Origin of the sequence: Desulfosediminicola flagellatus (assembly GCF_005116655.2) — a bacterium.
GTDB lineage: Bacteria > Desulfobacterota > Desulfobulbia > Desulfobulbales > Desulfocapsaceae > Desulfopila > Desulfopila flagellata.
Window position 1 is genome coordinate 5470172 of record NZ_CP050698.1, and the last position, 461373, is coordinate 5931544.

The 461373-nt window shown below is 45.4% G+C and carries 392 protein-coding genes, 8 tRNA genes and 9 pseudogenes (2 of these 409 only partly in view); 208 read left to right on the forward strand and 201 right to left on the reverse strand.

All coding sequences use genetic code 11. The annotated features are described in order from the left end of the window. Nucleotides 1-322: the 5' portion of a hypothetical protein gene (locus FCL46_RS22620; protein ID WP_136809390.1), read on the reverse strand. The gene continues 236 nt to the left of window position 1, outside the view; only the first 322 of its 558 coding nucleotides appear in the window; the start codon lies at nucleotides 320-322; its stop codon lies off the left edge, out of view. An 814-nt stretch (nucleotides 323-1136) separates the two neighbouring features. Next, nucleotides 1137-2330 (reverse strand): methyltransferase domain-containing protein, encoded by a 1194-nt coding sequence (locus FCL46_RS22625; RefSeq protein WP_167506001.1) that lies wholly within the window; start codon nucleotides 2328-2330, stop codon nucleotides 1137-1139. Nucleotides 2331-2754: 424 nt separating this feature from the next. Between FCL46_RS22625 and cbiM the strand changes: the two genes are divergently transcribed. The 5 genes from cbiM to FCL46_RS22650 are packed head-to-tail and all read left to right on the forward strand — an operon-like array spanning nucleotide 2755 to nucleotide 6270. Further along, a complete protein-coding gene (gene cbiM / locus FCL46_RS22630) occupies nucleotides 2755-3357 on the forward strand; it encodes a cobalt transporter CbiM (protein WP_136809392.1) in 603 nt (200 codons plus the stop codon). Continuing rightward, nucleotides 3354-3992 (forward strand): hypothetical protein, encoded by a 639-nt coding sequence (locus FCL46_RS22635; RefSeq protein WP_136809393.1) that lies wholly within the window; start codon nucleotides 3354-3356, stop codon nucleotides 3990-3992. Before cbiM ends, FCL46_RS22635 begins: the two co-directional genes overlap by 4 nt. Next, nucleotides 3989-4768 (forward strand): DUF4198 domain-containing protein, encoded by a 780-nt coding sequence (locus tag FCL46_RS22640; RefSeq protein WP_176371621.1) that lies wholly within the window; start codon nucleotides 3989-3991, stop codon nucleotides 4766-4768. The genes FCL46_RS22635 and FCL46_RS22640 overlap by 4 nt, the downstream gene beginning before the upstream one ends. Then, on the forward strand, nucleotides 4765-5520 hold the full coding sequence (cbiQ, locus tag FCL46_RS22645) for a cobalt ECF transporter T component CbiQ (RefSeq protein WP_136809394.1): 756 nt from the start codon (nucleotides 4765-4767) through the stop codon (nucleotides 5518-5520). Before FCL46_RS22640 ends, cbiQ begins: the two co-directional genes overlap by 4 nt. Nucleotides 5521-5535: 15 nt before the next feature. Continuing rightward, nucleotides 5536-6270 carry an energy-coupling factor ABC transporter ATP-binding protein gene (locus FCL46_RS22650; protein WP_136809395.1) on the forward strand — a complete coding sequence of 245 codons (735 nt, stop codon included), beginning with the start codon at nucleotides 5536-5538 and terminating at the stop codon, nucleotides 6268-6270. 86 nt (nucleotides 6271-6356) lie between these two features. Here the strand turns inward: FCL46_RS22650 and FCL46_RS22655 are convergent, their stop codons facing one another. Then, nucleotides 6357-8249 (reverse strand): AAA family ATPase, encoded by a 1893-nt coding sequence (locus FCL46_RS22655; protein WP_136809396.1) that lies wholly within the window; start codon nucleotides 8247-8249, stop codon nucleotides 6357-6359. A 468-nt stretch (nucleotides 8250-8717) separates the two neighbouring features. Here FCL46_RS22655 and nifE point away from each other — a divergent pair, with 468 nt between their 5' ends. The 3 genes from nifE (at nucleotide 8718) to FCL46_RS22670 (ending at nucleotide 12772) form a co-directional block, all read left to right on the forward strand. Beyond that, nucleotides 8718-10070: a nitrogenase iron-molybdenum cofactor biosynthesis protein NifE gene (gene nifE, locus FCL46_RS22660; protein ID WP_136809397.1), complete on the forward strand. Its 1353-nt coding sequence runs from the start codon at nucleotides 8718-8720 to the stop codon at nucleotides 10068-10070. A 2-nt stretch (nucleotides 10071-10072) separates the two neighbouring features. Next, the gene (locus FCL46_RS22665; RefSeq protein ID WP_136809398.1) at nucleotides 10073-11428 is read left to right on the forward strand and encodes a nitrogenase component 1; all 1356 of its coding nucleotides are present in this window, start codon (nucleotides 10073-10075) and stop codon (nucleotides 11426-11428) included. Between the two features lie 66 nt (nucleotides 11429-11494). Beyond that, the gene (locus FCL46_RS22670; RefSeq protein ID WP_136809399.1) at nucleotides 11495-12772 is read left to right on the forward strand and encodes a radical SAM protein; all 1278 of its coding nucleotides are present in this window, start codon (nucleotides 11495-11497) and stop codon (nucleotides 12770-12772) included. Between the two features lie 393 nt (nucleotides 12773-13165). Here the strand turns inward: FCL46_RS22670 and FCL46_RS22675 are convergent, their stop codons facing one another. Continuing rightward, nucleotides 13166-14086, reverse strand: a complete 921-nt coding sequence (locus FCL46_RS22675; RefSeq protein WP_136809400.1) for an OmpA family protein — start codon at nucleotides 14084-14086, stop codon at nucleotides 13166-13168. A gap of 655 nt (nucleotides 14087-14741) precedes the next feature. Here FCL46_RS22675 and FCL46_RS22680 point away from each other — a divergent pair. From FCL46_RS22680 to pta, 3 genes are all read left to right on the forward strand, one after another. Beyond that, nucleotides 14742-16643, forward strand: a complete 1902-nt coding sequence (locus FCL46_RS22680; protein WP_167506002.1) for a PocR ligand-binding domain-containing protein — start codon at nucleotides 14742-14744, stop codon at nucleotides 16641-16643. 144 nt (nucleotides 16644-16787) lie between these two features. Next, entirely contained in the window at nucleotides 16788-18674 is a 1887-nt protein-coding gene (locus FCL46_RS22685; RefSeq protein WP_136809402.1) for a bifunctional acetyl-CoA hydrolase/transferase family protein/GNAT family N-acetyltransferase, read from the forward strand. An 84-nt stretch (nucleotides 18675-18758) separates the two neighbouring features. After that, nucleotides 18759-20873 (forward strand): phosphate acetyltransferase, encoded by a 2115-nt coding sequence (pta, locus tag FCL46_RS22690; protein ID WP_136809403.1) that lies wholly within the window; start codon nucleotides 18759-18761, stop codon nucleotides 20871-20873. 119 nt (nucleotides 20874-20992) lie between these two features. Here pta and FCL46_RS22695 read toward each other — a convergent pair whose 3' ends face one another. After that, complete coding sequence (locus FCL46_RS22695) at nucleotides 20993-21481, reverse strand: ferritin-like domain-containing protein (protein WP_136809404.1); 489 nt, start codon at nucleotides 21479-21481, stop codon at nucleotides 20993-20995. Between the two features lie 375 nt (nucleotides 21482-21856). Between FCL46_RS22695 and FCL46_RS22700 the strand changes: the two genes are divergently transcribed. Together FCL46_RS22700 and FCL46_RS22705 are read left to right on the forward strand one after the other, a co-directional pair. Continuing rightward, nucleotides 21857-22399, forward strand: coding sequence for an adenine phosphoribosyltransferase (locus FCL46_RS22700; protein ID WP_136809405.1), 543 nt, complete (start codon nucleotides 21857-21859; stop codon nucleotides 22397-22399). Between the two features lie 392 nt (nucleotides 22400-22791). Continuing rightward, the gene (locus FCL46_RS22705) at nucleotides 22792-24177 is read left to right on the forward strand and encodes a PAS domain S-box protein (protein WP_167506003.1); all 1386 of its coding nucleotides are present in this window, start codon (nucleotides 22792-22794) and stop codon (nucleotides 24175-24177) included. A 332-nt stretch (nucleotides 24178-24509) separates the two neighbouring features. Here FCL46_RS22705 and FCL46_RS22710 read toward each other — a convergent pair whose 3' ends face one another. The 6 genes from FCL46_RS22710 to FCL46_RS22735 all read right to left on the reverse strand — a co-directional run bounded on the left by FCL46_RS22710 (nucleotide 24510) and on the right by FCL46_RS22735 (nucleotide 32013). Beyond that, nucleotides 24510-24926: an OsmC family protein gene (locus tag FCL46_RS22710; protein WP_136809407.1), complete on the reverse strand. Its 417-nt coding sequence runs from the start codon at nucleotides 24924-24926 to the stop codon at nucleotides 24510-24512. A gap of 138 nt (nucleotides 24927-25064) precedes the next feature. Beyond that, nucleotides 25065-28085 (reverse strand): SUMF1/EgtB/PvdO family nonheme iron enzyme, encoded by a 3021-nt coding sequence (locus FCL46_RS22715; RefSeq protein WP_136809408.1) that lies wholly within the window; start codon nucleotides 28083-28085, stop codon nucleotides 25065-25067. Further along, nucleotides 28069-29169: a reverse transcriptase domain-containing protein gene (locus tag FCL46_RS22720; RefSeq protein WP_136809409.1), complete on the reverse strand. Its 1101-nt coding sequence runs from the start codon at nucleotides 29167-29169 to the stop codon at nucleotides 28069-28071. The genes FCL46_RS22715 and FCL46_RS22720 overlap by 17 nt, the downstream gene beginning before the upstream one ends. Nucleotides 29170-29279: 110 nt before the next feature. Then, entirely contained in the window at nucleotides 29280-29405 is a 126-nt protein-coding gene (locus FCL46_RS28945; RefSeq protein WP_420811294.1) for a hypothetical protein, read from the reverse strand. 85 nt (nucleotides 29406-29490) lie between these two features. Beyond that, a complete protein-coding gene (avd, locus tag FCL46_RS22730; RefSeq protein WP_136809410.1) occupies nucleotides 29491-29829 on the reverse strand; it encodes a diversity-generating retroelement protein Avd in 339 nt (112 codons plus the stop codon). A 57-nt stretch (nucleotides 29830-29886) separates the two neighbouring features. Continuing rightward, nucleotides 29887-32013 (reverse strand): SUMF1/EgtB/PvdO family nonheme iron enzyme, encoded by a 2127-nt coding sequence (locus tag FCL46_RS22735; RefSeq protein WP_167506004.1) that lies wholly within the window; start codon nucleotides 32011-32013, stop codon nucleotides 29887-29889. Between the two features lie 462 nt (nucleotides 32014-32475). Between FCL46_RS22735 and FCL46_RS28060 the strand changes: the two genes are divergently transcribed. The 8 genes from FCL46_RS28060 to FCL46_RS22770 all read left to right on the forward strand — a co-directional run bounded on the left by FCL46_RS28060 (nucleotide 32476) and on the right by FCL46_RS22770 (nucleotide 39484). After that, nucleotides 32476-32709, forward strand: coding sequence for a hypothetical protein (locus tag FCL46_RS28060; RefSeq protein ID WP_217909499.1), 234 nt, complete (start codon nucleotides 32476-32478; stop codon nucleotides 32707-32709). Then, nucleotides 32706-33146 (forward strand): hypothetical protein, encoded by a 441-nt coding sequence (locus FCL46_RS28065; protein ID WP_338032052.1) that lies wholly within the window; start codon nucleotides 32706-32708, stop codon nucleotides 33144-33146. The genes FCL46_RS28060 and FCL46_RS28065 overlap by 4 nt, the downstream gene beginning before the upstream one ends. Beyond that, nucleotides 33115-33582 carry a hypothetical protein gene (locus tag FCL46_RS22745; protein WP_167505996.1) on the forward strand — a complete coding sequence of 156 codons (468 nt, stop codon included), beginning with the start codon at nucleotides 33115-33117 and terminating at the stop codon, nucleotides 33580-33582. The genes FCL46_RS28065 and FCL46_RS22745 overlap by 32 nt, the downstream gene beginning before the upstream one ends. A 164-nt stretch (nucleotides 33583-33746) precedes the next feature. After that, the gene (locus FCL46_RS22750; RefSeq protein ID WP_136809413.1) at nucleotides 33747-36491 is read left to right on the forward strand and encodes a glycosyltransferase family 39 protein; all 2745 of its coding nucleotides are present in this window, start codon (nucleotides 33747-33749) and stop codon (nucleotides 36489-36491) included. After that, entirely contained in the window at nucleotides 36488-37159 is a 672-nt protein-coding gene (locus FCL46_RS22755) for a response regulator transcription factor (RefSeq protein WP_136809414.1), read from the forward strand. The genes FCL46_RS22750 and FCL46_RS22755 overlap by 4 nt, the downstream gene beginning before the upstream one ends. A 5-nt stretch (nucleotides 37160-37164) precedes the next feature. Continuing rightward, nucleotides 37165-38565: a sensor histidine kinase gene (locus FCL46_RS22760; RefSeq protein ID WP_136809415.1), complete on the forward strand. Its 1401-nt coding sequence runs from the start codon at nucleotides 37165-37167 to the stop codon at nucleotides 38563-38565. Nucleotides 38566-38579: 14 nt separating this feature from the next. Then, nucleotides 38580-39044: a GtrA family protein gene (locus FCL46_RS22765; RefSeq protein WP_136809416.1), complete on the forward strand. Its 465-nt coding sequence runs from the start codon at nucleotides 38580-38582 to the stop codon at nucleotides 39042-39044. A 218-nt stretch (nucleotides 39045-39262) separates the two neighbouring features. Further along, complete coding sequence (locus tag FCL46_RS22770; RefSeq protein ID WP_136809417.1) at nucleotides 39263-39484, forward strand: hypothetical protein; 222 nt, start codon at nucleotides 39263-39265, stop codon at nucleotides 39482-39484. A 78-nt stretch (nucleotides 39485-39562) separates the two neighbouring features. Here the strand turns inward: FCL46_RS22770 and FCL46_RS22775 are convergent, their stop codons facing one another. Next, on the reverse strand, nucleotides 39563-40120 hold the full coding sequence (locus FCL46_RS22775) for a DUF4136 domain-containing protein (protein ID WP_136809418.1): 558 nt from the start codon (nucleotides 40118-40120) through the stop codon (nucleotides 39563-39565). Nucleotides 40121-40317: 197 nt separating this feature from the next. Between FCL46_RS22775 and FCL46_RS22780 the strand changes: the two genes are divergently transcribed. Beyond that, nucleotides 40318-40797 carry a hypothetical protein gene (locus tag FCL46_RS22780; RefSeq protein WP_136809419.1) on the forward strand — a complete coding sequence of 160 codons (480 nt, stop codon included), beginning with the start codon at nucleotides 40318-40320 and terminating at the stop codon, nucleotides 40795-40797. Nucleotides 40798-40857: 60 nt separating this feature from the next. Here FCL46_RS22780 and FCL46_RS22785 read toward each other — a convergent pair whose 3' ends face one another. The 4 genes from FCL46_RS22785 to FCL46_RS22800 form a co-directional block, all read right to left on the reverse strand. Next, nucleotides 40858-42231 (reverse strand): TolC family protein, encoded by a 1374-nt coding sequence (locus FCL46_RS22785; RefSeq protein ID WP_136809420.1) that lies wholly within the window; start codon nucleotides 42229-42231, stop codon nucleotides 40858-40860. A gap of 30 nt (nucleotides 42232-42261) precedes the next feature. Then, entirely contained in the window at nucleotides 42262-43209 is a 948-nt protein-coding gene (locus FCL46_RS22790; RefSeq protein WP_136809421.1) for an HlyD family secretion protein, read from the reverse strand. Between the two features lie 3 nt (nucleotides 43210-43212). After that, entirely contained in the window at nucleotides 43213-43650 is a 438-nt protein-coding gene (locus tag FCL46_RS22795; RefSeq protein ID WP_136809422.1) for a DUF3302 domain-containing protein, read from the reverse strand. Nucleotides 43651-44300: 650 nt separating this feature from the next. Next, nucleotides 44301-45566 carry a hypothetical protein gene (locus FCL46_RS22800; RefSeq protein ID WP_136809423.1) on the reverse strand — a complete coding sequence of 422 codons (1266 nt, stop codon included), beginning with the start codon at nucleotides 45564-45566 and terminating at the stop codon, nucleotides 44301-44303. Between the two features lie 231 nt (nucleotides 45567-45797). On the opposite strand from FCL46_RS22800, the gene FCL46_RS22805 reads away from it, so the two are divergent. Next, on the forward strand, nucleotides 45798-46055 hold the full coding sequence (locus FCL46_RS22805; protein WP_136809424.1) for a hypothetical protein: 258 nt from the start codon (nucleotides 45798-45800) through the stop codon (nucleotides 46053-46055). A 31-nt stretch (nucleotides 46056-46086) separates the two neighbouring features. On the opposite strand, the gene FCL46_RS22810 is transcribed toward FCL46_RS22805, so the two are convergent. Then, nucleotides 46087-46503 (reverse strand): YqaA family protein, encoded by a 417-nt coding sequence (locus FCL46_RS22810; protein ID WP_136809425.1) that lies wholly within the window; start codon nucleotides 46501-46503, stop codon nucleotides 46087-46089. Continuing rightward, nucleotides 46504-47697, reverse strand: coding sequence for a hypothetical protein (locus tag FCL46_RS22815; protein ID WP_136809426.1), 1194 nt, complete (start codon nucleotides 47695-47697; stop codon nucleotides 46504-46506). A 250-nt stretch (nucleotides 47698-47947) separates the two neighbouring features. On the opposite strand from FCL46_RS22815, the gene FCL46_RS22820 reads away from it, so the two are divergent. From FCL46_RS22820 to FCL46_RS22885, 14 genes are all read left to right on the forward strand, one after another. Beyond that, nucleotides 47948-49054, forward strand: a complete 1107-nt coding sequence (locus FCL46_RS22820; RefSeq protein ID WP_136809427.1) for a glycosyltransferase family 4 protein — start codon at nucleotides 47948-47950, stop codon at nucleotides 49052-49054. A 184-nt stretch (nucleotides 49055-49238) separates the two neighbouring features. Then, nucleotides 49239-51866, forward strand: coding sequence for a hybrid sensor histidine kinase/response regulator (locus tag FCL46_RS22825; RefSeq protein ID WP_136809428.1), 2628 nt, complete (start codon nucleotides 49239-49241; stop codon nucleotides 51864-51866). Continuing rightward, the gene (locus tag FCL46_RS22830) at nucleotides 51863-53302 is read left to right on the forward strand and encodes a sigma-54-dependent transcriptional regulator (RefSeq protein ID WP_136809429.1); all 1440 of its coding nucleotides are present in this window, start codon (nucleotides 51863-51865) and stop codon (nucleotides 53300-53302) included. The genes FCL46_RS22825 and FCL46_RS22830 overlap by 4 nt, the downstream gene beginning before the upstream one ends. Before the next feature lie 664 nt (nucleotides 53303-53966). Continuing rightward, nucleotides 53967-54530, forward strand: coding sequence for a LutC/YkgG family protein (locus FCL46_RS22835; RefSeq protein ID WP_167506005.1), 564 nt, complete (start codon nucleotides 53967-53969; stop codon nucleotides 54528-54530). A 30-nt stretch (nucleotides 54531-54560) separates the two neighbouring features. Further along, entirely contained in the window at nucleotides 54561-56729 is a 2169-nt protein-coding gene (gene ldhH, locus FCL46_RS22840) for an L-lactate dehydrogenase (quinone) large subunit LdhH (RefSeq protein ID WP_136809431.1), read from the forward strand. A gap of 222 nt (nucleotides 56730-56951) precedes the next feature. Next, nucleotides 56952-57155: a hypothetical protein gene (locus FCL46_RS22845; protein ID WP_136809432.1), complete on the forward strand. Its 204-nt coding sequence runs from the start codon at nucleotides 56952-56954 to the stop codon at nucleotides 57153-57155. Nucleotides 57156-57417: 262 nt separating this feature from the next. Beyond that, the gene (locus FCL46_RS22850; protein ID WP_136809433.1) at nucleotides 57418-57753 is read left to right on the forward strand and encodes a hypothetical protein; all 336 of its coding nucleotides are present in this window, start codon (nucleotides 57418-57420) and stop codon (nucleotides 57751-57753) included. A gap of 256 nt (nucleotides 57754-58009) precedes the next feature. Beyond that, entirely contained in the window at nucleotides 58010-58765 is a 756-nt protein-coding gene (locus FCL46_RS22855) for a DUF533 domain-containing protein (protein ID WP_136809434.1), read from the forward strand. A gap of 384 nt (nucleotides 58766-59149) precedes the next feature. Then, a complete protein-coding gene (locus FCL46_RS22860) occupies nucleotides 59150-59680 on the forward strand; it encodes a P-loop NTPase family protein (protein WP_136809435.1) in 531 nt (176 codons plus the stop codon). A gap of 122 nt (nucleotides 59681-59802) precedes the next feature. After that, on the forward strand, nucleotides 59803-60504 hold the full coding sequence (gene aqpZ / locus FCL46_RS22865) for an aquaporin Z (RefSeq protein WP_136809436.1): 702 nt from the start codon (nucleotides 59803-59805) through the stop codon (nucleotides 60502-60504). A gap of 511 nt (nucleotides 60505-61015) precedes the next feature. Beyond that, nucleotides 61016-61414: a PaaI family thioesterase gene (locus FCL46_RS22870; RefSeq protein ID WP_136809437.1), complete on the forward strand. Its 399-nt coding sequence runs from the start codon at nucleotides 61016-61018 to the stop codon at nucleotides 61412-61414. Nucleotides 61415-61860: 446 nt separating this feature from the next. Then, nucleotides 61861-63237, forward strand: coding sequence for a glycosyltransferase family 1 protein (locus FCL46_RS22875; protein WP_136809438.1), 1377 nt, complete (start codon nucleotides 61861-61863; stop codon nucleotides 63235-63237). Continuing rightward, complete coding sequence (locus FCL46_RS22880; RefSeq protein WP_136809439.1) at nucleotides 63234-63899, forward strand: alpha/beta hydrolase; 666 nt, start codon at nucleotides 63234-63236, stop codon at nucleotides 63897-63899. The genes FCL46_RS22875 and FCL46_RS22880 overlap by 4 nt, the downstream gene beginning before the upstream one ends. A gap of 3 nt (nucleotides 63900-63902) precedes the next feature. Beyond that, complete coding sequence (locus tag FCL46_RS22885) at nucleotides 63903-65042, forward strand: radical SAM protein (protein WP_136809440.1); 1140 nt, start codon at nucleotides 63903-63905, stop codon at nucleotides 65040-65042. A 120-nt stretch (nucleotides 65043-65162) separates the two neighbouring features. Here the strand turns inward: FCL46_RS22885 and FCL46_RS22890 are convergent, their stop codons facing one another. Then, on the reverse strand, nucleotides 65163-67691 hold the full coding sequence (locus FCL46_RS22890; protein WP_136809441.1) for a sensor domain-containing diguanylate cyclase: 2529 nt from the start codon (nucleotides 67689-67691) through the stop codon (nucleotides 65163-65165). 120 nt (nucleotides 67692-67811) lie between these two features. On the opposite strand from FCL46_RS22890, the gene FCL46_RS28950 reads away from it, so the two are divergent. The 26 genes and pseudogenes from FCL46_RS28950 (at nucleotide 67812) to FCL46_RS23015 (ending at nucleotide 92962) form a co-directional block, all read left to right on the forward strand. Continuing rightward, a complete protein-coding gene (locus tag FCL46_RS28950; RefSeq protein ID WP_420811248.1) occupies nucleotides 67812-67913 on the forward strand; it encodes a DUF2767 family protein in 102 nt (33 codons plus the stop codon). Between the two features lie 682 nt (nucleotides 67914-68595). Beyond that, complete coding sequence (locus FCL46_RS22895) at nucleotides 68596-70092, forward strand: phytoene desaturase family protein (protein ID WP_136809442.1); 1497 nt, start codon at nucleotides 68596-68598, stop codon at nucleotides 70090-70092. Then, complete coding sequence (locus FCL46_RS22900) at nucleotides 70089-71321, forward strand: beta-ketoacyl-[acyl-carrier-protein] synthase family protein (RefSeq protein ID WP_136809443.1); 1233 nt, start codon at nucleotides 70089-70091, stop codon at nucleotides 71319-71321. Before FCL46_RS22895 ends, FCL46_RS22900 begins: the two co-directional genes overlap by 4 nt. Continuing rightward, complete coding sequence (locus FCL46_RS22905) at nucleotides 71318-71581, forward strand: acyl carrier protein (RefSeq protein ID WP_136809444.1); 264 nt, start codon at nucleotides 71318-71320, stop codon at nucleotides 71579-71581. The genes FCL46_RS22900 and FCL46_RS22905 overlap by 4 nt, the downstream gene beginning before the upstream one ends. 7 nt (nucleotides 71582-71588) lie before the next feature. Next, nucleotides 71589-72359, forward strand: coding sequence for a lysophospholipid acyltransferase family protein (locus tag FCL46_RS22910; RefSeq protein ID WP_167506006.1), 771 nt, complete (start codon nucleotides 71589-71591; stop codon nucleotides 72357-72359). Further along, nucleotides 72356-73675 (forward strand): phenylacetate--CoA ligase family protein, encoded by a 1320-nt coding sequence (locus FCL46_RS22915; protein ID WP_136809447.1) that lies wholly within the window; start codon nucleotides 72356-72358, stop codon nucleotides 73673-73675. The genes FCL46_RS22910 and FCL46_RS22915 overlap by 4 nt, the downstream gene beginning before the upstream one ends. A gap of 46 nt (nucleotides 73676-73721) precedes the next feature. Then, entirely contained in the window at nucleotides 73722-74771 is a 1050-nt protein-coding gene (locus FCL46_RS22920; RefSeq protein WP_136809449.1) for a radical SAM/SPASM domain-containing protein, read from the forward strand. 17 nt (nucleotides 74772-74788) lie between these two features. Continuing rightward, entirely contained in the window at nucleotides 74789-75325 is a 537-nt protein-coding gene (locus tag FCL46_RS22925) for a beta-ketoacyl synthase N-terminal-like domain-containing protein (protein ID WP_136809450.1), read from the forward strand. 5 nt (nucleotides 75326-75330) lie between these two features. Beyond that, on the forward strand, nucleotides 75331-76587 hold the full coding sequence (locus FCL46_RS22930) for a B12-binding domain-containing radical SAM protein (protein WP_136809452.1): 1257 nt from the start codon (nucleotides 75331-75333) through the stop codon (nucleotides 76585-76587). After that, nucleotides 76575-77939: a lipid biosynthesis B12-binding/radical SAM protein gene (locus tag FCL46_RS22935; protein WP_136809453.1), complete on the forward strand. Its 1365-nt coding sequence runs from the start codon at nucleotides 76575-76577 to the stop codon at nucleotides 77937-77939. Before FCL46_RS22930 ends, FCL46_RS22935 begins: the two co-directional genes overlap by 13 nt. Beyond that, entirely contained in the window at nucleotides 77906-79171 is a 1266-nt protein-coding gene (locus FCL46_RS22940; protein WP_228723268.1) for a DUF2062 domain-containing protein, read from the forward strand. Before FCL46_RS22935 ends, FCL46_RS22940 begins: the two co-directional genes overlap by 34 nt. 105 nt (nucleotides 79172-79276) lie before the next feature. Then, complete coding sequence (locus FCL46_RS22945) at nucleotides 79277-80173, forward strand: LpxL/LpxP family acyltransferase (protein WP_136809454.1); 897 nt, start codon at nucleotides 79277-79279, stop codon at nucleotides 80171-80173. Nucleotides 80174-80367: 194 nt separating this feature from the next. Next, entirely contained in the window at nucleotides 80368-80622 is a 255-nt protein-coding gene (locus FCL46_RS22950; protein WP_136809455.1) for a phosphopantetheine-binding protein, read from the forward strand. A 319-nt stretch (nucleotides 80623-80941) separates the two neighbouring features. After that, complete coding sequence (locus tag FCL46_RS22955) at nucleotides 80942-81379, forward strand: excinuclease ABC subunit A (protein ID WP_136809457.1); 438 nt, start codon at nucleotides 80942-80944, stop codon at nucleotides 81377-81379. Between the two features lie 111 nt (nucleotides 81380-81490). Next, nucleotides 81491-82525, forward strand: a pseudogene (locus FCL46_RS22960) (beta-ketoacyl-[acyl-carrier-protein] synthase family protein); the annotation flags it as partial. A gap of 203 nt (nucleotides 82526-82728) precedes the next feature. Beyond that, entirely contained in the window at nucleotides 82729-83517 is a 789-nt protein-coding gene (locus FCL46_RS22965; protein WP_136809461.1) for a beta-ketoacyl synthase N-terminal-like domain-containing protein, read from the forward strand. Nucleotides 83518-83566: 49 nt separating this feature from the next. Continuing rightward, entirely contained in the window at nucleotides 83567-84304 is a 738-nt protein-coding gene (gene fabG, locus FCL46_RS22970; RefSeq protein WP_136809462.1) for a 3-oxoacyl-ACP reductase FabG, read from the forward strand. A gap of 232 nt (nucleotides 84305-84536) precedes the next feature. Next, nucleotides 84537-85007, forward strand: coding sequence for a hotdog family protein (locus FCL46_RS22975; protein WP_136809464.1), 471 nt, complete (start codon nucleotides 84537-84539; stop codon nucleotides 85005-85007). Then, complete coding sequence (locus tag FCL46_RS22980; RefSeq protein WP_136809465.1) at nucleotides 85000-85668, forward strand: LolA family protein; 669 nt, start codon at nucleotides 85000-85002, stop codon at nucleotides 85666-85668. The genes FCL46_RS22975 and FCL46_RS22980 overlap by 8 nt, the downstream gene beginning before the upstream one ends. Continuing rightward, entirely contained in the window at nucleotides 85661-88051 is a 2391-nt protein-coding gene (locus tag FCL46_RS22985; protein ID WP_136809467.1) for an MMPL family transporter, read from the forward strand. Before FCL46_RS22980 ends, FCL46_RS22985 begins: the two co-directional genes overlap by 8 nt. A gap of 1 nt (nucleotide 88052) precedes the next feature. Further along, nucleotides 88053-88634 carry a hypothetical protein gene (locus tag FCL46_RS22990; RefSeq protein ID WP_136809468.1) on the forward strand — a complete coding sequence of 194 codons (582 nt, stop codon included), beginning with the start codon at nucleotides 88053-88055 and terminating at the stop codon, nucleotides 88632-88634. Between the two features lie 24 nt (nucleotides 88635-88658). Beyond that, complete coding sequence (locus tag FCL46_RS22995; protein ID WP_136809469.1) at nucleotides 88659-89084, forward strand: ApeI family dehydratase; 426 nt, start codon at nucleotides 88659-88661, stop codon at nucleotides 89082-89084. A gap of 2 nt (nucleotides 89085-89086) precedes the next feature. Then, nucleotides 89087-89560 (forward strand): acyl-CoA thioesterase, encoded by a 474-nt coding sequence (locus FCL46_RS23000; protein WP_136809471.1) that lies wholly within the window; start codon nucleotides 89087-89089, stop codon nucleotides 89558-89560. Next, the gene (locus FCL46_RS23005) at nucleotides 89557-90642 is read left to right on the forward strand and encodes a beta-ketoacyl synthase N-terminal-like domain-containing protein (RefSeq protein ID WP_136809472.1); all 1086 of its coding nucleotides are present in this window, start codon (nucleotides 89557-89559) and stop codon (nucleotides 90640-90642) included. The genes FCL46_RS23000 and FCL46_RS23005 overlap by 4 nt, the downstream gene beginning before the upstream one ends. A 34-nt stretch (nucleotides 90643-90676) precedes the next feature. Continuing rightward, nucleotides 90677-92152 carry a B12-binding domain-containing radical SAM protein gene (locus FCL46_RS23010; protein WP_136809474.1) on the forward strand — a complete coding sequence of 492 codons (1476 nt, stop codon included), beginning with the start codon at nucleotides 90677-90679 and terminating at the stop codon, nucleotides 92150-92152. A gap of 60 nt (nucleotides 92153-92212) precedes the next feature. After that, a complete protein-coding gene (locus FCL46_RS23015) occupies nucleotides 92213-92962 on the forward strand; it encodes a hypothetical protein (RefSeq protein WP_136809476.1) in 750 nt (249 codons plus the stop codon). 103 nt (nucleotides 92963-93065) lie between these two features. Here the strand turns inward: FCL46_RS23015 and FCL46_RS23020 are convergent, their stop codons facing one another. The 3 genes from FCL46_RS23020 to FCL46_RS23030 all read right to left on the reverse strand — a co-directional run bounded on the left by FCL46_RS23020 (nucleotide 93066) and on the right by FCL46_RS23030 (nucleotide 95088). Beyond that, nucleotides 93066-93617: an acyloxyacyl hydrolase gene (locus FCL46_RS23020; RefSeq protein ID WP_136809477.1), complete on the reverse strand. Its 552-nt coding sequence runs from the start codon at nucleotides 93615-93617 to the stop codon at nucleotides 93066-93068. Nucleotides 93618-93911: 294 nt separating this feature from the next. Next, on the reverse strand, nucleotides 93912-94412 hold the full coding sequence (locus tag FCL46_RS23025) for a hypothetical protein (RefSeq protein ID WP_136809479.1): 501 nt from the start codon (nucleotides 94410-94412) through the stop codon (nucleotides 93912-93914). A 94-nt stretch (nucleotides 94413-94506) separates the two neighbouring features. Then, nucleotides 94507-95088, reverse strand: coding sequence for a hypothetical protein (locus FCL46_RS23030; protein ID WP_136809481.1), 582 nt, complete (start codon nucleotides 95086-95088; stop codon nucleotides 94507-94509). 594 nt (nucleotides 95089-95682) lie between these two features. On the opposite strand from FCL46_RS23030, the gene FCL46_RS23035 reads away from it, so the two are divergent. From FCL46_RS23035 to FCL46_RS23090, 12 genes are all read left to right on the forward strand, one after another. Then, complete coding sequence (locus FCL46_RS23035) at nucleotides 95683-95979, forward strand: hypothetical protein (protein ID WP_136809482.1); 297 nt, start codon at nucleotides 95683-95685, stop codon at nucleotides 95977-95979. A 164-nt stretch (nucleotides 95980-96143) separates the two neighbouring features. Then, on the forward strand, nucleotides 96144-97628 hold the full coding sequence (locus FCL46_RS23040; RefSeq protein ID WP_136809484.1) for an extracellular solute-binding protein: 1485 nt from the start codon (nucleotides 96144-96146) through the stop codon (nucleotides 97626-97628). Between the two features lie 139 nt (nucleotides 97629-97767). After that, on the forward strand, nucleotides 97768-100086 hold the full coding sequence (locus FCL46_RS23045) for an ATP-binding protein (RefSeq protein WP_136809485.1): 2319 nt from the start codon (nucleotides 97768-97770) through the stop codon (nucleotides 100084-100086). Continuing rightward, on the forward strand, nucleotides 100083-101411 hold the full coding sequence (locus tag FCL46_RS23050; protein WP_136809487.1) for a diguanylate cyclase: 1329 nt from the start codon (nucleotides 100083-100085) through the stop codon (nucleotides 101409-101411). Before FCL46_RS23045 ends, FCL46_RS23050 begins: the two co-directional genes overlap by 4 nt. A gap of 444 nt (nucleotides 101412-101855) precedes the next feature. After that, nucleotides 101856-102653 (forward strand): FAD binding domain-containing protein, encoded by a 798-nt coding sequence (locus FCL46_RS23055; protein ID WP_136809489.1) that lies wholly within the window; start codon nucleotides 101856-101858, stop codon nucleotides 102651-102653. Continuing rightward, nucleotides 102643-103092 carry a (2Fe-2S)-binding protein gene (locus tag FCL46_RS23060; protein WP_136809490.1) on the forward strand — a complete coding sequence of 150 codons (450 nt, stop codon included), beginning with the start codon at nucleotides 102643-102645 and terminating at the stop codon, nucleotides 103090-103092. Before FCL46_RS23055 ends, FCL46_RS23060 begins: the two co-directional genes overlap by 11 nt. After that, nucleotides 103092-105401: a xanthine dehydrogenase family protein molybdopterin-binding subunit gene (locus tag FCL46_RS23065; protein WP_136809492.1), complete on the forward strand. Its 2310-nt coding sequence runs from the start codon at nucleotides 103092-103094 to the stop codon at nucleotides 105399-105401. The genes FCL46_RS23060 and FCL46_RS23065 overlap by 1 nt, the downstream gene beginning before the upstream one ends. Then, nucleotides 105385-106116 (forward strand): selenium cofactor biosynthesis protein YqeC, encoded by a 732-nt coding sequence (gene yqeC / locus FCL46_RS23070; protein ID WP_136809493.1) that lies wholly within the window; start codon nucleotides 105385-105387, stop codon nucleotides 106114-106116. The genes FCL46_RS23065 and yqeC overlap by 17 nt, the downstream gene beginning before the upstream one ends. After that, entirely contained in the window at nucleotides 106109-106705 is a 597-nt protein-coding gene (locus tag FCL46_RS23075; protein WP_136809495.1) for a nucleotidyltransferase family protein, read from the forward strand. The genes yqeC and FCL46_RS23075 overlap by 8 nt, the downstream gene beginning before the upstream one ends. After that, nucleotides 106684-107496, forward strand: coding sequence for a selenium-dependent molybdenum cofactor biosynthesis protein YqeB (gene yqeB, locus FCL46_RS23080; RefSeq protein ID WP_136809497.1), 813 nt, complete (start codon nucleotides 106684-106686; stop codon nucleotides 107494-107496). The genes FCL46_RS23075 and yqeB overlap by 22 nt, the downstream gene beginning before the upstream one ends. Nucleotides 107497-107499: 3 nt before the next feature. Further along, nucleotides 107500-108309 carry an XdhC family protein gene (locus FCL46_RS23085; RefSeq protein ID WP_136809498.1) on the forward strand — a complete coding sequence of 270 codons (810 nt, stop codon included), beginning with the start codon at nucleotides 107500-107502 and terminating at the stop codon, nucleotides 108307-108309. A gap of 214 nt (nucleotides 108310-108523) precedes the next feature. Further along, entirely contained in the window at nucleotides 108524-109357 is an 834-nt protein-coding gene (locus FCL46_RS23090) for a nitroreductase family protein (RefSeq protein ID WP_136809499.1), read from the forward strand. A 224-nt stretch (nucleotides 109358-109581) separates the two neighbouring features. On the opposite strand, the gene FCL46_RS23095 is transcribed toward FCL46_RS23090, so the two are convergent. The 3 genes from FCL46_RS23095 to FCL46_RS23105 form a co-directional block, all read right to left on the reverse strand. After that, a complete protein-coding gene (locus FCL46_RS23095; protein ID WP_136809501.1) occupies nucleotides 109582-110010 on the reverse strand; it encodes an FKBP-type peptidyl-prolyl cis-trans isomerase in 429 nt (142 codons plus the stop codon). Nucleotides 110011-110494: 484 nt separating this feature from the next. Further along, entirely contained in the window at nucleotides 110495-111814 is a 1320-nt protein-coding gene (locus FCL46_RS23100) for a uracil-xanthine permease family protein (RefSeq protein ID WP_136809503.1), read from the reverse strand. 452 nt (nucleotides 111815-112266) lie between these two features. Then, complete coding sequence (locus FCL46_RS23105) at nucleotides 112267-114012, reverse strand: DUF342 domain-containing protein (protein ID WP_167506007.1); 1746 nt, start codon at nucleotides 114010-114012, stop codon at nucleotides 112267-112269. Nucleotides 114013-114340: 328 nt separating this feature from the next. Between FCL46_RS23105 and ychF the strand changes: the two genes are divergently transcribed. Continuing rightward, entirely contained in the window at nucleotides 114341-115411 is a 1071-nt protein-coding gene (ychF, locus tag FCL46_RS23110; RefSeq protein WP_136809506.1) for a redox-regulated ATPase YchF, read from the forward strand. A 124-nt stretch (nucleotides 115412-115535) separates the two neighbouring features. Here the strand turns inward: ychF and FCL46_RS23115 are convergent, their stop codons facing one another. Both FCL46_RS23115 and FCL46_RS28515 read right to left on the reverse strand, forming a co-directional pair. After that, nucleotides 115536-115937: an AhpC/TSA family protein gene (locus FCL46_RS23115; RefSeq protein WP_136809508.1), complete on the reverse strand. Its 402-nt coding sequence runs from the start codon at nucleotides 115935-115937 to the stop codon at nucleotides 115536-115538. Further along, nucleotides 115938-116072, reverse strand: a complete 135-nt coding sequence (locus FCL46_RS28515; protein WP_267313650.1) for a hypothetical protein — start codon at nucleotides 116070-116072, stop codon at nucleotides 115938-115940. It abuts the gene before it with no gap. A 781-nt stretch (nucleotides 116073-116853) separates the two neighbouring features. Here FCL46_RS28515 and FCL46_RS23120 point away from each other — a divergent pair. Next, nucleotides 116854-117585 carry a CAP domain-containing protein gene (locus FCL46_RS23120; protein ID WP_136809510.1) on the forward strand — a complete coding sequence of 244 codons (732 nt, stop codon included), beginning with the start codon at nucleotides 116854-116856 and terminating at the stop codon, nucleotides 117583-117585. A gap of 432 nt (nucleotides 117586-118017) precedes the next feature. Continuing rightward, nucleotides 118018-118239 carry a Nif11-like leader peptide family natural product precursor gene (locus FCL46_RS23125; RefSeq protein ID WP_136809512.1) on the forward strand — a complete coding sequence of 74 codons (222 nt, stop codon included), beginning with the start codon at nucleotides 118018-118020 and terminating at the stop codon, nucleotides 118237-118239. A gap of 110 nt (nucleotides 118240-118349) precedes the next feature. Here FCL46_RS23125 and FCL46_RS23130 read toward each other — a convergent pair whose 3' ends face one another. Then, nucleotides 118350-118520, reverse strand: coding sequence for a hypothetical protein (locus FCL46_RS23130; protein WP_153307138.1), 171 nt, complete (start codon nucleotides 118518-118520; stop codon nucleotides 118350-118352). 252 nt (nucleotides 118521-118772) lie between these two features. Beyond that, nucleotides 118773-122576: a phosphoribosylformylglycinamidine synthase gene (gene purL / locus FCL46_RS23135; RefSeq protein ID WP_136809513.1), complete on the reverse strand. Its 3804-nt coding sequence runs from the start codon at nucleotides 122574-122576 to the stop codon at nucleotides 118773-118775. Between the two features lie 368 nt (nucleotides 122577-122944). Here purL and FCL46_RS23140 point away from each other — a divergent pair, with 368 nt between their 5' ends. The 10 genes from FCL46_RS23140 to arsB all read left to right on the forward strand — a co-directional run bounded on the left by FCL46_RS23140 (nucleotide 122945) and on the right by arsB (nucleotide 131500). Continuing rightward, nucleotides 122945-123475 (forward strand): helix-turn-helix domain-containing protein, encoded by a 531-nt coding sequence (locus FCL46_RS23140; RefSeq protein WP_136809515.1) that lies wholly within the window; start codon nucleotides 122945-122947, stop codon nucleotides 123473-123475. 394 nt (nucleotides 123476-123869) lie between these two features. Beyond that, nucleotides 123870-124331 (forward strand): DUF4920 domain-containing protein, encoded by a 462-nt coding sequence (locus FCL46_RS23145; RefSeq protein ID WP_136809517.1) that lies wholly within the window; start codon nucleotides 123870-123872, stop codon nucleotides 124329-124331. A gap of 81 nt (nucleotides 124332-124412) precedes the next feature. After that, the gene (locus tag FCL46_RS23150) at nucleotides 124413-124967 is read left to right on the forward strand and encodes a PepSY-associated TM helix domain-containing protein (protein WP_136809518.1); all 555 of its coding nucleotides are present in this window, start codon (nucleotides 124413-124415) and stop codon (nucleotides 124965-124967) included. 343 nt (nucleotides 124968-125310) lie between these two features. After that, complete coding sequence (locus tag FCL46_RS23155) at nucleotides 125311-126402, forward strand: iron ABC transporter substrate-binding protein (protein ID WP_136809520.1); 1092 nt, start codon at nucleotides 125311-125313, stop codon at nucleotides 126400-126402. Nucleotides 126403-126404: 2 nt separating this feature from the next. Beyond that, nucleotides 126405-127475, forward strand: a complete 1071-nt coding sequence (locus tag FCL46_RS23160; RefSeq protein ID WP_136809522.1) for a FecCD family ABC transporter permease — start codon at nucleotides 126405-126407, stop codon at nucleotides 127473-127475. Next, entirely contained in the window at nucleotides 127472-128236 is a 765-nt protein-coding gene (locus tag FCL46_RS23165; RefSeq protein WP_136809524.1) for an ABC transporter ATP-binding protein, read from the forward strand. The genes FCL46_RS23160 and FCL46_RS23165 overlap by 4 nt, the downstream gene beginning before the upstream one ends. A 12-nt stretch (nucleotides 128237-128248) precedes the next feature. Next, the gene (locus tag FCL46_RS23170) at nucleotides 128249-128860 is read left to right on the forward strand and encodes an FmdE family protein (protein ID WP_136809526.1); all 612 of its coding nucleotides are present in this window, start codon (nucleotides 128249-128251) and stop codon (nucleotides 128858-128860) included. 470 nt (nucleotides 128861-129330) lie between these two features. Then, nucleotides 129331-129693, forward strand: a complete 363-nt coding sequence (locus FCL46_RS23175; RefSeq protein ID WP_217909501.1) for an ArsR/SmtB family transcription factor — start codon at nucleotides 129331-129333, stop codon at nucleotides 129691-129693. A gap of 164 nt (nucleotides 129694-129857) precedes the next feature. Beyond that, on the forward strand, nucleotides 129858-130307 hold the full coding sequence (locus FCL46_RS23180) for an arsenate reductase ArsC (protein WP_136809530.1): 450 nt from the start codon (nucleotides 129858-129860) through the stop codon (nucleotides 130305-130307). Nucleotides 130308-130309: 2 nt separating this feature from the next. Beyond that, nucleotides 130310-131500, forward strand: a complete 1191-nt coding sequence (gene arsB, locus FCL46_RS23185; protein ID WP_136809531.1) for an ACR3 family arsenite efflux transporter — start codon at nucleotides 130310-130312, stop codon at nucleotides 131498-131500. A gap of 310 nt (nucleotides 131501-131810) precedes the next feature. On the opposite strand, the gene FCL46_RS23190 is transcribed toward arsB, so the two are convergent. Beyond that, nucleotides 131811-132203, reverse strand: coding sequence for an HAD family hydrolase (locus FCL46_RS23190; RefSeq protein WP_136809533.1), 393 nt, complete (start codon nucleotides 132201-132203; stop codon nucleotides 131811-131813). A 370-nt stretch (nucleotides 132204-132573) separates the two neighbouring features. Here FCL46_RS23190 and FCL46_RS23195 point away from each other — a divergent pair, with 370 nt between their 5' ends. Continuing rightward, complete coding sequence (locus FCL46_RS23195; RefSeq protein ID WP_136809535.1) at nucleotides 132574-133761, forward strand: putative sulfate/molybdate transporter; 1188 nt, start codon at nucleotides 132574-132576, stop codon at nucleotides 133759-133761. A gap of 4 nt (nucleotides 133762-133765) precedes the next feature. After that, entirely contained in the window at nucleotides 133766-134374 is a 609-nt protein-coding gene (locus tag FCL46_RS23200; protein ID WP_167506008.1) for a YigZ family protein, read from the forward strand. 38 nt (nucleotides 134375-134412) lie between these two features. On the opposite strand, the gene FCL46_RS23205 is transcribed toward FCL46_RS23200, so the two are convergent. Further along, nucleotides 134413-134637, reverse strand: a complete 225-nt coding sequence (locus FCL46_RS23205; protein ID WP_136809539.1) for a hypothetical protein — start codon at nucleotides 134635-134637, stop codon at nucleotides 134413-134415. A 55-nt stretch (nucleotides 134638-134692) separates the two neighbouring features. Between FCL46_RS23205 and FCL46_RS23210 the strand changes: the two genes are divergently transcribed. Then, nucleotides 134693-134845 carry a hypothetical protein gene (locus tag FCL46_RS23210; RefSeq protein ID WP_153307139.1) on the forward strand — a complete coding sequence of 51 codons (153 nt, stop codon included), beginning with the start codon at nucleotides 134693-134695 and terminating at the stop codon, nucleotides 134843-134845. A gap of 384 nt (nucleotides 134846-135229) precedes the next feature. On the opposite strand, the gene FCL46_RS23215 is transcribed toward FCL46_RS23210, so the two are convergent. Then, nucleotides 135230-135610, reverse strand: coding sequence for a hypothetical protein (locus FCL46_RS23215; RefSeq protein WP_136809541.1), 381 nt, complete (start codon nucleotides 135608-135610; stop codon nucleotides 135230-135232). 101 nt (nucleotides 135611-135711) lie between these two features. Next, the gene (locus tag FCL46_RS23220) at nucleotides 135712-137298 is read right to left on the reverse strand and encodes a ubiquitin-conjugating enzyme E2 (RefSeq protein WP_136809543.1); all 1587 of its coding nucleotides are present in this window, start codon (nucleotides 137296-137298) and stop codon (nucleotides 135712-135714) included. Between the two features lie 537 nt (nucleotides 137299-137835). Between FCL46_RS23220 and FCL46_RS23225 the strand changes: the two genes are divergently transcribed. After that, nucleotides 137836-138165 (forward strand): hypothetical protein, encoded by a 330-nt coding sequence (locus FCL46_RS23225; RefSeq protein ID WP_136809545.1) that lies wholly within the window; start codon nucleotides 137836-137838, stop codon nucleotides 138163-138165. Nucleotides 138166-138209: 44 nt separating this feature from the next. On the opposite strand, the gene recD2 is transcribed toward FCL46_RS23225, so the two are convergent. The 3 genes from recD2 to FCL46_RS23240 form a co-directional block, all read right to left on the reverse strand. After that, nucleotides 138210-140681 carry an SF1B family DNA helicase RecD2 gene (gene recD2 / locus FCL46_RS23230; RefSeq protein ID WP_136809547.1) on the reverse strand — a complete coding sequence of 824 codons (2472 nt, stop codon included), beginning with the start codon at nucleotides 140679-140681 and terminating at the stop codon, nucleotides 138210-138212. A 136-nt stretch (nucleotides 140682-140817) separates the two neighbouring features. Next, a complete protein-coding gene (locus FCL46_RS23235; RefSeq protein ID WP_136809549.1) occupies nucleotides 140818-141663 on the reverse strand; it encodes an EcsC family protein in 846 nt (281 codons plus the stop codon). Nucleotides 141664-141889: 226 nt separating this feature from the next. Then, a complete protein-coding gene (locus tag FCL46_RS23240) occupies nucleotides 141890-142411 on the reverse strand; it encodes a prepilin-type N-terminal cleavage/methylation domain-containing protein (protein ID WP_136809551.1) in 522 nt (173 codons plus the stop codon). A 326-nt stretch (nucleotides 142412-142737) separates the two neighbouring features. Here FCL46_RS23240 and FCL46_RS23245 point away from each other — a divergent pair, with 326 nt between their 5' ends. Next, the gene (locus FCL46_RS23245) at nucleotides 142738-143322 is read left to right on the forward strand and encodes a methyl-accepting chemotaxis protein (protein WP_136809553.1); all 585 of its coding nucleotides are present in this window, start codon (nucleotides 142738-142740) and stop codon (nucleotides 143320-143322) included. A gap of 12 nt (nucleotides 143323-143334) precedes the next feature. Here the strand turns inward: FCL46_RS23245 and FCL46_RS23250 are convergent, their stop codons facing one another. From FCL46_RS23250 to FCL46_RS23260, 3 genes are read right to left on the reverse strand one after another with little or no spacing between them, the layout of a single operon-like run. After that, on the reverse strand, nucleotides 143335-143889 hold the full coding sequence (locus tag FCL46_RS23250) for a hypothetical protein (protein ID WP_136809555.1): 555 nt from the start codon (nucleotides 143887-143889) through the stop codon (nucleotides 143335-143337). Between the two features lie 7 nt (nucleotides 143890-143896). Next, nucleotides 143897-144460 carry a hypothetical protein gene (locus tag FCL46_RS23255; protein WP_136809557.1) on the reverse strand — a complete coding sequence of 188 codons (564 nt, stop codon included), beginning with the start codon at nucleotides 144458-144460 and terminating at the stop codon, nucleotides 143897-143899. Nucleotides 144461-144490: 30 nt separating this feature from the next. Further along, the gene (locus FCL46_RS23260) at nucleotides 144491-149662 is read right to left on the reverse strand and encodes a RecQ family ATP-dependent DNA helicase (RefSeq protein WP_136809559.1); all 5172 of its coding nucleotides are present in this window, start codon (nucleotides 149660-149662) and stop codon (nucleotides 144491-144493) included. A 259-nt stretch (nucleotides 149663-149921) separates the two neighbouring features. Between FCL46_RS23260 and FCL46_RS23265 the strand changes: the two genes are divergently transcribed. Further along, the gene (locus FCL46_RS23265; protein ID WP_136809561.1) at nucleotides 149922-150101 is read left to right on the forward strand and encodes a hypothetical protein; all 180 of its coding nucleotides are present in this window, start codon (nucleotides 149922-149924) and stop codon (nucleotides 150099-150101) included. Between the two features lie 124 nt (nucleotides 150102-150225). Here FCL46_RS23265 and FCL46_RS23270 read toward each other — a convergent pair whose 3' ends face one another. Both FCL46_RS23270 and FCL46_RS23275 read right to left on the reverse strand, forming a co-directional pair. Continuing rightward, entirely contained in the window at nucleotides 150226-150993 is a 768-nt protein-coding gene (locus FCL46_RS23270) for a hypothetical protein (protein WP_136809563.1), read from the reverse strand. Nucleotides 150994-150996: 3 nt separating this feature from the next. Further along, entirely contained in the window at nucleotides 150997-151371 is a 375-nt protein-coding gene (locus FCL46_RS23275) for a hypothetical protein (protein ID WP_136809565.1), read from the reverse strand. A 341-nt stretch (nucleotides 151372-151712) separates the two neighbouring features. On the opposite strand from FCL46_RS23275, the gene FCL46_RS23280 reads away from it, so the two are divergent. Continuing rightward, on the forward strand, nucleotides 151713-152873 hold the full coding sequence (locus tag FCL46_RS23280; RefSeq protein WP_136809567.1) for a DUF2235 domain-containing protein: 1161 nt from the start codon (nucleotides 151713-151715) through the stop codon (nucleotides 152871-152873). Between the two features lie 122 nt (nucleotides 152874-152995). On the opposite strand, the gene FCL46_RS23285 is transcribed toward FCL46_RS23280, so the two are convergent. Then, entirely contained in the window at nucleotides 152996-153973 is a 978-nt protein-coding gene (locus tag FCL46_RS23285; protein ID WP_136809569.1) for a virulence RhuM family protein/type II toxin-antitoxin system death-on-curing family toxin, read from the reverse strand. Nucleotides 153974-154248: 275 nt separating this feature from the next. Between FCL46_RS23285 and FCL46_RS23290 the strand changes: the two genes are divergently transcribed. Continuing rightward, entirely contained in the window at nucleotides 154249-154623 is a 375-nt protein-coding gene (locus tag FCL46_RS23290) for a hypothetical protein (protein WP_136809571.1), read from the forward strand. Nucleotides 154624-154879: 256 nt separating this feature from the next. Here FCL46_RS23290 and FCL46_RS23295 read toward each other — a convergent pair whose 3' ends face one another. Continuing rightward, complete coding sequence (locus tag FCL46_RS23295) at nucleotides 154880-156328, reverse strand: YecA family protein (protein WP_176371622.1); 1449 nt, start codon at nucleotides 156326-156328, stop codon at nucleotides 154880-154882. A gap of 598 nt (nucleotides 156329-156926) precedes the next feature. Here FCL46_RS23295 and FCL46_RS23300 point away from each other — a divergent pair. Further along, entirely contained in the window at nucleotides 156927-158552 is a 1626-nt protein-coding gene (locus tag FCL46_RS23300) for a hypothetical protein (RefSeq protein WP_136809573.1), read from the forward strand. A 239-nt stretch (nucleotides 158553-158791) separates the two neighbouring features. Here the strand turns inward: FCL46_RS23300 and FCL46_RS28070 are convergent, their stop codons facing one another. Then, nucleotides 158792-159295, reverse strand: coding sequence for an EF-hand domain-containing protein (locus FCL46_RS28070; RefSeq protein ID WP_136809575.1), 504 nt, complete (start codon nucleotides 159293-159295; stop codon nucleotides 158792-158794). A gap of 229 nt (nucleotides 159296-159524) precedes the next feature. Continuing rightward, nucleotides 159525-159797, reverse strand: coding sequence for a hypothetical protein (locus tag FCL46_RS23315; protein ID WP_136809577.1), 273 nt, complete (start codon nucleotides 159795-159797; stop codon nucleotides 159525-159527). 33 nt (nucleotides 159798-159830) lie between these two features. Here FCL46_RS23315 and FCL46_RS23320 point away from each other — a divergent pair, with 33 nt between their 5' ends. Then, entirely contained in the window at nucleotides 159831-161447 is a 1617-nt protein-coding gene (locus FCL46_RS23320) for an ABC1 kinase family protein (RefSeq protein WP_136809579.1), read from the forward strand. 118 nt (nucleotides 161448-161565) lie between these two features. Here the strand turns inward: FCL46_RS23320 and FCL46_RS23325 are convergent, their stop codons facing one another. From FCL46_RS23325 to FCL46_RS29030, 3 genes and pseudogenes are all read right to left on the reverse strand, one after another. Beyond that, complete coding sequence (locus FCL46_RS23325) at nucleotides 161566-161871, reverse strand: hypothetical protein (protein WP_136809581.1); 306 nt, start codon at nucleotides 161869-161871, stop codon at nucleotides 161566-161568. A gap of 308 nt (nucleotides 161872-162179) precedes the next feature. Then, nucleotides 162180-162257, reverse strand: a pseudogene (locus FCL46_RS28955) (methionine adenosyltransferase domain-containing protein); the annotation flags it as partial. Nucleotides 162258-162308: 51 nt separating this feature from the next. Continuing rightward, entirely contained in the window at nucleotides 162309-162365 is a 57-nt protein-coding gene (locus tag FCL46_RS29030; RefSeq protein ID WP_476700523.1) for a hypothetical protein, read from the reverse strand. Nucleotides 162366-162456: 91 nt separating this feature from the next. Between FCL46_RS29030 and FCL46_RS23335 the strand changes: the two genes are divergently transcribed. Continuing rightward, the gene (locus FCL46_RS23335; RefSeq protein WP_136809583.1) at nucleotides 162457-166329 is read left to right on the forward strand and encodes a hypothetical protein; all 3873 of its coding nucleotides are present in this window, start codon (nucleotides 162457-162459) and stop codon (nucleotides 166327-166329) included. Between the two features lie 218 nt (nucleotides 166330-166547). Further along, complete coding sequence (locus tag FCL46_RS23340) at nucleotides 166548-167990, forward strand: ELWxxDGT repeat protein (protein ID WP_136809585.1); 1443 nt, start codon at nucleotides 166548-166550, stop codon at nucleotides 167988-167990. Nucleotides 167991-168633: 643 nt separating this feature from the next. Here FCL46_RS23340 and FCL46_RS29035 read toward each other — a convergent pair. Continuing rightward, nucleotides 168634-169279, reverse strand: a pseudogene (locus tag FCL46_RS29035) (transposase); the annotation flags it as partial. A 9-nt stretch (nucleotides 169280-169288) separates the two neighbouring features. Between FCL46_RS29035 and FCL46_RS23355 the strand changes: the two are divergent. Both FCL46_RS23355 and FCL46_RS28960 read left to right on the forward strand, forming a co-directional pair. Further along, on the forward strand, nucleotides 169289-169909 hold the full coding sequence (locus FCL46_RS23355) for a transposase (RefSeq protein ID WP_136809588.1): 621 nt from the start codon (nucleotides 169289-169291) through the stop codon (nucleotides 169907-169909). Nucleotides 169910-169960: 51 nt separating this feature from the next. Next, nucleotides 169961-170050, forward strand: a complete 90-nt coding sequence (locus FCL46_RS28960) for a hypothetical protein (RefSeq protein WP_420811295.1) — start codon at nucleotides 169961-169963, stop codon at nucleotides 170048-170050. 181 nt (nucleotides 170051-170231) lie between these two features. Here FCL46_RS28960 and FCL46_RS23365 read toward each other — a convergent pair whose 3' ends face one another. From FCL46_RS23365 to FCL46_RS28965, 5 genes and pseudogenes are all read right to left on the reverse strand, one after another. Next, complete coding sequence (locus FCL46_RS23365) at nucleotides 170232-171146, reverse strand: DUF1848 domain-containing protein (RefSeq protein ID WP_267313653.1); 915 nt, start codon at nucleotides 171144-171146, stop codon at nucleotides 170232-170234. Nucleotides 171147-171255: 109 nt separating this feature from the next. After that, nucleotides 171256-171495: pseudogene (locus FCL46_RS23370) on the reverse strand (Fic family protein); the annotation flags it as partial. Nucleotides 171496-171549: 54 nt separating this feature from the next. Then, nucleotides 171550-172044 carry a PIN domain-containing protein gene (locus tag FCL46_RS23375; protein WP_136809590.1) on the reverse strand — a complete coding sequence of 165 codons (495 nt, stop codon included), beginning with the start codon at nucleotides 172042-172044 and terminating at the stop codon, nucleotides 171550-171552. Next, nucleotides 172041-173093, reverse strand: coding sequence for a helix-turn-helix domain-containing protein (locus FCL46_RS23380; RefSeq protein ID WP_136809591.1), 1053 nt, complete (start codon nucleotides 173091-173093; stop codon nucleotides 172041-172043). The genes FCL46_RS23375 and FCL46_RS23380 overlap by 4 nt, the downstream gene beginning before the upstream one ends. Nucleotides 173094-173251: 158 nt before the next feature. Continuing rightward, nucleotides 173252-173416 (reverse strand): annotated as a pseudogene (locus FCL46_RS28965) (hypothetical protein); the annotation flags it as partial. A gap of 329 nt (nucleotides 173417-173745) precedes the next feature. Here FCL46_RS28965 and FCL46_RS23385 point away from each other — a divergent pair. Further along, complete coding sequence (locus FCL46_RS23385; RefSeq protein ID WP_136809592.1) at nucleotides 173746-173994, forward strand: helix-turn-helix domain-containing protein; 249 nt, start codon at nucleotides 173746-173748, stop codon at nucleotides 173992-173994. A 191-nt stretch (nucleotides 173995-174185) separates the two neighbouring features. Here FCL46_RS23385 and FCL46_RS23390 read toward each other — a convergent pair whose 3' ends face one another. After that, on the reverse strand, nucleotides 174186-174584 hold the full coding sequence (locus tag FCL46_RS23390; RefSeq protein WP_217909504.1) for a Fic family protein: 399 nt from the start codon (nucleotides 174582-174584) through the stop codon (nucleotides 174186-174188). A 37-nt stretch (nucleotides 174585-174621) separates the two neighbouring features. Between FCL46_RS23390 and FCL46_RS23395 the strand changes: the two genes are divergently transcribed. Then, nucleotides 174622-174697, forward strand: a tRNA-Cys gene (locus tag FCL46_RS23395). A 75-nt stretch (nucleotides 174698-174772) separates the two neighbouring features. On the opposite strand, the gene FCL46_RS23400 is transcribed toward FCL46_RS23395, so the two are convergent. From FCL46_RS23400 to FCL46_RS23410, 3 genes are all read right to left on the reverse strand, one after another. Continuing rightward, the gene (locus FCL46_RS23400; RefSeq protein WP_136809593.1) at nucleotides 174773-175072 is read right to left on the reverse strand and encodes a hypothetical protein; all 300 of its coding nucleotides are present in this window, start codon (nucleotides 175070-175072) and stop codon (nucleotides 174773-174775) included. A gap of 222 nt (nucleotides 175073-175294) precedes the next feature. Beyond that, nucleotides 175295-175699, reverse strand: coding sequence for a hypothetical protein (locus FCL46_RS23405; protein WP_136809594.1), 405 nt, complete (start codon nucleotides 175697-175699; stop codon nucleotides 175295-175297). Between the two features lie 8 nt (nucleotides 175700-175707). Then, nucleotides 175708-176658, reverse strand: coding sequence for a restriction endonuclease (locus tag FCL46_RS23410; protein ID WP_136809595.1), 951 nt, complete (start codon nucleotides 176656-176658; stop codon nucleotides 175708-175710). Nucleotides 176659-176896: 238 nt separating this feature from the next. On the opposite strand from FCL46_RS23410, the gene FCL46_RS23415 reads away from it, so the two are divergent. The 3 genes from FCL46_RS23415 to FCL46_RS23425 are packed head-to-tail and all read left to right on the forward strand — an operon-like array spanning nucleotide 176897 to nucleotide 179676. Further along, entirely contained in the window at nucleotides 176897-177868 is a 972-nt protein-coding gene (locus tag FCL46_RS23415) for an NUDIX domain-containing protein (protein WP_136809596.1), read from the forward strand. A 17-nt stretch (nucleotides 177869-177885) separates the two neighbouring features. Next, nucleotides 177886-178905: an HNH endonuclease gene (locus FCL46_RS23420; protein WP_136809597.1), complete on the forward strand. Its 1020-nt coding sequence runs from the start codon at nucleotides 177886-177888 to the stop codon at nucleotides 178903-178905. Nucleotides 178906-178929: 24 nt separating this feature from the next. After that, nucleotides 178930-179676 (forward strand): HNH endonuclease, encoded by a 747-nt coding sequence (locus FCL46_RS23425; protein WP_136809598.1) that lies wholly within the window; start codon nucleotides 178930-178932, stop codon nucleotides 179674-179676. A gap of 228 nt (nucleotides 179677-179904) precedes the next feature. On the opposite strand, the gene FCL46_RS23430 is transcribed toward FCL46_RS23425, so the two are convergent. The 10 genes from FCL46_RS23430 to FCL46_RS23475 all read right to left on the reverse strand — a co-directional run bounded on the left by FCL46_RS23430 (nucleotide 179905) and on the right by FCL46_RS23475 (nucleotide 200297). Then, nucleotides 179905-181026, reverse strand: a complete 1122-nt coding sequence (locus FCL46_RS23430) for a type I restriction enzyme HsdR N-terminal domain-containing protein (protein WP_136809599.1) — start codon at nucleotides 181024-181026, stop codon at nucleotides 179905-179907. Between the two features lie 105 nt (nucleotides 181027-181131). Beyond that, nucleotides 181132-182400 carry an McrC family protein gene (locus FCL46_RS23435; RefSeq protein WP_136809600.1) on the reverse strand — a complete coding sequence of 423 codons (1269 nt, stop codon included), beginning with the start codon at nucleotides 182398-182400 and terminating at the stop codon, nucleotides 181132-181134. 2 nt (nucleotides 182401-182402) lie between these two features. Further along, the gene (locus FCL46_RS23440) at nucleotides 182403-185045 is read right to left on the reverse strand and encodes an AAA family ATPase (RefSeq protein ID WP_136809601.1); all 2643 of its coding nucleotides are present in this window, start codon (nucleotides 185043-185045) and stop codon (nucleotides 182403-182405) included. Continuing rightward, nucleotides 185042-185188: a hypothetical protein gene (locus FCL46_RS23445; protein WP_153307141.1), complete on the reverse strand. Its 147-nt coding sequence runs from the start codon at nucleotides 185186-185188 to the stop codon at nucleotides 185042-185044. The genes FCL46_RS23440 and FCL46_RS23445 overlap by 4 nt, the downstream gene beginning before the upstream one ends. Further along, complete coding sequence (locus FCL46_RS28970) at nucleotides 185160-185876, reverse strand: endonuclease III domain-containing protein (protein ID WP_420811249.1); 717 nt, start codon at nucleotides 185874-185876, stop codon at nucleotides 185160-185162. The genes FCL46_RS23445 and FCL46_RS28970 overlap by 29 nt, the downstream gene beginning before the upstream one ends. After that, a complete protein-coding gene (locus FCL46_RS23455) occupies nucleotides 185876-186892 on the reverse strand; it encodes a hypothetical protein (RefSeq protein ID WP_136809602.1) in 1017 nt (338 codons plus the stop codon). Before FCL46_RS23455 ends, FCL46_RS28970 begins: the two co-directional genes overlap by 1 nt. Next, nucleotides 186892-188082 (reverse strand): DNA cytosine methyltransferase, encoded by a 1191-nt coding sequence (locus FCL46_RS23460; protein ID WP_136809603.1) that lies wholly within the window; start codon nucleotides 188080-188082, stop codon nucleotides 186892-186894. The genes FCL46_RS23455 and FCL46_RS23460 overlap by 1 nt, the downstream gene beginning before the upstream one ends. An 83-nt stretch (nucleotides 188083-188165) precedes the next feature. Then, a complete protein-coding gene (locus FCL46_RS23465; protein ID WP_167506010.1) occupies nucleotides 188166-192224 on the reverse strand; it encodes an Eco57I restriction-modification methylase domain-containing protein in 4059 nt (1352 codons plus the stop codon). A 10-nt stretch (nucleotides 192225-192234) separates the two neighbouring features. After that, nucleotides 192235-195075, reverse strand: a complete 2841-nt coding sequence (locus tag FCL46_RS23470) for a helicase-related protein (protein WP_136809605.1) — start codon at nucleotides 195073-195075, stop codon at nucleotides 192235-192237. Beyond that, nucleotides 195072-200297, reverse strand: coding sequence for a DEAD/DEAH box helicase (locus FCL46_RS23475; RefSeq protein WP_136809606.1), 5226 nt, complete (start codon nucleotides 200295-200297; stop codon nucleotides 195072-195074). Before FCL46_RS23475 ends, FCL46_RS23470 begins: the two co-directional genes overlap by 4 nt. 473 nt (nucleotides 200298-200770) lie before the next feature. On the opposite strand from FCL46_RS23475, the gene FCL46_RS23480 reads away from it, so the two are divergent. Continuing rightward, a complete protein-coding gene (locus tag FCL46_RS23480; RefSeq protein WP_136809607.1) occupies nucleotides 200771-201949 on the forward strand; it encodes an MFS transporter in 1179 nt (392 codons plus the stop codon). 102 nt (nucleotides 201950-202051) lie between these two features. Here FCL46_RS23480 and FCL46_RS23485 read toward each other — a convergent pair whose 3' ends face one another. After that, complete coding sequence (locus FCL46_RS23485; RefSeq protein WP_217909506.1) at nucleotides 202052-202882, reverse strand: DUF977 family protein; 831 nt, start codon at nucleotides 202880-202882, stop codon at nucleotides 202052-202054. A 5-nt stretch (nucleotides 202883-202887) separates the two neighbouring features. Then, nucleotides 202888-203289 carry an AlbA family DNA-binding domain-containing protein gene (locus tag FCL46_RS28075; RefSeq protein ID WP_217909507.1) on the reverse strand — a complete coding sequence of 134 codons (402 nt, stop codon included), beginning with the start codon at nucleotides 203287-203289 and terminating at the stop codon, nucleotides 202888-202890. Nucleotides 203290-203602: 313 nt separating this feature from the next. On the opposite strand from FCL46_RS28075, the gene FCL46_RS23490 reads away from it, so the two are divergent. Beyond that, nucleotides 203603-203812 carry a hypothetical protein gene (locus FCL46_RS23490; protein ID WP_136809608.1) on the forward strand — a complete coding sequence of 70 codons (210 nt, stop codon included), beginning with the start codon at nucleotides 203603-203605 and terminating at the stop codon, nucleotides 203810-203812. Nucleotides 203813-203945: 133 nt separating this feature from the next. Here the strand turns inward: FCL46_RS23490 and FCL46_RS23495 are convergent, their stop codons facing one another. Then, nucleotides 203946-205376 (reverse strand): pyridoxal phosphate-dependent decarboxylase family protein, encoded by a 1431-nt coding sequence (locus tag FCL46_RS23495; protein WP_136809609.1) that lies wholly within the window; start codon nucleotides 205374-205376, stop codon nucleotides 203946-203948. A 622-nt stretch (nucleotides 205377-205998) separates the two neighbouring features. Here FCL46_RS23495 and FCL46_RS23500 point away from each other — a divergent pair. The 4 genes from FCL46_RS23500 to FCL46_RS23515 all read left to right on the forward strand — a co-directional run bounded on the left by FCL46_RS23500 (nucleotide 205999) and on the right by FCL46_RS23515 (nucleotide 209735). Next, complete coding sequence (locus FCL46_RS23500; protein WP_136809610.1) at nucleotides 205999-206385, forward strand: RidA family protein; 387 nt, start codon at nucleotides 205999-206001, stop codon at nucleotides 206383-206385. Nucleotides 206386-206422: 37 nt separating this feature from the next. After that, a complete protein-coding gene (cuyA, locus tag FCL46_RS23505) occupies nucleotides 206423-207421 on the forward strand; it encodes a D-cysteate sulfo-lyase (protein WP_136809611.1) in 999 nt (332 codons plus the stop codon). A gap of 113 nt (nucleotides 207422-207534) precedes the next feature. Next, the gene (locus FCL46_RS23510; protein ID WP_136809612.1) at nucleotides 207535-208803 is read left to right on the forward strand and encodes a dicarboxylate/amino acid:cation symporter; all 1269 of its coding nucleotides are present in this window, start codon (nucleotides 207535-207537) and stop codon (nucleotides 208801-208803) included. 260 nt (nucleotides 208804-209063) lie between these two features. Then, entirely contained in the window at nucleotides 209064-209735 is a 672-nt protein-coding gene (locus FCL46_RS23515) for a GntR family transcriptional regulator (protein WP_228723270.1), read from the forward strand. A gap of 115 nt (nucleotides 209736-209850) precedes the next feature. Here FCL46_RS23515 and FCL46_RS23520 read toward each other — a convergent pair whose 3' ends face one another. Beyond that, nucleotides 209851-210906, reverse strand: a complete 1056-nt coding sequence (locus FCL46_RS23520) for a GTP pyrophosphokinase (RefSeq protein ID WP_136809613.1) — start codon at nucleotides 210904-210906, stop codon at nucleotides 209851-209853. A 280-nt stretch (nucleotides 210907-211186) separates the two neighbouring features. Continuing rightward, complete coding sequence (locus FCL46_RS23525) at nucleotides 211187-211441, reverse strand: hypothetical protein (RefSeq protein WP_136809614.1); 255 nt, start codon at nucleotides 211439-211441, stop codon at nucleotides 211187-211189. A gap of 298 nt (nucleotides 211442-211739) precedes the next feature. On the opposite strand from FCL46_RS23525, the gene FCL46_RS23530 reads away from it, so the two are divergent. Continuing rightward, nucleotides 211740-213059: a hypothetical protein gene (locus FCL46_RS23530; RefSeq protein ID WP_228723271.1), complete on the forward strand. Its 1320-nt coding sequence runs from the start codon at nucleotides 211740-211742 to the stop codon at nucleotides 213057-213059. A 233-nt stretch (nucleotides 213060-213292) separates the two neighbouring features. Here FCL46_RS23530 and FCL46_RS23535 read toward each other — a convergent pair whose 3' ends face one another. Further along, nucleotides 213293-213781 carry a DUF3124 domain-containing protein gene (locus tag FCL46_RS23535; protein ID WP_136809615.1) on the reverse strand — a complete coding sequence of 163 codons (489 nt, stop codon included), beginning with the start codon at nucleotides 213779-213781 and terminating at the stop codon, nucleotides 213293-213295. Between the two features lie 453 nt (nucleotides 213782-214234). Between FCL46_RS23535 and FCL46_RS23540 the strand changes: the two genes are divergently transcribed. The 3 genes from FCL46_RS23540 (at nucleotide 214235) to FCL46_RS23550 (ending at nucleotide 217519) form a co-directional block, all read left to right on the forward strand. Further along, nucleotides 214235-214477, forward strand: a complete 243-nt coding sequence (locus tag FCL46_RS23540; RefSeq protein ID WP_136809616.1) for a hypothetical protein — start codon at nucleotides 214235-214237, stop codon at nucleotides 214475-214477. Nucleotides 214478-214506: 29 nt separating this feature from the next. Beyond that, nucleotides 214507-215217 (forward strand): GAF and ANTAR domain-containing protein, encoded by a 711-nt coding sequence (locus FCL46_RS23545; RefSeq protein WP_136809617.1) that lies wholly within the window; start codon nucleotides 214507-214509, stop codon nucleotides 215215-215217. Between the two features lie 661 nt (nucleotides 215218-215878). Then, nucleotides 215879-217519 carry a glutamate synthase-related protein gene (locus FCL46_RS23550; protein ID WP_136809618.1) on the forward strand — a complete coding sequence of 547 codons (1641 nt, stop codon included), beginning with the start codon at nucleotides 215879-215881 and terminating at the stop codon, nucleotides 217517-217519. Between the two features lie 99 nt (nucleotides 217520-217618). Here FCL46_RS23550 and FCL46_RS23555 read toward each other — a convergent pair whose 3' ends face one another. From FCL46_RS23555 to FCL46_RS23615, 13 genes are all read right to left on the reverse strand, one after another. Further along, nucleotides 217619-218941: a helix-turn-helix domain-containing protein gene (locus FCL46_RS23555; protein ID WP_228723272.1), complete on the reverse strand. Its 1323-nt coding sequence runs from the start codon at nucleotides 218939-218941 to the stop codon at nucleotides 217619-217621. Between the two features lie 188 nt (nucleotides 218942-219129). Beyond that, nucleotides 219130-219681, reverse strand: a complete 552-nt coding sequence (locus FCL46_RS23560) for a tetratricopeptide repeat protein (protein ID WP_136809619.1) — start codon at nucleotides 219679-219681, stop codon at nucleotides 219130-219132. Between the two features lie 155 nt (nucleotides 219682-219836). Beyond that, nucleotides 219837-220862, reverse strand: coding sequence for an SWIM zinc finger family protein (locus FCL46_RS23565; protein WP_136809620.1), 1026 nt, complete (start codon nucleotides 220860-220862; stop codon nucleotides 219837-219839). An 18-nt stretch (nucleotides 220863-220880) separates the two neighbouring features. Next, on the reverse strand, nucleotides 220881-223559 hold the full coding sequence (locus tag FCL46_RS23570; protein ID WP_136809621.1) for a DEAD/DEAH box helicase: 2679 nt from the start codon (nucleotides 223557-223559) through the stop codon (nucleotides 220881-220883). 268 nt (nucleotides 223560-223827) lie between these two features. Then, nucleotides 223828-224697, reverse strand: a complete 870-nt coding sequence (locus tag FCL46_RS23575; RefSeq protein WP_136809622.1) for a DUF7281 domain-containing protein — start codon at nucleotides 224695-224697, stop codon at nucleotides 223828-223830. 11 nt (nucleotides 224698-224708) lie between these two features. Further along, the gene (locus FCL46_RS23580; RefSeq protein WP_136809623.1) at nucleotides 224709-227420 is read right to left on the reverse strand and encodes a hypothetical protein; all 2712 of its coding nucleotides are present in this window, start codon (nucleotides 227418-227420) and stop codon (nucleotides 224709-224711) included. Beyond that, nucleotides 227417-227980 carry a condensin complex protein MksE gene (locus tag FCL46_RS23585; RefSeq protein WP_136809624.1) on the reverse strand — a complete coding sequence of 188 codons (564 nt, stop codon included), beginning with the start codon at nucleotides 227978-227980 and terminating at the stop codon, nucleotides 227417-227419. Before FCL46_RS23585 ends, FCL46_RS23580 begins: the two co-directional genes overlap by 4 nt. Beyond that, nucleotides 227977-229203: a hypothetical protein gene (locus FCL46_RS23590; protein ID WP_136809625.1), complete on the reverse strand. Its 1227-nt coding sequence runs from the start codon at nucleotides 229201-229203 to the stop codon at nucleotides 227977-227979. The genes FCL46_RS23585 and FCL46_RS23590 overlap by 4 nt, the downstream gene beginning before the upstream one ends. Nucleotides 229204-229663: 460 nt before the next feature. Continuing rightward, the gene (locus FCL46_RS23595) at nucleotides 229664-231298 is read right to left on the reverse strand and encodes an FMN-binding glutamate synthase family protein (RefSeq protein WP_136809626.1); all 1635 of its coding nucleotides are present in this window, start codon (nucleotides 231296-231298) and stop codon (nucleotides 229664-229666) included. 169 nt (nucleotides 231299-231467) lie between these two features. Further along, on the reverse strand, nucleotides 231468-231851 hold the full coding sequence (locus FCL46_RS23600) for a DUF2780 domain-containing protein (protein ID WP_136809627.1): 384 nt from the start codon (nucleotides 231849-231851) through the stop codon (nucleotides 231468-231470). Between the two features lie 524 nt (nucleotides 231852-232375). Then, nucleotides 232376-233080, reverse strand: a complete 705-nt coding sequence (locus FCL46_RS23605) for a glycerophosphodiester phosphodiesterase (RefSeq protein ID WP_136809628.1) — start codon at nucleotides 233078-233080, stop codon at nucleotides 232376-232378. Between the two features lie 446 nt (nucleotides 233081-233526). Continuing rightward, entirely contained in the window at nucleotides 233527-235119 is a 1593-nt protein-coding gene (locus FCL46_RS23610; RefSeq protein WP_136809629.1) for an NAD(P)/FAD-dependent oxidoreductase, read from the reverse strand. A gap of 170 nt (nucleotides 235120-235289) precedes the next feature. Next, nucleotides 235290-235805: a hypothetical protein gene (locus FCL46_RS23615; RefSeq protein WP_136809630.1), complete on the reverse strand. Its 516-nt coding sequence runs from the start codon at nucleotides 235803-235805 to the stop codon at nucleotides 235290-235292. 477 nt (nucleotides 235806-236282) lie between these two features. Here FCL46_RS23615 and FCL46_RS23620 point away from each other — a divergent pair, with 477 nt between their 5' ends. Then, the gene (locus FCL46_RS23620) at nucleotides 236283-236648 is read left to right on the forward strand and encodes a molybdenum cofactor biosynthesis protein MoaE (protein ID WP_136809631.1); all 366 of its coding nucleotides are present in this window, start codon (nucleotides 236283-236285) and stop codon (nucleotides 236646-236648) included. Nucleotides 236649-237345: 697 nt separating this feature from the next. Continuing rightward, the gene (locus FCL46_RS23625) at nucleotides 237346-238950 is read left to right on the forward strand and encodes a long-chain-fatty-acid--CoA ligase (protein ID WP_136809632.1); all 1605 of its coding nucleotides are present in this window, start codon (nucleotides 237346-237348) and stop codon (nucleotides 238948-238950) included. A 94-nt stretch (nucleotides 238951-239044) separates the two neighbouring features. Here the strand turns inward: FCL46_RS23625 and FCL46_RS23630 are convergent, their stop codons facing one another. After that, nucleotides 239045-239218, reverse strand: coding sequence for a hypothetical protein (locus FCL46_RS23630; RefSeq protein ID WP_153307142.1), 174 nt, complete (start codon nucleotides 239216-239218; stop codon nucleotides 239045-239047). A 186-nt stretch (nucleotides 239219-239404) separates the two neighbouring features. Here FCL46_RS23630 and FCL46_RS23635 point away from each other — a divergent pair, with 186 nt between their 5' ends. The 3 genes from FCL46_RS23635 to FCL46_RS23645 all read left to right on the forward strand — a co-directional run bounded on the left by FCL46_RS23635 (nucleotide 239405) and on the right by FCL46_RS23645 (nucleotide 241869). After that, nucleotides 239405-239893 carry a thermonuclease family protein gene (locus FCL46_RS23635; protein ID WP_136809633.1) on the forward strand — a complete coding sequence of 163 codons (489 nt, stop codon included), beginning with the start codon at nucleotides 239405-239407 and terminating at the stop codon, nucleotides 239891-239893. 64 nt (nucleotides 239894-239957) lie between these two features. Beyond that, on the forward strand, nucleotides 239958-240821 hold the full coding sequence (locus tag FCL46_RS23640; RefSeq protein ID WP_136809634.1) for a carboxylate/amino acid/amine transporter: 864 nt from the start codon (nucleotides 239958-239960) through the stop codon (nucleotides 240819-240821). A 64-nt stretch (nucleotides 240822-240885) separates the two neighbouring features. After that, a complete protein-coding gene (locus tag FCL46_RS23645) occupies nucleotides 240886-241869 on the forward strand; it encodes a Gfo/Idh/MocA family protein (protein ID WP_136809635.1) in 984 nt (327 codons plus the stop codon). 58 nt (nucleotides 241870-241927) lie between these two features. On the opposite strand, the gene FCL46_RS23650 is transcribed toward FCL46_RS23645, so the two are convergent. Then, the gene (locus FCL46_RS23650; protein WP_136809636.1) at nucleotides 241928-242734 is read right to left on the reverse strand and encodes a DUF3786 domain-containing protein; all 807 of its coding nucleotides are present in this window, start codon (nucleotides 242732-242734) and stop codon (nucleotides 241928-241930) included. A gap of 224 nt (nucleotides 242735-242958) precedes the next feature. Between FCL46_RS23650 and FCL46_RS28605 the strand changes: the two genes are divergently transcribed. From FCL46_RS28605 to FCL46_RS23675, 5 genes are all read left to right on the forward strand, one after another. Next, the gene (locus FCL46_RS28605) at nucleotides 242959-243873 is read left to right on the forward strand and encodes a LuxR C-terminal-related transcriptional regulator (protein ID WP_136809637.1); all 915 of its coding nucleotides are present in this window, start codon (nucleotides 242959-242961) and stop codon (nucleotides 243871-243873) included. A gap of 672 nt (nucleotides 243874-244545) precedes the next feature. Then, on the forward strand, nucleotides 244546-245163 hold the full coding sequence (locus FCL46_RS23660) for a hypothetical protein (protein WP_217909508.1): 618 nt from the start codon (nucleotides 244546-244548) through the stop codon (nucleotides 245161-245163). Nucleotides 245164-245609: 446 nt separating this feature from the next. Then, a complete protein-coding gene (locus FCL46_RS23665; protein WP_136809639.1) occupies nucleotides 245610-246548 on the forward strand; it encodes a glycosyltransferase family 2 protein in 939 nt (312 codons plus the stop codon). A gap of 8 nt (nucleotides 246549-246556) precedes the next feature. Then, entirely contained in the window at nucleotides 246557-247234 is a 678-nt protein-coding gene (locus FCL46_RS23670; protein WP_136809640.1) for a sulfotransferase family 2 domain-containing protein, read from the forward strand. 109 nt (nucleotides 247235-247343) lie between these two features. Then, on the forward strand, nucleotides 247344-248057 hold the full coding sequence (locus FCL46_RS23675) for a sulfotransferase family 2 domain-containing protein (protein ID WP_136809641.1): 714 nt from the start codon (nucleotides 247344-247346) through the stop codon (nucleotides 248055-248057). A gap of 219 nt (nucleotides 248058-248276) precedes the next feature. Here FCL46_RS23675 and FCL46_RS23680 read toward each other — a convergent pair whose 3' ends face one another. Further along, nucleotides 248277-248489: a hypothetical protein gene (locus tag FCL46_RS23680; RefSeq protein WP_136809642.1), complete on the reverse strand. Its 213-nt coding sequence runs from the start codon at nucleotides 248487-248489 to the stop codon at nucleotides 248277-248279. Nucleotides 248490-248718: 229 nt separating this feature from the next. Here FCL46_RS23680 and FCL46_RS23685 point away from each other — a divergent pair, with 229 nt between their 5' ends. Further along, nucleotides 248719-249405: an NHL repeat-containing protein gene (locus FCL46_RS23685; RefSeq protein WP_136809643.1), complete on the forward strand. Its 687-nt coding sequence runs from the start codon at nucleotides 248719-248721 to the stop codon at nucleotides 249403-249405. 3 nt (nucleotides 249406-249408) lie between these two features. Further along, nucleotides 249409-251295, forward strand: a complete 1887-nt coding sequence (locus FCL46_RS23690; protein WP_136809644.1) for a C13 family peptidase — start codon at nucleotides 249409-249411, stop codon at nucleotides 251293-251295. A 267-nt stretch (nucleotides 251296-251562) separates the two neighbouring features. Here the strand turns inward: FCL46_RS23690 and FCL46_RS23695 are convergent, their stop codons facing one another. The 12 genes from FCL46_RS23695 to FCL46_RS23750 all read right to left on the reverse strand — a co-directional run bounded on the left by FCL46_RS23695 (nucleotide 251563) and on the right by FCL46_RS23750 (nucleotide 269233). Then, on the reverse strand, nucleotides 251563-253233 hold the full coding sequence (locus FCL46_RS23695; protein ID WP_136809645.1) for a sensor domain-containing diguanylate cyclase: 1671 nt from the start codon (nucleotides 253231-253233) through the stop codon (nucleotides 251563-251565). Between the two features lie 586 nt (nucleotides 253234-253819). Continuing rightward, on the reverse strand, nucleotides 253820-254245 hold the full coding sequence (locus FCL46_RS23700) for an ArsC/Spx/MgsR family protein (protein WP_136809646.1): 426 nt from the start codon (nucleotides 254243-254245) through the stop codon (nucleotides 253820-253822). A 32-nt stretch (nucleotides 254246-254277) separates the two neighbouring features. Then, a complete protein-coding gene (locus FCL46_RS23705) occupies nucleotides 254278-254481 on the reverse strand; it encodes a hypothetical protein (protein WP_136809647.1) in 204 nt (67 codons plus the stop codon). 141 nt (nucleotides 254482-254622) lie between these two features. Then, the gene (locus FCL46_RS23710) at nucleotides 254623-254868 is read right to left on the reverse strand and encodes a hypothetical protein (protein ID WP_136809648.1); all 246 of its coding nucleotides are present in this window, start codon (nucleotides 254866-254868) and stop codon (nucleotides 254623-254625) included. Between the two features lie 333 nt (nucleotides 254869-255201). Continuing rightward, nucleotides 255202-256077: a transglutaminase family protein gene (locus FCL46_RS23715; RefSeq protein WP_136809649.1), complete on the reverse strand. Its 876-nt coding sequence runs from the start codon at nucleotides 256075-256077 to the stop codon at nucleotides 255202-255204. Next, nucleotides 256074-258593 carry a circularly permuted type 2 ATP-grasp protein gene (locus tag FCL46_RS23720; protein ID WP_136809650.1) on the reverse strand — a complete coding sequence of 840 codons (2520 nt, stop codon included), beginning with the start codon at nucleotides 258591-258593 and terminating at the stop codon, nucleotides 256074-256076. Before FCL46_RS23720 ends, FCL46_RS23715 begins: the two co-directional genes overlap by 4 nt. Nucleotides 258594-258662: 69 nt before the next feature. Continuing rightward, nucleotides 258663-261980: a transglutaminase family protein gene (locus FCL46_RS23725; RefSeq protein WP_136809651.1), complete on the reverse strand. Its 3318-nt coding sequence runs from the start codon at nucleotides 261978-261980 to the stop codon at nucleotides 258663-258665. A 367-nt stretch (nucleotides 261981-262347) separates the two neighbouring features. Beyond that, complete coding sequence (locus FCL46_RS23730) at nucleotides 262348-263322, reverse strand: alpha-E domain-containing protein (RefSeq protein ID WP_136809652.1); 975 nt, start codon at nucleotides 263320-263322, stop codon at nucleotides 262348-262350. Further along, entirely contained in the window at nucleotides 263315-264778 is a 1464-nt protein-coding gene (locus tag FCL46_RS23735) for a circularly permuted type 2 ATP-grasp protein (RefSeq protein WP_136809653.1), read from the reverse strand. The genes FCL46_RS23730 and FCL46_RS23735 overlap by 8 nt, the downstream gene beginning before the upstream one ends. Before the next feature lie 119 nt (nucleotides 264779-264897). Continuing rightward, nucleotides 264898-265683 carry a transglutaminase-like domain-containing protein gene (locus FCL46_RS23740; RefSeq protein WP_136809654.1) on the reverse strand — a complete coding sequence of 262 codons (786 nt, stop codon included), beginning with the start codon at nucleotides 265681-265683 and terminating at the stop codon, nucleotides 264898-264900. Between the two features lie 943 nt (nucleotides 265684-266626). Next, on the reverse strand, nucleotides 266627-267151 hold the full coding sequence (locus FCL46_RS23745) for a hypothetical protein (protein ID WP_136809655.1): 525 nt from the start codon (nucleotides 267149-267151) through the stop codon (nucleotides 266627-266629). Nucleotides 267152-267214: 63 nt separating this feature from the next. After that, complete coding sequence (locus FCL46_RS23750) at nucleotides 267215-269233, reverse strand: tetratricopeptide repeat protein (protein WP_228723439.1); 2019 nt, start codon at nucleotides 269231-269233, stop codon at nucleotides 267215-267217. Nucleotides 269234-269290: 57 nt separating this feature from the next. Between FCL46_RS23750 and FCL46_RS23755 the strand changes: the two genes are divergently transcribed. The 15 genes from FCL46_RS23755 to FCL46_RS23825 all read left to right on the forward strand — a co-directional run bounded on the left by FCL46_RS23755 (nucleotide 269291) and on the right by FCL46_RS23825 (nucleotide 288865). After that, nucleotides 269291-270658: a radical SAM protein gene (locus FCL46_RS23755; RefSeq protein ID WP_136809657.1), complete on the forward strand. Its 1368-nt coding sequence runs from the start codon at nucleotides 269291-269293 to the stop codon at nucleotides 270656-270658. Nucleotides 270659-270778: 120 nt separating this feature from the next. Beyond that, nucleotides 270779-273358: a hypothetical protein gene (locus FCL46_RS23760; protein WP_176371623.1), complete on the forward strand. Its 2580-nt coding sequence runs from the start codon at nucleotides 270779-270781 to the stop codon at nucleotides 273356-273358. Nucleotides 273359-274187: 829 nt separating this feature from the next. Next, nucleotides 274188-276443: a PocR ligand-binding domain-containing protein gene (locus FCL46_RS23765; protein WP_136810798.1), complete on the forward strand. Its 2256-nt coding sequence runs from the start codon at nucleotides 274188-274190 to the stop codon at nucleotides 276441-276443. Nucleotides 276444-276724: 281 nt separating this feature from the next. Continuing rightward, complete coding sequence (locus FCL46_RS23770; RefSeq protein WP_136810799.1) at nucleotides 276725-277774, forward strand: UDP-glucose--hexose-1-phosphate uridylyltransferase; 1050 nt, start codon at nucleotides 276725-276727, stop codon at nucleotides 277772-277774. Nucleotides 277775-277781: 7 nt separating this feature from the next. Next, the gene (gene galK / locus FCL46_RS23775) at nucleotides 277782-278960 is read left to right on the forward strand and encodes a galactokinase (protein WP_167506109.1); all 1179 of its coding nucleotides are present in this window, start codon (nucleotides 277782-277784) and stop codon (nucleotides 278958-278960) included. Between the two features lie 271 nt (nucleotides 278961-279231). Beyond that, nucleotides 279232-280026, forward strand: coding sequence for an IclR family transcriptional regulator (locus FCL46_RS23780; RefSeq protein WP_136810801.1), 795 nt, complete (start codon nucleotides 279232-279234; stop codon nucleotides 280024-280026). Between the two features lie 108 nt (nucleotides 280027-280134). Then, entirely contained in the window at nucleotides 280135-281481 is a 1347-nt protein-coding gene (locus FCL46_RS23785) for an aminotransferase family protein (protein WP_136810802.1), read from the forward strand. A 64-nt stretch (nucleotides 281482-281545) separates the two neighbouring features. Continuing rightward, nucleotides 281546-282313 (forward strand): ABC transporter substrate-binding protein, encoded by a 768-nt coding sequence (locus FCL46_RS23790; protein ID WP_136810803.1) that lies wholly within the window; start codon nucleotides 281546-281548, stop codon nucleotides 282311-282313. Nucleotides 282314-282437: 124 nt separating this feature from the next. After that, nucleotides 282438-283097, forward strand: coding sequence for an amino acid ABC transporter permease (locus FCL46_RS23795; protein WP_136810804.1), 660 nt, complete (start codon nucleotides 282438-282440; stop codon nucleotides 283095-283097). A 32-nt stretch (nucleotides 283098-283129) separates the two neighbouring features. Further along, complete coding sequence (locus FCL46_RS23800; protein ID WP_136810832.1) at nucleotides 283130-283876, forward strand: amino acid ABC transporter ATP-binding protein; 747 nt, start codon at nucleotides 283130-283132, stop codon at nucleotides 283874-283876. Continuing rightward, nucleotides 283873-284568: a CoA transferase subunit A gene (locus FCL46_RS23805; protein ID WP_136810805.1), complete on the forward strand. Its 696-nt coding sequence runs from the start codon at nucleotides 283873-283875 to the stop codon at nucleotides 284566-284568. The genes FCL46_RS23800 and FCL46_RS23805 overlap by 4 nt, the downstream gene beginning before the upstream one ends. Beyond that, nucleotides 284558-285211, forward strand: a complete 654-nt coding sequence (locus tag FCL46_RS23810) for a 3-oxoacid CoA-transferase subunit B (RefSeq protein WP_136810806.1) — start codon at nucleotides 284558-284560, stop codon at nucleotides 285209-285211. The genes FCL46_RS23805 and FCL46_RS23810 overlap by 11 nt, the downstream gene beginning before the upstream one ends. 3 nt (nucleotides 285212-285214) lie before the next feature. Further along, complete coding sequence (locus FCL46_RS23815; RefSeq protein WP_136810807.1) at nucleotides 285215-286483, forward strand: ArgE/DapE family deacylase; 1269 nt, start codon at nucleotides 285215-285217, stop codon at nucleotides 286481-286483. 44 nt (nucleotides 286484-286527) lie between these two features. Then, on the forward strand, nucleotides 286528-287727 hold the full coding sequence (locus FCL46_RS23820) for an acetyl-CoA C-acetyltransferase (protein ID WP_136810808.1): 1200 nt from the start codon (nucleotides 286528-286530) through the stop codon (nucleotides 287725-287727). Between the two features lie 574 nt (nucleotides 287728-288301). Further along, nucleotides 288302-288865, forward strand: a complete 564-nt coding sequence (locus tag FCL46_RS23825) for a hypothetical protein (protein ID WP_217909509.1) — start codon at nucleotides 288302-288304, stop codon at nucleotides 288863-288865. Nucleotides 288866-289009: 144 nt separating this feature from the next. Here the strand turns inward: FCL46_RS23825 and FCL46_RS23830 are convergent, their stop codons facing one another. The 15 genes from FCL46_RS23830 to FCL46_RS23900 all read right to left on the reverse strand — a co-directional run bounded on the left by FCL46_RS23830 (nucleotide 289010) and on the right by FCL46_RS23900 (nucleotide 304330). Further along, entirely contained in the window at nucleotides 289010-289801 is a 792-nt protein-coding gene (locus tag FCL46_RS23830) for an energy-coupling factor ABC transporter ATP-binding protein (RefSeq protein ID WP_136810809.1), read from the reverse strand. Then, nucleotides 289791-290657 (reverse strand): energy-coupling factor ABC transporter ATP-binding protein, encoded by an 867-nt coding sequence (locus FCL46_RS23835; protein ID WP_136810810.1) that lies wholly within the window; start codon nucleotides 290655-290657, stop codon nucleotides 289791-289793. Before FCL46_RS23835 ends, FCL46_RS23830 begins: the two co-directional genes overlap by 11 nt. 3 nt (nucleotides 290658-290660) lie before the next feature. Beyond that, nucleotides 290661-291437 carry an energy-coupling factor transporter transmembrane component T family protein gene (locus FCL46_RS23840; RefSeq protein ID WP_136810811.1) on the reverse strand — a complete coding sequence of 259 codons (777 nt, stop codon included), beginning with the start codon at nucleotides 291435-291437 and terminating at the stop codon, nucleotides 290661-290663. A 16-nt stretch (nucleotides 291438-291453) separates the two neighbouring features. After that, nucleotides 291454-292056, reverse strand: a complete 603-nt coding sequence (locus FCL46_RS23845; protein WP_136810812.1) for an ECF transporter S component — start codon at nucleotides 292054-292056, stop codon at nucleotides 291454-291456. Beyond that, nucleotides 292043-292471 carry a PPC domain-containing DNA-binding protein gene (locus FCL46_RS23850; RefSeq protein ID WP_136810813.1) on the reverse strand — a complete coding sequence of 143 codons (429 nt, stop codon included), beginning with the start codon at nucleotides 292469-292471 and terminating at the stop codon, nucleotides 292043-292045. The genes FCL46_RS23845 and FCL46_RS23850 overlap by 14 nt, the downstream gene beginning before the upstream one ends. A 224-nt stretch (nucleotides 292472-292695) precedes the next feature. Continuing rightward, on the reverse strand, nucleotides 292696-293742 hold the full coding sequence (locus tag FCL46_RS23855; RefSeq protein WP_217909511.1) for an ABC transporter permease subunit: 1047 nt from the start codon (nucleotides 293740-293742) through the stop codon (nucleotides 292696-292698). Then, nucleotides 293717-294757, reverse strand: coding sequence for an ABC transporter permease subunit (locus FCL46_RS23860; RefSeq protein ID WP_136810815.1), 1041 nt, complete (start codon nucleotides 294755-294757; stop codon nucleotides 293717-293719). The genes FCL46_RS23855 and FCL46_RS23860 overlap by 26 nt, the downstream gene beginning before the upstream one ends. Then, entirely contained in the window at nucleotides 294754-296322 is a 1569-nt protein-coding gene (locus FCL46_RS23865) for a sugar ABC transporter ATP-binding protein (protein ID WP_136810816.1), read from the reverse strand. The genes FCL46_RS23860 and FCL46_RS23865 overlap by 4 nt, the downstream gene beginning before the upstream one ends. Nucleotides 296323-296469: 147 nt before the next feature. Next, a complete protein-coding gene (locus FCL46_RS23870; RefSeq protein WP_136810817.1) occupies nucleotides 296470-297573 on the reverse strand; it encodes a DUF3798 domain-containing protein in 1104 nt (367 codons plus the stop codon). Between the two features lie 18 nt (nucleotides 297574-297591). Beyond that, nucleotides 297592-298722, reverse strand: a complete 1131-nt coding sequence (locus tag FCL46_RS23875; RefSeq protein WP_136810818.1) for a double-cubane-cluster-containing anaerobic reductase — start codon at nucleotides 298720-298722, stop codon at nucleotides 297592-297594. Between the two features lie 573 nt (nucleotides 298723-299295). Beyond that, complete coding sequence (locus FCL46_RS23880; protein WP_136810819.1) at nucleotides 299296-299913, reverse strand: ABC transporter ATP-binding protein; 618 nt, start codon at nucleotides 299911-299913, stop codon at nucleotides 299296-299298. Continuing rightward, nucleotides 299900-300832, reverse strand: coding sequence for an oligopeptide/dipeptide ABC transporter ATP-binding protein (locus tag FCL46_RS23885; RefSeq protein ID WP_136810820.1), 933 nt, complete (start codon nucleotides 300830-300832; stop codon nucleotides 299900-299902). The genes FCL46_RS23880 and FCL46_RS23885 overlap by 14 nt, the downstream gene beginning before the upstream one ends. Nucleotides 300833-300840: 8 nt before the next feature. Further along, entirely contained in the window at nucleotides 300841-301716 is an 876-nt protein-coding gene (locus FCL46_RS23890; RefSeq protein ID WP_217909512.1) for an ABC transporter permease, read from the reverse strand. Next, nucleotides 301713-302708, reverse strand: coding sequence for an ABC transporter permease (locus tag FCL46_RS23895; RefSeq protein WP_136810821.1), 996 nt, complete (start codon nucleotides 302706-302708; stop codon nucleotides 301713-301715). The genes FCL46_RS23890 and FCL46_RS23895 overlap by 4 nt, the downstream gene beginning before the upstream one ends. A gap of 32 nt (nucleotides 302709-302740) precedes the next feature. Beyond that, the gene (locus FCL46_RS23900) at nucleotides 302741-304330 is read right to left on the reverse strand and encodes an ABC transporter substrate-binding protein (RefSeq protein WP_176371624.1); all 1590 of its coding nucleotides are present in this window, start codon (nucleotides 304328-304330) and stop codon (nucleotides 302741-302743) included. A gap of 469 nt (nucleotides 304331-304799) precedes the next feature. Between FCL46_RS23900 and FCL46_RS23905 the strand changes: the two genes are divergently transcribed. The 4 genes from FCL46_RS23905 (at nucleotide 304800) to glxR (ending at nucleotide 309075) form a co-directional block, all read left to right on the forward strand. Next, nucleotides 304800-305861 (forward strand): PAS domain-containing protein, encoded by a 1062-nt coding sequence (locus FCL46_RS23905; RefSeq protein ID WP_136810822.1) that lies wholly within the window; start codon nucleotides 304800-304802, stop codon nucleotides 305859-305861. 371 nt (nucleotides 305862-306232) lie between these two features. Next, nucleotides 306233-306877 carry a GntR family transcriptional regulator gene (locus FCL46_RS23910; RefSeq protein ID WP_136810823.1) on the forward strand — a complete coding sequence of 215 codons (645 nt, stop codon included), beginning with the start codon at nucleotides 306233-306235 and terminating at the stop codon, nucleotides 306875-306877. 459 nt (nucleotides 306878-307336) lie between these two features. Beyond that, the gene (gene hyi / locus FCL46_RS23915; RefSeq protein ID WP_136810824.1) at nucleotides 307337-308113 is read left to right on the forward strand and encodes a hydroxypyruvate isomerase; all 777 of its coding nucleotides are present in this window, start codon (nucleotides 307337-307339) and stop codon (nucleotides 308111-308113) included. A gap of 80 nt (nucleotides 308114-308193) precedes the next feature. Beyond that, complete coding sequence (gene glxR / locus FCL46_RS23920; protein WP_136810825.1) at nucleotides 308194-309075, forward strand: 2-hydroxy-3-oxopropionate reductase; 882 nt, start codon at nucleotides 308194-308196, stop codon at nucleotides 309073-309075. A gap of 283 nt (nucleotides 309076-309358) precedes the next feature. Here the strand turns inward: glxR and FCL46_RS23925 are convergent, their stop codons facing one another. Beyond that, nucleotides 309359-309562, reverse strand: a complete 204-nt coding sequence (locus FCL46_RS23925; protein ID WP_136810826.1) for a hypothetical protein — start codon at nucleotides 309560-309562, stop codon at nucleotides 309359-309361. Between the two features lie 35 nt (nucleotides 309563-309597). Here FCL46_RS23925 and FCL46_RS23930 point away from each other — a divergent pair, with 35 nt between their 5' ends. Continuing rightward, nucleotides 309598-309783, forward strand: coding sequence for a hypothetical protein (locus FCL46_RS23930; RefSeq protein ID WP_136810827.1), 186 nt, complete (start codon nucleotides 309598-309600; stop codon nucleotides 309781-309783). A 166-nt stretch (nucleotides 309784-309949) separates the two neighbouring features. Then, nucleotides 309950-310129, forward strand: a complete 180-nt coding sequence (locus FCL46_RS23935; RefSeq protein ID WP_136810828.1) for a hypothetical protein — start codon at nucleotides 309950-309952, stop codon at nucleotides 310127-310129. Nucleotides 310130-310366: 237 nt separating this feature from the next. On the opposite strand, the gene FCL46_RS23940 is transcribed toward FCL46_RS23935, so the two are convergent. Then, on the reverse strand, nucleotides 310367-311419 hold the full coding sequence (locus FCL46_RS23940) for a cytochrome-c peroxidase (RefSeq protein ID WP_136810829.1): 1053 nt from the start codon (nucleotides 311417-311419) through the stop codon (nucleotides 310367-310369). A gap of 1836 nt (nucleotides 311420-313255) precedes the next feature. Here FCL46_RS23940 and FCL46_RS28975 point away from each other — a divergent pair. Both FCL46_RS28975 and FCL46_RS23950 read left to right on the forward strand, forming a co-directional pair. Next, nucleotides 313256-313963, forward strand: a complete 708-nt coding sequence (locus FCL46_RS28975; RefSeq protein ID WP_136810830.1) for a sulfotransferase family 2 domain-containing protein — start codon at nucleotides 313256-313258, stop codon at nucleotides 313961-313963. A 1583-nt stretch (nucleotides 313964-315546) separates the two neighbouring features. Further along, nucleotides 315547-315978 carry a DsrE family protein gene (locus FCL46_RS23950; RefSeq protein ID WP_136810831.1) on the forward strand — a complete coding sequence of 144 codons (432 nt, stop codon included), beginning with the start codon at nucleotides 315547-315549 and terminating at the stop codon, nucleotides 315976-315978. Nucleotides 315979-316648: 670 nt separating this feature from the next. Here FCL46_RS23950 and FCL46_RS23955 read toward each other — a convergent pair. Then, a complete protein-coding gene (locus tag FCL46_RS23955; protein ID WP_136810870.1) occupies nucleotides 316649-318157 on the reverse strand; it encodes an IS1182 family transposase in 1509 nt (502 codons plus the stop codon). 333 nt (nucleotides 318158-318490) lie between these two features. Here FCL46_RS23955 and FCL46_RS28090 point away from each other — a divergent pair, with 333 nt between their 5' ends. Beyond that, nucleotides 318491-318772 carry a P-type ATPase actuator domain-containing protein gene (locus FCL46_RS28090; RefSeq protein WP_217909513.1) on the forward strand — a complete coding sequence of 94 codons (282 nt, stop codon included), beginning with the start codon at nucleotides 318491-318493 and terminating at the stop codon, nucleotides 318770-318772. A 392-nt stretch (nucleotides 318773-319164) separates the two neighbouring features. Here FCL46_RS28090 and FCL46_RS23965 read toward each other — a convergent pair whose 3' ends face one another. From FCL46_RS23965 to FCL46_RS28980, 4 genes and pseudogenes are all read right to left on the reverse strand, one after another. Next, nucleotides 319165-319569 carry a thiol-disulfide oxidoreductase DCC family protein gene (locus FCL46_RS23965; RefSeq protein ID WP_136810680.1) on the reverse strand — a complete coding sequence of 135 codons (405 nt, stop codon included), beginning with the start codon at nucleotides 319567-319569 and terminating at the stop codon, nucleotides 319165-319167. Nucleotides 319570-319819: 250 nt separating this feature from the next. Beyond that, a complete protein-coding gene (locus tag FCL46_RS23970; protein WP_136810679.1) occupies nucleotides 319820-320344 on the reverse strand; it encodes a DUF6691 family protein in 525 nt (174 codons plus the stop codon). A 3-nt stretch (nucleotides 320345-320347) separates the two neighbouring features. Next, nucleotides 320348-320886: pseudogene (locus tag FCL46_RS23975) on the reverse strand (YeeE/YedE thiosulfate transporter family protein). Nucleotides 320887-321086: 200 nt separating this feature from the next. Beyond that, the gene (locus tag FCL46_RS28980) at nucleotides 321087-321245 is read right to left on the reverse strand and encodes a hypothetical protein (protein WP_420811250.1); all 159 of its coding nucleotides are present in this window, start codon (nucleotides 321243-321245) and stop codon (nucleotides 321087-321089) included. Between the two features lie 195 nt (nucleotides 321246-321440). Here FCL46_RS28980 and FCL46_RS23980 point away from each other — a divergent pair, with 195 nt between their 5' ends. Beyond that, entirely contained in the window at nucleotides 321441-322538 is a 1098-nt protein-coding gene (locus FCL46_RS23980) for an efflux RND transporter periplasmic adaptor subunit (RefSeq protein WP_217909514.1), read from the forward strand. Continuing rightward, entirely contained in the window at nucleotides 322535-325648 is a 3114-nt protein-coding gene (locus FCL46_RS23985; RefSeq protein WP_136810678.1) for an efflux RND transporter permease subunit, read from the forward strand. Before FCL46_RS23980 ends, FCL46_RS23985 begins: the two co-directional genes overlap by 4 nt. A 301-nt stretch (nucleotides 325649-325949) precedes the next feature. Here the strand turns inward: FCL46_RS23985 and FCL46_RS28985 are convergent. From FCL46_RS28985 to FCL46_RS23995, 3 pseudogenes are all read right to left on the reverse strand, one after another. Continuing rightward, a pseudogene (locus FCL46_RS28985) lies at nucleotides 325950-326180 on the reverse strand (IS5 family transposase); the annotation flags it as partial. An 83-nt stretch (nucleotides 326181-326263) separates the two neighbouring features. Beyond that, a pseudogene (locus tag FCL46_RS28990) lies at nucleotides 326264-326555 on the reverse strand (transposase); the annotation flags it as partial. 37 nt (nucleotides 326556-326592) lie between these two features. Next, a pseudogene (locus FCL46_RS23995) lies at nucleotides 326593-326700 on the reverse strand (IS3 family transposase); the annotation flags it as partial. On the opposite strand from FCL46_RS23995, the gene FCL46_RS24000 reads away from it, so the two are divergent. The 3 genes from FCL46_RS24000 to FCL46_RS24010 all read left to right on the forward strand — a co-directional run bounded on the left by FCL46_RS24000 (nucleotide 326659) and on the right by FCL46_RS24010 (nucleotide 328569). Then, a complete protein-coding gene (locus FCL46_RS24000) occupies nucleotides 326659-327003 on the forward strand; it encodes a hypothetical protein (protein WP_167506091.1) in 345 nt (114 codons plus the stop codon). The pseudogene FCL46_RS23995 and the gene FCL46_RS24000 sit on opposite strands and share 42 nt — an antisense overlap. A 15-nt stretch (nucleotides 327004-327018) precedes the next feature. Beyond that, nucleotides 327019-327372: a recombinase gene (locus FCL46_RS24005; protein ID WP_136810674.1), complete on the forward strand. Its 354-nt coding sequence runs from the start codon at nucleotides 327019-327021 to the stop codon at nucleotides 327370-327372. 603 nt (nucleotides 327373-327975) lie between these two features. After that, nucleotides 327976-328569, forward strand: coding sequence for a hypothetical protein (locus FCL46_RS24010; protein WP_136810673.1), 594 nt, complete (start codon nucleotides 327976-327978; stop codon nucleotides 328567-328569). 119 nt (nucleotides 328570-328688) lie between these two features. On the opposite strand, the gene FCL46_RS24015 is transcribed toward FCL46_RS24010, so the two are convergent. The 22 genes from FCL46_RS24015 to aroQ all read right to left on the reverse strand — a co-directional run bounded on the left by FCL46_RS24015 (nucleotide 328689) and on the right by aroQ (nucleotide 350253). Beyond that, nucleotides 328689-328901 (reverse strand): helix-turn-helix transcriptional regulator, encoded by a 213-nt coding sequence (locus tag FCL46_RS24015; RefSeq protein ID WP_136810672.1) that lies wholly within the window; start codon nucleotides 328899-328901, stop codon nucleotides 328689-328691. A 34-nt stretch (nucleotides 328902-328935) separates the two neighbouring features. Further along, the gene (locus tag FCL46_RS24020; protein WP_167506095.1) at nucleotides 328936-330003 is read right to left on the reverse strand and encodes a tyrosine-type recombinase/integrase; all 1068 of its coding nucleotides are present in this window, start codon (nucleotides 330001-330003) and stop codon (nucleotides 328936-328938) included. A 152-nt stretch (nucleotides 330004-330155) separates the two neighbouring features. Further along, nucleotides 330156-330242, reverse strand: a tRNA-Leu gene (locus FCL46_RS24025). Nucleotides 330243-330364: 122 nt separating this feature from the next. Further along, the gene (gene aroB, locus FCL46_RS24030; RefSeq protein ID WP_167506094.1) at nucleotides 330365-331969 is read right to left on the reverse strand and encodes a 3-dehydroquinate synthase; all 1605 of its coding nucleotides are present in this window, start codon (nucleotides 331967-331969) and stop codon (nucleotides 330365-330367) included. Nucleotides 331970-332068: 99 nt separating this feature from the next. Then, the gene (locus FCL46_RS24035; RefSeq protein ID WP_136810669.1) at nucleotides 332069-333454 is read right to left on the reverse strand and encodes an NB-ARC domain-containing protein; all 1386 of its coding nucleotides are present in this window, start codon (nucleotides 333452-333454) and stop codon (nucleotides 332069-332071) included. A gap of 237 nt (nucleotides 333455-333691) precedes the next feature. After that, nucleotides 333692-334342 (reverse strand): GntR family transcriptional regulator, encoded by a 651-nt coding sequence (locus FCL46_RS24040; protein WP_136810668.1) that lies wholly within the window; start codon nucleotides 334340-334342, stop codon nucleotides 333692-333694. A gap of 78 nt (nucleotides 334343-334420) precedes the next feature. Beyond that, a complete protein-coding gene (locus FCL46_RS24045) occupies nucleotides 334421-335272 on the reverse strand; it encodes a shikimate dehydrogenase family protein (RefSeq protein ID WP_136810667.1) in 852 nt (283 codons plus the stop codon). Between the two features lie 9 nt (nucleotides 335273-335281). Next, nucleotides 335282-336556, reverse strand: coding sequence for a TRAP transporter large permease (locus tag FCL46_RS24050; RefSeq protein WP_136810666.1), 1275 nt, complete (start codon nucleotides 336554-336556; stop codon nucleotides 335282-335284). A gap of 1 nt (nucleotide 336557) precedes the next feature. Then, on the reverse strand, nucleotides 336558-337115 hold the full coding sequence (locus FCL46_RS24055; RefSeq protein ID WP_136810665.1) for a TRAP transporter small permease: 558 nt from the start codon (nucleotides 337113-337115) through the stop codon (nucleotides 336558-336560). A gap of 191 nt (nucleotides 337116-337306) precedes the next feature. Then, nucleotides 337307-338314 carry a DctP family TRAP transporter solute-binding subunit gene (locus tag FCL46_RS24060; RefSeq protein WP_136810664.1) on the reverse strand — a complete coding sequence of 336 codons (1008 nt, stop codon included), beginning with the start codon at nucleotides 338312-338314 and terminating at the stop codon, nucleotides 337307-337309. A 149-nt stretch (nucleotides 338315-338463) separates the two neighbouring features. Further along, on the reverse strand, nucleotides 338464-339354 hold the full coding sequence (gene sucD / locus FCL46_RS24065) for a succinate--CoA ligase subunit alpha (protein WP_136810663.1): 891 nt from the start codon (nucleotides 339352-339354) through the stop codon (nucleotides 338464-338466). A 39-nt stretch (nucleotides 339355-339393) separates the two neighbouring features. Beyond that, nucleotides 339394-340554, reverse strand: coding sequence for an ADP-forming succinate--CoA ligase subunit beta (gene sucC / locus FCL46_RS24070; RefSeq protein ID WP_136810662.1), 1161 nt, complete (start codon nucleotides 340552-340554; stop codon nucleotides 339394-339396). A gap of 67 nt (nucleotides 340555-340621) precedes the next feature. Further along, a complete protein-coding gene (locus FCL46_RS24075) occupies nucleotides 340622-341167 on the reverse strand; it encodes a 2-oxoacid:acceptor oxidoreductase family protein (protein ID WP_136810661.1) in 546 nt (181 codons plus the stop codon). After that, nucleotides 341164-341973 carry a 2-oxoacid:ferredoxin oxidoreductase subunit beta gene (locus FCL46_RS24080; protein WP_136810660.1) on the reverse strand — a complete coding sequence of 270 codons (810 nt, stop codon included), beginning with the start codon at nucleotides 341971-341973 and terminating at the stop codon, nucleotides 341164-341166. The genes FCL46_RS24075 and FCL46_RS24080 overlap by 4 nt, the downstream gene beginning before the upstream one ends. Nucleotides 341974-341975: 2 nt before the next feature. Further along, nucleotides 341976-343124: a 2-oxoacid:acceptor oxidoreductase subunit alpha gene (locus tag FCL46_RS24085; protein WP_176371640.1), complete on the reverse strand. Its 1149-nt coding sequence runs from the start codon at nucleotides 343122-343124 to the stop codon at nucleotides 341976-341978. Next, the gene (locus tag FCL46_RS24090) at nucleotides 343117-343341 is read right to left on the reverse strand and encodes a 4Fe-4S dicluster domain-containing protein (RefSeq protein ID WP_136810658.1); all 225 of its coding nucleotides are present in this window, start codon (nucleotides 343339-343341) and stop codon (nucleotides 343117-343119) included. The genes FCL46_RS24085 and FCL46_RS24090 overlap by 8 nt, the downstream gene beginning before the upstream one ends. Nucleotides 343342-343528: 187 nt before the next feature. Further along, nucleotides 343529-343879, reverse strand: a complete 351-nt coding sequence (locus FCL46_RS24095) for a hypothetical protein (RefSeq protein ID WP_136810657.1) — start codon at nucleotides 343877-343879, stop codon at nucleotides 343529-343531. 37 nt (nucleotides 343880-343916) lie between these two features. After that, complete coding sequence (locus tag FCL46_RS24100) at nucleotides 343917-344837, reverse strand: AEC family transporter (protein WP_136810656.1); 921 nt, start codon at nucleotides 344835-344837, stop codon at nucleotides 343917-343919. A 220-nt stretch (nucleotides 344838-345057) separates the two neighbouring features. Continuing rightward, a complete protein-coding gene (locus FCL46_RS24105; protein ID WP_136810655.1) occupies nucleotides 345058-346818 on the reverse strand; it encodes a thiamine pyrophosphate-binding protein in 1761 nt (586 codons plus the stop codon). 28 nt (nucleotides 346819-346846) lie between these two features. After that, complete coding sequence (locus FCL46_RS24110; protein WP_136810654.1) at nucleotides 346847-348250, reverse strand: aldehyde dehydrogenase family protein; 1404 nt, start codon at nucleotides 348248-348250, stop codon at nucleotides 346847-346849. 62 nt (nucleotides 348251-348312) lie between these two features. Next, nucleotides 348313-349116 (reverse strand): sugar phosphate isomerase/epimerase family protein, encoded by an 804-nt coding sequence (locus FCL46_RS24115; protein WP_136810653.1) that lies wholly within the window; start codon nucleotides 349114-349116, stop codon nucleotides 348313-348315. Between the two features lie 690 nt (nucleotides 349117-349806). Beyond that, a complete protein-coding gene (aroQ, locus tag FCL46_RS24120; RefSeq protein ID WP_136810652.1) occupies nucleotides 349807-350253 on the reverse strand; it encodes a type II 3-dehydroquinate dehydratase in 447 nt (148 codons plus the stop codon). A gap of 289 nt (nucleotides 350254-350542) precedes the next feature. Between aroQ and FCL46_RS24125 the strand changes: the two genes are divergently transcribed. From FCL46_RS24125 to FCL46_RS24135, 3 genes are all read left to right on the forward strand, one after another. Continuing rightward, complete coding sequence (locus FCL46_RS24125) at nucleotides 350543-351445, forward strand: DMT family transporter (RefSeq protein WP_136810651.1); 903 nt, start codon at nucleotides 350543-350545, stop codon at nucleotides 351443-351445. A gap of 249 nt (nucleotides 351446-351694) precedes the next feature. Beyond that, entirely contained in the window at nucleotides 351695-352636 is a 942-nt protein-coding gene (locus tag FCL46_RS24130) for a hydroxymethylglutaryl-CoA lyase (protein ID WP_136810650.1), read from the forward strand. Beyond that, complete coding sequence (locus FCL46_RS24135) at nucleotides 352608-353384, forward strand: IclR family transcriptional regulator (protein WP_167506093.1); 777 nt, start codon at nucleotides 352608-352610, stop codon at nucleotides 353382-353384. The genes FCL46_RS24130 and FCL46_RS24135 overlap by 29 nt, the downstream gene beginning before the upstream one ends. Nucleotides 353385-353457: 73 nt before the next feature. On the opposite strand, the gene FCL46_RS24140 is transcribed toward FCL46_RS24135, so the two are convergent. The 13 genes from FCL46_RS24140 to argB form a co-directional block, all read right to left on the reverse strand. Next, nucleotides 353458-354069 carry a transglycosylase SLT domain-containing protein gene (locus FCL46_RS24140; protein ID WP_136810648.1) on the reverse strand — a complete coding sequence of 204 codons (612 nt, stop codon included), beginning with the start codon at nucleotides 354067-354069 and terminating at the stop codon, nucleotides 353458-353460. Between the two features lie 117 nt (nucleotides 354070-354186). Then, the gene (fsa, locus tag FCL46_RS24145) at nucleotides 354187-354831 is read right to left on the reverse strand and encodes a fructose-6-phosphate aldolase (RefSeq protein WP_136810647.1); all 645 of its coding nucleotides are present in this window, start codon (nucleotides 354829-354831) and stop codon (nucleotides 354187-354189) included. Continuing rightward, nucleotides 354828-355103 carry a YHS domain-containing protein gene (locus FCL46_RS24150; RefSeq protein WP_136810646.1) on the reverse strand — a complete coding sequence of 92 codons (276 nt, stop codon included), beginning with the start codon at nucleotides 355101-355103 and terminating at the stop codon, nucleotides 354828-354830. The genes fsa and FCL46_RS24150 overlap by 4 nt, the downstream gene beginning before the upstream one ends. A gap of 258 nt (nucleotides 355104-355361) precedes the next feature. After that, nucleotides 355362-355949, reverse strand: a complete 588-nt coding sequence (gene folK, locus FCL46_RS24155; protein ID WP_136810645.1) for a 2-amino-4-hydroxy-6-hydroxymethyldihydropteridine diphosphokinase — start codon at nucleotides 355947-355949, stop codon at nucleotides 355362-355364. 23 nt (nucleotides 355950-355972) lie between these two features. Further along, the gene (gene dapB / locus FCL46_RS24160; protein ID WP_136810644.1) at nucleotides 355973-356782 is read right to left on the reverse strand and encodes a 4-hydroxy-tetrahydrodipicolinate reductase; all 810 of its coding nucleotides are present in this window, start codon (nucleotides 356780-356782) and stop codon (nucleotides 355973-355975) included. Between the two features lie 267 nt (nucleotides 356783-357049). After that, nucleotides 357050-357931, reverse strand: coding sequence for a 4-hydroxy-tetrahydrodipicolinate synthase (dapA, locus tag FCL46_RS24165; RefSeq protein WP_136810643.1), 882 nt, complete (start codon nucleotides 357929-357931; stop codon nucleotides 357050-357052). Nucleotides 357932-358027: 96 nt separating this feature from the next. Further along, the gene (gene dapF, locus FCL46_RS24170) at nucleotides 358028-358867 is read right to left on the reverse strand and encodes a diaminopimelate epimerase (RefSeq protein ID WP_136810642.1); all 840 of its coding nucleotides are present in this window, start codon (nucleotides 358865-358867) and stop codon (nucleotides 358028-358030) included. A 143-nt stretch (nucleotides 358868-359010) separates the two neighbouring features. Beyond that, nucleotides 359011-360072: a fibronectin type III domain-containing protein gene (locus FCL46_RS24175; RefSeq protein ID WP_136810641.1), complete on the reverse strand. Its 1062-nt coding sequence runs from the start codon at nucleotides 360070-360072 to the stop codon at nucleotides 359011-359013. Nucleotides 360073-360074: 2 nt separating this feature from the next. Continuing rightward, nucleotides 360075-361475, reverse strand: a complete 1401-nt coding sequence (gene argH / locus FCL46_RS24180; protein WP_136810640.1) for an argininosuccinate lyase — start codon at nucleotides 361473-361475, stop codon at nucleotides 360075-360077. A 5-nt stretch (nucleotides 361476-361480) separates the two neighbouring features. Beyond that, on the reverse strand, nucleotides 361481-362677 hold the full coding sequence (locus tag FCL46_RS24185) for an argininosuccinate synthase (protein ID WP_136810639.1): 1197 nt from the start codon (nucleotides 362675-362677) through the stop codon (nucleotides 361481-361483). Between the two features lie 107 nt (nucleotides 362678-362784). Next, nucleotides 362785-363702 (reverse strand): ornithine carbamoyltransferase, encoded by a 918-nt coding sequence (gene argF / locus FCL46_RS24190; RefSeq protein ID WP_136810638.1) that lies wholly within the window; start codon nucleotides 363700-363702, stop codon nucleotides 362785-362787. A gap of 321 nt (nucleotides 363703-364023) precedes the next feature. Then, a complete protein-coding gene (locus FCL46_RS24195) occupies nucleotides 364024-365226 on the reverse strand; it encodes an acetylornithine transaminase (protein WP_136810637.1) in 1203 nt (400 codons plus the stop codon). Continuing rightward, the gene (gene argB, locus FCL46_RS24200) at nucleotides 365226-366116 is read right to left on the reverse strand and encodes an acetylglutamate kinase (protein WP_136810636.1); all 891 of its coding nucleotides are present in this window, start codon (nucleotides 366114-366116) and stop codon (nucleotides 365226-365228) included. Before argB ends, FCL46_RS24195 begins: the two co-directional genes overlap by 1 nt. A gap of 370 nt (nucleotides 366117-366486) precedes the next feature. Between argB and lptA the strand changes: the two genes are divergently transcribed. The 9 genes from lptA to FCL46_RS24245 all read left to right on the forward strand — a co-directional run bounded on the left by lptA (nucleotide 366487) and on the right by FCL46_RS24245 (nucleotide 375399). After that, nucleotides 366487-367041, forward strand: a complete 555-nt coding sequence (lptA, locus tag FCL46_RS24205; protein WP_136810635.1) for a lipopolysaccharide transport periplasmic protein LptA — start codon at nucleotides 366487-366489, stop codon at nucleotides 367039-367041. A 50-nt stretch (nucleotides 367042-367091) separates the two neighbouring features. Further along, nucleotides 367092-367814: an LPS export ABC transporter ATP-binding protein gene (lptB, locus tag FCL46_RS24210; RefSeq protein WP_136810634.1), complete on the forward strand. Its 723-nt coding sequence runs from the start codon at nucleotides 367092-367094 to the stop codon at nucleotides 367812-367814. A 12-nt stretch (nucleotides 367815-367826) separates the two neighbouring features. After that, nucleotides 367827-369287, forward strand: a complete 1461-nt coding sequence (gene rpoN, locus FCL46_RS24215) for an RNA polymerase factor sigma-54 (RefSeq protein WP_136810633.1) — start codon at nucleotides 367827-367829, stop codon at nucleotides 369285-369287. Nucleotides 369288-369481: 194 nt separating this feature from the next. Next, the gene (locus FCL46_RS24220; protein WP_136810632.1) at nucleotides 369482-370420 is read left to right on the forward strand and encodes a helix-turn-helix transcriptional regulator; all 939 of its coding nucleotides are present in this window, start codon (nucleotides 369482-369484) and stop codon (nucleotides 370418-370420) included. Nucleotides 370421-370874: 454 nt separating this feature from the next. Beyond that, nucleotides 370875-371741 (forward strand): TRAP transporter TatT component family protein, encoded by an 867-nt coding sequence (locus tag FCL46_RS24225; protein ID WP_167506092.1) that lies wholly within the window; start codon nucleotides 370875-370877, stop codon nucleotides 371739-371741. 48 nt (nucleotides 371742-371789) lie between these two features. Further along, the gene (locus FCL46_RS24230) at nucleotides 371790-372818 is read left to right on the forward strand and encodes a TRAP transporter substrate-binding protein (protein ID WP_136810630.1); all 1029 of its coding nucleotides are present in this window, start codon (nucleotides 371790-371792) and stop codon (nucleotides 372816-372818) included. Next, on the forward strand, nucleotides 372815-373342 hold the full coding sequence (locus FCL46_RS24235) for a TRAP transporter small permease (protein ID WP_136810629.1): 528 nt from the start codon (nucleotides 372815-372817) through the stop codon (nucleotides 373340-373342). The genes FCL46_RS24230 and FCL46_RS24235 overlap by 4 nt, the downstream gene beginning before the upstream one ends. Further along, nucleotides 373342-374604: a TRAP transporter large permease gene (locus FCL46_RS24240; protein WP_136810628.1), complete on the forward strand. Its 1263-nt coding sequence runs from the start codon at nucleotides 373342-373344 to the stop codon at nucleotides 374602-374604. Before FCL46_RS24235 ends, FCL46_RS24240 begins: the two co-directional genes overlap by 1 nt. 417 nt (nucleotides 374605-375021) lie before the next feature. Beyond that, complete coding sequence (locus tag FCL46_RS24245; RefSeq protein ID WP_136810627.1) at nucleotides 375022-375399, forward strand: DUF423 domain-containing protein; 378 nt, start codon at nucleotides 375022-375024, stop codon at nucleotides 375397-375399. 74 nt (nucleotides 375400-375473) lie between these two features. On the opposite strand, the gene hpt is transcribed toward FCL46_RS24245, so the two are convergent. The 4 genes from hpt to FCL46_RS24265 form a co-directional block, all read right to left on the reverse strand. Beyond that, a complete protein-coding gene (gene hpt / locus FCL46_RS24250; RefSeq protein ID WP_136810626.1) occupies nucleotides 375474-376007 on the reverse strand; it encodes a hypoxanthine phosphoribosyltransferase in 534 nt (177 codons plus the stop codon). A gap of 195 nt (nucleotides 376008-376202) precedes the next feature. Further along, on the reverse strand, nucleotides 376203-377366 hold the full coding sequence (locus FCL46_RS24255) for a glycosyltransferase family 2 protein (protein WP_136810625.1): 1164 nt from the start codon (nucleotides 377364-377366) through the stop codon (nucleotides 376203-376205). A 105-nt stretch (nucleotides 377367-377471) separates the two neighbouring features. Further along, nucleotides 377472-378047: a class GN sortase gene (locus tag FCL46_RS24260; protein ID WP_136810624.1), complete on the reverse strand. Its 576-nt coding sequence runs from the start codon at nucleotides 378045-378047 to the stop codon at nucleotides 377472-377474. Then, on the reverse strand, nucleotides 378023-380188 hold the full coding sequence (locus tag FCL46_RS24265) for a marine proteobacterial sortase target protein (protein ID WP_136810623.1): 2166 nt from the start codon (nucleotides 380186-380188) through the stop codon (nucleotides 378023-378025). Before FCL46_RS24265 ends, FCL46_RS24260 begins: the two co-directional genes overlap by 25 nt. Before the next feature lie 300 nt (nucleotides 380189-380488). Between FCL46_RS24265 and FCL46_RS24270 the strand changes: the two genes are divergently transcribed. Both FCL46_RS24270 and FCL46_RS24275 read left to right on the forward strand, forming a co-directional pair. Beyond that, nucleotides 380489-381187, forward strand: a complete 699-nt coding sequence (locus tag FCL46_RS24270) for a response regulator (RefSeq protein ID WP_136810622.1) — start codon at nucleotides 380489-380491, stop codon at nucleotides 381185-381187. Nucleotides 381188-381275: 88 nt separating this feature from the next. Beyond that, complete coding sequence (locus FCL46_RS24275) at nucleotides 381276-383489, forward strand: ATP-binding protein (RefSeq protein ID WP_228723275.1); 2214 nt, start codon at nucleotides 381276-381278, stop codon at nucleotides 383487-383489. 136 nt (nucleotides 383490-383625) lie between these two features. Here the strand turns inward: FCL46_RS24275 and FCL46_RS24280 are convergent, their stop codons facing one another. Both FCL46_RS24280 and FCL46_RS24285 read right to left on the reverse strand, forming a co-directional pair. Then, nucleotides 383626-385911 carry a carboxypeptidase-like regulatory domain-containing protein gene (locus tag FCL46_RS24280; RefSeq protein ID WP_136810621.1) on the reverse strand — a complete coding sequence of 762 codons (2286 nt, stop codon included), beginning with the start codon at nucleotides 385909-385911 and terminating at the stop codon, nucleotides 383626-383628. Nucleotides 385912-386196: 285 nt separating this feature from the next. After that, the gene (locus tag FCL46_RS24285) at nucleotides 386197-387090 is read right to left on the reverse strand and encodes a LysR family transcriptional regulator (RefSeq protein ID WP_136810620.1); all 894 of its coding nucleotides are present in this window, start codon (nucleotides 387088-387090) and stop codon (nucleotides 386197-386199) included. A 167-nt stretch (nucleotides 387091-387257) separates the two neighbouring features. Between FCL46_RS24285 and FCL46_RS24290 the strand changes: the two genes are divergently transcribed. Together FCL46_RS24290 and FCL46_RS24295 are read left to right on the forward strand one after the other, a co-directional pair. Beyond that, on the forward strand, nucleotides 387258-387440 hold the full coding sequence (locus tag FCL46_RS24290; protein WP_136810619.1) for a hypothetical protein: 183 nt from the start codon (nucleotides 387258-387260) through the stop codon (nucleotides 387438-387440). A gap of 129 nt (nucleotides 387441-387569) precedes the next feature. Continuing rightward, nucleotides 387570-388211 carry an HAD family hydrolase gene (locus tag FCL46_RS24295; protein WP_136810618.1) on the forward strand — a complete coding sequence of 214 codons (642 nt, stop codon included), beginning with the start codon at nucleotides 387570-387572 and terminating at the stop codon, nucleotides 388209-388211. 690 nt (nucleotides 388212-388901) lie between these two features. Here the strand turns inward: FCL46_RS24295 and FCL46_RS24300 are convergent. Next, a complete protein-coding gene (locus FCL46_RS24300; RefSeq protein WP_136810617.1) occupies nucleotides 388902-390140 on the reverse strand; it encodes an MFS transporter in 1239 nt (412 codons plus the stop codon). A gap of 498 nt (nucleotides 390141-390638) precedes the next feature. On the opposite strand from FCL46_RS24300, the gene FCL46_RS24305 reads away from it, so the two are divergent. After that, a complete protein-coding gene (locus FCL46_RS24305; RefSeq protein ID WP_136810616.1) occupies nucleotides 390639-391565 on the forward strand; it encodes a homocysteine S-methyltransferase family protein in 927 nt (308 codons plus the stop codon). Between the two features lie 511 nt (nucleotides 391566-392076). On the opposite strand, the gene FCL46_RS24310 is transcribed toward FCL46_RS24305, so the two are convergent. The 12 genes from FCL46_RS24310 to FCL46_RS24365 form a co-directional block, all read right to left on the reverse strand. Further along, nucleotides 392077-393585: an IS1182 family transposase gene (locus tag FCL46_RS24310; RefSeq protein ID WP_136810870.1), complete on the reverse strand. Its 1509-nt coding sequence runs from the start codon at nucleotides 393583-393585 to the stop codon at nucleotides 392077-392079. A 315-nt stretch (nucleotides 393586-393900) separates the two neighbouring features. Then, nucleotides 393901-395415, reverse strand: a complete 1515-nt coding sequence (locus FCL46_RS24315; protein WP_136809083.1) for a TolC family protein — start codon at nucleotides 395413-395415, stop codon at nucleotides 393901-393903. Between the two features lie 272 nt (nucleotides 395416-395687). Next, nucleotides 395688-401339, reverse strand: coding sequence for a tandem-95 repeat protein (locus FCL46_RS24320; RefSeq protein ID WP_176371625.1), 5652 nt, complete (start codon nucleotides 401337-401339; stop codon nucleotides 395688-395690). A 533-nt stretch (nucleotides 401340-401872) separates the two neighbouring features. Beyond that, on the reverse strand, nucleotides 401873-402826 hold the full coding sequence (locus FCL46_RS24325) for a response regulator (protein ID WP_167505983.1): 954 nt from the start codon (nucleotides 402824-402826) through the stop codon (nucleotides 401873-401875). Nucleotides 402827-402861: 35 nt separating this feature from the next. Next, complete coding sequence (locus tag FCL46_RS24330) at nucleotides 402862-404190, reverse strand: HlyD family type I secretion periplasmic adaptor subunit (RefSeq protein WP_136809086.1); 1329 nt, start codon at nucleotides 404188-404190, stop codon at nucleotides 402862-402864. Nucleotides 404191-404237: 47 nt separating this feature from the next. Further along, a complete protein-coding gene (locus FCL46_RS24335) occupies nucleotides 404238-406430 on the reverse strand; it encodes a peptidase domain-containing ABC transporter (RefSeq protein ID WP_136809087.1) in 2193 nt (730 codons plus the stop codon). After that, the gene (locus tag FCL46_RS24340) at nucleotides 406427-408142 is read right to left on the reverse strand and encodes a peptidase domain-containing ABC transporter (protein ID WP_136809088.1); all 1716 of its coding nucleotides are present in this window, start codon (nucleotides 408140-408142) and stop codon (nucleotides 406427-406429) included. Before FCL46_RS24340 ends, FCL46_RS24335 begins: the two co-directional genes overlap by 4 nt. Before the next feature lie 682 nt (nucleotides 408143-408824). Then, nucleotides 408825-409382, reverse strand: coding sequence for an Hsp20/alpha crystallin family protein (locus tag FCL46_RS24345; protein ID WP_136809089.1), 558 nt, complete (start codon nucleotides 409380-409382; stop codon nucleotides 408825-408827). A 21-nt stretch (nucleotides 409383-409403) separates the two neighbouring features. Then, a complete protein-coding gene (locus tag FCL46_RS24350) occupies nucleotides 409404-409790 on the reverse strand; it encodes an Hsp20/alpha crystallin family protein (RefSeq protein WP_136809090.1) in 387 nt (128 codons plus the stop codon). Nucleotides 409791-409839: 49 nt separating this feature from the next. Continuing rightward, nucleotides 409840-410286: an Hsp20/alpha crystallin family protein gene (locus FCL46_RS24355; RefSeq protein ID WP_136809091.1), complete on the reverse strand. Its 447-nt coding sequence runs from the start codon at nucleotides 410284-410286 to the stop codon at nucleotides 409840-409842. A gap of 103 nt (nucleotides 410287-410389) precedes the next feature. After that, nucleotides 410390-411352, reverse strand: coding sequence for a patatin-like phospholipase family protein (locus FCL46_RS24360; protein WP_136809092.1), 963 nt, complete (start codon nucleotides 411350-411352; stop codon nucleotides 410390-410392). A 78-nt stretch (nucleotides 411353-411430) separates the two neighbouring features. Further along, nucleotides 411431-412867: a TGS domain-containing protein gene (locus FCL46_RS24365; protein WP_136809093.1), complete on the reverse strand. Its 1437-nt coding sequence runs from the start codon at nucleotides 412865-412867 to the stop codon at nucleotides 411431-411433. Between the two features lie 732 nt (nucleotides 412868-413599). Here FCL46_RS24365 and FCL46_RS24370 point away from each other — a divergent pair. The 5 genes from FCL46_RS24370 to FCL46_RS24390 all read left to right on the forward strand — a co-directional run bounded on the left by FCL46_RS24370 (nucleotide 413600) and on the right by FCL46_RS24390 (nucleotide 417467). Continuing rightward, nucleotides 413600-414058: a NifB/NifX family molybdenum-iron cluster-binding protein gene (locus FCL46_RS24370; RefSeq protein ID WP_136809094.1), complete on the forward strand. Its 459-nt coding sequence runs from the start codon at nucleotides 413600-413602 to the stop codon at nucleotides 414056-414058. Beyond that, nucleotides 414040-414984 (forward strand): nucleotide-binding protein, encoded by a 945-nt coding sequence (locus tag FCL46_RS24375; protein WP_136809095.1) that lies wholly within the window; start codon nucleotides 414040-414042, stop codon nucleotides 414982-414984. The genes FCL46_RS24370 and FCL46_RS24375 overlap by 19 nt, the downstream gene beginning before the upstream one ends. Next, nucleotides 414981-415868 (forward strand): ATP-binding protein, encoded by an 888-nt coding sequence (locus FCL46_RS24380; RefSeq protein WP_136809096.1) that lies wholly within the window; start codon nucleotides 414981-414983, stop codon nucleotides 415866-415868. The genes FCL46_RS24375 and FCL46_RS24380 overlap by 4 nt, the downstream gene beginning before the upstream one ends. 51 nt (nucleotides 415869-415919) lie before the next feature. After that, nucleotides 415920-416957 carry an Mrp/NBP35 family ATP-binding protein gene (locus FCL46_RS24385; protein ID WP_217909515.1) on the forward strand — a complete coding sequence of 346 codons (1038 nt, stop codon included), beginning with the start codon at nucleotides 415920-415922 and terminating at the stop codon, nucleotides 416955-416957. A gap of 159 nt (nucleotides 416958-417116) precedes the next feature. After that, nucleotides 417117-417467, forward strand: a complete 351-nt coding sequence (locus tag FCL46_RS24390; RefSeq protein ID WP_136809098.1) for a TusE/DsrC/DsvC family sulfur relay protein — start codon at nucleotides 417117-417119, stop codon at nucleotides 417465-417467. A gap of 115 nt (nucleotides 417468-417582) precedes the next feature. Here FCL46_RS24390 and FCL46_RS24395 read toward each other — a convergent pair whose 3' ends face one another. Further along, nucleotides 417583-418257 carry a class I SAM-dependent methyltransferase gene (locus FCL46_RS24395; RefSeq protein ID WP_136809099.1) on the reverse strand — a complete coding sequence of 225 codons (675 nt, stop codon included), beginning with the start codon at nucleotides 418255-418257 and terminating at the stop codon, nucleotides 417583-417585. Nucleotides 418258-418699: 442 nt separating this feature from the next. Between FCL46_RS24395 and FCL46_RS24400 the strand changes: the two genes are divergently transcribed. From FCL46_RS24400 to FCL46_RS24430, 7 genes are read left to right on the forward strand one after another with little or no spacing between them, the layout of a single operon-like run. Continuing rightward, a complete protein-coding gene (locus FCL46_RS24400) occupies nucleotides 418700-419770 on the forward strand; it encodes an AAA family ATPase (protein ID WP_136809100.1) in 1071 nt (356 codons plus the stop codon). Between the two features lie 38 nt (nucleotides 419771-419808). Then, nucleotides 419809-420723, forward strand: a complete 915-nt coding sequence (locus tag FCL46_RS24405; protein WP_136809101.1) for a DUF58 domain-containing protein — start codon at nucleotides 419809-419811, stop codon at nucleotides 420721-420723. After that, nucleotides 420720-421385, forward strand: coding sequence for a hypothetical protein (locus FCL46_RS24410; RefSeq protein WP_136809102.1), 666 nt, complete (start codon nucleotides 420720-420722; stop codon nucleotides 421383-421385). Before FCL46_RS24405 ends, FCL46_RS24410 begins: the two co-directional genes overlap by 4 nt. Further along, nucleotides 421385-422374, forward strand: a complete 990-nt coding sequence (locus FCL46_RS24415; RefSeq protein WP_136809103.1) for a vWA domain-containing protein — start codon at nucleotides 421385-421387, stop codon at nucleotides 422372-422374. Before FCL46_RS24410 ends, FCL46_RS24415 begins: the two co-directional genes overlap by 1 nt. Nucleotides 422375-422391: 17 nt before the next feature. Then, nucleotides 422392-424347 (forward strand): VWA domain-containing protein, encoded by a 1956-nt coding sequence (locus FCL46_RS24420; RefSeq protein ID WP_136809104.1) that lies wholly within the window; start codon nucleotides 422392-422394, stop codon nucleotides 424345-424347. Continuing rightward, a complete protein-coding gene (locus FCL46_RS24425) occupies nucleotides 424347-426215 on the forward strand; it encodes a BatD family protein (RefSeq protein ID WP_136809105.1) in 1869 nt (622 codons plus the stop codon). Before FCL46_RS24420 ends, FCL46_RS24425 begins: the two co-directional genes overlap by 1 nt. Beyond that, complete coding sequence (locus FCL46_RS24430) at nucleotides 426212-426961, forward strand: tetratricopeptide repeat protein (RefSeq protein ID WP_136809106.1); 750 nt, start codon at nucleotides 426212-426214, stop codon at nucleotides 426959-426961. Before FCL46_RS24425 ends, FCL46_RS24430 begins: the two co-directional genes overlap by 4 nt. Before the next feature lie 125 nt (nucleotides 426962-427086). Here FCL46_RS24430 and FCL46_RS24435 read toward each other — a convergent pair whose 3' ends face one another. The 3 genes from FCL46_RS24435 to FCL46_RS24445 form a co-directional block, all read right to left on the reverse strand. After that, complete coding sequence (locus FCL46_RS24435) at nucleotides 427087-427494, reverse strand: bacteriohemerythrin (protein WP_136809107.1); 408 nt, start codon at nucleotides 427492-427494, stop codon at nucleotides 427087-427089. A gap of 77 nt (nucleotides 427495-427571) precedes the next feature. Further along, a complete protein-coding gene (locus tag FCL46_RS24440) occupies nucleotides 427572-428675 on the reverse strand; it encodes a GGDEF domain-containing protein (protein WP_136809108.1) in 1104 nt (367 codons plus the stop codon). 526 nt (nucleotides 428676-429201) lie between these two features. Next, nucleotides 429202-429909, reverse strand: coding sequence for a 16S rRNA (uracil(1498)-N(3))-methyltransferase (locus tag FCL46_RS24445; RefSeq protein WP_167505984.1), 708 nt, complete (start codon nucleotides 429907-429909; stop codon nucleotides 429202-429204). Nucleotides 429910-430155: 246 nt separating this feature from the next. Here FCL46_RS24445 and FCL46_RS24450 point away from each other — a divergent pair, with 246 nt between their 5' ends. Beyond that, complete coding sequence (locus tag FCL46_RS24450) at nucleotides 430156-430542, forward strand: hypothetical protein (RefSeq protein ID WP_136809110.1); 387 nt, start codon at nucleotides 430156-430158, stop codon at nucleotides 430540-430542. A 75-nt stretch (nucleotides 430543-430617) separates the two neighbouring features. Here the strand turns inward: FCL46_RS24450 and prmA are convergent, their stop codons facing one another. The 3 genes from prmA to FCL46_RS24465 all read right to left on the reverse strand — a co-directional run bounded on the left by prmA (nucleotide 430618) and on the right by FCL46_RS24465 (nucleotide 432752). Next, nucleotides 430618-431517: a 50S ribosomal protein L11 methyltransferase gene (prmA, locus tag FCL46_RS24455; RefSeq protein WP_136809111.1), complete on the reverse strand. Its 900-nt coding sequence runs from the start codon at nucleotides 431515-431517 to the stop codon at nucleotides 430618-430620. 312 nt (nucleotides 431518-431829) lie between these two features. Beyond that, entirely contained in the window at nucleotides 431830-432606 is a 777-nt protein-coding gene (locus FCL46_RS24460) for a hypothetical protein (RefSeq protein WP_136809112.1), read from the reverse strand. Next, on the reverse strand, nucleotides 432606-432752 hold the full coding sequence (locus FCL46_RS24465; RefSeq protein WP_153307135.1) for a hypothetical protein: 147 nt from the start codon (nucleotides 432750-432752) through the stop codon (nucleotides 432606-432608). Before FCL46_RS24465 ends, FCL46_RS24460 begins: the two co-directional genes overlap by 1 nt. 32 nt (nucleotides 432753-432784) lie before the next feature. Between FCL46_RS24465 and FCL46_RS24470 the strand changes: the two genes are divergently transcribed. The 3 genes from FCL46_RS24470 to FCL46_RS24480 all read left to right on the forward strand — a co-directional run bounded on the left by FCL46_RS24470 (nucleotide 432785) and on the right by FCL46_RS24480 (nucleotide 436446). Then, the gene (locus FCL46_RS24470) at nucleotides 432785-433327 is read left to right on the forward strand and encodes a hypothetical protein (RefSeq protein ID WP_136809113.1); all 543 of its coding nucleotides are present in this window, start codon (nucleotides 432785-432787) and stop codon (nucleotides 433325-433327) included. A 65-nt stretch (nucleotides 433328-433392) separates the two neighbouring features. Then, complete coding sequence (locus tag FCL46_RS24475; RefSeq protein WP_136809114.1) at nucleotides 433393-434742, forward strand: class II 3-deoxy-7-phosphoheptulonate synthase; 1350 nt, start codon at nucleotides 433393-433395, stop codon at nucleotides 434740-434742. Nucleotides 434743-434991: 249 nt separating this feature from the next. Next, on the forward strand, nucleotides 434992-436446 hold the full coding sequence (locus tag FCL46_RS24480) for a DegQ family serine endoprotease (RefSeq protein ID WP_136809115.1): 1455 nt from the start codon (nucleotides 434992-434994) through the stop codon (nucleotides 436444-436446). Between the two features lie 36 nt (nucleotides 436447-436482). On the opposite strand, the gene FCL46_RS28525 is transcribed toward FCL46_RS24480, so the two are convergent. Continuing rightward, on the reverse strand, nucleotides 436483-436611 hold the full coding sequence (locus FCL46_RS28525) for a hypothetical protein (protein ID WP_267313657.1): 129 nt from the start codon (nucleotides 436609-436611) through the stop codon (nucleotides 436483-436485). Next, on the reverse strand, nucleotides 436608-437510 hold the full coding sequence (gene nhaR, locus FCL46_RS24485; RefSeq protein ID WP_136809116.1) for a transcriptional activator NhaR: 903 nt from the start codon (nucleotides 437508-437510) through the stop codon (nucleotides 436608-436610). The genes FCL46_RS28525 and nhaR overlap by 4 nt, the downstream gene beginning before the upstream one ends. Before the next feature lie 342 nt (nucleotides 437511-437852). Between nhaR and FCL46_RS24490 the strand changes: the two genes are divergently transcribed. The 7 genes from FCL46_RS24490 (at nucleotide 437853) to FCL46_RS24520 (ending at nucleotide 444126) form a co-directional block, all read left to right on the forward strand. After that, nucleotides 437853-439238: a M23 family metallopeptidase gene (locus FCL46_RS24490; protein WP_136809117.1), complete on the forward strand. Its 1386-nt coding sequence runs from the start codon at nucleotides 437853-437855 to the stop codon at nucleotides 439236-439238. Nucleotides 439239-439668: 430 nt separating this feature from the next. Beyond that, the gene (locus FCL46_RS24495) at nucleotides 439669-440112 is read left to right on the forward strand and encodes a hypothetical protein (protein ID WP_136809118.1); all 444 of its coding nucleotides are present in this window, start codon (nucleotides 439669-439671) and stop codon (nucleotides 440110-440112) included. 305 nt (nucleotides 440113-440417) lie between these two features. Continuing rightward, the gene (locus tag FCL46_RS24500; protein ID WP_136809119.1) at nucleotides 440418-440990 is read left to right on the forward strand and encodes a tetratricopeptide repeat protein; all 573 of its coding nucleotides are present in this window, start codon (nucleotides 440418-440420) and stop codon (nucleotides 440988-440990) included. Between the two features lie 35 nt (nucleotides 440991-441025). Next, complete coding sequence (gene resB / locus FCL46_RS24505) at nucleotides 441026-442390, forward strand: cytochrome c biogenesis protein ResB (RefSeq protein WP_136809120.1); 1365 nt, start codon at nucleotides 441026-441028, stop codon at nucleotides 442388-442390. Nucleotide 442391: 1 nt separating this feature from the next. Beyond that, the gene (gene ccsB / locus FCL46_RS24510) at nucleotides 442392-443240 is read left to right on the forward strand and encodes a c-type cytochrome biogenesis protein CcsB (protein ID WP_136809121.1); all 849 of its coding nucleotides are present in this window, start codon (nucleotides 442392-442394) and stop codon (nucleotides 443238-443240) included. 22 nt (nucleotides 443241-443262) lie between these two features. Further along, a complete protein-coding gene (locus FCL46_RS24515; RefSeq protein WP_136809122.1) occupies nucleotides 443263-443697 on the forward strand; it encodes a YncE family protein in 435 nt (144 codons plus the stop codon). Between the two features lie 36 nt (nucleotides 443698-443733). Continuing rightward, a complete protein-coding gene (locus FCL46_RS24520) occupies nucleotides 443734-444126 on the forward strand; it encodes a DsbA family protein (RefSeq protein WP_167505985.1) in 393 nt (130 codons plus the stop codon). 572 nt (nucleotides 444127-444698) lie between these two features. On the opposite strand, the gene FCL46_RS24525 is transcribed toward FCL46_RS24520, so the two are convergent. Together FCL46_RS24525 and radA are read right to left on the reverse strand one after the other, a co-directional pair. Beyond that, nucleotides 444699-445292, reverse strand: coding sequence for a YciC family protein (locus tag FCL46_RS24525; protein ID WP_136809124.1), 594 nt, complete (start codon nucleotides 445290-445292; stop codon nucleotides 444699-444701). Between the two features lie 45 nt (nucleotides 445293-445337). Then, nucleotides 445338-446702, reverse strand: a complete 1365-nt coding sequence (gene radA, locus FCL46_RS24530) for a DNA repair protein RadA (RefSeq protein WP_136809125.1) — start codon at nucleotides 446700-446702, stop codon at nucleotides 445338-445340. 157 nt (nucleotides 446703-446859) lie between these two features. Here radA and FCL46_RS24535 point away from each other — a divergent pair, with 157 nt between their 5' ends. Next, the gene (locus FCL46_RS24535; protein WP_136809126.1) at nucleotides 446860-447648 is read left to right on the forward strand and encodes an EI24 domain-containing protein; all 789 of its coding nucleotides are present in this window, start codon (nucleotides 446860-446862) and stop codon (nucleotides 447646-447648) included. A gap of 10 nt (nucleotides 447649-447658) precedes the next feature. Continuing rightward, complete coding sequence (locus FCL46_RS24540; protein ID WP_136809127.1) at nucleotides 447659-448129, forward strand: CYTH domain-containing protein; 471 nt, start codon at nucleotides 447659-447661, stop codon at nucleotides 448127-448129. 96 nt (nucleotides 448130-448225) lie between these two features. Here FCL46_RS24540 and hemW read toward each other — a convergent pair whose 3' ends face one another. Genes hemW through rdgC form a run of 5 tightly spaced genes read right to left on the reverse strand, consistent with a single transcriptional unit; the run spans nucleotide 448226 to nucleotide 452771 of the window. Further along, nucleotides 448226-449359 carry a radical SAM family heme chaperone HemW gene (hemW, locus tag FCL46_RS24545; protein WP_136809128.1) on the reverse strand — a complete coding sequence of 378 codons (1134 nt, stop codon included), beginning with the start codon at nucleotides 449357-449359 and terminating at the stop codon, nucleotides 448226-448228. Beyond that, entirely contained in the window at nucleotides 449359-450096 is a 738-nt protein-coding gene (gene radC / locus FCL46_RS24550) for a RadC family protein (protein WP_136809129.1), read from the reverse strand. The genes hemW and radC overlap by 1 nt, the downstream gene beginning before the upstream one ends. A gap of 12 nt (nucleotides 450097-450108) precedes the next feature. After that, entirely contained in the window at nucleotides 450109-451536 is a 1428-nt protein-coding gene (gatB, locus tag FCL46_RS24555) for an Asp-tRNA(Asn)/Glu-tRNA(Gln) amidotransferase subunit GatB (protein WP_136809130.1), read from the reverse strand. Nucleotides 451537-451572: 36 nt separating this feature from the next. Further along, complete coding sequence (locus FCL46_RS24560; RefSeq protein ID WP_136809131.1) at nucleotides 451573-452121, reverse strand: hypothetical protein; 549 nt, start codon at nucleotides 452119-452121, stop codon at nucleotides 451573-451575. A 44-nt stretch (nucleotides 452122-452165) separates the two neighbouring features. Continuing rightward, complete coding sequence (rdgC, locus tag FCL46_RS24565; protein WP_136809132.1) at nucleotides 452166-452771, reverse strand: recombination-associated protein RdgC; 606 nt, start codon at nucleotides 452769-452771, stop codon at nucleotides 452166-452168. Between the two features lie 310 nt (nucleotides 452772-453081). Between rdgC and FCL46_RS24570 the strand changes: the two genes are divergently transcribed. The 4 genes from FCL46_RS24570 (at nucleotide 453082) to FCL46_RS24585 (ending at nucleotide 454023) form a co-directional block, all read left to right on the forward strand. After that, nucleotides 453082-453157, forward strand: a tRNA-Lys gene (locus tag FCL46_RS24570). An 11-nt stretch (nucleotides 453158-453168) separates the two neighbouring features. Next, a tRNA-Glu gene (locus FCL46_RS24575) sits at nucleotides 453169-453246 on the forward strand. Nucleotides 453247-453858: 612 nt separating this feature from the next. Continuing rightward, a tRNA-Lys gene (locus FCL46_RS24580) sits at nucleotides 453859-453934 on the forward strand. Between the two features lie 11 nt (nucleotides 453935-453945). Further along, nucleotides 453946-454023: transfer RNA gene (locus tag FCL46_RS24585), tRNA-Glu, on the forward strand. A 421-nt stretch (nucleotides 454024-454444) separates the two neighbouring features. Here FCL46_RS24585 and FCL46_RS24590 read toward each other — a convergent pair. Both FCL46_RS24590 and nadB read right to left on the reverse strand, forming a co-directional pair. Beyond that, nucleotides 454445-454888, reverse strand: a complete 444-nt coding sequence (locus tag FCL46_RS24590) for a glycine zipper domain-containing protein (RefSeq protein ID WP_136809133.1) — start codon at nucleotides 454886-454888, stop codon at nucleotides 454445-454447. A gap of 960 nt (nucleotides 454889-455848) precedes the next feature. Next, nucleotides 455849-457492, reverse strand: coding sequence for an L-aspartate oxidase (gene nadB / locus FCL46_RS24595; RefSeq protein WP_136809134.1), 1644 nt, complete (start codon nucleotides 457490-457492; stop codon nucleotides 455849-455851). A 220-nt stretch (nucleotides 457493-457712) separates the two neighbouring features. Here nadB and FCL46_RS24600 point away from each other — a divergent pair, with 220 nt between their 5' ends. From FCL46_RS24600 to FCL46_RS24610, 3 genes are all read left to right on the forward strand, one after another. Further along, nucleotides 457713-458489, forward strand: a complete 777-nt coding sequence (locus tag FCL46_RS24600; protein WP_136809135.1) for a ParA family protein — start codon at nucleotides 457713-457715, stop codon at nucleotides 458487-458489. Between the two features lie 2 nt (nucleotides 458490-458491). Further along, the gene (locus FCL46_RS24605; protein ID WP_136809136.1) at nucleotides 458492-459367 is read left to right on the forward strand and encodes a ParB/RepB/Spo0J family partition protein; all 876 of its coding nucleotides are present in this window, start codon (nucleotides 458492-458494) and stop codon (nucleotides 459365-459367) included. Nucleotides 459368-459505: 138 nt separating this feature from the next. After that, nucleotides 459506-459964 (forward strand): SH3 domain-containing protein, encoded by a 459-nt coding sequence (locus FCL46_RS24610; RefSeq protein WP_136809137.1) that lies wholly within the window; start codon nucleotides 459506-459508, stop codon nucleotides 459962-459964. A 232-nt stretch (nucleotides 459965-460196) separates the two neighbouring features. Here the strand turns inward: FCL46_RS24610 and FCL46_RS24615 are convergent. Together FCL46_RS24615 and FCL46_RS24620 are read right to left on the reverse strand one after the other, a co-directional pair. Next, nucleotides 460197-460288: transfer RNA gene (locus FCL46_RS24615), tRNA-Ser, on the reverse strand. 12 nt (nucleotides 460289-460300) lie between these two features. Next, nucleotides 460301-460386: transfer RNA gene (locus tag FCL46_RS24620), tRNA-Ser, on the reverse strand. A 173-nt stretch (nucleotides 460387-460559) separates the two neighbouring features. Here FCL46_RS24620 and FCL46_RS24625 point away from each other — a divergent pair. Further along, nucleotides 460560-461373, forward strand: the 5' portion of a protein-coding gene (locus FCL46_RS24625) for a sigma-54 interaction domain-containing protein (protein WP_136809138.1). Its footprint extends 743 nt past the window's final position; 814 of the gene's 1557 nt are visible here — the first part of the coding sequence; the start codon lies at nucleotides 460560-460562; the stop codon falls past the right edge of the window.

Sequence of the window (461373 nt, forward strand, 5' to 3'; positions counted from 1 at the left end):
TTTCATGCTCCACAAACGTCGTGTCCTCCCAACACAACTCATCAATAACAACAACAGGCCCATAACTTCCGGCCGGAGTATCATAATCGCCATCACCATGTGGTTCAGGCAAGATTATGTTACCAGAATCTTTTATCTTCAATACAGGACAAAATGTATAGACAAAGGTATATGAGTAATCCAGACCATTACACTCGGCTATTCCGGTGTACACTCCCAATATCAAAAAAACACCTGCGACATATGCCGTTGCAATAACAGCAATTTTTCGCACCAGCCCCCTGACTATTCTCATCCCGCCCACGCCTCTGCTAATATCCATTAATTACAGCAAGTTAACGAACATATTACTGTTTTGTTATTCCATTACAGCTACTTGCCCGACATGCTCCAATTTAAACAATTCAGAGAAAAGCACAATACTTCTAATGATATCAAGGATATTTACGACAAAGGTCTACATTTTACAGCACTCTTCAGCACATCATAAAAATGGCGAATTTAATTCATCCACAACATATAACTAATTGATGTATCAGGAATTAATTAATGGGACAATTGAAGTGTTGTCATCAGATGGGGATTCAGACTTCCGATGTATATCTGTTAAAGAATAGCTGTTGAGCTATATATGGCATATATGGCTGATTATACTATTTTCTCCAACACTGCTGAAACGTATTGCAACACAACTACTCCCGAATAGACTTGAAAAACAGCTATAGAAAATTCGTGCGATTGTTATTTTTTATCCATATTACTGATACTTCAACAACAATCATTCACGACTGCAGCAAGCGGAAAGGTGGTATTTGCATGGAGTGGAAATTCAAATGAACTATTTCAAGAAAAGCTACACGAAGAGACTGGTGAATTGTTCAGGATAAAACAGACCATTACATCGAATCTGTCTCCTGATGCTATCCTGGTGATTTTTGGCAAGCACCTGAAAGGAAAGATAGACTACAGTTTTATGGTTGCATAACCACATCATGAATCCAAAGACGATACAAAGCTTTGCCGACTTTGGTTCGGCATCAATAATGGCAATTTTCAGTTATCGATACTGTACCGAAAAAGTAACGTCTATGTTACGCCATGTATTGGATTGCCGCATTCTCAGTCAAGCCAGTCAATTACCTCTTACCCGCTGTCACAATATACAGCGGATCACTCGAATCAATTTCAAAATAGTGTGGGTCATCTTCAGGGCGCGGCCAGTTTCGAAATGTGGTTGTGGTAAATCCGGTAAAATGATTTGCCAGTTTTGCCACCACATATCTCATCCGTTCAAACTCGTGTAACATTTGCCAGATCCTGACAACCTTCTGCGGAAACCATCTATTTGAAAAACTGATGAGTATTTTACCTTCAGGCCTCAACACTCGTGCAAGTTCTGCCATCACCTGAGCCGGGCAGAGCAGATATTCGATGGAAAGATGACAGCATATACAATCAAATGTTTCATCTGCAAAAGGTACTTTCGGGTTGCTGTTTAAGTCGTGAAGCACATACTCAGACAGAGCCGGATTTCCACGCATTTCCTCATCATTCATTCCCAGACCTGTTACATTCAAACCTATGGGAAGATGAGATTCCATACTACTCATCAAATCAAGCACCTTCATCCCCGGATCAACCATTGCTGTCGTGCTGTCTAACAGGTGCTTTCGCGCTTGCTTATCGATATGATTTACCATCCGACTGGTAGAGTAAAAAGTCGTATCAACAGTTTCATCGGCTCTTAAACAGGCGTTCTCATCTTCGTAATCAGGGTCCACACCTGCGCGTAGAATCTGCATACCCGGCCCATCGGCAACTGCATCTTCAAGCCAGCCTGCGCATCTTCCACCCCGCTCCGTATTTTTTGAGGAAAGCTCTTCAAGTTTCACACTGGCATCCACACTATGTCCGGCCAATGGATGATTACAATCAATGACGATCTCATCACTTTCGATTGCTGAAATCAGCATCGGTGCCAGCGTCTCCTTAAAGATCATTCCTACTCCGGTAACAAATCCTTGTGGATACCAGCGCCCCACCCGTGGTTGATACTCCGAGGCCGCTCTGGAGACACGCTCCGGCTGCCATTTATTACGACCGATTCTGAATACTTTCGAACTATCATAACAGGCAAGCTCGTTCTCAATTACTACACGACTCTCTCCTGTTTCCATCCCGAGTAAAGCCTCCTGCTGAACAGGAGTGAAAGCATCGCGCCAGAGATTAACTGATCCACAGTAATAGTGATCGATATGCGTTGCAGAATTGTTGCTGTATTTTACGGTGAGAATCATTTTTGCATTTGAATCTTTTGACAATACCGACATGAATAGCCTCCTGCTTTTTTGGTGTTGAATGTACACCAAGAGTGTAAGCATTTGAGCGTAGATCGACAAATATTAACTCAAACTAACGACACCTTAACCTCATCAAGATTCTACATTTCACATCATTATCCCCGCCTTTACCGCATCATTGGTTAGTGCGCTAAATATGCTTGACAGTGATTAGCAAAAGTGGTTCTGTAATACACATTTCAAAAAAGTGTTACCGAAACAAATCTAAAAGGGATAACCACCATGAAGATGACGTATGGTAGCTGTATGCTGAACATAATACGAGTCAGGAAGCGTCCTGTTGCCCTGCTCTGCCTACCTGTTTGCTGCTCATCTTTCCTCCCGTTTATATCACCTGTTTCGACATCCCTGAACCGTAACTCTCTCTCAAGTCAATTACCGGAAGATTCAGCCCATGCATATATCTGAAGGCGTATTATCGGCACCCGTGCTTATAGGTGGAGGTGTGCTCACAGCAGTGGGTACAGCCATTGGCCTTAAGTCACTTGATTACGACCGCGTTATGGTGGTCGCAATCCTGACAGCTTCATTTTTTGTAGCCTCTCTGATTCATGTGCCAATAGGCCCGAGCAGTGTACACCTGGTATTAAACGGCCTTCTCGGAGTGGTGCTCGGCTGGGCCTGCTTCCCAGCCATCCTCGTGGCCCTACTGCTACAGGCTGTTTTTTTTCAATTTGGTGGAATTACGGTTATTGGCGTGAATTGTTTTAATATGGCAGCCGCAGCCCTTATCTGCTTCTACCTTGTCCGTCCCTGGCTGGCTAAACCAAAAACCCGGGCGATAGCCGGTTTTGCCGGAGGTTTCCTGGCAATATTTCTCGCAGCGATATTCATGGCAATCTCCCTTGCGCTCTCGGATATTGGCTTTATGCGTGCAGCGCAGGTATCAGTAATTGCTCATCTGCCGGTAATGTTCATAGAAGGATTTGTGACCATGTTTACGGTCTCTTTCCTTGCCCGTGTTCTTCCTGAAATGCTGGAGGGAAAAAAACAATGATTCGTCAATCGATCCTCATATCCCTGCTTGTTATTCTGCTCACCAGCAGCATAGCCTTTGCCCATAAAGTTCGTATTTTCGCTTACGAAGAAAATGGCACAATCATTGGCGAGACTGCCTTCAGTGGAGGTAGATCTCCCAAAGACGTTGAAATACTTGTAGAGAATCCCGCCTCAGGCGAGCAACTGCTGACCACCAGAACTGATGCAACCGGGAAATTTTCATTTCCGGTTCCAGAACTCGCCAGAGAACAGCACATCGACCTGGAAATTATCGTCAATGTGGGGGAAGGACACCGAAACTCATGGCTTCTTGAAGCCGCAGACTACCTGCCTGATGTGCAGACATCAACGACTGCACAAACAACTGTGAATACAGTTACGAGCCCGGAGGTGGTTCCAACGGATACGACCCCACCACTATCCTCACCTGAATACAGTGTAATAAATAGTGAACAGCTTCGGCTGATAATTGATGAGTCTGTTGCAAAACAACTCTCCCCCATTAAGCGTATGCTTGCTGAAAGTAGAGAACAAAAAACCTCTCTCAAGGATATTCTTGGAGGCATCGGCTATATCATTGGCCTCCTCGGAATGGCAGCATACATGCAAGCAAGAAAAGGAGGCAGGAAATGATTCGAAAGGTATTCTTTTGTAATAGTTTGGCTTTACTCTTTTTTGCATTAGCCGGACAGGCCAGTGCCCATTTCGGCATGGTTATCCCTTCCAGTAATATCGTTGACCAGCAGCAGAAACAGGTTGAGCTAAACCTTTCTTTTTCACATCCGTTTGAGCTGATTGGTATGACTATGGAAAGTCCGGCAGCATTTTTTGTTGTTACAGACAACACGAAAACTGACCTGCTCCCGACCTTGCAAAAAGCTTCGATCATGGACCATACAGGCTGGAAAACCACCTTCCGGTTTAAGCGCCCCGGCGTCTATCACTTCGCCATGGAGCCCAAACCTTACTGGGAGCCGGCCGAAGATGTATCAATCATCCACTATACTAAAACCATCGTCGCAGCATTTGGTGACGATCAGGGCTGGGATACCCCCGCAGGATTACCCACTGAGATAATCCCTCAGCTCAGGCCATTCGGCAATTACGCTGGTAACTCGTTTACCGGAAAAGTGCTGCTAAACGGCAACCCCGTCCCCTTTGCAGAGGTTGAGGTCGAACTTTACAATCAGGCAGGCACATACACAGCTCCAAGCGACTATCATATAACCCAGGTAGTCAAGGCTGACGAAAGAGGTATATTCAGCTTCACCTGCCCGAAACCGGGCTGGTGGGGATTTTCAGCACTCAATGAAGCCGATTACACACTCAAAAACCCGCAGGGAGAAGAGAAAGGCGTTGAGCTTGGCGCTGTCCTGTGGATCTATCTTGATGAGTATACAGCCAAGTGATATTTGAACGGTTCAGCCAGGGAACATCTCTGCTTCATACAACAGACACCAGAATTAAACTGGTAAGCGCAATGACAGTCACCCTTGTCATTGCACTGTGCCAGAATTGGCGTACAGCGCTTATCGGGCTGGTATTTTCGATTATAACTGCACATTTTGCCAGGCTTAATTTTCGCGCCGTTTTTATGCGTCTGCTTGTAGTAAACAGTTTTACACTATTTCTCTGGCTCACCCTGCCACTGACATATCCCGGAGAATCATTAATTGCTCTCGGCCCCCTCACTGTAAGTCGTGAGGGGGTTGACCTCGCAACCCTGATTACCCTTAAAACCAATGCGATAATCATATTCTGCATTGCACTGCTTGCCACCTCCACAATTGCCGATATAGGCCATGGACTTGGGAAGTTGCGATTTCCTACAAAACTCTGCCTGCTGCTCTTATTCTCATACCGGTATATATTTGTTATCCATCAGGAGTTCCAGCGTTTAACACGTGCAGCTCAACTCCGTTGTTTTCAACCCGGTACCAACATGCACACCTACAGAACATACGGCTATCTCTTTGGCATGACACTTGTCAAGAGTTACCACCGTGCGGAGCGGGTTAACCAGGCAATGATGCTCCGCGGGTTCCATGGCCGATTCTATAGCCTTAACAATACACACATTTCTACCACCGATCTGTTTTTTGTTACAGCCATGCTCATCACAGCAGCGGGTCTTGGCATTTTAGAACTCTTTATTTTTTAATCAGCTGAGGTGATCATGAGCACTACCGCAATCCTTGAACTTCGGGACATTTCATTTACTTTTCCCAATAGATCTCAACCAATTCTTGACCAGTTTAGTATGCCATTCAGTTCCGGCCAGAAACTCGGGCTTATCGGGCCAAACGGCTGCGGAAAGACTACTCTTTTTCATATTATCATGGGGCTGCACAAGCCGGATTCGGGTGTCATTCTATTTAAAGGTAATGAAGTAAGAGGAAAAGACGATTTCAAGAATTTACGAAAAGATATAGGTCTGCTCTTTCAGGATGCGGATGATCAGCTCTTCTCCCCCACAGTTATTGAAGATATCGCCTTTGGACCGCTCAATATGGGAGCAAGCCCCAAAGAAGCCAGAGAGATTGCCCTTCAAACGCTGGAAAGACTGGGGCTGACTGATTTTGCCGAGCGCATCACCCATCAGCTGTCAGGTGGAGAAAAAAAGCTCGTTTCTCTTGCAACGATCATGGCAATGCAGCCCAAGGCGTTATTGCTTGATGAACCCACCAACAACCTGGACCCGCAAACCAGACACAAGCTCATACATATCCTGCGCGATCTAGACCTGGCCTATATTATAATTTCACACGATTGGGATTTTCTCGCCGATACCTGTGATGATATCTATGCAATGAATGCAGGCAAGGTCAAACAATGCGGTAAAGACCATCTGCATAATCACAGCCACGCACACCCGCATGGTGAACAACCACACAGACATGGACACAATTGAGTAAGGCTGGAAGCGTGAGGAGTAAGGGGTAATGAGGAAGGGATACACGAAAGCAGATACACTTCAAAAACAGGCTATTTGGATACTTACTGAACCTGCACAACATCAATCTCAACTCTTCTATTGAGGGTTCGTCCCTCAGGGGTTGTATTTGAGGCGATAGGTTGCCTGCTGCCAAAACCTCTCACCTTCAATTGCTCTGCATCAATACCTTTACCAAGAAAAAAGCTCTTCAGCATATTCGCCCTGAACAGGGAAAGTTTGTAATTATACACCTCGGAACCATATGAATCAGTATGCCCTGAGATGTAGACCACATGATCAGGATGCTGTTTTATTGCTTCGACAAACCCATCCACATGTTCAAGGTCTGCAAAATAAAAATCGCTGGACCCAGGATCAAATCGGACTGTCACCTTTTTATTGAGTAATGGAGGATTCTGTTCAAGTAATGCCAGCGGATCATCATCAACAGTGTTATCAACTGCTGTATCATCTTTTGTCTCAAAAGAGACTGTCTTTTCATCCACTGACTCACCTGCATCAAACTGAATGGCAGAGTTGCCATCCTTTCCCGCCAGAACCGGCACATTGCCAGCGTCTGGCACCAACTCCGATACCGGTTCCTGCTCTGCAACAGCACTTTGCAAAGCCACGCCAGTCTTCTCCATTGTAGAGACCGACACAGGCATGACTGACGTCGGAGGCTCACGATTCACTACTAATCCAGAATTTTCAATCGCATCAACCTTTTCAACCTCCACCGCAACAGGGTTGCTCGGAGCAGCCCGTTTCTCAATGGTATCAGAGGGCTCTACCTTCTCAATTGTTGCATTGTCGTTCTGTTCAACCTGTTCTTCAGTAACTGGCTGGCTGATCAGCGAAACAGGTGGCCTGCTACCGCCAGTCAACGTATCCCTTACCGATGACAGATACACACCAAGTTCATTATATTTCGCAACAAAGGTTGTAGGTGACAGAAAAAAGAAAATCACCAGCAACCCTGCACAAGTGATTACAGCCTTCGACCAGGAGAAGTCAGAGCGACTCTTTACAGGAATACCAGGAGCACGCTTTTTTCCAGAATTTGGTGCCACCCGGTGAGTGGTATCCAGCTTTATTTGCGGCGGTATCGGGCGTGGTGGCGGGAGAGGTTGCCGAGACATAGATTTGTAATGCTCAAGCTTCAGGTCTTTTGCACACATCTTCACCATTTCAATATTTATGACCTTCATCTCTTTGACAAAACCATTTAAAAGGCAATGGTCACAAATAACATTTATTCTACGGGGAAAACCTCCTGAATACGCCTGAATCTCACGGACAGCAGCTTCGTCAAAAAGCTGTTCTTTAGTCCCGGCCACAAGCAACCTGTGACGTATATAGTTTGCTGTCTCATTTTCTGACAGAGGATTCAGATGGTAGTTAAGGGTCAGGCGTTGGGCAACAGCTCTGTTCTCTGGACTATCGAGGATTTCGTTAAACTCGTCCTGGCCTACAAAAAAGATATTTAAAAGATTATTACCGTCCTTCTGAATGTTGGAAAGGAGGCGAATTTCTTCAAGCAGATCTTGTGTTAACAGTTGGGATTCATCAATCAGCAGCAGGACTTTCCTGCCCTGTTCAGCGGCTCTCTCTAAAAAATTCTGGAAATGAAAAAGAAACTTGCCTTTGGTGGTAAACTCACCCTGAATTTTAAAAGCCCTGGCGATATACTCCAGGAAATCCATGAGTTCAAGTCGGGGATCAGGCACTGAAGCATAGAGAATATCTTCACTAAGGCTCTGAATGAGGGTATTGATAAGTGTAGTTTTACCGGTTCCTACATCTCCGGTAAGCAGCATGAACCCCTTGTTATCAAGAACGCCGTATTTCAGCGTAGCCAGAGCCTCTTTGTGTTTCTCACCAAGCCAGATAAACGCAGGGTCCGACGATATCTGAAACGGTTTAGAGTTGAGATTATAAAATGTTGTGTACATACGGGACCTGTTTACCTAAAAGTCATGTCAAATCGGTGTAATATAAAAGAAAACAATAAAAACAAGCAGTTGCCATCTTCATACTATGCGTATTAATTCAACGACCGCAACCACCACAGGCTACAGCCAGGTTGATTAGTCTGAGAATGTTGCAATTTCAAACACAAGTCAACATATTCCGTTATATCTTACTAGAAAATCGACGAGTTATTAGTCAAGGTCTCACCGTAGCAGTAAGAACTCCCCCACCAGCCTGCAGTTTGTAAAATACACATTTTTGCTACATTCCTACACTTTTGTCACTCATCCTACATACATTCCTTTCATTGTCCGAACTTCAAAAATCAACCGACACCCATCGCAAATAATCGTTTTAACTACATTTACATTACACATACAACATTGGCACGATGGTTGCTCATATAGAGGCATAGCAATTAAACCCTGTCTCAACTTACAGAGCGAGTTATGCAACCATCATATGCCTTAAAAGAACGAGAAGCACAGATACATCGAAAAGGAAATACACCTTTTGAAATCGAGTGTGACAAAGACAGCCTCGCAGGCGCTGTAAGTCAGCGGGCCTGTGTTTTCTGCGGATCACGGGTTGTACTCTACCCCATCGCAGATGCTGTCCATCTGGTACATGGCCCGATCGGCTGTGCTGTCTATACCTGGGATATCCGCGGAGCCTTATCGTCAGGCCCGGAGCTTCATCGCCTCTCCTTTTCTACAGATCTTCAGGAAATGGATGTCATTTTTGGTGGAGAACCAAAACTCTATAAAGCCCTTATCGAACTTATCGACCGCCATAATCCGAAAGCTGCCTTTGTCTACTCCACCTGTATCGTCGGACTCATTGGCGATGATCTTGAAGCGGTATGTAAACGGGTGGAAAAAGAAAAAGGCATTCCCGTATTACCCGTAATGTCCGAAGGCTTTAAAGGCAATAAACGTGCAGGTTATCAAGCCGCATGTAATGCAATGTCGCGACTCGTGGGGACCGGTGACATAAGCGGGATATCCAAGCGCAGTATCAATATTCTTGGGGATTTTAACCTGGCTGGGGAAATCTGGCTAATCCGCGAATACTTCAACCGCATCGGTGTTGAGGTTGTTGCCAACATTACCGGAGACGGTCGTGTTGAAGACATCAAACGGTGTCATGGTGCGGCGCTCAACGTTGTCCAGTGTTCAGGGGCTACCCAGGATCTGGCCAATATGATGGAAGAACAATTCGGCATACCGTCAATTCGGGTCTCATACTTCGGTGTCGAGGATATGGCTGAATCGCTCTATGAAGTTGCACGCTACTTCGAAGATGACGAGATGCTTGAGAAAGCCCGGGAACTGGTAAAGGAAGAACTCCAAACCCTGCTGCCTAAACTGCAAAAGTACAAAAAAGCACTCAAAGGGAAAAAAGCCGCAATTTATGTGGGTGGTGCGTTCAAGGCCTTTTCACTCGTCAAGGCTTTCCGCCTGATAGGTATGGATGTGGTAATGGTCGGTTCCCAGACTGGTACCCGCGAAGATTATGAAGAACTTCAGGAAATAACAGATGACGGCACCATCATTATTGATGACGCCAACCCTCTGGAACTTTCCGCTATCATGAAAGAAAAAGATGTCGACATCTTTGTGGGAGGCGTCAAAGAACGCCCAATCGCGTACAAACTCGGCGTCGCATTCTGTGACCACAACCACGAAAGAAAAGAAATGCTTGCCGGTTTTGAGGGCATGCTCAACTTCGCCAGTGAAGTCTACGGATCAGTTATGAGCCCTGTATGGCAATTCGTACCACGGCGATCTGAGGAGGATTGAAAATGTCTAAAATGCCCAACTATGTATCAACCACAAACGCCTGTAAACTCTGCAAACCCTTAGGCGCATCTCTCGCCTTTCGCGGCATTGAAGGTGCAGTACCCTTCCTGCATGGATCTCAGGGTTGTGCGACCTATATGCGCAGATACATTATCAGCCACTTCAATGAACCGATCGATATAGCCTCATCTTCTCTCGGTGAAAAACATGCTGTTTACGGTGGCTCCGCTAACCTGAAGCTGGGATTAAATAACGTCATTTCCAAATATGCACCGCAACTGATCGGTGTGGCGACAACCTGTCTTACCGAGACAATAGGTGATGATGTCAAGATGATCCTTCATGAATATCAGGAAGAGTTTCAGAATGGAATTAACGACCCGTATATAATTTCAGTATCCACCCCAAGCTATTCCGGTACACATATGGAGGGGTTCAATGCAGCCCTGAAAGCTGTTGTGGAGCAGTTAAGTACGGGGGGAAATCGTGAGGATACAATTAATATCCTTCCCGGTTTCATCTCCGCAGCAGATCTTCGTTATCTCAAAGAAATGGTAAAAGATTTCGGTATCTCAGCAACAATACTTCCTGATATTTCAGAGACACTTGATGGTGAAGCATTAAACGAATACCCGCTTATTCCAAAGGGCGGCACACCGATCGCCGACATCCAGAAAATGGGTTCATCACGCCTTACCCTTGAGTGCGGCAGCACCCTGCCTGATGAAACGGCAGGAACAAGCTTGAAGAAAATGTTTGAGGTTCCCCTGCAGCGGTTCGGTCTACCCATAGGTATCCGGGAAACCGATGCATTCATGAGTGCTCTCGAAAAAGCCAGCGGCAGCCCCATGCCAGAGAAATACGCAAAAGCACGCGGCAGACTGATCGATGCCATGGTTGATGGCCATAAATATATCTTCGGTAAGCGGGCCATCGTGTATGGCGAAGAAGATCTGGTTGTCGGACTCACCTCAATGCTTGCGGAGATTGGTGTAAAACCAGTGCTATGCGCATCTGGCGGAAAAAGTGGCAAGTTCGAAAGGTCTATTAAACACGTTCTGGAAGGAATCGACTGCGATATGCCGGAAGTTCATGAAAACGTCGATTTTTTTGACATTCAGGAGCGGGCCGCAGAACTCGAAATCGATATACTTATCGGCCACTCGAAAGGATACACGTTCAGCCGCGCTGAAAACATCCCGCTTATTCGTGTCGGCTTCCCGATCCATGACCGCGTTGGCGGTCAGCGTTTGCTTCACATAGGATATCACGGTGCCCAGCAGCTCTTTGACACCATCACCAATACCATGATCGCAAAGAAACAGGACGACTCAGATGTAGGCTACAGCTACATGTAGAGACACACAATTGTCGTTTGCCCTCTAATACGGGCTACCTGATCGCATAATCAAAGAGGCGAAATAATGAAAAAAATCACAATAAAAGATTTCCATCGTCACCCATGCTTCAACCCTGAAGCGAAAGGTAAATTCGGTCGTGTTCATTTGCCGGTAGCACCAAAATGCAATATCAAGTGCAACTTCTGCGATCGCAAATATGACTGTGTCAATGAGTCTCGGCCAGGCGTCACATCATCCATTCTCAGCCCGCAGCAGGCAAAGCTCTATATGGACAAGGTCCTCGAAAAAGAACCTCGCATTACAGTTGCAGGCATTGCCGGCCCCGGCGATCCGTTTGCCAACGCCGAAGAGACGATGGGAACGCTCCGAATGATACGTGAAAACTATCCTGAAACACTCCTCTGTGTATCATCAAACGGCATGGGCATAGGCCCTTACATCGAAGAGCTGGCGCATCTTGAGGTTAGTCATGTAACCATTACTGTCTGTGCAGTTGATCCTGAAATCGGTAGTAAAATATATGGATGGGTCAGTGATAATAATGTTGTTTACCGTGGAGTTCAGGGAGCAAAACTGCTGCTCGGTCGACAGCTTAACGCTGTTAAGAAGCTTAAAGAACATGGCATCACAGTAAAAATCAATTGTATCGTTATCCCGGGCGTCAACGATCACCACATTGAAGAGGTCGCCGCCAAAATGCAGGAACTCGGTGCAGACCTGTTCAACTGCATGGCACTTTTTCCAAACGTCAACACACCCTTTGGTAAAATTGAACAACCGGATAAACAGACCATGCATGAGCTACGCAAAAAGGCGGAAGAATATCTTCCGCAAATGCGACACTGCACACGTTGTCGAGCTGATGCAGTTGGATTGCTTGGTGAAGACAGGACCGAGGAGTTCCGCAGTTGCCTCAGTGACTGTTCAACAACTCAAATACATGAAGGCGTAGAACGGCCCTACATTGCCGTGGCAAGCCAGGAAGGGATTCTGGTTAACCAACATCTCGGTGAGGCAAAATCATTTCAGATATGGTCCATGGAATCGGGGGAACTCAAAAAGGTCACAGAAAGAAATGCACCCCCCGCTGGAGGAGGCATCAAGCGCTGGCATAAACTCGCCAAAATTCTCGGCGATTGTCGTGCAGTCCTTATCAGCGGCATAGGTGACACCCCACTCGACATTCTGATGAAATCGGGCGTGGAACCCGTCGAAGCCGCAGGTTTTATCGAAGAAGCCCTGACCACAGTATACGAGGGTGGTCATACAGCTGGCCTTAAAGGAAGACGCAAATCGTGTGCTTCAGGAGAGTGCATGGGCTCAGGCGGCGGTTGCGGCTGATTGTCAACACCACGCAACCTGATTTTTAAATTTCTTAACGTTACAACTACAAAGTTTTCATCAGACACGTGTGGTCAACTATTGCAGGGCAGGGTCCTCATTTTCCATTAAACTCTTCCGGGGGACTCTGCCTTGTATTTAGTGCACTCTTGCCAATATGCTCAGATTATCAGAATATCCTGCTCATCATTCTGTTGTTTAATCCTGGTATAATATGCAATAATCGTTTCCCTGTTCAATTCATGCCGCTGAGGCATCGGTAGTACCGGCTTCACCTAATAGTGTATCCAAGCGGCAGGAGGGAACAAAAAAAAAGCTCCTGAAGTGTCAAAAAACACCTCAGAAGCTTTTGAGCTACACAATATTAAGAGATATACCCTTAAACCAGCAGTGTTACATTACAGGAGAAAACTCCACTCTTCTGTTTTTCGCACGACCAGCTTTGGTGTCATTAGTGTAAGCAGGTCGTTCTTCACCGTAGCCAACAGCAGTAAGTCGATCAGCAGACACTCCACCGTTTACAAGGTAATCAACAACAGCATTTGCACGTTTTTCAGAAAGCTTCTGGTTGTATGCTGCAGCACCTGTGCTGTCTGCATGGCCTTCAACCTGAACTTTAAGGCCTGGCTTGGTCTCAAAAACTTTCTTTGCTCTCTCAAGTGCAGGAATAAAATCGCTTTTGATTTCAGAACTGTCTAAATCAAAAAGTAATCCGGCAGTAAGTGCCCAGCATCCACGATCATCAACAACTACACCTTTAGGGGTACCAGGACATTCATCATTAGCATCAATAACGCCATCGGCATCGCTATCTTTAGGTGCCATCTTAGCTGGCGCAACAGCTGCTGCAGGTACAACCGCAGGCGCTGGAGGATTCGCAAGCTCATAAGCAGAAAGGATATTCTCCCACTCACCACCGTTGAATGCAAGTTTGGCTGCTCCGAATACTACCACACCGTCTTTGACTGTCGCATAATGGCTAATAGCAAGTTTCTCACTAACCATTTCCGGTGAAAGCTTAAGACCATATGCTTTGAAAATTGCATCATACTGTACAGGATTATAAGCTTTAAAAACGTTATTAAATACTGGTTTGTCACCTGCAACTTTAGCATAAGGCTTTGGAACCTCGGCAACATTTTCTGCTGGCAGGCTCAGCCCGTAACCTTCAAGAATTGTGTTGAAAGAGCTTGATGGATACGCGGTGGACAATGTATTGAACCCAGAAGCTTGACCTTCAGGCAGTTCAATAGCGAATGCAGGTGAACTGAGAGCAAGAACAGCAAGGGAAGCAAATACGGTCTTTTTGAGCATGTTTTTCTCCTTAAATCGAAATCGGTTTTAACAACGAGTCATGTCGGGGCTAGCGAGTCATGTCTGAGCTAGCTATAGTTACCGACAACAATTAAATAACGTTTTTCTATTGTATTACTTAACCATAACAAACAACTATGATTAAAATCAATTTTTAGTCATAGTCCGGCCTGTCAATCTATTTTTATCTATAAATTTATCAGATACAACCGGAGTTCGGATATTTAACAATGTATTTCCTAACTTATCTCCGACTAAGGTCAATACATGGTCACTCAACACATTCTCAGTTATGTTGCGCCTGCTCTCCGAATGTTACAGTAAGAATAATCAGACTGATTTTACAATCAAGTCATTGATGGTAAAATATTGGTAAATATAACAAAAGCTTCCATGTCGACGCACCACGATGGAGCATCACATAATCAAGGAAACCTATTTCATCTTAGGACCTACAGCCCTTTTATACCGTAATTATTTAGACACGGAAAAACATTTTGAGATTGCACTTTTTGTTTCAATAAATTGTTAGGCTCAGCACAACTTATCATAAACCATACTCTCTGTAGGGCTGCAAACAAAATTAACAGAGTTATGATATAATGTTCTGTGTTTCTCATATCACTCTATGTTCTCATGTATAGGAGTAAACATCATGAGTAGCAGCTTCTCCAAAAAACAACAGCGGATCACCGACGATAACTTCACAATAACAGACCTTATCCCTCTGGCAAAGCTACAGGCCCTGCAAGACGCTTTTGCCGAAGCAAACCAGGTTGCGTCAACAATCGTCACGCTTGATGGAGTCGCGATCACCGAGCCAAGTAACCACTCGAAAGTCTGCTTAATGGTTCGCTCCACAGCCAAAGGTCTGGCCAACTGTATACAATCAGGAAAAATCCTTGGCCAGGCAGCAACCAGATCAAAAAAACCGATTCATTATACATGCCAAAGCATTGGGTTCACAGATGCTGCTGCACCCATTATTGTTAATGGGCGCCACATAGGAAACTGGCTGATAGGTCAATACGATATAGGCGATGCTGATGAACAATCCGTGCGTGAATATGCACTGAAAATAGGCGCGGATCCTGAGCTCATGGTCGATGAGTTTCTCAAGATGCCGAAGCACAGTCTTGAAGATTTTGAAAAAAAGCTCACATTTCTAGGACTCATGGCCAATGAGCTGTCCCAGATTGCTTATCAGGAGTTACTACTCCAAATACAGACCGATGAACTCAATCTGATAAAGAAACAGCTGGAAGACTACCAAAATCAGCTGGAACAAAAAGTCACCGAACGGACAAGAGCACTCAGTCAGGCAAACAGTCGTCTTACAAAAGAAATTCAAGAAAGAGCAAAAGTCCTTCGAAAGCAAAGCCGACTCATAACCGCAATTGAAAGTGCTGTCGAATCTATCATCATCACTTCTGTGAACGGAAAAATCATGTATGTCAACCCGGCTTTTGAAAAGCTGACGGGGTATTCTCAACAGGAGGTTATCGGAAAAACACCGAAAATCCTCCAAAGCGGGTATCATGACAATCAGTTTTACACAAACCTCTGGGAGACCATTACCCGGGGGGATGTCTGGTTCGGACGACTCACTAATAAGAAGAAAGATGGCACATTATACCAGGAGGACTCAACAATATCTCCTGTAAAAGATGAAAAAGGCACCGTAATCAGTTTCGTAGCGGTAAAAAAAGACATAACTAAGGAACTGCAGCTTGAGCAACAGCTTGTCCAGGCTAAACGACTTGAGTCTATTGGCGTACTCGCCGCAGGAGTTGCACATGAGATCAATACTCCAATCCAGTATGTTTTGACAAACACCCACTTCTTCAAGGAAGCCCTGAAGGAACTTACTGAGATGCAGAACGCTTATCAGAATCTTGCTGATGAAGTTTCTTCTTCAGGTTCGTTTGAATCGAGGGTTGCATCAATAAAAAAACTTGCTGAGGATATCGACATTGAGAATTTATTAACAGAAACCCATGAGGCTATAGACCAGGCATTAACAGGCATTCAGCGAATTTCCTCAACCGTGGGAGCGTTAAAGGATTTCGCCCAGCCTACCAGCCATAGCATGCAGCCTCATAACCTCAATGATCTCATCAATTCAGCAGTAACTGTTTCCCACAGTGCCTGGTATCCCTTTGCCGAAATGAGACTTGATCTTGCAGACAACCTCATGCCTGTACCTATTCTTGCTGATAAATTTAAGCAGATACTGCTTGATATGATTCTCAACGCCACCCAGAGTATTGAAGAAAAATATGGTGATAATCTGCACCCAGAAGGCCGGATACGAATAGCAACGCTGGCAGAAGAAAATCATGTCAAAGTGATCATTGACGATAACGGGACCGGCATTCCAGATGATATCATAGACAAAATTTTCGATCCGTTCTTCACCACAAAACCGGTCGGAAAAGGAAGCGGCCAGGGACTCTCTGTCGCCCACGGCATAATAGTGGACAATCACCGCGGAACAATTGCGGTGGCTTCAGTTCCCGGAAAAAGTACCACGTTCACAATCACCCTGCCCGCCTGAGCAGAATACGCATGGCATGGCAGACATGAAACTTTGACAAACAATACGTGCACAATAAGAGTATAACGTAGCATAGGTTTACCAGAAATAGACATACGTCAGGCTGTATTACACCTACAGCATCATTCTTACGGAGATTGAATCATGGCAGAAAGTATCTATTGGGCTGACACATATGTGCAAAAGGTCTGTGACCCTCTTACAGCAATCGATAAGATCAGGCATGGGCAACGCATATTTATTGGTTCCGCCTGCGGTGAACCTCAGGAACTGGTAAAAGCACTCGCTGAACGCTCGCAAATGTTCTCTGGGCTGGAAATTGTCCGAATGATGAGTCATGAAACCTCATCACTCACGGAGATTGCCAACAGAACCCACGATGCCAGCCTTAATATCCGCTCTATCTACCTCGGCTCTACCAGATCGGAGATGCTTACCCGTAATAAACGGTTCATCACACCGATGAATATGTCTGATGTGCCTAAACTCTTTACAAGTCGAAGACTCCCTGTCAATGTGGCGCTAATCCAGGTATCTCCCCCCGATGATTTTGGCTGGATGAGCCTTGGGGTTTCTGTAGATGTTACCCTTGCAGCAGCCACGGCAGCTGACTTTGTCATAGCACAGGTTAACGAAAATATGCCGCGTGTTATGGGCCACAGCTTTATTCATTTGAACCAGGTTGATATTGTCGTAGAACATACCGAGAACCTTTTAACCATCTCCCCGCCTGAGCAATCTGAAACTGCCGCCCGAATAGGCAAACATATCTCACGACTTATTGAAGACGGTTCCACCCTGCAGGTAGGGCTTGATGCTGCTTCACAGGCCACAGCCCAGGCGCTTGAGGGCAAAAACGATCTCGGTTTTCACTCCCAATACCTTACCGAAGATGTAATGCATCTCTACTCGCAGGGAGTAATCACCAACAGGTGTAAAGGCTACAACGATGGGAAACTTGTTGCTTCAGCAGCACTCGGTAATCAGAACCTTTATGAATTTCTCCACGACAATCCGGGAATAGAATTCTACCCTTCAGATTATGTGAATGACCCTTTTACCATCGCCCGTCATAACCGGATGGTCGCCATGAACAGGGCACGCACTATCGATATCACAGGGCAGGTAATTGCAGAAGCAATGCCCCAGACACTGTATGCGGGAGTGAGCGGTATCCCCGATTTTGTCCGCGGTGCCCGCGGTTCTAAGGGTGGTAAATCTATTATATTTCTCCCTTCAACTTCATCTGATGGCAAAATCTCCAACATTGTCCCGTCTGTAGACGGGGAAACAGTGGTTGTTCCGCGTGGTGACATGCATTTTGTGGCTACTGAGTTCGGAGTTATCAATCTTTTTGGTAAAAGTCTGCAGGAAAGAGCTATGGCACTTATCAGTATCTCGCACCCTGATTTCAGAGAGGAGCTGCTTGAAAACTCAAAAGACATGGGCCTTGTAGCCAGACAACGCAAACTTGGCACAGGCGGAAAAGGAGTGTATCCCGTTCATTTAGAAGAATTTATTTATCGTGATAACTTGAAAATATTCATTCGTCCTGCCAAACCGGTTGATGAAAGGCGTCTTCAGGAGCACTACTACAACCTTGAAAAAGATGACGTCGTAAGCAGGTTTTTTCACGAAAAGATAAGTTTTATTCGCTCTGATGTGGAAACAAAATCGCAAATTGATTATATTAGAGAGCTTGCTCTTATCGCCCTGGTCGGTGAGACTGGTTTTGAGAAGGTGATAGCCATAGGTGAATACCTCCTTGAGGCGGATACAAATATGGCGGAGGTTGCCTTTTCCGTCAATACAGAATACCAGGGTTTGGGCCTAGGCAAAGCGCTATTGCGCAAAATTGCAATTGCGGCCCGCGATAATGGAGTAGCAGGCTTGTTGGCCTATACAGTTCCCACCAACAAAGCAATGGTCAACCTATTCAAATCACTGCCTTACAAAGTTAGAACATCATTTGAGGAAGACGGCCTCAAACTCACCTGTAAATTCGACGAACTCAAAGAAGGATTAGAGTAATATTCCCCACCACAATATATAATGGATGCAGGGTAACGTAGTGTTACACCTCATCAGAGTAGCGTAGTTGCACTAGAGGGTATCATGGCAAACAAATTGTATGTGGCCGCAACAGAGCCACGAAGCGGCAAATCCGCTATCAGTCTCGGACTGATGGAATTGCTCACTCGTAACATCAAAAAAGTATTATTCTTTAAACCGCTCGTGCAGACGAGTCACCGACTTGGAGAACGCGACAACACCATCAACCTAATTAAAAGTCAGTACAATCTCTGTACCGACTACGAGGAGATGTACGCCTACACGGTCACCGAAGCGAGCCACCTTATTTCGCTCGGCAGACAGGCGGAACTTATGGATGGAATCATGGCCAAGTATAATTCTCTGGCCGCGAAATCTGATTTCATTCTCTGCGAAGGTATAGAGCTTGAAGGTGCCACCGCATCGTTTGACTTTGATGTCAACGTTGAGATAGCAAACAACCTCGGTTGTCCTGTTATTCTCGTTGCCGGTGCCAAAATGAAGACACCGGATGAGCTTATCAGATCTATTAAGCTCTATCACGAGTCACTTGAAGACCGCTCCTGTGAACTGGTTGCTACCATCGCCAACCGTTTAGATCCAAGTTATGTCGAAGAAGTTGAAGAAGAGCTGAAAAAATCTGTAAAAGGTACCAGCTACGTTATCCCCAACGACGAAAACCTTGGCAACCCCTCTGTAGGAGAGGTTGCGCGGCTTTTGAACGCTGAGATCCTTTACGGTGAAGAGAATCTGACCCGTCACGTAAGAAGTTTTACAATTGCGGCGATGCAGCTCAGAAACCTCTTGGAACGTATCGACTACGGTACACTCATTATCACTCCTGGTGACCGTTCAGACGTTGTGCTTGCCTGCCTCGCAGCGGTTCACTCCATGTCTATGCCGAACATTTCAGGTATCATGCTGACTGGTGGACTTGTCCCTGAGCGTGCGATTCAAACAGTAATTGAAGGTTTTCAGGAAACTGTGCCGATCATTGCAGTAAGTGAAAACACCTTCGAGGCTGCAATCAGGGTAGATAATATTCACGCTGCGATCACTCCTGATAACACCCGTAAGATCACCCAGGCTCTTGCTGTGTTCGAGCGGAACATTGATATGGATGAACTGAGCGATAAGATCATTAAGAAGAAGACGACTATCGTCACTCCGAAAATGTTCGAATCCCAGTTGCTTCAACGCGCTAAAGCCGACAAGCAGCACATCGTGCTTCCTGAAGGTGAGACAGACAGAATTCTTCAGGCAGCTGAAGTTCTTCTTCGTCGTGAAGTCGTTGACCTCACCCTGCTCGGTAACGAAGACAGGATTAAGGAACGTATCAGCAGCCTTGGTCTCCATCTTGATAACGCACAGATTATCGAGCCAGGAATATCATCACGCTTTGATGACTATGCCGAGACCTACTACGATCTCCGTAAAGCAAAGGGAATCACCCGCGACAACGCTCGTGACCTCATGCGCGACCTGAATTACTACGGTACCATGATGCTCTACAAAGGACATTGTGACGGTATGGTTTCAGGTGCAATGCACACCACTGCAGATACCATCCGCCCTGCGTTTCAGTTCATCAAAACAAAACCTGAGTGCTCAATCGTCTCCAGTGTTTTCCTGATGTGCCTTAACGATCGCGTTCTGGCATACGGTGACTGTGCGGTTAACCCGAACCCAACTGCAGAGGAACTCGCAGAGATAGCTATCTCTTCAGCGCAAACAGCAGCAATTTTTGGCATCCAGCCTCTTGTTGCAATGCTCTCCTACTCTTCCGGTAAATCCGGCAAAGGTGAGCAGGTAGAAAAAGTTCGCAAAGCAACTGAGATAGCCCAGGAACGGGCAAGAGAACTCTTCCCGCACTTTGAGATTGAAGGCCCTATCCAATACGATGCGGCTGTTGATCCTTTGGTTGCCAAAACCAAGATGCCGGACAGCAAAGTTGCTGGTAAAGCGACTGTTTTTGTATTCCCGGACCTCAACACCGGTAACAACACCTACAAAGCGGTTCAGCGTTCTGCCAATGCTGTGGCTGTAGGACCGATCCTTCAGGGTTTGAGAAAACCTGTGAACGATCTGAGCCGTGGCTGCCTGGTTCCGGATATCGTCAACACTGTGGCGATCACCGCTGTACAGGCACAGGCCGAGAAGCAAATGAGCAAGAAATAAGCGCCACGCTTTGAAAGCTCAGGTTTCACAAAAAAAATCCCCCTGCACTTTACTTTAGTGCAGGGGGATTTCTCGTTTTAGCAATTTGTGGAATTACTGTTCAATACTATTTGAACTGTTCAATACTCTTCCATTCTTGCAAATTCTGCATTTTCCAGCCACTCATCAGGGCGGTTTACGAACTCAATCACATTTTCGAGCAGACGGTAGTGACGATGTTCTTCGCGGGCAAAAGTCATCAGCACTTTTTTCTCAGCTGGATCTTTAGCCTCTTCCGCCTTCTTCTCGTAAAAGGTATACGCCTCTTTCTCAGCTTCCATTGCCTTTTTGTAGGCATCTACCTGTGGTGTCTCTTCGGCTATATTAATTCCGCCCGCATCTTTAATTTCGGTAAATATATTTTTTGCTTTCTCAAGGATGTTACTCTCAACGGCCTCGGCAGATGTCTTCTCATACAATTTCTTGAATGTGTTGTAATGAATAACCTCCTCATCAGCCAGAGTTGAAAATATTTTCTTTAACCCAGCATTCTTGGTCTTCTCAGCAATTTCACGATAAAAGGCTTCACCATCTTTTTCCATCTGCATTGCAAACTCGAACACGTTCATGTACAGCCCTCCTAATATTTTCGTGGATAACAAAAAGCATCAGATACCTAACGTATGCATTATACCAGTATACATCATCACAACAATCAATACCTAACACATAACAGCTCTTCAGTTTTTTGCAATGACTTATACTGGTAGCAGAGGTGCAAAACGTATAACTAAGCCCCTGTATACTCAAAGGTATTGCTGGCCTAGCTTCTGAAACAAATCGCATAAAAGCAACGGAAAATATTGCACATCAATTTGCAGCTGGTTAAGATGCGTGTTGGCTCACTACGCTGGCAGTCCTGCTGTATATGACATCTGCCAGTCAGATATAACCATTCCAATAATTGAGGAGTTCATACTCTTCAGCAAAATATCAAAAAAATCATGACAGACACTCCATTTGATCTGACCCAACATATCCGTTCAATTACCGACTGGCCAAAAGAAGGCGTAGTTTTTCGTGATATCAGTTCACTTCTTGAAGACCGGCTGGTGTTCAGAAAGACCATAGACCTCTTTGTTCACCGCTATTTCACCACCAGAATAGATGCAGTAGTCGGCATTGACGCCCGTGGTTTTATCATCGGCGCACCACTTGCCTACGAATTAAACGCTGGCTTTATTCCTGTACGGAAAAAAGGCAAGCTTCCAGGTGATACTATTTGTGAGGCATATAGTCTTGAATATGGTGAAGCGGAAGTTGAAATCCAGACAGACTGGCTGAAAAAAGGCGACAAAGTTATTCTCATTGACGATCTTATTGCTACCGGCGGCACCATGCTGGCCGCAGCAAGCCTGCTGAATCGTCTAGGTGTTGAGATTATTGAAGCTGCCGCAATTATTGACCTGCCAGATCTTGGTGGTTCCGCCAAGCTTAAAGAGGCGGGAATTACGGTTCACGCATTCTGTGAGTTTGACGGGGAGTAAAGAGAGTGAGGTGTCAGGTGAGAGGGGTGAGGCGTGAACTGCACCGACAACTTTCAACACGTATGCTTAGTATACCAAGCTGGTAAGATGAAGACAAAAGAGGTTAGCAGGGATGTTCCTGCTAACCTCTTTTTATTTTCACCTGTCATTCAATGCACTTCCACTCTTCATGAACAATCTCCTGGGTTTCCATGATCTTCTTATACATCATGGAAACCAGCAATATTTCTCCTGCTAAAGCTCCACTGCCTTTTATTCTGACATTATCCCACCATTTGGAATATGACGGGGAATAATGATAATCTAAAAGTAGCACATTGCATTTAATCAGGGATCTAAGGCTAAATTGACACTCCAGGCGAGAATCTTATATGAGGCCAGAGGAAGGGAATATGTCCGAAATGGATCAAGCATTAGCAGATATGGCAAATTCTTCACATCATAATTCCGGACATCCACCTCAATTTACGGGAATACTTACCCCTGAAGGAATAGTTGTTGCAATCAGTTCGTCTTCCCTGAAATTTATTGCAGCAAAAGAAAATGAAGTAATTGGTAAAGCGTTCTGGCAAACACCCTGGTGGCGTCATTCAAAAACGTTGCAGCAAAAGCTCAGGGATGCCGTAGCAACCGTGAAAGAAACAGGTCTTGTCTGCTTTGAAGCAACCCATCGTGATGCAGATGGCAGGCTTTTTGTCCTCGATTTTTCACTGCAATCTGTAATAGATGATAACGGTGATATTCTTTACCTGATACCGAGCGCAAGAGATATCACTGAGTTAAAAAATTTAGAGTTGGAACATCAGGAAACTGAGGCCGGTTATAAGAAAATATTCAAGTCAATATCTGACATCATCTTCATCGCTGATCAAAATGGCTTCTTTAAGGACATGAATGAAAGCGCCTGTAGAACCTATGGTTATTCCAAAGAAGAGTTCACAGGAATGCACGCCTCTATTATTGTTCACCCAGACTCGCACCACGTTTTAGAGAAATTCTTTCAAGATCTGGTTGCATCGGATCATTTTGAAGGGCAGACAAAAGAACGGCGAAAAGACGGCACAACCTTCTACGCTGATGTGAAAGGGTCAAAGATTCAATTTAAAGGTGAGGAATGTTTTCTGGCCATTGTCCGTGACATTACCGAGCGTAAAAAGGCCGAAGAGACATTAAGAGAGCGAGAACAGCTCTATCAGTCCCTGTTTAAAAAAAATATATCAATGATGATGTTGATTGACCCGGAATCGTCCAGGATTTTTGATGCCAACCCTGCAGCATGTTCCTTTTATGGATATACCCAAAAGCAATTCAAACGTCTCAAACTTTATGATATCAGCATCTTGCCTAGAAATATAGTGCGCCGTCAATTGCACCAGGCTCGTTCCGAACAACAAAACTATTTCAATTCTCAACATCGCCTTGCCGATGGCTCTATTCGCGATGTCGAAGTATTTATAGGGCCTATAGAAGAAAAAGGTAGATCTTTTTTATGCTCTATCATCCATGATGTTTCTGTTCGAAGGAAAATGGAAAGAGAGCGTGAAGAATTGATTGCAGATCTACAGAACGCACTTGATGAAATCAAAACACTTCGCGGAATACTTCCTATATGCTCAAACTGTAAAAAGATACGAGATGACAAAGGGTATTGGAACCAGATTGAATCGTATATAGACCAGCACTCTGAAGCATCATTCACCCATGGTATCTGCCCGGACTGTGTGAAGGAATTGTATCCGGATTATGCGCATAAACTGTTCAAAAAAAATAATATATGATCTTTAAGAATCCTACGTGAAAGGTGGACATATTCATGAATTTCTTTTTCAAATATTTCGCTTACCTACGCAATTGACGTATTCTTTATCGAAGCAAGTTTGGCTGCGATTGCCTGTTGAAGTGATCAAGGCTTCCGCTCACGACTCGGCAGGTGACCCTCTGATAATATCGGCATGATTTGAGTATGTTTTCTCACACTCAAACACACTCAATATGCGGAGTTTTTTCAGAGTTTCAAAAGATAAAAAGCACCTCAAACTCTTGTCATTCGGGTTAGCAGGGATTTTCCTGCTAACCTCTTTTTCATTCTCAGGTGTTATTCAGTTTACTTCTACCCTTCGTAAACAATCTCCCAGGTTATATCCATGATCTTCTTATACATCATGGAAACTCCGCAATATTTCTCTTCCGAAAGCTCAACAGCCTTCTGCAACTTTTTCCTATCAAGGTCTTTACCTTTGAACTCATAGGTAATGTGCATAGCGGTATAGACTGAAGGCACATCTTCTGTCAGCTCACCGTCGACAGTGATACGTAAATCATCAATCTCCACCCGCATCTTTTTCAAGATCTCTACGACATCAACACCGGTGCAACCTGAAAGAGCAACCATCATGAGTTTCTTGGGGCTTGCTGCGGAATCATCGCCACCGACTTCGGTTGGGGCATCAGTTGGAACGTTGTGACCTCCGACATTTGAATCGAAGGCCATGTTCTTTTTCCAGCTGGTTTGTATTGAGGTTTTCATCTATGTCGATCCTTATATGTAAATTTGTAAAATATATTACTTGTCAGCATTTCAATGTTTGAAGCATATCGGATTTTTTAAATTGCCACCCTTTTTCTTTCATCGCTTGGCTCAGTGGCAAGGGTACTTCCCGTTTGCTCAGCGTTCAGACTGAGAGAATGGGGACAACACAACTCGAAAACCTATGTTGAGGTTCCGGCCACCCGGATGATACCAGTAGCGGAGCGCAGAGCGCAGGTAGTTAGTATCGTTGTAGAAGCACCCGCCGCGAACAACACGGGAGACACTATCAGATGCATGTATATCTTCCCGCCTTTTCTCTTCAGGCTTATATGGATAAGGGAAGTCGTTAGAATAGAGACTACGAGTCCACTCCCAAACATTACCTGCCATATCTTCTATTTCGTAAACGCTGTGACCAAAATAAAAACATCCAACAGCCGAGGTAGAACCCAAACCTGTTTCATGGAAGTTTGCTTTACCAGCATCAAAATTACTTCCCCATGGATATGTTCTGCCATCAGTCCATCGTGCCGCTTTTTCCCACTCTGCTTCGCTCGGTAATGTCACAGACCATCCATCACGGAGTCTCTCTTGTAGCTCGACAGGGGTTTTCGCAGAAACCTTTAGCTGTTCGGTCAACCACTGGCAATAGCCTATCGCATCAATAAAGCTCACTCTCGTAATTGGTAAGTTACCATCCTGTTCTTTCAACTCTGGGTCAATTGCTTTTTTCATATGCTTGAGATAAAGCCTGTACTGATCAACTGTTACAACGTGCTTGCCAATATAATAGTCACCCAACCCAACCTCGTGACATCGCTTTTCATCTGAGTCCCTGTTATCAGGTCCCATTAAGAATTTCCCAGCTCCAATTTTTACAAAACCGCAATGCTCATCACGAGGGAGAAAACAACACTCAGGGTCAAACCGTGGATCACCAAAGGCTGCCAGTAACTTTGCAAGATCATTTCGCTCAAAAGGAGTAAGCAGACCACACCTCAGGCCATTAACCGACAGTGGTATCAAGCGCATGAGATATGTATCACCACCCTCTTCATCTTCCATTATCTCATTTTTATCAAACAGCATTGCCATCCGCGCCGACGCTACAACTCCACGCCAATCTTGAATAGTCTCCTTTTCACCATCCTTACAGAGGCTATACATTAAATCAAGCAGGCTATTTCTTCTTTCCAGGTTATAGAGCATCTCTTCAGCACCGAGCTGTACAGCTAATGCCCAAGACTCTCCAAGTTCAACTAGTGGCCGAAATTTACTCACAGTTCTGTCGGTCCGGTCATTTTCCAGCAAATAGCAACCGGCAAGATACTCCCTGAAGGTTCGATGCGGAAACGTGTAAACTTTTGGTTTATCGCCATCTCCCCCACCAAGCCCCATAAGCAATCCGGCCCGTTTATCTACATAATCAAGAAATTGATCAGCAAGTCCTGAACACCCCAGATATTTTTTTTCACCGAGCCAGTCCACGAGGTCTTTACGCATCAAATCATCATCAGCGTCGACCTGTCTGCTCTGTGCTTCGTATGCCAGCCGCTTAACAAGCCGGAATATTTTGTCCTCATCCTGCAGAAGAATCTTCAGCCCTCTGCCAACGGGAATGTCATTACTCATCTGCCAACGGCTCAATAGCAACAGCACAACTTCTTTGTATAGCCGAACCCGCTCTTCAGGCAGCCTGGTTTTCTTTCGATGCAGCATGATCATGTTTGTCAGCATCATCGGGTTCTCTGACATCTCACCGAGATTGTCCCCAGCAACCTTCTGACAAAGATCAGCAATCTGATTTTCTGCCTTATCGCTACTCATACTTCCGCAATCTCTATACGCTTCATACCAGCTACGAATAAAGAGTTTCCGTTTCTCGACATTGAGAGATGCCAAAGTAAATTCTTTATAGCCACTAAAACGTACGTCATCGCCATAGGATCGAACCCGGCAGGTAACAAGAGTTTTACATTTACTGTCAATTGAATGGGTAACAGCAGAAACCGTATCACGGATCAGCCTACGCTGATTATCGGGCACTTCATCCAGACCATCGAAAATCAATACAACCTTTCCATCCTCAAGTAATCGCTTTACCAATGTGTAGTATTCATCTTCAGCAAGGATGAGTGCATTCTCTAAATACGTTTTGATGTACTCGAGAAAGAGTTGGTAAAAAATTGTATTCTTATTTTTTGCTGGGGTTTCAATCACTCCAGACTTCGCAATGAGCGTTGCAAATTCATGCAGTACAACAAATACCGGCACCACATCGCTGCTCCAGCCAGCAACAGATTCTGTCTCACCCAATGTTGCAGCTGCAAGTTGTGAAGCCAATTGCTTTACAAAGCTCGATTTTCCGCTACCCGGACCACCAAGCAGAACGAGACGGTCTGAGATGGCAGCAACATCACTGGCAGAAAGTGGTATGTCTTCGGGGTCTTCCTCTGTTCTTTCATCAAATAGTCTGGTTGGCAACTGCATGCCTTTTTTCTCTATATCTGCCCGATTTGTTGTTGTATCCAGTTCTGTATAGATACTCTCGAGTTTCAGGTCACCATCCTCATACAACACTGACAAAGGCAACACATTGCAATAGTTGCGAAGTTTCTCTAAATACCTTCGTAACTCCCTAGGCTGCTGCTGCGTTGTGTGCTCCTCCTGCGCTTCACCTGAGGCCAATATAGCGTCAGGAACAGTATGGTGTATATGGGTTATATTGGTCGTCTGGTTCCCGGTAACAATTGTATTAGCATGTACCTCCTCTGCCAAAATACCGGTAAGATTCTTTACAGAGAATAGAGTTTCCCAGTTCTTCACCTGCGATGGCACTTGCTTGTTCCAGTCGTCCGCCATTTGGGCGAGATCCTGATCCTGCGCCAAACATGCAATAAGTTGCATCTTCAGATTATTAACAGCTGCTTGCGTATCATCACCTTCAACAACCTGCTCTGCAGCCTGTTTAATCCCATCTTTTTTCCTCAATTTTGACAAGAGCTTTTTTGTCTTATCAAAACCATCAGCACCAATTTTTTGATATAAACCTTCAAGGGCTTTATTCCCTGCTCTTTTTCCTTCTTCAAGCAGGAATGGCAGCGCGGGCGCCAAATATTCGGCAGTTTTAGAGGCGATGTCAACGATGTCTATCATAGGGCTCACTCTCACGAATGTTAACTTTTTGATATGATGCGTTATTTCTTCTAAACACTGTACATCTCAGCAATTTCTTTCGCAAGCCGACAGTGTTGCCATACCGTACGTGGTTGATCCAGCCCCGGACTTTGGCGTCTACCTCTGAAAGTTGTAGCTTGCCATCAGCGTAATCTTCAGCCATCCGGCGTAGTTTTCGCTGATAGTGGATTCCCTTGCGTCGTTTCAAACGCCTGCTATTTGGAGAGAGGTGAAATCCGAGAAAGGGGAAACCCTCCGTCACTGGGCGTGGGTGAGTTCCTTTATGGATTTCTAATCGGAACTGTTGCAGACGCTTTATGATTTCCTGATGGTAAAACCAGAGTTCTCTTTTGCTGTTTGCAAATAATAGGAAATCATCGACATATCTCACGTAACCTTTACAGCCTAATTCACGTTTTACACAATGATCGAATGGATTGAGATAGACGTTTGCCCAGAATTGACTGGTAAGGTTTCCTATTGGCTGACCACGTGGGCGAAATGTTGCTAACAGATCATCGCCCGGAAAAAATGTCATAGAATACTCTTCATCGAGAACGCCCTTGCCTCCATCAAGGATTATTTTGACCAGCCATAACACATCAAGGTCACATATTTTTCGGCTAATTTCATACAACAACACCTGATGATCAATCGATGGGAAAAACTTTTTTACATCGCATTGAAGTACATAGCGGTAACGCCGCGCAAATGACTGCGCCCTGCTCAATGCTTTATGGGTTCCTTTTCCAACCCTGTTTGCGTACGTGTCAAAAATAAATGACGGTTCAAATAGTGGTTCCAGCAACTTGCATAACGCGTGATGAACTACTCTATCCCTGAATGGAGACGCTGAAATCAATCTCCTTTTAGGCTCATGTATGTAAAAACTGTGATAATGACCAGGAGCATATGTTTTGCGCAACAAACCCTGTTGAAGATCAAACAAATACTCTTCAAGCCGATATTCAAAACATGCAACCGTATCACGCCCACGCTTATTAGAGCGAGCATTACAAAAGGCCTCATAGAGGTTTTCTATTGAGCATAGTCGGTTAAACATCGACAAATAAAGAGTGCCCTGCACCAGAGATGTGTTCAGGGTGCAGGGCTGTTGCTATTTGCCCGGCCTGGATACTTTCAGGCGCGGCCGGGGAAGGGTTCCGCCATTCTTCACCTCGTCCCGTAAGCCGTAGCCGCCGAGAATTCCGGCCCGAAGAGTGTGGACAACACAACTCGAAAACCTATGTTGTTGTTCCGGTTATTCGGTTGATTCCTGTTGCGGTTCGCAGAGCGCAGGTTGTTAGTATTGTTGTTGAAGCACCCGCCGCGAACAACACGGGATAGTTTGAACCCTCCCCTTTACTGCGACAGGAACAGGCAATTACGCCTTTCTCCAGCCACCCAGTAGACGACCAATTTCCACCAGCATGCTACTAACATGAAAGTATTGACCATCTGTCATCCATTTCATTTTGTGGGCGAGTCGAACATACAACCTGACCCGTGCCAGCGCCTCATCGGCGCCCTGTAAACTTGAAAAGCGATTTCGCCCCCGGCGCAGATTTGCCTCCTCAAGCCTTTCACGAAGATCGAAAGCGGCATCGAGCAAACGTTTTGTCAGGGTCTGACGATGAGCACGTGGAAAATGATTGGTCATATTCATCAGCCATGCCAGACAATCAAACGTTCGATTAAATATAACCATATCGGACTGCGCCATAATTGCCACCCCTGTTTTTCATAGCTTGAAATCGTGGTAATGCAGCTTCCCGGTTGTTCAGTTTTCAGAGTATGAGAATGAGGACAACACAACTCGAAAACCTATGAGGTCGTCCCGGTCAATCGGTTGAAACCAGAAGCGGCTCGCAGAGCGCAGGTTGTTAGAATTGAGGTAGAAGCACCCGCCGCGAACAACACGGGGCTTAACACCCTTGATACCATTTCTACCATCGCCGTCCTGATAGGGATACTTCTTATACTCACTTAACGTCCACTCAAAGACATTACCAGCCATATCGAAAACACCTTTAGGTGTTGCACCTTCAGGATAACCATCCACTTCGGTTGTGTTACCCTCATTGTTCTCATAATTTGCCCTGTCCTTATCCGGCTCTTTATCACCCCAAGGATATTTGCGTGGTTTTTCACCTGCACCTGCGGCCACATACTCCCACTCTGCCTCTGTCGGCAATCTTACAGTATCATTACCGCCCAGTGAAGATGTCAACCATTCGCAGTATTGCATAGCATCCACCCAGGAGACAAATACAACAGGGTGTTTCTCTTTGCCGTCAGGGATTTCTCCATTCTCCCAGTGCTTCGGAAAATCCTCACTGCCAACAGCCTCAAGATAATTCTTATACTGGATATTCGTTACAGGATATTTGGCAATTTTAAATGATTTATCTATAGCTACCGGTTGAACCGGTTTTTCATCATCGTGCAGATCAGAACCCATCATGAAGGTGCCCGGTTCAATCTCCACCCACTCAGTTCCTTTTGGAGATGATCGTGAGCTTCTCTTTGCTACACGAATCGTCTCAACATCTGGTGAAGCTAAATGCAGGAGTGTCTTCTTCTGCTCATCACTGAGTTCATGAATAATCTGCAGATAACCTGCCAGAAAACCTTTTTCATGATGACGTAGCTGATCTTTTTCGATGTTAGTCCGCTTTTCAGAATCGGCATATATTTTACGATTGCTCTCCCACTTTCTCAGGAATGAATCAAGGTTACCTTGAAGCTTAGCCGCATTTTCGGCCTCCAGTGGCATCGCTTCATGAAAGATATGCCAGGCAAGCACTGCCTTCGATGGAATCTTCGGACTTTCTTCTCCCAGCTTTCCAGTATTCTCCAGGATGGAGAGTCTCATTGACAGATCGTTTAAGAATCGTTTGATATGGCGAGGGTTACGGTTTTCCAGTATTGCACCGATGGTTTTAACATCGTCATTAATCACTTCTTTTAATGAACTGTTTCGTTTAATCAGAGATTCAAGATAATCCCGTGCCCCTTCACTGCTAACATGCGGCAGAGGAAGTGATATCTGAATAATCTTCTCCATAAATGCTGCAGCGCGGTCTTCATTATTGTCTAGCTTTCGTTTAAGGATCTCGCTAAGCCTTTCAAAATCGATTCCGAGATAGAAGCAGACTCCAGGCATATCAAGAAAGAGGTTAATCGCTTCCAACACCTGCATCACACGATCTTCATTACAGCGATCGAGATCATCAAGGAATATGGCCAGAACAGCCTCCCTGCTGTTTTCTTCCCAGAGGGCTCTGCAGCTTTTATCGGTAGTGGGCTTTATGGCATCGGTTTCAAAAAGATATAAATGGGCAAGGTGACAAAAGAGCGGCTCAAACTCATCATGAAAGGCCCGTTTTCTGGTAATAGCATCTGAGAGGCCCTGAACGGGATCAGCTTTGAAAATCTCTTCAAATTTCGTTGGTAGCCACGGTGCTGCCATCCGCAACACGCTTATTGCTAGGGTACCCTTATGAGCATTGATAAGCCCAGTCAGTTGTGTCTTCCAGTCATCTGTTTTAAACTTCTCAAGTAAAGCACCAAGCAAACCCGCCAGTACAGTATCTTCGGATGGGTATTTCCAGACGTTTACCCAAAGTGTTTTTACATGCCTGCTTCCTGCAGCTCTGCCACCATTTTCTGTTAGCAGCCTGTCAGCCTCTTTTAAGAGGGTAGTTTTCCCTCTGCCCCAGCCACCGCGCACATCAACCGTAAACGGTGTAGCGTTATCCGGGTTCCAGGCAAGCTGGGCAAGTGTTTTGGCAAGACCAGCTGTCTCGAAAGCAAGCTTCTGCCCCTCTCCGGCATCGTCTTTTTCGGCGGCCTGCCAGTGGTCGGAAAAAATCTGGGCCGGATGACTATTCATCTGCTCTGTCATACTTTCCTTTGCTCCCTCTCTAGGCATCAATAGTTGAATAATACTTACCCAAGGAAAAGAAAAAAGAAAAGGAGAGCGTGACTATCCATCTGAATAAAATATATAAATATTAATTTGCGGCCCAGATTCCGAACATTGGCAATAATTCATGAACCACAAAGAAGAGAGGCAAGACTATAGTACCTGTAATTAAACATACTTCCCACAAGACCGTCATAGACCCTCAGTTCACAACTCATTTTTCTCCAAAGTCAATTTTGCAATACCTATGTTTTTCAACCCACGATTATCGCAAGACAATCCTACAAATCGACAGGCAACAGACGAAAACGTATAATGTTAGATGGACTATAACACTGTCAATCGACAGCACTCTACGCAACCCCTTGCAACTCATTCTGAGGAAGAATTTGCACATATTGAGCTGGGAATTTTCTCCACAACTCCTATTGGAAAAAGACAATGGCACAGCTTGATGCTGACAGTTCTCGTCTGACGATCAAACTTGTTTTTTATGGTCCTGCCTTAAGCGGCAAAACTACAAATCTCATCTATTTACACGATTATCTGCAGCCTGAACTTTCCGGTGAGTTGATGACTATGGAAATCAAGGATGACAGGACACTCTTTTTTGATCTTCTCCCCCTGGGATTTAGAACACCATCAGGTTTATTAATAAAATCAAACTGTTCATAGTTCCTGGCCAGGTACAGCATGACTCTGCCTGCAAAGCCGTACTCTCCAGAGCTGACGGGGTCAGCTTTGTGGCGGATTCGCAAAATGATCAATCTATCAATAATAGTGAATTGTTTCAGAATGTTGCCGTAAATGAAGCACGTGTAGGTCTCGATTTCCAAAAGCTTCCATTAGTCGTTCAGTTCAACAAGAGAGACCTTACTAACATCCTGTCTCGGGAGGAAATTATGTCTCGCTGGGGGCTGGCACCATGGCCGGTCGTTTTCTCTGTGGCAATTACAGGGCCCGGTGTTATGGAGACCTTCAGGCAGGTGTTGCTGCAAGTATTCACGGACATCGAAAAAGACTACAATTTAGCAGAAGAACACGGAGTAAGTAGCGATGATTTTCTAACAGGAATCATGGGTGATGTATCTTTTGCCGAGACTGATCGTTAAAGGTTCCCAGATAAAACCAGATCCCGACCTCCCATTCGACAAACAATTAGAGCTTTTTGAGATTTTCTCTACCAGGGAAATACAAAGAATTGTTACAGCCCTGTCACGGCTTCTTGATTGCTCTGTGAGTGTCGTCGAACCAAACGCCCTCCCGGATCCTGAATGCCAAAGAGAAGCAATACTTTGGGAATTGGAACCCGTAGGTTATCTCGAAGCAAAAAATGCTAATACAAACCAATTGCGCGGGGCTGCTGACATCTTTGTTATCTTACTGAAAGAGGCAGTACGTTTTCGAATGGCTTCGGATCTTCATCTGGAGACGGTTGTTGCCGATTTCGATGCGTTACAAAAAAGACATATTCGGGCAGGATCTGCACATGAACAATCTGAAGTTTTTCTTTATGAAGATCATCTTCAAATGATGCGCTGTGCATAGAGAGATTGTACTCATCATGACACACAAACACTTTGCATTGCAGGCTCCCCACTAATTCTTTACCAGAATTTCAGAGGGTTGCTTGTCTTTCATCCCCCGCTTCATCCTTTCTTCATCTACACCTGCTACCTATAACGGAATCGAATTTTTTTAAGAGGTACTCATTGAACATAAAAAAACTGTTAACACCATGCAGAGGTGAAGAACGGATGAACGATTTCTCAATACTTATCCCTACCCTGAATGAAGCAGATAATATAGATCCGCTGCTAGCCAGCATTGAAAAGATGGCGGCCGAAAATGAATTACATCCTGAAATTATTTTTATTGATGACGGATCATCCGATGCCACCTGCCAACGGATTAACCAATATATCGGTAAACTGGATGTTCAACTCATCAGAAGAACTAATAAACGTGGGCTTGCGGGCGCTGTTATTTGCGGTGCCCATGCTGCAAAAACTCAGTGGATTGTGGTAATGGATGGAGATTTGAGTCACCCCCCGGATTCAATCCCGGCAATCATTGATCCACTGATCGCTAACAGCCACGACATGGTAATCGGCAGCAGGTATACCGATGGCGGAAGCACCCCGGACTGGCCCCTGCAACGTCTGGTCGCTTCACGTATAGCATCCTTTCCTGCATGTGTAATAACTGGTGTCAGCGATCCGCTGGCCGGTTTTTTCGCTATCGCAAGAGAACGTCTCATTGTGATGGACGATAATTTACCCGGATTCAAGATTGGTCTTGAGCTGTTGGCTGCCGAAGAGACAGATCTGCGCGTTAAAGAAGTACCCATTACGTTTAAAGATCGATGTTCAGGTGTATCCAAAATGCGGCTGCCAGTGGTGCTGGATTATCTCAAACAACTTGTTTCACTCACCAGCAAGCGAACCGGCATCCAGCCATATTCAACCCTTCTCACTCTTACGCTTGTCCTCGGCTTTATTGACGCATCGATGTTCAACCTGCTTGCCGATCTAGGGTTCGGCTCTGATACCAGCCATATCGTGAGCTTTCTCTTTGCCACTCATCTCGGCTATTTCATCACGCCTGCTTTGAGCCAGACAAACAGTCCACCCCGAGATTTTAGACACTACCTTCACTACCTCACGCTGGTTCTCCTGCTTCTCCTTCTACGTGGTGGAGGTGTTTCGCTGTTTGAAATACCACAAACTCCTGAATATTCGCTGCCGCTTCTGTTGTTTATAGGCACGAGTTTCTCTATGAGCTGGCCGCTGGCAATGATCGTATCCGACAGTGCAAAAAATAATCGACAGCCAAACCTCATCAACTGGAAACTCTATGGTTCATTGCTTATCGGTTACACCATTCTGCTGAGATTAATTTATATAGGCAGCATTGAACTTATTCAGGAAGAAGCCTATTACTGGAACTATGCCCAGCATATGGCTTCAGGTTACCTTGACCATCCGCCAGCAGTTGCACTCATCATCAAGTTATCCACAATGCTCTTTGGCAACACTGAATTCGGAGTACGCTTTGGTGCCTTTATCTGCTGGTTCATAACAGCATTTTTTGCGTACAAGCTGAGCCACTCGCTTTTTGATAAAAACACGGCTTTCATCTCAGTTATTCTGGTCGCAGCCCTGCCGATTTTTTTTGGTGTCGCACTCGTTATCACTCCTGATGCACCACTTATTGCCTGTTGGGCCGGAGCGCTCTATTATCTCTACCGGGCCCTGGTGGAAGGCAGGGGCAATTCATGGTATGCGGCGGGTATAATGGTCGGCCTCGGACTTGCCTCCAAATACACTATCGGCTTTCTTCTACCAGCCATACTGCTGTTTATGGTCATAGATAGATCTGCACGAAAATGGCTGTTCAAACCACAGCCATACTTGGCTGCAATCATCGCATGTATACTCTTTTCACCTGTCATCCTGTGGAATTACCACAATGGCTGGGCATCATTTTTATTCCAGAGCAGTGGACGCATTGCAGCATCTTCCGAGTTCTCAACGCATGAACTTATTGCGAGTATTCTTGTGCTGCTGACCCCAACCGGGTTTCTCGCTGCCATCGCCGTTATGCGTCCGCATCGCCGATTATTTGCACGCCTTAAGCTAAACGATACCGAAAAGTTGCGCTCCAGCCATCTTTTCTGCCTTACCATGGCCCTGATTCCCCTGGCAATCTTCACCCTCTTCAGTCTGACCAAAGAAATAAAGCTCAATTGGACAGGTCCAATCTGGCTTTCTATTCTACCGTTCATTGCTTACGCGCTGGTCAGCGAATCAAGAACACAGCCCGGCTTAGTGACCCGTATGTGGCCGCAAACCCTTGTGATACTGACGCTCTGCTACGGAACCCTACTTCATTACTGTGCCTTAGGGTTACCGGGAGTTTCTTTTGCCAGCGGCGATTTTCTCTTCGGTTGGGATAATCTTGCAGCCCAGATTGAACATGAGGTAACTGACGCCGAACTCGAAGAAGGAGAACGACCCATTGTGGTTGGGCTCGATAAATACAAGATAGCAAGCGGCCTTGCATTCTATCGCAATAAACAGATTGATGAGGACTCTACAAGCTATTCAATTGATGAAACAACGGGACGCCACCTCTTTGGCAGTGGCGCATTGATGTACAACTACTGGCATCCCCTGGCTACCGTCGCAAACAGAGACATACTTGTTATTTCTCCTGAAAAAAAATGGCTGGTTCCCGAAGTATTCCATGAGCACTATCAGCCTCATGGGAAAGTTCATGAAATCTCAATAAATAAGCGAGGCAAAAAAGCTGGTAGCTATTATTGTCGTTTACTAACATGGTACACTCCTGAAAAGGACAAAGACCTTGCAGACACCACTCAGAACGTTCTAACCAGACCTGTCAATAGCACCGTGGTCAGGCTGGCAAGCAACGAGGAACATGACACCTTATGAATATTCTCGTTATCGATGACGAACCGGAGCTGCTCGAACGGCTCTCCAGTGTCCTCACCAAAGAGCATTATAGCGTGGTCACCGCAGAAGACGGCAAAGCGGCTCTGGAAAAGCTCTGGAACGACAGCTACGATCTGATCATGCTTGATATCATGCTGCCCCATATTGATGGTTTTGAGGTACTCAAAGAGATGCGGGCCGCAGGCATCTCCACCCCGGTCCTGATGCTAACAGCAAAAGGAGATATCGAAGATAAAGTAACAGGTTTAAACCTTGGGGCAGATGATTACCTGGCAAAACCATTTTCTCTGGCTGAACTGCTGGCACGTGTAAGGGCACTACTCAGACGCAGTTCATCTGCAAGCCCTGTAATCGAAGCAGGACATATCCAGTTGGATACAATAAGCCGTGAGGTAAGAAGTGAGGGAAAAACACTCACCCTGACCGCTAAGGAGTTTTCGATACTTGAATTTCTGCTGCACAACCAGAACCGGGCGGTATCACGATTCACTCTGGCTGAACATGTATGGGGCGATGATTTCGACCCGTTCAGTATGTCCAACTTCATTGATGTACATATTAAAAACCTGCGCAAAAAAATACGTGTAGATGGGAAGCCGCAGATTATAAAAACCGTACGTGGTTTTGGATATAGAATTGAGGGTTAGGGAGCATGAAGGTACGAACAAAATTTACAATCTTTATATCTCTGGCCTCTTTTATCTCAGTGGCATTTTTCTCAGCTTACGCCTACCACGAGGTGAAAGAAGAGTTCTATGAACAGATTGATTTTGAGCTTACTGAAGCTGCCTCACTCATCTATGACCAGTTGAGCGAGAAAATTCATAGAGATACTTCTTTTGCTAATCTGGAAAACCCCAGATATCTGCTCAAAAACTACTGGCTACGAGTATTTACAGATTCGGGCCGTACGCTACTTACGACTCCCCTTGGCGAACATACCGCAATACCGCAGCCAGAAGCTTCAGATAAACCGTACTTTACAAAAGCAAAAATAGCGCAGGAATTTCTTTTCATCCCACCTTCAGAAAAAGATGAGATGACACCGGGTGACGTCAAATTACTAGTCAGAATGTTTAAAAAATCGATAGGTTCTGAAACAATAACCGTCCACATCGCCAAACCTGTCCCCCTTATCCACTTTGAATTACAGGAGATTCTACTTGAGCTGATACGAGGTGTTCTATTTACAATAGTAGTTATAATCTCAACGGCTTACATAATTGCCGGACGATTTCTACAACCCCTTAACACTATAAACAAAAAAATTGCCGAGATCCGTGAGCAATCACTCAGCGAGCGAATCCCCATCGGTAAAAGCCGTGATGAGTTGCACACTCTCTCAACCTCCCTTAATTCGATGTTTGACCGCCTTGAGCATTCCTTTCAGCGTCAGAGAGACTTCATAGGCAATGCAGCGCATGAGATGAAAAGCCCGCTGACAATTCTTATGCTTGGCCATGAGGAAATGCTGACTAACGATCCCGACAGCAAAGTCCGCCATGCACTGGAAAAGCAATTGAGCACCATGCAGCGGTTAAACAAACTCATTCGCGACCTGCTTTCCATCGCCAGATTTGAGCAGCGTGACGCCCTCCAACGTAAAGAATTCGTAGTATCGGAACTTATACAGGAGGTCATGGAAGACTATGCAGAAATTATCACACATAGAAAGATCACGGTCACTACTGATTTACCTCCGCTGATGGTCAACGCTGATTATGAGAAACTTCAGCGCCTTTTTGTCAACTTGATCGACAATGCCATCAAGTACAACGATCCGCAGAACGGAATGATTAATATCGCGGTAAGAAAGGGTGAAAAAGCCGCTATTATCAGTATTGCCAACAGCGGTAAGACCATACCTGAAAAAGACCTTCCCCATATTTTCAAACAATTTTACAGGGTAGAAAAATCACGATCACAGACATACGGCGGAACCGGACTCGGCCTGACCATTGCCCGTAAAATAGTTGAGATGCACGCAGGAACCATTACAACAACCAGTGCAAACAATATGACTGTCGTGACGATCACCCTTTACGACAACTAGGAGACTATCCGGGAATGGCCTTTTTTCAGAGACTGAGAAACACCACGTGTGAACTCAGCGCAAGATGCTACTCTGCTATCGAAAACCCACTTTTGCGATTCTCAATAGTGGGGTTTCTTGGCACCTTGTTGAATCTGCTGGTGCTTGCCCTGCTGATTGAAGTGTTTCAAGCGCCCAAAATTTACGCCTCGTTCGTTGCCATTGAAATATCGATTCTGCATAATTTTCTACTCAATAACTACTGGGCATTCTCTTCACGAACCTATGAGAAATCGCTGCTGAACAGATTCATATTTTTCAACCTAACTTCAATCGTTAGTCTTGCTGTAAACCTCTCGATTTTTGCAGTGTTGACCAGACTTGAATTGGCATATCTCGCTGCACAGGCCATCGGCATCCTCTGCGCATACAGTATCAATTACATGGTCAACTCTAACTTCACCTTCTGCAACAAAGCTGAAACCCATCCACATCTCTAACGTGTAAACAGACAAAGAAGCAAATTTCATCCGCCTCAACCACATCTTACCGGACCAACTCAGCAACAAGCTGAACTTCCTTGCATATTTCTGCATACGCATCTTTGATAGTATAATTCCAACAACCCATATCGTTTCTTGAATTCAGCTGAAAGAACATGTACGGTTAAGCGTTGATCAAAGCCTTCTAATTATCAAACACCTACAGGAATCAGCTCATGATTAAAAAGCTTCTGCCAGTTGTACTCATTCTTCCGCTACTTGCTTCCTGTGCGTCTATGGCTGGCAAGTCCAGAGTAGTTATCATGCAACATCCAGAAACCATGGATTTCCAGAATTGTGATGTGGGAAAATACGGATTTGATAACGACTTCAAAAATCAGCAGACGTGTGTCGATGATTTTAAAAAGCAGGGATACATCATTTGGGGAGAGCGGTAATACGGATACCTATGCGTATCACCGCTCCCTGTCAAAGACAGTCTTTCTATGTTTATTTAAACTGCTCACCTAAAAAGACTATTGCCGGTCAGGAAAGTCAGCGACAATCATTCTGACGGATTTATTGATATATGCCGCTATCTGGCTGTCATTCATTCCATCAACGATAGTATCGGTCCCAACTCCACGCCAGACAACTTCTTTGTCTTTATTATCAAGAATATCCAAAACCAGCGTCCCTTCGTCATAGCTGGTTTTTATCGCGCCCTCGGCCACAGTATCCTTCATCTTGCCAGCAAGTGCTCCATAACCGTATGATCTGTAAAAATGGGAAATTGTCTGTTCTTTAACCTTCTCTTCCACACGGCCAAACCAGGATACAAGAAAATTTGCATGCTCCGGTTCTACTTTAGAGTAGCCCTTCATAATCAGCTCTTTCTCAACCGCAGTGCGCACATATTTATCGATCTTAGGATTTTTGGCCCGGACATCTCCACTCGCTTCACCACTTTCCACCCAGGCAAAATACTGAAAACCATACAATTTAGAAGGACTGGCAACATTATGCTTCACCTCGACAGTTGAACAGCCGGACATCATCACTACTACAACGATAAATAAAACAATATTTCTCATAAATTCACCTTAGATTATTACGATCCGATTATATGAACTTCTGACCTTATTTCTTCAACTAATAGAACACCATTGCAATTTGTCATCTTTTTACGATACTACACATTTAGGCAAGGCATCAGATAATAGTAGCTCATCTGCCTGCATCATACGATTAACAAAAGATTACAACCTCCCTATTATACAGAGGTAATCTCATGAAAACATACAGTTCAGCAGTACTGATAATGATCCTGCTTTTGGTGATAGGCAGTTGTAGTGTTTCAAGAAAAATTGCCACCACACGAAATATCAGCAACGCTGAAAATCTATTCCTAAGCGAACAGCCAAGCCCGGATTACACCTATTATTATTACGGGCGAATAGATCAACCAATAGCACTTCTGGCTCTGGACAAAACCTACACAATCAACAGTAAGTTCTGGACAATAATCGACATCAATGAAACTCATCGCCAGAAGTGGCAATATCATATCGAAAATTCTCATTTCAGATACGGGTCATACTATAAAGGCAAAGAAATTGTCTCTCCGCAGTCTGACACTATCGGAGTCGTTTTATCGCGCTATCATTGGGTTACCGCATGGTTTGAAGAAGGTGACGACACTAGAGTCATTATACCGCCACCCGAACTCACCACCACACAACCAGACCGAGATAGACGCTACAGAAACTGACCCTAATATTCAGTTACTGCTAATCAGCCGGAACAGTGTCCGACTTGTAGGAAAATTGCGTCATTCTACCACCTCGAAACTCCCCCCGAGTGCCAGGTGCAGCCCGACCCTGTTAACCAACCTTCTGGTTGAGACATCAATCAGGGCTATTTGTGCCTGCACCCATTTGTTCTGGATAGTAAGCACATCAAGAAAATCTATTTGCCCTACATCATATTGCTTCTTAGTCAGCTGGTATGCCTTATAGTTCTCGTCTACTACTATTTTCAAATATTGTTCCTGTTCAAAGAGATGTTCCTCTGCACTCAGGCCAGTCTCAACTTCTTTGAAGGCGGTCAGTGCTTTTTGAGCGTATTGCGCAATTGAAGCCTTTTGCTCGGCTGTCGCAACTTCGACCTGCGCTTCAATTGCCCCACCTGTATAAAGGGGGGCAAAGATACCGGCAGCAAGACTACTTGCAGCATCTGTCAGGTTAAAAAGACCAACCCCCAAAGAGAACGAAAACCTGGGTAAATGCATAAGCTCTGCCTCACGTTGCATATAAAAAGCTGCTGCTACCTGCTGCTCTGCAGCTATAAGATCAGGTCTGCGCTCAAGCAGCTCGGAAGGCATTCCCGTGGCAATCTGAGGAGGCACTGCGACAAGGGAATCTGTCGTCTCTATCTCAGCCGCCGGATACCTGCCAAGCAGGAGTTCAAGGCTGCGCTTTGTATTCTCCTGTGCAGCAAGCGCTTTTCTTGCCGCTTCCTTTGCACCAGCCAGATTAGCTCGAGCCAGATGAACATCTTTCATGGTAACCCGGCCAACCTTTTCCTTAACTTCGACAATACGCAATGTTTCCGTCATAAGGCTGACAACCTCGTCAGCGTAATCGGTGAGCAACCTATTGCCGATTGCCATAAACCAGCCGTTTGCAGTAGCGGCGGCGAGAGACTGTCGTGCGAACTCATAATCCGACCTGGATGCCGCAGCAGACTCTTCAGCACCGGTAACGCCTGAACGAATCCGACCCCAGACATCCGCCTCCCAGGAGATTTTCAGGCCACCACCATACAGCTCACTCATGTTGTCCGAATTTCTATCTGAGTACCCGCCGGATAGCCCGACAGTTGGTTTCAAAGCGGCACCGGCCTGCCTGGCCAGCCCATTTGCACGATCAACCTGCGCCTCTGCTATTTTCAGACCGAAATTATTTTTCTGGGCTTCTTCCACCAATACAACAAGTTGCGTATCGTTAAAACTTTTCAGCCAGCCATCATCGGCCATTCCGCCCGAATCAGCTGCCGACCAGCTCGTTGCAACCAGTTTTTCAGCCTTTTCACTCTCTTTAATACTCTTTACAGCCTCTTCATGGGTTGCCACTTTTCCGGAACAACCTGCCAGTAGAAGAGTAGTGGATAACAATATTAATCCGGATATCTTAGGTAGATTCATAGTTATACCTGTGACTTTGGCTTAAGAGCATCAATGAAAGCGTGCAAAATTCTGCCAGCTTTTCATCCGCATTAACATTTTTCGAATAATAGTCACATGATGCCAGCGTTCACTATACACCGCCACGGTTCCAATGGTTCCAATGGGCAGAAACAGCTCGGACATATCATCCTCAAACTCAATTAGTACAGGAATCAAACCTTCTGGATAATTGGTCTGCACTTTAACCATCGCCGCCGATGGTGCCAGTTGCCCCTCTGCAAGTGCACCCAGAATCAGCTTAACCTTTCCCTGAAAAATGCGACCTGGAATCCCTGGAAATATCACCTCAGCATGGTTACCGACTTTTATGTTCTGCATAGGCTGCTGACTGAACCCTGCCACAAAGATAGGTTCATCAGTGTGCACAAATGTCATGATCGGTGCCATGGGAAAGGGAACAGCCATCATGCCCGGTCGAAGGCGTAACTGAGCCACAAACCCGTCTGTTGCCGCATGAATCTCTGTTGATTCCAGGTCAAACTCGGCTGCCGACAGCTTTGCTTCCAGGCTTTTCACATCTGATTCATATTGCTCCACATCAAATTGCGAACCTGCTTCAGCTTCAGCAAGAACCTCTGATTCCTTCAAGCGTCTTTTTGCTAAAGCAAGTTGAGCAGCAATATCATCAACTCGTGCCTGATAGAGCGTGGGATCAAGCCTGCATAGCAGGTCACCCTTTTTAATGGGGACATTTGGCGTAATGTTCACCTCGATCACTTTAGCCCTTACATTCGAGACAACAGGTGTTGTGATAAAATATGATCTTGCAGAAACCGAAGCGGGATGAAAATACGCCATACCTGCCAGAATCGTTCCCATCATAATGACGCCGCCAAGCACCACTGTAGTCAATGACCACTTATTTACTGGAATTTTAAAGATTTTAAATATTACCCAGCAGACTGTTGAATAGGTCAGGATTAATAATGTTTCCATATATTACCCCTCCCGTTTTTCGGCTGACTGGGCTTCGAGTTTTACAAGTCGGCTGTTGAGTTGCTGCAGATGCCTGGCGTATAATGCCTGCTGTTTTTTACTCTCTAACTCCATATCGGCAATTCTGGCCTTCAATTCCTCCACCTGTTTCGCTCTCAACTCATCAGTTGCTGCTGCAGTCTCCTGCAGCTCCTTAACCCGCAATCCCCAGCCGGTTTCAGGTTTGTAGAGTGTCGCCCAGATCCAGAGAAACGGCCAGATAGTATGCATCAGAAACAGGCTCACCCAGCCCGCTGTATGAATGGCATCCTGATGAGGATGCTTCCGTTTTTTCGCTATCTCATATGGTATATCGTGAATATAAATCACTCCGTATATGATAGTTACAACCACAAAACACAGTACACCGAGTGCTACAAAATCAAGGGTGCGGTCCCCCATACCAACCTCCTTTCATACATATGTCAGTACATGTTACACATATCCGTTTTCACGGATTACCCTGAAACTTTTTTAAAAATCCGGGATGGAAATCATATACAGGAGTGTAAAAAATGAGCCGGATATTCAAACTGACAATGCGATCTGCCTGATGGTTATAAGACTCTGTATTCGTATTACTTCTGTAGTTATATTACGCCTAACACGTAGATGCAAGCAGTCGATTATTATAATGTATTATTATTACTCAGCATCATCAGAGGGTTAATCAATGAGTACATTTATATGATCCGCAGGAAACCAGGAAGCTGTCCGACGATAGAAATTTTCGTTCAAATTGAGGCAAACTCGAAAAATTACCGCAGGCATATACTTAATATTCCGAGGATAATTTTTCGAGTTTAACGAAGACATGGGCGAAAAGGCCATTGTCGGACAGCCTCCTGGAGGGTAGGTTTTAGGAATGTACTGCAGGGGATGAGGCAAAGATGAAAGGATAGTCGCGTATCTTCTCGACAGAAATACAGATAGCTCCTAAAGAGCTGAATTCAAACCTCCTAGAGATATAACTGAATAAATCTCGTTTATGCTTTGTTGAGGCTATTCACCTCCAATCTTAAAAAGGATATTTCCAATACCGGATCAAGACATTACTGGATTAATTTTTCACCTACCTTTGTCTTAATCGTCCAGCCATGTGATTCAAGTTCACGTTTCGCTATTTCGCTGAGATTACCTAAAGTCCAGATCTCACCAGACCTACTCTGCAAATCCTTTGTTACCTCATAAAGACGTTCACTCCATATCAGATAATCAGTTGGCAGTAAAAGAATTGTTTTTCCCTTTTTATCTATACCATACGCAAATCGCGCAACAGGTTTTAGCGATTTAAGAGGTGCAACTTCTTTATGATAGGATGCGACCATACCTGCAAAAACTGTCACTACATTTGCCATTCTGAAGGTAGAAGCCTGCAATCCGATCTCAAGCAGTATATTACTCCCTTCCACGTCACGTAATTTTTTCAGTGCTTCTGTTATAATTGTTTTTTGTGCAGGCGAATATGCAGGATTATTGAGAAAGTACTCAACCGTCCCCTCAGATATTTTCAATTCCAGCAACGCCTTTTTATTCCTCACCCAGAGCTCTGAAGCTGCCGTAGTGTTTATCACTTCGTTAAGTAACCGTGTACTGCCTGAGACGGTGAGCAGCATCCCTCCCACCCCCGGGATTACACTCTGGAGTACTCCTACCCCAATACCACCTGCAAAATCGGCACGGCCCAGACGATCCAGTTCTTCCTGCAAAACAGGATTGGTCGAATACACGCTTACCCCAAATTGAGTGGCTATTTCTCCTTTTGATTTTGAAATCCCAACCAACTGTTCAAACCTGCTGTCTTCTGCATCACTCAACTTGCGTTTTCCCACAGTTTCTTTTGCTCTGCCAAAAATGTTCTGGGCACCACTCACAGCACCGTCAAATGCCCCCTGCGGATCGCTAAAAATGTTGCCAATTCCCTTTGCAACATTTTTTCCTGACTCCTGTAGTGAAGCAACAACGGTATCATCAGTCTCAACCTTTCTCATCTCGGCAACTACCCTGAGTTCGTGCACGAGCTGCTTCAATCTGAGAGTTGTCTCAATGGTAAAATTACCAAAAGGAGACCTGACCTTATAGGTATTGAAGAGACCATCATTCTCTACCTCACCTTCAACCTGGTGATAGTCACTGCTCAGCAATTTTTCAGATAATATATCTTCAGCTTTGAGCGGTATTGGTTTCTCATAGTCAGCTGAAAAAGATGATGTTGGAACTATTAGTATAAAAACTACCAGAAACATCAGTGCCGCCGTCTTACTGAAATGACGAAATAATGATTTAAACGCAGGTTCAAAAAGCAGCATGTTTTTCATATGTGTTCTCTCCAATAATTCGACAGGCATATTCTCCTAAATATTGCAAAATATGCCGAACAAAAACGTTTTCGGATGGAAAATGACAACTCATCATAACGAAGCCGTCTACTTTTCAATCTCCTAAGCCAGTAACCTGTAGGCAACTTAATAGTTCAGGATATTTCAACGTGATTGATAACTGAAAAGCCGTGTTAAAATCAGGTTATCCCGTGAATGCAGGAAAATCAAATGCAACACCTGCTATTGCTGGATACTGATGTTGACAACAGGACGGTAAATATAGATGAATATACAAATTATGCAAAAGGCTGGGCGCCTGATAAACCACAAAGCAAAAAAGGAGTTTACGACCAAAAAAAGGAACTGGATTTCATCCCAAAAGTGTTACCCAGAATATCTCACATGCCTGCTGATGCGCTACTCAATGCGCCAAAGTGTAATCAAAAATTACTGTATGATATGCGCAGCTCCCGTGACTCATTTTAATGACACTAGGAGGCTGATGGAAACAAACCGTCTACATAGCAACATACATGATCACCAAGTACCGCCCACCTTTACCAATAGCCACCAACGGTAAAAATACTCGGAAAGGAACACGCATAATACCGGCTACGCAGGTGAGAACATCGCCACCAAGCGGTAGCCAGGCAAGTAATAAACTCCATACGCCATATTTTCTGAACCTATGCTGCATTCTTTGCAGTTGATCATCTTTAAAGTAGAACCATTTCCGATCCTGATAGTTGAGCAGATACTTGCCCAGATACCAGTTCACTGCTGAACCGAGGGTATTGCCGATTGTGGCAACAAGAACCAACATGAGGGGTGAGGCACCACCGTTCAGCATTGAATACAGAATTACTTCTGAAGAAAACGGCATTACGGTCGCAGCAAGAAACGATGCACCAAAAAGCAGAAGATAAGAAAACATCTAACGATGTGCCTCCTGCAATATCCTGTACAGCTGCTGAGCTGCCCGTTCAGCACCGTCCAAACTAATTTCAGATTGTTCAGTAGCAGTAGCGGTCACACCGCCTTTCATTTGCGCTTCCAGAGCCGCTGTAAGTTCGTTCTCCTGAACCTGAGACTCCTCTACAGAGAGTAAAAGATTTCCTGCGGCCAACCTCAACTTCTGCAGATGTATCTGCTGTTCGTTATCCTGCATTTTACGTAATACCACAACGGCGGGAATATGTAGCGAGAGTACATCCATGATGCTGTTATACCCGCCATAAATTAAGGCAGAACGGGAGGTGAGCAGTGAGTCAACATATCTCCGACCGGATGGACGCTCAAGCCGACAATAGTCCAGACCGCTGAACAGCGATTTCAACTCAGCAGAATCTGCACCCTCAACATATATATGCCATGCGCCATACACGGACCCTATACGGGCAATCGACCGGGCCAGTCTCTTTACGAACATAAGACTTTTCTCACCAAGCCAGGGGATTGCCACCGTTGCAGCAAGTTCTTTTGCTGATCCCGCAGTCGCAACCCTATGATCACCAAACTCTGAAAGGCGTGAGACATAACCGCATTCAACAGGATCTTTACCATATTGCTTCCGAAGTTCGTGCATGTGCTCATGGCCAAGTACAAAAGAGTCTCCATACCAGAGCAGCTCGGAATAATGACTTTCAAAGAGCTGACGAGCCAGACCCGATTTCGCCTGCGGTACACCGCCGACAACCCCGCGAACACCGAGAACCCATTGTGTATCAGACCCGCCACTTGCCTTAAGAGCGGGCACAAGCTCACGATGTTTACCCTGCGGCGTATGATCGCAAAGAACGACTTTCGGTCGATAAAGCTCAACAATTTTGTTAATTTGAGCGCCACGCAGCTCACCTAGATCGCTGTCGCTGAACATGCTGTTGCCGGTAATTCCTTTTGACTTTCCTTCCACCACCTCTGTCTCGTAGGATGGCAGCTTCAACCAGTCGAGGGGTTTATCGCCGATCAATTCCTGGCTGATTTTGCAGCCTGATACAAACAGAATCCGTAATGATGGATAAAGCCGCCTGAGCGCCATACCGATCCCGATAGACCTGCTCGCATGGCCCAGCCCCCGGCCATCATGGGCATAAATAAGTATATCAAGACGCGGCATATCTGTTATCATTAGTGAACATCCTTTGTGATCTCGTAAAAAGTCATTTGAAATTCGTAGATGGGGTCTGGAAAAAGTTCGATATACGAGGCGTAGTGTTACAAACGAAGTAGATCGTACTTTTTACGAGCCCATCATCCTTGATATAGCAGGATGTACTTTGGCGAACAAGCTCTATGCACCATTTCTCATGCAATAATCATAAAATTCTGTTTTCATAGACACCAGCATACTCCTTAAATTTCAAGCGATTAGTAAATCAATGAAGATTGCCTATTACATGCCGTTCAAACCACTTGGTCACTTAAACCCATCAGGTGATCTGATATTCGGCACAGAGCTGTATACCCATCTAAACGATGCGGGAAACAGCTGCAATCTGGTGAGTAGATTGCGATGCCGCTGGATCTACCTGCATCCGGTTAAGCTCGTAAAACTTTTAGGTGAACGGCATAGGGTGATTCAAAAACTACAAAACACCCGCCCCGATATCTGGCTAAGCTATCACTGTTATTATAAAGCTCCCGATCTACTCGGCCCATATTGCGCCAAAAAACTTGGAATCCCTTATGTGATATTTCAGGGCATCTATTCGACAAAGCGTCGGCGTACAATAAAAACAATGCCCGGCTTCTACCTGAACAGGTTGGCCCTCACCTCGGCCAAGCTCGTTATAACCAACAAACGGCAGGACGAACTGAACCTCCTTCGCCTCCTGCCCCCTGAGAAAGTGTGTTACATTGCACCGGGAATTCATACAAAAGCGTTTCAGTTTAACGCTCGCGCCAGAGATACATATAGAAAAACGTGGAAGATAACTGATCAGACAGTAATTATGGCTGCGGCAATGTTTCGCCCTGGTGTAAAGACAGAAGGCCTTAAAATTGTTATCAACTCATGTGCTGAACTGGTTAAGCAGGGAAAGAACATCCGGCTAGTCATTGCAGGTGACGGTACATGCAGAGCAGAACTTCACAAACTCGGCAATGAGCGCCTTGGTGAAAGCATCATCTTTGCCGGTAAAATTCCGCGAGATCAATTGCATGAATTGTATAGTGGCGCTGATATTTTCGCCTTCCCCGGCATAGATGAATCGTTTGGCATGGTCTACACCGAAGCACAGTCCTGCGGTTTGCCGGTTGTGGCCTATAGCGACTGGGGTGGAAGTGAGGCCGCTGTAGATACGAAGACCGGTCTGCTCTCCCCCGCCGCCTCTCCGGAACTGTTCACAAAAAACATCAAAACGCTTATCGATGATATCCCTTTACGAAAACAGCTTGGTCTGCAGGCCGCAAAGCATGTCCGCGACAATCACGAACTCGATTCAACATATGCGTTTCTAGACACTATTCTGCGTAGACTGAAGTAAAATAAGGCTCAAAGCATATCGTGGTACCATCTTCACCTGTTATCTGATAAGTTCTGGGCGTAATGTAATAACTAATGCCCAACAGAAAATCGCCAATTTTCCCTATTTCTTCGTTGGTCTCAAATTTTAATCCTCAGGTAACTACAGCACAATCCTGCGTTACATATATACACGGTGTTTCACGATGCGGATTCTCAAATATTTTCTGCCTTTACTTCTGCTCCTTGCTATTCTTCCCGGACTTGCAACTGCCCAAAAGGATAAGAAAAATATACTCTACCTCAACTCCTACCATGATGGTTACCAGTGGTCAGACAAAATGCTGGAGGGAGTGCGTAAAGTGCTCAACAACAGCAAATACAAGATAGACCTGCAGATAGAGTACATGGACGGCAAAAAGTATGAGTATGATTTCATTAAGCCGAGACTCTATACGCTGTATAAAGACAAATTTAAGAACGAAAACTTTGATATCATTATGATATCAGACAATGACGCACTTAATTTCCTTCAGGAGTATAGAGATGATCTATTTCCGAACGTGCCCATTGTTTTCTTCGGTATAAACGGTATCGACACGGTGGACCTGTCAATGCCCCAAATTACCGGCGTTATTGAGAACTTTGACCTGGCAAGTACCCTTGCGATAGCTAAAAAATTACACCCCGACAAAAAGCGCATGATTGTTTTCGGGGATGACTCGGTGACAGGGCACGCGATAGCAAGCCAGGTGAAGAAAAAAGTTACGATGTCTAACCCGGAACTTGAAGTGGAATTCTGGTTCAGCCTCTCACTTGAAGAGACCAAAAAGCGCATTTCCGACCTCCCGGACGATACCTTTCTATTTTTTATTCCATGGTACCAGACCGTTGATGGCAGGTTCTATACCACCGAAGAGGTAATGAAAGAGATTTATGACCTCTCTTCCGTTCCCCTATACACCACCTGGGAGTTCCTGCTTGGCCATGGTGTTGTGGGCGGGCGTTTGCTTTCCGGCATTCACCATGGTGAAACTGCTGCGTCTATTGCCCTGCGAATTCTTGATGGGGAGCCTGCAGACTCTATTCCCATTGAGCTGGAGCCAGCCGGCGTCTATATGTTTGATTATAAGGTTATGGAGCGACTCAATATCGACCAGTCGCTGCTGCCGGACAATGCCTCTATTATCAATAGCCCTAAGATATTTTACGAACTCTCCAAAGAACTCTTCTGGACCATAATGGTCAGTTTTCTGTTGCTGCTCACAGCACTGCTTTCACTCCTGATCGCCATGACTGAGCGCCGAAAGGTGGAACGACAGGCACTGGAGCAGCTCTCCTTTCTTGAAACGCTGATGGATACAATTCCCCAGCTTGTCTCCTGGAAGGATATTCATGGTAAATATCTGGGAGCCAACCGTTCATTCACCGAATTTTTCGGCGTCGAAAGCCCTGAAAAGATGAAGACGAGAACAGCTATAGATGTGGTCTCTGATGGTGAATACGGCCGTTGGTCAACCAATACAGACAATGCGGTCGTTAACCAGAGAAAGGCTTTCAGAAAAATTCGCAGAAAAATTATCGACCATACAGGTAAACCCGGTTGGCTTGAGGTAAATAAAGTTCCACTCCTTGATCAGGCCGGCAATATCGTCGGAATCTTGAGCACTGCTGAAAACATAACCAAAGAACAGAACCTCGAAAAGCAGTTGATCCAGTCCCAGAAAATGGAAGCTATAGGTACGCTTGCCGGAGGTATCGCTCATGATTTCAACAACATTCTCACTTCAATCATAAACTCTACGGAGCTTGCCATGTGGGATGTCGAACCTGACTCCCAGACAGCAAAAGACTTGCAGCGAGTGTTAAAAGCAGCTCGTCGTGGCGGCAGGGTCGTCAAGCAGATACTCTCATTCAGCCGGCCATCAAGTGAAGGTTTTCGCCCAACGGATATCTCCCAGATTATTTACGAGGTTGTCAGCCTGATAGATGCTTCCCTGCCTGCCAATATCAGTGTCGATGTGGAAATAAGCCATGATAACATGATTGTTGACAGTGACCCGACGCAGATTCATCAGGTTATCCTCAATCTTTGCACAAACGCTTTTCATGCCTTGCGCGGTGAAGGTGGGTTGCTCAAGGTACGCCTTACTGATGACATCGTTGACAACGAGCAGGCAACCGTAATGAACATTTCTCCGGGTGATTATATAAAAATGATAGTCTCGGACACAGGACACGGTATAGGGCCTGAAATAATCGATAATATTTTCGATCCGTTTTTCTCCACCAAGGATATCACTGAAGGAACCGGACTTGGTCTTGCTGTTGTTCATGGTATAATCAAGGGGCATAAAGGTGGTATACAGGTTAAGAGCCGTCCGGGAGAAGGAACAACATTTGAAATCTTCCTTCCTAAAAGTGGTGCCACCAATATTTATCCAGATCTCGATATGATCATGACACCGTCTGCCAACCTCTCCATACTCTTTGTAGAAGATGATGAAGACCAGCTGAACAGTGTTCCACGCATACTGAGAGAAATGGGGCATACAGTCGAAGCTATTCACGATCCGATAACAGCAATCGAAATTGCAAAACACGAACATGAGTCAATTGATATCATCATTTCCGACTACGACATGCCGTCAATGAACGGTACACAACTTGCTGCCAAACTACCGAATTTTCCATTTATTCTGGTTTCTGGGCGTGAAGATGCTATAATCGCAGCTCAGCATCATACTAATATCATAAAGATTCTCATCAAACCGTATGACAGGCATGACCTTAAGGTGGCCCTCAGTACCTGCAAGATAAGGAGTAACCCATGAACCAAATGCTCATCATCGATGATGATATTGAAGCATGTGAAACAATGGAGAGCCTGATTACCAGGCAATCCCATGCCTGCTTTATGGCAAACACCTTAAAAGTCGGATTGGAGTACCTCAATACTAACAACATAGATGTAGTCTTTCTTGATGTGCACCTCCCGGATGGAAACGGCCTGGATATTCTGCCGGCAATCATGGCTCTCGAAGACCCCCCTGAGGTTATTATCCTTACAGGAAAGGGCGACCCGGACGGAGCTGAGCTGGCAATTAAGGGAGGAGTTTGGGACTATATTTTAAAACCGTCAAGTGTCCGTGAAATCACCCTGACCCTGAATCGTGCCCTCAAGTACCGAAAGGAAAAAACTGCACGATCCGAACAGCAGCATCTTGACCTCAGCTCTGTTGTCGGAATAAGTCCTGGAATAAAGACCTGCCTGCAACTTACCTCCAAGGCAGCCAGAGCCGATGCCAACGTACTCATTACCGGTGAGACAGGAACAGGTAAAGAACTCTTTGCCCGTACCATCCATCAAAACAGCCAGCGTGCAGACCAGAAATTTGTAGTTATCGATTGCGCATCACTCACAGAGTCACTTGTGGAATCCACCCTTTTCGGCCATAGAAAAGGATCATTTACCGGAGCACAGAGCGATCAACTCGGTCTGGTCAAGCTTGCAGATGGAGGAACCTTGTTCCTCGATGAGCTCGGTGAAATGCCGCTCTCTCTGCAAAAGGTTTTCCTGCGCGTTCTTCAGGAGCGTCATTTCCGGCCAGTGGGTGCAGCCCAGGAAGAGACAAGTAACTTCAGGCTTATCGCCGCTACCAACCGCGACCTCGATTTGATGGTTGAAGAGGGCGATTTCAGAAGCGATCTGCTCTTTCGTATCAATACCATGCATATCCGCCTGCCGCCAGTACGCAAGCGAACTGAGGATATCAAGCCGCTCATTCTTGCCCGAATGAAGTACCTCAAAGAAAATTATGGGATGGCACCTAAAAAGCTTGGTGATGACTTTGTAAAAACCCTTGTCAGCTACGACTGGCCAGGCAACGTTCGTGAGCTTTTCAACATTCTCGAACGTGCCATGGTGAATGCAGAAGATGAGAACACCTTGTTCAGTGTCCATATCTCCCGCGAACTGCGGATTCAGGTCGCCAAAGCCCAGATAAAACAGATGACCGGATCGGAGGTTACAGGCAATGATGGTTTTTCAACGAACGATGGAGTCCGAAAAATCGGACACGAAATTTTTAATGACATTTTCGACCGTCCGTTGCCACCGTTGAAAGAATTTAAAGGCATGACCGAAAAGATCTATCTTAGCGAGATGATACGTCAGTGTAACGGTGACATAGCGCCGATTCTCAAAAAGTCTGAACTTTCCCGTTCACACTTCTATTCTCTATTGAAAAAGTACGGTTTGTCACTCTGATACACGAGCTTCACCGATAAGAAAATACCGGACAATACGGAACTGGTATGTTTTCCGACACACTGTCTTTTTTTTCGGACTAACGCCAGGAAACATACCAGTCGAACCATTACAGCATCATTGACAGCATCAATCAATATATCATTATTTTTCAAATACATAAGCCACCAAGGCTTGATCTATCTACCATAACCTCCAAACAGGTCTGTCCAGCATCCATCCGTTTTTCCAGAACTCTCAGCGTCACATATTTCTCCCCTCGTAAATAAATTCTATTTTACGACACATATTCAGCAATTTAAAATCATCCCTTTTAATATGGTACATATAATGCAATGATGTATTGAATGTGCGATGCAATCTGGTCACCTGGGCAGACCAGAGAAATCAATTTTCTGCTTCGGCCCCAGATTGGCACACATTAAAAATTGCAGGTGTTGTTGTGATTCACACTTACCACCAGGCCTGCACCCCGTCAGGCCTGAACCCTCCTGACATCATGCCGGAATGTAGATAAGCAGATCGGCGAACAGTGAATTATCAGTGAGTTATATGGTCGTTTCTTTGGCTGTATCGCACTGAAATGATTAATCCGTGTTTTCCCCAATGCCCTGCCCCAAGGGCCAGACCGGAAAATGGCAAAAACGAACAATGGAGTACGTTCATGACCGAAACCACTCACCTTTCCCGCTTCATGGAAACTGCCCGCCGTGTTGGAGCTAATGTAACCCAGCTGGATGGACTTCAGGATGTAGCTGCCTATGTTGCTGCAAATTCAACCGGTAAGACTCTTGTCCCGGAAACAGCACTTGCTCTGCAGCACAATCTCAAAGAGATTCTCGTAAGCGGCGGTATAGATGTCTATGAAGGCGAGTTCCGTAAGGCCGGCCACTTTCCCGGCGCCGGAGTAACATTCAGTAACTTCGCCATGGCAGATACCGGTACCGTTGTGCTCGAGTCCACGATGGAGAATGTACGATTAGCTACCACACTTCCTGAAAAGCATTTTGTAGTTGTCGATCCTGAAACAATCCTTGAAGACAACCTCGCAGCAGCAGCCCCGATGACCATGATGCACACCGGCAGTGAGCCGCGTTTTGTTGCATATGTCACCGGCCCAAGTCGTACCGCTGATATCGAGCGCGTTCTGACCATCGGCTGCCATGGCCCCAGAGAGCTGCATATTCTCGTAATTGAGGGAATTTCCAGCAACCTCATGGAAATCTAATTCACGGATCACACACTACGGAGAGTTGTCATGGGTACTACCCCAAATTATAAGAAGTCCATTGATACTGCTATAAACGACCCGAAATTAAGCAAAGCACTCCACCTCTTTGGTGATGCCTATCTTATCGCTCGCGAAAATGCCTATCGCGGCCTCGACTTTGACGCCATGCGTAATGAACTGGCAGAGATTAAAGATGAGGTACGAAAAAATCGTAAAGAGCTGCTTGCTGAATTTATCAAAAATGCTGAAGCAGCGGGTTCTAAGGTTTTCCTGGCTAAAGATGTAAAAGAGGCTAACGACTATGTCATCAAACTTGCCAAATCTAAAGATGCCAAGCTGATCGCAAAATCCAAGTCCATGGTAAGTGAGGAAGCTCACTTCAACAAAGCCATGGAAGCTGCTGGAATTCGCGCTTCTGAAACTGATCTTGGTGAATGGATTGTTCAGCTTGCAGGTCAGCGCCCAAGCCATATGGTTATGCCTGCAATCCATATGTTCAAAGAAGAAATTGCAGAGCTTTTCGGTAAAGAGGTTGGCAAAAAACTTTCCCCTGAAATTAAAGAGCTTGTTGATGTTGCCCGCGAACGACTGCGTCAGGAATACTTTAATGCGGATATCGGCCTTACCGGTGCCAACTTTCTGGTAGCAAACACCGGTGGAATCGGCCTTGTGACCAACGAAGGTAACGCCAGACTCTGTGCGACCCTTCCGGACACCCATATTGTATTTGCCAGTATCCACAAACTGGTTCGAAACACCGAAGATGCGATCAAGCTTACCCGTCTTCTGCCGAGAAACGCCACCGGCCAGCTGCTCACCTCCTATGTGACCTGGATTCGCGGAACCGTTCCTTGCGAAGAGAAGAAAAAAGAACAGCACATCATTCTTATAGATGGTGGTCGTGAAGAACTCTACGAGTCTAAAGCATGCCGCGATGCCCTGCGCTGTATTCAGTGTGGCGCATGTGCCAATGTATGCCCGGTTTACCAGTCTGTTGGCGGTCATGTTTTCGGCTCTATCTATATCTCTGCAATCGGTGTAATTCTCACCGCATTCTACGAAGGTCTTGATGCAGCAAAAGAGATCACCCGCGCCTGTATCGGCTGTCGTTCGTGTACAGCGGTATGTCCTTCCGGTATCGACCTTGAAGAAATCATCCTGCACCTGCGTAATGAAGTTACCAAAAAGCATGGCATGGGACTCATCAAGAACGTCGCCTTTAAAGCAGTTATGAAAAACCGTGGCCTGTTCCATACTATGGTCCGTGCAGCGTCTAAACTGCAACGCCCGGTTACGCATCCAGGCCGCGCTAATTCAGAGAAACGCATCATCCGTCACCTGCCGCTGCACTTCATGAACAAAGACTTCACCGAATGGCGTGATCTGCCTTCTGTTGCTGAGAAATCGTTTAGAGATATGTTCAAGGACATCCCGCAGAATGTCACTAAACCTAAATATAAAGTTGGCTTCTTTGTCGGCTGTGGCGCTGATTTCGTCTACCCTGAAGTTGGTACCAGCCTTATCAAGGTACTTAACTCTCTTGGAGTCGAAGTTGTTTTCCCTCAGAAACAGAACTGCTGCGGTATACCGGCACTCTACTCCGGCGACACCGACACCGGCATTGACCTCGCCAAACAGAATGTCGAGGCCTTCTCTGAAGCAAATGTTGATTACGTCCTCAGTATCTGCCCAACCTGTACCATGGCTGTCAAACGCGACTTTGTCGAGCGGCTTGGCGAGCTGCATGATTGGTCTGATAAAGCCCATGCCTTAAGCGATAAAACCATGGACGCTTCAGACTTCCTGGAGAATGTCCTCGGAGCTTCGACAAAAATTGAAGGCAAAGCTGAGATGGGAGCGATCACCTACCATGATTCCTGTCACTTAAAGCGCGGTAACAATGTCTACAAAGAGCCACGCGCTCTACTTGAAGCTTCAGGCTTCGAAATTACCGAGATGAAAAACAGTGACCGCTGCTGTGGTTTCGGTGGTACCTACTCATTCCTCAGTCATCCGCAGATCGCTAAACAGATCACCACTGACAAGGTTGATGCGATTAAAGGTACCAACGTCAAGACAGTTGCTATGGACTGTCCGGGCTGTATGATTATGCTTAAAGGTGCAATGGGTAAAGCCAATCCGAATATCCGTTGCGTACATACCGTCGAACTGATGGCTGAAGCACTGGATAAGTAATACATTTCCACTGGCACAGTGCGATGCAGCCCCACCCTGTATCGCATTGATTATTTGTATAAAAGCAAAACCTTAGCATTCAGCCTGAAACTCAGCATTTTATTCAATATCGAACCACGAGTCGTGTTTTTACCACTGCCATATTAATACTATGGCGAGGATTACAACCCGACACGTAACGCTGAGATTGAGTAAAAGGATAGTTTCAGGAGGAGGAACACAATGAGCGATAGATTACCTATAGTAGACAACCTCTGTACAAATCCTGAAAACCACAAGGCACATATGTGCGAACTTCGCCTTGCAGGACGTGATAAGGAAATTGAAAAGTATTCAAAAGATCCAAAATACGTCTGCGGCAACTGCGGCACCCAATCAAATGAGCAGGGTGCTCTGTGTGCGCCCGGCCCGCTTGACAGCGAATAAAGTTATTTCGCACTCTTCGTAGTACTTAACCAATTTAGACGGGCAGGAAACCCGATAAGATTTTTGCTCCTTCTTCATTTTGCCCGATTTGAGGATAACTCCGGCCCGTCTGGATTGGTTTTTTTGACCCAGGTCAATGCGAAAGACGTGTGTTAATTGTAATGTTTAGTAGTTTTTTCTTAAAAAACATTACACAGCTTTACGCCCATCTATTGTAAGGGGAGTAAAGTACACCAACACACACTATACACGTCGCCTTGCCATGAATATCCTTCGCATACTTCCTGTAATTCTCAGTTTTTTACTCATCGGTGCGCATTTTCAACGTGCCGGATACTCATCACTGGCCCTACTCTGCCTGCTCACTCCCTGCCTGCTATTTGTCAAACGTTCCTGGAGTATTCGCGTCGTGCAGGTACTCCTTCTCATCTCCTCTGTGGAATGGCTCCGAACCCTCTTTTTCATGATCGATCTGCGCCAGGATGCAGGAATGCCCTGGACACGTCTTGCCTTCATTATCGGCGGAGTCGCCCTGTTCACAGCAGCATCCGCATGTACCTTTTTGGGAAAGAACCTTCGTAAACGTTACGGAGTATAAGATTTTGCCTTCTACAATAGCCTACAGAGTTAAGTGAGAGTTTCGTTGTGTTTTTTTCCTGCTTGAGCATTATACTATCGGATATTTGATATCTAGCCTGAACATCTGCTGAAACAGCATAACAAATTGATACGTTGCCTGTAATTATTAATAAATAGGTGGTAACGTCCTTTCAGATTCGTGAAAATTTCAGGTTAAGGTTATGCGCGTTAGTTATATTTAGTCATTATCAATCTACACTCTCTCTGGTGCCGATATGTTTGATGCAGAAAAGCTGTTGGGCAAGATTGTCCGTGAAGTAACAGGCTCAAGCTATGGAAAAAAGAACAAGAAATATAATAAGAAACAGAAAGGACATAAGAGTCAAAAGAGCCACTCGAATCCCCTGTTGAGTGGTCTGAAATCCGGTGCCGGACTGATGACAGCCATCGGCCTGGGAATCGGGGCATATGAAATTCTGAAAAACACATCGAAACCTGCACCACAGACTCCAGCCGCTGGTCAAACGTATTCACCTCCTGGACCACCGCAACCTGGTCAGCAGATGTCACCACCCCCGCCGCCACTACCGAATAAGGCGCCTCAGGCACCTCCTGCAGCTTCTGTAACACAAACCGTTCCACCGCAGGCAGCACCCCCCTCACCAGAACCGCAAATAACGGGTATCTCAACTGAGGCTCTGGCAATACAACTTATTCGAACCATGGTAGCCGCAGCCCATGCCGATGGAACCATGGACGAACAGGAAGAGAAGGCAATTATTGAGAGAATGAAAGGTAACGAACTCAGCCAGGAAGAGCGCATGTTCTTACTGACCGAACTCCATAACCCACAAACGATAGATCAGCTGACAGCAGGAATCACAGATCCCTCTACAGCAAAAGCTATGTATATGCTGGCCGCCAGCACAATAGAAATCGACACAGATGCAGAACGCCAATGGATGGACCAGCTTGCAGGAAAGCTTGGAATAAGCAAGGCCATACAGGAGTTTATCGAAGAACAGGTGTAAATCGTATTGTGTGGCTTATCGGGTCATCAATTTTTTGGTAAGCCACGCCCCTACGTCATCATATCTTTTCTACCTGACCGTCTACTCTTGTATCGACAGGGTAGGTATATTCCTTTCAGCAAACTTTTGGCTACAACTCCGGCTTCCCTCGCTTGTCCCATAAGTGCTGTATTCCATACAGATGATCACACTACCCGCTAGGCGGGTAACCATTTCGCTGAATCCACAATAAGCTATACATCGAGTTTTATAATGTCTCATGCCTAACAATGGAGTATCTTATTGTAGGCCTATGTAGACGAATCTCAAGGTTAACCATCCAATATAACACTCATTATTTCCTGTGAGGCAGTTTCTACATAATCACTTGTTGGCCATAAGAATATGAGAACAGTAATCATTGGAAATTCAGGTAGCGGCAAAACATGGCTGTCACAGAAGTTGGCTACTCCGAATGCTCAAATAATACACCTTGATGCCCTGTTTTGGATGCCGGGTGGTTTTGACAATAAGCGAGACAGGGAAGAAGTCAATCAACTCATTTTCCAAAGCAAAGAGCATCTTAACTGGGTTGCTGAAGGGGTATTCGGAGAATTGGCGGAACATTACTTTGATGTTGCCCAAACTCTAATTTGGCTGGACATGTCCTGGGATTTATGTTGCTCCCGGCTTGAACAACGTGGCTCTGAGAGCAAAAAACATCTCGGAAGAGAACAAACTGAAGAAGGCTTGCGAAAGTTACTTGATTGGGCATCTCATTATTACGATCGAACAGACACAAGATCACGCAAAGGACATCAGTCTCTTTATAATCTGTTTCAAGAAGAGAAGATTCTGTTGAAATCTGAACTTGAAGTTGATGAATATCTGAAAAGTTCCCAAACAAGGCGCTGCACAAGAACCGGTGAGCTTTAACGTTAATTGTTCAAAAATACCATCGAGAAATTATGATGATGAAAAAAGCAGAAGTAACCGACTGATCTGTATAAATAACAGATAACTAATCAACGTTTATTACAATAAAGGAGGAGAGCACTATGACATTAACTAAAAAATTAGGCGCTGAATGTATTGGTACTTTCTGGCTTGTACTTGGAGGATGCGGCAGTGCTGTTCTTGCCGCGGCGTTTCCAGATGTTGGAATTGGTTTATTAGGGGTTTCCTTTGCTTTCGGACTTACTGTATTAACAATGGCATTCGCTATTGGTCATATTTCTGGTTGCCATCTTAATCCTGCCGTTTCATTTGGTCTTTGGTCGGGTGGAAGGTTCTCGACAACAGAACTTGGACCATATATTGCGGCACAAGTTACTGGTGGTATAGCAGGAGCAGCGGTTTTATATATTATCGCTTCTGGACAAGCAGGTTTTGATGTTGCCGCCGGATTTGCATCGAATGGTTATGCAGAGCACTCACCTGGTGGGTATAGCTTGACGGCAGCACTCGTAACTGAAATAGTAATGACGTTTATGTTTTTAATAATCATTTTAGGTGCAACAGATAAACGAGCACCTAAGGGGTTTGCTCCTATAGCTATTGGTCTTGGTCTCACTCTCATTCACCTCATCAGTATTCCTGTTACAAACACCTCTGTCAATCCAGCAAGGAGTACGGGTGTCGCAATCTTTCAGGGAAGTTGGGCATTATCCCAGTTATGGCTTTTTTGGCTTGCTCCTATTGCAGGGGCTATTTTGGCAGGTGTTGTTTATCGATGGTTTGAAAATGAGGAAAAAGCATAACAAATCAGATGCGCATGGGGGAACATCAGGAGTTGGACCTAGTTAACATTTCTGAATTAAAGAATATGTTATTTAAAATCAACCACTTCTGCTTAAGCTTAACACCTATTGAGAAGGCGTTAAGCTTAAGCAAAATATATGAGTCAACCGGGGCTGAGCGGCTCGCAGCTAAGCATTGCCTAATTCTACAGCTCATGACACCCAGTCTGTTTTCCGATTTCCCACAGATAAACGGATCAGAGTCTCATCGTGCACCCAACAAACCCAGTTGAATGGAATGGTTTGCACAAGCTTAACGCTTTCCCTTTTGAGTGGAAAAACCAGTGTGCTAACAAAAAAAAACACCTGATCAATCAGTACTTTCACGTTATCCTACCAATATCGTTCAAACTTATAAAAAATATATTTAAAAATAATTTCCGTTTTTTTTTGATTACCTGTTAATGATTTTACGAATAGATCATTATAACAAACAGAAAAGTGGTCGAAAAAGAACATATTGGTGAGGATCATGAACACTGAGGCAGCACAAAAATATTTTGCAGATGATAGATTTGCTGCTTTGACAGGGGTTGAAATAGTCGAAGTAAGAATAGGGTATTGCAAGGCCCGTCTGATTATTGAAGACAAACATATGAATGCAGCAAATGTGGTCCAGGGTGGGGCGATCTTCACTCTCGCAGATCTTGCTTTTGCTGTTGCTTCTAACAGTCGTGGCCAGCTTGCCCTTGCAATTAATGTCAACATTTCATTTCTGAAAGCTGCCTCTACAGGAATCCTCTATGCTGTCGCGACTGAAGTCAAAGAACCTGGAAGGCTAGGAGCGTATGATGTGATGGTAACTGATGAAGAGGGTGATATCATCGCACGATTCAACGGCATGGTTTACAGGAAAAATAGCCAACTATAACTTCAGGAGCGGGGCCAAGCTAATGCACTACAATCGGACAGTCAATTATTTCAAAACAGGCGTTTCAAAGGCTTAATCCAACCTTTTTATAATATCAAAAAGAGCATTGTAAAAAGATTAATTTAACCTTGTCACGCATCTCGTTTTTTTTCGAACTCAAAACCACAACATATTTCCTTTATTATCAAAGCAGCCTATGACGTTTTACTCTGTTGCCATAAGACAACAGGATAACGAAATGGATTGCAGAAAAATTCATCCACCATTATTTACATCAGAAGCCAACCTTACTCGTGTGCGAGTAGACTGATATTTCAAGCCAGGTTATCTCACTCAATCTACGTACCGAACAACGCATTTCACCCCTCCTGTTTTATAAGCATGAGAGTCTTTATGAACTGCTGAACTGTTTATCTTATTCCTTGTTTTTTTTATAAATACCAAACATGTCTCGCCTGCTCATATTTCCGTCTGGAAACACCTTCACACACATACTTGAGTGTCAAGCAATAGGTCAAAAACTCGACCTATTAGGCCATGATGTTTTCTACGGAATATCAAAACACTATGCTAGCTGGGCAGAAAACAAAAACCTCAGATACTCGTGTATTTCAGAGCTATGGGAAAAGGGGCCGACAGACCACCCGAATGTCTCATGGTTTATCGATCATGACCATGTGGCCACATGTGTTCAGGATGAAATAGATCTCATTGACGATGTACAACCGGATTATGTGCTGGCAAATTTTAAATACACATCAGGAATCAGTGCGCGTGCCGCCCAAACTCCTCTGATCTCCATGAACATCCTTTCCATGCTTCCGGAAACACAATCTAATTTTGGATATTTACCAGAAGCCAATTCAGCGGAAAGCATACAGCAACAAAAACAGCTGAATTTTTTTGATACTTTTGCATGCGCTGCACTACAGAAAGTAGCTAAAAGCGTCGGCCTAAAGCCGCTTGGCAAAATGTCTGATTATCTTGACGGTGACTGGGTTCTTGTCCCTGATTCACCTTTTTTCCAGGGAAGAGCAATTTCCTCCCTTCCAGAACACTATCAGCCGGTCAACTTCCTGCAACTCAAGAAAACACCTCCGTGGTTACAGACACTCCAGAAATGGTCCCCCAAAACATATCCAAGAGATTGTTCTCCCCCTTCCGTTGATGCCACTTTACGACAAACAGTTCAGCAGAAAATCCCAAATGAAAAATCTGTATTGCTGGCACTAGGGAGCATCTGCCGTTCTCAGGAGATTCTTGTCCACTTGATCTCAGCACTTGAAAGCGGACCATGGAAACTCTATGTCAGCATTTCCGGAACGAACAACCTGTTTCTTGAGCGGTTGAAGAGAGATTTTCCGGATGTGGTATTTGCAAGTTTTTTCAATATCGGCCAGCTGGTCGAAAACGGTCTGGACCTCTATGTCTGCCACGGAGGACTGGGCAGTATTTATGATGGACTGCAATACGCGATCCCTACTTTGATCATTCCTCAACAACCGGAGCAGGACCATAACGGTATGCTCGCTGAACACCTTGGAGTAGGGTTTCGCCTCTGGCCAAGCTATCCTTTCAGTGGCAATATTGACAGCTATAAGCAGAAACTTTTTGATACCCCGGCCTCAATCCTACGGGAAACGGTCAAACGCATATTAGATGACCAATCAACTGATAGTCGTCTTAGTATTGCCAAAAGCGCGTTTTTGAATGAAGTGCTTTCCTTCCCCGATCCGGTACAGGTATTACAACGAATCATTACTGGCGACACGATAACAATGCCTTCAAATTCGGGAATTTCAGCAATGGAAAAAGCTATATGAATATACTTTTCTTCCATGGTTTTGATTCGCATCCAGACTCTTTACAGAGATCAATCGATTGTCTGACAAAAGCAGGCCATCAGGTTACCGCACCTTTTATGACCAGCTTTTCGTTGAACAATGGAAAGCACAGCGCGCCACAGCAATGGTTCGAAGATGCACAATCACTATTGAATACCTTTGTCACCACAACACGCGGAGATATAGCTATCGCCGGCCATTCCCTTGGAGGAGCTATCTGCGCGCATCTATTAGGTCAAATCAATCCTGAAACTGACCGTAATGATCTAACTCGTCGTATCTCAAAGTGTGCCTTTCTTGCATCTCCTGCCGGTGTTGACGACCGCTTCCTCGCATACTGGCGGGAAACATCCTCTGAACAAATCGACTGGCCATTCAGCCTGCAGGTACAGATGTTTTCATTTTTGCAGCGTTGTGATGCCAAATACATGAATGTTTCAATTCCATCCCTTGTGCTCCAGGGTGACAGTGATGTGCATATCCCTCCGTCATCGGGTATAGCTCTAGCAGAAAAACTTGGAATACATTGTCATTCTATACACACTCACTCTGAAGCTGATCATTTTTTCCCCAACAACTCCTCATCAGGTGCCAGGTATCTGCAGGAAAAACTTGTAGCATTCTTTGCCAATAACGGATGATTTATGGTTATGACCGAAGCTGAAATAGTAGAAAAATACAGACAACTCTATCCCGCCATTCCTGCAACATTTCTGGACAAATTTACAAAGAGTGCAGCGGTCCGTGCAACCATTTCAAGAAAACTATGCCTTCCCGCTCCGATATTTACAGACGCTGAGATCATCCGCCCTGTCCCACCATTTTTTCTTGACCTTGAAATTACAACCTCATGTCAGTTGAGCTGCCGCTATTGTGCAAGAACCTTTATGAAGGTTTCCCCAAAGCACATGTCCTTTCAGCTATTCAGGGAGATTCTTGCTGCCAACCCGAATGTTGCTGCCATAAATCTGGTAGGCCTTGGCGAACCTCTGCTTCATCCGGAACTTGAAAGGATTCTCAACGAACTCAAAAAGCGGAAGATACGTACATCACTCGTCACAAACGCCATGGCGCTTAACGCGACAAAAGCCAGGATGCTTATTGAATGTGGGCTGAGTTCGATCACCTTCAGTCTCGATAGCACAGACCATGAACGTTTTGAATGGTATAGAGAAGGAGCAGATCTTACTATTATCCTGGATAATATCAGAGAATTTATGGCGCTGAGAAAATCCGAAGGCTCCACAATGACAGCGAGTATATTCTCGGTCCTGCAGGCAGACACGCTTCCCGGCCTGGGTGCACTCGCAAAATTCGCACGCTCAGTAAACATCCCGGCCATTGTAATTTCAGACCTGAATTTCATGGAAAACAGCAGCAAATCAATCCGTTCAGATATAAACAGAGAAACTGTGCTAACAAAAATACTCGAGCAGATGCGGGAAGTGGCAAAACAGGGAATAGTCCTGCTGGGGCCAAACATACTCGACAGTGTTAACATGGCTGAAGACTGGCCCACCTCGATACTAAAGAAACCCGAACAGATAATAAAAAAAATACACTCAAAACATCGGTATTGCCTCGCCCCTTTGCGCACGTTGGTTGTGCGCGTCGACGGTGATACCAATTACTGCAACTGTACTCCTGAAACCTCGGCAGGCAACATAACTTCAAGGCCTGTTGAGGAAATATGGTGGGACGAAGGTTTGCAGAATTTCAGGAACAATCTTTTCTTCGGCCCTGTTCCCGACTGCTGCCAAATTTGTCCGAGATTGTCCGATTGAACTTTTCTTCTTTCAATTAAGACATGGTTATACCCTTACACACAGCCATAAACCACATATCCGAGTCTTCGCTTACTGGCGAGCATTACTTCCTGGAAATTGTGACGAGTTTGAGAAAGACTATTCTCGTAGAGCCTCCCAAGCTGTGCCCTCACTTTTTTCCTTCATAGCACGTTGATAAAGTTTCACGTTGTTGCGTCCTGCTTCTTTAGCGTGGTACATCGCGACATCGGCATTCTTCATCAGCAATATCTCATCCTGGCCGTGTTTGGGAGAGATAGCAATCCCAATGCTTGACGAAATATTCACACTATGTTCACCCAGCAGAAAAGGCTGGTTGAGAACATGAAGGATTTTTTCCGCGACCAGCATAGCATCGTTATCAGCTGTGATAACTGGTAGCAAAACAACAAACTCGTCACCGCCTATACGCGCAACAGTGTCGGATTTACGCAGGCAATTCTGCATGCGTCCAGCGACCTCTTTCAGCAGCAAGTCACCTATATGATGTCCGTAATCATCATTGACGGGCTTAAATTTGTCCAGATCGATAAACATCAGAGACAGCTGTGTCTGTTCCCGTTCAGCTATCGCAAGCCCCTGTCGCAGACGGTCACTAAACAATATCCGGTTGGGCAGCCCGGTGAGTGCATCGTAATGCGCCAGACGCTGCACAAGTTGCTCGTTTTGCTTGCGTTCGGTAATGTCCGTATGTGTTCCTATCAAACGTACGGGTTTGCCGTCCGCATCACGACTGACCACCATGCCCCGGTCAAGTATCCACTTCCAGCTACCATCCTTGCATATAACCCGGTGCTCACTGACGTAGGCATCTGTTTCCCCGGTAAGATATGATTGTAATTCCATCAACGTTTCATCCTTGTCGTCAGGATGTATACGCTTATCCCATTCATCGAGGCTGTTACCTATTTCACCTTCTGTAAAACCAAGTATCTCTTTCCAGCGTTTAGAGAAGAACACTGTGTTGTTTGTAACATCCCAATCCCAGACCCCGCTCCCGGCTCCTTCCAGTGCAAATTTCCAGCGATATTCACTTTCCTTAAGCTCGCTGGTTCTGGCCTCTACCTTTCTTTCTACACGGGCGGTATAGCCCGTGGTTATCAACAGCAATGACCCCAAAAGACCCGTGCTCAAAATGCTAATAGCCAGAACCCACCACCTTTGCCACCCGCGGTGTTGCTTGAAGTAAGCAGGAGTCGGTGAGCATTCCAGCCGATAACGTCGAGAACCGAAATTGAAAGAATGTTTATAAAAGACCTCCGAAAATCCCGGTTCAAAATTGTCGTAAAGTGGCATCTGGGCATCCAGATCAATCAGCCTGGTAAAGAGCATGGGCTTAAGTTCCGGAAGCAACTTTTCCATAAAATCAACCATGTGCAGGACTGTACTGACAATCCCGGAATCCGGATCTTGTTGAGTTATCGCCATTAGCAATAAAATACCTACCTGATCCTGACGATCCTGGACGAGTTTCAGCGGTGATGATGCGACGAAATCTCCAGATTGTATAGCCTTGTCGATTGCCTCCCGCCGTTGCGAACTTGATGCGAGGTCAAACCCGACTGCAGGCTCGTTTCCAGCCATCGGCTCTATGTAGGTCACCGGACGATAGGAGTCTCGCGCAGAAGCGCGTTGCATTTGGCCTTTTTCACTTCGCTCGCGTATTTCAAAACCCGGCAAATCATCGTGTTGTGCCAACTCGAACATTACACGTTTTTCCGCACGGACTTTAGGCACCCAGCTCAAAGCTTGAATCATCGGAAATCGTGTCAGCATTTTTTGTACAAACTGCCGAAACTTAACCCGGGAAACCTCACCATCTTCATCAGACGGGATAAATAAAGCCGCCAATTGCTCAGACAAGGATTCTTGTTCTTTCAGCTTAGACTCTAACTGTATTGCTGTTTGCTGAGAGTATTGTCGAAAATCTGCAAGTGACTCAGAGTATTCCCATTGATTGACCTTGAGATACATGACCACAAAAAATAAAAATACCGCCAGCATAGGAACTGCTACAGTACTAATACGATCTCGCCACAAGGCACGTGGACTGCCGGCAACAGCCATAATTAATGGCAGCATCACGAGTACGCCAAGCGTGTCACCACCCCACCAGGCAACCCAATTGGTCACAAAACTCTCAGTCTCAAAGATGCCTAGACCCATCAATCCGCCACTAGAGATGCTCGCGCTTATCAGGCAGATGAGTGGTGACAGCAGCAGGAAGCGTAAGACCTCGACACCATTATCGAGAGGGGTTGGGTAGCCGATTGCCTTTCGCAGTAACCAGCCTCCAGCAGCGGCCTGCAAGAGCGAAGCAAACGCAATAATGCCAGCCACTGCAAAAGCTGTGGCGTTGATTTGCTGGTTAGACGAATAAGCTATCCATACGTTAAGGAAAATTGACCCAAGGAAAATCCAGGGTAAGGTTTTCCTACCGCCTATTAATACTGCCGCAACTGCAATTCCGGCAGGGGGGAACATCGGGGAGGCATATCCAGGTGGCAATGCCAGCATCATACCAAGCTTGCCGCTGATTACATACATTACGGCAAGCAGCACACCGGCCTTCAGGCCATGGTCATACGGTGACTGCGATTCTCGATTTAACGCTTTGGTAACAGACATTTAATTTGGCCTGTGGTTGTTTCTCGGATGGACACTAGTGCAACAAACACACATGTATGGAAAAAACATCAAACATATGTTTCCGCGTGTTATTGTCAACTTTTCTCGATTTGAGAAGAAATGTCTCTTCTCGGACAGCCTCCCAGAAGAGTCGTCATTGGACTGGTTCTACGGACAACTCTCAGCTCAAAGGAGCTACGAGGTCATCAACACAACAGATAACAACATAAAAACAATACCTTCCTTTCTATAATTAGCACAAAGTAGATCTTCATGTAAAATTTGACATGAAGATGGCATGAAACTTTTATGGAGTATCAGGATCAGGTGCCGTACCACGCCAACACAGGATTATCTACCATTTACTCGCTAAAAAGAATTGTAAGGCAAGGGTGCTGCCGGACATCATTATGACGAGGAGGTTTTGAATGTGGGCTTCATGTGAGCCTTCATTAAGATTATTTTAGATTTTCATCTCCATGAAATTCAGTATGGCAGCCTTTTGTTGCCTGACTTTGTCGGAATTTTGAAGAAGTGTGAAGCTGCCTGGGAGAGGGTGGGTAAGATTTTTCGTATCACAAAGGCTGCAAACAGGGCATAATCTGCTTACCTTTTGTGAGCATTGCGTAAATGCTCGGAACAGTATTCATTCTCTGAAAAGCCTATCATTAGAGATGACGTAGCGAAATGGAGACAATACGTATGAGATATTTGCCCCCCTTAGAATATACACAATAGTATTGTTGTTTTTGTCGCCATTTTCCCGTATTGTCATCCTTCAGGAAAATTTCTAGAAAATGAGACATCTAGCCATGGCAGAAACATCTGCCATCGACCTGTTTTTAATCATTTTATTCGCACAACACTGTTTAGAACATCTGTTTGAGGGGGAGGATTTTTTTGAATGAACGCTGATGTAGTCATCGTCGGGAGTGGTATAGCTGGACTGACAGCAGGAGCTATTCTTTCAAAAAACGGGAAAAAAGTCGTCATTGTTGAAAAACAGCCGGCCCCCGGAGGGGCGCTTCGACAATTCAGGCGCAACAGGATCTCATTTGATGTGGGTTTTCACTATACAGGTGGCCTTGGGTCAGGTGAAATACTCGATATTATCTGGAAATACTGTGACGTATTGCCCAAACTGTCTGTTCTCCCGTTAACACCGGGTGGGTACGATCACTTTGAGTTTTTCAAAACCAGCCAGCCTATACATGGCTACTTTTCTTATGAACGCTTTGCAGAAGAACTCAAAACACTGTTCCCGGCAGAAAAACAGGGAATAGATGTATACTTCAGCACAATCAGACAGATATGCAACGATGTGCCATTTTACAAAACGGATCTTCCATTAACACCGTTTTTACGTGGATATAAATCCAATCCACGCTCCCTTGCAGAATTTCTTGATTCACATCTGAAGGATCCCCGTCTTAAATCGGTGCTGGCTGCTCCTGCATTTTTATACGGCGTGCCGATTCAACAGGCATCACTTGAAATTCATGCACTGGTAGCTCATGGGTATTATTCAGGAGCTTATACGGTTGCTGGCGGAGGCCAGGCAATTGTTGATGCATTTATCTCAACTCTTGAGCGTAACGGCGTTCAGTTGATCACAGATGCACATGTTACCTCGCTGCAATCTGCAAACGGAGCAGTAACCGGGGTTAATATTGAAGGACATGAAGAAATTTTCTGCGATCAGGTTATCTATACAGGCCACCCTGCCACGATGGTGGAAATGGTCCCGCAATCAGTATTCAGACCTGCCTACAAAACCAGATTACGGGAGTTGGAAAACAGCCTCTCAATGTTTGCTGTGTTTTGCAAAGGAGAACACTCGCTCAATGGGAGTGAGGGGCCTGCAAATTATTATCTCCTTCCCGATGAGGGAGATGTACTGCCCAAAGATGCAAATACACCCCATAATTTACGACCAATGATGATGACCGGCAGCCAGGGCCATCCGTGTGACCCGTTGCAACAGGACCAAAATGGCATTATATTGCTGCGCCTTGGTTACTGGAAAGACACAGAACGTTTTGCAGCTGCGGGAACAGACAGAAGATCTCCAGAATATGCTGACTTCAAAATGTCTGTGGGCAGGGAAATGATAGCCAAAGCAGAACAACGCTGGGGTGATATCTGCGGGCATCTTGAACCGCTTGCGGTCGGAACGCCTCTCACCTTCAGAGACGAACTGGTAGCTCCCAACGGTTGTGCCTACGGTGCAATGCATTGTCTTGGCCAGTATAACCCGGATGTCCGCACCCGGATGCCGGGGTTGTATTTAAGCGGTCAATCAACCCTGATGACAGGAGTGGTTGGATCTTCAATATCCGGGCTGGTTGGTGCAGGGGAAATACTCGGACTGGAATCTTTGTGGAATGGAGTAACGAAGTGACGCTAAACCGTGTTGTTATCACTGGCAGAGGGGCAATATCCCCTTTCGGGATCGGTGTTCCTGCTCTTGTTGATAATATCTGGGCAGGAAAATCCGCCATCCGCTGCATGCCGGGCTGGGCAGAGATTGAAGGGCTGAGAAGTTATATCGCAGCCCCGGTCCCTGAGTTGGATTATAAGAAGTTACTCCCGCGATCTGTTCGTCGGACAATGGGTGCCGTGGCTATGTATGCAACTCTGGCTGCCAAAGAAGCGATAGCTGATGCAGCACTGGCTGACCAGATAATCACCTCAGGAGATACCGGTGTAGCCATAGGATCGACCACCGGCAGTGCAGCAGCGTATGAGGATTTTTACTCAAGATATCTGCCGCACCGAAAGCTTGGAGAAATCAAGTCTGGCGAATTCTTTCAGATGATGAGCCACAGCTGTTCAGCCAATGTCTGTCTCACCCTCGGCATTAAGGGCGAGCAGTGGGCACCTGTCAGTGCCTGCACATCTTCCTCTCAGTCCATCGGCCTTGGGTATATCCTTATCCAGAGCGGCAGGCAGAAAGTGATGTTATGCGGTGGCGCCGATGAAGCACATGCATCGGTTACAGGTGTTTTCGATCTCCTGCGGGCCGCCTCATGTAATAACGAGAATCCTGAGGAATCATGCCGCCCGTTTGAACAAAACAGGGATGGTGTCGTCTGCGGCGGTGGCAGCGGTATTCTTGTACTTGAAGATTACGAATCAGCAAAAGCACGTGGCGCAAAAATCTATGGCGAAATTGTTGGTTTTGGGAATGTAAATGATAGCGGACATATCGCGAATCCTGATAAGGACTCAATGTCTCTGGCCATGAAAAAAGCCATGCTGGAAGGCGGTTTAACCCCTGAAGATATAGATTATGTGAACGCTCACGCCACCGGCACCGAACTCGGTGACATTGCCGAGGCAACAGCAATCTGCCAGGCGGTTAACGGCGAAACACCGGTGAGTTCATTTAAGGGACATCTCGGTCACACGCTTGGTGCAGCAGGAACACTTGAGCTGATTGCTGTACTTGAAATGATGGAACGGCAGGAAATTATTCCTACCCGAAACCTGAAAGTGATTGATCCCCGCTGTTCATCGGCTAATCTGGTGAAGAGCAAAGAACGTTTACCGATCACGACAGTTTTGAAAAACAATTTTGCACTCGGGGGAGTCAACACTTCCCTTGCTATAAGGAGATACGGGTTATGATTTCTGACGATGAACTTCGGCAGAAAGTTGTTGAGGTACTGGCAGAAGAGTTTGAGCTTGATCCCGCTATTATGGGACCGGAAGCCACACTCTATGAAGATCTGGGACTAGACAGTCTTGACGCTGTAGATATGGTTGTGGTACTCGAAAAAACTTTTGGCATGAAACTCACTGATGAAGAAACATTACGATCCATCCGCACAATCGATGATCTGTTTCAGTTCCTTCTTCGCTTAAAAAACGAACAGAATAACGGGTAGCTATCTTTTGGCGAAGTTGCTTTTCAACATATATTTCGGAATTGCCTTCATACTGCTTACTGTTTTCGGACTCGCGATCTTACCTCTGATATTGTTGATAAACGGTCTCGTTCTACAAAGAGACCTTGCAACAGGCTTACGCAGATCTATTCGTTTTTACGGCTGGATCATCGTCTGCTGTATTCCGTTCAAAGAGCCGGTCAGAGTCGAATATAGCTCGGGAGAACCACCCGTCCCTGCTATTTTCGTAGCGAACCATAACTCTGCGATAGACCCATATCTTTTTGGAGCAGTAGCCCACGAAAACAGTTTTGTTACCTCATGGCCTTTTAAAATTCCGCTCTATAGTATTTTTATGAAGCTGGCGCAATACGCCAACTCTGCTGATGGCTGGGATGAGGTGAGTAAAAAATGTGCAGCCCTTCTTCAAGCAGGAAGTTCTGTGACCATTTGGCCTGAAGGTCATAGATCGCGTGATGGGAAGCTTGGGCGCTTTAAAAACGGTGCATTTGTTCTCGCGGCAGAAACAGGCCACCCGATCGTGCCGGTATGTATTCTTGGTTCGGGCGATGTTATGCCACCCGGCAGTAGAATGCTCACTCCGGGTAAAGTCAGGCTGGTCATTCTTGAACCTATTTTCCCCGAGCTGCATGAGGAAAAACAGACCAGAATACGTAATCTGCGAATTAAGTGTCACACAGCGATTTTACAATCATTAGAAGACCACGGTCATTTTCAGGTGAGCAATACCGAGCAGGAGCCACTCTTTAGTCCATGAATACAGAGCTTTATTCTCCATACCGCCTCGAGCAAGCGCTCAGGCTTCGGCAGGAATCTCCTGAGAACATCGCCCAGGAACAGTTGTTCCTTTTAAAGAAACATCTTGAGCATGCGCTCAACACACCTTTTTATCGCAAACTTTACGCCGGGAAAGATATCGCCATTGATTCGTTTGAAGACATTCGTGATATCTCGCAGCTCCCCTTTACAACCCGCCAGGATATTGACCTTTTCGGCGAGCAATTTGACAACAGTGATAAAACGCCTTTCAGGGATATAGCCCTTACCTCCGGAACCACAGGAGAACCGGTAATCGTCCCCTATACCGCTGCTGATCTCAAGAGGCTCGCGTTTAATGAAGCTGTTGCGTTTTATGGCGTCGGAGTCAGAGATAACGATGCGCTGCTACTTACCGTAACACTTGATCGCTGCTTTATTGCCGGGCTCGCCTACTATAGCGGGGCAACTACATTGGGTGCCTCAGCCATCAGGAGCGGTCCCGGACAACCAGCCCGACAGTGGCATATCATTGAAAAGCTGCAACCAGGCGTCATTGTCGGTGTACCCACCTTCCTGAAAGAACTTGCACTCTGGGGCTTGGATCATGGGATTGATGTACACAATTCGCCGATCCATTCTCTGGTTACTATTGGTGAATCGACTCGAAAAAACGATCTGACCCTTACATCACTTGGCAGTGAACTCGAAAAGTTATGGGGCGCGAAGACATTCTCATCCTATGGCGCAACTGAATTTGAAACCGCATTTTGTGAATGTCGTGCTTCAGCCGGAGGCCATATCCATCCGGAATTGATGATCGTTGAAATTGTCGATGATGCGGGCCACCTCATGCCCGATGGCGAAGCGGGAGAGATAGTGGTTACTCCAATGGGAGTAGAAGGATTCCCACTGATTCGTTTCAGGACAGGGGATATCGGCAGAATACATAGCACACCCTGTGATTGCGGCTGGAATACCAAGAGACTGGGCCCTGTTGAAGGGCGATTGGCCCAGCGCCTTAAATACAGAGGTACCACGCTATATCCTGAATCCATTTTTCATGCCCTGCAGGAATTGATGAGCGTGAAACATGCATACATTGAAGTTCGTTCAGCCGAGGGTGGCGGTGACGATATCACCGTTGTGGTGGGATCTGAAGACCCAGCTCTGGATGCTGAGCGCATAGAAGACAAATTACAGGCCCATTTACGGGTTCGCCCCAAAGTAACATATACCACGAACACAGAGGCTTGCGCAGTCATGACACAGGATGGAGGGCGCAAACCTGTTAAATTTTTTGATTACAGATCCTGATTAATCGTGGAATCTTTCTTTTTATTTTCAAGGGTAGTGAGCAGCAATGACGTGTTTAGGTGACCATCTGGGATCGGAATTTTCCCCGCAGGAAATTGCAGAGTGCAGAAACAGAAACGGACTATTATCGCTGGAACTCGAATTATCCAGAATATGTAATCTCCGATGCGTATACTGTTATGCGTCATCAGGAACCCCGCTTGAAAATGAAATTTCCCTAACCGAGATTGTAGATGTAATCGAACAGGCTGTCGGTCTCGGTGTGAAGAAGATCATCATTCTAGGTGGCGGTGAACCCCTTCTTTACCCGCATCTTTTTGAGGTTATCGACTTCATCAGAAGTAAAGGGCTTATTGCTGATCTTTTTACCAACGGCCTGACACTTACAGATGATGTTGCCAGAAGACTCTTTAAGCGTGATATTGGTGTTGTTCTGAAAATGAACAGCAGAAAAGAAGCAGTTCAGGACGCGCTAGCCGGAAAAGCCGGAACCCACGTAGCAATCAACAAGGCCCTGCAGGCCCTGCAGGATGCAGGATACCCAAGCGAAAAATGCTCTCTCGGTGTTGAAACCATTATCTGCGGCCCCAATTACCAAGAGCTACCGGATATATGGAGGTGGGCACGCGAACAGTCGATTGTGCCCTATGTTGAAGCAATGACCATGCAGGGACGAGCTAAGGATCACAGCAATCTTGAGGTCAATCCTGAACAAGTGAAATCCATGTTCGAGGAGCTGTCCCGCATTGACCGGGAAGAATTTCAGTGCGATTGGCAGCCTCATCCGCCGCTTGTAGCCTCGCAATGTGCACGTCATGAATACTCCTGCACCATCACCTCCATTGGTGATGTGCACCCCTGTCCGGGAGTGAGCGTCAGTACAGGTAACATTCGTGAAAGCAGTCTCGCCGATATCATCGCCAACAGCACAGTGATCCAGGACCTGCGGGATATACGGAATACAATCAAAGGGAAATGTGCCAGCTGCGAATTAAACAGTGAGTGCTATGGCTGTAGAGGCCATGCTTACCATGTATCCGGAGACTACCTCGCGGAAGACACATTGTGCTGGTTAAAGAAAAATTCTGAAACCTGATACCTTTTTGGAACATCATGCAAGACAATACAGAATCACACAACCTGATCCGTGATAATCACCCGATAGAGAATATCGTTGCGCTGCTTGGCTCTCTCCCCACACGTTGGGGGAGGATGACACCACTCAGTCGCCTGTTGATTATCGAGACAGCACGAGTCTTGCAGAAACGGAACATACTGACGCCAGGCCAGCGATTGAGTGATCAGAATAAAAACGTTGGTATGATTGGCGGTACAAGAAGAGGGTCCCTTCATACCGACCAGGCATTTGTTGAGACCATGAAAGAGGGTCCAGGCCTTGCAAGCCCGGCACTATTTGGCTACACGCTGGCAAATATCCCGTTAGCTGAAGCAGCTGTTGCCCATGGACTTACAGGACCTGTCTACGCAATTTTTGACACCCGCACACCTCTTGAAAGTGCAGAAAAGGAGGCTCAACGCCTTCTTGATCTACAGAACAACCTGGACCTGATGCTTGCCTGCGAATTTGACCATTACGAGCAAGATGGTCGGCACGAATTATCCGTAATCTTAACTGTTATAGAGCACTGAGTATAATGCAGAAAGTAACCCTGGTGTACCCGAAGTGGAATAAGATTCCCGAGCAGACTGAATTTCATCTTCCTCCTCACGGCCCGGTCTGTGTGGCGGCTTCTATCCCTGAACACTACGAAGTCACGTTTATAGACGAAAACGTTGATGAGATAGATTTCTCAGCCAATACCGATGTTGTGCTGCTCTCCATGATGCTCACCTGCCAGTTACCTCGCGGCAGAGAGATTGCAGGAAAATTCAGAGAACGTGGCATCCCTGTCGTTGCTGGAGGCATTTCAACCATGCTCCATGCTGAAGAGGTTGCTGGATTTGTCGACTCAGTCTTTCTGGGTGAGACCGAAAATGGCCGGATTGCAGGAGTTCTGGAAGATATTGAAAAAGGATCTCTTAAGCCAAAGTACGACTACTTTCATGATTTTCCTCCTATTGAGAGTGTTGGCCCGGCACGGCGTTCTATTTTAAACAGAGAGCGCTATGTGTATCGCGGTGTACCAATGGTAGACCTTGTTCATGCATCCCGCGGCTGCCGTTTCAACTGCTTTCCCTGTGCTACCGCATTTCTTGGTGGAAAACAGTTTCGTCCCCGTCCTGTTGAGCGGGTCGTTGAAGAAATAAACACTATTGATAACAACCGGCTCTTTCTGGTCGACAATTCCCTGGCTCAGGATAAAGACTGGGTTATGGAGCTTTTTGATGCGCTAATTCCGCTAAAAAAGAAATGGATCAGCCACCCTATTCTTGATGACGAAGAGGTTATTGCCAAGGCTGCCAAAGCTGGTTGCTGGTATGTTTACCAAGCGGTATTTGACACCTCCGATGTCATTCGGGATCGGGTAAAACGGCTTAAAGACCATGGTATTGGTGTAGAGGCAGCAGTTCTGCTGGGCACTGACAATCAGGATGCCGATTACATCAAGCGGCTTGTTGATTTCCTGTTGGAAATAGACATCGATATGGCGGAATTTTCTATTCTGACTCCATTTCCTCACACGCAGGTAACCGATACCTATGAAAAAGAAGGACGCATCCTGCATAAGGACTGGTCACGCTACACAACAGCAGAGGTTGTCTATCAACCAAAGAAAATGAGCCCAGCAACCCTGCAGGAAATGTATGCATACGCCTGGAAGGAATTTTATAGAGAGGTTCCGCAATCTCTGCGTATGTCCAGATTGTTCACCGACGTGGTACGAAGAGAAATGGCAGACGGCACCTATCGGTCCCTGAATCTTTCGGGACGAAGACGATGGAAGGAGTAAGTCCTTCTACAGACAGTGCTTCCTGCCTTGTTATCTCAGCAAACCAAGTAGTTACACCCTACCCCGTATATCCCCTCGGTAGCGCCTATGTTGCCGGGGCCTTACAACGTGGTGGTCACAGGGTGCACCACTTTGACATGCTGGCGGATGGTGGTTTACCGGCCCTTATTGAATTTCTGGAAGGCAGAACATTTGATCTGGTCGGCGTATCGATTCGTAATCTGGATTCAGTTGACAGTGCTGATCCTCAAGGTTACCTGAGCGATATTGTTACAACCATTGAATGTGTTCGAACACAGATATCAACAACTATCGTTCTGGGTGGACCTGCTTTTTCAATTATGCCGGATCAGCTGATGGATCTCCTTCAGGCCGATTTTGGTATAGTGGGTGAAGGCGAAGAGATCATGCCCTGGCTTGCCTCAGAAATAGCAGCAGGACGTAAACCTGAACAAAAAATATTTACAGCAAATTCTACAACCGGTGTCTGGTGTTCTTCCCCCCTTACTGCAAGCAGTGCTAAATATTACACTGACCATGGCGGAATGCTTAACGTCCAGACCAAAAGGGGTTGCCCGCACAGATGCAGTTATTGCTCATACCCGACCATTGAAGGCACCCGATTACGCTACCGCGATCCGCTCGAAATAGTTGATGAAGTGAAACGTTTACAATCTGATTCAGGGGCCAAATATCTGTTTTTTACAGACAGCGTATTTAATGACTCTGATGGACATTTTCGTGAGGTCGCTAACGCACTTATACAAAGCAGGAATAGCATGCCATGGTCTGCATATTTTAGACCGGACAATATAACCACCAGCGATCTTAAATTACTGAAAAAATCAGGTCTTGCTGCAATGGAGTTGGGTACAGATGCCGCCACAGACGAGACCCTTGAAGGCATAAACAAACGGTTTAGATTTGCTGACGTATTAGAATCCCATGAAAAAATTATAGAACAACAGATCCCCTGCGCACATTTTATTATGCTTGGTGGTCCAAACGAAAATGAGCATACTGTTGCCCGCGGCTTGAAAAACATCGAAAAACTGAGCAATAGTGTGGTGTTTGCATTTATCGGCATCCGGATTCTGCCTGGAACGGGGATTTTTAACAAGGCTGTAGACGATGGGATTATCGACCCGGATCAGTCACTTCTCGAACCAATATTTTATTATTCGCCACAGATATCCAGAGAAGAGATCGAAAACAGAGTAAGCGAATCGTTTTCAAACCGGATAGACCGGATATATCCATGCCATGAGTTTGAAGCACGTATTGCCATGTTGCATAAATTAGGGCAGGTCGGACCGCTATGGGATCTGATACTCCAGAAAAGACGACGATGAAGGGAAATCACACAAACGGCAGAGCGTTAAAAACGCTTGTGCTCATTCCGCTCTATAACCACGCTGACACAGTTGCAGAAGTGGTAAAGAAAGCTATTTCAGCTGGATATCCGGTTCTGGTTGTTGATGACGGCAGCACAGATAATGGCCTGATCAGTCTCAAAAACCTCGATTGCCAGACTATCATCCTACCAGAGAACCGCGGCAAGGGAGCAGCTATACTCGCAGGTGCCAGGTATGCTGCAGAAAATGGTTTTGAAGCTCTTGTTACACTTGATGCTGACGGCCAGCATAATCCACTTGAGGCAGAAGCACTTATCGCTGAAGCTGAACAGGGAACATGGCCGGCCATCATAATCGGCGCCAGAGAGATGACCCAGGAAACTGTTCCCGGATCAAGCCACTTTGGTAAGAATTTTTCAAACTTCTGGGTTCGTCTCGAATGCGGCCGCAGCTTGCCTGATACCCAGAGCGGTATGCGTTTATATCCAGTACAGGAACTTCTTTTACTGGATTTGCAACGTACCCGTTATGATTTTGAAATTGAGCTGCTGGTAAAAGCTGTCTGGGCAGGTGTAGACGCTAGAAGCGTATCAGTATCTGTGCATTATCCCCCAGCCGATGAGCGTATCAGCCATTTTAATAAACTGATCGACAACTGGCGCCTGACCCTCCTTCACACATCTCTGATATGTCGACGCCTTATGCCTCTGCCATACAAACAGGTGATTGCGAAGAAAAATACTACTGAACAGCCGCTGGTTGTAAAAAATCCCTGGCAGACACTGAAAAATATCTGCAAAGAAAGCTCTTCGCCTTTCTGGCTTGCAGTTGCTGTCTGGTTTGGTGTTTTTCTTGGAGCCCTGCCGCTCATCGCCTGCCATACCATCGCGATTATTTATGTGGCCTATCGTTTTCAGCTCAACAAAGTTGCCGCAGTTGCTGCCAGCCAGTTCTGCATGCCGCCGCTGGTTCCGGCCCTCTGTATAGAGGTAGGCTATTATCTCAGGAACGGAGAATTTCTCCTCGATCTTTCCTGGGACAGGTGGCTGCTGGAAATTCCCCAGAGACTTTGGGACTGGCTTCTCGGTTCACTTATAGTCGGGCCGGTTCTCGGTCTCGCCTTTGCGACACTAGTTTACTGGTTTAGTCGCAGATTCAGCATACGAACCGCTAGGAAGCTGTCCGACAATGGCCTTTTGCCCAAACTCTTCGCAATTTTCAAAAAATAATGCTTGCAATATCAAACATATGGCTGTGCTTATTTTTTGAAAATGTCTCGATTTTGACCAAAAATCCTATTCTCGGACAACCTCCTCGGCAGTTGGGATAATCACATGGCAGCCGGAAGCCCAATAAAACATAAGCTTGAGGCCCTTGGTCACTGGTTCTTTTATATCACCATGCGCTTTTTCGGGCACAGAGGTGGGTACATATTGCTGATACCTGTGATTTTCAGTTATGTGCTCTTCAGCCGGAAAATACACCAAACCGTAAGGCCGTATCTTAAAAGAAGGTTTCCTGAAGCCGGTCACTTGAAATACTGGGTGTACACGTTTAAAAATGTCTACTCCTTTGGCAAGGTACTGGTCGACAGGGGCTGGCTCGGTGTTAATAGAGATGCAGAATTTAATGGGGAACTTATCGGACGCGACTACCTTCTTGAATTGATAGCGAAAAAAAAGGGTGTTGTTTTACTGACCGCTCATCTAGGGAACTGGCAATCCGCTCTTGCCAACCTCAGATCTCTGCCCGTTAAAGTACACGCCCTGATGCAGTACGATCAACACGCTGCAGCGAAACACTTTTTCGACATCAATAAAGATGGCGAAAAACCGTTTGAAATTATTAATGTAAATGGCCCATTTGGTGGTCTTGTCGATGCCGCTGCCGCATTACAGCGGGGAGAAGTCGTTACTATAATGGGGGACAGATATGTTGCAGGCTCATTCTCCACTGTCGATTTTCTTGGTGATTCCGTACGACTGCCTGATTCGGCCTATGTGCTTGCGGCAACTGCCGAGGCTCCTGTTGTAGTTTTGCTCTCAGCCAAAACAGGAGCCGATTCGCATCAATTAAACGTCTGGGACAGCTTCTATCCCCGTTATGAAGATCGGGATAGACGCGCTGCGATGTTACAGGAGTGCTCACAACGTTTTTCAAAAGCTATTGAAAACTATCTCAAAAAGTATCCATTTCAATGGTATAACTTTTACGATTTTTGGAAACAGTAAGATTGATGAACTCGTAAAAAGCTCTTTCGAAGTTACAGATGGCTAAGTCAAAAAGTTCGATAAACGAGGCGTAGTGTTTTTCACAGGATCTCAACAATACATCTAGTATGTTGAGGGCCTTTGAAAAACCTACAACGAAGGAGATCGGTCTTTTTACAACGCCATCAAGATTTATTCTTTATATTAGGTGAAACATGGAAAAGACAAAGCTGCAGTTAAAAGAAATTCTCATCAATGATCTTAAGCTTCAAGGCATTACAGCCCAGGATATAAGCGATACCGAGCCTCTATTTGGAGACGGGCTTGGACTCGACTCTCTTGACGCTGTAGAACTGGTTGTACTTATCCAGAAGCATTTTGACGTACAGATCGCGGATATGGAAGAGGGGCAAAAAGCTTTTCAGTCCATTGAATGTCTGGCGAAATATATTCTGGATAAAAAAGCGTAATTCGTACGCTTAACAAAAGCCTGGATTGTTTCAATTTCAAGGCGGATGCTGATTTCAACAACCTGAATACACTACATATCTCGGAGTCTCGTGCCTCGCTTACCGGGAGTCTCGTGCCTCGCTTACCTGAGGATAAAAACGTGAGACCCACGATAAAATTTGGGAAATTGCCGGTTTTGGGTTGGGGACTATCTCGTATTTTTGACAATAGTCTGTAAAATGCCGATGTATTTCCATGTGATACCTGTTTGTTAATAACTATCAGTTCGAGTGGTTGATGTTTTTTTATCATTTTATTCAAACCAGTGTGAGGGAAAACATGACAAGAAGAATCGTATTGAGCAGTGTTTTAGCAGTATCGCTTTGTGCAACATCAGCTTTTGCGGCCGATGTTAAGAAACACCTTCCGATCGAGTCAACAAAAAAATACAGTTCTATCCAGAGCGTCTATGAGAGCGATATTGCTGTCTACTGGAAAGGACAGTCACATCCGAAGGTGAAAAAGAACCGGGGCACCTACAAGACCAGCAAAAGAACAAACGGCTTCATGAAAGAAAATGAGGCCTCTTGTGCGCATGCTCTGGCATCAGCGCTTATTGTCTTGCAGCAGCGAGCCCGGAAAGAAGGCGGCAACGCAGTTATTGATATCATTTCCAATGTACATAACATTGAAGAAGCCAGTGCAACTGAATATACCTGCCTGGTTGGTTCAATGATGGTCAATGTTGCCTTAAAAGGAACAGTTGCCACCTTATAATTTTTACTTCCCGCACAGATACCCTGCGAGGAAATTTTATGATCCGGTCATGGATGCGTTTATATCTCTATACCTATCCATGACCGATAACAGGCAAAAATATTAACACGCATGTCTACCCCGCCATTATCCCCAATCGCAGTTACCGGCTGCGGGTGTGTATCAGCTGCAGGTATAAATTGTGCCGCTGCAATGCAGACTATCCGTTCCGGTCTGGCTCAGAATACGCTCCTTTCCGATTCATTTTTCACAGCACCTTTTGCAGCCCCCTGCTTTCTGGTAAACGAACAGGCCACTGCTGACAACAGCATACTGGCCGGAATCGAGCCCGAAGTGGTACGCCGTCTAAACCGCACTATTCTGCTTGCACTCACAGCTATCGAGGAAGCGCTTTCACAGGCAGGAATACCACTCGATAAACTCAGGGAAAAGCGTGTCGGGATTGCACTGGGCACAACTGTCGGTTGCACGTTTCACAACGAAGAATACTATATCGACTGGAAAGCCGGCGGTGAACCGGATACTGCTCCGCTCCGCAACTACTTTGCATCTAATCTTGCTGAACGGATACAGTCGATTCTCGGAGTACAAGGGCCGCGTGTCGTAATTACCAACGCCTGCGCGTCCGGTACTGACGCTATCGGCTTAGCCAAAAGCTGGCTGGAATATGGTTTTTGTGATATTGCCATAGCCGGCGGAGCTGATGAAATTTCACGTATCGCCTGTCGTGGCTTCAAAAGCCTGATGCTGGTCTCAGAAAAGAGTTGTCAGCCATTTGATACAGACCGTCAGGGCTTAAACCTTGGTGAAGGGGCCGGCATTATGGTACTTGAGACAGTAAAACAGGCAAGTGCCGAACAGCGTAATATTCTCGGTGTAATACGAGGCTATGGTATCGGTGGTGATGCGCATCATCCTACCGCGCCCCATCCTCAAGGCAGAGGATTACAGCAGGCAGTCAGCCTTGCATTATCTGATGCTGCGGCCGGAATTGGTGACATTGCCATGATCAATGCCCACGGCACCGGGACACCGGCTAATGATAAAGCCGAGACTACCGCCATCAGTGAGATGGGTTTTGATGCCGGTATACTACCGGTCGTTTCCACCAAAGGCGCTACCGGACATACTTTGGGCGCTGCCGGAGGAATTGAAGCGGTTTTTACGCTTCTAGCCCTCAATGAAGGTAAACTCTCTGGTACAGTCGGCTGCGTACATCCAGACCCGACATTTGCATTTCCGGTTCTTAAGCAGGACCAGACAGCACAATTAAAAGGGCGCACAGGAATCAGTCAATCTCTTGCCTTCGGCGGCAGTAATAGCGCCCTGGTGATAGAGGGGAGTGGAAAATGAGGGTACAGATCACCAAACAGTATACGAATTTTCTCTCTCAACTGGCGACTCCACAGGAGCTCGCCCGAAATCTGCGTCGAGCTGATGATTTTATCAGGTTGGGAGTGGTTGCCGGCTATGAAACCATCCGACCGATACGGGAAACAAAGGAGATCACGGCTGAACGCTGCGGCTTGATTCTAGGTACATCATTTGGGCCGATGGAGACAAATTTCGATGTTCTTGATCAGGTGGTTAATGATCAACCGACGTCACCTATACTTTTTTCTCATTCAGTCTTTAATTCCACTGCCGGATATATGGCTACAAGCCTTGATATAAAGGGATGTGGTCTGACTGTAACGGATTTTGCATTCCCGTTCTTTCGAGCACTTGAACACGGGTATCTGACGATTGTAAGTGGCAGGCTCGACTGTTGTCTTGTCATACAGGTGGAGACATACAGCACGTTGCTCCAGGAGAGCAAAAATAGATTCTCTACAGAAAGTAAAAACAGCGAGTGGCCGGCTGGAGTTGTCTGCTGGCTGCTTGAAAATACTGATACCACCCAAGACAATAGATACTCTATTAAATCCTTGTCTATTGAATCCAGCACCAGTATGGATTGCGATTACCTCCCCTTTAAAGAGGAACTAACCGTGAATGCACATACGGCTGTGACTTCGGATCCCCTGGGCAGTTCAGTGCTTCTCACGGCAGCGATGAACGAACAACCTCAGCGTTCATCGCTTCAATGCAACATTACCGCTCCATACGGGGCAGTGAATATTCACCTGCATACATAACAATCACGATAAAACCCCATCACAATTACCGACTGACTTCAGGTCTTCCATGAGCAAAAACACCAGCAAAAAAACAGTATTCATCAGTGGCGGCAGCCGTGGAATCGGAGCAGGCATAGCCACACTGCTTGCATCCAGTGGTTACGATATCTGGCTTAATTATAAGTCTTCTGAAGACGCTGCTCAGGCAGTGAAAAAAGAGATCGAGGAACTAGGAAGCAACTGCACTCTGCTCCCCTTTGATGTTGCTGATGAACAGGCGGCACAGGATGCCCTCGAGCCGCTCTTGCACAATCACGTCCCGTTCGGCATGGTACACAATGCGGGAATAACACGAGATACCCTGCTGCCAATGATGCGGCGTGATGAATGGGATTCGGTTATCGATGTCCACCTGAACAGCTTTTTCATTCTTGGCCGGATATTCTCCAAGGCCATGCTGTCTCAGCGGCAAGGTCGGATCATCAGTATTGCTTCACTGTCCGGCGAGACCGGACAGGCAGGACAGGTCAACTATTCGGCTGCCAAAGCCGGGCTCATCGGAGCTTCCAAGGCTCTGGCCAGAGAGCTTGGCAAACGCAACATCTTAGTCAATGTCGTTTCTCCGGGGCTTATTGAAACAGAAATGATTGAGAAACTGCCACTGGATAAAATGCTACCGCTCATTCCGCTGGGCCGCGTCGGCACGGTAAAAGAAGTTGCAGGGATAGTGCGCTTTCTACTCAGTGAAGATGCTGGTTATATTACCGGGCAGGTTATCAGCGCCAACGGCGGCATGTACATGTAGTATGTACGTTGAGGGATAACTGAATAGTCATTAGAAAGTTATATGATTACCCTTCAATCTCAGCTTTGAAGTGTGAGGTGTATACGGAAATTTTAATGACTATCGTATCGTTGCGATACCAATACGTTGCATTGAGCTAACAACTTTCCAAAGACAGTAGTTTTAACGCCTCAGACCTCACACCTTACTTCATGTGGTTGAGCGTTAAGGGTAATCAGATAAGGTTATTTAAATGAATCACCATAACCGGAGTCCGGAAGCAACATTCCCAACACTCCCGATGGCAGCGATCAAATTGCTACCGCATCGGCCTCCCATGCTCTTTGTCGACAGTCTTACCGAGCGGTTCGACGACGAAGCCAGGGGGCTGGCGATTATACCGAAAAATGGCATATGCTTTGATAATGGTAAGATATTTCCTGAGTTTTTTATCGAGGTTATCGCCCAGACAATGGCTATGGCCAACGGGTATGATTCGTTAATTGAAGAACGACCTATGCGCGACGGACTCCTTGTGGCCATTGACAGGTTCTCCTTTTTACAAACAGCTTCTCCCGGCACACACGTTCAGGTTTATATTAAAAAAACTATGGAATTCGGAGCAGTCAAAATACTCCACGGTGAAATCTTTGCTGGTGATACTTTGCTGGTTGAAGGTGATCTGAAGGTATGGGAAAATCCCGGTGATACAAACAATGACTAACATGTTTCAAATTCCTAGATTTTTTCATTCCTGTAGTATTGTTCTGGTTTTCGCATTTGTCAGTCTATGCGTTACACCTGGTTATAGCAGTGAGCAGGAAGAACTTGAAACATTTCTGCTCAAACTTCAGCGTGCATCTGATCAGGTGGCCTCTTTTTCATCTGATTTTGTTCAGGAAAAACACCTATCCCTTTTTGCCCAACCTGTTAATTTTACTGGACGGATCGTCATTCTCCGTCCAGACAGGCTCCGTTGGCAGTTTTACTCTCCCATACCATCAGTGCTCCTGTTTAATGGTAATAATGGAACGCGGTGTAATGACCAGCAGCAACCGGAACATTTTCAGCTTTCAAGCGATCCTATAATGAAAACGGTAGCAGAACAGCTCTGGTTATGGTTGGGAGGCGACTATAATCGCCTGAACACTCTCTATACTCTTCAGAAAGAAGGTGATGCAACACTCGTCATACTTCCTAAAGACAGTGCAACTGCAGAATATATCAGCTCAGTTTCCATTTCCTTTGACTCTACCTCGCTGCAACCGCAACAGGTTGAAATCACAGAACCGGGAGGCGATCTGACACGCATTATATTCGGCACAACCACCTTGAACACAACCTTATCTGAGAACCTTTTTAGCCAATGCACGACTCATGAGTAAATCTAATGTATTACTCAGATGGTCCGTAGTATTGACGGCTCTCGTGCTTGGAGTCATTCTCTCACTAAATCTTTCCATTAATGACAACGCCCTTGATTTGCTTCCTGGTGAGGCAGTAAAAGGTGACCTTCAGCATCTTCAGGATCTTGGCCTGGTAAATCGGGTATTTATTACCCTTTCAGTTGATCCTGACCATTACCCCTCCGAAAAAAAAGCTCAAAAAAGCCTGCAGACAAGTGCTGAAAATCTTGGCGATATACTTATCGCCAGCGATCAATTCTCGCAGGTAATGGCCAGACTGCCCAAAGGCTATGAACTGAGTTTGTTTAAGAACCTGCAATCCTATTTTTCAGTGCTATTTGATGAAGAAGATCTTAATACAATTGCACAACTGACAACTGATGCCGAGCTTCAACAGGCTATGGATAACAATTTCACCCTGCTGAACAGTCCTGCCGGAATTGGTATGAAACGGCAGATTCAGCAGGACCCGCTAGGTCTTACCAGACTGATACTTGCCAAACTCAACCATTTACGTACCGAGTTTTCCATGCAGTTGGAAGACGGCTTTTTTATGAGCGGAGATGGTCGCAACTGCCTGGTACTAGCCGAGAGTAAACTCTCCCTCACCGATTCACAAGGCGCCGAAACTATAAACAACCTGCTCAATAATGCGTATGACAAAGCCTTGCTGCCCGGAGTAGAAGCGCGCGTTATCGGCAGTCTGCCACATACGCTGGCCAACAGTCGCTCCATTCAACATGATCTGCGTATATTGCTGCCGGCAGCAACTATCCTGCTAACTATTCTTCTTGGTGCAACACTTAAAAATATCAGAGCAGTGATTGTACTCGGCGTGCCCTTTATGGCAGCGCCACTGGCAATTGGCATAACCTCGCTTGTATTTGGTAAAGTCAGTGCTCTTTCACTTGGTTTCGGCATCGTACTACTTGGAATTGCTGTTGATTTTTCAATCCACCTCTATCTCGCCTTAAGCCGGGAACAGGGAACACAGAGTGAGATACTAAAGAAGGTAGGTCGCCCTGTATTCTTTGCTATGTTAACAACGGCCTCGGTGCTCTCTGTACTTTTTTTCTCAGAGGTGCCATCACACAGGCAAATGGCAACCCTCGCCTTTTCCGGCGTGCTGCTTGCTGTGCTTTTTGCCTGGTTGGTCATTCCTACGATTATCCCGAAAAAAACTCTATTGAGGAACAGCACTACTCATAGAATACTATCAGGTAACTGGCTATTCTCTTCCAAGCTGCAAAAAACCGGTCTTTTCCTCTGGCTCATCCTTCTTGCAGCAGGTGCCCTGACCTGGCCGCAGCTCAGATATAATGGTGATCTTCGGGTGCTTGATGCTCCCGATCCTGCAGTAATTGCAGATGAAGCACATTTCACAGCCACCTGGGGTGCAAAAGGTGACCAGGCATTTGTCATCAGTCATGGCGATACGCTAAAAGATGCGCTCAACACTAATTCCCGTGTCTATCGCTTTTTGCAGGCAGGAAATTTTGAGAATTTTCAGTCTCTGGCTCCTATATTACCCGGCCCTGAAGTACAGCAGCATAATCGTCATACCTGGAACCAGTTCTGGGACTCCATTCGCCCTGAATTTGATACGCACTTTCTAAAAGCGGCAACAAACCGTGGTTTTTCAGAGCGGGCTTTCACCCCGTTCTTTCAGGAAATTGAAAAAGATCCAGGTTTGTTATCTCCTGAAAAACTGCTTAATGGTCCCTTACAACCCATGCTGGCAACGATGCTGCGCACGCTTCCCAGCCTGGACGATACTGAACACGGTAAGCGATTTATGGCACTCACCACTGTGGCCATAAATACTGGCAACCTGCAGCAGCTGATCTCACTCGGCGACAACGATCCAGCAGTAACGGTAATTGCCAATAGCAAATGGCGCGGTGAAGTAGAGCGATTACTACGAAAGGATATTGCCCTGCTCTCATTGCTCGCAGGCTCAGCGATAGTCCTGTTAGTTTCGATTCAATTCAGAAAGATTGACGCCACACTTGCAGTCCTTGCTCCTGTACTCTCTGCACTTGCAGCCATGTCTGTCTTCTGCTGGCTGACAAATGGTGAGCTGAATATGATGCATGTGATCATGGGAATCATGGTGATTGGCCTGAGCGTCGACTACGGGATCTTTGTTGTCTGTTCACAACATGATAATCATGTAACATCTTCTGCAATCGCAGTGTCTATCTGTGCTGCCAGCTCACTCATCGGTTTTGGCGTGCTCGCTTTTGCTCAACACCCGGCTCTTCATTCATTGGGGATAACCGTTCTGGTGGGTATTGGTGTAGCCTGGCCCGTGGCGTTGATTGTCAGTCCTGCTTTTCTGCGAAAAAACGAGGGAGTGTGATATGAAAGATTATCCGTATTTCGCTTATCTCACGATTCTTCTATCTATCTGCTGCCTGCTGCTTTCAGCCTGCAGTATGCCTCAGTACACTGCAAGTATTCCTGAAAATCAGGAAGAACAGTCAGGCGGCCAACTCGTAAATATCCGTATTGAACGGTGGGGAACCCTGCTCTTTTCTGGTCTTCTCGCAATGAAAAAACAGCAATCGGGTTTACACTACGCCATGATGGACAGTTCCGGAATCAAACTGCTCGAAGCTGAGGTAAACACAACAGGTGAGCACACTCTTTTACATGCAAAGACAGGTATAAAAGAGAGCAAACTACCTGAATACCTTTCCACTTCGCTCAGAAGAATATATCTGCTGAAACCTTCAGAACTGCCATGTACCGCATCCCTTCTGATGAACTTCTGTATAGACCAACCTGGAAACCAGACAACAGCATTTCAAAAATCATTACATGCAGGCCCGATAGCCCTCTGGAAGGTTGAGACCGGCACCGTTGGTGAGAGAGGAGCCATAACCCTTTACTCTCAACCATGGGTCGGTGTACGTATATACCTTGAAGATTTTCAAAACTAACTCATTTACATACAGCAACTCACCATGGAACAGACGCTTAAGCCTCTATATCAATCCCTTGAAACACATTGCCAGGATATATCCGTTCAATGCCAGAGCACAGAAAACATTGAGGTAATGGCGAATTTTGTGTTTGAAGAGACGTTTTCCGGGTTTGACGGGCATTTCCCCGGCCAGCCGGTTTTGCCCGGGATAATTCAGTTGGCAACCGTCCGTTTTTTAGCTGAACATGGACTTAAGCAGCAGCTTACTCCTGTCAGTTACAACAGTACAAAGTTTCGTGGAGTTATCTTCCCTAACGAAAAACTCCACGTACGGATTACACTGAAACAACATGAAACAACCTGGAAAGGTGCTTTCACCATCGAAAAGCACGAGCAGGATAATACCACATCAGTTGTCACCAAAGGACAATGTGAGTTCTCACCGGAAACAGGAGATAGTGTCTGATTATGGGATTTGTGAAAGAATATTTTCCGCAGAAAGAATCGTATCCGGAACCTTTATCAGCAACCTCCGACAGAAGAGTACGATTTGAAGAAGTTGATGCACTTGGCATGGTCTGGCATGGCCGTTTCCCGAGTTATCTTGAAGACGGGCGCATAGCATTTGGTGATATCTACGATTTAACTTATCAGTCCTTCATGGAAAACAGGACGGTTGCACCGGTTGTGCAAATGCATCTCGATTACAAGATACCACTGAGATTTGATGAAAACGTACAGATTGAGACCAAACTACACTGGACCGATGCTGCCAAATTGAACTTCTCGTATACCATTTACAATAATACCGGTGCTGTTGCGGCTTCAGGCTATACCGTACAGTTACTGACAAATCCGGATGGGACAATGATACTGTTTGCCCCGCAATGGCTACAGGATTTCAAGAAAAAATGGCAGGAAGGGTATTGGAGCAAACGATGAGAAAGGTGGTAATCGTTGATGGTGATATTCTCTCACCACTAGGAGATCTGCAGACAACCTGGACACAATTGCTCGCCGGGAAAAGTGGAATAAGACGCCGGGGTTTAGGCTCAATGCAGGGCCAGTGGCCTTTAGGGATAATCGATGATATCGGTGAAGGTGGTGGAAGCTGGGAACGTTTGCAGCAGGTGCTTAATCGTCTCCTCACAACTCTGCCAGTGCTCCCTGAAAATACTCAGCTGATTTGTGCTACCACAAAAGCAGCAATCGACGAACTGCTGATACGTCCAGAAAACCTGAACGGGCAACCATGGCAGGTCGCCGACTGGCTGGCAGATCATCTTAACATTGCAGAACAAGCGACAACAGTAAGTGCTGCCTGCGCATCCGGGACGCTTGCGATCATTCAGGGCGCAATGAGAATTAGCGCTGGCGAGTGCGATCATGTACTGGTTGCTGGTTTTGACCTGCTGGCTGAATTTATCCTTACCGGCTTTGACAGTTTAAAAGCTCTTTCCCGCGATGGCGCTAAACCCTTTGATCAACATCGGGATGGTCTCTCATTAGGAGAAGGAGCCGGCTGGCTATTGCTCTCTGCCGAAAACGTTACAGAAAGCGGGAATCCACCACTTGCCCGTATCGAAAACTGGGCCATTTCCTGTGACGCCACCCATATTACCGCTCCATGTCGCAAAGCAAGCGGCCTGATTGAAGTATTTAAACACTTCACCACCGATGGTTCCATACCCATTGGCGGCATAAATGCGCATGGTACAGGTACAGTCTACAATGATGCAATGGAACTGCTGGCATTTTCAAGCACATGCGATGCAGGTATTCCGGTTTGCTCAGTTAAAGGTGCTTTAGGTCACACCCTTGGTGCAGCCGGGATACTGGAAGCACTACTTTCAGCAATGAGTCTCAAGCAGATGGTTCTGCCGCCAACTTTTGGTTTAAAGAGTCCCGCTGAAAGTTCATGTACACTTTCTGGTACAGAGCAGCTGAAGCTTCGTTATCCATCTATTGTCAGCTGCAATTCAGGTTTTGGCGGCATTAATGCGGGTATTTTATTCACTCGTTAAAACAATTAATTAATAGACTATCAGCTAGACAGATATGACTGTCCTCAATTCAGCAAACCCAACAGGCAAAACCATTCTTCTTGTTCACCCGTTGGGGTATAGCGCCAGAAATGCCAAAAATGATATTTCCCGTCTAGCGAATATCATGCCTCCGCTCGGCCTCGCCTCGATCTCCGCCTACCTCACTTCTCATACTATCGACAATGATATCATTGATTGTTACGCGCATCCGGAATCTGATAATCTGATTGCAGAGTATCTCACCACCAACCGCCCAGCATTTATTGGATTTTCCTGCACCACATCAAGTTTTTTCGACGGAGTACGGCTGGCGAAACTCGCCAAAAAAATCGATCCTGCGATTAAAGTCATTTTTGGTGGAGTACATGTCTCCGCGTTAAAAGAACAGGTCATTACAGACTATCCCTGCATTGACTTTTGTGTGATCGGCGAGGGCGAAGAAACACTACGCGAGTTGATCTGCACCATAGAAGAACAACGCCAGGATGTTCGTTCCATAGTCCTGCGTGACGACACCGGTTCAGCAATTTTCACAGGAACACGTGCAAAAATGCTTGATCTAGATTCTCTACCGTTTCCTGATTATACCAAGCTCGCCGGATACCCCACCGTATATAAGCTGCCCATATTCAATTACCCAACCGTGCCAAACGCCAGTTGCATATCGAGCAGAGGCTGTCCATATGCATGCAGCTACTGCGACAGATCAGTGTTTCGCAGGACGTTCCGCTACAACTCTGCGGACTACATGTTCAGACATGTGAGTTACCTCTATGAGACCTTTGGTATTCGGCATATTAATTTTTATGACGACCAGTTCACCTTTCAACGCCAGAGGGTCATTGATTTCTGCAACAAAATGATAAAAAGCACGTTACACATGACCTTCAACTGCGCGGCCAGGGCAGAGCATCTCGATGAAGAATTGCTGCGCCTGATGCGGCAGGCAGGATGCTGGATGATCAGTCTGGGCATTGAAACCGGTGACGAAGACTTACTGGCCCAACATCGTCAGAATCCTGATCTACACATGATGCGTGAAAAAATTGACCTGATTAAAAATGCCGGTATTCGGGTTAAGGGATTGCTGATGATGGGTCTGCCCGGAGAAACCGAACAGAGTATTCTTAAAAGCAGAGAATATGTCTATTCTCTGCCACTTGATGACTTTAATCTGGCGAAGTTCACTCCGTTCCCGGGCTCCCCGATCTATTCGACTATAAAAAAAGAGGGAGAATTACTCGGTACCTTTCATGAAAACTGGGAAGAGATGGATTGCATGAAGTTTCAATTTATCCCCGGTGGAATTGAACTTGAAACAATGGAGAGACTTTTTATAGAATTCTATAAAAAGCATTTCCAGAGACCGCGAATCATCTGGGGGTATGCTACAATGATTTGGAAATCGCCTGATAGCTGGCTTCGTTTTTTATCAAGCATATCCATGTTTTTACGATTTGCATTCACTAACAAACGAATGAAAGAGTAACGGATACGTAGTGCATGCGTTTAATCTCTACTTTTACCTATCACCGTTAATGGAGGAGTCATGCAACGTCCACAAGTTCTGATATCGTGCTGCCTGATAGTGATAATAGGACTAAGTATTGCGAGTAAGGTTTATGCCGAATCGGATGAACAGCTTTTAGCCGGAGTGAACTCTCAGAACTACAGAGTACGATTGGATAACCTGAAGATTATTGAACGGACAACGGTTGAGGATAGCCAGATTTTTCAAGTTCTCGAAGACCGTCTGTTGAAAAACCAACAATCACCTTCCACGCACTCTAAACATATTGATGAGATGGCCTGGACATGCAAAGCTCTCGCCTCCTCTGCTGATGATCGTTATCTGAAGACTCTGCAAACTGTTGCAAATTCAAGTCAAAGCCCAAAGTTGAAAAAGCATTGTACCAGCGCTCTGAACAGATATGGATATTATAAACACCGGCGAGGAATTCTTTCTCAACCTCAGATTGCCGGACTCTCTGCTGAAGCAAGTAAATACATTCATTTGATCTCATCAAAAAATCCAGAGATGATGCGCTCAGGAATACGGATGCTCATGACCTCAGGCATGTCAGATGAAGTGGTATTTGATAAAGTGCGTGACGTTCTCCTGGCTCAATACAACAGTTCTACAGATTCGAAATACATTGATTCACTCGCCTGGCTATGCAAAGGTTTGGCATCATCCGGAAACCAAAAGTATGCCAAAGACCTGAAGACAGTTGAAAACAATGCAACTAGCGTAAAACTCCAACGATACGCCCGTGAAAGTCGCTCTAAACTCGAATAAAAAAAGAAGTATTAATCTGGTATTTTGTTGAACAGCTTGAAAAAAACTATAGGTCATCGATTGTGGCACGTTCTATTTGGACGTGCCACAATCTGTTCTCTGTTTACCAATACCTTCCCAAAATAAATGTCACAGAGTTTATCCCTCTGTTATCATCATCAAGACCACCATTTGAAATATGATGGGCTCTCAACCCTGCAAACCAGGTAATGTCGTTGCTGGTGCTATACTCAACCCCCATCCCTGCCTGGGGATTGAAATTGATTCGTAATCCCTGCCCTTCAACCATAAAGTCTGTATAAATAATACCAATTCCGGCCTCCATATATATCCTCCAGGAACCGGTAACCAAACCATCGAGATAATAGAGTGCCAGTATGTTGGCTGAAGTGATTATTCGCGTTTCAGGTTGGACTGTGACACCCGCATGGGCTTCAACCTTAAAGCGTAAAGGATCAGGAGCTCGATGATGCCAGACAGTCTCATAATCGAACAAAGCAAAGGCAGTCCCTTGAACCCAGGTAATTTCCGATGAAGGATCGTACGAATTCCCCCCAGTCAGACCACCGCCATAACGGGTCGGGACCTGCCCGTAAATCGTGGTAGATCCGAACAGCAGAAAAAAAGCAACCAGGAAGAATATTCTGTGTCTCATAAATGCTTCCTCATTCCGACTGTGTAAATCAAAACGAGATAATAGACGAAAGACTATGCACTTAAGCTCAAACAAGTGAATTACTTGCTTGTGCTTCACCCGTTTAAGACGTATTAACAATTATCTTATTTTTTGAAAAAAACTATCTCGGTAATCCCTCACACTTGCGACATGCTAGCCGGACCACCGTAACAGCTAATAGACAGGCAAGAACCACAACCATTACCCACGTCCTTGATGACAACGTCGAAATAAATCCCATAATAGCCCCATACGATATATTTAACAGATCGTCTATTTGTAGAGATTATCATAAAAATCTCTGTAATCAACGTTCAGCTTTTTACCAGTTTTGGAAATATCCATATATTTGAAGCTCTGCATCATTGTATGGGCTGTTTCATGATCAATTTCCTCTATAAAAAGGCCTGTGGTGTAACCCACTTTACAGTACAGATATACTGTCTCACCAGGTCGATCCTGAACCCGATAATGCATTAATGGTCCAGATACATATGCCACTATCTCATTCTCTCCGCTTTTCACATTGAAATTACAGAAAGTTCCTGGAGTTACAACATCTACAACCGTGTCATTTGCAATAATTGCAAATTTACGTGCTGAACCTAAAGCACTATTTTCGCGAAATACAAAGATCGAAGTTTCATCCTCAGCAGGAGCTTCAGGTTCAACATATGAAAGGACCTGGGCATCATATGTATTTGCAGAGCAACCATTAAAAAGCACAGCAAAAAGGAGTAACATCAAAACACTGAACATACTTTCTTGTTTCATTTTCCCCTCAGATAAATCCAGAGCAAGAAAATTAGATGGTCTTCTTGCTTTGGATTTTGAAATATTGATTTTCAGTCAAAAAGACATACTTAAATTAGAATTTACCAGAAGTTAATATTTCATCTTGGAGCTTGTTGAAGGCCTTTTGAGTTGCTTTTCTGGCTGCAAGAGAAAAATCATGTTTAAATTGATCAAACTCAGCAGAGCCCTCACTTTCAACTGTTTTTTCCCATATGACTTCTCCACTTTTGTCGATTGCTTTACAAGCTATCTTCATACTAAATTTAGTCGGTGGCCAAGTAAACATACTCTCTGAGGAAGAATCAGTACTAAACACCGGTGTGAAAATATATGAAATATCGTTTGCAGCAATCTCCTGAACGTCATCAGCCGCCTGCAACTTCACCACCTTTATAAAAATATTAGACAAAATTTTGTTAAACGCTGGTTCAGTCTCTTTGTAGGGAAAATATTTCACCTTGTCCCCCCCACCACCGGGCGTAGTTACTTCTTTATTTAGATCCTCATTAGAAATGTAATAACCAACATTTTTATCTATTTTTTCCTCGACCTCTTTATCAAGAGTATTCATCGGGGGAGTAATATTTATAGAATGTCCACAACCAACCAAAGAGGACAGCAGCAGCATTGCCAGTAAGCGGTAAAAATATTTCAAACCTCACTCCTTTCAATTTTATGTTAATGTTTAAGATTCAGACGTTCATATCCAGCATTTGTTTCTATCTATAGGATATTTCAAGTACACTGGCAACATATACCCACAATAAGACGTGCTTAATCCTTAACGACTAAACAGCTGTTATACCCTGATTTAATGTAATAAGTTCAATTCTCGCTCTGGATAACCAGTTAGCTTGGCATGCAGAAATCCATAACCAAATCTACATCGCGATAACAGTTTGTAATTGTGAAACAATTGCTCATTTCATAGGTAAAGTCAGTGGCAGGTCAGTTTTTCATACAACTATATTGAATAGTGAGCATTATGCTATGGCTTCCAAGAATAGGGATTTTGGTCAAAATCGAGAGATTTTCAAAAAATAAGCACGGCCACACATTTGATATTGCGAGCATTTTTTTTGAATTTCCGAAGAGTTTGAGAAAAAGCTATTCTCGGACAGCCTCCTAGAATAGCATATTGGAGGTGGCTATCACCGGAATCCTGAAAATCCTTCACGTGTCGAATACATGATTATAATGAATATCTACTCCGGGGAATATTAAACATAACCAACTGCAGGTACATATAATGGGTGTCGTTCACTGCTGTAAACAGATCTTTAAACGTTATAGCGACCAGCACCGGGCAGTAATCTGCAAAAACTGGGTGATGCCGCTACGGGCGATTACAGTAACTTCTCTCTTCGCTCATATGGCATGGCGTGCTTACCATCCAGCACTCTTTTATACATTCGCTATTATCATCATCCACAGCCTGGTGGCTTTGCTTATCCTTGCCGAATGTAAAAGAAGCGATCGATATCATAAAACAATTGAGGATTTCGAGCGCCGTGAGGCCGCTTATAGAAACAGCTCTACACACTAATACTCAAAATAAATGCATAAGCCGCCAATAGGTTAAAATAATTGTCATTACAACACATCAAGGTTCATTAAAAACACCAGTGAACCCATGCTCATTTGACTTTACCAGGCTCCGCTCCATATACTATTAGATAACGATGCAATACTACTAGTGGGTTATCAACTATGCTTACACAATGTTTTCACCATATTTTCAGAACGTTGCTTCTTTTGTTCTATGTATTTTTTCTGACTATTCCCGCGGATATCCAGGCAGGAGAACAGGCGGAACGTGCAATCAAAGGCGTTTTAAAACTGATCTCAGATGGGAAACTCGCATCAGGTTCCACCCTCAAAATTCTTGTGAAACAGGGCAACATAAGAAATTACTGGGGAGTAAACTTCGATCTAAAAAATGAATGGGAAGAAAAAACCGGTATCCTTATTGATGCCAATGTCATGCCGCAAATGCCTGTTCTTGACTTGTTGAGCAGCAAGAGTGATTTTGATTTTACCATAGCCAGACAGCGAGAGTATCCAGACCTGTTCACTAAAGGCCTTATCCAGGACCTCACCCCATATGTGAAAAAATATGGAATGGTATTGGATGACAATCCAATTAATGGATATCTACACCCCAAAGCACAAACTGAGTTTGATGGGAAAGTTGTTGCCATCCCCGCAGACGGAGACATTGCTGTCCTATACCTGCGAAAAGATATGCTTGATGAGCCTGCCAATAAAGAAGCTTTTAAAAAGCAATTCGATCGCGAGTTAGAACCTCCAAAAACATGGGATGAGTATTTAGATCTCATTAGTTTTTTCCATGATCCAGATAACAATTTTTATGGATCATGCGAAGAACGGGATCTGCATACCGGTTGGATGTTCTGGATGATTCGATATGCAAGTCAGGCCAATCCCACCCAGTATCTCTTTGACGATGACATGCGTCCGTTGATTAACTCTCCTGAAGGGATACGGGCGACAGAACAGTACATTGCCACTATTCCCTACTCCCCTCCGGATGCATTGGTGGAAGGTAATAATTACAGCTACACGCTTCCTTTTTTTAAAAATGGTAATGGTTTTGCTTTTATCCTGACTATGTCCGCAGCCAAGATGCTTAATTCCCGACATTCAAAGCTACGGGGGAAAGTCATGATTTCTCCCATGCCGGGCAATATCGTTGGGGATGTTCTGGTACAAAAATCCTCGTTTATATACGGTAACAATATCGTTATCTCCACGAGCAGCAAACATCCGGAACTGGCATTTCTCTATGCTATGTGGCTCTCAGATCCTGAAATTTCATCTCGATCAGTACGCGTTTCAGCCGGTATGGCTGACCCATTTCGATACAATCACCTGACGAGTGCAGATCTACATAATACCTATACCAAGCAGGCACTTGATGCAGTCTTAGCGCAATCTTTAACAACGATTCCGGCAGGAACCGGTCTACCTGGAGATAATGAATATATTCAGGCTCTGAACGTAAACATATGGCGAGCTGGAAAAAAGGAACTTACACCTTCGCAGGCAATGGAAGAAACAGCACGTGCATGGGAACTCATAACTGAGAAATATGGCAGAGCAAAACAGATCGTCATCTGGAAATCATTTAAACAAAAATTTCCTTCAGCTGTATCCACCAGCCTCACACAATGATATTTCGAGGAATTCTCCTGCCAGGAAGAAATGATGGGATTTGATCCCGAAATTATGTCTCACATAACGCCAGGCTAATACAAAGGCGCAGTTTCTGAACAGGAAGTAACTCTACTGAGTGAAAATTCAGCAATATCATATGTCATCAAACAGAAAAATCACATTCAGAATTCTCTACAAACTTATATTCGGATTTGGAGCGATCGGGGTAATCGGAGGTTTTATCCTACTTCATGCTAACCGCACCATCCAGGCCACCGCAGAAGTCCTCCGCACCACAGCCACCTCACAAATTGATATTCTTTCAACAACCAATAAATTGCTCTTTCAAGCGAACCAGCTTCGCATTATGGAATCCGAACTCATTCAACTCGACGATTTTTATGCTGTTACAGGATTAATCGACCAACTCTATGATAGCACCGAGCGTTTTGAGAAAGACCTTGAGTATTTTACCAATAATGTGCTTTTAGACGACAAAGAGAAGTCGTTAATAATCATGAACAGCTGGCGGCAGTATTACTTAGACATTGCACGTATAATTCAAGCCGCCGCAACAATGAATAAAAAAGAAATTATCAGAATTTCCACATTTTCATCAAGCCCCCGTTTTCAAATTCTTTCTCAACACCTCAAGCAGGTTTCTGACACAGTAAAAGAACAAGGCAATGCACAATTTAGAAACGCATACGCAACTCTGGATTCCATGCGCCAGACCTTTCTCTGGCTCACCATTTCAGGAGTTGTCGCGAGCATTCTGTTCGCATTCATTCTTTCCCGCTCACTATCGATTCGAATAGGCAGGTTAAACCATGCGGCCGCACAACTCGCCGAGGGAAAACTCAACAAACCCGTCCCGATTGAAGGCAATGATGAGATTGCTGATCTGGCAGATGTATTCAATATTATGCAGGAGAAGATCAACTATCGCGAAAGCATGCTAAAAAAAGAGCAGGCAAAACTTGAGGATAGAGTAAAAGCCCGAACCTACGAATTAGCGGCAAGAACAAAAGAACTCGAAATCCAGACAGTAGCCCTCCGAGAGGCCAAAAACCAGGCCGAGATAGCTAATCAGGCCAAAAGCACATTTCTTTCCAGCATGAGTCACGAACTGCGCACCCCGCTCAATGCCATCCTCGGCTTTGCCCAACTACTGCAGATGGATGGCAACCTCACCGACGAACAGGCTGAAGGTATTGATATTATACACAAGAGCGGAGACCACTTGCTCACACTGATATCGGACATCCTCGATATTTCTAAAATCGAAGCCAGACGCCTTGAACTTGTGCCCTCTACTATTCATGTTCATGATTTTCTCTCAAACATTGCAAACATGATTCGAATTAATGTGAAAGAAAAGGGCCTGACCTTTGAATGCGATTTTGATCAAAATTTACCTGCAGGAATCGTAGTTGATGGCCAACGGCTCAGACAGGTCCTTTTTAACCTGCTCAGTAATGCTGTTAAATTTACCCAGCAGGGTCACATTCGATTCAGCGTATATGTCAATAATCAGAGCCCGATTATACCAAATGAATATCAGCTTCGTTTTGAAGTCTCAGACACAGGAAAAGGCATAAGCCCAGAATTTCATGATAAAATATTCACAGCATTTGAGCAGGTCGGAGATCTCCACGACAAGACGCAGGGGACAGGACTCGGACTTGCCATAAGTCAACGCCTCATTGAACACATGGGTAGCCGGATTCATCTTACCAGCACCGTCGGCACAGGGTCCACCTTCTGGTTTGATCTGCCGTGCACATCTGCATCAGTTACGCCAGAACGTTTTGACCGGAACAAAACTATTCTCGGCTATCGGGGAGAAAATCGCACACTCCTTATTGTTGATGACCACAGTTCGAACCGCTCAATTTTACGGGAATTCCTGGCCCCCCTCGGTTTTCAATTACTCGAAGCCGATAACGGATTAAGGGCAACACAACTTTTTGCCAGCGCCAAACCTGATCTCATTCTTATGGACATGGTAATGCCGGAAATGGATGGGTATCAGACTACACGTAAAATACGAAAACTTCCGGGAGGACAGAATATCCCCATTATTGCACTCACCGCACGATTGGATACTACGGAAAAAGCACGATGCACAGAAGCAGGATGCAATGGGTTTCTTGGCAAACCGCTTAACCTGACAGACCTTCTTGAAATAATAGGATCATCCCTTGAAATTACATGGGATTATAAAGATGATATAGAAGAGAGCAACAAAACCACATCAATACTCGTGTTGCCTGACACAACCAGGCTCAATGAAATTTACACATTGGCAAAGTACGGAAATATGAAAAAGATTCGTGACTGGGCTGAAGATCTCGGTAAAGAAAACCCGGAATACCTGCCATTTGCTAATAGGCTAACTGAACTTGCCAGTACCTATCAGGAACAGAAGTTGATCGATCTGGTAAAATACTATTTAGGTGATAATTCAAAATGATACAGACATCACCACATGCTGAAGATATCATCCTCATTATTGATGACCAACCTGCGAACCTTTCTCTTCTGGTCGAATATCTTGAAAATAAAGAAATTGAGGTGGTTGTTGCTGAAAACGGTACGAATGGCATAGCACGGGCTAAGTATGTAATTCCTGATCTCATTCTTCTTGATGTCATGATGCCCGGCATCAATGGTTACGAGACCTGCCAGAAATTAAAGGCTGATCCTGATACTGCAGACATCCCTGTAATATTCATGACTGCTCTCACAGATATGGTTGATCTCCTGAAAGGCTTTAATTCCGGCGGAGTTGACTACCTCACTAAGCCTGTACAGTTTGAAGAGGTCTGGGCGCGCATTAATGCTCATCTTACCATCAACCATCTTCGAAAAGATCTCAAGCAGAAGAACACATTGCTTGAACATGAAATTCAGGAAAGGCTCAAGGCAACAAACAAAATTCATAGTCAGAACGAGTTTCTACATACAGTAATCAATTCCCTTCCACATCCTTTCTATGTCATTGACGCTGATAATTACGAAGTTATTATTGCCAACACGAAAGCAGCACCTGAAAATTCCTGGGTAGGAAAAACATGTTACCAAATCAATCACAAAAATTCTGCTCCTTGCAAGGATATAGATCCTGCCTGCCCTATGGACCAGGTAAAACTCCATGCAAATCCAGTCATAGTTGAACACATCCATATTGATGACAACGGTATTCAAAAAGATGTAGAAGTTCACGTCTCCCCAATACTTGATGATCAGGGTAATGTCGCACAGGTTATCAAATATTCTATGGATATCACAGAGAGGAAACGCCTTGAGGAACATCTGAAAAATATGGCAATCACCGATGAACTAACAGGGCTGTATAACCGTCGTGGATTGCTGACATTGACAAAGAAATACCTGGACATGGCTCAGAGACAGCAGTGCTCACTTTACCTGCTCTACGCCGATCTTAACAACATGAAATGGGTTAACGATAACCGTGGTCACCAGGCCGGAGATGAACTCCTCATTGAAACAGCTAAGCTACTGAAAGAAACCTTCCGTCAATCAGATATCATCAGCCGGATTGGCGGCGATGAATTCGCTGTTGTACTTAAAGATGAACACAGTGAACACAATGAGCAGACAATAACCACCCGGCTCAATGACAATATTCGACGAAGAAACGAAGGGAATCCAAAGTTAAAGATATCGATAAGTCTTGGAGTAGCACGATACGATCCAATGAACCCCATATCTCTTGATGAGTTGCTCTCGACAGCCGATTCACGAATGTATAAATGTAAACATCAAATGAAATGACCTAAAATACTTCTACCTGCAAGTGGACAAGTACGTAAATCTGTTCTCCGTAATACTCCAGCTTCCCTTACGACAGACAACCACCCAACTCTAATAACAATATTATGTAATTACGTCACTCATTCTCAAGATAGAGTTGCCTGTATCCTGAAGACATTTTCCCATAATACTTAATAAATGAAGCATATATTTTCTGTCATGTTAGTTAATGCACATTGTCATTTAACTTTTTATAGTGTCCCGTCGATTTTGAGCCGTTCACTTTTAAAGAAGATCACTTTAGACGACGCTGCGCAATTGGTGAATGTTGATAAATAACAGCTTGCCAATGATCATCAAGACAATAGATTAACATTAAGATGAAATAGCTGTGGCACCATTGCCGCAATGCTGAACAGTATCGTAAAAACTACGCGTTAACCCACAATTAGGACTTTTCTGATTATGCTGCAAATAGACAATTACCTCTATGCCTCCAGTTTGACTGAGGCATACAATACCCTGCAATCGGTACCTGGAAGTGTGGTACTTGGTGGCTGTGGATACATTCGGCTGGGTGCGCGCAGTATCAGTACCGCCATCGACCTGTCAAATCTTGATCTTAATTTTGTTCGCGATACAGGCTCAGCCATTGAAGTCGGTGCGATGACAACTCTGCGCAGCTTTGAGACCAATCCCACTATGACCCGTCTTGCTAATGGCGTACTGAAAAGTGCTGTAGAAAATATTGTCGGTGTGCAACTCAGAAATTGTGTCACCATCGGTGGAACTGTTGCTGGAAGATATCCATTCTCCGACCCGCTCACCGCATTACTGGCACTAGATACAGAATTACAGTTTGTGAATCACGGCCGCGTCTCTTTAGAAGAGTACCTTTCGGGTAAAGGGTATAAAGATATCCTGGAGAAAATCATCATCCCTCAAGATGATCGCAGTGCTGCTTTCACCAGCATACGTAAATCGAAAACCGATTACGCTGTCTTGAATGTGGCTGTGGCAAAAAATGCGGATAACTACCGTATTGTTGTCGGCAGTCGGCCAGGTAAAGCTATGCTTTCAACTGATGCCGCCGATTATCTGACACAGAACGGCCTTGATGATAAAAGCGCTGCAGAAGCCGGCCGACTGGCAGCAGAGCAACTGCAGTTTGGTGACAATCCCAGAGGCAGCGGAGAATATCGCAAGGCTGTTTGTCCAGTTTTAATTACACGCGCTTTAACGGAGGTGATGCATGCAGCTTAGCACTCAGATAAACGGCCGCACAATCACCCTCGATTTCCCAAACGGTGAATTCTTATACGATACCCTCAGACGCTACGGATACCTCAGCGTAAAACAGGGATGTGATACAGGCTCATGCGGGCTATGTACAGTATGGCTCAATGGTAGCCCTGTACTCTCGTGCTCTACGCTGACAGCACGGGTGGGAGATAAAGAGATCACCACCATCGAAGCGCTGCAGGACGAAGCACATGAATTTGCCCAATTTATGGTGGCAGAAGGTGCAGAACAGTGCGGATTCTGTTCTCCCGGCTTTACTTTGACTGTACTTGCCATGAAACGTGAGTTAAATGATCCGACAGAAGAGGCGATCAACCATTATCTTGCAGGAAATCTCTGTCGCTGTTCCGGATATAAGGGCCAGATGCGCGCTCTTAAAAAATTCATGGGGGTTGAGTAATGAAATTTGTTGGAAAAGGAATCCCCAAAGTTGACGGTATCGCTCTTGTCAAAGGAGCACCTGCATACACAAGCGATCTCGACATCAATAATAATGCACTGATAGTCAAGATCCTCCGAAGCCCTCATGCTTCAGCAAAAATACTCTCAATAGATACCAGCGAAGCAGAGGCGATGAATGGTGTAGAGTGTGTGTTAACACATGAAAACACACCCGAAACACGATTCACTCTTGCCGGTCAGTCATTCCCGGAACCATCACCATATGACCGTCGAATCCTTGATAACCAGATGCGTTATGTGGGTGATGAAGTTGCCATCGTTGCAGCCTGTGATGAAGCGACAGCCCTGGCAGCTCTCAAAACAATCAACGTTCAGTATGAAGTGCTGACACCGGTTCTGGACCCCGAAGATGCTCTCGACAACTCTACTCTGGTTCACGAAGAGCAACCATTTACCAATTTCCCCATTGGTAACGATGCCTCCAGAAACATCGCAGCCAGCCATTACACCGAACAGGGCGACGTGGAAGCAGAGTTGGCAAAATGTGATGTAGTCATTGAGCAGACTTACAACACCCAGGCACAGGCCCATGCCATGATGGAGACCTATCGTGCCTCCACTTCATTTGATGTAAATGGTCGCCTGCAGGTGATGACTTCTACGCAAATCCCATATCATGTGCGTAGACACCTCTCTCGTGTACTTGATATACCACGAAGCAAAATCAAGGTGCTTAAACCGCGACTTGGTGGTGGTTTTGGCGGCAAACAGACTGCATCGGTTGAGATCTTCCCCGCTATTGTAACGATGAAGACCGGCAAACCGGCAAAAATCGTCTACACACGGCAGGAAACGTTTGCCTGCACAACCAGTCGTCACGCCATGCAGCTTAAGGTACGACTCGGTGCAGACAAGCAAGGCAACATTAAAGCGGTCGATATCTTCTGTACTTCCGATACCGGTGCCTACGGCGAACACGCCCCCACCGTTTTCTGGGTTGTTGGGCAAAAGACCATGCCGCTCTACAGCAAGGCAAAAGCCTGCCGTTATCACGGCCATGCTCTCTATACCAATAAAGCTCCTGCAGGTGCCTTAAGAGGTTATGGCGCTACTCAAGGGACATTTGCTCTTGAATCAGCGGTTAATGAACTTGCAGCACAGCTTAAGATGGACCCGGCTGAACTGCGACTGAAAAATCTCATCTCAGAAGGTGAGGCACATCCTGAATTATCCGGATCTACACCTGGGAATCCGTCTATCTTAAAATCGAGCAGCCTTCACCAGTGCATAAAAACAGGTAAAGAGCTGATCGGTTGGGACGAAAAATTCCCCAGTGTTAAAATCAGTGAAACAAAAGTGCGCGGCTACGGTATGGCAGTCACTATGCAGGGTTCGGGTATCGCCAAGATAGACACAGCCTCAGCAATGCTTAAACTCAATGAAGACGGATTCTTCACCCTGAGCCATTCCGCATCTGATATGGGCCAGGGCTCCGACACCATACTCTGCCAGATTGCGGCTGAGATTCTCGATGTAGAAATGGATCAGGTTGTGGTGACAAGTTTCGATCTGGACACCCTGCCATACGACCCCGGCGCATATGCTTCAAGTGGCGCATATGTTACCGGCAAAGCAACATGTATTGCTGCTGAAGACATGGTAAAGCAATTATGCACTGCAGCTGCCAAACTTATGGATAGTGATGTAAACGAGATTGAATACGGTGCAGGTGTCTTCACAACAGCAGACAACCGTACCATGGAGCTTTCTGAACTGGCGCAAACCTTATGCTCATTTGCAGGGATGGATATGCTGGTTGCTAAAGGCACATACGGCGGCGACACCTCACCACCACCTTTTATTGCAGGTTTTGCAGAGGTCGAGGTTGATCTTGAAACAGGTGAATCTGTAGTAACTGACTACGTTGCGGTGGTCGACTGCGGCAAGGTGCTCAACAAGAATCTTGCACGAATTCAAGTAGAAGGCGGAATTGCCATGGGCATCGGCATGGGCCTCTATGAAGAAGTTCGTTACAGCTCAAAAGGACGTCTCTCTACCAGTTCATTTATGGAATACAAAATTCCAAGCAGGCAGGATATCCATGATATCCAGGTGGCGTTCGAAGAAAGCCACGAACCCACCGGACCCTATGGAGCGAAATCCATAGGGGAAGTTGTTTGTAACACGCCTCCACCAGCTATCGCTCAGGCGATCTTTAATGCCACAGGCATTCAATTCAGGGAGTTGCCGATCACCGCCGAAAAGGTGTTGCTTGGTCGGTTAAAAGACAATGGTCAAAACAGATAACACAGGTACGTTCTTAACAGCTTTTGGTATTCGCCCAAAGGATGTGGTGAGTATTATTGGTGCAGGCGGCAAGACATCACTGATGTTTCACCTGGCCCGTGAAGCTAAAAATCAGGGACTGAGGGTGCTGGTTACAACCAGCACCAGAATCCGTGTTCCTGAAGAGAGCCAGTATGATAGCATTGACCTCAGCGGCAAACTCTTCTCAGACCGGGAGATTCAGGACGCCGGTGTGTATGTTGGCGGCCTGCCCGATGAAGACCCTGAGAAAATCACCGGTGTTCGTAGCGATCTGCTCGCATACCAATGTAAAAAATTTGATCTGGTACTGATTGAAGCTGATGGAGCCGCTGAAAAGCCGCTCAAAGGATGGAAGAGCACCGAGCCGGTTATAGCTGATTTCACAAGCACGACCATTGGTGTGGTAGATATCCAGACAATCGGTAAAGAGATCTCTGAAGACCTCGTTCACCGACTGGAGATATTCAGCCAGATCACCGGAGCAGATGAAGGGGAGAACGTGCAACTTGGTCATCTATTGCGAATGATTGTTCACGATGATGGACTCTTTGGAAGCGCCTTCGGCCGGGAAATTCTCTATATTAATAAAGTCGAATCTGCGATGGATATACAATATTCCAAGCTCTTGCAATCACAGATGGAAGGCCTGAAAATGATAGCAGGAAGCGTACACGAGGCTACTATTTGTGAGTAGTGTCGATGCCATTATCCTTGCTTCAGGGCTCTCGCGCCGAATGGGGAGCAACAAGTTATTGCTCCCTCTTGGTGACTCCACGGTAATCGATCAGCTCCTGCAAACCTTTCCATATCACCTTTTTCAAAAGGTGATTCTGGTTACCGGTGATGAACAGATCGGCAAAATTGCCCATACCTATGATGTAACCATTTCGTATAACCACAATCCGGCATCCGGAAAAAGCGGATCTATTCACTGTGGCCTTGCTGAAAGTACCGCACGCGACGGGGTAATGTTTACAGTGGCTGACCAGCCCTTTCTCACTCAGGACATTTTTCGTACTATTCTTGAATATTTTCGTCAAAACAATCAGACCATTGTTTATCCGGAGGTCAACGGTGTACCGCGCAACCCGGTAATATTTCCAGCTGTTTTCCTCAACGATCTCGAAGAACTTCGAGGTGATAGTGGTGGGCGCACACTCTTTGACCAATACCCGGATAAAACTCTGGCTGTTCCATTCGATTCAGCAGATGATTTCATGGATATTGACACACCCCAGACATATCAGGATGTAGTTTCTCGATGGAAGACAATACGCTCATAGTTGTCCGTGGCGGTGGTGATATCGCCACGGGCACCATCTGCCGATTGCACCGCTGCGGCTATAAAGTGCTGGTACTTGAGATAGCTCAACCCAGAGCGATCCGACGGACAGTCTCTCTTGCCGATGCGGTTTATACCGGTAGCCACACTGTGGAAGGCGTTACCGCAGTACTCGCTGATAACATCGAACACTGTGATAAGATCTGGCAGAACGATGCTGTTGCAATAATGGTTGACCCCAAAGCTGAATGCCTGCTAGCCTTAAAACCATTAGCTCTTGTTGATGCTGTTCTGGCAAAAATAAATCTTGGCACCACGAAAGATATGGCAGCAATCACCATAGCGCTCGGACCAGGCTTTTCAGCAGGCGAAGACGTCGATGCAGTCATAGAAACAGCACGCGGCCACAACCTTGGCCGTGTGATTTACACTGGCTCTGCACTCCCGAATACAGGAATCCCCGGTTCAGTGGGAGGATACAGCGCAGAGCGGGTTATTTATGCGGAGAATTCGGGTACCCTTGTTATTGTCAAAGATATAGGAAGCATCGTCAAAAAGGGAGAGGTTATCGCAACCATTGATAACGTACCGGTATATGCCCCTTTTGAAGGTGTGATCCGCGGAATGATTCAAAATAACAGCCCAGTGAAAAGGCAGCTGAAAATTGCCGATATTGACCCGCGCCTTTCAGCTACTGAATATTGCTTAACCATCTCGGACAAAGCCCGCTGCATAAGCGGTGGTGTTCTTGAAGCCATCCTTTTTCTCCAATCTTCACCCTCTATACACTAAACGATGGATATTGAAATTTTACAAACACTCAACCGCTGCATAGAAGCAAACGAACCTGTCGCTCTTGTCACAGTTATTGCCAATACCGGCTCGTCCCCGGGTAAAGCCGGAGCAATGATGAGTGTACAGTCTGACAAGCGTATCTGCGGCACCATCGGAGGTGGCAATCTTGAGTTTCAGGCGATTGATGAAGCTGTTAGCTGCCTCGCTTCAGGCAAAAGCAAAGAGGTGAGCTACGCCCTGAAACCGGGCGGAGATCTTGGTATGACCTGCGGGGGAGAATTGCGGATTTTTATCAGGATCTTCAAGGCTCAATCGCAATTGATAATAGTCGGTGGCGGCCATATAGGTCTTGAGCTGTATCAGCTTGCCGTGCATCAGGGATTTCAGGTAACTGTCATTGATGACCGTGAAGAAATAGTGAGCCCGCAACGGTTCCCACATGCAAACCGTATTTTCACAAACAATATTGTCAAAACCCTGCAGGAATTTGCAATATCTCCAAATAGCTACATAACGATTGCCAGCAGATCCCACGATACAGACAGGCAGGCCCTTGAAGCGGTTGTTACCTCTAATGCAGCATATATAGGTATGATCGGCAGTCGCAACAAAATTAGGCTAACGCTCAAACACCTCATAAACACAGGTGTTTCACGTGAAAACGTCGCGGCTGTTTATGCACCGATGGGGCTCAATATTGCTTCCATTGTCCCGAAAGAGATTGCTGTAAGTATTATCAGTGAGATACTGCTGGTTAAAAATAACGGCTCACCGCAACATATGCGAACAGTGAAAGACATAGAGTATTAGCGTCACGTCAACGCTGATCTCTCAGTATTTTGCTTATCCACCTCTGGAGCCCTGCTGAAAAGTTACAGGTTGAAGATAGATGAAAGGTCTTTGCCTTTTACACAATGAATACGAGTACTAACCTAAAAACATAAATAGATGGCGTGAACGGGTTATTCCGAACACAACAGTCTGTTACTTCAAAAACCGCCAATTCAATTTCTCAGGAAACCCTATGCTCAATTTTACCATTGATACCGAAACATGTATCGCCTGCGGCCAGTGTGCCAGTGACTGTCCTGCCATGATTATCAGTATGGAAACAGGATTGCCGACCATTCATCCGGATCTTGAACAGTTTTGTATTGGCTGTATGCACTGCGTAGCTATCTGCAGCGAGGGTTCCGTTTCGATTCTCGGTTACGGTCCCCAAGAGGGTATGGAGTTCAGCAAGGATATGTGGCCTGAACCCGAAAAGATGGAAGCTCTCATCAAAGGGCGAAGATCCACGAGAAATTATCAGGAGCGAAATGTTGATTCGGCGCTCATCAATAAGCTTGTAGAAGTAGCCTCACATGCACCGAGTGGTCACAATGACCGTGGACTGCTCTTCACCCTGCTTGATGATAAAGGCTGTGTATTTGATCTTCGTGAAAAGACCTTTGAAGAACTCGACACATTGATCGAGGCGAATAAGCTGCCGGAAGGAATGGAGATGTTTATCGATATCAGCAATGCCTGGAAACATTCCGGAAAAGATATCCTTTTCAGGGGTGCCCCGCATCTGCTGATAGTGTCGGCAAGCGAAGAGTGTGCATCTCCCCTGCATGACGCTATCATCGCCTTATCGACATTTGAACTCTACGCTGCCAGTAAAGGCATTGGCACAATCTGGAATGGGCTTGCAACCCTCACCATTTCTGAAATTCTCCCGTCCCTGAGAACAACCCTCGGCATTCCGGAAGATCATAAAATTGGTTACGTGATGGGATTTGGACTGCCTGCAATCAACTTTAAACGAACCATCAACCGTGGTGCACCAAACATTAACAGAGTTACATCTATCTGAGACTGACGTATTGATATGTAATAAAAAAACGGGCAGGATCATATGATCCTGCCCGTTTTACCAGTCGTATCAGAAACATCCTGATTACCCTGTTTTTTTTTTACGATTTGTAATGGGCTGCCAGCCTAAGAGACTTGCGATTCACAATACTTGAGTATGGGAATCTCAAAAGGGACGCTGGATAGCAGTCTCTATCAGCTCGCCCGAAATGTGAAATATTCAGGTTAAGCTACAGTTACAAGCTCGAGGTCGAAAATCAGGGTCTCGCCAGCAAGTGGCGGATTACCGTCAAGTACAACAGAATTTTCTTTCAACTCGGCAACAACTACAAGAACAGCCTCATCGTCTTCGTCGGTAAGCTCAAGCTCATCGCCAACGGTGAGTTCAAAATCGCCTGGCATTTCTTCGAGAGGCACTTCAATAACCATCTCTTCACTGCGCATACCGTATGCTTTCTCTGGAGTCAGGGTGATGGTCTTCTTATCGCCCACAACCATGGTCAAAATTCCTTCCTCAAAGCCTTCAATCAGGTCGCCCTGGCCGAGGGTGAACTCCAATGGCTCTTCACCTGCTGTGGAATCAAATATGCTGCCGTCTTCAAATCTGCCTGTATAGTGGACGGATACTTTATCGCCGTTTTTTGCCTGAGTCATGTCGTACTCCTTTAATCTACAATCTGTGTAGTCTGTTCTAAAAAAAACGCGAACCGACGTATCCATACGCCACCCCACGTTCTGTCAATAATAAATCCTATCAATAATCGTTTGTAACAGGGATTTCTTCAAAGAGAGTATCGGTACAGAAAAACTGCTATCTGGAACTTCCGGAAGTAGTACTTCAGTCACCTGGCAGTGATCAACCTCATATGTGGGTGACCGGCAAAAACGATTTAGACAGTGCAAATACCAGCTATGTGAGCAAATTACAATCGTAATCTGCCCCTGGTCACAACCCATTCAGGATGTCTAAAACAGGGATTATGCAAAGCTGATACCATTATCCACTTATATTAATACGATGCCAAATAAACATACCATCTAACTCTCCTAAAAGAAAAAGGGTGCTGACCCGAAATTGGATCAGCACCCTTTACTTACTACTCTTTCTGTCACAAGAGGCTATAGCGGCGGCTCTATGTTAATCATCAAGGGATTCAGGCAGGATCATGTTCAGGACAATTGCAAGAATTGCTGCAGGCAGAATTCCTGAAGTAAGCAGAATTTTCAGTGTACCCGGTACATGCTGCAACGCCTCGGGAACAGCCTGAAGACCGAGCCCGATTGAAAGAGAAATTGCCAGAATCAGCATATTTCGTCTGTTCCAGATAACGTCACTCAACATAGTAACACCTGCGGAGACAACCATACCGAACATCACGATAACACCACCACCAAGAACTGAGATCGGCATTGCCGCGATAAGTGCACCAACTTTTGGAATAAGGCCTGCACATACCAGAAACAGTGCACCGAAAGTAACAACATGACGACTCATTACACCGGTCATTGAGATAAGTCCGACGTTCTGACTAAACGATGTATTAGGTAGACCACCAAACAGACCGGAAAGCGCAGTTCCCAGGCCATCAGCCATGGTACCACCAGCGATCTCTTTATCGGTTGCCTCACGACCGGCACCACCTTTGGTAATACCCGAGATATCACCAACGGTCTCAATTGCCGAAACAAAAGACATCAGACACATACCAATTATTGCAGCCATGTTGAATTCGACACCAAATTTCATTGGAGAAGGCACCGAAAACCATGCAGCGCTACCGACCTTGCCAAAGTTTACCATTCCCATCGGGATGGCGACAACATAACCGACAATAAGCGCGATCAGTACAGCTGCAGTTGAGGTCATACCTTTAGTGAAAAACTTTAGACCCATGGTCACAACGATAACAATCAATGCAAGCGCCCAGTGATTAAGCGCACCAAACTCAGGTTTACCCATAAGCGGCACACCGCCCGCAGCATATTTAACCCCCACTGGAATTAACGCCAGACCGATTGTCAGAACAACAATACCTGTCACCAGAGGTGGCAACAGATTACGCATTCTGCCAATCACCGTTCCAAGACAGAAATGGAAAATCCCGCCAACAATAACACCACCGAAAAGTGCTGCCATTCCTGCAGTTTTGACGATCGGAATCATAATCGGAATAAAGGCAAAACTGGTACCCTGTACGATAGGGAGACGAGCACCTACAGGCCCTAAACCAATAGTCTGCAGCAGGGTTGAAATGCCGGCAAAAACCATGACGATCTGAATCATATAGACCATCTCAGCAGAGCCAAAAGAAAAACCGGCCGCCAATGCCACTATTATTGCTGGCGTAACGTTACTGGCAAACATCGCAAGAACATGCTGAATACCCAGCGGTATCGACTGCCCTAAAGGTGGTAAGTAATCGGGGTTCCTTAAATCTTCACTACGTGTAATTCCCATTCTGGGCCTCTTAATGTAATTCATCTTAACGCTAAAAAAGCACAAATCTAGTAAGTTATACGACCAAATGTCAAGATAACTTTACATTATTGTCGGATTTTTTCTTTTGGGATTTCGGCACATAGATTTTGATTAGCCGATCTGATTATTACACATGTTTGGCAGGCCTATTGAAGAATTCAAAGGCGAAGAGAGTGTATCTCTAAAATAACGCCTGATGCAGTATAATCAGGTGTCAATGAAAGGCTGCTAACTAACGAGGAGCTTCACAAACTCATTTTTGACAGAAAACCAGGAGGATGACCGAGAATTTGAATTTTGGTCAAAATCGAGACATTTTCAAAAAATACATACAGCAATATATATTGATATCGGAGTCTTCGCTTACCTGCGAGCATTGCTTTTTGATAATAACAGAGAGTCTGAAACAAATGGCATTGTCGGATAGTCTCCTAGTTCTTTTTCCTGCCAAGAGGCACAGCAACCACCCGGCGGAGAGAACTATTCAACTTAAACGATCTACCCTGTATTGTTTTATCAAGTGTTAGTGTCCTATTGCCTATCTGAATGGTCGTGCCAGCCTGAACAGTGCCGAATGCGTCAATGGAAATAATTCGCATATCCACACCAAATTGATCTGAATATTCTTCATCAGTAAATCGTTTATCGTCTCCTTTATCCACGCGTGAGTACTTTCCGGTCCCGGGTATGAGGTTCAGACGTAAGAGTTGCTGCTTGATATCCTCAGCCTCACGTTCCATTTGTCGTATTTTCCTCGAACGAGCCCCACCGTGCTGCATCTGCTGGATGATTTCATCCTGCAGCTCAGACATGTGATTTTTTAGCTCACGTTGGAAGACAAATCGTTCCGGCAGAACACCCGCTGCCAGCAGTGACGGTGTTGATTGTTCTGAACCAACATCACCAAGCGTCATGCTCCCTCCTGCTACAAGTTCACCACCCACCACAACACTGTCACGTCTGCAGCGTATATTTTCATCGGCATGGATCACACTGTAATACGCCTGTTTCCTGATAACACAATTGCCACCTGTGGTGATTCGTCCCTGCTCTATAAATAGTATATCCGCATCACCACGTGCAGAGATGGTCGTTTTTTTACCGGTTATTCCACTTTTCAGCACTACGTTGGCACCGCCTTCGACTGTCGCTGAACTGATCGTACCACCGATTTCGATATCACCTTCTGCCTTGACAATAAATCCTGGCTGAACAGCGCCTTTAATGATCACACAATTTTTTGATTCGATATTACCCGTGGCAAAATCTATATCGCTATTAATTTTCTGTTTGGTACTCACCTGAATTACACTGCCACGGACAACTGAAAGCACCCCGTCACCAGTAGCTCTTACCTGATGGGTATCGTCTGAATACTTTACGGATCCAAGTGTCTTAACTTTGATATCCTTTCCTGGTTTAGCCTCAATCTCCTCTCCAAAAACATTTTTCCCTGAAATTCCGGAGTGCGAAGGAATTTTAGTGGCCAGCAGATCACCAGTGTTAACCGGTACCATTATCCGCCGATCCCGAAAATCAATAGAACCATTTTCCATTATTTTCCCGGCAATAGGCCCTATCTCTATCTCATATCTCAGGTAGGCATCCTTACTTCCCCCACACTCGACCCCTTCAGCAATTGGAAATGTGGCAAATTCCATCAACCCCTGTTGAATGAATTCTTTTGCCTTTGTAACCTGATCAGCATTCACACCAAAAACAATACCACTCTCTTCAAGAAGCTGTTCCAAATCTTCTGTTAATAGGGATTTACAATCTTTAAGCGGTGGATGTACAGACAGGATCACCTTCATTTTACCATGATCTATACGAAACAGCGGCTCAACCGAAACCTCGACAACCTCTTCGTTGGTGCCTTGTGGGGTAAACAGGTTAACACGAGGGTAACCAGTTACTTCAGCGACAAGCTGGTCTTTATCTTTGAGTAATTGAGTACCCTTTCCTGCCTCAACCTTTTGCTTCTGAAAACCCTTATCTTTGAACCTCTCAAAATTCCCAAAGTCGAGGAGCAGGTCCCCTTTACGGACGAGTTCCGCAACCAACACTTTATCTGCAGAATCGTCTTCACCTATCTGCACGCGTCTGGTTGTAAAATGAAGAGTCGGCTCAAATATTTTCTTTTCTTTCTTGCGATCGCTTGATGAACCCTGTGTCATTACCATTTCTCCGGAATGCACTATTCTGGGGTGACTGAATCCACACACCTTCTAGTCTTAATTTATGAGTTATTTCGAGAGGCCTACTTAATCGATATCAGTTTTTCCTCCTTAAATGCAAGGAACAGAGCCAATAATTGTCCAAATTCCATAGCTAAAAGCATGAATTCAGTCAAAACATTAGTCCTCTAAGAGGCTGCCCGTAATAGATAATGATTTTCTACATGCAATTTTTCTTGTTCATACGCGCAATTATGGGTTTAATAAAATTGCTGCCAACAGAAGTGCTTAGGTTATTTAAACATTTACCAGGCAATTTGAGGAAAGTATGAAGATTGGAATAATAGGTTTACCCCAGACCGGGAAAAAAACACTTTTTCAGGTCCTGACCGGAAGTGAACTTCGTGAACAAAGTGGTGCCCCAAAACCTGTTCCAGGCACCGCTGATATTCTTGATCAGCGTTTTGACAAACTCGTCAGCATGTATCATCCAGTTAAAGAAAGTCGGGCCCGACTTGACCTTGTCCTCCTCCCCAAAATAGAGCAGGAAACGATCGCCCGTGGTGACATCTTCAGAGAGATTAATGACGTCGATGCTATCTGCCACGTGGTAAGGGCATTTGAGGATGATGCCATTTACCATGAAGCCGGTTCAGTCGACCCTATCCGTGATGCTGAAATGGTCAATTCAGAGCTTCTCCTGCATGACCAGATCTTTGTCGAAAAACGGATAGAACGCCTCGAGACGAGCCTCAAAAAAATCAGGGATGATAAAAATCAGTTGGAACTTGAGCTATTACAACGCATGCTCACGCATCTCGAATCGGAAACACCACTGCGACTTATGGAATTCAACGACGATGAAAACCTCCAACTCCGCAGTTATCCGCTTATCACCAGAAAAGAAATGATCATCGCCTTTAATGTCGCTGAAGATCAGCTTGACGATTCAACCCTCGCTGACAAAATCAAACCCGTCTGCGATAAGGAAAAAATTGAAGCAATGCTTGTCTCAGCCCAGGTAGAGTCAGAAATAGCCCAACTCGACAGTGAAGAAGAAAAGCTGGAGTTCATGCAGGATCTGGGAATAGAAGAACCGGCACTTGAAGTCCTTACCCGCTTATGCCTGCGCGCTCTTGGACGTATTTCATTTTTTACCGTCGGCCCGGAGGAGGTTCACCAATGGCTCGTAAGAGTTAACTCGCCCGCTCCTGTTGCTGCCGGCGCTATCCACTCTGACCTGCAGAGAGGTTTTATTCGGGCCGAAGTGATGAAATACGATGAGCTTATAGAGTATGGAAGCGAAGCCGAATTGAAAAAGGCCGGAAAATTCCACGTACAGGGAAAAGAGTATATCGTAGACGATGGCGATATTCTCAATATCCGCTTTAAGGTATAAGCACGTTAGCCAGGACGTAGGCCAAAGGTAAAAGGACTGAGTGTTTCAGAAGCATATTGCATGTTCAATGCAATTTACTCAGTCCTGCCCCCCTTTAACCTCAGTCCTTTTGTTGTCCGTTATTTCAGTCGAGCGCATTGAGCATTTCTTTAATAGGCGGATGATCACCAGCCGCCTCCCCAACATAATGATACCGCATAGTACAGTCAGTATCTATTATTACTGCCCCACCCAACTGTAGAGCACTCCCCTGAATAAAACCCGGTGTATAGCCTTCTTTTAATGCTGAAAACCCCCGGCTTATAGCCTTTATTCCCAACAACCCGCTTACACCACTACGAAACCCCAACAACCGAAATGACTCCCGTGAAGGGTCTGTAAAGATCTCCCCCTCAAATCCGGACGAAGCTTTAAAATCCTTCAGGTGAGCCACCTCTCCGGAACCGACTACAACCAGCCTGGCCCCTTTATCCTGAAACGCAGAATAGCTTTCACCAAGTTCAGCAACCTGCTGACGACAAAACATTCAGCCAAAGTGCCGGACAAAAACGAGAACTGCAACGTGCTCCGACCAGAACCAGGAAAACTCTACCGCCATTCCCATTTCATTGTATGCGGCAACATCACCTAACTTTTTAATGGATACGTTTTTATCAATCATGCTATCCACCACTATGCACATAATTTTAAACAGTTTAGAATCCGTTGACGTATTCCAGCGATTTCCCCATCATGTAACGGCTATAGTTTAAGCCGGACCAGATATACTTACTATTGCAATCACCACTGGAATTTCCAGTGCTCCATCAAAATCCGTCTAATTTTTTTGCCATAAACAGGTCCTGCCTGTAAGAAAATTGCTACTCGCCCCCAGAATAGGAGGCGATGAATCTATTCTGCTCATGCTGGATACGTCGACGACAGACGGCGTTACCCACTTCATTTCGAAAATAAAGGATATCATTTCAACTACACTACCCTGAAAAACGAGGTGACTGTTCGGTAACTGGTAATGTTGGTTCAAGCCTGTATCCAGATGACAGTCGAACCGCCTACACCCAGATTAAGCATGCCAATATCCTCATGCATAATGACAAACAACCCGGCACCAACAAACAGTTATAACTCCTTTTTTTGACAGGTAATTCTGATCAACCTCGCTATTTTTCGCATTTTTTTCTTACTCTCGTCATGCATTTTCATTATTGCTCATCCATCTGATATTATTGATTTTTAAATCACCTTTCTCTCCAAGATCTTCGTGTCTTCACTCTGCACAGACAAAAAAAATGTTGTTTACCCTACCTTCATAGAATAGTTTATCTATTTTTCCCTTTATAACAAGATACTTACCTGACATGCGGATTCATTGTCAGTCGTTTTTTATGGTACCGCCATAAGGATACGACAGGAATCTGGGACACAGAGGAAATAGAGTAAATATGGAAAAAAGACTACACACCTTATCTTGTATAGTTCTAGCCATGCTGATAAGCCTGACTACCTGTCTTACCCCTGCCCTCGCTTCACACCCACCCGACCCTATAAAAGATACAGATTGGGATTATTCACAACAAAGTAGCCTTGCGGAAATTGAAGCCCAGTTCAATCTCGCCCGAGCTAATGAAAACACACAGAACGGTTGCTCTCTCCCCCCTATACAACTCCCGAATCAGTATAAATGGGATACCATGAGTGACAATGAAAAGGCGCTCTGGCTGATTAACGATGAGCGACGAGCAAGAAATTTAGAACTCCTTGACGGAACAGAAGATAATGTTACAGAAGTAGCCAGATATTACGCAGATTACCTGATGAAAACAGATACCTTTGACCATCTTGCTGACGGTCGTTCGCCGTGGGAAAGGCTTGCCAGCGCAAAGGCAATTCATACCTGCAGTGATTTTCTTAGTGTGGCTGAAAACCTTGCAGTATTCTGGTCCGGCACAACTTTTCCCCTCGAGCAGGCTGTCTATATGTGGCTCTATGCTGACAGTGGCAGCAACTGGGGACACCGACACACAATCTTATGGGATGCGTTCAACGATAATAGCGGTATGACTGGTAGTGAAGGCTTCCTCGGCATTGGTCGTGCTACAGGCAAACACCATGGTTACCCGAAGGCGGAAATTGTCGTTATGAATGTCTTTGATCCCTGCTCTTCATGGAATTGACCACACTAGGAGGGTGTCCGAGAATAGAAGTTTTCGTTCAGATCGAGGCAAACTCGAAAAATTACCGCAGGCATATACTTAATATTCCGAGGATAATTTTTCGAGTTTAACGAAGATATGGGCGAAAAGGCCATTCTCGGACAGCCTCCTGGTCAGTCCCTGCTCTCCCCATTCTTTAATACGTCACGTTGTCACAGTTGCTTCACTTTTGTCGCAACATAACGTTTTTGTCATCTTGGACCAATTCGGACGACGACGTCCTTATTGTCAATCAAACCATCTTCCACGCCATTAAATTATGGACATAACAGGGTATTAAGTTGCTAATCAAACGATTGGCATGACTTTTGCGATGTGATTGGGAAATTACGAGGAGTAGTTCTAAATGAGAGCAACTGTTCCAACAGATCCAGGCAATAAGGAGTGTACCCAATGTCAAAAAAGAACGTAGAAGAGTTACTCATAGCGGGTGGGGAAAACGAGGCAATCCGGAATAAGTACGACGCAGTGAAATCAATGGATGAATTTGTCGTACAGGCCGGAGAAGACGGGTATCAGTTCAGCACAACTGATCTTGAAGATGTTCTCCGTGAATCAGGAGATTCCTTTGAGTCATTCGGCAATCCTGCAAAGCGAATGATCTGGTGGTTCTGAATGATCAGCCCCTCAGGCATGTAAAAGGCTGCATTTTCTGATAGCCGGACTGATCCACCGGCTATTAGATACGTGCTGTGACTGAAGAATTACAGACAGGGAGTTCTGAATCAATCTTCATCAAAATTATAATCACCCTTTTTACAGAAAACACAGCGTAAAGTAGGATCTTCTTTATCAAAGATGTGCTCCCACTTGCTCTCTATAATTTCGTCATATTTCTCTTTTCCGCACCAAATACAGACCCACTTGTCGCCTTCTTCTGTCTCAAATAAATGCATCTACTTACCTGTTGTTATAATTATACATATATAAACATCTTCACTAACGTGAAAATGCCGCGTTTTTGAATGCGCTATCCTATTCTGTTTTTATGCTAATTGCCATTATTTCCGGCTATGCGCTGAAACAGCAAAACAACACCATATACGCCAGTACAATAAAAAGCGGTTTACACTCATGAGAGCACAAACCGCTTCTTGCTTAAAAGATAATTACCTGGATCTCGAAAAGTATCTTGAAAAATCTATCTTTTATCTAACACACCACTGATAGGCATTCTGGAACATCTTTATCCACGGCGAAACCTTAAGATGTTTCAGATCTTCAGGCAGGTAATGTGCCTGCCAAGAGAGAAATGCACGCTCAGGATGGGGCATTAAGGCCAGATGACGTCCATCTGCCGAACACAGACCTGCAAGACCTTCCGGTGATCCGTTCGGGTTAAATGGATACTTTTCGGTGGCCTCACCATTGTCATCCACATAGACCATCGGGGTCATGCCGTTTGTTGTAACCTGCTCTTTGATGGCAGCGTCAGGGAAGTGCAGCTTTCCTTCACCATGATCGACATGGATTCCGAAAACAGTCCCTTCCATACCCTGCAGCATCATCGCATTACTTTTCTGCACCTTAACGCTTGCCCAGCGAGACTCAAATCTCCCTGAATTATTGCGGATAAAACGCGGCTGCTTTTCTGCCGGAACATCAAGTTCAGGAACCCAGCCCAAAAGACCGAACAACTGGCAACCATTACAGATTCCCAGAGTAAAGGTATCTTCACGATTATAAAAATCCCTGAACATTTTCTGCAGACGATCATTAAACATAATGGTAGCTGCCCAGCCTTTTGCTGACTCAGGAACATCGGCATAAGAAAAGCCGCCGACCGCTGCCAGACCACGGAACTCGTCAAGATTTACCTTGCCGGCCAACAAGTCATTCATGCAGATATCCCACGGCTCAAAACCTGCGGCATAAAATGCACTTGTCATCTCGCGATCAGAGTTGGAACCCTCATCACGCAGAATGGCAACTTTTGGCTTATCTGTGGCTGCTAGGCGCTCTGCAGGAGTTGGCTGCGGCTCAAACGGCAGCACATATGCAGGACCTTTACGATCATGGATGTTTGCCTTTTCTTCAGCTGCACACCCGGGATTAGACTGTAAACGCTCAAGCTGATAGCTTGTCTCTTCCCACCAGCTGCGAAGCTCAATCATTGATTCATCGAGTACCGATTCGCCGTTAAAGCTGACCTTTACCTGTTTATCTGTGGTTGTTTTACCAATCACACTGTTTGTGATTCCTGCACTTTTAAGCAATTGCTGAACCGCAGCAAGATTCGCCTCAGTACACTCAACCACCATGCCCACTTCTTCAGAGAAGAGCGTATCAACAACTGAATCATCACCTTTGAGGCTAATATCCAGTCCGCAGTTACCTGCAAAAGCCATCTCAAGTACAGTGGTAACAAGACCACCATCACTACGATCATGACCAGCGCTGATAAGGCATTTATCGATCATCTGCTGAATAGCATTAAATGCCGCTTTCAATTTTGCAGGATCATCAACGTCAGGGCTGACATCACCAAGCTGACGATGTACCTGGGCAAGAGCACTGCCGCCCATGCGATTTTTTCCATCAACAGGATCAATGAAAACCAGGACAGAGTTACCTGCCTGCTTAAGATCAGGGTTAACCTTTTTGGTGAGATCAGCCATCGCTGCATAAACAGAAATAACCAGTTCGCGCGGAGATTTTACTGTCTCGTCACCAACCATTGTTGCCATGGAGAGACTGTCTTTTCCACCATCAACCGCGATACCAACCTCAATCATGGCATCACACATCGCTTTGGCAGCATCGTAAAGGGCTGCTCCCTCACCTTCAAGCTTTGGAGCCCACATCCAGTTGGCTGAACACTTCACCTGATCCAAATCATCAATCTTTGCCCATACAAGGTTGGTCATAACCTCACCTACGGCCATACGCGCACCGGCAGCAGGATCAACAAGCATCTTGATTGACTGCTCACCGATTGCGGTGGCAATTCCTGTAAGACCAAAATGCGACTGAGCAACAACCGCAACATCAGCAACAGTAAGCTGGAGCGGACCACAACATTGCTGCTGAGCGATAAGACCTGTTACTGCACGATCTACCTTGTTGGTCAAAAAGCGTTTTGAACCGACAGAGACCAGTCGCAACACTTTATCCAGAGCGTCTTTCACAGTGAGATCAGCTGGTAACTCAAGCGGCTTACCGACATATGGCTTTCGATTATCTTCGAAAGTCTTCTGCGGGATTTTTCCAAGTAGTGCATCCAGATCGATATCAACAGGGGTTGTTCCGTCATTTGCATCGTGAACAACAAATTTCAGATCGCCGGTTACTACACCAAGCACCTCGCAGCCAACTTTTTCACGCTCACAAATTGCCTTAAACGCTTCAATATTGTCAGGGCTGATGAGTAAACCGCATCGCTCCTGATACTCGGCAACATAGATTTCCAAAACAGACATGGTAGGATCACCCACCCGAATGTTGCGAATTTCCACTCGACCACCGGAATTCTCAACCAACTCTTTCATAACGTTGGCCGGTCCACCTGCACCCTGGTCATGCATAACATCGATGAGGGTTTTATCACCCATCTCGTTGCAGGCACGAATAACACGGCTCATCTTCTGGGCCATCTCGGCATCACCACGCTGTACAGCGTCAAAGTCGAGATCTGAAGCGTTCTCACCCTGCATCATGCTGGATGCGGCACCACCACCAAAACCTACACGGTATGCGGGACCACCCACCTGAACGATGAGCATGCCTTTCTCTTCTTTCTCTTTCTCGGAGTGACGATCATCCATCTGACCGATACCGGCAGTAAACATAATGGGTTTTAAGAATCCCCATCGCTCGCCGTCTTCGAGACGCATATCAAAAGATCGGGTAAAACCCTGAATAACCGGCTCACCAAATTTGTTACCGTAATCTGAAGCACCGTTACTGGCCTCAATCTCAACTTCAAGCGGTCTGGCAAGATTATTCGGGATCGGATAATCGCTCTCCCAACTCAGTGGATATCCGGGAATATTGAGGTTACCGACACAGTATCCGGCTGTACCCGCAACTACGTAAGCACCTTTACCTGTTCCCAGGACGTCACGAATACGTCCACCGGTTCCTGTCTCTGCTCCCGGAAAAGGTGCAACACCAGTAGGAAAGTTATGTGTCTCAGCTGTCAGCAGCAGGTTATAGGTCACATCCACGGATTTGAACGGTCCGGGATTTCCAGGCTGAACAGGATGAAGCGTAGTAATATCAGCGCCCTTAATAACACTTGAGTTATCTTTAAAGGCGATCAGCGAACCTTTAGGGTTGGCATCGAGGGTGCCGACTACAAGATCAAAAAGGGTTCCTTCCATCTCTTCGCCGTCAATCACCTGCTTGCCTTTAAAGAAGCCATGGCGCGAATGCTCTGAGTTAGCGTTATTGAGATCCATGATCTCAACGATGGTAGGATTACGCTTTAAGGTATTAACAAAGTAATCGTAATAGAGGTTTCGATCCCACTCATCCATAGAGATGCCCGGGATATTCAGCAATCCGTCAGCGCCCTGACTCATCAGATCAACATCGTATACAGCCTCAGGTGTAACACCTGTTTCGAAAGTAGTAAGAGGCTCTGGATAATGACATTCGGTCATGCGATCGTGATTGGCATCAATGAATTGCTGCACATCCTGATCAGCAGGAACATGATAGCGACGTGAACGCTCTACTCTGGTGATCATATCAAGCCCGGTAGCCTGACAGATAGAGACCATATTGGAGGACCATGCGGTTGCAAAGTTCATTCGTGGTCCAACCTCAACTACCCGGTCTCCGCCTAACACCGGTTTGGTGGAAACAGTCTCCGGTAGAAAGCCATCCGCCAGGACCAATCGAAGTTTGGTCAGTTCCTGCTCTGTCAACTCCCGGGTAGATTCGACATTGAAGCAATAGGCCCTGTTATCATCAAGCTTCCGGTAGAGTTGTGTGATTTTCACACCCATAATCCCATCCTTTTTATTTCAAAATATCTCAGCAGTAGCGTAGTTTGCCGTTGACTTATGTGGACTGCATGAGATGGTATAGTGACGTTTTGGTTTGCACTTTGAGGCGAAATACGCTGATTGACTAGAGCAGAACCATGTAGACTAGCATTTTTCTGTAGAAATATCTTCAGGAAAGTGAACCAGCCGAATGATTCCTGATTGAAAATCTTCTCTCTATGATAGGGGCTTAAAACGCTAAAAGCTAGCATCCCCCTTGAATATCCTGCCCATTAATTGTACATTCACTCCTTACTTTTGGCTGGTCTGACAAACAGACAATCCCATTTCCCTAACGATTCCATTACATAATCCGGACAACCCTAAGTATGACACAACACAATTCTATATCTGCCACCCAACTACTGTCAATTGAAGACAAGGCAATATGCACACAACTTAAGAACCTGGATAGTTCCGACGCCGGTCAGCGTGCTGCAGCACTCCTTTTTATTGATGATGGCGCGACTCAGACTGAGGCTGCCGAAAAATCAGGGCTGACTATTGGCCAGATTCGTTATCTGGTTAAACGGTTCAAAGAAAAAGGCATTGAGATGTTTCCTGCCGAGCTGCTGACTGACCAGGCTGTTACAGATGAGACAGCCGCGATTGAGCCTTCCAAAGCACCCTCTTCCCAAGAAACACCAATAGAAGAGCACCAGGAAATTAGTAAGCCCCAGGCTATTGCCTCCGAACCTGAAGTTGAAACTGAGTCAACGATACCGAAAATGGTACGGTCAACGAAGAGTAAGAACACCAACAGAAAAAAAGCTTCTAAAAAGCGACCGAAAAGACCAAAACCGATTAAAAAGAAGAAAAAGAGTAAACGAAAACGTAAAAATAGAAAGCAGGGTAATTAGTGTCTGAACGAAAACCTGCAAATTTTTTCCAATTAAAGGCGACGATAATTTTTACCGATGAATACACTGCGTATTTTGAGGATTAACATCTGATTCAAATAAAAAAATTGAGAAAATTGGCGGTTTTCGGTCGGGCACTAAATACTCACCTGCAGCTTCACCTCTGCATCACGTTCTCGACATTTGCCTATCGCATTCGACAATATTGTCGAATGCGATACAGTTTCTACTCCTGTCTCACTCCTCACCGCCTCTCAACAAATCATGCAAATGCATAACTTTACATGATCAGATCGCTATTTCATACTACACAGTGCCGCCTGGCATGAGGATTGATAGACAGGATCCAGCATGACACTCTACTTTTTTTGTAATTATTTACTCAGGAGATCCCATGAAAAAGCTCATTTTACTATTACTTGCCGCCTCACTTTTTATTGCTTCACCATCTTTTGCCAAAACATATGGCAAGGGAGTCACACTTGAAGAAACCACACTTGTTTCTGTTATCCTTGACAATCCGGATGATTATATCGGTAAAATGGTGAGAATAGAAGGCATGATCATTGATGTCTGCTCCAAACGCGGATGCTGGATGTATGTAGCAGGTGATCGTCCACACGAAAAAATCCAGATCAAAGTACTTGATGGAGAAATCGTATTCCCTATGAGCGCCATGGGACATATCGGCATCGTTGAGGGTATCGTTGAAGAGCTTCAGATGTCTGAGCAGGATAAACTCAATTACCTCAAACACATGGCAGAAGAAAAAGGTAAGCCCTTCGATCCTTCACATCTTGACAGTAACAAACGTTTCATCCGTCTTGTCGGGCTTGGCGCAGAAATTAACGAATAATTCCGGTAATAGTTACATACTCTAGTTTAGCAAAGAGTATTTGTATTACGCTGAATAGTTACTACTTCCGGAGTATTTTTTATGAAATGGCGCCGCTGGAATAATATTCTCCACAGGGACCTCGGCTATCTCTGTTTCGGGCTCACGATCATCTATGCAATTTCCGGTATTGCGGTGAACCACATCGCCGACTGGAACCCGAATTACCGTATTGAGCGAATTCAATCGACCATCAATACAGAACCGTTGCAAGGCCTTACAGGTGACAAACTCATCCACGCTGTATTAAGCCAGATTGATGAGACAGGTAAGATTAAAGGCAGTTACCAACAGGATGACACAAACTTACAGATTTTTGTCGTCAACAACAATGTCACTGCCAACCTGAAGACCGGGGCGGTCTTTCAGGAGAAGAACCAACCGAGAAAAGTTCTCTATGAAATGAACTTCCTCCACATCAATCACGCAAAAAAACTCTGGACCTGGGTGGCAGATATCTATGCAATTTCACTTGCTCTGCTCTCAATAACAGGCCTCTTTGTATTACGCGGCCAAAAAGGGATAACCGGTCGCGGTAAATGGCTAACCGGTATCGGTTTTTTGATCCCGATCTTTTTTCTCTGGCTGTATCTGTAAACATACAGACATAAAAGAATCACCTGTTCAGCCACAGTTTATGGCTGGACAGGGATTTTCGCTATAACCTGGTTTAATCTTCCCCACATTTTCCACTTCCCATACCTGCCAAAGCTATTTCCAATACGCTTTTATCTTCAAAATGACCACTTCCCCAAACCACCACCTCAACGCCACATCCCCCTGCCAGGAAAGCTAAACAAACATCAACAAGTTAGAGTGTTACACAGTAATACGAATTCATTATTCATATTATCCAGCTTGACTCTACCACTACTTTCCTGGTAAACATTCTCCGTAACACGATATTTATTAAAATATTACTTCTCTAACGGAGGGTACAATGACGACAAGAGTATTTCTGATTTTCTATCTATTACTGCTGGTGGCAACCACAACTCAAGCACGTAGTATAGTTGACGGTGCTGGCCGAACCGTGACGATTCCGGACACCGTCAACCAGGTAATCTGCTCAGGTGCCGGATGCGTACGCTTACTCAGCTATCTTCAAAGTCAGAACACACTCGTCGGAGTGGATGACCTTGAAACCAGAAAACGACAACGTGATCCCCGACCTTATGCCATTGCCAACCCGCAGTTTAAAGCACTGCCTGTCTTTGGTGAATTTCGCGGTCACGATCACCCTGAGCAGATTCTCACGCTTGAAAATCAACCTCAGGTAATATTCAAAACGTTCTCACAAATGGGCCACGACCCGATTGAGCTTCAGCAGAAAACAGGTATTCCTGTTGTAGTATTGCAATACGGCAATCTTACTCAACTTCGTCCTGAGTTCTATACGTCGCTTCGGACAATGGCAACCGTGCTGGGAAAAGAGCAACGGGCAGAGCAGGTCATCACCTTTATTGAACAGACCATTACTGATATACAACATCGGACTACAAATATTGACATGCGCCCCTCCGTATATCTCGGGGGAGTTGCCTTTAAAGGGCCACACGGCTTCCAGTCGACAGAACCGACCTATCCGCCGTTCGCTTTTCTGGATGCACAAAATTGTGCAGCTGTAAAAATCGCTGGTGAGCACGAATTAAGCAATTCGAATGTGGCGAAAGAAAAAATTGTTTCCTGGAATCCGAACTACCTCTTTCTCGACTTGTCGACCATCCGGCTGGGAGAAGATGCAGGCGGTCTCTATGAGTTGCGTCATGATCCTGCCTACAGAACGCTCTCGGCCGTGCAGAGTGGAAAGGTTTTCGGCCTTCTCCCCTATAATATGTATGCAGCCAATCATGGATCTACTCTGGCCAACAGCTATTACATTGGCAAAACTCTCTACCCTGACAGGTTTACTGATATCAATCCTACTGAAAAAGCGGATGAAATTTATGAATTCCTGGTTGGAAAACCCGTTTTTAACGCCATGAACACAATGTGTGGCAACATGGCCTTTTCATCTGTTCCTGTGCAATAGTCATGCATTTTGACGACGGGCAGGTCCCGGAAAATTATCGCCATTATATCAGCACAAAAAAAACCTTCATCATGGCCCTGTGCTTCACGCTTACAGCGGCGCTGGTGCTTGCCATTTCACAGGGAGCAGCAAATCTCCCTATACATTCGGTTGCCAAAAGCCTGATGGGCATAGTGACCTCCCATCGAATTGATGCAATTGTCTGGAATATCAGGCTTCCGCAGGCATTGACGGCTATTATTGCCGGTGCCGGCCTAGCTGTAAGCGGAGCAGTAATGCAGTCGATTTTGCGTAACCCGCTTGGTTCACCTTTTACACTCGGCATTTCCCATGCCGCCGCCTTTGGTGCGGCAGTATCTGTGATGTTTTTCGGCGGTGGAGTAATGACATCAAGCAATGTCGGGGCAGTTTCCATCACTAATCCGTATATAACGACAAGTTTAGCTTTTCTATTCAGTCTGTTGGCATCCGGCCTGATCATCGGTGTTACCCGTGTACGCGGAGCAACACCTGAAGTGATGGTACTCTCAGGGGTTGCACTTGGTGCGTTTTTCACGGCAGGCACCATGTTTTTACAGTTTTTCGCAGACGATGTTCAACTTGCAGCCATGGTATTCTGGACCTTTGGTGATGCAGCGCGGGCATCGTGGAATGAGTTGGCGTTAATTGCCGGAGTATGTGGAATATGCACCATCTATTTTCTCGCCAACAGCTGGAACTATAACGCCATTGACGCTGGCGACGAGACAGCCAGGGGCCTTGGCGTCCGTGTAGGAAGGGTCAGACTTGTGGGGATGCTGCTCGCCTCCCTGCTCACCGCCGTCATCATCTCATTTCTCGGCATCATTGGCTTTGTCGGACTTGTCGTACCGCATATGATGCGTCGACTCATCGGCTCTGATCATAGGTATGTTTTACCAGCCTCACTTCTGGCCGGAGGGTTGCTGCTTCTTCTCTCCGATACAGTTGCCCGCCTGATCCTCGCGCCACATGTACTGCCGGTATCTGTTCTTACCGCCTTTCTTGGCGCACCTGCATTTTTCTGGCTTATTATTCGCGGAGGACGACGATGATTCTCGATATACAAAAACTCGCATTTGGCTATAATGGACATCTGATATTCGATAATATCGAACTCGAGGTTGGCAGTGGTGAGCTGCTGGCCATTCTCGGACCAAACGGTGTCGGCAAGACCACACTGCTCAAATGCATCAACGCAATACACCGACCTTCAGCAGGGTCTGTCCTGGTCGAGGACCGCGATGTCCTGAAAATGAGCGCCAACGAAATTGCTCTTGGTATCGGCTATGTCGCCCAGCGTATTGAGAGCTCGCGACTCACGGTCTTTGATGCTGTATTGATGGGCCGAAAACCCCATATTCGCTGGCGCGTTACAGATCGAGACATGGCAATTGTCGACTCCGCCCTCACCAGACTTGACCTATCAGAACTTTCGCTGCGATATATTGATGAGCTGAGTGGCGGCGAGCTGCAGAAGGTTGCAATCGGCCGGGCACTTGTGCAGGAGCCGCGCCTGCTGCTTCTTGATGAGCCGACCAGTTCACTGGATATGCGAAACCAGGTGCATATCCTCTCAGTTGTACGCCATATTATCGATAGCCATAACATATCGGCAGTTATGACCATGCATGACCTGAACAGCGCCCTCAGGTATGCCGACCGATACTGCTTTTTAAAAGACGGCATGGTCCATGCTGTCTGCGACCGTGACACCATCTCCGCCAAAGTTATTGAGGAGGTGTATGGACTACCCGTAATTATTCACTATATACAGGAACACCCGGTTATCGTCCCGGAAATGAATATTAACTGAAAGGAGCTGAACATGACCTGTACCTATTCACCTGAAGTTATAGATAAAACCATAACCTTTCATGGACACAGCTGCCCAGGTCTGGCCATTGGTATCAGAGCCGCCGAATATGTTAAACTGAACTTTTCTGATACCAATCCCGCAGATCTTGTATGTGTTACCGAAACTGATATGTGCGGTGTTGATGCGATCCAGTATCTCACCGGCTGCACATACGGTAAGGGCAATCTCATCCATCGTGACTTCGGCAAAAGTGCCTTCTCGTTTTATGATCGCAAGGCCGAACGTGGAGTGAGACTGCTCTTGCAACCCGACTCACGTGGCAGTGACCACGATGAATTAGCACTGCTGATGGGAAAAAATAGTTCGGGAGATATCACCGATCCTGAGAAAAAACGTCTGTCTGAACTCCGCGAATCAATACAGAAACGGCTGATGCATTTACCTCTCAAGGAGATATTTCAATCCCAGGAGTTGCAGTATTCTCCTCCTCGTCCTGCGCGGGTACTACAAAGCCTGATCTGTGAATCGTGCAAAGAGCAGACCATGGAATCACGAACCCGTCGGTTTGGTGGACAGACTTTATGTATACCCTGTTATGAACAGGTGGAGCAGAAAATCTGATAGCACATTGCACACCTGATACACAAGGAGCGGTCGAATGTATAGTGTTGAACCGCTCCTGATTTGCCTACTACCTCAACCGCATTCTCGGAATAAAAAAATGCTCTCACTGTCTAAGCAAATCTCCCTCCTCCTATATTTCAGTAAACAATCCCTAATATTTTCATACTATTAAATTGTAATTACGAAACTGCTCTATAGCTGTGTTTTGAACAATCTCAATTGACATATGGTTCCATTTACGTTTATCATTTAGCCACATAGCTAAATGAAATAAACACGTGTCATGTCATGTGTCAGATGTCGTAATAATGTGAAGCTTTTTCTCTTCCTTCAAGGCATGACTGATGGAGCATAGCAGAGCTATGTAACTGAAGAAGTAACGAAGTCAGGAAGTGAAAAGGGCGAGCAGAATTAGACGTCTGAGGCATGACAGGGCACCAGGTCATATGGAAAATACCGTCAATATAATGAAAGCATTATCCGATCGTAACCGACTTCGGATAATCTTTGCCCTGCAGGAAACAGAAGAACTCTGTGCCTGCCAGATAACTGAATTAATAGCCGTAAGCGGAGCAACCATATCCAGACATCTTGGAGTATTGCAGCGGGCCGGACTTGTGGACAGTCGAAAAGAGGGGAAATGGATCTTCTACGCCCTTCCGCCAAACGCTCTATACGAGCCCCTCATTGCATGGCTGCGATCGCAACTCCTCTCCTCTGAAGTTCTTACAAATGACAGAGAGGAATTACACAAAATCCTCTCATTTTCCCCTGAGGAAATATGTAGAAAACAACGTGGTGAAGACTGCTGTCCAACCCAGAACACATAACCTTTAACTAGTGCCCGACCGAAAACCGCCAATTTTTCCAATTTCTTCGTTGGTCTCAAATTTTAATCCTCAAAATACTTTGTGTATTCATCCGGTTAAAATTATCGCCCGCCTTGAACTTGAAAAAATTTGCAGGTTTTCGTTCAAGCACTAACTAAGCAAAGATGAATACAGACAAACTGAAAATACTCTTTCTCTGCACCGGCAATTCATGTCGCAGCCAGATGGCTGAAGGTTTTGCCCGCCACTTGAAATCAGATCAACTCGATGTCTGGTCCGCAGGGATCGAACGACATGGCATGAACCAAAATGCCATTCAGGTAATGAAAGAAAAAGGGATAGATATCACAACACACTCATCCAAACTACTTGATGAACTGGCAGATATCACTTTTGATTATGTTGTCACCGTTTGCGGTCATGCCCATGAAACCTGCCCTGTATTTAGCGGAGACTGCAAGATGGTTCATGTGGGCTTTGATGACCCGCCGAAAATGGCTCAGAAATTTGATGACATCGAACTGCAGCTTGATTGTTACAGAAAGGTCCGAGATGAAATTGAACAGTATATTCAAACGCTACCACAATCCCTTCCTGACTTTGAGGAGAACTAATCATGAGCATTCAGCCTAATCAGCCTCATCGCAACGAACGCAAAATGACTTCGCTCTTTGAGCGTTACCTCACACTCTGGGTCGGTGCCTGTATTATCGGCGGTATACTGCTTGGCAAAATCGCCCCAGATCTCGCACGCACCCTTGATTCTATGTCAATCAATGTCAATGGTGCACCGGTTGTCTCAATCCCCATTGCGATCTGCCTCTTTTTCATGATGTACCCGATCATGGTAAAGATCGATTTCACTTCGGTCATTAAGGCGGGCAAAAGTGGCAAACCAGTTCTTTTAACGCTTTTTCTCAACTGGGCTATTAAGCCCTTTACCATGTATGCGATCTGCGTATTTTTTCTGGGATATCTACTGAAAGGATTTATCGGAGAGACCTCAGTAGACCTTGTTAAAATCCCCTTCGGCCTCGATCTTGATGTTGGTGCCATTCACGGTGCCGGTACGGTAGTGATGCATGAAGGTCTAAAGATGCTGGAGATACCTCTATGGCGCAGCTATCTTGCAGGCTGCATCCTGCTCGGTATCGCGCCCTGCACTGCGATGGTGCTGGTATGGGGGTATCTCTCACGAGGTAATGACGGTCTGACGCTGGTTATGGTGGCAATCAACTCTCTCATGATGCTGCTGCTTTACGGAATACTGGGTGGATTTCTTCTAGGAGTGGGCAGACTTCCTGTTCCCTGGCAGGCACTTCTGCTTTCGATCTCTATCTATGTGGCACTGCCACTTGTTGCCGGATATGTGTCACGAGTCTGGTTAATTAAAAACAAGGGATTGGAATGGTTCAACGAAAAATTCCTGCATGTACTTACGCCAATCACCATTATCGCCCTGCTCACAACACTTGTGTTGCTTTTTAGTTTTAAAGGTGAAGTGATTTTGCAGAATCCGCTCACCATTCTCTGGATTGCAATCCCCTTATTCATCCAGACTGTGCTGATATTTGTCATTGGTTACGGACTCGCAAAAGTGCTTAAACTCTCTTATGAAGATGCAGCTCCTGCAGCCATGATAGGAGCATCCAACCATTTTGAAGTTGCCATCGCCACTGCTGTCATGCTCTTTGGCCTCTCCTCCGGCGCCGCATTGGCAACAGTTGTAGGCGTGCTGATAGAAGTACCCCTCATGCTTATGCTGGTGAAGATCTGCCTGAAAACACAACACCTGTTTGAAAAATAATTTTCGCCCTAAAATTACCCTTCTGCCCAATCTCATCGTTACTGCTTAAATTTTTATCCTCGTCATATCATCTATATGGCTGTGGTAAAAAATTTAAGCAGTGCCTCGATCTTGAGGAGAATGCTGAGTTTTAGGATTAAAACAAAGTAACTACTTACAGGGTAATCGACTTGTTTTTCTAAACCTCTGAATTTGTAACTGATTGCAGGGTGCCGAAGATTTTCGCAAGCAGGTTGGTGAAGCGTATATGTCATACGTAAACCAGACTGATCGCGGAAAGATTTGGTGCCCTGTGAGCACTTACCCTTTTCTACGTTCTGCTGAGCACCATATGCTCAACATGAGGGCCGACCTTTTTCCAGTCAACACAGGGCCTGCCAAACCCTTTCGGGTATATGAGCGGGCAACCAAAAGCCGCATCATCAATATATAATTCTCCATAAGCCTTTGGGCTCGATGTCCAAACGTCCTGATCGGGATTTCTATTAATACCGTACAACTCTATACCTTCTGATTGCAGATATCGCACAGCATCACTTAACAATTCGCGCCCCGGCTCATCCGAACGCATAGTGAAAAGAATCAGCCGGGCACCATAACGCTGCAACCTCTTCATCCATTTTATTGCTCCGGGCACCGGTTCCCCGATTTCCGGGTATTGATGATCAACAATCGTACCATCAAAATCTACACAAATATACATTTCTGCGCCTCCTGGCAGTCTAATCTAAAAACAATCCGCTACTAATCTATAAAGTAGAAACAATCTTTGCAAGACTCGAATCTACGTAACTTTCAGCCTCAAGCGCCATCTCCCCATCATCCACCACCCTTTTGATTGTCAGGCCTGGACGTAGCTTTCCAATCCCGAATGAATTAAAGGTGCACACACTGGATTCCACTCATCACTGACAACTGCAGGAAATCAGACAAAGAAAAATCACTCCCCACACACGACCTCTCTGTCATTTTGTCGGCGTTTGATGTACTTTAGAATCATATACGACCCAAAAAATAAAATTCTAATAAAATTTCGGACCATGGCGACTGGATCACCCAAAACATACCCACCAATGCGATTCAACAGGATGGAATTTGCCGGTTCTCTTGGAGATCTGGGAACACTCCTGCCAATTACAATCGGCATGATTGTGATAAACGGTCTCTCTGCAACGGGCACGTTCTATGTAATCGGCCTTTTTTACATTATTGCCGGATACTATTTTAGAGTTCCGGTCTCTGTACAACCCATGAAAGTGATCGGCGCCTATGCGATTGCAACCGGGATGACAGCCCAGCAGGTATGCAGTTCCACCCTGCTTGTCAGTCTGTTTTTAACACTGATAGGCCTTACCGGAGCCATTACCCGAATAGGTAGTCTCATCCCCAAGGAAGTTGTACGCGGCGTCCAACTCTCAACCGGTATTCTTCTGATGAGTCAGGGTGTACGCTTTATTCTTGGCACCTCTGCCTTTCAACAGACAGGCAACGTTGCCGAACCGTTTTTCAGGGTTCAGCAGATAGGCATGATTCCTCTGGGATTACTTCTCGGGATTGCAGGTTTTGCTGTAACTGCTCTTCTACTCAATTCCAAACGCTTACCGGCGGGAATCGCTGTTATTGCCATGGGACTAGTTGCCGGGCTACTGTTTGGAGATATGAGCGAACTCACAACGATCCGACCGGGATTGCATTTCCCTGAACTGCTGCCGTACGGCTTGCCACAAATCTCAGATCTGTCTGTAGCTCTGTTTGTCCTGGTTCTTCCGCAGATACCAATGACCATCGGCAATGCAGTTGTTGCCAGTGCAGATCTCTCAAAAGACTATTTTCATGATGCTGCAGAAAAGGTCACCTATAAGACAATGACGCTCAGTATGGCCATCGCCTCCGGTGCAAGTTTTCTGTTTGGAGGAATTCCGCTCTGCCATGGAGCCGGTGGACTCGCAGCGCATTACAGGTTTGGCGCAAGAACATCAGGATCCAACCTGATTATCGGCTGCATGTTTCTTGCTCTGGCACTCTTCTTTGGCCATGACGGCATCATCCTGCTTCACCTGCTGCCCATGTCTATTCTGGGGGTGTTGCTGATTTTTGCCGGTGCCCAGCTCGGCCTGTCAATACTCGATATGATGAACCGCAAACACATGTTTGTTGTGTTGCTCATGGTCACTGTCACCCTCACAGCCAACCTTGCCTGGGCTTTTTTGATCGGAATCGGTTGTGCCTATGCACTTCGCTCAGAAAAAACATCAATATGAAATTATGAGTAGTTACCTCATACCCGGTAAACCGGTGATTGTCGAACAGAAGGTTAAACGGAGTCTCTTTATCTGCTATATCGAACATTGCCCGACCCGCAAAGATGCAGACAGCTTCATCCATAGAATCGCAGAAAAACATGCAGACGCCAACCATAACTGCTGGGCCTGCGTAGCCGGGTCACCAAATGATCCAACCGGCTACGGCATGAATGATGACGGAGAACCCAGGGGCTGCGCCGGTAAACCGATGTTTAATGTTCTGCAACACTCAGGAGTCGGAGAAATCTGCGCCGTGGTCAGCCGCTATTTCGGCGGCATCAAACTCGGCACTGGAGGAATGGCCAGAGCATACAGTTCATCTGTTCAGCTCGCCATGGATGAACTTGAGACAATCACCAAAATTCACTATTGCCAACTGTCACTCACCCTCCCCTACAGTTTCCTTAAAACAGCTGAACACCTTGTTGCTGCAGAAAACGGCATCATCACCGACACAGAATATGGTGCTGATATCAGGCTCCATGTTGATATCCCGCAGGACACGGAACAGGACTTTATAGAAAGATTACGTGAAGCAGGACAAGGTGGTATTCAGGTAATAAAAGGATAAACGGAAAATACTTTTTATCCCTTAGCCAGGCTAATCTCTCAACGATGCTCCGTATTGTCTGCAAGCTTTTTAAAAAATGCTAAAAAAATACAATTAAACCCGAGCAAAATGACAAATATACCGGTCATTATACTATCAAACTCCGTGCCTGAAAGTAGCCCCTCACCACGCACGAGCTGCACTCCGGAGTAGATCATCGCGCTCCCCACACATGTCCGAAGCACCATCAGCATCATATTTACTACACTCTCCGCTGCTGACATAATCCACCTCCGGCTGTAAACTCATGAGTAACTCTCTAATGGATAGAAAATAATCATGAACATACTGCTCAACAACCTCAGCCCACGCCTCGCAGGATATCTGGAGTATGTCGGCAATAGTACACCTGAGATAGAATCAGCCGGTATCATGCTCTCTCAAACACAAGGCATAACCGTTATAACCACGTTTAACACCCTCCTGAAGTGACCTGAAAGGCACCATTTTGCCCTCAGGTATCAACTGGCGGAAGCTTGTCAGGCAGCAGCTATGTTAAAAACATACTATATGCCCGCACGCTTACACTGAGAGAAGCTTCAGGCCGCCTCAATGTTTCAACTATTTATGTTATATTCGGATAGAAAGATACTTGGAGTCCCATTTTTTCTTGGGGAGTGATACTCCAAAGTACATGTGGATACAATTCTTTGAAGAGCTATCTCATCGAACTGGTAAAGATTACAACAACGTTTTGCCAATTTTAAATGCCTGAGTGGCAAGTTCACCAGTTGTCGAGAATCATCTCGACAACTGGCGACGGCAAAATCTCTAAGCGTTAATTTACAAACAAATCGCCAGCTCATTGACCGGGATTTAATCATGAACATAGAGTTCATCCACCTCATCCCATGCCTCAGCATTGCCTCTGCGCAGCTGCACCAGCTGTTTGAAATAATAAACGAGTGTGGCAATATATTGCAGCTTCATGTCAAAGTAACTGCGAGGGTCTCCCGGCGAAAGTTCATACACTTCTTCATCTGACAGGGATATTATTTCCTCTATTTTAGCAAGGAGATCTATCTTCTTTATTCGCAGAAAATCAGCTACCGGCAATATCACCGTCGGAGCATAGTTCAGCCCTTCCAGTCGTTCAGCCGTTTCGGTCACGGTCTTTGCATCAGAGATATCTGTAACCCCTCTCAGATCATCCTGTAATTCAGCTACTTTAAACAAAAAATCAGTTGCTGTGACCATTTCGTACCCTCCATGAAAAATCTGCCATACATCCCGTAACAGGCGAACATATCGTGTTTATCCTGATCGCTGACTGCGCAGGCATAATACCCTTTGCCGGACTACTTGCGTTCCCGGTAAATTGACCATTTGCGGGTGGCGGGATCGTACTGGTAATAGAGTCGAAACTCATTAGAGCTACGTTGGATCAGCTCAATACACGACATTACGAACACAAAATTATTACCAGAGCGTCCCATAAATTTCGCCCTCGGCGATTGTAACGCAGGGCCATGTACACCCGGATAATGTTTTTTAAATAGTTCTTTGAAATTTTTCAGCAAATATTCTTGTCCTGCAGCTATTATCTCCTGATCTTCAACCCGGTCAACCTCTTTCAGTGCATCATTTTTCAAGCTCATCAGCACGGAATCCTCAGGGTACTCGCTGCGCTGAACTATTGATGCAATTGCCCGGTAATGTTCCGCTGCCCTGGCGTACTCCTTATCTCTTTCAAGTCGTGTCGCTTCACTTTCATGAAAATTAGCCAGGGAAAGAACCCGCAATATCTCAATTTTCTCAAGAGCAGTGGCATCATTCTCAGGAAGAGAATCCGCCTCGTTCTTGAGAATACTTACAACCTTACCATACAATTCTCCGGCTTTTTCCCACTCCTCAAACTCATAACTGTTATTGGCCAGTTCAAGGTAAAAGTCATTCCTGGCTTTTGCGGAGCTTCTTTTCACTTCGGCTAATGCTTTTTTAAGACCGTATTCTTCAGCCAACCGTTCTGCATCACCAAAATATCGAATAGCATCGAGGAGATTACCTTTTTCAACGAACTCTGTCGCAAGCGTATTGAGTTTGCCTATTTGTTGCAGAGCATCGGCCTCAGCTATTGTTACAAAAACGCCTTCGTAATCAACCTTTCCCTGCAAGCCCTGCTGAATTCTGGGAGAATCCAAAAAATCCTGCAGCTGCGTCAACCGTTCATCACGTGTTGAACGCATTACCAGCACCCCGCCAAGCGAATCTATAGCTGTCTCACCAATTTCCTTCGCCTGCTCAAATTTGAGGTTTTCAACCAGCGACTCCGCTTCGGTAAGTTTATCAGCTGCCTTTTTGGTCAACTGATAATCCCTCAACACCAGTCCGCCTCCGACAACCATCGCTACCACAATACATATACCGGCAACCAGTTTCAGGTTGAGTCCTTCGCCAGGTTCAGAGACACGCGCAACCGCGTTCGGATCTTTAACATAGTCTATATTCCCTAGCGGCAGGTTATCAGCATGCTTCGAATACCACTCTGCTGCATTCTGATTAAATGCGCCCTCCTCACTGTACTCAGCACCCCGAATCATATGGCCGATATATACCACAAGGTCTGGCAGAGAAGGTGTCTCCTGCCAATACGTTGCGATACGTACGGCATTTTCATCCACGTCAGGATGACAGATTCTGGTGATCGGCTTTACAATCGGCGGAAAATGTGGATAACCAAATGGCAGGTTTATCTCAACCTTATGGCGATTCGCCACCTGCACACTACCATCCGGGCCATATCCATAGCCGTCTACTTTATACTCAATGACATACGTTTCCGGCGGATCCTTCTCAGTGGATGTTATATGTATAGCCGGATAGTGTGTTAGTATTTCCTGGAGAGCCTTATATTCCTCGGCATATGCCTCATTACCTTGATCCATATTTTTCCCGTAAAGACACCATTCATTATTACATCAGGTAGTTATTCCCTCAGTGAGTCACCAAGTGATGCACCTCCACATCTATTAGACTATCGTAACCGCGGGTACGACTCAAGCTGAGCCACAAAAAAGTTAGGTAAATGTGTGAGTTTTTTTATTCAGACAATTTTTTTTACTCTACACAATGGATTCCGGAATAGTGGAAAACACTTCCGAATATCCGGAAAAACATACTATACGACTCAGTAGTAATCGCGTAATAACATGATGTTACACCACATAACCAACATCTATTTCTGATATTTAAGCATGATATTTGCAGCTATTTCTTTAACAACAGCATCCGGTTTGCCCGGAAATACAAGCTTACTCCCCACCGGCCTCGTATTTCTCATAGGTTGAGGTTGTCGTGTAGACGAAAAGAGAAATAATAAGGTATAATACATTATGGTTGCAGCTTCAGATACGTTGCAAACACACCTGCACTGACTGAAGATGTATGAGAAATTCGGACCACTGCAAAACGAGGTGAACCTCATGACAGATCTAAAAGAACTGCAGGAATTTCAAAAAATGTGGACATGGTTAAGTTCCCACCCAGCGCATGATCAAGCCTACTATATGACACATGTGGTCAAACTCAGTACCCCATGGATGGGCTCCTGCCCTCTCTGTCATACAGCCAAGGGACCATGTAGAAATTGCGAGATTCTCTGGAAATCGGATAAAGGTGGGCTTTGCGACGACGAAGAGTCCCCGCTTGTTAAGTGGCGCACAACCAGCATCGAGGATCCCGACAATCGGACCTGGTATGCAAACAGAGTTGCGGTGCTTGGTATGAGGGCGATTCAGTCGTACCCACAATAGTGAACATACTGTTGCATAGGGCCTAACGTGTTCCCGCCTGAAAACTAACGTGGGTTTTTCAGCAAATACTCCAGCGCAGTCTGGCGGTTACTGGTATCCTGCTGGCGAATGGCCATTGCCATTGCCCTGCGTGTACCAACAAAAACCGCCAGCTCGCGTGCCCGGGTCAGGCCGGTATAAATCAGGTTGCGGTAGAGCATCTTGAAATGCTGGGTTAATACCGGCAAAATAACAGCTTTGAACTCACTGCCCTGAGATTTATGGATAGTAATAGCATAGGCCAGATCAAGTTCGAGTATATCGTCTCTCTGATAAAGTACTTCTCTGCCATCCGGAAAGAAAGCTACCACACACGTCAGCATTGATGTGTCAATTTCTCGTATAACCCCAATATCACCGTTAAATACTGCAAGATCGTAGTTGTTACGCCGATGAATAACCCGGTCCCCAACCCGGAAAATCCGCTCACCAACCTGTATTTGCGGTTTATCATCACGGGGAGGATTAGCTGCCTGCTGGATCACCGTGTTAAGGTTTGCCGTACCAAGTGAGCCGCGGGTCATAGGTGATAGAATCTGAATTTCACTCTCTCTGCCATAATATTTGGGAATCCACTCAAGATAAAGCTTCACCACCGTATCCACGGCCGTCAGACCATAATGCAGGGTTGACCAGGGATGCACCTTTTTGAGTACCGCTTTCAATTCAGCAATGGCGCCATCAGTCTTTGCCAGTCGCTCCAGATCAACATGTTTAAACTTATCCGGAACGATGAATTCTTTTTCATAGGGTGAAGCAATCGCCTCACTGGTACGGAAATCGAATGGTGTATCTCCTGTAGAGAGACCTTCAAGCTGAGGTACTTTCAGGTTAAAGGTGCGCTTGACCCTCGTCACAAAATCCATCTGTTCTATAGTCGGTTCATCTGAATCGAGAAAAAGACAATCGGTTTTATCCTGCCAGATTTCAGGGCGTTTAAAAGGTGAGTCGATTTGCGGTGTCTCACCTTTGTTTATCTGGTGGGCAAATCCGATTATCTTTGACTCGCGCGCCTGTCGAAAGACCTGGGTCAGGCGAAAACACGGGACAGCACCCGAAGCGATGATGTCATGCAGCACATTACCCGCGCCCACAGAAGGTAGCTGATCAGCATCCCCGATAAACAGTACCTGACAATTATCCGGAACCGCTTTAACAAGTGAAGCAGTAAGCGATATATCGAGCATTGAGCACTCATCAACAATGAGAAAGTCGGCTTGCAGCGGCTGGTTTTCGTTACGGACAAACGCCCCGCCCTGCCACTCAAGCAGCCTGTGTAATGTTTTCGCCTCACGCCCGATAACCTCACCCATTCTCTGGGCTGCCCGACCCGTCGGAGCTGCCAACAGCACTTTATGCCCCATTGCCTCAAGCAGCCGCACTATGACCTGGGTAGTTGTAGTCTTTCCGCATCCCGGTCCGCCTGTCAGCACAGAAAAACGATGCTGCACCACCCTGCTCGCAGCCCCAGCCTGTTCTTCACTCAGTTGAATATCGTTTTGACCGCAATAATTCTTCAACCAATGGTCAATCTTTGCGCCGTCAACTGTAACAGGCACCCGAAAGCTGTTCAGCCTCCTGGCAACCGTTTCTTCATCGTAATAGAGCGTTTTCGAGTAGTAACATGTCTGAGAAAGGTCATCTTTACCCGGCAATGAACGAACCCTGAGATGATTCTGCTCTTCCATCAATTTCAGGATCGCATCCAGTCGCACACCCAGTTCTAACTCAAGCAAGCTCTCAACACTGTCCAGAATCTGCCCGGAGGTCAAATAGCAGTGTCCCTGCTCCCGACTTGCAGCCAGCACATGCCTCACAGCCGCAATAATCCGTTGATCACTGTCGGGTGCAAGCCCGATACTGAGCGCAACCTTATCGGCAGAGAAGAAGCCGATGCCGTAAAAATCATTTGCCAGCCGATACGGGTCACTGCTCACCATCTCTATGGCGTTTTCTCCGTATTGTTTAAAAATACGAACAGCAAAGAGTGTTGAAATCCCATGCCCCTGGAGAAAAATCATCACATCACGGATCATCCTGTGCTCCCGCCATGCAAGCTCAATCATATCCAGTTTTTTCCTGGCAATACCGGGCACCTCAGTTAATCGTCCCATCTCCTCTTCAAAGACCCGCAGAGTATCTTCTCTGAAATGCTGGACAATCTTTTGTGCAGTCTTGGGTCCCACGCCTTTAATGAGGCCTGAACCGAGGTATTTTTCAAGCGCAGCCGCAGAAGCTGGTTTTTTTTCGATGGATTCTGTGGCCTTGAACTGGCGGCCATACTGGGGATGAACGGACCAGGAGCCATGAAACTCCATGGTTGCCCCAGCAAAGACCTTGGTCTGGTGTACGGTTACCGTAACCTGCTCGCCGAGGTTATTGTACGATTGTACCCGCAGAACAGACCAGCCCGTCACTTCATTGTGATAGGTTACGCGCTGAACGATTCCCTGTAATTTTTCTGAAATAAATACCATGCGGGCAAGAAAACCATATCAGTTCCGTTTCGTGAAGAAGATTGTGACACCATGCTCCGTTCTTTCGAAAAATTCGTTCATCAGTCCTTCCCAGTTAGTCCTCAGTCCTCAGTCCTATTCCCTAAGTCCTCAGTCCTTAGCCCTCAGTCCTATCCCCTAAGTCCTTAGCCCTATTCCCTAAGTCCTCAGTCCTATCCCCTAAGTCCTCCGAATTATACAATTTCCGAATAACCTCTTCTCCATATTTAGCCTCAAGACGCAATACCATAAAGTGGCCGCGGGCCATTGTCTGAAAATGATCAATAAAGAGCGTATTAATCACAGCCCCACCTGCAGCGCCAAGCAGCGGAATCGACTGTGCTGCGATTTTTTCTGTAACCTGCACACCAAACCGTGAGGTTATCTGAGTAATCAAGCGGACAAGTGCAGGCGCTGAACTTTCAGCCAAGCCTTTTGAAGCAATATGTTTTGCGGCATCATTTACGGCCTTCGCGAGGGCTGTACGTACAGCAAAATACCCTGTCTCGGCACTATCATCATTCTTCCCCGGGCCACCAAAGGCAAACACCTCAAGACAACTCATCTTGATAGCGGCAGAGTTGAGATCATGTCCCTCGCTTCGTGCGATATCTGCAATAGAGCGTAACATTACAGTGGTGGATAACGGCAACTCAATGGAAATTGCGGGCAAGCCCCAGAAACCGCCAGCCGCTCCGATACCTGCAACCATCATCTTGTGAATACGATTGGCCGAATCCCGCTGCTGCCGGGTGTTCATGGTGAGAATCGCAGAAGTAACAGACGCCTCAAGCGCCTTACGGGTGCCCTTTTCCACCATCGCATGCCAACCCTTAGGCAGCAGGTCAATGCCCTTTTCAATCGGTGTCCCCAGAGCGCTGGTAATCTTTACAGCAAGCCCTGGATTTTCAAGTAGAGATTTTGCATATATCAGATCGTCAAGATCGTTTTCGGAGATATCCATGTCATACCCTCTCAAATTACTTTAGGTGTGAGGCGTGAAGTGTCAGGAATGAGGCGTGGCGCAGATTTTCACCACAAGCATATAGCTGAGATTCTAAGGATAATAATCTGGGTCGCAACCCTGATATTGGGCAGAAGGGTGGTTTTCTGATGGAAACTAACGACAACTGATCTGCCAGAGACATCATCATGCTACATGGGCTATAACAGATAACTCTCCAGCAAGATCAGTATCGTTCTGCAGCCCCTTTATACTGCCCGTCACCTGCACGAATAATATCATCAAGGCTTGTTGGTGCAGCAATATCGGGAAGGCTAAAACCATCACGTCCAACACTGTAGAGATCATAATCTGTGTTGATATTTACTCCCCCTTTTGTTCGGGAGACAATTGTAAGATCAGGCTGATAGACGTACGCATTGCCCCATGGATCTTCAAAACCACCATGATCTATGGCGGCCAGGTTGGGAGGATAGACCCCATTATAATCAATTGTGTAGCCGTAAATTAATTTTTCCATGGTATTCATATCGGATACAGCAGTTATAACCTCAGCTTTATAGACATATCTCTGGTAGGCAAACATAGCGATTATCGCCAAAATCCCCAGGATGACAACAACCATAAGCAGCTCAAGCATAGTGAATCCCGAGCCGTTCAGCCACCCCCTGAGCCGTCTTCGTCTTTGCCCGCCTGACGCTTTATCTGTGTGAAAACGAGCAAATCCGTCATATGTATATTTACACATAGCTAAACTGTTCCGTGCGTGTAGTCATTAAATGCAGCCGAGGAGTCTGTATTGTTTGAATCGTACGTTGATACATCTATAACCAGGCCACGTCCTATTTATAGTCTCGTGAAAATCAATGAAAAATCAACGTATAATTGTACTTTTATTTTTTTTGATAGTAAAATTGCCATGTGTTGAAAGACCAGCAAACCATATTGTGTTTACGGTTAGTCGAGAGTTTTGATTTCTGAACTCAGCAGCTGGTTCAACGCAGAGAAAAAGTTTTCTCCCCAAGTATAAAATAGTTTTCCAGCCAATAACGTCCTACTTAAAAGGTGGCTCACATGGCATCGAAGATGTTCAGGAAGCAACTGATTGTAGATAATATCCAGTACAAGTTTATGGCGATTATTCTCATATACGTGCTGGTTACTATTATAATATCCGGCCTAATGATGTTTTTGCCTTCCATTATTGAGCTTAGCTCTGGTGAGGCCACAGCACGACAACAACGAGCCGCCCAGGAAATTCTGCTGATGCATAAGCGGTTCTGGCCCGCGCTCATCGTGGTACTATTTTTTATTTCCGCTCACTCAATGCTCATTTTCCATCGCATTTTCGGACCGCTTTATCGGTTCCGCGGAATTTTCAAAATGGTTAAGAACGGTGATCTCTCTGTCGTGGCAAAGATTCGCAAAAATGACTTCCTGCACACTGAGGAGATCGCGATCCGTGAGATGATCACCTCACTCAAAATCAACGTGGCAGCTGCAAAAAGCAATCATAACAGCATCCACATTTCTCTCGGCGAATTAGAACAGGAGTTGCAGGATATGGATCTGACAACCGAAGAGATACGCGAGAAGCTGGTAGCCATCCAACAAAAGAGTAGTCAGCTGGAAAAAGACCTTAACTACTTTCAGACATGATCAATAATGAGATCAGGGAGACTTTTCGAATTCTTCCCTGAACTTCTCTTTAACTTTGCTAATCGACTTTTCAGGCACTATCAGGCAAACTTCCTGCAATTGGCTCTTCTGCCATGTTTGAACTGCTTTAATAAACAGTTCAACACACTCAGCCGCCCCCAGCCCTCCGTGGACATTCCCCAGTAAAAAGATTCCCAGCTTTGAAATACTGTTTTTCTTAATCTGCAGCGCGATATTTTCATACACCTGCTGCACCCACACAGGCCTGCATAGCGGATCGCTATCAAGATCAATAGTTACAGCGTACCAGTTTTTGCCGTTTACAATCATTGAACCCGGTTCGTGTACTTTGGCTCTGTAGATTTCTGTCATCATTCTAACAGGGTGAGTCTCTATATAATTACACCTGCCATCGACGGTAAGAATAAGATGAGTGTCTTCTTCCAGAACAACCGCATCGAGATCATCGGCAATGGCACTAGGCTCAGTGAGGGTGCAGATGATATTGCCTATTCGATATAACTGAGACTTGCCACCACGCACCAGTCTCAACGCTGATTTTGCCATGAAATTCTCACTTATCTTCAACAGTCTTATCTATATTCATGTTTATGAGCTTCAATTTCTGCACAGATTTAATCTCATGCGAAGCAAGCGAGACAAGTAGGCCGCTATCAGTTTCATAGGTTATTTCCCCATCACCTGTCTTGAGATTTTTTGTATAAATCTGACTACCGCTATACAGTTCGATAAGAAAAATATGGGATTGCTCTTCAACCTGGTCGTTTTTTTGCAGAGGTGTTTGCTTTTGCTCAAGAATACTTTTGGCCGCGTTCGTTCCCTGCACACGTTCCTGACGCTTTTTGGCAAGCAGTTCTCGTTTTGCCTTTTCGATATCAGCAGCACTATACGAACTATGCTTTGAAGATGTCTCACTATCTCCAGCCTGCTTAGTCACTTTTGAAGGCTGCACCTTTGCTCTGTCTTCAACGCGCTCAAATGGCAGATATCCCTGTATCGCAACCAGTACTGCACGATACTGACCTTCCGGCACCATATCTTTAGGAATAAAGGCCACACCGACTATTACGGCCAACAACACCAAACTCATACCAAGTGCAAATATTAGAGATTTCATCACCTCAACACCTCACGCAACGAATCGATATCATGCGACATTAGAAGAGACCTCCACAACAGGCACTTCCCAGAAATCTCCCCTGCACTTCTCTCTAAAGTTCGTGTCAGCAATCTCATCTCTATATCGTTTCACTATGGCAACAACCCGTATCTCGCTAATCGTGTTCATCCTCTTTGCCCAGATATTCCTGGCCACTTTTGATAATCGAGCAACTGAAACACCGTCGTTATTTACCAGTTCAAGATAGTCATTTCTGCTTTCCAGCGAAAGCGGGTCACCTGCCTGCAAGAGCGCCAGCGCTTTTCTTGCTGGATGATTCAGTGATCGTACACCTGCAAAATCAAGAAAGACATCTTCCATTCCCAGCAGGGTATATTCTTTTCGTGCGTGGTTGTGCTGCACTCCGGGTGAAACATCCCGTTTTAAACAGTAGTCACCGCCAAGCACCTCACAATGAGGATTTACGATAGAATGTACAGAAAAAAGCTGTAATGTCTCACGTGCACGCGACATCCCCACATAATAGAGCCTGCGCTCTTCTTCCATGTCCTTGCCTTTTGCTGGTTGCCAACTCTCCCCCAACATAAAGACATGATCGAATTCCAACCCCTTCACAGAATGAACGGTAGAGAGAAAGACACCTTTTCCGAGATTTTTCGAGCGCCCCTGATCAGAGAGTGCCTCATAAAAATAGTCTTCAATCAGCGGTACAGGCTGCTCGGTATCGTGGGTTTCCTCAATCCACTCCCGTGTAAGCTGCCGCATATTCTCAAGCCAGAGCCCGTCTCCTTTCAGGCGCGTTGCAATAAACCCGAGAATCTCGCTGCCCGACATTGAGACTGTTCTATTTTCTTTCAAGTAATCAAGCAATACCCGGTGCTCGCGGATGCGTGTAAGTCGCGGAAAGCTGCCACCACGACCCCAGTGCAGATTAATAGGCATACCGCTCGCCTCAAAGATCGAACGCAGCAAATCAAGATCTTTCCATTCCCGTCCCAATACAGCACAGTTATTGAGATCAAAATTGCCCTCAAGAGATTGCAGCCGGGCAATTTCTTCAAGAATCGCATATCCCTGCTCAATAATGCCTGCGACCTGTATTACCTGTACTTTTCCACGGGCCAGCTGATCATTGATCTGCCAGTTACCGCCAACCGGTAACATATATCGGGCCTGGTTAACCCGTATGGGCTGCTCAGTTTTCATCCTGTCGCGGTTATGCTTAATCAGGTCATTGCACGCCGAGATTATATTGGCTGTAGATCGATAGTTCTCAACGAGATATCTTTTATCAGCTTGATAGTCCTCATGAAACTTACGGATAAACGAGACATTTGCTCCGCGAAAGCGATAGATATTCTGGTCATCATCTCCAACTGCCAGAATGGTCATTTTTTGATCAAATTCCTGCTGGCCCTTGCCGGCAAGCAGAGAAACCAGTTCATACTGCTCATCATCAATATCCTGATATTCATCGACCAGAATATGGCTGAACCTGCCAACCAGCTCACCGCGTGCAGAATCACCGCTCAAGCCAAGCGCATCGCTCTCGCCTTTAAGCAGATCGACTGCTTCCTGTATCACTTTGGTGAAATCTATATCAGTATCACGATTAGCTCTCGCGGTAACAAGTGATCTGCCGGTAAGGCGAAGAGCGAGCCCATGAAAGGTGAGTGTTGTCACCCTGCTCATCTCGGTGCCGATCAGTTCACGCAACCGCCTGCGCAGACTCATCACCGCACTGCGGTTAAAACAGAGCACCAGCACAGCATCAGGCTGCACTCGTTCAACCCGCAACAGGTAGGCAACACGATGGGTAACCACCCGTGTTTTTCCGGCGCCCGGTCCCGCAAGGATAAGCATATTCTGCTCTGTGGGAGCAGAAACGATTGCAGATTGGGGTGTATTCTTCAGGTCATCAACGATCCGCTGATATGACTGCTCACTGGTCGCCCGCTCCAGCATCTTTTTCCTGCCCGGAAAATAGCGCTGAACAAAATCATCCTTTTCATCGTTAAAGTAGGATGCAACCAACCGCATGGCTGTGCTGATTTTTTCGAGCGCCTGATGAGCATATTCATTCATCACATGTATCTGAAAATTGCGCTCGGTGTAGTGGGTCTTTAAAGGGGAGAAATCTGCGGCGGTATATCGCCTCTTTTTCTCTTCAGGATGAAGATGCAGTGTCATCGCCTGGTTGAAAATAGCAAGCCCCTGCTGAAGTTCTATCACGCCCTGCTCGTGCATAAAGGTCAGCGCGCGCTCTGCTGCTGCCAGCGGTTTTTTGAGTCGTGGGAGTAACAACAGATCTTTTTTCAAACCTTCAACAATCTGCTCTAATGAAAACTCAACGAGGAGGCTGCCATTTGCTTTCTCTGCCGGGTTGACCGTTTTTAGTATCACCTGCAAGGCAATGCATGCGGCCTGCTGACGGATCTTCACAGTCTCAAGCAGATTATCCCAGCCGCGGTGCAGATAGACGGTAAATCGATTGCCGCCAGTGGCCCTCAGGCTCAGACTTCCTGATTGCCCCGCAAGACCTTTACCATCGCGGCTCAAACCATGGAGAATAAGTTTCAGCACATGCGGGTTACTGTATTCATACTCCCTGTCTACCAGCTGCTGATTTACCTGTCGCAGGTCAAGCTCCAGGGGTGTTTCTATATCTGCGTCGGGTGCCAGCTCCTGAAGAATGCTCAAAAACTCCCGTTCAAGCGCACTGAGTCGTTTAAGATGAATAGTCGCGTTGTTGCCCACCTTATAACGCAGATAAGCCGAAAGATGTGTTTCTTTTGAAATCAGCCCCTGCTCAGACATATCGTGCAGAGTTCGAAGTACACGCTGATTCTCCGTTTCATATTTGCCATCGCCCTCTGCTGTTGCAAACGGAGACAAACTTGCCAGCTCGTCTGCACTAAACCCGGTATTCCTGCCGTGCTCCATCAAGGCAGCCAGGATTGCCAGCCACCTTTCCCTCTGCCTTTTAGACAAATCCAGCCCGCTGATCTTTTCCGCAGCATCATCAAAATCACGGACGAGAGGTTTACCCTGAAACACTCTGGTGTTGTTTTCGTTTCGCTCTAAAAAGCCAGCCCTTTCAAGCCAGGCAACGGCTGTACGGACCCTGGTATCGACATCATTCAACGCGTCCGGGTCTATATCCACCTCGTCACGTCGCAGCAGTTCGCCCGCAGTCAGAACAACATCCTCACCTCCGCGAGCAGCAGAGCGGATGCCGCGAAGCATCTGGGCAATCTCACGCTGAGTAAGTCTCGACATACTGCCGAGGCGAAACTGTCCTTCAATATCCTGCTCATCAAAGACAAGAATGCATTCGGCCTCCTTGCGATCACGACCAGCCCTTCCTGCCTCCTGCAGGTAGTTTTCGAGTGATCCGGGAATATCCGCATGGATAACCAGACGGACATCATCCTTGTCGATCCCCATGCCAAAAGCGTTGGTCGCACAGATAACCGGGATCTGCCCATCAATAAACTGATCCTGAATCCGCTTTTTCAGCGAACTCTCCAGCCCTGCATGAAAAGCTTCGGCAGTGTAACCCGAGCTTTGCAGAAATTCGGCCAGATTTTCGGTGTTTTTCTTTGTCGCACAATAGATAACCACACTGCCGTCACCCATATACCTGGCTTTAAGAAGGTCGTGTATTACCTGATACTTTTCGTACTTATCAACAGCGTAGACATCGTACTTTAAATTCGTACGTTCATGCCCGCCCTCAAACTGGTTGACCCGCAGGCCCAACTCGCTCTGGATGGTATCGATTATCTCAGACTTTACATCTTTTTTGGCTGTGGCGGTAAAACACTGAACCGGCGGGATCTGCGCCTTTGCCCTGGCAGCAAACTCTCGTATGAACCTGATCGCATAAAAATAATCGGGCCGAAAATCATGTCCCCACTTTGATAGACAATGAGCCTCATCAAATACCCAGGCACCTATCTCACGCTGACTGATAGTCTGCACAAACGAACGATTACGCAGCTGCTCCGGCGAAACATACAGCACCCCGACATCACCAAGACGGATAGACTCAAGCACCTCGCCACGCTCAGGCATGGTGAGCATTCCATAGAGCGCCGTGGCAATTTTGGTTCCGGTCTGTTTTGAGAAATTATCAACCTGATCTTTCATCAGCGCCTGCAACGGCGAGATCACAATAGTCAACAGATTGCGTCGCTGGTAACGCATCAGACCAGGCAGCAGATAGCAGAGCGATTTGCCACCACCTGTCGGCAGGGTAGCAAAAAGCGTACTGTTTCCGGCACCGGCTTTTACCACCTCCTGCTGCAGGCTCCCGCCATCTTCTGTTGCCGGTTGCGCGCGAAAATCATCAAAACCGAAAAAGTTTTTCAGAAAAAAATGTGGATCATGGTGAGTAGTGCAATAGCCGCAGCTACTCTCGTTACAATTCTTTTCACGCAGTCTATGCAGAATAAGCGATATCTGCGGAAAACGATGACGAACCCACGGCGGCAGCACAGAGTTACCGCCAGCAACGGATAACCAGGCTGCTACGTAGGCGAGCATAACCGGGTCAAAAGTCGTGTTATAGAGCTGATCGACCAGATCATGGGCCGTGCGTCTGCAACCGTGCTTACTTGCAAACCAGCCAAATGCTTCATGCAGGTCATCACCTTCAAGCAGTGGAATGCCCATTGCTGCAAGTGCATCAGCGGTGCCGGCAAGATCTTTTTCATTGTGGAAAAAACTGCGGTAAAAAACCGGATTTTCAGAACCTCCGGCAAGCTGGCCAACCAAGGCATCCCACTGTTCGCCAAAGACTTTCCCGGCAAGCACAGCGTCCTGTACAGGGTCGTTGACGCTGTCCCGAACCAGCTGATAATCTTTTACTAACCGGTGATAGGGGTTTTCCGGATATGCCAGAGGGGAGAGGTAGAGCGTATCAATGAGTGGTTTTTGCAGGATCTTCAGGTCTGGTGCAACTTCACGAATCCGAGGGATATCATGGGAGATGATATTATGGCCAAGGATAAAATCTGCATCCCGGCCAAACTCATCCAGCTTTTTCAGCGTATTCAGATCAATTTTACTACCCGGTTTTGTTGAAAACGTCGTATCACCGAAAACAGCTCCGATAGAATACATGACGTTTTTCTCATTGATCTCAATGTCCAGCAACAGACAACGCTGCAAAAATTGCTCTTTTTCTGCGACCATCTCCTACCTTGTATCAGTTCGGGGGAAATACTGACAATCGTATTGTCTCAAGGCAATACACTATTAACAATACGAAATAATATCAATTTATTACTCTACTGAACCTGGCAATTCCCGGTCATCCTGCTAAATACTCCGCTCAGCACTTGCGCCAGAAACCAAACACACTCCATTAACTTGAAATGGTAATTACAAAAGGCATACAATGACATTACGTAAATAATCCCGAAGACCAACACAATTATAAAGGAGAGAGTTGATGATTCGCAAAAACATCTTCATCGTGGAAACAGCTGGCAGGATTTATGCCTCGATGTTCGCCAACACCGAGCGCGCCCCTTCCCCAACCATTGCAATTGAAAAAGCGGAAGAACTCTGGCAGGAAATTGAAAAAAAGGCCTACCCGGATAAATTCGGAAGGATCGGGACAGAGGAGTAAACGAATATGCCTGTTGTTTGCATTACGCGAACGTGCTTCTACATGAGACACGATCGAATTCAGGAGGGAAAAGAAGGTGTTTCGAAAGCCTGAGCTTCTTTTCCCTCCTATACGTTTTAATACATCAGAGCTTAACCTTCATTCTCTTCATTGATTTTACTTCGTATTTATTAATTGAGACAATCAACCCTTTCGAGCTCGCATACGTCACTTTATCAGAGGACACCATTGCGTTATCCGTGTAGATAGTTGCCCCTGAATAGAGTTCTATTTCATAGAGTGTTCTTGTCGGCTCACTGACTTTAATTTCAGGTTGTTTTTTGGGTGCTTCAGGAGTCACAAATGAATCCAGTTCTTTTTGCGACAACCATTGCTTGTCATTTTTTTGAGGCCGAATGAAGCTTTTTACTTTTCCAGACTGTGAATTATCATAGCTGTTTTCAGGTGGCTGTCGAGGCTCGCTATACGTTGAAGGAACAATAGATCTTTGCTCTGCCAGTTTTTCATCTCTATCGTAATCGGTTGACTGAGGTATCCGCTGATACTCTATTTTCTCCTTTTCCGGAAAAGCCTTACTTATCGTTTTATAAATACCAGAATATGTAAGAAACGGGAAAAGATCCGGCCGTAAGGCAACTACAGAAAACAGTGCACATATTACCCCGAAAGTAATTGCTATTGTTGACCTCCTGGCCTTCATTCCAGCCATAGCTGAATCAAATCCTACAGGTTTTTCTATAGCAATATCGTTTCTACTATCTTCATTAGTACCACCAGCCGAACCTGAAAATTCACTTTGCCAGAATTTACTATCCTGCTTCCTGCCATCATGAACTTTGTCGACAAGTATTTTGGTCAGCGGAGATATCTTATCTTTTCTTGAGTTATCCATTTTCTAGTCAATAGCCACAGCACTTGAACATCGCACAAACAGTTCACTTACAAACCACCATTTTTTGTGTCGATTATCTCGTATTTTCGCTTGCCCGCTAAATACGCTTCTTCCGGTTGAAAAATGCTCCTTGCGTATATACGTTTTGATACTTCTCGAATAACCGTATTCCTTATTACTCAGTTGCACATACACATTCAGTTGATCGCATCCTCTCCCTTTTTCAACATCACCCCAAATTCTCAGTTCTTTACTTTTCACCTTCCAGTTAACCTCAACTTCATAACCATTAGATGTGTATTTTTTAGCATTACTCAGAACAGGCGTACCGACAATCATGCACCCAATTATCATTATATACAAACTCAGTCTAATCATAGATATTCCAAAATATTATTATTTAATCCAAGCCATTACGACCTAGGTGTACCATAAATAAATTGGAATTTAAATGCACTGACACCATACCTAACACCCCCCTGCCACCATCTTAGTCATCGTACAGACATGATAGACCTCATCCTTTCAGTAGCTTCGGCACCGTATTCCATAAAAGACATATGTTCTAAAAAAATTTCTCTCAATCCCCATCTTCTCGCTATCTTCTCTCCCAACCGCCTCCAATGCTTTATTCAAAAAACATGTTGCTATTTTTCATAATAAATCGGATAGATACACCACCAACAAGAGACATTAACGATATTGCGGAGAGAGATCACATGGCAAGAAAGCTTATAGTGTGCTGCGACGGAACCGGAAACGAGATAAAAGAGAATCAGTCAAACGTTCTGAAGCTCTACCGGCTTCTAGAAAAAAACAGTTCACAGCTCGCCTTCTATGATCCGGGTGTCGGAACCATTGGTGACAGTAGCGCCTGGGACAAGGCAAAGAACAAGGCACGCGGCATCTTTGGCCTTGTTACAGGCTACGGACTGGACCAGAACGTACTTGAAGCCTATACGTTCCTTATCCGTAATTATCAGGAAGGCGACGACATCTATCTGTTCGGATTCAGTCGTGGGGCCTACACAGTTCGGGTACTTGCGGGACTTATCAACATGATTGGCCTGCTCGCACCCAATAATGAAAATCTTTGCGGCTATGCACTTACAGCGTATAAACAGGCAAGCGCAAAAGATAACTTCGCCATCGCCTGGCGCTTTCAGGACGTACTTCAGGCAAAGAACGTAACAATCCGCTTCATGGGTTGCTGGGACACCGTCGGCTCAGTGATCGTTCCGCGCCCTGATCGCTGGTATATTGCTCCATCTCTTCAGCATCTTCCATACACCCGCTCAAACCCATGCGTCCAGGTGTTTCGCCACGCCATGGCCATCGACGAAAAACGCCGGATGTTTCGTCTCATGGACTGGGACAACAACCAGAAATTCAAGTCCAACCCTTTTGTAAAAGATGACGTCGCAGCGAATCAGGACTGTAGACAGGTATGGTTTTCTGGAGTACATGCGGATATCGGCGGCGGTTACCCCGAGTCTGAAAGCAGCGCAGCCAAGATCCCGCTGAAATGGATGCTAGACGAAGCCCGCGACCATGGACTCATCTTCAGAAAAACTATGGTCTCACGCCTTGTGGATGGCAACAACCCTCCAAACAGTCCACGCAGATACACCGCCCCTAACCCCAACGCGGATCTGCACAACTCGATGAACTGGGCCTGGCGACTACTCGAATGGATACCTAAATGCAGTAAATGTAAAGAATGGCCCGACAGAAGATCGTTTTTCGGCTTTTACCTGCCACAGGGTGAACCCCGCAAAATCAGTATCGATGCCGAAATTGACAGCTCAGTCTATAGGCGAACACAATACAGCGGCATACAACCCTACTCGCCACCGAATGTTATGATGGAAAAGAATTAATCCACATCTGAAGCGTTACAAGCCACTTGCGATAGTTTATTACAGCGACACGCCTTGGGCATCGACCTGCGAAAAACTGTATTGAGGAGAAATCCGCGTTAGCAAAAAAACAATATGCACCATCAATTAGTCAGCAGATTTAAGATCAGCCTGATCATCAACTCTTTCTGGCCCGCATCACTTTCGGCCACAAGCAGAGTGAGTGCAACCAACCCGTTCTGGTTTATTCCCGACTGATCAAGCATGTCGTTGTCCTGCAGAAAAAGAAGAAATACAAACGATCCGATTCGTTTATTACCATCTACAAAAGGGTGATCTTTAATAATGAAGTAGAGGAGGTGAGCAGCTTTCTGTTCAGTAGTCGGGTAGAGTTCCTCGCCACCGAAGGTTTGCATTATATTTCCTAATATTCCCTCAAGATGGTGTTCCCGCTCCTGCCCGAAAAGTTCTGTTGCCTCATTGCATGCAAACAGTTTCGACTTGAGGCTGGCAATTGCACCCTTAACTTCCTGATAATCAATTCCGTGCTTTTTCTTAGACTTACCCTTCGGCAGCAGAAGTCGGTCTTCATCGTACTGAAGAAGCAAGGACCAGGTTTTCGCGTAACTGGTTACAATCTCCAATACCGCGCTGCCTTGCTCTGTTACCAGTTCATTTCTGCGCAAGGTACTTGAAAGAAGGCTGACAGCCTGCTCCATTTCGAGTAGGCCTTTCTCTGCCAGACGACGCTCATTAAGACTGTAACCTTTAATCAGATGATCTTTTAAAACTGATGTCGCCCATATGCGAAACTGGGTGCCACGAATAGATTTTATCCGATAGCCTACTGAGATAATGACGTCTAGATTATAGCGTTTTACTCTATATTTTTTCCCATCAGCGGCAGTTGTCAAGGATTCCTTGACAACTGCTTCCTCCATTAATTCACCTTCTTTGAAAATATTTCGGACATGAAGACTGATGTTCTGTTTACTCTTGGCAAACAGGTCTACCATCTGCGCCTGACTCAACCAGACAGTCTCATTCTGTAACTGAACATCAAGGGCAGTACTTCCATCCTCTGCCTGAAATATTACAATTTCTCCAAGCTCATTATTCATTCAATAGTACCTATAAAATTACGGATTCTTAATCAAGAAAGCAACGTTCCAACAGCCCCAACAAAACATCCATACAGCACTGAATTCACATAGCATACATTCAAGTTCACCTTGAAAAACTCATGGCTGATATATTGCAGAACTAAAATGAAAACAATTGCATTTCACTTCTCATGGTGGGGGGAGAGAGACCAAATAAAATTTCGAAAACACAGGGAGTTACACACAATATACACAAATCAAACTGGAAGTAAAACTATTTTGTCAAATAAACAATGCAAAAGCAACAACTTGCCACAAAAACACACCTATACTTTTACAATACCGACGACCCACAAACATCCTGCAATACCCAGTCAGGCTCACCACAAGCACCAACCAGTTATTTAAAACCACTAATCATCGCTCCAAGGTTCGAACCGCAGGAAGATCTGGGAAATATCGAAGAAAAAGAACTGGAAGAACTTTACCACACACACACGAGTACGATTGCGCGAGAAGACATTTTTGAGCTACCCGAAACAATACTATGCAAAAGATGCGGTCAATATACAGCTGACTGGATCACAAACGATCTGTGCAGAGAATGCGCAGTAATGCTACTTGAAGAGGCAAAAACCAGAGCATCCCGCTCCAACGTTTCTGACTGATCATCAATTTCAATGCAGTCTTAAGGTCATCACGTTCTATGATGTGTTCCACTTCAAACGACAGCTTCAGTGCTTTGATACAGACAAGACCCGTTTTCCCCAATGCCAGGCAGCTAGACTCACCGCGTGGAGCGCCGCGCAGGCGTTATCGAGTCGTGAAAAAATTGAAAATGAGTCACCAGAACCTGTATAGAAAAATGAAAGAGTATGCGATAACCGGTTCCAAAAAAATTGTTGTATATTTTGCGAGTTACCCCTATTGCCGTAAGATTTCCCATGGGAATTTCTGCCAGATTTCCACGGCGAAATCCCGTTTTACAAGCTCTGGAAACATCGTGTCAAAAATTTTCCTGCACGCCTCTCTCGACAAGACAGCCTGCTCCTGATCAAGATATCCATGATCTTCCAAAAACTCAGTAAACCAATAAACACTATTGAGCGAGGCGAAGAAATCAGTATTATTATCGAAATCATACTGCTCAAAACGGCGTGTGAACATCATCAGGATTTCCGGACTCCCAAAAGGGAAGAGCATACGCGGTTTCTTTCTCTCCGGCAAAGCTGAATACAAATAATCACGAAGATTCAGGCGAAAGAATTCTGCAGCACACCAATCTAGAGACTTCTCTCTGTGAATCCAACCCATAAAGCTGCGGGTAATATCATCATACAGCTCAATTGCCTGTATACGATTGGTGCACTCCTCAAGCCTCCAACTCTCTTTTCTTCCGAAGATGAGTTCAACCTGCTTTTGCAGCATATCAGCAGCAAGAACGTCTGAAGAGATCAAATCTGTCTGAGACGTAAGAGCTTCGATGAGCCCCTCTACAACAAAAGCATCCAATCCCTTATCCAGAAAAGGAGCCATGGTAAGAGCGATTATAGGATGAAGAATCTCTCTACCATCCATAAGGAATGGTGATTCCGTTATCTTTTCTAACAATTCCGGCAAAAAAGCTGAGAGAATTTCAAGACAGTTATTCGCCATCAAACAGTCGACAACCTCAAGCAATTCCTCCGGTCCCTCTTCCGGATATTTTTTGAAGTTATCAAGATATTCAACGACCTGATCCTTTTTACCTTCAGCGATAAGCCGGTGGATCATGAAATGGTCATAAATGGGGAAACCTGCCGTATATCCCTCCGGAAACTCATCCCGCAGCCGGGAAATGATATCTACATAGAGTTGATAATTGCCAATCTCACAACAGAGCAGTTCCAACCGTTGCATCGGTCCGTCCTCAAGGCCCAGATCAGCAACCAGAGCAGGATGCTCATCCAGAAATCTGCTAATATGGTCAGATATTTCCTGCGCTGTAGAAAAATCCTCTAAAAGATCCCACCACGCCTCAATTAAGCCAATTGCCTCATCAGGAAGGTTGCTCTTTTCAAGACTATCCAGCGGGGAACTAAATGAGTCGGTATCATCGTCATCATCAGGATACCAGTCGTCGAATTCTGAATCTTCATCAAAATCATCGTCGAGGTCGTCATCATAATCATCTAACACCCAATCCGGATCTGGCCCTTCCTCCCAGTCTTCATCACTGGCAAGAGGGTCGAATTCCCCGTTTGCTAAGGCCTGCTCATACTCTTGCTGCTCCTGCGTGTCCAGCCGTGTTTCTTCATCCTGGTGCAAACAACATTTTTTATACTTCTTCCCGCTTCCACAATGACAAGGCTGATTTCTTCCGAGACTGGTCATGATCTCTTTTCCCTCTAAATTTGATGAGTGATTTTCATAGAGATTATTTCATGCGTTACGCTTTTATAATACCAAAACGATATGACAGAATATGTCAAATTATTCATTTCTCCGGGTAATCCCTAAATCGCCTATTCACAGCTACTTAAAATCAAGGTCCCGTTTTAACCATCTGCTTCTGACTTAATGGCATATTAATCATCCAAATTCCATCCAGAAAATGTGACATTCTCCGCAATATACATTCTATAAAACAAGCCGATTTCTTATATTCAACGCTCTGTCACAGCGTTTCGTAATGTGCCTCAGGATCCTCAACAAACAGACTTCTTACCCGAATCTCAGTAAAGAGTGAATTCTATCGAGGAGTAGAGCCGGAGCAATGCCACCTACATCCTGTAAGACTCTAGTAAGATGGAACATATATATTCAAACTACATATTTTGATACCATTGTAGCTTCTACAATATTGATGTTCTGAAATATGGATATTGTCGGCAGCTTCCCCTCCTGACGACCGTCGACTTCAGGCAACCAATCTATCCCCCCAAATGAGCAATCGGCTAAAATGTATCAGACCCTTTATAGGAGAATCTTCGTGCGAATAAATTTCTTAAGCCTTTGTTGTCTATTTTTAACGCTATTTCTGAGTGGTTGTCTCGATACGAAACAGGTTTACACACTAAATCCTGATGGCTCCGGCAAGGTTGTTCACGAGGCCAAAATTCCGCTTAATAGCCCGATTACAGATGATGATGTCAATCCTGAAATTCAACTGAAAGAGGCTGTATTATCAGAATTAAAGAATGCTAAAGGCATCGAGGCCTGGGACGATATCAGCTACAAATATATGGATGAAGAGACTATCTACTTTAAAGGAACGGCCTATTTTAAGGATCTGTCACAACTAAAATTTTTCAATTCGGGCATCACTATTTCGCTGTTTGATAAAGTCATTATGTTCCGGGATGATAAGCAATTCAGCATAGAGCTCAAGAGCAGCGAGCCTTCCAGCAAAAATACGAAAACCCCGGAGCAGGAATCAGAGACTGTAAAGTCCGTATTAACAGATGCTGAAGTCGAAGAACAATTAGCAGAAGCCCAAAAAAAAATCCTTGAAGCAAAAGCTATGCTGACAGGCCTGCTCGCCGACATCAGACTTGACCGTACCTTCTATTTGCCCGGCACAATAACCACCAGCTCTAACTTTCAACGAAATACAGACGGGTCTGTGCGCAATAATTTCGAAGGGACTAAATTAATCGAGTTAATCACAAACCACTTGGATGATGAAGAGTGGCTCCGTCAACAGATTAAGAACGGTAAAAAAATCGATGAAGACCCTTTACCAGCGCCCCATATTGTCAACGGTCATCTTTTCGGAGAGAAAGCCCCGATCAAGGTGGTTATTAATACAACAGATGCTCCGCTATTTGATTATGCGGCAGAGACCGCCCAGGCAAAAGTGCATTACGATGCCTTGCTGAGCAAGCTGGAACCCTTGAAAGCACCAGCCCCTATAAAAATTGATCCAGAAACTGTGGGGAAATTTTCCGTGGTCGGTTTTAGTTATGTTGCTTTTGCTGATTCCCAAAATGGCATACAGCCTTTTGGCAATAGAGAAGGATACACCCTTGCAGTCATGGGCACTTTGCCTGAAAAAGCCATAAGCCTGAAGTCTGCCAGGCTGGAAACCGCTCTCACCGACACCGGCGCCAACCTCCTTCCCGAAAGTGATTGGGATCAAAAAATACACTTTCCAACCCTTGGGAAAGATGGCCGCACCGTCCAACTCGATCTAAAAATTCTCAAGCCAGCCAACAATCTTACATCTCTTCAGAAAATCTCAGGCACTTTGAGCTATATGGCCAGCAGCGAAGGGTATACGTTCGTTGATCTGGGCATTAGTGAATTTAAAGAAGGTGTTATCGGCAATAAATTTGGTGCGAAAGTAGTTACAGCCAGTACTGATTACCTGGAAGTTTCAGTCGACATAGTTGGAGATAGTATCAAATCGATTGAACTCTACGATACTCAGGGTAAAAATGTCGGCACGATGAGGCGTTATAACTCGTCATCAGCCACCACACATATCAAATTCTCGCCAATGAATAGTGAAAACCTACTCCCGCTTCAGGGCAAAATACGCTTGGAAATAGTCGAAGATTTCAAGATATATGAAATGGAGTTCAGTCTGACTGATGTCCCGCTTTTTGGGATGTAGTCGAGCGCCATTGGTGGTCGGATTAGGGTTATTTTTACCAGAAAATACAAAAACGCAAGCCTGACCCGACTCTACACACACCAGAACCAGTAGAACCGCACACGACAAACCAGCATCTTATTCCAGGGGGTCAGGCTAGCCTGACCCCGATTAACAGGGCCACAGCAGAGTAATGCCTTATCCTATATTTTTTAGAAAACGGCTATTAACTACATGACAAATCCAGGATGGCACTGTTGTTAACCCCGTGGACCTCCGCCACCACGGCCTCCGCCACCGCCACGGCCTCCACCGCCGCCTCCACGTCCGCCGCCATTACCACTGTCCCCTTGAGCATCGGAAGGTCCCTCATCTTCACTGATCGAACCATCACCATTCGCGTCGAGATTGCTGAAGCGGTCATCAGGACCTGTAAATTCTGCTTCAGATACTGAGCCATCACCATCTGCATCAAAATCATCGAAAAAGTTCCCACTCGATTCCAAAGCTACGCCATGATGTGCTTCAGGTGGCCCGGCAGGCCCCTCATCTTCACTAATCAAACCATCACCATTCGCGTCGAGACTGCTGAAGCGGTCATCAGGACCTGTAAATTCTGCTTCAGATACTGAGCCATCACCATCTGCATCAAAATCATCAAAAAAATTTCCACTCGATTCCAAAGCTGCATTTGATGTGAAAGCAGTCAACAGAATTGCCAGGATGGATGCTAACCCGACACGCGTATATTTTTTCTTTTTCATTTAACCTCCTGTAGTTTTAGCAGAGGTCAGCCCTAACGTTCGTTGGATCGGGAATATCACCCCATACGTGAGGCCTTACCTCTGCAAAGTATGTACTGACATTGACATGGCCTGCTGCGGCCTGATCTTTCCGGCACAACAACCGGTTAGGCTTTTAGTAAAACAATGAAATGTGCAGTAATTAGGGATGAAAAAAGGAGGTTACAGAAAGGGATTTCAACCTGAACAATTACCAACTGGATTTCATAACCTGAAATCTCTTCGGCCCCATAAATAGCCCGCAAACAAAAAACGCAGCAGTCGCAACATGCCATGCGCCCTTACTAAACTGGTAATAGATAACTATACTGAATAAACGTGGTTGCGCTGACAACCAGTATTTCCCTGCCAATAGGTATTGGCGTACAACAATCCAGGTCAATTCACTGTGAATAACCATCCTGCCATCGACCGGAAGCGTTTCACAACAGTCCGTAACTTTTTCATTCGCACATTTGTGCATGTTATCTTCTGGGATATTTTCTGTAACCGGCCGGTGCTCCGCTGGTTCCGGCCTAAAGCCGCCGGACGCTGGCAGAAGATCAGCCGCGATTATCGGCATCTTGCCATAGAAATGGGCGGTGTACTGATCAAACTCGGTCAGTTTCTCAGTGTGCGTGTCGATATACTCCCGCCGGAAGTCACCAATGAACTCACCGGCCTGCGCGATGAGCTGCCTGCAGCCCCGATCGATACCATTATCCCGCAAATAGAAGAAGATTTTGGCAAACCGGTGACTGACCTGTTTGCTTATATTGACCCCGAGCCGCTTGGCGCCGCATCACTTGGTCAGGTGCATAAGGCGCGTCTTGCAGTAACACATGAAAAGGTGGTCATTAAAGTTCTGCGGCCGGGTATCGACGTGCTGGTCGAAACAGACCTCGCCGCTATTGCCATCGCTCTCGGCTGGCTGAAACGTTATAAGAAGATCGCTTCAAGAGTAAATCTCGACTGGTTGATTGAAGAGTTCACCACTGTCACCCGCAGCGAACTCGATTTTACTGCAGAAGGTAAAAACGCTGAACAGTTCAGCCATGACTTCAAAAGTGACCCGCAGGTCTATATCCCAAAAGTTTACTGGGAATATTGCGCAGCCCGCACCTTAACACTCGAAAACGTGGGATACATCAGGATCGCCGATAAAGCAGCCATGACAGAGGCTGGTATCAACCCGAAGAGTGTTGCCAAAAAAATATATAACTTCTATCTGCGCCAGATCTTCGAGACCCATTTTATCCATGCCGACCCGCATCCGGGCAACATCTTTGTGCGGCCGGTACCAACAGAAGAAGAGCGTGAAAAAGGCATACCTTCCTTTGGCCCGGACGATAGTGTGAGCTATTCTCCAAATCGTTCCTACCAGATTGTCTTCGTCGATTTCGGCATGGTGACGCACATCCCTGAAAGGCTGCGACTGGCATTGCGCGAATATGCCATAGGTATCGGCAGCCGCGATGCACACCGCATCGTCCAGTCTTACGTCCAGGCTGGAACCCTGCTGCCCGGCGCTGATCTTAAGCGGCTGGAAGAAGCACACCAGGTAATCCTCGATACGTTCTGGGGCGCGGACGCCAGCCAGATGAAAGACCTGGTTTTCTCTGAAGCCAGTTCCATGATGAACGAATACCGCGATATTATTTATGATGCACCGTTTCAGTTTCAGGTGGATATGCTCTTTGCAGTCCGGGCCGTTGCCATACTCTCGGGCATCGCTACCGAGCTTGATGAAAAGTTTGATCCCTGGAAAGAAGTGATCCCCTTCGCCGAACGACTTGCAACGGAGGAACTGACCCTCAACTGGCAAAAATATATAAAAGAGTTCCTTACACTCGCGCAAACACTCTACACACTGCCAAAGCGTCTCGATGCTGTCTTCCAGCAGGCTGAACGAGGCAATTTGAATATCACAACATCACTCAGCCGGGATAGCCGTAACATCCTTATTCGGCAGACCCGCTCTATCAACCGGCTCTCATGGACCATAATGTCTGTGGGGCTGATGATTTCCGGCGTACTTCTGGGCGGGCAATATCAAAAGATTGAGGTAACACTGCTTTTTATGGTCATGGCACTGGTAGTGTTTGTCTGGGGAAGCAGGCGGGGTGGTAGATGAGATGATTGAAGTAGATCTCATCATGGAAGATACAGAATACTTCACACAACGCCACCGATGGAGGCTATTAAATGAGGATGGGCTTGTAAGGTATACTCATGACCACATGCACTTCCCCCTAATCGAACGAGCTACAAAACCCTCCCCTTCCACTGCATACCTCTTCCAGATCCACTCGTGATACTGTCACATCCACACATTGATCGTCATATTTAGCTGCGTAACTTTTGTACTGTCGAATTCTCTTATTGCGCTTATCATTCGCTAAGTTATACGCGTAAACAAATTTTTTTCTCGAACTGTTCAGTGAATTGTATTCCTGAATAAGTGCATTCCTTTTATAGCCAATGGTATGGGACAACTGTTGTTCTATTCTATCAAGCTGATAATCATACGAATCAATCTTACTGTCGGCCTCATCCATTACATCTCCCAACCGTTCGATATTACCTTCTTTCTCGTCAATCTTGTCATAATACTGGATACATTCTTTCAGCTGCTCTCTTTAAAGATGTGAGTCTTCTGCAAATGCTGGACTGGAGAATAAAATTCCTATCGACAGCAATCCTACAACCGTTGTGTTTTTCATTTAATGCTTTCCAGTATTAATATATGTACATTCATTACCGCACATCTTTCCGACATTACAGTATATAATCAACTACATACCCCACAAATCAAGCATACGCCCAAACCATCTTAACGTATTCGCTTTAAATCACAAGTGGTTATGCCATATGTGTCAAGGATGCTCTTTCTTCCCGTTAAACCAGTAGCTCCATGTGGACCACCTTCAACAAAGCGCATTGTTACCTATGATGCGGTAGGAAAGGACGGTTTCATCAAAACAACTATAAGAAATCATGCTCGCAAACGATATTTCTGCAAACTGATTCTTTGCTTATCCGGCAGGGTCATCTCAACAAGGCCTGAAACTCTTTACATACTCTAACATATCGATTAATTGGAACTATCCGCTCTTTCTTCTCAATTTACTCAACATAAAAATATGACGATGAACATACAGGTCAGGCCGCTCAACCGGAGAAAACGCATTCTTCCCATTACCTCAGCGCTCCTCCTGCTGTTACAGATCTGCCTTGTTTGTGTACTACCTGCACAGGCCGAAACTGTTTCTGGTACGATTTATGATAAAAACGGTTTAACCCCACTTGTAAACCAGAATATTTCAGTAGTTATCTCTACCAGCGACCCTTGCGGTTTCCTGAGTAATACAAGCAAAACTGACGTATCTCGATCAGACGGAACCTTCACCGTCTCGGTCCCGTCTTCAGGAACGTATTACATCAAAACCATCGATTCCCGATCAGTTTCAGATTATATGAGTCAGTGGTGGGGGGCCTCGCCGGGCGATACTGCATGCACAAGCGCGGCCCCGATTATTCTTGATACCGGAGAAAATTTTACCGGTGCCGATTTCCGGCTTGTTGCCAAACCAACTATTTCCGGAACCTTTTTTGAGACAGAGGGAACAACCCCCATTACAGGCTCCCTGATTGATCTCTATGTGCTCAACGGTGACCCCTGTGACTCCAGTTGGAATAATCATTCAACAGCAGTAAAATACGATAGCAACACAGGTACCTACCAGATAAAGTTTTTCCAACCAGGCACCTACTATCTACGTACCTCTTTATATGACTCGACATACCTGGCAGAATACTGGGGGAGCACTTCCAGCGGACCTGACTGCAGCGATGCAACCTCCCTCTCTCTCTCTGGCGGTGAAAACATCACCGGCGTTGATTTTCAACTGGACAGGCTGGCAACACTATCCGGCACACTTTTTCAACGTGATGGGGGCACCCCTGTCACTGATTCCCATATCCCGCTATATATCTATTCAGGCGATCCATGTGATGAGCCAATGCATCTAAAAAACTCCGGAAACAATACGTCCGACGGATCATACAATTTCTCCCATTTGCCGCCGGGCACCTATTTTGTCAAAACCACATCAAGTGAAAAATATATAGTAGGCTGGTGGGATGGAGTATCCAGTAGCCAGGAGTGCAGCGAAGCAAAGCCCATTGTACTGACGTCCGGTGAAGAGTTGAATAACATCAACTTCCAACTCGAAATTGCCCCCTATATCTCAGGAACGATATTTGAATCTGACGGTAGCACTCCTGTTTCAGGAGCAGATCTATCGGTCACAATCTATTCGGAAAGCCCATGCGGCGGAGGTGAGTACATAACCTCCACTGCAGTGAATAGCACAGACGGCACCTATCGCACAGACGGTATCTATCCTGGCACCTATTTTGCTTTAGTCTCAGGTAATTCTCGAAGCAGCTATCTCAAGGAATATTGGAGTGACGCCGAAAGCAGTCGGGAATGCACCGATGCGACACCAATAACGATAACCGCTGAGCAGGATTTTACCCATGCAGATTTCCAGCTTGAAAAAACTGCGTCTATTTCGGGGAAAATAACTAACGCTGATGGAATCACAGCCATTAGCAAAAACAGTTTCAGCGTGTACATTTTCTCAGGTGACCCCTGCGGTGATAACGAAGTGATTGCCGAAAACTATGGGGTCCTGGAAGAAGACGGAACGTATACCGTGAATCAACTGCACCCTGGTACCTATTTCGCAGGAGCCCAATCCCACACGAGCGGCCTTTACGTGTCTGAGTGGTGGGGGGAGCCGGTAGGTGATTATGACTGTAACAATGCACACCCAATCGTGCTCGATTACGGAGATAATTTTTCCGATGTTGATTTCCAGGTTGATATCGCTCCGACCATCTCGGGCAGAATTTTTAGAGCAGATGGAATAACCGCGGTTACGGAGGGACGAATAGATATCGTGCTATACACTGGTGATCCATGTGTGAACCCACATCGTTACACAAATGTTGACTCAGACCAAACCGACGGCACTTACACAACCCAAGGTCTCCGACCCGGAACGTATTATGCGAGGGCGTCTGCTTATGGTCTGAATTATCTCCCCGAATGGTGGGGGGACAAAGCCAGCAGTCAGGATTGCAATGATGCAAAGCCGCTCACACTTTCGATTGGAAACGGTATCACGGATGTAGATTTTCAATTAAACAGTGGTGGAGTTCTGAAAGGCACAGTGTTCGATAAAGACGGCGTGACACCAGTAACAAATCAGGACATCTCCATCGACATTTACACGGGTGATCCATGTGGCAGACACAATCGCCTCGCAAACGCTTATGTCAGTTATGACGGGACGTTTTTACTGCAGGGACTCCCTTCAGGTCGATACTTTGCCAAAGCAATATCCAGCCCCCTCTACCTGGATGAATGGTGGGGAAGACAAACAAGCGAGTTTGAATGCGATAGCGCGGCATCGATAGATCTCCGTGAAGGAACGGAAATCACACATATCGATTTTCAGCTTGATCCAGCCCCAACCATATTGGGAACTGTATATACTGCGGATGGGATAACCCCGATTACGACAACACAAACAATGATTGCTGTATTCGATGAAGATCCTTGCACGCATGTAGAGTCTGTACATAGTGCTTATGTGGATCCTTTAACCGGCACCTTCTCAACATACGGGCTACTCCCTGGAACCTATTACTTAAAAAGCTACTCCAGTGGCGATCACGCTAGTGAATGGTGGGCAAAAAATGAAAGCAGCGCTGATTGCAAAAATGCATCGCCGATAGAAATTAAACCCTATATAGGATTTACAGGCGCAGATTTCCAACTCGACCAAGGCGCTGCAATAACCGGCACAGCCTATGAAGCAGACGGGAAGACCCCGATTCTGAGCAGTTTAATATCCGTTAAACTCTATTCCGGGACATCTTGTGACGATCTTACGTATATTGAGCAAAAACAGATATCATACTCGAATGGCCAATATTCCTTCAGCAACCTGCCGGCTGGCAATTACTATTTACACACAGCATCCCGTGAAGTGGATTACACCCAGGAGTGGTGGAGTGAAAATTCAAGCATGCCTACCTGCTCAGGTGCAACCCCGCTCAACCTGAACCCTGGTGACTACATCACTGAAGCCAATTTTCAGCTTGATAGTGGTGGATCAATCTCCGGTACCATTTTCAAAAACGATGGCAAGACTCCTGTGACGGATGACCATATTGTCATCGATCTCTATACCGGTAACCCGTGTGGCAATACCCTTTTATATACCTATGCCACAATAAATCATTCAAATGGAGAATACACAATTCAGGGTGTCGGGCCCGGCACCTACTACGCCAGAATATCCGATCACTATTCTAGCTACACACCTGACTGGTGGGGGGAAAATGGAAGCGATCCCGACTGCCATAATGCCTCACCAATTGCCCTTTCAACCAGGCAAGATATATCAGGATATGATTTCATTCTGGATAAAGGTGCGATAATCACAGGAACCGTCTTTAAGGATGACGGATACACTCCTTTTACTGAGACCGTCAATGTAACAGCGTATATGGGAAATCCCTGCGGATCATATCAACGTATAACAAATTACTATACGTCTAGAAATGATGGGACGTTCTACCTCACCGGCTTACCCTCTGAAACGTTATTTTTACGGGCTGATGCCCTCAGCAGGGATTATGATTTCGAGTGGTGGTCCAGCCAGCAAAGCAGTCCGTTCTGTAATGACGCGGCCTCACTAACCCTCAACAGCGAGGAATTTCTTACAGGTGTCAACTTTCAACTCACCAAAATCCGCTCCATTCCCGGCGACATCAACCTCGATGGCCAGACAGACCTGAAAGATCTGATCTTCAGCCTCAAAATGCTCACCACCCAACCGGATGTCCGTATCAGTAAACATGGAGATGTAAATAATGACGGCCAGATAGATCTTGCAGAGGTCCTGTTTATCCTGAACGAACTGGCAGTAGTCAGGTGAGTTTATAACTGACCCCTTTGCTGCGACCAGGACGGTCAGCTAGCCGACCACGAAAGAAACTGATGAGATATTAGTGTAAAAAAACGTGGTCTCTCCCTAATGGCATAAGCTGAGTTTCAAGGGTTATTTAAGAGATCGAACCCTGTGAAAAACACCCTTGCCTTTTGTTGGTGTCCCGTGTTAACTGTTCGACTTCATAATAAATATAGGGAAATCAGATGACCTGCACAGCATTCAGTTCGACAGCAAAGGCAATTTTGACTTTGTTCTTTGTTCTATTTTTGATCTTTGGGTTCAGTGTCTACAGCTCCTCTGCAAATCAGGCAAGTCTGGTAAAAGATATTGTTCCAGGTCTGGATGGTTCTGATCCAGATCATTTGACAGCGGCAGCAAATAACGTTTTCTTTTCAATCAACAATAGAGATACGCGCCAATACGAATTATGGGTTTCGGACGGAACTAATAATGGAACCAAGGCACTAAAGAATAATCTTACAGACAGTGGTTGGGCATTTCAGAGTCAACACCTTTCCGCATCCGGAAAGATCCTGTATTTTCGTGGATATGACGATGAATCAGGTTTTGAGCTATGGCGTTCAAATGGGACACCTGATGGAACGTTCATGATCAAGGACATTTATCCCGGCTCCTTTAGTTCACATCCAAATCAATTTACCGTTGTAAATGATACAGTCTTTTTTTCAGCTGATAATGGAAATCCGTCATTTCCGTCCACTACCAAGCTATGGATTACTGATGGAACTGAAGGTGGTACCCAGATCGTGAAAAATTTCCAATCCGGGTACATATATAATCTTACTGCAGTAGGCGACACATTGTTTTTTTTGGTTGCTGATGGTCATAGTGGCAATAAACTATGGAAATCAGATGGTACAGAGGATGGCACCGTATTAGTTTCAGATATTGATTTTTATTCCAGTCGCTGCGGCCCTTCCGAGTTTACCAATGTGGCCGGGACACTCTATTTCGTCGCTGATGACAGGATAACGGGTAATGAATTATGGACATCAGATGGTACTCAGGAAGGAACACGGCTTGTAAAGGATATCTATCCAGGTAGTGAAGATTCCTGCCCTACTGCGTTAACCAGTATTGAAGGAAATATATTTTTTTCGGCAGACAACCAGTCAGCAAGATATATGTTATGGAAATCAGATGGCACAGAACAAGGGACATACCTTGTCCACTCATCAGCAAGTTTATTCCTGGCAGCTCTTGCCAATGATCTATACTTTCTTAACTACGGTACTTCTAAAGGGCCAGAGCTATGGAGATCAGATGGTACACCTGAAGGAACCGCAGGAGTCACGGGTATAGGCTCCGATATCAGCATATCCGGGATGATCAATCTCCAACCTGTTAAAGATAAATTGTTTTTCACCGCAGACGATGACGTGCACGGCGAAGAGCTATGGGGATATTCAGGATCAGAATCTGCCGCGCATCTCATCGCAGATATCAACCCAGGGCGTTCAGACTCCAAAATACGAAATTTCACGAATGTGAATGGTAAGGTGTTTTTTACTGCCGATGATGGTGATCATGGAAAGGAACTCTGGGTACTCTCTCCATCGAAGTCGGAATCAAATTTTTATATTATACGAACAAAAGATAACAAAATAATATCCATTATCCTTTGATGTGTAAGCTGCACCACCTTGGTATCCATATTTTATTAAACTGATTTGGGTAATTACCTACCGACTTGAACAGCAACGTCATCCTGTTTAGTTCTCTTTATACATGACAGAGAGGTCACCCAAATAAAAGGCCCCGGTCAAGGAATAATATTCCCCATTAAGGAAAAAACAGTATTTTTCCTTCGTGAGGTACATAGTTGCCATGGAACTCCAGCCTTACAGAATACCCGTTCTTTATTGCACCCATTATTTCACCCATTATTTCAACTTTACGTGTCGGTAACATCTTCACCGCACCAGTCACCCATCAGGATCAAGGCTAAGGGAGAGATTAGGATTGTGGAACGAAGAGATCCTCAAAAAATCTCGTAGTGGAACAATTCCAATCTCGGGTCCATGCCCCTGTCCGCTTCAGCGAACCCAGAAAATTATTGGTGCCATACTATGTCCAAATGTTTGTACAAGTCTCATGGTTCTTAACCAGCCCTTTGGTGGTTCACAGTATAGGCAGTAAAGAAAGTGGTATTCTATCAGACGGAACGGTTACCAATCAAATCCAGTGGTTTTACCAACCCCTTTCCGAGTTCTCCGTTCCGGCTGAATTTCAGGTAAAGAGTTTATTGCTATCAAACTCAACGTTGTCCTACATAACATAAAAGGCGGCCCGTGCCAGTTTGTGCGATAGTGCAGCATAGGCAACCGTTGTTTTTATTTTGGCTGCTTTTCTGTTGAAAAATGCCTTTGCGTTATCATCGTACCTCCTTGCAAATTCAGCAGCTTCGGCAAAAGCCCAGGAGAGATATTTGTTACCGTTCTTGCTGTTGCCTTTCCCTTTACGTTTGTTGTTGCTGAGCCAAGTGGTTGGTACTTTCCTACAATATGAGGAGTAATTACCTACTTTCTTAAATCGCTCAATTGGACCTGTTTCCAGCATTATGGTTAAGGCTAGAATTTTTGCCAACTCCAGGAATGGTGAGTAGCCCTAAGTATTGTGGATTAATCATCATCCTTTTTTCGCAGATTTTTTCAATCTTAACAATCTGGTGGCTGAGGAAATCAATGCTCTCTTTCGATACTTCACCGCTAAGAGCTAAATCTTCATTTTCTGCAAGCAGGGGTGCCACGTAATTCTCAGTCTTCTGTTTCATTTTTCGACCACTGAGATTGTGACCGCAATTCCTGGTGATAATTCCTTGCAGGCTATTTATTAGCGACGTCCGGAGTTTAACCAGATGTCCACATTTTCTTAAGAAATCACATATTGGTCGTATCTCTTTGGGATAAAAATACCTGACGAAATGGATATCCCGGCAGAACTCTCGCGTCGTCAAGACCGATTGGATGCCATAGCTCAGGCAAAGGCAAAAATCGAAGAACGGGCAGCACAAAGATACGCTGAGGGACAAAAGGAATACGAAAAAAAAGTTGCCAAACGTCGTGCAAAAGCTGAAGTTTCCGGCAAAAAGCCACGAGGTCGTAACCCTGAGCCACCTGCGCCGGGACCCCGTAAAAAAGATCAGGTCAACTTGACTGAAGAAGAATCTCGTATCATGTCCTCCTCGGGTAAGGGGTTTGAGCAAGCTTATAATGCCCAGGCTGCTGTTGACGTTGAGACGATGCTTATTGTCGATAATCATATCACCCAGGCATCAAACGACAAACGAGAAATCACCCCGGTCCTTGAATCTCTGAACGGCTTGCCTGAGCAATTAGGAAAAGTTGATACTCTACTGGCAGATGCAGGTTACTACAGTGACAATAACGTTGCCTCCTGCAAACGGTCCGGGATCGAACCCTATATTTCCCCAAATCGTGAAAAGCATAATCTTCCACTTGCCACACGGTTTACCGACCCAGAACCTTTACCTGAAGATGCAAAGCCGATAGACAAGATGAGGAGCAAACTTAAGAGCGTTTAGGGTCGCAAAGTTTATGCGCAACGTAAGAGTACGGTAGAACCAGTATTCGGCATCGTCAAACATGTCTTGGGCTTCCGGCAGTTTTTCTTGCGTGGCAAGGAAGCTGTCTCCGGTGAATGGACACTTGTGTCCACAGCGTGAAATATAAAGCGGATGTTTGCCCTTAATGGTTAAAATATTATAAAGAACCAGTAAATATGAACTGTTTTTGAGTAAAAGTTCTCACAATACGTAGTGCATTTGAGAATAGGTATCATACTTGTTTTTTTAACTGCATCGGCTGGTTTTAGCCCTTAGCATGGTGTCATTATCCGACAGACTGCTAGAAAAGTTTCAATTGCCTGGCTGTTGAAGTGCAGTTTTTCTTTTTCACCTCACCTCCTACCGGAGCTACGGCATCAAATCTGCCAAGAAGTGAAGGCGACGTTGGATCATGGGCCCGGTGATTCCGTCGGGCGAGCTCGAAGTTTCTGGTCGCATAACAATAACAGCAGCCAAAAAGGCAGGAATCATACATGCCGATCTCACGGCTCATTACACAACCGCATTCCTTTCGCTGGGAAGGGTCTTTTCTGCCCGCCACGTTGACCTTGAACAGCCGTTGTATCAGAGCATCATCGATACATTTACCAGGCGCAACCCCCAGGGGGGAAAGGTCGAGCTTTTCAGCACAGCTAAGCAACTCAATGTCATACAATCCGGCAATACGTACCAGCTCAGCAACCAGCGGCTCAACCTCCGCCAGCCCGGCAACCCGTGAAGGCTGTATCTCTACCCCGCTTCGTCTGAGTGTTTCCATGCGACCTGAGGCCTTGCGGTAATCATCAACAAAGCTGATAAACGAGCGTCGAGTAGAGCCCGCAAGCTTTTCTGCAATAGTGCAGTAGTTGTCGATATGGTAGGAAATGGGAGTAATACTGCTCAGGAATATCGGATCATAGCGCCAGATCACCCGCTCGGGACCAATCCGATCGGCGAGCTCATGAAATACTGCGACCGCTTTTTCAAGCGATGGTGAGTACGGGTCAATCTCCCTCGGGTTGTTAACCAGAGTAAATAGAAAGTAGTAGTCAAAACCTCTTGCGTTCAGCTCTGCCAGGCGTGCCATGAGTGGTGCCGGGTTACGGGTCCAGAACACAATCGCCTCGACCTCATCAGGACGCAGTGACACATACCCAACCTGTTTAATATTAAACGGGTTAGGAACTGCACAATAGCCCGCTTTGACTCTGTTCATAAACCATTCAGAATAAAAGGCAGGTATATCTGTTCTACGACTGGCACTTACAATCATCTGTCACCTTTCCTCGCTCACCCTTGCTATCCAGGCAAAGCAAAGATACGACTTACAGCAACCCCACCAAATGCTTCCCTTGCTCTGTTAAACGATACTTCTGCAAACTGCTTCTTGGCTTATCCGGCAAAGTCATCTCAACAAGGCCTGCAGTCAGCGCGGGTTTAAGATAACGTTCACGAAATGATTTACGATCAACCAAGCCGATGCAACTCTGTATCTGATCTCTGGTCATCTCACCATGCAACGTAGAAAGTAACCGTTCAACTTGGGGGGTCACTTGGGGGGGGACCGAGTCAACAGCCTGGTGAATTATATCCAGCTTTGTAAAGGTAAAGTGTGGAAATTATTTCCACGTATTCAGGCGCTTCTTGCATTCGCCTTTTGGCAGCCTGGGGTTGATTTTCATGAGTTGCTGGAGCTTATCGTGTGCTTGCACTTGAGTTAAAAGATGGATGGCAAGCATTTCATCTAAAACCCAAAGGATACCATGCACTTCTATGTTTTGCTGTAGTGCAATTCGTCGGAGTGCTGCATCTCCAGTGAGTAATGTTGCATTGAGGTTTTGGGCAAGGTAGAGGCAGGAGCAGTCGGCGATGGAGAGAGCGGGGTTTTCCACCTCAATAGATTGGATTTTCATGAGATCTTCAAACGAGAACGATTGCTTTGTCAGTAACTCGTTATCAATGCATGTTTGTAACTTGCCTGCATTGTCTTCCTCAATCTCAGCCACCACCATATCTGTCACCTGAAAATCGAAATCAAGCTCGAAAAACTGTTCGAGTAAGTCGATTTTCAAAAGATCAATCAGGATATTTGCGTCGTTGACCAGAAAAATCATGAAACAATCTGAACCTCCTGACCAAACTCAGCCAAAGACATGTTCAATAGCTCTGCCCCCTTACTATAACTGATGATCTCTTCAGCAGAAGCATGTAGCACCAGCTGTTTGAAGCGATTTGCTTTCTCCACCCCTGAGTATTTTCCAGGCTCTTCCTTGCGCCAGCCCGCTTTGCTCATATAAATACTGAACGATTTGTAGGTCTGTTGAGAGATGATTCCAAGGTTATGGGCCCGGGCCATGATTGCCTGCATGGAGATTCCGAACACCCCTTTAAGTTTTTTTAACTCCCACTGGGTAATTTTCTTCCTGTTTAAACCAAGCTCTTCCTTGATTACATTTTCCGGCAGCAACAAGGCTCCGGCAAATGCATGACAGAGTTTTTCATGATTGTTATCTCCACAATCAGAAAAATCGAGTAGCAAATGAGCAAGCTCATGGGCAATGGTGAATCTTTTTCGTACACAGTCACCATGCTTGAAAACTGCTATAACCGGTATTTCCATACCTTGGGCAAAACCTGAAAGGCCAACAAAATTATCACTTGCTTCCACCTCAAAGACCTTAAACCCTTTATCTTCAAGAAGTTCGGTCAGCTGCGGAATAGGTGCCTCGCCCAGATTCCATTTCTCTCGTATTTCTTTTGCGGCCTGCTCAATATCGTCATAATTGCGGATTACTTTTCTTTCTATAGGCAACTCTGCAGTATGCGAGAAGTTCAATACGCGTTCAATCTCAAGATATTTTTGCAGAAAATCAATGGACTGGTATTTAATTCTCTCTTCTTCCTTGCGGGTGAGTTTGGCTTTTTTACGAAAAGCAAAACCAGAGATCTCTATTTTTGAAGACCGAAAGAAATAATCCACCTTCACATCAAGCGCTTTGGCCAATGCGATAAGTACCTCACTGCTAGGATTAATCTGCCCTCTTTCGTATTTACTGATTGCCTGTTTACTCACTAGCGAGCCGCTGGCAGTGGCAAGGGCTTCCATGCTCAAGCCAGCCATTTTACGTGCTGAGTGTAGGCGTTTTCCAAATTCATGTATCATGGTAGCATCCTCCTAGTTGACAAATATCATATTTTTCTCGAATTTGTCAACCCAAGATAAGTTTCCAACTTCCAGAAACCACCCAAGATACCGTTTTTTAAATGGAAACTATAGTTTAACTGAAAACTGCAGCTCCATATCTTTCCTGAAAGACCGCAATCCAGTGTCAGTCGAGTACCTTCAATATGGGTGGTATAGTGCGCTTCCTTGATCAAAGCTCTGTCCCCCATATCCCGTACCCAATCTTCTAAAAGCCGTGCTGCTTCAAGAAAACCCCGTGCCCGCTCAATAGTGATTCCATATTCCCATAATATCGCGGCTATTTATGGGATGGTCAGGTGTGGATTTGCAGCCAGCAGCTCAAATACCTTTCCCGTCACTTTTCCCTTCTCAATTCTTGCTGCTCAATTGATAAAAAAAAACTGTTAATCAAACAACAGTCAAACAAATCACATAACGCACGAACACTACTAACATACTGTTTCATTGACAAATCAACAAATTCTGTCTCCAAAAGCCTCTGCCTCATGATGTAAAGAACAAACGAAATCAGACTCGACACAACCAGGCACAATGTCGCTTTCGACATTTATCAACAATATTGCGTTTTCGACATAACATGCCATTATGTCGAATGTGACATGGAGATACTATGCAAATGTTACATGTTTCACCGAAGGACATTGGGACTGCTCTGCGGACTATCCGTAAAGAAAAGGGGTTGAGTCAGAAAGAACTTGGTCAAAGAATTGGGCTTGATCAGAAAAAAGTCTCGCTGATAGAAAATGGAAATCCAAACGTTAGAGTTGACAGCCTTTTCCGCCTGTTTTCAGCTTTGGAGCTAGGAATTATTTTACAGCCTAAAGCCCTTCCTAAACCTTCAAACCAGAATGATTGGTAATGCGAGTTTTACCGACCTTCGAGTGTCGCGAATATTGTCACAAATCTGTCGCAAACTTTGTCGCAAACTTTGTCATGAACATGTCGCAAACATTTAAAGGAGTCTGTACTCCTGCTGGTGCGTTGAACCTTCACTTAAAACCAGTTCTTTATCCAACATCCCTCTAAGATCGCGTTGAAGGCTACGCCTGTTCACATCAGGGCAAAGCCCTCAAAGTCCTGGATTGTTAACTTCCCGTGGGCTAACAAAAACTCTATGGCTTTTCCCTGCCGTTCATTCAGGCCATGCTTCTGTACCCAAACATCCCGGCGAATTACCTGCTCACCACGCGCTTTTACTTCGACCATCTGGGTTTCCAAGCCGGTAACGAAGTAGTCGAGCCAGCCTGTCATATCCATCACGTTTTCGCGTACACTCTGGATAGACCTATAAAAATTTTGCCGGTCACGATCATAATATTCGCTCATTGTAAACAGCCGTTTAAAGTCGTATCCAGCTTTGTAAAGGTAAAGCGTGGAAAGTAAACGCGAAGCACGGCCATTGCCGTCGAGGCTTAGAATTACAAGGCCCTTCTCCAAAACTCTTGTCAAAATTTATAACTATGGTATAAAGCCCCTCGCATCTTGCGGCGGCGTAGCCAAGTGGCTAAGGCAGTGGTCTGCAAAACCATTATTCAGCGGTTCGACTCCGCTCGCCGCCTCCAATTTCTAAGGGATTACAAAGGTTACTTTGTAATCCCTTTTTTTTATTGTTTTACATTCTGCATAAAAGGAAAAAACTACTCTTCAAAAAGATAAAATGCCCCAAAGAATTCTGGCGCCTCTTCGTACATTTCAATCAATACTGCTTCTGGCTTATCAATCTCAGATACAACGTCAGCCCATGAAGACTCAGCAGCCTCATCTTCCAGTGACTCTGCATCCAAGGTGTCTGAGCAAAATGCTATGCCCAGATCTGTCGCTATCAGCAAGGTATGGGGGCACACTTCAGGTTCACTTTCTCCATCATTAAGAAACACTACATGCTCACAAAAAGGGCAATACACACTCTCATCTGGTTTTACTTCAAAAATCTTCACTCTAATACTCCACAAAGCACCTATTTACGTATTAAAACCCAACAAACAACCATAAGCTTGCTGGAACTATCGTCACCTCAAACCTCTTACACAACCTGTGTTTTTTGCATCATTAAAGCCAAAAAATACGCATTATTGCCATCAAAATGGCTGAAAAACACCCAGCCCGCGGACACGATCATAATATTCGATGATAGTAAACAGCCGTTTCAGGTATATCATTTACAGCCGGATCTTCTTAATAGCTGTTATATCAGATTTAGGCAGCGTCACATCGTAACCGTCATCAATAAAGATCTTAACAACGCGATCTTTCACCTCATAACCTTTTGCTTTCATGCTCCCGCCGGATGCAAGCTCCACCAGATAGACATATCGCGGTTTCACGGCCTCAGGTGGTTTTGTTCTGACACGTGGTTCTGAACGGGTTGTTACCTTTGGTGGCGATGGTGAAACATGTAAAGGTACCGTAACTTGAGGCGTAGAAGGCGCTGGTGCAATAATGGGTCGCACCGCTGGTTTCACAGGTTGAAATGCATAATGGGTGAATCCATAAAGAAACATCAGGGCAAGAGCCCCAGGCACATACACCTTGGCAAATTTGTAGAGAAAATATGGTAAGCTCATGCTGAAAATCAACCTACTTTAGAAATCGGTGCTGCTTCATAATACGAGATACTGTTCCAGCCATGTCCGTTTGAACCCAAGCATGCCCAGACTTTTTTCCCATTCCGTGTCGTTGTCGCACTGAACTTTTTACCACACGTCGCACATGATGGTGTCCAGTAATCTCCCTCAAGCAATTGTTTGAGAATTTTAGCTCTAACCGCTTTATCAAACGCGTTGAACGTCGTGATAATTTTTTGCTGATCAAAGAGTTCGATATCATTTGAAGCGGCAAATTCGACAGCAGGCAATGTGAAGCTCGACGTTATACAATATCCACCCTTTGCTACGTTCTCGGCAGCCATTTGCCCCCGCAACTGCTGAAGAAGCGGTCTATCAATTTTACTTCTCTTGCTCCACTTTTTACACTGCACCAGATAAAGCACCTTCGATGGATTTTCTTTATCGTATATACGAATATCCACTCCTTCATCAGCACCATCCCCGGTGAGCCTCGAGTTAAGCCCCGAAGCCCTAATAACCAGGTGGCAAAGCAGTTCAAACCGTTTCCACTCGATCGCCGACATAATTTCATCATTTAAGGTGAAATTACTGAATTCGAGATAACGATCCAATGACAGGGTAGGTAAACTCGGCGGCATCGCATCAAACCGCATATCCACAACCGGCTCCGACCTAAAATCGCCTCGCTTTGCAACCTTTTTACCTGCTGCAGGTTTGGGGGTCGGCTTTGATGTGTTGAACAGTTTATCGAAAACCAGAGAAGAGAGCGTCTCTTTTTGAGATTTCACAGAGGCCGATACTGCCACCTTAACTAAAGACAAAAGGAAGAGCATGCCAAGTAATGACAAATACATCGGGGAGTCATGAAACATCACAAGACACATAAGTGTGACAAGAACAATCACACCACTCAGAAAAACAACACTTGCTTTAGAAAGCTTATCCTTCGAAACCATTATCACTATTTCAATCCATTACCACAGTTACACGGCCCGGCAATACCACTGCTACAGAGATGATATTTTCCAACCTATCTTTACAACCTGCCAATACAGTCACTTTTCAAACGTTGCTTACCATAGAAATGAAAGTTCAACGAATCTAATGTAGCTTTTGCACATAAAGATTGAAAGTGGTATCCACTATGTCTGTATAGCTTCCTTAAAAATTTTATGAACATCAGGAAACACACCATTGATCACCGTAACAGCAGCCATAATAGAAAAAGATGGGCTCATCCTCGCAGCAAAGCGCAAAGAGGGCTTACACCTCGCGGGGTATTGGGAGTTTCCGGGCGGAAAGCTTGAAGATGGCGAACAGCCCGAAGAGTGTCTGCAACGAGAGCTGAAAGAAGAACTTGGTATTGACTCTGTAATCACTGCATACCTGGGCGAATCGATCTTCCATTACCATGGCAAGTCCATTCGCTTGCTGGGCTATCTCACCACACATACCGGCGGCGAATTTACCCTCACCGATCATGACGAAATCCGCTGGCTGCCACCAACTGAACTTAATTCTTTAACATGGGCCCCAGCAGACATCCCGCTCATTGACGAGCTTCTTGATAGAAAGATCACCGAGCAGACACTTTCATATTACGAGAGCAATGCAGAAGAATATGTGAATGAGACGCTTGAACTCGATATCAGCGAGATACGGGACACCTTCATCAGCCAGCTACCAGCTAACGCCCATATCCTTGATCTGGGTTGTGGCTCCGGCCGCGATAGCCGGGCTTTTTTAGATCGTGGCTTTACGGTGACTGCAGTTGATGCATCTCCGGCAATAGCCGCGATCGCCAGCACATTCCTTGGCCAAACCGTCCAGGTACAGAAAGCCCAGGATATAGAAGACGTAAACAGATACGATGCAATCTGGGCATGTGCCAGCCTGCTTCATATACCTAAATCGAAAATGGGTGGGGTGATTAACAAGCTCATTACTGCCCTCACCCCGAATGGCCTTTTGTATATTTCAGTTAAGCATGGGACGCAGGAAAGGTGGGATAGAAGGGGACGCTTTTTTAATGATTGTTCGAGTGAAGAAATTACAGAAATACTTAATTGTAACGAAAACATAGAAAACTTCACAATTTCAACCAACAGCGCTATGCTACGTAGCAGGAAACAGAGGTGGCTTAATATCTTTCTCAGTAAAATTTGATCATCAAAGGTAAACCAATGTGTGGAAGACTGGACTATTACCTGCAAGCATTTACTCAGTTAAATCCGAATAAGAACAGAAAGGTTTGGACTAAACAAACCAACTACTGCTCACCTTATAAGCCCTTTCTCTTACTTTCTATTCTTGATCACATCAATTCTGGTGAGATAACACGAAACTTCATTGAACCTACATTTGAGCTCACAGAAACATTTCAACGTTACATTGAAGTACTCCCTCCAATGACCCGTAAGGCCAGCATGGCGTTACCAATGTACCACCTAAAAAGTTCTGCTTTCTGGACGCTCAAACCCAAAGCGGATAATCCCCAACCTCATGGTTCAATCAGTTCAATACACCAATTTCGAGACTCTTTCTATGGAGTAGAGCTTGATAAAGAACTCTTTGTGCTGCTCCAAATGCCAACCTCAAGGGAAAGACTTCGGGAAATACTGGTACAGACCTATTTTGCACCTGAAATCAAACAACTGGTCAGTGAGCAATCAGTTATCAATTGCCAATCTTCAATATACTCTGACACACTCCTTAAAACAGCACCTCGAAAAAATCCTCAAGTAGCCGAAATAGCGGCCCCATACAACCACGCAGAAATCACCATTAACCAGCAGGAAAAAGTACGTGATCAGGGGTTTCGTAAAGCAATTGTTACCCTCTACGATCACCGCTGCGCTCTATGCGGCATCAAAATGCGCACACCTGAAGGTCGTACAGTTGTTGACGCAGCCCATATTAAACCGTGGAGCGTGAGCTACAACGATGATCCGACTAATGGCATGGCGCTCTGCAAAATTTGCCATTGGTCCTTTGACGAGGGCTTAATGACGGTGAATAGCCAATACCATGTCAAAATCTCACCGGACGTTATGAGGGATCACAACCTCCCCGGCCATATCATGACCCTTTCAGACAGACCAATGTTTCGGCCTCGCGAGAGCAGGTACTGGCCGGATCTTGAGAGTTTTAAATGGCATCAAGAAAAACGTTATCGGAACAAAAGCTCGAACCCATATATTTAATAATACAAAATAAAAAATTCCAACATGAGTGACTTAAAACGAAAACCCTGGTCAAGAGATGAACTTTTATTGGCTATTAACCTTTACTGCAAAACACCTTTTGGAAAAATACATGTACGAAATCCAGAAATAATTGAGCTGGCGAATCTTTTAGGTCGAACACCTGGTTCTATCAGCTATAAGCTAGCCAATTTTGCAAGCATTGATCAGTCGCTTCCTCGTAAAGGAGCATCAAATGTTAGTAAACTTGATAGAAAAGTCTGGAGTGATTTTTTTGATAACTGGGAAATGATGTCCTACGAAAGCGAACTAGCACTTTCAAAAATTCAAAACAAAGAAATTCAATTCGAAATGCTATTAGTAATTCCAGAAGGTAGAACAAGAGATACAGTTGTAAAAGCCAGGATTAACCAAACTTTTTTCCGTCGTACAATTATTGCATCATATGGGGCCTGTTGTATAACAGGATTATCTATTCCAGAACTACTTGTCGCCAGTCACATTGTGCCGTGGTCCAAGGATGTAAGAAATCGAACCAACCCAAAGAACGGTCTGTGTCTGAACCCACTGCATGATAAAGCTTTTGATGTTGGTCTCATTACGATTGATGAAAACTATAAAGTGAAGGGTTCGACTAGAATTACCAATACGTCTGCGGAAGAGTCGAAAATTCTGACAAATTTCATCGGAATAAAAATAAATTTACCAAACCGTTTCGCCCCAGATCAAGAGTTTCTATCCTATCATCGGGAAAATATTTTTCGGGTTTAGCTAATCAGCCAAACACCAAATCTAAAGCGATGTCTTTGCCTTTCATTGCATTGGCTTGGTGGAAAATGCAATGAAATAGAAATTGGGGGGGGGTAGATGTCTCGTCGAATGCGTTTATTTCTTTAACTATTTCAAACTATTGATGGAGTCAGCGCCCACAAAAAACGACGACCAATCATCTGTTTTCAAGATAGTATTAAAAACCTTAGCTCATCAAATACCACTCCATTAATTTCTTAGAAAACATTTTCTCAATGTAAAAAAAATTGATCTTTCAGATTCAATTTCACCCTTTTCAAACTGCCCCCAGGCCTGGTCACACATCACTCGTAAATCGGTGGAGCTCTCCTCAAGAATAGGATCGGGGAAACGGACATGAAGGTGAACTTGAAACAAATACCCCACCAACTCCTGAAAAGCTGTTGTTAGCACAGCAGGAATAGTCTGAAACTCACTACCATGTTTTGTGGAACTAATTTGCCTAGAAAGATACTGGAATAGAGTCGCTATAAAACGGATGTGTAAAACTTCTTCACACTTTAACCCAGCAGAGTTTTGTGCGAGCTTCTCAAACTTGTGCTTGAATACAATAGTCAGCTGCCTCAAATCCTCGCCTTTTATCCATTCATTATCGACATCATCTTTCACATGTTTACTTAGAAATTCCGAATAACTAATGCATGCTGCAACAAGTTTATTATGAAGATAATCAGGATGCCCACTTCCACCTTTTGACCATATAACTCTTAGAAGATTATCCGTACCAAAGAGCAATTCATCATCCAAAAAAGAGAGAGGAAACGTATACCCATTAAATAAGTCCTGCATACATGATATGTAGGTACGAGCTGATGATGGCGGGACCTCCTGGTTCATCCAATAGAGGAGAGGCATGATGTGATTCATCGAACTTATCAACACATCCAAATCAAGCAGGTAATCATCATCAATGCATTTGGGCAGGTCGGGTATATCAACCCACTCCTCCCCTATCTTCGTCTTAACTTCCCAAATATCACCATTGGTAAAAGCCGCATAGCGTGCCTTGATTGTGTTGGCGTCTGCATAGCTAATGGCCTGTTGCATGCCTATCTCGCTCTTTCTGTTTTCCCATCGTTTACATTCAATGACAGCATATGGTGCCCCCTCCCTCAAAATAACTATATCGGCAAAATGATTTCTGGTGCCAACCTTAACCACTCGCTCGATTTCGATGTTATTAATGTGAATCCCATATGTTGACATGAGTTCAAATAACATCCATTGTCTGATTTTCTCTTCGGGTTTTTCTACTTTTCTTCCAAACAATGAAGCGTCAGGGTTAATATCGTAATACGGTTTTGGCGGCACGAATTTTTCTCCTTTTGTGATGTACTTCAGAAACTTATCTAAACTTTACGCCAATTAACCACCCAGAAACTTCTGTTTTTCAATTCGCAACTACACGATATGAAATCATGCTGATTTTTCTATATTAAGCTGAAAAATAGACGAAAGAGAACCAACCAGTTGCAACCCGTTGACAATATCCACAGGGATAACATGAAGTGTCACATGACTACCTTGTATTGTCATCTGAATCTCCTCTTGTAATCGTTTTTGACGTGGGTAAAAAAGAGCAACCTGATCCACACCATATCGCAGTGCATAACTCGCTATTTGGTAAAGGTCAGCTTGTGTCACACCTAACTTTCGCTCCTTATCATCCAGGAGCTTCCACTTGGCATCGCCGATCATAAAATAGCCGCCAGCCTCATCCAGCAAAACCATATCGGGCTTGAGAAGAAAAGCTGGTTTGTCTATATCATCACGTCTAACAAAATATTTTTGAGGCCCCTGCTCTCTAAGTCTCAGTCCATATCGCCAGGCATATTTTCGTAACTCAGAGGCAACATATGCCTCAAAAAGTTTATTCATATCAAAGAGAAGAGAAAATGACGTATGCTTACCTGCAAGAACATCAGGATGCAATCCCAATAAAAACCATCTACATTGCTGGAATATTGCTTTGTATCGGTTCGTAGAGCGGTCAAAGCTAAGTTTATCTAAATCTGATACATTGGGATGAAAATCGGAGATTGCTTCAAAACGCATATGCAATTCTGCCACTTGCTTACGTGCATTAACGCCAAGTGGTAGACGAAGAATCATTCTTAAAACATATTTAAGAATCTGATTATGAGGGTTATCAGCACTTAATTCGTCAAATTGGCAGAATAGTCGCTCCTTATGAGCCACATTAAATTTCACCTGCTGCCCTATTCTTAGCCGTCCTTTGATCACCCCTAAATTCTCGTTTTTCTCAATATATCTACGAATCATGCCCTGCATTAACTCTGCATGCAGTTGATTACAAAAGTGCAGAACAAAAATATCCAGCAATGAGTGCTTTTGTAACGAAATTGATGCTCCAACTCCGCGTGCAGGCTTGAGTCGCTTTGCTCTGTACAACATACGGATAAGAGCTTGCCGACATGCACCAGGATCTTCCTCTTTGCCATGAATCTTCGGCAATACTTCAAGAGTCAAACCACCAAGAGCAATAACCCCACAATACTGTGCAAACTTCACCGAATGGTGCCCCCAGCGAAAAGTGCCAGCTGGCAAATGCTGTTCCATACGTCCCAAAGCATTCGCCTGAGTTACAGACAAAGCATGCACCCCCACTTCACGCTTTTGAACAACAGGGAGCTTTTCATGCTCTTTGACAGAAAGGATTTCCACCCTCAGGAACCTTCCTCATAAATTTTTCGTATAGCGTCAGGGCTTATATCTTCAGCCTTGGATACTGAATACTCTATAATATCCTCGTAGTCATCATGATCAAATCCAAGCACTTCAATCTCTTTCAACTCTTCATGGCAAATAATTTGCGGCTCTAATTTACTTCCATCAGGCCCGACGTCTCGTAAAACGAGCTGAATCCTGTGCCAATCTTCATAAAAATACTCCTGAAGCAAAGGAATAATCTGATTTAACAACAAATCTTTTAAGCCTTCAAAATCCCGAATATTCCAGAAATAGGCGTGCCCCAGCATAAGATCTCGATTAAGCAGAAAGCGAATTCTTCGGTTCATTACCGTCAGCATTGCTCTCAGGTTAATAACACCGCCTTCTCCATCTTCAATGTATCCATCTCCACGCGATCCATTTATAACCGCTGGATTTGGCATCAACTCCTTAAACCTGAACCTACGCCGCAATGCTGTATCCAGTAGGGCAATTGAGCGATCAGCAGTATTCATTGTGCCATAAATATCGAGGTTTTTCGGCACTCCGAATTTATCACCTGAATAGGGTAAGGTTAACTCCATTCCAGACTGTAATGTGCCATCTACGGCATATATAGTCCGTTTATCGCCCTCTATGAGAGTAATGAGTTCTCCGAAAATCTTGGCAATATTTCCTCTATTAATCTCATCAATAAAAAGTGCGTATCTCTGGGCAGGATCAAACTGAGCACGCTGGCAAATTCGCCGGAAAATCCCGGCAACAACCGGATATGTAAGCCCTTCACCATTCTCTTCGTCCTGAACTGGTCGAATACCTTCTACAAAATCCTCATAACTGTAGGCTTGGTGAAAAGTGATAAAATCATATCTCTGTTCGGTTACTTTCTCATCAGGTCCCTGCTTCCACATCTTGACCATATCTATGAGTTCAGTACACTCTTCCTGCCAATCACCCACCAAAAGGAACCTGCTATTTTCATCCTTATCAAATACCAGAGGTGCAGTACGCTTATTATATTTAACCGTCTCAGAATCTTCCCTTGCGTGCGTCTGAAGAACACTCCATAAAGTCTGCCGAACATTACGTGTCCGAACATTAGCTTTAACCTTCAACTGCACAAATTTGTGGGCCAAGATATCTGAAACACTTGCGGCCCCGTCTAGCTCATATAAAACGGCAAATGTTACGTTAAACCATGATTCCCCCGCAACCTGTTGCGACAACCAGACTTCGTAACCTATTGATTGCTGCTTGCTGGTATATTGATTGGCGAGTTTATTGAGATGGTAGGTTTTTCCGGTACCTGGAGGGCCATATAGTATTAGATTAACAGGGTCCTTGATGGCTACCATCTCAAACGCCCCACCATCCATACCACTTTGCCCTTTCTCGATACGTTCATGCCAGAGCTGCTGGAGCAAAGCAGCCGAACGCGTTTTAATCTCAATACCTGAACTTTGTGGAAACCAGTGCTGGTTATCAGCATCAATTTCTGCTAACTCTTTGGCTGATATATATTTATCTCCTACAGACGGATCCTGAATCCGGGAGAATGAGATATCCACACACCAGCGCTTCTTCCCTTCTGCGGCTTTCTGCTCATCATAATGAAACTCTTCATATGCCTCAGAAACAATATTCCCTACAGCGACGATTCCTCTTGGTTCTGTACCTGTTCTAACCAGGTAAGCTTTATCGCCAATCTGGGCACTTTTGTTTGCACACGACCATGAATGCGTAACCGTTTTCCCCTTATGTGTCATCTCCCGGTCTTGAGCAAGTGTATCCCACTGCCAATTTGCAGGGTTCCAGGTAAATAACCAGGAAAGATTTCTCTCTTCACTCCAAAGCTGTTGCAGCGGAGGTAGATAAAAATCCAGTTCCTTTCGTTCGAAGCTTTTCTCTTGCTCCTGCCGTATAGCTGAGAGCACCTTATCGATATCCAGTGCAGATAGTTTCTTAACCTGAGCTTTAGCCTTGTTTCGAAACTTCATAACAATCTGTTGTCGATCAGTTCCACCAAAGATCCGCTCAAAATAATCAGGAAAAAGCAAAAAAAGCAGCATGTGCCGAAATTGCCGAGCGCCACATTCAGGTATCAACTCCAACCATTCTGCAAATTTTATATGATCTGCCAGTAAAGCTTCACGTAGATGATGATCTAGCTTCTTGAAACTAAGCAATACGCGGATGACGAAAACCATCTCTCGCCAGCGGTTCGTGTTGTAGGCTGTACCTGCACTCCCGACACCGTGCAAAACGGTATCATTAAACAACCACTGGGCTTGGTCAGGTAACTCCTCTTCTCCCCAAGACCAAATTTTTTTAATACCATCCTGTTTGGTCTGCGCTGTAATGTTGCTGGGGCATAGCAACATTAACCAGAGAATTTCTGCTGCAAGCTGCTTTACTTCGGGCCCAGTCGGTTCAAGTTGCCCGTAAAGCTTATCGTAAAAATTCCCATCACCACTATCCAACTTATTGATAAAAAATTTCTCTAGAGCTTCAAAAGATTTCAAATTCCAAAGAACTTTTTTGCTAAACACAGAACCATCAGACAAAAATGCTGACTGTCGCCAGTATTCAGCGGCTTCAAGAATTTTTCCGATCTCATGCTCACCGCAATATCTACTCATATTGTTACCTTAATTTGCCTCACTTCAATTCCGCCGGTAGTTCGCCATTTGAAAAACTTGATATCGACAATAACATGCTGCCCAAGAGGAGACGCCGTGCCGAACACTATATCTTTACGTTTGGATACGTACCCCAACCCCATTCCTATTACACCTCGACATTACGGGACACTCTTCACAGAGCGGTATATAGCCAGTGCAGCAACCCCTCCCGTGTACAACCAAATTAACATGTAAGCTGTGTGAAATTCCCTTTGGTAAATAGCCGTCAACCAAGCTGTGGGCTTTTGCCAGAGAGCATTTTGGGGGCAACAAACCCAAACGGGTAAGAACTCTGAGACAGTGTGTATCAACGGGGAAAATATCGTGCCCGAGTGAATACATAAGAACGCAACGTGCTGTCTTCTCTCCTACCCCTCGCAAAGTCAGCAGGTATTTACGAGCAGCTTCGCACGTTAGATCCCGAAGGAAACCTAAATCGACACAACCTGTCGTTTCAAATAGTTGGTCAACTAATTTTTTCAGCTGCGCTGATCTCTGTTTCGCAAGTCCTAATGGACGGAGTTCCTCGGTTAACTCATTGCAGTCTGTTGACAATAACTTTTCCCAGGGGTTGTACTCGGTTTTTAATTTTAAAAAGAAAGGCAGGTAGCGGTTGGGAGGAGTTTTCTTGCTGAGTAAGATGAAAATCAGCTCGTCCAGCGGGTCAGGGAGGTTGCCAAGGTCTGGTGTCCTATAATTTTCCTGTAGAACTTGGTCTAACCACAAACACTTTTCCTTACACCGTTTTGAACTCCTCCCCAACCTGCTCCAGACTTCGGTACTACGCACTACTTCCCTTTCTCCGGCACTTTGAAACAGAAGTCACACCTACAAGAATCACAAAAGTGTTCTTCAACCAGTGGCGAAGTGGCTGGGCAGAGTGCACCTTCACCGCTAGGTTCTGCGTAATACCCATTCTGGTGGTGTTCTATGAAATTGATTGCTGCTTCGCTTGAAAGCACACCGTCAAAAGCTGAAAACACAGTTCGTGCCCAGCTGGGTACCCACTTTTTTCGCTCCCCCAGGCTATCTCGGTCAAGGGTAAAATTCACAATGAATAATGATGGTGGAAGTGCAACAGCATCCTTGTGCCTTGTATAGACAGTACATGCCATGTCTCCATTAGTTTTTACCTTAAAATACTTTGCTATCGCGGAAGAAAATGTTGGATATGCTGCAGCTTCACCTACGTGAGCAAACCTTATTCGCGGCGCCCTTTGCCAACCTAGAGGTAACTTATCTAATTCTCTGTAAGCTGCCCGTATAGCAGAGTCACAATGCGGTGTTAAAAGTTTAACAATTTCATCTCTTTCTTGGCGGTTACCACGCTCATACAACTCAGCCAGAACACCATTAAAGACTCCTCTAACAACGGAAGCCCTTGAGGCATCTAATCCGTCATGCGCATAGCAAGCACCAGAGCAAGAGTCTGTTGGTTTGCAACTATAAAGCGGTAATCGGAGGCTCAGACCTTGTTTTAAGCTGCGACCAAAAAATTTCCCCGCTGCAAGATATTTTCTCTCTTCTGGATACCTTTCCAATCTAGCAAAAATGGCGAAAGCAACCTGTCTCTCAATTTTCACTCGTGTCGTAAAAAGCAGTTTATGTGCTTTTTTAGCCAATAATTGATCAGCTTTTTTACTACGAGAAAGTGCACACAAGTTCCAGTACATACGCAAATCATGGTCAAACAGCAAGGCAACCTTAGTGGCTGTTATATTCGAATCGAGTCTCCTAGAAGCACACGAATATGATTCAGCCCATTGTAAAACTTCTTCATGGGGTCTTCCTGTCACTTTTCTCATTAAACAAACTCCAAAGGAAGTTGTGCAGAAGAAACTGGAGCAAAATTCCCATCAAGTGCCATGCTAAATGCCAAAGCTAGTCTTCTTGAAAACTCTACAGGAACTGCATTACCAATTTGTCTATACCTTGCCCTAATGTTACCAAATATATAAAAATCATCAGGGAACGTTTGCAATCGAGCACATTCTCTCACAGTAAGTCTTCTTGGTGAGACTGGTGTAGTATAGAGCCCTTGACTATCAATATATTTTTCATGATTTACTGGTTGCCACTTCCATTCGTCATTTGCACGCTCTACCCAAATATCCGGCGCTAATATTTGACTAAATGTTGGCCCAAGACTCGCTAAAACAGTACGTGCGGGAAGATCTGTAAATGGCTTCCGATAGTACCAAAACCAACCCGGGTTTCCTTTTCGTTCTCTCCCTTTATATGGGGCTGGCAAAGCTTGTTCTGGAATATTTTTCAATGAACAACCATTAGGAATATGTTTTGATATTTCGTAATGCTTTGCCTCAAGAGGTAAAAAAACATGATCAACACCCTCAGCCTCTCCACCCAAATCAATGACGGGATTCGCTGGCCCAAGGTCTTGTAATGCCTCAAGAATGGAAATTAATGCTGGATGCCTTTTACGCTCATTGCCAAATTCTCTTGTTTCAGGCTTGGGCCAGGGTACAAAAGACAAACAATCCCTTCTCACTCCAATAACGATGGTTCGGTATCTTCTTTGTGGCACACCATAAAATTGTGTATAAATATTTTTTGATTCAACAATATAGCTGTTTGATAATTCAACATCTAAAGCTTTACAAAATGACGGAAATGCTTTTTTCAAAAAGCCAGGGACATTTTCCAAAATAAAGCCTTTGGGACGAACAGTTTTGAGTACATCCAAATATGTTTTCCAAAGCTGATTTCTCGGGTCATTGAGTCTTTTCGTCCCTGCAGTAGAGAACCCTTGGCATGGAGGCCCTCCGACTACCAAATCTACGTTCTTGGGAAGCGTTGAGTGCTTTAGTTGTAGAATATCTACAAGCCTTGCCTTCCCTGTAAGGTTATGATTGTAGGTTTTTATAGCATCTTTGTCAGTGTCGAAAGCATCTAAGATCTTAAACCCTGCTTTTTCTGCCCCTAAATCCATACCACCACATCCACAAAACAATCCAATCGCAGTTTTTTCTAACATACCTTATCTTTACAGCTAAAAATGCAATAGTTAATAACAAACATGAAATACATCTTCGGCAAATATTTTGAGATTACATAACACTACACATCAGCATTATAAACTGTATTATTACTCATCGCATACATCATTGATTCGTAAATACTCAACACTCTTTCTTTGTAGAGAAACCTGCCATGCTTTTTCGTTTCATTATTTTTCAATATCTCAAAAGAATCCAATACATACTCCACAGCATCAAGTTTTGTTGAAAATAAATCAGACAAGCTATTTGGCATCAAGTCCCCCCATCCACTCTCTCCACCCAAATATATATAAAATAGTATTGCATCTATTTCACACCTTACATCATATCTTCGTTTTTCGTCCCATTCATACTTCGACTTATCTAATCTTATTTCCCCACTTGCAATACCATCCATATCCACGGATGTCCGTACTAACTCTAACACCCTTGGGATAATAAAATCTTTAAATCTTTTCCCCCCTCCAAGAAACGCGCATTTTTCATCAAATTTTTCAGGCCTTGGAACAGGCAATTGTTTCATCAAATAATATTTAAATGATGTTCCTATGAATTTTTGGCGAGCAATAAAATCAAGAATAAGTGAGTTCAAAATGGACAATACCAACAAATTTCCTTCATTTCCTCCTTTACAAAAATACAACAAGAACTTGTCTCCTACACCATAAACTGGGATGGCACTTGCGATTACAGTTCGTTCATTCCTAGCGTTAGTTATATCACGCCACCCAAATAATGTTGAAACTTGGAAAGGTAAACGATCTTTCACATCATTACTATTCACCCAATATTTAGGTGTCACGGTAAAAAAAGGATCCTTCAGCTGTTCATTAGAAGCTGGAGGCAATTTATTCGATTTTGATGTAGGCGGATGATTCGCATAATCACCAAACCTATGATTATACTGATGTATCATTTTTGCCTCATACAAGGGAAGATATTCAATCGTCGCGCCACCAGTCTTTTCCCTGAAAATATTCCCAATTAACTCATTACCCGTCTCCAACAAATTTTTTTTAGTACGGAACAAGTTAGAGCTATTAGCCATATCAAACATTCTATTAAAACTAATTTCCCATGGATTTTCGTTTAAAATATCATTAACCAACACAGGAAATCTTTTATAAATATATAGAGCTAACTCTGAATCTTTTTTATTTTTAAATACCGGGCAAGTTTTTGTATTGGGGTTTAACAAACTTAACTCATCAAAACTAATAGTAAACCGCCTTTCATGGTCTAGAAGATGGGTCGGGTTAGTGTTCCAAAACGAGAAACTGGCCCTATGCTTTATTCTAATTGAAGAAAGTGTCACTAAACAAAAATGTGGATTTCTAGTATCTAATCCAGCGAAAAGCCTCTCTTTATTCTGGAAATCATGGAAGCTTATAAGCTGTCTTTTTTGCAACAAATCCTCAAAGAAAAGCTTGTAAGTATCTCCGGTTGCAATATCACTTTGAATAATAAAACCCGCATATCCTTGGGCTCCCATCAAAGCCCTATTTAATTCTGCAAATACTGCGTAAAGGTTAACATCCCCTCTCCCACACAAAGGATACCTGCCAGATTCTCGAAGGAGATTACTTATCCCTTGCGCAGTACGTTTGGCATTTTGAAATTCCTTAAATAACCCTGGGTTTCTCTCCTCTAGTGCCTTAATTGCTTTTACTCTAGCGCTTTTGTTATTAGCACTTGAAACAAAATCATCTTTTCCTGCAAAAAACTCTTTCTCTTGAAGCTTGACTCTTTCCCAAGGAGGGTTCCCTAAAATAACATCGAATCCACCATTAAGACCTGTTAACTCATTCTCTGGTAAGTCCCCTTCAGATGCCAACCTAAAGATATTCGGGAACTCCAAGTGCCAGTGGAAAAAGTTGTACATCTCACTAAGTGCACATATCTCATCTAAAATAGAAGCAGGTGTGCTATTTGGACTCGATTCAATTTTACGAAAGACTTCTTCTGTAATGACGTAAGGCAATTCTTCTGAATCATCCTTTTTAATCACAAAAGCTGCACACCATGCATCGCAAACTAACTTGTTCTTTTCAAACTCATCAGATTCAATTAGCTTTTTGTATTTTTCCCTCTTCTTTTTGATACCCTCTATGGAAGAATCATCTATGGCATCAAGGGATTGAACATTACGTGCTATGCCCTCTATTGTTTGCCACGAAGGCTTCCCTTCATGTGACCACAACTTTCTTACGCCCGCACGCTCCCCTTTGTTTTGAATCCTCCACGCAGTGCAACAAGTCTGAACATCACCTTCAATAGCTTTAAAAGCCTCATCTGGAATCCCTTTCTTCAATAAAGCAGGTGTTGTCCCAAGTACACTGTTTCCACACTGAATGTGATGGTCTAGAAACGAAAGTGGCTTTCCAGGCTCAACAGCCTCCAGCCATAACGCTGTTCGACATAACTCAACAGCTAAAGGATTAACATCAACTCCGTAAATGCAGTGCCCTATAACCTCTCGTAAAGCGTGTCGGTAGTCAGCTTCTGTCGGCTGGTCAGCCCCCGCCTCCACTTGTGCAAGCCCAGCAGCCAATCGTCGAGCAGCAGCTAGCAAAAAGTGCCCTGACCCACATGCAGGATCACAAACTGTAATACCAAGCAATGCTCCTCGGGGGTCGCTTTTATTAGTAGCCAGTCGATCTTCAATCACCGGCTCCAGCGCAGATTTAATCAATTCTTGGACCAGCGAATCCGGCGTATAATAGGAACCAGTCAGCTTTCGCGTGTGTCCAGCCGCATCCCCCTCACCTTCCTCATCCCCCAAGAAGCTGAAATGCCACTGCCCATCAACCCTTACCTTTGGTATTAATTCAAGGAGTGACTCGTAAACTGACCCAAGTTCTTCGGTGTCCATATCCCTATAATTGATACGAGTTAGCACACCTTTGTTTTCAAAAAAGCAAAGTTTAAAAATAGCACTATAGAGATAGCGATTGTCAATCAATGTTGATTCAAGGTGGCTACACTGGTCCTTTGCAAACAGTCCACCCAGGGCTGGCTGTGCTAGAAGCGGCTGGCCTTCAGAAAATCCTTCAAATGTAATGAGCAGCTGCTGCCACGCATCATCATAGCTGTCCCAATACCGCCGATATCTGGACCTTTCACGGAGATTGTCAAGGCTATAGCCATCTCTATATACTTTTTGTTGCCGGACGTCTGCATCGGGATCGAGAAGCACCCCTCTATCCTCAGTTGTCAATAGAAAAAGAAAACGGTAGATCAGCCGGAGCAACTCCTGAAAAAAGAGGTCTGTTGTCAGCGTGCCTTCTTGAACTTGTTTGCGGAAATCGCTATTTTGGGGGTGCGTAACAAAACCTGTACCCAATAAGCGCAAAGCTTCAGTAACACCGTGGCTCAACTCACCAAGCACTCTTTCCCCGTCATCTTGCCCCTGCTCCCTCCACTGCTCCAGGAAACATTTTTCTATTCTACTTTCCTGGGGGGAAAATCGCGTTTCATGTAGGAGCAACCATGTCAGAGTAAAATCGACATAAAGTTCTTCTTCAAAAATCTGCTCTAGGTTAATTTCAATATAGGCAGGTCGGGTGAGTGCAGGGTTATCTCGCAACAACCTTAATGTGTACCCGTTTGATACAATTGCCCAAAGACAGTTATCTTCAGCATTAAGGTACTCCTGAGCGAGACCCGCTGGTGACCGTTTTCGACCTTCTTCTCCAAAAGCTACAGCACCCTTATCTAAAAGATGTTCTGGCTTAGTAAGAACAAAAGGGACCGCCTTATTAAAGGCCATATGAGTGATAGGAAACTGTCGCTCATTTATTGATATTGGCCCAACACCTGCTATTTCAAAATCGAATACTTTTGTAAAGAGAGGTAGCAGCCACTGCTCAACAGTAATTTTGTGAGAATCCTGATCTTCCCGGGAAGATAGATCTTTAAATTGCTCCCATCTCGCCTGAGCTATACGCCAGTATCTGCCCAGCTCATCGCTCAGTTTTAGCCCTTTTTCAACACCATATTCTTCAGATTTCTGGCCCGGCAACTTAAACTGCCGCAATGATGTGAGCACTGAAGCCGAAAGAAGACCGCCCTCTATGCGAATGGCCGGGTGTCCGGTATCACTAATTATTTTTGCCATTATATATTCCTTAAAAAAGTGCCACGTCAGGGACCAGCACATAGACACCCATAACATCGACTGGGAGTTGTGGCTGCACTTGGTACTCACCACGTGCATCTGCAGCTTCTCGCACACGGCGATGGTCAGCTAACAGTTCTTTAGCATTCTGGGCCGCTATAGATTTAAACGTTTCATATAGGTCTGGCAAATTATCGATCGCTGTTGTTAATTCACGACTTCTTCGCTCAAAAGGCATATTTTTCGATACTTTTGACTGCATGAAGTCCAGTGCTTCGGCTTTAGGTAATATGCGTGTCTGGTCGCCTACAACTGCTACAGCTACAGCTTCTTCCGCCAACATTTCCCTGGCCTGCTTAGAACGCTTAATTGTTAAACGGTAGCGAAGCCTGAGAAGGTATACTGTTGCCTTAGTTGAGACGTCTTGAGTAAATACTGCTCCTGCGCGGGCGACAACATCGCTATTTTTACCACCTAATGCTTGCTCTGCGATGTAATTGGCGAGGTGAGTTACAAGTGGGTGTGTACGGTGAATATATTCTGCATTTTCAAGTAGAGGTGGGTAAACGAAGTCAATATTATTACGCGACATCAACCCGCTGCTTTCAAGTCGCTCACGTAAAGCCAATGGCAAATGTTGTAGTGGAGCATTGAACCCACCTTTTTTTCGTTGTTCGATTGGTGCCCCGAGCTTATCACAGGCACGAAGAACAAATCGCTTTACGTCTTCATCGGTCCCCAACACTGCAAAAGCTTTCTCCCACTCGGGCATTACCTGCTCAGGTTTGAGTCTATTTTGGGCAAATATTGTTCGGTGCTTTTTGGCTTTTTCTCTAGCTGACTCCCAGGCGTTATCAAGGCTATCTTCGAGGTCTTTCAGTGCTTTCGTTTCAAACAAACTTAACTGCGTGCCACGTAAACTAGCGGCTGAAGCTTTCCCGTGTAATAAAACAGCCTCCATGATTGCATGGTTAATACGGTTATTATCCTCTGGCATTGGTACACTTACACCAAGGGTTTTTCTGATCCTCTCGGCTTTTCTCAGAATAACCTTTAAAACAGCCCCATCTATAGGGTTATCTTCGCCATACAACATTAAAGCTTTTACTGCCAAAGCCTTTTGGCCGAATCTATCTACCCGGCCTTCACGCTGTTCGTGTCGTGTTGGGTTCCAACTCAAATCGTAATGAACAACTGCCGTGAAAAAATCCTGAAGGTTAATACCTTCTGATAGGCAATCTGTGGCAACAAGAATTGGTGGCTTTTCGCTATCGCGTAAGGCCATAATTCGCTCTTGCCTTTCTGGGGGGGTTAGTTGGCCCGTGACAGTAAGCACCTCGAACTTCTTAAATTTCTTTGCAAGCTCAATTCCCAGATATTCAGCTGTTGCGATATAACGGCAAAAGATAACGGGATGATATCCACCTTCAGTAATCTCTTTTAACGATGCAATGAGCTTTTTTAATTTTGGATCGCCAGAGCTCTTTAACGATCTCGCTCTTTCAATCATTTTATTAAGAAGTTGTTCATCCTCAGCCAAAGCAGCACCAGGCTCGATGTCATCAGTATCTAGCCCAAACTCATCAGCACCATCAAAAACAGATACAGCACCTTTATTATCAAGAACCTCGATCGAGTTCTCTGAATTACCTTCATCGCTAATAGTATTGGCAAGTCGTGTCTTCAGAGCCCGAATGGCTGCTTGGGGTGATGAAGAAATACAACGGAGTAAAGCGAGGGCAGCCCACCAGTTCATACGCTGCTGCAAACTGCCTTCTTCCTCCCGCTGTACCAACTCTCTCGTATAATCGAGCACATCTTGAAACAGGTCACCCCAGGAACCGGTAAGTTTATACGTTGTCTCAGCTGTGTATCTATCTGGAAACAGGTTACCTTCCTGCCACTCCTTAATGTCTTGCCTTCGTCGCTGGACAAAGTGATCTGCAAGTTTTCGGCGTAATGGATCATCTGCAGAGGCGACTTCTTTCAATTTGCCAAATTCAGGCCTAATTAAACTAAGAAGATTGTAGAATGCATCCTCATCACCACTGTGTGGGGTTGCTGTGAGAAGAATGAGATGTCGCGATTGTTTTTTAGAAAGATCCTTCAACAACTCAAATCGTAACTGTCGCCCCTGCCCAGTTCGCGAACAGGTGTGTGCTTCATCAACAATGACCATGTCGGGACATTGTTCTGCAAAAGCATCCCTACGGTTTTTATTTTTAATGTAATCAAGGCTGACAACTGTATACGGGTATTCAGTAAATATAGAGCTTCCGGCAGGAAGACCTCTTTCTAAGCGCGAGGCTGTACTCGTTCGCACTATTGCGGGGTCAAGGTGGAATCTATTTTTCAATTCCTGTTTCCACTGATCACAAAGATGTGGCGGGCAGAGGACTGTAAAGCTATTCACCTCTCCCCGGTCAATCATCTCCCGTACAATAAGCCCGGCCTCGATAGTTTTACCGATGCCAACATCATCTGCGATAAGCAGTCGGATATCCTCCAGCTTAAGAGCCATCATCAATGGAACCAACTGGTACGCTCGTGGCTCGACAGCAATGTTGCCGAAAGAACGAAATGGGCCAGCACCATTACGCAATTTCAACATGAGTGCATCACGAAGCAACAAACCTGCAGACTGGATTCCTGCTTCTTCTACTTTCGGTGGAGGAAAGGTTGCCTGTATTACTGGGTTCCGTTCAAGTGAACTGCAGATAACCGTAACGCTATCATCACCGCTACCCGCAGGCCGAAGGTGTAGAATATCACCTTCCGATTGCGGCATTACAACCCATTCACGACCACGGGCACTTACAATGCTACCAGGCTGAAAGTTCACTTCATTCATTGTTTTGGTACTCCAAATACTTCCGGAAATTTTGCAAACACATTAGGCCAACGGTCCTCTTCCTTAGGAAAACGAATAACAGTTATACCCGCATCCTCAAGTCGCCGTGTTATATCGTCATCGATCTTTTGCTGACCTGGATTCTCGTGATGAGGCCCGTCAATATACACTGCTGCCTGATGATCGCGATAAATAAAATCGGGCCTAGTCTCAAAGCCGGAGATTACGACCTGAGCAGAATCAGGCTTATGGTATCCCTGCTGTTCAACATGCTTTAGCCAACTCTGCTCAAGCGAGCTATTTGCCATGCGATACAGCTCTTCTGTCTGCTGCTCCGCACTGCGTCCTTCACTTGATTTATTAATTGACGACCTGATTAGTGCACAAAGGATATCGAAGACCTGAGGGTTACGGCGATCTATCATTTCGTGATCCATCTGATTGTAGTAACTAAGCAGACAACGATAGCAGCCAGCTTCACATTCAGGCTTAACATCGCAATCATCAGGGGTACCTGTTAGCCAGCCATCTTTGCTTTCATAGTGGCAAATCTGCAATGCTCTGGCTGCCACTCGTGAAATAGCACCAGAATCTGAAACAAGTCGAGTCAACACACCTGCTCCACCTTCTGCAGATTCATATAATAATATCGATTTTCGATGTTCTCTGTGAGGTAGTGGTTCCGCCATAAGTTCTGACTCTTCAATTTGGAACTCTTCTTCAATACCTCGCTTTAAAGCCATTTGAAGGGTTGTGATCACATGCTCATCAAGATCCTGACTTGGTTGAACGATGAGGATATTCCGACGATCTTCGACATATGGAGAAATTCTTTGGATTTGTTTCTCTTCTCTTTCGGCTGCATCATTTTCATCTGTCGGTGCCTGCTCATCTTTACTCCAGTACCCTGTCGCTGCATCGATATTGAAACCAAAAATTGATTTCTCCTTCCGTCGACGCCAACCGAGGTTCACTCTCCATACTGTTGCTGCAGGGGCATATTGCAAGGTAAGAATATGCTCATCACCACTAGTAATTTCTGCCGAAATAACACGGAGTTTTTTATCTACTTTTGCAAACTGAATAGTAGTCTGCATATCATACCCTTGCCGTGTCCTCTCCTCTTCGTCGCTGGTGATCCGGTAAGCCCGTTGTGTGCTAACATTTTCAACACGAAAGAGGTTTCTGATATGCAATCCTCCTTCAATATCCTCGCCACAAGCCCAGCATTTCTCATCTTCTAGTTGTTGATGAAAATGACCATAGCCACAACTTGGGCAAAGTCGGGCTTCTTCCGTCGTCAAACCAGGTTGCTCTAAATTCTGACTATCCCTGACACCAAGAATTACTTTTTTGACACGATACTGGCTGCCTTCGTGGTAGATGAGGCTCAATGGGCCAAACTCAGATATTGCCAAAAAGCGAGGCCTGGCCAAAAATCTATCCCGACCGACCTTACCTCGTCGTGCAGGCATATATGCCATGAGTGGTAAACGTGGGAAGTTATAGCCAGGTAAAAAACCTTGACTAGCAAGGTACCGGTAAGTCGCAAAATCTGAATTATAAGCAGAACCTGCATTGAGTAAGAGATTCAACTGAGTCTGAGCTTCCCCATACCTTTTACCTGCTGCTTTACGCTCACGCTCGCTTGCTGCTGGATTACTTGTGATTTTATGAGCAGTATTCAACTGCTGCAATGTTGCTGCGTAGAGTTGCCGCCACCGATCCAAGGCCTTGTCGAACCCCCGAAACATCCCCTGCACAGTCTTGTCTAGCCATGTTGAGAGCGCATCCTCTATTGAGTCAGTGGGGTTTAACCATACTCCACGAGCTTGCTCCAGCTCAGGTCCGAGCATTCTAAGAAGATTCAAACCGCGTGCAGATGCTTGCTCCTTGACCTTTATGGTGTCCATCTGCTCAACAAATTCGTCCAAAATCGGCATGACATCCGGTTGCTCCATATTGAGCATATCGTTGACAGTCCGAGGCAGGACTTTGCGCGTCTCGTTTAACCAAACCGCATGGAGGTGGCTTGCTACAAGATCCTCGTTGGCCAAGTCAAGAGTTGGTGGGCTCACATGACCATGGACCATTCGTGCAGGATCGATAAAGAAATATTGATCGTGTGGGCTTAAAGCAGCACAATATGTGAGTACATAGGCGGGTTGGCCAGATCTTCCTGCACGGCCACTACGTTGTGCATAGTTTGCAGGAGTTGGTGGGACATTGCGCATATAGACAGTGTTTAAAGTTGCTATATCCACTCCCAGTTCCATCGTCGGAGAACAGAACATGGCTCGTAATTCTGCGCGACGAAATCGCCCTTCGCGTTCTTCCCGTTCTGCAGGATCTACCTGAGCTGTATGTTCACGTGCCTCCATTTCAAAGAGAGTTCTTTTACTATTCTGCAAAAGATCTGCAACCGTTTTATACAACCCAATAAAATAAGCATTATCTGAAGAGTGTGACATTAACAGATCATCTTGTTGACCGGGTTCGGTTATCTGCCATTGCAAGAATTCACCTAAAAGCTGGTAACCTGTCAGGTCTTTAGCCACTTCTACCCTTTCTACAAGACCATAACTGCGTAATAGAGTTAGCAGGTCAGCGAGAAGGAGTGGATAACTTGCCTCCTTGATTGGGTCAAGCATACCAAAGTCATCACCCCATACTGATTTTTTCTTGAGGGCTTGCCCGAGCAATGAACGAGATGAGCCTGATACAATATCAAAACGATTTTTAAGGCCTGGTGGCTTCGAGTAAGGGAGAAACGTACTTGCCTCCTGCAACTTCTCTTCTTCAGTAAACCCCCATGGCTCCTTCAAATATTGGTAACTCTGATTTTTAAATTGTTCTTGCTGAAGAGGGTCTAAAAACCTGCTTTTAATACAGAGACTGCGACGCATAGCATCAAGTATAAGACGTAATGCACGTAGTCTCGTCTCAATGCTCGTTGCTTGTAGACCTGGATACGTCGTCTTATCCCACTCTTCCTGATCCTCACAAAGGTCTTTTAATCCTTCATAATCAATTTTCAGCAACCCCAACTGTTCAAGATTAGGGTTGTTATATCGCCAACCTCTTCTCAGATCAAAATACAGACGATACCCAAGTACGTTTCGCATTGTCTCTTCTGCGCGTTTTCTGCCGGGCCCTTTCGCATCTGGGTTTTCCAGATAATCAGCTCCGCTCTGATCAAAACCAAGTTGGGCAAACACCTGCTGGGCAATTACGCTATCACTGAGATATCCTCCTTTTGTACACTGTACGGCCGAAAGCAGAGCCCCGCGTAAAAGAAGAATTTGCACAAAGTCATTAAAGTGGCCTGCTTGCAACGATGCATCTTGCCTATTATCCGTAAATCCAAGAATTTTCTTAGCCTGTGCAGACAACTCGTTATCTTGTTCCAGCATATAGGTAAGCGCAGATATCGCAAGAACCGTAGATGCAGAGGACCTACCTTCCCCACTTAGACCGGTAAGCCTGATTGCGTCTCTTCCACGAGCGGCATGAGCAACCCCACAATGTAAACAGAAACGGAAACTACCAGGGATAAACCAACCTAAATCTCCGTTCTGCGAAGGACTGCCAGCAGGATTCACTAAAAATTGAATAGGTTTGTATTTTTTGAAGTTGGATTTGATTCTTGTTTTCCCTTTGAACTCTTCAATCCAATTTTCTGGGTAACTTTCCAGAGCATGTTCATCCCAGGAACTTTCAGGATCAAAGATGAAAAATCCAAAATTTACCTCATCATCATCATGTGCCCGCTCATCAATGTTTCTTGGACTAAAATGGTTTCCGCCTTTGTCTTGTTCATGCCATACCGGATGGTATTCTTGACCGCATTGTCTGCAAAAGTGGACACCAAAAAATTTCTTATTACGATCTCCTGGAAAAAATTTCTGACCGCTTAAATCAAATTGTCTCTTACCTACTGTCTCAAATGTTGAGAAAAGTGTGTTAGCACCGGAAATAAATTGGTGAAGACGAAACGCGAAGAGTGCTTTCCCGCGCTTATCACGGCACTGGTATGCTCTTAACAAGAAATCACGTAAGAACTTTTCACATTTTTCAACTGGAAGATTGCTATCACTCGCTAACTCTTGTGATGCACTTTTTAGAGTTTGAGGCTTTGCTCTGACCCATCTATCGTCTTCGCGTGCTAGTCCTAACGTCAACTCAACCCAGCTTGAAGCCAGATGTTCTCTGAATTCTTTAAATTTCGACAAATCTGGAAGACCTGCTTTTACCGCTGAAGCCAACGCTTCCCCCATAGGTTTATCTGCATATGGAGTTTGACGTTGTAATGTTTCTGTTACAATATTCTCTGCTTTGACAACAGTTCCGAATATTTTCCCTGCAACTTCAGCCACAACCTCATTTCTAGCCTGTAGCGTACCTTCACTGGCCATCGTTGCTGATGTACCTACACACTGTACTTTTGAGTTCAAAGCCTCTCTGACACGCCGAACCAGCATCGCAACGTCTGCACCCTGCCTTCCTCTGTAGGTGTGCAACTCATCCAATACAAGAAAAGAAAGCCCTCGTGCAGAGCGCATTATAGATCTATCCAGATCATCCTGCCGAGTCATGAGCAACTCCAGCATCATGTAGTTCGTCAAGATAATGTCCGGTGGGTTAGCTGCCATAGCCTGACGTTCGGTCTGGCTTTCCTGCCCTGTGTATCGATTATACGTAACAGGCTTACCTTCACCATAATGACCAAGAAATTTATCCAGTTCTTCCAACTGGCTATTAACCAGGGCATTCATGGGATAAATAATAATGGCTTTAATCGAGGGAGGGCTTGATTTCCGATTTTTCAGGATCTTATCGATGATTGGGATAAGGTAGGCGAGTGATTTTCCTGATCCCGTACCAGTTGTAAGGACGTAGCTCTCGCCTGTTTGTGCAATATTAACAGCATCCATCTGATGCTTATGAAGAGTGAGAGGGACTCCTTGTGACCCGGGCGACCTATCAAACCGAAAAATATTTTGGCAAGTGGGGTGTAATTTCCCCTGTGCGACTAGCTGATCAACATTAGGTGCAGCAACAAACGAGGGATTTAACTGTATCAGTGGAGCAGGCCAGTATCGTTTTGAGTCGTATTCCCCATCCACAAACTCCTTGATGTCCTCAGACCTTATCTTACTGAAACTTCTGGTGAAAGAACTGTAGTTCTGGACAATATCATCACCATATTTAAAGACATCCATGCCTGCTCCAAAAGTTCAAATTTACCGTAAATCGAGAAGTGTTATGAGATTATCAAGTATTTAAATTAACAAGGAAAGATCACAATAAGAATAGTAAGTTTTGGTTATTTGCACAAATTAAAACACATTTAGAAAAAACATACAGGCTCATAATCTATCAAGCACTTGTTTAAACGTCTTTTCAGATTGTCATCCAACCATAAACATCAGCACCTGAACAAATCTTTCAGACCTGAAATATGAACGATTTAAAAAATCTATCTCAAATCATAAGTCAACATTTTGCACGAATGACAACCAACTCATACTGAAAAAGCTCTAATTTTTTTTCAACTTAAAGCACGAATAGTAATGTTTAATTGAGATTGATTGAGTACCCTCAATACTACTTAGTAGCATACCTTCCTATTAACCACACAGGCAATAACCACCTGATTTATCTTTAACTCACGATAACACCTCCCACAAAAATTATGAATCGCCAAGTAATACTTCTCTCCCTTTGCCAGGCCCTACTCGCCTCCGGCAACATCCTCCTGGTCTCCGTAACCCCACTTATCGGGCGCGGCCTAGCACCATCGCACCAATGGATTACCTTCCCCATTGCCATGCAATTCATCGGCCTCATGTGCGCCACAATTCCCGCATCCCTTATCATGCAGCGGTTTGGCCGCAGGCGTGGCTTTATAATGGGGAATCTTACCGGCATTGCTGGGGCGGCTTTTGCTGTTTTTGCGTTGTGGAGTGAGAGTTTTGTGCTGTTTTGTTTTGCGACGACGCTGATCGGGATCGGGATTGGGTTTTCAACCCTGTATCGTTTTGCAGCTATGGAGGTGTGTGAGCCGGAGCATAAAAGTCAGGCGATATCGATGATCATGGCGGGTGGTGTGCTGGCGGCGATAATCGGGCCGAACCTTTCTATCTATAGTCAAAAATTGTTGCCGGGCTTAGGTTTTTCAGCGGCGTTTGTCGGGTTACTTGGCTTGTATATAACTGCGTTTATATTGCTGACTCAGGTGAAGATCCCGGCGCTGAGTGTATCTCAACGTAGTGTGGCGCAGCGGCCTTTGCGGAATATTATTATTCAGCCCGCATTCATCGTGGCAGCGCTTACCGGAGTGGTGAGCTATGCGGTGATGAACCTGCTTATGACCTCGACTCCGCTTGCGATGAATCGTTTGGGGTATAGCTTTGTTCAGTCCACCTTTGTTATCGAGTGGCATGTGCTGGGGATGTTTGTGCCGTCGTTTTTCACCGGACATCTGATTAAACGTTTTGGTTATACCACAATGATCTGTGCCGGATGCATCATTATGCTTGTTTGTGTGGCGATCAACCTGCACGGGATCAGCCATGCACACTTTATGACTGCACTCATTCTGCTTGGTGTCGGCTGGAACTTTATGTTTATCACCGCAACCCGTTTGGTGAGCGACACATATCGCCCGGCAGAGAAAGGCAAAACCCAGGCGACTAATGAATTTATGATCTTCAGTATGGTTACGCTCTCGGCACTGGCTTCGGGCTGGCTGGAAAGTTCCCTTGGTTGGCAACGACTTAATATTGTGGTGTTGCCGCTTCTTGTTATCACTCTGCTGGTTATTGTTGCTCTGCGCAAAAAGATCGAAGTGGCAAAAGCAACACCCTGCTAGGATCAGCAGATAGAACAATGTAAAATAGGGCAACAAACTGTTGCCCTATTCACTCTATTTGTTGAACATAATTATTGGTGTTCATTTTTGCGGCATTAATCATTAATCGTCTTCTGCCTGCCAATAGCCACCTTTTGCCGGGCCAATACGTTTTAGTCGCCCTTCTGTCTGGAGTTGTTTCAAATTCCGCTCGATAGAACTGGTTGTAACCCCTACCATTTTAGCAAGATCTGCAATGGTGATTTTGTTGTCCTCTCGTATCAGGTGGACAATTTTCTCCGACGTTTTCTCCGACGTTTTTGTTTTATTTGCAGGCTTCTCTGCTATAAAAGTTGGCCGTGGAAACTCCAGAGTAAACATGGTGTTAAAGTTGATTTTCACATCTGGACAATGGGCTTCTGTAAGGGCTGAATGAATGCGCTCAATCCCGGAGCCCATTTTTTCAATGAAATTACAGCGTAAAAGGAGGCTTGCAATATTGGGGTTACGGCAGACACTGCGACGACCGAAGTCTTTTTCTTGCAACCCTTTGGGCAACCCGCCTGGGTTATATATTTCAACCCGGTCATCAAATACCTCAACCATCACATTGGCGCCTTCTTCAGTGTAATCTCTATGGCAGACACTGTTGATAATAGCCTCGCGCAGGGCTACTTCGGGTAGTTCCAAAATCTCTTTTCTGCGGGTACTTTCGGCTGTAATCTCCCACCGCATCTGTAAATGCTTTTTGAGGAAAAGGAGAGCGTCTTCCACATTCTCTAAGATATTACCATTAAGGTCTTTACGATCGAGGATATAGGCTTTGGAAGTCCCTTTAAACAGAGCGCAAACAACATTTACATGAAATAAGCGCCGGGTTGGTTCTTTAGCAAAAAAGAGAACGCCCGTCTGATTGAGAGAAAACTGTCCATCTATATATTCACCAGCGCCCAAGTTAGTCAGGAGGTTGGCAATGTCATCCTTTGGCGAAATATTTGCGAGCTTGCACCATTACGCAGAAAGAAACCTTTATTACATCGGTGAGGTCTGTTGGCACCTTCAGGAACATGGATAACGAGAATTTGATCTGGTAATAGCTTTTCAATGGAAATAGCTACAGGCGGGTCGCATGTTGCCGCTGTAGATTCGATTTGAGAGACTGCCTTGTTAGAAATATCACAGCCTACTATCGTATTATCATCATCCACGCCAATAAATATACGCCCACCAGAACCATTGGCAAAAGCGACCAATTCTTTTGAGAGATCAGAATTGACAGAACGCTTAAACTCCAAAGTAAATCCTTCCCCTTCCTCTAAAACAAGAGCCAACTCTTCATCTGTAGTTGTACGATATCTCATATTGCCAGTTTCTCTGTGAGTTCCATGCTCTCTTATCTTCCGTGGGCCTGAGTCCTCCCCTGATTTTTTTTAACTGGGTAAGGATCATGAGAGGTGTTTGGATAAGACCCCGCTTATCAAGTTTCTCCCGTTCAAAAACAAAGTATTTAACTCAACTTTCTGACTTAAAGGTTAAAGACAATAAAAATAATTCAACCAATTTAAATAATTAACAAAAAGCCTCAGAAACTCTTCGCTTCATCGCATATTGGCTATACAAAAAACATCAATAATTTCATAAATTAAGGACAACAATTCATATTAACAAACAGCATTGGGAGCGACAAGAGGCAAAACCCAGGCAACCAATGAATTTATGATCTTCAGTATGGTTACGCTCTCGGCACTTGCCTCGGGTTGGCTGGAAAGTTCCCTTGGCTGGCAACGACTCAATCTCGTGGTTCTTCCACTTCTGGCTGTGACCTTATTCGTTGTAATATCAATGCATAAGAAAATTGCTGCGGGGGGGGGATCAACCTCCTGAAACAGCATAAGGACTGAGGTTAAAGGGGTTAGGACTGAGGGGAGGATGAAGGCTTGCAGATGGCCCTGCTCAACACGAAAGTTGAGCAGGTAAGCGAGACATGAGACTCAGAAATGGGTGTTTCGGATATAAACTAATTCACCAGTTCATCACCGATTCTCTCTGCCTCTTCAAGAAGCAGATCGAGGTCCTGAAGTTCGGTTCGATGGTTGGTGATATTGACACGTATCGCCAATTGTCCATTTAAGAGAGTGGTTGATGGGACTGCTATTCCACTTTCCTGTAAAGTGATGACGATCTCCCTGTTAAGATCATTCAAATCATTTACCGCCTCAGAAACATAGCGAAAGCAGATAATATTTAGTGTGACAGGTGCTAATAGTTCGAATTTGTCAGATGCCTCAATACGCTTTCCCAAATATGTTGCCTGAGAGCAATTTTCACTGATAACGGCGCCTAATTTTTCAACTCCGTGCTCAAGCAGATGCGCCCATACTTTCAGTGCTCTGAACCCACGAGAAAGCTCGGGGCCAAAATCGACAGGCCACGGACTCCCGGCTGCAAGCCCTCTTCCTGCTCCTGTTAAATACTCTGCCCGGCCTGAGAAAGATCTAAGATGTGCTTCACCAGAGCGAACAAGAACACATCCCGCATCGTAATTAACCTGCATCCATTTATGAAAATCGAATGCCAACGAATCTGCACGCTCCATACCGGCAAGCCGCTCACGAAGTTCTTCACTCAGGATTGCTGTAGCACCAAAAGCACCATCAACATGCAACCAGAGCTTTTCTTTTTGGGCAATATCTGCCAGTGCACTCAGATCATCTATCGCCCCGACATTAACTGAACCCGCTGTCCCAATAACGACAAATGGCTCAAGCCCCTGTGCCCGATCATGCTCAATAGTCTCCTGCAATGCGGCCAAATCCATTTTGAAATGTGCATCGCATGGAATTTTGCGCAACGATTCGCTGCCCAGCCCCAGCAGGTCAAAAGCTCGCCCGAGGCAAGAATGAGCCTGGGCAGATGCATATCCCACCAGCGTGCTTCCGGCGATCCCCGTGTTTCTGCACTCGAAGCCCATTCGTTGATCCCGGGCAACTTTCAAGGCAATGATCGTGGCCATGGATGTCCCGGAGACAATCAACCCGCTTGCATCTTCCGGAAAGCCCATCAGCTTCCGGCACCAGCCAATCACCTGTTTTTCAACATATATAGCACCATGATCACGCCCCCCTAGGTTTGCGTTCATAGCAGCGGCTGTAATTTCTGCAAATATATTTCCCGGATTTCCTGCCCCGTGAACCCAGCCAAAAAACCTGGGGTGGGTATTGCCGACGCCGTAAGGTAAAAGATCGGCAAGATTCTGGCGCAGTGTCTCATGATCAACGCCGGCCTCAGGAATATCAGACGTCAAAGCAGACTTCATCTCTTCAGGTAAAGGGGTCCAGACCCTGCCACTCCTGACTGTTTCCATTCTATTCAAGGCGTCGTCCAGCATCTTGTGTGCCGAAGCGCGGAAAAGGCTCCAATCATCCGGATCCAAAGTAGTCTTACCCATTGTATATCTCCGATTAATGCTCTCTTTCTATAGTGTTTTTTTGTGATATTACGTCTTAGTACACCAGTATCTCATCATCCCCTGCAATCATCAGATAATGTCGACATTATCTACATTCTTTATATTACAGGGCCTATCGCTGATATTTATTCGTATACTTTACACTCTGTCATAATTGCACTGTATTTCATATGAAGTAACAACAAAACCCCTTTCGCATCTTAAGGCAAGCCTCCACCATCTCACGACCATGAAACCTAAAACTATCAATTACAGAACATCTCAATAGCGGCAATCTTTATTGTGTATATACCAGATATTTTGCTAAAAAACGACATTGCTGAATTCCGGTGGTCGATTAGCAGCAGACCAGAATAAGACAGTAAAAAAATCATATAGATGGCTACAGAAGCACCCTTGCCAAATGGTTTCCTCAGGGCTGTTTTTTTCATTTCTTCGTTTTTCAATAAGGATTTTTCATTTGACAGAGTCGATCAATTTTGGCATAAGGAAAATCAAAGTGTCGACATTCGTCATTTTAAAGTGTCGTTGAAATCGATTTTACAGGCAGATAGTGTAATTGAGTTTATTCTCACACAACATTTTATTTTCGAGCAGAAGAATGAAAGAAAAAACAGTAATCGAGACCAATAACGCCCCCGGAGCTGTAGGGCCGTATTCCCAGGCAATAATGACAGGCAATCTGTTATTCACCTCCGGTCAGTTACCGATTGATCCAGCAACCGGAAAAATGGTTGAAGGGTCGATTTCTGACCGTGCACATCAGGTTATCAAGAATCTTTCTGCAGTTATCGAGGCAGCAGGTGCACAGCTGGATGACGTTGTTAAAACCACCGTCTTTTTATCAGACATAGGTGATTTCCAGGAAGTTAACGCAGTCTACGCAGAATATTTTTCCTCACCATTTCCGGCTAGAAGTGCATTTCAGGTAGCAGCACTCCCCCTGGGAGCTGATATCGAAATTGAAGCCATTGTAGTCGTTAAATAATAGCCATCAACTCAATCTCACAGTCACAGGATATCCAATGAATCTGACCCAGTTCCCCAGAAGAAATTACGTACAGGAAGCTACCCCGATTGAAGCACTCCCCGCATTTTCAAAGGCCCTTGGCGGCAAGGTAAATATTTTTATTAAACGAGATGATCTGTTGCCGGGATGTGCTGGTGGAAACAAAACCAGAAAGCTCGATTACTGTATCGCTGATGCCATCGAAAATGGTGCAGACACCATCATTACCTGCGGTGCTGTGCAGTCAAATCACTGTCGCCTCACCCTTTCATGGTCTGTAAAAGAAGGCATGGACTGCCACCTTATCCTCGAAGAACGTGTAGCCGGCAGCTACAAGAAAGAGGGTTCCGGCAACAACTTCCTCTTCAATTTGATGGGCGTAAAAAGCACAACTGTCGTGCCTGGCGGATCAAACATGCTTGGTGAGATGGAAAAACTTGCTGAGAAGCTTAAAGCAGAAGGCAAAAAGCCATACATCATCCCCGGCGGAGCGTCCAATGCAATTGGTGCTACCGGTTATGTTGCCTGCGCCAAAGAGATTCAGCAGCAGCTGTTTGATACAAGCCTGGTTATCGACCACATGGTTGTTCCAAGCGGCAGTGCAGGTACACATGCCGGCATAGTAGTTGGAATGTACGGCACCAATGCAGGCATCCCTGTATCGGGTATCAACGTAAGCCGCAAAAAAGATGTACAGGAAGAGATAGTCCATAAGCTCGCTGTAGAAACCGCCCAGCGTCTTGGTATGCGCGAGAGCCTGCCGGCAGATCAGATCACCTGCTTTGACGGCTACGTAGGACCTGGATACTCCATCCCTACAGACAGTATGACCGAAGCCGTTAGGTTGCTCGCTCAAACCGAGTCTATCCTGCTTGACCCCGTCTACTCAGGAAAAGCGATGGCAGGCCTCATCGACCTGGTAAGAAATGATCATTTCCCTGAAGGCGCAAATGTCCTGTTTCTACACACAGGCGGCTCTCCAGCTCTCTATGCGTACCTTGATACGTTTCAATAAATCAGTAATCAAAAAGGCATCATGACATTTATCATGGTGCCTTTTTGGTATAATTAATAAGGTCATGACTTCTGTTACGACTACAGACAGCCTATTTATGGAGGAATTGTAAAATGAAATTATATCATAAGATATTGATCGGACTAGTTTTAGGTGTAATTGCCGGTCTGATTTTAGGAGAAAAAGCTGAGTATTTAAAACCCATTGGTGATATTTTCATTCGCTGCCTTCGATTAATAGTTGTCCCCCTTATTTTATCCACTCTCATCACAGGTGTTGTTAGCACTGGCAACATTAAAAACCTTGGAAAAACAGGCCTGACTACCCTTATATATTTCATGGTAACAACTACCCTGGCTGTTTGTATTGGATTAATCATTGCAAATATCTTCCAGCCCGGAACCGGACTTTCTCTCGGCGAACTCAAGGCTTTCAAAGCACCTGATCCTGTTGGACCAGCGCAGATGATTGTCGGCATGTTTCCAATGAATCCGATGGAGGCTCTTGCAAAAGGTAATGTCCTGCAGATCATCGTCTTCGCGTTACTTTTCGGTGCTGGCCTCTCTATGGCAGGTGACGCAGGGAAACCCGTTGCAAACTTCTTTAAAAGTCTTGCAGAAGTTATGTTCAAGGTCTCTGATATCGTTATCAGCTTTGCGCCATATGGTGTCTTCGCTCTTATTGCCTGGACAACCGGCAAATTCGGATTAGATATTTTGATGCCAATGGGGAAACTCATTATAGCTGCGCTTGTTGCCAGCATCATACACATTATATTTACCTATTCTGTCGCTGTAGGAATTTTCGCTCGAATTTCTCCATTGGCCTTCCTGAAAAAGACGATGGAACCCGCGTTGGTAGGCTTGTCTACCTGTAGCGCCGCAGCTGCCTTCCCTTTTTCTATGCGTGCGCAAAAGCAATTGGGAGTTTCATCAAAAGTTTCAGGATTTACGCTTCCCATGGCGCTTACAATCAACATGGATGGTACAGCCCTTTACCAGGCAGTTGCAGCCATGTTTGTCGCTAACGCTTACGGAATTGATCTATCATTAACCCAGCAGGGAACTATTGTCGCAACCGCAGTCCTGGCATCAGTGGGGACAGCGAGTATTCCTGGTGGTGGCTTGATTATGCTGACAATGGTACTTCAATCAGTTGGCCTGCCGCTTGAGGGAATTGCGATTGTTGCCGGAATTGATCGAATTTTAGATATGTTCCGTACCACTACCAACATCTTTGGTGATAACTCTGCCGGTGTTGTTGTCGCAGCTTTAAATGGTGAACTGGATCGCGAAAAAGCTATGACACCTCTCGATGAGCTAGAGCATGGCAGCGGCGTTCACCTTGACGATGAAGGGCATATTGTTGACGAACTGGGATAACACCAAATAGTTATTAACAATTCGGATCAACACAGCTTTACGTGTGTATTCGGCAAGGCCTCCTTTCTTAGGAGGCCTTTTTTTTGGCACATTCCACTCTCCGAGCACTCGACTATCTACAAAAATGTATAAAGTGAGAAAAGAACAAACTTGTGCTAAGTAGGTAGTAGGTTATATAAGAAGCACTCATAAAGAAATTAGCGATCATGATCGTTGTTCAATCTGTTGTATTTCATTGTCCTATGTTAGGGAGTAATATTTTGGATTTCGACAAGCACACGTATACTGATCGTGTTGTAACGTATATTAAAAAGTGCGTCCTGGACGGCACCTATAAACCTGGCGATAAAGTCAAAGAGCTGAGCATAGCCCAAAAACTCTCCATCAGTCGCGCACCGATACGTGAAGCCCTCCAGATTCTTATTAAAGAGGGACTGGTTGTATGGACTCCGCAAAAAGGTAAATTCATTACAGAGCTGAGTCCAAAGCAGATCCGTGACAGCTATTTTACCGGAGGCATTCTCGAAGCCGCAGCCGTATGTTCAGTAATTCAAAAATATACAGCCGGCGACATTAAGAAACTTGAAGAGCTTTCAGAAAAAATGCGGCAGATCTCCGAAAACGGCGAGTCTATCGAAAAGATTGCACCACTCGATGATAAATTCCATAAAATTCTTTTCTCGCGCATCGACAATGAGCTGCTCCTCGAATTCTGCAGAAGAGCATGTCAGGGAATCTCAAAATTTCTTCTCTTCAGATACTGGATTCAACTCTACTCAGTGGAAGAGGTCTACTGGAGACATAAGGTCATCATAGACGCATTGAAAAAGGGCGATGTCTATGAACTCGAAGGATGCATAAGGAACCACTATATGGATGCCGGAAAGCGGATGGCAGATATTTGTGAAAAAGAGTTGATGAATACTATGTAATCGCTGATGCAGGCAGACAAACATCAACAATAGGACTGAGTAAATTGCATTGAAAATGCAACAAGCTCCTGAAACACTCAGTCCTTTGGCCTGAGCCCTTATGTACGCTTCCTGCCTATGCAGCTGCTGTCTTCAACCACGCAGTGAACCGTTCGGTTACGCGTTTTGAGAGTATGCGGGCAAAGGTCTCCTGGTCACAGAGAAACAGGCAGTGACGGATTGAGGTATACGGACTGAATGTTTTATCCGGATTCTCAAATAAGAAGTTATCACGGTACTCTTTAACAATCTTCAAATTGTCCCGCAGGCATCGGTGCAACTCAGCCTTCTGGAAGTCACTCTTGATCCGCAGAATATCCTGGACGAAACCATCCACTTTGTAGTCCTGAAACTCAAAATCTCTGAAAAAATGTCCGGCGATCCGCAAAAAATTAAAGGCGTTAAGGTTCTTGACCCGGGCCTGCGATTCTGCCGGAGCATCGGGACCATCTCCCAGCGGCTCCACAGTCTCCTGCTGCATCAGCTCGTCGGTAGCATTTCGTATCTCTTTAAATTCACGATCGGCAAGCTCAAACAGCGCAGAGAGTACGTTGATCCGTCGTTTGAGATCATTGGGAATGGATTTTTTGTATTTAATCTTATGGTCCAGCACGCCCCAGGCATCCTGAATCAGCGATCGGATCTGTATCTCGAAATGGAACCCGGCATACGGCTGGTATCGTGGCAGGGAACCCATCTCTTCGTTCATTGCCAGATCCATATGCAGCCCCTTATACCCGAAAGAGTCCTCGGTTTTCTCGATGGAGGAGGTCTTGTCAGTTACATCGAGTATTCTGAAGTGCTTTTGTAACAGCTCTGAGATCAGGGGGATCTGATCTTCATAGAGGCAGACGATACGGATGCCTATCAAGTCAGAGATGAAATCTTTAATTTCATAGGGGTGTTCGGCAGCTTCAAGTTGGTTCTGGTATTTTCGGTGGAATTTTTTGATACACTCTTCTCTGTCCTTTATCCGGCCTTCAACCCGTGTGACCTCACCGACATCAAAACGTTGGATGAGCGCGTTAATAATTCGTATATAGGTGTTTTTCGCATCCAGAATGGGTTTACACTGTGCCTCGTAAAACGTTCTAAAGCGAAGTTTTTCTTGTTCAAAATCCAGTGACGCCATAATAAAATATTCTTCTTTTTTCCTGGGTAAGTTGGTTAATTAGCAACCCACTATGTCAAAGCTTGCAGAGATCGTCAAGGTTTTGCCACATATTTGCTATACATTGCGATGAAGCAAACAGGAAATATAACCCTGTCAGGGTTTCATAATATTGCTCTTCCCGACAGGATTGGGATTCGTGAGGAGTAAGTAGTAAATAGTGAGGGGTGATGAGTTGGGACTGAGGGTGGGCGCTACAGACGAGATATCCCTTACAAGCCGGAAATACAGTGAAACAGCATCATTCGCCAAACATCTTTTCTGTTCTTTCTGTGGTTATATCGTGTTTTTTCTGCGAACCAAAATTGGCAGACTGTCCCAATTGTGTGAAAACATAAAATCCAGCGAGTAGAGCCGCAATAGCCGCTGCAATTTTGAAAAACTCCCAGGGCTTCTTCCATAAAAACAGTACCAAACAAATCAGTATGCCAAGGGCAATAAGCTGATTGTTCAGCATAAAGCTACGAATAACTGCGTATAGGTTGTCAATGCTCATCGAATCTCTGTAAGTGGGGGGTATTCGGCATTTCAACATCAGACCTATATGCCTAATGTTCTGTACATTCATAATGTAAGCAGTAATCAACCTGTTACCCGTATTAACATGTAAACAGGAAGACAGATCATAAAAATCCTGAGATATAGCTTTATTGTCGGATTATCTTCCGACCTTCCCGTCGCCACATTTCCTGTCACGCGAATGGTGTTCTGTGGTAAAATATATGAATACAGGTTGAGGTCCACGACAGCAGGTAGTGCTTAATGCCTGGCATACCCTGAAGAGGAGACTGCTTATGAAGTATATGACCCGAAAAGACACCATTTTCAAGCTTCTGGATCAGAACGGCCCCTTCGCCACACGAGATAACGTTCCATACAATCGCGTGTTTTCTCCTTTGAGTCGTGGGCAGGTATTACTCCTTAAACGATCGCATCTCTTTAACAGATACCTTGTTACCAGAAATCAGATTTTCGAATTCCTCAACGTACGTTCATTTGCCGAGATCAAAACCCTCGTTGACAATGAAGAGAGCCGAAAGGCTGCCAGCTGCAGATCTTGTGGTCTTCTTTCTAAAATGTTCGGGATAGCAGGTAGTGAAAACGAATGCCGGATTGCTATAAAAAACTATTCCAGAACTGCTGATGGAGTTATCCGCTATCTTAAACGAACCGTGCTCTCGCCCTACTCTTCATATCTGGCAATGGATAACAAAGTCGACGCCATTGATGATCCTGTTGAGCTGATGCTTATCCCATTTGATGATCGCTACCACAAAAAGGCCCGTTTTGAAGCAAAGCGCAAGCTTGTACTCATGCAGCTTGCAGCAGCCATTGAGCAACGTGAACGGCAAACAGATATAGAAAATAAATTCGCTTCATTTCTCGATTTTCTCAACAATCACGTATGGTGTACAGATGCGAAGATCGGCGAGCAGGAACATGCATTCTTACTCAGCCGGCATTCTCCTGAAGATTTTTCCTGCTGCGAAGTATCAGTGCACCCGTGGGATAGTACTGCTGATGAGATCAAGCCACTTGAGCACGGTCTGAAGAAAACCCTGATCAAACATCTCTGGTTTTATTCCAACAACAGGAAGACCCCCATCTATGTCATTGTCAGAAAGAAAGAGCCGGTGGCAAAGGTACTTAAACTGCTGAGAAAGGCGGAAGAAAACCCGGATGTAGCCGTTGCTGATGAACTCGGTCTTATGGGAGTGCTGAACAGTCTCACTGATGTGAGAAATTTCCAGAAACATCTCATAGCAAGTGCCTTTAAGGCAGGTTCCTTTCTTATTCAGGAAGATGTGTCTGACACCCTGGAGGGGAATGGTCACTATAACGGTGGTATCGGCAGCTCAAGCAAAACACCTATGCTCAAATTTTTTGCCCGTATGGAAGGCATGCGGGTCGAATTCATTATCCATACCAACAAAAGCTATATCAACTACATCTATCAGCGTGGTGTCGCCCACCGGGAATACGAAGTGAACCGCCTGTTTAATACAGGCGTGATCGACATGCTTTTCCCGCAGGATATTTATCGTCTCGATCTCGCCTCAATAAAAAATGAAATTCTCGACAGATTCCGTAAGCAAATCGAGACAGAACAGTAAAACTGAGGACTTAGGTAAAAGACAAAAGGACTAAGGTTAAAGGGGTTAGGACTGAGTAAATTGATTTATGGGTAATAAGTAGCCCTGGGCTAATCGGAAAAATATGCATCAGCCCCGCTGGTAGCGTAGACTCCGATACTAAACATATGACTGCGATTATTTTTTAGAAAGACCTCTTCTCGAGAGAAAATCGCTAATCCCGGACTACCTCCTGTTTTCCATCCGAAAATGGACTAATCATGTGGTATAAGTTCCTGACCTCTTGAAGCAAACGAAATCCCCTGTTGTGATCTGCTGCCAATCATCACGGACTCAATAATCGGAGGGTTAACCATCTTATCTGATTTCCAGACAACGATAAAGTTGGCACCGGAACCTCCGCTTTTGTCTTTTTCGGGTATGACAAAACGTAATGTTTCCAGCGCCTCAAGCGTCACGGGGTGGTCAACATACGATTTTAGAAATTTACCCCTTGTTTCATAGTAGTTGACTGATTCAATAGTTATTTGATATTTGGGATCAATATTTCGCAGGCTCAACGTTATGGTCAATTGAAACGGACGTTCTGAATCGCCTATATATATATCTGAATATGCAGGAACGTAGAGAATCTGCCCTTGTGATAATCCCCGCTGTGCATCTGCTGCATACAATGAGAAAGGCAGGCATAGAGCAGCCAAAACAATCAGTGGCAATAGTCCGGAATACAGTTTTCTTTTCATGCGGTTCTCCCCAGGTTACGTATTTCACAGAAAATGTATGACATCGTATATTTTGGTATTGTCTAAAAAGTATAGCATGTGTTGATAACAACATCTGCTTTTTACTGATCATACCTTATCCATATTATAGCTGAATACCTAAAAATTGAACGTGTCAGGTCAGGCCATTTCTCTTTAGCGGGATGTCAGACCTGAAAGTAAATATAGTTCGTTTACGGAAACAACTCCAAGCTGCCGGAAGCTAATCAACCAACCGCCTCAATGCAGATCAAAACCTCTCGCTAATTGTTAGTAGTACTACAATTATCACTATATATTTATCATAAATTAATTTTGAGATTGCGATGGACTCCATTTTATTATACATTTCAGCAACTATTAGTGCTGGATAAACAATCACATCGGTTTCAAAACCTAGCAGACAAGGTTTCTCATTACCCGCAAGAGGTAGCTATGTCACTGAACCAGTATACACTTCAGGTCCTCGCCATTCTTTCGGAAAATTTACAGAACCCACAGCCGCAGCTCGTCCCCACCGAGGCGATTGCCGGACAAATGGGGATAAAGTTGCCGCAACTCCATCAGGTACTGAAAACCATGGATGGCATGGGCATCATTCAGACCGACCCCGATCTGCGATATACCCTTATCACCCGCAAGGGGTTGAACTACCTTGGCGAGCTGTCAATAAATTAGCACATCCACCTCTTCATTATACAGGCGGTATGAACACATCCACTCAACACACCTATGATCATTACGTTAAGGCGCTGATGGATATCAGCCAGGCGATCACTTCTGAACTTTTCCTGGAGGATCTTTTTAAGCTGATAGTCATGGTAACAGCCAAGGTGACAGGGGTTGAAATATGCTCGCTATGGCTTGTGGATGAAAATGAAAACCCGCCGCTTATTAAGTTAAAAGCCACCCAGTCGTTTGAGCCGGAATATGTAAAAGACAGAGCCCTGCGATTACATGAAGGCGTAGTAGGCTACGTGCTTTCTACCCAGCGCCCCTATGTCATTGATGATGTCAAAAGTCATGACAGGTTCAAAGAAAAGGAAATGGCCAACAGTCTTGGTCTTGTTTCAATGGTGAGCATCCCGCTGCAGGGCAAGGAAGATAAGGTTATCGGCGTACTCAACTGTTTCACCAGCCAGCCGTATCACTTCTCTGAAACTGATATTAATATGCTCAGCGCGGTGGCAAGCCAGGCTGCTGTTGCCATTCATAACACTGAACTTATTATCAAAACACGAGTCATTGAGCAGGAGTTGCAGACCAGGAAACAGATCGAGCGGGCAAAAGAAATATTGATGGACCGGCAGCAAGTGAGCGGAGAAGATGCTTATCGCTGGATTCAGAAGAGGAGTATGGATACCCGCAAATCGATGCTGGATATTGCGGAGGCACTTATTCTATCCGAAGAACTCTGATATCATCCGTCCATGCGGCATCATCTTCGGCAGTGTTTTGGTTGGAGACATAGCTTTACTATCGAAGTCTACGCTTATCTGTCTCCAAACAAAAACTTTGAAGCTGACGCCGCCTGAACAGATGCTATTAACCGGCTTGGGCATACCTTCAGCTTCATTATTTTATTCAATAAAACATTGAGTTTTGCAACTTTTGACAGGGTGCTGCCGAAAATTCCCTTGACTTTGAAATTTAGTACAGCTAATTATTCACTACATACTTTATCTTAAAATGATCACTGATACTCAACATGGGCGGCAGATCGAAATCTGGCTCATTGAATATATTCAGGGCGTTCATAGCGGGGGAGGCTTTCACTTATCTGTGTAGAGTAATAATGGACGAGTAATTCGATCTGCCTCCCGCTATTATTGATAAACACATGAATCTTTTGCATTTGACGTTACAGTGAGATAAAGCGCCAAATCAAAAGAGCTAGTTTTAGGATAATACATAATTTTTTCTCGAAACCTATACAACGGCGTGTAGCGTCTTCGTGCTATAGAGACAAAGGTGTCTGTTTCCTCTCTCCTGAGGATGGATGCCTTTTTTTGTGCGCGCTAGACAGTTGCAAGCGGCCTCCAATCTCAGGAAATTATTACTTTCCAACAGGAGGCTGCAATGCGTTTAGAAAAAATCAATGATGTACTGGGTACCGCCAACAGAGGAAATCCGGCTGAATCAGGACTGTGCACCTTATGTCGTGCAGATTGTGCTGGTAAATGCGAAACATGGAAATCCAGTCTTGTCGGGCGAAAATTACTTTATCCCCGCGATTTCGGCCTTGTAACGGCCGGTGCCAATAAAACTACTCACGTTGGTGTCTCATATAACTCTCTTCGAATTCAGGGCTACGCCTACGGTTCTGCCGGTCTCGGCGAAGGTCTCACCAATGATGCAGATCATTGCATTTTCCCTAATGTCGACCTGACAACAGAATTCGGCTCCACCATAAAAACCAAATCCCGCCTGCCTCTCATGACAGGTGCTCTCGGCTCCACATTTATTGCCGCTAAATACTGGGACTCTTTCGCCATAGGCTGCGCGCTTACCGGCATCCCTATCGTTATCGGTGAGAATGTTGTTGGTGTTGATAAGATGTCGACCATCAATGGCGGTAAAATCAGTGCAGCACCTGAGCTCGACCGACGCATTGACACCTACCTGCGCTACTATGACGGCTATGGCGCAATTATAGTACAGCTTAATGTTGAAGATACTCGAAACGGTGTTGCTGAGTATGTTGCCGAAAAATATGGCGACAAGTGTATCATCGAACTGAAATGGGGCCAGGGCGCGAAAAATATCGGTGGCGAAATTCAGGTAACCAGTCTCGATTACGCTATTTTCCTTAAAGAGCGCGGTTACGTAGTAGACCCTAACCCCGCCCTGCCGGAAGTACGTGAAGCATTTGAGAAAGGTGCAATCAAGTCATTTGCACGACACAGCAGGCTCGGCAGCACCCATCTTGATACAGTTGAGCTGGTGCGCGAAGACTTTATGAAATCCGTTGATTACCTGAGAAGCCTTGGCTTTGCCCGCATATCACTTAAAACCGGTTGTTACGGTATGGAAGAGCTGGCAATGGCCATCAAGTTTGCATCGGATGCCAAGCTTGACCTGCTGACCATCGACGGCGCAGGCGGCGGAACCGGTATGAGCCCATGGAATATGATGCAGAGCTGGGGTGTCCCTTCTATCAACCTGCATGCTAAAGCCTATGAGTATGCTGCCATGCTTCAGGCAAATGGCACTGACGTTGTTGATCTCTCATTTGCCGGTGGTTTCGCTCTGGAAGATTCAATAATTAAAGGACTCGCACTCGGTGCGCCGTTTGTCAAACTCATCTGCATGGGTCGCGGTATTATGATCCCCGGTTTCCTTGGTGCCAATATTGAAGGCGCGCTGCATCCGGACAGGCGGGAAAGATTAAACGGCAACTGGGAGACACTGCCCAAAACTGTTAGCAGTCTCGGTAATTCACCACAAGAGATCTTTGCTTCGTATTTTGACGTACAGAAAAAAATGGGCAAAGACGAGATGAAAAACATCCCGTATGGTGCGATTGCTATGTGCACAATGGCTGACAAACTCGGCTGCGGAATCCAGCAGTTACTGGCAGGTGCACGCAAATTCAAAGTAGACCAGATTACACGAAATGATATTTTCTCTGCCAACCGTGAGACAGCGCGCGAGACAGGAATCACCCATATCACCGATGCTAATGATGAGATCGCCAAGTCGATATTGATGGCGCAATGATTTATGTGAGAGGTGAAGGGTGAGGCATTAGGTGTGAGGTGTAAACTGCTGAAACCCGGAACGACGAAGCTGGTTTAGGCTGGCTTCGTCGTTGTCCCGCTATTCGTTGAACTTCAACCAAAGCAGTTCTGCGATCTGATCTGATGTGTTTTGCCAGCTTCCCGGTATATCTTTTTGCAGGTAAATGGTGTCTCCGGGCCCAACCTTGTATGACTGGTTATCGACGGTCATCTCCAATTGTCCGGAAATGAGATAGCCCAACTCCCGTCCTTTATGCGAAAAGAAATGTCCGGCCAGTTTTTTGCCCGGGCGAATGCGGATAACCGTTGCCTCTGCCGGAGTGTCGATATCGGGTGGCAGCAATAACTCCGCCTCAGCATTGTCTTTAACGCTTTTATTCAGCGATGTGGTCGATCGATTGTCCGCTGAATAGACATAAACGTTTTTCTCTGCCCCATGTTCCTTAAAGAGTGTGCCCACCTCTACAGTGAGGCTCTCGGCAATACGAAACAGTGCAGGAAGCGAGGGGTATATAAGATTTTTCTCAACCTGTGAGATTGTGCTTGGGGTAACACCGGTAAGTTCGGCCAACTCTTTTTGTGAGATACCCCGCATAAGCCGGATAGACTTTATTTTTGCTCCCAGATCGAACCGTGATTTGTGCTGTCGCTGGCTATCAAAGATAATCTCTGATTCTTCACAAAAATATACGTGATGTTCGTTAAGGAACTTTGAGTTACGCTTTTCCGCCTTAAGAATCTTGAGCGTTGATTTTCCGCGACGTTCCGAGAGATCAATTGCCACCTGGGCAATCTTGTTGATATTGGCTTTCAATCGGTTGGAATGTGCACCTTTTTCAATCAACCAGTAGGCGATGGTGTCCAGTTCGTAAAGCCGCGGGCAGGTCTTGGCATAAAAATCGATAACCTGATCTTCACCGCCCCAGAGCGATTGCATCCCTGTCAAACTATCCAGAATAAAATGGACATCACCGGTAAGATTACTGTGTAAGCCATATATAGCTTCAGCCACATGAACAGGGCTGGTCGGGTCTGTGACCTTGATAACATTGTACGGCCAGAGTGCGCCATTTTTCTCATAGAACTTATTAAACACTTCTGAGTTATCGCCCTTGCCATTAGTAAAACAGTCAAGAATAGTCAGGTTCTGGCTTTCAGCCTGCGAGCCCAGAAACGAGACCACATTCTTGGGTGAGCGATCAAAGGTTACGTAGATAAGCGGCTTCTTGTGGGTAAGGGTCTCTTTGATGAAGTTCAGGCAGAAGACTGATGAAAAACTGCCGACATCTTCGTACCAGAGTACATTATCGCCAATATACAGATCGCCCATGAGCCGGTCCAGCTCTGCGATCCCCGATGAGACCCGTTTCTTTTTTGCGCTGGCTGCGGATATTTTGCTCAATGTCGTATCTATGAAAGGATGTTGAGATTTTTCTCTGGAGCAGGTGCATTAACCCTGCGTAAAACTGATATTTTACTGGCTCGTAACTGCATTAAAAGCCTAGCAAATCCACTGTTTTTTATCAATCTGTATTCTCTTTGCAGTTATACAAATGTAACCTCCAACCTGGAGGCATGTTATCGCAGTGGTCAGGATTTTCTGACCTGTGTGCGAGGTACCGTTATCAGTTTTGGGAGTGGATTCCTTTTACGGTAGTTCCGAACGAGATCATGCCTGGTCACCCTGTTTTTATCGACTACGGTGTCCATAATGATCGTTGGAGGATTTTTTTCGTAATACTCTTTTTCGAATTTGGCAAAAGCCTTATCCTGTAGAACTTTGGCCTCGTTCTTGAGGTATGGGTAATCCTCAATCACTTTTTGGGATGCCCGCCATGCCAGCTCATACATACCGTTCCGATAAAGAAAATATCCATATTCATTTAACAACCAGCCGGACTTGTGAGTATTAAGTGCCAGAATATAGTTGGCCCGGGCCTGCTCGACATTGTCAATTTTCGAATAATTCCTTGCCAGAAAACAGTATAACTTTGCCTTCTCTGACGTTGAAGCAGCAGTATCTATCTGCTGGTCAAGCGTGTGTATAATGCTTTGTATCTCTTCCTGACTTGAGTAGACAGGGCTTGAGAAAAAGATGAGACAGGAGATCACAAAACAGGTCAGGACCCTAAAATAACACATCAGACGACACCCATAGTTGCACGTTAACGTGGTAAATTCTCATTTTAGTGAGAGGTAAATACAGTTGTTATCAGACATCTGACAAGGAGTATAAACGGTTCACTATATAGTGCAACCTATAGATATCACATCGAATGTTTCAAGATAAGGTTCGTTTACGATTTTTCGTACACGCCATAAGAAGTGTTTTTGATTATTCCCTTCTTTTTCAATCGTTGCACGATCCCATATAGTTTGGTTCTGACGTAGCCGGTTTTTTCAGCCAGTTGATCTATATTCATTCCTGTTGTGCTGGCAGTAATTAATTCAGCAACATGAGCTGTGGCGTTGCCGGATTTTTTCTGGTTGCTTTGCTTTCGCGTAGGGGTTGAAGCCACAGCCTTCTTTTTCTGCTTCGGTGTTGCCACAGCGGCAGCAGCTGGAGCCGTTTTTTTCTTTTTCCCGAAATCTGGTGTCATATCCATGTCTATGCCGAAAATATCAGAGAGGTCAGCATCATCAATAACGTTGGCACCTTTCTTCTTCGATTTTTCCAACAACTTCCCTGCAGTGTCTTCTATCGCCCCGGCCAGAAGATCTTCGGTATTAACCCCGCGTAATTTAAAAAATAGCGAAGGATCCTCATCTAATCGTGCCCCGACCCCGTAAAGGACCGCGGCAACATGCTTGCACATCGAGGCCCAGTCGGGGCAGCTGCAATCAAAACTGATATTCTTCGGGCTTGGGAACAATCCTGTTTTCTCGTTAAAAAAGATTTCGCCCAATCCTTTAGGGAACTTTCCGGCAAGCAGATCCTGCAAAGATTTCAATTGTCCTTCGCATTGTTTTTGTAACTCTTTCCACTGCTTTTTCTTTATTGCATCAATACTGATCAGCACTTCATAGGGTTGTGAACCCGAGCCCATAACAAGGGCTCTGACTTTACCCGAATGAATTTTGAGATCTAGAACTGCACCATGCCGGACATAACTTCGCCCTCTTTCTATGCGATTCTCGTAGTCGGCATATCGCTCAAGGTTTTTATTCCAGGACTTTCCCCACCAGGTGCGAGCCAGGGTATTGGTTTCAAGAATAACCGGCTTGATATCCGGAATCTTTTTCTTGAGCTGTTTGAGTTTTTTCGCTGCCTTGGCTTTTTTGTCGGCAACGGACACATATTTTGGAAATCCCCAGTAAGCCATAATTTTTCTTCTCAACAATTAAAGTTTCAGCGTAAAGAGATCAAGCAACTCGTCATTGCTCATCTCGGTTATCCAGTTTTCTCCGGTCGCTGCAACAACTTCATTTGATAGTTTTGATTTCTCTGTCAGCATCTGGTCAATCTTTTCTTCTATTGTTCCCTTGGTCAGGAACTTATGGACCATAACATTCTTTTTCTGGCCGATCCGAAACGCCCTGTCTGTCGCCTGATTCTCTACCGCCGGGTTCCACCATCGATCAAAATGGATCACATGGTTTGCCGCAGTGAGATTGAGGCCAACCCCGCCGGCTTTCAGTGATAACACAAAGAACGGCACATACTCATGCCCCTGGAATTTCTCGATGAGTTTTTTTCGTTTTCCAACAGGAACACTGCCATGAAGAACAAGCCCTTCCCGCTTGAAAATGGTCGCCAGAAATTGCGATAGCGGCCCGGTCATTTCCTTGAACTGGGTAAACACCAGAACCCGCTCTCGCTTTTCGTAGATCGTTTCACAGATTTCGCGCAGCCGTTCAAACTTACCGCTCTCTTTTTCCTGAAACTGCTCCATGCCAAGGTATTGAGACGGGTGATTGCAGAGCTGCTTGAATTTCATAAGTGCCGACAGAATGATTCCCTTTCTCTGGATACCTTCTGTCTCTTCAAGAGCTTCGGTAATGCTGTGAATGATCTCACTATACAGCACCGCCTGCTTTTTACTCATTGCCGCCCAGGTCTTCACTTCGACCTTGTCCGGAAGATCAGAAATAATCGATTTATCGCTCTTTAATCGCCTGAGAATAAAAGGATTAACCGCTTTACGCAAACTCGCGTAACCGTTCGGGTCGTTGGTCAATTCTTTGGTAAAAGTGCCAAACTCTTTTGAATTACCAAGCAGGCCGGGATTAACAAAGTCAAACAGACTCCAGAGATCTGACAGCCTGTTTTCAACAGGAGTACCGGTCATGATAATTCTATTGTCGGCTTTCAGGTTTTTCACCGCTTTGGTCTGTTTCGTTCCAGGATTCTTGATGGCCTGCGCCTCATCAAGAATAACGTAATTCCATGAGTAATCCTGAACCCACTGGTATCGCTGAGCCATTCCGTAGGTTGTTATAACAAGATCCAGCCCGTTCAATTGCCTGTCGCTCAATTCAGGAACCTTACCGGGTTTGTGTATATCCGGATGCGCGACAAAGCTTAAGAGGCTTGGGTAAAACTCAGCTATTTCATTGGTCCAGTTCGAAAGTAGCGAAGCAGGGATGACCAGCAGAGAGGGAGATGAAGATTCGCCGTTTTTCTCTTTTTCCGTTTTCAGTGCATTGAGAAAAGCAAGTACCTGCACAGTTTTTCCCAGGCCCATATCGTCTGCGAGGCAGGCCCCGAATTTCAATTTGTGGAGATAGAAGAGCCAGTTCAGACCATCCTGCTGATATCCGCGAAGTTTGGCCTTAAATGTTTTACTGGTTTTTACTGTACCGATTGTGTTCGGGCTATGTAACTTTTGAAAAACCGTCTGCAGCCAGTCACCATGGGAAACACCCGAAACAATATCTCTATTTTCAATGCCCAGAAGTTTCTGCGGATTCATCGAGATACGCATGGCATCCAGAATAGTCACACCCTCTTCATCGTTTAATTCCCGGGCTTTTTCGAATGCATCCAAGGTCTGTTTGAGCCGTTCCTGATCGACTGCCACCCACTTGTTTTTCAGAAAGGCCAGTCCTTCAGTCTCAAGCAACAGGCGACGTGCATCTTCCTCAGTAATTTCAGTATCGCCAACCATCAGGCGTGGAGAAAAATCCAGAATGCCATTCAAGCCGACCATAGAAGGTATCTTCTGGCCGATATTGATATTAATGCTGATGTTAACGGCTTTACCCTTCCACCAGTTAGGTATACGGCAAAGAATGCCGCATTCTTCATACAGCGGTACCTCCCGTAAAAAAACAAACGCTTCATGGGCGGACCAGGCCAGTGGATAAAACAGCTCACCACTTTCGCGCAGTTCTGCCATCAGCGAGCTCTCCTGCGCAGCACTGTCAACAGCAACAAGAAGCTCCAGCAGCTTAGCATTGTCGCCGGCATATTCCTGCAGGGCGAACTTTAACGGCAGATGTCTGGACTCGCCGTCATCATTGAGACTGGTGGAGTACGTGGCAAGAAAAGCAAATGGAGCTTCGCTGTTCTTATTTTCAACCAGATGAAAATAGATCCGCCCAACCAGATGCACGTCAGGACTATATTCTTTGACGAATTCTTCTACTGAACCGTCGTATGCCGAAATCTTCTGACTGAAGAGTTCTTGAAGCTCGTTCCATAATTCGAAAACGATCTCTGCATGCAGGTACTCACCGCCGGCCATCAATGGCACAGTTTCAATCAGCTCTGAGAGTTCATCATCGGTAAGGGGTATGCTGACATCGCCACGCAACTGTTCGATATCAGGAGTAAGGCTCAGTTTATGGACAAAAAGGCCGGAGAACCTGCGCCAGAAAGTCAGCGATGGAGAAAGACGTATCTTCTTATTACAAAAACCCAGATAAAAAAGCCAGCTCTCCGGCTCTGATGAATAGTGCTCATATATTTCGTTTTGTAGAATGCTCTGCTGCCCGGCCATTTTCCCGGTAACTGACATCCACTCAAGCTGCAGTGTGCCGTCAGGCATGATTACAGCTTGAAGTTCATCGTACGCCATAATTATCCATTAATACGTTTTATCTTGGTATGTTGATACGTTATCCCTGCCTGCAGCCTATACGATGGAATGAAATCAGATTCCGAACGCAGAACATTTCACATTCTTTAATCGATATCTACAATAACAATTTTTTTTATATGACGCACGAGCATGCTTGCAACCGTATGTTCTTATATGATTGTTTTTTAACAATGCTTTGGGGTGAGCTGGGAGGAAGTATTGATTACTACATATTCGTATTTTTCTTCTCGCAAAACACTGTAACTCAGGGTGTGGTACCTTGAGGTATTAGCAAGACTTCCTGCTCTACGCCGCAGTTATGCGTATCCATCAGCGTTGTAAGTTGAATAACAGTTGCATCATGTTCTTCGCGTAATCTGATTAAGAGCGTTGAACTATCTTCCAGTAACTTGGCTTTTCCATACGTTGCAAATAGAACATCTATGTTTTCTGGCACATACATCTCAACCCGACCGGGACAGTGTTGTTTTAGGCGCAGATATTCATCAACACCGACAGGGTCATAATCGCCGAAATGGGTAATCCGGCACTCCTGCATACCTGGAGAGGTAAGCCAATCGAGGACACGACCAGAGAGTTTTCCACCTGCATAGAGGATCAGGTCTGTTGGGAATTGCAGTTTTTCGAAATGGAGGAAGACTTCGAGATTTTCAACGATTGCTATTGTTGCTGATGCTGACCATTGAAAGTCAGCGTCGAGTCGTATGGCTGCGACGTCGGCAGCTTTGCACCACTCAACAATGGGCAGTGCTTCACCATTTCGGTGAAGAATTTTGGAGTTTTCATTGCTGCCAATCCGTAACTGAACAACCTCGGCATCGGTAGAACCTGCTTTTTTAGCATCCCGATAGGTGGCGACCGCCTGGCTTCGTGGGGTACCACCCGATTCAGCTGATACTTCCAAACCTGTCGGGTATTCCTTTAAGGCAAATCGCTCAAGAGCATCACGATTACATGGGGTGTAGCTTCTACCCCCACCACTGCGCACCTCTTCAAGTACGCCGGTTTCAAGCAGAGTCTGTAGTCTTTTCGTATTACGCTTTGAAAATTGACTTACAGGAATCTGCCGTCCACTCAATAATTCTGATAGCTGTCTGGCGAATTTATCAACCATCTATCATGCCATCATTCAATTATCACCTTCTCAGGCTCACGTTCCAGGCGAACAAGCGCATCTTCACCAAGATGCAGCTTGCCTCCTGTATCTCTTAAGAAGTAGAGGTTATCTGCCACATCCATCGCTTCAGGACTTGCAAGGATCGGTGTAAATCCAAGCTTAAGTGACTGATCTACAATTGACTGCACATTCTCACGATCAAGACTCGAGGCCTCATCAAGGTAAAATGGAATGGAGCATTTTCTTTTACCATCCATAAGTCCTCGAAGCAGCATGATATTAATCAGCACTTTGATAGTGATGGTGGTTCCGTTTGATTCGATGGTCTCAAGCTTGGTGTATCGCTGGGAAACGCCTTCGCCACTGGTTACTTCAAAGTTCAATTCAAAGAGATGAAGCAGTTCGATTTTTCCGGATTTTTTCAGGAAATCACCCACAAAATCAAGCGCCTCATCACTGTTGGTGAGGCCTGCAAAAAGCGGCATATCTGTCTGGGCGGACACCTTTCTCAAACGCGGAACCAGCTGATGATTTTCCTTTAAAATAAGTTTCAATCTGCTGAGGTTCGATACCGACACCTTACCCAACTGCCTGTTAAGCGCTTCAACCTTGCTTTTTAATGTGTCCAGGTCTTTCAGCATGTTCTTGATTGCCGTCTTCAGATTTGCTGTAAGACCTGACCAGAGCTTTTCAACCGCCTCTTCTTTTTCGCCAAGTGCTTCGAGTTCTTCTGCGAGTTTATTAAGCGTCTCTTCTTCAGTTTCACCTTTCACCCTACTGTAGGTTTTACTTTCAATGGTATCGAGCTTGTCGGCGAGGTTATCTCGTGTGCGCTTTTCCCGATTGCTCATGTCTTCATATAGCTGGAAAAGCTCTTCAATCCGTTCAGGAAATTCAGTGATTTCCTCATCTACAGTCCAGATGGGATTAGGTACAGAGAGAAATCGGAATTTTTGGGTGAGCTTCTTCTCACCATCTTCAATCTTTGATAAACGCCCCTGGCACTCCCTCACCTGTGCTTCAAGTTTTTTGGTCTTCTGGGTGAGTTCGCCCTGCTCTTTCTCAAGATTATCGCGCTGTTCTTCGAGCTTTTTGAGTTCTTTTTCCCACGCTTTCTCGTTTTTACATTCTTCCTGCAATGCCAGATAGTCATGAACACGCTTTTCCTGCGTTTTCAGGGTCTTTTCAGCGTGTTCTTTCTTTTTCTGCAACTCTTCGTATTGCTCGGCATCCTGCAGAATCACCCTGTCTTTTTCAAGCTCCGCCTTTAAGTCCTTAATGACTTCAGCGATGATTTTCGGATCAGAATAGCTTTTTAGATCAGGCTTCATCGAAGGTGGGAAGAGTATCCGCAATACATCATCCGAATAGGCATTTTCATCTATTTTCTGCAGCAGTTCTTTAAAAACTGCATCGAGCCGCTCGGGGTCATGCACCTCAATCTCCCCATCTCCCACTGCCAGACCAAGTAGGTCGTGGTTGAAGAGCTGGAAGATACGGGCGATCTCCTCATCCGTATAGCGCGCCTTCATATAACTTGCCGTTGAATCGGCAATCGTTGCAAGGAACTGCTCCTGCTTGTGCAGCTCTTTTGCATTTTTATCGATACGGCCTTTCACCCTGCGTACAGGCTCTGCATTCGAGCTTTTCAGCTTAAAGCCAAGCTGCTCTACCTCCTGCTTTAAGCTGGCAACTGCACTCTCTTCAAAGTCGAGAATAAACGAGGAAAAATCCTCTTTCTTTTTAGCCAGAATGGTGAGATCGCGCTGAACAACGCCGAGGTTCTGGTTTACTACCCGCAGCTCTTTATTATTCTCATCCTGTATCGCCGTGTTCTTTTCGACTACTTTCGTCAGCTCGTAGCGTTCTTTCTGAATCTCTTCTTTTGCCAGAACGTTTTCGCTGCGGATCTGCTCAACCCGCACCTGAATTTCAGCAAAATACTGCGGTAACTCCGAGCGCAAGGCATCCCTTTCAGTTGCAAGCAATAAGGCCTGGCTGATATCACCCTCTACAGCCTTTAAGTCTTTTACTTCGTTGGCAGAATCGCGCACCAGCTTGTAATGCTTGGAATAACTCGATTGCAGATCGATAATTGCCTGCTGAAAATCATTCTCGTAAATTTCGTATAAGAAGCGTTTCAAGTCATCCTGGCTTACATGGGCGAGGCGCAACAGATTTGAGAACACCTTTCTAAAGCGCTTATAGCCGCCTCTGTCACGCATTGGCAGAAGCTCCAGCCGTACACCCTTATTTTCACCGATACCTGTAAGGGCCGCACGCAAATGGCTTGGCGCAAGCTGGGTATATTCACGGTCAGAAAGGCCTGATCGGATCTCATCGTTTGAGCGGACTTTACGCTCAGCATCCACAAAATCTTCGAGCTTAAACTTGCCTGTATAGCTGAACCGTTCAAAATCAAAACCTTTCACCGGTCCGAGGCCATGCACGCCAAGAACCCGGTAACCGGTTGGCGTGAGGCATTCGTAGAGGATATAGCTATTGGGATCAGGAAAGTAATATTTACGTGTCTGCTGCAGGTCTCGCGAGAAATGCATTTTATCCTGCCGATCGATATACAGAAACTGCATGGTCGAAATCAGCGAGGTTTTACCGACGTTATTAGGGCCGATCAGGTGCAGAGGGCGCAGAAGTTCTATCTCGCCATATTCATATTTTCCAGACCTGATTAATACAAGGCGTGTTGGACCAATTCTCATTGCAGCTGCTCCTTCTCGCCTGAACTCTGTAGAAGAGTTTGTGTATTATCCTGAGCTATAGAGCCGCAGATATCAAAAAACCTGTAGACAGGCGCTTTAAAACGAAAGGAATCGCCTTTTCTTTCAACAAAACCGAATTTTTCAAGATTGGTTAGTACACCGACCAGATCGTTGCTGGTCTCAACACCGCCTTCCTTCATATAATTCTGATACCGTTCGCTATTAAAATGAGGGAGCTCATCTATTACAAAATTCTTTGTTAATATGCTCTCTTCAACCGATTCTCCCTGGCCTTCAAGATGTTCCATGAGAATGAACATAAAAAGCGACATTTTCTCGCTCAACACACTCAGACTCTTCCCACCATGGAAATAGTAAAACTCGCGGGAGTGTACCTCCAGTTGAAAACCGAGATTTTTAAAGAGTTCTGCATACGACTTTGGATCTTCCTGCAAGGCAAAGTAGATGTTGCCATCTTCGATGCATATATGTCTTCCGCGGCACAGCAGTTGAAAAATCTCTGCTAAATGCGGCAGGGCAAATGGACTATTTTCACTCATATTTTTTGTACTTCTGCAATAGCTAAGGGGTGCGCGACCACATTGACACCATCAAAATGATAGGTGTTTTGCTGACTACTGAACTCACTGACATAGCGAACAGATCGCATAATTCTGCCATAAACACGCAGGAGGTCGCCAAGTTCTACATCGGGATAGTGCTCAAATAGCCAGCCGAGAATGTCTTCGACAGGTAGCTGATCTGCCAGCTGTTCGGCAACATCGTTAAAATCTATATAGCCATGGCTTGAATCACCCGCGTTTTGCGACAACGCCGGAGCCTGCTCGGGCTGGTAGCCTTTCAGACCATGGAGATAGGTCTCCATGCTGGTGTTGGTGAAAAGGCCTTCAAGTAGCCTGCCACCCGGCAGAGCCAACACTTCATTTAATTCCAGGCTACCAAGGCCATGTTTATCAATTCTCTCAAGGGCCATGGAGGCACCGCGTGCTAAAATGCTGTCCCGCTCCAGGACACGGTACAACGGCTCGACCTCCTGAATCGATTCGTGGAAATCGGTGAGCACATCTCGCCGCAGCCTGACAAGTCGTATGGAGGTCCGTGAGATCTGGTCATGGACAACGCCGTTATTCAGATACTCTTTGCTACCTGATTTCAAGAGTATTTCCAGGCCATCCAGACAACTGTCCATAGACTTATTTACATCAATCAGATCCTGCAGTGGCTTTAAGTATTCCTGCCATATATATAAAATTTTTCCAAAACGTTCACGCACTGTACGGCGTTCACGATTGGCTTTAAGCGCCATAACTTCATTGATGATTGCCTGCCGGTTCGCCCTCGAATCCTGGCGGACCCGCTCCATAATATCAGTAATCTCGGTAAGCGACCGTTCGATCCTACCAAGCTTTCCTTTGCGCAGAGCGTTATCGAGATTGTCATGCTGGAGGTCAAGCTCATCAAGATATGCCTGGATTACCTTGGCTGATGTATAACGCTGCTCCTGTAATAAAAAGCGGAAGAGCACAGCTATCGGTCTGGTCATCTCGTAGATTGCCGTCGCATCAGGAAGCGGCTCGAGAATCTTCAGATCGAGCAGCTGGTTATAGGTATACTCGGGCGAAGGATTCGGGTCTGACCTATGCAACCGGATCAACTCGAAAAGCTCAGCTTCATTCACACCATTTTCGCGGCGGTATATGTCATGCAGCAACGAGTAATTTCGCGCTGCAAAGTTAAGAAATGCCTGAGGCTGAATTGCCATTGTACTCCACGTGTGCGATGGTAAACATCATCATCAAAATCAATTATCACTAATAAGACTACACCTTCAGCCCTTTCACTACTCAAAAATTCGAGCTGATGCACGTAGAGAATTACTTCAGGGAGAGTCACGGATGCATTTCCCATGAACATTCTGTCAGCGTTATGAGGGCAATGTGTTCATGGTGTTGTTCAGCAAATTATCGTATCTTTACTACGTTACACTGTTGCCATCAGTGGACCGTCCAGGCACCATAATTTTCTTTATCATTTTTCATTATTGATAAAAATGTAGCACATTCCGGCTCACTGCCAGCCAATCAACGATCGATGGGAAATATAGAAGTTCCCCATGCCGCCATAAACACCAAACGGCACAAGGAGGAGAGAATGTTGAACTTTCAGATGAAAACCCACTGAAAGAATAACATTGTCAGAAAGGGGTAAGACCTACGCGTCCATCACTCTTCAACTTCACGCATTTCATCTTCAAAATTCACAATACATCGTTCAGCAGAAAAACAGTGGGTAGACGCCTCCGTCATGAGATGATTAAACCGCAAGGGATACGGAGGTTCCAACAGAGTCCCCTGAGGCAAATACGGAAATATCTCATCATAGCGACGTGCCGTGACAGCATTAATCCTGCGGTTGATATGGGAACGATTGAGTTTTTTCAGGCTTTCCAGGCCGGCAGCGGACAACAGATCCCGCACACTCTTGACGGTAAGCTCATGAAAACCAACGACACGGGGAATTTTATCGTTAACGACCAACCCCTTAACAAGGCGCGGGTTTTGTGTGGTGATTCCGGTCGGACAACGGTTGCTGTTGCATTCAAGAGCCTGAATACAGCCAAGTGCCAACATCATTCCGCGGGCGGAATTGCACCAGTCTGCACCTAAAGCCAGGTTTTTGACAAGATGAAACCCGGTAAACATCTTACCGCTCGCAGCTACTTTAACTTTATCTTTCAGGTTAAAACCCATCAGACAATCGACAACAAAAGCAACAGCATCACGAAGCGGCATACCCACCGAATTCGAGTATTCAAGAGGGGCTGCACCGGTCCCCCCTTCTCCGCCGTCTACTGTGATAAAATCCGGCGTGATGCCTGTCTTGACCATTGCCATGCAAAGCGAAACCATTTCACTTTTTCTACCAACACAGAGCTTAAAACCAACAGGCTTACCACCAGAAAGGTCGCGCAGTTTTTTGATGAAATACATCATCTCAAGAGGATTTTGAAAAGCGCTGTGAACTGCCGGGGAGTTCACCTGTGTGTACGGTTCGACACCGCGTATTGCCGCAATCTCTTCACTGTTTTTATCGGCAGGCAAGATTCCGCCATGCCCTGGCTTAGCTCCCTGAGATAATTTAAGTTCTATCATCTTCACTGCATCCAGAACGGCCTTTTGCTGAAAGAGTTCTTCTGAAAACCTACCATCATTTGTCCTGCAACCAAAATAGCCTGTACCGATCTGCCAGATGATATCACCACCATTCCGAAGATGATACGGGCTGAGACCACCCTCCCCTGTATTATGCGCGAAACCACCACGTTTAGCTGCACCATTTAAAGCCAGGATAGCATTAGTACTCAGCGCTCCGAAGCTCATTGCCGATATATTTAAGATACTTGCACTATACGGCTTGGTGCAATCCGGTCCCCCAACCACTACACGCAGATCAGCATCCATTTCCTCCTCGGGAATTGCTGCCAGCGAGTGGTCCATCCATTCATAGCCGGTTCGGTAGACATCCACTTTGGTGCCGAACGGATTGCTATCCATCACCCGTTTAGCCCGACGATAGACAATAGAGCGAAACATCCGGTTAACCGGGGTACCATCAATATCTGATTCGACAAAGTATTGCTGAAACGGAGGACGAAGTATCTCTATAAGCTGGCGCCCCCTTCCGAGTATCGGGAAATTTCTCCAGATCGTGTGCCTGGTCTGAATCATGTCATAAATACCGACAGCAATGATCGCACCGAGCGGCAGAAGAAGCCAGAAAAAGGGCTGCCATAGAAATCCTAAAACAGAGGTGAAAACTACACAGATACACGAAAAAATGATAAATTCCAGACGCATTAGCACACCACAGTTCTTAGTATTTTTAGGGAAACTACAAGAATAGAAAATACACTGCGCCCCAAACCGGCACTACTCGAAGTGAGGCTTTTCATCGGCATACCTGTATATTTGCAATGAGACAGTATTACAGGCATGCCGTGGATCTGCTGCAACAACTACCGCATTGTTATGTCAACACTTTTTCAAGAAGTTGCTTTGCAGAATCACCGCCTTTTTCCTGAACAAACGACAAAACAATCGGTACAAATTTACTGGCCATTCCAGCCTCCAGATCAAGATTTTTAAATCCACCGGCCAGGCTTGAGAGATTTCCGAGTTTCCCTCCCAATCCCATTGAAGCGGCGAGACTACTGAGTGCACTCATTAATCCGGCGGACTCCCCGAGTGCCCCGGAAATCATTGAATCGATACCCGGTACCAGTTCTGCGATCTGGCCAAACTCACCTGCGTCGAGTTTGTCTTTAGCCAATTTAAAGATTAACCCTGCTCCTCCGCGGGCCTGTTTATCAGAGATACCTAATTGACTCGTCAGCATTTCAAGAAGTTCCATTTGTCTTTCCTCCTGCAATGTATGCCGACACATCGTACGGTCAGCTATGCTATATTTCCCTGCAGCCCACCATTAAGCTTCAGGATGTCACCTAAAAAACAGTGCTACAACGTATAGCTGATGGATAAAATGGATGAACTACGACAGCAACACACTCCATTATATTGACAGGATATAGCAGGAATTCCATACAAGCAAGGATGTGTGCATAGGAGATTAAAGACGAGACAGACCCGTTTGAACTGTAGAAAATGAAATCTGATCTGACACTTCACAAAAGTGACTTTTGACCATACCTGACAAACCGCCCAAACAATCTACGACTAAAGATAAACAGGAAAAATCTAAATCTGAAGCGTGGGTATACTATTCAAATCTTTGAGATGGCAATATTAAACGCCACAACGCACGTTGCGGGAATGTGTCCTAGTGAATTTGTCTTGCTGGACGGTTTCTTTAATTATGATTGATCACTATTGGGGGGGATGATTCCAGGAGTTTAGTAGCTGTTTCGGTTCGAAGCGTTACTCACCAATATCCAGCTCCTTCATCAATTTACGCATATAAAGAACTTTATTCGTAAAAATCCCGTTTATTTTGTATTGAAGCGCTTTTTTGAGATCCTTTTTAGTATTAACAGTATACGGATTTATCTTTTTTCGTAACGAACGAGCGATTTTCACTGTTTCATCGTTAAGGAAATCAATATTGGGATGAATATAATTAACATTTGTTTCAATAAGACGAGCTCTTAGATCTTCCGGTTGTTCGTCTATAAGAAGTGCTGTTTTTAATTTTGGTCTGTAATCCGCTAATACAAGAAGAGGAAGGTAAAAAAACGATGAAATGATAATCTGCGATGACATTTCATAGTGTTCGATCATGTCAACTATTTCTCTTTCAAGGTGTTTTTCTTTAAGCTCAATGTTGAGCATAATATTTGTATCTTTTGCTAGAAGAAGAACTTCTTCCAGGAGGGGAATTCTTTCACCCTTAGAGCCCACTCTGACATTTCTTACTTTTGTGAAGTTAGCATGCTTGAGTGAAACATTTTGCCCGGTTGTTCGTTCAAGATTGTCATCGTGAACTACAAAGAGATGTTTTTTCTTTCCTTTCCGCACATCAAATTCAATCCAGTCAGCCTTTTCACGGATTGCCCTTTTAAAGGATACAATAGTATTCTCTGCTTCTTTTACGGGTGACCCCCGGTGGGCAAATAGTTTAATCATTGTAAACTCTATAAATTATCAAAGTTGTTTGAAACTATAATTGAAAATACTAAAAAATTTAGGCAGCTGACAGTAAAATAGAAGAGATTATAATTAGAATATTCATAAGGTAAAGAAATAAAATTGGCAAATATTTCGTAACTGTCTCAGGGGCTGTAGAAGAATAATGGAAAGATACTGTTGTTAATTTCAGATTGAGCGCTATCTCTTCTAAACGCAGAACATAACCTCTCTAATCCAACAGTCTATCAGTCAAGTGTGTCGTACGCTGTAGCCTTTGAGGAGGGAGCCATGGACCTGAGAATGGTCGAGCGCTATCAAACAGAAATACTACCGCAACTCAGGGTGTTTCCTCTTTATCTTTAGATAAGAATTTTCAAGGAAACTATCAGATATTATACTACCTTTTTACTTGGAATTCTCTGGTCTGATCTAGGTTTCTGCATTTACACTGCCCCCTCTGCTCGTGCCGATATATGCTTTGCCACAGCCCGGATTGCATCGGCAGCCGAGCTGGTTATGCCGCCCGTATAGCCGGAACCTTCACCCAGCGGATAGAGATTTTCTATATTCTCTGATTCATAGTGATCATTGCGTGCTATCTTTACAGGAGATGAGGTGCGGGTTTCAACGCCAAGTAATATTGCCTGATCTGAAATAAAGAGCGGGACTTCCTGCTTCCATTTAGTAAATGCCACCTGCAGCTCGTCGGAAACAAATTTTGGCACAATATCTTTCATGTCAGCCTGAACCAGCCCCATCTGAAACGAACTCTCGTGTAAACCTGCCTCTGTAGCCTCGCCTAAAAAGCTCATAAGATTCTGGGCAGGGGCTTTCCAGTCGCGCCCGCCACTAATAAAAGCCTTTCGCTCAATCTCCTTCTGGAACTCAAGACCAGCTAACGGATCTGCTGATGGATAGTCGTGGGTATGGCAGCTTACAACCATTGCGGCATTCGAATATGGCAATGATCGTTGTGAATAACTCATGCCGTTTACAACCAGCAGCCCGTCTTCTGATGAAGCGTTTACCACCTCGCCTCCCGGACACATGCAGAAGGTATAGACACCTCGTTTAATTTCACGGTTGGTGTGATTTAACGAATATGTGGCCGCGCCTAATCCCGGATAGTTGTGATATTTATGACCATACCGCATGAGATCAATGGTCTCGGTGGGATGTTCTATCCGTACACCGACAGCTATAGGTTTCTGCTCGAGTGCCACACCTTTTTTATGCAACATTTCATATGTATCACGTGCTGAATGACCTGAAGCGAGGTAAATGCGTGTAGAAAGATATTCCTGCTCACCATTAATCACAACACCATGCGCTTTCCCGTTTGTGATAAGAATATCTGTCATTTTTGAGCTGTAATGGATTTCCCCACCACGCTCAAGAATGTAATTTCGTATATTGCGCACAATTACGCACAGCACATCAGTCCCTAGATGGGGCTTGGCGATATAGCCGATCTCTTTTGGTGCCCCGAATTTGATAAAGGTATCGAGAACCCGGCTAACAAAGGTCGTATTATTATTTCTTCTTGAGAAAAGCTTCCCATCCGAATAGGACCCCGCACCACCTTCACCGAACTGGATATTTGATTCTGTATTCAGCTTTCGCTTTCGAATAAACTCCTGAACATCTACATGGCGCTCCTCAATTTTTTTGCCGCGCTCAAAGATGATCGGTTTGATGCCATGTTCAATAAGCTCAAGCGCAGCAAACATTCCGGCAGGGCCAAATCCGATAATGATCGGTCTATCCCCTGCCGCAGCTTTTTTTCTCTCAACAATTGACGGTTCAATATATTCAGGAAACTTTTTTCTATTCTGATAGCTGGCAGGGACACGGACAACAACTGAGAGTTTATAATAGAACTGCTCGAAATTGCGCATGTCGAGAGCTTTACTCAACATTTTTTTAATCGAGATCTGCTCTTCACCTATCTTCAGCTCCGCCGAAGCAGCTTTATGGTATTCTGCCATCCCGTCATTTTCGATGGGGATACGCAAATTATTCAGTATTAAATCCAAAAAATGTTCCTCATAACTTTTATGATTACCACCGAAACTCAGCTACGTGAAGTGAGGAGTAACAGCTCAAAGCTACTGACTTCTTCTCAACTAAATGAAATTACTGGAATCTAAAATAGAGACCAATTGTCAATCTGCGACGCCTCACACCTCTCACGCTTTTCGCTTCTCTACTTTTTCTTTCGTGGCTGAACCTTTTTTCTCTGAGCCTTCAGCGATTGAGTAAACGAATCCACATTCTGAACTTTCCAGGCAACCGAGTTTGTAGAACCATCTTCTTCCTGAAAATTAATCTGGAGCAAAGGTGATGGGGCTGAAACATCTAAAAAGACTGTAGGGGTGACAATTCGTTTAATGCGTTTGAGCGGAATACAGAGCTCCATGCGGGGATGCAGTCGCAGAAAATACAATTCACTCTGAGCGAGAATAAGAACACCTTTGCCTCTGGTCTGTTTACCTTCAAACGACTCCATTCCCAGATAATGAGCCAGATTATCGTGGCATACTATTTCTTTGGAATCATATCTTCCGGCTAAAGTTTCGCGACATTCTTTACGAATTTTCCGCATTCGGGTAAAGACTACTGCCAATCCAATTATTAACGCAACGACAATAGCTATCCCAACATACAGCGTCAATACACTGCTCGACCAGTCTATCCCAGCTCCTGAAGCTCCAGCACCCATCTATGTCCACCTCGTGTTGTTAATTGTGTATCAAGCTGCCCGTATATACTTGGCTTAACAAAATATACGATATCAACGACAACCGATAGATAAAACTCTCTCAACGCCCCTGCCACCATTCGCTCTGTAAATATGATGTGTTAGTAGGAGATAGACGTGATATCGATGGACTATGACCCAAATTCGTTACGCAAAAGATACGGGGGCCTGGAGAATTACTATAATCAGTCCGCTGACGCCATCCTACAGGGCAGGCTGAGTTTGAATGGTAAGCAGATTAAATTCTGCGGGAAGTCTTCGTTCAGAAATTAACTATTTTGAATCATGACGATATTGTATTACTCTCAAACACGAGAATTTCAGAAAGCATTTGTTTGCAATTGAGCATAAACACCACCGAACCTGCAGCAATATTAAGGTTTGGTGATAATCAGAAACGTACTTGCTACGACTCAATAACACAATAAGGACTCACGAATGGATATTTCTAAAACAATTAAGGAATTGAAGCAACGACCTGAATTTCGCGATAATGTTGGAATGATACTCATCCACAACGGCGTGGTACGCAACTGGTCAAGAAAAGATCGTGCTGAAGTTGTGGCTCTTGAGGTTACACCTGATTTTGACAAGATCGAGGAAATTCGCCAGGAGTATATGCAACACGAAGGTATCTGGGAAATTGTAATCGAAGCGCACTCAGGTACATTTCAGCCGGGAGATGACCTCCTTTTTATTGTTGTAGCTGGCGATATCCGGGAAAATATTAAGCCTGTGCTCGCAGATCTGCTCGACAGAATCAAGTCTGAAGCAGTAACCAAGAAAGAGATCATGGTAGCATAACAGTTACCTGCAATACATTACCGATATCGGAGGCTCCTCAGCAATTTGCTGGGGGGCCTTTGTGTTCCTTACTATTCAACTTCGTATTATAAGTCGGATATTGCGATTCTGTTCGGCGTATTTACAAGCCCACTTCACCGAATACACTATTATTCTCGCGTTCATTCTTTCTCAACCACCTGGCTGGAGCTCGAAATATGCGTATTTTTATTATGCCACTTCAGCACCGCTGACGGCTCAGATTGAAATATTGCAAGAGCAACTGGGCATGGTACCTATTGAAAGTGTTGCATTGTGAAGATATGAGTTAATACCCCTAATATTCTGGTTGTATACTTAGAGATCAGTTCACGCAAGACCTGCTATTAAAGCAATTCAGCTATTTTTTATACCACTTATTATAATCTGCAGAAACCTCTCTTAACTACAGCAATTTATTCCACCCACATACAATTCCCGTCTAAAGAGTACAGACATAACATAGGTATAGTCCATCAAAAAACGTTGCAGATGACAAAACGAACGGTTAGGATATACGGAACATTTGCAGGAAAGTGGGCGGCAGAATGTTATTGTGTTCGAAAATTTATCCGATTTTCTTTTTTTTTACACTTGTCGACGAGTGAGCGCTCGGTTGTGTTTTTTTTACAACCAGAGCGATCATTACAAAGACAACTAGCCTACAAGGAGATACCTGGTGCAAAACGCAAGTGTGAACAAGAGTATCCTGACCCCTGTCGAATTTCTGACCAGAAGTGCCTTTGTATATCCTGAAAAAACTGCTGTTGTGTATAAGGACAAACGTTATACATATAGGGAGTTTTCCGAGCGGGTTTATCGTCTGGCCAATGCACTCAAACAACGCGGTATCGGCAAAGGTGATAAAGTCGCCTTTATTTGTCCGAATACTCCACCGATGCTCGAAGCCCATTATGCTGTACCAATGATCGGCGCAGCACTGGTAAGTGTAAACATACGCCTCTCCCGCGGTGAGGTATCCTACATTGTCGACCATTCTGACGCCAAAGCGGTTGTTGTCGACAGTGAATTCGCCCCTATGGTGCAATCCAGTGAGCTTCCGAAAGTCCAGACCTATGTCACTGTATGCGATATAGATGATCGAATCTCTATTGAAAACAGCTTGGAGTACGAGAGCTTTCTTGCCTCAGCATCACCGGAAGCACCACCCACCGACATAGACTCAGAAGACCAGTTACTGGCAATCAATTATACCAGCGGAACAACGGGCAAACCTAAAGGTGTTATGTATCATCACCGCGGTGCCTATCTGAATGCTATCGGTGAAATCCTGGAAGCAGGTATTACAGCAAAATCATCGTATCTCTGGACGCTGCCGATGTTTCATTGCAATGGCTGGTGCTTTACCTGGGGCGTTACAGCAGCAGGTGCAACCCATGTCTGTCTTCGCGCTGTAATTGCAGACGATATATACAGATTAATTGAGGATGAACATGTCACCCATCTCTGCGCAGCGCCGACAATCCTGATAATCATGTCGAGCTGGCCGGGAGCTGCTGACGTGAAGTTTAAAACTCCACTGCAGATTATGACAGCAGGAGCACCTCCCGCACCGACAATCATCAGCAATATGGAAAAAATTGGTGCCAAAATCACGCATACCTATGGCCTCACTGAAGTGTACGGCCCGCACAGCGTCTGTACATGGCAACCAAGCTGGGAGGGTAAATCTGATGCAGAGCTCGCCTCTATCAAGTCTCGACAGGGCGTACCCTATATCGTAACACATTATATGGATGTTGTAGATCCCGCTACCATGGAACCTGTCCCGAGGGATGGCGAAACAATGGGTGAGATCGTTATGCGAGGCAACAACGTTATGACAGGGTATTACAAAGATCCAGCGGCTACCGAAGCGGCGTTTGCCGGTGGCTGGTTCCATAGTGGAGATCTGGCGGTCATGCATGAAGATGGCTATGTACAGATAATGGATCGTAAAAAAGACATTATCATCAGCGGTGGCGAGAACATCTCAACAGTCGAGGTGGAAAATGTGATTTATGGTCACCCTGATGTGCAGGAAGTCGCTGTCATCCCTGTGCCCGATGAACGCTGGGGTGAAGTTCCCAAGGCATTTATCGTTCCCAAGCCTGGCAAAAACCCGACAGCCGAAGATATCATCGCTTACACAAAAGAGCATCTGGCACGATTTAAGGCACCAAAATATATAGAATTTAGTGAACTGCCAAAGACAGCTACTGGCAAGATTCAAAAGTTTAAGTTGAGAGAAAAAGAGTGGCAAGGAAAGAAGCGAATAAATTAATATTCCCGTTTCTCTAATTACGTGGAGGGGGGAAGGACCCGGCATCGCTAATCATCGCGATGCTGGGTTTTTGTCATTTGCTTTTATGTTTTGTTTACTCAATACGAATTACAGGTATTTTTACGTCTATTTTTTTCCAGTGATGTTCTTCCTTGTCAGGGCCGACCTGAACCGAACGTGTCCCAAGTACCAATAATCCACCGCTCAAAGTATTGGAAGAGAGGGCCTCACCTGCCCATAACCACGCCCAGGTCATGAGTAATGGCAATAGCTAATGCATTAAATTAACTTCGCCAGAACGTAACCTCAAAGCTTGCAGCCGATAGGAATCTAACCCCTACACCCTTAATCGTTAATACCTAAGTACCTCTTGAGGATTGCACCTTTATGTTTTAGTATTGCGTATTGACATTCCACTGAACCATCCGGAATTACACAACTGTCTGGTGATTTTATGTTTCGGCTTACACCTTACCTGCTTCTTTTTATCATCCTTACAGTATCACCGGCTCTATCAAACGTGATCACAGGTAAAGTCGTGAGCGTTTCAGAAGGCGATACAATCACCATTCTCGACCAATACAACATCGTGCACACGGTCCGCCTGTACGGCGTAGATAGCCCTGAAATTGGACAGGCTTTCGGTAACTCTGCAAAGCAATACACATCAAGCCAGACAACAGGTAAAAGGGCAAATGTCACACCGTACGATACTGACACCTATGGAAGGACTGTAGGCGTAGCGGATGTCAGTGGCCTGAATATTAACAGGAGTCTCATAGAAGCTGGTTACGCATGGCAATACAGAGCACATTGCAAAGAGTCATTCTGCACTGAGTGGCTGCAGCTTGAAAGAGAAGCCAGGGTTTCAATGAGAGGATTGTGGAACTTTGCAGGCGATCCTGTCCCGCCCTGGGAATGGAAAAACCTCAAACAGGAATGATATCAACACTACTGCGTCCGCATCAGCGGATCTATCACCAAAATTAGAGATAAAGGATTACATCATGCCGTATCTGATTGGTATTACCTGCCTCTGGGCATTTTCTTTCAGTCTCATCGGAGTCTATCTGGCCGGACAGGTCGATTCCTATTTTGCTGTGCTGACCAGAGTTGTCCTGGCGGCGCTGGTGTTTTTACCGATGTTGCGTCGCATCCCTTTTGCGCTTGCTGCAAAGCTGATGGCGCTTGGCGCTATCCAGCTCGGCCTGATGTATGTCTTCTATTATCGTTCCTTTTTACTCCTGAGTGTACCTGAGGTGCTAATCTTCACAATACTTACTCCGGTCTATGTCACCCTGATTCATGACCTGATGCAAGGCCGTTTCAGTTACCGCTATCTGGTGAGTGCAGTGCTCGCTGTGATCGGTGCAGCAATAATCCGCTATAATGGTATCGGTTCACAAGTGCTGGTTGGCTTTTTCGTGGTACAGGGAGCCAATATCTGCTTTGCCATGGGCCAGGTCGGATACAAGATAGTAATAGAACGAAACCCGCTGGATGTACCGCAAAGAGCTGTTTTTGGATACTTTTATCTTGGAGCACTCGTGGTAGCTACTCTTGCCTGGTTCCTCTTCGGTAATTCCGCCAAACTCCCCACGACCGGACTGCAATGGGGGATTCTTGTATACCTTGGAGTGATAGCATCCGGGCTTGGCTATTTCCTCTGGAATAAGGGTGCAACCCTTGTTGATGCAGGTACTCTCGCCATCATGAATAACGCTCTGGTACCTGCAGGCCTGATCGTCAACCTGCTTATCTGGAACCGTGACGCCAATCTGCTACGGCTAAGTGTCGGTGGAGCTGTATTGCTACTCTCCCTTTTCGTACATAATTACTGGAGCAAGGCTAAGTCAGTAGCCGTTGCCTGACGCATTTACTTCGCTCTGTCTGTAATTTTGGCTAAGAAACTAACACTTATCTTAAGGTAACATTATGAAAAAGGTGCGTTGGGGTATTTTGAGTACAGCCAATATTGGCGTGAAAAAAGTCATCCCCGCCATGCAGAAAAGCAGCTATTGCGACATAGTTGCAATAGCGTCGCAAAATGCCAAGAAGGCCCGGGCCGCTGCTGATCAGCTCGGTATCCCTCACGCCTATAGCACCTACGAAGAACTTCTTGCAGATACTGAGGTAGAGGCTGTCTATATTCCGCTGCCAAATCATCTTCATGTCGACTGGTGTATAAAGGCGCTGGAGGCTGGCAAGCATGTGTTGTGCGAAAAGCCGATCAGCCTCACTTCTGCTGATGCACAGAGGCTGTTGGATGTTTCAAAAAACTACCCGGATTATAAACTGATGGAAGCGTTTATGTACCGTCAGCACCCTCAATGGAAAAAGGCGCTGCAGCTCGTTGATGATGGGGAGATCGGAACCTTGCAGACTATCCAGTCGTTTTTTTCCTACTATAATGTTGACTCGACAAACATTCGTAATATCGCTGAAGCCGGTGGCGGCGGCTTGATGGATATTGGCTGCTATTGCATCTCCCTTTCGAGGTTTATCTTCGGTACTGAGCCCCAACGAGTTTTTGGTGCGATGCAATATGATTCAACGTTCAAGACAGATTACCTCACTTCCGGCATTCTTGATTTCGCTAATGGCACGTCTACCTTTACCTGTTCCACCCAATTAGCCCCCTATCAACGGGTCAATATACTCGGTACAAAGGGCCGAATAGAAATTGAGATACCATTTAATGCCCCTCCGGATGCCCCTTGTCGTTTATGGCTTCAGCGAGGCAGTGAAACTCAGGAGATCATTTTTGATATCTGTGATCAATACACTCTTCAGGCGGATGCGTTTTCACTGGCGGTGTTGAACAACACGGATGTGCCTGTTTCACTGGAGGATGCCATTTGCAATATGCAGGTTATTGAAAATATAGTGAACAGCGCCCAGCGCGGGACATGGGTATAGCGGCCTTAAAGCTGACGCTGCCTGAACTGATGAAAAAAGCGCGTTCTCTTTTTTTGTGTTACCTACCGCTATGCTGCCGGGCAAGTACTTCGAGCATCTTGGCGATACCGACTCCAAGAGAATAGAGCGCATCAATTCCCATATTGCGTTCGGCCGTGTCATCAAAGAAGAGGTTGAGTGAAGACTCCATACCTTCTTCAGGTTTCCAGTAACAGATCAGCATAGGCACTAGCGGGAAAGGCGAAAGTATGAGTGCGATATCAGCATCAAACTGTTTGGCGATCTGTCTGCCACTGAAGATATGCACCAGATCTTCAAAGAGATCGGAATAGTTATCGGCAGTTTTCTTCAAAATCAGTTCGCATTGCTGGCCGAAAAGGCGATACCAGTCCTTGCCGCTGGGTAACTCCCGTAACGGCACCCAATTACCTGAAAGCGGTACACCCTGACAAAGATTGATATAGCTGAGTGAAGTACCAAGCAGCCAGTGATTTGCATGCAGATCAGTGAAAACATCTTCCTGATTATTGATCGAAAACTTCTTGCCCATAATATTGAGGGAAAGCTTATTATCTGCGTACGTAGCACCAATTTTCTTTGCCCGCTCTTCAAGGTCAAGTTCCCGCAACATGGATTTCATCTTCTCCATGTTCCGCATGAAGTCTTCTTCCTGAATGGATCGTATTTTCTCCTGAGAGCTATACTTCTGTGCTATATCTGCCGGGACATGTGGACACTGGCCAAGCTGCTTTTGCCCTAGAAACACATTACCAGCAAAAGCCAGGCATGTTTTGTCCCCACAATCGCGGCAGTTTGTCTTTGGTAAAAGTCGGAAAACTTCCATAGCATTGCTGAATGTGGACATAAAGCCTCCTGAACTGATGAAAAATGCAGGTAAATACAATTTCAACTACACGATCTTTTTTACAGTCATCTTCTATTGAAATTTTATACTATACTGGAACTGTAAACACATCGCCTGAATGGGGGATTTATATCATTTCCCGTACATCCATCAAGTGAAGATATGGCTACATTACCCGGCCAACTATAATCTCTTGAAAAAAAGCACATACGCATGAATCTCCAATGACCATTTCACAAAGCTCTATACTACCAGATTACCCTGACATTTTTTCAAGCATAGAGATTATTCAGGTGGGTCCGACCGGCTATATTGGCCCTGTCGACAGAGAGAGATGTTATAGTGCAAAATTCAGTCTGCAGAAGAGTATTGCGTCACTTTTTCCATACATCAACGCTGTTGTCGAAGGTGCGCGCTACAGTTCGACCCCGGCGTTCATCAGATTTACATATGAAGAGCATCTTTGCCTGCTCTATGGTCATGAAGGTTCTTTCACTCCTGTCGCCGATTATGGTGACGCTACAGAATTTCTAAAACTGTTGCTGGAATTTCTGGAAAAGATCAAAAAGCAATCATGTGAGATCCTGCCTGATCATAGAACCTATTCACCAACATCTCCAATCGAGATCCTCAGGTTACTGCCGAAAAGCAATTGTCGGGAGTGCGGCTATACTACCTGCCTCGCATTTGCTGCTGCTGTCTCAAGGCAATATTCCTCAACCGCCCGCTGTCCGTATTTTGCAAAACCGCTTGAAGAGCGATCGATATTTCCGCTGATCGATAAAGATGGGAACACAACCGGGACAGTATCCCTTTCAATCGACACCCGAACACTTCATCAGCAGGTGAGCGAACAGGATGACTATATTCAAGCCTTACAGGCAAAGCTGAAAGTCCTTGAAGAAGGACGAGCCAGAAACATCGAAGAGAGTAACCAGAGGCTGGAGTCACCGCTTACCACCAGAGAGATTGAGGTATTGACCATGCTTGGAGGTGGTTCCACTAATAAGGAAATCTCTGTACGGCTATTTATCTCTGAACATACCGTTAAAACACATGTAGCTCATATATTTGACAAACTTGGAGTTAATGACCGCACCCAGGCTTCAGTCTGGGCCGTAAAAAATGGTTTACTCTAGTGTCCGACAATGCTCTTTTCACCCATATCTTCGTTAAACTCGAAAAATTATCCTCCGATTAGCGAGGAACGAGACATCGAGATATTAACTATATGCCTCCGGTAATTTTGCGATTTTGCCTTGATCTGAGCGAAAATCCCTATTGTCGGCCCCCCTCCTAGGTGTACATTAATATCTCATAAACATCAGCTCATGACTATTCAAACAACCACATACCATCTAACCGAAGTCATTCGACAATCTCTCCATCCACATCAAGTATGCAGTACATCCATATTCACTGCACATTCTGTAATTAAAGACAGATAGTCAACATATAACATAGATCGCTCACTCAACCGGAAGGTATCCCCGTTCTGCTGCTTTTACTATTGAAGAGCATGAAATAAACATGTTGAAAGGAGTGGCAAAACACCTACCATAAGCCAGGTATAATAGCAGAAATCACAAGGTTTTTTTGAAATGAGATGTGTAATATCAAAATTGCGGAAGAGTATCTTTGGTCCTTTACCTGAAGAATGTCAACCTATTAGTGATAAAAATCAGGCAGATGTAACAGTCTCCCTTACCAGTTATCCACCAAGGTTTCCTACATTACATAGAGTGATTGAGAGTATCTTGAAACAATCGCTCTCACCTGCACGCATATGTTTGTGGATAGCAGATCAGGACATGGAGTTTCTACCTAAAAAAGTACGGGCGTTAGAGAAATTCGGTCTTGAAATACACTCAATTCCTGATTTCAAGTCCTATAACAAAATCATCCACTGCTACACGATGTACCCGAATAGTATTATTGTAACGGGCGATGATGACATGATTTATCCCACTCATTGGCTACGACTTCTTTATGCATACCATCTACACAATCCAGAAACGATTATTTGCCACAGGGCAAGATATGTAACGTTTCAACCCAATGGAGATACCAATCCGTATTGGTTGTGGCCGAACCTGGACCGCGAGATTGAATCTTCCCTGGTTTTTCCGCTAGGTGTCGGAGGCGTGTTGTATCCTGCCAACTGTTTTCATGAGGATTTTGCCAAAAACGAAATTTTCATGGACCTCTGCAAGTACGGAGATGATATATGGCTCAAAACCATGACTCTGTTGAAAGCTATTCCATGCAAAAAAATCCATTACTATCCGAAATTCTTTAAGCATGTAAGGAATTCGCAAAAGGTTACGTTGAAGCAAACCAATTTAGATTTCGGAAATGACGAGCAGATTCGTGAGGTATTCGCGAAGTATGATGTTTTGAAAATACTCCAGGGCAGAATTGAATTATAACGTTACTGCCAGATAGAGCGAGTCTGTAATCATCACTCCACGCCTAACACATTCCGCCCTCGCGAACGCAGATAAATTCGCAATTTTCCAAACCCTATTGCATTCAACAATCATCCCACCTCACAATTGCACATTCCATCCATTCTCCCTGCACATTCTGTTCGTAAAGATAGAGAAGTCGAGTTGATGGATTGCTCAATTCAATCAGAAGGCAATTCCTGTTCTGCAACTTCTTGTATTACTGCGCATGAAATGCGCAATTATTTGTAACTATTCAGTCAAGACCTAATACGTACCCTTTTTTGCAGGCCGTAACTGTTTAGCAGTGCTCCAGATGGCCTCAAGCGGGACGATTGGCTATAGTATGCCTATGCGAAGCGTCCCGATCGGGGGCAGGTGGGGTGCTGCTGAATAGTTACAATTACTTTTTGTAAACGGTGAACCTTATGTCTACTCCCCCTATAATTCTGCTTGGAATCATCACCTGTAAACGCCCGAATCTCCTTACTGAACTCCTGGAAAGTATTATTGTCCAATCAATATTCTCAACTCCTGTAAAGGTCGAGACAGTCATTATAGATAATGATGATGAACAGAGCGGACGACCTGTGTTTAACGAGTTCGTAGAAAAATTCCCCTGCAAACTCGAATATCTTTCTGAAATACAAAGAGGCATTCCTTATGCTCGAAATCGAGTGATAGATGCCGCCATTGCCAGCGATGCACAATATATCGTCTTTATTGATGATGACGAAACCGCAGCACCAGACTGGTTGCTCGCCCTTCATACTATTATTACCACCAATAACGTTGACGCCGTGCAAGGCCAGGTAATAAGTCTTCTACCAGAAAAAAACACCCCGCGATGGGCAACTATGGCTAAGCGTAAGGCTTGGAATAAGAAAGAAGGGCAACCCAGAAAAGGAATGTCCACCAACAATGTTATTTTCTCATCCTCTCTCGTTACTGACAAAGGCTTGAGATTTGATGAACGATTCGCTCTTTCCGGTGGTAGCGATATCGATTTTTTCAATCGTTCTGCCGAGACAGGCAGTAAACATATCTGGACCAACACGGCAACGGTTTACGAAAAAATACCGCATACCAGGCTCACCGTACAATGGCAGTTTCAACGACTTTTCAGGGTTGGAGCCGCAACTACACATATGTCGGTACAACAAAAAGGATATGCGTACACCCTCATGCGCTACTTCCCTAAAATAGTATCACGATTGATTCTGGGCCCACTTCTGCTCATTTCTGTAGGAATTGTCTCCAGCAAAGCATTTCTTACCTCAATTCACTGGACAGGTTCAGCAATAGGATTGGTCCTTGGCTTTTTTGGAATCCTCGGCAAAGAGTATCAGACAATTCATGGTAATTGAAAGAAAATATGTATAAACAGAAATACAGGTTGTTGAGAAAATTTGGCGTCAGGCAGAAAAATATTACCAAACATGATCTTGCGACCTGTTCTGAAAAAAAATTCTTCTTTATTCATGTACCAAAGACAGCCGGGAAAAGCCTCCGTCTTTCTCTGTTTGGTCAGGCAAATGGAGCACGTCATTGCAGCGCACTTCACATAAAGAGATGTTACCCTCATTTATGGAGTGATTCTTTCACATTCTGCTTTGTTCGCAACCCGTATGATCGGTTGTACTCTGCCTACAAATATTTAAACAGTGGAGGAAATTCACAAAATAATGACCTCCAGTTTAAATCCAGAATATTGTGTAATGTTAACAGCTTTGAAGAATTTGTTTGCGACTGGCTGACGAGTGACAGGGTTTACGCTTACACGCATTTTATCCCGCAATATGAATTTATATATCAGAACGATGAATGCCTGGTCGACCACATAGGAAAATTTGAAAATCTTGAAGAAGAGTATGAAGTTGTTCGTGATAAATTGAACTTACCTGATCGCTTGATGCACCTAAATCGTTCAGAGCAAAAAGCAAAAACAGCTATTTCCGATGTCTACTCATCTGCTATGGCCAGAAAAGTTGAGGAAATATATCGTAAGGATTTCATGCTATTGGGATACCGGCAAACCCTTGAGGATTGCTAAAGACAGTATAAGCCTTTCAGTTTCAGGCAATTAATCATGTTTCTTTTTCTCTCCTCACTCCTCACTACGTTTCGATAATAACCACCTTCTTTCATTCATTTACTACATTATGATCTGTCATCACTACAAATGCGTTTTTATCCATATCCCTAAAAATGCAGGACAAAGCATTGAACATGTCTTTCTAAAATCACTCGGTTTAACGTGGGAAACCCGTGCCTCGTTACTCCTCAGAGAGAATGGCCATCCAGCTTTAGGGCCTCCACGATTGGCCCACCTCAAAGCGCAAGATTACGTCGGCTGTAACTATCTGAGTCAGGAGTTATTTGATACATATTATAGATTTACTTTTGTCAGAAATCCCTGGAGCCGCGTAGTCTCTTTGTATAAATATTTAGGATATAGCCGCAGACTTTCCTTTAAGGACTTTTTAAAGGATACATTTCTACACGGCATACTCCCCAATATGTATTGGTTTGTGTGTCCTCAAAGTGAACTCATTTACTCTGAAGATGGTGAATTGCTGGTTGACTACATAGGCAGATTTGAAACCTTGCAATCCGATTTTGACCAAATATGCATGCATATCGGATTTCCCCAAACACCCTTACCTCATATCAACATTTCCAGAGAAAAAAGAGATACCCAAAACTTTCTGCAAAGAGGTGGAACTGCAATCATGAACAGATTGAGAAAAGCTGATTCATTCCCCAGTTATGCCTCATATTGCGACTATTATGATCAGGAAACATTTGATATCGTAGCTGATATTTACCAAAAAGATATCGACAACTTCAAGTATTCTTTTCGGTCTCTTCCCTAATTATGCTTCACTTTCGAAACTGGATGACACCTGGCAAATACACAGGAAAACATCCATGTAATTAATACGTCTATATTGTAGGAGTAACCTCACTATTTCCCCTTCAACAATATGGTCTCATTCCGATAATTTGCTATCTTTTGCCTTTCAAAGAAACGCATACAACAACGACAAAACAATGACTTAACATTTTACACAAGCTCTATATCCATGCTAGAATCAAGTAGGCAGTAAGTGATTAACGGGGGTAAAAATGGAAACGATCAGTGTTTGCATGGCAATGATTTTAATCGCCTCGTATTGCAAGGGCAGAGCTCTTGCGGCAACAGTCATACGCTCATATGCATCAACCTTAACCTTAGCAGAAAACGTAAACTCCTTTTTTGCTGCCAGCCCGATAAGCGACAATACCTGGATCCTCACACGTAGCATCTCTACATCATCACATACTCTTCCTGAACCCACAGCCCATGTTCATCTTCAGAACCCGGCCTTCAGCTATTGCATGGGTATACAGGAAATACAGATACGTATTTAGAACGAAACTGCCTTCTCAGGCGGCCAATATCTCCAGTCTTTTCTTTAAGCAGTGAACTACCGGCACAGCCCTTCATTCTGGGGTTCTATCAACATGTCACCACTAAGAAAAAAGGAGAATTCTATGGAATTGATACTTACAAAAACCCTGGATTTACCCCAACATCCTGATGGATTAGTGATAACCGGCAACTCTGTATGGATTTCAGGTGGCAAAAACGGAAAATTAGAACGATACAAAAAAAGTGCATCCCCTGAAGTTATGGCAGACAAAAGCATCTCGGAAATATCCGGGGCAGATGGCGGAATTACCAGGCACGGGAATACATTCTATGCGGCAACAGCAAAGGAGAGGATTCTGTCAAGAATTGATCCGGCAACGGGTTTAAAGGAAGATATTTTAGATTTAAAAACACTCCACGGCGGCAACTATAGCGGAGGAATCCGGGCTAGAAACAGTATTGTCAATGACCTTGCGTGGCACGCTGACACACTCTGGGTCGCAGTTGAAGCCGGCTATTCAAGCTGTATTCTTCAGATAGACGTCGATAATAAAAAAATTCTTCAGGGATTCTGGTCTCCAGGCCCTAAACCAATGGGATTGGATTTCGATGTTGACGGTAAGCGCCTTTGGGTAGTTGAGGGCCGCAGCAACAGCCTGGTCGATCTTGACACAAAAGGAAAATGGCTCGGTACAGAGGCAAAAATCCCGATCTCAGCAGTGCGCAGTCTGAGTATAGACCATAATAATAATTTTTGGACCGCCGATGCACACGATGCACGTATTTACTGCATAAAAAAGGAGGACTAGATCATGGGTCAACGTTACGCAGTTCTTATATCATCTACAGCCTCACCTTTTATGAATGAGTTTTTCTTTGACGTCGTAAATATGCGCCAAACGCTTTTAAATTACGACTTCAACGCTAACAACATTTTTGTTCTTTATGGGAACGGTACTGACTACTCCCATCCATCATTCCCCGCAGCTAAATACAACCCAGCCCCGCCCATCACAAATTTGGCAGCAACAATTACCAATGTCCAGCAAATATTCACCGACCTTTCTGCAGGCACCAACGGCTTCCCGCAAGTGACCAATCAGGATTTGCTCTTTGTCTACACCTTCGACCACGGTGATGATCAAGACTCTATGTTCAACGCGATCAGCACTCTTTGCCTTAATGACGGCAAGATGCGTGCAGATGATTTTGCCACAGCTGTCGATCAGATCAATTATGCATATAGAATTTTCTGCATGCAGCAATGCTTCAGCGGAGGATTTATCCCCCATCTGACCAATGCACGCACTGTCATTCTCACAGCGGCAGCTGATGATGAAGTTGCATACCCCACTGATACTGAAAGGGAGATTATCTCTGACCCGACTCTCGGCAATGTTACCTACCCTCATGGTGAGTTCAATTGGCATTTATTTGCAGCACTCGACGGCCAGACCCTGACGGGAACCCCGGTTAATGCCGACGATGATGCAAACACATTCCTGACTATGCGTGAAGTGTTTGATTACATAGAGGGTATCGAGTCGTCATCAGAAACACCCCAATACGATGATGGCAATCGTGAGCTGGGCGAGCGATTGCATTTGAACTTTGCCGATCTGTGCATGCGTGACAATCTTTCCGATGTGGGCATAGAACCCACCACTGGCAGCAGCATTTGCAGAAGTCCGGATATCTGTCATTTCAGAAATCAACTACTGGACCCCGGAGCCGCATTGCTCACTCCAGCCGCCCTCAGCCAGGACACCCATTTTGAAGATATTGAAAAAGGGCAGAGCAACTGGATATATCTGCGTATTCGCAACAGAGGATACACACCGGGCAATGCAAATGTAGACCTCTACTGGACACGACCATCCACCCTGCCGACCCCTGCAAGCTGGACAAGTATAGGTTCCGTACCCGTCCCGGTAGTCCCGGTTGATGAAACCATAGTAGCCGGGCCACTGGAATGGCCATCGGATCAACTCCCTGATTCTAAACATTGTTGCTTTATAGGTATTTTATCCAATGCCCAGGATCCAGCCCCGGACCTGAGCTCGATCACAGATTCAACAAGTTTCAGACAATTAATCAGAGAAAACAACAATGTGGTCTGGAAAAATTTTGATGTAGAAGACATGTTCGGTGGTGGCTTCGCCCATGTAGAATTTCAGATTCAGGGATGGCCCAGGGTTCATTGTATCAGCGATCTGGAGCTCGACCTGAGTGAACTACCCGATGGCTGTAAAGCGAGTATGAAAATCGTTAAACGTATTACACAAAATTCCACGCTTGTGAATATGCAGCCTATGGATGAAAGTGCCCTGTACGTTCAATTCAAGCTTGGCAAAGACCCATTGAGCGCTATTCGTCATATGGAACTTAAACCCAGTGACAATACAGAAGCGATCCTCTTTATAGAACTTCCTGAGGATGCACCGGACGGTGTCTATGACTTCTGGATTCGGCAGCTGGTCGATGGGCGTGAAGTAGGTCGTATCTCGCGGCGCATTGCCATCGGTGATCATCCGTATGTCGGCAACCGTAACACCAAAGAATTGCATATTAATGGCAAATGCAATTGGATACGGAAAATGAGCTCAACAAATCGAGTAGCTTTCCGCGACATAGAACGTGCAATTCATCAGGGCTATAACGGCTGCGCGACCTGCATGCCTGAGATAGATACTGATTGATTCGAAAATCAGCATAGTAGTATGTGTTTTTGACATTCCCGCGTGATGTTTCCCCCACACAGCGAGGGCGCAACCCTCATTCGATGATTGCGCCCTTCCCGGCCTGAGTTTGCTGAATACTCTCATGACCAGTCCCTTCGCTATGCTCCAGTAATCCGTGTTAAACTGTAAAACCTCACGTGTTATATCACTTAAGCCATTTCTAAAGCTTCTCATTCAAAATTTACGAGTCAATAGGTTTGGCAATGTAGTCGTTCATGCCAGCCTTCAGAAAGAAAGAGAAACTACCCGGTTCCTCCCCTGTTCCTTTGCCAGATATAGGGCTTTATCTGCCATATGGATCAAATCATCGGGCGAGAATTCATCGTCCGGAACTCTACCAGCAACACCCAGGCTCAAGGTAACAACGTCACTGTTGAAAGATGCACGATGTGGGATTGCTAAATCCTCTATTGAAGCCCTCATCCTCTCAGCTACCAGCAACGCATTTTCTACCGGGGTTTCCGGCAGAAGAACGATGAACTCTTCACCGCCATACCGTGCTACACAATCGACTGGGAGCCGTGCATTATTTTCAAGTGATTTGGCAACCTGTTGCAAACAGGCATCTCCGCACTGATGGCCGTACATATCGTTAAAATTTTTGAAGCCATCTATATCGCACATGATAACAGATAACACCTCACCATTTCGTTGTTGCCTTTTCCACTCCCCGGCAAAGACCTCATTGAAATGTCGCCGGTTCGGGATAAGAGTAAGAGGGTCCAGTCGTGCCAGTTTATTCAGCTCATCATTTGCCAGTTTAAGCCGCTCTTCGATAACGGACCTTTTCCTGATTTCACTCTTCAAATCTTCTATAAACAGATCAAGCTGTTGAGTCTGATTCTCGGTTTTCTCCAACATAAGGTTGAAACCATGGGCCAGGACACCAATTTCATCCTTCGAGTAAATATCTGCACGCACAGTGTAATCGGATTTATCATGTACTTTTTGTATCACAGCCTCCAGTCCCGACAACGGTTTTAATATCACACGATTTACAAAGTATCCAAGAGCAACAGCGGCCCCTCCGCCGACTAAAAGTATAAGAACTAATGCGTAGTATATTGACATGAGCCCAGCTTTGGTGATTTCCCGAGGAAAGATCACATGGATGCATATGGCAGGTCGATCGAGAAAATCCTTGATAATGGTATGAACAACCATGCTGTCATTATCAATTTTTTCAAAGAAATATTCTGCATTCTTATCCACCTTGACTCTGGCGCCATTAAGTGGTCGTGTTTTTCCAGAAATATCTATGTTATCCATAGAGAAATCGACGCGGGTCTGGTTTCGAATTCTCTCCACAGATGTATCACCAAGCAATCGCCCCATAATCAGGACACCATGGGAGGGTCCCTGCCGACTGCTTTTCAGTATCTGGCGTGCAGCAACAAGTAAAGGGCCTCTTGAGCTTAAAACGATACCTCTGTTCCCACGTTCATATGGCAAACTCCCATCATCAGGAAAGTTGAGAAGAAAGGTTTTCAATTCAGGATTAGCAAGTATCGGTTCAGGAGTGATATCTTTCTCATTCTCAAGGTCATATCCGCCCTCCCAAACTACGCTTCCGGACGCATCAACCAGAATAATAAGGTTCAGTCCTCCTGATGAGAATGATTCGGATTCAAGATTTGACTGCTCAAATTCACTATCAATGGTTTCGATATATTCGTAGGTATCATCCCAAAATGCCCAATCCTTACAATATGTATCCAGATGTTCGATTTCATTGCTGATAGCTCCCCTTACCCTTTCCAGATTTTCTATAGCCGCAGCCTCTTCAAGAACTGTGTATGTGGGAAAAATGATAAAACGATGAATGGCATAGTCCGCCACCAGAAAGGAAACAGTTAGCACAATCAGAAATGTTATTACTTTGGCGCGTAGTTTCATATTTTTCTAACAGACAGAATTGTATTAGCGGGAATCAGTACACATCTCGGTCCCCATTCCCGTAGACTGCTTTCTCCGAGTAATACGTTTTTTATCATTTATGTAGTTGGCTCTGCTTAATGATAGCGTCAGACTCAAGCGAGATGGTAGAAATAACTTTGCATGAAGCAATTACCTCATACCCCATAAAGGTAAAGGACAGGCAATTGCCGTGTTTTTTTTGTAGGAAACCAATGGAGTGCATGAACAAGCAACCACATGTTATATATATGATTATCCGTTAATAAATTATTTTCGCATGGCTATTTTGGCATTTATCAAAAACGTTAGACTCTATTGAAACACGCCTCAAAGAAAAGAAGACGGATAATTTTTTAGTACGATTTATCCATTTCAAACATCCCAAATACAGAAGGGTGCAACCATCATATGATGGTTGCACCCTTCTGTATTTGGTGAAGACTTCCGGGAACAGCAGAGACGAAGTTGCTCTACAGGTTGTTTTTTCTTCCTGAAGAAATTCCTATTCCCGGACAGCCTTCCAGGCTGTGACTATCTCTTTTCTCATTGACATGGATTCAATCAATCAGCGCTTCCCGCCCTTCTGCTCATCACAGGAAACTGTCTGCAGATTTGGACATGTTATCACATCTTCGAGACCATCCCACCCACCCAAGTAGGGTAGCAGTCGCTCATCGGTAAACCCCTGGATATGCATGCTGTCTATACGAATCAGCGGGCGTCGGATCAATATTGGAGATTCAATCATCATTTGCGTTGCTTCAGCGAAACTCAATCCTGCCGGATCAATTTCACCATTCTTGATTGCAGGAGCAGTACCGTTCATTATCTCAATAGCGGATTTTCCTTCAATAAACGGCAAGAGTGTTTCTTCTGTCCAGGGATAGGTAAGAATATTCACACACCGTAATGTGTGCCCAGCCTGGCGTAGAATATGTTTCTGTTTTTCACCATTGATACAACCAGGTTTTTCAAAATATTCTATCTCCATACACTCTCCTCTTTCTTTTACTCAGTCTATAGTTACAGGTCGTGCATGCCGCCACTCCAACTGCAGGCACCGCAATAGAACCGTAACGGGTCAATAGTCAGATATATTTCATCAAACGCCTGACCGGGAACAGTAATCAGTTCACTGCTGTCGCTCACATGAAAAACAATTTTTTCATCACTTCGTGCTGAAACAAAATAGGTAGTCCCACAAGACGGACAAATACGGTAATCCACACATTCACCTTAAATTAATACTCTTATACCAAACTAATGTTCACCTTCTACAATAAGCCGAAGAACATCTCCAAACTGACAATTCATAAAAGACAGAGAGTTAAATTCGAATATCTGGGTACTGTTTTTCGGCTTATGTTGCTACTCTTCTTTTGCTCCGTACGTCCGAAGCGATTGTATGCCCGCCCAATCATAGTAACTATTAATTGTCTGCCCACCTTCTTCCTCAGTTATCCGGACAAAACTATCTCCGAGGAATACGACTGCTTTCTCAAATATCTTCCCTTCATTGACCTGCAGTGAGACACCTTTGCGAAGTTTTCTCGACAAGGTCCCGTGTACAGGCATAGAGGCGTATTCAAATATCTTTTCCCACGTTTCTTTCATAAATTACTTCTCCTCAAGGTATCAGGAAAATTCGAATCCAACTCTCTTGATACACTCAAAGCAATTCCTGTTCCAGCCATATCAGACCATAAATATAGCTCAACATATCGTTTACATACCGCAGCATACGATGTCCAGCCATACAAGACGATCCGAAATAAACGAGCTACCAAAAAACATTCACTCCTGCAAAAAGGTAAAGAAGCAACAGTTTTGTAGCAAACGTGTCGTGCGATTGGTAATTCAGAGTAATAACAGGAGATAGGGTGGACTATTTAAAAAACAGGAGATTAAACCCAAAGACAAGGCCTCAATATGTTGTAAATCGGCTTATCAACTCTGTCGTGAAACATCCACTGTTACCGACAGATTGTGGGTTCCACCTCCCATCACCACCCCTTTTACCGGTGACACATCACTGTAATCACGTCCCCAGGCCACAGTGACGTACGTTTCATTTGCAAGATGGTTATTTGTAGGATCTAAATCCACCCAACCAAAATCAGGTAAGAAAATCGAAATCCAGGCATGAGATGCATCTGCTCCAACGAGTTTCTGTTTTCCCGGCGGAGGTATTGTCTCCAGGTACCCACTCACATATCTGGCTGCCAATCCAAGCACACGCAAACAGCTTATTGCCACGAGGGCAAAGTCCTGGCAAACTCCTTTCCTGTTTATTAGCGCCTGCTCAACAGTCGTTTCAACATTACTTGCCAATTTGTCGTAGGTGAATTCCGTATAAATTCTTTGAATAAGATCAATTGCACCAGTGAGTACCGGAGTTCCAGGAGTAAATGATGGTGCAACATACTTAAAGGAAGCGGGTAGAAGAGGCACCAGTGGACTTGCAAAAGTAAACTGCTGCGCCTCAAGGTCTAACGATTCTTTGTGTTCAGCCAGCCGTTTAACAACATCCTCCCATGGCATCGTAGAACCGGGTTCAGGGGTGACAGGTGTTGAAGTCTTCACGAGATTAGTCGCGGTGATAGCCAGTTCATTGTGTGGATTCTGAACCATGAAAACGTGAGCAGTATTGCCAAAATAATCTGTCCGCTTGTGGATATGCTGTGGCTGGGGATCAATACGCAATTGGCTTTCCAAGACCTCCTGCGACGGAGTTCGTCGAGGTGACAGGAAAAGTTCATTTTGTGAAAGAGACGCCGGGGCTGAATATTTGTAACCGGTTGTATGTGTAACACGATAGATCATAAGATCTGATTACCTGGGGAAATAGCAAAATGAGGCGTTGAAGGAACCCGGGTGAGATAGTGAGCACTCACCTCCTGGCCCAGTTCTTTGAGCTTTCGTTCGGTGTGTATTAAAAATTCGATCACTTTTTCTATTTCAGAGGATGTAACTCCGCACTCTATCCTCGTCAAATCCAGCAGACGAATCCCCGTTAAGAGGTCCAGAGCACAACACTCCTCCTTACTTGAAAATCTCTTTTCGTTTTTCCGGGGAAGTTGCTCAACATGCGATGAAATCTGGTTAAACTGGAATGCCAAAGATTTAGGGTTTCCTTCATCTGCGAGGAGAAGGTCGAGAACTGGAGCTAACTGGAATGAAGATCGGTATCTCCCCCTATACGTCATTAAACTGTCGCAGATCTCAAGCAAGGCCTGAAGAGTATCATGAGAATCATTGCAGATATGAGGAATGGCAAGACGAATAAGTACAGCCTGATTCATAGCTCGCTCCAACCTGCGTCCCATGTCCATAAAGCTCCACCCCAGGCCACGGGTCATGCTCTCCATCGCCAGACCACTAAAGGCGCTTAGAGTAAATACTATCTCATCCAGCAGTTCAACCGGATCGTTAGTGGTATTCTCTCTAAAGTTTTCCATTCGATTAAGAATTCGAGTGCAATCAATAGAAAGCCGGTCACGGACATTTCTTGCAGTTTCCTGCACGCGTCTCAGGATGGTAACAACACTCTCGGAACTATCCTTTCGGTAAAGCGCGTCATGGAGATGTTGTGCCAGGTCAAGTTCGTTGACGTCAACACCTTCTACGGAAGCTGGAAATACATGTTTTGCCTGCAGGATGTGGAGGAGAAGCTTTAACTCAGGCACATTTTCCGGTTTATCCTCTCCAGACAAACGCCTGAAGGTTGAACGTAAAATTCTGACTAACCCTTCTGCTCGCTCAAGGTAACGTCCTAACCAGAGAAGATTGTCCGCAACTCTATTGGGAAGATCGCTCGTTCGCTTAAATTCAGGAATAGATGTCATGCCAGACATTAAGCTGATAAGTTCAACCGGCTCATCTGAGAGAATCCAGATGTCTTTACTTTTTTGTTTCTCCGGGCTCTGCAGTATAAGGGTTTCGCTATTGTCGGCAGTAATTGCCAAGCCACCGGGCATAACAGAAAATCCGTTTTCTGTCGCACATGCAAAGACGCGAATCATGTTAAAACAACGTGCCACACCAGAACCGTCCCATGCCGGGCTCACAGAGGGAGTAAGCGCCGATGAAGCTATATATTCTGAAGGTGCTGACTGTATGTCGGCGAGAAAATCAGCTGATTGCTTAAAGCTGCCGGACCTCTCCATTGCTGAGTTGATTGTGAGTTGAGCCACATTACTCAAGACATAATCCAGAGAGTTTCTATTGCCACACCACCAGGTTGAGTGATTTTGTAGCAACAACTCCTCGCCGAGCAAATCTCTGCATAAATGCGGCAGGAAAGTCTGTAGCGCAGGAGTCTCAATAAACCCGGAACCAATTGGATTGACAATATCGACATTTTGTTCACGACATACCTGCAGAAGACCAGCGACCCCTTTTGTCTCCCTTCGACGAAATGCAAATGGATCACTGATCTGGTCATCAACATGTCGAAATATGGCCTCCACCGGCTCAAGATCGGCAAGCTTTTTTAGGAATACTTTCCCATTACGGACGGTAAGATCCTGTCCCTCAACGAGAGGATAACCTAGATATCTCGACAGTAAGGCATGCTCGAAATAAATATTACTATCCGGACCCGGAGAAAATAGAACAATACCCGGATCACTTTTCCGAAGAGATGATCGTTCGATGAAAGCCCTATGAAATGTTTGAAAAAATGATGCCAGTCGACGAATTTGAGTTTTGTGATATAGACCTGAAAACACTCGCGAAGTGACAAGCCTGTTTTCCAGTGCATAGCCAAGACCGGCAGGGTTCATACCATAGTCCCGGAAGACTCGAAACTGTCCGTCTTCCCCCCTGTATAAATCTGCAGCATAAAATGTCAGGTAGCGGTTTCCGGATGGCTGGATGCCGTAACATTCATGGAGAAAATTGGGATTTGCGTAAATCAGTTCTGAAGGAAGGTTGCCATTTTTTAACAGAAGTTGAGCACCGTATGTATCTCTCAGCACTTCTTCGAGAAGCCCCATCCGCTGTTTTACTCCCGCCTCAATCTGTGTCCATTCTTTTGCGGCAATGGGCAGAGGAATCATATCCAGAGCCCAGGATGTGGTTTGCTCTGTCAGGTCATCGTAGGGGTTAATTGTTGCACCATCTTCATGACGCATGCGTTTGGCGCGTTCATAATCTGACTCCAGTTGAGCCCTGCCTCTCTGGTCCAGGGTTTCAAGGAGTGATTGCCAATGAAGTCTGGGTAATCCCTGAGAATCAAATGCCTCGCAATACGAGCCGGGTGGGCATACGTTTGTCTCGAAAATAGATGGGAAGGTCTTTACTGATGCGGATGAACTGTCAGAGACTGGGTTGCTCATATATTTGCTGGTTGGCGTGCGGGTTGCAGTGGAATCGTGATTGATTCCACTGCCGCCTGTTTACCTTGATCAGGTTCGCAAATCAAGAGTATATGGAAGGTAGCGATTAATCTCTTCGGCAGGTGTGTTGACCTGCTCACCGGGAGTATGACCTCCGGGAATGAACCGTGAGTTACGTCGCCCTTCTGCCTCGTATGAATTTACAGGAAAAATATCATAACTGCGTCCACCAGGATGACCGACATAATAGGTACAGCCGCCAACAGCCCGACCAGTCCAGGTATCAAACAGATCAACCTTAAGGGGAGCATGTATGCCGATAGTTGGATGGAGACAGGATGGTGGCTGCCAAGCACGGTAGCGCACGCCTGCAACAAAAACTCCTTCTTCAAGAGTAGGTTTTAAAGGAACTCTTCTGCCGTTACATGTGACGACAAACCGCTCTTTCGTCATTCCTGAAACTTTTATCTGCAGCCTTTCTACCGATGAATCAACATATCGTGCCGTACCTCCACCACCCGCCTCTTCTCCGAGCACATGCCACGGTTCCAGGGCCTGACGGAGCTCAAGTTCCATTCCCTGATAGTCCACCTTGCCATAAATAGGAAAACGAAATTCAAAGTGAGGATGAAAAAAGTCCATGGAAAAGGCATATCCGGCACGGTTGAGAATGTTGAGCACATCGGTAAAATCATCACGCACAACTTGTGGGAGCATAAACTGATCATGAAGCCGCGTTCCCCAGCGAACCAGTTCCTGCCTGTACGGTTTCTTCCAGAACCAACTTACAAAGGTACGCAGAAGGAGCTGTTGGGCAAGACTCATGCGTGCATGGGGTGGCATTTCAAAGGCCCGGAATTCCAGAAGGCCAAGACGGCCACTGGAACTGTCTGGTGAGTACAGTTTATCAATACAGAACTCAGCTCGATGGGTATTACCGGAGACATCTACGAGCAGGTTTCTATATAATCTGTCGACAAGCCAGGGCGGACATGGTGCGTCCCCTTGTGTCTGCCTGTCCTGTTCGGCAAAAGCGATCTCAAGCTCATACAGACTGTCGTGTCGTGCCTCATCAATTCGGGGTTGTTGACTTGTCGGCCCCATGAAAAGACCTGAAAACAGAAACGACAACGACGGATGATTGTTCCAGAAAGTTATAAAGCTACGCAGGAGGTCAGGACGACGCAAAAATGGACTGTCTGCCGGAGTAGCTCCACCAATGACGATATGGTTGCCGCCTCCCGTTCCGGTGTGTCGTCCATCAACCATGAATTTCTCAGTTCCAAGACGAGTCTCCCTGGCCAGGTTGTAGAGAGTAGTGGTGCACTCAACCATCTCTTTCCAGCTGTGCATCGGTTGGATGTTAACTTCGATAACACCCGGATCAGGGGTAACTTTCAAACATTCAAGGCGATAGTCAGATGGAGGTGTATACCCCTCTATCACAACAGGAAGTCCTGTTTTTTCAGCAGTTATTTCAATGCAATGAATCAGCTCAAGGTAGCCTTCAAGCGAAGTAATGGGAGGCATGAAAACATAAATACGCCCGTCCCTGGGCTGAACACAAAGGGCTGTACGAACCAGCCATGCAGCGGATTTACCAACTACCGGTTCAGGATCGTCTATAGGGCCCGGCTGGGCATGAACAGTATCACCGGGAGTTTCTGAACTGCCTGAAATCGTTGTATCGACTTTCTGCTGGCCGGTATAATCAGGCAGAGGATCCCTTGAGGCCATGGGGTCCAACGTGTAATCATCAGGTAAATCCTCAGGGGCGACCCAGGGTAGTGAATCAAGCGGAAGTCGTAAACCGGCAGGAGAATCCCCAGGCAGGAGATACATATGCTCACTCCTGAAGGTCCAGGGGCCACTTTTCCAGGAGCCATACTGCAAGGGAAGAACATAGCCGACAACTGAGCCGAGACCACGCTGGAAAGCACGAATCATCCGCCTTCGTTCTTCGGGATCATCCAACTTGGGGTCAGTGGGACTAACGTTGAGTGGCAATTCCTGTTCTTTCATCAGGTTATGAAGAATATCTTCATAACTCTCGCGAATATACTCTTTGTTTACTTCCAGGGTATCAGCTAAGGTTCTGATAAACGTTTCTGCCTCTTTGATACCAAATCCGTAATCTTTAGAGACATCAGCCAGCCACTGATCATCATTCCAGACGGGAATACCGTCCTTACGCCAATAGCACCCCAAAGCCCACCGGGGAAGAGATTCTCCAGGATACCACTTGCCCTGACCGAAATGCAGAAAACCACCCGGGGCCCACTCTTTCCATATTTTTTTTAAGAGAATTTCTGAAAGAGCAAGCTTTTCTTCTCCCAGTGCTTCTGTGTTCCACTGTGCTCCTTCCATATCGTCAATGGATACAAATGTGGGCTCTCCTCCCATGCTGAGACGAACATCCTGCTCCCGTAATTCGTCATCCACCCTGTCACCAAGCGTGAGAATCTCTGACCAGACCGATTCGGGATAGGGACGTGTGGAGCGAGGTGCTTCAAGGATACGCGTCACAGACATCGTGTGGCCGAATTCAACCTCACACTCATCGAGAGCCCCGGTAATGGGGGCAGCACTACTCGGCTCAGGTGAACATGCAAGCGGGATGTGACCCTCGCCGGCAAAAAGGCCAGAAGTCGGGTCCATGCCGATCCAGCCGGCTCCTGGAATGTATACTTCCGTCCAGGCATGCAGGTCGGTAAAATCATTTTCCGTGCCGGAGGGGCCATCAAGTGACTTTACATCCTGTTTCAGCTGCACCAGATACCCGGAGACAAAACGTGCAGCAAAACCAAACGAGCGGAGAATGTTAACCAGCAGCCAGGCAGAGTCTCTACAGGAACCACTTTTCTTGATGAGGGTTTCGGCGCAGGCCTGAACATTCGGCTCCATGCGAATAAGGTAGCTGATATCATTACTCAGCTTCATATTCAGGTCGACCAGAAAGTCGATGGTGCGCCTGGGGGTGATATCGACTTCAGCAACATAGTCGGTAAACAGTTTGCCAAGTCGTCGTTTGATCAGGTAGGGACGTAACTCTTTTTGTAACGATTTTTCATATGTGAAAGGGATTTCTTCGGCATCAGGTTCCAGAAAATAGTCGAAAGGGTTAATGATGATCATATCTGCTATCAGATCAATCTCAACCTCAAATTCGGTCGTCTTTTCAGGAAATACCAACCTTCCAAGGTAGTTGCTGAAAGGGTCCTGTTGCCAGTTGATAAAATGATCGGCGGGAGTCACCTTCATTGAGTAGCTCAGAATGGGTGTCCGGCAGTGTGGAGCCGGACGCAACCTGACGATCTGCGGAGCGAGGTTAATTAATCGATCATATTTGTAGGTAGTTCTATGGTTTAAGGCTATATGGATTCCCACAACTGTTCCTTTGAGAAATTATAAGTTTTATTATCTCGTTACCTGACAATGAGTACCTGGAAGAAAACCTGTAAATTTTTTCAAGTTCAAGGCGGCCGATAAATTTAACCGGAAGAATACATAACGCTTACCGGGAGTCTCGTACCTCGCTTACCTGAGCATTAAATTTTAAAAGCAACAATGAAATCAAAAAAATTTATGGTTTTCGTCGGGCATTACATTAGGAGGGTGTCCGGTAATAGGAATTTTGGTCAAAATCGAGAAGTTTTTAAAAAATAAGCGCAGACATATAGTTAATATTTCGAGCATTATTTTTTAAAAAATCTGAAGAGTTTGAGCAAAAAACCATTCTCGGACAGGCTCCTGGTTACTGTTCGCTGCTATTTGTCTGACTCTGCAGCTTAATATTAAAAAAGGTCGTACCTATGATTCCGCCGATTTGATTAAACTCTGTCTGCAGATCATCCAGAAACTCATGTAGACCTTCTTCGATTACTTCCTCAATATCTGTGTATTCAAGATCAGCTTTAAGACGTCCCAGCCTTTTCTCTGCTGCATTTGTGGCTACACCAGTTGGTGACCCTGTTATACGATGCAGACATATTTGTGCCTTTTCAATACAATGATAGATAGAACGTGGAAACAGCCTGTTAAATATAAGGAAATTCGCTACATTTTCCGGTCGTACCTGATGGAATTCTTTCCTGAACATTTCAAAGGCACTGGTAGATCTCAACACTGAAATCCACTGAATGTTATCAATAGGTGTGTTGACTAATCCAACCTGGGGAAGCAGCATGAAATATTTTACATCAAGTATTCTTGATGTCTTGTCTGCCCGTTCCAGCATCATGCCAATCCGGGCAAAATTCCAGGCCTCTCCGTGACTCATCGTTGAATCCAGCAAGCCGGTAAACAGGTGACTTCGCATTTTGATAATATTAAAAAAGCGATTCGGGTCCTGAATCGCCATTTTTATAGACTCTTCCTTCATCAACTCCAGGTAAAAGTTGTTGAGATGTTCCCACATTTCTGAAGAAATGATTTCCCGAATAGATTTGGCATTTTCTCTGGCTGCTGACACACAGCTGAGAATGGAATTGGGATAGCTCCTGTCAAAGGTGAGAAACCAGATCACTTCCTCCTGGTTATATATTTTCTCACTTTTTTCGTAGAGTGCCTGGTCCCCTGTTGTCATAATAAGTGGAGACCACTGCTCTTTATCGTCCGCCGGAAGATCGAGTAGAAGGTTGAGATTAACATCAATAAAACGGGCAACATTTTCAGCACGTTCAATGTAACGGCACATCCAGTAGATTGAGTTGGCGACGCGGCTAAGCATTAGTGTTCTCCTCTTCCTGACCGGGCGACAACACCCAGGTGTCTTTACTTCCGCCGCCCTGTGATGAGTTGACGACTAATGATCCTTTTTTCAGGGCTACCCTGGTCAATCCACCGGGTTGCACATAGATGTCTTCTCCAAACACCACATATGGCCTTAGGTCTACGTGGCGTCCCTCCAGATGATCGTTGACAATCGTGGGAACCCGGGAAAGCGAAATAGTCGGCTGGGCTATATAATTACGAGGATCTGCAGATATTTTCTCAGCAAACAGCTCCTGTTCTTTTTTCGTAGAGTGAGGTCCAATCAGCATTCCATAGCCCCCTGACTCATTGGCAGCTTTTACCACGAGTTCATCCAGGTGTGACAGTACATATGCTCTGTCTTTTTCCTCTTCGCAAATATACGTCTGGACATTTGGAAGGATGGCATCCTCTCCCGTATAATATTTAATAATTCTAGGAACATAAGCATAAACAACCTTATCATCTGCTATTCCTGTCCCAGGCGCATTGGCCATAGCAACTCGTCCGTTTTTGTAAACATCCATCAACCCTTTTACTCCCAGAAGAGAGTCAGGACGGAACACAGTGGGATCTATGAAATCATCATCAATTCTTCGGTAGAGAACATCGACCCGCTTGAGGCCTTTTGTGGTCAGCATGTGCACATAGCCATCCGAAACAATGAGGTCCCGGCCTTCGACGAGTTCCACACCCATTTGTTGCGACAAAAAGGAATGCTCGAAATAGGCACTGTTGAAAATCCCCGGAGTCAACACTCCTATGGTTGGAGAGTGCACACCATCCGGCACCAGATACTCCAGCATCTCCAGTAATTTCACTGGATAATCGTCTACTGGACGTACCCGTGATTTTTCAAAAACATGGGGGAAGGTTCGTTTAAGCACCTGCCTGTTTTCCAGAACATAGGAAACTCCGGAAGGACATCGGAGATTATCTTCAAGCACATAAAAACTGCCGTCAGCCCCTCGAATAAGGTCCGTTCCGGTAACATGGCACCAGATTTTTTTCGGTGGAGTGAACCCTTCACACTCTTTTCTGTATGTTTTACTACTGAGAATAAGTTCCTTGGGAACAATTTTATCCTTCAGTATTTTTTTGTCGTTGTAGATGTCCTGAAGGAATTCATTGAGGGCAAAAATGCGTTGTTTGAGACCCGCTTCAATCCGTTGCCAGTCTGTATCAGGAATAATCCGTGGGATGAGGTCAAAGGGGAAAATTTTCTCAGTGCCCTGATCCTGACCATAGACATTGAACGTGATGCCCATTTTTAAAAGCAGTGCTTCCGCTTCTTTTTGCCGGAGCTTCAAGTCACCTTTAGGGAGTGATTCGATTTTATCCACGAGCAACTGAACCCCGGGACGAGGATTACCTTTTTCGTCAATCAATTCATCATAAAATCCTTCCGGGTCATATGTTCCAAATGTTTCCATGAAACCTCACTCTTTCAATTCTTGACATTTTTGTAATATACCACGAAGAGATATTACAATAATGTGGCTTTGCAACCACGCGAGTAAAAAATACATCAACATCTGATGCTAACGAGGTACTACTCTATGTGTTTGACACTGACCGTCTTTGTGGTAGGGAATACTGCTGGACCAAACTGGTTATAGACAGCGACATCAGCCGCATCACGACCATACCCCAGGACAACATAACCACCCCTGGATTCCGTTTGTGTGGGATCGAACGTATACCAGCGATCAGCTACATATGCCTCAAACCAGGCATGCATATCCATAGGCTCCAAACCATGAAGAAACCCAACAACCATGCGTGCGGGGATGCTCAACGCACGACACAGGGCTATCCCTAAATGGGCGAGGTCACGACACACGCCCCATTGCCGGGTATTCACTTCGCTGGCTGTCACGGGAGCATCACTGCCACTCAATTCGTAACGAATAGTTGACCGTATCCAGGATTCAATTGCTGCTACCTGGTCATAGCCCCATGCATATCCCGCTGTAATCTCGGCAGCCATCATGCTGAAATGCTCTGATTCACAGTAGCGACTGGGCAGGAGATAACCCAAAACATAGTCGGGCAGATGTGGTATCTCTATGAATATTCCGCCAGGTTCTCTGTCAACGCCATCGGATACAATCACTTCAGCGCTGGTGGATATGGAAAAATCTCCTACTGGAGCAATGAGTCGCTGACAGAGATTGCCATATAGATCAGTAAATTCCCTGACAGTGGTTAAAGGATAAAGCATATATTTTTCACATGAGACCCATTGCTGATAGCCGCTGCGGGGTCGTAGCATGAAAACGAAAGGAGTCGGTACTGTGATATCAAATGTTAAATCACAGCGTGTTTGTAAATGCATAAAACAATCACCTTTTAAATCCCTTGCAGCGTAATTTCCCATTTACCCGGATTATTCACGTATTCAGAAACAGAGAGCACCTGTAATGAGTCTAGCAATAAGGGTGCCAGATTGTTTCACAAAAGTAGTTCTGAGGTGGTGAATATTCTACAAATACTCAAGCAAACAGCGATTATTACAGTATTGATAAGTACGCCAAGATAGCCTTTCACCCTAATTACAGCTGACTTGCTCAGCGATAATCAGACAATGGGAAATGCGTGTTGTTCGCTTGGCAGAGAGTTGATGCAAGCTATACAAGAAGAGAATTATCCAGCATAACGCATCTCTTCTTATCGTTGGCCAATAAGATCCACCAGATCTGATACCGGCAATGGCCAGTATCCAGAGTGACGTCTCTATGTTCTTGAGATTGAGCAAAAACAGTTTATGAACACATTGCTTTGTCGGTTGTTGTGTTGATGACAAGCAGTACTGAATTGCTACAGATAGGTTTGAAGTGCCAGCTCAGCAGGCAACATTTAGCATAGAAGCACTTTTAGAGTATGTAAATTATAAAATCCTGGAGCACTGAACGTAAACGTATCATATTTTTACCAGAAAGTGAAGTAGCAGGATTTTCATGGACACATTCTTAGCCCGGATTTCTCATCAATACAATTTTTCGGAGGTCGAATTACAAGCGACGTCGTTGCAGCAAACTACCGCAAGCGGCTCATAACGCTGCAGAGCGTTGCAGCTGCGAGAAAAACCATTGGCAAAAACATTTAACCAATTGATATCATGGAAAAAACACTTCACTCAATGGCGATGTATTTTTATTATAAAATCATACAGTTGAGGAATAAATCGTGTCTCGATACCAGGCTATTTGATCGCTGGGCAGTCCCCCCCCCTGTTCACTAAAAAGCCTATGCTACCGAGTACATGCCAGCTCAGTCTCCTAGACCTCACCATCATGTTTTCGTCGAATTATTCCAAGAAGATACTGCTCAAGTTCATAGTGTTTGCAGAGCACTACCCCGGTCAGCCGTTCAAGTTCCGCTATTTCGGCAGACGTGGACTTCTCATGGATATGATAGCAGTTATAATTGAGGCAAAACATAGGTTTAAACAGGAATATACAGCCATTTTCTCCAAGAAAAATGCATTCATTACCGTCATCCCGGACAGGAATCACCTCAATATCCGCAAAAAGATTCATGAGCATCTGCAAGGCATCAGTCTCTCCAGCCATAAACAGGCTGCAGCAGCCACCAGTGGGCTTTGCTGAGCATTGGATACAGAGCGGAGCCAGGCGCATGGATCCCATATGATGGTTAACGTCCTCGGCATGCCCGATAAGCTTCGCGAATTCGTGCATGAAATGCACATCCTTTCTGAGCTGATCTGCCAGAAGCTGATAGAGCGATTGGCCAGCTGCAATCCGCGACTCCACGGAGCCGCTGTAGCAAGAATCAATCATCATGAAATATTGCCCCTAAACATAAAGAAGAATGTACCAGTCTTACAGAGACCGGTCCCGAGATCATCAAGCTTTAAGGGCTCTTTGAGGTGCATCATTGAAAATGCGCATCTGATGATGCACTGAACGATACGCTTTTTCAAGCTCGTCGGCAAGTGTGATTGCATCTCCTGACAACCTGCCCGACATCTGTTGACGCAGGCCGGTGCGCATCGAAATGAGTCTACTACTGTTATTCGCCATTTCTGTTGCAATCTTCAGGTATCGATCCGGTGTTTGTGCGACAAGTTCCTGCAGGCCAAAATGATTTAAGATCGCTTTCGATTGCAACGATACTGGTCGGAGTTGGGCGAACGTAACTACTGGTACGCCCATCCATAATGCTTCGCAGGTAGTCAAAGCACCACTAAAAGGAAAAGGGTCCAAAGCGATATCGATATCATTATACTCTTCCAGCATTTTCTGATGACTGGATGCGCTGCGCAGTTCAATCCTGTTTTCCGCAATGCCTGCCTGTCTGAAAAACGTCATCAGCTCGCTGGAAAAATCGGTATCAAGCAAACTTCTCCATTTGAGTATCAGGCGGCTACCGGGAACCTGATGCAGTATTTCTGCCCAAAGGCGTAATACATTTTTGTTGAGCTTCGCAGTGTTATTGAAACAGCCAAAGGTAATATAGCCATTTTTCAAATGAGGCGGTTGAGATAAAGAAGGGAGATAATCTGGCGGTGTGTAAATAAACTGGCAGGTATTCAGGCGATAAAGTTTTTCATGGAAAAAAGCTTCACTCCCTGGAGGAGCCTGATCATGACCAAGAAATACATAATCTATGGAATCCATCCCTGTTGAAGCAAAATAACCAAGCCAGCTCACCTGTACTGTTGCCGGATGTAACTGGAAAATTCCAGGACGCGCCCCGGATGTATGCCCGGAAAGATCAATGAGAACAGCAATCTCATCTTCCTGAATCTGAGCAGCCGCTTCAGAATCTGATAAAGAACGTAAAGAACGCCAATGTTCTGCATCAGCTTGCAAAATTGAGGTGAGCTCATCGTACTGGTTACTCGTGTCATAACAGTACACTTCAAATTCTGCGATGGTATGCGCTTGCAGAACAGCACGCAAAAACCATCCCACCGGGTGCTGCCTGAAATCCCCTGAAACATAGCCGATGCGAAGCCTTTCTTTCTTGGAATAACACGCTTCGACAGACGATACTCGCGAAAATTCAGGTTTAAAAGATGCAGCAGCTTCTCGTAATTCACGGCTGCTTAATGAAGGTATATACTGTAAACACATCAAACGATTGGCCTGTGCTGCACGATGTTCAGGTTGGAGTTTTAGTGCCTTGTTATAGGCACGCAACGCATCATTAAGCTGCATTCTCTCCTGGAGCGCCGAAGCCAGATTGCAATACGCCTCAACCATAGCCGGGTTAAGCCTGATGGCTCGACGGCTTGCTCTGATCGACTCCGTGACCTTCCCTTCATTAAGATACACTATTGCAAGGTTAGTCCAGGCGAGAACAGCTTTAGGGTTGAGTTCACTCGCTATTCGCAGAGTTCGACCCGCTTCTTCTCCTCTTCCCAAAGCAATAAGAATTATCCCGAGATTACAATACGCATCTACAAAATCAGGCTGAAGACGAATTGCCATATTGCACGAAGATTCAGCATCTCCCATCTGGCCCTGCAAGTAGAGAATATAGCCAAGGTTAGAATGCTCTAATGCGGATTTTGGTTGTAGCGTTAATGCTATTCGGAGATGTTGAGCTGATTCCTCAAGATTGTTCTGTTGGAACCTTACTCGCGAGAATGCGACGTGTGCCTGAACATTGTCTGGTTCTATTTTCAGGATGTTTGTATAGTAGTACGCTGAATTTTCAAGATCATTTTGTGAACAATACATTTCGGCCAGTTCCCGCAGAGAGTCAACATCGTCAGGAAAAACAGTGATAATGCGTCTAAAACAGTCGATAGCATCCTGCCACTTTCCGTTTTTAGACAGTGTTTTTCCTTCTCTGTAAAGGATCTCTTTTGGGGGGCTTGTCAAACTCTTCATGGCTATCTTTCGCTCATCTATCATTTCAGGCAATCGGGTTCGGTAACTCCGGCAAGGTAGCCACTTCTCTGCAATTTATCTATGAATAATCCCGAGATCGATCAGTTAATGAAGACCGCGATAGAATTACATCGCAAAGGATTGCTACCCGAAGCCCAGAAAAAGTACGAAGCGGTACTTGAGCTAAAGCCTCATTTCAGGCCGGCAGTTCATAATCTTGGCATGGTACTTCTTGGCCAGGGAATGCTTAAACCAGGCGTTCAACTGATAGAAAGCGTTCTGGCAGAAGATATTGCTTTTCCAGAACAGGCACAGAGCTATCGAGAGGTAGGGATGGCACTTTATCGTGCGCGATACTGGGAAGAAGCACAACCCTGGCTTGAGAAAGCCGCATATTTCTTACCTGATGATTCAGCACTTCAGGCTATCCTCAAGCGTATTGCTCTACCTGACTATCTCACCCCTGAAGTTTTTGATCCACTGGCTGGTGAAATACTTAAACGCTATGCTCCACGTGAAGCACCACTATATGTTTATGTCATCGACATAATGGGGACCTGTAATCTGCGCTGCCCCACCTGTCCTGTTGGCAATTCTAGAAATGCTGTGAGAAACAAAGGGGCTATGCCCCGTGATCTTTTCAAAAAAATTGTCAGGAAAATTCTTCGGGAATCAATAATCGGGAAGGTGGAAGTCTGGCTCTTTAACTGGGGAGAGCCTCTATTACATCCGGACCTTCCTGAGTTTATAGAAATATTACATACCCATGGTCTTCGATGTCAGCTCTCTTCTAATCTCAATATTGAAAAGGGATTACGAGATGTCATCAGAGCCCGGCCGGATGTGCTGAAAATATCACTATCCGGCTTTCATCAGGAAAACTACTCACAGACACATTCTGGTGGAAATATTCATTTATTGAAATCAAACCTGCATATCCTTCGCTATTACCTCGACACCTTTAAAGCACCCACAAAGGTCTGGGTAGGTCATCATATTTATCGCAGTACATTCAATCAGGCAGAGCAGGTAAAATCATTATGTAATGAGCTCGGTTTCGAGTATCAATCCATCCAGGCTTTTTACCAGCCATTGGAGAAAATGCTCGAAATTGTAAATAAAAAAGGTAACGTAGAAGACGATCCTATTTTGAGCGACCTGCTTATTCATCCGAAGAAAAATATTGCTCATATACAGGCGCATCGGACCGGAGATTATGATTGTGAGCTACGATTCAATCAAACCGTTATAAATTCTGATGGTTCAGTAGCATTGTGTTGCGGTGTTTATGAAGCTGAAAATATGCTCGGAGTCGACTTTCTGGAAATGTCGCAGCACGAAATAGACATGCTGAAATACAATCACCCATTTTGTAAAAAATGTCGCTCTGCCAGCCTGGATTATTCGGTTTCACAGCTGCCAATGACACTTACACCAACAAAAAAATGACGTGAGTTTTTTCGCTCCGGGCGATGTGCTTCTCATTAATCAACACACGATGAGATCGCTTGTTAACACATACTACGTACTGCCATTCATACATAATATTAGGCTAATCATCGGGGAGTTATGAGAGTTAAAAAGGAATATAGAAAGAAATTTGCCTTACTATTGTTCAGCCCCTTGCTCATTAGCCATTTTATCTCACCCGGGACTACCTTTGCTGAACCGGGGAACACACAATGCTCACCCGGAACTATTTCAGATGACGGTTTGGCCCCTTGCGACAATTGCAAACCCGGCGCCTTTCAGCCTTTAGAGGGACAAACTGTTTGCCAAGCTGCACCTGTCGGTTCATATGTCGCCAGTACGGCAGCATCAAAGGCAGAACGCTGTTCACCCGGGACCTTTAATGAGTTCTCGGGGCAAAAATCCTGCCAACGTTGCATGCCCGGGACGTTTAATAATACCGTAGGCAATTCAAGCTGTGAACCTGCTCCTGCCGGGTCGTTTATTGCCTACATGGGTGCGACAACCCCAACTCAATGTATTGATGGCACCTATAGCGATTCGGCAGGACAATCATCATGCCAAAGCTGCCCTACGGGACAAATATCCAATGAGATGAGAACAGGGTGTGTGGCTGAACCAGTTGTTTGTGAACCGGGGACGATCTCCGATGATGGGCTGACTCCATGTGGAGATTGCAAACCGGGAACTTTTCAGTCGCAGCCTGGACAAACTGTCTGTGAAGCGGCTCCTCCCGGTTCATATATCACCAGCACGGCAGCAATCCAGTCAAACCTCTGTCCAACCGGGACGTTTAATAACACCTCAGGCAATTCAAGCTGTGAACTTGCACCTGCCGGATCGTTTATTGCCAACATAGGTGCTACGAGCCCAAATCAATGCATTGACGGTACCTATAGCGATTCGCCAGGGCAATCATCATGCCAAAGCTGCCCTGCCGGACAAATATCCAATGAGATGAGAACAGGCTGTATGGCTGAACCAGTAGCTTGCGAACCGGGAACGATCTCTGATGATGGACTGACTCCATGTGAAGGCTGTAATCCTGGAACATTTCAATCCCAGCCCGGACAAACTGTCTGTGAAGCGGCACCTGCCGGATCGTTTATTGCCAACATAGGTGCTACGAGCCCAAATCAATGCATTGACGGTACCTATAGCGATTCGCCAGGACAATCATCATGCCAAAGCTGCCCTGCTGGACAAATATCCAATGAGATAAGAACAGGCTGTGTGGTTGAACCAGTTGTTTGTGAACCGGGGACGATCTCCGATGATGGGCTGACTCCATGTGGAGATTGCAAACCGGGAACTTTTCAGTCGCAGCCTGGACAAACTGTCTGTGAAGCGGCTCCTCCCGGTTCATATATCACCAGCACGGCAGCAGTCCAGCCAAACCTCTGTCCGACCGGAACGTTTAATAACACCTCAGGCAATTCAAGCTGTGAACTTGCACCTGCCGGATCGTTTATTGCCAACATGGGTGCTACGAACCCAACTCAATGTATTGATGGTACCTATAGCGATTCGCCAGGACAATCATCATGCCAAAGCTGCCCTGCCGGACAAATATCCAATGAGATGAGAACAGGCTGTATGGCTGAACCAGTAGCTTGCGAACCGGGAACGATCTCTGATGATGGACTGACTCCATGTGAAGGCTGTAATCCTGGAACATTTCAATCCCAGCCCGGACAAACTGTCTGTGAAGCGGCACCTGCCGGATCGTTTATTGCCAACATAGGTGCTACGAGCCCAAATCAATGCATTGACGGTACCTATAGCGATTCGCCAGGACAATCATCATGCCAAAGCTGCCCTGCTGGACAAATATCCAATGAGATAAGAACAGGCTGTGTGGTTGAACCAGTTGTTTGTGAACCGGGGACGATCTCCGATGATGGGCTGACTCCATGTGGAGATTGCAAACCGGGAACTTTTCAGTCGCAGCCTGGACAAACTGTCTGTGAAGCGGCTCCTCCCGGTTCATATATCACCAGCACAGCAGCAGTCCAGCCAAACCTCTGTCCAACCGGGACGTTTAATAAAACCTCAGGCAATTCAAGCTGTGAACTTGCACCTGCCGGATCGTTTATTGCCAACATAGGTGCTACGAGCCCAAATCAATGCATTGACGGTACCTATAGCGATTCGCCAGGACAATCATCATGCCAAAGCTGCCCTGTCGGACAAATATCCAATGAGATGAGAACAGGGTGTGTGGTTGAACCAGTAGCTTGCGAACCGGGAACGATCTCTGATGATGGGCTGACTCCATGTGGAGGCTGTAATCCTGGAACATTTCAATCCCAGCCCGGACAAACTGTCTGTGAAGCGGCACCTGCCGGATCATTTGTCGCCAACACCGGTGCCACAAGCGTTATTCCATGTCCTGAAGGAACCTATAGTGATTCTTCAGGTCAATCATCATGCCAGAGCTGCCCTGTCGGACAAATATCCAATGAAGCTGGAACAGGTTGCCAGCCGATAAATATCGGCGATATAAACAATGACGGTAAAACAGACTTGGAAGACACTATTATTTCCTTACAGGTATTAACAGGGCAAAGCGTGATTGAAGTACTCCCTGAAGCGGATGTAAATAACGATGGCCTCACTGGGGTACCTGAAGCCATACATGCTCTTCAGCATGTTCGTGGCACAACTGAATACCAATAATCCGTACAGTCAGCTCTTGGATTGCAAGATTTCGAGAATAGGAATTTTGACCTCAATCGTGAATTTTTAACCACATGAGCACACATCTATATGAATGGGTATCAAAGTATTCACTTTTTTTTCATAAGCATTTTGTCGAACTTGATAAATACTCTCTAAAATCGATATACTGTTTATAAGAACCTACTGTTCGTTATCGCTGCACACTGCTCACCAAACTACCGTAAGTAGCCAGGAGGCTGTCCGACAATGGCCTTTTGCCCAAACTCTTCGGAATTTTCAAAAACCAATGCTACAACTACGGAAAAACCTATTAACCCGGAGTTAGCTTTTTGCTTTTAAAAGAAAACTCTGCTATTTGAATTCGTCATTTTTTTCTAAATGAAAACAAACACTTGAGCTTGTCATCAAAGTGATAATGAGAAGTGCGGGCTAAAGATCAATTACTATTATTTTCTGATACGTTAGACGAACATCCCGCTCCATCAATTTGCTACTGGCACTCACGCCACAATAGAATTACTATTGATTATTGGATGTACTGTATATCAGAGTATTACTTAGTCAGTTGCTCAATCCCCCATCCTACACACGGAAACTTCAGATGCCTGATCAGCTGAAGCCATCAGCTCAAAACAACTGAACCGGAGAAAGATAATCTGACATGATCCAGGCTCTATTGTGCTGTTTCGGTAAGGTTACAAACACATCTGATGAAAAATAGACGTAAACCACATACACACAGAATACTCAGAGAATTTCTCTATTTTCCCCTCATACCTACTCTATTCTCTGGCTCTTGTAATTTTATGAACTGGAGATTTCTCTAATGGCTGAAAAACCGACCTATGAAGAATTGGCCCAAAGAGTCAAAGAATTGGAGAATGAAAAGCTTCAAGCCCTGTTAGAAAAAGAATACTCAACCAAAAGCAGTCACTGGCTTGCCGGACAGATCTGCTCCCAAACAACTCAGGGAACACCTCCTATAGACTTTGACCTAGGATCTATAATCGATGTTGATGAATTACAATCAATTATGGACGATTTTTTTTCTCTGACCGGTATGGTAACAGCCATTCTTGATCTGAATGGAAAAGTTATCGAAGCGACAGGCTGGCAGGATATCTGTACAAAATTCCACAGGATTAATCTCTTAACAGCCAAAAACTGTACTGAGAGCGATCTCTTCTTAGCAAAAAATCTCAAAGCCGGAGAATTCATTGATTATCAATGTAAAAACGGTCTAACAGACGTTGTAACCCCACTCTATATCGGGGCTATACATCTGGGGAATATATTTACCGGACAATTTTTCTATGATGATGAAGATATCAATGAAGAACGATTCGTAAAGCAGGCTGAAAAATATGACTTTGACAAGACGAGCTATATGGAGGCTTACCGAAAAATACCAAGGTACAGCCGTAAAACAGTAAACAACCTCATGAATTTTCTCGTCAAATTAACAACATACATTTCGAGAGTCAGCTTTTCCAACATCCAGCTTGAGCAGGAAATACACGAGCGCAAGAAAGCAGAAAATGCCGAAAAAGAAAGTGCGGCAATGATGCGATCATTGATTCGAGCAATCCCCGATCTGGTTTGGCTAAAAGATCCGCAGGGTGTCTACCGCTTCTGCAACTCTCGATTTGAAAGTTTCTTTGGTGCAACGGAAACTGATATTATTGGGAAAACAGATTACGATTTTGTAGAAACAGATCTCGCAGATTTTTTCAGAAAACATGATAAATTGGCAATGGAAAATGCCAAACCAACTAGAAACGAAGAAGAAATCGTTTTTGCAACAGACGGACATAGTGAGATTCTTGAAACCATAAAAACACCATTATACAACAGCGAAGGTGAATTAGCCGGCGTTCTTGGTATTGGTCGCGATATCACTGAGCGCAAAAAAGCAGAAGCGGAGAAAGAAGCATTATCTGCTCAACTTCAACAATCTCAGAAAATGGAAGCCATAGGGATTTTAGCGGGTGGTGTAGCGCACGATTTCAATAACATGCTGGGCGTCATAATGGGGCATTCTGAATTGGCAATGGATAAAGTTGAACCATCCAACCCTCTCTTTGAAGACCTGAATCAAATCTATAAAGCAGCCGAGCGCTCAGCCGATATCACACGACAACTTCTTGCCTTTGCCCGCAAGCAGGCTGTTGCTCCCAGAATTCTTGATCTCAACAAAACGGTAGAAGGGATGCTTAAAATGTTACGGCGTCTCATTGGGGAGAATATTGACCTCACATGGCTCCCTGCCTCGGAATTGTGGCCTGTTAAAATTGACCCTTCGCAAATCGATCAGCTCCTCGCAAACCTGTGCATAAATGCTCGGACCGCTATCACAGGCGTCGGGAAAATTACCGTTGAGACGAAAAATGCTCCTATTGATGAACTGTACACTGCCTCACATATGGATGCCATTCCAGGAGAATATGTGCGAATTTCTGTAAGTGACACCGGGTATGGCATGGATAATAGTATGCTAGCTCACATCTTTGAACCGTTTTTCACAACGCAGGACATTGGTGAGGGAACCGGTCTCGGTTTGGCAACAGTGTTTGGGGTTGTCAAACAAAACAATGGATTTATCAATGTATACAGTGAACCGGGAAAGGGAAGTAGCTTCAATATCTATCTGCCCCGTTATCTTGGCAGCATTGGTAAAGATAGATCAGAAAGTGTTATGGAGGAACTCGAACATGGCCATGAAACTATCCTTTTGGTTGAGGATGAACCTGCAATATTACGAATGACCATGACGATGCTTCAGCAACTTGGTTATACAATTCTGACCGCTGGTTCACCCGATGATGCAATTAAACTCATCTCAGAGGATGGTATCAACATCGACATGGTTATGACCGACGTTATTATGCCTGGAATGAACGGTCAAGATTTAGTAAAACACCTTTTAAGCATACAACCTGACATTAAACACCTCTTCATGTCAGGCTACACGGCTAACGTCATATCGCGCCACGGAGTGTTGGAGGATGGGGGCTTTTTCATTCAGAAACCCTTCACAAGAAGAGAGCTTGCGACCAAGATCAGGCACGTACTTGATACGTAAACCTTCTCGCTCAACCAGCCTTGACACCACCGTATTCCACATCGACGGAAATACATGTTTACGCGTGATTCTGATCAGCTTCAACACCATTTAACACCAGGGCCGAATTATCTTAGATGATGCCAACAACATTTTGTACCTGTTCAGCAAAAGACAATATATGAATGAGTAAAGACAGTCACCTGCTTGCGGAGTTCAATCTCACCGATCGAGAAAGGCGTGAATAAAGTCAAACACGTTATCCTGATGCAAAAATCCAAACGTATCATTCGAGAATCAACATGACGGATCAAAACACCCATCGACTGCAACCACACCGGAGATACAATCCACTCACAGGTGAATGGCTGCTTCTTTCCCCCCACCGCACTCAGCGTCCATGGCAGGGGAAAACTGAAGATGCCCCCATGGTCCAGATTACTGAATACGACTCGAAATGCTACCTCTGTCCAGGCAACGTGCGCATGGGCGGGCAACAGAACGCTGAGTACCCGGGAACCTATGTCTTCGACAACGACTTCAAGGCACTCACGGACTGTGAGCAACCGTATAGCGAGGATGAAGATGGGCTGTTCCGCTCCGAGTCCACCGATGGCACCTGCCGCGTCATCTGCTTTTCCCGAAAACACAACGTGACCCTGGCCGAAATGGATGAAGCCGACCTGCTACCTGTCATCGATGTCTGGAAAGAACAGATGACTGAACTCTCAGAGAAATACCGCTGGGTCCAGATATTTGAGAACAAAGGTGAGATCATGGGCTGCTCTAACCCGCATCCGCACGGTCAGATCTGGGCCAGTGATTACATCCCTGAGGAACCTTACAAAGAAGACCTTAGCCAGAAAGCCTATCTTGAACAGCATGGGAAAAACCTGCTTGTTGAATATCTGGCAAGGGAAAAGGACAAACAGGAACGTATCGTTGCCGAAAACACCGAGTGGTTGTGTGTCGTTCCCTACTGGGCAACCTGGCCCTTCGAGGTACTGCTGGCACCGCTTCGCCCCACCCTGCGTTTGCAAGACCTTGACGATGCACAGCAAAAAGGACTCGCCGCCATCATGAAGGAACTGTTGGTGAAGTATGACAATCTATTTTCCACCTCCTTTCCCTATTCCATGGGCTGGCATGGGGCGCCAGCCAACGGTGAGAACAACGATCACTGGCAGCTGCATGCCCATTATTATCCGCCCCTGCTCCGCTCGGCAGACATAAAAAAATTTATGGTTGGCTATGAAATGCTCGGTTGCCCGCAGCGGGACATCCTGCCGGAGCAGGCAGCGGAGCTGCTCAGAAACCAATCGACAACACATTTCAGAATGAAGAGGCAATAGGATAGACGTGGAAATCCCTTTAACCATACTTGAGCGGGATCTTTTGCAACAGTTCACGAATTATTTCAACAGTATCCCAGAGCTAGTGGTCACCTCACCCGGACGGGTGAATCTTATCGGTGAACATACCGATTACAACGACGGATTCGTCCTGCCCATGGCAATTGACCGTTGCCTGTTGATGGCATTCAAGAAACGAAATGATGACAGGATAACTATCTATTCCAGCGACTTCGACTCGGAGATCTCCTTTTCTGCATCTTCATTTCGTAAAGGCGACTTCAGCTGGGGAGAATACATAAGCGGCTGCATCTGGGTGCTACAGGAGATTGGCCACACTCCGGGCGGCTTCGACATGGTCATCACCGGCAACATTCCAGTAGGGGCAAGTCTCTCCTCCTCAGCTGCACTGGAACTCGGAATCCTCAGGGCTGCTGCCCATACCGCCGGAATCGAATGGCAGCCGATGGCAATGGCCAAACTGGGACAACGGGTTGAAAACCATTGGGTTGGCATGAACTGCGGCATCATGGATCAGGCCATATGCGCCTGTGGCCGGAAGGACCATGCATTGCTTATCGATTGCCGCGATCTCACCTCTAAGCTTTGCCCCCTTCCGAAGAACAGCTCTATCGTGATCCTCGACACCGGCACCAGACGAGGGCTGGTCGATTCGGCATACAACGAACGGAGAGCCCAATGCTTTGAAGCAGCTGGAGTGATGAACATCGCTACTCTCCGGGATGGCGACAAAGAGATGCTTGAGCGGTATCGGTCACAGCTCTCACCACTTGCCTACCGGCGGGCAAAGCACATCATCTCGGAAAACAGCAGGGTTCTGGAGGCAGCCAAAGCAATGGAAAACGACCAGGAGCTTAAGCTCGGAAAACTCATGTATGAGAGCCACTGCAGTCTGCGCGATGATTTTGATGTATCCGGCAAAGCACTCAACGAAATTGTTGAGTGTGCAATGGAGCATTCGGCCTGCCTCGGAGCAAGAATGACCGGAGCAGGTTTCGCTGGTTGTGCCGTCGCCCTGGTAGCAAAGGGCAAAGAGAAGGAGTTTGTTGAAGAGGTGAGCAAAGCATATGCAACCCGAATGCAGACCGAGCCACGGCTCTATGTCTGTCAGGCTGCCGACGGCACCACCATACGTCCGTTCGACGGGGAGATCATGGAAGAGTAAGCTCTGGCGCCCTGTGCTTGACAGGCCGACATTTCAAATTTCTGATTTTACATTTCTGTAAGTATCAACGCGTTCTCATTTTTTTTCTGCTCATTTCTACCCTCCCACCACGTCCTGACCATAGGCCGACCCTCAATCTTATACGTTTTCTCAATATCTTACAATTTTGAAGGTTCGTATTTTTTCTTGACAAGATACTTTCCTTAACGCTACTTTAACTATAATAGCATATCAATTACTATAATAGTAAACACGAACGTAAAAGGTTTTTATGTCTTCAAAAACATCATATTTTTCTAAATCTCTTGAGAAGGGGTTGAAAATACTGGCTCTGTTCAACCGTGAAACTCCAGCCCTCAGCCAGACAGAGATAGCCAAAATTGTCGGTCTGAACATGACCTCAACCTACCGTTATATCAACACACTGGTTGAGATGGGGTATCTTGAAAAGGACGAGTCAACCAAGCTTGTCAGGCCATCCATCTTCTGCCTCGCATTCTGTAACAATCTGATGCGAGCTACCGACCATAAGCGCTTGATCAAAGCACTGGTGGACGATATTCACAGTCGATACAATATGACCATTGACGTAGCCCTATCCGTCGATGATGACATGATGCGTATCTATCACCGTGAAGCGGCTGATACCCTGACGTACAGCCTGCCTGATTTCACCAGGAACTGCCTGCATAACACAGCTCTTGGCAAAGCCTTCCTCTCCTCTCTGCCTGAAGACGATTTGCAGGGACGACTCACTCATCTTCAACTCACAGCAAAGACCAAACATACGATTACTGACAGCGAAACGCTGAAAAAACAGTTGCTACAGGCCAAATTACGGGGATATGCAATGACCGAGGAAGAATTCCTCCCAGGTCTGATAGCCATTGCTGCCCCACTGATCAATCCTCATACCTCCAGGGGAATCGGGGCGGTCTCGTTCGATTTCTCGGTTCTTCAACGTAATGTTGAAGAGGTTCAGGTGCAATATGGGCCACTGATAATAGACCTCGCTGCCAGAATATCTGCGACCATCCCTAGCGAGGGCAGACTCGGCAGCATCTGAGGGCAACATCCTGGGACTGAGGTTAAAGAGGTTAGGACTGAGTAAATTGCATGGAAAATGCAATTTACTCCGCCAGATGTAATTCAATTCATTCAGGAATGAGAGAACATGAACAACAACCAAACAACTAACCCTCTATTTTATCAGACAAATTCAGCCACACCGATGGTCTCAAGAGCTGAAGGTATCTACATCTGGGATGAAGCAGGAAAAGAATACATTGATGGTTGTTCAGGGGCGATCATTTGCAATATCGGTCACGGTGATGAACGCGTTCTTGCCACTATTAACGCGCAGGCACAATCCACCTTTTTCACCTACCGGACCCAGTTCGAGAACCGTCCTGCTGTCGAGCTCGCGCAAAAACTCGTTGATTATTCAGCCTCCCGTCTTGACCGGGTGTTTTATGTTTCCGGTGGCTCAGAAGCGGTTGAGTCGGCAGTAAAACTCTGCCGCAGTTATTTCTGCAGTAAGGGTGAAGGCAACCGGCACCTGGTAATCAGCCGGACGCCATCCTATCATGGTTCTACCCTCGGTGCGCTGGCACTTACGGCCTATGCACCACTTGAAATACCATACAGACCCATGCTCAAGTCCAGCCCGAAAATTCCGGCACCATATTGCTTTCGCTGCCACTTTCAGATGACCTACCCGCAATGCGATCTGGCATGTGCCAGAGCACTGGAAACCACAATACGGGAGCAGGGACCGGAAAATGTTGCTGCTTTTATAGCTGAACCCATAGGTGGTGCCAGCACTGGTGCCCTGGTTCCTCCTGAAGAGTATTTTGCCATCATCCGTGACATCTGTGACCGATACGGAATCCTGCTGATCCTGGATGAAGTCATGACCGGGTTTGGTCGTACCGGCACATTGTTTGCCTACGAGCACTGGAACCTACAACCTGACATTGTCGCTTTATCGAAAGGCATGGCCTCAGGCTACTACCCACTCGGAGCTATCATAGCGGGTAATAACCTTGTCGAATCTGTTCTCAGCGGCGGAGGCTTCCCTCATGGTCATACCTACGCCGGTAACCCAATGGCCTGTGCCGTAGGCCTTACAGTACTTGAGCGCATCACGGATGATCATCTGGTTGAAAATTCGGCAGAGATGGGAAAATTGCTTATCACCGGCCTACAGGTACTAGCTGAAAAACATCCGATCATCGGCCAAGTCCGTGGCAGAGGGCTGCTGACGGCATTGGAGTTTGTTCAGGACCGGGAAAACCGCACCCCTTTCCCTAACGAACATCAGGTTTCCGACCTGGTAACACAAAAAGCATTTACCCGTGGCCTCATGATATATCCCCGAAAATCCATTAACGGTCTGGCCGGCGACCACGTGCTTATAGCACCGCCACTGATAGTCACCGCAGCCCAGATAGGTGAAATCCTGAACCGTCTGGATGATACCCTGACTGCAGTCACACGGTCACTGGCCGGGAAAGAATAACATCAAGACCAATCTGTGAATCCCCGTACCACACCAGAAACCCCCACTACAAGGAGAGAGAGACATGAAAAAGACATCTGTATTGGCAATCGGCCTGTTAACCGTATTTCTGCTCGCAGGAGCAGCATGCGCAAACGATCTTCAGGAAGTAAAAAAGAAAGGCACGATCACTATGGCCATGAGCGGCCAGTATCCGCCATTCAACTTCGTCGACGATAAGAACCAGCTGACCGGCTTTGATGTGGAAATCGGTACTGAAATAGCAAAGAGAATCGCTGTCACCGGCGTACCCTTAACCACTGCCTGGGACGGCATTATTGCCGGGCTTCTCGCCAATAAATATGAACTGATCTGTGGCAGCATGGCAATTACTGATGAGCGGCTCAAGTCCATTGATTTTTCCGCACCTTATTATCGTTCAGGAGCACAGTTATTCGTTAAAAAGGGTTCCCCTTTCAAATCTGTTGCGGACCTGAAAGGTAAGAAAATTGGCGTCACCCTGGGAACCACTTACGAGCAGTGGGTCAGAGACAACATCGCCGATGTCGACATTCGCACCTACAAAGGTGTTCCCGATATGATCCTTGAAGCGTCGACAGGTCGTATCGACGGTTTTATCACTGATAAAATCGTCGGTGCCCTTGCTATTAAAGATAAGGGTGTCCCTATCGCTCTCACTGGTGATCTGCTCTATGAGGAAAAAATGGGAATTGCCATGCGCAAGGGTAACATTGAACTGAAAAATGCAATCGACAGCGCGTTGGCCTCCATGAAAGAAGACGGTTCATATCATGATATCTCCATGAAATGGCTTGGACTCGACGTTCGCTAAATTCTCCATCTCACCTTTGTCTGCGCCGAACCGCAGATGGCGTAGACAAAGGCTACTCCGAAATTGCGGCAAAGACAGCCCACGCTCTCACAACACTCAGTGATCGCACCAAAGGACGCCTGTTATGCTTGACTGGAACATCATCACCCACTACTTCCCCTTTCTACTCTCAGGAGCCCTGCTTACCCTGAAGATTTCCGTTTTGTCCCTGGTGCTCGGCCTGGCCTTCGGACTGACGGCTGCATTATGCAAACTTGCCCAGAACCCTCTGCTGCGCTGGCCAGCCATCTTTTATGTCTGGTTAATCCGCTCAACTCCGCTGTTGGTGCAGCTGTTTATCATTTATTTTGGTTTCCCCCAGATAGGCATTGATCTCGGTCCATTTCTCTCTGGTGTCCTCGGACTGGCTCTGAATGTCGGAGCATATAACGCAGAAACCATCCGAGGCGGAATAATATCCATCGCAAAAGGACAGACTGAGGCTGCCCGCTCGCTTGGCATGAGTTCCGCTCAGGCAATGCGCAGAATTATCCTGCCACAGGCACTCCGAATCATCATCCCACCGCTTGGAAATAACTTCGTTATTCTGATCAAGGACACCTCACTCGTTTCCACCATTACCGTCGTTGAGTTGACCCTCACGGCACAGCGCCTGATCGCCTCCACCTATAAACCCTTTGAGATGTATGTCATGGCTGCAGTTCTTTATGCTGTCCTGACCTCGGCGGCAAGTCTGCTGCTGGTCTGGGTGGAACGACGCACCAGAAAGGAGGCCAGAGCATGAAAAATTCTTCATCTACCCCGAAAATAGAACCAATGCTGGAAATTTCTGATTTGAGAAAAAGCTATGACCAGCTCGATGTATTAAACGGTGTTGACCTCAAAGTTGCGCCCAGTGAAGTACTGGTCATCATCGGCCCGAGCGGCTCCGGTAAATCTACCCTGCTTCGCTGTGTCAATCATCTTGAAGAGCCGACTGGAGGCAGTATCTTTCTTGAAGGCGAACGTATAAACGACAAGACCAAGAGTCGACCGGCCTTCGAAAAACACCTGAATCATATCCGCTGCCAGGTGGGTATGGTCTTTCAGCAGTTCAACCTGTTTCCACACATGACCGTACTTGAAAATGTCATGGAAGCACCTCTACAAGTGTTGAAACAGGAAAAGACAGCAGCCAGGGAAAAAGCTCTCGAACTCCTCGCAAAAGTTGGTCTGAGTGACAAGACAAATGCCTATCCCAGTATGCTCTCCGGCGGCCAGCAGCAACGTGTAGCCATTGCCCGAGCTCTGGCGATGGAACCCAAAGTGATGCTTTTTGATGAAGTCACGTCAGCCCTCGATCCGGAACTTGTCGGCGATGTTTTACGCGTTATGGAAGATCTGGCCCGCGACGGCATGACCATGCTGGTTGTTACCCACGAGATGGGTTTTGCCGAGAAAGTCGGCGACCGGGTCATATTCATGGCTGACGGTGTTGTAGTCGAAGATGCCTCTCCCAAGGAGATGTTCAGCAATCCCAAAGAGCAGCGTACCCGGCAGTTTCTCGCAGAGGTACTCAAATGATCGATAAGACTACCACCGTCAGCGCAGCGCTTGCTGAACTTGCTGACGGTTCGACGATTATGGTTGGAGGATTTGGGGTTCCAGGTACGCCTTTTACGCTCATCAACGGCGTGCTCGAAAGCGGAGCAGCAAAACTGACGCTTATTAAAAATGAGGCAAATGAAGCAGGCCTGGGTGTTTCCCTGCTTCTTGAAGCAGGCCGGGTACAACGGCTGATAACCTCCCATCTCGGCCTTAACAGTGTTGCCATCACCATGATGAACTCTAAGCACATTGAAGTGGATTTCTTCCCTCAGGGAATTCTGGCGGAAAAAATACGGGCAGGAGGGGCAGGCTTAATGGCCATTATCACAGATATCGGCATTAACACCATTCTCAGAAGAGAAGCTGATGTAGTGCTCCTTGCCGGGCGTGAGGGCATGATCGAACCCGCCCTACGCGCTGATATAGCACTGGTGCACGCTGCCAAGGCCGATCGGGCTGGTAATCTGGTCTATGAAAAAAGTGCCCGCAACTTCAACCCACTGATGGCCACCGCCGCCGACCTGGTGATAGCAGAAGCAGAGACCATTGTTGAGATAGGGGAGATTCCTCCGGATCAAGTGCACACTCCGGGTGCTTTTGTCGATCATGTCGTCCCGATCGGAGACCTTCTACCGGAATATGGAGTATTGCAGCATCATGTCCGTTAATCCCAAAGAGAAAATTGCCCGTCGGGCAGCGCAGGAAATCACGGCAGGACAAGTCGTCAATCTGGGGATCGGTATTCCAACCCTGATTCCGTCTTTTCTTCCACCTGACCTGCCAATCATCATCCACTCGGAAAACGGCATTATCGGCGCAGGTGAGATTGCCCCCGCTGCTGATGCCGATCGTAACCTGATCGATGCCGGTGGTTCCTATATTTCTGTTGTTTCCGGTGCAGCCTATTGTGACTCGGCCCTCAGTTTCGCCCTTGTTCGTGGAGGTCGATTGGACCTGACCTTTCTTGGCGCGCTGGAGGTCTCGGAACGTGGTGATCTCGCCAACTGGATCATTCCCGGCAAATTCGCACCGGGGATTGGAGGCGCTATGGAACTGGCACAGAAAGCACGGAAGCTTGTCATAACAACTACTCATACCACCAGAAAAGGCGAACCAAAGATCCTCAAAGAATGCACACTACCGCTCACGGCGAGCGACTGTGTAAAGATGATAATAACGGAACTGGCGGTAATAGCAGTAACTCCAACAGGAATGATCCTCAAGGAAATTGCTGAAGAAACCGATCTGGAAACCGTACTTCGAGCTACAGAAGCTTCACTGACAGTGGCCGACAACCTCTTGAGATTTTAAACTATGAACACTCAGGAAAAGAAACTGCTTGAAACCGTCAACTCCCTCACTGATGACATCTTCGATTTCACCTCCCGCCTCGTAGGCCAGCCCAGCACACTCGGCAACGAGGCAGGAGCCATCACGTTGATGACAGAAGAATTGCAAAAGCTTGGTTTTTCTACCTCGCTTGTGCCGCTCGAAAGTGATGCACTCGCCAACCATCCCGGTTATGCACCCGTCCCCTGGTCCTTTAAGGACCGCGACAATGTCGTCGGCACGCTGTCAGCAGCAGGCTCTGGTGGCCGGAGTGCACTGTTCAACGGACATCTTGATGTAGTCAGCGCCGGTAACCGTGAATTCTGGAGTCGAGACCCGTTCTATGCAACAGAGGTTGATGGCTGGTTATATGGCCGCGGAGCAGGTGACATGAAATCGGGTGTCGCCGCCATGACCTATGCCGCACATGCTATTTCCAGGGCTGGTTTCGGCCTTTGTGCTCCGCTGACAGTTGCGGCAGTCATTGAAGAGGAGTGCAGCGGTAACGGTGCCATCGCCTGCCTTGCAGCTGGTCATGACGCCGAAGCAATCCTTATTCCGGAACCCTTTGGTCCTACCATCCTGACCGACCAACTCGGTGTACTGTGGTTCAAAGTTCGTCTCTGCGGCAAACCAACGCATGTCCTGCAAGCACGCAGTGGGGTTAATGCCATCGAGAAATGCTATCCGCTCATAGCTGCTCTGCGGCAACTCGAAGAAGAGCTGAACGGCGACAACGTCCCTTCAACCTATGTTGAATCAAGGCACCCCATCAACCTCAATATAGGTTTGATTGACGGCGGAGACTGGCCGTCCACGGTACCGGCTGAGACAACCTTCCACGGACGCCTCTCGTTTTTTCCGAATATGAGCTATGAGGAAATATGTACCCGCATAACTGACACTATCAGCAATGCTGCGAAAAATGATGAGTGGCTTGGTCTCAATCCCCCTCACGTTGAATTTTATGGTTTCCGTTCTGAGGGCCATAGCCTACCGAAAAATTTGCCAGCTTTCACCATGCTTGACGGCTGCCACCGTAGCCTGACTGCAACAGAGGCCGAGCAGTACATTTCGACCTGCACCACCGACCTGCGCGCCTATCATTTCTATGGGAAGGGCCAGCCAACATGTTTCGGACCGGTAGCAGAAAATATCCACGGCACGGATGAGCGGGTGAACCTTGAAAGCGTCTTGCACGTTGCCAGAGCATATGCTCTGTTTCTGGCTCGATGGTGCCGTATTACCGACTAAAACGTACCACTACGACAGCAACATTTTCCCAGGAGAATATCCATATGAACGACGTCGTCATTGCCGATTACCTGCGCACGGCGCAATCCCGCTCGCGCCCCTCCGCACCTGAACGGGATTGGTTTCACCAGTTACGGGCGGATGAACTACTAGCGCGCCTTATCCCTGCTATACTTTCCAGATGCGACATACCTTCGGCCAAGATTGATGATTGTATTGTCGGCTCAGCCCTCGGAGTTTCAGAACAGTGGACGTTCGGCGGCAGAACTCCGGTGTTTCTTGCCGGTATGGATGCCGGAGTGCCGGCAAAGTTCATTGACCAGCAATGCGGCTCGGGTATGGCTGCAGTCCAGACCGGATTTATGGAGATCGCCACCGGTTTTGCCGATATGGTGCTGGCCTGCGGTATGGAACACATGACCAGGGTACCCATGGGTCCAACACTCTTTGAAAACGGTGCAATGTCCGTAAACCCGGATCTCTACTCAGCCGAAAAATATTCCGAATGGGATATGCCGACAACCATGAACATGGGACTGACAGCCGAAAAACTTGCTGACATTGCAGGTATAACCAGAGAAGAAATGGATCTCTGGGCAGTCAGGTCTCACCAGCGTGCTGCTACTGCTGCTGAAGCGGGTTTTTTTGCCGGTGAGATTCTGCCAATATCCGCCCCGCAAGCCGATGGGAGTTTTACAACTATTGAACGCGACCAAGCAGTAAGGCCCGGAACAGACGTTGCGGGAACTGCCGGCCTAAAACCAATATTCCGGGCTGATGGCAAGGTAACTGCGGGTAATGCCTCCCCACTCAGTGCCGGTGCCGCTGCAATGCTCCTTACCACCCGAGAAAAGGCCCTTGCGCTGAACATCAAACCACTGGCAACGATCCGCTCTATCGGTTTTGCCGGTGTAGACCCGACCCTCATGGGTGAAGGACCTGTCCCTGCAACACGCAAAGCCCTAGAGAATGCGGGCCTTCAGCCAGAAGATATAGATGTCTGGGAAATAAATGAAGCGTTCAGTGTAGTCGTCCTCAACTGTATTCGTAAGTTCAACATTGATCCTGATCGGGTGAATATTCACGGCGGTGGCATAGCTCTCGGTCACCCACTCGGAGCTACCGGGGTTAGATTAACCGGCACGCTGGCAAGGATAATGGCGGAAAAAGAGTGCAGATATGGCTGCGCTACAGCATGTATTGGCGGAGGCCAGGGGATTTCAATCATTCTTGAGCGGGAATGATTGAAATTGCGGCCCCTCTCCCTTCTAAATAGCTGGTAGATCAGGTGCTAGTCACCTGATCTGCAGTTTCCTAAATACGTCTGAAAATGCGATTAAGGCCTAAGAAATTTGACACCTAGAACAATCGAGGCTGGAAATATTTCCGGAAACCTCTATTGGTAGACGTATTGCAGGTCTTTGCTTCCGACCATGTATGCCTTTTTTGCTACGAACGTATTTGCTTATTCGATGGGTTGCCTATTTTTTCTAGAAATCCTTCCTTCAAGGTCAGTTGGCCATCAACATCATAACATTACTTAAAAAGTAAATGTTTATACCCAACCCTTCTTCAGGTACTTCAGTCTCTGAGAACACCTGTGCCGAATAGATGAGTTTTTTGAATCCGCGTATTGACACTTCATATAAAAAAAACGCCTATTGACTGTGCCACATTGTAGCATATCGTCTATAGAGTAGGCGTCAGGAGAAGAAGTGATTTCGGATAGAAGTAAAACCGCATGTTGTTACGTGAGAAAGGACGGTCGGGTAACTCGACGTTCATTCTGCATCTGTTTAATTTTGTGGAGTAAAGACAATGAATTCAATAAAAATACGATATTTAATGGTATGCGTTTTCGCAATTGTATTTCTATTTACGGGAACGGTTAATGCGAGTGAAAAGGAAACTGTAGAAGAGAAAATTGCACGAGCAATAACTGCAGCGCATTCTGATATTACAGACAATGCAACCATCATGGATGTAGATGGAACTGTGCTGCGTGAAGGCTCAAATGGCTGGACATGTTTACCAGGCATAGGTCTCATTCCCGGTGACAAGCATCCTATGTGTAATGATGAAGTTTGGATGAAATGGATGAAAGCCGCAGCAGAAGGGACACCGTTCTCAACAGATGTTGTTGGTGTTTCCTATATGTTAGCAGGGGATGCTCTTGTCAATAATGATAATCCAGCAGCAACTGATCCAAATGATGGTGGAGTCTGGGTACAGGAAGGGCCTCACTTGATGATTCTGCTTCCTACAACTGATTCGATTGCTACCTTACCACGAGATCCTTTCGTAGGTGGGCACTATGTGATGTGGGACAAAACTCCCTTGGTACATATGATGATTCCTCTTGCATCTAAACAGAAGCCATAATACGGAATTAACCAATTCCTTGGCAAGTCAACACTTCTGAACTAATACAAATTCCTCTCAGAACCCCCTGATACCAGGCTGAGAGAAATTCTATGCGTAGTGGACTGCTAATATTGCAGCATTATCAGAAAACATAGTCCAAAGTTACAACTCATTAACAAACTCTTCTGGAGACAATGCAGGATGATGCATGTCGAAATGATTACTAAGCTGTACTACCTGAGGCGGCAACAGACCGCATGATGCCAGAAGAGTTTGATTGCTGAACAACTCACGCACGCCACCATCAAAAACCTGTCTTCCTCCAGCAAGACAAATTGCCCGCGTACAATTTTCGGCCACAAAATCAACGTCATGACTGATGATAATGACTGTTTTATTGTCATTTTTCAAGGTGCGTAATGCATTGATCAATAGCGAAATTTCATACGAATCCAACCCTGCAGTAGGCTCATCAAATACAATGACGGGAGTATCCATTGCGACAATCGAAGCCATCGCGACTCTTTTACGCTCACTGTATCCGAGGTCATACGGATTTTTGGCACGAACGTCTAATACATCAAAAAGATACAGGGACATATTCACCAGAGAATCAATCCGAGGAGCAGAGTAACCAAGATTTTTCGGGCCAAAAGCTACCTCTTCCCAGACACTTTGCTTGCATATTTGATCATCCGGGTTCTGAAACAGTAACGCAACATGACCAGCCAGGCGGGCAACACTTTCTGTCGAAGTATCGTTTCCCTCAATAAACACCTTGCCGGCAAAAGGCTGCAGTAATCCGTTCAGGTGCTTCACCAGAGTACTTTTACCCGAACCATTATGGCCGGCCAGTGCAACACATTCCCCTGCCGAAATATCAAACGAAACGTTTTCTAAAGCTGATATGGCACCAGCATACTGAAACGATAGATTATCAATCTTAATTTGCATGGCACCTTTCTTTCGTCTTTTCAAGCCCTTCAATAGTAGCTGAACGCGATGCAGAGAGTGGTCGGCCATCCGGCCAGATCCCATGCAGTTTAGCCAGTTCAGCTACTTGAGTATACCGTGTCCAGTTGAGGCCTATCTCTTGTAATAGTGGTGAAATAAGCACATCTTCCGGTTTGCCGTCCAGGATTACCCGCCCCTGATCAAGTGCAATTACCCTGTCGGCATATTCGGCGATGAGATCCAACCGCTGTTCAGCAATCACTACTGTTCTTCTATGGAGTTGTAATACACGTAACGTTTCAAAAACCTGCCGTGCCCCTTGCGGGTCAAGAAATGTGGTAGGTTCATCCAATACCAGAATTGAAGGATCTACAGCCAGAACTGTTGCCAGGGCAAGTCGTTGAATTTGTCCTCCTGAGAGATGATAGGGAGAACGTTCAGCAACATCCTGCAATCCCATGAGAGTCAGAACTTCTTGAATGCGTACCAGCATCTGCTTTCTTGGGATTCCCTGGTTTTCAAGACCAAAGGCTATCTCTTCAGCAACAGTATACCGAACGCCGGATAACTGTTTTTCAGGCATCTGCAGGACAAGTCCCACCTGCCGGGCTATTTCACTTACAGTCCTGCTGGTATTTTCTCTTTCATCAATCAGCACTCTGCCGCTGATTGTGCCATTGTAGAGATGTGGAACAACACCGGCAAGCGCATAACACAAGGTTGATTTTCCGCTATTATTTGCTCCGATAATCGCAACACATTCACCAGGAGAGATATTAAGCGAAACCTTGTGAAGTGATGGTTTTTCAGCGCCTCTATAATGATAGCTGAGGTTATCTATCTGTATTTGAGCCATATTTCACCAAACCAACCTATACATAGTAAGAAAAAAGGCCATTGCAAACATCATCCACCTGGCAAAGCGCTGAGGTTTAGAATCATCTATTCGACGAAAAAATGTTTTGGGATTACCAGATTTAAACCCTCTCACCTCAAGAGCAATAGAGCGCTGTTCAGTTTCTATTATGGCACCCACAACAAGAGGCATAACAAGTGGCGCCAGACTATAGAATCTTCGAATGAAATTCCCATCTGTATTCAAGCCCCTGGCTCGTTGCGCAGCCTGAATGGTATTCACTCGTTCACGCATATCTGCCAGTAACAGAAATGGGCTTCCAAGAATATAGGCAAGAGATGGAGATTTGCCTGTTTGAGATACAGCTGAAATGAGATCTGCGGGATGAGTTGTCAGAACAAAAAGCAGGGAAGTCAAAAGCACCACGGTAAGCTGCAGCAGAGTTGTAAGAGAAACGACCAAACCTTCCAGATAAAAATGTATTCCACTCAGATTAAAAAGAACGGTGTAATTATCCGGATGCAGAAAACCGTGGATCGGAATCATAAAGAGGAGCAACGGCAACATGATGCGGATTATAAGCTGCAGCCCCTCTTTTGCTACTCCTGCAATGCCCAGCATTGTAAGATTTATACTGAGCAACAACAAATCAAACATCCATCCGGGAGGCCCCACATACACAGCTACACCAGTTAACAGGATATAGCTCAGTTTCGTAAAGGGATGTAATCGCTGAATACAAGAATCAGTGCGAATATACAGAGTGGATGGAGAGCTCATATCCTGATAGCTCCTGTTAGACCGCACTCACTACGGTTTTTTCCCGGGACAGTCGACCGAGAGTTCTTACAGGCAGAGATTTTACTATTCCCCAGGCGAGAACTGCCGTAACAACCTTGTCTATCAGGTTGGAGGTAAATACGGTAACAACAACCGAACCGAACATATCTTTGCCAAGTGCCAGCATATATGAAGTGATAAAATCAGCACCTGAACCGGTAATCCCGCCAAACATATACAGCCGTATAGGTACAGCAACAACAGCATTGAAAACCGCAATAATCACACCAGCAATTATTGCCAGCCACCAGGTTTTAAATAAGCCATACCTGGCACACAAGCCTGCGACAATACCAATTGCCATCGCGACCGGTGAGAATGCTGCTGCAACAGGAGAGGTGATCATGCCCCAAATGAGATTGGTTAACAGCCCTGTCAACCCACCTGCCCAGGGGCCAGCCAGCACACCAACCAATACAGTACCTATCGAATCGAGAAATATTGGCAGCTTAAGCATTGAAACCAGTTGACCGGCAACAATATTGATAACAATAGCAACCGACATCAGAACGATAGTTGTAGTAGTAAAATCTTCTTTAAACCGCTTACTCAGGCTCATGATTAACGCTCCTTTTAGATGTGGGGGTAACGATTTCCAGTTCTGGATATCCGGTTTGAGGATCAAAAGTCCTCAAAAATAGGTTGTTCGGGATTATCCCGATAACGATTTCAGCTGTCGTATACACAATGCAGCCATCCAGAAGATGAGCGCCGTAACTTGCGCCTTCTCCATCGGCGATCCCGATATGATAATGGGACCCATGCCTGGACATCACACCAGTGAGTGAAACTATCTCAAAATGACCTTCAAGTGTCCGGGAGTTACCCTGATTGGCAAAACGCAGCACAGCGGTGGTTAAACTTCCTACACAGGTGAGTATACAAGCGGCTTCAATTCGGTGAAGTTCTACCCATTGATCAAGCTCTTGCTTAAGATCCTGGCCGGGGTGGAGCCTGATGGCAATCGTGTCCATATTAATAGATTTTCGTTGTGTATTGTCAGCATCTTACTGCCAGTTTTATAAAGAGAGAAAACGCTGTATACACGGGATAGACCTTTAATACAAATCGTTATACCTGATGGGTTGCAAGGCACCTATATGTAATGCTGATACAGCATAAGATGATGAAAGATAGGGAAATTATTTGGGTGTGTGTAGAATACTATCAAGCTAATAACTGAGTCAAAAAAAGAGATTTAATCCTGCAACGTATTATGTCGGTAGATATTAAGCACCAGAGCCACAGCAATGGTGCCGTATGCTACAAAGCTGCGAAAATATTCACCGAGTGCCGGATTACCGAACACGTTCTGCCCTGCCTGCGGTGACACTATAAACAACGTATGAAAGAGGAAAATGCCAAGTAAGGCGTGGTGAATTCTGGCGTGGTAGATTGTCGCACCACCGGCGAGAAGGGCAGCGCAGGAGAAAATGTCGGTATTGAGGTGAGAGGTATAGACATTCAGCATACCTATATTTTGTATAAAGATAATATGACCCAGGCAGGCGATGACCGTGGAGAGAACAATAGCCTTTATCCTTACGTCGTCCTGCGAAATCCCTACCATCTCAACCCTGGCACCATTGTAACGGACTGCGCTCGAATAAACGCCAAAACGGGTATGCTGGATATATTTTACCGCTGCCGCGATAAAAAGAACCACCAGTATCATAAAGAGCGGAATTTCAAACTCTCCAAGAGTGAAAACCCAGATCGTATCAAGCACATTTCGAAAGTTTTCCAGATCGATCATGTTGCGGATACCAATGCCTCTGGAGAGCATCATCTCCGGGTTGTGCGGCGTAATAACAGTGCCATAGCCGACCATGAAGATCAGCTGGTAGAGACTTGTCGCCAGAAAACCGATAATGATGGTGGTTATCATCTCCCTGCCCCGTGCCCGGTTGAGGCAGATTCCTATCAACCAGCCCAAAACAACTGATAAGGCAACCCCGATCACTGTAATAAACAGTAGTCCGCCAGCCCCGCCAAATCCATAATCCACTGCCAGAATCAACCCCACCTGCGCGCAGATTGCCCCAACCACAATGGCAAAATTGAGCCCCATTCCGGCCCCGATCGGGATGATCAACGCCAGCACCATCACTCCGTCACGGATAAAGCGGGTGATCACCTCGTTGCAGACAAAGACCGGCCGCATTCCGGAAACTGAAAAAGCCACCAGAGAGAGCACAATAAAGAGCAGGGTGACCGGGTTACACTGCCGTATGAGCTTTTGCATGGCGTCCTCCCCTATAGAGCAGTGCATAAAGAATTACGCCGTTGGTGATTATCATCCTCAGGATCTCAGCCACTTCAGGCACCAGCAGATCGTTGGCCAATGGGCCGGAGAGTACATAGGTGGTATGAAAAAGAAAGGTACCGAGCATGACATGAATGATTGTCGTCCTGCCGTTGCTGCACCCACCCACCAGAATGGCAGAGGCAGCTGGAAATGCCATCATAAGCGGCGCGTCATACAATTCGAGAAAACCGTAACTCTGGGCGTAGACACAGATGCCTATAGCACCGATAACAGTGGAAAGGATAACTGCAAGTAACCGCAAATTGACTACATTAAGACCGGCCAACCGCGCAAACTCCTCGTTTTCCCCAACTGCCTGCATAGCTTTGCCGGTTCTGCTTCTAAAAAAGAGCGCAACCAGCAGACAGCAGAGGCCGAAAAAGAGCAATAGCCCCAGTGGTATAACAACCTTCCCGATATTAAAGGACCAGAGCGTATTGAGGCTTTTGGCAAAATAGCTTTTTAAACCAATGGTCGGCCGCATGCCGTTACCGCCGATGGGCCACAGCATCGCACGGTTGCTGAACGGGGCAGTGGCCCAAAAAAAATTCATCAGCGGAATAAAGGAAAAGCCGATAAAGGTTGCGGTGATCTCCTCTTTTCCTTTGACCCGGTTAAGTATTTTGCCGTAGAAAAAACCAAAAACAATGGCGATGCAAACGGATATCAGCATTGCAACCAGCAGACCGGATAAGCCGGTATATCGGAAGTTCACCGCCAGACTCATACCAAGAAGGCCGGCTACAATGGCCACCGGTAAACCGAAGTTAATGCCAACTCCGCTGTTAAGCATCGGGACCATAGAGAGAACCAGCACCCCGTTCATCGCCAACCGCACCAGCGAATCGTTCACTATCCAGGATAAGGGGATCTGTACGTGCCAGGCACCAAAAAGCATCAGCACCAGAAAGAGCGTGATCGCTATCTGCGGAATATATCTGGTTGTGTTCATTGGCAGCAGATATATTCGCCCATCATAGCGCGGATAAAGAGTGGTTCTTCAGTATCAGGGCTGAGGATAGCTGAGATTCGGCCGTTATGCACTACAGCCACGCGATCGCAGATCCGCCGGAGTTCTTCCAGCTCGCTCGAGGCAACGACCAGCGTTGTTCCTTTTGTACGATTCGCGGTGAGAAAGAGATCTAAAATCCGTTCCTTGGCCGCTATGTCGATGCCGCGTGTCGGTTCGTTCACAAAGAGCAGTTCGGAACCGAGCGTCAGTGCCTGGGCAATACATACTTTCTGCTGATTGCCGCCGCTGAGTTCAGAAACATGCTGGAGGTAGTCTTTACAGTCGATATGTAACTGTTCAATGCTCTGCTCTGCATGATCCCGCATGGCGACTGTATCCGGGAATTTCAACCAACCGGCAAGACCGGGCCGAAGAAATCTGCCTCTATTGTGAAAAGCGGTAAAAACGATATTATCCATAATCGAATGGTTGAGTAGCAAGCTGTAGCGGCCTCGCTCTTCAGATAATAGAGAAACTCCGGATCGAATCATTTCGGTACAGTTGCGGGACGATATGCTCTTCCCACGAAAATAGAGACTACCTGATGTCGGCCGAAGCCCTGTAACACCATAACCAAGCGCACTCTTGCCATGGCCTGAAAGCCCGGTGATGCCAAAAATTTCCCCTTCATAAATATCAAGATCGATTCCATGCAGTTCATCGCCTGCCATCTCAACGTTGAAATTCTCTATTGAAAGCAGTGGAGCTTGTTTAATGTTGCGCGGCAGTAAACACACTTTTTCTACATATTCATGTACCATCAGCCTGGTGATAGCATCCACATTGCAATCAGCTGTCGCGTAAGAGCCAACACATCTGCCGTCCCGCAATACGCTGAGACGGTGGCAGAAGGCATGTACTTCTGACATTCTGTGGGAGACGAAGAGAATGGCGGTGCCACGCGCCGCAAGAGCTTGCAGACTATCGCCAAGAAGACGTGCTTCGTGCTGGTTGAGAACCGCAGTGGGTTCATCAAGCAGCAGGAGTTTAAGATCAACTCGTGAGAGTTCGCGGGCAATTTCAACAAACTGTTGAGCGTTCATCGACAAGTGCCGGACAATTTGTTGCGAATCTATATTCTGACCAAATTGGTGCAAGGTGTGTTCCGCTTCCGCCTTGGTATTGATGTAGTCGATAAGGGAAAAACTGCGGGGCAGGAAGGTGTCGGTAAATCGGGAGGTCGACTCTCTGGTAATACGTATATTTTCAGCAACCGACATCTGCGGTATCAGGGCAAATTCCTGATGAACCATGCCGACGCCTGCGCGAATAGCATGTTCTGGGCGTTTAAAGCGACAGATCTCGCCATCCAGCAGGTAATCCCCCTCGTAACCACCGGTATCGAAAATCAAGGTGCTGCCAAGCAGGAGATTTAATAGCGTACTCTTGCCGGACCCGTTGAGACCGACAATACCGTGAATCTCTCCCGGGGCTACAGACAAGCTTACTTTATCAAGAGCTTTCCGGTTATTGAACTGCTTGGTAATGTTTCTAAGCTCCAGCATTTTTTATACTCTTTCAGCTATATCCCCTGAATCCATGCATCTATTGGACAAGCCACAAATTGAAGCACATAAGAGATCTCAAACACCAGGAGGCCCACTCCCATACACTGGAGTGGGCCATGAAGGAATTGCGTTTGCAGCTCAGGATCAATAAATAATGGAATCCATGATAATTAGGTAATAATTATCGAGACCTGGCTTCATTGCATTGAAATGAACATCGACACCTGCAACCTCTTTAGCAACCGGCTGAAGACTAGCAAGATTGAATGTTTTCAGCTTACCGTCAATTTTCTGCATGGCGAGTTCGGTGGAGAATTCAGGAAAGAAATAGCCAACAGGTACAGGCCAGGTTGAGAGTCTGCCGGTCACACCTGCGTCCGCAGCTTTTTTGGCGATGGTCGCGTTGATTACATCAAAATTTCCGGCATCTTTTTCGCTAATTTCGAGTTCCATAGCAGCAGGGAACCCCTGGGTAGGAGTCGGGCAGCACTGTTCAGGCATAATGAATTTCAGCTCAAGGGCCTGGGCGATAATAACGTCCTGCATCGGGCAGTTGGTTCCAAAGATAGCAGTATCTTGACCATAGCGAGCGATCTGCCGCGGGATGTCCTCCTGCAGAAACTGCAGCATAGGCGAAGCGCCTGCACCTGTCGTCGGATCAGGAGTGCTGACTTCGACAAATTTCATTCCCTCCTTTTCACAGGTCTCTTTCATCATATCCCGGCGTTTGGCCAACACTTCTTTAGCCATATGGGTCGGGAATGAGTAATGAATAAAGGTTTTTGCGCCCATATTCTTTGCTTTGGCCGGAATAGATCGTCCGCGTGCCACCCAGTCGGTATCGAGGCTAAGATCCACATACTTCGCCATCATATCCGGGTCGTCCCAGATAGGTGCGGTGATGATCAGTAACTCGGGTCGCTTGGTTTTCATTTTCTGGATAGCGGGCAGGATTCCTGAGTATCCGGCACAGATCACGATCGCTTTCACCTCTGGGTCGTCACCAAGGCTGAGAATCTGTGTGATGGCGGTTTCCTGCTCTTCGCTGTAATTTTCAGGCAAAGAGATATGTTTGATCCTGCCTGGGTATTTTTCGCTCACCCTTACTGCGCCGCGAAATTCATCTTCGCTTGCAGACAAGGTCGGGGTAACGATGCCGATTTTGTAGTTATCCGCTGCCATGGCACCGGTGACAGTAAACAGGGTTAGAAATAGCCCGACAAGAGCCAGTGCTCCATTACGAATCATGATGTTCTCCTTATAATTTTATGATATTTCTAAAAATGCTTCTATTCTGGTCTGTAACTGGCCAGTATCGTTTTCTGAGTAATCAGTTGTGATTTGCAGATATGGGAGGCCCAGCCCTTCTACATATTCGCGAATCTGAAACGCTTCGATGTTGTAGGTATGACATCCATCCCAGGTCAGCTCAACGACACCATCGATGCGGTAATCCGCAATCAGGCGATTGAGAATTTCAAGCCGGCCGTGGTTGGGAGTCATGCAGGCACAGGCAGTACGAAGATAACGTTCCGCCAGCGCTTCCAGCGGCGGACCTTCTTCACTAACCGGATCGCCAACTGTTTTCAGGCCACCGCAATTTTCCATGGCAACCACAATTCCGCCGCTCTCTTCGATCTGATCCAGCACTTTGGTGTGGGTGGTCGGGCAGCCTGTAAGCAAAATTCTCGGACGGTTGCGCACATCCCGCATATGGCTTGAACTGATACTGCGCTCCATGCCGCGGGATATGGCAGCATTAAGCTCAGCTATTCTGGTTTCAAGGTTGCTTTCGAATCCGCCAAGCGAGGTAAGACGATAAAGTTCCCGGCCAAAGAACACGGGCACCTTGCCGCTGTTAAGTGCAAAGGCCTTTTCGATTACTGCCCGCATCCGGTTATAGAGATGTATCTGTTTGCTCAGCGCTTCATCGCTTATGGTCACATTACATAACTCCTCCACAACACTCTTGATCCGCCGCACCTCTTCAAGCCAAGCAATCCTGCTCGCCGTGGTGTCGGCAGTTTGCGGCAGTTGCACGAGGTGCAGGGGGCGAAGTTTACCTAAAAGCTCGAACATCTTCTTTTTGCCGTCGCAGGTTGCATCGGCCAGCAGCAGATCGGTTGCATGAAAATACGGGCAGGTATCGCCTAGCGCATGACCGTAGCTTGATGAAATAAGAGCACAGAGATTTCGTGGCAGATGTTGCTCTGCTAACTGTATAGGGTGCTCACTGCCGGAACAGAGCGCGACAGGAATTGCCCCTGCTGCGCTGATCAGTTCTTTTGGGGTAAAGGCACAGTAAACGCCGACAACCTTCGCGCCACGAGCTTTTGCGCGCGTGGCATCTGAGGAAGTCCGTTCTTCAATTTTGGCTAGATAGTGATCGTCAAACATTGCACTCAACTGACATAAATATAGGGCCTTCCCTTTGGACTTACCTGGTAAAAAGCCGGATTGCAGCTACCGTATCTGTTTTGGTAGTTGTTGATATTTCAGATAATAAGTCAGAAATGTTGATGAAAGACTGCTTAGTACAAAAAAGCAGATGTGTCCAATTGGAATAACCAATGGATTCTTCGTAAAGTATAAGCAGAGGGAATTGATCTCTCGTTTTTATGAAGTAGAAGGGAGAAGGAACCAATAAACAACCGACCTGAGAGAGGCCGCTATTGGATTACCTCAATAAGGTTTACTCGTTAGATATTAATATGTACTGAATATTAGGATAACTTCCCAAAGCGACGCAACCCCAGGAGGCTGTCCGACAATGCCCTTTTCGCCCATATCTTCGTTAAACTCGAAATATTATCCTCGGAATATTAAGTATATGCCTGCGGTAATTTTTCGAATTTGCCTCGATTTGAACGAAAATATCTATTGTCGGACAGCCTCCAGGGTAATCAGACAGTCGCCTGTTGACGTAGGGACTTACCGGGCAACATTCACCAGCCTCCTCGCCCCCAACCGTTATGTTGCAAACGCATTGACCCTAGTGAATGTACTATCAATCCTGTCGCAGATTCGTTCCAACAGATTGACATCGTGACTGATAGCGAGAATCCCGACATCCCTGGATTTTGACCAGCTCATAACGTTCTGCCAGATAAGCGCCTGTGTACCGGGATCAAGCGATGCTGTCATTTCGTCGGCAATCAGGTATCGGGTGGCTGGAGTCATCGCCCGGATAAGGGCAATACGCTGCAGCTCGCCACCTGAAAGTTCATGCGGATAACGTTCCAGCCAGTTCTGATGAATACCAAAAGAGCGAACAAGCTCTGCATGGTCATTATTACCTTCTTCCAGAATTTTTCTTATTCGCCATCGCGGATTCACTGACATCTCCGGATGCTGAAATATCATCTGTACCGGGCAGTATCCTCCCGTTTGCAGAGGGTTTCCCCCCCTGCTTATCGTTCCCGCCTGCGGTGTATGATATCCAGCCAGCAAACGGCCTAGCGTTGATTTGCCACAGCCGCTCGGCCCTGGTAATCCTACAATCTCACCCGGCTCGATTGTGCAGTCCAGCTCTTCAAGCAATGGAACATCGTGGTGATATCGATAGTGAATTTTTTCAGCCTGTAACATGGTTGCACCTCACGAGCTTACCATTTATTTGTCGTAGTAGCGGTGCATTAGCGCGGCATTCAGCTCGCGCCTGCGGACAGTTCCCGGCAAAAGCGCACCCGCTATGCATGCTGCCACCTTCCGCTACCGCTGTCGGCACACCCACAAAGCCGTTCTGAGGTAATGACTGCCACAATGCCCTGGTATATGGATGCATGATGAGGTCACCTCTCTCAAGTGAGTTAGCAGGGGTAACCTCCACGGTCGCCCCATTATAAAGGACGACAATGGTGTCAGCTATCCGGGCACCATTCTCAATATCGTGCGTGATAAGAATGACACCTTTCCCTTGAGCGGCAAGTTCTCTCAAGTGGTTCAGGGATTGAGATGTAACTTCAGGATCAAGCCCTGTGGTCGGTTCATCTGCAATAATGAGGTCGGCCAGACCGGAGGTCGCAGTAGCAGTCAACACCCGCCGGGCCATTCCACCTGAAATTTGAAAGGGAAACATACTCTTGACCGGGTCAGCGAGATGGTATCTTGAAAAAACCTTATCACAGCTTACATCTGCGGTATCATGACATCTGCCGCTCAACCGTGCAGACCGGTAGACCTGTTTCCTCACCCTGAGCAGTGGATTCAGATGACTGATGGACTGTGGGATAAGAGCGATTTCACGGCCGCGCAGCTCCCTGATCCGGGCGGGTGAGATGTGCTCCCCTTTAAAAATGAATTCTCCCGACATATTCGCATTATCCGGAAGCAAACCGAGAAGCGCGTGGGCTAGCAGACTCTTGCCAGCTCCGCTTGCACCAATGAGAGCGACAATCTCGCCCGCCTGCACGGAAAGGGATATATCTGAAACAGCAGGAAGGGTTTCCCGATTAAAGGCTCCCCGGTTTCGTTGAAAAGAAATAGAGAGGTTATTGATTTCCAGCATGGCGTCTATTACTCCTGAGCGGTTCGTGGATCAAGCAGGGTTCGCAGGTTGTTGCCTAGAATATCAAAGAGCTTGACGGTAAAGACTAAAGAAAGCCCAGGCAGAATTGCCAGCCACCAATAGCCGGTTGACAGATGCCGCATCGACTCCGAAAGCAGGATACCAATGGACGGCTCATGCGGGGTGAGGCCGAAACCGAGAAAGGTAAGTCCGGCTGCATGCAGGATTGCATGAGGGAACATCAGGATCAGGCCGATCATAAACTGGGGAAGAAGATGCGGCAGCATATGATGAACTGCAATCCACCCGTTTGATTTACCAAGCTTTCTGGAAACACGAATGAAGTCTGCTTCCCTGAGCTGCAGCAGTTCCGCTCGAATAATACGGGCCAGCCGCGGCCAGTGTGAGACCGCCACGGCAATGATCACCCCTTTCGGACCACCGCCACAGGCAAAAGATACCAAAATCAGCAGTACTAGATGCGGGGTAGCCATCACAGTATCTATAAGCAGGGAGAGTATACTATCCACTCTCCGGCCCATGGTTGCCGCCATGAAGCCAATCCCCAGAGAGATAACTGAGCTGCACCCTGCTGCCAGCAAGCCGATAGCGAGGCTACGGCGAAGTCCGTGCACAGTACGAACCAGCATGTCCCGTCCAAGCCAGTCGGTTCCGAAAGGGTAAGCAAGCGAAGGTGCAAGTTTGCGGTGCAGAAAGTCAATATCCAATCCGGATCTGCCGAGAACCTCAGCACCAATCAGCAGCAACAGAAAAAACGCGACACAGAACAGGCAGGCCAGCCAGGCCTTTGTCCGGTTAGTGAAGGCGGGCATCAGTTGAAGCTGCAACGCTATAGGCAGACTGATGGGGCGTACACGTATCATAAGGGTTCACTCCTGTCATTGATCCTCGGATCGAGCCGGGTGTAGAGAATATCGGCGATTGTGTTGCCTGCAAAAACAAAGATGGCGCTAAAGAGCGTTATGCCGAGCAGTAGTGGCACATCCCCTCGTATTCCGGCTTCAACCGTAGCCTTCCCAAGACCGGGATAGGCGAAAACCTGCTCCGTCAGGACAGAGCCCCCAAACAGCTCACCCAGAGAGGCAAACTGTAAGGTAATGGCAGGCAGGGCTATATTTCGCAAGGCGTGGTGTATTGCCACACCAATCCTGTTATCGCCCTGGGCCATAGCAAACAGTGCATAGTTACTGTTCATGGCATCAATCATTTTCTCCCGGGTATGCAATGCAATCTGGGCGACGCCGATGAGTGACAATGTGGCAGCAGGCAAAAGTAGGTGGAGGAGGTACTGCCACATTGTCACATCGGCGCTGGTGGCACCAGGTGGATACGCTCCGCAAATCGGGGTAATACCCAGGTTGACAGAGAATATGGCCAACAGAACCATCCCCATCCAGAATGATGGGGTGGAAGCCATGGTATAGGCATACAATCTGACACAACGATCAATGAGCGAATTCTGGCGTATACCGGCAATAACACCAAGCAGGAAGCCAAGGATACCGGAAATCAACCAGGCGCAGGCCATCAGGCTCAGCGAGGTAAGAAACCGTTTAGCAATAACCTCAGTTACCGGCTCGTTAAATATCATTGAGCGGCCGAGATCACCCTGCAATGCGTTGCCAGCCCAGATAAAAAAACGGTCGACAGGTCCTTTATCCAATCCCCATCTCTCTATAATCTGTTGTTCCTGCTCCGGGCCTATCTGCATTCTGTCCATGCCCAGATATGCCGTAACCGGATCGACAGGTGAAAGGGTTACAAGGGTAAAGGCAAGAGTCGCAACCAGAGTCAAGGTTAGCAGAAACCGTCCTGTACGGTTCAACCAGAAATTATTGCTGAGTGCAGTTATCATTATTGTCACGATTGCGTGGTAAGAGACAGGCGTTATTGCCACTTCCATTGTTCAATGTTCGCGGTAATCGGCCAACCGTGCCCATGAGGCTCCACCTGGGATGTACCTATATCAAGATTCTTGTGGACAAAATAGGTATGATCCAGGTTAACCAGCCAGGCCCAGGCGGCATCACCGTGGGCATTAACCCCGGTTGTGCCGTTCCACTGTGCAGCTTTCCAGAAAGGAAGGGATTCATCGAAACTTCCAGCAGCCAGTGCTCGCTCTAAATTCGAATCAACCACTGGGTTAGTGTAGAAACCTGCGTTGTTGTACCCAATACCCGCATATTTGCTGTTGTAGAGGTGATAGAGCTCGATCGGATCGTGCGAGCCCCAGCCAAAAACAATAACGTCACGATGCATGACTTTTCGTATTTCCTCGAAATTATTCTTGCCCTCAACCCTGGCCCTGATTCCGATTTTCTTCAGCATATCCGCACTGGCCAGCGCCAGATACTGGCGAACACTCCTGCTGGCTGGATAAACAATTGTAAACTCAGCCTTCAATCCATCCTTTTCACGGATGCCGTCACCGTCACTATCATGCCATCCTGCCTGTTCGAGCAGGTTGATTGCCCCTGCTATATCGTTATCGGAGATAACATTTTCCGGGTTATCCCAGGGGAGCCCGTCGCAAACTCCATACGCCGGCCTGCCGTAACCTTCAAGGACGCCCTCGACCAGCGCTTGGCGGTTGATAGCGAGGTTCACAGCTTTGCGGATTGCCGGATCGGCGGTGACAGAATTGCCGACAGGATATTCTTCAGTTGTTTTCACGTCGCTTTCTGGAATCGTAGGAAACATCAACCCCCTGTTGTCGACACTTTTCACAGCACGAAGAACCATATCTGGCAACTGTTGATGAGCGAGTGACTGCGGTACTACCACCATATGAACTTTCCCAGCTCTGGCCGCGGCGAAGGAGGTATCCTCATCGGTAAAGAGAAAAACTATCTTTTTGAAAAATGGTGGCTCCCCGTAATAGAAAGGGTTGACCTCAGCTACCATCTGCTGTCCCTCTGTCCATTCAGTCAATTGGTAAGGACCTGACCCAATGGGTTTTCTGGCATAGCTCTCACCATAGGCGTGCTGTGGAACGATGCCGAGAGTGATGAATCGATTAATAAATGTCGTGTCGCGCTGATTCATATGAAAGGTGAGACTGTATTTCCCTGTGACCTCTACCTTCCCGAGATGGGCCAGATCGACCTTGCCGCCGCTACTTTTTGCTTTTCTAAATGTAAAAGCTACGTCCTCAGCGGTGAGAGGTGTTCCGTCTGAAAATACCGCATCTTTACGAATGTTCACCAGCCACTCTGACCCATCCTCAGACTGGGTATAACGTGTTGCCAGCGACGGTATAATCTGCATATTTTCGTCACGCTTGAGCAACGTCGACTGAAACAACGGATTGCCATACAGCCCCCAGCCAAGGATGGGGTCATACCCTTCCTCCGGTTCGCCCTTAATAGCGAGTATCAGGGTTTCAGGTGGTGCCGTCGCAAAGCTTATTCCTGCGGGAGCAGAAACGAATGCAGCGACAATACAGATGCAGATACAACGTAAAAATCGTAATGACATACTCTTCTCCATGGTGTCTTGGTTAACTGCCACAGTGTTACATATTTTATTTTCGTGTTACCTGTAAGGCAAAAAAAATCCGATATATACATACTATCGGCCAGTCAATAATTGGATCGAACGGACTCGTTTCACACGAATTATTTATTTGTGTGAAAATATCCTGACATCAAGAAGCTGTCAATATTTTTTTTCTTGCATACCCCAGTTTACAAAAGGGTCTATTTCACTAAAGTTCTTTTATGTAAATGTGCCCAAATACGATATTATAATATTTATACAATGAAAACTGTTTATTATCAGGAATATGCTCAATGAAGATAGGACAATCCTATAATTCACCATTGGCGATGTCGAGAGGAGAGAACATGCTACTTCAGCGTGTTCTTTATGATGATATCAACGTAAACATTGTACTAATAATATGAATTCATTTGTTGATTTTCTTGATTTGAGTGAAGAGTGGCTAATGGAGAGAATTCTACATTACGCCGAAAAGACCGGCTATTCGGTCTACACCTCGACTCTCAAAGAAGCTTGGAGGCTTTCGATTTCCGGGCTGTCCAAGTCACTCATTTCAGCCTCAAAAGAGTTTGATGATCTCCCTGAGTTTAGCCCTGAGTTTGATTTTACGTCAACTTCGATTGCTTCTTTCGGAATTATGGAGGCCCAAAGACATAAGGAACGTGGGATAAGCCTCGCTATGTTTCTAGGACTCTTCAAGTATTACCGCCAAGCATATATTGATCTGATTGAAGAAACTCCAAATATTCCAATTGATCGGAAATTCTATACCCAGTTTATCAACCGAGTTTTTGATATTATTGAAATATCTCTTTGTGTGGAATGGGCAGGAGGAAAAGAGGATAAGCATATCCTGAACATGCAGAAAAGCAACAGGGAGATGACAAATGAAAAAAACAAATATTTGACGATCTTTGAGAGTTTTCCCAGCCCTGTGTTTCTTATCGGTCTGGATGGAACTATCGATAACATGAACATATTTGCCGCAAATTATTTTAATACAGAAACTGTTTCAGGCAGTCATTATTATAAAGCTTCTTCTGAAGAAAAAAATACTATAGATAAGGATTCTCTGACATCCAAACCTTCGAACAAAATAGTAGCCTCAAAATTGCTGCCCTGGTTGGCTGGAGAGCTACAGGCCTACATGGAAGGGACTCTGAAGAAAAAAACGTTTATCAAAAAGACCACCATTTATGACAAAGAGTATAAATTCAACGTACGTATTTCCTCAATGCTCGATGTAAGTCATAAATTCGGTGGAATTGTTTTGATTTTAGAAGATATCTCAAAACTTGCCGCTACCGAAATTGAAGTCCAGCAATTACGCGGAATTATCCCTATTTGTATGCATTGTAAAGAAATTAGAGATGATAAAGGCTATTGGAATAGATTAGAAAATTACCTTGAATCACATTCGGATGCACAATTCAGTCATAGTATTTGTGATACGTGTCTAGAAAAGTTCTATCCAGAATTAAATGATAATAAAAAGGACGTTCTTTGACAGGGGACGCCATCGGAAATAGTCTAGGCTATCTGCCCAATAATCCAACCACCACGTCCTTTTCCTACTTCAAGAGCATAGCGAGACTTGTAAGGAACCCATGCGATCACTGCTCGTTCCTTCAGCTGGAGCGCTCTGTTCCTGTGCTCCTGTGTTTACCGCACGCATCCCATGACCACTGGTATAGTTTGATTATCGCGCCAAAATACGGTCAGGCAAGCATTACTATTATAGGTTTATAAATCTTAGTATTGATGATATGCTCTACCGCTCACAGGTAATACAGAAGATTTCTTCTGTCATTTCGGTTAGAAAAGATCAATATTTACTATTTGACAGCAAAACTCAGGAAAAAAGGGCGTCCTCTACACATGGTATTTAAGAGCTTGAATGATGCAGCTTACTCAATCATCCGAACGAAAATATTGCGGGGAGAATTCGAGCTTGGAAGTCGAATACGGGAAGATGTTCTGGCTGAAGAGATCTCGATAAGTCGGACACCGGTTCGAGAGGCAATAAACCGGCTCGTTGCAGATGGCATTATAATCAAGAAATCTCAAAAAGGTTTGTATCTTATTGATCCAGAGCCTGAGGAGATAGAAGACAATATTGACATCCGGACTTCTCTGGAAAAATTGTCCGTCACGAAATGTATTCAACGTTCGACAGATACAGATATTGAAAAAATCAGCAATGTATTGAATACCTTCGAAGAGGCACTTACTCAGAAAGACTATGATGCATGTAATGAACTCGATGCTGAGTTTCATACACTGATTGCTCAATTATCTAAAAATAGCAGCTTAATTAAATTATTGGATCACTTATCTGCTTTTTTTCAATTGGTTCGAAAAAAAGAAAAGAAGAGTAATCCGGCAAAGAAGAACAAACGTACACTCGAGGAGCATCTGCGTATTGCTGAGGCAATAAAACGACGAGATATTTTGGCAGCACAAAAGGCTGTTGAAAAGAATATCCAAACGATGCGAAAAAATCTTTTCATTGATACTAAGTGAAATATTCGCAGATAAAACTCAATCATCTCGCTGACAACTGCCTCAAAATGCTTGCAGTATAAAGGACATATCTACCTGCCGTAATTACCTTCAACTCCCTTCTGTAAGACAATAATTCGTGTTTATCACCTCGTGGCATGCCTCAGATGTCTACGTCTGTTAGCTTAATATCAGATGTAAAATATTCACATCGTTGAAGTATCTACTGCAAACATTTCATAACGCCACGCATTAGCCTCCAGTCTCGCCAATGAGTCATTTAAATATTTTGTTGCAAGAATTAATTTATAAATTATAATTTATAAATTATTCACAGAGAGAAGCTTGTCATACGAACGAGGAGACTGTGCTTTCTGTCCGTCCCTACAATCTATGCGATCAAATGATGGGGCAATGGTTTGTTCAATCGCACTCAATGTAGTGTAAGATATCTATATCATATACGATTAGGAAATATTTATGCCGATTTTTAACGCAAATTTATCAATGATGTTTCAGGAAGTAGATTTTTTGGATCGTTTCGAAGCTGCTGCCAAGGCGGGATTCAAGGGTGTTGAGTATCTATTCCCCTATGATTTTGAAATAAATCAATTACTTGAAATATTAAAAAAGAATAACCTCAAACAAGTGTTACATAACCTTCCTGCAGGGGATTGGGGTGCAGGCGAGCGAGGTATTGCTATTTTACCGGATCGTGTTGGTGAATTTCAGGAAGGTGTAGGTAGAGCCATTGAATATGCAAAAATTTTAGGCAATACCCAGGTAAATATGCTTTCAGGCATTGCACCTGAAGGAGTCAGCAGTGATCTGCTGAATAACACATTTATTGATAATGTAACGTTTGCAGCTTCCGAATTGGAAAAAAACGACATTCACCTTCTAATAGAACCCGTAAATACCAGGGACATCCCAGGTTTCTTTCTTTGCGGTACTCAGCAAGCTCTTGATGTAATCACTGCAGCCGGATCAGATAATATTCAATTACAATATGATATTTACCATATGCAAATCATGGAAGGTAACCTTGCTCCGACCATGGAGAAACACATAAGCAGCATTGGTCATATCCAATTAGCAGACAATCCAGGCCGTCACGAGCCAGGAACAGGCGAGATTAATTATCCATTCCTTTTCGATTTCCTTGATCGAATCGGCTATGCCGGGTGGATCGGTTGTGAGTACATACCCGCCACTACAACTGAGGCAGGTCTCGGATGGTTGGAACAATACAAATAGTATTGATTCTGTATTGTTTTCATAGAGCTATCCCTGATCTAGCTCGGCAAGATTACTTCAAAACTTGAATGGAGAAAAAAATGAGTAAAATCGGATTCATCGGACTAGGTATCATGGGTGCACCTATGGCCGGAAATATTCTTGATGGTGGCCATGAACTTTTTGCATTTACTCCGCGCGGGGTTCCACAGGAGCTTATGGACAAAGGAGCTGTGGCATGCAAAAATGGGCAAGAAGTTGCAGAAAAAGCAGACATTATTATTACAATGGTTCCTGACACTCCACATGTCGCAAGTGTTCTATTTGATGAAAACGGAGTTGCAACAGGTTTGACTCAAGGGAAAACCGTTATTGATATGAGTTCAATATCACCGATCGAAACCAAAGAATTTGCAAAACGTATCAACGAGCTTGGCTGTGAATATGTAGATGCCCCGGTTTCCGGCGGCGAAGTTGGTGCCAAAGCGGGAACACTTACAATTATGGTTGGTGGCTCAGAAGAGGCATTTGAAAAAGTTACGCCTATCTTTGAACTCATGGGGAAAAATATTACCCATGTTGGCGGTAACGGAGACGGTCAAACCTGTAAAGTTGCCAACCAGATAATTGTTGCATTGAATATCGAAGCGGTTGGAGAGGCCCTTCTTTTTGCTTCTAAAGCCGGTGCAGATCCTGCGAAAGTCAGAGAAGCATTGATGGGCGGCTTTGCCTCATCTAAAATATTAGAAGTACATGGCGAACGTATGATCAAACGTACTTTTGATCCGGGTTTTCGCATTGAACTGCATCAGAAGGATTTGAACCTGGCACTTAGCAGTGCCCGTGCAATGAAGCTCAGCCTACCTAACACAGCAACAGCACAAGAATTGTTTAATGCCTGTGCAGCAGCCGGCGGTGAGGGTTGGGATCACTCTGCTATGGTGCATGCTCTTGAGCTGATGGCCTCTCACAAGGTTGCCTGACAGCGGGTGCCACTAGATCTTTGGAGCGGATGCAAGTGTGGTTATTGACTATTGGGGTTGCAGACTCTGAACTACAGAGATCGGATCAATTGACGTAGTTTGAATTACGGTGGGTCCGCTTTCAAAAGGAGCAGATGAGTGAGGAGCGGACCTAGCCAAGATACTAAAATATACAACGTAAATGTCAACAAATAGGTATTTGGAGGGCACTTTCAAATATCGTAAAAGAAAAGCGCACTCTGATAGAATACACTCCCTTATCTTGACGTATATTCATTTTAGTTCAGACAAATTGATCCGGTTCCACCCATTTGAAGAGCTGACGCCAGACATTAGCCTGTTTTAAAGCTATTTCCTGATCTGATGCCTTTGGGCCACCTGCAGGGATTCCATCAAGCAGGGTTTGTATTTCTTGTGGGGTAAAATCTATACCTTCCCAAATTACTGCATCGCCCACCAATTCTGATAGCTGCCACTTGGCAAACACTATGACTTTCCTCTTTTTTGGGAGTTCTATTCCAAATGGTATCTTTTGCCACGCTACGCCCTTTAGTCTTTAGTGCCGAGGTCGGAATCAAACCGACACGGGCTTGCCCACTCAGCCCTCAGAACAAGGCCCCTTTCTATAACCAGCTTCACGGCGATTACCTTGGTGCTGTTTATACCATTGCCACAATGGCAATAAATTATTACGTAAACGGAAGATAACAACCTATTTTCACAACAATAACTTCTTAAAAGCAACAACACCTAACTAGCCAGACACGCTACTAACACAACCATTTTCCAGATTGTAAGATTTATGTAAGGGACTTTCGGGTACAGTGCCTTTTCTAATGTTTACGAAAGGGTAAATCACTTAATGAATACATACATGCTAGTAAACCTCATCGAAGAAGCTCACAGTATTTTCGACGAGTTATCAATATTTGAAGTAATTGATTTAGACAGAGACGCAGCCACCACCAAAGTAAGTCAGCTCTACAAAACTGACAATATCGAAATGATACGACGCTATTTGGATATCGTGGATGATATTAAGGCACTCATCTAAAAACAGATTAGAAATGAGATATTTATCATCGAACTCCGTATCCGGCTGAAATCAGATTAAATCCAACGTTTGTTGCGTGACAGAATTTTACCGCAGACAAATATTTTGCTATCTCGGAATCTCGTGCCTTGCTTACAGCCTTAAAGTAACATCATTCTACTTTGCCCATTTTCATCTTCGGCAACTCCCGGGTATGAATAAAAACCATACCCGGGATTATTACAGTTTCAGACCTTTTTACTGGTCGTCCAATGCACCAAGAAATGTAACAATCAGGTCAACCTCCTGATCTGTCAAAAGCATATTTCCCACGTTCTCGCTCAGGTTAAAAGGATATTCAGGATCTGCCCATTCATTACTGCTGTCTCTGCTGTTTAGAAAGCTCACCATATCCGTTAGGGTTGAAAAATATCCGTTATGTCCATATGGCGCAGTCTTCGAGACATTGCGCAGGGTAGGAATTTTAAATTTACCGTTCTCCCGATCGTCACCTACTGTCACTCCGAGCCCAAGATCTGGTTCTTCAGGGTCGTAACCAGGAAGTGTAATATTTGCTGGTAGACCGATATTGGCATATCCGTAATTAGTAAACAACGGTCCCTCTTCAATCTTTAGCGTCATTGCGTGGCAAGTGGTGCAATTGTTCCTGAACAAAGCCTCTCCTGCCTTCTCCTCCGGCGTCATATAACCGTTGTCAAAAGCCGAGCTAAACTGTTGTACCTCAGTAGATCGCTCAAATGCGGCTACCGCAATTGAGAAGTAGGTGTATGCCTGATCCACATCATCCAGACTGTTCCGGCCAAAGACAGCCATAAATAATTTCGCATAGTTCTGACTTATCACCGCCACAACTCGTTCTTTCGTCGAGTTCATCTCCACCGGGTTCAGGGGTGGCCCTTGGGCCTGATCAGCCAATGGGTCTCCTGTAAGAGTACCATCGGCGCGTCCATCCCAAAAGAGACCGCCGCGCCATCCTCTGTTACTTTTATGCAGCATAGGACTATAGCCTGCGTAAGCAGCCGTTGGAGCGTTACGACCACCGGTGCTCTCGCCATCGGCACCAATTGAAACAAATGTATCCTCGGGAGATATTGCATTTTGAGGATCTGCAAAACCGCTCTCCGGACTGTGACAGGTTTGGCACGACTGCCCTACGGGATCAGAAAAGTTTGTTTCCTCATACAATTGTCTTCCTAGATCTTCCATTCGGCTCAACGCTACTGCATTTGACGCACTTACCATATAGACCAGGGGCAATGCCAATACACATGTATAATTCTTCTTTTTCATGCCAGCTCCTTCTACATAAGAATTCACATCCTCTGAAAAGTGGTGTCTGACTGCTCTCGACTACTGACAGTTTTTGATCTCAGTCAAACACCGCATCGGTGGAAAAAGAAAACGATATCCTCATTCTTCCTGAGCGCATTCAGATATGACAATGCATTCAAGCTTTATAACGTCTGGTAGTAGTACTAGTTACAAACTATACAGTTTCCTGTGAGTTTTCAGGATTGTGTCGGGTGGGACAATATTCAAGAATTCGAGAAAAAAGATGATATTTACATTACTTGTTGAACTTATTGACATTGGAACTTGGAACTAGGGGTCAGACCACACCAACATGGGAAAAAATAGCACGTAATTATTAATAACCAGGTATTTTAAAGAATTAGAATGCTCTTTGAGGTATCAAACAAAGTGCTATAAGGAGTTTAAGGCTCTTTCAACAAAGTCTCGGGTTGTGCTAAGAACAACCTTTGCGGCATTGTCCGTGACAAAGTTACTTACAATTTGCTTAGAGGCCACGTCTTACCTTTAAAAAGGAAAACGTTAAGCTTCAACGAAATCTATACGTTAACCGGGGCTAAGCGGCTTGCAGCCGAGCATTACCTGATTATTCATCTAATGATATCAAGTTGGTCTTCTTATTATTCTGCATAAGAACGGACCCAAAAACGATTAGAGTCTCATTGATAACCCAGAAACCCAAGTCAATTCGATTGGTTTATACAAGCAAAGAGTTCTCTAGAAGAAAATTCGACCTCTTTTCGACACTATTTTGCATATATTCAAGCATTTTGACCTGGTCCGACTCAAATAGCAATATCTTCGCACTGTTGACTCACCACCAGCAAAACCAAAATTCTGACACCATTCGATTATAAATCCGGCGTGCTGTCTTTTGCTGTTTCTTCGGTTGCCCTTTATCAGGCTCAAGCCATCCATCAATTATCGCAATACATAGATCTAAGGCTTGAAATGGTTGACGAGTCCGTTTTTTTGTAGCCTCAAGACTCTCCCCGTATTTTTTATTGAGCGTATTGCGGCTATGTCCAGTCATTCGTCAGAGTTCACTGATGTTTTTGCCGTATTTACGATGGGCAGTGCGAATGAGTTCATACAGGTCTACGATCAGCAACTCCTTCCACCCTTTTTGTTTTTTTCAAATCAGTTGAGCAGAGGGTGGACTCGAGGTGGTCAAATTACCTTTAAATGCTTCAAGGTCAGAATTTTGAGAAATACTGTTGCACAGCATGGAGCGCTAGGCTACTATCACAAAATATCCTAACATTTCTATTATATAAGAATGTGTCTTGTGGAGTTGTAACAACCTGACTTAAAGAATGGGGAGAGAAAAGGTGGTTTAAGGATTTGTTCCCGTAAAACGTCTAGGCGCAGATTAAACGTTCTGTTCGATAAAACATGCGATGAATAAACAGAGTGTTGATAAAAGAAAGATGTTACTGAGCTAGCTTATTATATATAAGCTAAGAAAATTGACAATTTCAATCCACACTTTCTTAAAATCGAAATACTTGAAGTTCTTGGTTGGTCCAAAAAAAATAATATTGGCCAGAACCAACTTGATGATAAATATTGCTATTTTGTAGATGTAACAGAAAACCCAAATTGATACGCCATAAATATTAGTAATATAAATTATTACTTCAAGAAGCATACAATCAAGAAAAATAAATTAAAAATTTAGGTTATAGCGATAGGAACTGCTATCACTGACATTACCCCCTACAACGCCTAACTAATTTTCAATAAGTTACCAGTCTGTTACGTTGATTTTTTGCACCATTTTTTCCAAGTAAACATTTATCGAATGAAAAAACAATGATCTCGCATACTCATAAATGTATATTTATCCATATTCCAAAAACTGCTGGCACAAGCTTAACGAGTATATTGAGTGATCCCCAATGTAATAACAAAACTACTCAATTGTTCTTGCCATTCAAGCCTGGCGATAACAAATTCGATCCACCACCTCCTCATTTTCGAGCTTATGACTACGTCAAATATGATCATATAACCACAGAATTATTTCATAGTTATTTTAAGTTCGCATTTGTACGCAATCCATGGGACAGGATTGTTTCTGAATATAAGTACCGCCTGCACGCACACCGATACTCATTTAAAAAATTTTTATTTGAACATTTCCCAAAACCCTCATGGAATGATAAATATTGCCATGTCATTCCACAATATGATTTTTTACATGACGAGAATGGAAATTTACTCGTAGATTTTATTGGCAGATTCGAAAATATTCAGGACGATTTTACTTATGTTTGCGACCAACTAAATATAAAATTGAAAATCCTCCCTCACAGGAACAAATCTACAAGCATTTTTCAAAAAAGGGATAATAATCTGACTAAAATCCTTCACTCTACAAGAGCAAAATTTAGTATTAATCATCGAAGAAACACCTTCAAAAGATACACCGATTACTATGACTCTGAATCGATTGATTTTGTTGCTAATATTTACAAAAATGATATCGAAACATTTGGTTATGAATTCGAGTATAAGTAGAGGAATAGTAAATTTCTTTATTTCTCAGGGCTATCATAATATCAAAGCCCAGTAGAGCGTCTCACTCCGCATTTTTTAGATTTAAATGCTTTTGTCCAACTTGATTTTTCGGGTAACGTATATAAAATCAAATAGTTCCTCGCGCATGGGCATTCATTGTCTCCTTTGATAATTGTAAGAAAACCAACGCTCGATCCCTTGTGTACTGTTCTCATAGTTCATTCATGGTATCAGCTTTCCTGAATGCTGCTTTTTCACCTGTCCTTCGTAAATATTCATCCGTGGCGAAGATGATGTAATATATTATCCTCTGTGCAGATATCAAATGCAATTATATGGAGTTAGGTTCATTTGACCTCACGATCTGAAGGCGAACTCTTCGAGTAAGGTCGATTCTGGTCAAAGATCAGCAAAGGTTGCCTGATGATCTCATAACGATTTGCATTTCTGGCCGCTTTCTTCCTCTCGTATCGATGATGTCGCCCACCGATCAGCGGCAAAGCGATTATCTTGCACTTGCAGGCAGGTCTGGGTTGTATCTGCCAGCTGTTGGGAGAAGCCTTTTCAAGACTCAAATGTGTTCTGTCATTATGATAATATTGGAAATACGTGCAAAGAATGTTTTCAGGTGAGCTTCATTCAACACGATGACATGGTCTCTACATTCTCGCCTGATCAAGCCGATCACCCTAACAATAAACGGGTTTTGCCAAGGACTGCGTGGTGCCGAGAGCACCTCTTTAATGACCATATTTTCACTCGATTGCGAAAGAAAGCACCACATATAGAATCTCTACCTCACATCAAATGCTTCAATGCCATATCCCAAAGGGAGGCTCCCACAATTTGTTGGGCTGCCCACTGAGTCGTCAGATTCGAGGTGATTTTGAACTTCGACCAAATGAACACAACAAACTTTCCAAGCATTCTCATCATCATTTTAGCTTGGCAGGCACAATCAAATATATCAATCATTTCAAAATGTTTGAATATTTACTAAGGACACGAGAGATTGTTATGGCTTTCTCGGACTATACGGCGAGGTTGTGTAAGATAATACGATTTCGTTACTATGCACCTCGTGAGATCAACGCATTTATGAAAACAGATCAGACAAAAGAGACGGAATGACCTGTAGAAATCAAAACTCTATATGAAATATTTCACTTTACGGACCCGATTTAACCTGACAACCAAATACCGTACACTCTCATTTGAGATTTACAGAAGGCACCTTAACCCAGAGGGAAAGACAGAACTGTTTACATTCGATTTAGCAATGTTTAAATTTAAGGCTCCGTTACTGAATTTATGCCATCAGGAACATCTTTACCTAGCCTCATGGGCAATAAATTGGTGTTACCAGTGGATTAATCAATCGCCACCTCTCTGGGATGAAAAATAATCAAGTTAATAATCCAAGGGACTTTTGCACCTTTCAAGGTCATGCTTTTCACAGTATCCGTATGGATCATGTCCTCACGTTTAAAATACGTTACGGTTAAAAATTTATTGTTGCTATTGTAAAAATGTCAGCTTTTTTACTGAAAAAAACATTAATTGGGCAACCCTGGAGGTAAGCTATGTTTAAATTATTCTACACAATTTTTTTTACAGCTTTGTTAATATGGGCTGATAATGCTCTTGCTGAGCAGGGGAAAGGCTTGAATGTTATTGTCACCTCTGCGGACAGGCAAACACAAATGATGGCGATGGTATTGTCTGTTGAGACCATGAAAGAGCATGACAAAGAAATTAATATAGTTCTGTGTGGCGCTGCGGGTGATTTAGCATTGCAGTCAACTAATACTGAAACCTTATTGCCTCCAAAAAAATCACCAACCATGTTACTAAACGCGTTGCTGAAAATGGGGGCTTCTATTGAGATATGCCCTCTTTATCTCCCCAATGCCGGCAAAACCACCAATGATTTAATTGAGGGAATTACAGTAGCAAAGCCTCCAGTTGTAGCAGGTAAACTACTCGACATGAACTATCAAAATCTAACATTCTGACTGGCAACTTGTGTGAGTACACGGTTAACTCCAACTCATATGTTTTGATTCAAAGGAAGCTTGTTGAAAGTCAGGTAGTTCTTGCAATCTGACTCGCAACCTTATCCTCATTTGTTGCGAATTTCTAGACAGTATAACCGCTCATTAAAGCGATACGAAAAATAAGAATCTTTTCAGCTGTCATGTGATCAGATTTTGCCTAAAACCAAAAGTCGACACTACCAGGAACATCTTAACGACACCAATTAGGAACTCATTTAACCTTGCCAGTGATAAGCTTTTATTGCTGAGATAAATGCACGACTAGTGTTTTCACATACTGATATTCAGCTCGTTTATTTCTGAAAATTGGCTGGTATGCTAGACTTTTAAATAGCTAAGAACAGATAACAAAAGTTAAAAAGAGCAACAATCCTCTGGTAATGTTTTATCCACTTGGTCCTCGGAAATTCAGGATGATAGCCGTTTTTTCGTCGTGAACTTATGAACCAGTGAACATTGAGGCTTCACTAGGAGGCTGTCCGAGAACAGGAATTTTAAATCGGACAAATCATAAAGCCTAGCAATCGCTGGAGCTTTATATCTCTGCGCAAAGGTAAATCTTATAATATGCACCTGAAAAACGCCTGAATAATGCAATTATACTGAGAATCAGGGCTCTCCATCATTACTATGCAGGATTTGCCAACAATTTGCCGTCCTCTGAACGTACTACCCCATTTATGATCGCTCTCAGTAACTTCCTCATGTTGTGAGCAGTGCATGCAAGGGAAAATTCACCACTTGCTTTCTCATACCCTCTGACACTGAATCTTCTGAAACCGATATTTTTTATCTGTCCGAATACTGGTTCAACGATAACTTTTCGTCTTCCATATATTTCTTTAGAGCTTACCCTCTCCATTTTCTCATTCATCTGTTGCCGTAAGGGCTCTTTGTCATCCGTGTTAATTGTTCGAGCATTACCCTGAGTTGATTTGCAACATCTGCTTTTATAATCGCACTCAACACACACATCAGAGTCGCCTTGATATGTTTTCCTGCCCGATTTTGATGTACGTATTAAAACGAGGGATTGGTCTCCAGGACAGGTGAAAAAATCACCCCGCTCGTTGTAAATAAAATCAGCCTTTATGAGCTTGCGGTCCGAATCATTTAACGGAATTTCACTTCTCTTCTCAGCTTTATCTGTTGCTACATAAGCATCGAGTTTTGCCGATCTTATTGCCTCAAGATTATCACCTGACATGTAACCATTATCAAAGCTCATCTTTGAAGGAAAACTGCCAGTCGTTTCCCGTATATTTTCTAACGCAGGTTCAACCTCGTTCTTGTCATTTGCATTTAGACTCAGATGTTGGGCAACAATCACTTGCTTATCCTCATCTACACATATTTGCCCATTGTACTGATAATCAAAGACGTTATTTTTTCCCATAATACGGGCATCCGTATCTGCAAAGCTAATTTGCTTTTTGTCCTCAATGGTTTTGCCGGGGTGTAGTTCTTGCTCCCGTTGTTCTAAGGCTTTTTTGGCTGCCTGTATTTTTGCTAATCGCTTTTCTTTGAACTGTAAATCTTCGGGAATACCATATCCGGTAGGTTCCTTATACTCCCTGTCCTCTTCTTCATCGCAGTTTTTTGCTTTCGCTATAAGGCTCTCAATTTCCGCTAGTAATTCATGTTCTTTTTCTTTGAGTCTCTTGTAACTCATGGCCTTATGCTTAGAAGTGTCAGCCTTAAATTTTGAACCGTCTAAGCTTACATGGCCAAGAGACGCAAGTCCCAATTGCATGGCTATCAGGACACTCTGCTTGAAACATTCATGAAAAAATTCAGCATTATTTTTCCTAAAGTCACTTAACACTCGGAAATTTGGGCATGACATCCCTGATATATACATATAAGCAAGGTCTACATGGCACCGTCCTTCTATCTGTCTTGAGCTGAAAAGGCCATGACTGTATGCGTATATGAGAATCGAGATAATCAACTTGGGATGATAGGCACGCTGTCCTTGCATGCTATACTGTTTTTCAATACTTGAGGTGTCAAGCTGCTGAAAAATATCGTTATACAGATAACATTCATGATTGTCAGGGAGCAGATCAAAGATATTGCTCGGAAACATTTGCCGTTGTTTGAATTCTAATGGCAGATTTTTGAATGGGGGTGACATAAGGAAACCTCTCTTGTTTTATTGAATACAAATTAACACAAAAAACAAGAATATGCAGCTTATCATGCTGTTATATATAAGCATTCCATCTCAACCTGTTTGCCATTTGCTAGGAAATTCAGCTACGATAAAAACAATTTAACTATTCTCTTTAATTATTGTCGGACAGCCTCCTAGGAGGCTGTCCGAGAATTAGGGTTTTGGTCAAAATCGAGAAGTTTTCAGAAAATAAGCACAGCCATATAGTTAATATTGCGAGCATTATTTTCTTAAAAATCCGAAGATTTTGGGCAAAAGCCATTGTCGGACAGCCTCCTAGGTGATCGCAGTTGTATGGCTTTCTCTGGAACCATTATCAGCTTTGGTCAGTGTAGTGGAGTCGTGGTGGCAACGGGTGAATCAACCGAACTTGGCAGGGGCAGTGCCATGCTTGCTGGAGTAGAACCTCTGAGAACAAGGTTAACACAGCGCATGGACAAGTTCAGCAAATGGTTGACGGGAGCAATTCTGATTCTTGCTGCGTGTACAGTGGGTTTTGGCCTGGCACTTCGTGACTACTCCTTCACAGAGCTGTTTTTTTGCCAGCGTAGCCCCGGCTGTTGCCGCTATCCCTGAAGGATTGCCGACAATCATCTGGCTCTAGGGGTGCAGGGGATTGCACGCAAAAATGCCATTATCCGCAGGCTTCCAGCAGTTGAAACCCTTGGTTCAGTCACGGTTATATGCTCAGATAAAACAGGTATACTGACGCGTAACGAAATGACTGTGACCACTGTCCTGAGGGCGAATCATGCATATCATGTTGATGGTTCAGGTTACCAACTGCAGGGTTCTTTCCATGTTGCGGGTAACAACGTGGAAGCAGGTCAGGACGAACTGTCTTGAGCAGGGTTTCGTCTTGCGCTATTAGGTTGAATTTCGAGGCAAATAACCACTGCTACTGAGTGTATGTCTGATCCTCAGTTGTTGGTAATTCTGTGAATCGTGAATCCATAATGAAATATAATTTATAGAAATCTTTCCTTTATATTATTATCTGGAATCAAACACTCATCTTTTTTACCAAACCACCGATACCTATTTTTTGAAATTATTGAATAGATGAAATCTCTTGCTGGCTTTAGAATAAATTTAAAAACATACAGGAATCGCCATAGTCCATCGAGATCCCTTGCTATTTCCACAGCAGCATCACTCTTCACGTATATTTGGTCACCTTTGAGAAGAATAACCGTGCCATCTTGTAGAGTATCAACACCATATCTGCGCTGAAGAACCTTCCCTCTCTCCGATTGGGCAGATACAAATTTGAACCTCGCTTGACGGTCATGTTTGACAATAAATTGTACAGAATACTCACAAAGATTGCATACACCGTCAAAAATAATAATTGGTTGATCTGTCTTCTTCACCTGTACTCTATAAAATAGATTTTTCTATCTGATTGAAACCATAATTCATTTCAAAAGATCAAATCCTCTCTCGCCTCTGAATATCGCTTCAGATTCATCTATAACTTTATCAGCCTAATCCGGTTCAACGATTGGGTAAAATTATACTTGTTATGTAAATGATATCATAAGCAATGATCATATAACCGTGAGAGGAAATACGCAAAATTGAAGGTTCTCAATTCGTTGTGGTTGACAAAAAAGATAGTAGTCACAGGCCTTTTTTCTCAAAGAAAAAAAACATAGCTGCGCCAACGCATAAAAAGACGAGAATTACAATCCAAGGAGAAAGCCCCATGACCTGCGGAAGGCTTATCTTTCCGAGATTCATCCAAGTTAACACATTCTTGGATAGAAACGGGAAGATTTCGGCATAAACAGATGCCCCGAATATCATCCCTATTATTGCCCACAAGGCATGAATACGACCTTCGGCAAGTGCACCCACAGAGGTGCCCGGACAGAAACCGGCAATAGCCCAGCCAACTCCAAAGATGGTGCCCCCAATGACAATAGCCCCTACATTGGTAGCCTTGATGCTGAGGCTTATTAGGCCTAGACTATGACTGGCGTAGATACCAACCATGCCGACAAGAACGGCGCTGAACATGAACTTTATGATAGTCATATCTTTGAGCAACATAAAGCCAACCTGTTTTTCAAAACGCAACACTTCTCCTTTTTGGAGAAGAAATCCAAAAACACAACCTGTAGTCAGTCCGAGAAGTAGTTCCATGGGTCACCTCCCTCGCCCATACAAAAGGCGGGCTGTTAGTACACCGGAAAGTAAAAAAATACCAGAGCAAGCAAACCGCTGACTGCCAGCTGCATGTTGCCAGAAAGACCATGGCCGCTTGGACAACCACCGGCAAGCCTAGCACCGAAAAGGAGAATGGCGCCACCCGAAAAAGCTGAAATGCCGCGAAGCATAGAACTGGGTCCAAACCTCTCTTTCCAGATAGGAGGAACAGTTTCATATTTGCTACTATTGCCAAGACGTGCGGACAGAAGGGCCCCTAGAAAAATACCTGCTACCACCATCATTTGCCAGTCAACCTTGATCTTGGTTTTAAGGAAATACGCATTGGCGCTCACATGCTCTGTTGCAACGACTTGTTCAGCCAGTCCGGCAACGCGCACAAATGTTGTTGAGGCCCCCAGGTATTTGGGTTTGTCAAGAATAGCTGTAGTGACCAGGACGGTCACGGTTGCCAAAACACCCACCAATGCTCCGGCGAGGTATGGACTCCAGTGTTTGGCCGATAGCAATGACTTCATAGCCTTTCCTCCATGAAAATGGTTTTCCTCTTGTAATTTAAAACTAAACAAAAGGTACCGTTTGCAGATCCTGTGGACAAAATTATGAAAGCACTTTCAAGTCTATTCCCTGCTAAAATAAAGTCAAGAACTACAATATGGTACAAACAATACGCAATACCAGCCGCAATACATACAGATAGTTAAAATGCAAAAAGATACTATTTTTTTTCAGGTGGCTCTATTTGGTCTTTATCAGGCAGTTTGTGAACATAAAAACATGTGATACCATTTGATATAAGCACAATGCCAGTTGCAAAAATATACATTGAGTCTAATTCGTCATAATTAAGATTGATGACTTTTCGAACTATCGCCATCAGCGATAGCCCTTCATTTATATCGATGCGATCATGGAAAGATCATGAACCAAGGCTAGCGATGCAATCTGCAGATGTTTGCTATTCAGATTATTCGTATCTATTGTGACTGCAACTCATTGTATCTAATCTTGCCCTTGGTAGCAGTCTACCGCCGATTTCGCCGAAAGGCTAAGTTTACGAGGAGTATTTTATATGAGAACTGTCGTGCTGCACCTCCCGATCTTGCTCCTTCTGCTCGTATTGCCCCTCACTTTTCCACTATTTCAGGCGGAGGGAGCCCAGCCTGTACCGGTAATAGTAAAAAAAGTAGAGACCAGTCGTTTTACTGACCGGGTGGAGGCGCTTGGTACCCTGCGGGCCAAGGAATCGGTGGAGATTACCGCTACTATAACGGATACCATCACTGCGATCCATTTTGAGGATGGGCAACGCGTTCAGAAGGGGGATATACTCATTGAAATGACCAGTGCAGAAGAACACGCTCTGCTTGAAGAAGAGATGTCGACTCTTTCTGAAGCAAAAAAACAGTTCAAGCGCCTGGAAACACTAGCTAATAGAGGCGCCACTGCAACGGCGATTTTTGATGAACAGCAGCGTAAGCTCGACACCGCCCAAGCCAGGCTACGGGGTATAGAATCCCGGCTCCGGGATCGTTTGATAATCGCCCCTTTTTCAGGTGTGGTCGGACTTCGCAACATCAGTGTGGGAGCTCTTATCGAACCGGGTGATCGCATCACGACCCTGGATGATGACAGCATCATGAAGCTTGATTTCACCATTCCTTCTGTACATCTTGCTGCTATCCACAAGGGACTGGTTATTGAAGCAAAATCGTCAGCCTATGGTGAGAGGGTCTTTAACGGGCAGATTGATAGCATTGACAGCAGGATTGATCCCGCGACCAGGGCAATTGTGGTCAGGGCTATCCTGGCAAACGAGGAGCGGCTCTTGAAACCCGGGCTTCTCATGACGGTAACGCTATTAAAGAACCCCCGAGATGGACTGGTCGTTCCGGAAGAGGCCTTGATCCCGTCTGGTAAAAGCAACAATGTTCTTGTTGTACAACCTGAAGCTTCCCCAACTCTCGCCGAGCAGCGCGAGGTGCAGATTGGCGTGCGTCGCCCAGGTGAGGTCGAGATAGTTGAAGGTCTTACGGCTGGTGAATATGTAATAATCCATGGAACTCAGCGGGTCAGACCTGGTCAGCCGGTATCTGTTATTGCCTCGGCAGAGGGAGGCGAACCTCTTCGAGAGCTCCTTAGGCAGAAGCAGGGAGACATGGCCAAATGATACTCTCTGATATCTCTGTCAAAAGACCGGTTTTCGCTTCAGTCCTCTCTCTCTTGTTGGTAGTTTTTGGTCTGGTAGCCTTTAACCGCCTGCCCCTGCGTGAATATCCCGATATTGATCCACCGGTGGTCAGTGTGGACACCCTCTATCCCGGCGCTTCAGCCAATGTTGTTGAAACCCAGATCACCCAGCTCATTGAGGAGCGGATCGCCGGAGTTGAAGGCATTCGTTCGATAAGCTCACAGAGTGAAGATGGCCGCTCTGTGGTGACGATCGAGTTCAACACCGACCGCAATATAGATGGGGCCGCCAATGACATCCGGGATCGAATTTCAACAATTGTGGACGACCTCCCCGTGGAGGCTGATCCTCCTGAAATTCAGAAGGTTGACTCCAACCATGATGTCATCATGTGGATGAATCTCTCCAGTGACCGGCTCAATGTTCCGGAATTAACAGATTATGCAGATCGCTACCTGGTCGATCGTTTTTCTGTGCTTGATGGGGTGTCGAGGGTCCGCATTGGGGGGGCTCAGGATTTTGCCATGCGCATCTGGCTCAAGGGCAGTGAGATGGCCGCCAGGAATATTACTGTTAGCGATATCGAAAACGCCATTCGTTCCGAAAATATTGAACTGCCTGCCGGGACCATAGAATCATCAACTCGAAGCCTGACAGTGCGGATTAACCGTGCCTTCCGTACCGCGAAGGATTTTCAGCGTCTAGCAGTAAAGCGGGGTGAAGACGGTTATATCATCAGGCTGCTGGACGTCGCCCGGGTGGAACGGGGCACCGTTGAAAACCGCACCTTTTTCAGGGGTAATGGTGAGGCCATGGTGGGCTTGGGAATCATCAAACAGTCAACGGCAAATACCATTGATGTAGCCCGCAGTGCCAAGGCAGAGATGATCAGGCTCAACCCGAATCTACCGAAAGGAATGGAAATAAAACAGAGTTTTGATACTTCGGTGTTCATTGAAGGGGCCATTAAGGAAGTATATAAAACCCTGCTGATTGCAATCGGTCTGGTAATCCTGGTAATTTTCCTGTTTCTTGGAGATGTAAGGGCGACTATTGTACCGGCAATCACTGTTCCGGTTTCTGTGGTTGCAACCTTTATTGCTCTTAATGTCTTTGGTTTTTCCGTTAACCTTTTGACCCTACTGGCTCTGGTTATGGCTATCGGCCTGTTGGTGGATGATGGTATTGTGGTATTGGAAAATATCCATCGCCGGATCGAGGAAAATAACGAACCACCGCTTGTAGCCGCCTTCTTGGGTACCCGCCAGGTTGGTTTTGCCGTTGTTGCCACAACCCTGGTATTGATTTCGGTCTTTGTGCCTATCGCCTTTCTGCAGGGAGATGTCGGTCGTCTGTTTTCTGAATTTGCTCTGACTATGACCGCAGCTGTTAGTTTTTCGAGTCTTGTGGCTCTCAGCCTATCGCCGATGCTGGCATCTCTGCTACTGAAAAAAAAGACTTCAAGGATCAAATCGTCTGCCCGTATTGACCGCTTTTATCGATCTATTCGCAAACTCTATCGACATACACTGCTTACCACATTAAGACGACCAGTGCTTGTCGCTGCCTTTTTTTTGGGGCTGTGCGGCGGCACCGTCTGGCTGTTCCAGCAGATCCCCAGTGAATATGCCCCAAAAGAGGATCGTGGGGCGTTCTTCGTTTTGGTCAACGGGCCTGAAGGTGCAACCTTCTCCTACATGCAAGATTATATGGATGAGATTGAACGGCGCTTACTACCTTTTGTTGAAAGTGGCGAGGCCAACAGGCTGCTGGTGAGGACACCCCGCTCGTTCTTAAATTTTTCCAACTTCAATAGCGGTATTGTAATCTTTACATTAAACAGCTGGAGCGAGCGACGTTCCGCCTGGGCCATTATGGATGATGTGCGGTCCCTAATGGCAGACCTCCCTGGAGTCCTTGCCTTTCCGGTAATGCGCCAGGGCTTTGGCGGGTCAATCCAGAAACCGGTACAGTTTGTCATCGGTGGCGGCACCTATGCTGAACTTGCCAACTGGCGCGATACACTGCTGGCCAAGATTGCAGAAAACAATCCAGGCCTTGTTGGGATTGACTGGGATTATAAAGAAACAAAACCCCAGCTTCAGGTCAATATTGACTATACTCGGGCGGCAGAACTGGGGGTAACTGTAGGAAATATCGGCAGGACTCTCGAGACCATGCTCGGCTCGCGTCGGGTTACCACTTTTCTTGAGGAAGGTGAGGAATATGATGTCATCATGGAGGGTGAGCGTAAAAGTCAGCGGAGCCCTACCGATCTCCAGGCTATTTATGTACGTTCAGAACGGACAGCGGAGCTGGTCCCCCTTGGCAACCTTGTCACCTTAGAGGAGTTTGCTGACTCCAGCAACCTAAACCGGTATAACCGGGTGCGGGCTATAACCCTTCAGGCCAATCTGGCCGACAACCTGGTGCTTGGAGATGCTCTTGATTATCTAGAAAATCTCGTAAATGATAATCTGCCGGAACAGGTAATTATCGATTATAAAGGCATTTCAAGAGATTATAAGAGTTCGTCACAATCCATTCTTTTTGTTTTCCTGCTCGGATTACTGGTGGTCTTTCTAGTGTTGGCCGCCCAGTTTGAAAGCTATATCCACCCCTTGGTGATTATGTTAACCGTGCCCCTGGCTATGGCCGGCGGACTTCTTGGACTGTATTCAACCGGAAATACATTAAATATTTACAGCCAGATAGGGCTAATCATGCTCATTGGTCTCGCCGCCAAAAATGGTATCCTTATTGTTGAGTTTATCAATCAGCAACGTATCGCAAAGATGTCTTTTTTCAGAGCTATCCTGTACGCCTCTGAGGTACGGCTCAGGCCTATCATGATGACAGGAATCACCACTGCAGCCGGAGCGGTTCCCTTAATTCTCTCATCAGGTGCAGGGGCAGAAACACGAATGGTCATTGGTGTCGTGGTACTGACCGGAGTCTTATCCGCCACCATCTTCACGCTCTATGTAGTCCCCGTCGCGTACAGTATCTTTGCAAGAAAAACAGAGACACCAGGAGCCCGCAGTCAACAACTGGAGCGAGAACAGCAGCTATTGCAAAAGAGGAGATAAGACAGAAACGTCTTAGAGAGCAACGAACCGACACATAGAAGTCAGTATACTAAACACCTTTTTCAGCTCCAAAGCTGCCTATATCCTTTTAACCAAGATCATTGGCAACAATAAGCAGGAAATCAGGTCTCCTTCGCAAATATTCATACTTGGGGAATATGTCGGTAATACATCATCCTCTGTGCAGTGATTGAAGCAAATATCCAAAATAAGATTCATTTGAACCAAACGATTTCAAGGCGAAATCTTTTATTGAGGTCGATTCCGGGCACAGATCAGCAAAGGTCGTTTAGTGGTCTCATAGTTGCTGCTTTGTACTTTTCCGACGTAACTTGATGCCAGCCTTTCGTTTCTTGGCAACAGCAAGATAGTCCTTTCTCGCCTGTTGACGGTAGGTCCTGGGTTTCTTCCTGCGGGTACTTAATTTAAACAGCTCGTCAATTATGGCCTCAGACACCTCTCGTGCTTCATCCAACAGACTCAGATCTGTGGGATAACGAATAGCCAGTTCAGCAACAGTGGCATCTACCACCATCTGCCCCTGGTTCTCAGCCTTTTCTTCCTCGGGCTGATTGGTACTTTGACGACTGGCTTTCTTCTCCTCAATACTAGCCAAAATCGTTTGCTCAAAAGAAGCGAAAACTGCCGTGCCCACTCTTCTGCGGATGGTAACAAACAGGCTCGGGGTGAACGGGGCTTCGTCTTTGTAGCTGGAAAGTCCAACAAACCACCGCAGATATGGATTCTCCTGGATCGGAAGTACGGTCTCCTCATCACTGAGGTTGAGCTTGTGTTTGATTATGACAGCACCGATAACCAAGCGAGCACCCTTTCCAGGACGGCCTCTGGTTGCATCCATACTTTTATAGTATCCAACTGCAAGTTCGTCCAATGGAATGACCTCGCTCGAGTTTGACGTGGTCAAGTAAAAGTTGACACTTTTCTTAGGCCGCCTCTTTTAGCTCCATCATTTTTTCAAAATCATTTGGGCTGAGATAGCCAAGATACGAATGCAGCCTTCTACTGTTGTAAAACATCTCGATGTAATCAATTCTCTACTCGTCAGAAGGGCAATGTCCCTGCTGCTGAAAGCCTTCCTTTTGTACGTTGTATATCTCGTACTCTACCGGATCAGCACACCGGAGAATATCTGGAAACTTGCCCAGCAGTTCGGGACCAGGGCCCAGAGTATCTATACGGGGTTCTTTGAGGTTAAACCTCACCTGCTGCCCGTGGCTACAGAAACTGCCATCCTTATGCTTGTGGCCGCAATTATCCCGTATGGCTCGGTGTACTTTCTGGATATATGGCATAGATATCTAGTCAAAAAGAACAAAAAGATCATTTCAGCCTAACCGTAGGAGGCATACATGGCCGAAAAAAGTGGATCGAAACCATCCTGGCAAGAAATCCAGGAGAAAAAAATCAACATGGCCAAAGAGCGAGGCTCCCGGGTCTTGAAAGTCAATTCTCCCCTTGGTTCAACCATGTTCGATATTCTTCGACAATTTGACATTGCGTATGCACACTTCAAGGCCAGGCTAGGTGAAATGGACGGTATATCACACGAAGAGGGAGAAGAGCTGATGGCTGAAGGACGAGAGATTGTTATGGCTTTCTCAGACTATACGGCGAGGTTGAGTAAGAGAATACGATTTAGATATTACACGCCACGAGAAATCGATGCATTTATGAAAACAGATCAGCCGGAAAAGGTGGAATGATCTGTAGAAATCGAAACGCTTTCTGAAATATTTCACGTTATATATTTGATTTAATCTGACAATACAAGTTGAACACCCTAGCCTGAGAGTTAAATGTAAAATTGCAGCTTTGCAGAAATTATGAATGTTACCAAGGGAGATTTCTCAATTCTGAGATAGTGAGGAATTACCGAATTTGCAAAAGAATTATCTTTGAAATGAACAAATCAAAGATTTGCCCCCTTCCCAACTTAGTTACGAGAAACTCAGCGGTTGATGTCAAATTGCTGCAAGATCAGTTTACAAGGAATTTCATGCGAAAATTGGCGTAAAGACTGTGCAATCGGTGGAGAAACACTCTGCACTACTACACACCACATAAACCCCCAATATAAATAAATAAGTTGCCTCGATAATGCTGACAAGGTACTGTGATTAGTAGAAGAAGTTATTCAAGAATCATGGCCCACTTGGTAAAGCGATTTCTTATCACTTCACCTGTTGGAGTCTATCTCTTATCAATTTTCCCATTTAGTTGAGGTTTGTGTGATGTTGTCCAGGTTCCGACTATCAATTATTATTTTTCTACTATTCCTATTTACCGGTTGCGCAAGACAAATCCCATTGTACGAACAGTTACCTGAGTTAAGTTTTTCCGATCATGAGAAAGTACTAATATCTGTAGTTGATAACAGATGGAGGATTAAAGCAGGAAAACCTAAGGAATTTATAGGGACAGCTCATGCAAATTTCGGTCTTACTCAACTTGATTGGGATGTTGCTCGTGTTCTAGCAACTGAGGATGAAGATAGAATGAGATCTTTGTCACAGTGGCTTGAACACAGGATAGTAAATAGTTTCAGAATTGCTGGATGGTATTATAGTGAAGTTGTATATCTCGATAAGGTCCCATCAGAAGTTGATGCAAAAAATATCCTAGAAGATAATCAAGCATCGGCCCTTATGCTTTTCGATCTTAATGAGTGGTTTATTGACATGAGTATTGGGCTGGCACCGGTTCTTAATTTTAACACAAATACGAATACTTACATCTACAAGCCAGGAGTAGGAAAAGTATTAGAAAAGAACTTCAAATCTAGAAATGCGGCTAAATTGTCAGGAAACCAATCTCCGCAAGATGCTATTATAAAAGCATATAAAGTACAGCTTCAAAAAATCTTAACAGATCGTGCAGTCAAAGAATCTCTAGTTCGATAAAGTAGAGGTAACATATAATTTCTAAATAACTTAAATTTGACTTTTCGTCATATTTTTCATGAAGCATGATGCGTATAGGGTCCATTTCCAAAAAAATATTATTTCGAGATCTCCCCAAATTACAGATAACCTGAAGCGTTTTGATCCCGATCTGCTATACGCTGCTGAATCCATTCTTGAACTTCAGACTCCACCCACCCGACAGCCCGAGCGCCAAGATTTATTTGCTTAGGAAATTTATCTTTTTTGATTAGCTCATAAATTTGGGACCGTGATATTCCGGTAAGATTTTTCACCTCTGGCAGTCGTATAATTCTACTATTCACTGTCATGGTATTATCTCCTTGATGGTGAATCTATTTACTCTTAGCCTCGTCCAAGCTTACCTATTTTATCGATGGCTACCAACTTATGGTCATGAAGCAAATGCGTGTAACGCTGCACCATCTGCAAAGTTCTGTGACCTAAAATATCAGCGAGAGTACGAATATCAACTCCGGCCATGATCAAATGACTGGCCGCAGTGTGACGAAGGTCGTGCATGTGTATGTCAGGTAAGCCAGCCCGTTTTTTGGCAGCATCAAAGGCTTCCCTGAATTTTATTCCTGGCCTCGCTTTGACTCTATCTGACTGTAGTTGCCCCTCGTTTAAGAAGACCATGTTCTCATCACGTCCTCCAGTGAGTTCTCTCAAGCTAGATAATTCGGCAACAAGCCCCTTGGTTAAAGGAACCCAGCGGGGATCTTTATTCTTAGTATCAGATAGATAAACTACTCTTTTCTTGAAATTAATTTGTCGCCAATACAAACCAGCTGCTTCAGATGCCCTCATCCCAGTATGTAAGAGCGTTAAAACATAATAGTAGAGACTCTTGTTTCTGGCTTTACGACAAGCTTCCAGCAGCTTGGAAGCTTCATCTTCTGTCAAAAAGCGGGTCCTTCCACGAGGTGGAGCAGGCCGCTCTATACCGGACACCGGATTTTCAACAGGAATTCCCCATTCTTTTTTAGCTTTGGTGAAAAGATGTGAGAGTAAAGCCAACTCTTGTCGGACTGAATAGGCTGAGACCTCTTGCAACCTCGTGTCGCGGTATTGCGCCACAATAGCAGTAGAGATCGAACCAAACGGCGTTTCTGTTCCAATGTGCTCAACGAGTCTAGCCGCAGAAGCCTTCTCTCGCATATGGGTAGTTACCGCTTTGTTACAGGAAATTGTTTCGAGATATTTTTGTACAGCCTGGCTGAAGCTAACACTCATTGCCAATCGCGGATCGTTATACTTTTTGGCTTTTATGCTCTCTTCGGTTTTGACAGCCCATGCTAATGCTTCACCCTTCGTATCAAAAGTCCGACTGACCGATGGATAGCCCTTGATACGAATCGTTGCAATGTGACTCCAGCCATTCTTCTTTTTTCTCTTTGTGAGTCTGGCCATATTTTTTGCTCCAAAAATGTTCCATTTTTGTTCCACTAATTCAGAAAAAGATAGCACTAAACAGCAAAAGATAGCAAAAGGTGAGGAAAACCCAATAAGCATAAAAAAAGGGCTTTATCCTTATATTACAAGGATAAAGCCCTAAAATCAACTGGTGCCGGAGGTCGGAATCGAACCGACACGGAGTTGCCCCCGCTGGATTTTGAGTCCAGTGCGTCTACCAGTTTCACCACTCCGGCGTAGCAGTCCTTATACCGTATTATTTCCTTTGCAGTCAAGAAGAAAGCAGAGTCTTTCCTCAAGACAATTCCTTTTTACTGCAGGTTGCTTTTAAAATTCCATTCCAATTGCGTACTGTGTGCTATTCAGTCTGGCCGTTACTATCGGTGATTTCCTGAAGTGTTGCCAGAATCGCTGGTTGATCGACATCATCGGCAACAAATACCTGGCCTATTCTGCTGGGGATAACAAAACGGATTATATCACCTACCCTCTTTTTATCGTTCTCCATCGCTTTAAGCAGTAACTGACTTGAAAGATAAGGGATACGAATCGGCAAATTAACCTTTTTTAATTTTTCTTCGATAGATTCCTGTAGATCAGCAGAGCAATGCCCCAACCGGGCTGACAGATTCGCAGCGGCCACCATACCCATTGCAACAGCTTTGCCATGGCAGATAGAGTATCCACTCACCTGTTCGATCGCATGGGCGAAGGTATGACCAAAATTCAGGAAAAAACGCCGACCATGGTCAAAGGGGTCTTCCTGCACAATGGCGATTTTCACCTGAATCGCCTGCGCCACAAGAGCCTGAACATCAAAGAGTGAGGTGAAAAGTGTACCAGCTTCATGGTGCCAGTTGCCGTTTTCTACCTTTTCCAGCAGGTCAGAATCTGCAATCAAACCATGTTTGATGACCTCAGCCATACCTGAGCTGAATGCCTCTGCCGGGAGTGTTTGAAGCGTTGCAACGTCTGCAATCACCATTGAGGGCTGCTTGAAGACACCAATCAGGTTTTTTCCCTGCGGCAGATCAATACTGGTCTTGCCGCCAATGCTGGTATCCGCCATAGCCTGCAGGCTAGTCGGACACTGGATCAGGTTTACGCCCCGCATATAGGTTGCCGCAACAAAGCCGGCAATATCACCAACCAGGCTGCCACCTAATGCGACTATTGTTCCTGAACGGTCAAAGCCGATCTCAATGAGCTGCTCATAAATAGTCTGAACTGTAGCCAGTGTTTTGCGTTCATTACCAACCGGTATAGCAATAACGTGATCAACGTCCCCACAACTCAGGCCGTAAAGTTCCTGAACTGCAGTGTCGGTTATCACAACGATTGTTCCGGTTACGCCTGCCAACTGACGAATGAACGGCAAAATACCGCTTCCCACCACATATTCATATGGCTGAGCCGGGTGATCAATGGAGAATCGCTTCGGATCATCCTGGAAAATTTCCAGTAGATCATCTGCTACTTCATCCGGCTGTTTGTCGTTGGTGACAATCTTCTGGAAACGATGATATCCCTTCTGCCGCTCTTTTAAGAGTTCAATCACCAGTTCGCCAGGATTAGGCACCTCAAGTAGTGGTCGTTTATGCTCATTGTCACTTTCTATGCGGGATAAAATTTCCTGCGGTGTGGCAATCAGACAGAAAACCCTGCCGTCCCTGCTGAGCGCTTCCACATTGGCCGGGTCCAGCATCAGTCGGCCACCTGTTGAAATAACAAGTCCCTCCCGTTTGCCAAGTTCCTTGGCAATATCTGACTCCATCTGCCTGAAGGCGGCCTCACCATGCTGGCGAAATATCTCAGAAATAGAGATCCCCTGTCGCTCCTGAATGAGGTCATCAGTATCAATAAATTCCCGGTTCAGCTGGGCAGCGATCTTTTTCCCTACGGTGGTCTTCCCGGTACCCATAAAGCCAGTCAGGACTATATTTTTTTTATCCTTATTCTGCATAACTCTCATAGCGTGTTATCAGTTTGACTGTCGTATGCCCCGGAAGCTGGCCTATGCATAAATGCATAGCCTTGCTGTGCGATAGATCCGTTTAGTATTTCACACGTTTCTCCTCACGCAATTCAAAGCACTTTCCAGTTCATCAGATAATGGTTGAACCATATCCCTGACGTTCTTCCGCTCTGCCGTATGAAGAGCCGCTGTAATTTGCGGGATCAGCTCGTTTTCAGGATAAAAACGTATCCTGCCGAACGTCTCCCACACAGCAAAACGACCGTGTAAAAACGTATCTTCGCTTCCGCGATCAGTGTCTTGCCGGAGCAACCACTCCAAAGACTGTTTTACGTGACTCAGACAGTTGTCAATGAGCAATCCTCCCAGTAGCAGGCCGTCAAGACCTCCACCTTCAGAGAGGAGAGCGCAATCTTCTGCGATACATGTATAATAATACGCATGCCGCCAATTTGCAGCATTACTGCCTGTCAGGCATTTCCGCGCGAACTTGCGTACATCCACATGCATAGTGTACAGGGCAGAGATAGTATCATAAACCAGCAGGTTAAGTCGACAGAGTAATTCGAGCTGTTGCTGCACATCCACCCGCTCATCCGGTTCATCCGAAACTACCCAGCCGGCAGCATCAAGCGTAAAACTATCTGAAAACACTGAACAATTACAAAACGTCATGAGTGTCGCAGTGGGAAGTTTCTCAAACAACATTTTTAACAAATGATCTACTATAGAGGGCTGCTCTTCTCTGTTCGCTGATTGAAATCCATCTATCAGACTCACCATGCGTGAAGGATTCCAGTCTTCGGTTTCACTACATATCGAACATAGAGCAGCGAATAAATGTACAAACAGAGGAGAACTCTCCCGCACTATGGCCTGCTCAACACCATCAGGTTCTGCATTTGGAAACAGTAAGGTAAAAAGCTGCCTGGAATCTGCCAGCGAGAGGTTGCCAAGTTTTACACAACAGGCATCAGGTAAATTTATCGGCAGACGACTTGTAACTATCATTGCGCAACCCGCAGGGGGAATCAGCGATGCAATATCTGTAGAATCCGTAACCTGATCGGCAATAATAAGTAGTTTCCTGCCTTCAAGAAGAGAGATGTATTGTCTATGAAGCTCTGTAATATCGTTAGATAATCGAGCCAGCGGATCAATTGTATGGATAACCGCCTGAAAGATCTGCAAAGCATCAGAAAGATTCTCCACGATCTCAGAGCAGCGAATGATCATCTGTCCATCAGAGAATTTTTTTTGCATCTTCTCTGCCGCAAGTAGAGCAAGTTCTGTCTTTCCAACCCCATCCTCACCGCTAATCAGAGCTACCCTGCCTGCAGAAAATTCACGTCTACCTCCCTCAGCAAGACCCATTATCAGAGAATCCAGTTCTGCCTGTCTGCCTATCAGCTTGCCTGGAGGTCGCGGCGCTTCATGTATCTTGGAAATATATATCTGCAGTTGTTCAGTCATATTTATCCCATGTCGTTATCAGGAATGGAGTTGATACCATGTGAAAAAAATGGACACCTGTGACACTTCATGCAAAAGAATAGTGCACCCCAAAAAGCACACATGCCCTGGCTGCTATTTCGCAGTCAGGGCATGCAGTCTTTGACGTTACCTATGTCCGGGGATTTGCATCATGAGGTAACTGCAGCGTGGCTTGTGCCTCGGCCTGCGAAAAATTGTATTGATCAGAAATCCAGGCTATGAGTTCGGTTTGTGAAAATGATAAAAGCTCAGGTGATCCTCCAGAGCCTTTGCACAGCGCTCATAATCACGCGCAAGCGCTGCATCGACTATGAGCTGGTGCTCTTCGATGATATCATTTCCACGAAAACCGTTTGTCTTGAGATCGACCATTACATACTGTCGAAACTGGTCGAAAACCCGCTGATGATAAATGCTATGAAGCTGAGAACCACAATCAGCTATAAGAGCCGCGTGGAATTCCCAATCACACTGGTGCCATATCTTGCAATGTGCCTCCTCATCCAGACGCATTTTTTCCTCAACGTAGGCAAGCTTCTGGTGCGCAGCGACCAGATTACTCTCCCAGTCGATCCCGCCGTTTTGTATAGAATGTTTCACGCCATCAGTTTCGAGCAGGACACGCATACGGGTCAAATCACTCAGACGGGCAGAAGAGGTCTGGGCCACCCGAAAACCTTTCTGGTCCTCCGAGTCGACCAGATCTTCGGTGGCCAGACGTGCCAGGCTCTCCCTGATCACATTGACCCCCATGCCGTAACGCTCTTTGAGCATCTCGATCTTCAGCTTGCTCCCCGGAGCGTGATGCCCCATAAGGATGTCAGTTTTCAGTGCCTCATAAAGGCCGCTTGTGTTTTTCTGTATCATATTTTCACTTCAATTGTGTTGCGTACAAAAAAAATCAGTGATGTACGTTCTGGAACAGTTCGAGTGGCAAGCCAGAACCTATTCCAGCGGATACCTCTTAAGAAACTCCGATTCAACAGTGCTTGCATCCGGTGTAATTCCGGTAAAACGCTCAAAGGCGTTCAATCCCTGATAAAGAAACAACCGAAAGCCCGACAAGGTTGAAATCCCGCAATCTTCACATTGTCGAATAAATGCTGTTTCTACTGGTGTGTAAACAGCATCAAACGCCCAATTTTGAGATCGAAACCCTTCCTGCGGAAACGGATTACCCGGATATTGAAACATTCCTACAGGCGTTGCATTGATCAGCCCGTCAGCACCCAGCATCTCCGCCACCAGATCGTCTCCGGCCACCTTCGCCGGAATGTCGTGATAACAGAGCTGACTTACAAGCTTTTCTGCAACACCCGGCTCTAAATCATAAATAACCAGTTCGGTTAATGCCAGTTGTTTTAATGCAAAGGCTATTGCAACACCAACTCCACCGGCCCCGAGCATAAGAACCCGTCCAGGCGAATAATTACTACCAAACTGATTGACAAATGCATCGTAAAACCCTGAATAATCGGTATTGTCTGCCACCATTTTTTCTGATTCAAACAATACTGTGTTAACTGAGGTCAAACCGGTCGGAAAATGATCCAGCAGAGTAACTGTCTTAAATGCATCCTGTTTATATGGATGCGTGACATTTACCCCGCGAAAACCTTCACCACTACAACGCTTAAGCTCATCCGAGATGGATACAGGAGTTGGGTGTTCTCCAAGATCCATAACCTGATAGGTCACCTGCAGTCCGTACATCTCTCCCAGTAACTCATGCAGCACTTTTGCACGGGTTCGACTGATGCCATTACCCAACAATCCTAATTTAACTGTCTTTGACATACCTTCCTCTTAATACCCCAGTAAACGTGGTAAACCGATAACAGTTATCGGAACAAAAGTGATGATGATAAGCACCAATAATTCGACCAGAAACAGCGGGAATATCTGGCGCGACAATCGGCCAAGACCAACCTTCGCCACAGAGTCCGCCACAAAAAGACACAGCCCCATCGGCGGTGTAATCAGACCGATCATAAGATTGAATACGACAAGGATACCGAAGTGTGTCGGATCAACACCCATGCTTGTTGCAATTGGGTGTAAGATGGGCACAAGTACCAGCATTGCTGCGATGCCTTCAAGAAAGAGACCGACAACAAGAAAGAGAATCATGGTTGAAACAAGGAACATCCATTTCGCAGTCATGTAATGCATGGCGAAATCGGTGATCATATTCGGAACCCGATTATAGGTGAGTAACCAGTTGGCTGCTGCAACCGCCGATATGACTATCAGAATAACTGAGCTGTCCCGCATTGATTTCGCAAAAATTTTTGGTAAATCTGTCAACTTCAGTTCGCGAAAGATAAAGAGACCGACAACCATCGCATACGCCACTGCAAAACTGGCAGCTTCTGTGGGTGTAACAACACCAGCCAAGATAGTACCAACAACAAATACAGGCATAAAAAGGGGTATTATCCCCTGTATCAGGGTCTTTCTGCGAGACGCCCAATCGGCCTGCGCATAATCTTTCTTCTCGTAATCACCGGCAAAAATCATGACATAAATAGAAAGAAAGATAGCCAGCAGAATGCCCGGCGTGACACCTGCTAAAAATAGAGCAGGGACCGACACCCCAGTAACTGTAAGTGCATAGATAATTACAGGAATACTCGGAGGAATAATGGGCCCGATGACTGACGAAGCTGCCGTAAGAGCTGCCGCGAAATCACGAGGATACCCTTTTTTCTCCATTTCCGGGATAAACACCCTGCCAATGGCCGAGGTGTCTGCAACAGCTGAACCGGATAAACCGGCAAATATTACCGAAGCCCAGATGTTAACCATTGCAAGGCCGGCCCGAAAACGCCCAACCAGGATACTGGCAAAAGCTATGATGCGACTGGTTATCCCGGATTCGTTCATCAACTCACCCGCCAGGATAAACAGAGGAATAGCCAGAAGAGGATAGGATTTTATGCCGCCAAACATCTGTGTGGCAACCAACCGTATACTGTAGGGAAATTCGCCAACGGCCATAAAATAAAGCAAAGCTGCTACTATCGAAAAGGCAACCGGCACTCCGATGAGAAGGAAACTGCCTAAAATTACATAGACCATATCAAACCTCCTCTCGTATCTGAACTACTTCTCTGGGTGAGAGGCGAATGAGCAATCTCAAAAGAGCCGCAATGGCCAGCGCCCCGCCTCCTATAATCATAGCTGCCTGATACGGGTAGAGATGACCAAGCCAGATCATATCGCCCCAACCGGTCAAACTACGAAGGTCTTTGGCGAGATTGATAAGCCCGGAAGACTCAAGACCGCCACGTTTTACAGTAAACAGATACCCTGAGTAGGTGAGCAGCCCTCCGGTAGCTATCATGATCAGGTCGACCACAAAGTACAGCTTTTGCGTAGCCCACTCCGGCAGAAAGCCTACCAGAATAGTAAAACGGATATGGCGATCCTGCAGATAGGCCCAGGCAACTCCGAACATGACCCCATATATTGCTATAAAAACAGGCATTTCTTCACCCCACTCCAATGACTTACCAATGGTGTATCGGCGAATGGAGTTAATGAAAACTATCATGAAGACCGTGAACATCGATAGACCTGCGCCACCTGCAAAGAGGCGGGAGAAGAACGTTGAAATTTTCAATACAGTCTGGTGCATTGGACGAACCTCAAAGTGATGTAAATCGTCGCTGGAGCAGGCTAGGAGGCTGTCCGAGAGTAGGAATTATTTATACATTCCTAAGATTTTGAGAGAAAGACCATTCTCGGACAGACTCCTGGGCAGAACAACGCCAACTGAGGCGTAAGCGGTGAAAACTGCCCCAGTCGGCAAAACACGACTACTGTTGTTTATTTTGAAGCTTCAGCTACAGCTGCGTCAAGTTTGGTTATCCATGAAGCATCATCTCCAAGCTCTTCAGCAAGCCACTTTTTAACTGCAGGCTGCGCAAGCTTTTTGAACTCAGCCATCTCGGCTGCTGTTGGAGAATGCACCGCCATACCATCAGCGGCAACTTTTGTTACGCCTTCAGCCGTATTGTACTGCTGAATCGCGCGACCCATTGTACCTGCAATGCGGGCAGCTTTGTTGATGATTGCCTTATCGCTATCCGGCAGTGACTGAAAAAACTCATCATTAATCACGATGAAATCAGCAGCATACACATGACCGTCAAGCACCAGATATTTCTGCAATTTATGGAGATTATTATTGTAAATAACGCCAACAGGATTTTCCTGCCCATCAACTACACCAGTTGACAAGGCATTCGGCAACTCGGACCATGCAATCGGGGTAGGCTCACCACCAAGTCCTTTCACCATCTCAACATACAAAGGGATAGGCTGAACGCGGAACTTCAAGCCTTTCATATCTTTTGGTGATTTGATTTCCCGTACATTGTTGGTGAAGTTCCGAAAACCTGTTTCACCGTAGGCAAGGGTCCTCAGACCGGTTTTTTCCAAACAAAACGCTCCAAGCTCTTTACCAAACGGGCCGTCAAGTACGTCCCAGGCAATTGTAGGGGAGGAGAATGTATAGGGAATGTTCAATACGTCTACAGGTTTACAAATTTTGGCCATGGCTCCGGAAACAATTGCCATGTGGGTTGTGCCTTCCTGAACCTGTTGAACCAGATCCCCTTCATTGCCAAGAGACTTCGCCGGAAAAAGCTCAACAGAGATATCTGTCTCACCTTCCACGATATTTTTGAAAATTATACCAGCTGCGCCCTTCTTTGAAGTCTGCCATTCTGCAGGATCGACGTGACCTAACTTGATCGTTGGACCGGCAAAGGCATTTGCACTGAAAGCTGCTATGGTTCCCGCAATACCTAAGGCTAAAATTGAACGAATCATGGTCTCCTCCCATCTGTGTTTGTCTTTACGTGAATTCACGCTGTTGGATTGTCTTTGCAACGGTGCTACCGCAAATCATCATCTATTTTTAGATAATATCATCTATTTTATATTTCATCACCTCTTAATGCATCTAAAAGAACAATTTATTAGTACGATACGTGACTATCGCGGAGAATATCGCGGGTGATTCTGCCAATATTTCCGAGATTTTCACATACATGTACGCCGTTTTCCCTGAGCGCCGCTAATTTGGCTTGCCCTGTGCCGTTACCACCGGTGATTATGGCACCGGCATGTCCCATTCTTCTGCCCGGCGGTGCAGTTAAGCCAGCGATAAAGCCGATAACTGGTTTAGTCACATGCGTATTGATAAATTCGGCTGCCTGCTCTTCGGCATTGCCACCGATCTCTCCCACCATGACAATGGCTTTTGTCTCAAGATCTTCCTGAAACGCTGTCAAAACATCGATGAAGTTGGTGCCATTTATCGGGTCTCCGCCGATACCAACACAACTGGTCTGGCCAATACCCAGTTTAGTGAGCTGATCGACCACTTCATAGGTCAGTGTTCCTGATCTGGACACTACGCCCACAGGTCCACCGGGTTTGTGGATTTTACCAGGCATGATACCTATCTTGCAGGCCCCGGGAGTTATTATTCCCGGGCAATTCGGACCGATCAAACGACAGTCCTTTGACGCCAGATAGTCTTTCACCCGCAGCATATCCATTACCGGCACGCCCTCGGTGATAGCGACAATAAGGTCAACACCGCTATCGGCCGCTTCCATTATGGCATCGCCGCAAAAAGCAGGAGGGACAAATATCATTGAAGCATTAGCCCCTGTTGCAGCAACCGCCTCGCGAACGGTATTGAAAACAGGTACATCATCCATCATCTGACCACCTTTTCCCGGCGTGACGCCAGCCACAATTCGGGTGCCGTATTCGATGCACTGCCTGGTGTGAAACTGTCCTTCCCTGCCTGTAATACCCTGCACTACCACTCGTGTTTCGCTATCTATAAAAATACTCACAACAGTCTCCGGATCGTTAGGTGTTAATCAGTTAGCGTCTCAGTTGACAGCCTCGGCAATCTTAGCCGCGGCATCCTGCAGATCAACCGCAGTTATGAGGTTCAGGCCGGATTCGTTCAGGATCCTTTTGCCCTCTTCAACGTTTGTCCCTTCCATCCGGACAACCACAGGGACATTCAGGCCAATAGCTGTGGCAGCTTTAACAACACCTTCAGCAAAAACATCGCAGCGCAGAATTCCGCCGAAGATATTGATCAAAACAGCCTTCACCTTCTGGTCTCTCAAGATAATACGCAGGCCGTTTTCAACCATTTCAGCTGTCGCGCCGCCACCGACATCCATAAAGTTGGCCGGTTCAGCACCTGCCTGCTTGATGATATCCATTGTCGCCATGGCAAGTCCGGCGCCATTGACGATGTTGCCCACATTGCCATCAAGATTGATATAGTTCAGGTTGTGCACGGATGCCTCGACCTCAAGAGGATCTTCCTCTGCTGTGTCGCGATAGTTAAGTAGCGTCGGGTGCCTGAACAATCCGTTGGAATCCAGGTCAACTTTGGCATCCAGAGCGATAACCCTGTCATCTGCTGTAAGGATCAGAGGATTAATCTCGACTAACGAGCAGTCACACTCAACAAAGAGGGTAAAAAGTTTGCTTACAAGCTCACTGAACTCCTTGCGTACTTCTTTAGGTAAACCGAGGCCGAAGATCAGTTCACGAAGGTGATACCCCTGCACACCGAGTGAAGGAGACACATTAACAGTGATGATCTTCTCAGGGTTCATCTCAGCCAATTCTTCGATATCCATGCCGCCTTCCCGACAGCACATAATGATGACAGAAGCTGTTTCACGGTCCACCAACAGACTGAGGTAGAGTTCCTCTTTGATATTCTGGCCAGCCTCAACGAGCAGTCGCTGAACCAGCTGCCCTTCTGCTCCGGTCTGTGGCGTAATCAGGGTCATCCCAAGAATCGCATCGGCATGTTGCCGTGCCTCAGTTTCAGAGCCGGCGAGCTTTACTCCACCGCCTTTGCCCCGGCCACCCGCATGTATCTGAGCTTTGACCACTACCGGATACCCATTCAGCCCGCAAGCGGCCTCAACAGCCTCATCAACACTCAAGGCAACTGTACCTTCAGGAACCGGGATGGAATATTGTCGAAAAAGTTCTTTTGCCTGATACTCGTGAATTTTCATGTTTCTCTATATGTTGATAAGAAATATTTAAAACCGTCTGCCCCGAGAATATAGAGCCAACGCCCAACTACAGATTGTAAGGTCTACCGAGTTCAATTCCGATGTTGAGTGCTTCCTTGTTCATCTCAACGAAATCTCTTGGAACCCGCTCCTCAATAGCCTTCATCACTGACTCCGATTCCACTACCCCGGTAATGCCCAGCAACGCTCCGAGAACACAGATATTGAAAACAATTGGCTTACCGATCGTATCCATTACGCTCTGGTACATGGGGAGCTCAATCTGTCGAGCATCAACCTTGCGTGTTGTTTCAACAAATTTTTCATCAGTCAATAGTGTTCCACCCGGGCGAATTTCCGGGGCAAAACTGCTATACGCCTGCTGGGTCAGACAGACCAGAATATTTGGTTGGGTAACCACAGGGAAATCTATCTCCCGCTCTGAAATAATGACATCGGAACGGGTAGCACCGCCACGAGCAGCCGCCCCGTAGCTCTGTGACTGGGTCGCATTCATTCCTTCATGAATAACGGCGGCCTCGGCCAAGATAATTGCTGCGGTTATTACGCCCTGTCCACCTGAACCCGAGAATACAAGTCTGGTTCTTCTCATCTCGCTGCCCCCTGCATTGCATGCTCAACTATTTTGTCGTACTCCTGGCAATACTCAGCTCGTTCTTTCTCGACAAAAATTCCCCGACCGAGCAACGACGGGTTCTCTGCCAGCTGCTTTGAACCAACTCGCGCTGTGATGTTTTTGTAGTTTTCCATCATTGCCACGGCATCACCCTGCTTATTCTTTCTGCCAAAATGGGTTGGGCATTGTGAGAGAATTTCAACCACTGAAAATCCCTTGTGAGCTATGGCTTTTTTCAGTATTTCTGTAGATTCCCGTGCATGGTACACAGTCGATCTGGCGACAAAGGTTGCCCCTGCAGCAGTTGCCAGATCAACGACATCAAATTCTCTGTCGATGGTTGTAAACGGCGCTGTTGTTGCCTTTATACCGCAACCGGAAAGGGGCGAAAACTGACCGCCGGTCATACCGTAGATCCTGTTATTCATCACGATAGCTGTAATATCTATATTACGACGCGCCGCATGGATAAAATGGTTGCCTCCAATTGCCAGTGCATCGCCATCGCCCATAGGCACCAGCAGAGTCAGCTCCGGCTTACTGAGTTTTACCCCTGTGGCAAAAGCAAGTGCTCTACCATGCAGAGTATGGAGTGAATGAAAATCTACATAGCCCGAGATCCGGGCAGAGCAACCGATGCCGGAGGTCATGACGATGTCATTTTTCTCCAGCTCAAGTTCTTCTACTGCACGTAATAACGAATTCAACACCGTGCCGTGCCCACAACCGGGACACCACATATGCGGAAAAAACCGTTGTCGTAAATAGTCCTGAACAGCCATCTTTACATTCCCCTCCCCTGGATAACCCTCAAAATTCGTTTTATGTCGGAGGGTGTAATCAGTTTTCCGTCAATTCGATTGGCCAAAAAGACGCTCTCCGGTTTGGAAAGAGAGGCCTTAACCTGAGTGAGCACCTGCCCCATATTCATTTCAACAACAAGTACAGCCTTTGCTCCCTCACATTTTTCCCGAACCAGATCATGCGGAAACGGCCAAATGGTCTGCAGCTCAAGCACGCCGATTTTCTCATTCTTCTCCCGCCTGTTTTTCGCCAGGTGAATTGCTGAACGGGCAGACGAACCATAGGAGACCAATACATACTCAGCATCGTCCAGATAGTGTTCTTTGTATCTGGTGACCGCTTCTATGTTGGTATCAATCTTATCTATCAGATGACGGAGCAGTTCGTTGACAATCTTGGGGTTGGCTGAGGGGAAGCCCCACATATCGTGATATAAGCCGGTTACATTATAACGATGCTCACCGCCAAAATCGGACATCGGTAAACGACCATCTTCACGCGGCAGATATGGACGGTAATCAACACCTTTAGAGACAGACGTACGCAAACGATCCACCAACTCAATCTCACCAGTCTCCGGAATGACCAGTTTTTCCCGCATATGCCCCACCGCTTCATCGAGAAGCAGGATTACCGGAGTACGATAGGTCTCTGCCATATTGAATGCGTCGACGGTCATGGCAAAAACATCCTGATGGTTAGAAGCAGTCAGCGCAATAATGCTGTGGTCACCGTGTGTTCCCCAACGCGCCTGGTTGATATCGCCCTGACTCACATGGGTCGGATTGCCTGTTGAAGGGCCACCTCGCTGCACATTCGCAATAACGCAGGGAATCTCGGTCATACAGGCATATCCGATTGCTTCCTGTTTCAGCGAGAATCCCGGGCCGCTTGTTGCAGTCATTACCTTGCGCCCGGTAAGGGATGCCCCGATAATTGCGCACATGGAGGCAATTTCATCTTCCATCTGAATGAACTTTCCACCGCTTTCCGGCAGCCGCCGCGACAGCAGTTCAGCTATTTCTGTCGAAGGGGTGATCGGGTAACCGGCGTAGAACTCAACCCCCGCATAAAGAGCGCCTTCTACGCAGGCCTCGTTGCCTTGAACAAATCGTACTTTTTCACTCATCATCTTTATCCTGGTCTAACTGAACCTCGACCGCCAGATCGGGGCAGCGTAATTCGCACAACGTGCAACAGATGCAATCTTCCTGACGGACTGCAACCACCTTTTCCGTAGCATCCAGTTCGAGAACGTCTTTGGGGCAGAATTTGACGCAAATCCCGCATCCCTTGCACCATTCCCTGTTAATTAGCAGCTTTTTCAATCTCTTCTTGTTGGCCATGTGGTCCTCGTTACGATCAACGCTGAATACGTGTGAATACTTCTACCTGAAAACTAATGAGTACTTCCTATGAGAAACGATCAATTTTGCCGAAATAGATCCCGGCAGGTTCAAAAGGAATCTGAGTGCTTTGATTCATACAAGCAACGGCACCACTCCCTTCCTATCAATTATGGATTGCGGACAGTTATTCGCCTGAACAAAAGCATTCATCCCACTGGTCGGAATCTGTTTCTTCTACTGCCGTCGAATTCTCTGTTTCTAGTATCTCTGTGAGTGGAACGGGCAACCTGTATATACAAAGAACTGAGGCTATTTTTTCTCTATCTATCTCAGGCACTTCCTCACACTGGTTTGAATAGATCATCAGACCGTCAAGTGTTACCGTAAAACAGCCGGAAAGATCCTCAGACAAACTCCCCGTGAACACGAATCTTCTTTTGAGGTAATCAAGGATTTCATATGACAGCATGATGAAACCAGGTTTCCGTGGATAGCCGAGTTTTAGCTCAGGGATTGCATTGTTCATATCATCCATCTTTAATCCTATTCTCTGCGCTCGGGAGGGTGCCTTCCTAAGAGACGATCATTAGCCAGAGTATAAAAGTTACCAATGAAAACAAGGTACTCGCCGAAATAGTCGCCACTGCAAAATCGCCATCACCGTGCATTTCCCTGGCCATAACATATGCAACCGTGGCGGTAGGTGAAGAGAGCAGGATCAATGCGGGGACATACTCTTCAATCTCCACGTTGAACATGGAAAACAACAGCACTCCCACTGCCGGGAGAACAAGTAGTTTAAGGGCGACGGCACCAAGGGTCGGCCGCAGGTATTTACGCATCAGCTGCAATGAAAGTGAAGCGCCGATAAGCAGAAGCGCCATTGGCGGCGCCAACCCTCCCAGAATATTAAGACTTCGCTGAATCACCTGCGGAATCGGTATCTCGAGAATTGAAACTACGATACCTGCCATAGCACCGATGATAACCGGGTTTCCCAACAACTTTTTGCACAGTGATCCCAGAGTGAACACCTGCGTGTTTTCAACATCATGAATCTGTAAAACAATCACTGACAGCAGATTTTGTAAAATCATGAGAAAACCGCAAAGAATACCAGCTTTTACAAAACCTCCTTCACCCAAGTAATACAATGCGATGGGCAATCCGATAAATCCGAGATTGCCATGCCCGGCACTCTGTACAAAGGCACCGGCACGGCCTGGTGACATCTTAAACATCCGAGCGATAATCTCTGATCCGGAATAAACCAGTGTGGCAGCAAGCAGCGTCAGCAGCAGAACTTGCCCGTCAAACTGTTCATGGAATGATGCCTTGGCAATTGAACTGAAAATCAACGCAGGAATAGAGAGGTAATAGACCAGCTTATTTGCCGGTCCGAGAAAATCCGGTGTGATAAACCCTTTTTTCCTCGCCACCCAGCCAAGCAAAATAACTATAAATATCGGTATTATGGTTTCAATTACCTGCATGCCGGCCTCTCCCTTCTGTATGAGAAATCTGTTGATGTTCAGAAGACAGGATTACCGAAAGTGGAGAAGTCGCTTCCGGCAACCCTGTCTCTGGGCGTCTTGCGTAAATGGTGCTCCACCGAAAACCGCCAATTTGCAGGTTTTCGTTCAGGCACTAAATAGATGGATAACGATTCTTTCAGATTATCTATCTTTTGCAAGTCTAAACATCAACGGCTCATCATCGTGTACTCACATGTGATATCTTCTGACCGGGTGAATAAATATCAAGAATGTTCCAGTGACCTGTTGTCGGCACCGGGTTGTTAATCATTGGTACATCAAGAACCACAGGCTTATTCAGGGCGATAGCCTTCTCAAGCGCTGGTTTGAATTCTTCAGCAGAAGTAATTTTGATACTATCGATACCGTATGCCTCTGCAATAGCAGCGTAATCAGGAGAAGTCGACTCTCCATCCTTTTCAAAGACTGTGCCGTAGGTTGTCTTGTAGTGCGCCTTCTCAAGACCTGCGATAGTACCGAATGCGTTGTTGTTCATAATTACCCAAACAACAGCCACACCTTCATGCCTTGCAGTGGCCAGCTGAGCCGGATTCTGTCCGAAACCGCCATCGCCAATCAGGGCGACAACAACTTTTTCTGGAGCGGCAATCTTGGCGCCAATAGCAGCTGGTCCGCCGAATCCCATAGTCGCATATCCGCCGGGCATAAGGATGCTTCCCGGCTCGTAGATAGGAAACTGCTGACCAACACCATTTTTATTCCAGCCCACATCAGTGGTAATGATAGCATCACGCGGCAGTACCTCTCGCACCTCAGCAAGAATGCGCTCCGGCATCATCGGGAACTCGTTACTGGTTTCCATATCCAGGTTGTTCTCCTTCATTGCCTTTCGTTCCTCGGCAATTCTGGTTTCAACCTCTACACGCGTAACACCTTCCGGATACAATTCTTTAGCGACTTTGCAGAGTACAGAGAGTGCTTGCTTCAGGTCAGCAATCACGCCGATTTCCACCGGATAGTTCCGCCCGATCTCACTTGCTTCAATATCGATCTGGATGACCTTCGTCTCAGGAATCTCAAAGGTGTACTCAGGATACCAGGAGCTGCAGTCAGCCTCTTTAAAGCGTGTGCCTAAAGCAAGAACCAGATCGGCTGTGCGGCAGGAATCGTTAGTGTACTGTGTCCCCCAGAATCCTGTCATACCAAGTGTCAGGGCATGATCGTCGGGAAGAGCACCTTTACCCATAAGGCTATGCGCCACCGGCAGGCCGAGATGGTCTACCAGCTCACGCAGTTCATTGGTCGCATTAGCCAGAACCACGCCGCCACCAAGATAGATAACCGGCGATGTTGACTCAACCAGTCGCTTAACGATATCTGCCGCAACCGATTCAGCCATTGAGGGCTTTTCAAAAGTCCTGGTGTTCTGCTGCTGACGTTCAAACAACGCAACATCAATCTCTTTTGAGAAGATATCCATAGGGACATCCACCAGCACAGGCCCAGGCTGTCCGTTTTCCGCCAGATGAAATGCTTTTTCCAGAATCTCCGGCAAAAGCTCTGCTCTATCTACACGCCAGGCGCGTTTTACAAAAGGACGGTAAATCTCCCACTGTGCTCCATCAGCGTGCAAATTCACCTCCTGATGCGGATGCTTACCGAAATAATGGCTCGGAACATCTCCTGCAATGACCACCATTGGAATACAGTCAAGAGCTGCATTAGCAACACCGGTTGCAGCGTTTGTCATGCCCGGCCCAAGATGGCTGAGAACTACAGATGCCTTGCCTCTCACCCGAGCATATCCATCTGCAGCGTGTGAGGCTATCTGCTCATGGCGTACATTGATAAACTCAATTGAACTCTTCTCAAGTGCAGAGAGCACTGCTATATTGGTGTGTCCGCAGAGACCAAAAATATGTTGTATTCCCCGGTTTTCGAGGTATTTGATCATCTGGTGCGATACAAGATCTTTCATGACATTCTCCATAGTATTTCTCAACCGGTTACCAGGTCTCAGTATTGTAAAACTCACCGAACAACTCTTCATCACTCGGTTTATCTTCAGGGATAGGACGTGATACCCAGGTGTAGTTCAGGTAATGTTTCAATGAGATATTTTCGTTGCTGATGTTGCCTGCCCAGACGCCGCAGCCCATGCTTGAAGTCATCGGCATACCATTGGTAAAACTACCGGCATTCGCTTTTGACTGCGGTTGGCGTACCATCATCCTGCTCACAGGAGTCTGAAGTGCCAGTCTGTGAATATGATCGTCATTAAATGAATAGATGCCGCAAGAGTGCCCTTTACCCTGGGTTGCGTATACCGCACTGACCATCTCTAGTGCCTGATCAAAAACACTATATTTGAAAATGGAGAGCAGAGTTCCAAGCTTTTCAGTTGAGAACGGGTACTCTTTACCAATCTTGTCTTCTTTGACGATGAGAAATTTTGTCTCATCCGGTATCGAGAAACCTGCCTTTTCGGCAATCACTTTTGCAGGGCATGCGATAGTGTCGATGGTTCTGTGACCATCCTGCCAGAGCACCTTCTCAAGCATCACTTTCTGCTCATCTGAGACAAGATAGCCACCTTCTTTCTTCAGGTTGCCAAGAAACTCGTCATACACGGTATCATCGACAATCAGGTTACCGTCAGCTGAGCAGCCAGAACCAAAATCAGACATCTTGCTGAGCATGCAGAAATTAGCAGCCTCCGCAAGGTTTGCCGTCTCATCAATAACCATTGTAGAGTTACCCTGGCCTGCTGCATACGCAGGTTTACCTGAGCAATGTGCAGACTTAGCCATTGCCGGGCCACCGGTTGCAATTGTGAGATCACAAATGGCCATAAGCTCCTGAGCCATCGGTATGGAAGGTTTTTCTGCGCAGACATAGAGATCTTCAGGAAGACCAATTCGTTTAAGCGCCTGCCGCATGACGTTTACTGTCTCGATGGTGGTCTGTTTTGCCCGTGGATGTGGTGAGAATACAACAGCATTTTTGGCTTTTAATGCGTAAATTCCCATTCCCGGAGGAGTGAGCGCGGGGTTGGTTGTCGGCACAAGTGCTACCACAACACCAATAGGTTTTGCGTATTTGACTAACCCTTTCTCAGGTATCTCTTCTACTATTCCAACACTCTTCTGACGCAGAGCATCACGTAATACACCTTTAATCTTAAAACGTTTGTTCGGTCGACCTTCCCAGTCACCAAGGCCGCTTTCTTCCACACCCATACGTGCCAATCTGGTAAAGGTCACCTCGTTGGCAGTGGCCCAGCCAACAGCTTGTATAGCCCTGTCAATCGCCTCCTGATCAAGATGTTCAATCTGCTTCTGAGCAACCTTTGCTCTTGTGTATAGCTCCTGTGCATATTGTTTTTCTTCTTCAGTTATTGCTCTTGCCATCGTGGGCCTCCTTTTTCTTCTTTACAAGAATATTGTGGGTGTGTTCTTGAACGATCACATTTTCAATGTCCCAAATATTTTTTTGTGGTTGCAAGAGCCTGGCGAACATACTCCTCCACCCCAAGCTCTTTGGACATGTGTACATTTGGTATTTCCAGCGAGTATGGAACAGGTGGAACACAAGCAAGAACGTCCTTAATGTTCAAACCGCCCTCTCCCGGATAAAAACGCTCTTCACGAGCCGTATGCAGCAGACCGTCCAAAGTGGAGGGATGCTCACTCGGTGCATCACAGAGATGCAGAAAATTGAACCAATGGGCAGGTAGCTCTTTGAGCTCCTCTAAGCGAGATGCTGATCGATCAAAGTGAAGCGTATCAATCAGCATCCCCGCATTAGGTTTGTTGACTGCCCGAATGACTTGAATTGCTGTTCGAAGGTCAGGCGTTTCTGTCCATGAAGGGAACTCGAGATCAACACTCAGATTGAATTGCTGTGCCAAGTCGCAAAGTCGTGCAAAACGTTCAGTAGCACGCTCACGATCAGGATCAGGAAGCTGGGCAATAATCGACCGTGCACCAAGTTCTGCCCCTCTCTCCATGACTTTTTCGTATTCTTCAGGCTCTGTTTCCGCATCAAGGCGAGCCAGTTCTATATCCAGAACAGCCATACCGGTATCGACAAGAGTGGATTTGGTTTCTGCCATCAGATTGCGATCGGTAATTAATGGATAGAAGGGCTCGTCGGTTGTTACAGCTGTCATTCGTAAACTAACGAAATCGTATCCTGCCTTCGCGGCAATTCTAATGAGCTCCGGAGGTGAACAGCTCAACGCGGTGAGGTGTGCTAGAGAATATTGTTGAGCCATAATCCCCGTATTCCTTTGTAATGAATTTGGCATACCGACAGAAGCCTACATTCAGGCCGCAGTTTCGATGCCGTTTACGCTGTTGAATGGCATAAACACCTTTCGCACAGCAGGACGTCATTTCGTTGTGAAGGATAGAGTAAGAAAAAACGAATGTCAACGAAATTAATTCCACTGTGCGATACACTGTCCTATTTTTCCATTTTATGATTCCCAGGAAGCTTCATACCAAATCGCATGGAACACCCAGGATCCCGAGTTAAAATGGTCACATACCAACAACGAGAACGAAGAACGTGACTCTGATCGCACAAAGAAATTATCGAAATATTTTGACGGGAGAACGTGAAAACTACGCTGTGATGAATGGAGCGTGCCAGACGGACACATTGAAAAGACAGGGATGATCTTTAACGATACAGGAGATTAAGAACCCTAAAAGGAAGGGTTACATGAGATATGCGTGGAATGGCAGAACTCTTTTGCTCGCAAGAGAGCAGACAAAAGAGTTCAAAACTTTTAGTACCTACTTACAGGGTAAGCGACTTGGTCTTATAAACCTCTGTATTTGTAGCTGCTTGCAGAGGGCCAGAGATTTTCTCAAGCAGTTTGGTGAAGCCTATGTCATACGTAAACCAAACTGATCGCGGAAAGATTTGGTGCCCTGTGAGCAGTTACAACTTTAAATCACTAGCTTTCTTCAGACAGTATATCGACTGCAACTCTGAGACCGAGCAGGTAGCTGTTTACCCCGAACCCGGATATCTGCCCTCTAGCAATATTAGAGAAAATCGAGAAGTGCCTGAATTCCTCTCTTGAATGCACATGTGACATGTGTACCTCGACAACAGGTGCGGTAAGGATGGCCATCGCGTCCATTATGCCGTAGCTGTAATGTGTCCAGGCTCCGGCATTGATGACAACGGCATCAATCCCCTCCTCGTGAGCTCTATGAATTTTCTCAACCATCTCGCCTTCATGGTTAGTCTGAAAGCACTCGATAGCAACATTAAGTTCAGAGGCCAGTCCACCGAGCTGTTCATCTATTTGCTGGAGAGTAACGCTCCCATATTGAGCAGGATCACGTTTACCAAACATATTCAGGTTAATCCCATGCAGTACCAAAATCTTTTTCATACCCACTCTCCTTTAATTTCAAATTGTTGTAACGGATCGAATTGCAATAATTAGAAAAATATTTCTCTGGTTGTACGTTTGTGATCAATCAATAGTATCTGAGGCAACCTCCCGGCGCTTTCATACAACCTGGCGGAAGGTGCAGAGTATCTACATCCACATATCGTCAAAGGGGTTGACAATTTAAGCCACCACGATATCCTTCACAACGATACATCATGTTGCCTGAAAGGACAACGCCAACATTTCTACCCTTGCCTTTTCTCTTTTCAATTGTTTTGGATAACCTATGTCGCGACCTGTTTCTCCCTACTTCCTTCTCTGCCTTACCAGTCTCTTCTGGAGTCTAAACTTTATCATCGGAAAAATGCTCGTAACAGTTATTCCGCCTGTAACCATCAGCTTTCTACGATGGTTACTCCCGTGTCTCTTTTTTATGATATTTTACCGACGTGATCTACAAGCCCACTTTTCCAATTTTACCAGCAGGGTTCCTCTCATCCTCCTGCTTGGAGCGACTGGTTACAGTCTCAATTCAATCATGGTCTTTGAGGCCGTAAATTATACCACTACGATTAACACGTCTTTTATCAATTCCTTCAACCCTGTTCTGATCGCTCTGGCAGGATTTCTGATGTACCGTTACCACGTAAGCAGACTCCAGGGGCTTGGTTTTCTCATTTCCCTGTCTGGTGTATTGTTCATCGTTTTCAAAGGAGAAATACGGAATTTCATTGCCTTACAAGTCAATATAGGTGACCTGTTCATGGTTGCAAGTATTTCACTCTGGTCCATTCACACAATTCTCTACAAGAAGAAAGCACATCTGTTTTCAGGCAGGGGAATATTTCCACTTATGATGCTTGGGGGCTTGATAGTGACCTTCCCCTTTTCACTGGCAGAGTGCATTTATGACGACTGGTCCTGGATTGGTAATATCCGTTTCAGACATGTTCTGGCAATTCTTGTATTAAATATATTTCCCTCAGTACTCGCCTCCCTTTTCTGGAACCATGCGCTCACAAAAATTTCAGCCAATCGTGTGGCAATTTTTCAATACCTCATTCCGGTATATACTACACTCATATCATTCTTTTTTCTTGGAGAACGACTCCAATCTTTCCACCTCTTCGGAGGCGCGTTGATCTTCTTCGGGGTAATGCTCGTTGCGACTATTAACGTGAGGCGATAACCGATAGGGGGGAAGAGCCAGCAAGACTACACAATAATATTACGCTCTTTATTGAGATCTATTTGAAAGTTTACACCATGGTGGTGTAATTCATCATCTAACTCCTGATGCCAGAAATTGACTGCGGATACAGATTTTGCTCTTGTAAAATATCCCAAATGAAATATCCTTACCAGCAGTACTACATTCCACCCAGAAGGACATCAACCTTGATGCAAAGAATATTCACCATACTGAAGGAGAAATACCATGCCTCAATCTGATGACGTGCTCCTCGAAGACGAAACACTGCGGGATGGTCTGCAGATGGAACAACGAGTCTTTTCACTTGAAGAAAAGCTCGATATATATACACATCTCAAAAATTCTGGAATTCAACGAATACAGGTAGGTTCTTTTGTCCATCCAAAGTATGTGCCGCAGATGGCAGACACAGATGAATTTATTCGTGAAATAAAAAACCAGGGTAACGATGGACCATTACTGACCGGTCTTATCCTTAACAGCAGAGGGTTGGACAGAGCGCTGAACTGCGGTCTTTCTCATCTCTCAATGTCCGTCTCAATCAGCAATTCTCACAGCATCAAAAATGCAGGAAAACCTGCTGCTGAAGCACTGATCGAGATGAGTCATCTTATCCAAAATGCAATGCAATCCGGGGTAGTAGTCAGGGCTGGCCTGCAATGTGCTTTCGGCTGTGTCTATGACGGAAAAATTGAGGAACAGGCGGTTTTGAACGCTGCTGAAAAATTTATTAACGCCGGAGCCTCTGAAATCAACCTGGCAGACTCGACAGGAATGGCAAATCCTCAATCTGTACGGTACCTTGTGAACCAGATTCGCTTAAAATTTCCGGAAACACCTGTATCGTTACATCTTCATGATACCCGCGGTCTTGGATTAGCGAACATGTATGCGGGCTATTGTACGGGTGTGCGGACCTTTGACGTCTGCTCCGGCGGGTTGGGCGGCTGTCCTTACGTTCGAGGAGCTTCCGGCAATGTGCCGACCGAAGATGCTGTTAACATGTTTTCGGTAATGGGTGTCGCCACAAATATTGACATCCAGGACATTTGCGCTACTGTAGCAGGTTTAGAACGAATTCTTGAACGAAAATTACCTGGCCGAATGTGTTCAATCCTTGCCTCTGGAATCGGAAATTGTGGATCAAAGCAAAAAGAAGAAAACTGAAGTTCAACTGGTAGATGCTGTTGCCAAAGCTCTAGAAATACTCGACTGTTTCAGCAAGCACGAAACAGAATTGTCTCTCAACCAGCTTTGCGAAAAAACCGGTTTATATAAAAGCCGCGTCCATCGGTTATGCGGTACCTTGATCGCTACAGGGTATCTGGTAAAGACTTCCCGTTCCAACTATCGCCTTGGACCGAAATTGATGGTTCTTGGCAAGGTGTATGAAAACACTAATTCCCTTCGCTCTATTGCCGAGCCGTTTATGAAACAGCTCAGTACCGAAACCGGGCAATCCACAGCGCTGTTCGTTGTCGACGGCATGCAGTGCATCTGTATGGCTAGAGAAGTTGGCTCAGGAAGACTGGTTTATTCGATCAGCGAGGGTGACAATATGGCTCTTGCTCCAACGGCAAGTGGTAGAGTACTCCTGGCTTATGCTGAAAAGGAATTTATAGAGAAAGTGCTCTCAGATGCGGCAACTCTCCCTGCACCTGATGCTATCGATATAGAAGAGACCAGACAAGCGCTTGAAACTATCCGTAAAACAGGCTTTGCAATCAACAAGAAAGGCATAGAGGAAGGTACGGCAGCAATTGCCGCCCCGATTTTTGATTTTGATCGAAATGTTGCCGCTGCCCTGGCCATTGTCGGGCCGGAACATAGATTTTCCGACAACCAGTGTGATGAGATGCTCAGCTCCTTGCTTGCTGCCGCCAATGAAATGTCGCGCCTGATGGGTGAATCGTAACCCAATCCTACCACTATTCCCGATCTCTCTACCTCAGAGCAGCAAACCTACCACGTTTTTGGGTGGAGACTATCTAACTTCTGCCGCGGTTCCGATAGCCCTTATAATGCTTTAACACCTTCGTCACGTAACGAAGTGTCTCTGGTATCCTTGGGACACCGTTTGCCCGCTTAACTGCACCCGGGCCAGCATTATAGGCAGCAATAGACAACATCAGGTTATCATCGAAAATATCGAGCATCTGACGCAGATAGCGGGTGCCGCCGTCAATGTTCTCTTGTGGGTCGAATGGATTGTCTACTCGTAGCTCGCGGGCTGTTGCGGGCATAAGCTGCATGAGACCCTGTGCTCCTTTTTTCGAGACTGCAGTGCTGTTAAAATCTGATTCGGCTCGGATTACCGCTTTAATGAGGAACGGGTCAACATTGTATCTGACACCTGTTGTCCAGATCGCCTGATCATATGAAGAAGAGCTATAGGTATAGGTGGTCGGCCTGCTGTTATGGAAGCGTTGCTCCTTATAGATCTTGGTGCAACCGGAGGTTGAAGGAGCATTGGTAAAACGTATTGATCCGTTGGCATCGCGGCAGGTATAAACCGCAGCCATGGTGTAGCTGGCTGACAATAGCAACAGGGCCAGCGTCAAAGAGGCGATGAACTGTTTAGCAATAGTATCCGAAAGCACGCTTGCCTCAGGTCTGTGAACATCCTCATCGGGGGCTGAAAGGAATTTTTATAAGAACAGGATGCAGGGTTTTAATTACCCGGCATCCTGTCTGGTACTAGAAAACTCATTTACGACTTACTTGGTACGCTTTTCCCAATCTGCAAGAAACTGCTCCATACCTTTGTCGGTAAGCGGGTGCTTGGCAAGCGACTCAATTACTTTAAGCGGAATGGTAGCAATGTCAGCACCGATCAGTGCAGAATCAAGAACGTGCTGCGGGCTGCGAACAGAAGCAACAATGATCTCGCTCTGGTAACCGTAGTTGTCATATACAGTAACGATATCACCTACCAGGTCCATTCCCTGAACACCGATATCATCAAGGCGGCCAACAAACGGGCTTACAAAGCTCGCACCGGCTTTAGCTGCAAGAAGCGCCTGAGCTGCAGAGAAAATGAGGGTTACGTTGGTTCTAATGCCCATTTCGGTAAGCTGCTTAACAGCTTTAATACCTTCCACAATCATCGGAACCTTGATAACGATCTGGTCGCTGATTTTGGCAAGCTCTTTAGCTTCTGCAATCATTCCTGGAGCATCAAGGCTTACAACCTCTGCACTTACAGGACCGTCAACGATCTTGCAGATCTCTGCGATGATTTCTTCGAAAGGCTTATCTTCTTTAGCGATAAGGGAAGGGTTTGTGGTAACACCGTCCACCATACCCATCTCTACACCACGTTTAATCTCTTCAATGTTCGCTGTATCGATGAAAAATTTCATCTATTTTCTCCTTGTTGGGCAATAAATTTATTACAGCACTCTTCGCTACAGAAATAGACCGTCGATCCGTCATGTTGCAGATGTATAGCCTGCTGTTTAGGGACAAGGCTGTTGCATATAGGGTCTTCCATCAGAATATCCTCTACAGGTAGTTCTGAACGGGAGTCCGAGTTCGTGTTTTCTTCAGGTTTCTTATCTTTTCTGCCCCCTGTAATCATGCGATAGGCAAGATACAGAAGAACAGCTATGACAACGATACGTAGAGGACTCAAGTCACCTCTCCTTCGTTACGGGGTAGGGTCGAAAAAATATTTTCCAAATTGATCCCAAAACGTCCGGACACCATGCCCGGACAAAAACCTGCACTGCTATGTAACAGATACACTATAATCCGCAACCAAATAAAAGCTAAGTGTGCTTTAAATGGCAATTATGGCGCAATACGAATCAGGTCGCAAGTTATCTGCAATAGCACAAGCAAAAGTGCCGGGAGGCCGCTAAGTGATCATTCAGCAACTCACTGAAAAGAATCAACTCACTGCCGCCCTGCGCTGCTTTTCAACATGAAGCTGAGGGTCTTCCTGCCATGTTGACCTGCTGATCTCCTGCTTACGCTCAACGCCGCTCTCTATGCTTTTATGCAAGCGGGCCTCAAGCTCCTGAATGGTTCGCCCACGCCTGCAATCTACAAAATCGGGTGCAATCTCAGCCATCGGCGAGAGCACAAACAACCGATCGTGCAGGTGAGGATGTGGCAGAATAAGTTCGGGTTCATCGATTTCCTGTTCGCCATAGTAGAGCAAATCAAGATCAATCTCCCGATCCTGATAGCCAAAGGCCTGTCCATCCCGAACTCTGCCCAAAGCGGTCTCTACGGACAGCATTATCTCAAGCAGTTCATAGGGATTAAGCGTGGTTCTAATCTCGCCTACAGCGTTGGTAAACCAGTGTTGGCTGTACATATCAACAGGGGACGAAACATATGGGCTGGAGATGGCAACACAGTCAATCCGCTCATCATGATCCAGCGCTTCCCAGGCCTGCAGCAAACTCTCAAGGCTGTTACCCAGATTTGAGCCCATGCCTATAAAGACACGGGCAGTCGCATCAGCACTCATTATTTTTTACTCTCCTGATCCTGTTACAGATCGTGAAGACCAAGTACATCAAACATAGTATACATTCCGCTTGCTTTGCCATCCAGCCAGGCAGCAGCTGTTGCCGCCCCTTTAGCAAAATGATCACGGCTGTGAGCCCTGTGGGTCAGTTCGATCCGTTCACCCGGGCCTGCAAAATAGACGGTATGTTCACCAACGATATCAGCCGCTCGTATTGTTGAGATGCCGATCTCCTCAGATTTACGTTCACCGATAATACCGTTTCTCTCAAAAACACCTACTTCAGAGAGTTTCCTATTAACTCCTTCGGCTGCCATCTCACCAAGCTTTAACGCTGTACCACTCGGTGCATCTTTCTTTTTGTTGTGATGGGCTTCGATAATCTCTATATCGTAGTCATCACCCAGAATCGCCGCGGTCTTTTTAACAAGCTTGAACAGAACGTTGACGCAAACCGACATGTTCGGTGCCTGAACACAGGCAAAGTTCTCGGCAAGCTTTGCAAGCTCTGCAAGGTTTTCTTCACTGAGCCCTGTGGTACCGATTACCATTGCGGTGTTATGCTGTGCAGCAATTCGGGCAAAACTCATTGTGGCGGCATGAAAGGTAAAATCGATAATTACATCGCCTTTATTAACAACAGCTTCAAGCCCTTCCTCAATGATCACGCCATTCTTTTCACCAAAGGATAACTCACCGGCATCACGCCCGATATGTGGGCTGCCTGCTGCTTCAAATGCCGCAGCGTAGGTAAGACCCGGATGGGTGTTAACCATATGGGCAACACGCTGACCCATTCTGCCGGCTGCTCCGGCAATGATTACTTTTGTCATTGTTTTCTCTCTATCAAGCTGAGGAATTTAGAAAAATTCGATCAGCTTTTTCAAAGTGTGTTCAGGCCTGGATGCTGTCCAAGAAAAGTGATTTTGTGCAAAAGGCCATTCTCGGGCGTTCTCGTAGGGGTTTATCGGATTATAGGCATTTTTTCTCAGATCGAGGCATTTGCTGAAAATTAAGCGGAAACATATACTAATATTACGAGCATTAATTTTCAGCAAATAACGAAGATATGGGGAGAAAGGGCATAATCCGGCGGTCTCCTAGTTTTTTTGAAGCTGATCCATTGCCGCCTGTAATGTCTCAAGTGTCGGCTCATCTACCGGGGTAATAGGCAAACGTACTTCAGCGCTCTTGATCTGTCCCATTAGCTCAAGACCCTTTTTGGCAGGAGCGGGGCTTGGGCAGCCAAACATACATTTCATCAGCGGAAAGAGTTTGTAATGCAACTCTTTAGCCCGTGCATAATCACCTTTAAGTGCTGCTTCTATCATTTCGGCCATGCCTTTCGGATGCATGTTGGAAACAACAGAGATAACGCCCCTACCACCAACTGCAACTGTCGGCATTGAGGTAAAATCATCACCTGAAAGTAATATAAAATCCTTAGGACACATACGAATGACATCACTGATCTGCTCAAGACTCCCGCACGCTTCTTTGATTCCGATTATATTTTTCAGCTCAGAAAGACGGGCAACGGTTTCAGGTGCGATATTCACCACAGTTCGTCCCGGCACATTATAGAGAAAAGTCGGGATATCGACTGCCTCTACCACCGTTTTGAAATGCTGATAGATACCTTCCTGGCTCGGCTTGTTGTAATATGGGGCAACAGAAAGTACCGCATCAGCACCGCTCTCTTTTGCACTCTCGGTGAACTCAATGGCCTCAAGGGTGTTATTGGCACCGGTTCCGGCTATTACCGGAATACGCCCGTCAACTGTTTGTACCGCCAGCTCTATAACCCGTTTATGCTCGTCAAATCCGAGAGTTGCGGATTCACCGGTGGTGCCGCATGGCACAATTCCGTGAATACCATTTTGTATTTGAAACTCAATCAGGTCCACAAACGACTGCTCATCGACCTTGCCATCGATAAACGGCGTTACAATTGCAGTAATTGCTCCGTGAAACTGTTCCATGACTTCCTCCCGGTATTTCCTATCGACAACCTGGAAATTCTCATTTTTCAAAGTTGCCCTACATTAACAAAAGACTGTACCGCTATAGCTCTAACGCTATAGCAGTGATTCAGCTGTCAGATTACCTGTATAAATTCTTCGCGCCGGTCCCTGCAGAAAGACTTTCTGCGCTTCCGGTCCTTCTTTTAAATCAAAATGAATCGTCAGAATGTCACCACCAGAGGTCTGTACCTCAACCGGCGACACCAATCCTTTATGAATAGAAGACATTATCGCAGCAGCTACCGTACCGGTGCCGCATGCGCGTGTCTCATCCTCCACTCCCCGCTCATAAGTGCGGCAGTGGATTGTGTTGCCATCGAGCACCCGTACGAAATTGGCGTTGGTCCCGGCTGGCTGGAAAAGCTCATGAAAGCGGATTTTACGCCCCCATTTTTTTATCGGTACTTCATCGTTATCAACAAAGACTACTGCGTGAGGAACGCCGGTATTTACAAAACTTACCTCATGCTCGACCGCATCGAGATTCACTGCAAGGTTGAAGCGATAGTCAAAAGGTGGCGTCATTTGCACACGGACAATCTCCTCATTTTCCATAACTTCAGCTTCAATTATGCCTGCCATTGTCTCAAAGCGCATGTTCCTGCCGGCAATCCCCTGCCTAAATGCAAAACGGGCTGTACAACGTGCGCCGTTACCGCACATCTCAGCCGCGGAACCATCTGCGTTGTAAAACTGCCAGCTAAAATCAGCAACCTCAGAATTTTCGATAAGGATAAGACCATCGGCGCCAACCGAAAACATTCTTCGACAAATCCTTGCAGCCATAGCTGACTGTTCGTCACGGGGGATCAAATTATCGCGGTTATCAACAATAATAAAATCGTTACCAGCGCCGCTCATTTTTTCAAATGCTATAGGAAACTCTATCGCCATCGGTACGTGTCCTCCCGCTTATCGGTCACTTTCAGTTTCGTTGCCTTCTGCACAATACAATACAGCCCTTCAGTCAGCAACGAACGACTGAAGGGCTGTCTCAGATCCTTAACTCCGGATGCCATTTTCAGTTTTCGCACTGACTAGTGCCTGAGGGTGGCCTCCTTAGATTTACCGCTCTCATTAGGAGGGGTGCTGTCATCAATTGCCGTGACACTATAATAGTAGCGTACTTCTTCTTTGACCTCAGAATCAATAAAAGATGTTGATGGAACCTTAACAGATCCGATCTTTGTATATTTTCCGTTGGTCGACGTACGCCTGTAGATGTGATAACCGGCTGTATCATCATCCATAGAACTATCCCAGAGCACTCTGATACCGTCGCCGGTCTCAATAGCCAGAACGCCTGTCGGCACTGGTGGCGGGGTAGCATCGAGCGGCTTAACAGTAACTGCTACACTCTCAGCACCGTCAACCATATCCTCTCCATAGGACGTGATCGACTGAACCTTGTAGCTATATTCTGTACCGTTTATCAGACCACTGTCTGTAAACGCGGTAGCCTTAACAGGTTTACCCAACTTGGCAAAACTGCCGGAACCACTTGTACGCAGCACCTGATAGCTCACCTCGCCATCAACAGCCTTGCCGTCGTTATATGTAGTAACCGGCTGCCACGAAAGCTTCGCACCAGAATCTATTCCGGTTACCTTCAATCCTGTCGGAGCTGCAGATTGCTCATACCAAACAAAGGTAATGATATTTGAATCAGCGCTGGAAGCCCACCAGCCGGTGCGCGCCTGCACTTTGAAAAAATACTTATGCCCCGTCCTCAACATGTCGTATGTGTATGATGCAACACGTTTTTTATCGTCTAATACTGGTTCTCCGCCAGGCAATTCAATCGCCTCAGCAAACGGTACCGGACAGGTCGGACAGTAATCTTCCAACGGGATTTCCGCACGGAAGAGATCAAATGAAGAAATGGCTGTAATATCTGTTCCCTTGATGGTCTCCATCGGATAGGTCCAGGTCAGATTAACAGCGTCTTCCTCAACTGTATACCGCAGATCCTCAATTGCATTGGGTACTATACTTTCTGGTGGTACCGGTGGATTTTTATAACCACAACCTCCGGCAACCAGCATAGCCGCCCCTAGAACCATTGTCCCCGCAACTCGTGCTCCGCGCACTGATCTCATGCTTATATCCCCATTTGTTTTTCAGCATTTTGGACGGCCTCTTCAACCCTCACAAGACCAGTTCCACCTGTCGAAATACGGCTATTCACCGAACCCTCAACACTCAATACCTCAAAAACATCTTTTTCTATAACTGCAGAGAATTGCTTTAACTCTTCAACGGACAGATCATACAACTCACACCCTTTGTCAAGACAGTACGCTACTGCGCGTCCGACAATACCGTGTGCTTCGCGAAAAGGTACATCCTGCAATACCAGATAATCCGCAAGATCTGTTGCTGTAATAAACCCTGTTTTTGTCGCCTCCGCCATGGTTTTGGTTCTAAACTGGAGATTTTCCAGCAACTCTGCCATGATTGCAACAGAAGCGGTAACCGTATCAACAGTGTCAAATACCGGCTCTTTATCTTCCTGAAGATCGCGATTATAGGTCAGTGGCAAACCTTTTACCAATGTAATCAGGCTCATCAGACTACCAACGACTCTTCCGGATTTACCGCGGATAAGCTCAGGAATATCCGGATTTTTCTTCTGCGGCATGATGGAAGAGCCTGTACAGAATTTATCCGAAATATCGACAAAAGAAAACTCACTTGAAGACCAGAGCACCAGCTCCTCAGAAAGGCGCGAAAGGTGCAACTGAATCATTGTGGCACAACTGCAAAACTCGATGGCAAAATCACGATCACCGGACGTATCCATGGAGTTGGCGGTAACACCGTCAAAACCAAGTGCCTCAGCCACCTGCTCACGATCAATCGGCAGACCGGTACCGGCCATTGCCGCACAACCGAGCGGCGAGAGGTTTAAGCGCTTTCGACAATCAAGAATACGTTCACGATCGCGCCCGAACATCTCATAGTAAGCCAGCATATGATGCGCTATCTGTACAGGTTGCGCCCGCTGCAGATGTGTATACCCTGGCATCACATCACCGAGGTATTTTCTGGCCAACAGCACGAATGCACGACGAATGGTGTTAAGCAGATCCGCCAGGATATCGCACTGATCGCGCAGGTACATCTTGAAATCAAGAGCTATCTGATCATTACGGGAGCGGGCGCTGTGCAGTTTGGCACCGGCAGGACCGACGCGATCAACCAGCGCTTTTTCGATATTCATATGAATATCTTCCAGCTCACGTTTGAACTCGAAAGTTCCCGCTTCGATATCTTTCTCAATCGAGGTCAGCCCGTCAATAATTGCCTTAAGCTCATCTTTTGAGAGTATGCCCTGGTTCGAGAGCATAGTTGCATGCGCCCTGGAACCGGCAATATCATATTTATACAGCCGTGAATCGTAGTGGATGGAGGCGGTAAACGCCTCCACCGAGCTGGCTGTACCCTCGGCGAACCTGCCGCCCCAGAGTTTATCAGAACCGCTGTTTTTCTCGTCAGTCATACTGTTTACTTACCCTGCAGAGCCTGAATTCTCAAGCGAAGTCCGTTAAGACGAATGAAACCGGTAGCATCGCCCTGATCGTATACATTATCTTCTTCAAAAGTCGCGAAGCTCTCCTTATAGAGTGACTGATCGGATTTACGACCAACAGGAAAGCAGTTTCCTTTATAAAGCTTCATACGTACGGTACCGTTTACAGTTTTCTGCGCTGCGTCCATGGTAGTCTGCAGCAATTCACGTTCAGGTGAGAACCAGAAACCGTTATAGATAAGCTCTGCATATCGTGGAATGAGAGAGTCACGAATCTTCATAACTTCACGATCCAGGGTGATAGCCTCAAGCGCTACATGTGCAGCACGAAGAAGAGTTCCACCAGGAGTCTCGTAAACACCACGTGACTTCATACCGACGAAACGATTTTCAACCAGGTCAAGACGACCAATAGCGTTGGCACCTGCAATCTTATTAAGTTTGGTGAACAGCTCAAGTGGTTCCATCGCAATACCATCAATCGCTACCGGATCACCGTTTCTGAACTCCATCTCAATATAGGTTGGTGTGTCAGGGGCATTCTCAGGAGATACGGTCATCTTGAACATTGCCTCATCCGGCTCGTTCCAAGGATCTTCAAGGATGCCGCCTTCATAGCTGATGTGAAGAAGGTTCTCATCGCAGCTGTATGGCTTTTCCTTGGTTACTGGAATAGGGATATTGTGCGTCTCGGCAAATTCCACCAGCTTGGTGCGGGAAGTAAGGTCCCAGGTTCTCCACGGAGCAATGATCTGCAAAGAAGGATCTAAACCGATGTACCCAAGCTCAAAACGTACCTGATCGTTGCCTTTACCGGTGGCACCATGGCTGACAGCATTGGCACCCTCAGCCTGTGCGATACGCACCTGCTCTTTGGAGATCAGTGGACGGGCAAGCGAAGTACCAAGCAGATACTGACCTTCGTAGATAGCATTACCGCGAAAAGCCGGGAAGATGTAATCTTCAACGAACTCTTTTTTGAGGTCGGAGATGATTACTTTTTCGGCACCGGTTGCAAGTCCTTTCTTACGAACCGCATCCCAGTCTTCTTCCTGACCAATATCAGCAGAATACGCAACTACAGGACAATCATATTCCTTCTCAAGCCATTTCAGAATAACCGAAGTATCAAGCCCGCCGGAATAGGCGAGTACTATTTTTTTCACATCCATCTCTAAAACCTCTACATGTAAGTTTTCTTGCGTCTTATATTGCCAGGGAGTTACCTAACAGTCCTGGCTAAAAATATTCTGCTGTGCGCAGCATATGTATTGTTTTACTATTCTTTCGTCAGCATAATCTCGAGAATAGCTGCATGTATGTGCATCTTATTCTCCGCCTGATCCCAGACCACGCTCTGCTCTGATTCAAGAACTTCTTCTGTGATCTCTTCTTCACGATGAGCTGGAAGACAATGCATAACAATTGCATCTGCAGGAGCGAGCTTCATGAGATCCGCATTGACCTGATATTCCTTGAATATTTCCAGACGTTCATCCTGTTCTTCTTCCTGCCCCATAGACGCCCAGACATCAACGTTAATCACGTCTGCGCCTTTTACAGCCTCTTTGGGATCACGAACAAGAGTGATCGGTTTGCTGGCAACTTCCGAGCAGCTGGAGAAGATCTCAGGGTCGGGATCATATCCTTCCGGACAGGCAAGAGTCAGTGAGAAACCAAGTTTGGCAGCCGCCTGAATCCAGGAGTTAGCCATATTGTTGCCATCGCCGACCCAGGCGACATGGAGATTGTCAAGATCGCCCTTCTTCTCGATCACAGTCATCACATCGCTCAGCACCTGGCAGGGATGGTGCAAATCTGTCAGGGCGTTAATAACCGGTACGGAGGAATATTGGCTCAGTTCATCAACGACATTCTGGCCGAAGGTACGAACTACCATTCCATCTACGTAGCGATCCATTACTCTCGCCATGTCTTTAAGCGGCTCTGAGCGGGCAAGCTGGGTGTCGCGGTTTGAAAGAAAAATTACTTGACCGCCAAGGCCGTACATAGCTGATTCAAAGGAGACACGAGTACGGGTGGAGGGTTTTTCAAAAATCAGGGCAACGGTTTTGCCAACCAGATGCTGATGAATGATCCCTTCAGCTTTCTCATTCTTCAGCGTGATTGCCCGGTAAACGAAATCAAGCAGTTCTTCTTTTGTAAATTCCTGTAATGCAAGTAAATGTTTTGGCATGGTAACACCTCTATCAGCCGGAAAGCTTGGCCCGGAAGTCAAATATTTTGCTCTGGATTTGTGTAAATACCGGGGCTTGCTTCGCGGAGTAGTATCTCCCCACGTCTGTAGACTGTCTATATTTTGAGGAGAAAAGAAATATCATTACATAAAAAACGGGCTATTTGCAAAGCATTTTCCCCGCTATTTCGCTACCCTTGGCCCAAAAAACGATTATTTTACGAAAACACCAGCTGAATTGTCAGCACTTTTTTATGATCCCAAATAATCTCAAAAGTGTTCAGAACGATGTTTTCGTTGTTAGGTCATATAAGTATAGGTTTATTGAACCTCAGCGAGAGTCTCCTCCAGCGCTTTTAATAACTGGTCAATTTCTTCAATAGTTACAATAAGCGGCGGTACAAATCTGAGCGCAGCAGCACCTGCAAAGTTGATTATAAATCCTTTTGCCAATAGGCGATTTACAATATCTGTACCAAGCGTGATACCCTGCTCAGTCAGCACCATGCCAAGCATAAGACCATTGCCGCGGACACCTTTTGCAAGGGTTGGAAATTTTTCTACCAGCTCGCGAAGCTTTGCCTGAAAATATTCGCTCTTCTTCATTACTGTTGGAAAAAACGATTCCTCAAGCATTATTTTAAGCGTCGCAACACCGGCTGCTGAAGCTACAGGATTTCCGCCGAAAGTGGAGGCATGGGTTCCCGGAACCAGAGCCTCTGCAATCTTTGCGGTGGTCATCATCGCCCCGATAGGCAGACCGTTACCAAGGCCTTTTGCCGAAGTCATAATATCCGGCACAACGCCAAGCTGCTGGTACGCAAAAAGTGAACCTGTTCGCCCGATTCCAGTCTGTACTTCGTCAAATATCAGGAGTAATCCGTGTTTATCACATAAATCACGAATCCCCTGCAGATACTCTTTATCAAGCGGACGTACTCCACTCTCTCCCTGCACAGGTTCACAGAGAATTGCACAGGTGGTCTCGTCGATCATCTTCTCAAGTGCTTCAAGATCGCCAAACGGCGCATGGGAAAATCCTGCCGGTAACGGCTCAAAACCCTGATGGAATTTCGGCTGACCCGTTGCAGCTACTGCGGCAAGGGTACGGCCGTGAAATGATCCTTCAAGAGAGATCACTCCATACTTTCCTTCACCGCTGTAGATTCTCGCAAGTTTGATCGCCGCCTCATTAGCTTCGGCGCCGCTGTTTGCCATAAAAACCTTCTCAGCGAAGGTGTTGGCAACCAGCAGTTCGGCAAGCTCGGTCTGCGGGCCTGTGTAATAGAGATTGGAAACATGCACAAGTTCACCAGCCTGGCGGCGGATAGCTTCGGTCACTGCCGGGTGGCAATGCCCCAGGCTGCAGACTGCGATGCCTGCGAGGAAATCGAGATATTCGCGGCCGTCTGCATCAATCAGCCTGCACCCCTCACCCTTGACCATGGCAACCGGATATCGAGCATAATTGCCGATAAACACCTGATTGCCTTTCTCCTGCCATGCTTTGTTTGTCGTTTCCATCAATAAATCTCCGTTCCTACTCCCTCTTTGGTGAACATCTCAAGCAAGATAGCATGTTCCACCCGTCCATCTACGATGTAGGTCTTGCCCACTCCCCTTCTCAGGGCATCCTCGCAACAACGGACTTTGGGGATCATGCCTCCCGCGATTGTCCCGTCATCAATCAATCCTTCTAGATCTTCTCGGGACAGACTGTTGATCAGGTTACCTTCTTTATCATTTACACCCGGGACATCTGTGAGCAACATCAGTTTTTCTGCGGACAACTCTCCCGCAATTGCTCCTGCCACCAGGTCAGCATTAATGTTATATGCCTGGCCGTCTTCGCCAACTCCTACCGGAGCTATCACCGGGATAAAATCTCCCTGATAAAGGCTCTCCAGCACACCGGCGTTAATTTGTGTTACCTGCCCTACCCGACCGAGATCGATGAGCTCAGGCGGCTTGTTCTCAAGCTCCTCGCTCTCTTTTCTGGCACTCATCTGTAGCTTTTTAGCACAGACAAGATCACCGTCACGACCCGATAACCCGACGGCTTTTCCGCCGCAGTGATTGATCAGTCCTACGATCTCTTTATTGACTTTACCAACCAGTACCATCTCGACAACATCCATTGTCTCACCGTCAGTAACGCGCATCCCCTGAACATAGCTCGGCTTAATGTTGAGCTTGTCGAGAAAGCGATTTATCTGCGGGCCTCCGCCATGGACAATGACCGGATTGATACCTATCTGTTTGAGCAGGATGACATCAAGCGCAAACTGCTTTTTAAGATGCTCGTCTACCATGGCGTGACCGCCATACTTGATTACCACAGTCTTATGCCGGAACTCCTGCATATACGGCAACGACTCGATCAGGACCTTGGCCCTTTCAATACTTTCCTTCATAATCGTTTCCACGGCTGCTGCCGGCAAGGCACATTCAGCCTGTTGTTGAAATTTTGTAAAAAGTTGTAGTTGGTTAACGTAGGATAAGGCAGTGCAGAACACATTCCCTATTGTACTGACTCGCAGATTGCAAGTAAAGTACTCTCTCAGCCATGTCCATACATGCCTGCCATCAAGGAGCACAAAGTACAGTTTGTAGAGCTTTCAGGCGCTACAGTTGTTATTGTTTGTTCTCTATTGCAGCATGCGAAGTTATCAGGTAAGTGATGGTCTTAACACCTTTGCTTTACTTTTCGCAACCATTAAGATACCATGGGCTCGGTAATTGCATAGGACGATTCACGAACAGGTTTACTGATGGAGATTACGTATGACTAAACGTATCCGCTACATATTCACACTGCTCGTTGCAGCACTCATATTTACCACCTCCCCCATGACCGGGATGGTGTCGGCAGAAGATGCCCCGATCAGGGTTGAGGCTGATCATATGTCCTCCCTCGAAAAGGAAAGTTCTGTCATATTCACTGGTGATGTCGATGCACGCCAGGAAGATGTCCGCATCCGCTCTGATAAAATGACGGTCTACTACACCGAGAAAGCCAAAGAAGCCAAAGAGAGCGAAAAAATGACCCAAAAGGTCGAGAAGCTCGTCTGTAACGGCAATGTTGAAATTACCCGCGGCGAGTGGCTTGGAACCTCAAAAGACATGATTTATATTTCCAAAAAACGTCAGTTCATTCTTATCGGTGATGCAAAGGCATGGCAGGGACAGAACGTTGTAAGCGGTGACAAAATCATCTATTACCTTGATGAAGGTCGCTCTGAAGTTGTTTCACAAAAGGGTGTGAGCGCCACGCTTAACGAAGAAGAGGGCCAGAAGAAAAGGCCCGGCAGGGTTAACATGACAATACTCCAGCAGTAGAGTATTACCTCCCATAACAAAAAACGAATAACGAAAATTGCGGATAACTCATGGCACTGCTTGAAACACGAAATATAGTCAAGCGATACGGCAGCCGAACAGTTGTAAACGGTGTAAGCCTTCAGGTAAACACCGGCGTTGTCGTTGGTCTGCTTGGCCCTAACGGGGCAGGAAAAACCACCTCGTTTTATTCAATCGCCGGTTTTATCCGTCCAAATAGCGGCAATATCCTGCTTGATGGTGAGGTGATCACCAATCTGCCGATCCATAAACGCGCCTTAAAAGGCATTTCATATCTTGCCCAGGAACCTTCAGTCTTCAAAAAATTGACTGTTGAGGAAAATGTCCGAATCATCCTCGAACCGATGGGGTTAAGCAAAAACGAGATTAACAACAGGATTGACGATCTGATGGCAACACTGAAGATCGAATACCTGCGTAACAATCTCGGCCATGCGTTATCCGGCGGTGAGCGGCGCAGGGTCGAAATAATGAGGGCACTCGCTACTCGGCCGCAGTTTATCCTGCTTGACGAACCGTTTGCAGGAATCGATCCGCTGGCTGTCGGAGAATTGCAAAAACTGATTTACAGCCTCAAAGATCTTGGTCTCGGAGTGTTAATATCTGACCACAATGTACGGGAAACACTACAAGTTTGCGATTTTGCCTATATCATGAATGCCGGGCAGATATTAACAAGTGGTGTGGCTGACGACATAATCGAAAGCGAAGTCGCCAGAAAGATGTACCTCGGCGAAAATTTCAGCATGTGATAAGAACTGGCTATGGCACTGGAACTCAGACAACAACTCAAGCTCGCACAAAAATTGGTTATGACGCCGCAGCTACGTCAAGCTATCAAGCTGCTGCAGCTCAATCGTCTCGAACTCACCGGTGCCCTACAGGCCGAACTTGAGCAAAACCCTGCGTTAGAAGAGGACCTTTCGCAAAGCAGTGACACACTCGAACTCCCTCCTGAACTGCAGGCAAGTATTGAAATAACAGAACCGGGCAAAGAAGGAGATGTCACCGAACAGTTTGCAGTAAGTGACAGCGTTGGTGATGTAAACTGGGAAGATTACGCAAATAATTTTGACAGTAACTTTTCATTTGCCAAGGAAACCCCGGCTGCCGATGCTCCCTCACAATTTGATTTCATCTCTGAAAAACCGGGCCTGCTTGCATACTTGCGATGGCAGCTCGCGCATTGTGAACTTGATGAAAAAGAGATGGAGATTGCTCTCTTTATAGCCGGTAATCTCAATCGTTACGGCTTTCTGGAAGTCTCGATTGAAGAGATCATTGCCTACGCTGAAAGCAACCCTGACGAAGTAGAATACGTACTTGAAATTCTACAGGAGCTTGACCCTCCAGGCATTGCAGCAAGAGACGTCAGTGAATCACTCTACCTGCAGCTTGAACGAATGGATATGGGAGACAGCCTTGCAGCAGTGATTGTCCGCGACCATCTCCCGCTTCTGGAGGTTCGAAACTATAAAGAGTTAATGAAGGCAACGGGGAAAAAACGTAACGACATCCTCAAAGCCATCGATTTTATCACCTCAGAGCTTACCCCGTTTCCGGGTCTTCCGTATGCAAAGGAAGAAACCAACTACGTCGTCCCGGACGTCTATATCGTTAAAGTCGATGGCGAATACGAAATTCGTCTTAATGACGATGACATGCCGCATCTGAGACTTTCCAGTCATTATCTCGAATTACTACAGTCCAGCACCAAAGACCTGCAAAAAGACTCGAGAAGCTATATTGCCGAAAAGGTTAAAAGTGCCGAGTGGTTTATTAAATCACTCTATCAGCGCCAACGCACCATCTACAAAGTAATGGAATCGATCCTGAAATTTCAGTACGACTTCTTCGAGCATGGTGCAACACACTTACGACCTCTTATCCTGCGTGATGTGGCTGAAGATATCGATATGCACGAATCAACCATCAGCCGTGTTACATCAAATAAATACACCCATACCCCGCAAGGGATCTATGAGCTGAAATATTTCTTCTCCACTGCAATCCCACGTGCAGGTGGTGATGCACTGGCTGCGGAGTCTATCAAGACCAGGATTCGCAAAATGATTCAGGAAGAGGATAAAAAGAAGCCTCTGAGTGACAGCGCGATATCCAACCTTCTGGCTGAACGAAATATTCAGATTGCACGACGAACCGTCGCTAAGTATCGGGAACAGATGAAAATACTTCCGGTAAAGCACAGACGGCAAGCCCGCTAAATGTTGATATGAAGCGGATATTTTTCCCAGACTCAGCGTTACTCGTAAAATTTCGTCCTCGGCGTATTACATATACGCCTGTGGGTAAATTTTTCGAGTGCCTCGGAGTCTTACGCTTACCTGATTCTGAAAAAAATCTTTCGCTTCAGACCAACATCTGGTCCCTCAACTTACCTTTTCTTTTGTAAAATTCCATGAGCCTGCTTGAGCGTGTGTATTCATTCCATCAGGACATTCTTCGGGGTCGTTACCCTAACGCTACTACTATTTCAGATCAGTTTGAGGTTTCACAGGCTACGGCTCGGAGAGATATAGCCTATCTTCGTGATCGGTTGCTGGCACCTCTTGAGTTTGATAGCGCCAGGAACGGGTTTTATTATACTGAAGATGACTTTTCGCTGCCTTTTACTCAGAGTCCGAAAATCACCCTGTTACTGGGGATGTTAAATCGATTCGGCAGGGAAGCAGGTTTAAGCAGCTTGCCGGAGTTGCAGCAGCTTGAGGCCAAGTTGTCACAGATGCTTTCGACTGATCACGCTAAGTTGGTGGACAGTCTCTACTGTGAGTGGATTGAAGTTGAGTCGATCGATACAGAAGTTTTTGCCACCATCGTTGAGGCGGTGGTTAACCGTCAGGCTGTTACTATTGATTACTCAACAGCATCATCAACTGTCAGTTCTCGCTGTATTGAACCGCAGCGGTTGTGTAACTATCAGGGGAAGTGGTATCTGCTTGCGCACTGCAGGCTTCGTGAAGGATTGCGTATGTTCCATATCGCCCGTATCAGGAAAGCGGAACTTACCAAAGAAAAAATCACCTTCATCCCTGATCTCAACGAGAACTATCTTGCCCCTTCTTTTGGTATATTTAAAGGGAAAAAGACAGAAATTGCCGAGATAGAGTTTAGCGGAACTGCTGCAGAACTGGTCAAACACCAACACTGGCATCGTGATCAGCAGGTCAGCCAGACAGAGCACGGTGTTCTGCTTAAACTTCCCATCAGTGATGATCGTGAAATCACCATGAAAATTCTGCAATATGGTTCGATGGTACGGGTACTCTCACCTGAGCGACTTCGCGACAGGATCGCCCGGGAGATCAAGGATATGGCCGGTCTCTATACTGACGAATAAAGCCCTCTGTACAAAACGCCTCTGATTGCATTGAAGTGTTCACGATCAAAGACCTTTCTACCACTCACATTATAATTATATTCAAGCGGTTGCCTTTTAACGGTTAGATAATCGTTAATATGAACACAATGTTTGACAGTCTCACTTGAGGATTGTTAGACTATATCGAACAGTTAATGTAAATTTACCAGGAGGCTGTCCGACAATGCTCTTTTCACCCATATCTTCGTTAAACTCGAAAAATTATCCTCGGAATATTACCTATATGCCTCCGGTAATTTTGCGAGTTTGCCTTGATCTGAGCGAAAACCCCTATTGTCGGACAGCTTCCTAAGAGAGAGTCCCTGCCGACTACTGTTTTTTTGGACAGGGATTCACCGACGCCAAACTCAACAGGCATTCATCTGAAATCTGATTACTTTTCAGGATGTATGCTGTTTATGGAAATATAGCCATGCCTTCTATCCGGTTCGTTGCCTTAAAGCGCGCTTTGCTCTTTTTGGGTCTTATCCCTCTTCTCAGCTCATGCTCCATGCTGATATCCAGCACGATCATTGAACCGACTGTTGGTAATCTGCAACAACAAACTGATCTCGAACTGGTCTGTGAGGGTGCACCGGCCTATCTGCTAATGATCGACTCAATGATTGCCGGCGATCCTGATAGTAAAAATTTATTACGAATCGGTTCACAGGCCTATACCGGATACATCACAGCAATGGCAGAGTGTAACATGCCGAAAGAACGAGTCATGACCATTGCCGAAAAAGGCAGACTGCATGGCACATCACTGCTCTCTAAATTACTTCCGATAAGCCCGGGTACAGACGAAAAGGAATTTCAGAAGGCGCTTAATAAACTGACAACATGCAACGTACCTAATCTATTCTGGGGCACACTCGCCTGGCTCAACTGGATTCAGGTACAGCAGGGCTCACCGGCAAGTCTTGCAGATCTTGCTATGGTTGAAAAAATGATGGTCCGCCTTATTGAGCTGGATGAATCATTTCAAGCCGGAAGCAGTCATCTCTTTTTTGGCGCATATTACGCCACCAGGCCAGCTATGCTTGGTGGTGATCCGGAAAAAAGCAGAACCCATTTTGAGAGAGCACTTCAACTTTCCGACCGAAAATTCCTTATTGTCCAGGTTCTCTATGCAGAGACCCTTTCACGCCAGCTGTTTGATCAGCAACTGCACGACGCCCTGCTTAAAGAAGTGCTGGAATTCCCCATTGATGATGCACCGGAATACGCTCTCAGCAACCAGGTCGCCAAACGAAAGGCTAGAAGATTGCTTGACGAGGACTATTTTGCTGAATAAAAAATATACTATCAGTTGATTTTCACATAATAATACCCGGAGAATTCCATGCGCTTTTTGCTAATCGCTCTCATATCTATCCTGATCAGCGGCTTCAGTCTGGTCGACACTGTCCAGGCCCGTGCCAAGCACCTCTTCAAAATTGCCACTCTCGCACCTGAAGGCACGGTCTGGATTACCCAATTCAAGAAATTTGCAGATGAAGTTTCCCAAAAGACCAATGGCGAAGTCGGTTTTCGTATCTATGCTGGCGGTATTCAGGGTGATGATCAGGCAATGTACAGAAAAATGCGTGTCGGCCAGCTCCATGGCGGTGGTTTTACCATGACCGGTATAGCACCAGTGGTTCCTGATTTTCGGATTATGTCGATTCCGTTTCTCTTCAGTACATATGATGAGGTAGACGCCGTTCGAAACGGGCTCCTGCCGATATTCAAGAAACGTTTCAATGAAAAAGGCATGGAATTTATCGCCATGACAGAGGTAGGTTTTATCTACACCATGTCAACAAAACCATTAGCCACAGCGGCCGAATTGAAAGAATCCACCAACTGGATGCCAGCCGGTGACCCTCTGGCTGCAGCCTTTCTTCAAAATATCGGCATTACACCGGTTCAACTTTCTATCCCCGATGTGCTCTCATCACTTCAGACCGGGCTTATCGACACTGTCTACAATTCGCTCTACGGTTCCATTGTCATGCAATGGTTCACCAAAGCAAAGTACATAACAGACACTCCATTCGGGTATGCTTACGGCGTCTTTTTGCTGGATAAGAAAAAATTCAGCAAACTCACAGATGACCAGCAGAAAATTGTTACGAGTTCAGCTACAAAGCATTTTGCCGTATTAATTGACGACACTCGAAAATCAAACCTTGAGTCACGGCAGGTGATGAAAGATCGCGGTGTGACTTTTATCTCCGCAGATGATTCCTCTATTGCCGAACTCAAGGATCACCATATGAAGACTGTTGACAGGCTGATAGGAGAAGCGTTTTCTGAAGAGATCTATCTCAAAACTATGCAACTCCTTAACGCCTACCATGCCGCTAATCCTACCAGGAAACAAGAGTGACAGCACAACCGGTTCGGCCGACAACGGTTTCGTGGTTAAGCCACGCTAAGCGGATTGAAGAATATCTGCTCTGCCTGCTCTTAACCACAATGATACTGCTGGCCTGTCTGCAAATTGGGCTGCGCATGTTTTTCGACAGCGGCCTTCTCTGGGCAGATCCGATGCTGCGTTACCTTGTGCTTTGGTCCGGCCTCCTTGGTGCTGCCATGGCCACCTCAAGAGGGAAACACATTGCCCTTGATCTGGCTGGCTTTCTCACCCCGAAAAAGCTGCTTCCTTTTGTCCTGCTCGCGACGCATCTCTTCTCATGCATAACAGCAGGGTTTCTCACCTGGGCCGCCTATCTCTTTATCAGAAGCGAGATGGAGTTTAGTGTTCCTACAATTTTCGATTTACCGAGCTGGGTCATTAATCTCATTTTCCCGCTCGCTTTTGCGCTGATCACCCTTCGATATTTTATACTGTTTATAACGTTGGCTCATCGTATCCTTCGCCAAACACTACGGCCGCAACCGGACTGGTAATGAACATTCTTAAGCTCTCTACACTTGTGCTGGCTCTGCTTGGTGCGCCGCTGTTTCTTGTTATCGCCGCTCTGGCTCTGATCTCTTTTGCCTCTGTCGATATTGATCTGTCTGTTGTAATTATTGAAATGTCACGCCTTGCGGACACCCCAATGCTCGTATCCCTTCCGCTCTTTATCTTTGCTGGAACAATGCTCTCTGAGAGCCGAGCTCCTGAGCGGATTCTTATGCTTTCCCGCATCTTTCTGCATTGGATGCCCGGTGGGCTTGCTGTTGTATCATTAGCCGTCTGCGCTGTTTTTACCGCTTTTACAGGCGCTTCGGGTGTCACTATCTTCGCACTTGGCGGACTGTTGCTCCCTGCACTTATACAAGATGGATATTCCGAACGATTCTCGATGGGATTAATCACTTCTTCAGGAAGTCTTGGGTTGCTCTTCCCACCAAGTTTACCGCTCATTCTGTACGGGGTAATTTCAGAAACACGAATAGATCATCTCTTTCTTGCAGGTATATTACCCGGTCTTCTGATGCTGATATTGCTGATGACCTACTCCATCAGAAAAAGCCCCGCGCAAGCAAAAAAGACCAAACCCACAATGCATGAAGCTCTCTCTGCTATACGGGAGGCTGCCTGGGAGATCCCGCTGCCTGTAATCATTCTCGGTGGTATTTATGGAGGTTTTTTCGTAGCTGGTGAGGCTGCAGCAGTCACCTGTCTGTATGTCCTGATCGTTGAAGTGCTTATCTACCGAGATATAAAGTTCTCTGAACTCCCGCAGATCATGTCCAAGTCGATGATGCTCTTTGGTGGAATCCTTGTCATTTTAGCCGCATCAATGGCATCCACCAACTTCCTGATAGATCAGGAAATACCTGCACGGATTTTCGAATTTATCAGAACCTATATCGACTCGAAATACACTTTCCTGCTGCTTTTAAACATTTTTCTGCTCATCGTCGGAGCCATGCTGGATATTTTCTCGGCACTGGTGCTTATCGTCCCCCTCATTCTGCCAATCGCCATCGGCTATGATGTTCATCCCATTCATCTGGGTATCATTTTCCTCACCAACCTGCAGATAGGTTACTGCACCCCGCCTGTGGGTCTGAACCTCTTTCTTGCCTCCTACCGCTTCGAAAAACCGATTGTCGAATTATATCGATCGACCCTCCCTTTTCTGGGTTTACTGATCATCACCCTGCTCATCATCACCTATATTCCCTGGTTAAGTACTGTTCTCATAGGGCTAGTCGGCTAGAAGCGTCATAAGGACGTATTCAATCGGACAGGAGAAGGCACATCCTTTAAATTTTACCTCCCTACTACCAGAAAACAACTCACCCAACGACTACATGGAGCCCTGGTAAAAGAGTTCACTACCAGAGGTGAGACCATTATCGTGGTCGACATGATCATGGAGGGAGGAATAGACGGACTCAACACCTATAGGCAGATACAGCCTTACCAAAGACTTGCCTACGACGTACACTCCTGAAATTCACGACATCACTGGTGGCTCATATACAGTTTTTCACGTTAATGAAATTCCTGACCAAACACTACTATCGGGAAATATTCGATTTGCTAAAAATACTCTCGAGCAATATATATCTACATGATTATACTCAACAGACAGATAGGTGATAATTTTAAATTTCAAACGAATGGAACGATAATGACACGATTCTTTTTCACAACCGGTGCAGTCCTTGCGGGTCTTGCCATCGCTATAGGGGCAGCAACCGGGCACCAGCCCAGCACATATGATGAAACCATCATAATATGGCTGGAAAAAGCCACGCGTTATCAGTTTTACCACGGTCTTGCACTACTTGGTGTGGCAATTGCCCTGCATATATGGAAGGGACAGCAAACACTTTTAAACCTCGCCGGATTCTGCTTTATCGCCGGGGTTCTGCTCTTTTCAGGAAGTCTCTATTTGATGGCTTTTTCTGGGATATCTGCTGGATACATCACACCCTTTGGCGGCATGGCATTTCTGGCCGGGTGGTTGGCAATGGCGCTTGCCGGAGTAAAGCTCTCGGAATATTAACAGATCAGCCCGTTCTTTTAATCGAAAGAACGGGCTGATACACACAACGGGATTTACCAAAAGAATACAATTTGTTACTGCCCTTTAATACCGATATATGGCAGGTTACGGTACAACTGGGCATAATCAAGCCCATAACCAACAACAAATTCATTGGGGATGTCCATACCGCAGAAATCAATCTCCACATCTGCGGTTCTACACTCAGGTTTATTAAGGAAGGTACAGATCTTCAAGCTATTTGGGTTACGGTTCTGCAGCATACGAATTACTTTACTGAAGGTGTTGCCGGTATCAACAATATCTTCAACAAGCAGGACATCACGCCCTTCAATGGAAGTATCAAGATCCATAATAATCTTGACATCACCGCTACTTACTGTACCATCGCCATAGCTTGAAACAGTCATGAAATCCATTACCATCGGCAGTTTGATTTCACGTACAAGATCTGCCATAAAAACAAATGATCCGCGCAAGAGTCCTATTACCACCAATTCACGTTCTGTGTTTCTATAATGCTCTGTAACTTCAGCGCCAAGACGCTTAACGATCTCTTTAATCTGATCTTCTGAAACAAGTATATCTGTAATTCCTGTATCCGGCATAATCTCTCCCCGGGAATTTAATGTCATTGTATCATTGTAATGCGTGCCAGTGTACCTGTATACGTTAGCACACTGAGTACAGTCAACCGCCTTGTCTACCACCTTTGACCGTTTTTTCAACATTTACAAAAAATAATTCGTAGACGGAGTCTCCTCATGACAAGGAACATTGCAGGCTTGTGTTAAAAAAATGCCTTAAAAGAGTAAAGGTCGGCCTTTGCGTAATTCACTAAGCGGGTAGTGGGTACCACGCCAGTAAATACCTTGATTTTTTGTAGTAAGAAAGGTTGCCCGACCAATAATATAGATACTGATTACAGGAGCTATAAGACCACCAACTACCGCCCCGACCGGCATCCCGGATAATATTGCCCCTAAGCCGAGACCACAGATTCGTAACAGCACGATCATGATAAAAAACAGTTGGGTCATTCCTGAGGCAAACATAGCCCCGAAAATTGGCACTATTGTCAGCATAACCAGCACGAGTATTGAAAGAACAGCAAGCCATGCTCTGTAATGGAGAACAGAGAATACATTTTTCATTAAGCCATCAACCATTGCCGGGACAGAAGAATACCAGCACACCTTTACCAGCGGTTGCCCCAGATAGCAGTCCTGCTTAGATCCGTTTTCCTTGATGATCTTGCCAAGCATAAGGTCATCGATCGGGTGCATCCGGATTGTATTATGCCCGTCAATGGAACGATACACGTCTTTACGAACCATATTAAACGCGCCCACTCCCATGAAATATCTGTTCGTTTTCTTTCTGGCATTCCAGGGTTTAAACATCCCCAGCAGACCGCTTGCAGCATCCAGCACCATACCGTTTAATAACCAGTTTCCGCCGATTGTCTGAAAGATAAGGCTTAAGTGATCCAACCCATCTGATTCCATCGCTGTTACCGCGCGAGAAATTACTGATCTCTCCATTTCGATATCAGCATCGGTAAAGAGGAGATAGTCGCCTGTTGCCACATCTGCTCCCCGCTGCAATGCATGGGATTTTCCCAACCAGCCGGGAGGAAGATCCTGAATATCCAGGATGGTAAACGGAGTTGTGCTTTTCTGTTTAATAGCTTGAAGGATTGTTGAGGTTGCATCCGTTGACCTGTCATTAACTACTATAATTTCCAAATTCGGGTAATCCTGATCAAGTAACGCCAGAAGAGGTTCTTCAATGGTTTCAGCTTCATTACATGCAGGGACTATTACAGAGACACGAGGTGTGTTCGTGGAAAGGCCAGGGACTATTTGTTTCAGACGCGTCATACGCAAAAGACCCTGGCCAATATCAGCCAGGGTCATGATGTGGAGAATAAGAATAAACAATGAGAGAAAGAAGAGAAGTGACATTATGAGTCCCAAGCTTCATTTACGTTTATGAATAAGGCTGTTTACTACAGCTTAGTCATAATCAGATGAGAGAACAAGACACACAATCTGTAAAACCGCTAACTACTATATTGATGGTGCCATGCTGGCAAAGACCACATATCGCTGATCGGTACCAGGCTGAATTGCATTAAAGGGGTAACAGGTAATGAGTGTCAGCCATGGATTATCCGACTGCTCAATATACAAATCGTTATTTTTTTTCACATGAGCCGAAGATACATTGAATGTATAATTTTTGCCGTTTCTAGCCTCCAGGCTTAAGACATCGCCGGGTTGTAAATCTTTTAAAAAGGTAAAACTGGTATCTCTGTGCCCCGCCAGGATGCAGTTACCGCTGCTGCCGGGAACTGCACTATTGGTGAGATGCCCCGGCCCGAAGGCCAGCACCTCACCACTGTCACCTTCGAGCACGATATGATCAATCCCGAGACGATCTACCCGCAAGCGTGCTACCGGCCAGCTATCGGCCCATGGCCAGGGCTTTACGGCAATGCCGGTGCGAACAGTTTCCTCCCAGGCGTTCTGAAGTAATTTCTGGGCGATCATCGCTTTAACCCGTAGCCACATGCCGTCGCAGATAAGCAGACCGCCAGCGGCCAACAGAAGATAGACAGTTACCTTAATGACCATTTTATCCATACCCGCCTCCGTAAGATGTGCAAAATTCCTGCGGTTAAGAGTAATAAAGAGCCTGCCAACAGATGCAGTGCTGATGGAGTTGCAGTTCGTGAACCGCCACCAAAAACGGCCTGCATCTGCATTCCGCGTGGAGCCGCTGTCTTAACGACTTCTTTACTGGACTGACTCGCTTTTGGCTTTGAGACAATCTTGTCAACAGCCACAAGGCTGGTGTATTTACTTACAAGCTGATGAGAAAGCGCTGTCGCAAGTATCGTTTTCTTCACCTTCTCAGGGTCGGCACCAAGGGCAAGTGACTGCATTTCTGAACTGATTTTTTTACGCGCCCAGAGTGCTGCAAGCCCGGGTCTTGAACTGGAACCGCTAGTATCAATGGTATATTCCCAACGTTTCCCAAGCTGATTACCCGACACCTTAAAAGCTGAAATCTCCCCTTTCACCTTGAGTGCTGACACAAGAGGCTCACCAAAATAGAGATCAGGAATCGGATTCGGGTACGCCTCAAGTTCAAGTTCGCTACCATCAGCCGCCTTGATCTGTATATCTGTTATGGCCGGAGTTGATATCTTGCTGAGCAGCTTATCGATCCTCACTTGTACCTCGTTCAGATCGCCGATATAGGTGTAGGTTCCACGGCCGACACTCGCAGCACGTTTCATAAAATACGAATTAGGTGCAGAGCCGATACCAACGGTGAACAATCTTGAATCACCAAGTCGATGATTAATAAGTGCGAAAAGCGCATCTTCATTACCTACAGCCCCATCTGTTAAAAAAATCACCTGACGAAGACGCTCTCGCTGAAACTCCCCGTCCAGAGCAAGTTCCAGAGCTTGTTTCATCTCTGTTCCGCCATCTGCCTTGAGTGCACTGAGATATTTTTGTGCTGTTACGAGGTTATCTTCTGTTCCCGGTACTGAACCGTGAAAGAGCGAGTGAGCGGTGTTATTGAAGCTGATGATATTAAACCGGTCAACAGGACGAAGTTTTACAAGAGCGCTGTGCAATGCTTCTTTAGCCTGTGCAATAGAAGGCCCGGCCATGGAACCTGATACATCAAGAATAAACACCACTTCTCTCGGTACATACACCTTAGCTGATTCCTGAGGTGGCATAAGCATCAGGGACAAATAGCGGTTTCCATCCTGAGTTTCAGAAAGCAGTGCCGCTGAGGCCTGAGCCTTTTTCTCGGCCTGCCACTCGAGAACAAAATCACGATCGGCTAGAACCTCGCCAGTGAAAGCAAGAGCAAACTGATTTTCGGCCACCTCATCAATCTTCATTGTATGATAGAGACTTTCAAGGCGGGAAAGAGCCATACCACTCACCAGATCGACGGAAAGTTTCATCGTGGGTCCTTCTCCGGATCCGGCCGCAGCCACAGGAGGAGAGATCTCGGATGCGTCCGGAACCTGATCTGTATCGTGTGCCCAACCTTCATTAGAAAAGGTGAGGGTACGGTTCTCTGTTGGAGCCTGAACATTTCCCGGCATATATCTCGGAGTTATGGCCATTGGAAATCGCAGTGAAAAAACTTCGTTCGAATACTGCACCATCTGTTGATATTCGATAACGATTGTCACATTCTCACCAGGGCCGATATTTGCAACTCTGGTGGTAAATATATTAGGGCGATTCTGAGCAAGCAATGACGTCTTTCTGCCTTCCTGCTTAGCCTTTTCGTAGATTGCTTTAGCTTCCGCTTTTTCATGTATTTCGCCGATTATCTCGCGCTCTCCGACAAGCATACGCAACCTGTCCACCGCGCTCTCTTCAGGAAGCGGGAACACATACACACCGTCAACCCAATCAGGGCTTGTGTTGCTGAACGTCTGGGAGACTTTCACCCGTGCTGCAATACCACTGACCGTGATTCTCACCTCCTGCGCCAGAAGAACTGCCGGTGCTGCACTGGTACCCAGCCCCGGCAGTAGTAACTCCCCCTGCTGAACGTCCTCCAATCTGAAGGTTTGAGCATCATTTGACTCAACAGGCAACTCACTCGCGTCAGCCGAAATAATTCCACCGCAGATAATGATAAGTGCTATGGTGATTGTATATATAAGCAACATCAGGTTGCCCGGGTCCGGTGCATCTTTTTTTTGCTTCTCGTGCACAACGGGTACATTGCTGGTCGACATGGTCCACTCCTCATAATTTCGAAATTGTAACGTATTAGCAGTGCTCCAGATTCTAACGATCAACCAGTGCTGCTAATGTGTTTCTGTTAATGCTTTCTCACGTGTACCCAGTAAACAGGACAAATGTGATAAGAGGCTGAAGCAATCGTGACATCGTGACGAGCAAATATGATCGATTATGACAAGACGCATCTTCAACTGGCCAAATACACACTATTTGATTACCTTTAGCTGACCTTGATCTACTAACTGCGCTGAATAATGCGTAAATCACTCCCACGACATAATACAGAGAAAACCATGGTATACACCATTGCACTCGTTGAAGATGATGATCTGCTCAGAGCCAATTACACCCAGGCGCTTGAGCGTGAAGGATATCGTGTGGACAGCTACGGCAGCAGGCCGGAAGCGGAAGCAGCGTTTAGACAGCAACTTCCCGACATGGCCCTGCTCGATGTGATGCTTCATGATGAGAAGGAAGGAGGTTTTGAGTTATGCAGACAATTGCGTCAGCTTTCGCCCACTATCCCTATCATTTTTTTGACTGCGCGGGATAGTGATCTTGATCGTGTTTCCGGCCTCAGACTTGGCGCATGGGACTATCTTACCAAAAACACCACAACGCTTGATTTTCTGCCTGTGCGGATTTCGTCACTTTTTAAAATGGTCGAATCACTTCAGACCACCCCGGATGTGCAGGAATCGATTGTTAAAGCCGGAAAACTCCGGATAATTGAAGAACGCAAGCAAGTCTTCTGGGACGATCAGCAACTCAACCTGACGCTCACCGAATACTGGTTGCTGCTGTCACTGGCAAGGCGACCGGGTCATGTTAAATCCCACGATCAGCTGATGGAAGCGGCAAATGTTGTGGTGACCAACAACGCCATTACCGCCCATATCAGGAGAATTCGAGATAAATTCCAGGAGATCGATGCTGACTTTGATGCCATACGGACTGAATATGGGATGGGATATAGATGGCAAACCCCATAATTCACAATAAAAATTACGTGTAAGGAGTGAGGCGATAGGTGTGAGGTGTTTACCACACTTGTCTAGAAGCTCTCGAACTGAATTTTAAATGGCAGTATACGCCTCTCCCCTCACACCTATCGCCTCACTAAAAAAAATACGTACTATGCGATTCTCCCTGCGACTAAAACTGACGCTTGTTTCACTCCTCCTGCTGAGTATTCCGCTGATCGGCTTTCGATTTAGCGAAATAATCACCCGTGATCTGGTCGAGAGTCGTAAAGATACCCTGCTCTTTTCTGCTCATGCGGTGGCATCTTCCCTTGCCGGTCGTAGTGGTCTTCTCGACCAGGAGCTGTTTCATTCCCTCAATCAGAGCCGCGATCTCTACCTTTTTCAGCTCACCAACCCGGTTCGATTAAACGGTAAAAGTGATGACTGGCTTCCCCAGATCCTTGAAGCGGAAGAGTTTGCCGGAGAGCATATTCTTAGAATAAACGGGACATATAATTATGACTCATTGCACTTCAAGCACATGCTCGGTGTACGCGGCAAATATATCTACGCGCTCTTTCAGGTCACTGATGACAAACTCGTTTATCGCCCGCAACAATCACTCGGAATAGCACGGGCAGATCATCTACAGATTGGCATTGAGGACCAGAAAGGTGTGCTGCATAGGTATCTTGTATCTACAGCAGCTCCAGGATGGGTAAACGGCTATCTAATGCCAGTAAATCCGGCAGAAAGCCTGCCGGTAATACTTGAAAAACGGATACAGGGAGTCTGGTCTGAAACAGAAAACGGATACACCATTGAGCTGAGAATTCCACGCGATCTTATTGGTGACAGGTTTGCATTTGCCATCGCTGATGTCGATGACAGTCTCAATCGGCAAGTAGATGCGCTAATCGGCACTGCCAACCCGGAAAGTCCTGAAAAACTTGGCTGGTTGCTTTCTCCTTCTAAGTCTATTGAGAATATTCTCCAATCACTCGACAGGCCGCAGTCGCGCATACTCATTGTCGACAGCAACCAGCGAATCCGTGCAAGTTTCGGCTCACTCAACCCTGATGAAGAATCACCGAAGCCTGAAGACAAAACATTACTCAACAGTATCAGTTCTTCAATATATGGCGCACTGAAACCACTCTACAGGATCTTCACTACCTCGTTTAACGACGAATTCAAAACGCCGGTTGCCCTGCCCACTACCCTTGATATCTCGGGAGTAAAGGAAGGGTTGCAGGGGAAAAGTTCGATTACTCAATACCGCATCGCTGAAGATCAGGTGGAAATCATGGCGGCAATAGCTCCCTTAAAGGAAAATAACAAGGTTATCGGAGCAGTTGTTGTTGAACAGACCACAAATTCCATTCTTGCTCTGCAAAACCGGGTAATTGAAGAATCGCTCAGCTTCACTATTCTCGCTTTTTGTGTTGGCGCCCTCGGTTTATTACTCTTTGCCTCACGGCTATCATCACGCATCCGCCAACTTCGCAATCAGGCTGCAGGAGCAATTTCTGAGACAGGTCAGATACGCAGCATCCTTCGACCATCACGGGCAAAAGATGAAATCGGTGACCTCTCACGCACTCTCACAACTATGCTCGGCCAGTTAAAGGAACAGAGTGAATACCGTGAAAATATGGCGGACAATCTCGAACACGAAATGCGCACCCCGCTTGCAGGAATATCCGCCTCGCTGAAAAATCTCAGCGGTGAAATAGAAAACCCACCCGAACGTATCCGCAACTATCTCGACTGGGCACTCACCGATGTTATGCGTCTCGAGCAGCTTCTTGGTGCGATTCGGGATGCAACAAGTCTGCAGGAAGCGCTTGATCGTGACGCTCATGAAAATTTTAACCTCACTCAAGGTATCCAGGTATGGATGGAGCATAGCTGGCAACAGGCGTTCCCCGATACACAATTTCTCTATCACAAACCCGATAAAGAACTCACACTTTATGGAGACCCGGGAAGAATACGCCAATTACTGGATAAACTCATTGAAAACGGCGTCAGCTTTCATGATGCTGAAACACCGATTGAAATCAGCCTGTACGAACTGGATAAAGAAATAATTCTGCAGGTGATAAATCAGGGGCCGACAATCCCGGAAGAGATTCGCGCCCAGATTTTTAACTCTATGGTCTCGCGCAGGGCTAAGCATGACTCACGACCTCATCTCGGCCTGGGCCTCTATGTGGCCCGGACAATCACCGTTCACCACAAAGGCACAATCACGGTTGATAATCTTCATGATGGGAGAAATGGTGTCATCTTCACCCTCCGGTTTCCATTGGCCCACCACCAATAAGGTTGTGGACCAACCTTTCCAGCTACAGACACTCAACCTGACAATCGCAAAAGGAAACAACAAAGGTTACAGCATAGCTCTATGCCCCCCGAATGGTATTGCACCATTCGGGGGATGTTCTCTACAGTTCAATTACTTATTGCCCAGAAATTGCCTGTAAGGAGTAAATAGCTTCTTCAAGTCCGGTCTTCTTATCCCCATTTATGTCTAGAAGAGTTGCGGAAATTTCAGCCTCCTCCAGAGTACCTGTTCGTGAATCAAACGAATATGTTTGTATTGAAGAGGAATATGTTGAACTTTTGCTGCTATAGATGCGTATCTCTATTCTCAACTGGTCAACATCGGGCACATCAAACACATCTGTCATCGCACGTGTCAGGGTAAATTCTGTCATATTGGCAGGGAGATCCCTTACCCGTAACTGACTATTCTGGTAATGCCCGTTTTGGTATGAATAAACACGAACCTGCAACTTATCGTCCGCATCATAGATCAAGGTAGCAGGTAATGACCAGTTAAGTTGCATTTCCCTATTCTTATTGTCCCAGAATGCGGCGAGATTCTCTACTGGAGGCAGTTCATTTATGGATAAGCCAGCAGGCTCCCCGGGCAGTGTTCTCTGAACCACTGATCCGTCTTCAAAGGTGAAAGTAAACTGGTAATCCCCCTTTTCGTGTGGGCTTGTATTTAAATCACAGGCTGCTGACGCCCCTCGAATAACTCTCAACTCATCCCATTCCACCTCTTCGATCAAGCCATTCCTATTCTGATCGCGAAGATTGAGCCTCCAAAAATTGTAACCGTCATACTCCATGTTTGTGCAAATATCTGAAGGCGTCGTAACACTCACAGAGCTTATTACATCTTGAAGTATTCGCTTTCTGTCTGAATATGTATAAATGTCTTCATACGCTACAAAGGAGTTTGTGTTAGAGATACCATTTCTCAATGTATGTGTGGTCGACACATATGGCCACCTGACATGATAGCGATCATCTCCCACCTTATGCAGGGAAATATTTATATCTGTGGCAGTCATCCCTTCCAAAACAGCAACCGGTAAGGCATTGGGCATGTCCCACTCAGGAATTTCATCATAGAATTTCTTCGCATACAGGCCACTGCTGTCTTCTATACTCAGATAATATGTTCCAGGTGTAACTGTGGGGGTAACATATCTTCCAGCTCTCACCTTAGTCTCACCGACCACAGTAAAATCCTGGTCTAAAATTTTGATTGAAAGATCATCCCAATTACTCACTCCTAAATCTTTGCTGACCTCCCCCGAGATATTACCATTCACCATTGACACTGAATAATTCAGTGTCATATCAAGAATGCCTATCTGAACAGGTACCTGAATAGGAAGATAATACTGATTATCCATTGATGTGCTCGGTAACACATGCAAGAGATAACTACCGCTCGCCACACCTGGAAGGCTATAACGACCTGTACTGTCCAGTTCAACTGAATACAATACAGTTTGTGCATCATCGGCTGCGATGAGCTGAATCCTGCCGCTCTGAACTGCATCACCATTGCTATTCGTTATCACCCCATCCAGCTTGATTCCTGAGACTTCAGTCAGAGATCGGGTTGCTGGAACATATGTATATCTCCCAATAGTCCGGGACTGGGTGTTATCTTCCCCGCGCATTCGAAGCTGTACCCGCACTTGATCGGTTTGTTCAACCTGAAGAAAATCTGTCATGTCTTGAGTAACCGTGAACCCCGTGAGGTTAGGCGGCAATGCAAGGATACGCAATTGTTTGTTTTTGGCTCTACCATCAACTTCACCGTATACACGAATCTCCAAAGAATTTTCAGGCCCATATGTTTGGGGCAATGTCCAGGCAAGTGTCATTTCACCGGTATCCCCAAGCCATATAGCTGCCAAATTTTCAAGGGGCGGGAATGCTGATATAGACTGCCCTGGAGAATCATATGACAGATTTTCGAAATAAGTTGAACCGTTAGTAAAGGTAAACGTGGCCTGATACTCCCCAGCTTCATGAGGGCTAACAGGCAGAACACAATCAATTTCATCCCCCTGTATATCGTTGAGTGTTCCAGATTCACCTAAATCAATACTCCCATCACCGTTCAAATCTGTATATGATAATCGGGAATACCAATACGGATTGAGACTGTGATTTGTACACTCTGCAGAAGAAGGAGTCCTCACAACCATGGTACTGATCGTATCCAATGGTACGGACACACCACTCGCAGATCTCACTTTGCTAATAAATGCAAATGATGTCGATGTACTGACGCCATTCCTGCTCCAATGCCTGGTTATAACATCCAGGGAATCAACTGTATAACTCTCGCTGCTTGCCTGCACGTTTGGGATTCCCAGCCCTCCACCATTCAACACAAAGAATAATAAAACAACGATAAAGCCAAGACGTACCATTCTCTATCCCCCAAGATATAACTATTTGTAATAACATTATTTTTAAAACGTTTTTTTACACATAACCTCATCTACCATGATGATGAGTCAAGATCAAATTGTTTCATGTAAAAAGAGTAAGGGGTGTGAAAAGATTCAGGCCAAAAGGGGAACTTGAGAGTGGCAACTGCTAGAAAACGTCGGAAGGAGCGCCTCGCCGGAACCACTATTGAAAAAGTGATATAAGATCATCAGGGTGTTGTCTTTACACTGAGGTTCCCTGCTGTAAGCAATAAATACTCATAGCTATCGTGCAGGGACTGCTCTACTCCAGACCCGTGACAATGTTGAAAAGAGTGTCTCAAGTAAGACTTCATCTTTTCTTCGTTTAAGGCAGACTATAGAAAGAGGGAGGTATATTTCCTCATCAGACCAGACAGCAATATCCGGTCTACCTGCAGAAGTCACCACGTCATCTTCAAGCAAAAATGCCAGACCGGCTCCCGCCTTAACAACCGATTTTAAAATCGATTCCTGATCTACCAGCGCCACTTGTTGTGGATTCAGTCCGTATTTTTCAAAAAAGTTGGCAGCAACAGCATTAAACGGGCAGTTTTCAGGTGTCATTATCCAGGGAAATCGCCCAAGTTCTTCAGGCGTTATGTTTTTCAACTTGTTTTGCCAGTCAAGCGGCCCGGCAATAATCAATCGTAGCTGCCGTAATTCATGGATATGCATTTTTTCTGATTGAGCATTGCCGTACATAAAGCCGGCATCCAGCACATCGTTTGCCAGTTTTTCAAAAACTTCGCCGCTCATGCATTGCAACAGATGGGTCTGGATATCGGGATGGTCCGCCTTCATGGTATCAAAAAACTCTGTGATACGTAGAGACTCAGGTTCGCTGTTGATCCCAATGCGCAATTTGCCCTGCACTATGGACTTGAGTCGTCTGGCGGCACTGACAAGCTCATCAATGTCTTCAAAGACCTTGTCAGCATGCATTTTCACCTGAATTCCTGCTGCAGTAAGCATCATGCCTTTTGGAGATCGCTGAAAGAGACTCACCCCCAACTCATCTTCAAGGGATTTAATATGCGCACTTACTGCAGGCTGACTGGCAAACAGACGTTTTGCCGCTCGTGTCAGATTTCCTTCCTCTGCAACCATTGAAAATGTTTTCAGTTGATAAAGTTCCATAGCAGTCGTTGGTAGAATTTTTCCCTGGATTACAAATCATACACTATCTGTCTTAGCAATGGTGATCATAATTTCTGAACAGGGTCATCCAAAAGGACAATTGGAATCTTCATCAACATCCACTGTATTCTCCTGATATACCAACTACTCAATCACGGGAGAACACCATGAAGATACGAACCATAAAGAGTGTGCTTGTTTATTTTCTCTACCCCGAAGACACAACCGGCCCCTGTTCAGCTCCACCGGAAATAGCTCAAAGATATATCTGGGCCACAACAGCCAAAACAATATTCTGGATTATCTGCTCAATAATTGTTCCACTTATCTTTATCGTGTTAACCAGATAGTCCAATAGAATTATGCAGCTTACAAAACTTCTTGCGCAGATCATCGATTTTCATGCAGCATGGTACGATTGTTCCTTTCGAATTTTTAGTGTATCGTTTCGCTCCACCAATTCTACAAAAGGGCAATAGATGAAAATATATGATCACTACCTGTTCGACGCTGACGGAACGCTTTTTGACACTAAAGATCTGATCTTTAACTGTTTCAAGCATGTAGCAGGGGAATTCACCGACAGAGTTTTAGACAAACAAGCCGTTATCAACGATATCGGGCTTCCACTGCGGGATATGCTCATCTCTCATCTTGGCGCTGATCTTGATTATGATCGAATTCTCGATGAATATCTCCGCTACCAGCTGACGATTATGGAAGACAGCGTTAAACCTTTCCCCCATGTTCTGTCCACACTTAAAATGCTCAAAGAGTCAGGTAAGAAACTCGCTGTCGTCACTTCCAGAAGGCGATATAGCCTTGATATAATCCTTGAATCCACCAACACTGCACAATATTTCGATATCCTCGTAACACCTGAAGATACTGTAAAACACAAACCTGACGCCGAACCAGCCCTGAAAGCCATTGAACTCCTTGGTGCCGATAAGCACCATTGTGTCTTCACCGGAGATGCACTTTTTGACATCTGCAGTGGCTCAAGTGCAGGTATTGACACCGTCTTTGTTAACTGGAGTCATGTTGCACTCTCTTCTCTGCCTGTTCCTCCTACCTGGGCAATTGACTCGATGCAGGAACTTACCGCCCCGTTAGCGTAATTACTGCCAACATCCTCCCCTGGAGGCTATCCTAGAATGCCATTTATCCCCAACTCTTCGTCATTTTCGGTAATACCAGTGCTTGAAATATCATTCATATATCTCCGCTTGTTATTATCAAAATCCCTAGATCTGAGAACAACTGTCCATTCTCTGTGCCCCTCCTAAGGCATCCATTATTCTCTCGTAATCGATCATTTCGGTAATCATTGCCTGAGAAAATTTCTTTGTCCCCATTTTATCCTCAGCCTCCATTCAACCCCCATTTGTTCGCTAGGTTGACTGCACTTTTTCCCATAAAAGCATTTAATCTTTTTAGCCTTTCTGCCGATATCAAAAGTATAGTTTGAGCATCTCAATCTCCTCACTCCACAGAACAGCCCGGTTTGCTTCATAGCAAATCGGGCTGTTTTGTTATATTCCGTTATTGATCCTCAATTCCCCTCAACGTTTCTCCTCAATAGAACCGACTCCAATCAAAAACAAATAGAATACTGTGGACATCAGTCATGGCGTGTAATGAAGAGAACAAACACGCAGCCTGAAGTTCGAATGGTGGATGAGATATTTCTGGTTTTACTTCCCAGAATACGTAGTGTCAGAAGTCGTAAGAATGTGAAAACGGCGAGCAGGATTAGACATCTGAGGCATGACAGGCCAGTAGTTTATTACCAGCACTTATCACTATTCTCAGCTGGTTTCGCTATCCATTTGGGCAGGTAAGCCATAGCAAAGGAAAACCGCTATAATAGTGAGAGAGGATGCCATGAAAAAGCTTGAAGAAAAACTTGTGGTGATTTCGGCAAGGCTGCCGGCAATTGCCGGTCCTGCAATCTGGCCGATTCCGAAAGTAAAGGTTACAAAACCAAACACGGATGCGACACCTTGCGGACCGGTAAAATCACCAATCAGTGCAGCGATGATGGTGGGTACACTGAAAGCGACCAGACCATAACACACCACCGAAACATACACGGAAATCATGGGCCACTTCATCGCCACCAAAAGGTAGGCAGCCGTTTGAATGCTGAAAACCAACATCAAGGCAAATTTTCTCCCATACTTGTCTGAGAGATAACCAAAGAGAGGTCCTGAGCCAAGACTTATTAATCCCACCCATGACCAGATGTCTCCAGCTGCCTGTTCTGAAAGCCCTCGTTCCTGAACAAGTGAAGTAACCATAAAGGTGATGTAGATGACATAGGTGAAACCGAACAGAAAATAGATCGCTGCACAACGGAGTATAAGTTTGCGGTTTTTTCCTTTAAGACTTTCCGTCAGCCTTCCAGACCGAACCTGTTGCTTGCCCTGCTCTTTCATCGGAGAAGAATTCCGGGAGTTGCGAATGAGCAATACACAGCAGAAAGCAATGGCCAGCACTACACCTCCGAGCACTAGCCAGCTTAAACGCCAATCGCTCCCTGTACCGCTCAGCGCCGGGACCAGTCTGGCAGAGAGCAAAATACCCAGCCCGTTGCCCATCACACAAAGCCCTGCTGCCCTGCCCCTTCTTCCCGGCTCGAACCATGTCGATATAAGTGCCATAATCGGGATGTTGGAGAGAGCACTGCCGATTCCGGTCAGGCAATACAAGACAATGATCACCACCAGGCTTGAGGAAAGGCCAACCAGAGACATAGAAGCACCGACCAGAAGCAGGGCCAGGAAGATTAACACCCGTGCTCCAAGTATCGAGCTTAGTCGGCCACACAAAAGTACAGCCACAAGATAGCCGCAAAAATTGACCGTGGAGATCAGACCCATCTGAGCATAATCAAGCCCCAGTCCTGCACCCATACCAGGCAGCATCATCCCCAGCGAAAAGCGGCCGAGGCCAAGACTGGCAAGCAGGCCGAGGAATCCGGCAAAAGCTATTACCCAGCAATACGAACGGCTCTCAGACCGTGGGAAAAATGGAACCACTCGCATGACTGCACCTCTAACCTGAAGTATTAATAAAACAACTCGATATCAGCTTGTTAATCACAATTACACGAAAAATTCAATACATAAGCGTATATAGTCCAGACCTGCACAAGGAGACTACCTTACAGGGATATTGCATTATTTTCCCTCTTGGCAGCATACGTAATGTATCATTTTCCAAGATGTTACCTCGTTTACACCCTTTCATAATTTCTATGTGCTATAAACCACGAGATATGGGTAGACCAAAAACACAACTGTAGATTTATAGGGTTACACTTCAGAATAGCGTGTTCTCTTTCTTAGAAAGGACAAAGGGGCTCTCCATTATCCCAAATTTCTTGAGAAATAGTTTTATCGTTGTGAGTTTTATAGCATTTGAAAGAATTTGTGATTACGTAATTACCTTCGACTTTACTCTTATCAGGTATCACAACAGCCGAGCACAACTGCTGAACGCTGTCAGTGAAACCGTTTATCTTCACAACACAGACATTTTTTATGGCGAAGACCAAATATACATCCCCAATCACCCTGCTTGATGGAGGCATGGGTCGACAGCTTATGCGGATGGGTGCGCCGTTTCGGCAGCCAGAATGGTCGGCCCTCGCGCTTATAGAGGCACCAGACCTGGTGCGGCAGGCGCACGAAAATTTTGCTGAAGCCGGCTGCAACATCCTGACAACCAACAGCTATGCTATTGTGCCTTTCCATATAGGGGAAGCACGCTTTTCTGCTGATGGTGCTTCCCTTTCTGCACTTTCTGGTCGACTTGCCTCTGAGGTCGCCAACAGTTTCGGATGTCGCGTTGCAGGCTCGTTACCTCCACTCTTCGGTTCATACAGGCCGGACCTCTTCGTCCCGGAACAGGCACCGCATCTGCTGCGAGTGTTGATCGATGCGCTTTCCCCCTATATTGACCTTTGGCTTGCCGAGACCTTAAGCTCAATCGCCGAGGCCAGAGCTGTCGGTGCGGCACTTACCGGAGATGACCGGCCAATCTGGCTAGCATATACACTTCTGGATGGCGATGAGTCAGTGGGAAATGTGCCACGCTTACGTTCTGGCGAGAAAGTGGTCGATGCTGTAAAGGCCTCGGTTGAGATCGGGGCAGCGGCGATCTTGTTCAATTGCAGCCAACCGGAGGTCATGTTACCGGCAATCGACACAGCACTTAGCGAACTGCACCGCCTCGGTACCATCCTGCCGATCGGTGCCTATGCAAACGCCTTCCCACCTCAAAACCAGGATGCACAGGCTAATTCAGACATCCTGGATATTCGCGAGAATCTCGATCCCTTAGGTTATCTTGATTTCGCTGAGGCCTGGAGCCACCATGGTGCGACGATAATAGGTGGATGTTGTGGTATCGGCCCGGAACATATTTCAGCTCTCCATGCCATGTTTAACCCAAATATTGCCAAGTAAGCTTGGCTGAGGGTGTAGTAAAAACGCTCAATCCGACAGTCTCCTGATCGCTGATGACAAACGTGCTTTTTGAGAACGAGGATTTTGGCCACCTAACTCATCAATATTTTTAATCTTGTAGAGAATTAAAACTATGAGCGAGCCGGATGTTAAAAAGCTGACCACATCCGGCCCAAAAAACGTGACACTAGTGTCATGTCATGTGTCAAATGTCGTAATAATGCCAAGCTTTTTTCTTTTCCTGCAAGGCACGACTGATGGAGCATAGCAGCGCTATGTAACAGAAGGCGTAACGAAGCCAGGAAGTGAAAAGGGCGAGCAGCATTAGACATCTGAGGCATGACAGGACACTAGGAGGCTGTCCGAGAACAGGAATTTTAAATCGGACAAATCATAAAGCCTAGCAATCGCTGGAGCTTTATATCTCTGCGCAAAGGTAAATCTTATAATATGCACCTGAAAAACGCCTGAATAATGCAATTATACTGAGAATCAGGGCTCTCCATCATTACTATGCAGGATTTGCCAACAATTTGCCGTCCTCTGAACGTACTACCCCATTTATGATCGCTCTCAGTAACTTCCTCATGTTGTGAGCAGTGCATGCAAGGGAAAATTCACCACTTGCTTTCTCATACCCTCTGACACTGAATCTTCTGAAACCGATATTTTTTATCTGTCCGAATACTGGTTCAACGATAACTTTTCGTCTTCCATATATTTCTTTAGAGCTTACCCTCTCCATTTTCTCATTCATCTGTTGCCGTAAGGGCTCTTTGTCATCCGTGTTAATTGTTCGAGCATTACCCTGAGTTGATTTGCAACATCTGCTTTTATAATCGCACTCAACACACACATCAGAGTCGCCTTGATATGTTTTCCTGCCCGATTTTGATGTACGTATTAAAACGAGGGATTGGTCTCCAGGACAGGTGAAAAAATCACCCCGCTCGTTGTAAATAAAATCAGCCTTTATGAGCTTGCGGTCCGAATCATTTAACGGAATTTCACTTCTCTTCTCAGCTTTATCTGTTGCTACATAAGCATCGAGTTTTGCCGATCTTATTGCCTCAAGATTATCACCTGACATGTAACCATTATCAAAGCTCATCTTTGAAGGAAAACTGCCAGTCGTTTCCCGTATATTTTCTAACGCAGGTTCAACCTCGTTCTTGTCATTTGCATTTAGACTCAGATGTTGGGCAACAATCACTTGCTTATCCTCATCTACACATATTTGCCCATTGTACTGATAATCAAAGACGTTATTTTTTCCCATAATACGGGCATCCGTATCTGCAAAGCTAATTTGCTTTTTGTCCTCAATGGTTTTGCCGGGGTGTAGTTCTTGCTCCCGTTGTTCTAAGGCTTTTTTGGCTGCCTGTATTTTTGCTAATCGCTTTTCTTTGAACTGTAAATCTTCGGGAATACCATATCCGGTAGGTTCCTTATACTCCCTGTCCTCTTCTTCATCGCAGTTTTTTGCTTTCGCTATAAGGCTCTCAATTTCCGCTAGTAATTCATGTTCTTTTTCTTTGAGTCTCTTGTAACTCATGGCCTTATGCTTAGAAGTGTCAGCCTTAAATTTTGAACCGTCTAAGCTTACATGGCCAAGAGACGCAAGTCCCAATTGCATGGCTATCAGGACACTCTGCTTGAAACATTCATGAAAAAATTCAGCATTATTTTTCCTAAAGTCACTTAACACTCGGAAATTTGGGCATGACATCCCTGATATATACATATAAGCAAGGTCTACATGGCACCGTCCTTCTATCTGTCTTGAGCTGAAAAGGCCATGACTGTATGCGTATATGAGAATCGAGATAATCAACTTGGGATGATAGGCACGCTGTCCTTGCATGCTATACTGTTTTTCAATACTTGAGGTGTCAAGCTGCTGAAAAATATCGTTATACAGATAACATTCATGATTGTCAGGGAGCAGATCAAAGATATTGCTCGGAAACATTTGCCGTTGTTTGAATTCTAATGGCAGATTTTTGAATGGGGGTGACATAAGGAAACCTCTCTTGTTTTATTGAATACAAATTAACACAAAAAACAAGAATATGCAGCTTATCATGCTGTTATATATAAGCATTCCATCTCAACCTGTTTGCCATTTGCTAGGAAATTCAGCTACGATAAAAACAATTTAACTATTCTCTTTAATTATTGTCGGACAGCCTCCTAGGAGGCTGTCCGACAATGGCTTTTTCTCAAACTCTTCGGGATTTTCAAAGAATAATGCTCGCAATATCGATCATATGGCTGTGCTTATTTTTTAAAAATGTCTCGATTTTGACCAAAACCCTTATTCTCAGACACCCTCCTAGTCGTTTTTCGGAAGTTCAGGGATGGGAAATGGCCTGCCCAGCTCCCAGGCGAATTGACGGACAGCAATTCCGAGCTGAGTTGTAGTCTGCATCAGGGCGTTCTTGGCATCAATAAGATTATTCTGGGATGTAAGGAGATCTTGCATGGATGTCTGTTTAATCTGATACGACTTCAGCGACAGGGTTACAATTTCCTTCTGCTGTTTAAGATTGACTTGCTGGGTCTGCAACACCTTCTGCAAAGAAATTATAAGCTTTCTGGTATTTAGAATTGCATGAAACCGAGTACGCAGCTCAGTATTTTTGGTAATATCAGCAACCTTTCGTGCCATCGCCTTCGTCTTGACGTTGCTAAAGGACGTTCCGCCTGAAAAAAGCGGTACTGAGAGAACAAGAGCCAGAGTTCCTTCACCATCAAGTTTTTCAAGCTCTGTATCTTCGCGCCGATCATATTGGGCGCTCACAGCGATATCAAACCATTCATCTTGCGTGAACAGCAAAGACTGATTATCCGCAAGCATCTTTGTCAGTACAATCCCTTCAAACAACACACTGTTTTCCTGGAAAAATTCGTACAACTCTAACATTTCGGCAAATTCGACCTGATGCTCAATCTCTGGATACTGCTCATCAAGTGCCGCTAGGGAATTGATACATCCTGCAATATCCATCTCGTTTTGTAACAAGCCATCAAGCTGTGCAAAAACAGGATTTTCGTTACTTATCCCTGTAAAGTCGAGAAGCTCCCGAAATGTTACTTCCTGGGCCTGCTCATCAAGATCACGGCGCGTTTCAAGATCCTTAAGGTTTGCCTGGGCCCGCAGCAATTGCAATTTAGTTTGATCGCGTAATTCATACCCCTTATTAATTTTCTGCACATGCCCGGAAGAAATTTTTACCGAGTTTCTGATATTAAACAGCCTGTAGGTAGATTCAAGATAGCCCCCGAGAAGCTCTTTAAGCCTCAAGTCTAGTTGTTGGGTCTGTATAAGCAGCGTATTAACCGCAAGTTTTTCTTCGGCCTTCGCAACGTCAAGGGCAACCCCCAATGGTTTATTATAGATCGGCAGATTCATACTCAATCCCCAATCAGTATGGTCTCTACCGTCCTGGAAATTGTCAGGATCAATCTCAGGAGCCTCATAATGCAGTTCATGTACCTGCGAAAGAGCACCCTGGAGCGAAGGGGAATACCGTCTGGCCTGTGCAGTATACAGTTCATGCTGCTTTTGTTGTTTCAGGCTTCTGGCAACCAAAATCTCAGGGGCCTGCTGATAGGCGAGGAAAAAGAGTTTTTCATACACAGCAATGATTTCCGGCATGCGCACAGTCGAATCTGACGCTGTGAACTCTTCAATGACCTTTTCCTCTTCTGAGGAGAATGATGTCTCTGTTGCGGAACCAGCGGTCGATACCCAAACGACAAGCATAACGGCTGTTAAGGTGTGTAAAGCGGAGGTGATGAAAAAATGGAGGATGTGAACATCTTTCGGCAATAGTCTTCTATCCACAGATAGTTATCCTTTTTACCAGCAATGTAATTTTTCTCAATCGCGCACTGCAGTCGCACGCTATTCATTGAGTTAATTTGCCTCCATTCCCTTGTGAGAATGATGGGCTGTAGGCTCCGGTTCGACACCGGGATGGGTTGGCCTAAATCTACAGCCCCAAGAAGATATAGGACTGAGAACTGCTCGCTAGAAAACCAGATTCCTGACCTTTTTTACTCGTCGCCCAGCTCCAACAGTCTCCTATGCCCTACTGGACATTATCCTGTTTTTGTTCAGGCAACATCTTCTGGAATAACGACAGGCTGATCGACACTATCCAGAGGTGGTGCTTCTTCACCAGCCAGACCAATTTCTTCCTGTTCCTCTTGAGGATTGGCTGAAGTCGTGTCAAGTCCATCCATAGAACTCATATCATCGAGTTCCGAATCATTATTGGTGACAACAAATTTATCGACACCTCCCGAACTATCTTTAGATCCTTTTTCACCGTTACCGGTCACCAGGAACTTCTCGGTATCACCGGAAGAGCTGTCATCATCTGACATTTCCTGATCATCCACCACGATTGAAGGTGTAAAACCAATATCTTCTTCAGCTATAATATCCGGACTTTCGGTCATGAAATCATATGGATCATCTGCAACGTCCTCTCCTGTTCCTATCGAGTCTCCAGAAAGATCGGCTGTTTGATTATCCGTGGCAGCCCCTGATAGAGAGTCATTGTCCTCATAACTGTTTTCCTGTTCCATGGAATGGTTTTCAGAGAAACCGTTGGAAGGAAGTTCTGCATCAAGAGACCCGCCAAGCGATACGTCATCTGTACTTTCCGCCTCCTCTGCTGAAAGGTCAGACTGAACGTCTAAATCGTCGGAAGCTGTAAGAGAATCCTCTTCACTTTCATCTGTAATGGGCGTCTCTATATCAATATCCGAACCAAACTCAACCGATGGTACATCGATGGTAATATCTTCTACCAGTTCACCTTCAATATTGTCGGCGACCACTCCTTCAGGAGGATTCTGATACATCTCCTTAACGCCCTCTTCATCAAGAGCAGAGCTGAAAATTTTGGCATCATCAATCTTTCCGTTAAAGTGCATACCACCTTGCACAACTTCACCAGTATGGAGCAGAGACATACCGTTTACACCACCGATACCGGTTGGATCGGGATGAACACCAAGTGCATGTCCTTGCGCGACACCGACATTCTCTCCATCGAGGTAGGCAGTTAAACCATTATCAGAGACAACATCATCACCATCCAGGGTGACAGCCACATGATGCCACTCATCATCGGTTACGAGAATCTGCTGTCCGTTGGGATCCTCGGCCACGATAAAGCTACCTTCAATATTCCCGTCATTGCTGGCAAAAGCACCTATATAGAGATTGCCATCTTCTATATACACATTGAGGCCAGCTTTATTCCCACCTTCTTCATAGACCATCATCCGACCTTCTGATTGATCAGACTTGATCCAGAAAGACGCTGTACGCTGCCTGACATCAGCAAGATTAATATCCGTTGAGGACGTGACCTTGAGATAATCACCATCGCCGTCAAGAGTGAGGACACCATCCTCGATATGCGCATCACCTTGGAATTGCGCCTCATCTTTCACCTCACCGCCGGTATTATAGGTGTAAGACCCGTCATCGGTATTAAAGCGGAAGTTGGCAGTGAGCGGATCAGCCACAAAATCTTCAACACTGATCGTTTCATCTGCAAACTCCATGGATTCGGTATTTGCAAGGGTGGTAGTACCATCCCTTCCATCAACCGTATCATTTACCACCAGAGAATCACCGCTCTTGGTTATGGAATAATCATTGGCATTACCGGTAAAAAATACGGTATCGTTTCCAGCCCCGCCATCAATCTCATCAGTACCACCTCCTGCCTGAATACGATCATCTCCATCTCCTGCTGCAATGGCTACATTGCTGTCACCCACATAAATGGAATCGGTACCGGTGCCGCTGTCAGCTTTGCCAATTGTAACACTTGATGTTACCGTCGACCCTTCATCGTCCTGATGTGAGCTTGATACAGTAAGTTCAAAGTCATTATGGTTGGAAGCCGGAACAGAAAGGGTAAGGTCTGCCAGCTCATCCGGGGTGAGTGTCCAGCTGCCGTCGTCGTTTTGCGTACCGCTGGAAAGAACCCCGCCATCCGGCAAATTGGTGACGGTTAAACTAGCGTTTGCGCTCGAAGGAGCATCGATTAGGCCAGTGGTAATATTGAGCGGGTATTCCGTATTGTCCACCGGAGTGAAACCAATTGATTGTACGTTAAACCCATTAGCTTTTGAGCCTTCATTCCCCTGTAGAACTATATACCGAAAGTCTCCGGATGGTTGAATTTCAACAGTAAAGGAGGAATCTTTATTCGGCCCCTCAATAGTCCCGCTGTCTACCTGTTGGCCTGACTCGTCATAAACTGTCCAGGTTGTCGTTTCGCCTTTAAGATGCTTAAGGGTTAATTCAACAGATTGAGTTGATTGCTCAAGATCAATAGCAATCGCTTCATTCTCATCTATCTTATTCGCCTCATTCCCTTTCTCACCGGCTGAGGCAACGCCTAATCCGTTGCCGGCATTATAGCTGTTGCTCGTAGTAGAGTTTCCATTTGATAAATTCAGGTTACCTGAACTATCAACAACAGAACCTGCATCACCAAAAGAATAAATATTTGGACTATCTGCGCTGATTTCAACAGACTGTCCTGTTGAAGTGACAGTAGTTGCTTCGCCAAGTGATACTGAAAGCAGAGGTGTCTCTTCCAATACTATGGATTCAGTAACAGTAACATCCACAGACTTCACTACTGAGGCACCGTCATCATCAGTGGCCGTGACAGTTATAGTATCACTTCCGCTATAATCCCCATTAGGCTGGTAGGTAATAGTACCATCGTTGTTGACAATTACAGTACCGTTGTCTGCCTCTGCAGAAGTTATAACCGTGCCGTCAATATCAGATGCTGAAAATGAGAAAGATTTGCTACCATTTTCTTCAATAGCAAGTGTTGAGACAACATCAAGCGACGGAGCATCGTTAACATCATTTACTGTTATTGAAACAGTTTTGACTACTGAAGCACCATCGTCATCGGTGGTTGTAACAGTAATGGTGTCTGCACCATTAAAATCCGCATCTGGCTGATAGGTGATTGTTCCGTCATCATTGACGGTAACAGTACCATTGGCTGATTCTGCGGTGGTTGTAACTGTGCCGTCCAGATCTGATGCAGTAAACGAGATAGTCTTTGAACCATCTTCATCAACACTGGCTGTGGATACTACTTCAAGGGTCGGAGCATCATTTACATCATTGACCGTGACTGCAACTGTCTTAACTACTGAAGCACCGTCGTCATCGGTAGTCGTTACAGTAATAGTATCAGCACCATTGAAATCTGCATCTGGCTGATAGGTGATTGTTCCGTCATCATTGACGGTAACAGTACCATTGGCTGATTCTGCGGTAGTGGTAACTGTGCCATCAATATCGGATGCGGTGAATGAGATCGTTTTTGAACCATCTTCATCAACACTGGCTGTGGATACTACTTCAAGGGTCGGTGCATCATTTACATCACTGACCGTAACTGCAACTGTCTTAACTACTGAAGCACCATCATCATCGGTGGTCGTTACAGTGATCGTATCAACGCCATTAAAATCCGCATCTGGCTGATAAGTAATTGTTCCGTCATCATTAACAGTTACCGTGCCATTGGCTGATTCGGCCGTAGTGGTAACAGTGCCATCAAGATCGGATGCGGTGAATGAAATCGTCTTTGAACCATCCTCATCAACGCTAGCTATGGATACTACATCAAGGCTTGGGGCGTCATTTATATCATTGACCGTGACTGCAACGGTCTTAACTACTGAAGCACCGTCGTCATCGGTAGTCGTTATAGTAATAGCATCAGCACCATTGAAATCGGCATCTGGCTGGTAGGTGATTGTACCATCATCATTAACAGTTACTGTGCCGTTTGCTGATTCGGCCGTAGTTGTAACAGTGCCATCAAGATCGGATGCGGTGAACGAGATCGTCTTTGAACCATCTTCATCAACGCTAGCTATGGATACTACATCAAGGATTGGGGCGTCATTTATATCATTGACCGTGACTGCAACTGTCTTAACTACTGAAGCACCATCGTCATCGGTGGTTGTAACAGTAATGGTGTCTGCACCATTAAAATCGGCATCTGGCTGATAGGTTATTGTTCCGTCATCATTGACGGTAACAGTACCATTGGCTGATTCTGCGGTAGTGGTAACTGTGCCATCAATATCGGATGCGGTGAATGAGATCGTTTTTGAACCATCTTCATCAACACTGGCTGTGGATACTACATCAAGGCTTGGGGCGTCATTGATATCATTGACCGTGACTGTAACTGTCTTGACTACCGAAGCACCGTCGTCATCGGTGGTCGTTACAGTAATGGTATCGGCACCATTAAAATCCGCATCTGGCTGATAGGTTATTGTTCCGTCATCATTGACGGTAACCGTGCCATTTGCAGATTCGGCCGTAGTGGTAACTGTGCCGTCAAGATCGGATGCTGTAAATGAAATCGTCTTTGAACCATCTTCATCTAAAGTGGCTGTGGACACAACATCCAGGCTAGGGGCATCGTTAACATCATTGACAGTGATTGCAACTGTCTTGACGACTGAAGCACCATCATCATCGGTCGTTGTTACTGTGATAGTATCGGCACCATTAAAATCCGCATCTGGCTGATAGGTTATTGTTCCGTCATCATTGACGGTAACCGTGCCATTTGCAGATTCGGCCGTAGTGGTAACTGTGCCGTCAAGATCGGATGCTGTAAATGAAATCGTCTTTGAACCATCTTCATCTAAAGTGGCTGTGGACACAACATCCAGGCTAGGGGCATCGTTAACATCATTGACAGTGATTGCAACTGTCTTGACGACTGAAGCACCATCATCATCGGTCGTTGTTACTGTGATAGTATCGGCACCATTAAAATCGGCATCTGGCTGATAGATTATTGTTCCGTCATCATTGACGGTAACCGTACCATTTGCAGATTCGGCCGTAGTGGTAACTGTGCCGTCAAGATCGGATGCTGTAAATGAAATCGTCTTTGAACCATCTTCATCCACAGTAGCGGTAGAGACCACTTCCAGAGTAGGAAGCTGATTGGTTGTAACCTTAACTTTTTCAACAACTGATGTACCATCATCTTCTTTGATAATCGTTATGGTATCATCACCGTCATTTCCTTCCTGCGGTGTAAAAGTAACTGTTCCGTCATCATTGGTAACTATTGTTCCATTTTCTGCTGCAACAGTGACATTCCCATCATCTTCTGAAATTGGAAATGTTAGAGACTTTACGCCATCCACATTATCGGCAGCAATTGACACAACACTGAGAGATGGTATCTCATCTGTACCGTCAATCCGTATTACCAACTGGTATATCGAACCATTGGCCGATTGCACATTGAACGTTTCTACTACAGATTGACCTTCACCCAGCTGCCGCGCAGCCGATTGCTCAGTATCCAGCAAATAGGTAAACTCTCCATTCTCTTCAATGCTTAGAGAACCAAAAGTGCCTTCAAACTCGCCAATCTCAAAAAGACTGTCACCTTCCCCTACCCCAAACTCGTTAACTGCCCCAGATGTTGCCGTCACACCAGATACTGAACCAAGAGGAGTCTTCTCTGTCGTGTCACCATAGTGAAGATTACCCGCCACCGATGAATCATCGGTAAATCCATCTCGCGTTTCCCAGTTCTTAGCTTTGAGATTTTCCGCCTGACTACCATCATCAGTCTGAACATCGAACCAGCTATCAGTAGTGTTAATGCCTTCACCTTGAGGAGGATTCTGAGTGTTTTTGGGGGTGTTGTTATCAGGCATTTTTATTCTCCATAAAGGAACTTCTGCTGGTTCTGCTAAAATTCTCCGGGATACTCAACTGATATTATCACTGGGGGAACTCTTTAAAGGCGACAAGGTCAAGGGCGAAGTATTTCGCATTTTCAATTACTTCAAGAGTAGTCAATCAGAACATACCCTCGTAAACATAATGCAAGAAACATGCCCTGTACTCGCAAAACGACGCAAGCGATTTATCTGAATAAGTTGAGTAGAGTAGAGCACAAGAGATCTTACTGAAAACAGTAAGATAAAGAGGTAAAGACAATTCAGAGCTTCGAATTACTATAGTGAACTTCAAGTTGAGGAAGCCATTAATGAAAGTAACCATTCAGCCGACAGCCCTTCCTTACCTCAACCGTGAGTTATAACTGTTTAACAGTGCATCAGATACAATACACACAAGCGGGATGGTTAGCAGACGAGCAAAGATTTCCTGTTCTCAGACACCCTTCTAAAAGGCTGTATACTGAAAAGACTGATCATGTTGAGCAGATGAGTTTAGCTCCCCAGGCTCACCCCCAGTAATCATCTATTTCCCCACTTTCTTTGATAGGCTCCATGATCGCGGTTACCTGATTACCTTGCTTGTTGTAGACCAGACGATCAAACGACAGTTTGTTAGCCATGGCAATGCCGCGACCGTGGTTGTGGGAAGCTCGCGACGGGTCGAACTCCATAAAATTTTTCCAATTGAATCCTTTACCCTCATCGGTTACCTGCAAATAATAGATATCATCTCGTTTCTCGAAAATAACCAATACCTTTTTGTCCCTATACTCAGGAGCCCGAAGTCTTCTTTCAACCTCATCATGCCAGGTGTTGGCATGCATAAGCATAGTCTTCTCTTCATAGTTAATCGCAAGATTTCCATGCTCTACAGCGTTAACAAGAAGCTCCGAGATACCGGTAAGCGCCCTCTCTGGATCTGGAAAACAGTTTGCAAGAAAAGAAGCGAGACTCTTTCCCTCCTCAATAGAGGCGAAGCGGGACTTCAGCACCTCAATCAGTCCGAAACTCATACGGTTGCGGCGCATTTCGGCCTGCAGAATCCGTCTCTGCTGGATTTCGTTAACTGCAGCTGAGACAACGGATAACAGCGTCTTCCTCTCGATTGGCTTGGTCAGATAATAGAAGACTCCCGCTTTAATCCCTTCACTGATCTCCTCTGGCTTGTCTGCCGCAGTCTGCATGATGATGGGAATAAATTTCAGAACAGGATCAGTCAAAACTTTTCTCGTTACTTCCATCCCATCCATCTCCGGCATCAAACGGTCGAGCAATAATGCATCAAATTTATCTGGATTGGCATAAAGCGCATCCATTGCCTCGACCCCGTTTCGCGCCTGCTCAACCTCGTAGTTATTTTTTTCCATTACGCTGACAAGGAGATGCAAAGCCGTAGGGTTATCATCTACTGCCAGAATTGTTCCCCTCCGTGTTGTTGCCTTAGAAGTTTCTATAACCATTGTCATCGTGTAATTTTTTCAAAAAATTGAACATCTCACCGTTCTGAGAATGCTGAATTTAAGGCCTTATGAATCGGCTTGAGAAAATACGCCAGCAGACTCTTGGTACCCGTTATAATATCGACATTAACAATCATGCCAGGAAGTATCACATTTCTCCCTTCGACATTACCAACATAGTTTTTACCTAGTGATATTACTCCCTTGTAAAAACTCTGTCCCTGTTCATTAGTAAATGTGGTTGCTGATAAACCGGTAACTTTGCCATCTATTGACCCGTATCGTGAAAAATCATACGAAGTAACTTTGATAATTACCGGATATCCAATTTTTATATGACCTATATCGTTGGGAGAAACTTTTACTTCAGCAAAAAGTTCGCCCCCTGAAGGTACAATTTCCATAAGCCTGCTTCCCGGCCTGATAACTCCGCCAATAGTATTAACTTCAAGACCCTTTACCACCCCATTGGTAGGCGCACGAACTTCAAGCCGATTTACCTGCAATAACGCTTTTTCATACAAATCCTGTGTTTCAAAGCGTTTTTCCTCAACATCGCCGAGTTTTTGTAATACCTTTTCCCGAGCCTCGGATATTGTGGATTGCAGACGCGATTCATACTCACCGATCAGGTCTCTGCCCTGGATGATCTTGATTTGCAGAGTATCCACCTTCCCCTGCTGTTCATTCATTTCCTTAACAACCGCCAGATATGTTGTTTCTGATACCAAACGTTCATTAAACAGCTCATTCTGTGTTGCAAAGGCGGTGCGGGCAATTGTAAGACCTTCTCTTGCCGTGGCAAGTTCACGCTGCAGCAACCTGACCTGCTCTTCTTTCTGAGTGATTTGTCGCTGAATAACCTCCTGGCCGCGCAGGCTCGCCTCAATCATGCCTTCCAGGATCAATCTCTGCGATGTGGAGAGATCGTCATGCTCGTTAGTCAGTTTTTCAAGAGTGGAGTAATCACCTGTCAAAAATGAATGAAAGCGGGCAATCTGGAGATCCAGAATCTGGAGTTTTTTTCGAAGCCGCTTTAGGTCACTTTTTATTGCTTCACCACTCATGCGAATAAGCACCTGTCCCTTTTTCACATGATGCTCATCGCGTACCAGGATCGCATCAACAATTCCGCCTTCAAGGTGCTGAACAGACTGGACATGACCCGAAGGAACAATCTCGCCAAGAGCAGTTGCCTTTTCAGTTATCTGAGCAATACCCGCCCAGGCGACAAAAGCAATAAATCCCAGACAGATGAGTAGCATTGTCGTGCGAATAAGATACGGGGTTCTTGCCTCTTCCAGCATTGCTGACTGCGAGAGCAACCGTAACTGATTTTTCGAATCCTTTCCTTTTCTTCCCATAATGAGTATCTGACCCAAAAACCGAACTACTGTATTATTTTTCTCGATTATCGTTGCAGTGCATTAAGCAATTCTTCCGGGTCACCAGCCAGCACCTGGCCGTTGCCGGGGAGGTAGACCAACCTGTCTGCAAGCAGAACATCTTCTGTACGCTCTGTGACATAAAGAATTGTTTTTTCACCTCTTTTGTCCACAAGAAATCTTCTAAACATCTCACCGGTACTTTCATAGAGAACTGCAGAGGGAAATTCATCAAAAATCATCAACGGCGCGTCACGCAGATAACCGCGAGCAAGACTCAAACGAAACGTCAGAATTGAAGAGAGCTGCTCTGAACGATAATCGCCGATATAGGTATTCAGCTCTTCCGGCATCGCCTTGACATCTTCCAGTGCCCCAGCCCAGCGAAGCGCTTCGTACAATTCCTCATCAGATGCGTCAGGTTTTACCATCCGCAGATTTTTCTCCAGACTACCATGAAAAAGCTCCACCACTTGTGGGACATAAGATATATTTTTCCGCAGCTGGATAGGGTCTCTCTGGCGAATATCAAGACCGTCGATAAGTATCGACCCCACCTGCGGGTCGTATAGACCATTAACAAGCTTTAAAAGTGAGGTCTTACCACTGCCCGAAGCACCCGCAATAGCAATAATCTCTCCCTTTTTGATATCCAGTGTCAGGCCGGATAGGACCGGGCTTCTATCACCGCTGTAGCGCAACCCGACACCATTAAACGTTATATTACCATGTAGTTGAACAGGGTCGACGGTTACTGTCGCCAGTTTTCCCTCAGGTGGAGTCTTGATCAGTTTATGCACCTGATTGATAGACCTGAAAATATACCGAATCCTCACAAGGGAATTGCAGATCGACTGCATCGGAGTCAGCACCCTCCAGACCAGCATCATTGAAGCTATCAACCCTCCCAGTGTAACATGCCCCTGCCAGGCGAGCCAAATCCCGGTCGTTAGAGTCGAAACACCTGCAATAATAGAAAGTCCATAAGCAAAAGCTTCTATAAACGAAGTCAGAAAGGCTGAGGTAAAGCTGGTAAGCGCAGCTTCTCCCGATAAAATATTAAATCGCTTAAGCCAGGCATCACCCAGCCCATGGGCTCGTAGTGCCCTGCTCTTTTTCATGGTTTCCACCAGCAGGGCCTGCTTATTTACGCTGGCCTGGGCACCTTTTTCTGTGCTCGCCTGTATTCGCGGCAGAAATACCGCCCCAAGAATAAAATAGCAGACGGCCAGAAGCACCGGGACAATTGCCAGCGGCCCGCCTATCACCGCTATAGTAAAAATAAAGATGAGCGTAAATGGCAGCTCCAACACACTTATTCCAGTGGGGCCTGAGAAAAAATCACGGATCGAGTCAAAATCTTTGATACGTGCAACCTGAGAAGGAATAGATGAGCCTTCAATCAGCCGCGGAGGCAAAAACAACAATCTCTCAAAAATGATCTGGCTGGTGATAGCATCCACTCTCACACCGAAATAGGCGAGACTACGTGCACGCAGATACCGGAGCACAGTCTCCAGAATCATGGCAATCAAGACTCCGAAAATAATGTACTTGAGTGTATCGATAGACCGGGTTCCTATCACTTTATCATACACAACCATGACAAACAGCGATGAGGTGAGCGCCAGAATATTGATGAGCAGGCTGACAAAAAAAGTCTGGAAAAAAATTGTGTCGAATCGTTTTGACAAATTACGAAACCAGGTAAACGGACTGTCAGAGACGTTTGTTGAAATCTTGTCCTTAGCTGTCGACTCCTTCGTCCGCTGTGAGAAAATATAGAGTTCTCCCCGGCAGTTTGAAAAATCGGATAGCGGCAAGACTTTATTCTGGAGGGGATCATATGCCTTGGTTCCTTCAAGTTCCGGAGCCGGGAGCAGTACAAGCGCCCGTTCTGGGCAGCCGCTGTCTTCATCGGCAAGAAAGAGACAGGGGGCAAGCCTGGTATCAAAGCTCTGCAGCCTCACCGTCGAACTTTCTGCATTAAAACCAAGATTTATCATGATATTGACTAAATCTATCTGGTCCAGCTCTCCAGGCATATGCGGCAATGCCTCACAAACCTGGGATATCTGCCCCCTCCAACTCAGCGCGCTTAATAAAAACGTTAAGGTCTGAGCATATTCTGAGACCCTGTCCAACCCCAGCCATTTAGCCGGTGCCAACACATCCTGCATGTTTTGTGATTCTTTAAACAGGTGTAACTCACCACTCATACCCGGAACTCCCTGAAAGGAAGGATGGAGTGAATCTTTGAATCTGCCGGCATTGATTCATAGAGTCTTCCTTTACTGAGAAAAAATTCTTTATCCGCCAGTCGGAGTATATTTCGATCATCGGAAATGATTAGCAACACAGTTCTACGCTTTAGTCGTCCAAGCAATGTAAAGATCAGGTTGTAGCCCCCTTTATCAAGACTGCGGTCGGCATTATCAAACAGAATCACCCGCGGCTTGTTTGCCAGTACACGGGCTATGGCAATTCGCTGCTTCAGGCCGGGCGGCACGGGGTCAGTCACATTATCCGTGAGCAGGGTGTCGAACCCTTCCGGTAAAATCGCCACAGCTTCATCAATTTTCAAAAACCTGGCTGCGATCATCGCGTCCTCTTCCCGGGTAGTTCCGAAAAACGTTAGATTTTCGCGAATTGTTCCATGAAATATAGTCCCTTCCTCAGGTAGATAACCAACATGACTATTTAAAAGTGACGGCAATACGCGATGCGGCTCATTACCATCAACGGTGATTATTCCTTCAGTCGGTGCAACTATACCGGTAATAAGCTGCATGAATGTTGTCTTGCCACAACCAGCAGCACCTGAAACAGATATTGAATCCCCTGCTTTCAGCTCAAGGCTGATATCTTCAAAAAGCTTCTTTTTGGCCCCCATATAACTAAAAGAGACATTATCAAATACCACATGCCCTTCCAGCCGCTTCATTTCTTTAGTGTAACTGTACTCAATGGTGGGCAGGTTAAAAATATCACTCAGTTCCTTCTTATCGACAAAGAACGACTGGAACCTTGTCCACAGCGACATTGCGCGCTGGACTGGCTGCATAACCCTGCCGGACAATAGCACACAGGCGGCAAGTCCACCCGTTCCCATCTCTCCATGAATGACCTTGATTGCGCCTAGAGAGACTACCGCAACAGTCATGATCTGGGCAAAGAGAGCACCACAGTTCATAGCAATAGTGTTAGTCAGTGCAACCTGATAGTGCGCTTGGGATATCCGGCCCTGCAGCCTGTCGTTGCGCCGCAGGAAGAACTTCTCCAGCCCCACACCTTTCAGGGTATGAATATTGGATAACGTCTCGATAATAAAATTATATCGAATTTTGCTGCTGAAATCCTGCTCCTGCACCTGTTTGCGCAAACGATACCCTACAGTCCAGGCGAGCAGACAAAAAAGCAGGAATAACCCTAAAGGAACATAAACGAGGTCTCCGGCGATATACCAGATCAAGTACAAAAAAATACATATGAACGGGAGATCAACAATAGTCAGCAGTGCCTGACCAGAATAAAACCCACGCAATCGGCTTATTGCCGCCATTTTCTGTAGATAAGCGCCTGATCCATGCTGCTCAAAATGCTCGGTCACTGCACTGAGTATCTGCTTCATTGCCAAGCAGGATGTCGTATGCTCAAAAACGGCACCAGACCACGAAGTAAGGTATGACCTGGCAATTCGTAGTGACATTTCAAGTACTACTGCAGTAAACACTACAAGGACAAGCAATGACAGGGTACCTACGCCATGATTCGGCAGAATACGATCATAGGCTTGCAACATCATGATTGGCATCGCCAGAGCCAATAGATTTATCACTAACGAAGAAAGGATGAGGTGAAATATATTTTGCTTGAACTCACGACTCATCCAGCCGCGTTGAATTTTGGGTTCCTTAAGAATTCCTGCCACCTAATCTATAAGATTTGTTAGCGAAGCGAGCTGTCAGAGTATTATATCGACAAGCCGTTACCAGATATATAGAAAACAGAGAGGCTTTTGGTCACACCCCCCGAAACTCTCAATGAGTATTTCGTATGGATTCAGCACTGACACACCTTTGACAACCAGGACAGTTTTCCAGCTGGTTGTTGACACCAGTTGCACATTATGCAAACGCTTTGGACTCACTGATAATAGATAGCTGTTACCAATAATTATACGATAGCAGTATTCTCGTAATTTATGAAGGGCATGGAAAATGTTTGCCTGTTAGCCGGTTTCGCCACCATTAACCGTACTCATCTCTTATCAAGATATCTGCGCCAGGAGATTTTCGGACTGAACCCTTTTTACGCAGCTGAAAAATGTTACAAGCCACTTGCGGTAGTGTATGAAATAGGGAGGATAAAATCTGGAGAGCAACGAAGAGTTAGGTGAAAAGCACAGTTCTTGGATGGCAACTCTCTCAGGAGAAGCTACTGTTACAACTGCTGTATAAACAACTGCCCCTTACAGCAAAACAGCCTGCATGCAATTGTTCAAGCTTTCATGGCCTGTAGATAATACATAATACTTCCAGGCAAAACTGAATGAATATATGGAGCCAGCTCTGCCTGGAAGATAAGATTCAAAAAATTTTTGAACGTCCTATCTACTCAGGCCCCCCTATTTCAATTCTTTTGGAGTCTGTGGAAATTTGATCTCGCCGCGGGACTGAAATTGTCAATATTCCATCCTTGAATTTTGCCTCAATGTTTTCCTCTTCTGCATCATCGGGGAGAGTCAATGTGCGGTAAAATGAACCATACGAACGTTCAATTCGGTAATAGTTTGTCTCCTTATTTTCCTGTTCCTGTCTCTTTTCTCCTTTTATAATCAAACATCTGCCGGACAACTCAAGAGTCATATCTTTTTCGCTAACTCCAGGAACCTCAACAGTGATGGTATACTCCTTGTTGTTCGCTCCAATATCCACGTGGGGCCGGATCATATCGGAACCGGTAAGTGGTGTGAGACTATGCTTCAGTCGGGACAGCGGCCACCTCGTATCATCCAGCATATTGTCAAATATACTGTCAAATTCCTGAAAAGGTTGAACAGAAGATAGCTCAGATCGGCGCTCTCGTGGTGATCGCTTGACAGGAAAGAAATCCTTTTTTTCTTCCTCATGTTGAAACCAATTCCATGGTGCCAGTTTTTTAATATCCATAACCTGCCTCTATATGGTGCTTTATGCTACCTTGATCTCAATCTGTTTAGGTTTAGCAGCTTCTGACTTGGGCAGATGCAACTGAAGAACCCCATTGCTCAAAACAGCGTTGACCTTTGATATATCGATAGTCTGTGGTATCGAGAATACTCTGTGGAATTCCACATCACCAAACTCTTCCCAGGTCGCAGCGCCCTGTACTCCAAGTCGTCGGGTACTACTCAGCATAAGTTTTCCGTTATCGATGTTGATAGACAAATTTTCCTTTGCCACACCAGGCATATCAGCATACAAAAGAATTTCTTCATCATTCTCAAAGATGTCCACTACAGGGCTGACGGTATTCAATTGTTGAAGCACCTCCGGGTTAGTCTCTTCTCTTTTCATGATTTCGGATGTATCACTCATGGAATTACCTCCATCAATATTGTGCTTAAAGAAATAACGTGCTCCTGGCCTATGAGATTTTAATCTGCCGTGGTTGGGCAGATTCAGATTTAGGTAGCGACAAGCGAAGAATGCCATTTGTCACTGTAGCCTCAACCCCATCAACATTCACATCTGCAGGCAGGGTAAAACTCCGTGTGAATGAACCGGAGACTCTTTCATGCCGATGAGTAGAGTACCCTTCTGGAATATCGGACTTCCGTGTTCCACTCAACTCAAGATAGTTGCCCTGGATTTTCACACTCAAATCTTCTTTTGAACAACCTGGAACCTCAACTAATATCTCGAACTTACCACCAAGATCGTAGAGGTTGGTTCGCGGCATCCCTGCATCCATTGTCACGCCAGTACCATAACGATGAGCACGGTCAAAATCAGATAATAGCCCACCAACACGGTTCTGCAGTAGATCAAAAGTCCTGAACATTCGATCGATATCACTCAATCGTGTCAACATAAGAGCACCTCCTAATGAATAGTATCTTTAATTGAGCACGCACTACCCAAACGACCTGACGGAATAATGCGCCCACTAGATCGCCTTAATTTTGCAACGCATGTCAAACGGACGCCAACAACGTCTGAATGTCTTCGAGTTTCTCTTTCGCTCCAATATACCCTTCCTCAATGGCGTGCTCCACCCGATCAAAATTCATCATTTTCAGCTCGCCAAGACGTGGTTGGATCAGTATGTCCGGACGGTCTACAGCCAAATTGATGCGGGTAATTCTCTCCTGCATTATACTGATGGATGTCATTATGGTTTCAATAATATCCGGGGCAACTGATAGGCGGCGCGAGGGATCAATGTTTGTAATGGGTTTATCCTTAAGTCCCCCCTCAGAGCCCGCATAAAAACTCATCATCCTTTCGAAGAGTTCATGGTTTTTTTTATTCTCTTCCGGGGATGGTAACTGCTCGGGCCCTGTAAGTATTTCACGATGAAACTGAGATTTGTGCGAAACTATTCTGCTATTCAAATCAACTGCTATAACAACCCCGGCACCCATTGCTCGTGCAACACCCACCGGTACCGGATCAACTACACCACCATCCACGAGCCAACGTCCTTTGATGCACACTGGTGCAAAAAGTCCGGGATAGGACATTGTGGCTCGAAGCGCTTCAACAAGATTGCCGGTTTTTAATACAACTTTTTCTCCGCGTTCAAGATCCGTTGCCACCATCACCAGTGGAATTTCAAGTTCTTCAAAGGACTGCATGTCGGTATGCATTGAGAAGAGTTCGTGTACACGTCTTGAGCCGTTCAGTAGACCTGATCGGGGGAAGACTACATCAAGGTAGGAAAAAATCTTTTTGCCATTCATTCGCAGCAGGAACTCCTTCAAACTATGTATTTTCCCACTTGCATACAAAGCTCCGATATAGCCTCCAACACTGCAACCGGCAATGAAATCAATTGGGATATTGGCTTCCTCAAGTGCTTCGATGACACCAATATGAGCCCAGCCACGAGAAGCACCACAGCCCAGAACCAGTCCGACGGTCTTTGGGGATGACATAATATGTCTGCCTCCATAAAAAAGTTATCCACCAACAATCCGCAGATCTATCCCGTCTTTTTTTAGCTACATCTACCGCTACAGCCCGGAGGCTGTCTGTAATGACAACACACCTCGAACATCTGAACTCAAGTCAGATGAGTGAGAATCATCTTCTCTGGAATCAACGACAGAAATGATCTCAACTGAATCTCCATCTTTTAAGATATGCCTGAGACCTACCGTATTTCCATTGACCGTTACTCGATCTTTTGCAGAAACAGTCATGCCCACTTTCTGAAAATACTGCCTGAGTGTTGTGTTTTCAGGAAGTTGAATGATTCGCCCTTCCCTGCCAAAAATTACGATACTTCCCTCATGAACCTGTTGCTGAAGGAGTTGAAAAAACGCTTCCACATTTGGTGAAGAAGAATACGCTTCGGCTGACTCTTTGTATCCTGGAAATTTTTGTAAACGCTTTCCAGCAGCAAACGCCCGCCTCCGTCTCTTATACTGCCAGTGCGCTGCGATACCTGATTCGGATTCTTTATGCATACATTCAGTACGGATTTGAAATTCTATTGGCTTATAAGCAACATCACGAACAGGGTACACACAGGTATGCAGGGACTGGTAGCCGTTTGCTTTTGGAGAGCCTATGTAATCATCGAAAGAACCGGGAATCGGTTGGAAATGCGAATGCAGAATCCCCAGAATCCGATAACATTCAGGGACAGTATGAACAATTATTCTGAGACCGATACGATCGAGAATAGATTCAAGACTTCTACCACAATGGTAAACTTTACAGTAAATACTATAAAGACTCTTGACCCTTCCCTGAATTTCCCCTTTGATTCCGTTTATTTTCAGCAAGCGGCGTATTACAGTTTTGATAAGGTCCAGGCATTGTTCATCCTCACTTGAAAGAGGTGCAACCTGTTCTTTAAGGGCAACATACATCTCTGGTTGAAGAAGCCTGAACGCGGCATCCTCCAGTTCCCGGCGCAATCTCCGAAGATTAAGCATGCTTGCAACCGGTACAGCATACAATAAAACATCATCAGCTATCGCAAGGCCATGTGAGTGTTCACCTGCAATAGTTTTTTTGAGCTCCAGTAAAAGAAATGAAAGCAATACGGTTGTCAGGCAGATATCAAGGGGGGAAGAGACACTCATTCTCTGCAGGTCTTTAAGAAAACATCGGTCTGAACTACTTTTGAAGGCTGGTTGATGTTCGAATTGTTTTAAAATCCTGGAGACTTTTTTTCCGAATTTTTTTTTGATAAAAGCAAGGGATATGGAGTGCTCCCACAATACTGGTGCAATAAGGAAAGAGACTATTGCACTGGCATCCGCACCCTGATCAATCAGGATCTGTGCAACGCTGTTTATATGCGTAGCACCTTTAAAGGGATGGGCTTCGACAAGAAGGAGAGCTTCTTGAATAAGAAGAGCTTCTGAGTTGGTGTAACTATTTAAATTATTTAAAAGAGCAGTGTTTTTACAGTCTAACCCAGATGTAATTCTCCACATATCTCCCTCCCTTATACAACAAAGGAATATGACGGGTGAATTTAATACAGGTCGTAGTTTTCTATTTTAACACACGCTTACGCAATCGTAGAGGAAAGGACATGTCTTTCAGTTCCTCCACCCCGCGCTACTCTATTTATAAGGATATCGTATTTCGTATTCAAGTGTCAATATTAGCAGCATTTGAAAATATAGGCAGGTTCGCAACAATGCATACTTAAACAATGTTGAGGAAATCATTTCCAGATGGTAGCCCTGGCCGAAACTACCATACTTAAAGCGATTAAAAACACTCAGAAAAAAAGCGGCAAATCTGCTAACAGGTTTCCATCCTAAAGGTCATCAGGTGGTTCAAGATCGAGGCCACCTTGCAAATGATGCTGCTTAACCCCCAACCTGCAATGAATTTGGGTATGTCTGGCTTCAAATGTGTAAATGGAAAATACGATTAGGAAGTTGTCCGAGACAGCCAGTGAAACTACGTTGATTGATAATCAACATTTGTTCCTTCAGCTTTTTAGAGACCAACTTGCAACCATTTATAAGCGTTCTCGACACATACCAACTTTCACGCCTCAAGACTCTAAAATAATTACCACTTTGTAGTTCTTGCATGTGTTTTTTTTCTTCTTAACGTCTCTACATAGTGAAGATTAGACATCCCTAACAAAACTTTCCTGCGTATTACCTCAAAAAAAACAGAAGACAATAAAAGACCCAAAGGAGGGTGATATGAAACTTTGCATAACCTCTACAGGAAGAGATATGGCAGCAATTGTGGACACGGCGTTTGGCAGGGCTTCCTTTTTTTTAATTATAGATACGGAAACCAAGGAAACGGAAGTCGTCGACAATAGTGCAGCCTCACAGACACAAGGGGCAGGGATCGCCGCTGCACAACTCATCACGAATAAAGGCGTTAACGCAGTACTGACTGGCTATGTCGGCCCCAATGCTTCTAATGCTCTCCAACAGTCAGATATCATGATCTACGAAGGTCTCTCACCACAAGACACAGTTCAAGAGGCTCTGACTAAATTTACTCGAGGTGAATATCGCAAGGCTGAATCAGCTGCACCAGAAGAAGCACCTTTCAGACCCGGACAAGGAAGAGGACTTGGCCGAGGAATGGGGCGCGGGATGGGACAAGGTCACGGCCAAGGGCGCGGAAGATGCCGAAAAGTCAAATAAAGACATTGCAACCCGAAGTTCTTGCAGCCTATCATAAAAAGCGCTTCCAGACACCTGTGATTGGTGTAACAGGTGGCAAAGGGGGCGTTGGTAAAACGACTGTTGCCGTAAATATTGCCTGTGCCTTGGCAAATTTCGGGCATAAGGTTGCTTTGGTCGATGCCGATGTGGATGCCCCTAATGCTGCAATTCTCATGGGTATGAGGTTGGACGACCCCGTCGATATTTTTATCACTGTACCGTATGTTGATCCAATACTCTGCACCAGATGTGGTGCCTGTATAGAAGCATGTCGCCTTAATTCTCTCTTTCTTCCTCAGAACAAGCCCCCCGTACTGCTCGGAGCATGTAATGGTTGCGAAGCCTGCCTTTTGGTATGCGAACCAAACGCCATACGCCGAGGTAAAAGAACAATCGGCACGACATATAAGACAACACAGGGGAATGTTGCTGTTTATACAGGTGAACTCATACCATCACTTGAAGAAAGTGCAATTGTAGTAGACAGACTCAAGGTAAGAGTGTTTCAGGAAGCTGCGGATTTTGACCTCATTATTGTTGACACATCGCCTGGAGCACACTGCAATGTTATTAAAGCTTTGCAAGGTGCAGACATGGTGATAGCGGTGACAGAACCCACTCCACTTGGTGCTCATGACTTCGGACTCATCCTGGAACTCCTGGACATCTTGAAGCTTAAATGCACCGCATTTTTGAACCGGGCTGACTTACCTTCATCGAAGAAGTTTGAACAGGATATGACAGATACGCATAACATAGTTTTTGAGACTAAACTCAATTGCGACGACTTACTCATCAAGAGTTATGTACATGGAAAGCCTTTTGTTACATTGTTTCCTGAGGCTGCAGGCGCCATGACGTTTATCCGGTTAGCTCAACACATTGCACACGAGAACCTGCCATGAAGGAAATCGTGATACTCAGCGGTAAAGGGGGCGTTGGCAAATCATCTATTGCTGCATCACTTGGTGTTATCCTGGCCAGGAAATATACAGTGGTGCTAGCCGATACAGATGTAGATGCGCCTAACCTTAACTTGGTCCTTGGGGCAAAACTACGAAACTCTGAAGAGATAGCAGCATCCTCCAAGGCATGTATCGATTATGACAAATGTATTGGCTGTATGATGTGCAAAGATGTTTGTAAATTTTCATCAATATGCGGCGCGGATAAACCTGTAATTATTCCTTATTCCTGTGAAGGGTGTGGCGCATGCTCGTTAATATGCCCGGAGAAGGCCATTGAGATACATGATGTAGTTAATGGGCAGCTCAATATTTTTGATACAGTAAACATGTTACTTGTTACCGGTGAACTGCACATAGGGGGATCCAGTTCGGGTCATATCGTAGATATCGTTAAAAAGAGAGCAAGGCTGGAAGCCACGAATTCCCATGCAGAAATACTCCTTACTGACGGGCCTCCAGGAATTGGCTGTCCCGTCATCGCCTCACTCAAAGGTGCTGATTATGTGATTCTGGTAACCGAGCCGACACCGGCAGCGCTTAATGATTTAAAACGGGTCGTGGAGGTCGTAAAACATTTCAAAATTCCTCTGGGCATAACGCTGAACAGATCCGATATCCATCTTGAGTCGCAGAGAGCAATACGACAATTTGCTGATGAAAACGGGTATTTCATACTCTCAGAAATACCTTATGACAACAGTATGCCAATGGCTGTGGCGAACGCGCAACCAGTGATCTCAGCCTACCCTTCAGCTCCCGGGTCGTTGGCATTACAAACGTTGGCAGAGGTTTTGTCTGAGAAAATCACTGAACAGGTATAGAAAACTCCTGGAATGACGAAAAATTTAATTCAGTCTCACGAGGCAATTCTAATGGATGAGAAGCAGATCATAGAATCCCTGCAGTTCGTTCTGCATCCAAAATTGAAAAAGAGTCTCATCGATATAGGCATGATTAAAAACATCTCCGTAAAAGGCGGTGCAGTTACACTCGATTTGGCTCTAAAAAGCGAACGTTCGCCCCTGAGAAAAGTATTAGTAGCTCAAATAGAGAAAGCAGTGGGGGCTTTGCCCGGTGTTTCTTCTGTACAGGTGGGCATCATTACTTTGAGTCGGGAAGAGTTTGAAAAAATATTTCCCAGAGCTCCGTTGAAAGGTATTGAAAATGTAACACATTTTTTAGCGGTGGCGAGCGGGAAAGGAGGTGTGGGTAAAACGACGGTCGCTGTAAATTTGGCTCTGGCTCTTGCTCAACATGGGCTAAAGGTAGGGCTTATGGATGCCGACATTTATGGGCCCAGCGTGCCGTTGATGTTGGGTATTACCGAGACCTTGGCCCAGAAGGACAATATGATAATTCCCAAAGAAAAATATGGATTACGAATTATGTCATTGGGAATGACTGCCTCCAGCAACGAAGCCTTTATCTGGCGGGGTCCTCTGGTTTCCAAGATGATTCATCAGTTGTTTGATCAGGTGAATTGGGGAGAACTCGATTATCTGGTTATAGACCTTCCCCCCGGAACCGGAGACCCTTCAATTGCAGTTGCAAACGCAATCCCACACTGTTCAATTCTCATGGTAACAACGCCTCAGGAAGTTGCCTTGGCAGATGTCAGGCGAGCCATTGAACTCTTTCATAAAACGGGACAGACAATCGTAGGCCTGGTTGAAAACATGTCGTATTTCATCTGCAGTCATTCGGAACAACCAATTGAAATATTTGGACACGGAGGCGGAGAGAAACTCCAGGAAGAAACAGGTATTCCCCTATTGGGTACACTGCCAATTGACCTTGAGTTGCAGCAGGGTGGTGACTCTGGAGTTCCATTACTGGTCTCATTACCGGACTCTGCAACTAGTAATATTTTTCGGACAATAGCAAAGAAAATAGCAGACCAAATGCATTGATAGTCTTCAATAACCTTGAACATGAAAAACATGGAACCTTACAAATGACCTACTTCGTCTCGATTTCGATCATGGTCATTAAATGACCTTGATACGAGGAAAAACATACGGTTATCCATAAGTACATTACCTATGTATTCAACAATGGAGGTAAGGATAATGGCTGAATTAGAATATGCAGGGAAAAAGGTCAGCATAGATAACAATGGTTTTTTAGTCCACCTTGACGACTGGAATGAGGACGTGGCTCAGGTACTTGCCAAACGTGAGGGAATGAGTGATTTAGATGATCATCAGATGGAAATCGTAAAATTCATGCGGGATTATTATAAAAAATTCAACGCATTTCCAATTTTAAGTTACGTCTGTAAGAACGTTCATCAGCCGAGAAATTGTGTTGCCGAGGCGTTCATCGACCCGATGAAAGCATGGAAAATCGCAGGTCTTCCGGAAGCGTCGCACATCCGATTTGAAACCGTTGATGAAAAACATTTTGTATTGGAAACATGAAAGCCAGCATAGAGGCCATGTCTTCATGCTCTCATTAATGGAAATTTGGCTTATAAAGGATTGGTTACATGTAGAGCAAGGGTATACTCCTGAATGCTCCCCCCACTAATCAAGCCTATATCTTCTGAGTTCTTAGGCGATTATCCCCTGTGGTTTTGCGGCAACGTATAAGTTTGCTTTTACCCGATGGGGTGTGTGATAGGGAGACGTCAGGGAAGATTCTCTCAAAAGGGGTAAGCCCTTGCTGTAAAAATTCCCGTGAATCAGTTGGTCCCATCATCAGCATCCGTATATAAAATAGTATCTTGATTATGGGATGTTTTGGTATCTGATGCTCCATAATCAATACCTGTCCATCTGACTTTACCACTCGTTTCATCTCCCAAAGAGCGCCTGTCCTGTCCTGCCCTTTCAATTCGTATAGAGCATGGGAACAACAAACGACATCAAAGCAATCATCATTAAAAGACAAATACGCTGCATCCCCCTGGACAAGTACGATCCTGCTGGCCTTATCCTTGTGTTTTGCTTTATGCAGCATACCAGTAGAAAAATCATAACCTACTGCCAGGGCATCAGCATATTTTTCCGCGAAAGCAAGAACAACTGATCCGGTACCACAGCAGATGTCTAATATTCTCAAGTGCTTTTTCTTTTCTATTCCGACAGACTCAACCAGAAACCTGCGTGTCTCTTCTCTGTGGCGACCGCTATGGATTTGTATGAAAAAATCATAAAAATACGCAAAAACATTATAATATTTCTGTCGACCAGATCGTATTTTTGGCATAGTTGGACGTTTTTTAAGAATCCCTCGTTATATGAAATAAGTGTCCTGGTTCGTAATCCTGGAAAGTTGCATATCTCATATAAAACTATATCACAGATCAAAGACGATCTGGATCACCGATATACTCACAACTCACCTATCGCTGTTTGATTCCTTCTTGCCCCCGGGATCTGCCATGAAACTTAACACTTAACCACATGCAATTATTAACGTATTCACTCATCTCATCTCGTTATCTGCACAGAGGATCAAGGGCAATCAGATCCGCTTATGACTGCAACAAATAGACAGTGACTTCATCTTCTCTCTGTAAGATTACAGCATTGTAATGGTTTTGAAAGTGATCGGTAATGTAGAGTGATTATAATTCGATAGCGTTAAAATATTTCGATAAAAAGATAACAGAATATTCAATAAGCCATCATCTACATTGAGGATCGCGATGTTCGGACAGAACCAGCAAACACCAACTCCACCTGAAATAGCTTCAACCACCTCCAATACGACTTCACCCGGCGACGATGTATATCGCTCGATCCAGAAGATAAACGAAGATGTCCAGCGGAGTTCGGCATGGCTTGCCCCCTTGCGCCGTGAAATAGGCAAAATGATTATCGGCCAGGACCACCTTGTTGAACGACTGCTGGTCGGGATGTTGACCGGTGGCCACATCCTGCTCGAAGGTCTGCCGGGCCTTGCCAAGACACTTGCTGTCAAAACCCTCGCTAAAGCTGTGCAGACGGATTTCAGGCGAATCCAGTTTACCCCGGACATGCTCCCTGCCGATATCATCGGAACCGAGATCTATAACCCGCAGCAGACCACCTTTGTGGTTAAACAGGGACCCGTTTTTTCATCACTGATCCTGGCTGACGAAATCAATAGAGCACCCGCCAAAGTACAATCAGCCCTTCTTGAAGCAATGCAAGAAAAACAGGTGACCATTGGTGAACAGAGCTTTCGCTTACCTGAACTCTTTCTGGTGCTTGCAACCCAGAACCCTATCGAGCAGGAAGGAACCTATCCCCTTCCCGAAGCGCAGGTAGACCGTTTTATGCTCAAAGTCGTGGTGAATTATCCCACCATGGAGCAGGAGCGCCTCATCCTCGATGCCATGGACAATACGGAAACCGAGATAAACGTTATACCTGTTGCCCAGGCTTCAGATATCCTGGAGTCCCGTAAGGTAATGAACACCATCTACATGGATGATAAGATTCGGGACTATATCGTATCCCTTGTTTTTGCTACTCGTGAGCCGCAAAAATTCAACCTGAATCTGCAAGACTATATCGAGACAGGTGCATCCCCACGTGCAACAATCAATCTTAAACTTGTGGCACGAAGCCTGGCATTTCTCGCTGGCAGAGGTTACGTCACCCCTGATGATGTAAAAGACGCAGCGCTCGATGTTATGCGCCACAGACTGCGGATCAGCTATGAAGCAGAGGCAGAAGGTGTTACCAGCGAAGACATTATCCGGAAAATTCTCGATACCGTCCCGGTACCATAATCGTAATATCTCAGATATCTTAAGAGCATAGATCTATTATGGAAGCAGAACTTACCAGGAATATTCTTAAAAAGGTCCGCCAGATCGAGGTTCGTACCAACCGCCTGGTTAACGACAGCCTTGCGGGTAACTACCATTCGGTCTTCAAGGGCCGGGGCATGAACTTTGACGAAGTTCGTGAGTATGTACCGGGCGATGATATCAGGTCCATCGACTGGAATGTCACGGCAAGAACAGGCATCCCGCATATAAAGAAATTTACAGAGGAACGCGAACTGACCATCATGCTGATGATTGATATCAGCAGCTCGGGCGAGTTCGGCTCCAAGGCCTCTTCCAAACGCGAAATCATGGCAGAGATCGGTTCTGTCCTTGCCTTTTCGGCAGTTCGCAATAATGACAAGGTAGGGCTCATTCTTTACACCGATTTTATCGAGCTCTACATTCCGCCCCAAAAAGGGCGTTCACATATACTTCGGGTTATCCGCGAAATCCTCTTTTTCCAGCCGCGCGGCAAGCAGACGGACCTGACGGTTCCGCTCAATTTTATCAATCAGGTCGCTAAACGAAAGTGTGTTGCCTTCCTGATTTCTGATTTTTGCCTGCCGGGAAATTTTGATGATTCTCTACAAAAACTTATGCCAAAAATGCGGGTCAGCAATCGGCGTCATGATCTCATCTCTCTGCTGGTGTCTGACCCCCGTGAGGCAGAATTACCCGATGTAGGCTGGATCACCCTGGAAGACGCGGAAAGCGGTGAGCAGGTGGTTATCAACACTTCCGATCCGGAAATGCGCCAGGCATATATGGAACAGGCAAAGGGCAGAAGAGACCAGATAAACAGGGCAATTCGCTCATCCGGTGTCGACCTGCTTGAACTCAGCACAGATGACTCCTACATTCCCCCACTGCTCAACTTCTTTAAAATACGGATGCGGAGGGCTGGCAGATGAGATTTTTCACACTCATAAGCGGATTCTCGGCTCTCATGGTTCCAACTTCGTTACTGGCAGACGAAAGTGCACAACAACCGCTGCAATTACTCACCCCCCAGCAGCCACAAGGCAACGCAGTACAGCCTGCAGTCCCGACAAACCTGCACGATATTTATGGACCAGTTCCCCTCCCAGACCCGGTCCCATATCTGCAGTATGGGCTACTTCTCCTCGCTGCAGTGCTGTTACTGCTTGCTTTGTACTGGTGGTTTGTTAAGCGCGAAAAACCAGGTCCTCCACCGATTCCACCGGCAATTACCGCCCGTGATCAATTGCTACGGGCACGGGAAATGATGAATAGCGAGCAGGCACTCAGCTATATGGAGCGGGTCTCTGATATACTCAGACGCTATCTCGAAGTTCGGTTTAGTTTACGCACTACGCGCCAGACCACCCGTGAGCTTTTTGTCAGTCTCACCGGAAGTGTCCAGCCCGAACATCTTGCACTTACCGGACTCAACACCGAGCTGAAATCGTGCCTTGAACTCTGCGATCTGGCAAAGTTTGCTCATAAAGCAGGAACAGTCACATTACTGCAGGAGATGGAAGATACGGTGCTGCACATTATCAATAAAACCGAGAACGATCAGTCGGACACCTCTTTTAAGGAGGTCAGATAATGCGATTTCTTTACCCGCACCTCCTCTGGTTCCTGCTGCTTTTGCCGCTGATTGCTGTTCTGCGCGGCCGCAAAGGCGCTGCACCTTCACTCATTTTTTCATCGACCTCGCTTGTTGCCTCCCTTGCGGCGAAGAGTCGTAAGACACGCCCTGCGTATCTGCAATTCGGCTTGCGACTGGCTGTCCTCGGCCTGTTGATCCTTGCTGCAGCACGACCGCAACTTGGCAACACCACCACAGAAATTCAGGCAAGCGGTATAGATATTCTTCTGGCGGTTGATGTCAGTGGCTCTATGGAAGCGATGGACTTCACCTTGGCAGGAAAGGCAGTAACGCGACTGGCAGTTGTCCAGAAAGTTGTAGATGAATTTATTGAAGAACGCCCGAATGACCGCATAGGGTTGGTCGGTTTTGGCGGCAGGCCATATCTTGTCTGCCCGTTGACTCTTGACCACGATTGGTTGCGTAAGCGGCTCGAATCGCTCTCCATAGGCATGATTGAAGATGGCACAGCCATAGGTTCTGCTATTGGTAGCGGCATCAACAGGCTGCGGGACCAGGATTCTAAATCACGCATTCTTATTCTGCTCACAGATGGCATGAACAACTCAGGCCGGGTTCCACCGCTTGTTGCAGCTGAGGCGGCAGAGACACTTGGCATCAAGGTCTATACAATCGGTGCAGGAACACGGGGTGAAGCACCAATGCCGGTGCGAGATGCTTTTGGTCGCCAGCGCATGCGCATGGTACGGGTTGATATTGATGAAAAGACCTTATCCGAAGTAGCTGAAATGACCGGTGCCCAGTATTTTCGAGCCACTGATTCTAAATCACTTGCCAGAATTTACGATGAGATCAACACAATGGAAACCACGACCCGGACCATCAAGAAATTTGAAAACTACCGGGAACTATTTTCATTTTTTGTTATAGCCGCCCTGCTTTTACTAGGGCTTGAACTTGCTGCTCAACGAAAGCAGCTACCATAACCGGGTGTAAATACACAATGCAGTTTGCTCAACCAATCTGGATATTTACAGGACTTATCGTTTCAATCGTTCTTCTGGTGCTTTTGCATATCTTGCAGAAGAACCGGCAAAAGAGCCTCGAGCGCTTTGCGGCCAGCCAATTACTTGGTCGTTTAACACGCCATATTTCCCCAGGCAGAAGGCGATTCAAACATGCCATAATCATCCTTGCCGTTATGCTGCTTTTTGTTGCGCTTGCACGCCCTCAATACGGTTTTAAATGGGTCGAGGTCAAACGAAAAGGTATCGACATACTCTTTGCCCTTGATACATCAAAATCCATGCTGGCAACAGACATTAAACCGAACCGTTTGCAACGTGCCAGATTCGGCATAATGGATTTTGTCAACCAGCTGGAAGGTGACAGAATTGGTTTGATGCCCTTTGCAGGGTCGGGATACCTGATGTGTCCAATGACCCTCGATTATGATGCCTTTATTCAGTCACTGAACTCCATCACCACCGATATCATCCCCAAAGGTGGAACAAACATCTCCGCTGTAATTGAGGAAGCAGAAAAGGTGCTGGATAACGATACGAACCATAAAATCCTCATTCTGCTCACCGATGGAGAAAACCTTCAGGGAGATGCCCTGAAAGCTGCTGAGAAAGCGCATGACAATGGCATGACAATCTACACAGTAGGCGTTGGAACTCCCGGGGGAGAGCTTATACCGATTGACGGAAAAAGCGGCAGCGGAAGCTTTGTGAAAAATAGTGAGGGAAAATACGTTACCTCCAAACTTGATGAGTCAACGCTTACCAAGATTGCTGAAACCACAGAGGGACTCTATGTCCCGCTCGGCAACAGTGGTGAAGGCCTGGAGAAGATATATCAACAGAAGTTGACCCTGATTCCCAAAGAAGAACTTTCCGAAAAACGTCACAAAGTACCTTTAGAGCGATTTAGCTGGCCGCTGGCCGCAGCAATATTCCTGCTCCTACTCGAGTTTGGTATCCCTGAACGGAGGTCAAATAAACAGCTGTCCTTTCCGGGTTTCCTTAAGGCGGGAAGAAAAATGAAAAAACATTTTATACCTATGATATTAGCAGGTATCTTCTCACTTCAGGGTGTGCATGATATACATGCATCTGAGGCTGAAGACGCCTATGCAGATGAGAATTACCTTAAAGCTTCTGAACTGTATCAGGAACGTCTCAAACAACAGCCGGATAATCAGGCTCTGCACTACAACTACGGCACAGCCGTTTATAAAAACAATCTGTATGATGAGGCCATCGCTTCCTTTAATCAGGCACTCAAAGGAGAAGACCTCTCTATTCAGAGCAAAGCATATTTTAACCGTGGAAATGCGCATTTCCAGAAAGGTGTGGAGAGCCAGCAAGCCGATCCACAAAGCACAATAGAGCAGTGGGAGCAGGCGATAAAATCATTCGAGGGCACTCTCAAACTGACCCCCAACGATACACAGGCTGCAGAAAACACAACATTTGTTAAGCAAAAACTTGAAGAGCTTAAGCAACAGATGGAGCAGCAGCAGGAACAAGACAAACAGGATAAGCAGGATAATAAGCAGGACCAACAGGATAAACAGGACAAACAGGATCAGAAAAGCGACCAACCTGAAGGGGATGACGAAAAGAAACAGGATTCCGGTCAGGATCGTAATAACGACAATAGCGATCAACAACAACCCGAAAAAAGAGAAGAAGATTCTGCTAAAAATTCTGAAAACCAGGATAAAAAAGAGCAATCCGCCGAAAAAGAGCAACCTCAGGCTTCTCAGCAGGATACTCAGCAAGAAGGTAACCCTGCAGATCAGGAAGCTGAAAATCAGCGGGCCATGGAACGCCGTGAGGCAGGTAAAATGACAGAAGAAGAAGCTAAGAACCTGCTGAATGCCTTAAAAAATGAAGAGGGTGAATTGAACTTTATACCAGGCGGCTCTGAAACCGTAGAGAAGGATTGGTAATGCGCAAGATAGACTCCACTATATTTGCTAATCGAAAAGCACCATACCTGTTGGTTGCGTTTGTACTCATCGCCCTGATTGCATTTCCTTGTGTTAATAGTGCACTCTCAAAATCTGAGATAACAGTTAGCGCTAAACTCGGGTCTGCCAGCTTTTCTGTAGATGAAGGGGCACAACTTACAATAACTATCAACGGGACCCGATCCGCAAATCTGGAAATCCCCGAAACGAATAATTTTGATATCTACCAGAGAGGAAAAAGCAGTCAGTTCAACATGATTAACGGCGAATTTTCCGCTTCGATATCTGTCACATGTCTGTTGCAGGCTCACCAACCCGGGAAGTATACTATTCCGCCAATCAGTATCCATGCAGATGGTACCACTATTACCACTGAACCGATTCCATTTGAGGTGACCGCTTCGGGCAGAAGCGTCCAGCAACCTGCCGCAGCCGGTTCCGGCCAGCAAACTCAAACAGGGAATGCTGATGAAAAAGGCGCATTTATTCTGCTGGTCAATGAAAAGCAAAAAAGCTATATCGGTGAGATAATTCCCATCGAAATTAAAGCCTACTTCAGACAGGGACTTCGGGCGAACCTGAACAGCACACCTTCGATTATAGGTGATGGCTTTGTTATGCCGCAGCTCCATGACCAACCGCGGCAGACCCAGGAACGCGTTGGTAACTCTATCTATAATGTGCTGACCTGGAAAACGACGCTCTCCACCATAAAAGAGGGAGCGCACACCATACGAATAGAACTGGATGCGACCCAGCTTATTCCCCAGCGACGTACTTCAACATCAATTTTTGGCTCCAGATCCCCCTTTGACGATGATTTTTTTGACAGTGTTCTGGGCGGATACTCGCAAAGACCCTTGAAAGTCACGAGTGAAGATATCGCTTTGGAAATCCTGCCACTTCCCGAGGAGGGACGACCTGAAGATTTTACTGGGGCAATTGGTGATTTTTCTTTAGAGACACAGGCAGAACCCAGAAAGGTTGAAACTGGAGAGCCGATTACACTGACGATCAGCGTCCATGGCAGCGGTAACTTCGATAGAGTTGAAGCTCCTATATTCCCCAGCCTGCCAGAATGGAAAACCTATTCTGCAAATAGCCAGTACTCACCTGACAAATCCAAAACCCCTGTTGATAAGAAAGTCTTTGAGCAGGCTATTGTCGCAAAATCCCCATCAATCACTGAAATTCCAAGTCTGTCTTTTTCATATTTTGATCCGCAAAAAGGCATATATGTGACCAAAAAATCTGCTCCGCTTCCCATTACAGTTAGCGGAAAAGCCGCACCAGCCCCAGCTACAGCTACGATACAGGCCCCTCAACCCCAAAAGGTTCAGATCGAAGAAAATACAGCGTTATTTCATGGTCTTGCTCCGATAAAAATAGAGCCGGGAAAAGCTGTAAGATCAATTAAGCCACTGTATAGAAAGCCCTTTTTTATTGCTGTAATGGTCATCTGTTTTATGGCAATTCTTTACTTTTTCCTGATCAAGACAATGCAACTACGCGCACAGAGGCGGCCCGAAGCAGGTCAAATGAAACAGCTCAGTGCTGCGATGAAAAAATCATTTACAGCAATTGACGAATCACGAATGGCGGAAAACAGTGCAGCATTTCTTGCTGCATGCAGATCAGCAATACAGCACCATCTGGGTACATTATGGGGCTGCCAGCCAACAACGATAACCAGAGCAGATATTGCAGAAAAGCTACCGCAGCACCCTGAGCTTTTAGAAATATTCACAGCTGCAGAACAGTCCGCCTATGGTGGTGCAAATCTCAGTAGAGAAACGATGGAAGATTACACCAGGAAACTGAAAACCACCCTGGAGACCCTGATATGACTTTAAAACGAGTACATAGAGTTCTGCTCTTTTGTAGTATCTTGATATTGCAATCACAATTGGTAGTTACTGCGGTTGCGGGCGGCGATCGATTCAATGAAGCCAACGCTGCCTATAGCAGTAGTAATTTTAGCAGCGCCATTGAAATGTATGAGGAACTACTGGAAGAGCATGGATATGCTCCAGGAGTGTTGTACAACCTTGCCAACAGCTATGCGATGACAGACCAGACCGGGAAGGCTATTCTCAACTACGAACGCGCCTTGCGACTCGCTCCGGGCGACTCTGACATAAGCGGCAACCTTCATCTTGTACGTACCGAAAGCGGATTGTTTGCCATGGAATCAACATTTTCCGAACGAATAATACATCTGCTCAGTATGGATCAGTGGACAGGACTGGGGGGATTATCGCTTGTGGTACTTTCTATATTTCTGCTTCTTTCAACCAGGTTGAAATTTTCACGAAAAACAACGTTGTCAGTTTGTATATGCTGCCTGTTAGTGATAATTATCGTCACAACAACGAGCTCATATCTCCATAGTCACTGGAACAGCTCAGTAGTTGTGGCAGACTCCAGACTACAGGTATCTCCATTCGAAGGAGCGGCTGGGTCAGGAGAAATCCAACAGGGGCGAATTGTTCATACCAGGAAAAAGCACGGGGACTATCTCTTTGTTGAAGATGAAACGAAAAGAAAGGGCTGGCTCCCCGCTTCTGCAATTGAAAAAATTATTCCACAATAGAGAGAAAGCGTACAGGGTGTAATTTGACCAGATGAAACTCAACACCACCAGCCCACCAGGTACGAATACCCCAAAAAAAACATTGAGATGAATAGTGAAAATTAAGAAAACACTTTGAGACGCTACTACTCCGAAGGTCGGTCAGCCATGAATTCTCCATATTTTTTATCACAACCGACAATGTGATCGACCAGCCATTCACGCAGGAAATGGTAAAACTCACGTACTTGAGCATACGACATCTCGCCGTGCTGAATTTCCTGAAAGTCCTTTGCTTGTCGGGCCAGTCTGACATGCTCTTTCTTGTGTTGCTCAAGTTCCGGAAAGCCAGCATTCTCCATCATCAACTCTTCGGCAGCAAAATGCTTCTCTGTATATCCGATCAGCTCATTGATAGCTTTTTCAACTTCACTATCATTCCTATTTCGTACCGCAAGAAAAAGTACTTCGATCAAATCTACGATTTTGTGATGTTCGGTATCAAACTGTTCAACACCGGTATTATAGGAATCACGCCACTTTATAACTGCCATAAGCCCCCCATACTTACCTAAACATGAGAATTCCTGCCCTCTCTGTCACGGACACGGGTATTCTCAGAAAAACACTGTCAACAGGACCTTACGCAGTTGCGCCCAGCACCTTTCGCCATGTAGACCCCATTGTCCGCGGCTTTAAGCAATGCATCCACGCTGTCAATATCGCTTGTGTTAGCTGCAACCCCAACACTTATGCTGCCAAGCCATTCACCATCACCCGCTGCAACCTTCAAATTTGCAACATTGCTCCGGATCTGCTCAGCAATATACATCGCGCCTTTTAGCGGAGTTGATGGACAGATCACGAAAAACTCATCACCACCAAGGCGACAAACGATATCATCACTTCGAACAGAATGGCGTAATTCCATGGCTAATCGTTTCAAAACTTCATCACCGGCATCATGACCGTAGGTATCATTTATTCTTTTAAAGTTATCTGCATCAATCATCATGCAGGATAACGAATCCCCATGTTCTTTACTCTCCTTCCAGAGCTCATTAAGCTGCCGCATGGCGTGTCGCCTGTTTGGCAAATCTGTGAGAGAGTCTGTCAAAGCCAAGATTTCAAGGTCTTCATTAGCTTGTAATAGTTTTTCGGTTCGCTCGGCCACCTTCGCCTCAAGTGTTTTATTTAAGGTGTTTAATTCTTTATTTCTCGCCGACACCTGCTTAAACAATCCGTTGAGTGCGGCCAAAAGAGGTTCTGTCGATTCTGCCGCTTTATGCTCCTCATTCAGATATGCATCCCGGGGAGTGCCCCCCTCCTCAATCTCATGTATCTGGCGCGCCATGTTCTGATCTACACCAAGGATATGATATGCAAGCCAATGGATAAGAAATTCCAATAGAGATCTGCCTGCACTTGATTTCTTTCCATGCAGCTGCTCGATCATTGCCAACACATCATCAAAAAAAGCAATGTGCTCCTGAACATGCAGATTGACATGTCGCAAGTCTACCTGTAACCGGCTCATCATCTCTTCTTCGTCTTCAAAATGCTTTTGCGCGTAAGAGGAAAGCTCCTGCAGAGTGGTGTCGATGTTTGAAATGTTTACGTCATCTTCAGAGACTTCCCGGCCGAGTTTGTTAATAAGATCGACCAGCACTTTATGCTGATCATCAACATCCTTCAATCCAGTCTCAAAGATACCTGCCCATCTGAATGCTTTCATTTAATCTCCGATAGTTGTTTCCAACCTACCTATAAGTGATTCGACTATTGGCTCTCACACAATAAAGCTTATCGAAGATGACCGATGCTGTCAAAATAGTCGTTGTGAAACAGCAACTATGGCACTGCAGCAACGCTCTCTCCTGGCACAACCTGTGCAATCCACCTTCCTTCCTTAAAAGGATAGAGACGGATATCTGATAGCTTTTGAGCACCATGTAATATCAACATTGGTGCCCGGGATGTCACGGATAACCTCGATATGGTTATGCAGGAATGGAACAAAGAAAAGTGAATAATGCGCAGCCGGATAGCCCCATTACACACTAACGGTAAAGCTCAAGGCGAAGTGGTAATACATGGATGCATGGAGATACCGTCAGCCGGAGTTTATTGTCTCTGTGTGCATGAAGGGCGCAATGACAACCACTCAGTTCAGCCATCCCCCCTGCAGTCAACAATACTGTAAGGGGTGCTTTTGGGGCTGAATGAGTACAAAAAGCAAAAACATTGAGAAACAGACTTTTCTACATGTTTTTGACAAGAAACTGCACCACTGATGTCGCGGTAAGCGTAGCTGTTTCGGCCCTCAGGATACGTTTGCCAAGAGAAACTGTCTGCCAGCCGGAGGCTCGGGCCAGTTCAGCTTCTTCTAGACTTAAACCACCTTCCGGCCCCAGCAACAGAATCGCCTTTTTAACATCTTCAGGAATTACAGGGTCATGCAAAGAGACCTGCCCCTCTTCCTCCCAGAACATGAGTTTTACTAATCCCGGAGAATCAGGAAAAGATTGTACCAGCTCACTGAATTCAATGGTCTCCTCCATCTCCATCAGATCAGGGCGATAGCACTGCTTACAGGCAGACTCCACAATCCTTTGATATCGCTCAAGCTTTTTCTGGCCATGATGTTCACTGATCTTCCCCTGGCACCTGCTGGTCCATAGCGGAATAAATTGATTTACTCCAAGCTCAGTACATTTCTGTATGACCAGATCCATTTTCTTACCCTTGAGATGCCCCTGACAGACAACAAGAGGGATTGTATCGTTGTCTTCAGAATTTACCTGCTCAACAATCCTGGCTTTTACTGTTTTTCCTATAATAGTAATGATTGCTGAAAAAACAGATCCTTTGCCGTCAAGCAGTTCTATAGCATCACCAGCTTGTAACCTCAGAGCCTTAACAATATGCCGGGACTCCGTTTGTGGCAACTCTACAGAATCACCGTCCAAACTTTTCCTATCAAAAAAAAATCGTCTCATAGATTGTTGTATATATAAATTATCTGCACCGTTTTACGGCTATATAGCCAAACAAACACAGGGAGTATGGACAGTTACCGGGTACATCCTCCATTCCCTCGTTATAATTATAATTTGACAACACCTCAACATTTACGTATGTATTTAAAAAAGAAACGTTTTTTTCTAACAACACTACTCTTTTTCAGGTAATTACATACTCACGAAGAGGTTAGTATGTCCAGTGAACGAAGAATTCAGGAACGCTTTTCCCTGGATCTGCAGGCAAAAATTTCCTACAGATTTACCGATGATGATCCAGAGGATTTCATCGAAACTGTCGCTGCAAATATGAGCTCCGGCGGATCATTCCTGCAAACGGATAAAGATATTCCCTTGGCCAGTAAGGTCAAAGTCGAATTTCTCCTATCTATTAATGACCTTAAAAAACTCAAATTCATACTTTCTGTAGAAACTCTTCGTTCTATAACCAGTGACCAGGTCTGGGTTCAGGCCACCGGTGTTGTTATACGCTCTGTTCCAGGTAGCGGGGTGGCGGTAATTTTTGATAAGAATTACCAACTCACTCCTATGACTCCTGTGAAGAAAAAGCTTTTTTATTAGGTGCCTGTCCGAGAATAGACATTTCTTCTCAAATCGACGACGAGTTGGGGAGAAAGGGGATTCTCAAAATTTCTCCTAGTTTTTCACCATCAAGAGCGCAGCCCATTCACCTTGCTCCATTTTCTCTTTGAAGGTGAAACCCGCCTCACTGAAGTGATGTATTATATTGTCAGCCTGCACTTCTTTCAATATTCCCGAAAGAATGATCGACCCACCAGAAACCGTTAATCTGGCAAGATCTTCTCTCATCATAAGCAGCACATCATGAATAATATTGGCAACAACCAGATCATATTGGCCTGAGAGTTCCTCTAAAGCGGTAATTTCTATAGCTATCGATTCTGACAAATTATTATGGGCCACATTGTCAAACGCGGCAGCAACAGCATCAGGATCATTATCAATACCTAGAACGTCCGTAGATCCAAACAATGCTGCAGCCATGGCAAGAATTCCGGTTCCGGTTCCTACATCGAGAACTTTGGCGCGATCTTTTCCCTTCAACGTCTGTCGGATAAAGCTCATACAGAGGCTTGTGGTAGCGTGGTGGCCTGTTCCAAATGCCATTCCCGGATCCATCTCTATAACAGCCTCACCTTCTTTGGGGGAATAGTCCTCCCAGGTAGGCTTAATTACCAGGCCGTCTGTGATGGCAAACGGTTTAAAATGCTTTTTCCAGTTACTGCCCCAATCCTGATCGTCCAGAATCTCGCTGACAACAGTAGGCTCTCCAACCTGAAAAATCTCCGCCAGCATCTTTGCTTGCGTTTCTACCTGATTAACAATTTCTGCAATATTTTCTTCTGTAGGATCATCCGCTTCAAGATAGACATGCAGTACATGCTCAACCAGATTATCCTCCACACCAACTTCAACACCCGCCTCAAGAACACCTACGAGAAAATCTGTCAAGGAATCTGTCAACTGCAGGTCACACGTTATAGTTAGTTGTAATATTTTTTTCTTGCCAGACATATGCTATTGAAACTCCTTGTTTATATGATCAAGATACTCTGCAGCGTCTTCAGTGTAATGCAACGAATATTCTCTGAACCTCTGACTGTAACATGTCGACAGTGTTCCGGATGTGCACAAGCAGACCGTGCTATGAAATACTGATAGAAAGTTACACATGTTTTACGTGAAACATTTCTTAACAATCATCGAATCAATTTGGTATCACAATTTCATCGATTCCGATACTATCTTATAATCAGCTCGTTAGTATTTGAAATAACAGTTTGTAACTTTCTTTTGAACTTTAACAGCTCTACGGTGAGAAAAAGTCTACTCTGTTATTCGACAAGAAGAAGGTAGACGTATGCCCTGCTGACCAGCACCACTTCTGCTAACTGAGCGAAGCGATTCCGTACGTTCTTTGTTTAAAATCTGTATAGGAATCCCTTGGATACTGCGTATGACACCTAGTGGATCAACTTGTCTCAACAACGGGTTATCCCTGAAAATCTGTTCATACGCAGCAGATAGAGAAAAGAGATCATCAATCCGGTCTATAGACGATGTAACCTGATAGTCGGTTTTTCCCGGAACAAATGAACGACCGTAGATCTCAATTTTCGGAGTAACCGCTGTGCGCATCATTTGAGCTTTCCAGCCCCAATTTATCCTTGCCAGTTTACACGGGTAGCCTCTGAACTCACGCGGTCCGCCTTCAATCTCTGTAATTTTCATTGAACCGAGCTTATCTACCATTTCATATACAACAATCTGACCGCTTTCAGCCTCTTTCGCCGTGGAGTTATCAGGGGCACGAAGCGTATACTGTTCACAACGTTCATTTCCGGGGGTGTATGTATGCAGCTGTAAACGTTTATAATCTATAAAAACAGATTCACTCTCATGTTCTATTTTTGTTATGCCGACCGCGAAGGTGTAGCGAACACGTGTAATAGTGGCAGACAAATCTTCTACCGCTTTATGCATTTCCACATCATACTCAAGTATAACAGGCACATCAAAGCCCTCCCCTCGACTATCTTCCCTCGACACTACAAGCAGTACAATCAGAATGCAAAAAAAAGCCACAACGCCTGATCCTCTCATTATTCCCCCTGATAAGCTATAATATATCTCTCACCTTGATATAATTCCCTGCCATGCAAGGCGATAACCACACCATCAGCAACCCGTCCTCCTGCAGCTGTCAGCTTGCAAATGTCGCTACCGGAATTAGTGTTTGTTGTAATCATCTACTCAATTAACAACAAATTCAAGAGGTCTTATGGTTGCTCATTTATTCCATCATCTCGTTTACGGTACCTTAAATGATTACCTGACCGGTGAGGAACTTACCGATACAGACGATGAGCGGCTACGACAGGATCTCAGTCGCATGATGGTACTGGAAAAAGGGTTTAGCAAAAATGAACTGATCCCGCGCAGGTTTATCGAGACACTTTTTGCACAATCCTTCGTTCGCTCAACCATAGAAATTACTGTAAGGCTCGGAGGTAAGGATCTTCTTGTGCTCCGCTACGGACCTGGATCTCTTGTTAGCCGTGAACGTGCTGCAATAGCAGCGGCCAGGGTGCTCAACCCGGATTACGAGATCCCCCTTGCTGTTGTAACTAATGGAAGAGATGCAGAACTCCTTGATACTTCAACTGGCAAGATTCTGGGATATGGGTTACATTCTATTCCTGACAGAGCAACAGCGGAACAAATGTTGAACCATCTTGTATTCCGCCCTCCCCGAAAAGAACAGCCGCGGGAAAGGGAATTGCGAATTCTCAACGCTTTTGACATAGAGCGGTGTTGCGTATAACATTAGCCGTGATCTCAGCCCACCTCCGCAAACTCCTGAATCAACATTTATCGTAAGGAACAAGGATGACAACTACTATAGACAACTGGACAAAGTCCAGCTGGAAGAATTTCGAGGCGCTCCAGCAACCTAACTGGCCTGACCAAACGGAAGTGGATAACGTATTAAAAGATCTGTCTCGACTTCCTCCTTTGGTTTTCGCGGGTGAAATTCGCGTTCTTAAACAGCAGCTCGCTAAAGCAGTAACTGGCGAAGCTTTCCTCCTTCAGGGCGGTGACTGTTCAGAAAACTTTTCTAACGTAACTGCACCGACAATCAGGGAAACCCTCAAGGTCTTGTTGCAGATGGCTGTTGTTCTCACTTATGCAGGTGGAAAACCTGTCATTAAGATGGGACGTATCGCCGGACAGTTTGCCAAACCGCGCTCAGCTGATATGGAAACAAAGGACGGTGTCGAGCTGCCATCCTATCGCGGAGACATGGTCAACAGACCTGAATTCACGCCGGAAGCACGTATTCCGGATCCGAAAAACATGATGATGGGCTATAACATGGCCGCCTGTACCTTAAACCTCCTGCGCGCCTTCACCCGCGGTGGTTATGGTTCATTGCAGCGTGTTCAGTCATGGAACCAGGAGTTTGTCGCACAGTCTCCGATGGGACGCTCATACGACCGCATGGCAAAGCAGATCGATCAGGCCATGAAATTCATGGAGACCATCGGTATTAAAACCGATAACCCGCAAATAAATCAGACCCAACTCTTCACATCACATGAAGCTCTGCTTCTTGGATACGAAGAGGCACTCACACGAATAGACTCAACCACCGGCGACCCATACAACTGTTCAGCCCATTTGTTGTGGATTGGTGAGCGTACGCGTCAGCTCGATGGTGCCCACGTTGAATTTTTGCGTGGTGTGTTGAATCCAATCGGAGTCAAAATTGGACCAACTTACGACCTCGACAACGTCAAACGACTTGTGGAGAAACTGAACCCTGAAAACGAGGCTGGCCGTATTACCCTCATCACCCGACTCGGCTTGAATAACGTTGACAAGGCGTTACCACCGCTGCTCAGAGAGATGAAGCGCGAAGGGTTCAATATCGTCTGGAGTTGTGATCCGATGCATGCCAACACCTATACGGCAGAAAGTGGACACAAAACCCGAAACTTCAACGACATTTTATCTGAAATCACCTGTTTCTTTGAGACGCACTGGTCTGAAGGTACTGTGCCTGGTGGTCTCCATTTCGAAATGACAGGCGAAAACGTTACTGAATGTACCGGTGGTGCACGCAATATCATCGACGAACAGCTTGCACAGCGATATCTCACATCATGTGATCCTCGTCTGAATGCCGAACAAAGTCTTGAGGTTGCTTTTCAAATTGCTGATATGATTCGCTCCTGATAAACAGCCGCAGTACATGCATTATTTTAAGGCCGTACACGTTCTTGTGTACGGCCTTCCTTTTTGCATCCCCTTTGTTTTACTTACTATTACATTTCAGTAATCTTTCTTGACCCTTTTTCCTTTCCGCTTACATTCTTACCTGAATGATTAATAATGCATTAGGCAGCCTTGTTAGGATGCCTTCTCTGCAATCACCGCTGATCCGGCACACAATACTGCCACAGCAAAAAAAACTGGAGGTTTGCAATGTCTAGAACGCAGACGCTATCAATCAATACCTATATGCTCGGTATATTTCTACTGGCATTAACACTCGTTGCCGGCTCTTCATCAATTTCAAGAGCCGCCGCACTACATGACAAAGGGTTTACTGACGTGGTGAAAATGGCCAAGCCCGCTGTTGTGCACATCCGCGTTGAGAAAAATGTCAGCCAGGGTGGTAGTCACTACGATCAGCAACAAGATGAGTTGTTTAATAACCCTTTCTTTGAGCGCTTCTTTGGTCCGCAATTTCGCCAGAACCCCAATACACCGAATCGTGAACGCAAGCAACAGGGACAGGGCTCCGGATTTATAATCAGTAAAGACGGATACATTCTGACCAACAATCACGTTGTTGAAGGTGCCGATAAGATATCTGTAATGCTTTCAGATGAGCGTAAATATACTGCTGAGCTTATCGGATCAGACCCTCAATCAGACGTTGCCCTTATAAAAATCCAGGATGGTGGAAAGTTGCCAATACTGAAACTGGGTGACTCTGATGCTCTTGAGGATGGCGAATGGGTAATTGCCATTGGTAATCCTTTCGGCCTGAGCCAAACTGTAACTGTCGGTGTTGTAAGCGCCACAGGACGCTCCAGTGTAGGGATCAACGAATATGAAAACTTCATCCAGACTGATGCAGCAATTAATCCGGGTAACTCCGGTGGCCCGCTCTTAAATATCAATGGTGAAGTTATCGGTATCAACTCCGCACTGTTTTCACGAACAGGTGGCTACATGGGTATTGGTTTTGCCATCCCTATCAATATGGTCAAAACAATACAGAACCAGCTGCAAAACGAAGGAAAGGTTACCCGTGGATGGCTTGGTGTAGTCATACAGAATGTCGATGAAAATCTTGCACGATCCTTTGGTCTCGATAAAGCCGAAGGAATACTGGTAAGCGAAGTTCAAACAGGGTCTCCTGCTGAAGATTCTGGTGTACGTCAGGGTGATGTCATCCTCAAATTAAACGGCACTACTTTAGTCGATGTTGCAGACCTCAGAAACAGAGTTGCTTTACTTCCACCCGACAGTGTTGCAAAGCTCGATATCATCCGTAGCGGAAAGCAGAAAACCATTGATGTCACCATTGGCGAACGCCCTGGAGATCCACGTCAGCTTGGTAAAAAAGATAATGGTAAATCAAGCCTCGAACAGTTTGGTCTGGCTTTCCAAGACCTTACGCCTGAACTCGCCGAACGGCTCGGCTATCAAGAAAAAGAAGGCGTTATCGTCTCACAGGTTGACCCAGGAAGTCCTGCCTCTTCTGCAGGAATGCGTCCCGGACAACTGGTTGAAGAGGTTAATAAGCAACTGGTTAAAAATGTAAAGGAACTCAAGCAGGCAATAGCTAAATCCGATGATAAGAATCGCATTCTTCTCAGGGTTCGCTCAGGAAATTTCAGCCAGTACGTTGTACTGATTGCTGAATAAGAAGCACAACTCTCCTCCAAGAAAAACGCTGGTCGCTCACACCTCCTCCCCCCTTTTTAGTGAGTGATCGGCGTTTTTTCCGTACATCCCCGCCCCTTTAAAGAGTGCAGCTGTAACGCGCCAGCCTTTACTAATCAGATCATCACTTCGAACTTCAACGTTCATGATCTGAAAAACAGCTTTTCTTTAGCGGCTTCTGAGATAGCAGCAACGGCAGGATGTCGAATAATACGCTCCACAGAGATCGCATAAAATTTTTCGGTAATCTGATCCGTTCGGCCAATAATTTTAACCTGATACTGATTTGCAACTTCATTCTCTATTACCGAAGGGGCTGCGAACACACCTTCACCCGCCTGGCCAAAAACTTTTAACAGCGCATTGTCGTCAAACTCTCCCACAATTTTAGGCTGTACTCCAATTTTCTCCAGCCACTGGTCAAGCATTCCCCGCAGGGTACTCATTCTCATTGGAACAAGCATAGGTACATCATCAAGTGATGCCGGAAATCTATCCCGCATTTCAACAGCATATTTCTCGACCCCGAAAAAGGTCATACCGCACTCTCCGAGCAGGTGGTTATACACTTTTACACTCAGATTCGATCTGAACGGTGTGTCGGTCAAGACCACATCCAGATTATGCATTGCCAACTCAGCCAATAGCTGCTCGTCCTTTCCTTCATGGCAGATCAACCGAACCTGCTCAGGTAAGCGCCTTGCAGGCTCCAGAAGCTTCATGGCCACGAGTTTTGGTACAACGTCAACAATTCCCACTTTTAAGGATAACGGTCCAACAGTCTGCAATCCCTTGACGGAATCAAGCATCTCACTGCCAAGGGAGAAAATTTTTTCTGCATATTGAAATACCAGCTGTCCCATCTCGGTCGGTTCGATATTCCGCCCCACACGCTGGAAAAGTTTTACTTCCAGAGCTTCCTCAAATGTAGAAAGTTGAGCACTGATAGTTGATGGAGCCAGCCGGAGACGCTTTCCTGCCGCTGTAACTCCCCCTTCCCGTATGACAATCCAGAAATAATACAGATGATGATAATTAAGCCACATGACACCTCCCAACCATTCGATTACTTCTAACTATTACACCACATTTATCTAATTGCCCTAATATTAATCAGCTATTACTCTCTTTCCCTGCTGAAGAAAACACCAATTTTAAAAATCATTTACGATTTAAGAGTTTCGACGTCAAACAAATCTTTACGCATAATTGCAGTACTTTTTCCAAGCTTGGGCCAAAAGAGCTATCAAGCATAAAAGACTCCGTATTGACAGACAATCTGAAAGAGTTTATTTCCCCCAGTCCGTTTCGAACATTTATCCGAGCAGAACCCACACCACAAATATGCAGATAATATCCAGGTAACCACGAATAAGGAATTTTTCATTATGCCAGGTAACAGATTTTCAAGATCAAAAAAACGAAACAGCAAACCACTTGTATTTGCTCTTTCCATGACCCTGATAGGTTCTCTATGTGTAGGAGGGGTCATTTTTTTTGAGAATGAAAAACCAACAATCGCCTTTGAAAACCCTGTCAATATTATTGGACAAGAAAGCAGTATAGACATCATCGTTTCAGATCAAAAAAGTGGAATACAATCGATCAGGGTCCTTATGAAACAGGATAATCTTGAAAAAGAGTATTTCACTGTTTCAAATACCAGAAGAGGTTATGGATTCAACGCAGGCCCTTCTTTAGAGAAAGAGAACATTTCACTAAACATTAAAGACGCTGGCTTTAAAGAGGGAAACGCTCAATTGATTGTGGAGGCAACAGATTTCTCTCTGGCCGCTTTCTTTAAAGGAAATACAACCCGTTTTGTTGCCGAGGTAGCAATCGACATCACTCCGCCCAAAATTTCAATTCTTCATTCTGCACAATATATCAGCTCCGGCGGGTCGGGTCTCGTTGCTTACCAGGTTTCCGATGACGCTATCGAACATGGCGTTCAGCTCAATGATGTCTTCTATCGGGGCTACCCTGTCCAAAACGGCTCAGAGAACATGTATAACGCCTTTATCGCATTGAGCTATGATAGCGAAAACATAGAAACAGCGGTGGTTATGGCAACCGATGAGGCTGGAAACATCACCAGGAACAACTTCGTCCCAATTTTGAAAAATAGAAAAATACAGCAGGATCGAATCAACGTAGGAGATACCTTTCTCAAAAAGAAGCTCCCGGAGATCGAACTGCGTTATCCTGAGTTGAAAGGCGATCCACTTGAAAAATATCTTTATGTAAATGAAACAATACGTCGGCAAAACAACGCAATAATCAGGCAATACTCCTCAACCTCTTTGGAAGAAAAACTTTGGGAAGGACGCTTTTTACGTATGCCTGGCAGTTTACGTGCAGGATTTGCTGACCATCGAACCTATTACTTTCAAAATACAGCCATAGACAAACAGGTACACCTCGGCGTTGACATTGCTTCCATCAAAAAAGCTGAAATACGAGCTGCCAACAGAGGGGAAGTAGTATTTGCCGAGTATCTGGGTATCTATGGAAATCTGGTTCTACTCGATCATGGGCAGGGCGTATTCAGCCTATATTCACATCTTACTCAGATTGATGTAGAAGTCGGAGAGAGGGTTGATAAAGATAAACGACTCGGCCTATCCGGAACTACTGGTATGTCAGGTGGTGACCATCTTCATTTTTCCATGCTGGTCAATGGAGTGTTTGTCACACCAGTTGAGTGGTGGGACTCCAGGTGGCTTCAAGTTACTTTTGAGCAGCCCTTGTCGAACATTAAAATAAAATCCTGAGGTTTTCACAGTAAGATCTTCTCATGGCCCCCAAAAGCATATACTCTTTCTGATGCAATTTTTTCAGCGAAAAGATTGTTCGGCAAAACCGAACGATTGATACGTATTTATCTGTTTGTCCTAATGAGTGAGGTGGTATACTGTGTTTGTTAATGTGACATAGCGCCTACAATCCCCCTCCGTCCATTGCCGGCCATGGAGATCACAGCATACCCTGGTTGGCAAGTTTATATATACCATCCTCCTGACTCTCCTGATCCTGAACGCTGTAAAAAACGGTGTTACAGGATCAGGAGATCTCTTTGGTTAAGAGATAATCATTGCCGGGGAGGAAGAATGAAAACCCACTTTTAAATGTAATTGTCTGGAACTCTGCATTGAATTCAGTGTATGTTGCGATCCTACAGCAAAATATTTGAACGCATGGAAAATGTTACCGCAAAAAAAACATCACGATAGCAGATATTACCTGGTTGTTCTTTTACTGCTGGTCCTTATTGGCTCGGTTGGTGGGAACTGGTGTCTACAGAGAGATGAAGGAATTGATAGCACGGAAGTAGCTCTCATTGACTGTCATTCAATTCCTGTCCGTTGCATAGTCTCCAATAATATGTCCAACCCTAAAAGGCTTGCAACTGATCCCTCTGATTGTCATCAATGTTTTGATCTGCCCTTAGAGACGCTGCTCGAAACCGGCATACATGCTCGTATTAACGATGTTGCCTCCCTGCCCTCTCCCATTATCTATTTATCTGAACTATTCGTTTCTCCCAAGAGTTATAACAACCTGTTACTGGCTGCTCCGATAGATTGGTTGCCGGACTCCCGTCCCGCCGTTCACCCATCCGTTCCTTCCACAGTGCTTATCATTTGATACCGTTAACGGAGCTATCCGGCTCTGTGAATGCCATCACAAACCAATACGCTGAAACCGGAATCATTTACGTTCGTGTGCCCGGAAGATAAGTGCGCTTATTTCGATAATATTCCAGATAGCGCTGCACCTTTCGTGTAATGATATTTCCACTGATGGCTTGTGGGCTCGAGATATCTCCGGTTTACCTTTGTTCTGTAAACTCTTTGCCCCTCAGGGTACTGAAGTGAGACATGTCATGCAATACAACAGGTCTCCTGCGTTTACAGTAACAACACCGTTCAACAAAATGATAACAGTCAGGAATGATACAGAAAATACTTAACTTTTCAAAACCGATTCTTATAACGGTTTCGATATTTACAGGATTTCTCGGCGGTGTGATATTCACTGTCTACAATGCACCATCACTTATCTCCCAGCTCGAAGGTTCAAGCACCTCGAATACAAACCAGGCTGATATAACCAGGCATCTGAATCATCTGTTGGAAAGTGTCACTCAGGACGACGCAAACAATGCAGAAACCTGGAGTCAAATAGCCAACGCTTATTACGATATTCAGGATTATCCCAAAGCTATTGAGGCCTACCTCAAACTGGTAACCCTTGCAGATGATACATCCATCATTTATCAGGACTTAGGCGTTGCATACAGAAGAAACAATCAGTTCCCACAAGCAATTGAGGCGTTTGAAAAAGCTGTAGAGCAAAATCCTGAGAACCTGCAGGCCCTCTTTAATATCGGCGTTGTGCAATACCATGATCTTAATGACGAACCATCTGCTGTTGCAACCTGGAAAAAAGTGGCTGAAATGAAGCCAGATTTCCAACTCTCAACAGGCCAGACCATACAGCAACTGCTGGAAAAGTTGAAATAGCCACCTGCAACCACAACTCAAATGGTATTCAGACAATGCTGAATAAAAATAATGCTGTAATAAAAACATTTTCATCAGTCGATTTTGCTCTGATTCTTATCAGCACAATCGCTGTAACTTCAATTGCCGGAACACTTATCCCCCAAGGAGAGTCAATACAGTTCTATGCACAACGATACGGGGTGAAACCTGCTCTTATCCTGCAGTTATTCAATATCACGGACATGTATAGTTCATACTGGTTCCAGGGATTACTTCTGCTCTTTTGCCTCAATCTTATAATCTGTACCTGGATAAGATTGCCGGGAGTGATTGCGATCATTCGAAAAAATAGCCTGAAGCTGCATCATGAATCACTCACCACAAATACAGATAGCATCACCCTGCTCTCATCTACAGGCTACACAGGTGCGAAAACCACGATCATTGAAAAAGCGCTTTCCTCTTTTTCGGTCAGATCGAGAGAAGCCCAAAAAAATACCCACCTGTTTCTCTATGAAAAAGGTGGGTGGAGCCGTACAGGTGCGTACATCGTGCATGCAAGTCTTCTCCTCATTATTGCCGGTGCACTGGTTGGGAAACTTTTCGGTTATGACACCTTTGTGATGGTAAAGGAAGGCAGCTCGGAAGCATCGGTATATCGACAGGTTGACGGTTACCCTGAAGTTCCTCTCGGATTTTCCGTATTCTGCCGTGATTTTACAACAGAATACTATGATAACGGCACCCCGCGAGAGTACAGATCGGAGCTGACTGTTCTGGAGTCAGGCAAAAAGGTTATAGACAAGTCTATCACTGTCAATGATCCATTGAAATACAAGGGGATTACCTTTTTTCAGTCAAGCTACAAGGCTATTGAAAATGAATATAGACTGCTGGTCCGGAAAAAGAGCAAACACGACCCAGGTTCAGACGTAAAAAGAACCTTCTACCTCAACCCATTCAATGAAAGAGAATCTGAAGAGCTGGGGATCTCTTTGAAAATACTGGCAACCAGCGACGACGGCCACGGTCATGGCCCATATACAATCCAGTTTGATGACGCTACACAATCGCCTGTAACCCGGCGTATCAACGATAATGAGGTGATCATCATAGAACGTAATGCACACATCTACACCATCAGCCTGGCTCAGCGGTTCGCCACCGGCCTTAAAGTTGTAAAAGATCCCGGTGTCTGGATCGTCTATATCGGCTGCAGCCTGTTGATGCTTGGGCTCTATATCTCGTTTTTTATGTCGCATATCAGAATATGGATTTTGTATCAAGGGGATGCGGACACTGCTCAAATCAGGATTGTCGGTAAAACAAATAAAAACACAGCAAAACTCGAACAGCTCCGCGAAAAGATCATCAATACGCTTCTCGCTGAAGAACAACTTGCATTAAAGAGGTCGTAATATGGATTCTTCTTTTATTCTTGGCTCATCAACCTTTATCTATCTGCTGGCAACATTCTTTTACGTTGCCTATGCGATATTTCGTCACAAACTGGCTGGGGATGCGGGCTTTATCGCCCTCATTGCAGGTCTTCTTGCCAACGGTGCAGGAATTGGTGTTCGCTGGCTGGAAACACATCAGCAGGGCATTGGTTATGTACCTCTCTCCAACATGTATGAATCACTAGTCTTTTTTGCCTTATGTATCGCCGTGCTCTATATCTTTATCGAATTTGCTTACAAAATGAAGATCATAGGCACATATATAGTCCCCTTCACGTTCCTGACTATGGCCTACGCCTCATATTCAACGGAATTTGGTAAAGAGATAAAACCCCTGTTGCCCGCACTTCAGTCCAACTGGCTGGCAGCCCACGTTATCACCTGCTTTATCGGCTACGCTGCATTCGCAATTGCCTGCGGCATGGCCATTTTCTACCTCTATAAAAATGCTCGTAGTAACAGGGAAAATACTCAACAGGCAGCAACCAGTTCAAAGCAGCTGCTCAAGACTATAGATGCTATCAACTACAAGATGGTTGCTTTCGGTTTTATCTGGCTCACTGCCGGTATTGTCACCGGTGCCATCTGGGCGAACTCCGCTTGGGGTACATACTGGAGTTGGGATCCCAAAGAAACCTGGTCACTGATCACCTGGTTTGTCTACGCTCTGGCACTTCACGCAAGATATACACGAGGATGGGATGGCTTCAGGATGTCTATTGTATCACTCGTTGGTTTTGTCTCAGTCATTTTCACCTACTATGGTGTGAATTTCCTACTTTCCGGGCTTCACAGTTATGGTGGATAAATTTATTTTACGGAGAACAATCATGGACATGAAAAAAATGATTGTCGCACTGCTAATTACCGGCCTGTTCCATCAGGCGGCAAATGCGGCAGACAATCAGAAAGGTACCGACCTTAAAGTAAGTTGGGAACAGGTGCGGGAATTTACACTCAAGAGTAAACCTCTTGATATCGCCCACTCCCTTGATGGGAAATATGCGTTTGTATTAACAGAACACAACAGCATTCAGGTGTATGATGCCAACGGAACTCTACAAGGCACAGTACCGGTTGCCGAAGGTGTGAACGCCATAGCGCTCGACCCACTGGGTCAATACCTGCATTTGAGCAACTCCAGCACCAACAGGTTCACCACACTTGCTATAGATTTCGTCCTACAAATCAACACATCAAGTGCACCATCGAAAGGTAAGGATGATGCACCGATTACTATAGCTGTTTTCTCTGATTTCCAATGACCTTACTGTGGCACGATTGAGCCACTACTTGAGCAGGTGCTCAAGCAAAATAAAGAAACTGTAAAAATTGTATTCAAAAACCTTCCTTTAAAAATCCATGATCAGGCACAGCCGGCAGCTTTGGCTGCTCTGGCTGCCTGGAAACAGGGCAAATTCTGGGAATATCATGATATGCTCTTTGCTCAAAAGAAGATCACACCTGACTCTTTTGAGATCATTGCTAAAAAACTGGATCTGAATATGGAGAAATTCAGGCTGGATGTAAATTCTGATGACCTGAAAAAACACCTGAACGGTGATATGGTTGAGGCTCAACAACTTAATATAACCGGAACGCCGTCAATATTCATTAACGGTCGCAAGCTCAAGCAACGATCGGTTTCAGGCTTTCAACAACAGATTGATGAGGAATTGAAAAAGCTCGAATAGCTTTTTGAGGCGAAAGAACTCATTCGAGAACAACGGTCATCGCAACCACAATGGTTTGCGATGGCCATTCGTATAGGTGATTTAACACGTCCTCGCTTGCTATTGAACGCCTTCCATAGAAAGCAAAAAGTCTTTCAATAGTTTAGCAAGGCAAGCTGCCAGGGAAGGAATCATGCTTGCGACAGCAACCGAAATTCAGAAGAGTATACAGGTCAAAACAGACCTCACCCTTTAAGGAGCACATCTTCAAAGTGCAGCCTTCCTGAAAAGGTTTACTGTAATAAATAAAGAGTTACAGAGGCCTTTAGTTAAAAACTGCAATAATGCCTATAGCTGCAAGAACCGCCAAAAAAACTATTGCTACGCGGACACAAACAGTTGAATCTTCTTCGTGGTGTTCATGATGATTATCGGACATACGTGTACCTCATAGAGTTAATCTGCAAGCAGATGTATGTATAACACACACAAAGGCAGAAGTAATTATCTGGAACTTCTGCCGAAATTCACCAGTCGCTAATATACGCCGCAGCAGAATCTTTTGCAATACCCGCATTCATAATAGCGTGAAATCAATCTGGTGATGATGATGATGGTGGTGGCCCGTAAAACGGCTCCCGCAACCTGTACTGGTAGGCACAGAGAACAAAGATTGTGGCAAAAGGCTGGGTTATCAGAAATCCAAGAGGAACAGAACCACCCAGCGCTGTAAGAAACAGATACACTACAACTACGATAATGTGATCTGAAACCGGCTCAAGCACTGCCATATCCCACGATTCCTGCATCGCTTCAAGTATCCCCATTCTCTTGTCTATCATTAACGGAACCAGATAGAGCGCTGCAAATGCAAATACCGCGATTATTACAAACCCTGGGACAACCAAAAACATAAAGCCGATCGAAACAGCGATAAGTGCCAGCACAGAAAAAATGGTAAGTGGCAGAAAAAGAGACATTTCTGAAAAAAGATCTTTTATCTGCGGCGACTTTCCATCACGAAGTAACGTCAACAATGACCGCGTATATCCGGCGGTGGTTACTGGTGCCAGAAGACCGAAACTTACCCCCATAACAATGGCATACACCAGAGTTACCAGAATAAGCGGTCCGATAGATGAAAGTGTTGTATTCCAGGTCGTTTCCAAAAGCCTTTTTAAATCCATTGTATCCTCCTGAGCGGTTGCTGATACTTTCGAAGTGGTTCAACCTTATCCAAAAACAACCTCCAGCACTTCTGACAATGTTGCCACACCTATAAGTTCGATTCCCACATCTCTCGTAAAGCGGTCCTTGTTACTTTTGGGCAGAATACAGCGTGTAAACCCTAGTCGTTCAGCCTCTCTCACCCGTATATCGAAGTTGCCGACTGCCCGTACCTCACCAGCCAGCCCAACCTCTCCGCAGACCACTGTAGATGAGGGAATGGACCGTTCCCGCAAACTGGAAGCCAACGCGCAGATTACGGCCAGGTCAAGAGCCGGTTCATCTATTCGCATTCCACCTGCAATATTTAAAAAGATGTCATGACCGTAAAGATCCATACCTCCCTTTTTCTCAAGAACAGCGCAGAGAAGTGAGAGACGTTGTTGATCAGCTCCGATTGCTGTCCTTCTGGCTGTACCGAGATTAGTAGGACTCACGAGAGCCTGTACCTCAACCAGAATTGGTCGGGACCCTTCTACACTTGGCATTACAACAGAACCCGGCTCATCAAGAGGTCGCTCTGCAAGAAAGATCTCAGAAGGATTGCTTACCTGAACAAGACCTTCCTCCTTCATTTCGAATACGCCGATTTCATTGGTGGAACCAAAACGATTCTTTACAGTGCGCAATATCCTGAAGGCATGGCTGCGATCACCCTCAAAATAAAGGACCGTATCAACCATATGCTCCAGCACCTTTGGGCCGGCAATTGCGCCATCTTTTGTGACATGGCCAACCATAACTATTGGAATATTCTCTTTCTTGGCCATCTCGACCAATCTGTACGATGATTCACGCACCTGAGTTACCGAGCCAGGTGCAGAGGCTACTTCACTACAGGTGAGCGTCTGGATTGAGTCAACAGCAAGCAGATCCGGTCGCATTTCTGTGGTCATGCCGATGATCTTCTCCACCGAATTTTCGGTGGCCAGAAACTCCCGCGGATGAATCGCCTCAAGTCGTTTTGCTCTCAGCTTTATCTGTCTGGCTGACTCCTCACCCGAAACGTAAAGAACATCCTTTTCCTGCTCAGCAAAGGCTGCAAGCATATGTAGCAGCAATGTCGATTTACCTATGCCCGGCTCTCCACCAATCAGGGTAACAGAGCCCGGAACAATACCGCCGCCAAGGACCCTATCGAGTTCATCAATCCCTGTTCCTGCACGCTCTTCATCACCATCAGGAGCGAGATAAAGGGGAACCGGCTTGTCAGAAGCTGTAAGGGTTACACCTGCTTTGACTGGAACTTCCTCCACCATCGAATCCCACTCACCGCAATCCATACAGCGACCAAGCCATTTCCTGCTTTCATAGCCGCACTGCTGGCATTTAAAAATTGTTTGTGTTTTTTTCTTATTCAATGCATTCATGCTCTAACCTTATCCCAGCCCCGAAAAAATGTCACGACGGCCCTTTACAGGGTATTAAAAAGTTCTATCTTCTGTTACGTCTTTTCTATCAGCCCGTTATGACATAACTATTACATATTATCAGTAACCTGCCACACGTTTAGGAGTCGTATATATAATGAACACTGCACCCAGGCCGCCCTCATCTAAACCACAATGGTATTCTTTCGGCTACTCTCTTGCCTTTATGTTTAAAAAGAAACGGCTTTTTTTCTGGTCCGCACTGCTATTTCTGGCAACGATCGCCCTTACCACTGCCGGCTACCAGCTGAGTACAGACTATGTTGACAGCATTGTCGGTTCCTTTCTTGTTGATCCTCCTGCCACTGATACCATTCTGGGCTGGATTAAACATAAAGGATGGGTCGTGGGTACGTGGTTTTTTCTTATTATCACCAGGATTGTGTCCTTTTATCTGGCATTTCTTATTGCGTACTGCCTTACCTCTCCAGGCTATGTTTTTTTAAGTACAGCAGCAGAAAAACTCCATGCCGGAGAGAAGTTTGACTCCGACGACAATCTCAGTATCAAATATATACTGCTCGATATCTTTGAAGGGTTCAAAATTGCCCTTTTCGGTATCCTGATCACTATCGTTGCGCTTATTGTCAACTTTGTGCCCGGATTGGGACAAGGTGCTGTATTTATACTTTACACGTTCTATTCTGCACTCATGTTTGTCGATTATCCATCATCAAGGAGACACTGGTCTCTCGGTCGTAAAATTGGCTGGATCAGGCAGAATAGCGGAGCAGCATTCAGGCTCGGAATTTTACCTGCAGTAGTCAGCATGATTCCATTACTCAATGTGTTTCTCATGTCTCTGCTCTTTCCGGTCATGACCATTCACTCTACGCTTAATTTCACTTCGATTCAGCAACACAATAAAAGCATTCAACCACGCTAGGAGATACATCATGGGTGTTGAGATAGAACGAAAATTTTTAATGAACGGAGAAGGTTGGCGCGGTCTCGCTGAAGGTGTTCATTACAAACAGGGGTATCTCAATAACACCGGTGGGCGTACAGTTCGTGTCAGGACGATCGGCGATAAAGCCTACCTCACAATCAAGGGGGCAACTGTAAATGCAAGCCGACTTGAATACGAATATGAGATTCCTTTTGAAGATGGTTGTGAAATGCTGGAGAAGCTTTGTGTTTCATCTATTGTCGAAAAGATGAGACACAAAATTCCTTTTGAAGGGTTTATCTGGGAGGTCGATGAATTTCTTGGTGAAAACAGTGGCCTTATCTTTGCTGAAATTGAACTGGAACATGCTGATCAGCAGTTTACAACCCCTCCCTGGATCGGAAAAGAAGTAACAGACAACCCACGCTACTATAACAGCAATATTTCACGAACCCCCTATTCTCTGTGGGAAAAATAATAGTCGACCTTAATAGTTCTACTATTAGGGCCTATTATTTTCACAATGATAAATGGGCTGCTTTTGTGAAATAATCAGAAAAGGATGTAAGGAAAGTTAAACAAGCTCAGCGAGGATAATGTTGGAGTAAATCCTTCCTGCAGGAGTCAGCCGGAGATGCTCTCCTGCTAGCTCAACAAGCCCTTTTCTGATAAGATCTGTCAGGATCTCGCCATAATACTCGACAATATCGATGCGGTAGCGAGCCGATAGACGGGGCGTAGAGACTCCTTCGGTCATTCTCAGGCTCATTATCACGGTTTCCCTAAACGACTCTTCAAGGCCTAGTTCTTCGCTTTCTACGATGTGATTACTGTCACCATCTACCTTCAGGCAATATTCGGCAGGATCTGCATAACGTCTCTCTCGCTTTCCATCAATATAACTTACAGCACCTGCTCCCACCGCGAGGTAGGACTCATTTCGCCAGTAGTTGATATTGTGCAGACACTCATACCCAGGTTGCGCGTAGTTTGAGATTTCGTACATCGCAAGTCCCGCTTTCTCACATTCGGTAATATTTAATTCATCGATAGCCACGATCACTTCATCGTCTGGCAGGTGCAAAATGCCCTGATCCACACGCTCCGCCATCGGAGTTCCTTCTTCAATGGTAAGCTGATACATGGATAGATGATTTGGGTTCAGGCTAAGTGCAGTATCCAGGCTTTCTTTCCAGCTCTCAATGTCCTGACCGCAAAGGCCATACATCAGATCCAGGCTGATATTTTCAAAACCGGCAGCTGATGCCATTTCTATCCCGTCGATAGCCTGTTGTGGGGTATGAGAACGGCCGAGAATTCTAAGCTCATCTGAAATGAACGACTGCACACCTACGGAAATCCTGTTAAATCCCGCCACCCGCAAGGCCTCAAGTTTTTTCAGGTTGATAGTTCCCGGATTTGCCTCAAACGATATCTCCATATCCTCTTCACAAGGAAATAGCGATTTGCACAATCCTAGAATTTCAGCCAGATATTGAGGCTCAAGCACGGTCGGAGTTCCACCACCAAAGAAAATCGTTTTTAACTGAACCCGGTCTCTGGTTGACTGCGCAGTACGCTCTATTTCTTTTTTGAGTGAAACAACATAGGGCAAATGGAGATTATTCCGTCCCTGCCATGAAGAAAACGAACAATACTGACATTTGGTGTGACAGAACGGAATATGCAGGTACAGCGAAGATATCATCAGCGACTGTTGAGTGATTCCCGCATGGAAAGGCACTCTCTTGAGATGGTTTCAATCATACCGTTATCGGCAAAGCTGTATATCCCGTCACCGATTATAAAATGATCGAGGAATTGAATCTGTAGAAATGAACAGATCAAATATAGTGATCGGGTAAGCCCGATATCCTGCGGCGATGGTTTTATTGCCCCGGATGGGTGATTATGCGCAATGATAATTGCAGCTGCATGCTTATCAAGTGCACGCTTAACCAACTCTCTCGGATAGATGGTGTTTACGTTAATTGTCCCCTCTGCAACTATCTCAGAAGAGATAATAGCGTGGGAAGAATCGAGATAAATTACCGTGAGCACCTCACGTTTGAGGCCTCGCATAGAATGTTCGAGGTATTTACGAACTTCTGATGATGAATGAAGATAGCGCTTACCATCGAGCCGCTGTTGCAAATACCTGCCCGCTACCGCCTGGACAAAAGAAATTGCAAAACTGTTTTTGGCACCGACACCGCTCACTTCCTGAAGGTTGGTAAGCGGTGTTTCGAGTACAGAAGCCAGTGAGCCGAATTTTTTCAGCAGGTTTCGTGCAGGTTCTTTACAGTCAGAACGTGGAGTTCCAAAAGATAACAATAACTCCAACACTTCGGTATCAGTAAACCCGTCCAGCCCGCGCTCAAGATATCTATCGCGAAGCCTGGCCCTGTGCCCTGCACCTTTTTTCTGCCAATCGACTTTGTCCATGAGTGATACGAATTATCCGTTAAGCGCTTTATCGAACAACTCGTTTGCCAGCTTCGGATTCGCCTTTCCTTTGGTCTTCTGCATCAGTTGGCCGACAAAATAGCCCATAAGCTTGGTCTTGCCGTTTCTGAAATCTTCAGCCTGAGCGGGATTGGCAGCAACAATCTCTTCGACTATTGCCATCAGCTCACCTTCATCAGAATTCTGAACAAGATTTTTCTCTTTCACAATCTGCTCAGCACCTTTTCCGCTTTCCATCATATCCAGAAAAACGGTCTTGGCAATTTTGCCGCTGATAGTGCCTTTATCGATCATTGCCATAAGTTCGCCAAGCTGAGCTGGTTGTACATTACAACTCTCAATTGATTCCCCTTTCAATTCGCGTAAAAGCTCAGTCATCATCCAGTTGGAAAGTTTCTTTGGATTTGCTGCACCAGCCTGTAATGCCTGCTCGAAATAATCGGCCAGTTCACGCTCAGAGGTAAGAATCGCCGCATCATACTCTGGCAGTTCGTATTCTTTGGTAAATCTGATTTTACGCTCATCAGGAAGCTCAGGAAGAGTTTTTCGCAGTTCTTCAATCCACTCTTCTGATATCTCAATAGGTACAAGATCAGGACAGGGGAAATATCTATAGTCGTGCGCATCTTCTTTGCCACGCATTGACTCCGTCCTGTTTTTATCAGGGTTCCACAATAAGGTTGCCTGAATGACTTTCTCGCCGTCAAGAAGCAGATCGCGCTGTCTGCGTACCTCATACTCAAGTGCGCTCTGCACATTTCTAAACGAGTTCATGTTCTTCAGTTCAGTGCGTGTTCCAAGCTCTTCCTGCCCTACCGGCCTGAGTGAAATATTCGCATCGCAACGAAAGCTTCCTTCCTGCATATTACCATCACAGATATCAAGATAACGCAGAATGGCATGAATTTTCTTCAAGTAGGCGTACGCCTCTTCCGGTGATCTCATATCCGGTTCCGAGACAATCTCAAGAAGTGGTGTCCCGGTTCTATTGAGATCAACATAGGAATTAGGTTCACGATCGTCATGAATGAGTTTTCCTGCATCCTCTTCCATGTGCATACGTGTAATGCCGATAGTCTTGATTTTATCATTCACTACAATATCGACAGAACCATGCTCAACGATCGGCAAATCGAACTGAGAGGTCTGGTAACCTTTTGGGAGATCAGGGTAAAAATAGTTCTTTCTGGCAAACTGATTAAACCGGTTAATTGTTGAACCGGTTGCCAGTCCCATTTTTATTGAAAACTCCACCACCCGTTTATTCAATACAGGCAAAACTCCTGGCATACCAAGACATACTGGACATGTATGAGTATTCGGCGGAGCACCAAACTGTGTAGAGCATCCGCAAAATATTTTTGACTGTGTTTTCAGCTGTGCGTGTATTTCCAGACCTATAACTGTTTCAAATTCCATTCTGATTTTCTCTGCGTCGTATATTTTTACGTATTATCAGGCAACCTGCTCCGTAGAATGTATCCACTCCCTCATTTTACTCAACTCTTCCTGCCAACCATCGCTCGTCCGAATAGTGATAAAAACACGTAACAGCTCATTGACCAATCGTACAAGCTCTTCAAAGAGAAAGATCCGCTCAAGAATCATACCTTCAGTTTCTTCAGCATTGTCAGACCTTCCTTCCTCTGTTCCAGCAGTTTTAGGAAGCTTTACGTTTCTAAACTCCATAAGTGCAGCAGCAAGGGTAAGGTTAAACTCGTAATCGCCATTAATAATCTGCAGTCGAGCCTGCTCAAGTTTTTTGCCCATCTTCATTCCGGTTCGCGCTTCCCGCAACTCAGATTGCAGCCCACTGCAAATACACTTTTGGTTTGACTCACCTTCACCGTACTCCAGAAGCATATGCTTTTCAAAAACAACTACTATATCGCCAGTTCCCTGGATAGCCACAAGGCCACCACGCTCTTCACTTTTAAACCAGAGCCAGGTAAGGAACTCCTGTCCTACAAATCGTTTTTCCGCTATCAGATCTACTAAATCCATATTCTGCACCAATTCAGGCTATTCACCTGTTTGTGTTAAGGGTCTTAAACAAATACTTCCGGATTTATCCGTGCCAACGTTTCAACCTTTTCCTCATCGAGCATCTGCTCAGCTACGATATAAGGAATTTGCTGACGAAGCAGTAATCCGAATGAGTCATTAAAAAAGTCTTCAAGAAGCCCATGAGCTTTTTTATTGGTGGTAAAAAAGAAAACTGTTGAATCAGAAAAACTCCAGCACAGGTCGTATACAGTTGGGATAGGGATAGCCTTTCTCATAAGCTCTGTATGTATCCGTTCTTTGATTTCGACCTTGAGGGCTCGACCAAGCTTAGGCACCTGTTTCTCCTGCTTTACACGTTCCTCTTCCTTCATCACAAACTTTTTAAGAATAGCAGGTGAGACTTTTCTTTCATCGACACGTAAAGAAAGCGTTATATAATCGCCAGCTGCATACGAAGCATATTCAAATTCGGAATCGAACATATTTAACACAGATACCCAGCCAATCGAGTATTCGTCATATGTATCATCAATGTCTCTAAAGCTGAAAGCCATTACCCTCTCTGCGATATGCTCCAAAGCATTTTCAGGCAACTCACCTTCGACACCAAAACGTACAAAACTGGCAGAGCCACTTAAGAACCCCATTATACACCTTCACACGATCCATTATTGCCAGTTCTACAACCGGATCGTTAGGTCGTCAGAACTTGAGGCGAAAAAGCTATGATAAGTACTAAGATATTTTTTTCCCGCTCCAATCTATAGCATCACACATATCTATCTACAACTTTTCTCTTGCCTTAGAATATTTTCTTCTTTCTTTGTTGGATTCTAAGATATCGTGAATCCATTGATTTTACCTTGACCTGAAGTTTTGGCGATGATAAAAAACAAGAACAGTGTATTTTTTCTGTTGACAGTTGCCGCCGTGTTTTGTAAATAACGGGGCCTCAGAGGGTCGTTAACTCAGTCGGTAGAGTATCTGCCTTTTAAGCAGAGAGTCGTTGGTTCGAGTCCAACACGACCCACCATTAAGCGTTCCGTCCCCATCGTCTAGTCAGGTCCAGGACACCGGCCTTTCACGCCGGCAACAGGGGTTCGAATCCCCTTGGGGACGCCATATATAAAAGGGATTCTGATTTTTAATCAGAATCCCTTTTTTGGTTTATATACACTGACCTTCTTCTGCACCTCAAAAACGATCTATCTCCTTCAATAGTTTTCCCACATCGCTTTTATTTTCTTATCCATACGCTGTTCTTAATTGCCACCTTGCTGCATTTTTTTAGTTTTTACCTCTCTTCACAACGCTTAATACCGTATTCTCTTAAAACTCATGTCCCTTTTATCTCGTGCCAAGAGACTGTCCGAGAAAGAAATTCTTTGTCAAAAATGAAAAAATGAGCACATTCATACTTTCGATGTCGGAATCTTCGCTTACCTAATATCATTTTTTTTAAACTCCAAAGAGTTTGGCCGAAAAGCAAGAAAAACGAGAATCAATAGAAGTCATCTGTATTTTTATCGGTTTTTTTTATACCTTATATTAGTTGGTTAGATATACATTCTGTATGTATACATATGTTTAGTAGAATCAATTGATCGATCTGAACAATCATGACATTTCAACCTCGCTCCCTCCCAAAAGGTAATCTGTAGCACTTTTTTTTACTTTTTTATCAGACTAAGGTTGACAGTTCCTTTTTCGTTTTGTAAATAACGTTGCTTCAGAGGGTCGTTAACTCAGTCGGTAGAGTATCTGCCTTTTAAGCAGAGAGTCGTTGGTTCGAGTCCAACACGACCCACCATTAAGCGTTCCGTCCCCATCGTCTAGTCAGGTCCAGGACACCGGCCTTTCACGCCGGCAACAGGGGTTCGAATCCCCTTGGGGACGCCATTATAAAAAAAGGGATTCTGGTGCAAACCAGAATCCCTTTTTTATTTCTATCGACACACTCCCCTCATTTCTTTCTTTTACGAGAGCACTAAATAATAGCGTATCTTTTTCTACGTGAAATGTGTTTTTCCCGCACGCTTCGAACATAAAGCGCTATCAGGTATGTTGCGTTTTAACACTATGCATACGCCTCCTGGACACACTTTTGAGCAATCACATAGGAAAGTCTATGTTGAGCGAATTATCGTCGCCAGTATTAAACGAGGCGCTTTCCTGACCCGCAATCTCACATACGATGAAACACTATTCGATCTTTCATTACACTTTGACTGGTTATGTGCATATGTTGCAAACATGTTGATTGTTAGAACTTTACAATTCTATAAAAATGTTGCTCCATCGTTTTCTTAACACAATATCATTACTGTAGGACCCATTGGCCATTATAATCCCTGCATGCCGTGGTATACGTAGTTTGGCGCTTTCCATCGATCATAGCTTCTATTGCAGCCTCCCTGCATGGTCCTGAGGCTCCACCTGATGCTGGGCGAGGTGTAACGCTATAGGAGTTTCCATTATCGGGATTTCTCCAGCTAGAGGTCTGGCCAGAAACACCTCTCTCATATACATGGTTAAGTTGTCTCCTGTCATACTTATCCATTTCATTACCTACCATGTAGCCAACGACAGTACCAACCAATGCACCTATTAAGGTGGCTTCTGTATTATGTCCAATAGCTTGACCAGCGATAGCACCACCTGCTGCTCCTATTGCAGCCCCAGATTGACCTTGATTCCAATTGTGACCACATGAAACTAGCGTTAGTGAACTACAGAGCAAAAGTACCCATATACCCATCTTCATCAGATGACCTCCAAATATTATGCTTTGACATCTTTTAGCTTATCGACGTACACCAACACCTTAAATTCTATGCATTCCACATAACCCTTGTCAATCATTCTATTGTGGAGATTTACTTAAGAGTTCTTCACGTTTTAAATCGCGTTTGAAAACTTATACTCGTTGAATGCTCGTATACTATTGACCAGGCCATCGAGCTGATTTTCAGTGATTGCTGATATTCAGACGTTTATCTCATCAAAAACCAGCAAAACATATGGGTAATATTACATTATCACATCACGTGAATTTCGTAGAATTGATATAATTTTTTTAATGAATAGGGTCATGTCACGTGACAGATGTCGTAATAATGTGAATTTTTTTTCTTCCTGCAAGACATGACTGTTGGAGCATAGCAGTGCTATGTAACTAAAGGAGTAACGACGTCAGGAAATGAATAGGGCTAGCAGAATTAGACATCTGAGGCATAACAGGACACTAGAGGATTTAAAATGGATATTTGTGAAGTCTATGCTATTGAGCCAAATTAGAGGATGTAATTTTATAATGAACAATGGATGTGTTAAATATTTTCAAATATTACCCATACTCTATTAATTATGATATCAAGGTACTCCACTATAGACCTATCAACCAACCTGTTTCCTTCTTTCCATAACCACTATCAATATGGGTATTATTTGATGTGAATCTGGTTATACAAAATAAATTTAAAATAATCCTGATGAAAGAAGTGACGTATTTATTACGAGTTTATTTTCGATAATCTCATATAACTTTTCAAAAGTCCCTACAATCACTCTGCTTGTCGATATAGTAGCCCATGAATAATGGACTACTTCAAAAAGTATATGATACGTAAATGTGTAACTTGCCACTATGATGAGATAGGGTGTTTCACGTGAAACACCCTATCTATGAAAAGAAAGGAATTACGAGATGGGCTCTGCAGGATTACTAATCTATTATTTTTTGCTCACAAAGTTCTGATTGCCATGGATACTCACTCTCATCCTTAACCCGAGTGACAATGTTCCAATACAGACCATTACTCTCCTCACTAACACTATCCTTCACATAGTGTAATCCCCTTGAACTTTTCCGTAGCTGTGCAGCCTGTATAATCAACTGAGCAACAATGGCAATATTGCGCAGTTCTATAAGATTAGCAGTGACATGGAAGTCATTGTAATGTTGTTCTATTTCCTTGACCATATCAGATACTCGTTGAGCAGCAAGACCGAGTCTGCGACTACTTCTGACGATTCCAACATAATTCCACATAATACGTCGCAATTGGTCCCAATTGTGGTTAATCAGAATTTCTTCATCCAAGTCTATAGCCTTATCGGTCTTCCAATCGTCTGCAGGAATAAAAGGTTGATTTGAAACAGCAGGCCACTGCTTTTCAATATATGCAAACGCTCTTTCTGCATAGACAACAGCTTCGAGTAGTGAATTACTCGCCAGTCTATTTCCACCATGCAATCCAGTACACGCTGTTTCACCAAGAGCAAAAAGCCGATCAATGGAACTTTTTCCATGTAAGTCAGTTAATACTCCGCCACAAAGATAATGGGCTGCTGGTACTACCGGAATGGGTTTTTCTGAAATATCAATTCCTAGTTCCTGACATTTTCCATAGATATTTGGGAATCTTTTACTTAAGAACGCCTTATCCTTATGAGATATGTCTAGAAATACACAATCTGCACCAGTTTCTTTCATCTCTTGGTCGATAGCACGAGCAACTTTATCTCGAGTAGCCAGTTCCATCATTTCAGGTTCATATTTAGCCATGAAGCGCTCACCTTTAGAATTAATAAGATAAGCCCCCTCGCCTCTTACTGCTTCAGATATCAAAAAATTCTTAGCATCATGGTGATACAGACATGTTGGGTGAAATTGGATAAATTCCATGTTGGCAATTTTAGCACCTGCTCTAAACGCCATTGCAACGCCATCACCTGAAGCAATATCAGGATTACTCGTGTAGAGATACACCTTCCCTACACCACCAGTGCAGAGAATTGTATATTTAGCTAAATAGGTTTCAATTCCATATTCATCAAGAACGTATGCTCCCACACATTTTGAAGCAGTGTTTTTGTTATCAGATTTATCCATCAAGAGATCAATACACTTTCGATTTTCAATAATTTGAATATTATCGATTGATTTAGCCTTTTCTAACAGTGCTCGCTCTATTTCTTTTCCAGTTAAATCATACGCGTGAGCGACTCTTCTTCTAGAATGTCCACCTTCTTTACCGAGGGAAAGATTGTCTTTATTATCGCTGCTACGAATAAAGCCGACCCCTATATCAACCAAGTCCTTTACTCTCGAAGGTCCTTCCTCGACGACCATTTTCACAACTTCCTTATCACATAATCCATCTCCCGATTTGAGAGTGTCTTCTATATGTAATTTGAAATCATCGTCTTCTGAAAGTACTGCAGCGATTCCACCCTGAGCAAGATTTGTAGCACAATCAATCTCCTGCTTTTTAGTTATAATTATTACCGTACCTAAGGATGCTGCTCGTATAGCAAATGACAGCCCTGCAATGCCGCTACCAACAACAAGAAAATCACATTTCATGAGAGGCCTCGATATGATGTTTCACGTGAAACACGCTAACAAATTTGATAATCAATTTTTGGTGTAAAAAGATATCTTGGTTTAATGCTTTTTCAGTAAAAATGCACAAAAAATAGCTGTTTGTTAGGCATTTTGTTGAAAAAAGTTGTTCTTATATGGAGATTAGTATAAACATTCGACTTATGTTCTTATTTTTCTATTCGAGGAGAGGTGAGTTGGAATGAAGAAAGCATGCAAGACAATTGCGGTTGCCAATCAGAAAGGTGGAGTAGGAAAGACAACTTCGTCAATAAATTTGGCCGCAGCTTTAGCGCAAAAAAAGAAAAAAGTATTGCTGATAGATTCTGATCCACAGGGTAACGCATCTAGTGGTGTAGGAGTAAATTCAAGATCACTTTCATCTAACCTGTATAGCGCATATATAGGTGCTTGCTCAATTGAAGATGCTGTTATTCCGACATATATAAAGAATCTCGAATTACTTCCCTCGAACATAAACCTTGTTGCAGCAGAACTTGAGCTTGTCAATAAACGAGCACGGGAACGTACTTTAAAGAATAGTATCGAGAAAATTTCTGAAAAGTACGATTACATCCTCATCGACTGCCCCCCCTCTTTAGGACTACTAACCGTTAATGCATTAACTGCCTCAGATTCTGTATTAATACCGATGCAATGTGAGTATTTTGCAATGGAAGGTTTAGCTCAACTCGTCAGCACAATTCGATCTGTTAAAAAATCGTATAACAGTTCTTTGTACATCGAAGGTCTTCTGCTCACAATGTTTGATAAACGAAATAAGTTAACCCATCAGGTTGCAGAAGAGATTACAAAACACTTTGCTAAACAACTTTTTAAAACTGTTATACCAAGAAATGTACGCTTAAGTGAGTGCCCAAGTCATGGGCAATCTGTACTTGATTATGATGGAAGATCAACAGGTGCGAAAGCGTATGTTCAACTTGCTAAAGAATTTCTTAAAAATCAGAGGAAATAGCCGTGGGAAAAACAACTGGTTTAGGTCAAGGAGTAGGTCTCCTTTTTGGTGATGAAGAAGAAGACAAATATTTCGAATGTGACATTGAAAAAATATCTCCCAACAAATACCAGCCACGTGTTTATTTTGACGAATCAAGTTTAAAAGAACTATCTGATTCGATACGTGAAAATGGTATTATTCAGCCATTAATAGTAACGGTTGGTGAAGGTCAGGGTACCTACGAATTGGTCGCTGGAGAACGTCGATTAAGAGCATCTAAAATTGCAGGTCTAAAAAAGGTGCCCGTTGTAGTTATGGATGTGGACAGTGAGGACACGTTACTAGAACTCGCTCTTATCGAAAATATCCAGCGTACAGACCTCAATCCTATTGAAGAAGCAGAAGCGTACCATAAACTCATTCAAAAATTTGGCTACACCCAGGAAGAAACCGCAAAAAGAGTCGGGAAAAAAAGATCAACAATTTCTAACATGCTGAGATTATTAAACCTTCCTGACTTCGTCAAGCAGGATTTGGTTGAAGGTCAACTCTCAGAAGGTCATGCAAGGGCACTCCTGAGGCTTTCGGATGATCTTGGCACAATGAAAGAAGTTCGTGATCTTATTATTAAGAATTCGCTATCAGTACGACAAACAGAGCGAATGGTACGTAAAGCTACCTCATCGACCCAAAGTAACAAAAGCTCGTCCCCAGCAAAAGATCGTCATGAGATGCCTGAGACCTACTGTAAATCCCTTATTAATCAATTAACAAACAAGCTTTCTTCAAAAGTTTACATAAACCAGGCAGGCAGTAGAGGTAAGCTCGAAATTGAATATTACTCTGTAGACGATCTGGAAAGGTTGATTTCTGTGATAATGAGTGAAGAATCTTAAAGATCGACTTTTAAATTGCCATTAGTATCGATTTCAGCCAACTCATCCCGGCAGTTGACTGAAACACAATTCATCACCTGCAAGATACTATACTCCTAATAACCAGTGAAAGTTGTCGGGCAAATTCAGGAAATCTCGATGAGTATCAGAATTTTTTCGCTTTTCTTTCTAGTTTTTATATCTAGTGTAAGTCTGTGTTCCGCACAAATGATGAGTGTTAATGGTGAAAATGTAAACCTTAGATCTGGTCCTGGAACAAAGTACTCTGTAAAATGGGAATATGGGCAAGGCTTCCCTCTCAATGTTCTAGAGAGAAAATCAGGTTGGGCAAAAGTTTCAGACTTTGAAAAAGATACTGGATGGATTCATGATTCTCTTCTCTCAAAGAAAAAATATGTCATCGTTAAGGTTCACAGAGCTAACAAGAAAAAAATTAACATACGAAGCGGCCCTGGTACCTCAAATGACGTTGTTGGACAGGCTTTCTATGGCGTTGTTTTTGAAAGGTTAGAAAAAAAGTCAGGGTGGTTAAAAGTGAGGCATGAAACAGGTCTTGTTGGCTGGATAAAGCAAACCCTGCTCTGGGGAAGTAACTAGTAAAAAAAGTCTCTCTTCCTTTCACATAAAGGTACTACATACCAACCATTGTTTTAAAGCTTTTACAGTGCCACTGAATTGTCTATTAAAGTTTTTTAAGAGATGCAGCTGTGTATGGGCCTGGTTGTTACTATGAACATTGGTTAACTGAGCTGTAAAATATATCCACAACCACAAAACAAACAAAAGAAAAAAGCCTGATGTCAACGAGTGACATCAGGCTTTTTCTATATGGCGGAGAGAGAGGGATTCGAACCCTCGGTGGAGTATGACCCCCACACTCGCTTAGCAGGCGAGCACCATCGGCCTCTCGGTCATCTCTCCTGATACGTTTATTGGCGGAGGAAGTAGGATTCGAACCCACGGTACTTTCGTACAACGGTTTTCAAGACCGCCGCCTTCAACCACTCGGCCATTCCTCCATGGAGAGACCTTATACTAAGTGCTAAGATGAATGTCAACAATCTGTGTAAACTAAAAATAAACTATTTAAAATTTAGTCACAATTTTGTAATATTGTTTCTACATTCTTTTCAATTTGGGAAATTTTATAAAAATAGTATATCCCAATCATCCTTTGGATACTACAAATATTATGGCCAATGACAGTCTTCAGATAGAGAAACAACTTCAGGATCTTACATCACTTTATGAGATTACCAAGCAACTCGCATCCTCAATGGAACTGCGTGATTGTCTCGAAAAAACCATGCGGCTTCTTTCAGAAATGCGTCAAATGGAAAATGGTACTGTTTCTATTATCAACCCTCTCACAGGAAAACTTGAGATTGAGGTTGCCTATGGAATTACTGCTGAAGGGAGAAAACGTGGAAAATACAAGATAGGTGAAGGCATTACCGGAAGAGTCGTCGCAACAGGCGAACCAATAATCGTCCCTCATATAGCTGAAGAACCGTTGTTTTTAAACAGAACACGTTCACGTGGAGATATAAAAGAACAGAATAGATCGTTTTTATGTGTACCTATAAAAGACAGTAACCAGATAATTGGAGCGCTGAGTATAGATAGAATCTATGAGGAAGGAATCTCTGAACAGGCAAACACAGATCTTCAATTTCTTACGGTACTCAGTGGATTGATTGCCCAGACTTCCATGCGGATTCAGACTGTCAATAAAGAGAAAGAGGAACTTCACACAGAAAACCTCAAACTTAAAAGAGAACTTTCTAAGAAAAACAGGATTAATGACATAGTTGGCAATTCCAGCAAAATGCAGGATGTCTACGAAATGGTTCACAGGGTTGTTAATTCAAATGCAACTGTCTTATTACGAGGAGAGTCAGGTACAGGTAAGACTCTTGTAGCAAAAGCTCTGCACTACAACGGAAAACGTGCAGATAAGCCTTTTGTGGTGGTTAATTGTTCAGCACTTCCAGAGACTCTCCTTG

Excerpts from the sequence above, each read along its gene's own strand:
- FCL46_RS24400 (WP_136809100.1), top strand. The coding sequence starts at position 418,700 with ATGTTCGGACAGAACCAGCAAACACCAACTCCACCTGAAATAGCTTCA.
- FCL46_RS23215 (WP_136809541.1), bottom strand. The coding sequence starts at position 135,610 with ATGGTCACAGCAACTGATTTTTTGTTTAAAGTAGCTGAATTACAGGAT.
- FCL46_RS24395 (WP_136809099.1), bottom strand. The coding sequence starts at position 418,257 with ATGCCAAAAATACGATCTGGTCGACAGAAATATTATAATGTTTTTGCG.
- FCL46_RS23720 (WP_136809650.1), bottom strand. The coding sequence starts at position 258,593 with ATGAGCAACCCAGTCTCTGACAGTTCATCCGCATCAGTAAAGACCTTC.
- FCL46_RS28070 (WP_136809575.1), bottom strand. The coding sequence starts at position 159,295 with ATGAAAAAGAAAAAATATACGCGTGTCGGGTTAGCATCCATCCTGGCA.
- FCL46_RS23535 (WP_136809615.1), bottom strand. The coding sequence starts at position 213,781 with ATGAAAAGAAAACTGTATTCCGGACTATTGCCACTGATTGTTTTGGCT.
- FCL46_RS23805 (WP_136810805.1), top strand. The coding sequence starts at position 283,873 with ATGATCGATAAGACTACCACCGTCAGCGCAGCGCTTGCTGAACTTGCT.
- FCL46_RS23440 (WP_136809601.1), bottom strand. The coding sequence starts at position 185,045 with ATGAGTAGATATTGCGGTGAGCATGAGATCGGAAAAATTCTTGAAGCC.
- FCL46_RS24055 (WP_136810665.1), bottom strand. The coding sequence starts at position 337,115 with ATGCACCAGACTGTATTGAAAATTTCAACGTTCTTCTCCCGCCTCTTT.
- FCL46_RS22735 (WP_167506004.1), bottom strand. The coding sequence starts at position 32,013 with ATGACAGAGCAGATGAATAGTCATCCGGCCCAGATTTTTTCCGACCAC.
- FCL46_RS23130 (WP_153307138.1), bottom strand. The coding sequence starts at position 118,520 with ATGCATTTATTTGAGACAGAAGAAGGCGACAAGTGGGTCTGTATTTGG.
- sucC (WP_136810662.1), bottom strand. The coding sequence starts at position 340,554 with ATGAAAATTCACGAGTATCAGGCAAAAGAACTTTTTCGACAATATTCC.
- FCL46_RS24020 (WP_167506095.1), bottom strand. The coding sequence starts at position 330,003 with ATGGCCAGACTCACAAAGAGAAAAAAGAAGAATGGCTGGAGTCACATT.
- FCL46_RS24230 (WP_136810630.1), top strand. The coding sequence starts at position 371,790 with ATGCGCTTTTTGCTAATCGCTCTCATATCTATCCTGATCAGCGGCTTC.
- FCL46_RS28515 (WP_267313650.1), bottom strand. The coding sequence starts at position 116,072 with ATGATTGATAAAAACGTATCCATTAAAAAGTTAGGTGATGTTGCCGCA.
- FCL46_RS23590 (WP_136809625.1), bottom strand. The coding sequence starts at position 229,203 with ATGGCAATTCAGCCTCAGGCATTTCTTAACTTTGCAGCGCGAAATTAC.
- FCL46_RS23825 (WP_217909509.1), top strand. The coding sequence starts at position 288,302 with ATGAATTCAATAAAAATACGATATTTAATGGTATGCGTTTTCGCAATT.
- FCL46_RS22955 (WP_136809457.1), top strand. The coding sequence starts at position 80,942 with ATGACAAGAAGAATCGTATTGAGCAGTGTTTTAGCAGTATCGCTTTGT.
- FCL46_RS24265 (WP_136810623.1), bottom strand. The coding sequence starts at position 380,188 with ATGTCGACCAGCAATGTACCCGTTGTGCACGAGAAGCAAAAAAAAGAT.
- FCL46_RS24330 (WP_136809086.1), bottom strand. The coding sequence starts at position 404,190 with ATGGGAAGAAAAGGAAAGGATTCGAAAAATCAGTTACGGTTGCTCTCG.
- FCL46_RS24240 (WP_136810628.1), top strand. The coding sequence starts at position 373,342 with ATGAACATTCTTAAGCTCTCTACACTTGTGCTGGCTCTGCTTGGTGCG.
- FCL46_RS24365 (WP_136809093.1), bottom strand. The coding sequence starts at position 412,867 with ATGTGGAGAATTACATCTGGGTTAGACTGTAAAAACACTGCTCTTTTA.
- FCL46_RS23665 (WP_136809639.1), top strand. The coding sequence starts at position 245,610 with ATGTCTACTCCCCCTATAATTCTGCTTGGAATCATCACCTGTAAACGC.
- FCL46_RS24495 (WP_136809118.1), top strand. The coding sequence starts at position 439,669 with ATGTTACCGCAAAAAAAACATCACGATAGCAGATATTACCTGGTTGTT.
- FCL46_RS24300 (WP_136810617.1), bottom strand. The coding sequence starts at position 390,140 with ATGCGAGTGGTTCCATTTTTCCCACGGTCTGAGAGCCGTTCGTATTGC.
- FCL46_RS24465 (WP_153307135.1), bottom strand. The coding sequence starts at position 432,752 with ATGATTACAACAAACACTAATTCCGGTAGCGACATTTGCAAGCTGACA.
- FCL46_RS23730 (WP_136809652.1), bottom strand. The coding sequence starts at position 263,322 with ATGCTTAGCCGCGTCGCCAACTCAATCTACTGGATGTGCCGTTACATT.
- FCL46_RS23205 (WP_136809539.1), bottom strand. The coding sequence starts at position 134,637 with ATGTCAGCAGCGGAGAGTGTAGTAAATATGATGCTGATGGTGCTTCGG.
- arsB (WP_136809531.1), top strand. The coding sequence starts at position 130,310 with ATGAGCATTCAGCCTAATCAGCCTCATCGCAACGAACGCAAAATGACT.
- FCL46_RS23690 (WP_136809644.1), top strand. The coding sequence starts at position 249,409 with ATGGGTCAACGTTACGCAGTTCTTATATCATCTACAGCCTCACCTTTT.
- FCL46_RS23830 (WP_136810809.1), bottom strand. The coding sequence starts at position 289,801 with ATGCAAATTAAGATTGATAATCTATCGTTTCAGTATGCTGGTGCCATA.
- FCL46_RS28075 (WP_217909507.1), bottom strand. The coding sequence starts at position 203,289 with ATGAGATATCGTACAACTACAGATGAAGAGTTGGCTCTTGTTTTAGAG.
- FCL46_RS23270 (WP_136809563.1), bottom strand. The coding sequence starts at position 150,993 with ATGGATAACTCAAGAAAAGATAAGATATCTCCGCTGACCAAAATACTT.
- FCL46_RS24050 (WP_136810666.1), bottom strand. The coding sequence starts at position 336,556 with ATGGTCTATGTAATTTTAGGCAGTTTCCTTCTCATCGGAGTGCCGGTT.
- FCL46_RS23245 (WP_136809553.1), top strand. The coding sequence starts at position 142,738 with ATGGCATCGAAGATGTTCAGGAAGCAACTGATTGTAGATAATATCCAG.
- FCL46_RS24295 (WP_136810618.1), top strand. The coding sequence starts at position 387,570 with ATGAAAATATATGATCACTACCTGTTCGACGCTGACGGAACGCTTTTT.
- FCL46_RS23675 (WP_136809641.1), top strand. The coding sequence starts at position 247,344 with ATGATCTGTCATCACTACAAATGCGTTTTTATCCATATCCCTAAAAAT.
- FCL46_RS23940 (WP_136810829.1), bottom strand. The coding sequence starts at position 311,419 with ATGAAAAAGAAGAATTATACATGTGTATTGGCATTGCCCCTGGTCTAT.
- FCL46_RS24540 (WP_136809127.1), top strand. The coding sequence starts at position 447,659 with ATGGGTGTTGAGATAGAACGAAAATTTTTAATGAACGGAGAAGGTTGG.
- lptA (WP_136810635.1), top strand. The coding sequence starts at position 366,487 with ATGACTAAACGTATCCGCTACATATTCACACTGCTCGTTGCAGCACTC.
- FCL46_RS28980 (WP_420811250.1), bottom strand. The coding sequence starts at position 321,245 with ATGGCGATAGTTCGAAAAGTCATCAATCTTAATTATGACGAATTAGAC.
- hyi (WP_136810824.1), top strand. The coding sequence starts at position 307,337 with ATGCCGATTTTTAACGCAAATTTATCAATGATGTTTCAGGAAGTAGAT.
- FCL46_RS24500 (WP_136809119.1), top strand. The coding sequence starts at position 440,418 with ATGATACAGAAAATACTTAACTTTTCAAAACCGATTCTTATAACGGTT.
- FCL46_RS23365 (WP_267313653.1), bottom strand. The coding sequence starts at position 171,146 with ATGAACAGAGTCAAAGCGGGCTATTGTGCAGTTCCTAACCCGTTTAAT.
- yqeB (WP_136809497.1), top strand. The coding sequence starts at position 106,684 with ATGGAAGACAATACGCTCATAGTTGTCCGTGGCGGTGGTGATATCGCC.
- FCL46_RS24220 (WP_136810632.1), top strand. The coding sequence starts at position 369,482 with ATGAGCCTGCTTGAGCGTGTGTATTCATTCCATCAGGACATTCTTCGG.
- FCL46_RS23190 (WP_136809533.1), bottom strand. The coding sequence starts at position 132,203 with ATGTATATTTGTGTAGATTTTGATGGTACGATTGTTGATCATCAATAC.
- FCL46_RS23900 (WP_176371624.1), bottom strand. The coding sequence starts at position 304,330 with ATGTCATTACGATTTTTACGTTGTATCTGCATCTGTATTGTCGCTGCA.
- ldhH (WP_136809431.1), top strand. The coding sequence starts at position 54,561 with ATGGGTACTACCCCAAATTATAAGAAGTCCATTGATACTGCTATAAAC.
- argH (WP_136810640.1), bottom strand. The coding sequence starts at position 361,475 with ATGACTGACGAGAAAAACAGCGGTTCTGATAAACTCTGGGGCGGCAGG.
- FCL46_RS24305 (WP_136810616.1), top strand. The coding sequence starts at position 390,639 with ATGGCGAAGACCAAATATACATCCCCAATCACCCTGCTTGATGGAGGC.
- FCL46_RS23200 (WP_167506008.1), top strand. The coding sequence starts at position 133,766 with ATGAGTAGTTACCTCATACCCGGTAAACCGGTGATTGTCGAACAGAAG.
- FCL46_RS23570 (WP_136809621.1), bottom strand. The coding sequence starts at position 223,559 with ATGGCGTACGATGAACTTCAAGCTGTAATCATGCCTGACGGCACACTG.
- hpt (WP_136810626.1), bottom strand. The coding sequence starts at position 376,007 with ATGCCGGATACAGGAATTACAGATATACTTGTTTCAGAAGATCAGATT.
- nifE (WP_136809397.1), top strand. The coding sequence starts at position 8,718 with ATGCAACCATCATATGCCTTAAAAGAACGAGAAGCACAGATACATCGA.
- FCL46_RS23695 (WP_136809645.1), bottom strand. The coding sequence starts at position 253,233 with ATGAAACTACGCGCCAAAGTAATAACATTTCTGATTGTGCTAACTGTT.
- FCL46_RS22905 (WP_136809444.1), top strand. The coding sequence starts at position 71,318 with ATGATTTCTGACGATGAACTTCGGCAGAAAGTTGTTGAGGTACTGGCA.
- FCL46_RS24130 (WP_136810650.1), top strand. The coding sequence starts at position 351,695 with ATGCCTCAATCTGATGACGTGCTCCTCGAAGACGAAACACTGCGGGAT.
- FCL46_RS24100 (WP_136810656.1), bottom strand. The coding sequence starts at position 344,837 with ATGCAGGTAATTGAAACCATAATACCGATATTTATAGTTATTTTGCTT.
- FCL46_RS22800 (WP_136809423.1), bottom strand. The coding sequence starts at position 45,566 with ATGAAAAACATGCTGCTTTTTGAACCTGCGTTTAAATCATTATTTCGT.
- FCL46_RS24005 (WP_136810674.1), top strand. The coding sequence starts at position 327,019 with ATGGCCGAAAAAAGTGGATCGAAACCATCCTGGCAAGAAATCCAGGAG.
- avd (WP_136809410.1), bottom strand. The coding sequence starts at position 29,829 with ATGGCGCAGTCCGATATGGTTATATTTAATCGAACGTTTGATTGTCTG.
- FCL46_RS22715 (WP_136809408.1), bottom strand. The coding sequence starts at position 28,085 with ATGATAGACATCGTTGACATCGCCTCTAAAACTGCCGAATATTTGGCG.
- FCL46_RS23405 (WP_136809594.1), bottom strand. The coding sequence starts at position 175,699 with ATGAGCTTACCATATTTTCTCTACAAATTTGCCAAGGTGTATGTGCCT.
- FCL46_RS23160 (WP_136809522.1), top strand. The coding sequence starts at position 126,405 with ATGCATTTTGACGACGGGCAGGTCCCGGAAAATTATCGCCATTATATC.
- FCL46_RS23115 (WP_136809508.1), bottom strand. The coding sequence starts at position 115,937 with ATGTTTTGTCGTCAGCAGGTTGCTGAACTTGGTGAAAGCTATTCTGCG.
- FCL46_RS22950 (WP_136809455.1), top strand. The coding sequence starts at position 80,368 with ATGGAAAAGACAAAGCTGCAGTTAAAAGAAATTCTCATCAATGATCTT.
- FCL46_RS23495 (WP_136809609.1), bottom strand. The coding sequence starts at position 205,376 with ATGGGTAAGACTACTTTGGATCCGGATGATTGGAGCCTTTTCCGCGCT.
- FCL46_RS23290 (WP_136809571.1), top strand. The coding sequence starts at position 154,249 with ATGCAAAAGCAACAACTTGCCACAAAAACACACCTATACTTTTACAAT.
- FCL46_RS23530 (WP_228723271.1), top strand. The coding sequence starts at position 211,740 with ATGAAGTATATGACCCGAAAAGACACCATTTTCAAGCTTCTGGATCAG.
- FCL46_RS23040 (WP_136809484.1), top strand. The coding sequence starts at position 96,144 with ATGCTTACACAATGTTTTCACCATATTTTCAGAACGTTGCTTCTTTTG.
- FCL46_RS23700 (WP_136809646.1), bottom strand. The coding sequence starts at position 254,245 with ATGGAGATAGAATATTTTGAAAAACCTGGTTGTATCAATGGTGAAAAA.
- aroB (WP_167506094.1), bottom strand. The coding sequence starts at position 331,969 with ATGCAGAATAAGGATAAAAAAAATATAGTCCTGACTGGCTTTATGGGT.
- FCL46_RS23055 (WP_136809489.1), top strand. The coding sequence starts at position 101,856 with ATGCTGCAAATAGACAATTACCTCTATGCCTCCAGTTTGACTGAGGCA.
- FCL46_RS23455 (WP_136809602.1), bottom strand. The coding sequence starts at position 186,892 with ATGAGAAAAGTGACAGGAAGACCCCATGAAGAAGTTTTACAATGGGCT.
- fsa (WP_136810647.1), bottom strand. The coding sequence starts at position 354,831 with ATGAAATTTTTCATCGATACAGCGAACATTGAAGAGATTAAACGTGGT.
- FCL46_RS23255 (WP_136809557.1), bottom strand. The coding sequence starts at position 144,460 with ATGAAATCTCTAATATTTGCACTTGGTATGAGTTTGGTGTTGTTGGCC.
- folK (WP_136810645.1), bottom strand. The coding sequence starts at position 355,949 with ATGAGTGCTGATGCGACTGCCCGTGTCTTTATAGGCATGGGCTCAAAT.
- FCL46_RS24060 (WP_136810664.1), bottom strand. The coding sequence starts at position 338,314 with ATGATTCGTTCAATTTTAGCCTTAGGTATTGCGGGAACCATAGCAGCT.
- FCL46_RS24255 (WP_136810625.1), bottom strand. The coding sequence starts at position 377,366 with ATGTCACTTCTCTTCTTTCTCTCATTGTTTATTCTTATTCTCCACATC.
- FCL46_RS24245 (WP_136810627.1), top strand. The coding sequence starts at position 375,022 with ATGACACGATTCTTTTTCACAACCGGTGCAGTCCTTGCGGGTCTTGCC.
- FCL46_RS23140 (WP_136809515.1), top strand. The coding sequence starts at position 122,945 with ATGACACAACACAATTCTATATCTGCCACCCAACTACTGTCAATTGAA.
- argB (WP_136810636.1), bottom strand. The coding sequence starts at position 366,116 with ATGAAGGAAAGTATTGAAAGGGCCAAGGTCCTGATCGAGTCGTTGCCG.
- FCL46_RS24515 (WP_136809122.1), top strand. The coding sequence starts at position 443,263 with ATGGACATGAAAAAAATGATTGTCGCACTGCTAATTACCGGCCTGTTC.
- FCL46_RS22870 (WP_136809437.1), top strand. The coding sequence starts at position 61,016 with ATGAACACTGAGGCAGCACAAAAATATTTTGCAGATGATAGATTTGCT.
- radA (WP_136809125.1), bottom strand. The coding sequence starts at position 446,702 with ATGAATGCATTGAATAAGAAAAAAACACAAACAATTTTTAAATGCCAG.
- FCL46_RS23020 (WP_136809477.1), bottom strand. The coding sequence starts at position 93,617 with ATGAGACACAGAATATTCTTCCTGGTTGCTTTTTTTCTGCTGTTCGGA.
- FCL46_RS22815 (WP_136809426.1), bottom strand. The coding sequence starts at position 47,697 with ATGATAACAGATATGCCGCGTCTTGATATACTTATTTATGCCCATGAT.
- FCL46_RS24375 (WP_136809095.1), top strand. The coding sequence starts at position 414,040 with ATGCCGAAAAGTCAAATAAAGACATTGCAACCCGAAGTTCTTGCAGCC.
- FCL46_RS23000 (WP_136809471.1), top strand. The coding sequence starts at position 89,087 with ATGGGATTTGTGAAAGAATATTTTCCGCAGAAAGAATCGTATCCGGAA.
- FCL46_RS23670 (WP_136809640.1), top strand. The coding sequence starts at position 246,557 with ATGTATAAACAGAAATACAGGTTGTTGAGAAAATTTGGCGTCAGGCAG.
- FCL46_RS24460 (WP_136809112.1), bottom strand. The coding sequence starts at position 432,606 with ATGAGAGGATCAGGCGTTGTGGCTTTTTTTTGCATTCTGATTGTACTG.
- FCL46_RS23685 (WP_136809643.1), top strand. The coding sequence starts at position 248,719 with ATGGAATTGATACTTACAAAAACCCTGGATTTACCCCAACATCCTGAT.
- FCL46_RS23580 (WP_136809623.1), bottom strand. The coding sequence starts at position 227,420 with ATGAGAATTGGTCCAACACGCCTTGTATTAATCAGGTCTGGAAAATAT.
- FCL46_RS24325 (WP_167505983.1), bottom strand. The coding sequence starts at position 402,826 with ATGGTTATAGAAACTTCTAAGGCAACAACACGGAGGGGAACAATTCTG.
- FCL46_RS23480 (WP_136809607.1), top strand. The coding sequence starts at position 200,771 with ATGAATCGCCAAGTAATACTTCTCTCCCTTTGCCAGGCCCTACTCGCC.
- FCL46_RS23780 (WP_136810801.1), top strand. The coding sequence starts at position 279,232 with ATGTCTTCAAAAACATCATATTTTTCTAAATCTCTTGAGAAGGGGTTG.
- FCL46_RS23210 (WP_153307139.1), top strand. The coding sequence starts at position 134,693 with ATGAACATACTGCTCAACAACCTCAGCCCACGCCTCGCAGGATATCTG.
- FCL46_RS23150 (WP_136809518.1), top strand. The coding sequence starts at position 124,413 with ATGAAATGGCGCCGCTGGAATAATATTCTCCACAGGGACCTCGGCTAT.
- FCL46_RS28950 (WP_420811248.1), top strand. The coding sequence starts at position 67,812 with ATGTCTCTTCTCGGACAGCCTCCCAGAAGAGTCGTCATTGGACTGGTT.
- FCL46_RS23090 (WP_136809499.1), top strand. The coding sequence starts at position 108,524 with ATGCTCAATTTTACCATTGATACCGAAACATGTATCGCCTGCGGCCAG.
- FCL46_RS23935 (WP_136810828.1), top strand. The coding sequence starts at position 309,950 with ATGCTAGTAAACCTCATCGAAGAAGCTCACAGTATTTTCGACGAGTTA.
- FCL46_RS23375 (WP_136809590.1), bottom strand. The coding sequence starts at position 172,044 with ATGATTTTTCTGGTCAACGACGCAAATATCCTGATTGATCTTTTGAAA.
- FCL46_RS23380 (WP_136809591.1), bottom strand. The coding sequence starts at position 173,093 with ATGATACATGAATTTGGAAAACGCCTACACTCAGCACGTAAAATGGCT.
- FCL46_RS22765 (WP_136809416.1), top strand. The coding sequence starts at position 38,580 with ATGGCCTTTTTTCAGAGACTGAGAAACACCACGTGTGAACTCAGCGCA.
- FCL46_RS22945 (WP_136809454.1), top strand. The coding sequence starts at position 79,277 with ATGGCAGCCGGAAGCCCAATAAAACATAAGCTTGAGGCCCTTGGTCAC.
- FCL46_RS23525 (WP_136809614.1), bottom strand. The coding sequence starts at position 211,441 with ATGAGCATTGACAACCTATACGCAGTTATTCGTAGCTTTATGCTGAAC.
- FCL46_RS22670 (WP_136809399.1), top strand. The coding sequence starts at position 11,495 with ATGAAAAAAATCACAATAAAAGATTTCCATCGTCACCCATGCTTCAAC.
- FCL46_RS23470 (WP_136809605.1), bottom strand. The coding sequence starts at position 195,075 with ATGAATGAAGTGAACTTTCAGCCTGGTAGCATTGTAAGTGCCCGTGGT.
- FCL46_RS28060 (WP_217909499.1), top strand. The coding sequence starts at position 32,476 with ATGGCACAGCTTGATGCTGACAGTTCTCGTCTGACGATCAAACTTGTT.
- FCL46_RS22760 (WP_136809415.1), top strand. The coding sequence starts at position 37,165 with ATGAAGGTACGAACAAAATTTACAATCTTTATATCTCTGGCCTCTTTT.
- FCL46_RS24440 (WP_136809108.1), bottom strand. The coding sequence starts at position 428,675 with ATGAAAGCATTCAGATGGGCAGGTATCTTTGAGACTGGATTGAAGGAT.
- FCL46_RS22830 (WP_136809429.1), top strand. The coding sequence starts at position 51,863 with ATGAACCAAATGCTCATCATCGATGATGATATTGAAGCATGTGAAACA.
- FCL46_RS24260 (WP_136810624.1), bottom strand. The coding sequence starts at position 378,047 with ATGGATAAAATGGTCATTAAGGTAACTGTCTATCTTCTGTTGGCCGCT.
- FCL46_RS23275 (WP_136809565.1), bottom strand. The coding sequence starts at position 151,371 with ATGATTAGACTGAGTTTGTATATAATGATAATTGGGTGCATGATTGTC.
- FCL46_RS23870 (WP_136810817.1), bottom strand. The coding sequence starts at position 297,573 with ATGATTCGTAATGGAGCACTGGCTCTTGTCGGGCTATTTCTAACCCTG.
- dapA (WP_136810643.1), bottom strand. The coding sequence starts at position 357,931 with ATGGAACAGTTTCACGGAGCAATTACTGCAATTGTAACGCCGTTTATC.
- FCL46_RS23465 (WP_167506010.1), bottom strand. The coding sequence starts at position 192,224 with ATGGCAAAAATAATTAGTGATACCGGACACCCGGCCATTCGCATAGAG.
- FCL46_RS22705 (WP_167506003.1), top strand. The coding sequence starts at position 22,792 with ATGTCCGAAATGGATCAAGCATTAGCAGATATGGCAAATTCTTCACAT.
- FCL46_RS23545 (WP_136809617.1), top strand. The coding sequence starts at position 214,507 with ATGAACACATCCACTCAACACACCTATGATCATTACGTTAAGGCGCTG.
- FCL46_RS23790 (WP_136810803.1), top strand. The coding sequence starts at position 281,546 with ATGAAAAAGACATCTGTATTGGCAATCGGCCTGTTAACCGTATTTCTG.
- FCL46_RS24435 (WP_136809107.1), bottom strand. The coding sequence starts at position 427,494 with ATGGCAGTTATAAAGTGGCGTGATTCCTATAATACCGGTGTTGAACAG.
- FCL46_RS23760 (WP_176371623.1), top strand. The coding sequence starts at position 270,779 with ATGAGAGTTAAAAAGGAATATAGAAAGAAATTTGCCTTACTATTGTTC.
- FCL46_RS23875 (WP_136810818.1), bottom strand. The coding sequence starts at position 298,722 with ATGTTTGACGATCACTATCTAGCCAAAATTGAAGAACGGACTTCCTCA.
- FCL46_RS24420 (WP_136809104.1), top strand. The coding sequence starts at position 422,392 with ATGCAGTTTGCTCAACCAATCTGGATATTTACAGGACTTATCGTTTCA.
- argF (WP_136810638.1), bottom strand. The coding sequence starts at position 363,702 with ATGCCAAAACATTTACTTGCATTACAGGAATTTACAAAAGAAGAACTG.
- FCL46_RS22890 (WP_136809441.1), bottom strand. The coding sequence starts at position 67,691 with ATGTCTGTTACCAAAGCGTTAAATCGAGAATCGCAGTCACCGTATGAC.
- FCL46_RS23895 (WP_136810821.1), bottom strand. The coding sequence starts at position 302,708 with ATGATAACTGCACTCAGCAATAATTTCTGGTTGAACCGTACAGGACGG.
- FCL46_RS23745 (WP_136809655.1), bottom strand. The coding sequence starts at position 267,151 with ATGATGATTGATTCTTGCTACAGCGGCTCCGTGGAGTCGCGGATTGCA.
- FCL46_RS24525 (WP_136809124.1), bottom strand. The coding sequence starts at position 445,292 with ATGGATTTAAAAAGGCTTTTGGAAACGACCTGGAATACAACACTTTCA.
- FCL46_RS24360 (WP_136809092.1), bottom strand. The coding sequence starts at position 411,352 with ATGTCATCCCCAAAGACCGTCGGACTGGTTCTGGGCTGTGGTGCTTCT.
- FCL46_RS24600 (WP_136809135.1), top strand. The coding sequence starts at position 457,713 with ATGAAGAAAGCATGCAAGACAATTGCGGTTGCCAATCAGAAAGGTGGA.
- FCL46_RS22785 (WP_136809420.1), bottom strand. The coding sequence starts at position 42,231 with ATGAATCTACCTAAGATATCCGGATTAATATTGTTATCCACTACTCTT.
- FCL46_RS24290 (WP_136810619.1), top strand. The coding sequence starts at position 387,258 with ATGAAGATACGAACCATAAAGAGTGTGCTTGTTTATTTTCTCTACCCC.
- FCL46_RS24350 (WP_136809090.1), bottom strand. The coding sequence starts at position 409,790 with ATGAGTGATACATCCGAAATCATGAAAAGAGAAGAGACTAACCCGGAG.
- FCL46_RS23225 (WP_136809545.1), top strand. The coding sequence starts at position 137,836 with ATGACAGATCTAAAAGAACTGCAGGAATTTCAAAAAATGTGGACATGG.
- FCL46_RS23120 (WP_136809510.1), top strand. The coding sequence starts at position 116,854 with ATGGAAAAAAGACTACACACCTTATCTTGTATAGTTCTAGCCATGCTG.
- FCL46_RS23220 (WP_136809543.1), bottom strand. The coding sequence starts at position 137,298 with ATGGATCAAGGTAATGAGGCATATGCCGAGGAATATAAGGCTCTCCAG.
- recD2 (WP_136809547.1), bottom strand. The coding sequence starts at position 140,681 with ATGGTATTTATTTCAGAAAAATTACAGGGAATCGTTCAGCGCGTAACC.
- FCL46_RS24610 (WP_136809137.1), top strand. The coding sequence starts at position 459,506 with ATGAGTATCAGAATTTTTTCGCTTTTCTTTCTAGTTTTTATATCTAGT.
- FCL46_RS22695 (WP_136809404.1), bottom strand. The coding sequence starts at position 21,481 with ATGAACGTGTTCGAGTTTGCAATGCAGATGGAAAAAGATGGTGAAGCC.
- FCL46_RS22965 (WP_136809461.1), top strand. The coding sequence starts at position 82,729 with ATGAGGGTACAGATCACCAAACAGTATACGAATTTTCTCTCTCAACTG.
- FCL46_RS22665 (WP_136809398.1), top strand. The coding sequence starts at position 10,073 with ATGTCTAAAATGCCCAACTATGTATCAACCACAAACGCCTGTAAACTC.
- dapF (WP_136810642.1), bottom strand. The coding sequence starts at position 358,867 with ATGGCGATAGAGTTTCCTATAGCATTTGAAAAAATGAGCGGCGCTGGT.
- FCL46_RS23500 (WP_136809610.1), top strand. The coding sequence starts at position 205,999 with ATGAAAGAAAAAACAGTAATCGAGACCAATAACGCCCCCGGAGCTGTA.
- FCL46_RS23235 (WP_136809549.1), bottom strand. The coding sequence starts at position 141,663 with ATGGATATCTCCGAAAACGATCTTGACGATCTGATATATGCAAAATCT.
- rpoN (WP_136810633.1), top strand. The coding sequence starts at position 367,827 with ATGGCACTGGAACTCAGACAACAACTCAAGCTCGCACAAAAATTGGTT.
- FCL46_RS23600 (WP_136809627.1), bottom strand. The coding sequence starts at position 231,851 with ATGGAACTTCTTGAAATGCTGACGAGTCAATTAGGTATCTCTGATAAA.
- FCL46_RS23045 (WP_136809485.1), top strand. The coding sequence starts at position 97,768 with ATGTCATCAAACAGAAAAATCACATTCAGAATTCTCTACAAACTTATA.
- FCL46_RS24535 (WP_136809126.1), top strand. The coding sequence starts at position 446,860 with ATGAACACTGCACCCAGGCCGCCCTCATCTAAACCACAATGGTATTCT.
- FCL46_RS24415 (WP_136809103.1), top strand. The coding sequence starts at position 421,385 with ATGCGATTTCTTTACCCGCACCTCCTCTGGTTCCTGCTGCTTTTGCCG.
- FCL46_RS22810 (WP_136809425.1), bottom strand. The coding sequence starts at position 46,503 with ATGTTTTCTTATCTTCTGCTTTTTGGTGCATCGTTTCTTGCTGCGACC.
- FCL46_RS24185 (WP_136810639.1), bottom strand. The coding sequence starts at position 362,677 with ATGGATGTGAAAAAAATAGTACTCGCCTATTCCGGCGGGCTTGATACT.
- FCL46_RS23910 (WP_136810823.1), top strand. The coding sequence starts at position 306,233 with ATGGTATTTAAGAGCTTGAATGATGCAGCTTACTCAATCATCCGAACG.
- FCL46_RS24450 (WP_136809110.1), top strand. The coding sequence starts at position 430,156 with ATGTCCAGTGAACGAAGAATTCAGGAACGCTTTTCCCTGGATCTGCAG.
- FCL46_RS22700 (WP_136809405.1), top strand. The coding sequence starts at position 21,857 with ATGACAGACACTCCATTTGATCTGACCCAACATATCCGTTCAATTACC.
- FCL46_RS24470 (WP_136809113.1), top strand. The coding sequence starts at position 432,785 with ATGGTTGCTCATTTATTCCATCATCTCGTTTACGGTACCTTAAATGAT.
- FCL46_RS22775 (WP_136809418.1), bottom strand. The coding sequence starts at position 40,120 with ATGAGAAATATTGTTTTATTTATCGTTGTAGTAGTGATGATGTCCGGC.
- FCL46_RS22795 (WP_136809422.1), bottom strand. The coding sequence starts at position 43,650 with ATGGGGGACCGCACCCTTGATTTTGTAGCACTCGGTGTACTGTGTTTT.
- FCL46_RS24385 (WP_217909515.1), top strand. The coding sequence starts at position 415,920 with ATGGATGAGAAGCAGATCATAGAATCCCTGCAGTTCGTTCTGCATCCA.
- FCL46_RS23970 (WP_136810679.1), bottom strand. The coding sequence starts at position 320,344 with ATGGAACTACTTCTCGGACTGACTACAGGTTGTGTTTTTGGATTTCTT.
- FCL46_RS23860 (WP_136810815.1), bottom strand. The coding sequence starts at position 294,757 with ATGAACACAACCAGATATATTCCGCAGATAGCGATCACGCTCTTTCTG.
- FCL46_RS22675 (WP_136809400.1), bottom strand. The coding sequence starts at position 14,086 with ATGCTCAAAAAGACCGTATTTGCTTCCCTTGCTGTTCTTGCTCTCAGT.
- FCL46_RS23810 (WP_136810806.1), top strand. The coding sequence starts at position 284,558 with ATGTCCGTTAATCCCAAAGAGAAAATTGCCCGTCGGGCAGCGCAGGAA.
- FCL46_RS22680 (WP_167506002.1), top strand. The coding sequence starts at position 14,742 with ATGAGTAGCAGCTTCTCCAAAAAACAACAGCGGATCACCGACGATAAC.
- FCL46_RS24335 (WP_136809087.1), bottom strand. The coding sequence starts at position 406,430 with ATGAGTGGTGAGTTACACCTGTTTAAAGAATCACAAAACATGCAGGAT.
- FCL46_RS23740 (WP_136809654.1), bottom strand. The coding sequence starts at position 265,683 with ATGCATTTACAAACACGCTGTGATTTAACATTTGATATCACAGTACCG.
- FCL46_RS23170 (WP_136809526.1), top strand. The coding sequence starts at position 128,249 with ATGACCTGTACCTATTCACCTGAAGTTATAGATAAAACCATAACCTTT.
- FCL46_RS22720 (WP_136809409.1), bottom strand. The coding sequence starts at position 29,169 with ATGTTTAACCGACTATGCTCAATAGAAAACCTCTATGAGGCCTTTTGT.
- pta (WP_136809403.1), top strand. The coding sequence starts at position 18,759 with ATGGCAAACAAATTGTATGTGGCCGCAACAGAGCCACGAAGCGGCAAA.
- FCL46_RS23335 (WP_136809583.1), top strand. The coding sequence starts at position 162,457 with ATGACGATGAACATACAGGTCAGGCCGCTCAACCGGAGAAAACGCATT.
- FCL46_RS23015 (WP_136809476.1), top strand. The coding sequence starts at position 92,213 with ATGCAACGTCCACAAGTTCTGATATCGTGCTGCCTGATAGTGATAATA.
- rdgC (WP_136809132.1), bottom strand. The coding sequence starts at position 452,771 with ATGGGGTTCTTAAGTGGCTCTGCCAGTTTTGTACGTTTTGGTGTCGAA.
- FCL46_RS23550 (WP_136809618.1), top strand. The coding sequence starts at position 215,879 with ATGCGTTTAGAAAAAATCAATGATGTACTGGGTACCGCCAACAGAGGA.
- cuyA (WP_136809611.1), top strand. The coding sequence starts at position 206,423 with ATGAATCTGACCCAGTTCCCCAGAAGAAATTACGTACAGGAAGCTACC.
- FCL46_RS23510 (WP_136809612.1), top strand. The coding sequence starts at position 207,535 with ATGAAATTATATCATAAGATATTGATCGGACTAGTTTTAGGTGTAATT.
- resB (WP_136809120.1), top strand. The coding sequence starts at position 441,026 with ATGCTGAATAAAAATAATGCTGTAATAAAAACATTTTCATCAGTCGAT.
- FCL46_RS23880 (WP_136810819.1), bottom strand. The coding sequence starts at position 299,913 with ATGTTACAGGCTGAAAAAATTCACTATCGATATCACCACGATGTTCCA.
- FCL46_RS23750 (WP_228723439.1), bottom strand. The coding sequence starts at position 269,233 with ATGATAGATGAGCGAAAGATAGCCATGAAGAGTTTGACAAGCCCCCCA.
- radC (WP_136809129.1), bottom strand. The coding sequence starts at position 450,096 with ATGGACAAAGTCGATTGGCAGAAAAAAGGTGCAGGGCACAGGGCCAGG.
- dapB (WP_136810644.1), bottom strand. The coding sequence starts at position 356,782 with ATGACAAAAGTAATCATTGCCGGAGCAGCCGGCAGAATGGGTCAGCGT.
- FCL46_RS23770 (WP_136810799.1), top strand. The coding sequence starts at position 276,725 with ATGACGGATCAAAACACCCATCGACTGCAACCACACCGGAGATACAAT.
- FCL46_RS22990 (WP_136809468.1), top strand. The coding sequence starts at position 88,053 with ATGAAAGATTATCCGTATTTCGCTTATCTCACGATTCTTCTATCTATC.
- FCL46_RS23355 (WP_136809588.1), top strand. The coding sequence starts at position 169,289 with ATGGATATCCCGGCAGAACTCTCGCGTCGTCAAGACCGATTGGATGCC.
- FCL46_RS22940 (WP_228723268.1), top strand. The coding sequence starts at position 77,906 with ATGGGATCTGATACTCCAGAAAAGACGACGATGAAGGGAAATCACACA.
- FCL46_RS22975 (WP_136809464.1), top strand. The coding sequence starts at position 84,537 with ATGAATCACCATAACCGGAGTCCGGAAGCAACATTCCCAACACTCCCG.
- FCL46_RS23145 (WP_136809517.1), top strand. The coding sequence starts at position 123,870 with ATGAAAAAGCTCATTTTACTATTACTTGCCGCCTCACTTTTTATTGCT.
- FCL46_RS23715 (WP_136809649.1), bottom strand. The coding sequence starts at position 256,077 with ATGATCTATCGTGTTACACATACAACCGGTTACAAATATTCAGCCCCG.
- FCL46_RS22655 (WP_136809396.1), bottom strand. The coding sequence starts at position 8,249 with ATGTACACAACATTTTATAATCTCAACTCTAAACCGTTTCAGATATCG.
- FCL46_RS22885 (WP_136809440.1), top strand. The coding sequence starts at position 63,903 with ATGGTTATGACCGAAGCTGAAATAGTAGAAAAATACAGACAACTCTAT.
- FCL46_RS23890 (WP_217909512.1), bottom strand. The coding sequence starts at position 301,716 with ATGATACGTGTACGCCCCATCAGTCTGCCTATAGCGTTGCAGCTTCAA.
- FCL46_RS22855 (WP_136809434.1), top strand. The coding sequence starts at position 58,010 with ATGTTTGATGCAGAAAAGCTGTTGGGCAAGATTGTCCGTGAAGTAACA.
- FCL46_RS24225 (WP_167506092.1), top strand. The coding sequence starts at position 370,875 with ATGCCTTCTATCCGGTTCGTTGCCTTAAAGCGCGCTTTGCTCTTTTTG.
- FCL46_RS23105 (WP_167506007.1), bottom strand. The coding sequence starts at position 114,012 with ATGACACAGGGTTCATCAAGCGATCGCAAGAAAGAAAAGAAAATATTT.
- FCL46_RS24355 (WP_136809091.1), bottom strand. The coding sequence starts at position 410,286 with ATGTTGACACGATTGAGTGATATCGATCGAATGTTCAGGACTTTTGAT.
- FCL46_RS23155 (WP_136809520.1), top strand. The coding sequence starts at position 125,311 with ATGACGACAAGAGTATTTCTGATTTTCTATCTATTACTGCTGGTGGCA.
- FCL46_RS24115 (WP_136810653.1), bottom strand. The coding sequence starts at position 349,116 with ATGGCTCAACAATATTCTCTAGCACACCTCACCGCGTTGAGCTGTTCA.
- lptB (WP_136810634.1), top strand. The coding sequence starts at position 367,092 with ATGGCACTGCTTGAAACACGAAATATAGTCAAGCGATACGGCAGCCGA.
- FCL46_RS23820 (WP_136810808.1), top strand. The coding sequence starts at position 286,528 with ATGAACGACGTCGTCATTGCCGATTACCTGCGCACGGCGCAATCCCGC.
- FCL46_RS23385 (WP_136809592.1), top strand. The coding sequence starts at position 173,746 with ATGCAAATGTTACATGTTTCACCGAAGGACATTGGGACTGCTCTGCGG.
- FCL46_RS24285 (WP_136810620.1), bottom strand. The coding sequence starts at position 387,090 with ATGGAACTTTATCAACTGAAAACATTTTCAATGGTTGCAGAGGAAGGA.
- FCL46_RS23650 (WP_136809636.1), bottom strand. The coding sequence starts at position 242,734 with ATGTCCACATTCAGCAATGCTATGGAAGTTTTCCGACTTTTACCAAAG.
- FCL46_RS23865 (WP_136810816.1), bottom strand. The coding sequence starts at position 296,322 with ATGCTGGAGCTTAGAAACATTACCAAGCAGTTCAATAACCGGAAAGCT.
- FCL46_RS24275 (WP_228723275.1), top strand. The coding sequence starts at position 381,276 with ATGGCAGTATACGCCTCTCCCCTCACACCTATCGCCTCACTAAAAAAA.
- FCL46_RS23250 (WP_136809555.1), bottom strand. The coding sequence starts at position 143,889 with ATGGCAAAATCAGCGTTGAGACTGGTGCGTGGTGGCAAGTCTCAGTTA.
- FCL46_RS24035 (WP_136810669.1), bottom strand. The coding sequence starts at position 333,454 with ATGACTGAACAACTGCAGATATATATTTCCAAGATACATGAAGCGCCG.
- FCL46_RS23850 (WP_136810813.1), bottom strand. The coding sequence starts at position 292,471 with ATGGACACGATTGCCATCAGGCTCCACCCCGGCCAGGATCTTAAGCAA.
- FCL46_RS23755 (WP_136809657.1), top strand. The coding sequence starts at position 269,291 with ATGAATAATCCCGAGATCGATCAGTTAATGAAGACCGCGATAGAATTA.
- FCL46_RS24175 (WP_136810641.1), bottom strand. The coding sequence starts at position 360,072 with ATGAGATCAGTGCGCGGAGCACGAGTTGCGGGGACAATGGTTCTAGGG.
- FCL46_RS24490 (WP_136809117.1), top strand. The coding sequence starts at position 437,853 with ATGCCAGGTAACAGATTTTCAAGATCAAAAAAACGAAACAGCAAACCA.
- FCL46_RS22710 (WP_136809407.1), bottom strand. The coding sequence starts at position 24,926 with ATGAAAACCTCAATACAAACCAGCTGGAAAAAGAACATGGCCTTCGAT.
- FCL46_RS23955 (WP_136810870.1), bottom strand. The coding sequence starts at position 318,157 with ATGTCACCCCCATTCAAAAATCTGCCATTAGAATTCAAACAACGGCAA.
- FCL46_RS22860 (WP_136809435.1), top strand. The coding sequence starts at position 59,150 with ATGAGAACAGTAATCATTGGAAATTCAGGTAGCGGCAAAACATGGCTG.
- FCL46_RS24195 (WP_136810637.1), bottom strand. The coding sequence starts at position 365,226 with ATGGAAACGACAAACAAAGCATGGCAGGAGAAAGGCAATCAGGTGTTT.
- FCL46_RS23060 (WP_136809490.1), top strand. The coding sequence starts at position 102,643 with ATGCAGCTTAGCACTCAGATAAACGGCCGCACAATCACCCTCGATTTC.
- FCL46_RS22875 (WP_136809438.1), top strand. The coding sequence starts at position 61,861 with ATGTCTCGCCTGCTCATATTTCCGTCTGGAAACACCTTCACACACATA.
- FCL46_RS24000 (WP_167506091.1), top strand. The coding sequence starts at position 326,659 with ATGCAGCCTTCTACTGTTGTAAAACATCTCGATGTAATCAATTCTCTA.
- FCL46_RS23260 (WP_136809559.1), bottom strand. The coding sequence starts at position 149,662 with ATGGTCGCAGAAAAAGAGCAATTTTTGCAGCGTTGTCTGTTGCTGGAC.
- FCL46_RS23095 (WP_136809501.1), bottom strand. The coding sequence starts at position 110,010 with ATGACTCAGGCAAAAAACGGCGATAAAGTATCCGTCCACTATACAGGC.
- nadB (WP_136809134.1), bottom strand. The coding sequence starts at position 457,492 with ATGAAATGTGATTTTCTTGTTGTTGGTAGCGGCATTGCAGGGCTGTCA.
- FCL46_RS24390 (WP_136809098.1), top strand. The coding sequence starts at position 417,117 with ATGGCTGAATTAGAATATGCAGGGAAAAAGGTCAGCATAGATAACAAT.
- FCL46_RS22845 (WP_136809432.1), top strand. The coding sequence starts at position 56,952 with ATGAGCGATAGATTACCTATAGTAGACAACCTCTGTACAAATCCTGAA.
- FCL46_RS23855 (WP_217909511.1), bottom strand. The coding sequence starts at position 293,742 with ATGCAAAAGCTCATACGGCAGTGTAACCCGGTCACCCTGCTCTTTATT.
- FCL46_RS24040 (WP_136810668.1), bottom strand. The coding sequence starts at position 334,342 with ATGATACAGAAAAACACAAGCGGCCTTTATGAGGCACTGAAAACTGAC.
- FCL46_RS23985 (WP_136810678.1), top strand. The coding sequence starts at position 322,535 with ATGATACTCTCTGATATCTCTGTCAAAAGACCGGTTTTCGCTTCAGTC.
- FCL46_RS22790 (WP_136809421.1), bottom strand. The coding sequence starts at position 43,209 with ATGGAAACATTATTAATCCTGACCTATTCAACAGTCTGCTGGGTAATA.
- FCL46_RS28090 (WP_217909513.1), top strand. The coding sequence starts at position 318,491 with ATGGCTTTCTCTGGAACCATTATCAGCTTTGGTCAGTGTAGTGGAGTC.
- FCL46_RS23585 (WP_136809624.1), bottom strand. The coding sequence starts at position 227,980 with ATGAGTGAAAATAGTCCATTTGCCCTGCCGCATTTAGCAGAGATTTTT.
- ccsB (WP_136809121.1), top strand. The coding sequence starts at position 442,392 with ATGGATTCTTCTTTTATTCTTGGCTCATCAACCTTTATCTATCTGCTG.
- FCL46_RS23420 (WP_136809597.1), top strand. The coding sequence starts at position 177,886 with ATGTGTGGAAGACTGGACTATTACCTGCAAGCATTTACTCAGTTAAAT.
- FCL46_RS23635 (WP_136809633.1), top strand. The coding sequence starts at position 239,405 with ATGTTTCGGCTTACACCTTACCTGCTTCTTTTTATCATCCTTACAGTA.
- FCL46_RS24345 (WP_136809089.1), bottom strand. The coding sequence starts at position 409,382 with ATGGATATTAAAAAACTGGCACCATGGAATTGGTTTCAACATGAGGAA.
- FCL46_RS22920 (WP_136809449.1), top strand. The coding sequence starts at position 73,722 with ATGACGTGTTTAGGTGACCATCTGGGATCGGAATTTTCCCCGCAGGAA.
- FCL46_RS24560 (WP_136809131.1), bottom strand. The coding sequence starts at position 452,121 with ATGGATTTAGTAGATCTGATAGCGGAAAAACGATTTGTAGGACAGGAG.
- FCL46_RS24380 (WP_136809096.1), top strand. The coding sequence starts at position 414,981 with ATGAAGGAAATCGTGATACTCAGCGGTAAAGGGGGCGTTGGCAAATCA.
- FCL46_RS23410 (WP_136809595.1), bottom strand. The coding sequence starts at position 176,658 with ATGGTTTCGAAGGATAAGCTTTCTAAAGCAAGTGTTGTTTTTCTGAGT.
- FCL46_RS22685 (WP_136809402.1), top strand. The coding sequence starts at position 16,788 with ATGGCAGAAAGTATCTATTGGGCTGACACATATGTGCAAAAGGTCTGT.
- FCL46_RS23540 (WP_136809616.1), top strand. The coding sequence starts at position 214,235 with ATGTCACTGAACCAGTATACACTTCAGGTCCTCGCCATTCTTTCGGAA.
- yqeC (WP_136809493.1), top strand. The coding sequence starts at position 105,385 with ATGGTCAAAACAGATAACACAGGTACGTTCTTAACAGCTTTTGGTATT.
- FCL46_RS22935 (WP_136809453.1), top strand. The coding sequence starts at position 76,575 with ATGGAAGGAGTAAGTCCTTCTACAGACAGTGCTTCCTGCCTTGTTATC.
- FCL46_RS24590 (WP_136809133.1), bottom strand. The coding sequence starts at position 454,888 with ATGAAGATGGGTATATGGGTACTTTTGCTCTGTAGTTCACTAACGCTA.
- FCL46_RS23575 (WP_136809622.1), bottom strand. The coding sequence starts at position 224,697 with ATGGTTGATAAATTCGCCAGACAGCTATCAGAATTATTGAGTGGACGG.
- FCL46_RS24045 (WP_136810667.1), bottom strand. The coding sequence starts at position 335,272 with ATGTCAAAGACAGTTAAATTAGGATTGTTGGGTAATGGCATCAGTCGA.
- FCL46_RS24085 (WP_176371640.1), bottom strand. The coding sequence starts at position 343,124 with ATGAGTGAAAAAGTACGATTTGTTCAAGGCAACGAGGCCTGCGTAGAA.
- FCL46_RS24015 (WP_136810672.1), bottom strand. The coding sequence starts at position 328,901 with ATGACAGTGAATAGTAGAATTATACGACTGCCAGAGGTGAAAAATCTT.
- aqpZ (WP_136809436.1), top strand. The coding sequence starts at position 59,803 with ATGACATTAACTAAAAAATTAGGCGCTGAATGTATTGGTACTTTCTGG.
- FCL46_RS22995 (WP_136809469.1), top strand. The coding sequence starts at position 88,659 with ATGGAACAGACGCTTAAGCCTCTATATCAATCCCTTGAAACACATTGC.
- FCL46_RS24090 (WP_136810658.1), bottom strand. The coding sequence starts at position 343,341 with ATGGCCAACAAGAAGAGATTGAAAAAGCTGCTAATTAACAGGGAATGG.
- FCL46_RS24270 (WP_136810622.1), top strand. The coding sequence starts at position 380,489 with ATGGTATACACCATTGCACTCGTTGAAGATGATGATCTGCTCAGAGCC.
- FCL46_RS22895 (WP_136809442.1), top strand. The coding sequence starts at position 68,596 with ATGAACGCTGATGTAGTCATCGTCGGGAGTGGTATAGCTGGACTGACA.
- FCL46_RS23280 (WP_136809567.1), top strand. The coding sequence starts at position 151,713 with ATGGCAAGAAAGCTTATAGTGTGCTGCGACGGAACCGGAAACGAGATA.
- FCL46_RS28525 (WP_267313657.1), bottom strand. The coding sequence starts at position 436,611 with ATGAACGTTGAAGTTCGAAGTGATGATCTGATTAGTAAAGGCTGGCGC.
- FCL46_RS22850 (WP_136809433.1), top strand. The coding sequence starts at position 57,418 with ATGAATATCCTTCGCATACTTCCTGTAATTCTCAGTTTTTTACTCATC.
- FCL46_RS22835 (WP_167506005.1), top strand. The coding sequence starts at position 53,967 with ATGACCGAAACCACTCACCTTTCCCGCTTCATGGAAACTGCCCGCCGT.
- FCL46_RS22925 (WP_136809450.1), top strand. The coding sequence starts at position 74,789 with ATGCAAGACAATACAGAATCACACAACCTGATCCGTGATAATCACCCG.
- FCL46_RS23100 (WP_136809503.1), bottom strand. The coding sequence starts at position 111,814 with ATGGGAATTACACGTAGTGAAGATTTAAGGAACCCCGATTACTTACCA.
- FCL46_RS23885 (WP_136810820.1), bottom strand. The coding sequence starts at position 300,832 with ATGCTGGAAATCAATAACCTCTCTATTTCTTTTCAACGAAACCGGGGA.
- FCL46_RS24110 (WP_136810654.1), bottom strand. The coding sequence starts at position 348,250 with ATGGCAAGAGCAATAACTGAAGAAGAAAAACAATATGCACAGGAGCTA.
- FCL46_RS22635 (WP_136809393.1), top strand. The coding sequence starts at position 3,354 with ATGATTCGTCAATCGATCCTCATATCCCTGCTTGTTATTCTGCTCACC.
- gatB (WP_136809130.1), bottom strand. The coding sequence starts at position 451,536 with ATGGAATTTGAAACAGTTATAGGTCTGGAAATACACGCACAGCTGAAA.
- prmA (WP_136809111.1), bottom strand. The coding sequence starts at position 431,517 with ATGTCTGGCAAGAAAAAAATATTACAACTAACTATAACGTGTGACCTG.
- FCL46_RS24410 (WP_136809102.1), top strand. The coding sequence starts at position 420,720 with ATGAGATTTTTCACACTCATAAGCGGATTCTCGGCTCTCATGGTTCCA.
- FCL46_RS23315 (WP_136809577.1), bottom strand. The coding sequence starts at position 159,797 with ATGCACAAATGTGCGAATGAAAAAGTTACGGACTGTTGTGAAACGCTT.
- FCL46_RS23930 (WP_136810827.1), top strand. The coding sequence starts at position 309,598 with ATGGTATCTTTTGCCACGCTACGCCCTTTAGTCTTTAGTGCCGAGGTC.
- FCL46_RS22780 (WP_136809419.1), top strand. The coding sequence starts at position 40,318 with ATGAAAACATACAGTTCAGCAGTACTGATAATGATCCTGCTTTTGGTG.
- nhaR (WP_136809116.1), bottom strand. The coding sequence starts at position 437,510 with ATGTGGCTTAATTATCATCATCTGTATTATTTCTGGATTGTCATACGG.
- FCL46_RS22650 (WP_136809395.1), top strand. The coding sequence starts at position 5,536 with ATGAGCACTACCGCAATCCTTGAACTTCGGGACATTTCATTTACTTTT.
- FCL46_RS23710 (WP_136809648.1), bottom strand. The coding sequence starts at position 254,868 with ATGAAAGAAACGTGGGAAAAGATATTTGAATACGCCTCTATGCCTGTA.
- FCL46_RS28975 (WP_136810830.1), top strand. The coding sequence starts at position 313,256 with ATGATCTCGCATACTCATAAATGTATATTTATCCATATTCCAAAAACT.
- FCL46_RS23815 (WP_136810807.1), top strand. The coding sequence starts at position 285,215 with ATGAACACTCAGGAAAAGAAACTGCTTGAAACCGTCAACTCCCTCACT.
- FCL46_RS22820 (WP_136809427.1), top strand. The coding sequence starts at position 47,948 with ATGAAGATTGCCTATTACATGCCGTTCAAACCACTTGGTCACTTAAAC.
- FCL46_RS23035 (WP_136809482.1), top strand. The coding sequence starts at position 95,683 with ATGGGTGTCGTTCACTGCTGTAAACAGATCTTTAAACGTTATAGCGAC.
- FCL46_RS23835 (WP_136810810.1), bottom strand. The coding sequence starts at position 290,657 with ATGGCTCAAATACAGATAGATAACCTCAGCTATCATTATAGAGGCGCT.
- FCL46_RS23905 (WP_136810822.1), top strand. The coding sequence starts at position 304,800 with ATGGAGAGAATTCTACATTACGCCGAAAAGACCGGCTATTCGGTCTAC.
- FCL46_RS22825 (WP_136809428.1), top strand. The coding sequence starts at position 49,239 with ATGCGGATTCTCAAATATTTTCTGCCTTTACTTCTGCTCCTTGCTATT.
- FCL46_RS28605 (WP_136809637.1), top strand. The coding sequence starts at position 242,959 with ATGACCATTTCACAAAGCTCTATACTACCAGATTACCCTGACATTTTT.
- FCL46_RS22625 (WP_167506001.1), bottom strand. The coding sequence starts at position 2,330 with ATGTCGGTATTGTCAAAAGATTCAAATGCAAAAATGATTCTCACCGTA.
- FCL46_RS23445 (WP_153307141.1), bottom strand. The coding sequence starts at position 185,188 with ATGGGGTTGGGGTACGTATCCAAACGTAAAGATATAGTGTTCGGCACG.
- FCL46_RS22930 (WP_136809452.1), top strand. The coding sequence starts at position 75,331 with ATGCAGAAAGTAACCCTGGTGTACCCGAAGTGGAATAAGATTCCCGAG.
- FCL46_RS24475 (WP_136809114.1), top strand. The coding sequence starts at position 433,393 with ATGACAACTACTATAGACAACTGGACAAAGTCCAGCTGGAAGAATTTC.
- FCL46_RS23785 (WP_136810802.1), top strand. The coding sequence starts at position 280,135 with ATGAACAACAACCAAACAACTAACCCTCTATTTTATCAGACAAATTCA.
- FCL46_RS23615 (WP_136809630.1), bottom strand. The coding sequence starts at position 235,805 with ATGGGTGCTGGAGCTTCAGGAGCTGGGATAGACTGGTCGAGCAGTGTA.
- FCL46_RS23265 (WP_136809561.1), top strand. The coding sequence starts at position 149,922 with ATGATTCGCAAAAACATCTTCATCGTGGAAACAGCTGGCAGGATTTAT.
- FCL46_RS24095 (WP_136810657.1), bottom strand. The coding sequence starts at position 343,879 with ATGGATGATATGAACAATGCAATCCCTGAGCTAAAACTCGGCTATCCA.
- FCL46_RS23005 (WP_136809472.1), top strand. The coding sequence starts at position 89,557 with ATGAGAAAGGTGGTAATCGTTGATGGTGATATTCTCTCACCACTAGGA.
- FCL46_RS22980 (WP_136809465.1), top strand. The coding sequence starts at position 85,000 with ATGACTAACATGTTTCAAATTCCTAGATTTTTTCATTCCTGTAGTATT.
- FCL46_RS23240 (WP_136809551.1), bottom strand. The coding sequence starts at position 142,411 with ATGTGTAAATATACATATGACGGATTTGCTCGTTTTCACACAGATAAA.
- FCL46_RS22880 (WP_136809439.1), top strand. The coding sequence starts at position 63,234 with ATGAATATACTTTTCTTCCATGGTTTTGATTCGCATCCAGACTCTTTA.
- FCL46_RS23085 (WP_136809498.1), top strand. The coding sequence starts at position 107,500 with ATGGATATTGAAATTTTACAAACACTCAACCGCTGCATAGAAGCAAAC.
- FCL46_RS24310 (WP_136810870.1), bottom strand. The coding sequence starts at position 393,585 with ATGTCACCCCCATTCAAAAATCTGCCATTAGAATTCAAACAACGGCAA.
- FCL46_RS22755 (WP_136809414.1), top strand. The coding sequence starts at position 36,488 with ATGAATATTCTCGTTATCGATGACGAACCGGAGCTGCTCGAACGGCTC.
- FCL46_RS23175 (WP_217909501.1), top strand. The coding sequence starts at position 129,331 with ATGAAAGCATTATCCGATCGTAACCGACTTCGGATAATCTTTGCCCTG.
- FCL46_RS23595 (WP_136809626.1), bottom strand. The coding sequence starts at position 231,298 with ATGCGTCTGGAATTTATCATTTTTTCGTGTATCTGTGTAGTTTTCACC.
- FCL46_RS23125 (WP_136809512.1), top strand. The coding sequence starts at position 118,018 with ATGTCAAAAAAGAACGTAGAAGAGTTACTCATAGCGGGTGGGGAAAAC.
- FCL46_RS22640 (WP_176371621.1), top strand. The coding sequence starts at position 3,989 with ATGATTCGAAAGGTATTCTTTTGTAATAGTTTGGCTTTACTCTTTTTT.
- FCL46_RS23845 (WP_136810812.1), bottom strand. The coding sequence starts at position 292,056 with ATGAGCCTGAGTAAGCGGTTTAAAGAAGATTTTACTACTACAACTATC.
- FCL46_RS24480 (WP_136809115.1), top strand. The coding sequence starts at position 434,992 with ATGTCTAGAACGCAGACGCTATCAATCAATACCTATATGCTCGGTATA.
- FCL46_RS24425 (WP_136809105.1), top strand. The coding sequence starts at position 424,347 with ATGCGCAAGATAGACTCCACTATATTTGCTAATCGAAAAGCACCATAC.
- FCL46_RS23050 (WP_136809487.1), top strand. The coding sequence starts at position 100,083 with ATGATACAGACATCACCACATGCTGAAGATATCATCCTCATTATTGAT.
- FCL46_RS23980 (WP_217909514.1), top strand. The coding sequence starts at position 321,441 with ATGAGAACTGTCGTGCTGCACCTCCCGATCTTGCTCCTTCTGCTCGTA.
- FCL46_RS24080 (WP_136810660.1), bottom strand. The coding sequence starts at position 341,973 with ATGGCTGTTCAGGACTATTTACGACAACGGTTTTTTCCGCATATGTGG.
- FCL46_RS23295 (WP_176371622.1), bottom strand. The coding sequence starts at position 156,328 with ATGACCAGTCTCGGAAGAAATCAGCCTTGTCATTGTGGAAGCGGGAAG.
- FCL46_RS24280 (WP_136810621.1), bottom strand. The coding sequence starts at position 385,911 with ATGGTACGTCTTGGCTTTATCGTTGTTTTATTATTCTTTGTGTTGAAT.
- fabG (WP_136809462.1), top strand. The coding sequence starts at position 83,567 with ATGAGCAAAAACACCAGCAAAAAAACAGTATTCATCAGTGGCGGCAGC.
- hemW (WP_136809128.1), bottom strand. The coding sequence starts at position 449,359 with ATGATATCTTCGCTGTACCTGCATATTCCGTTCTGTCACACCAAATGT.
- FCL46_RS22770 (WP_136809417.1), top strand. The coding sequence starts at position 39,263 with ATGATTAAAAAGCTTCTGCCAGTTGTACTCATTCTTCCGCTACTTGCT.
- FCL46_RS24320 (WP_176371625.1), bottom strand. The coding sequence starts at position 401,339 with ATGCCTGATAACAACACCCCCAAAAACACTCAGAATCCTCCTCAAGGT.
- FCL46_RS22985 (WP_136809467.1), top strand. The coding sequence starts at position 85,661 with ATGAGTAAATCTAATGTATTACTCAGATGGTCCGTAGTATTGACGGCT.
- FCL46_RS24125 (WP_136810651.1), top strand. The coding sequence starts at position 350,543 with ATGTCGCGACCTGTTTCTCCCTACTTCCTTCTCTGCCTTACCAGTCTC.
- FCL46_RS23560 (WP_136809619.1), bottom strand. The coding sequence starts at position 219,681 with ATGTGTTATTTTAGGGTCCTGACCTGTTTTGTGATCTCCTGTCTCATC.
- FCL46_RS23325 (WP_136809581.1), bottom strand. The coding sequence starts at position 161,871 with ATGGATGAGGCCGACAGTAAGATTGATTCGTATGATTATCAGCTTGAT.
- FCL46_RS23475 (WP_136809606.1), bottom strand. The coding sequence starts at position 200,297 with ATGGATGTCTTTAAATATGGTGATGATATTGTCCAGAACTACAGTTCT.
- FCL46_RS23800 (WP_136810832.1), top strand. The coding sequence starts at position 283,130 with ATGCTGGAAATTTCTGATTTGAGAAAAAGCTATGACCAGCTCGATGTA.
- FCL46_RS23340 (WP_136809585.1), top strand. The coding sequence starts at position 166,548 with ATGACCTGCACAGCATTCAGTTCGACAGCAAAGGCAATTTTGACTTTG.
- aroQ (WP_136810652.1), bottom strand. The coding sequence starts at position 350,253 with ATGAAAAAGATTTTGGTACTGCATGGGATTAACCTGAATATGTTTGGT.
- FCL46_RS23425 (WP_136809598.1), top strand. The coding sequence starts at position 178,930 with ATGAGTGACTTAAAACGAAAACCCTGGTCAAGAGATGAACTTTTATTG.
- FCL46_RS24405 (WP_136809101.1), top strand. The coding sequence starts at position 419,809 with ATGGAAGCAGAACTTACCAGGAATATTCTTAAAAAGGTCCGCCAGATC.
- FCL46_RS24075 (WP_136810661.1), bottom strand. The coding sequence starts at position 341,167 with ATGAGAAGAACCAGACTTGTATTCTCGGGTTCAGGTGGACAGGGCGTA.
- FCL46_RS23795 (WP_136810804.1), top strand. The coding sequence starts at position 282,438 with ATGCTTGACTGGAACATCATCACCCACTACTTCCCCTTTCTACTCTCA.
- cbiM (WP_136809392.1), top strand. The coding sequence starts at position 2,755 with ATGCATATATCTGAAGGCGTATTATCGGCACCCGTGCTTATAGGTGGA.
- FCL46_RS23605 (WP_136809628.1), bottom strand. The coding sequence starts at position 233,080 with ATGATTAAACTATTTGCCCACCGGGGGTCACCCGTAAAAGAAGCAGAG.
- FCL46_RS23010 (WP_136809474.1), top strand. The coding sequence starts at position 90,677 with ATGACTGTCCTCAATTCAGCAAACCCAACAGGCAAAACCATTCTTCTT.
- FCL46_RS23765 (WP_136810798.1), top strand. The coding sequence starts at position 274,188 with ATGGCTGAAAAACCGACCTATGAAGAATTGGCCCAAAGAGTCAAAGAA.
- FCL46_RS23640 (WP_136809634.1), top strand. The coding sequence starts at position 239,958 with ATGCCGTATCTGATTGGTATTACCTGCCTCTGGGCATTTTCTTTCAGT.
- glxR (WP_136810825.1), top strand. The coding sequence starts at position 308,194 with ATGAGTAAAATCGGATTCATCGGACTAGGTATCATGGGTGCACCTATG.
- FCL46_RS23660 (WP_217909508.1), top strand. The coding sequence starts at position 244,546 with ATGGAGTTTCTACCTAAAAAAGTACGGGCGTTAGAGAAATTCGGTCTT.
- FCL46_RS22805 (WP_136809424.1), top strand. The coding sequence starts at position 45,798 with ATGCAACACCTGCTATTGCTGGATACTGATGTTGACAACAGGACGGTA.
- FCL46_RS24370 (WP_136809094.1), top strand. The coding sequence starts at position 413,600 with ATGAAACTTTGCATAACCTCTACAGGAAGAGATATGGCAGCAATTGTG.
- FCL46_RS23180 (WP_136809530.1), top strand. The coding sequence starts at position 129,858 with ATGAATACAGACAAACTGAAAATACTCTTTCTCTGCACCGGCAATTCA.
- FCL46_RS23065 (WP_136809492.1), top strand. The coding sequence starts at position 103,092 with ATGAAATTTGTTGGAAAAGGAATCCCCAAAGTTGACGGTATCGCTCTT.
- FCL46_RS23735 (WP_136809653.1), bottom strand. The coding sequence starts at position 264,778 with ATGGAAACATTTGGAACATATGACCCGGAAGGATTTTATGATGAATTG.
- FCL46_RS23195 (WP_136809535.1), top strand. The coding sequence starts at position 132,574 with ATGCGATTCAACAGGATGGAATTTGCCGGTTCTCTTGGAGATCTGGGA.
- FCL46_RS23950 (WP_136810831.1), top strand. The coding sequence starts at position 315,547 with ATGTTTAAATTATTCTACACAATTTTTTTTACAGCTTTGTTAATATGG.
- FCL46_RS23645 (WP_136809635.1), top strand. The coding sequence starts at position 240,886 with ATGAAAAAGGTGCGTTGGGGTATTTTGAGTACAGCCAATATTGGCGTG.
- FCL46_RS23460 (WP_136809603.1), bottom strand. The coding sequence starts at position 188,082 with ATGTTAGAAAAAACTGCGATTGGATTGTTTTGTGGATGTGGTGGTATG.
- FCL46_RS24430 (WP_136809106.1), top strand. The coding sequence starts at position 426,212 with ATGACTTTAAAACGAGTACATAGAGTTCTGCTCTTTTGTAGTATCTTG.
- FCL46_RS24105 (WP_136810655.1), bottom strand. The coding sequence starts at position 346,818 with ATGAAAGATCTTGTATCGCACCAGATGATCAAATACCTCGAAAACCGG.
- FCL46_RS23840 (WP_136810811.1), bottom strand. The coding sequence starts at position 291,437 with ATGAGCTCTCCATCCACTCTGTATATTCGCACTGATTCTTGTATTCAG.
- FCL46_RS23620 (WP_136809631.1), top strand. The coding sequence starts at position 236,283 with ATGGATATTTCTAAAACAATTAAGGAATTGAAGCAACGACCTGAATTT.
- FCL46_RS22915 (WP_136809447.1), top strand. The coding sequence starts at position 72,356 with ATGAATACAGAGCTTTATTCTCCATACCGCCTCGAGCAAGCGCTCAGG.
- purL (WP_136809513.1), bottom strand. The coding sequence starts at position 122,576 with ATGGGTGTGAAAATCACACAACTCTACCGGAAGCTTGATGATAACAGG.
- FCL46_RS23520 (WP_136809613.1), bottom strand. The coding sequence starts at position 210,906 with ATGGCGTCACTGGATTTTGAACAAGAAAAACTTCGCTTTAGAACGTTT.
- ychF (WP_136809506.1), top strand. The coding sequence starts at position 114,341 with ATGAAGATTGGAATAATAGGTTTACCCCAGACCGGGAAAAAAACACTT.
- FCL46_RS23680 (WP_136809642.1), bottom strand. The coding sequence starts at position 248,489 with ATGCTACGTGTGAGGATCCAGGTATTGTCGCTTATCGGGCTGGCAGCA.
- FCL46_RS23285 (WP_136809569.1), bottom strand. The coding sequence starts at position 153,973 with ATGAATAATGAGCTTGGAGAAATTGTAATATTTCAGGCAGAGGATGGA.
- FCL46_RS23165 (WP_136809524.1), top strand. The coding sequence starts at position 127,472 with ATGATTCTCGATATACAAAAACTCGCATTTGGCTATAATGGACATCTG.
- FCL46_RS23025 (WP_136809479.1), bottom strand. The coding sequence starts at position 94,412 with ATGAAACAAGAAAGTATGTTCAGTGTTTTGATGTTACTCCTTTTTGCT.
- FCL46_RS23565 (WP_136809620.1), bottom strand. The coding sequence starts at position 220,862 with ATGGCTTACTGGGGATTTCCAAAATATGTGTCCGTTGCCGACAAAAAA.